General features: G+C 39.5%; 449 protein-coding genes, 5 pseudogenes, 1 CRISPR repeat array and 2 riboswitches (2 of these 457 only partly in view). Of the genes and pseudogenes, 313 read left to right on the top strand and 141 right to left on the bottom strand.

What is annotated here, in order from left to right; translation table 11 throughout:
• From E2L03_RS07125 to E2L03_RS07180, 12 genes are all read left to right on the top strand, one after another.
• Positions 1-2,131, top strand: the 3' portion of a protein-coding gene (locus tag E2L03_RS07125) for a coiled-coil domain-containing protein (protein ID WP_134258815.1). The gene continues 281 nt to the left of window position 1, outside the view; 2,131 of the gene's 2,412 nt are visible here — the last part of the coding sequence; its start codon lies off the left edge, out of view; its stop codon occupies positions 2,129-2,131.
• 56 nt (positions 2,132-2,187) lie between these two features.
• Positions 2,188-2,520 (top strand): HesB/YadR/YfhF family protein, encoded by a 333-nt coding sequence (locus E2L03_RS07130; RefSeq protein WP_236702442.1) that lies wholly within the window; start codon positions 2,188-2,190, stop codon positions 2,518-2,520.
• Positions 2,521-2,610: 90 nt separating this feature from the next.
• A complete protein-coding gene (locus E2L03_RS07135) occupies positions 2,611-3,057 on the top strand; it encodes an NUDIX hydrolase (RefSeq protein ID WP_038476094.1) in 447 nt (148 codons plus the stop codon).
• Positions 3,058-3,212: 155 nt separating this feature from the next.
• Positions 3,213-4,235 (top strand): ABC transporter substrate-binding protein, encoded by a 1,023-nt coding sequence (locus E2L03_RS07140; protein WP_243839510.1) that lies wholly within the window; start codon positions 3,213-3,215, stop codon positions 4,233-4,235.
• Positions 4,236-4,238: 3 nt separating this feature from the next.
• Positions 4,239-6,209 (top strand): iron ABC transporter permease, encoded by a 1,971-nt coding sequence (locus tag E2L03_RS07145; RefSeq protein ID WP_134258816.1) that lies wholly within the window; start codon positions 4,239-4,241, stop codon positions 6,207-6,209.
• Between the two features lie 129 nt (positions 6,210-6,338).
• Positions 6,339-6,542 (top strand): hypothetical protein, encoded by a 204-nt coding sequence (locus E2L03_RS07150; protein ID WP_095149432.1) that lies wholly within the window; start codon positions 6,339-6,341, stop codon positions 6,540-6,542.
• Positions 6,543-6,596: 54 nt separating this feature from the next.
• The gene (locus E2L03_RS07155) at positions 6,597-7,421 is read left to right on the top strand and encodes a sugar phosphate isomerase/epimerase family protein (RefSeq protein WP_134258817.1); all 825 of its coding nucleotides are present in this window, start codon (positions 6,597-6,599) and stop codon (positions 7,419-7,421) included.
• A gap of 173 nt (positions 7,422-7,594) precedes the next feature.
• The gene (gene pxpB, locus E2L03_RS07160; RefSeq protein ID WP_124741148.1) at positions 7,595-8,308 is read left to right on the top strand and encodes a 5-oxoprolinase subunit PxpB; all 714 of its coding nucleotides are present in this window, start codon (positions 7,595-7,597) and stop codon (positions 8,306-8,308) included.
• Positions 8,305-9,327, top strand: coding sequence for a 5-oxoprolinase subunit C family protein (locus E2L03_RS07165; protein ID WP_134258818.1), 1,023 nt, complete (start codon positions 8,305-8,307; stop codon positions 9,325-9,327). Before pxpB ends, E2L03_RS07165 begins: the two co-directional genes overlap by 4 nt.
• A gap of 13 nt (positions 9,328-9,340) precedes the next feature.
• Positions 9,341-10,126 (top strand): putative hydro-lyase, encoded by a 786-nt coding sequence (locus E2L03_RS07170; protein WP_134258819.1) that lies wholly within the window; start codon positions 9,341-9,343, stop codon positions 10,124-10,126.
• Complete coding sequence (locus E2L03_RS07175; protein ID WP_124741151.1) at positions 10,127-11,338, top strand: NRAMP family divalent metal transporter; 1,212 nt, start codon at positions 10,127-10,129, stop codon at positions 11,336-11,338.
• A 19-nt stretch (positions 11,339-11,357) separates the two neighbouring features.
• Positions 11,358-12,122 (top strand): LamB/YcsF family protein, encoded by a 765-nt coding sequence (locus tag E2L03_RS07180; RefSeq protein ID WP_134258820.1) that lies wholly within the window; start codon positions 11,358-11,360, stop codon positions 12,120-12,122.
• A gap of 66 nt (positions 12,123-12,188) precedes the next feature.
• Here the strand turns inward: E2L03_RS07180 and E2L03_RS07185 are convergent, their stop codons facing one another.
• From E2L03_RS07185 to E2L03_RS07200, 4 genes are all read right to left on the bottom strand, one after another.
• A complete protein-coding gene (locus tag E2L03_RS07185) occupies positions 12,189-12,698 on the bottom strand; it encodes a DUF3231 family protein (RefSeq protein WP_134258821.1) in 510 nt (169 codons plus the stop codon).
• Positions 12,699-12,805: 107 nt separating this feature from the next.
• On the bottom strand, positions 12,806-13,660 hold the full coding sequence (locus E2L03_RS07190) for a manganese catalase family protein (RefSeq protein WP_124741154.1): 855 nt from the start codon (positions 13,658-13,660) through the stop codon (positions 12,806-12,808).
• A gap of 125 nt (positions 13,661-13,785) precedes the next feature.
• Positions 13,786-15,792, bottom strand: coding sequence for a methyl-accepting chemotaxis protein (locus tag E2L03_RS07195; protein ID WP_038476116.1), 2,007 nt, complete (start codon positions 15,790-15,792; stop codon positions 13,786-13,788).
• A 168-nt stretch (positions 15,793-15,960) separates the two neighbouring features.
• Entirely contained in the window at positions 15,961-16,635 is a 675-nt protein-coding gene (locus E2L03_RS07200; RefSeq protein ID WP_124741155.1) for a PspA/IM30 family protein, read from the bottom strand.
• Between the two features lie 202 nt (positions 16,636-16,837).
• On the opposite strand from E2L03_RS07200, the gene E2L03_RS07205 reads away from it, so the two are divergent.
• Positions 16,838-17,362, top strand: a complete 525-nt coding sequence (locus E2L03_RS07205) for a 5' nucleotidase, NT5C type (protein ID WP_038476122.1) — start codon at positions 16,838-16,840, stop codon at positions 17,360-17,362.
• 304 nt (positions 17,363-17,666) lie between these two features.
• Here the strand turns inward: E2L03_RS07205 and E2L03_RS07210 are convergent, their stop codons facing one another.
• The gene (locus tag E2L03_RS07210) at positions 17,667-17,813 is read right to left on the bottom strand and encodes a lmo0937 family membrane protein (RefSeq protein ID WP_124741156.1); all 147 of its coding nucleotides are present in this window, start codon (positions 17,811-17,813) and stop codon (positions 17,667-17,669) included.
• A gap of 225 nt (positions 17,814-18,038) precedes the next feature.
• On the opposite strand from E2L03_RS07210, the gene E2L03_RS07215 reads away from it, so the two are divergent.
• The 4 genes from E2L03_RS07215 to E2L03_RS07230 all read left to right on the top strand — a co-directional run bounded on the left by E2L03_RS07215 (position 18,039) and on the right by E2L03_RS07230 (position 21,028).
• Positions 18,039-18,380 carry an ArsR/SmtB family transcription factor gene (locus E2L03_RS07215; RefSeq protein WP_124741157.1) on the top strand — a complete coding sequence of 114 codons (342 nt, stop codon included), beginning with the start codon at positions 18,039-18,041 and terminating at the stop codon, positions 18,378-18,380.
• Positions 18,381-18,393: 13 nt separating this feature from the next.
• On the top strand, positions 18,394-19,689 hold the full coding sequence (locus E2L03_RS07220; protein ID WP_124741158.1) for an arsenic transporter: 1,296 nt from the start codon (positions 18,394-18,396) through the stop codon (positions 19,687-19,689).
• A gap of 16 nt (positions 19,690-19,705) precedes the next feature.
• Positions 19,706-20,122, top strand: coding sequence for an arsenate reductase (thioredoxin) (gene arsC / locus E2L03_RS07225; RefSeq protein WP_038476131.1), 417 nt, complete (start codon positions 19,706-19,708; stop codon positions 20,120-20,122).
• A 108-nt stretch (positions 20,123-20,230) separates the two neighbouring features.
• The gene (locus E2L03_RS07230) at positions 20,231-21,028 is read left to right on the top strand and encodes a DUF2785 domain-containing protein (RefSeq protein WP_134258822.1); all 798 of its coding nucleotides are present in this window, start codon (positions 20,231-20,233) and stop codon (positions 21,026-21,028) included.
• Between the two features lie 89 nt (positions 21,029-21,117).
• Here the strand turns inward: E2L03_RS07230 and E2L03_RS07235 are convergent, their stop codons facing one another.
• Complete coding sequence (locus E2L03_RS07235) at positions 21,118-22,287, bottom strand: YbfB/YjiJ family MFS transporter (RefSeq protein ID WP_134258823.1); 1,170 nt, start codon at positions 22,285-22,287, stop codon at positions 21,118-21,120.
• A gap of 120 nt (positions 22,288-22,407) precedes the next feature.
• Here E2L03_RS07235 and E2L03_RS07240 point away from each other — a divergent pair, with 120 nt between their 5' ends.
• Positions 22,408-23,271 carry a LysR family transcriptional regulator gene (locus E2L03_RS07240; protein WP_055737063.1) on the top strand — a complete coding sequence of 288 codons (864 nt, stop codon included), beginning with the start codon at positions 22,408-22,410 and terminating at the stop codon, positions 23,269-23,271.
• A 122-nt stretch (positions 23,272-23,393) separates the two neighbouring features.
• On the opposite strand, the gene E2L03_RS07245 is transcribed toward E2L03_RS07240, so the two are convergent.
• Both E2L03_RS07245 and E2L03_RS07250 read right to left on the bottom strand, forming a co-directional pair.
• Positions 23,394-23,717, bottom strand: coding sequence for a 2Fe-2S iron-sulfur cluster-binding protein (locus E2L03_RS07245; protein ID WP_038476134.1), 324 nt, complete (start codon positions 23,715-23,717; stop codon positions 23,394-23,396).
• A gap of 204 nt (positions 23,718-23,921) precedes the next feature.
• Positions 23,922-24,110 (bottom strand): hypothetical protein, encoded by a 189-nt coding sequence (locus E2L03_RS07250; protein ID WP_038476141.1) that lies wholly within the window; start codon positions 24,108-24,110, stop codon positions 23,922-23,924.
• Positions 24,111-24,314: 204 nt separating this feature from the next.
• Between E2L03_RS07250 and glsA the strand changes: the two genes are divergently transcribed.
• The gene (glsA, locus tag E2L03_RS07255; protein ID WP_038476144.1) at positions 24,315-25,244 is read left to right on the top strand and encodes a glutaminase A; all 930 of its coding nucleotides are present in this window, start codon (positions 24,315-24,317) and stop codon (positions 25,242-25,244) included.
• Positions 25,245-25,367: 123 nt separating this feature from the next.
• Here glsA and E2L03_RS07260 read toward each other — a convergent pair whose 3' ends face one another.
• The gene (locus E2L03_RS07260; protein ID WP_134258824.1) at positions 25,368-26,255 is read right to left on the bottom strand and encodes a DMT family transporter; all 888 of its coding nucleotides are present in this window, start codon (positions 26,253-26,255) and stop codon (positions 25,368-25,370) included.
• 473 nt (positions 26,256-26,728) lie between these two features.
• On the opposite strand from E2L03_RS07260, the gene E2L03_RS20265 reads away from it, so the two are divergent.
• The 8 genes from E2L03_RS20265 to E2L03_RS07275 all read left to right on the top strand — a co-directional run bounded on the left by E2L03_RS20265 (position 26,729) and on the right by E2L03_RS07275 (position 33,165).
• Entirely contained in the window at positions 26,729-26,869 is a 141-nt protein-coding gene (locus E2L03_RS20265; protein WP_158318473.1) for a hypothetical protein, read from the top strand.
• 61 nt (positions 26,870-26,930) lie between these two features.
• The gene (locus E2L03_RS20270) at positions 26,931-27,071 is read left to right on the top strand and encodes a hypothetical protein (protein WP_158318474.1); all 141 of its coding nucleotides are present in this window, start codon (positions 26,931-26,933) and stop codon (positions 27,069-27,071) included.
• 60 nt (positions 27,072-27,131) lie between these two features.
• A complete protein-coding gene (locus E2L03_RS20275; RefSeq protein WP_158318474.1) occupies positions 27,132-27,272 on the top strand; it encodes a hypothetical protein in 141 nt (46 codons plus the stop codon).
• Between the two features lie 338 nt (positions 27,273-27,610).
• A complete protein-coding gene (locus E2L03_RS07265) occupies positions 27,611-30,472 on the top strand; it encodes a thiopeptide-type bacteriocin biosynthesis protein (RefSeq protein ID WP_124741162.1) in 2,862 nt (953 codons plus the stop codon).
• The gene (locus E2L03_RS07270; protein ID WP_124741163.1) at positions 30,459-31,460 is read left to right on the top strand and encodes a hypothetical protein; all 1,002 of its coding nucleotides are present in this window, start codon (positions 30,459-30,461) and stop codon (positions 31,458-31,460) included. Before E2L03_RS07265 ends, E2L03_RS07270 begins: the two co-directional genes overlap by 14 nt.
• A 385-nt stretch (positions 31,461-31,845) precedes the next feature.
• Positions 31,846-31,971, top strand: coding sequence for a hypothetical protein (locus E2L03_RS20830; protein ID WP_269083177.1), 126 nt, complete (start codon positions 31,846-31,848; stop codon positions 31,969-31,971).
• Positions 31,972-32,054: 83 nt separating this feature from the next.
• The gene (locus tag E2L03_RS20280; protein WP_208394341.1) at positions 32,055-32,570 is read left to right on the top strand and encodes a hypothetical protein; all 516 of its coding nucleotides are present in this window, start codon (positions 32,055-32,057) and stop codon (positions 32,568-32,570) included.
• Complete coding sequence (locus E2L03_RS07275; protein ID WP_038476156.1) at positions 32,560-33,165, top strand: Crp/Fnr family transcriptional regulator; 606 nt, start codon at positions 32,560-32,562, stop codon at positions 33,163-33,165. Before E2L03_RS20280 ends, E2L03_RS07275 begins: the two co-directional genes overlap by 11 nt.
• A gap of 78 nt (positions 33,166-33,243) precedes the next feature.
• Here E2L03_RS07275 and E2L03_RS07280 read toward each other — a convergent pair whose 3' ends face one another.
• Positions 33,244-34,539 (bottom strand): helix-turn-helix transcriptional regulator, encoded by a 1,296-nt coding sequence (locus E2L03_RS07280; RefSeq protein WP_166740212.1) that lies wholly within the window; start codon positions 34,537-34,539, stop codon positions 33,244-33,246.
• Between the two features lie 265 nt (positions 34,540-34,804).
• Between E2L03_RS07280 and E2L03_RS07285 the strand changes: the two genes are divergently transcribed.
• Positions 34,805-36,070 carry an MFS transporter gene (locus E2L03_RS07285; RefSeq protein WP_055737068.1) on the top strand — a complete coding sequence of 422 codons (1,266 nt, stop codon included), beginning with the start codon at positions 34,805-34,807 and terminating at the stop codon, positions 36,068-36,070.
• Between the two features lie 111 nt (positions 36,071-36,181).
• Here E2L03_RS07285 and E2L03_RS07290 read toward each other — a convergent pair whose 3' ends face one another.
• Positions 36,182-37,033 (bottom strand): SDR family NAD(P)-dependent oxidoreductase, encoded by an 852-nt coding sequence (locus E2L03_RS07290; RefSeq protein ID WP_124741165.1) that lies wholly within the window; start codon positions 37,031-37,033, stop codon positions 36,182-36,184.
• Between the two features lie 364 nt (positions 37,034-37,397).
• On the opposite strand from E2L03_RS07290, the gene E2L03_RS07295 reads away from it, so the two are divergent.
• Both E2L03_RS07295 and E2L03_RS07300 read left to right on the top strand, forming a co-directional pair.
• Positions 37,398-37,886 (top strand): GNAT family N-acetyltransferase, encoded by a 489-nt coding sequence (locus E2L03_RS07295; protein WP_084167279.1) that lies wholly within the window; start codon positions 37,398-37,400, stop codon positions 37,884-37,886.
• 256 nt (positions 37,887-38,142) lie between these two features.
• Positions 38,143-38,874 carry a hypothetical protein gene (locus tag E2L03_RS07300; protein ID WP_208394344.1) on the top strand — a complete coding sequence of 244 codons (732 nt, stop codon included), beginning with the start codon at positions 38,143-38,145 and terminating at the stop codon, positions 38,872-38,874.
• An 810-nt stretch (positions 38,875-39,684) separates the two neighbouring features.
• Here the strand turns inward: E2L03_RS07300 and E2L03_RS07305 are convergent.
• Positions 39,685-39,987, bottom strand: coding sequence for a hypothetical protein (locus tag E2L03_RS07305; RefSeq protein WP_148305125.1), 303 nt, complete (start codon positions 39,985-39,987; stop codon positions 39,685-39,687).
• Between the two features lie 164 nt (positions 39,988-40,151).
• On the opposite strand from E2L03_RS07305, the gene E2L03_RS07310 reads away from it, so the two are divergent.
• The 3 genes from E2L03_RS07310 (at position 40,152) to E2L03_RS07320 (ending at position 43,127) form a co-directional block, all read left to right on the top strand.
• On the top strand, positions 40,152-40,991 hold the full coding sequence (locus E2L03_RS07310) for an STAS domain-containing protein (protein ID WP_124741166.1): 840 nt from the start codon (positions 40,152-40,154) through the stop codon (positions 40,989-40,991).
• Between the two features lie 357 nt (positions 40,992-41,348).
• Entirely contained in the window at positions 41,349-41,783 is a 435-nt protein-coding gene (locus E2L03_RS07315) for a VOC family protein (RefSeq protein WP_124741167.1), read from the top strand.
• Positions 41,784-42,143: 360 nt separating this feature from the next.
• On the top strand, positions 42,144-43,127 hold the full coding sequence (locus E2L03_RS07320; protein ID WP_134258825.1) for an aldo/keto reductase: 984 nt from the start codon (positions 42,144-42,146) through the stop codon (positions 43,125-43,127).
• A gap of 293 nt (positions 43,128-43,420) precedes the next feature.
• Here E2L03_RS07320 and arr read toward each other — a convergent pair whose 3' ends face one another.
• The 3 genes from arr to E2L03_RS20285 form a co-directional block, all read right to left on the bottom strand.
• On the bottom strand, positions 43,421-43,837 hold the full coding sequence (gene arr / locus E2L03_RS07325) for an NAD(+)--rifampin ADP-ribosyltransferase (RefSeq protein WP_124741169.1): 417 nt from the start codon (positions 43,835-43,837) through the stop codon (positions 43,421-43,423).
• 374 nt (positions 43,838-44,211) lie between these two features.
• A complete protein-coding gene (locus E2L03_RS07330) occupies positions 44,212-45,600 on the bottom strand; it encodes a phospholipase D-like domain-containing protein (RefSeq protein ID WP_166740213.1) in 1,389 nt (462 codons plus the stop codon).
• Positions 45,601-45,605: 5 nt separating this feature from the next.
• Positions 45,606-45,779: a hypothetical protein gene (locus tag E2L03_RS20285; protein ID WP_166740214.1), complete on the bottom strand. Its 174-nt coding sequence runs from the start codon at positions 45,777-45,779 to the stop codon at positions 45,606-45,608.
• A 180-nt stretch (positions 45,780-45,959) separates the two neighbouring features.
• Between E2L03_RS20285 and E2L03_RS07335 the strand changes: the two genes are divergently transcribed.
• Positions 45,960-46,241 (top strand): hypothetical protein, encoded by a 282-nt coding sequence (locus E2L03_RS07335; protein WP_124741171.1) that lies wholly within the window; start codon positions 45,960-45,962, stop codon positions 46,239-46,241.
• 75 nt (positions 46,242-46,316) lie between these two features.
• On the top strand, positions 46,317-46,463 hold the full coding sequence (locus tag E2L03_RS07340; RefSeq protein WP_124741172.1) for a lmo0937 family membrane protein: 147 nt from the start codon (positions 46,317-46,319) through the stop codon (positions 46,461-46,463).
• Between the two features lie 489 nt (positions 46,464-46,952).
• Here E2L03_RS07340 and E2L03_RS07345 read toward each other — a convergent pair whose 3' ends face one another.
• On the bottom strand, positions 46,953-47,642 hold the full coding sequence (locus E2L03_RS07345) for a TetR/AcrR family transcriptional regulator (protein WP_124741173.1): 690 nt from the start codon (positions 47,640-47,642) through the stop codon (positions 46,953-46,955).
• A gap of 29 nt (positions 47,643-47,671) precedes the next feature.
• Positions 47,672-48,826, bottom strand: coding sequence for an FAD-dependent oxidoreductase (locus tag E2L03_RS07350; protein ID WP_134258826.1), 1,155 nt, complete (start codon positions 48,824-48,826; stop codon positions 47,672-47,674).
• 243 nt (positions 48,827-49,069) lie between these two features.
• On the opposite strand from E2L03_RS07350, the gene E2L03_RS07355 reads away from it, so the two are divergent.
• The 4 genes from E2L03_RS07355 (at position 49,070) to E2L03_RS07370 (ending at position 53,637) form a co-directional block, all read left to right on the top strand.
• Positions 49,070-49,744: a response regulator transcription factor gene (locus tag E2L03_RS07355; protein WP_095149448.1), complete on the top strand. Its 675-nt coding sequence runs from the start codon at positions 49,070-49,072 to the stop codon at positions 49,742-49,744.
• Positions 49,741-51,117, top strand: coding sequence for a sensor histidine kinase (locus E2L03_RS07360; protein ID WP_134258827.1), 1,377 nt, complete (start codon positions 49,741-49,743; stop codon positions 51,115-51,117). Before E2L03_RS07355 ends, E2L03_RS07360 begins: the two co-directional genes overlap by 4 nt.
• A gap of 176 nt (positions 51,118-51,293) precedes the next feature.
• Complete coding sequence (locus E2L03_RS07365; RefSeq protein ID WP_134258828.1) at positions 51,294-52,259, top strand: alpha/beta hydrolase; 966 nt, start codon at positions 51,294-51,296, stop codon at positions 52,257-52,259.
• 244 nt (positions 52,260-52,503) lie between these two features.
• Positions 52,504-53,637 (top strand): zinc-dependent alcohol dehydrogenase, encoded by a 1,134-nt coding sequence (locus E2L03_RS07370; RefSeq protein ID WP_124741178.1) that lies wholly within the window; start codon positions 52,504-52,506, stop codon positions 53,635-53,637.
• Positions 53,638-53,720: 83 nt separating this feature from the next.
• Here E2L03_RS07370 and E2L03_RS07375 read toward each other — a convergent pair whose 3' ends face one another.
• Positions 53,721-54,191, bottom strand: a complete 471-nt coding sequence (locus tag E2L03_RS07375; RefSeq protein WP_134258829.1) for an SAM-dependent methyltransferase — start codon at positions 54,189-54,191, stop codon at positions 53,721-53,723.
• 459 nt (positions 54,192-54,650) lie between these two features.
• Here E2L03_RS07375 and E2L03_RS07380 point away from each other — a divergent pair, with 459 nt between their 5' ends.
• Positions 54,651-55,019, top strand: a complete 369-nt coding sequence (locus tag E2L03_RS07380) for an iron chaperone (RefSeq protein ID WP_038476216.1) — start codon at positions 54,651-54,653, stop codon at positions 55,017-55,019.
• A gap of 105 nt (positions 55,020-55,124) precedes the next feature.
• Here E2L03_RS07380 and E2L03_RS07385 read toward each other — a convergent pair whose 3' ends face one another.
• The gene (locus tag E2L03_RS07385; RefSeq protein WP_038476219.1) at positions 55,125-55,874 is read right to left on the bottom strand and encodes a DeoR/GlpR family DNA-binding transcription regulator; all 750 of its coding nucleotides are present in this window, start codon (positions 55,872-55,874) and stop codon (positions 55,125-55,127) included.
• Positions 55,875-56,068: 194 nt separating this feature from the next.
• On the opposite strand from E2L03_RS07385, the gene E2L03_RS07390 reads away from it, so the two are divergent.
• The 11 genes from E2L03_RS07390 to E2L03_RS07440 all read left to right on the top strand — a co-directional run bounded on the left by E2L03_RS07390 (position 56,069) and on the right by E2L03_RS07440 (position 68,332).
• On the top strand, positions 56,069-57,571 hold the full coding sequence (locus E2L03_RS07390; protein ID WP_134258830.1) for a CoA-acylating methylmalonate-semialdehyde dehydrogenase: 1,503 nt from the start codon (positions 56,069-56,071) through the stop codon (positions 57,569-57,571).
• Between the two features lie 22 nt (positions 57,572-57,593).
• Positions 57,594-58,418, top strand: a complete 825-nt coding sequence (gene iolB / locus E2L03_RS07395) for a 5-deoxy-glucuronate isomerase (RefSeq protein WP_124741180.1) — start codon at positions 57,594-57,596, stop codon at positions 58,416-58,418.
• A gap of 1 nt (position 58,419) precedes the next feature.
• Positions 58,420-59,406, top strand: coding sequence for a 5-dehydro-2-deoxygluconokinase (gene iolC / locus E2L03_RS07400; RefSeq protein ID WP_055737077.1), 987 nt, complete (start codon positions 58,420-58,422; stop codon positions 59,404-59,406).
• A gap of 17 nt (positions 59,407-59,423) precedes the next feature.
• Entirely contained in the window at positions 59,424-61,334 is a 1,911-nt protein-coding gene (iolD, locus tag E2L03_RS07405; RefSeq protein ID WP_134258831.1) for a 3D-(3,5/4)-trihydroxycyclohexane-1,2-dione acylhydrolase (decyclizing), read from the top strand.
• Positions 61,335-61,346: 12 nt separating this feature from the next.
• On the top strand, positions 61,347-62,264 hold the full coding sequence (iolE, locus tag E2L03_RS07410; RefSeq protein ID WP_134258832.1) for a myo-inosose-2 dehydratase: 918 nt from the start codon (positions 61,347-61,349) through the stop codon (positions 62,262-62,264).
• 21 nt (positions 62,265-62,285) lie between these two features.
• Positions 62,286-63,329 (top strand): bifunctional inositol 2-dehydrogenase/D-chiro-inositol 1-dehydrogenase, encoded by a 1,044-nt coding sequence (iolG, locus tag E2L03_RS07415; protein WP_055737080.1) that lies wholly within the window; start codon positions 62,286-62,288, stop codon positions 63,327-63,329.
• 15 nt (positions 63,330-63,344) lie between these two features.
• Positions 63,345-64,220 carry a class II fructose-1,6-bisphosphate aldolase gene (fba, locus tag E2L03_RS07420; RefSeq protein WP_134258833.1) on the top strand — a complete coding sequence of 292 codons (876 nt, stop codon included), beginning with the start codon at positions 63,345-63,347 and terminating at the stop codon, positions 64,218-64,220.
• A gap of 14 nt (positions 64,221-64,234) precedes the next feature.
• The gene (locus E2L03_RS07425) at positions 64,235-65,266 is read left to right on the top strand and encodes a Gfo/Idh/MocA family oxidoreductase (protein ID WP_134258834.1); all 1,032 of its coding nucleotides are present in this window, start codon (positions 64,235-64,237) and stop codon (positions 65,264-65,266) included.
• A gap of 58 nt (positions 65,267-65,324) precedes the next feature.
• Positions 65,325-66,914, top strand: coding sequence for a solute:sodium symporter family transporter (locus tag E2L03_RS07430; RefSeq protein WP_134258835.1), 1,590 nt, complete (start codon positions 65,325-65,327; stop codon positions 66,912-66,914).
• Positions 66,915-67,346: 432 nt separating this feature from the next.
• Positions 67,347-67,733, top strand: coding sequence for a hypothetical protein (locus E2L03_RS07435; protein WP_124741185.1), 387 nt, complete (start codon positions 67,347-67,349; stop codon positions 67,731-67,733).
• A gap of 89 nt (positions 67,734-67,822) precedes the next feature.
• Positions 67,823-68,332, top strand: a complete 510-nt coding sequence (locus E2L03_RS07440) for a spore coat protein (protein WP_124741186.1) — start codon at positions 67,823-67,825, stop codon at positions 68,330-68,332.
• 446 nt (positions 68,333-68,778) lie between these two features.
• Here the strand turns inward: E2L03_RS07440 and sda are convergent, their stop codons facing one another.
• Complete coding sequence (gene sda / locus E2L03_RS07445; protein ID WP_084167281.1) at positions 68,779-68,922, bottom strand: sporulation histidine kinase inhibitor Sda; 144 nt, start codon at positions 68,920-68,922, stop codon at positions 68,779-68,781.
• 457 nt (positions 68,923-69,379) lie between these two features.
• Here sda and E2L03_RS07450 point away from each other — a divergent pair, with 457 nt between their 5' ends.
• On the top strand, positions 69,380-70,042 hold the full coding sequence (locus tag E2L03_RS07450; RefSeq protein WP_134258836.1) for a DUF4352 domain-containing protein: 663 nt from the start codon (positions 69,380-69,382) through the stop codon (positions 70,040-70,042).
• Between the two features lie 252 nt (positions 70,043-70,294).
• Positions 70,295-71,203, top strand: coding sequence for a manganese catalase family protein (locus tag E2L03_RS07455; protein ID WP_197196489.1), 909 nt, complete (start codon positions 70,295-70,297; stop codon positions 71,201-71,203).
• 75 nt (positions 71,204-71,278) lie between these two features.
• Here the strand turns inward: E2L03_RS07455 and E2L03_RS20835 are convergent, their stop codons facing one another.
• The gene (locus tag E2L03_RS20835; protein WP_197196488.1) at positions 71,279-72,298 is read right to left on the bottom strand and encodes a hypothetical protein; all 1,020 of its coding nucleotides are present in this window, start codon (positions 72,296-72,298) and stop codon (positions 71,279-71,281) included.
• A gap of 277 nt (positions 72,299-72,575) precedes the next feature.
• On the opposite strand from E2L03_RS20835, the gene E2L03_RS07465 reads away from it, so the two are divergent.
• The 11 genes from E2L03_RS07465 (at position 72,576) to E2L03_RS20290 (ending at position 84,914) form a co-directional block, all read left to right on the top strand.
• Entirely contained in the window at positions 72,576-74,651 is a 2,076-nt protein-coding gene (locus tag E2L03_RS07465; protein WP_166740215.1) for a DEAD/DEAH box helicase, read from the top strand.
• A gap of 207 nt (positions 74,652-74,858) precedes the next feature.
• Entirely contained in the window at positions 74,859-76,106 is a 1,248-nt protein-coding gene (gene fdhA / locus E2L03_RS07470; protein ID WP_134258839.1) for a formaldehyde dehydrogenase, glutathione-independent, read from the top strand.
• 127 nt (positions 76,107-76,233) lie between these two features.
• Positions 76,234-76,428, top strand: a complete 195-nt coding sequence (gene ykzS / locus E2L03_RS07475) for a protein YkzS (protein WP_038476255.1) — start codon at positions 76,234-76,236, stop codon at positions 76,426-76,428.
• Positions 76,429-76,491: 63 nt separating this feature from the next.
• Entirely contained in the window at positions 76,492-78,003 is a 1,512-nt protein-coding gene (locus E2L03_RS07480) for a sigma-54 interaction domain-containing protein (RefSeq protein ID WP_134259169.1), read from the top strand.
• A gap of 117 nt (positions 78,004-78,120) precedes the next feature.
• Positions 78,121-79,287 (top strand): iron-containing alcohol dehydrogenase, encoded by a 1,167-nt coding sequence (locus E2L03_RS07485; RefSeq protein WP_038476258.1) that lies wholly within the window; start codon positions 78,121-78,123, stop codon positions 79,285-79,287.
• A complete protein-coding gene (locus E2L03_RS07490; protein ID WP_134258840.1) occupies positions 79,284-80,663 on the top strand; it encodes a hypothetical protein in 1,380 nt (459 codons plus the stop codon). Before E2L03_RS07485 ends, E2L03_RS07490 begins: the two co-directional genes overlap by 4 nt.
• A gap of 1 nt (position 80,664) precedes the next feature.
• Positions 80,665-82,083, top strand: coding sequence for an NAD-dependent succinate-semialdehyde dehydrogenase (locus E2L03_RS07495; protein WP_134258841.1), 1,419 nt, complete (start codon positions 80,665-80,667; stop codon positions 82,081-82,083).
• A 260-nt stretch (positions 82,084-82,343) separates the two neighbouring features.
• Entirely contained in the window at positions 82,344-82,862 is a 519-nt protein-coding gene (locus E2L03_RS07500; protein ID WP_134258842.1) for an NUDIX hydrolase, read from the top strand.
• A 17-nt stretch (positions 82,863-82,879) separates the two neighbouring features.
• Positions 82,880-84,100, top strand: coding sequence for an aminopeptidase (locus tag E2L03_RS07505; protein ID WP_276338663.1), 1,221 nt, complete (start codon positions 82,880-82,882; stop codon positions 84,098-84,100).
• A gap of 40 nt (positions 84,101-84,140) precedes the next feature.
• Positions 84,141-84,668, top strand: coding sequence for a GNAT family N-acetyltransferase (locus E2L03_RS07510; RefSeq protein ID WP_134258844.1), 528 nt, complete (start codon positions 84,141-84,143; stop codon positions 84,666-84,668).
• Between the two features lie 108 nt (positions 84,669-84,776).
• On the top strand, positions 84,777-84,914 hold the full coding sequence (locus E2L03_RS20290) for a hypothetical protein (RefSeq protein ID WP_166740217.1): 138 nt from the start codon (positions 84,777-84,779) through the stop codon (positions 84,912-84,914).
• Positions 84,915-85,403: 489 nt separating this feature from the next.
• Here the strand turns inward: E2L03_RS20290 and E2L03_RS07515 are convergent, their stop codons facing one another.
• A complete protein-coding gene (locus E2L03_RS07515) occupies positions 85,404-86,294 on the bottom strand; it encodes an alpha/beta fold hydrolase (RefSeq protein ID WP_134258845.1) in 891 nt (296 codons plus the stop codon).
• A gap of 2 nt (positions 86,295-86,296) precedes the next feature.
• Complete coding sequence (locus tag E2L03_RS07520) at positions 86,297-86,920, bottom strand: DUF2239 family protein (RefSeq protein WP_038476279.1); 624 nt, start codon at positions 86,918-86,920, stop codon at positions 86,297-86,299.
• Between the two features lie 364 nt (positions 86,921-87,284).
• Here E2L03_RS07520 and E2L03_RS07525 point away from each other — a divergent pair, with 364 nt between their 5' ends.
• On the top strand, positions 87,285-87,500 hold the full coding sequence (locus E2L03_RS07525) for a hypothetical protein (RefSeq protein ID WP_134258846.1): 216 nt from the start codon (positions 87,285-87,287) through the stop codon (positions 87,498-87,500).
• A gap of 20 nt (positions 87,501-87,520) precedes the next feature.
• Here E2L03_RS07525 and E2L03_RS20295 read toward each other — a convergent pair whose 3' ends face one another.
• Entirely contained in the window at positions 87,521-87,691 is a 171-nt protein-coding gene (locus E2L03_RS20295; RefSeq protein WP_160319308.1) for a hypothetical protein, read from the bottom strand.
• 128 nt (positions 87,692-87,819) lie between these two features.
• Between E2L03_RS20295 and E2L03_RS07530 the strand changes: the two genes are divergently transcribed.
• The 5 genes from E2L03_RS07530 to E2L03_RS20300 are packed head-to-tail and all read left to right on the top strand — an operon-like array spanning position 87,820 to position 90,152.
• Positions 87,820-88,263 carry a GNAT family N-acetyltransferase gene (locus E2L03_RS07530; protein WP_038476282.1) on the top strand — a complete coding sequence of 148 codons (444 nt, stop codon included), beginning with the start codon at positions 87,820-87,822 and terminating at the stop codon, positions 88,261-88,263.
• 10 nt (positions 88,264-88,273) lie between these two features.
• Entirely contained in the window at positions 88,274-88,837 is a 564-nt protein-coding gene (locus E2L03_RS07535) for an ATP-binding protein (protein ID WP_134258847.1), read from the top strand.
• 15 nt (positions 88,838-88,852) lie between these two features.
• Complete coding sequence (locus E2L03_RS07540) at positions 88,853-89,488, top strand: pyridoxamine 5'-phosphate oxidase family protein (protein WP_038476288.1); 636 nt, start codon at positions 88,853-88,855, stop codon at positions 89,486-89,488.
• 26 nt (positions 89,489-89,514) lie between these two features.
• Positions 89,515-89,967 (top strand): NUDIX hydrolase, encoded by a 453-nt coding sequence (locus tag E2L03_RS07545; protein WP_134258848.1) that lies wholly within the window; start codon positions 89,515-89,517, stop codon positions 89,965-89,967.
• A 35-nt stretch (positions 89,968-90,002) separates the two neighbouring features.
• Entirely contained in the window at positions 90,003-90,152 is a 150-nt protein-coding gene (locus E2L03_RS20300; RefSeq protein WP_166740218.1) for a hypothetical protein, read from the top strand.
• Between the two features lie 230 nt (positions 90,153-90,382).
• On the opposite strand, the gene E2L03_RS07550 is transcribed toward E2L03_RS20300, so the two are convergent.
• Positions 90,383-90,952, bottom strand: a complete 570-nt coding sequence (locus E2L03_RS07550) for a DUF4256 domain-containing protein (RefSeq protein ID WP_134258849.1) — start codon at positions 90,950-90,952, stop codon at positions 90,383-90,385.
• A 129-nt stretch (positions 90,953-91,081) separates the two neighbouring features.
• Between E2L03_RS07550 and srtD (E2L03_RS07555) the strand changes: the two genes are divergently transcribed.
• Positions 91,082-91,723, top strand: coding sequence for a class D sortase, LPxTATN-specific (gene srtD, locus E2L03_RS07555; protein ID WP_134258850.1), 642 nt, complete (start codon positions 91,082-91,084; stop codon positions 91,721-91,723).
• Between the two features lie 52 nt (positions 91,724-91,775).
• On the opposite strand, the gene E2L03_RS07560 is transcribed toward srtD (E2L03_RS07555), so the two are convergent.
• Positions 91,776-92,618 (bottom strand): YitT family protein, encoded by an 843-nt coding sequence (locus E2L03_RS07560; protein WP_038476294.1) that lies wholly within the window; start codon positions 92,616-92,618, stop codon positions 91,776-91,778.
• Positions 92,619-92,862: 244 nt separating this feature from the next.
• Between E2L03_RS07560 and E2L03_RS07565 the strand changes: the two genes are divergently transcribed.
• The 4 genes from E2L03_RS07565 (at position 92,863) to pdxA (ending at position 97,999) form a co-directional block, all read left to right on the top strand.
• Positions 92,863-94,524 carry a sigma-54-dependent transcriptional regulator gene (locus tag E2L03_RS07565; RefSeq protein ID WP_197196487.1) on the top strand — a complete coding sequence of 554 codons (1,662 nt, stop codon included), beginning with the start codon at positions 92,863-92,865 and terminating at the stop codon, positions 94,522-94,524.
• Positions 94,525-94,686: 162 nt separating this feature from the next.
• The gene (locus E2L03_RS07570) at positions 94,687-95,673 is read left to right on the top strand and encodes a 2-keto-3-deoxygluconate permease (RefSeq protein WP_038476302.1); all 987 of its coding nucleotides are present in this window, start codon (positions 94,687-94,689) and stop codon (positions 95,671-95,673) included.
• Positions 95,674-95,696: 23 nt separating this feature from the next.
• Complete coding sequence (locus tag E2L03_RS07575; protein ID WP_134258852.1) at positions 95,697-96,986, top strand: four-carbon acid sugar kinase family protein; 1,290 nt, start codon at positions 95,697-95,699, stop codon at positions 96,984-96,986.
• Positions 96,983-97,999, top strand: coding sequence for a 4-hydroxythreonine-4-phosphate dehydrogenase PdxA (gene pdxA / locus E2L03_RS07580; RefSeq protein WP_038476307.1), 1,017 nt, complete (start codon positions 96,983-96,985; stop codon positions 97,997-97,999). Before E2L03_RS07575 ends, pdxA begins: the two co-directional genes overlap by 4 nt.
• A gap of 42 nt (positions 98,000-98,041) precedes the next feature.
• Here pdxA and E2L03_RS07585 read toward each other — a convergent pair whose 3' ends face one another.
• The 4 genes from E2L03_RS07585 to E2L03_RS07600 all read right to left on the bottom strand — a co-directional run bounded on the left by E2L03_RS07585 (position 98,042) and on the right by E2L03_RS07600 (position 103,291).
• Complete coding sequence (locus E2L03_RS07585) at positions 98,042-98,800, bottom strand: sulfite exporter TauE/SafE family protein (protein WP_134258853.1); 759 nt, start codon at positions 98,798-98,800, stop codon at positions 98,042-98,044.
• 181 nt (positions 98,801-98,981) lie between these two features.
• Positions 98,982-100,511, bottom strand: coding sequence for an alkyl hydroperoxide reductase subunit F (gene ahpF, locus E2L03_RS07590; RefSeq protein WP_134258854.1), 1,530 nt, complete (start codon positions 100,509-100,511; stop codon positions 98,982-98,984).
• 14 nt (positions 100,512-100,525) lie between these two features.
• Complete coding sequence (gene ahpC / locus E2L03_RS07595; protein WP_038476313.1) at positions 100,526-101,089, bottom strand: alkyl hydroperoxide reductase subunit C; 564 nt, start codon at positions 101,087-101,089, stop codon at positions 100,526-100,528.
• A gap of 750 nt (positions 101,090-101,839) precedes the next feature.
• A complete protein-coding gene (locus E2L03_RS07600) occupies positions 101,840-103,291 on the bottom strand; it encodes a spore germination protein (protein ID WP_166740220.1) in 1,452 nt (483 codons plus the stop codon).
• Between the two features lie 144 nt (positions 103,292-103,435).
• Here E2L03_RS07600 and E2L03_RS07605 point away from each other — a divergent pair, with 144 nt between their 5' ends.
• The 4 genes from E2L03_RS07605 (at position 103,436) to E2L03_RS07620 (ending at position 106,373) form a co-directional block, all read left to right on the top strand.
• Positions 103,436-103,870: a hypothetical protein gene (locus tag E2L03_RS07605; RefSeq protein WP_038476319.1), complete on the top strand. Its 435-nt coding sequence runs from the start codon at positions 103,436-103,438 to the stop codon at positions 103,868-103,870.
• Positions 103,871-104,160: 290 nt separating this feature from the next.
• The gene (ectA, locus tag E2L03_RS07610; RefSeq protein ID WP_035392952.1) at positions 104,161-104,655 is read left to right on the top strand and encodes a diaminobutyrate acetyltransferase; all 495 of its coding nucleotides are present in this window, start codon (positions 104,161-104,163) and stop codon (positions 104,653-104,655) included.
• A gap of 19 nt (positions 104,656-104,674) precedes the next feature.
• Entirely contained in the window at positions 104,675-105,958 is a 1,284-nt protein-coding gene (ectB, locus tag E2L03_RS07615; protein ID WP_038476324.1) for a diaminobutyrate--2-oxoglutarate transaminase, read from the top strand.
• Between the two features lie 19 nt (positions 105,959-105,977).
• Positions 105,978-106,373, top strand: a complete 396-nt coding sequence (locus tag E2L03_RS07620) for an ectoine synthase (protein ID WP_038476327.1) — start codon at positions 105,978-105,980, stop codon at positions 106,371-106,373.
• A gap of 37 nt (positions 106,374-106,410) precedes the next feature.
• On the opposite strand, the gene E2L03_RS07625 is transcribed toward E2L03_RS07620, so the two are convergent.
• Positions 106,411-107,319 carry a hypothetical protein gene (locus tag E2L03_RS07625; protein ID WP_134258855.1) on the bottom strand — a complete coding sequence of 303 codons (909 nt, stop codon included), beginning with the start codon at positions 107,317-107,319 and terminating at the stop codon, positions 106,411-106,413.
• Positions 107,320-107,537: 218 nt separating this feature from the next.
• Between E2L03_RS07625 and E2L03_RS07630 the strand changes: the two genes are divergently transcribed.
• Together E2L03_RS07630 and E2L03_RS07635 are read left to right on the top strand one after the other, a co-directional pair.
• The gene (locus tag E2L03_RS07630) at positions 107,538-108,296 is read left to right on the top strand and encodes a glycerophosphodiester phosphodiesterase family protein (protein WP_134258856.1); all 759 of its coding nucleotides are present in this window, start codon (positions 107,538-107,540) and stop codon (positions 108,294-108,296) included.
• 118 nt (positions 108,297-108,414) lie between these two features.
• A complete protein-coding gene (locus E2L03_RS07635) occupies positions 108,415-109,149 on the top strand; it encodes a hypothetical protein (RefSeq protein WP_134258857.1) in 735 nt (244 codons plus the stop codon).
• A 132-nt stretch (positions 109,150-109,281) separates the two neighbouring features.
• On the opposite strand, the gene E2L03_RS07640 is transcribed toward E2L03_RS07635, so the two are convergent.
• Both E2L03_RS07640 and E2L03_RS07645 read right to left on the bottom strand, forming a co-directional pair.
• A complete protein-coding gene (locus tag E2L03_RS07640; RefSeq protein WP_134258858.1) occupies positions 109,282-110,136 on the bottom strand; it encodes a DNA-3-methyladenine glycosylase family protein in 855 nt (284 codons plus the stop codon).
• Positions 110,137-110,138: 2 nt separating this feature from the next.
• On the bottom strand, positions 110,139-110,603 hold the full coding sequence (locus E2L03_RS07645; protein ID WP_055737110.1) for a DinB family protein: 465 nt from the start codon (positions 110,601-110,603) through the stop codon (positions 110,139-110,141).
• A 144-nt stretch (positions 110,604-110,747) separates the two neighbouring features.
• Between E2L03_RS07645 and E2L03_RS07650 the strand changes: the two genes are divergently transcribed.
• A complete protein-coding gene (locus tag E2L03_RS07650) occupies positions 110,748-111,539 on the top strand; it encodes an SDR family oxidoreductase (protein ID WP_055737111.1) in 792 nt (263 codons plus the stop codon).
• A 121-nt stretch (positions 111,540-111,660) separates the two neighbouring features.
• Here the strand turns inward: E2L03_RS07650 and E2L03_RS07655 are convergent, their stop codons facing one another.
• Positions 111,661-112,671, bottom strand: coding sequence for an Ldh family oxidoreductase (locus E2L03_RS07655; RefSeq protein WP_038476345.1), 1,011 nt, complete (start codon positions 112,669-112,671; stop codon positions 111,661-111,663).
• 91 nt (positions 112,672-112,762) lie between these two features.
• Here E2L03_RS07655 and E2L03_RS07660 point away from each other — a divergent pair, with 91 nt between their 5' ends.
• From E2L03_RS07660 to E2L03_RS07705, 10 genes are all read left to right on the top strand, one after another.
• Positions 112,763-113,440: a GntR family transcriptional regulator gene (locus E2L03_RS07660; RefSeq protein ID WP_124741214.1), complete on the top strand. Its 678-nt coding sequence runs from the start codon at positions 112,763-112,765 to the stop codon at positions 113,438-113,440.
• 22 nt (positions 113,441-113,462) lie between these two features.
• Positions 113,463-114,485, top strand: coding sequence for a TRAP transporter substrate-binding protein (locus E2L03_RS07665; RefSeq protein ID WP_243839511.1), 1,023 nt, complete (start codon positions 113,463-113,465; stop codon positions 114,483-114,485).
• Positions 114,482-114,961 carry a TRAP transporter small permease gene (locus tag E2L03_RS07670; RefSeq protein ID WP_038476351.1) on the top strand — a complete coding sequence of 160 codons (480 nt, stop codon included), beginning with the start codon at positions 114,482-114,484 and terminating at the stop codon, positions 114,959-114,961. Before E2L03_RS07665 ends, E2L03_RS07670 begins: the two co-directional genes overlap by 4 nt.
• A gap of 5 nt (positions 114,962-114,966) precedes the next feature.
• Entirely contained in the window at positions 114,967-116,238 is a 1,272-nt protein-coding gene (locus E2L03_RS07675) for a TRAP transporter large permease (protein WP_038476354.1), read from the top strand.
• An 18-nt stretch (positions 116,239-116,256) separates the two neighbouring features.
• Positions 116,257-117,273 (top strand): zinc-binding alcohol dehydrogenase family protein, encoded by a 1,017-nt coding sequence (locus tag E2L03_RS07680; protein WP_134258860.1) that lies wholly within the window; start codon positions 116,257-116,259, stop codon positions 117,271-117,273.
• 22 nt (positions 117,274-117,295) lie between these two features.
• Complete coding sequence (uxuA, locus tag E2L03_RS07685; RefSeq protein ID WP_038476360.1) at positions 117,296-118,387, top strand: mannonate dehydratase; 1,092 nt, start codon at positions 117,296-117,298, stop codon at positions 118,385-118,387.
• Complete coding sequence (locus tag E2L03_RS07690) at positions 118,371-119,216, top strand: SDR family oxidoreductase (protein WP_038476363.1); 846 nt, start codon at positions 118,371-118,373, stop codon at positions 119,214-119,216. Before uxuA ends, E2L03_RS07690 begins: the two co-directional genes overlap by 17 nt.
• Positions 119,217-119,231: 15 nt before the next feature.
• On the top strand, positions 119,232-120,203 hold the full coding sequence (locus E2L03_RS07695; protein ID WP_134258861.1) for a sugar kinase: 972 nt from the start codon (positions 119,232-119,234) through the stop codon (positions 120,201-120,203).
• A complete protein-coding gene (locus E2L03_RS07700) occupies positions 120,200-120,835 on the top strand; it encodes a bifunctional 4-hydroxy-2-oxoglutarate aldolase/2-dehydro-3-deoxy-phosphogluconate aldolase (protein ID WP_134258862.1) in 636 nt (211 codons plus the stop codon). Before E2L03_RS07695 ends, E2L03_RS07700 begins: the two co-directional genes overlap by 4 nt.
• A gap of 204 nt (positions 120,836-121,039) precedes the next feature.
• Positions 121,040-122,077 carry an NAD(P)-dependent alcohol dehydrogenase gene (locus tag E2L03_RS07705; protein WP_038476372.1) on the top strand — a complete coding sequence of 346 codons (1,038 nt, stop codon included), beginning with the start codon at positions 121,040-121,042 and terminating at the stop codon, positions 122,075-122,077.
• A 49-nt stretch (positions 122,078-122,126) separates the two neighbouring features.
• Here the strand turns inward: E2L03_RS07705 and E2L03_RS07710 are convergent, their stop codons facing one another.
• Positions 122,127-123,050 carry a hypothetical protein gene (locus E2L03_RS07710; protein ID WP_038476375.1) on the bottom strand — a complete coding sequence of 308 codons (924 nt, stop codon included), beginning with the start codon at positions 123,048-123,050 and terminating at the stop codon, positions 122,127-122,129.
• A gap of 269 nt (positions 123,051-123,319) precedes the next feature.
• Between E2L03_RS07710 and E2L03_RS07715 the strand changes: the two genes are divergently transcribed.
• Complete coding sequence (locus E2L03_RS07715) at positions 123,320-124,231, top strand: sugar phosphate isomerase/epimerase family protein (protein WP_124741218.1); 912 nt, start codon at positions 123,320-123,322, stop codon at positions 124,229-124,231.
• A gap of 2 nt (positions 124,232-124,233) precedes the next feature.
• A complete protein-coding gene (locus E2L03_RS07720; RefSeq protein ID WP_124741578.1) occupies positions 124,234-125,283 on the top strand; it encodes a Gfo/Idh/MocA family protein in 1,050 nt (349 codons plus the stop codon).
• 62 nt (positions 125,284-125,345) lie between these two features.
• Here the strand turns inward: E2L03_RS07720 and E2L03_RS07725 are convergent, their stop codons facing one another.
• The 5 genes from E2L03_RS07725 to E2L03_RS07745 all read right to left on the bottom strand — a co-directional run bounded on the left by E2L03_RS07725 (position 125,346) and on the right by E2L03_RS07745 (position 132,241).
• Positions 125,346-127,640, bottom strand: coding sequence for a glycoside hydrolase family 2 protein (locus E2L03_RS07725; protein ID WP_134258863.1), 2,295 nt, complete (start codon positions 127,638-127,640; stop codon positions 125,346-125,348).
• A gap of 54 nt (positions 127,641-127,694) precedes the next feature.
• On the bottom strand, positions 127,695-129,308 hold the full coding sequence (locus E2L03_RS07730; protein WP_241741824.1) for an extracellular solute-binding protein: 1,614 nt from the start codon (positions 129,306-129,308) through the stop codon (positions 127,695-127,697).
• A gap of 31 nt (positions 129,309-129,339) precedes the next feature.
• Positions 129,340-130,260, bottom strand: a complete 921-nt coding sequence (locus E2L03_RS07735; protein WP_055737119.1) for a carbohydrate ABC transporter permease — start codon at positions 130,258-130,260, stop codon at positions 129,340-129,342.
• 15 nt (positions 130,261-130,275) lie between these two features.
• Complete coding sequence (locus tag E2L03_RS07740; protein ID WP_038476387.1) at positions 130,276-131,193, bottom strand: ABC transporter permease; 918 nt, start codon at positions 131,191-131,193, stop codon at positions 130,276-130,278.
• A 79-nt stretch (positions 131,194-131,272) separates the two neighbouring features.
• Positions 131,273-132,241, bottom strand: coding sequence for a LacI family DNA-binding transcriptional regulator (locus E2L03_RS07745; RefSeq protein ID WP_134258864.1), 969 nt, complete (start codon positions 132,239-132,241; stop codon positions 131,273-131,275).
• Between the two features lie 195 nt (positions 132,242-132,436).
• Between E2L03_RS07745 and hutI the strand changes: the two genes are divergently transcribed.
• The 4 genes from hutI to E2L03_RS07765 are packed head-to-tail and all read left to right on the top strand — an operon-like array spanning position 132,437 to position 137,986.
• Complete coding sequence (hutI, locus tag E2L03_RS07750) at positions 132,437-133,717, top strand: imidazolonepropionase (RefSeq protein ID WP_055737121.1); 1,281 nt, start codon at positions 132,437-132,439, stop codon at positions 133,715-133,717.
• A gap of 21 nt (positions 133,718-133,738) precedes the next feature.
• Complete coding sequence (hutU, locus tag E2L03_RS07755; protein WP_038476393.1) at positions 133,739-135,412, top strand: urocanate hydratase; 1,674 nt, start codon at positions 133,739-133,741, stop codon at positions 135,410-135,412.
• Between the two features lies 1 nt (position 135,413).
• A complete protein-coding gene (locus E2L03_RS07760; protein WP_134258865.1) occupies positions 135,414-136,673 on the top strand; it encodes a M20 family metallo-hydrolase in 1,260 nt (419 codons plus the stop codon).
• On the top strand, positions 136,670-137,986 hold the full coding sequence (locus E2L03_RS07765) for an amidohydrolase family protein (RefSeq protein ID WP_134258866.1): 1,317 nt from the start codon (positions 136,670-136,672) through the stop codon (positions 137,984-137,986). The genes E2L03_RS07760 and E2L03_RS07765 overlap by 4 nt, the downstream gene beginning before the upstream one ends.
• Before the next feature lie 7 nt (positions 137,987-137,993).
• Here E2L03_RS07765 and E2L03_RS07770 read toward each other — a convergent pair whose 3' ends face one another.
• The 4 genes from E2L03_RS07770 to ileS all read right to left on the bottom strand — a co-directional run bounded on the left by E2L03_RS07770 (position 137,994) and on the right by ileS (position 144,247).
• Positions 137,994-138,551, bottom strand: a complete 558-nt coding sequence (locus tag E2L03_RS07770; RefSeq protein WP_038476402.1) for a DUF2179 domain-containing protein — start codon at positions 138,549-138,551, stop codon at positions 137,994-137,996.
• A gap of 231 nt (positions 138,552-138,782) precedes the next feature.
• Positions 138,783-139,862 (bottom strand): AI-2E family transporter, encoded by a 1,080-nt coding sequence (locus E2L03_RS07775; RefSeq protein ID WP_134258867.1) that lies wholly within the window; start codon positions 139,860-139,862, stop codon positions 138,783-138,785.
• A gap of 241 nt (positions 139,863-140,103) precedes the next feature.
• Positions 140,104-140,952: an aldo/keto reductase gene (locus E2L03_RS07780; protein ID WP_124741225.1), complete on the bottom strand. Its 849-nt coding sequence runs from the start codon at positions 140,950-140,952 to the stop codon at positions 140,104-140,106.
• A gap of 211 nt (positions 140,953-141,163) precedes the next feature.
• Positions 141,164-144,247, bottom strand: a complete 3,084-nt coding sequence (gene ileS / locus E2L03_RS07785) for an isoleucine--tRNA ligase (protein ID WP_437183227.1) — start codon at positions 144,245-144,247, stop codon at positions 141,164-141,166.
• Positions 144,248-144,840: 593 nt separating this feature from the next.
• On the opposite strand from ileS, the gene E2L03_RS07790 reads away from it, so the two are divergent.
• The 3 genes from E2L03_RS07790 to E2L03_RS07800 are packed head-to-tail and all read left to right on the top strand — an operon-like array spanning position 144,841 to position 146,058.
• A complete protein-coding gene (locus E2L03_RS07790) occupies positions 144,841-145,317 on the top strand; it encodes a DUF2975 domain-containing protein (RefSeq protein ID WP_038476414.1) in 477 nt (158 codons plus the stop codon).
• 10 nt (positions 145,318-145,327) lie between these two features.
• Entirely contained in the window at positions 145,328-145,543 is a 216-nt protein-coding gene (locus E2L03_RS07795) for a helix-turn-helix domain-containing protein (RefSeq protein ID WP_055737129.1), read from the top strand.
• Positions 145,540-146,058 (top strand): hypothetical protein, encoded by a 519-nt coding sequence (locus tag E2L03_RS07800; RefSeq protein ID WP_124741227.1) that lies wholly within the window; start codon positions 145,540-145,542, stop codon positions 146,056-146,058. Before E2L03_RS07795 ends, E2L03_RS07800 begins: the two co-directional genes overlap by 4 nt.
• A gap of 14 nt (positions 146,059-146,072) precedes the next feature.
• On the opposite strand, the gene E2L03_RS07805 is transcribed toward E2L03_RS07800, so the two are convergent.
• Entirely contained in the window at positions 146,073-146,624 is a 552-nt protein-coding gene (locus E2L03_RS07805) for a nucleotidyltransferase family protein (protein WP_095149476.1), read from the bottom strand.
• 42 nt (positions 146,625-146,666) lie between these two features.
• Positions 146,667-147,644, bottom strand: coding sequence for an acrylyl-CoA reductase family protein (locus tag E2L03_RS07810; RefSeq protein WP_134258869.1), 978 nt, complete (start codon positions 147,642-147,644; stop codon positions 146,667-146,669).
• A 118-nt stretch (positions 147,645-147,762) separates the two neighbouring features.
• On the opposite strand from E2L03_RS07810, the gene E2L03_RS07815 reads away from it, so the two are divergent.
• The gene (locus E2L03_RS07815) at positions 147,763-148,497 is read left to right on the top strand and encodes a class I SAM-dependent methyltransferase (RefSeq protein WP_134258870.1); all 735 of its coding nucleotides are present in this window, start codon (positions 147,763-147,765) and stop codon (positions 148,495-148,497) included.
• Between the two features lie 98 nt (positions 148,498-148,595).
• Here the strand turns inward: E2L03_RS07815 and E2L03_RS07820 are convergent, their stop codons facing one another.
• The 3 genes from E2L03_RS07820 to E2L03_RS07830 form a co-directional block, all read right to left on the bottom strand.
• On the bottom strand, positions 148,596-148,910 hold the full coding sequence (locus tag E2L03_RS07820) for a DMT family transporter (RefSeq protein WP_055737134.1): 315 nt from the start codon (positions 148,908-148,910) through the stop codon (positions 148,596-148,598).
• Positions 148,910-149,251: a DMT family transporter gene (locus E2L03_RS07825; RefSeq protein WP_134258871.1), complete on the bottom strand. Its 342-nt coding sequence runs from the start codon at positions 149,249-149,251 to the stop codon at positions 148,910-148,912. The genes E2L03_RS07820 and E2L03_RS07825 overlap by 1 nt, the downstream gene beginning before the upstream one ends.
• A 68-nt stretch (positions 149,252-149,319) precedes the next feature.
• A complete protein-coding gene (locus E2L03_RS07830; RefSeq protein WP_055737136.1) occupies positions 149,320-149,892 on the bottom strand; it encodes a TetR/AcrR family transcriptional regulator in 573 nt (190 codons plus the stop codon).
• Positions 149,893-150,146: 254 nt separating this feature from the next.
• Here E2L03_RS07830 and E2L03_RS07835 point away from each other — a divergent pair, with 254 nt between their 5' ends.
• The 4 genes from E2L03_RS07835 (at position 150,147) to E2L03_RS07850 (ending at position 153,035) form a co-directional block, all read left to right on the top strand.
• Positions 150,147-150,548 (top strand): STAS/SEC14 domain-containing protein, encoded by a 402-nt coding sequence (locus tag E2L03_RS07835; protein ID WP_124741231.1) that lies wholly within the window; start codon positions 150,147-150,149, stop codon positions 150,546-150,548.
• 464 nt (positions 150,549-151,012) lie between these two features.
• Positions 151,013-151,603 carry a DedA family protein gene (locus E2L03_RS07840; protein ID WP_134258872.1) on the top strand — a complete coding sequence of 197 codons (591 nt, stop codon included), beginning with the start codon at positions 151,013-151,015 and terminating at the stop codon, positions 151,601-151,603.
• A complete protein-coding gene (locus E2L03_RS07845; protein ID WP_166740221.1) occupies positions 151,600-152,043 on the top strand; it encodes a hypothetical protein in 444 nt (147 codons plus the stop codon). Before E2L03_RS07840 ends, E2L03_RS07845 begins: the two co-directional genes overlap by 4 nt.
• Before the next feature lie 140 nt (positions 152,044-152,183).
• Positions 152,184-153,035, top strand: coding sequence for an aminoglycoside phosphotransferase family protein (locus E2L03_RS07850; protein WP_243839512.1), 852 nt, complete (start codon positions 152,184-152,186; stop codon positions 153,033-153,035).
• A gap of 207 nt (positions 153,036-153,242) precedes the next feature.
• On the opposite strand, the gene E2L03_RS07855 is transcribed toward E2L03_RS07850, so the two are convergent.
• Positions 153,243-154,082, bottom strand: a complete 840-nt coding sequence (locus E2L03_RS07855) for an STAS domain-containing protein (RefSeq protein ID WP_038476453.1) — start codon at positions 154,080-154,082, stop codon at positions 153,243-153,245.
• Positions 154,083-154,259: 177 nt separating this feature from the next.
• Positions 154,260-154,365: riboswitch (SAM riboswitch) on the top strand.
• Between the two features lie 141 nt (positions 154,366-154,506).
• Between E2L03_RS07855 and E2L03_RS07860 the strand changes: the two genes are divergently transcribed.
• The 5 genes from E2L03_RS07860 to E2L03_RS07880 all read left to right on the top strand — a co-directional run bounded on the left by E2L03_RS07860 (position 154,507) and on the right by E2L03_RS07880 (position 159,074).
• Positions 154,507-155,544 (top strand): methionine ABC transporter ATP-binding protein, encoded by a 1,038-nt coding sequence (locus tag E2L03_RS07860; RefSeq protein WP_134258874.1) that lies wholly within the window; start codon positions 154,507-154,509, stop codon positions 155,542-155,544.
• Positions 155,525-156,205 (top strand): methionine ABC transporter permease, encoded by a 681-nt coding sequence (locus E2L03_RS07865; protein WP_051667240.1) that lies wholly within the window; start codon positions 155,525-155,527, stop codon positions 156,203-156,205. The genes E2L03_RS07860 and E2L03_RS07865 overlap by 20 nt, the downstream gene beginning before the upstream one ends.
• Positions 156,206-156,230: 25 nt before the next feature.
• The gene (locus E2L03_RS07870) at positions 156,231-157,100 is read left to right on the top strand and encodes a MetQ/NlpA family ABC transporter substrate-binding protein (RefSeq protein WP_038476460.1); all 870 of its coding nucleotides are present in this window, start codon (positions 156,231-156,233) and stop codon (positions 157,098-157,100) included.
• Positions 157,101-157,118: 18 nt separating this feature from the next.
• Complete coding sequence (locus E2L03_RS07875) at positions 157,119-158,318, top strand: M20 family metallopeptidase (RefSeq protein WP_437183228.1); 1,200 nt, start codon at positions 157,119-157,121, stop codon at positions 158,316-158,318.
• Positions 158,319-158,543: 225 nt separating this feature from the next.
• On the top strand, positions 158,544-159,074 hold the full coding sequence (locus tag E2L03_RS07880) for a GNAT family N-acetyltransferase (protein ID WP_124741235.1): 531 nt from the start codon (positions 158,544-158,546) through the stop codon (positions 159,072-159,074).
• Between the two features lie 293 nt (positions 159,075-159,367).
• Here the strand turns inward: E2L03_RS07880 and E2L03_RS07885 are convergent, their stop codons facing one another.
• Entirely contained in the window at positions 159,368-160,351 is a 984-nt protein-coding gene (locus E2L03_RS07885; protein ID WP_134258876.1) for a LacI family DNA-binding transcriptional regulator, read from the bottom strand.
• A gap of 95 nt (positions 160,352-160,446) precedes the next feature.
• On the opposite strand from E2L03_RS07885, the gene E2L03_RS07890 reads away from it, so the two are divergent.
• Positions 160,447-161,304 carry an HAD-IIB family hydrolase gene (locus tag E2L03_RS07890; protein ID WP_134258877.1) on the top strand — a complete coding sequence of 286 codons (858 nt, stop codon included), beginning with the start codon at positions 160,447-160,449 and terminating at the stop codon, positions 161,302-161,304.
• Between the two features lie 5 nt (positions 161,305-161,309).
• Here the strand turns inward: E2L03_RS07890 and E2L03_RS07895 are convergent, their stop codons facing one another.
• Positions 161,310-161,780 carry an Lrp/AsnC family transcriptional regulator gene (locus tag E2L03_RS07895; protein WP_134258878.1) on the bottom strand — a complete coding sequence of 157 codons (471 nt, stop codon included), beginning with the start codon at positions 161,778-161,780 and terminating at the stop codon, positions 161,310-161,312.
• Between the two features lie 119 nt (positions 161,781-161,899).
• Between E2L03_RS07895 and E2L03_RS07900 the strand changes: the two genes are divergently transcribed.
• The 3 genes from E2L03_RS07900 to E2L03_RS07910 all read left to right on the top strand — a co-directional run bounded on the left by E2L03_RS07900 (position 161,900) and on the right by E2L03_RS07910 (position 163,671).
• A complete protein-coding gene (locus tag E2L03_RS07900; RefSeq protein WP_038476475.1) occupies positions 161,900-162,301 on the top strand; it encodes a carboxymuconolactone decarboxylase family protein in 402 nt (133 codons plus the stop codon).
• A 125-nt stretch (positions 162,302-162,426) separates the two neighbouring features.
• Complete coding sequence (locus tag E2L03_RS07905) at positions 162,427-163,260, top strand: hypothetical protein (RefSeq protein ID WP_095149487.1); 834 nt, start codon at positions 162,427-162,429, stop codon at positions 163,258-163,260.
• A gap of 24 nt (positions 163,261-163,284) precedes the next feature.
• Positions 163,285-163,671: a VOC family protein gene (locus tag E2L03_RS07910; RefSeq protein ID WP_038476480.1), complete on the top strand. Its 387-nt coding sequence runs from the start codon at positions 163,285-163,287 to the stop codon at positions 163,669-163,671.
• A 63-nt stretch (positions 163,672-163,734) separates the two neighbouring features.
• Here E2L03_RS07910 and E2L03_RS07915 read toward each other — a convergent pair whose 3' ends face one another.
• Genes E2L03_RS07915 through E2L03_RS07925 form a run of 3 tightly spaced genes read right to left on the bottom strand, consistent with a single transcriptional unit; the run spans position 163,735 to position 167,390 of the window.
• Positions 163,735-164,874, bottom strand: a complete 1,140-nt coding sequence (locus tag E2L03_RS07915) for a Ger(x)C family spore germination protein (protein ID WP_134258879.1) — start codon at positions 164,872-164,874, stop codon at positions 163,735-163,737.
• A complete protein-coding gene (locus E2L03_RS07920) occupies positions 164,871-165,968 on the bottom strand; it encodes a GerAB/ArcD/ProY family transporter (RefSeq protein ID WP_134258880.1) in 1,098 nt (365 codons plus the stop codon). Before E2L03_RS07920 ends, E2L03_RS07915 begins: the two co-directional genes overlap by 4 nt.
• Positions 165,969-167,390, bottom strand: coding sequence for a spore germination protein (locus E2L03_RS07925; RefSeq protein ID WP_134258881.1), 1,422 nt, complete (start codon positions 167,388-167,390; stop codon positions 165,969-165,971).
• Positions 167,391-167,616: 226 nt separating this feature from the next.
• On the opposite strand from E2L03_RS07925, the gene E2L03_RS07930 reads away from it, so the two are divergent.
• The 7 genes from E2L03_RS07930 (at position 167,617) to E2L03_RS07960 (ending at position 189,312) form a co-directional block, all read left to right on the top strand.
• Positions 167,617-173,202 (top strand): non-ribosomal peptide synthetase, encoded by a 5,586-nt coding sequence (locus E2L03_RS07930; protein WP_134258882.1) that lies wholly within the window; start codon positions 167,617-167,619, stop codon positions 173,200-173,202.
• Positions 173,199-174,368, top strand: a complete 1,170-nt coding sequence (locus E2L03_RS07935) for an MFS transporter (protein ID WP_134258883.1) — start codon at positions 173,199-173,201, stop codon at positions 174,366-174,368. The genes E2L03_RS07930 and E2L03_RS07935 overlap by 4 nt, the downstream gene beginning before the upstream one ends.
• Complete coding sequence (locus E2L03_RS07940) at positions 174,361-183,447, top strand: type I polyketide synthase (RefSeq protein WP_134258884.1); 9,087 nt, start codon at positions 174,361-174,363, stop codon at positions 183,445-183,447. The genes E2L03_RS07935 and E2L03_RS07940 overlap by 8 nt, the downstream gene beginning before the upstream one ends.
• A 62-nt stretch (positions 183,448-183,509) precedes the next feature.
• Positions 183,510-184,667 (top strand): acyltransferase family protein, encoded by a 1,158-nt coding sequence (locus tag E2L03_RS07945; protein ID WP_134258885.1) that lies wholly within the window; start codon positions 183,510-183,512, stop codon positions 184,665-184,667.
• Between the two features lie 108 nt (positions 184,668-184,775).
• The gene (locus E2L03_RS07950; RefSeq protein ID WP_134258886.1) at positions 184,776-187,058 is read left to right on the top strand and encodes an MMPL family transporter; all 2,283 of its coding nucleotides are present in this window, start codon (positions 184,776-184,778) and stop codon (positions 187,056-187,058) included.
• Between the two features lie 66 nt (positions 187,059-187,124).
• Entirely contained in the window at positions 187,125-188,630 is a 1,506-nt protein-coding gene (locus E2L03_RS07955; RefSeq protein WP_134258887.1) for a sensor histidine kinase, read from the top strand.
• Positions 188,608-189,312, top strand: coding sequence for a response regulator transcription factor (locus tag E2L03_RS07960; protein ID WP_095149496.1), 705 nt, complete (start codon positions 188,608-188,610; stop codon positions 189,310-189,312). The genes E2L03_RS07955 and E2L03_RS07960 overlap by 23 nt, the downstream gene beginning before the upstream one ends.
• Here E2L03_RS07960 and E2L03_RS07965 read toward each other — a convergent pair.
• Entirely contained in the window at positions 189,285-190,253 is a 969-nt protein-coding gene (locus E2L03_RS07965; protein ID WP_134258888.1) for an acyltransferase domain-containing protein, read from the bottom strand. The two genes, E2L03_RS07960 and E2L03_RS07965, sit on opposite strands and share 28 nt — an antisense overlap.
• A gap of 52 nt (positions 190,254-190,305) precedes the next feature.
• On the opposite strand from E2L03_RS07965, the gene E2L03_RS07970 reads away from it, so the two are divergent.
• Positions 190,306-190,689 carry a hypothetical protein gene (locus tag E2L03_RS07970; RefSeq protein ID WP_038476512.1) on the top strand — a complete coding sequence of 128 codons (384 nt, stop codon included), beginning with the start codon at positions 190,306-190,308 and terminating at the stop codon, positions 190,687-190,689.
• On the opposite strand, the gene E2L03_RS07975 is transcribed toward E2L03_RS07970, so the two are convergent.
• A complete protein-coding gene (locus tag E2L03_RS07975; protein ID WP_166740222.1) occupies positions 190,677-191,378 on the bottom strand; it encodes a 4'-phosphopantetheinyl transferase family protein in 702 nt (233 codons plus the stop codon). The two genes, E2L03_RS07970 and E2L03_RS07975, sit on opposite strands and share 13 nt — an antisense overlap.
• 255 nt (positions 191,379-191,633) lie before the next feature.
• On the opposite strand from E2L03_RS07975, the gene E2L03_RS07980 reads away from it, so the two are divergent.
• The 4 genes from E2L03_RS07980 to E2L03_RS07990 are packed head-to-tail and all read left to right on the top strand — an operon-like array spanning position 191,634 to position 195,598.
• On the top strand, positions 191,634-192,524 hold the full coding sequence (locus tag E2L03_RS07980; RefSeq protein ID WP_166740223.1) for a polyprenyl synthetase family protein: 891 nt from the start codon (positions 191,634-191,636) through the stop codon (positions 192,522-192,524).
• 1 nt (position 192,525) lies between these two features.
• Entirely contained in the window at positions 192,526-192,696 is a 171-nt protein-coding gene (locus tag E2L03_RS20305; RefSeq protein WP_166740224.1) for a hypothetical protein, read from the top strand.
• Complete coding sequence (locus E2L03_RS07985) at positions 192,680-194,893, top strand: histidine kinase (RefSeq protein ID WP_038476521.1); 2,214 nt, start codon at positions 192,680-192,682, stop codon at positions 194,891-194,893. The genes E2L03_RS20305 and E2L03_RS07985 overlap by 17 nt, the downstream gene beginning before the upstream one ends.
• A 45-nt stretch (positions 194,894-194,938) precedes the next feature.
• The gene (locus E2L03_RS07990) at positions 194,939-195,598 is read left to right on the top strand and encodes a response regulator transcription factor (protein ID WP_095149502.1); all 660 of its coding nucleotides are present in this window, start codon (positions 194,939-194,941) and stop codon (positions 195,596-195,598) included.
• A gap of 63 nt (positions 195,599-195,661) precedes the next feature.
• Here the strand turns inward: E2L03_RS07990 and E2L03_RS07995 are convergent, their stop codons facing one another.
• The gene (locus E2L03_RS07995) at positions 195,662-196,060 is read right to left on the bottom strand and encodes a cytidine deaminase (RefSeq protein ID WP_124741251.1); all 399 of its coding nucleotides are present in this window, start codon (positions 196,058-196,060) and stop codon (positions 195,662-195,664) included.
• Positions 196,061-196,245: 185 nt separating this feature from the next.
• Between E2L03_RS07995 and E2L03_RS08000 the strand changes: the two genes are divergently transcribed.
• From E2L03_RS08000 to E2L03_RS08015, 4 genes are all read left to right on the top strand, one after another.
• Positions 196,246-198,684 (top strand): heavy metal translocating P-type ATPase, encoded by a 2,439-nt coding sequence (locus E2L03_RS08000; RefSeq protein ID WP_134258891.1) that lies wholly within the window; start codon positions 196,246-196,248, stop codon positions 198,682-198,684.
• Positions 198,674-199,495, top strand: coding sequence for a DUF8832 domain-containing protein (locus tag E2L03_RS08005; RefSeq protein WP_243839513.1), 822 nt, complete (start codon positions 198,674-198,676; stop codon positions 199,493-199,495). The genes E2L03_RS08000 and E2L03_RS08005 overlap by 11 nt, the downstream gene beginning before the upstream one ends.
• Before the next feature lie 37 nt (positions 199,496-199,532).
• Positions 199,533-199,739, top strand: coding sequence for a copper ion binding protein (locus E2L03_RS08010; protein WP_134258892.1), 207 nt, complete (start codon positions 199,533-199,535; stop codon positions 199,737-199,739).
• Between the two features lie 276 nt (positions 199,740-200,015).
• Positions 200,016-201,413 carry an L-cystine transporter gene (locus E2L03_RS08015; protein ID WP_055737164.1) on the top strand — a complete coding sequence of 466 codons (1,398 nt, stop codon included), beginning with the start codon at positions 200,016-200,018 and terminating at the stop codon, positions 201,411-201,413.
• Between the two features lie 18 nt (positions 201,414-201,431).
• Here the strand turns inward: E2L03_RS08015 and E2L03_RS08020 are convergent, their stop codons facing one another.
• The 4 genes from E2L03_RS08020 to E2L03_RS08035 all read right to left on the bottom strand — a co-directional run bounded on the left by E2L03_RS08020 (position 201,432) and on the right by E2L03_RS08035 (position 204,700).
• Positions 201,432-202,208, bottom strand: coding sequence for a YibE/F family protein (locus E2L03_RS08020; RefSeq protein WP_038476538.1), 777 nt, complete (start codon positions 202,206-202,208; stop codon positions 201,432-201,434).
• Positions 202,205-203,311, bottom strand: a complete 1,107-nt coding sequence (locus tag E2L03_RS08025; RefSeq protein ID WP_236702452.1) for a YibE/F family protein — start codon at positions 203,309-203,311, stop codon at positions 202,205-202,207. Before E2L03_RS08025 ends, E2L03_RS08020 begins: the two co-directional genes overlap by 4 nt.
• 342 nt (positions 203,312-203,653) lie before the next feature.
• On the bottom strand, positions 203,654-204,187 hold the full coding sequence (locus tag E2L03_RS08030) for a GNAT family N-acetyltransferase (protein ID WP_055737166.1): 534 nt from the start codon (positions 204,185-204,187) through the stop codon (positions 203,654-203,656).
• A gap of 252 nt (positions 204,188-204,439) precedes the next feature.
• A complete protein-coding gene (locus E2L03_RS08035; protein ID WP_038476544.1) occupies positions 204,440-204,700 on the bottom strand; it encodes a hypothetical protein in 261 nt (86 codons plus the stop codon).
• Between the two features lie 288 nt (positions 204,701-204,988).
• On the opposite strand from E2L03_RS08035, the gene E2L03_RS20310 reads away from it, so the two are divergent.
• Positions 204,989-205,162 (top strand): hypothetical protein, encoded by a 174-nt coding sequence (locus E2L03_RS20310; protein WP_158318480.1) that lies wholly within the window; start codon positions 204,989-204,991, stop codon positions 205,160-205,162.
• Between the two features lie 208 nt (positions 205,163-205,370).
• On the opposite strand, the gene E2L03_RS08040 is transcribed toward E2L03_RS20310, so the two are convergent.
• Complete coding sequence (locus E2L03_RS08040; protein WP_078440257.1) at positions 205,371-206,027, bottom strand: nitroreductase family protein; 657 nt, start codon at positions 206,025-206,027, stop codon at positions 205,371-205,373.
• 100 nt (positions 206,028-206,127) lie between these two features.
• Here E2L03_RS08040 and E2L03_RS08045 point away from each other — a divergent pair, with 100 nt between their 5' ends.
• From E2L03_RS08045 to rbsB, 11 genes are all read left to right on the top strand, one after another.
• Positions 206,128-206,562 carry a GNAT family N-acetyltransferase gene (locus E2L03_RS08045; protein ID WP_124741255.1) on the top strand — a complete coding sequence of 145 codons (435 nt, stop codon included), beginning with the start codon at positions 206,128-206,130 and terminating at the stop codon, positions 206,560-206,562.
• Positions 206,563-206,665: 103 nt separating this feature from the next.
• Positions 206,666-207,733 carry a tartrate dehydrogenase gene (locus E2L03_RS08050; RefSeq protein ID WP_124741256.1) on the top strand — a complete coding sequence of 356 codons (1,068 nt, stop codon included), beginning with the start codon at positions 206,666-206,668 and terminating at the stop codon, positions 207,731-207,733.
• Positions 207,734-207,885: 152 nt separating this feature from the next.
• Positions 207,886-208,473, top strand: a complete 588-nt coding sequence (locus tag E2L03_RS08055) for a CPBP family intramembrane glutamic endopeptidase (RefSeq protein WP_124741257.1) — start codon at positions 207,886-207,888, stop codon at positions 208,471-208,473.
• A gap of 171 nt (positions 208,474-208,644) precedes the next feature.
• Positions 208,645-208,947, top strand: coding sequence for a hypothetical protein (locus tag E2L03_RS08060; RefSeq protein ID WP_166740225.1), 303 nt, complete (start codon positions 208,645-208,647; stop codon positions 208,945-208,947).
• A 190-nt stretch (positions 208,948-209,137) separates the two neighbouring features.
• Positions 209,138-209,680 carry a hypothetical protein gene (locus E2L03_RS08065; protein ID WP_124741259.1) on the top strand — a complete coding sequence of 181 codons (543 nt, stop codon included), beginning with the start codon at positions 209,138-209,140 and terminating at the stop codon, positions 209,678-209,680.
• 138 nt (positions 209,681-209,818) lie between these two features.
• On the top strand, positions 209,819-210,790 hold the full coding sequence (locus tag E2L03_RS08070; protein WP_038476561.1) for a LacI family DNA-binding transcriptional regulator: 972 nt from the start codon (positions 209,819-209,821) through the stop codon (positions 210,788-210,790).
• A 10-nt stretch (positions 210,791-210,800) separates the two neighbouring features.
• Positions 210,801-211,688, top strand: coding sequence for a ribokinase (rbsK, locus tag E2L03_RS08075; RefSeq protein ID WP_124741260.1), 888 nt, complete (start codon positions 210,801-210,803; stop codon positions 211,686-211,688).
• Position 211,689: 1 nt separating this feature from the next.
• Complete coding sequence (gene rbsD, locus E2L03_RS08080; protein ID WP_124741261.1) at positions 211,690-212,076, top strand: D-ribose pyranase; 387 nt, start codon at positions 211,690-211,692, stop codon at positions 212,074-212,076.
• A 13-nt stretch (positions 212,077-212,089) separates the two neighbouring features.
• A complete protein-coding gene (locus E2L03_RS08085) occupies positions 212,090-213,589 on the top strand; it encodes a sugar ABC transporter ATP-binding protein (protein ID WP_134258893.1) in 1,500 nt (499 codons plus the stop codon).
• A complete protein-coding gene (locus E2L03_RS08090; protein WP_371836659.1) occupies positions 213,552-214,520 on the top strand; it encodes an ABC transporter permease subunit in 969 nt (322 codons plus the stop codon). The genes E2L03_RS08085 and E2L03_RS08090 overlap by 38 nt, the downstream gene beginning before the upstream one ends.
• Before the next feature lie 22 nt (positions 214,521-214,542).
• On the top strand, positions 214,543-215,481 hold the full coding sequence (rbsB, locus tag E2L03_RS08095; protein WP_134258894.1) for a ribose ABC transporter substrate-binding protein RbsB: 939 nt from the start codon (positions 214,543-214,545) through the stop codon (positions 215,479-215,481).
• 104 nt (positions 215,482-215,585) lie between these two features.
• On the opposite strand, the gene E2L03_RS08100 is transcribed toward rbsB, so the two are convergent.
• The 3 genes from E2L03_RS08100 to E2L03_RS08110 form a co-directional block, all read right to left on the bottom strand.
• Positions 215,586-216,698 (bottom strand): glycerol dehydrogenase, encoded by a 1,113-nt coding sequence (locus E2L03_RS08100; RefSeq protein ID WP_055737173.1) that lies wholly within the window; start codon positions 216,696-216,698, stop codon positions 215,586-215,588.
• Between the two features lie 197 nt (positions 216,699-216,895).
• Positions 216,896-217,537, bottom strand: coding sequence for an SOS response-associated peptidase (locus tag E2L03_RS08105; RefSeq protein ID WP_134258895.1), 642 nt, complete (start codon positions 217,535-217,537; stop codon positions 216,896-216,898).
• 102 nt (positions 217,538-217,639) lie between these two features.
• Positions 217,640-218,767, bottom strand: a complete 1,128-nt coding sequence (locus tag E2L03_RS08110; protein ID WP_038476582.1) for a S8 family peptidase — start codon at positions 218,765-218,767, stop codon at positions 217,640-217,642.
• Between the two features lie 437 nt (positions 218,768-219,204).
• On the opposite strand from E2L03_RS08110, the gene E2L03_RS08115 reads away from it, so the two are divergent.
• Both E2L03_RS08115 and E2L03_RS08120 read left to right on the top strand, forming a co-directional pair.
• On the top strand, positions 219,205-219,534 hold the full coding sequence (locus tag E2L03_RS08115; RefSeq protein WP_134258896.1) for a tRNA-binding protein: 330 nt from the start codon (positions 219,205-219,207) through the stop codon (positions 219,532-219,534).
• A 394-nt stretch (positions 219,535-219,928) separates the two neighbouring features.
• Positions 219,929-220,456, top strand: coding sequence for a GNAT family N-acetyltransferase (locus tag E2L03_RS08120; protein WP_134258897.1), 528 nt, complete (start codon positions 219,929-219,931; stop codon positions 220,454-220,456).
• 61 nt (positions 220,457-220,517) lie between these two features.
• On the opposite strand, the gene E2L03_RS20315 is transcribed toward E2L03_RS08120, so the two are convergent.
• The gene (locus E2L03_RS20315; protein ID WP_158318481.1) at positions 220,518-220,691 is read right to left on the bottom strand and encodes a hypothetical protein; all 174 of its coding nucleotides are present in this window, start codon (positions 220,689-220,691) and stop codon (positions 220,518-220,520) included.
• Positions 220,692-220,930: 239 nt separating this feature from the next.
• Between E2L03_RS20315 and E2L03_RS08125 the strand changes: the two genes are divergently transcribed.
• The 4 genes from E2L03_RS08125 (at position 220,931) to E2L03_RS08140 (ending at position 223,623) form a co-directional block, all read left to right on the top strand.
• On the top strand, positions 220,931-221,359 hold the full coding sequence (locus E2L03_RS08125) for a YhjD family protein (RefSeq protein ID WP_038476589.1): 429 nt from the start codon (positions 220,931-220,933) through the stop codon (positions 221,357-221,359).
• Positions 221,360-221,565: 206 nt separating this feature from the next.
• Positions 221,566-222,726: a dicarboxylate/amino acid:cation symporter gene (locus tag E2L03_RS08130; protein ID WP_038476592.1), complete on the top strand. Its 1,161-nt coding sequence runs from the start codon at positions 221,566-221,568 to the stop codon at positions 222,724-222,726.
• Between the two features lie 109 nt (positions 222,727-222,835).
• Positions 222,836-223,222, top strand: a complete 387-nt coding sequence (locus tag E2L03_RS08135) for a YybH family protein (RefSeq protein WP_095149512.1) — start codon at positions 222,836-222,838, stop codon at positions 223,220-223,222.
• On the top strand, positions 223,219-223,623 hold the full coding sequence (locus tag E2L03_RS08140) for a VOC family protein (protein ID WP_038476598.1): 405 nt from the start codon (positions 223,219-223,221) through the stop codon (positions 223,621-223,623). Before E2L03_RS08135 ends, E2L03_RS08140 begins: the two co-directional genes overlap by 4 nt.
• Positions 223,624-223,661: 38 nt before the next feature.
• Here E2L03_RS08140 and E2L03_RS08145 read toward each other — a convergent pair whose 3' ends face one another.
• Both E2L03_RS08145 and E2L03_RS08150 read right to left on the bottom strand, forming a co-directional pair.
• The gene (locus E2L03_RS08145) at positions 223,662-224,276 is read right to left on the bottom strand and encodes a protein kinase family protein (protein WP_166740226.1); all 615 of its coding nucleotides are present in this window, start codon (positions 224,274-224,276) and stop codon (positions 223,662-223,664) included.
• Between the two features lie 5 nt (positions 224,277-224,281).
• Positions 224,282-224,611, bottom strand: a complete 330-nt coding sequence (locus E2L03_RS08150) for a hypothetical protein (RefSeq protein WP_134258899.1) — start codon at positions 224,609-224,611, stop codon at positions 224,282-224,284.
• Between the two features lie 182 nt (positions 224,612-224,793).
• Between E2L03_RS08150 and E2L03_RS08155 the strand changes: the two genes are divergently transcribed.
• From E2L03_RS08155 to E2L03_RS08170, 4 genes are all read left to right on the top strand, one after another.
• A complete protein-coding gene (locus tag E2L03_RS08155) occupies positions 224,794-225,711 on the top strand; it encodes a DMT family transporter (RefSeq protein ID WP_134258900.1) in 918 nt (305 codons plus the stop codon).
• Between the two features lie 166 nt (positions 225,712-225,877).
• A complete protein-coding gene (locus E2L03_RS08160) occupies positions 225,878-227,308 on the top strand; it encodes a spore germination protein (protein ID WP_134258901.1) in 1,431 nt (476 codons plus the stop codon).
• A 15-nt stretch (positions 227,309-227,323) separates the two neighbouring features.
• Complete coding sequence (locus E2L03_RS08165) at positions 227,324-228,409, top strand: GerAB/ArcD/ProY family transporter (RefSeq protein ID WP_038476607.1); 1,086 nt, start codon at positions 227,324-227,326, stop codon at positions 228,407-228,409.
• Complete coding sequence (locus tag E2L03_RS08170) at positions 228,406-229,524, top strand: Ger(x)C family spore germination protein (RefSeq protein WP_134258902.1); 1,119 nt, start codon at positions 228,406-228,408, stop codon at positions 229,522-229,524. Before E2L03_RS08165 ends, E2L03_RS08170 begins: the two co-directional genes overlap by 4 nt.
• A 1-nt stretch (position 229,525) precedes the next feature.
• On the opposite strand, the gene E2L03_RS08175 is transcribed toward E2L03_RS08170, so the two are convergent.
• The gene (locus E2L03_RS08175; RefSeq protein WP_095149517.1) at positions 229,526-230,083 is read right to left on the bottom strand and encodes a class I SAM-dependent methyltransferase; all 558 of its coding nucleotides are present in this window, start codon (positions 230,081-230,083) and stop codon (positions 229,526-229,528) included.
• Between the two features lie 133 nt (positions 230,084-230,216).
• Here E2L03_RS08175 and E2L03_RS08180 point away from each other — a divergent pair, with 133 nt between their 5' ends.
• Positions 230,217-230,492 (top strand): thiamine-binding protein, encoded by a 276-nt coding sequence (locus E2L03_RS08180; protein ID WP_038476614.1) that lies wholly within the window; start codon positions 230,217-230,219, stop codon positions 230,490-230,492.
• Between the two features lie 62 nt (positions 230,493-230,554).
• The gene (locus E2L03_RS08185) at positions 230,555-231,100 is read left to right on the top strand and encodes a cysteine hydrolase family protein (RefSeq protein WP_243839514.1); all 546 of its coding nucleotides are present in this window, start codon (positions 230,555-230,557) and stop codon (positions 231,098-231,100) included.
• A gap of 209 nt (positions 231,101-231,309) precedes the next feature.
• Here E2L03_RS08185 and E2L03_RS08190 read toward each other — a convergent pair whose 3' ends face one another.
• Entirely contained in the window at positions 231,310-232,053 is a 744-nt protein-coding gene (locus E2L03_RS08190; RefSeq protein ID WP_134258904.1) for an alpha/beta family hydrolase, read from the bottom strand.
• Positions 232,054-232,163: 110 nt separating this feature from the next.
• Between E2L03_RS08190 and E2L03_RS08195 the strand changes: the two genes are divergently transcribed.
• The 14 genes and pseudogenes from E2L03_RS08195 to E2L03_RS08255 all read left to right on the top strand — a co-directional run bounded on the left by E2L03_RS08195 (position 232,164) and on the right by E2L03_RS08255 (position 241,623).
• Entirely contained in the window at positions 232,164-232,508 is a 345-nt protein-coding gene (locus tag E2L03_RS08195) for a DUF3291 domain-containing protein (RefSeq protein WP_124741276.1), read from the top strand.
• A 227-nt stretch (positions 232,509-232,735) separates the two neighbouring features.
• Complete coding sequence (locus E2L03_RS08200) at positions 232,736-233,188, top strand: GNAT family N-acetyltransferase (protein WP_197196485.1); 453 nt, start codon at positions 232,736-232,738, stop codon at positions 233,186-233,188.
• A 192-nt stretch (positions 233,189-233,380) separates the two neighbouring features.
• Positions 233,381-233,596, top strand: a complete 216-nt coding sequence (locus E2L03_RS08205) for a hypothetical protein (RefSeq protein ID WP_055735500.1) — start codon at positions 233,381-233,383, stop codon at positions 233,594-233,596.
• Positions 233,597-233,907: 311 nt separating this feature from the next.
• Positions 233,908-234,189: pseudogene (locus tag E2L03_RS08210) on the top strand (GNAT family N-acetyltransferase); the annotation flags it as partial.
• Positions 234,190-234,205: 16 nt separating this feature from the next.
• On the top strand, positions 234,206-234,403 hold the full coding sequence (locus tag E2L03_RS08215) for a hypothetical protein (protein WP_124741277.1): 198 nt from the start codon (positions 234,206-234,208) through the stop codon (positions 234,401-234,403).
• Positions 234,404-234,587: 184 nt separating this feature from the next.
• The gene (locus E2L03_RS08220) at positions 234,588-234,719 is read left to right on the top strand and encodes a YezD family protein (protein WP_241741823.1); all 132 of its coding nucleotides are present in this window, start codon (positions 234,588-234,590) and stop codon (positions 234,717-234,719) included.
• Between the two features lie 76 nt (positions 234,720-234,795).
• Positions 234,796-235,338: an NADPH-dependent FMN reductase gene (gene ssuE, locus E2L03_RS08225; protein WP_038476634.1), complete on the top strand. Its 543-nt coding sequence runs from the start codon at positions 234,796-234,798 to the stop codon at positions 235,336-235,338.
• A gap of 84 nt (positions 235,339-235,422) precedes the next feature.
• A complete protein-coding gene (locus tag E2L03_RS08230) occupies positions 235,423-236,766 on the top strand; it encodes an LLM class flavin-dependent oxidoreductase (protein WP_038476637.1) in 1,344 nt (447 codons plus the stop codon).
• A gap of 4 nt (positions 236,767-236,770) precedes the next feature.
• Positions 236,771-237,796: an ABC transporter substrate-binding protein gene (locus E2L03_RS08235; protein WP_437183229.1), complete on the top strand. Its 1,026-nt coding sequence runs from the start codon at positions 236,771-236,773 to the stop codon at positions 237,794-237,796.
• A complete protein-coding gene (locus E2L03_RS08240; protein WP_124741280.1) occupies positions 237,789-238,589 on the top strand; it encodes an ABC transporter ATP-binding protein in 801 nt (266 codons plus the stop codon). Before E2L03_RS08235 ends, E2L03_RS08240 begins: the two co-directional genes overlap by 8 nt.
• Positions 238,577-239,389 (top strand): ABC transporter permease, encoded by an 813-nt coding sequence (locus tag E2L03_RS08245; RefSeq protein WP_038476643.1) that lies wholly within the window; start codon positions 238,577-238,579, stop codon positions 239,387-239,389. Before E2L03_RS08240 ends, E2L03_RS08245 begins: the two co-directional genes overlap by 13 nt.
• A 343-nt stretch (positions 239,390-239,732) precedes the next feature.
• Positions 239,733-240,797, top strand: coding sequence for an N-acetylmuramoyl-L-alanine amidase family protein (locus tag E2L03_RS08250; RefSeq protein WP_134258905.1), 1,065 nt, complete (start codon positions 239,733-239,735; stop codon positions 240,795-240,797).
• A 100-nt stretch (positions 240,798-240,897) separates the two neighbouring features.
• Positions 240,898-241,053, top strand: a complete 156-nt coding sequence (locus E2L03_RS20320) for a hypothetical protein (protein WP_158318483.1) — start codon at positions 240,898-240,900, stop codon at positions 241,051-241,053.
• An 18-nt stretch (positions 241,054-241,071) separates the two neighbouring features.
• Entirely contained in the window at positions 241,072-241,623 is a 552-nt protein-coding gene (locus tag E2L03_RS08255) for a GNAT family N-acetyltransferase (protein ID WP_124741282.1), read from the top strand.
• Between the two features lie 56 nt (positions 241,624-241,679).
• Here E2L03_RS08255 and E2L03_RS08260 read toward each other — a convergent pair whose 3' ends face one another.
• Complete coding sequence (locus E2L03_RS08260) at positions 241,680-243,971, bottom strand: MMPL family transporter (protein ID WP_134258906.1); 2,292 nt, start codon at positions 243,969-243,971, stop codon at positions 241,680-241,682.
• A gap of 17 nt (positions 243,972-243,988) precedes the next feature.
• Complete coding sequence (locus tag E2L03_RS08265; protein WP_134258907.1) at positions 243,989-244,591, bottom strand: TetR/AcrR family transcriptional regulator; 603 nt, start codon at positions 244,589-244,591, stop codon at positions 243,989-243,991.
• A 157-nt stretch (positions 244,592-244,748) separates the two neighbouring features.
• Here E2L03_RS08265 and E2L03_RS08270 point away from each other — a divergent pair, with 157 nt between their 5' ends.
• The 8 genes from E2L03_RS08270 (at position 244,749) to E2L03_RS08300 (ending at position 249,982) form a co-directional block, all read left to right on the top strand.
• On the top strand, positions 244,749-245,357 hold the full coding sequence (locus E2L03_RS08270) for a GNAT family N-acetyltransferase (protein WP_038476658.1): 609 nt from the start codon (positions 244,749-244,751) through the stop codon (positions 245,355-245,357).
• Between the two features lie 29 nt (positions 245,358-245,386).
• On the top strand, positions 245,387-245,737 hold the full coding sequence (locus E2L03_RS08275) for a DUF2200 domain-containing protein (RefSeq protein WP_038476661.1): 351 nt from the start codon (positions 245,387-245,389) through the stop codon (positions 245,735-245,737).
• Between the two features lie 158 nt (positions 245,738-245,895).
• A complete protein-coding gene (locus tag E2L03_RS08280) occupies positions 245,896-246,672 on the top strand; it encodes an SDR family NAD(P)-dependent oxidoreductase (protein ID WP_038476664.1) in 777 nt (258 codons plus the stop codon).
• A gap of 137 nt (positions 246,673-246,809) precedes the next feature.
• A complete protein-coding gene (locus E2L03_RS08285; RefSeq protein ID WP_124741286.1) occupies positions 246,810-247,268 on the top strand; it encodes a hypothetical protein in 459 nt (152 codons plus the stop codon).
• A gap of 141 nt (positions 247,269-247,409) precedes the next feature.
• A complete protein-coding gene (locus E2L03_RS08290) occupies positions 247,410-248,729 on the top strand; it encodes an acetamidase/formamidase family protein (RefSeq protein ID WP_236702349.1) in 1,320 nt (439 codons plus the stop codon).
• Positions 248,730-248,836: 107 nt separating this feature from the next.
• Positions 248,837-248,995 (top strand): hypothetical protein, encoded by a 159-nt coding sequence (locus E2L03_RS20325; protein ID WP_166740227.1) that lies wholly within the window; start codon positions 248,837-248,839, stop codon positions 248,993-248,995.
• A gap of 52 nt (positions 248,996-249,047) precedes the next feature.
• Positions 249,048-249,713 carry a hypothetical protein gene (locus tag E2L03_RS08295; protein WP_134258908.1) on the top strand — a complete coding sequence of 222 codons (666 nt, stop codon included), beginning with the start codon at positions 249,048-249,050 and terminating at the stop codon, positions 249,711-249,713.
• Positions 249,714-249,754: 41 nt separating this feature from the next.
• Positions 249,755-249,982 carry a hypothetical protein gene (locus E2L03_RS08300; RefSeq protein WP_134258909.1) on the top strand — a complete coding sequence of 76 codons (228 nt, stop codon included), beginning with the start codon at positions 249,755-249,757 and terminating at the stop codon, positions 249,980-249,982.
• 25 nt (positions 249,983-250,007) lie between these two features.
• Here the strand turns inward: E2L03_RS08300 and chbG are convergent, their stop codons facing one another.
• Positions 250,008-250,715: a chitin disaccharide deacetylase gene (gene chbG, locus E2L03_RS08305; RefSeq protein ID WP_166740228.1), complete on the bottom strand. Its 708-nt coding sequence runs from the start codon at positions 250,713-250,715 to the stop codon at positions 250,008-250,010.
• 16 nt (positions 250,716-250,731) lie between these two features.
• Positions 250,732-251,442 carry a GntR family transcriptional regulator gene (locus E2L03_RS08310; protein WP_241741822.1) on the bottom strand — a complete coding sequence of 237 codons (711 nt, stop codon included), beginning with the start codon at positions 251,440-251,442 and terminating at the stop codon, positions 250,732-250,734.
• 218 nt (positions 251,443-251,660) lie between these two features.
• On the opposite strand from E2L03_RS08310, the gene E2L03_RS08315 reads away from it, so the two are divergent.
• From E2L03_RS08315 to E2L03_RS20330, 6 genes are all read left to right on the top strand, one after another.
• Complete coding sequence (locus E2L03_RS08315; protein ID WP_038476680.1) at positions 251,661-252,977, top strand: 6-phospho-beta-glucosidase; 1,317 nt, start codon at positions 251,661-251,663, stop codon at positions 252,975-252,977.
• 15 nt (positions 252,978-252,992) lie between these two features.
• Positions 252,993-254,273 (top strand): PTS sugar transporter subunit IIC, encoded by a 1,281-nt coding sequence (locus E2L03_RS08320; protein ID WP_038476683.1) that lies wholly within the window; start codon positions 252,993-252,995, stop codon positions 254,271-254,273.
• Positions 254,274-254,287: 14 nt separating this feature from the next.
• Positions 254,288-254,608 carry a PTS sugar transporter subunit IIA gene (locus tag E2L03_RS08325; protein ID WP_038476686.1) on the top strand — a complete coding sequence of 107 codons (321 nt, stop codon included), beginning with the start codon at positions 254,288-254,290 and terminating at the stop codon, positions 254,606-254,608.
• A 4-nt stretch (positions 254,609-254,612) separates the two neighbouring features.
• Complete coding sequence (locus tag E2L03_RS08330) at positions 254,613-254,921, top strand: PTS sugar transporter subunit IIB (protein ID WP_038476689.1); 309 nt, start codon at positions 254,613-254,615, stop codon at positions 254,919-254,921.
• Between the two features lie 151 nt (positions 254,922-255,072).
• The gene (locus E2L03_RS08335; RefSeq protein WP_134259173.1) at positions 255,073-255,462 is read left to right on the top strand and encodes a GNAT family N-acetyltransferase; all 390 of its coding nucleotides are present in this window, start codon (positions 255,073-255,075) and stop codon (positions 255,460-255,462) included.
• 120 nt (positions 255,463-255,582) lie between these two features.
• Entirely contained in the window at positions 255,583-255,750 is a 168-nt protein-coding gene (locus E2L03_RS20330) for a hypothetical protein (RefSeq protein WP_166740229.1), read from the top strand.
• Positions 255,751-255,899: 149 nt separating this feature from the next.
• Here the strand turns inward: E2L03_RS20330 and E2L03_RS08340 are convergent, their stop codons facing one another.
• Complete coding sequence (locus tag E2L03_RS08340) at positions 255,900-256,082, bottom strand: hypothetical protein (protein WP_134258910.1); 183 nt, start codon at positions 256,080-256,082, stop codon at positions 255,900-255,902.
• 484 nt (positions 256,083-256,566) lie between these two features.
• Here E2L03_RS08340 and E2L03_RS08345 point away from each other — a divergent pair, with 484 nt between their 5' ends.
• The 11 genes from E2L03_RS08345 to E2L03_RS08370 all read left to right on the top strand — a co-directional run bounded on the left by E2L03_RS08345 (position 256,567) and on the right by E2L03_RS08370 (position 264,687).
• Positions 256,567-257,421 carry an ABC transporter ATP-binding protein gene (locus E2L03_RS08345; RefSeq protein WP_038476695.1) on the top strand — a complete coding sequence of 285 codons (855 nt, stop codon included), beginning with the start codon at positions 256,567-256,569 and terminating at the stop codon, positions 257,419-257,421.
• Entirely contained in the window at positions 257,418-258,074 is a 657-nt protein-coding gene (locus tag E2L03_RS08350; protein WP_038476698.1) for an ABC-2 transporter permease, read from the top strand. Before E2L03_RS08345 ends, E2L03_RS08350 begins: the two co-directional genes overlap by 4 nt.
• A 31-nt stretch (positions 258,075-258,105) precedes the next feature.
• The gene (locus tag E2L03_RS08355; RefSeq protein WP_038476700.1) at positions 258,106-258,381 is read left to right on the top strand and encodes a YfzA family protein; all 276 of its coding nucleotides are present in this window, start codon (positions 258,106-258,108) and stop codon (positions 258,379-258,381) included.
• A gap of 27 nt (positions 258,382-258,408) precedes the next feature.
• On the top strand, positions 258,409-261,027 hold the full coding sequence (gene lanKC, locus E2L03_RS08360; protein ID WP_166740230.1) for a class III lanthionine synthetase LanKC: 2,619 nt from the start codon (positions 258,409-258,411) through the stop codon (positions 261,025-261,027).
• Between the two features lie 51 nt (positions 261,028-261,078).
• Positions 261,079-261,216 (top strand): class III lanthipeptide, encoded by a 138-nt coding sequence (locus E2L03_RS20335; RefSeq protein ID WP_166740231.1) that lies wholly within the window; start codon positions 261,079-261,081, stop codon positions 261,214-261,216.
• 30 nt (positions 261,217-261,246) lie between these two features.
• Positions 261,247-261,384, top strand: a complete 138-nt coding sequence (locus E2L03_RS20340) for a class III lanthipeptide (RefSeq protein WP_166740232.1) — start codon at positions 261,247-261,249, stop codon at positions 261,382-261,384.
• 36 nt (positions 261,385-261,420) lie between these two features.
• A complete protein-coding gene (locus E2L03_RS20345) occupies positions 261,421-261,558 on the top strand; it encodes a class III lanthipeptide (RefSeq protein ID WP_166740233.1) in 138 nt (45 codons plus the stop codon).
• A 34-nt stretch (positions 261,559-261,592) separates the two neighbouring features.
• Complete coding sequence (locus E2L03_RS20350; protein WP_166740234.1) at positions 261,593-261,730, top strand: class III lanthipeptide; 138 nt, start codon at positions 261,593-261,595, stop codon at positions 261,728-261,730.
• 31 nt (positions 261,731-261,761) lie between these two features.
• Positions 261,762-261,899, top strand: coding sequence for a class III lanthipeptide (locus E2L03_RS20355; protein WP_164468423.1), 138 nt, complete (start codon positions 261,762-261,764; stop codon positions 261,897-261,899).
• 88 nt (positions 261,900-261,987) lie between these two features.
• Positions 261,988-262,818 carry a class I SAM-dependent methyltransferase gene (locus E2L03_RS08365; RefSeq protein WP_124741293.1) on the top strand — a complete coding sequence of 277 codons (831 nt, stop codon included), beginning with the start codon at positions 261,988-261,990 and terminating at the stop codon, positions 262,816-262,818.
• A gap of 114 nt (positions 262,819-262,932) precedes the next feature.
• Positions 262,933-264,687 (top strand): ABC transporter ATP-binding protein, encoded by a 1,755-nt coding sequence (locus E2L03_RS08370; protein WP_134258912.1) that lies wholly within the window; start codon positions 262,933-262,935, stop codon positions 264,685-264,687.
• A 129-nt stretch (positions 264,688-264,816) separates the two neighbouring features.
• On the opposite strand, the gene E2L03_RS08375 is transcribed toward E2L03_RS08370, so the two are convergent.
• Both E2L03_RS08375 and E2L03_RS08380 read right to left on the bottom strand, forming a co-directional pair.
• A complete protein-coding gene (locus tag E2L03_RS08375) occupies positions 264,817-265,275 on the bottom strand; it encodes a FixH family protein (RefSeq protein ID WP_134258913.1) in 459 nt (152 codons plus the stop codon).
• Between the two features lie 12 nt (positions 265,276-265,287).
• Positions 265,288-266,646: a PepSY-associated TM helix domain-containing protein gene (locus E2L03_RS08380; protein WP_038476707.1), complete on the bottom strand. Its 1,359-nt coding sequence runs from the start codon at positions 266,644-266,646 to the stop codon at positions 265,288-265,290.
• Between the two features lie 315 nt (positions 266,647-266,961).
• Here E2L03_RS08380 and E2L03_RS08385 point away from each other — a divergent pair, with 315 nt between their 5' ends.
• The 4 genes from E2L03_RS08385 (at position 266,962) to E2L03_RS08400 (ending at position 270,621) form a co-directional block, all read left to right on the top strand.
• Positions 266,962-267,126, top strand: a complete 165-nt coding sequence (locus E2L03_RS08385; protein ID WP_078440252.1) for a YvrJ family protein — start codon at positions 266,962-266,964, stop codon at positions 267,124-267,126.
• Positions 267,126-267,815 carry an N-acetylmuramoyl-L-alanine amidase gene (locus E2L03_RS08390; RefSeq protein ID WP_055735729.1) on the top strand — a complete coding sequence of 230 codons (690 nt, stop codon included), beginning with the start codon at positions 267,126-267,128 and terminating at the stop codon, positions 267,813-267,815. The genes E2L03_RS08385 and E2L03_RS08390 overlap by 1 nt, the downstream gene beginning before the upstream one ends.
• 374 nt (positions 267,816-268,189) lie before the next feature.
• Positions 268,190-269,521, top strand: a complete 1,332-nt coding sequence (locus tag E2L03_RS08395) for a hemolysin family protein (protein WP_134258914.1) — start codon at positions 268,190-268,192, stop codon at positions 269,519-269,521.
• A 41-nt stretch (positions 269,522-269,562) separates the two neighbouring features.
• Positions 269,563-270,621: a hemolysin family protein gene (locus E2L03_RS08400; RefSeq protein WP_134258915.1), complete on the top strand. Its 1,059-nt coding sequence runs from the start codon at positions 269,563-269,565 to the stop codon at positions 270,619-270,621.
• A 313-nt stretch (positions 270,622-270,934) separates the two neighbouring features.
• Here the strand turns inward: E2L03_RS08400 and E2L03_RS08405 are convergent, their stop codons facing one another.
• Both E2L03_RS08405 and E2L03_RS08410 read right to left on the bottom strand, forming a co-directional pair.
• On the bottom strand, positions 270,935-271,162 hold the full coding sequence (locus tag E2L03_RS08405; RefSeq protein ID WP_134258916.1) for a hypothetical protein: 228 nt from the start codon (positions 271,160-271,162) through the stop codon (positions 270,935-270,937).
• A 256-nt stretch (positions 271,163-271,418) separates the two neighbouring features.
• Positions 271,419-272,811: pseudogene (locus E2L03_RS08410) on the bottom strand (transposase).
• A 542-nt stretch (positions 272,812-273,353) separates the two neighbouring features.
• Here E2L03_RS08410 and E2L03_RS08415 point away from each other — a divergent pair.
• From E2L03_RS08415 to E2L03_RS20740, 10 genes and pseudogenes are all read left to right on the top strand, one after another.
• Positions 273,354-273,551 carry a hypothetical protein gene (locus E2L03_RS08415; protein ID WP_134258917.1) on the top strand — a complete coding sequence of 66 codons (198 nt, stop codon included), beginning with the start codon at positions 273,354-273,356 and terminating at the stop codon, positions 273,549-273,551.
• A 660-nt stretch (positions 273,552-274,211) separates the two neighbouring features.
• Entirely contained in the window at positions 274,212-275,150 is a 939-nt protein-coding gene (locus tag E2L03_RS08420) for an ABC transporter ATP-binding protein (protein WP_134258918.1), read from the top strand.
• 85 nt (positions 275,151-275,235) lie between these two features.
• Positions 275,236-275,937 (top strand): ABC transporter permease, encoded by a 702-nt coding sequence (locus tag E2L03_RS08425; RefSeq protein ID WP_243839515.1) that lies wholly within the window; start codon positions 275,236-275,238, stop codon positions 275,935-275,937.
• Positions 275,938-275,943: 6 nt separating this feature from the next.
• Positions 275,944-276,705, top strand: a complete 762-nt coding sequence (locus E2L03_RS08430; protein ID WP_134258920.1) for an ABC transporter permease — start codon at positions 275,944-275,946, stop codon at positions 276,703-276,705.
• A 494-nt stretch (positions 276,706-277,199) separates the two neighbouring features.
• Entirely contained in the window at positions 277,200-278,153 is a 954-nt protein-coding gene (locus E2L03_RS08435) for a hypothetical protein (protein WP_134258921.1), read from the top strand.
• Between the two features lie 22 nt (positions 278,154-278,175).
• Positions 278,176-279,804, top strand: coding sequence for a PEP/pyruvate-binding domain-containing protein (locus E2L03_RS08440; RefSeq protein WP_134258922.1), 1,629 nt, complete (start codon positions 278,176-278,178; stop codon positions 279,802-279,804).
• Positions 279,805-280,560 (top strand): glycosyltransferase, encoded by a 756-nt coding sequence (locus E2L03_RS08445; protein ID WP_134258923.1) that lies wholly within the window; start codon positions 279,805-279,807, stop codon positions 280,558-280,560.
• 36 nt (positions 280,561-280,596) lie between these two features.
• Positions 280,597-281,904, top strand: a complete 1,308-nt coding sequence (locus E2L03_RS08450; RefSeq protein ID WP_166740235.1) for an RtcB family protein — start codon at positions 280,597-280,599, stop codon at positions 281,902-281,904.
• Position 281,905: 1 nt separating this feature from the next.
• Positions 281,906-282,625: a hypothetical protein gene (locus tag E2L03_RS08455; protein WP_134258925.1), complete on the top strand. Its 720-nt coding sequence runs from the start codon at positions 281,906-281,908 to the stop codon at positions 282,623-282,625.
• A 275-nt stretch (positions 282,626-282,900) separates the two neighbouring features.
• Positions 282,901-283,713 (top strand): annotated as a pseudogene (locus E2L03_RS20740) (LysR family transcriptional regulator).
• Between the two features lie 544 nt (positions 283,714-284,257).
• Here the strand turns inward: E2L03_RS20740 and E2L03_RS08470 are convergent.
• Positions 284,258-284,800, bottom strand: a complete 543-nt coding sequence (locus E2L03_RS08470; RefSeq protein WP_241741872.1) for a helix-turn-helix domain-containing protein — start codon at positions 284,798-284,800, stop codon at positions 284,258-284,260.
• Positions 284,801-284,969: 169 nt separating this feature from the next.
• Between E2L03_RS08470 and E2L03_RS08475 the strand changes: the two genes are divergently transcribed.
• The gene (locus E2L03_RS08475; RefSeq protein WP_134258929.1) at positions 284,970-285,551 is read left to right on the top strand and encodes a LysE family transporter; all 582 of its coding nucleotides are present in this window, start codon (positions 284,970-284,972) and stop codon (positions 285,549-285,551) included.
• Positions 285,552-285,942: 391 nt separating this feature from the next.
• Here E2L03_RS08475 and E2L03_RS08480 read toward each other — a convergent pair whose 3' ends face one another.
• Positions 285,943-286,698 carry a hypothetical protein gene (locus tag E2L03_RS08480; RefSeq protein WP_134258930.1) on the bottom strand — a complete coding sequence of 252 codons (756 nt, stop codon included), beginning with the start codon at positions 286,696-286,698 and terminating at the stop codon, positions 285,943-285,945.
• 180 nt (positions 286,699-286,878) lie between these two features.
• On the opposite strand from E2L03_RS08480, the gene E2L03_RS08485 reads away from it, so the two are divergent.
• Complete coding sequence (locus E2L03_RS08485) at positions 286,879-287,145, top strand: YesK family protein (RefSeq protein WP_055735744.1); 267 nt, start codon at positions 286,879-286,881, stop codon at positions 287,143-287,145.
• Between the two features lie 477 nt (positions 287,146-287,622).
• Positions 287,623-288,132, top strand: a complete 510-nt coding sequence (locus tag E2L03_RS08490; protein ID WP_134258931.1) for a DinB family protein — start codon at positions 287,623-287,625, stop codon at positions 288,130-288,132.
• A gap of 73 nt (positions 288,133-288,205) precedes the next feature.
• Here E2L03_RS08490 and E2L03_RS08495 read toward each other — a convergent pair whose 3' ends face one another.
• A complete protein-coding gene (locus tag E2L03_RS08495; RefSeq protein ID WP_134258932.1) occupies positions 288,206-288,571 on the bottom strand; it encodes a hypothetical protein in 366 nt (121 codons plus the stop codon).
• Between the two features lie 161 nt (positions 288,572-288,732).
• Between E2L03_RS08495 and E2L03_RS08500 the strand changes: the two genes are divergently transcribed.
• On the top strand, positions 288,733-289,935 hold the full coding sequence (locus E2L03_RS08500; RefSeq protein ID WP_134258933.1) for a glycoside hydrolase family 5 protein: 1,203 nt from the start codon (positions 288,733-288,735) through the stop codon (positions 289,933-289,935).
• Between the two features lie 78 nt (positions 289,936-290,013).
• Here the strand turns inward: E2L03_RS08500 and E2L03_RS08505 are convergent, their stop codons facing one another.
• Together E2L03_RS08505 and E2L03_RS08510 are read right to left on the bottom strand one after the other, a co-directional pair.
• Positions 290,014-290,469 carry a VOC family protein gene (locus E2L03_RS08505; RefSeq protein WP_134258934.1) on the bottom strand — a complete coding sequence of 152 codons (456 nt, stop codon included), beginning with the start codon at positions 290,467-290,469 and terminating at the stop codon, positions 290,014-290,016.
• A 389-nt stretch (positions 290,470-290,858) separates the two neighbouring features.
• A complete protein-coding gene (locus tag E2L03_RS08510; protein WP_134258935.1) occupies positions 290,859-291,551 on the bottom strand; it encodes a metallophosphoesterase family protein in 693 nt (230 codons plus the stop codon).
• 184 nt (positions 291,552-291,735) lie between these two features.
• Between E2L03_RS08510 and E2L03_RS08515 the strand changes: the two genes are divergently transcribed.
• Positions 291,736-292,722 (top strand): aldo/keto reductase, encoded by a 987-nt coding sequence (locus E2L03_RS08515; protein WP_038476725.1) that lies wholly within the window; start codon positions 291,736-291,738, stop codon positions 292,720-292,722.
• 318 nt (positions 292,723-293,040) lie between these two features.
• Positions 293,041-293,151: riboswitch (TPP riboswitch) on the top strand.
• A gap of 227 nt (positions 293,152-293,378) precedes the next feature.
• Complete coding sequence (locus tag E2L03_RS08520; RefSeq protein WP_134258936.1) at positions 293,379-294,620, top strand: HAD-IIA family hydrolase; 1,242 nt, start codon at positions 293,379-293,381, stop codon at positions 294,618-294,620.
• Between the two features lie 282 nt (positions 294,621-294,902).
• On the opposite strand, the gene bla is transcribed toward E2L03_RS08520, so the two are convergent.
• A complete protein-coding gene (gene bla / locus E2L03_RS08525) occupies positions 294,903-295,811 on the bottom strand; it encodes a class A beta-lactamase (RefSeq protein WP_134258937.1) in 909 nt (302 codons plus the stop codon).
• Positions 295,812-295,935: 124 nt separating this feature from the next.
• Between bla and E2L03_RS08530 the strand changes: the two genes are divergently transcribed.
• Positions 295,936-297,684 (top strand): BlaR1 family beta-lactam sensor/signal transducer, encoded by a 1,749-nt coding sequence (locus E2L03_RS08530; protein WP_134258938.1) that lies wholly within the window; start codon positions 295,936-295,938, stop codon positions 297,682-297,684.
• Positions 297,685-298,062 carry a penicillinase repressor BlaI gene (blaI, locus tag E2L03_RS08535; protein ID WP_134258939.1) on the top strand — a complete coding sequence of 126 codons (378 nt, stop codon included), beginning with the start codon at positions 297,685-297,687 and terminating at the stop codon, positions 298,060-298,062.
• Positions 298,063-298,214: 152 nt separating this feature from the next.
• Here blaI and E2L03_RS08540 read toward each other — a convergent pair whose 3' ends face one another.
• From E2L03_RS08540 to E2L03_RS08550, 3 genes are all read right to left on the bottom strand, one after another.
• Positions 298,215-298,403 carry a hypothetical protein gene (locus E2L03_RS08540; protein WP_166740238.1) on the bottom strand — a complete coding sequence of 63 codons (189 nt, stop codon included), beginning with the start codon at positions 298,401-298,403 and terminating at the stop codon, positions 298,215-298,217.
• A gap of 177 nt (positions 298,404-298,580) precedes the next feature.
• Entirely contained in the window at positions 298,581-298,766 is a 186-nt protein-coding gene (locus E2L03_RS08545) for a hypothetical protein (RefSeq protein ID WP_134258941.1), read from the bottom strand.
• A 119-nt stretch (positions 298,767-298,885) separates the two neighbouring features.
• Entirely contained in the window at positions 298,886-300,208 is a 1,323-nt protein-coding gene (locus E2L03_RS08550; RefSeq protein WP_166740239.1) for a peptidoglycan-binding domain-containing protein, read from the bottom strand.
• Positions 300,209-300,446: 238 nt separating this feature from the next.
• Between E2L03_RS08550 and E2L03_RS08555 the strand changes: the two are divergent.
• Positions 300,447-301,910: pseudogene (locus E2L03_RS08555) on the top strand (IS1182 family transposase).
• A gap of 18 nt (positions 301,911-301,928) precedes the next feature.
• Here E2L03_RS08555 and E2L03_RS08560 read toward each other — a convergent pair.
• Both E2L03_RS08560 and E2L03_RS08565 read right to left on the bottom strand, forming a co-directional pair.
• Positions 301,929-302,177: a glutaredoxin family protein gene (locus tag E2L03_RS08560; protein WP_134258943.1), complete on the bottom strand. Its 249-nt coding sequence runs from the start codon at positions 302,175-302,177 to the stop codon at positions 301,929-301,931.
• A 488-nt stretch (positions 302,178-302,665) separates the two neighbouring features.
• Entirely contained in the window at positions 302,666-302,827 is a 162-nt protein-coding gene (locus E2L03_RS08565) for a YvrJ family protein (RefSeq protein ID WP_134258944.1), read from the bottom strand.
• Positions 302,828-302,973: 146 nt separating this feature from the next.
• On the opposite strand from E2L03_RS08565, the gene E2L03_RS08570 reads away from it, so the two are divergent.
• The 3 genes from E2L03_RS08570 (at position 302,974) to E2L03_RS08580 (ending at position 304,845) form a co-directional block, all read left to right on the top strand.
• Positions 302,974-303,528, top strand: coding sequence for a sigma factor-like helix-turn-helix DNA-binding protein (locus tag E2L03_RS08570; protein WP_166740240.1), 555 nt, complete (start codon positions 302,974-302,976; stop codon positions 303,526-303,528).
• Positions 303,500-303,715 carry a hypothetical protein gene (locus E2L03_RS08575; RefSeq protein WP_134258946.1) on the top strand — a complete coding sequence of 72 codons (216 nt, stop codon included), beginning with the start codon at positions 303,500-303,502 and terminating at the stop codon, positions 303,713-303,715. Before E2L03_RS08570 ends, E2L03_RS08575 begins: the two co-directional genes overlap by 29 nt.
• A 275-nt stretch (positions 303,716-303,990) precedes the next feature.
• Entirely contained in the window at positions 303,991-304,845 is an 855-nt protein-coding gene (locus E2L03_RS08580; RefSeq protein ID WP_134258947.1) for a GIY-YIG nuclease family protein, read from the top strand.
• Positions 304,846-304,942: 97 nt separating this feature from the next.
• On the opposite strand, the gene E2L03_RS08585 is transcribed toward E2L03_RS08580, so the two are convergent.
• Complete coding sequence (locus E2L03_RS08585) at positions 304,943-305,653, bottom strand: ComEA family DNA-binding protein (protein ID WP_134258948.1); 711 nt, start codon at positions 305,651-305,653, stop codon at positions 304,943-304,945.
• 158 nt (positions 305,654-305,811) lie between these two features.
• On the opposite strand from E2L03_RS08585, the gene E2L03_RS08590 reads away from it, so the two are divergent.
• Positions 305,812-306,459 carry a hypothetical protein gene (locus tag E2L03_RS08590; RefSeq protein ID WP_134258949.1) on the top strand — a complete coding sequence of 216 codons (648 nt, stop codon included), beginning with the start codon at positions 305,812-305,814 and terminating at the stop codon, positions 306,457-306,459.
• Between the two features lie 45 nt (positions 306,460-306,504).
• Here the strand turns inward: E2L03_RS08590 and E2L03_RS08595 are convergent, their stop codons facing one another.
• Positions 306,505-307,776 carry a DNA cytosine methyltransferase gene (locus tag E2L03_RS08595; RefSeq protein WP_134258950.1) on the bottom strand — a complete coding sequence of 424 codons (1,272 nt, stop codon included), beginning with the start codon at positions 307,774-307,776 and terminating at the stop codon, positions 306,505-306,507.
• A 79-nt stretch (positions 307,777-307,855) separates the two neighbouring features.
• Between E2L03_RS08595 and E2L03_RS08600 the strand changes: the two genes are divergently transcribed.
• The gene (locus tag E2L03_RS08600; RefSeq protein WP_134258951.1) at positions 307,856-309,601 is read left to right on the top strand and encodes a hypothetical protein; all 1,746 of its coding nucleotides are present in this window, start codon (positions 307,856-307,858) and stop codon (positions 309,599-309,601) included.
• A gap of 188 nt (positions 309,602-309,789) precedes the next feature.
• Positions 309,790-310,389, top strand: a complete 600-nt coding sequence (locus tag E2L03_RS08605; RefSeq protein ID WP_166740241.1) for an inositol monophosphatase family protein — start codon at positions 309,790-309,792, stop codon at positions 310,387-310,389.
• Positions 310,390-310,702: 313 nt separating this feature from the next.
• Here the strand turns inward: E2L03_RS08605 and E2L03_RS08610 are convergent, their stop codons facing one another.
• Complete coding sequence (locus E2L03_RS08610) at positions 310,703-311,011, bottom strand: nucleotide pyrophosphohydrolase (protein WP_134258953.1); 309 nt, start codon at positions 311,009-311,011, stop codon at positions 310,703-310,705.
• A gap of 93 nt (positions 311,012-311,104) precedes the next feature.
• On the opposite strand from E2L03_RS08610, the gene E2L03_RS08615 reads away from it, so the two are divergent.
• Both E2L03_RS08615 and E2L03_RS08620 read left to right on the top strand, forming a co-directional pair.
• Positions 311,105-311,509, top strand: coding sequence for a hypothetical protein (locus E2L03_RS08615; protein WP_166740242.1), 405 nt, complete (start codon positions 311,105-311,107; stop codon positions 311,507-311,509).
• A 125-nt stretch (positions 311,510-311,634) separates the two neighbouring features.
• Positions 311,635-311,868 carry a hypothetical protein gene (locus E2L03_RS08620; RefSeq protein ID WP_166740243.1) on the top strand — a complete coding sequence of 78 codons (234 nt, stop codon included), beginning with the start codon at positions 311,635-311,637 and terminating at the stop codon, positions 311,866-311,868.
• Between the two features lie 120 nt (positions 311,869-311,988).
• Here the strand turns inward: E2L03_RS08620 and E2L03_RS20840 are convergent, their stop codons facing one another.
• Entirely contained in the window at positions 311,989-312,111 is a 123-nt protein-coding gene (locus E2L03_RS20840) for a hypothetical protein (RefSeq protein ID WP_276338646.1), read from the bottom strand.
• Positions 312,108-313,196, bottom strand: coding sequence for a response regulator aspartate phosphatase (locus E2L03_RS08625; RefSeq protein ID WP_134258956.1), 1,089 nt, complete (start codon positions 313,194-313,196; stop codon positions 312,108-312,110). The genes E2L03_RS20840 and E2L03_RS08625 overlap by 4 nt, the downstream gene beginning before the upstream one ends.
• Before the next feature lie 322 nt (positions 313,197-313,518).
• Between E2L03_RS08625 and E2L03_RS08630 the strand changes: the two genes are divergently transcribed.
• From E2L03_RS08630 to E2L03_RS08640, 3 genes are all read left to right on the top strand, one after another.
• On the top strand, positions 313,519-316,623 hold the full coding sequence (locus E2L03_RS08630; protein WP_134258957.1) for a DEAD/DEAH box helicase: 3,105 nt from the start codon (positions 313,519-313,521) through the stop codon (positions 316,621-316,623).
• A gap of 878 nt (positions 316,624-317,501) precedes the next feature.
• Positions 317,502-318,164, top strand: a complete 663-nt coding sequence (locus E2L03_RS08635) for a 4'-phosphopantetheinyl transferase family protein (protein WP_134258958.1) — start codon at positions 317,502-317,504, stop codon at positions 318,162-318,164.
• A 168-nt stretch (positions 318,165-318,332) separates the two neighbouring features.
• Positions 318,333-321,332: an amino acid adenylation domain-containing protein gene (locus E2L03_RS08640; RefSeq protein WP_166740244.1), complete on the top strand. Its 3,000-nt coding sequence runs from the start codon at positions 318,333-318,335 to the stop codon at positions 321,330-321,332.
• A 619-nt stretch (positions 321,333-321,951) separates the two neighbouring features.
• Here E2L03_RS08640 and E2L03_RS08645 read toward each other — a convergent pair.
• A complete protein-coding gene (locus E2L03_RS08645; protein WP_134258960.1) occupies positions 321,952-322,410 on the bottom strand; it encodes a DinB family protein in 459 nt (152 codons plus the stop codon).
• Positions 322,411-322,650: 240 nt separating this feature from the next.
• Between E2L03_RS08645 and E2L03_RS08650 the strand changes: the two genes are divergently transcribed.
• The 3 genes from E2L03_RS08650 (at position 322,651) to E2L03_RS08660 (ending at position 324,860) form a co-directional block, all read left to right on the top strand.
• Positions 322,651-323,565, top strand: a complete 915-nt coding sequence (locus tag E2L03_RS08650; protein WP_038476748.1) for a helix-turn-helix domain-containing protein — start codon at positions 322,651-322,653, stop codon at positions 323,563-323,565.
• A gap of 438 nt (positions 323,566-324,003) precedes the next feature.
• Positions 324,004-324,327 (top strand): MazG nucleotide pyrophosphohydrolase domain-containing protein, encoded by a 324-nt coding sequence (locus tag E2L03_RS08655; protein ID WP_035398778.1) that lies wholly within the window; start codon positions 324,004-324,006, stop codon positions 324,325-324,327.
• A 56-nt stretch (positions 324,328-324,383) separates the two neighbouring features.
• A complete protein-coding gene (locus E2L03_RS08660) occupies positions 324,384-324,860 on the top strand; it encodes an SRPBCC domain-containing protein (RefSeq protein WP_134258961.1) in 477 nt (158 codons plus the stop codon).
• A gap of 248 nt (positions 324,861-325,108) precedes the next feature.
• Here the strand turns inward: E2L03_RS08660 and E2L03_RS20365 are convergent, their stop codons facing one another.
• Complete coding sequence (locus E2L03_RS20365; RefSeq protein WP_166740245.1) at positions 325,109-325,303, bottom strand: hypothetical protein; 195 nt, start codon at positions 325,301-325,303, stop codon at positions 325,109-325,111.
• Between the two features lie 123 nt (positions 325,304-325,426).
• On the opposite strand from E2L03_RS20365, the pseudogene E2L03_RS08665 reads away from it, so the two are divergent.
• Positions 325,427-326,492, top strand: a pseudogene (locus E2L03_RS08665) (helix-turn-helix domain-containing protein).
• A gap of 167 nt (positions 326,493-326,659) precedes the next feature.
• Here the strand turns inward: E2L03_RS08665 and E2L03_RS08670 are convergent.
• Positions 326,660-327,334, bottom strand: coding sequence for a CPBP family intramembrane glutamic endopeptidase (locus E2L03_RS08670; RefSeq protein WP_051667266.1), 675 nt, complete (start codon positions 327,332-327,334; stop codon positions 326,660-326,662).
• Positions 327,335-327,515: 181 nt separating this feature from the next.
• On the opposite strand from E2L03_RS08670, the gene E2L03_RS08675 reads away from it, so the two are divergent.
• Positions 327,516-328,466 (top strand): hypothetical protein, encoded by a 951-nt coding sequence (locus tag E2L03_RS08675; RefSeq protein WP_134258962.1) that lies wholly within the window; start codon positions 327,516-327,518, stop codon positions 328,464-328,466.
• Between the two features lie 640 nt (positions 328,467-329,106).
• A complete protein-coding gene (locus E2L03_RS08680; RefSeq protein WP_206698869.1) occupies positions 329,107-332,118 on the top strand; it encodes an exosporium glycoprotein BclB-related protein in 3,012 nt (1,003 codons plus the stop codon).
• Positions 332,119-332,195: 77 nt separating this feature from the next.
• On the opposite strand, the gene E2L03_RS08685 is transcribed toward E2L03_RS08680, so the two are convergent.
• Positions 332,196-332,732 carry a PadR family transcriptional regulator gene (locus E2L03_RS08685; protein ID WP_134258963.1) on the bottom strand — a complete coding sequence of 179 codons (537 nt, stop codon included), beginning with the start codon at positions 332,730-332,732 and terminating at the stop codon, positions 332,196-332,198.
• A gap of 134 nt (positions 332,733-332,866) precedes the next feature.
• On the opposite strand from E2L03_RS08685, the gene E2L03_RS08690 reads away from it, so the two are divergent.
• Genes E2L03_RS08690 through E2L03_RS08705 form a run of 4 tightly spaced genes read left to right on the top strand, consistent with a single transcriptional unit; the run spans position 332,867 to position 335,684 of the window.
• Positions 332,867-333,196: a DUF1516 family protein gene (locus tag E2L03_RS08690; protein ID WP_038476773.1), complete on the top strand. Its 330-nt coding sequence runs from the start codon at positions 332,867-332,869 to the stop codon at positions 333,194-333,196.
• Positions 333,197-333,210: 14 nt separating this feature from the next.
• Positions 333,211-333,921, top strand: coding sequence for an alpha/beta family hydrolase (locus E2L03_RS08695; RefSeq protein WP_208394345.1), 711 nt, complete (start codon positions 333,211-333,213; stop codon positions 333,919-333,921).
• Positions 333,918-334,805, top strand: a complete 888-nt coding sequence (locus E2L03_RS08700; RefSeq protein WP_095149570.1) for a COX15/CtaA family protein — start codon at positions 333,918-333,920, stop codon at positions 334,803-334,805. The genes E2L03_RS08695 and E2L03_RS08700 overlap by 4 nt, the downstream gene beginning before the upstream one ends.
• A gap of 6 nt (positions 334,806-334,811) precedes the next feature.
• On the top strand, positions 334,812-335,684 hold the full coding sequence (locus E2L03_RS08705; protein ID WP_134258964.1) for a phytoene/squalene synthase family protein: 873 nt from the start codon (positions 334,812-334,814) through the stop codon (positions 335,682-335,684).
• Between the two features lie 379 nt (positions 335,685-336,063).
• On the opposite strand, the gene E2L03_RS08710 is transcribed toward E2L03_RS08705, so the two are convergent.
• Positions 336,064-337,314: an MFS transporter gene (locus E2L03_RS08710; protein WP_134258965.1), complete on the bottom strand. Its 1,251-nt coding sequence runs from the start codon at positions 337,312-337,314 to the stop codon at positions 336,064-336,066.
• Between the two features lie 195 nt (positions 337,315-337,509).
• On the opposite strand from E2L03_RS08710, the gene E2L03_RS08715 reads away from it, so the two are divergent.
• Positions 337,510-337,746 carry a type 2 periplasmic-binding domain-containing protein gene (locus E2L03_RS08715; protein WP_134258966.1) on the top strand — a complete coding sequence of 79 codons (237 nt, stop codon included), beginning with the start codon at positions 337,510-337,512 and terminating at the stop codon, positions 337,744-337,746.
• A 475-nt stretch (positions 337,747-338,221) separates the two neighbouring features.
• On the opposite strand, the gene E2L03_RS20370 is transcribed toward E2L03_RS08715, so the two are convergent.
• Both E2L03_RS20370 and E2L03_RS08720 read right to left on the bottom strand, forming a co-directional pair.
• Positions 338,222-338,371, bottom strand: coding sequence for a hypothetical protein (locus E2L03_RS20370; protein ID WP_166740246.1), 150 nt, complete (start codon positions 338,369-338,371; stop codon positions 338,222-338,224).
• Positions 338,368-339,450: a Rap family tetratricopeptide repeat protein gene (locus E2L03_RS08720; RefSeq protein WP_134258967.1), complete on the bottom strand. Its 1,083-nt coding sequence runs from the start codon at positions 339,448-339,450 to the stop codon at positions 338,368-338,370. The genes E2L03_RS20370 and E2L03_RS08720 overlap by 4 nt, the downstream gene beginning before the upstream one ends.
• Positions 339,451-339,660: 210 nt before the next feature.
• On the opposite strand from E2L03_RS08720, the gene E2L03_RS20845 reads away from it, so the two are divergent.
• The gene (locus E2L03_RS20845) at positions 339,661-339,792 is read left to right on the top strand and encodes a hypothetical protein (RefSeq protein ID WP_276338648.1); all 132 of its coding nucleotides are present in this window, start codon (positions 339,661-339,663) and stop codon (positions 339,790-339,792) included.
• A 576-nt stretch (positions 339,793-340,368) separates the two neighbouring features.
• Here E2L03_RS20845 and E2L03_RS08730 read toward each other — a convergent pair.
• A complete protein-coding gene (locus E2L03_RS08730) occupies positions 340,369-341,313 on the bottom strand; it encodes a hypothetical protein (protein WP_134258969.1) in 945 nt (314 codons plus the stop codon).
• Positions 341,314-341,347: 34 nt separating this feature from the next.
• The gene (locus E2L03_RS20375; protein ID WP_166740248.1) at positions 341,348-341,509 is read right to left on the bottom strand and encodes a hypothetical protein; all 162 of its coding nucleotides are present in this window, start codon (positions 341,507-341,509) and stop codon (positions 341,348-341,350) included.
• A 205-nt stretch (positions 341,510-341,714) separates the two neighbouring features.
• Here E2L03_RS20375 and E2L03_RS08735 point away from each other — a divergent pair, with 205 nt between their 5' ends.
• The gene (locus tag E2L03_RS08735) at positions 341,715-342,056 is read left to right on the top strand and encodes a DUF3888 domain-containing protein (protein WP_166740249.1); all 342 of its coding nucleotides are present in this window, start codon (positions 341,715-341,717) and stop codon (positions 342,054-342,056) included.
• Between the two features lie 21 nt (positions 342,057-342,077).
• Here E2L03_RS08735 and E2L03_RS08740 read toward each other — a convergent pair whose 3' ends face one another.
• Positions 342,078-342,554 carry a DUF8837 domain-containing protein gene (locus tag E2L03_RS08740; RefSeq protein WP_134258971.1) on the bottom strand — a complete coding sequence of 159 codons (477 nt, stop codon included), beginning with the start codon at positions 342,552-342,554 and terminating at the stop codon, positions 342,078-342,080.
• 18 nt (positions 342,555-342,572) lie between these two features.
• Complete coding sequence (locus E2L03_RS08745) at positions 342,573-342,986, bottom strand: hypothetical protein (RefSeq protein ID WP_134258972.1); 414 nt, start codon at positions 342,984-342,986, stop codon at positions 342,573-342,575.
• A gap of 45 nt (positions 342,987-343,031) precedes the next feature.
• Between E2L03_RS08745 and chrA the strand changes: the two genes are divergently transcribed.
• From chrA to E2L03_RS08770, 5 genes are all read left to right on the top strand, one after another.
• Positions 343,032-343,973, top strand: coding sequence for a chromate efflux transporter (chrA, locus tag E2L03_RS08750; protein WP_134258973.1), 942 nt, complete (start codon positions 343,032-343,034; stop codon positions 343,971-343,973).
• Between the two features lie 213 nt (positions 343,974-344,186).
• On the top strand, positions 344,187-344,642 hold the full coding sequence (locus E2L03_RS08755) for a MarR family transcriptional regulator (protein WP_035396215.1): 456 nt from the start codon (positions 344,187-344,189) through the stop codon (positions 344,640-344,642).
• 13 nt (positions 344,643-344,655) lie between these two features.
• Positions 344,656-345,285 carry a nitroreductase family protein gene (locus E2L03_RS08760; protein WP_055735562.1) on the top strand — a complete coding sequence of 210 codons (630 nt, stop codon included), beginning with the start codon at positions 344,656-344,658 and terminating at the stop codon, positions 345,283-345,285.
• A 151-nt stretch (positions 345,286-345,436) separates the two neighbouring features.
• On the top strand, positions 345,437-346,333 hold the full coding sequence (locus tag E2L03_RS08765) for a fructose bisphosphate aldolase (RefSeq protein WP_134258974.1): 897 nt from the start codon (positions 345,437-345,439) through the stop codon (positions 346,331-346,333).
• Positions 346,334-346,512: 179 nt separating this feature from the next.
• Positions 346,513-346,809: an antibiotic biosynthesis monooxygenase family protein gene (locus tag E2L03_RS08770; protein ID WP_035396216.1), complete on the top strand. Its 297-nt coding sequence runs from the start codon at positions 346,513-346,515 to the stop codon at positions 346,807-346,809.
• A 633-nt stretch (positions 346,810-347,442) separates the two neighbouring features.
• Here E2L03_RS08770 and E2L03_RS08775 read toward each other — a convergent pair.
• The gene (locus E2L03_RS08775) at positions 347,443-347,952 is read right to left on the bottom strand and encodes a DoxX family protein (RefSeq protein ID WP_134258975.1); all 510 of its coding nucleotides are present in this window, start codon (positions 347,950-347,952) and stop codon (positions 347,443-347,445) included.
• 259 nt (positions 347,953-348,211) lie between these two features.
• Between E2L03_RS08775 and E2L03_RS08780 the strand changes: the two genes are divergently transcribed.
• Both E2L03_RS08780 and E2L03_RS08785 read left to right on the top strand, forming a co-directional pair.
• The gene (locus E2L03_RS08780; RefSeq protein WP_134258976.1) at positions 348,212-349,672 is read left to right on the top strand and encodes an AMP-binding protein; all 1,461 of its coding nucleotides are present in this window, start codon (positions 348,212-348,214) and stop codon (positions 349,670-349,672) included.
• A complete protein-coding gene (locus E2L03_RS08785; protein ID WP_134258977.1) occupies positions 349,608-350,720 on the top strand; it encodes an acetyl-CoA C-acyltransferase in 1,113 nt (370 codons plus the stop codon). The genes E2L03_RS08780 and E2L03_RS08785 overlap by 65 nt, the downstream gene beginning before the upstream one ends.
• Here E2L03_RS08785 and E2L03_RS08790 read toward each other — a convergent pair.
• Positions 350,713-351,090 (bottom strand): hypothetical protein, encoded by a 378-nt coding sequence (locus E2L03_RS08790; protein ID WP_038476791.1) that lies wholly within the window; start codon positions 351,088-351,090, stop codon positions 350,713-350,715. The two genes, E2L03_RS08785 and E2L03_RS08790, sit on opposite strands and share 8 nt — an antisense overlap.
• Before the next feature lie 266 nt (positions 351,091-351,356).
• Between E2L03_RS08790 and E2L03_RS08795 the strand changes: the two genes are divergently transcribed.
• Positions 351,357-352,628 carry a histidine--tRNA ligase gene (locus E2L03_RS08795; RefSeq protein ID WP_134258978.1) on the top strand — a complete coding sequence of 424 codons (1,272 nt, stop codon included), beginning with the start codon at positions 351,357-351,359 and terminating at the stop codon, positions 352,626-352,628.
• A gap of 376 nt (positions 352,629-353,004) precedes the next feature.
• On the opposite strand, the gene E2L03_RS08800 is transcribed toward E2L03_RS08795, so the two are convergent.
• Complete coding sequence (locus E2L03_RS08800) at positions 353,005-353,613, bottom strand: DUF3885 domain-containing protein (RefSeq protein ID WP_134258979.1); 609 nt, start codon at positions 353,611-353,613, stop codon at positions 353,005-353,007.
• Positions 353,614-353,834: 221 nt separating this feature from the next.
• Entirely contained in the window at positions 353,835-355,334 is a 1,500-nt protein-coding gene (locus tag E2L03_RS08805) for a UDP-N-acetylmuramoyl-L-alanyl-D-glutamate--2,6-diaminopimelate ligase (protein WP_166740250.1), read from the bottom strand.
• 449 nt (positions 355,335-355,783) lie between these two features.
• On the opposite strand from E2L03_RS08805, the gene E2L03_RS08810 reads away from it, so the two are divergent.
• The 4 genes from E2L03_RS08810 to E2L03_RS08825 are packed head-to-tail and all read left to right on the top strand — an operon-like array spanning position 355,784 to position 362,848.
• Positions 355,784-358,030: a glycosyltransferase gene (locus tag E2L03_RS08810; RefSeq protein WP_241741820.1), complete on the top strand. Its 2,247-nt coding sequence runs from the start codon at positions 355,784-355,786 to the stop codon at positions 358,028-358,030.
• Positions 358,031-358,039: 9 nt separating this feature from the next.
• Positions 358,040-359,635: a GGDEF domain-containing response regulator gene (locus tag E2L03_RS08815; RefSeq protein ID WP_134258981.1), complete on the top strand. Its 1,596-nt coding sequence runs from the start codon at positions 358,040-358,042 to the stop codon at positions 359,633-359,635.
• A gap of 5 nt (positions 359,636-359,640) precedes the next feature.
• Entirely contained in the window at positions 359,641-360,021 is a 381-nt protein-coding gene (locus E2L03_RS08820; protein WP_134258982.1) for a response regulator, read from the top strand.
• Positions 360,002-362,848: an ATP-binding protein gene (locus tag E2L03_RS08825; RefSeq protein WP_134258983.1), complete on the top strand. Its 2,847-nt coding sequence runs from the start codon at positions 360,002-360,004 to the stop codon at positions 362,846-362,848. The genes E2L03_RS08820 and E2L03_RS08825 overlap by 20 nt, the downstream gene beginning before the upstream one ends.
• 58 nt (positions 362,849-362,906) lie before the next feature.
• Here the strand turns inward: E2L03_RS08825 and E2L03_RS08830 are convergent, their stop codons facing one another.
• The gene (locus E2L03_RS08830) at positions 362,907-363,686 is read right to left on the bottom strand and encodes an alpha/beta fold hydrolase (RefSeq protein ID WP_134258984.1); all 780 of its coding nucleotides are present in this window, start codon (positions 363,684-363,686) and stop codon (positions 362,907-362,909) included.
• Between the two features lie 643 nt (positions 363,687-364,329).
• Between E2L03_RS08830 and E2L03_RS08835 the strand changes: the two genes are divergently transcribed.
• From E2L03_RS08835 to E2L03_RS08860, 6 genes are all read left to right on the top strand, one after another.
• On the top strand, positions 364,330-367,044 hold the full coding sequence (locus tag E2L03_RS08835) for an aminotransferase class III-fold pyridoxal phosphate-dependent enzyme (protein WP_134258985.1): 2,715 nt from the start codon (positions 364,330-364,332) through the stop codon (positions 367,042-367,044).
• Positions 367,041-368,216, top strand: a complete 1,176-nt coding sequence (locus E2L03_RS08840) for a DUF3419 family protein (RefSeq protein ID WP_055735533.1) — start codon at positions 367,041-367,043, stop codon at positions 368,214-368,216. Before E2L03_RS08835 ends, E2L03_RS08840 begins: the two co-directional genes overlap by 4 nt.
• Positions 368,194-369,345 carry a Glu/Leu/Phe/Val family dehydrogenase gene (locus tag E2L03_RS08845; protein ID WP_038476796.1) on the top strand — a complete coding sequence of 384 codons (1,152 nt, stop codon included), beginning with the start codon at positions 368,194-368,196 and terminating at the stop codon, positions 369,343-369,345. The genes E2L03_RS08840 and E2L03_RS08845 overlap by 23 nt, the downstream gene beginning before the upstream one ends.
• Positions 369,346-369,445: 100 nt before the next feature.
• Positions 369,446-370,045, top strand: coding sequence for a TetR/AcrR family transcriptional regulator (locus tag E2L03_RS08850; protein WP_038476798.1), 600 nt, complete (start codon positions 369,446-369,448; stop codon positions 370,043-370,045).
• A gap of 31 nt (positions 370,046-370,076) precedes the next feature.
• Positions 370,077-370,451 (top strand): DUF5367 domain-containing protein, encoded by a 375-nt coding sequence (locus tag E2L03_RS08855; RefSeq protein ID WP_134258986.1) that lies wholly within the window; start codon positions 370,077-370,079, stop codon positions 370,449-370,451.
• A gap of 18 nt (positions 370,452-370,469) precedes the next feature.
• Positions 370,470-371,588 (top strand): acyl-CoA dehydrogenase family protein, encoded by a 1,119-nt coding sequence (locus tag E2L03_RS08860; protein WP_051667279.1) that lies wholly within the window; start codon positions 370,470-370,472, stop codon positions 371,586-371,588.
• 241 nt (positions 371,589-371,829) lie between these two features.
• On the opposite strand, the gene E2L03_RS08865 is transcribed toward E2L03_RS08860, so the two are convergent.
• From E2L03_RS08865 to E2L03_RS08895, 7 genes are all read right to left on the bottom strand, one after another.
• Complete coding sequence (locus E2L03_RS08865; RefSeq protein ID WP_038476802.1) at positions 371,830-372,171, bottom strand: hypothetical protein; 342 nt, start codon at positions 372,169-372,171, stop codon at positions 371,830-371,832.
• A gap of 27 nt (positions 372,172-372,198) precedes the next feature.
• Positions 372,199-372,609: a hypothetical protein gene (locus E2L03_RS08870; RefSeq protein ID WP_134258987.1), complete on the bottom strand. Its 411-nt coding sequence runs from the start codon at positions 372,607-372,609 to the stop codon at positions 372,199-372,201.
• Between the two features lie 329 nt (positions 372,610-372,938).
• Positions 372,939-373,115 carry a DMT family transporter gene (locus E2L03_RS08875; protein ID WP_134258988.1) on the bottom strand — a complete coding sequence of 59 codons (177 nt, stop codon included), beginning with the start codon at positions 373,113-373,115 and terminating at the stop codon, positions 372,939-372,941.
• Positions 373,116-373,320: 205 nt separating this feature from the next.
• Complete coding sequence (locus E2L03_RS08880) at positions 373,321-374,013, bottom strand: ABC transporter permease (protein WP_134258989.1); 693 nt, start codon at positions 374,011-374,013, stop codon at positions 373,321-373,323.
• Positions 374,010-375,005 carry a LytTR family transcriptional regulator DNA-binding domain-containing protein gene (locus E2L03_RS08885; RefSeq protein WP_134258990.1) on the bottom strand — a complete coding sequence of 332 codons (996 nt, stop codon included), beginning with the start codon at positions 375,003-375,005 and terminating at the stop codon, positions 374,010-374,012. Before E2L03_RS08885 ends, E2L03_RS08880 begins: the two co-directional genes overlap by 4 nt.
• 57 nt (positions 375,006-375,062) lie before the next feature.
• A complete protein-coding gene (locus tag E2L03_RS08890) occupies positions 375,063-375,278 on the bottom strand; it encodes a hypothetical protein (RefSeq protein WP_038476810.1) in 216 nt (71 codons plus the stop codon).
• A 20-nt stretch (positions 375,279-375,298) separates the two neighbouring features.
• Entirely contained in the window at positions 375,299-375,787 is a 489-nt protein-coding gene (locus E2L03_RS08895; RefSeq protein WP_038476812.1) for a hypothetical protein, read from the bottom strand.
• 331 nt (positions 375,788-376,118) lie between these two features.
• Between E2L03_RS08895 and E2L03_RS08900 the strand changes: the two genes are divergently transcribed.
• The 3 genes from E2L03_RS08900 to E2L03_RS08910 are packed head-to-tail and all read left to right on the top strand — an operon-like array spanning position 376,119 to position 378,761.
• Positions 376,119-377,342 (top strand): NupC/NupG family nucleoside CNT transporter, encoded by a 1,224-nt coding sequence (locus E2L03_RS08900; RefSeq protein WP_134258991.1) that lies wholly within the window; start codon positions 376,119-376,121, stop codon positions 377,340-377,342.
• Positions 377,343-377,379: 37 nt separating this feature from the next.
• Complete coding sequence (locus E2L03_RS08905) at positions 377,380-377,931, top strand: TetR/AcrR family transcriptional regulator (protein ID WP_134258992.1); 552 nt, start codon at positions 377,380-377,382, stop codon at positions 377,929-377,931.
• Between the two features lie 11 nt (positions 377,932-377,942).
• Positions 377,943-378,761, top strand: coding sequence for a purine-nucleoside phosphorylase (locus E2L03_RS08910; protein ID WP_095149584.1), 819 nt, complete (start codon positions 377,943-377,945; stop codon positions 378,759-378,761).
• Between the two features lie 33 nt (positions 378,762-378,794).
• Here the strand turns inward: E2L03_RS08910 and E2L03_RS08915 are convergent, their stop codons facing one another.
• The 5 genes from E2L03_RS08915 to E2L03_RS08935 form a co-directional block, all read right to left on the bottom strand.
• Positions 378,795-379,031 (bottom strand): hypothetical protein, encoded by a 237-nt coding sequence (locus tag E2L03_RS08915; RefSeq protein WP_095149585.1) that lies wholly within the window; start codon positions 379,029-379,031, stop codon positions 378,795-378,797.
• Positions 379,032-379,143: 112 nt separating this feature from the next.
• Positions 379,144-379,407, bottom strand: a complete 264-nt coding sequence (locus E2L03_RS08920) for a hypothetical protein (protein ID WP_134258993.1) — start codon at positions 379,405-379,407, stop codon at positions 379,144-379,146.
• A 119-nt stretch (positions 379,408-379,526) separates the two neighbouring features.
• A complete protein-coding gene (locus tag E2L03_RS08925) occupies positions 379,527-380,774 on the bottom strand; it encodes a metal-dependent hydrolase family protein (protein WP_134258994.1) in 1,248 nt (415 codons plus the stop codon).
• 15 nt (positions 380,775-380,789) lie between these two features.
• Positions 380,790-381,950: a hypothetical protein gene (locus E2L03_RS08930; protein WP_134258995.1), complete on the bottom strand. Its 1,161-nt coding sequence runs from the start codon at positions 381,948-381,950 to the stop codon at positions 380,790-380,792.
• 125 nt (positions 381,951-382,075) lie between these two features.
• The gene (locus E2L03_RS08935) at positions 382,076-383,854 is read right to left on the bottom strand and encodes a helix-turn-helix domain-containing protein (RefSeq protein WP_166740251.1); all 1,779 of its coding nucleotides are present in this window, start codon (positions 383,852-383,854) and stop codon (positions 382,076-382,078) included.
• Between the two features lie 181 nt (positions 383,855-384,035).
• Here E2L03_RS08935 and E2L03_RS08940 point away from each other — a divergent pair, with 181 nt between their 5' ends.
• The 25 genes from E2L03_RS08940 to srtD (E2L03_RS09055) all read left to right on the top strand — a co-directional run bounded on the left by E2L03_RS08940 (position 384,036) and on the right by srtD (E2L03_RS09055) (position 417,005).
• Positions 384,036-385,832, top strand: a complete 1,797-nt coding sequence (locus tag E2L03_RS08940) for a glycoside hydrolase family protein (RefSeq protein WP_134258997.1) — start codon at positions 384,036-384,038, stop codon at positions 385,830-385,832.
• Positions 385,833-385,888: 56 nt separating this feature from the next.
• Entirely contained in the window at positions 385,889-386,614 is a 726-nt protein-coding gene (locus tag E2L03_RS08945) for a response regulator transcription factor (protein ID WP_038476834.1), read from the top strand.
• A 12-nt stretch (positions 386,615-386,626) separates the two neighbouring features.
• Positions 386,627-388,333 carry a cache domain-containing sensor histidine kinase gene (locus E2L03_RS08950; RefSeq protein WP_134258999.1) on the top strand — a complete coding sequence of 569 codons (1,707 nt, stop codon included), beginning with the start codon at positions 386,627-386,629 and terminating at the stop codon, positions 388,331-388,333.
• A gap of 91 nt (positions 388,334-388,424) precedes the next feature.
• Complete coding sequence (locus tag E2L03_RS08955) at positions 388,425-389,690, top strand: ABC transporter substrate-binding protein (protein ID WP_038476838.1); 1,266 nt, start codon at positions 388,425-388,427, stop codon at positions 389,688-389,690.
• A 19-nt stretch (positions 389,691-389,709) separates the two neighbouring features.
• The gene (locus E2L03_RS08960; RefSeq protein ID WP_095149591.1) at positions 389,710-390,633 is read left to right on the top strand and encodes a carbohydrate ABC transporter permease; all 924 of its coding nucleotides are present in this window, start codon (positions 389,710-389,712) and stop codon (positions 390,631-390,633) included.
• Positions 390,623-391,456, top strand: coding sequence for a carbohydrate ABC transporter permease (locus E2L03_RS08965; RefSeq protein WP_134259000.1), 834 nt, complete (start codon positions 390,623-390,625; stop codon positions 391,454-391,456). Before E2L03_RS08960 ends, E2L03_RS08965 begins: the two co-directional genes overlap by 11 nt.
• A gap of 20 nt (positions 391,457-391,476) precedes the next feature.
• Positions 391,477-392,841 (top strand): FAD-dependent oxidoreductase, encoded by a 1,365-nt coding sequence (locus E2L03_RS08970; RefSeq protein ID WP_134259001.1) that lies wholly within the window; start codon positions 391,477-391,479, stop codon positions 392,839-392,841.
• Positions 392,842-393,250: 409 nt separating this feature from the next.
• On the top strand, positions 393,251-393,631 hold the full coding sequence (locus E2L03_RS08975; RefSeq protein ID WP_148305140.1) for a DUF5082 domain-containing protein: 381 nt from the start codon (positions 393,251-393,253) through the stop codon (positions 393,629-393,631).
• Positions 393,632-393,650: 19 nt separating this feature from the next.
• Positions 393,651-393,914: a YwqI/YxiC family protein gene (locus tag E2L03_RS08980; RefSeq protein WP_035398307.1), complete on the top strand. Its 264-nt coding sequence runs from the start codon at positions 393,651-393,653 to the stop codon at positions 393,912-393,914.
• A 23-nt stretch (positions 393,915-393,937) separates the two neighbouring features.
• Entirely contained in the window at positions 393,938-396,040 is a 2,103-nt protein-coding gene (locus E2L03_RS08985; protein ID WP_134259002.1) for a T7SS effector LXG polymorphic toxin, read from the top strand.
• A 16-nt stretch (positions 396,041-396,056) separates the two neighbouring features.
• Positions 396,057-396,479: an immunity protein YezG family protein gene (locus E2L03_RS08990; protein WP_051667284.1), complete on the top strand. Its 423-nt coding sequence runs from the start codon at positions 396,057-396,059 to the stop codon at positions 396,477-396,479.
• Positions 396,480-397,174: 695 nt separating this feature from the next.
• Positions 397,175-397,468, top strand: coding sequence for an HNH endonuclease (locus E2L03_RS20905; protein ID WP_367613689.1), 294 nt, complete (start codon positions 397,175-397,177; stop codon positions 397,466-397,468).
• Positions 397,469-397,478: 10 nt separating this feature from the next.
• Positions 397,479-397,904 carry an SMI1/KNR4 family protein gene (locus E2L03_RS09000; RefSeq protein WP_243839516.1) on the top strand — a complete coding sequence of 142 codons (426 nt, stop codon included), beginning with the start codon at positions 397,479-397,481 and terminating at the stop codon, positions 397,902-397,904.
• 280 nt (positions 397,905-398,184) lie between these two features.
• Entirely contained in the window at positions 398,185-398,322 is a 138-nt protein-coding gene (locus E2L03_RS20910) for a DNA/RNA non-specific endonuclease (RefSeq protein WP_134259176.1), read from the top strand.
• 430 nt (positions 398,323-398,752) lie between these two features.
• Positions 398,753-399,661, top strand: coding sequence for an ABC transporter permease (locus E2L03_RS09010; RefSeq protein ID WP_051667718.1), 909 nt, complete (start codon positions 398,753-398,755; stop codon positions 399,659-399,661).
• A gap of 12 nt (positions 399,662-399,673) precedes the next feature.
• Complete coding sequence (locus E2L03_RS09015) at positions 399,674-400,579, top strand: carbohydrate ABC transporter permease (RefSeq protein WP_038476892.1); 906 nt, start codon at positions 399,674-399,676, stop codon at positions 400,577-400,579.
• Positions 400,580-400,616: 37 nt separating this feature from the next.
• The gene (locus tag E2L03_RS09020) at positions 400,617-402,212 is read left to right on the top strand and encodes an extracellular solute-binding protein (protein ID WP_134259003.1); all 1,596 of its coding nucleotides are present in this window, start codon (positions 400,617-400,619) and stop codon (positions 402,210-402,212) included.
• A 74-nt stretch (positions 402,213-402,286) separates the two neighbouring features.
• Positions 402,287-403,663 (top strand): alpha-L-fucosidase, encoded by a 1,377-nt coding sequence (locus E2L03_RS09025; protein ID WP_134259004.1) that lies wholly within the window; start codon positions 402,287-402,289, stop codon positions 403,661-403,663.
• Positions 403,664-403,686: 23 nt separating this feature from the next.
• On the top strand, positions 403,687-406,821 hold the full coding sequence (locus tag E2L03_RS09030) for an alpha-mannosidase (protein ID WP_134259005.1): 3,135 nt from the start codon (positions 403,687-403,689) through the stop codon (positions 406,819-406,821).
• A 15-nt stretch (positions 406,822-406,836) separates the two neighbouring features.
• Entirely contained in the window at positions 406,837-409,131 is a 2,295-nt protein-coding gene (locus E2L03_RS09035) for a glycoside hydrolase family 3 N-terminal domain-containing protein (RefSeq protein WP_134259006.1), read from the top strand.
• A 47-nt stretch (positions 409,132-409,178) separates the two neighbouring features.
• Complete coding sequence (locus E2L03_RS20380; RefSeq protein WP_166740252.1) at positions 409,179-409,325, top strand: hypothetical protein; 147 nt, start codon at positions 409,179-409,181, stop codon at positions 409,323-409,325.
• Complete coding sequence (locus E2L03_RS09040; RefSeq protein WP_134259007.1) at positions 409,315-411,540, top strand: helix-turn-helix domain-containing protein; 2,226 nt, start codon at positions 409,315-409,317, stop codon at positions 411,538-411,540. Before E2L03_RS20380 ends, E2L03_RS09040 begins: the two co-directional genes overlap by 11 nt.
• A 399-nt stretch (positions 411,541-411,939) precedes the next feature.
• A complete protein-coding gene (locus tag E2L03_RS20650) occupies positions 411,940-414,579 on the top strand; it encodes an adhesive domain-containing protein (protein ID WP_208394347.1) in 2,640 nt (879 codons plus the stop codon).
• Positions 414,580-414,645: 66 nt separating this feature from the next.
• Positions 414,646-416,346 (top strand): glycoside hydrolase family protein, encoded by a 1,701-nt coding sequence (locus E2L03_RS09050; RefSeq protein ID WP_134259008.1) that lies wholly within the window; start codon positions 414,646-414,648, stop codon positions 416,344-416,346.
• Positions 416,347-416,360: 14 nt separating this feature from the next.
• Positions 416,361-417,005: a class D sortase, LPxTATN-specific gene (gene srtD / locus E2L03_RS09055; RefSeq protein WP_241741819.1), complete on the top strand. Its 645-nt coding sequence runs from the start codon at positions 416,361-416,363 to the stop codon at positions 417,003-417,005.
• Here srtD (E2L03_RS09055) and E2L03_RS09060 read toward each other — a convergent pair.
• From E2L03_RS09060 to E2L03_RS09085, 6 genes are all read right to left on the bottom strand, one after another.
• Positions 417,002-417,454 (bottom strand): Rrf2 family transcriptional regulator, encoded by a 453-nt coding sequence (locus E2L03_RS09060; protein ID WP_038476916.1) that lies wholly within the window; start codon positions 417,452-417,454, stop codon positions 417,002-417,004. The two genes, srtD (E2L03_RS09055) and E2L03_RS09060, sit on opposite strands and share 4 nt — an antisense overlap.
• Before the next feature lie 269 nt (positions 417,455-417,723).
• Positions 417,724-418,464 carry an SIS domain-containing protein gene (locus E2L03_RS09065; RefSeq protein ID WP_134259009.1) on the bottom strand — a complete coding sequence of 247 codons (741 nt, stop codon included), beginning with the start codon at positions 418,462-418,464 and terminating at the stop codon, positions 417,724-417,726.
• A gap of 4 nt (positions 418,465-418,468) precedes the next feature.
• Entirely contained in the window at positions 418,469-419,752 is a 1,284-nt protein-coding gene (gene ulaA, locus E2L03_RS09070; RefSeq protein WP_038476922.1) for a PTS ascorbate transporter subunit IIC, read from the bottom strand.
• Positions 419,753-419,791: 39 nt separating this feature from the next.
• The gene (locus tag E2L03_RS09075; protein ID WP_038476925.1) at positions 419,792-420,073 is read right to left on the bottom strand and encodes a PTS sugar transporter subunit IIB; all 282 of its coding nucleotides are present in this window, start codon (positions 420,071-420,073) and stop codon (positions 419,792-419,794) included.
• 15 nt (positions 420,074-420,088) lie between these two features.
• The gene (locus tag E2L03_RS09080) at positions 420,089-420,523 is read right to left on the bottom strand and encodes a PTS sugar transporter subunit IIA (protein WP_243839517.1); all 435 of its coding nucleotides are present in this window, start codon (positions 420,521-420,523) and stop codon (positions 420,089-420,091) included.
• Entirely contained in the window at positions 420,520-422,427 is a 1,908-nt protein-coding gene (locus tag E2L03_RS09085) for a BglG family transcription antiterminator (RefSeq protein ID WP_134259011.1), read from the bottom strand. Before E2L03_RS09085 ends, E2L03_RS09080 begins: the two co-directional genes overlap by 4 nt.
• A 185-nt stretch (positions 422,428-422,612) precedes the next feature.
• On the opposite strand from E2L03_RS09085, the gene E2L03_RS09090 reads away from it, so the two are divergent.
• Positions 422,613-422,945, top strand: coding sequence for a hypothetical protein (locus E2L03_RS09090; protein ID WP_124741377.1), 333 nt, complete (start codon positions 422,613-422,615; stop codon positions 422,943-422,945).
• A 31-nt stretch (positions 422,946-422,976) separates the two neighbouring features.
• Here the strand turns inward: E2L03_RS09090 and E2L03_RS09095 are convergent, their stop codons facing one another.
• Together E2L03_RS09095 and E2L03_RS09100 are read right to left on the bottom strand one after the other, a co-directional pair.
• Positions 422,977-423,666 carry a hypothetical protein gene (locus E2L03_RS09095; RefSeq protein WP_038476937.1) on the bottom strand — a complete coding sequence of 230 codons (690 nt, stop codon included), beginning with the start codon at positions 423,664-423,666 and terminating at the stop codon, positions 422,977-422,979.
• Between the two features lie 218 nt (positions 423,667-423,884).
• Complete coding sequence (locus E2L03_RS09100; RefSeq protein WP_038476940.1) at positions 423,885-424,568, bottom strand: DUF554 domain-containing protein; 684 nt, start codon at positions 424,566-424,568, stop codon at positions 423,885-423,887.
• Positions 424,569-424,774: 206 nt separating this feature from the next.
• Here E2L03_RS09100 and E2L03_RS20385 point away from each other — a divergent pair, with 206 nt between their 5' ends.
• The 5 genes from E2L03_RS20385 to E2L03_RS09120 all read left to right on the top strand — a co-directional run bounded on the left by E2L03_RS20385 (position 424,775) and on the right by E2L03_RS09120 (position 429,434).
• Positions 424,775-424,924, top strand: coding sequence for a hypothetical protein (locus E2L03_RS20385; protein ID WP_166740253.1), 150 nt, complete (start codon positions 424,775-424,777; stop codon positions 424,922-424,924).
• 401 nt (positions 424,925-425,325) lie between these two features.
• Positions 425,326-426,798 (top strand): ribosomal protection-like ABC-F family protein, encoded by a 1,473-nt coding sequence (gene abc-f, locus E2L03_RS09105; protein ID WP_134259012.1) that lies wholly within the window; start codon positions 425,326-425,328, stop codon positions 426,796-426,798.
• Entirely contained in the window at positions 426,795-427,691 is an 897-nt protein-coding gene (locus E2L03_RS09110; RefSeq protein WP_134259013.1) for a macrolide 2'-phosphotransferase, read from the top strand. The genes abc-f and E2L03_RS09110 overlap by 4 nt, the downstream gene beginning before the upstream one ends.
• Positions 427,692-427,758: 67 nt before the next feature.
• The gene (locus tag E2L03_RS09115; RefSeq protein WP_134259014.1) at positions 427,759-428,958 is read left to right on the top strand and encodes an amidohydrolase; all 1,200 of its coding nucleotides are present in this window, start codon (positions 427,759-427,761) and stop codon (positions 428,956-428,958) included.
• The gene (locus E2L03_RS09120; RefSeq protein ID WP_134259015.1) at positions 428,958-429,434 is read left to right on the top strand and encodes a nucleoside deaminase; all 477 of its coding nucleotides are present in this window, start codon (positions 428,958-428,960) and stop codon (positions 429,432-429,434) included. The genes E2L03_RS09115 and E2L03_RS09120 overlap by 1 nt, the downstream gene beginning before the upstream one ends.
• A 312-nt stretch (positions 429,435-429,746) precedes the next feature.
• On the opposite strand, the gene E2L03_RS09125 is transcribed toward E2L03_RS09120, so the two are convergent.
• Both E2L03_RS09125 and E2L03_RS09130 read right to left on the bottom strand, forming a co-directional pair.
• On the bottom strand, positions 429,747-430,100 hold the full coding sequence (locus tag E2L03_RS09125; RefSeq protein ID WP_055737232.1) for a nuclear transport factor 2 family protein: 354 nt from the start codon (positions 430,098-430,100) through the stop codon (positions 429,747-429,749).
• Between the two features lie 187 nt (positions 430,101-430,287).
• Positions 430,288-431,730, bottom strand: coding sequence for an aminotransferase class I/II-fold pyridoxal phosphate-dependent enzyme (locus E2L03_RS09130; protein WP_134259016.1), 1,443 nt, complete (start codon positions 431,728-431,730; stop codon positions 430,288-430,290).
• Between the two features lie 339 nt (positions 431,731-432,069).
• On the opposite strand from E2L03_RS09130, the gene E2L03_RS09135 reads away from it, so the two are divergent.
• Genes E2L03_RS09135 through E2L03_RS09145 form a run of 3 tightly spaced genes read left to right on the top strand, consistent with a single transcriptional unit; the run spans position 432,070 to position 435,169 of the window.
• Positions 432,070-433,380 carry an ABC transporter substrate-binding protein gene (locus E2L03_RS09135; RefSeq protein WP_241741818.1) on the top strand — a complete coding sequence of 437 codons (1,311 nt, stop codon included), beginning with the start codon at positions 432,070-432,072 and terminating at the stop codon, positions 433,378-433,380.
• A gap of 12 nt (positions 433,381-433,392) precedes the next feature.
• Positions 433,393-434,319, top strand: coding sequence for a carbohydrate ABC transporter permease (locus tag E2L03_RS09140; protein WP_095149616.1), 927 nt, complete (start codon positions 433,393-433,395; stop codon positions 434,317-434,319).
• 13 nt (positions 434,320-434,332) lie between these two features.
• On the top strand, positions 434,333-435,169 hold the full coding sequence (locus E2L03_RS09145) for a carbohydrate ABC transporter permease (protein ID WP_038476961.1): 837 nt from the start codon (positions 434,333-434,335) through the stop codon (positions 435,167-435,169).
• A 129-nt stretch (positions 435,170-435,298) separates the two neighbouring features.
• On the opposite strand, the gene E2L03_RS09150 is transcribed toward E2L03_RS09145, so the two are convergent.
• Entirely contained in the window at positions 435,299-436,048 is a 750-nt protein-coding gene (locus tag E2L03_RS09150) for an SDR family NAD(P)-dependent oxidoreductase (protein WP_134259017.1), read from the bottom strand.
• A gap of 242 nt (positions 436,049-436,290) precedes the next feature.
• On the opposite strand from E2L03_RS09150, the gene E2L03_RS09155 reads away from it, so the two are divergent.
• The 3 genes from E2L03_RS09155 to E2L03_RS09165 all read left to right on the top strand — a co-directional run bounded on the left by E2L03_RS09155 (position 436,291) and on the right by E2L03_RS09165 (position 437,581).
• Positions 436,291-436,845, top strand: coding sequence for a class I SAM-dependent methyltransferase (locus E2L03_RS09155; RefSeq protein WP_134259018.1), 555 nt, complete (start codon positions 436,291-436,293; stop codon positions 436,843-436,845).
• A 148-nt stretch (positions 436,846-436,993) separates the two neighbouring features.
• A complete protein-coding gene (locus E2L03_RS09160; RefSeq protein WP_166740254.1) occupies positions 436,994-437,293 on the top strand; it encodes a TIGR04104 family putative zinc finger protein in 300 nt (99 codons plus the stop codon).
• 51 nt (positions 437,294-437,344) lie between these two features.
• Positions 437,345-437,581: a DUF3977 family protein gene (locus tag E2L03_RS09165; RefSeq protein ID WP_038476969.1), complete on the top strand. Its 237-nt coding sequence runs from the start codon at positions 437,345-437,347 to the stop codon at positions 437,579-437,581.
• 39 nt (positions 437,582-437,620) lie between these two features.
• Here E2L03_RS09165 and E2L03_RS20850 read toward each other — a convergent pair whose 3' ends face one another.
• From E2L03_RS20850 to E2L03_RS09175, 3 genes are all read right to left on the bottom strand, one after another.
• Positions 437,621-437,746: a hypothetical protein gene (locus tag E2L03_RS20850; RefSeq protein ID WP_276324723.1), complete on the bottom strand. Its 126-nt coding sequence runs from the start codon at positions 437,744-437,746 to the stop codon at positions 437,621-437,623.
• Position 437,747: 1 nt separating this feature from the next.
• Positions 437,748-438,842, bottom strand: a complete 1,095-nt coding sequence (locus E2L03_RS09170; RefSeq protein ID WP_134259020.1) for a response regulator aspartate phosphatase — start codon at positions 438,840-438,842, stop codon at positions 437,748-437,750.
• A 174-nt stretch (positions 438,843-439,016) separates the two neighbouring features.
• On the bottom strand, positions 439,017-440,750 hold the full coding sequence (locus E2L03_RS09175; protein ID WP_134259021.1) for an ABC transporter ATP-binding protein: 1,734 nt from the start codon (positions 440,748-440,750) through the stop codon (positions 439,017-439,019).
• Positions 440,751-440,893: 143 nt separating this feature from the next.
• Here E2L03_RS09175 and E2L03_RS09180 point away from each other — a divergent pair, with 143 nt between their 5' ends.
• The 4 genes from E2L03_RS09180 to E2L03_RS09195 all read left to right on the top strand — a co-directional run bounded on the left by E2L03_RS09180 (position 440,894) and on the right by E2L03_RS09195 (position 446,999).
• Positions 440,894-442,249 (top strand): ABC transporter permease, encoded by a 1,356-nt coding sequence (locus tag E2L03_RS09180; protein ID WP_241741817.1) that lies wholly within the window; start codon positions 440,894-440,896, stop codon positions 442,247-442,249.
• 15 nt (positions 442,250-442,264) lie between these two features.
• Positions 442,265-443,704 carry an ABC transporter permease gene (locus E2L03_RS09185; RefSeq protein ID WP_134259022.1) on the top strand — a complete coding sequence of 480 codons (1,440 nt, stop codon included), beginning with the start codon at positions 442,265-442,267 and terminating at the stop codon, positions 443,702-443,704.
• 23 nt (positions 443,705-443,727) lie between these two features.
• A complete protein-coding gene (locus E2L03_RS09190) occupies positions 443,728-445,545 on the top strand; it encodes an ABC transporter substrate-binding protein (RefSeq protein WP_055737242.1) in 1,818 nt (605 codons plus the stop codon).
• 512 nt (positions 445,546-446,057) lie between these two features.
• Positions 446,058-446,999: an alpha/beta hydrolase gene (locus E2L03_RS09195; protein WP_134259023.1), complete on the top strand. Its 942-nt coding sequence runs from the start codon at positions 446,058-446,060 to the stop codon at positions 446,997-446,999.
• A 175-nt stretch (positions 447,000-447,174) separates the two neighbouring features.
• Here the strand turns inward: E2L03_RS09195 and E2L03_RS09200 are convergent, their stop codons facing one another.
• The 3 genes from E2L03_RS09200 to E2L03_RS09210 all read right to left on the bottom strand — a co-directional run bounded on the left by E2L03_RS09200 (position 447,175) and on the right by E2L03_RS09210 (position 449,548).
• Positions 447,175-447,390, bottom strand: coding sequence for a hypothetical protein (locus tag E2L03_RS09200; RefSeq protein WP_038476988.1), 216 nt, complete (start codon positions 447,388-447,390; stop codon positions 447,175-447,177).
• Positions 447,391-447,557: 167 nt separating this feature from the next.
• Positions 447,558-448,883, bottom strand: coding sequence for a CitMHS family transporter (locus tag E2L03_RS09205; RefSeq protein WP_124741390.1), 1,326 nt, complete (start codon positions 448,881-448,883; stop codon positions 447,558-447,560).
• 233 nt (positions 448,884-449,116) lie between these two features.
• On the bottom strand, positions 449,117-449,548 hold the full coding sequence (locus tag E2L03_RS09210) for a hypothetical protein (RefSeq protein WP_134259024.1): 432 nt from the start codon (positions 449,546-449,548) through the stop codon (positions 449,117-449,119).
• Between the two features lie 256 nt (positions 449,549-449,804).
• On the opposite strand from E2L03_RS09210, the gene E2L03_RS09215 reads away from it, so the two are divergent.
• From E2L03_RS09215 to E2L03_RS09260, 10 genes are all read left to right on the top strand, one after another.
• Entirely contained in the window at positions 449,805-451,007 is a 1,203-nt protein-coding gene (locus E2L03_RS09215) for a CaiB/BaiF CoA transferase family protein (protein ID WP_124741392.1), read from the top strand.
• A complete protein-coding gene (locus E2L03_RS09220) occupies positions 451,008-451,949 on the top strand; it encodes a hydroxymethylglutaryl-CoA lyase (protein WP_134259025.1) in 942 nt (313 codons plus the stop codon).
• 132 nt (positions 451,950-452,081) lie between these two features.
• Positions 452,082-452,825, top strand: coding sequence for an IclR family transcriptional regulator (locus E2L03_RS09225; RefSeq protein WP_051667298.1), 744 nt, complete (start codon positions 452,082-452,084; stop codon positions 452,823-452,825).
• A 418-nt stretch (positions 452,826-453,243) separates the two neighbouring features.
• Entirely contained in the window at positions 453,244-454,164 is a 921-nt protein-coding gene (locus E2L03_RS09230) for a terpene synthase family protein (protein ID WP_134259026.1), read from the top strand.
• 829 nt (positions 454,165-454,993) lie between these two features.
• Positions 454,994-456,001 (top strand): Bug family tripartite tricarboxylate transporter substrate binding protein, encoded by a 1,008-nt coding sequence (locus tag E2L03_RS09235; protein ID WP_134259027.1) that lies wholly within the window; start codon positions 454,994-454,996, stop codon positions 455,999-456,001.
• 22 nt (positions 456,002-456,023) lie between these two features.
• Positions 456,024-456,458: a tripartite tricarboxylate transporter TctB family protein gene (locus E2L03_RS09240; RefSeq protein ID WP_243839518.1), complete on the top strand. Its 435-nt coding sequence runs from the start codon at positions 456,024-456,026 to the stop codon at positions 456,456-456,458.
• A gap of 21 nt (positions 456,459-456,479) precedes the next feature.
• Entirely contained in the window at positions 456,480-457,991 is a 1,512-nt protein-coding gene (locus E2L03_RS09245) for a tripartite tricarboxylate transporter permease (RefSeq protein ID WP_038477013.1), read from the top strand.
• Complete coding sequence (locus E2L03_RS09250) at positions 457,978-458,664, top strand: RraA family protein (protein ID WP_134259028.1); 687 nt, start codon at positions 457,978-457,980, stop codon at positions 458,662-458,664. Before E2L03_RS09245 ends, E2L03_RS09250 begins: the two co-directional genes overlap by 14 nt.
• Before the next feature lie 24 nt (positions 458,665-458,688).
• Entirely contained in the window at positions 458,689-459,600 is a 912-nt protein-coding gene (locus E2L03_RS09255) for an NAD(P)-binding domain-containing protein (RefSeq protein ID WP_134259029.1), read from the top strand.
• On the top strand, positions 459,587-460,639 hold the full coding sequence (locus E2L03_RS09260; protein WP_134259030.1) for an Ldh family oxidoreductase: 1,053 nt from the start codon (positions 459,587-459,589) through the stop codon (positions 460,637-460,639). Before E2L03_RS09255 ends, E2L03_RS09260 begins: the two co-directional genes overlap by 14 nt.
• A gap of 284 nt (positions 460,640-460,923) precedes the next feature.
• Positions 460,924-461,373: a CRISPR direct-repeat array (repeat unit 32 nt) (it continues 775 nt past the right edge of the window).

A 461,373-nucleotide genomic window follows, 5' to 3' on the forward strand; every position in this document is an offset into this window, starting at 1 on the left:
AGAGGCCAGTGAAGTGTATTTAAACTACATACCTAATGGAGAAGCGGAGTCTGTTATTGGCAACGAGCGAAATGCCGTACGAATAATTGATAATGAGTTCTTGCCAGCTGCTGCTACAGGAGAATACGGTCAAGGTGTAGTCAATATAATGGAACACCTTGAAAGAGAGCGAACGAGTGGGACGGTTGCCACGTTTTTATTTGTTGGAGCTTTAATGATTGCTCTTGTCATTGCGTTGTTTTATTTACGAGCACAAAAGAAAAAGCGTCTAGCGCATGTTCAATCTCTTCTTGACCGTCAAAAACGAATTTTGGCAGATGTATTAAAGCCTTATCACGAAGCGAAAGAGCGCGTGGAACTTTCTCGTGGAAATACGCAGCAATTGTTTAGTGAAAAACAAGAAGAGCTTTTTGCGATTTTAACAAACGCTCAAGAACAAGAACAGCAAATAAAAACATGGCTTGACGGAGCAGGTAAGAAAAAGAAAAACGACGTGTTACAAGCAACTGTTGATTTCACGAACAACATTACTGCTCAAGAAGAACAACTCGAAACGAAAAAAGAGCAATTAAAAGAGATGTTCGATCAAGAGTTGAAAATTTCGGGGTTAATTAAAGCCATTGAAGAGAAAGTAAAAGGTGTGAGAGACGCGCTTGAAGAGATGAAGCGTAAAACAAATCTTCCGTACACATACTTGGAAAGGGATATCCAAGCAGCAGAAGAAAAAATGACGGAAATGTCGTCAGCTGATGATTCCCTCGACTATCTGTATGCTGCCCAACTAGCAGAGGCAGCAGAAGAGGCGTGTGCGACAGCAGAAACACATGCTGATCAGATTAAGACACTTTTAGCGAAAGAAGCTGAACTGATCGATCGAATTGACAAGCAAGCGAGAGAGATTGATCACATTGTAGAGCGAGAGCAATTACAATTAAAAGAGGAAGATCCTCATGCTCTGTTAGAAGCAGCTCGACAATCCCATTCTCAGCTACATCATGCAATCGAGGTTGGAAACGCAAAAGAAGCCATGTACATCTACGATTCAATGGATGCAGCCATTAACGATGCGCTTCAGCGAGTAAAGCAGTTACTTGTGTACCGAGATGAAACAAAAAAAGAACTAGGCGAATTACAAGACCAGATGCGGTCTATCCGACTTGATCCAGAATCATTTCGCATTCAAATGGACAAAGTGCGTCACACGTATCATTCTTCCCATTGGCATTCAATTGAATCTGATTATCATGAGGCGACGGCTTTGTATGACAATATGCTTCTTACAATGAGTAACGTGGACACGATGCTTCAGCTCGATCGTCAAGAATACAAAAAGGCCAATCAAACTATGCAGGATTTAGTAGCGCAGTATAAAACATTGTCTGATCTTCATGGGCAAAGCTTCTATTTATTTGATCGGTTAGAACAGCAGAAACAATCTCTTTATAGAGAAGCGAGAGCTTTGAATGATGCTATTCAATCATTGGAACATCAACTTCACCATCATCGACTTCGATTAAACAGTCATCGCATGGAAGAATTGTATCGTTCTGTGAATAATGCCATTCGGTTATTGGACGTTACACCTATCCAGTTATTTGCAGTAGAAGATGAACTAGAGCATGTTAAGCAAGAACTCCCTTATGTTCAAAAAGAAGTGCAGTCCTTTATTCAAGATAAAGAGCGATTAGAACGAGAGTGGCGAGATGTCTCTTCTTCCTATCAGCATATGTCTCGGAAACTAGGTTTGAATTTTAGCCAGTCGACGTTCAAAAGACGCTACGATGAATCTGCTCGACAAGTGGATTACTTGATTTCTGAGGGACAGTTTGCAAGTGCAAAACGAGAGGTTGAACTAACGCGCAGACTAGTAGATGAAATGCGTGATGAAGAACGAAGAATGGCAAGAAAAGCTGCGCAAACGGCTGCCGTACTTCATACAGTAAATCGAAACAATAACCGTAACTCACGTGGAGGTGGCTCAGGGGGCTCACGAGGGGGCGGCTTTGGTGGCTCAGGTTCACGCGGAGGTGGCTTTGGTGGTTCAAGCGGTTCGCGCGGAGGCGGTCGAAGTATGGGCGGCCGCGGAGGTGGCTCCAGCTTTCGAGGAAAAGGCGGCGGACGGAAGTTTTAGGAGAGGCTTACTCATAAGCCTCTTTTTTTAGTATGCACCAATAAGTCTGGTATGCTATGGATAAGTATGAGTTTAAGAAAGAAGGCGAGCAGTTAATGAAGATTGTCATAAGTGATCCAGCGGCGAAATGGTTTAAAGAGGACTTTTCAATGGGGAAGAACGATAAAATTAAATTCTTTTCGAAAGTGTATGGTTCTAGTCCTGTACAAGAAAACTTTGCCCTAGGTTTTACAGCAGAGGATGCACCGAATAAAATGGCTGTAAGAACTGAAAGAAATGGCGTTGAATTCTTTGTTGAGGAGGAAGATGTGTGGTTCTTCGATGGCCACGATTTGTATGTTGACTATGATGAAAAAGAAGATGAGTTACGTTTTGATTATAAGAAATAAAGCAGAAATTCATATTTACCCGAAACAGGCTCGTCCCTGTCATCATGACATTCCGTATTCCGACACGTCTATATCTTAAAGGAGGACAAAATGGCAGATTATATTAAAGAAATACGAGCATTAATTGGACAACGACCATTTATTCTCGTTGGTGCAACCATTCTTGTCTATAACCGAGCAGGAGAAATCTTACTGCAGCATCGGAAAGATACGGGTGAGTGGGGATTGCCTGGTGGGGTGATGGAACTCGGGGAGTGTTTTGAAGAAACCGCAGAAAGGGAGTTATTGGAAGAGACCGGCTTGCAGGCGAAAGCTTTCACATTAGTCGACGTGGTTTCAGGTAAAGACTACTACTTTCAATATCCAAATGGGGATGAAACGTATAATGTCAGTGCGGTTTATCGAGCTGAGGAAGTGTACGGAGTATTAGGTGGTAGTGATGGTGAGAGCCTAGCACTTGCTTATTTCTCTAAAGAAGCGTTACCAGCAAAAATGGATTCACGTGCAGCTCTTATCTTAAAAAAACTACTGAATTAAATTAGCTTAAGTAGGAGTCAGTCGATCTGTAAAAAGCAAAAACAAATGATTGAGTCGAGCAGTTTAACGTTTCCGTACGAGCGTAAACTGCTTTTTTTCTTATGTTTGTTACATTTTAGGGATTGCTATTCTTTAATGGAGTAGTATAATCGTAAATGAGTATCATTATCATTTGGTTTATGGGGGAGAATAGATTGAAGACAGCGAGTAAATTCTTATCTGTATTATCGATTGGCTTGTTAGCAGCATGTGGAGGTGGAGAAACGAATTCTGACCAGTCCACTAACGAAGGCAATAGTGAAGAAAGTATAACAGTTTCAGATATTCACGGTGAACATACATTTGAGTCAGTACCTGAGAAAGCCGTTGTGCTTGATTGGATTTTTGCTGAGAACCTTTTATCTCTAGGAGTAGAGCCAACAGGGATGGCTGAAATTGATTCCTATCAAGAATGGGTAGATATTGGTTCAGAAGGATTAGAAAATACAGTAGATGTTGGTTCACGATCAGAACCGAATCTAGAAGCCATTGCTCAACTAGAACCAGACGTAATCTATGCAATTAATTTCAGAGCAGACGCGATGATGGAAGAGTTGAATAAAATTGCGCCTGTGCTCGTCTATAATCCTTATCCAGAAGAAGAGCTTGGTCAAACCCAGTACGAAGAGATGGAAGAGACTTATTTAGAAATGGCTAAATTGTTTGATAAGACCGATGAGGCAAACGATGTGCTAGCTGATTTAGAAACGACATATGAAGAAGCACAGCAGGCGCTAGCTGATATAGAGTTAGACACAAATGAATTTGCATTGACGATGGCATACAGTGATAATCAAGCACCTGCATTTCGTATTTCTACACCAAATGCTCTTGCTGTTGAGGTTTTAGAACGTATGGGATTAGAAAATGTCTACGAATCTGGGAGCTTTGAGCCTTATGGATTTTCGACGGTAGGCGTAGAAGAGTTTACTAAAGTAGAAGATGCAAACCTCCTACATATTGTACAAGGCGATGACAATGTGTTTGAGAATCAACTAAAGGATAACTCTGTCTGGAATGACCTTACGTTTACAAAAGAAAATCGAGTCTATGCTCTTGGTGGTGACACATGGCCATACGGTGGCCCGTTGTCAGCAGAAAAACTCGTACACCGCACGTTAGAAGTGTTAGACCAGTAGAAAATGAGCGCAATGAAATACAAAAAAAACAAGTCCGCTCTGTCTTTTTTATTAGGAAGCTTGATTTTAATCGGGTTATCGGTTATGCATCTTGTACAGGGGCAAGCGGATTTATCAATTGGTGATTTGTTTTCAAGTTGGGATCAACGAACCGAGGCAATTATGGGTGTGCGCTTCCCTCGGTTAATGGTGGGTATCCTAGCTGGAGGCTGTTTAGCAATGGCGGGTTTAGTTTTACAGACCATGACGAAAAATCCATTAGCCTCCGCCGGAACATTGGGTATTAATGCAGGGGCCTATTTATTCGTTGTCATCGGTACTCTTTTCTTTCCAGGAGTGAACGCTTCATTTCTTTTTTCATTTCTAGGAGCGTGTTTTGCAGCTTTTCTCGTTTTTATGTTAGCAGGAAAAACGATGTCACCAGTACGGATTGTCTTAACAGGTATGATTATTACATTACTGTTCGGTGCCTTAACAAGTAGCCTACAGCTCATGTATGAGCAAGAATCAAACGGTTTGTTTTTATGGGGTGCAGGCACATTAATGCAAAATGATTGGTCAGGTGTCGCTTTTATTTGGCCATTTGCGCTCTTTTTAGGGTTACTAGCCATTCTAAGCGGAAAGAAATTTGATCTTATCCACTTAGGTGATGAAGCGGCTAAAGGATTAGGCTTACCTTTAAGGTTCGTAAAGACTTGGGGGTGGGCACTAGGAATTTTGCTAGCGTCTGCAACCGTCAGTGTCGTTGGACCGATTGGATTTATTGGCTTAATGGCACCACATCTCGTTCGGTTAATGGGGATTCGTGGACACCGTCTACAATTTGTTCATACGTTTATGTGGGGAGCAGTTATTCTAATTGCAGCAGATGTGCTTTCGCGCTTGATTTCACCAAATAGTGAACTTCCTGTTGGGGCGATGACTGCTTTTATTGGAAGTCCATGGTTAATGTATTTAGCTTACAAAGCTGCTCGGAAAATGAGAAGCGATAAGCAAAAGCTAACTAGTTCGAAAAAAACGTTGAATCCGATTGTCGTAACAATTTCTCTTATAGGTGTATCACTTGTCGTTGCTTATGTATCTATTTCTTTTGGTGGTGGACAATTCACGAGTATACAAGAAATGTTCGCAGGCAAACTAGTAGATCAAGTGACGATACAGTTTCGTTGGCCTAGAGTCTTGGTTTCCTTTTTGGTCGGGGCATTACTCGCTTTGTGTGGAGCACTATTGCAAAACGTTTTAAAAAATCCATTAGGCGACCCCTCTATTATTGGTATCACTTCTGGCGGTGGAGCTGGTGCACTTCTTATTCTTGTGGTATTTCCATCGTTACCGTATATCTTTTTACCGATAGGTGCTGTAATAGGATCAATTATGGCCGTTTTAATTGTGATCTTGGCAACAAAACGATCAGGCTTTGAGCCAATTTCCTTGGCGCTAATGGGCGTGGCGGTTTCGGCTATGGCATCGGGTGTGATTCAAATCTTGACGGTCAAAGCAAGTTTAAGTGTTTCACCAGCGCTTGTATGGTTAGCAGGAAGTACATACCGATCCACCTGGGACAATGTCGTTTGGTTATTGGTGATGCTAGTCATTCTTGTTCCGTTTACCCTTTCTTTGAGCAAGCATTTGAATGTACTTGCTTTTTCAAATGAAGTATCGATTTCATTAGGTTCAAAGGTAAAGCTGCTGCGGATTACGTCCATTGTCATAGCCGTTTTAATTGGAGCAGTCTGTGTATCGATCGTGGGAGCAATTGGTTTTATCGGCTTATTAGCACCACATGCAGCACGTGCATTGGTAGGATCAGCGTTTCAACGAGTCATTCCTGTTTCCATGATGATTGGAGGCACTTTACTTATTATCGCTGACTTTTTAAGTCGCTATATCCTATACCCAACCGAAATTCCGTCTGGATTGCTTGTTGCATTAGTCGGTGCACCGTATATTCTTTATGTGATGAGGAAGCTTTAATTTCGCTTAAGACCACGTTTTATTGTGGTCTTTTTCGTGTGTCAGTATAAAATAAGGGATTTACCAGTTATTAGTCTTTTGTTGTCAGAATGTTTGTGTAATAATAGTGTAAATTGAGGAGGGATCAAAATGTTTGTTCTATATCGCAATGTTAACGGTAATCAATGGTTTTTAACGAGTGGTAATAAGCGTAAATTCTTTTCTAGCTATGAAGAAGCACATTTATTAGCGGTTAAGCTTAATAGCATGCTTTTAAAAGAAGTAGATCCATCAGACTATTGGACAGTCGCGTATATAGAGAAACATTCCTCACTCATTATCCCTTGTGAATAAAGATTTTTGAGCGTTTTTTTATCTAGAGACTATAAGAGAAGAGGCTGTGAGAACATGCGCTACTTATCACTAACAACTTGGAGCTTAAACCGATTATTAGGCCCTCTTTATTGGAATGAATGGGATGAAAAGAAGCAAGAAATTACGACAAAAATAGAAAAAATGCCAGCGATCTACACTTTAGAAGAGCTGCCAAAATTGTTAAAACAAGAAGGGTTCGACGCTTTGGAAGTAATACACCCTCACTTCTCTTCAACAGATTCGAATTACTTACAACGTGTACGAGCTGCTTTTGAAACAGCATCGATACAGCTATTTTCAATTCTGGTCGATTATGGCGATTTAAGCCATAAAGATCCTGTTAGACGATCTGCTGATAAAGGGTTTATTAAAAAGTGGATTGATATTGCTGCTGAAGTTGGAGCAACATGCATTCGCGTAATTGGCGGAGAGGCGCATCCTGACGATAAAGAAAGCTTAAAAAGGGTGTCTAGTGAGTTAACGGAACTAGCAGCATATGGAGAACGAAAAGGGATTGGTGTCCTTACTGAAAACTTCAAAAGCCTCACTTCCACGTCTGAGAACTGTTTGTTCCTACAGCATCATTCTGACATTAAAGGGTTAATAACCGATTTTGGTAATTTTTCTGGTGTAGGGAAAAAGAACGACATTCGTCTGACAGTACCATATAGCAAGTCTATTCATGTAAAAGCGTTACGAAATCGGGATGGTACAATAAATAAACCTGAACTCATTGGAAACTTAGAATTAGTAAGACAAGCAAGATACGCTGGTCCTTTAACCATTGTGTATGATGGACCAGACGATATGTGGGCAGGTATTAATGAAGTGAAACGAGTAGTAAAGGAATATTTATAAGGAAAGCAAAGCCGCCTTTGTAATTGGAGCGGCTTATTCCTCGTAAACTGGTAAAGTTATGCCATAGTGCTCAGTGGTTTAGTGTGGTAGAATGGTACATTATTAAAGAAAGATTGAACGATATTATTTTCTGACTATTTTAATTACATAGGAATTTTAAAGGTGGTTTTGGAATGGAAGAGACACCCTATATTTACTCACTTAGCGAAACATCCGTTACGGTGAACCTTGGTAATTCCGTAAGTCCTACTGTACAAGCCCGTGTTCAACAGCTACTCACAAATCTTAATCACGAACCGTTTCCCGGTTATCAAGAATCGGTTCCAAGTTATATAGGCTTAACGGTTTTTTATGATCCAATGAAGGTAGAAACAGCAGCTGGCAGTGTTGCGACTGAAGTGAAGGCCATTTTAAAAGAACGAGTCAATCAATTAGGAAATCAGGCGATTGAGCAAAGTGGAAACCGCGTAACCATTCCAGTTTGTTATGACATTGAATATGGACCTGATTTAAACGATGTTGCGACAAAAAATGGCTTATCAAAAGAAGAAGTGATTCAGATTCATACATCTGGTGACTACCTTGTATATATGATTGGCTTTGCCCCTGGATTTCCTTTTCTTGGAGGAATGGATGAGCGCATTGCCACGCCGAGGCACGCTCAACCTCGAACAGAAATTCCGGCAGGTTCCGTTGGCATTGCAGGTAGCCAAACAGGTGTATACCCAATTTCAACACCTGGAGGGTGGCAGCTGATTGGACAAACCCCTTTAACTCTTTTTTCAGCAAGTCGAGAAGTTCCAAGCTTGCTACGTGCGGGGGATCACGTCACATTTAAGCAGATTACAAAAGAAGAATTTTTACAGATGAAAGAAGGGGAACAATGAGTATTTTAGTTGAAGAGGGAGGGTTGTTTACGACCATTCAAGATTTAGGTCGAAGAGGCTTTCTTCATCAAGGCGTGTTAGAGAGTGGTGTAATGGATCGTCGGGCTGCCCGTAATGCGAATATAGCCGTTGCAAATGACGAAAAGGAAGCAGTTCTTGAGATGACCCTGATTGGCCCAGTGCTTACCTTCCAAACAACCGCACTCATTTGCATGACAGGAGATGGGATGACCCCTTTTCTGAATGGTGATCCATACCCAATTGGTTATCCTCTCGTTGTTCCAAAGGGGACGACTTTATCGTTTAAAGCAAAGAAAGAAGGCATGCGTACGTACTTAGCGGTTGCAGGTGGATTTAATGTTCCAGACGTAATGGGCAGTAAAAGTACATATATTCGAGCCGGTATAGGTGGTTATCAAGGGAGAAGCCTAAAACAAGGAGATTGTCTTGAGCTAGGTAGTCCAAATAAACTGGTTCAACCAGTTATCGAAAAGACAAATCAAAATAATCAAGTGTGGAGATCAAGCTGGCATGTTAATGGTCCAATCAATGAAGCACATGAATTAAATCGAAACGTTATACGTGCTATTCCTGGAACACATTTTGAACGGTTAAATGAAGAGAGTAAGCGTCGGTTGTTTCAGACTACCTTTACGGTTAAAAATCAATCAGACCGAATGGGGTATCGTTTGCAGTCTCCAGCACGTATTCAGTTTGACGATTCATTTAGTCTTTTATCAGAAGCAGTTGCGCTTGGTACGGTTCAAGCGCCGCCAGATGGTCAGCTTATTATTTTAATGGCAGATCGACAAACGACAGGCGGGTACCCCCGTGCGCTACAAGTTACTTCCGTTGATATTTGGAAAATCGCTCAATTACGACCGGGACAGTCATTTACATTTACAAAAGTCTCACTTGAAGAAGCAGAGCGCTTGTATGTGGAGTATGAAAGAGCCACAGCGATTAGGAAGCAGGGGATTCTATTAAAGTGGAAACAGTGTGGAAGTGAAAATGAATAAAGGAGTCGATGAGATGATGGATCAAAACGAACGTGAACAGCTTATGATGGACATTCGAAATGGACACTATACAGGTCCTACATCTGGGTTAGCTAGAGGATATGCTCAAGCGAATTTAGTTGTGTTACGCAAAAAAGATGCATATGACTTCCTGCTTTTCTGCCAGCGAAATCCTCAATCATGTCCATTATTAGATGTGACGGATGTTGGCTCTGCTATTCCAAAAATGATGGGCACTCATGCTGACTTACGAACAGATCTTCCGCGGTATCGTGTTTATCGAGACGGTGTTTTAACAGAGGAGCGAACGGAGATAGGAGAACTTTGGGAAGAGGATATGGTTTGTTTTCTAATTGGCTGTAGCTTCACATTTGAAGAAGCGCTACTTGCCAACGGCATACCGATAAGACATCAAGAAGAGAATGTGAATGTGCCAATGTACCTTACCTCCATCCCTTGTGAACAAGCTGGATCTTTCCATGGCAATATGGTCGTCAGCATGAGGCCAATGTCACAAGAGTACGCCATTCGAGCATCTCTTGTGACTGCGCGTTTTCCTTCTGTACATGGAGCACCTGTTCATATTGGTGATCCAGCTTCAATTGGCATTGAAACGATTCAGAAGCCTGACTTTGGGGATTCAGTCACGATAAAAGAAGGGGAGGTTCCTGTATTTTGGGCATGTGGCGTAACGCCTCAAGCTGCTGCAATGGCGAGCAAACCAGATTTAATGATTACACATGCCCCTGGCCATATGTATATTACAACCAAAAAAAATGAACAATTAGGAGTCTTGTAGATGAACCATCCCATTAGCGACAAAGATCGCAGAAAGTTTTTAACTGGTGCTATTTTCTTAATGGCGACGTCTGCCATTGGACCTGCTTTTTTAACACAGACCGCTCGATTCACAGAGCAATTTCTAGCGAGCTTTGCCTTTGCCATCTTAATTTCACTTATTATTGATATTGGTGTGCAAATGAACATTTGGCGGGTTATTTCGGTATCTGGTAAACGGGGTCAAGAGATAGCCAATGCGCTTCTCCCTGGACTAGGGTATGTCATTGCAGGCCTTATTTTATTTGGTGGATTTGCATTTAATATTGCAAACATTGGTGGGGCCGCACTTGGTCTTAATGTATTATTTGATTTACCTTTAACGGCTGGGGGTGTCATTACAGCTGTTTTAACTATTGGCTTGTTTATGTTTAAACGATTTGGGCCGGTGATGGACCGAGTCATGCAAGTGTGTGGAATCATTATGCTATTAATGGTTGGTTATGTCATGTTCAATAGTAATCCACCTGTTCAAGAAGCAGCATACCGAGCCATTGTACCAGAGGGTTACATGATGCTTCTGTTGCCGATTGTCACCATTGTTGGTGGCACAGTCGGCGGGTACATCTCTTTTGCTGGTGGTCACCGGCTTGTTGATGCAGGAATTACAGGGAAAGAAAACGTTAAGTTTGTTGGGCGTGCAGCGAACTTAGGTATACTAACAACAGGCGTCATGCGGGTGTTTTTATTTTTAGCTGTACTCGGTGTTGTAACAGCTGGTTACAGTCTGGATGAGAACAACCCAGCAGCAACCGTCTTTCAAGTCGGCTTAGGGGATGTTGGTTATTATTTATTTGGCCTTGTGTTGTTTGTAGCAGCGATTAGTTCAGTGATTGGTTGTGCGTACACAAGCGTATCGTTTTTACGATCCTTTCACCCCATTTTTGCAAAACAAAATAACTTTTTCATTGCGGGATTTATTATTATTTCAGCGCTTATCTTTTTAACGATAGGCCAGCCTGTGCAGCTACTAATTTTAGCAGGTGCGTTGAACGGTTTAATCTTGCCGGTAGTGTTAACGACAATCTTAATCGCTTCAAGGAAAAAATCGATTGTCGGTGATTACCATCATCCAACATGGTTAATCGTATTTGGTGCCTTGACAGTAGTGGTAACGTTGGGTGCAGGCTATATTGCACTTGAAGGCATCGTGAACTTATGGACTGGCAATTAACTTGGAGAGGAGAGAGTTTATGAGAAGCGTAGTAGATATGAACAGTGATATGGGTGAAAGTTTTGGTGCATATACGATAGGGAATGACAGCGACATAATGGCTTATATTTCATCTGCAAACGTTGCGTGTGGCTTTCATGCAGGAGATCCGAAGACAATGCGTGAAACAGTGAAACATGCATTAGAATTGGGTGTTGGAATAGGTGCACACCCTGGATTACAAGACTTAATTGGGTTTGGAAGAAGACCAATGGAGATTACCCCTGAAGAAGGCTATGATCTCGTGCTCTATCAAATTGGCGCGCTTCTAGGAATCACAAAAGCAGAAGGTGGAACATTGCATCACGTAAAACCTCACGGCGCTCTTTATAACATGGCTGCAAAGAACAAAGAACTTGCCACCGCTATTGCTAAAGCCGTTTATCGACTTGATTCTACGCTTGTATTATATGGTCTTGCAGGAAGCGCTCTGATTGATGCCGGGAAGGAAGTCGGGCTACAAACAGCGAGTGAAGTGTTTGCTGACCGTACGTATCAAGCAGATGGGAGCTTAACATCCCGACGGTCACCTGATGCTCTTATCCATGATCCTGAACAAGCGAGTAAACAGGTACTACGTATGATCAACGAAGGAAAAGTCATGACTCAACAAGGCCAAGATATTGATATTGTAGCAGACACGATCTGTATTCATGGTGATGGTGCACATGCTCTTGCGTTTGCAAAAGATATTCATGAAAAGATTACAGCAAGTGGTATAACGGTGCAAAGAATAAAGGCTTAGTCCAATCGGATTTCTCGAAGTGAAAAGGCAAAAGCACTCTAAAAAGAGTGCTTTTGTTTAGGTTTATTACTCTTCGGTTTTACTATGGTGGAGTGGTGGTGGAATGAGCCAACCTTTTTCTTTCGTAAGTTTTAGAAACTTACCGCCAAGAGCGGCTTTAGCTACATGAAATTGGCCAAACATCATTGCAATATCTTCACGAATCGATTGACCCATGATTTGACTGCATGTGACAAGACCAGTTGCTAATCCCATTGCTGCCGTTGCTGCAACATCTGCATCAGGATATCTCGCACCAACAGGAATGTCATTCAATTCTACTCTTGGTGGTTCTGGTGCGGCTGGAGGTAAAGCAACCCCATTCGCTTTTAAGGTTTCTGATACTTGTTTCACTTCTGATTGAGCGGCTTCAATTACTTCGTTTAGCAACTTTTTCAGATCGTCATCACCAGTGTGATTTACTGCCACTTGAGTATCAGCAATGGTTTTATTCGCTGTCATTACGTAATTCCAAGTACTGAATACCTCGCCATAGTGCATTGGTTCGTCTTGTGGATTTCCACTTAATATACCCATCGTAATCCTCCTAATTAATTTCATCGTTTTCAAAAGAAGTGCCACCTTTCATTTATGCACGGTGTTAGCATCTCCAATAATTGAAAAAATATTTATTCGCAACGTTATTAGTTATTTAAATCCTCTGTGCCGGGACTATGTTCGTTTGGCATGTCAGGCATTTGGGGAACCGGAAATCCTGGTGGAGGAGGTGTTACCGTTAACTCGCCACCGTTTCTGCTAGGTGATTGTCCAGTTAAAACCTCTGCTATTTTCGTTTCGTCTAATCTAAAATTAAATTGAGCATTATGGTAGCCCATCTCCACGAATTTTCTACACTCAGGATACTTATTAATGTCGTAATTAGGAATAGGGAACAATTTACCCCAATCCACGCCTAATGTTTCTAGAGCTTTTGCAAATGCGTTTTGGTGGGCATTGTCTCGAACAATAAGAAATCCTAGTGTTTCTCTGAATGTCTTATTCGAACTCATTTCATAAATCCGTGTTTTTTGTAAGACGCCAGTTGACTCTAACGCTACATTGTTAAGTAAATCTGCAGCAAGATTTCCATGATCGTATACCCAAGATCCATTCCACGGGTTACCAGAAGCATCAACAGGTAAGGAGGCTTGAGCACCAATAATATAATGATGTGGATTAGCGTCTAATGTTGCTACATCAAGAGGAGTTCCTGAAGGGGATTGGTTTCCTACACCTGGTTCACCAGACTCGTCTAGTAAGGCATTAATGGTACTTTGAACGAGTTCCACATGAGCAATTTCTTCTAAAAAGACCCCTCGTAACAAATCCCGATACTTTTTCTCTTTTCCTCTAAAGTTAGAGCTTTGAAAAAAATACTGCATCATGGTTCGCATTTCGCCATAGTGACCACCTAGAATTTCTTGGAGCACTTTAGCTGCAGCAGGATCCGGTTTATCTGGCTGAATGATATTAATCAATTCTTCTTTGTAGTAATACATAAAACACCTCTTTATACGATTTGTATACTAGCTTGTACCAAATGAGAAAGAATTACTCATTAAACGCTATTAAAAAGAAAAAAACAACAACAGCCTTTAAGGCTCTTGTTGTTTTATAATGCTCGTTAAACGGTATCTGTATTAACGTCAAATTGGCGAATCAACTCTTTTAATTCATCTGCTACTTCACTTAATTGTTCTACAGAAGCAGAAATTTCCTCCATAGAAGCAAGTTGTTCTTCTGTTGATGCTGAAATGTTTTGCATACTTGCTGAAGCCGTTTCACTTATAGAAGATAGATCTTGGAAGGTGGTGACAAAGGCCTCGCTATCCTTCCCAAGAGAAGCTACATTCTTAGCTGATTCATTCACTTCTGTTGCAACAACTTGAACAAATTGCTTCATCTCTTCAAATGATAGTCCAGCAGTCTGAACAACTTCAATCCCTTTGTTCACTTGGTCTGAGCTCGTATTCATTTGTTCAATGGTACGCTCGGTGTCTTGTTGCACGGATAAAACCAATTCAGAAATGGTTTCAGTTGAAGACGCCGTCATGTCGGAAAGTTTTCTTACTTCATCGGCTACAATTGAGAATCCACGTCCATGTTCTCCTGCTCTTGCCGCTTCAATTGCTGCATTTAATGCTAAGAGGTTGGTCTGTGTAGCAATCCCTTTGATTGTTTCAGTTACTTCTTCAATTTCGCTAGAGCGCTTTCCTAATGTATCAATGTGTACGGATAAATGTTTAAAGGTGTCTTTAATTTGAGTCATTTGTTTAATGGCATCGGTAATGGCGTCATTTCCTTTTGAAACAGTTATTGCTGCGTTGTCAGTAGTGCTATGAATGTGATTGGTCTTCACCACGACATCATTTACATCGTTTGACATATCACTAGCCACTTTTTCACTTTCCCGCACGCTTGTGCTTTGCTTTTCGACACCGCTTGCTACTTCTTGAACAGCTTCTGTAATTTGTTCAGTTGCACTCATATTCTCATGTGTAATAGAAGCTAATGTATCAGCTGCTTGAGAAAGGTCAGATGATTTGTCTTGAATGTTTGTAATCATGAGCACAAGAGAGGCACGCATTTTTTCAAACGAACGACCAAGACGTCCCATTTCGTCTTTTTGTCTAGGGTTTACTTCATAAGCAACTGACAAGTCACCACCTGCCATACGTTCGGATACACTAATTAATGTCTGGATAGGTGAAGTGATGGATTTAACTAGGAAATAGATGACGGTACCTCCAATTAGAATAGCAATTGACAGTACGGTAATAGCGCTAATGAGAATCGGCATAACTGCTTCATTCATCTCTTCTTCATACATCGATGCCGCAATGGTCCAACCAGTAATTTCATTGGATTTAAAGGTTAAAAGTTGATCGTCTCCGTTAGATGTATAAGATAGGAAGCCTGCGTTATTTTCACTATAGGAGAGAAAAGACTCGTCCGCTTCAGTGCCGGGTTCTTCATAAGGATGAGAGACATACATATTGTTTTCATCTAATAAAAAAACGTAGCCTGTTTGGCCAATGGAAATACTGGATAATAGATCTGAGATTACGGTTAACTCTAAATTTAGAGCGGCAACACCTAATCCGTCATCTGTCGTACGGGCAATAGTCGTGACAGGTTGTTCGGAAGACTGAGAGATATAAGGAGATGTGATAATAACGTCTCCAGACTGTTCCATCGCACGTTGGTACCAAGGTCGTTCTCTTGGATCATAGTCAGGTGGATTTTGAAAAGACGAGGGTGAGTTAATGAAATCGCCAGTTTCCATACCAACATAAGTTTGTTCAACATGGTTTTTAGTTGCTTGGAAAGAATCAAGCAAGAATCGCTGAGCTCCTGGATCGTCCTCGGAGAAATCCGCTAAATCACTGGCTGAAGCAATATAGTCAATATTCTCTACTTGAGATTCTATAAAAAGACTAAGAGTTTCATCTACAATGGCAAGGCTCTCTTCAGTAGCAGCAGTCATCTCATCCATTACGGCTTCTTTTGCATTTTGATAAGAAATAACCCCAATGAGAGAACTTGGAATGACTAATATAGCAGTAAAACCAATAAATAATTTCGTTCGTAACTGCATAAATTGAATATTTTGTAAAAAACGTTTTAACATGATCAATCTTCTCCTAACTGTTCTACATAGACCGCAACATCCTTAATATCGTCATGAATAGTAGCATGTTGAACCTTTTAAACGTTTTTGTTAAGAAAATAATCAAATCAGTTTGAATCACGAAGAGGGCAAGAAAAAAGGATGATCAGCTGATCATCCTTTTTGAGGCTATTTATTACTATTTAGCTTCGCTTTTAAAGCGGCAAGCTCATCGTCAACGCCGCTGGATTTATCAAGGGCCGCTAATTCATCATCAAGTGATTTATTAGCACTTCTTAGCTCACCTTTAGCGTCTGCCTCTGCTTCTTGACGCATGACCTTTTCTTCCATTCGGTTAAAACCGCCACGAGCACCACTATTACCAATAGAAGAAAGTGATTCATTTACTTTTGCACGAGCTTTAGCGCTTTCTGAACGTGCTTTTAGTGAATCTTTCTTCATATTCATATCGCGGTATTCGTCTTTCATCTCACGAAGCTTATCTTTTAGTTCTTCTGATAATCTCGCTGATTCAGCATGAGACTCTTGTAGTGCATCGCGTTGACCTACATGTTTATTTTTGTCTTCCAATACACGACGAGCAAGGTCTTCGTCGCCAGATTCAAGTGCGCGCATGGCTTGCTCTTCTCGTTTAGAAACGAGTTCAGCAGCCTCATCGGCTTGTTTTTTAAGCATTTTTTCGTTTGCGATTTGCTTGGCAACTGCTGCTTCAACCTCAGAAATGTCTTTTTCCATATCAAGCAAATATTGATCAAGCATCTTGCCTGGATCTTCTGCTTTGTTTAACATTGAATTTAATTCGGAAGAGACAACAGTACGAACACGATTAAAGAAACGAAACATCGGATCTTCCCCCTTTACTATAATAACGAACTATTCCTAACATAGCATATCTTGCTTGCTTATAGATGTAAATACGTAAAGGAAATCGAAATGGTTTCATTTTCAATTTCATGTTCTGAGCAAAAAAAGGCGGGCTTAGCTTCTGCCGAACTACCTCACTGTGGTATGCTTAAGGAAAAGACAGAAGACAGGGAGTGGACGTATGAAGCGCATTGCCATTGATATGGATGAAGTGATGGCGGACTTCACAAAAAAACATCTTGCACTTTTTAATGCAGATTACAATGAAGCGATCACATTGGAGGATTTACAAGGTAAAAAACTAAGGGATTTGCGTCCGCACTTAGTGGATGAGATTAGAGAGTATTTAAAAGACCCTACTTATTTTCGCGATTTAGACGTGATGAAAGACGCACAAGAGGTGATTAAAGAATTAAGCGAGTCGTTTGAAATTTATATTGCGACAGCAGCGATGCATTTTCCATCCTCTTTTACAGCAAAGTATGAATGGCTTCAAGAGCATTTTCCTTTTTTAGATGACCAGCATTTTGTCTTTTGTGGCGATAAGAGTGTCATAAAAGCAGATTATTTAATAGATGACAATGTGTACCAGCTCGAGCGATTTACAGGAGAGGGTATTCTTTTTACAGCACCTCATAACATTCATGAGGATCGTTTTATTCGTGTGAACTCGTGGGCAAATGTAAGAGACTATTTTCTTAAATAAAGCCAATGTGAAGAGCACCGGCCATCACTATTTCTATGTTTTAAAGTAAAAAGAGGCTGGGACATAACGAAAAGTAGTATTTGAAAAGACGAATAGTCTAAACTATGCTGAGTAGCACCGCTACAGGAGAATCCTTCGCTTTCCGGGGACACGGCCTCAGCCTCCTCCGTGGAAAACCAACACTCCAGAGTCTTCGGGTTCTCCTTCCGCTCATTTTCATATAAAACAAATGACGAACGTTCCTATTTTCAGGAATGTTCGTCATTTTGGTCTGTCTATCTACTTTTGTCCCAGCCTCTTTTCGTTAAACTTTTCGACGACCAGAAATGAGTTGGAAAATCAATACAACGAGTGCAACGACTAATAAAATGTGAACAAGATTCCCACCAATATCGCCAATAAAGCCAAGTAACCATAATACTAAAATAACAATAAGTGCAGTCCAGAGCATAAGTCAGCCCTCCTTTTATGGATATGTTATCGATTCCCTCTTTATCGCAATGTAAACTGAGAGTTTCTTCCATATCTAGTGTTTTAACATTTCATTGAACAGATGTGTCTGTAGATTTTGATGATATAGGAAAGAAGGAAGAAGTTATATAAGTAAATATTAATATATACTTTGACTTATATATTTATTTGATTATATAATGGTTTTCAGAGAGGTGAGTCTTATATGGAAAATACAACATTACCAATGTCTGAGCTAACTGCATGCTTAAAGGTTATTGGTGATCCAACTCGTTTTCTAATGCTCAAATTAGTTGAGAAGAAGACCTATTGTGTGTGCGAGTTCGTTGAAATGCTTGGGGTCAGTCAACCAGCTGTAAGTCAGCATTTACGAAAATTAAAAGATTTAGGGATATTAACAGAAGAAAGAAGAGAGCAATGGCGTTATTTTACTCTCAATACGACCTCTACTTATTTTCCTGTAGTTCGTGATCTTCTTCAATATAGTGACGATCAAGATGAGCGTTATCTTCAAGCTTTAGAAAGAGAAGGGCTTGCGAGCTGTTAAAGGGGACTAAACAATGGTAGATGTGATCATAGCTTCGCTAATTTTTGTCGTAACGTTAGTGTTTGTTATTTGGCAACCAAAAAACTTGAACATTGGATGGTCAGCTTGTGGGGGAGCTTTACTTGCTCTTTTACTTGGTGTGGTTCATTTTACTGATGTGATTGATGTAACAGGGATTGTCTGGAATGCAACGCTTACGTTCATTGCCGTCATTATTATCTCCCTCATTCTAGATGAGATTGGCTTTTTTGAATGGTCAGCTCTCCATATGGCGAGGGTTGCTAAAGGAAATGCCGTTCTTATGTTTGTTTATGTCTGTTTACTAGGTTCAATTGTTGCCGCTTTTTTTGCCAATGATGGGGCAGCATTAATTTTAACGCCTATTGTGTTAGCGATGGTTCGTTCGTTAAACTTTAACGAAAAAATGGTTTTCCCATTTATTATTGCAAGTGGATTTATTGCTGACACAACATCACTTCCACTTGTCGTGAGTAATTTAGTGAACATTGTTTCAGCAGATTATTTTGGTATTGGCTTTATTGAATATGCCACCTATATGATCGTGCCAAACCTTTTTGCTCTAATCGCAAGTATTATTGTCTTGCTTCTTTATTTTAGAAAGAGTATCCCGAGGCGATATGATTACGCTCAACTCAAAGAGCCGATGTTGGCGATTAAAGATCGAAGAATGTTTCACTTCTCTTGGGTCGTATTAGGATTACTTCTTGTTGGCTATATGGGCAGTGAATTCATTGGAATGCCAGTATCAATTGTTGCTGGAGTCATAGCTATTTTATTCTTACTTATTTCTAGAACGAGCTCTGCCGTAAATACAAGAGTTGTCCTAAAAGGGGCTCCATGGAATATTGTTTTCTTTTCTATTGGAATGTATGTCGTTGTTTATGGACTCCGCAATGTCGGATTAACGGATGTATTAGCAGATGCTATTTTTATCATAGCAGACCAAGGGCTTTTTGTTGCGACAATGGGAATGGGCTTTATAGCCGCTATTCTTTCATCCATTATGAACAACTTGCCAACGGTTTTAATTAACGCCATTGCCATAGGTGAATCAGGAACAACTGGGTTGACGAAGGAAGCCTTAATTTATGCCAATGTTATTGGCGCGGACTTAGGGCCGAAAATTACCCCAATTGGTTCACTTGCTACGTTGCTTTGGTTACACGTGCTTTCTAAAAAAGGTGTGAAAATTTCATGGGGAACATATTTCAAGACAGGGATCATTATTACGCTTCCTGTTCTATTTCTTACCTTACTTGGGTTGTATATATGGCTCTTACTGATTTAGTAAAGGAGAATGAAGGATGAAAAAAACCATTTACTTTTTATGTACAGGAAACGCATGCCGCTCGCAAATGGCGGAAGGTTGGGCAAAGTATTATTTGCAAGATGAATGGGATGTATATAGTGCAGGCATTGAAGCCCATGGTTTAAATCCAAATGCTGTTAAAGCGATGGAGGAAGTAGAAATTGACATTTCCAACCAGACGTCAGACATGGTTGACGATGTATTGCTTAACAACGCAGACTTTGTTGTAACATTATGTGGAGATGCGGCTGATAAATGTCCAATGACGCCACCTCATGTAAAGCGTGCTCATTGGGGGTTTGATGATCCTGCCAAAGCAGAAGGTTCCGAAGAAGAAAAATGGGCATGTTTTCAACGTGTCCGTGATGAGATTGGTCTAAGAATAAAAGCATTTAAAGAAACAGGGAAATAAAGTGGAAAACACAGCTCCTTTGCAGGAGTCTGTGTTTTTTCTACTGGCAGGAATTCCTAGTAAGGCATGTTGGCTTAAATTAAATGATGAGAGTAGAGTGAAAAAAGAATGAAGGAACCGTATTTAAATTTAAAAGATCTACTATCAAATTCGACAACAACACACTCAAATGAATTAATTAATAATATGTTGCATTCAATTGGAAGTACGGATCCAGTTTTAAGAGATAACCTGATATACGGGACTTTTCATAAATGGATACGTAATAAACAATTAGAACACAAACAAGTAAATTTTATACTAGAGGTTTGCAACAAAAATTTGTTAACAGGATTAGGTGAAAAAGAGACTGATTCTGTTTTTAAAAGGTCTTTCTCGGCTATTGTATGTGCTGCAATTTTAAACGCTCGATACACGGTGGATGACGACTTGTTAAAAGATCTGGCCAGTAATAGTCTAAAGGTGATGGTGGATGAAATAGATCTACGAGGCTATGTGGAAAATAAAGGATGGGCACACTCGATTGCGCATACAGCGGATCTACTGGATTCCATTGTTCAATACTCTTCAATCGGTAGAAAAATACTATCTAGTTCAATAACTAAAGTGGTGGAGCCTCTGTCAAAAGGGATCGTATTTATAGATGATGAGCAAGAAAGAATAGCATTTCCTTTAACAAGTATCATTTGTTTAAGTAAGACACAAACAGAGTTAAACGAATTATTAGCTTGGATGAAACAGAAATTAGAATTAGAGCGAAATGTAGCTGGGGTGTCTTTTTATAGAATACGAACAAATTATATGGCACTTTTAAACGCTATCTATTTAAATCTAATAGAAAAAAAGGCTAACACCGAACTATCGAATAACATTTTAACTGAGCTTTTATTTATTCGTAATCTTTAATAGATTAGGCATAGACTAACAAGTTTATTCATGCGATACAAAGTAAAGTTCATAGTGAATGTCAATTCGCCTCGTTAATGTAATCTTCCTTAATCTCGATTAAATTTAGAATGAAAAGGAGCGTTGGATGTAAATGAAGCAGCTACAATGATAAACGATAGTACTAGAGCAAAACCAGCTAAAAGAAAGGAAAACTGGAAATGTATGAACTTAATAAACAGACTGGCAACAGAAGGACCTATAATTTGCCCTAAAGCGTAAATTGCCGTTAATCCACTTACGAGATTCTTACTGTCTTTAAATTGCTTGCTTATATTCATTGTAAGGGTAATGATCCCTAGAAATGTTCCTCCAAAAAGAAATGCTGAAAGGACAATTAAAAGTAAATGTTGTGATAATACTGGTATAAAGACAGCGAGAATCTGAATAAAATATGCGTACTTTAAGGCTTTTGAAGCTGATATTTTCTTTCCAAGCCAAGACCACACTATACAAGATGGAATAGCTCCCAGACCCACAATTGCCCAAATATAAGAGGGTTCAAAAGAAACGTTATTGTTAGCAAGCAGCCCAGTAATGAAAGTGGCATAAATAATATACCCAAACCCTTCAAACAGATAAGATAAATAAAGGGCAATCTTTTTTTTCTTACTATGGTACTTAGATGGGACCCGGGCTGTAAAAGTGGTTTCCGTCTTATCCCGTGGCATTACATTCATCATAAATGCGACGATGACTGTTAATAATAGACTAATGAGTCCGAAGAATAGCCAGGTAAATGACCAGTTAACAGAATTCGTGATGAAAGGTGTAAAACCTCCAGATAACAAGATGCCAAAGCCAACGCCACTATATAAATAGCCTGAGTATTGAGTTTGGTTTAGTTGAACGAAACGACCTAAAACCAGATTAGTGGCGAATACAAATATGAAACCGCTGCTAATACCAGAAAGAAGTCTAAACAAAATCCACATAAAATAATCATCCATTAATCCCATTAAGACAGTCATTAGCCCATTTGTAACTAACAGAAGAATCATTGATGTACCTGTAGGTTGGATCGTCCTCGCTGCAAATGCTCCTATAAAATACCCAATATAGTTCCAAGTGGCTAACATTCCTAGCGCTGAAAATGATTGACTTGTTCCTATTTCCATATAAGGAAGTATCGGGGTGAAGAGAAATCGTCCGATACCTATAACAATCGTAAGGCTAATAAAACCAATAACTAGTAAACGAAAGGTTTCTCTATTATTCATATGTGCTCCCACCTATCAAAACGCTTATTGATTTAGTTTACGCTAATTGTGATATCATTAATAATGTTTATAATTTATATCAGAGTTCAAAAAAATTGATAAGGTGGAGTTAATTTGAGAATGGATGATTTAAAAACATTTGTTGAAGTTGCCAAGCAGAATAGTATGTCCAAGGCTGCTGAAGTTTTTAGAGTCGGTCAATCAAATGTCACCATGAAAATGAAACGGTTGGAAGCCTATTATCAATGTAATCTTTTCTTGCGAACTCCTCACGGTGTCAGACTAACGAATGAAGGTAAAGTTCTATACGAACGAACAGTTACATTGTTACATTACTGGGAACAAACAAATGAAATGATGAGTAAGAAAGAGATTTTCAGAGAATTGTTTATTGGGTCAATGGAGACGACAGCAGCTATACGGCTTCCATCTCTTTTAGCGGAAGTCTATCGTACGTATCCTAACGTATTAATTAACTTGGAGACAGGAACGTCGGAACAAATAGTAAACAAATTAATAAATTATGAAATAGACGCAGGATTTATCGCAGGATTCATCAACAAGTCAGGAATTAAAGGCTTTCCAATTTTCAAAGAAGAAATGGTCTTAATCACATCAAAGAGTTTAGGGGGAAGGCTTGATTCTACATTTGTTCAATTAGAAGGCCAGAATATGCTTACTTTTAAAACAGGATGCTCCTATCGGCAGTTGTTAGAAACCTTCTTGTACGATCATGCTCTCACGACTACGCGAAAAATGGAATTCGGATCAATTGAAGCCATAATTGGTTGTGTGAAAAATGGAATGGGTATTTCCATCTTGCCTTATTCTGTAGTGAAAAATCATACGAACATTACATTCAATGCCTTACCCTCAAAATATAGTATGGTCGAAACCTATTTTGTCTATCGTGAAAATGAATGGTTGTCACTGTATAGCGTAATGGAACAGGTCGGAAAAAATAGTAAGGAAGGATGTTCTTAAAGGTTGGTGGCGAAAAAAAGAATAGGCAAAACGGTAGCGGCTTTCCTTCACGATTGATCTTTGATGGTTCAAGAATTAGAAAACAAGAGCTGATGCCTAGGCATCAGCTCTTGTTTCCGGTGTCATTCCTCTGGTCGAGTGCCAGGGTCCATTTGTTCGCTTGTTGCTGTTCGCAAAGGTTTCACTTTTAAGTCTTTCTCAATACGAATTTGGCAGGAGAGGCGCAAATTTTCAGCTGTAATCCCTTTTTTCTCTCGGGCAGCAGCTTCTATTTCACTAATAGGACCAGCATCTCCGTCGACAATTTCGCAAAGACACGTCGTACAGCGTGCTTTTCCGCCACAGCGATGAAGGATATCAACGCCGTTATCCTCTAGAGCAAGAACAAGTTTCTTCCCTTGTTCCGCACGGAAGCTGTGGTAGCCTTCAGCATGAATCATTGGCATATCATTCATTCCCTTCTACATACATGCTCTTAATAAGTGTAGCATGAAAGTAAACGAAGTAGAACGGTGATTCTACAGAGGGGAGAAGGCGTAGGTGTTTTTGAAAATTTACCTGTTCTCATAATCGTATAAGAAGCAGGTAATGGTTAAAAGAACAAAGAGGGGCACAAAGGCCTCCTTATTAGAAAAGTATGTATAGGCCGTTTATTCAAGGCCATAATGGACGAGTAGCTGTGTCTCGAGATGTTCTGCTTGTTCAAAAGGAAGTACGTTGCGTTTTTTGCGAACATATTCTTCAATGGCACGCAAGTAGGCAGATAATTCGCTCGTAGCGGTTGGCAAAAACTGTTGCGCACGTTCTTCAACTGCTCGTAAATCTTCTGCTGTATACATGATCTTCACTCCTAAGAGATTTCTTACCTCTAGTTTATGGCAGAATAGACCCCATAACTAGTTAAGAGCTGTTAAAGATTACGTAAAACTGTCTTAACAGATTGAAAAGTAGCGGAGAAACGATTGCAGATGTTTAAATTCCAGCTCTTTGTGGGATAGCGGATAAAATAGGTGAGATGATAAAGAGAAAGAGGAGTGGTTTGAATGCTGTGCCAATCAAATGATGAATTGCAGCTATTAGTGAATCAAGCGAGAGAGGTAATTCATGATGGGAATGTAGCAGATTATATACCTGCACTCGCCAAAGCAGAGCAAGAAAAATTATCTGTAGCGTTATTTTATCCCGATGGACGTCTCTATTCAGCAGGAGATACAAATGAAAATTTTACCTTACAAAGCATCTCAAAGGTCCTTGCCTTAGCCCTTGCGTTAATCGACCACGGAGAGGAGTATGTGTTTCAACGTGTGGGAAAAGAGCCAACGGGAGATCCGTTTAATTCAATCGCTAAATTAGAAACAAATAAGCCTTCGAAGCCGTTAAATCCAATGATTAATGCAGGTGCTCTTGCCGTTACTCATATGATAAAAGGAGAGTCTGTTGAGCATCGTTTTGAACGGTTGATTGAATTTATACGTTGTTTATCAAGCAATGAGACCATATCGTATAATGAAGAAATTGCGAAGTCCGAATATGACACAGCGGATTTAAATCGAGCGCTTGCGTTCTTTATGAAGCAGCATGATGTTATCACAGAAGACATTGAAGGATTAATGGACCTTTATACGAAGCAATGTGCAATTGAAATGAATTGCAATGATTTAGCAAGAATTGGCTGTGTGTTGGCGATGGATGGACGTAACCCTGAAACCGATGAACAAATCATTCCTGTAGATGTCGCCCGTATTTGTAAAACGTTTATGGTAACTTGCGGCATGTATAATGCATCAGGAGAATTTGCGATTAATGTCGGTATTCCAGCAAAAAGTGGAGTTGCGGGTGGAATTATGGGTTCTATTCCTAAAAAATGTGGCATCGGTATATTCGGCCCCTCCTTGGATGATAAGGGGAATTCAATCGCAGGTATCCGGTTGTTAGAAATGATGTCGCGGCAGTATTCGTTATCGATGTTTTAATAAAGAGGATGAAGAAAAGCGACAACGATAAGCAATATCAGGCTTTTTAATTCTAAATCGCTAAACAGAAAAAAATAAAAAACAAGAGAGGAACGAGTCTCTCTTGTTTTTTTCTTAATTAATCTAACCTTTTTCATGGTCTTTGTCTTTTAGTACTAGCATGACACCAATTAAAATGAATAAGCAACCTATCCAAAACGTAAAGCTGATCGTTTCCCCTAATATGAACCACCCTAATAAGGCTCCAACTACTGGTTGAAAGAAAAAGAAAACGCCTCCACTTGAAGCATTTAATAGGTGTAATCCGCGATTCCATAATAAAAACGCTATTGAAGTAGAGATAACCCCTAGGTATAAAAGACCACCGAGAATAACTGGGTCTTTAAAAACGTGGAAATCTAGTTCATGTAGTGTAGGCAAAACAACCGGTGTTAGCACTACCATTGCTATTAGCGTAGCATATGTGGTTACAACTATTTGTGAGTAATGACTTGGTAACAGTTTAATTAAGACTGACATGAGCGCCCATGTTAATGCTGCTAAGACTAATGTTAAACCACCAATCATACTAGAAAACTCAATACGATCTATCCCTACAATAGTAATAACCCCTACAGTTGCTAACAAAACAGAAATGGCTTTTTTTACTGTTAATCGTTCCTTTAAAATAAGGCTAGCAAAAACAACCATAAAAGCTGGAGTTGTCGCAGTAATAATAGCCCCCATTTGAGCAGTCGAGAGCATTGTTCCTGTTTCTTGAGCGACAATCGAAATGACATACCCTATCACTGCAATCAATAAAATAATAAGCAAGTGATTTTTTTTGATTCTCCATTTTTGCTTGGATATTAAGCCAATAATAACCAATGCAACAAGTGCGATGAGATATCTTAACCATACAAGCTCTAGTGGTGGAATGACGGCTACTAAGAGTTTAACAACGACATACATTCCGCCCCAAATGCTTGATGCAAGTATAAGAAATAAAGAACCTAATAATGATTTTTTCATTTTTTACCCTCCGAATAGTTTGACTCATTGATTTGAGCCTAACGGAGAGTGGTATTTTCCATTTGTATTCTCTCCATTAAGCCTTGGAGGATACAAATGGTACATCGTTTTCAAAAAGCGGTTTATAAAACATGGAATGACCTCCTTTATTGAATACTTCCACCATAACACAGAACGTTAGTAAAATTATTAATAAACTATGCCCTTAACTTTTCGATATTCGATTGAAGAGAAAAACCTTTGTAAAGAAGAGTTCCTGTGGCTTCTCTCTTCATTAGTGACATTTTATTGTTACGCTTGAGCTTCAATACACACGAAAAAGGCAAATTCAACAGGAAAAACAAAGACGGCATTCAATTTTAAAAATAATAATCTAAAAAATTTGAAAATGTATTTTATAATACATTCCTCAATAAGTATCCATTGTATTCTAATGAAGAAGAAAAGAAGAAACGAAGAAAGGAGGTCCTAACATGGAAAACAAAAGAGTAATCAATTCAAATGATATTAATGTAAAACTAGAAGACTATAGCGTAAAGTCATCAACAGTTATGCAAGAGATGGAAGCATCTATTTATGCATCAGTAATTATTCGACCAGAATTAGCAAATTAATTGTATAAGCATGACCAGCCTATAAAATCAAAAAACCAAAAAAAGAGGAGCTGTCCTATACATGGAAAACAAAAAAGTAATCAACTCAAATGATATCAATGTGAAACTAGAAGACTATAGCGTAAAGTCATCAACGGTTATGCAAGAGATGGAAGCATCCATTTATGCATCAGTAATTATTCGACCAGAACTAGCAAACTAATTGTATAAGCATGACCAGCCTATAAAATCAAAAAACCAAAAAAAGAGGAGCTGTCCTAAAATGGAAAACAAAAAAGTAATCAATTCAAATGATATCAATGTAAAACTAGAAGACTATAGCGTAAAGTCATCAACAGTTATGCAAGAAATGGAAGCATCTATTTATGCATCAGTGATTATTCGACCAGAATTAGCAAATTAATTGTATAAGCATGACCAGCCTATAAAATCAAAAAACCAAAAAAAAGAGGAGCTGTCCTATACATGGAAAACAAAAAAGTAATCAACTCAAATGATATCAATGTGAAATTAGAAGATTATAGCGTAAAGTCATCAACAGTTATGCAAGAAATGGAAGCATCCATTTATGCATCAGTGATTATTCGACCAGAACTAGCAAACTAAGTTTGAATCTATTCTCCGAAAAGGTTGTGTGGTGTGCTTAGATCCATGCCACACAATTATTTACTATTCGTATACGTTACTAATAATACGTTAAAAAATCGAACAATTTGATTTAACTCATAAGGAGGAGTACATATGATTAAAAGAAAAGCCGCATTAAAATTCTCTGCTGTGCGCAAATTGTTTACTGAAGAAGAAGATGAGTATTTGCATGAAGTAATAAGAGACTCGGCTTTCTTGGAAAGGATATTACTAAATAGTACTCCCCTATACAATAAGTTAAAAAAAATTGTTGATGAAGACAGAAAGATCGATAAAAAAACAAAAAAAACCGTAGTGAACTATTTATTAAGAATGGCGGCGAGACCGCAGCCTAACCGTATGAACTCAGGAATCTGTACGAATGACAGTGACCGTTTTCGTGGGCGGACCGAATTAAAACAGGTAAGTATATCTGTGGAGTGGGAACAAAATGTAATAAAAAAACTCGAAAATTCTATTCTTACGTTTTCCAACTTAAAACTGACGTTAAATCCAAAACTATACGAGAAAGATCAACAGTTTTTGTTAGAGACGTTTTCAAAAGAAAATACGGCCTACATTTATTTAGAAAGTTCCAGTTTTTTGAAAGACTTGTTCGATTCCTTAAGATCACCTATTTATAGTCAGACACTATTAGATCAATATCAAGACTCTCAAAAAGCTCTAGTGTTAGGCGTTATACAAGAGCTACTAAAATCAGATATTATAAAAACTGAACTTTCTACTTATTCTATCAATAGAGATGCTGATGCTTTTTTAGAAAGCCTTTTAAGCTACAGTAAGTACGATGTTGAATTAGTTTCATCTATAAAAACAATTAAAGAATTAATACATAACTATAAGGAATTGGAAGTTGGCAAAGGGATTGACGTATACAAAGCGTTAGTTTCCAAAATGGCGGCATTGTGCAAAAGTTCCTCATATTTACTTGTTGATTTGTCTATATACGATTCTTTGGAGAATAAAGAACAAATTAAACATGCCCTTGATAATGGAGAATCCCTAGAATTAATGGCTTTTTTTGACAAACACCAAGGGATCGATTGGAACAACTATTACAATCGGTTTATAGGAAAATATGGTTTTTACACAAGAGTCCCTTTACTTGAGATGATAAATAAAGATGCTGGGCTGGGTTTTATGCAGCACCTGTCTTTTGATGATAGAGATAATCGAATTGAAAAATACATTCTGAACAAAATGATGCAGTGGCATAGAGTGAGCGATAAACCAACGCTTACCCTTACTGAAGAAGATTTTTTATCGATTAAAGCGTTATACGGGAGAAAAGGGGACGGTAGGATTCCTATTTCATTTGATTGCAAGATTGTGGAGAGTAAGGCTGGATTTATTTTACCTCCTAACGCGTTTTCTTTCCCTCGTTATTCTTTTACAGGTCGTTTTTCGTCTTGTAAGGGGAGTAAAGGAGTGGATTCCCATGGCTATTCAGAAATAAGCTATATGAGCAATTATTTTAAAGATGTCGGCTTAACTTATCGATCAGAGAGCAATACGTTTATCGATTGCATCGGCCACACTGATCGATTAAAAGGGAGAATTCCCCTAAATGAAATCGATATGGTTGCCCATAAGAATCGCCTTCATATGATCCACAAAGATCAAATCATCTATCCTGTATCAACTCATTTGTTCAGTTATCGAAACTTTAATGAACATCCTGCTTTAGTCTTTCTAAGTGAATTTTCTAGGTACTGTTTCGAGTACCCGAATAACTTCCCTATCGAAAATTTCTCTTATTTGGAATATATCCCTAGGATTGAATACAAAAATCTCATTGTGTCACCTGCTAGAGTCAATATCAAATTTGAGCATGAAAGTACGAAAACGGAAAGAGTAAAGAAGATTAGCGACCTCTTAAATAAGTACAGCTTGAATCAAAATAAATATATTTATTTTTTGGAGGGAGATAAAACGCTACCTGTACCTCTTAATAATGAGGAGGCTATGTTATTTTTGGAAAGTTGTATAAGCAAGAAGGATCAGCTTGTACTAATGGAAGCGCCGGAATTAGATGAATCGACTGAAGAAGTCAGCGATTGGATCTATTCATCAAAACAGTATAACCAAAATCAAGGGACCTTTGACCTTGATACTAAGCAAATCGTACATGCACAAAAATTAAAAGAAAAAATAGACCCTTGTATAAATTCTTATCATTTGTACTACAGAAGTGGTAAAAGAGAAAAAGTAGAAAACATGATTTTGGCGTTAAATGAAAAAGATCACTTGTTAGAAGATGTATTTATTGTGAATTATATTGATGAGAATAAGAAAGAACATATGCGCGTACGATACAAAAAGAATCTCGAAACAGAGAGTAAATGGGAAGAAATCTTATCCTCAATGCTTTCATCAGGGTGTTTATACGATTTCCAAAAAACGTTGTTTCGGCCTGAAGTGAACAGATATGGTGGAAATGGGCTATACAATCTCGTGTATACATTGTTTTCGGCTGAAACAAAGTTACTAAATGTATTGAAACAAGCTTACGCACCTTACAATGAGAGTGAAAGTGCATTGTATCTCTCTAGCTATGTATTATATGGATTGCTTGGGAAAGATACAAATCTGTTGTTCCAGTACATTGAAAGCAGTATAGAGAAAGAGAGCAAATATGTTAAACCATTTGCAAAAAAACGCACGAATTACCGTGGAATCGTGTTACAAGCGTTAAAGGATTACAATAAAACATCACATCCATTGCTAATTGAATACAATCAGTTAGCAGCAGATCTGTTAATAGCAGCTAAGAGACTACGATTATCAGATGATTACTTGTTTTACATTGTACAAAGCATTGTTCATATGGCAATGAATCGTCATTTTCCTTTTAAGAGAGAACTAGAATTGGAAACCAATCAATATATGAGGTTCTCATTTTCAAACATTCGTTACTACCTTCAGGAGGGAGTATTAAAAAATGGAGCATTATAGTATTAAATGTTATGTGGTAGAACCATCTCAAGAATTAAAGACTACCATAAAAAAACTTATAAAGAATTACAACTTTATGATTGATAAAGGGTGGGAAAATGGCTATCACTTGAACCTTAGAGGAACGATTCGTCGCAGTGATTTATCGTGGATGTTAAAAGAGCTTAAAACAGGCGTGAATTGCTCTTTAACAAGTTTTGATGAGGCGGAATTTAGTAGAAACTATCAATCTACAGCAACTATATTAAGAAATGCTAACCCATTTAATCCCATTTTGAAGAACGACGTTATCGTTAAAGAAGAGGATCTTATTTTTAATGAAAAATTAGAAGATGATTTGTTTAAAGAGTCGAATAAAATTTTTGATCATTATTTTAGCGAATATTATTTTGAAGAAAATGATTTACATCCAATTATTGCTGAAATAATGAAGTTTCATCATAAAATGAAAGAATATGAACAACTAGAGACTTATGTTGTTGAACAGCAAGCTTATAATTGTCATCTTTCTCACTATGTTGCGTTTATTAATCGTTTAAATGCTCAGGATAAAGAACTAGTAGAAAACGATTTTAAACGGAGGTTTGAAAGTGATTCGAAAGAAGGCTTGTTGAATTTCGATCTATCTCCAACAGCTTTAACGGAGAATTTACTTGGTTTCTTTTATAAATTACGCCCTTTAATAGAAAGGAAAGATCTTAACTTCTATATGCCTTTTGATCGTTCTCATATTGATGAAAAGATTGAATATGCTTCCAAAAGACATCAAGTTACTTTTGCAAAAGAGAATATGCATATCTATTTATACAATGAGGTTTTAATTGCTAACAGATGGGTCACAAATGCTTTATACAAAAAGTTGTTACTTTTAGGTTTAACCAATATGGATCGCTTCTACATGAATTACGTGATTGCTCGGTTAAATTTTTCGGAAAAGGAATTGTCAGATTATCCAGTGCAAAGTCTGAATAAGGCCTCCGTGTCATAAAGGCGTATGAACAATAAAATAAATGATTGTAAGCAAGCCGTCATGGGATTGGAAGAAGATCACTCCAGTTCCAGACGGTATTTTTAATGCATAGTAGTCCGTCCGTTTTCTCTTCCCATTGGAGATTTAGATTGTGGTTACGTTACGTGATGATCACTATAAAACAAGCTCTTCTTATCATTTTTTAATGGAGACAATTTAAAATGCTGTGGGAAGTAGGAATCTGTAAGTTTTAACTAGCTGTTAATCTACTTGAGTGAGTAGTTAAGTAAGGCCTTCATAAAAGCACTTTACGTATGTTTAATTTACAATAATTTAACCTCTTCTTATTAATCAGAATGTAACGATACAATTCATGTAACAACTAATAAAGGAGAGCGATTAGATGAAAAAAATACTGTTTAGTGTAATGGTAAGCTTGTTGTTAGTAGCTGGAGGATCAACCCTTGACGTAGCTTCTGATGAATATCAACCAGGTCCATTCGGCGATCCTGAGGGTCCATTAGTTTAATTATGAACCATCAACAGTTTTTAGTAGCAACAAGTGAACTAACTCAAAAAGTATGCAATAAGCACCCTATTTCTACTCCGTGCGTGATTTTTAAAGAAGATCAACAAAACCAAGTGAGGTTAATTGACTACACGATTGATAAGGATGTATTAAGTCAAATCATATTTGATGTTTTACGGTCTCTTAGAAAAGAAGAATGCGGTTTACCTATAATTGTTGCTACAGAAAATAATGTGATTAACCGCATGGAATCTGCTGGGGTATATTATGTAAATATCCGAAAGAATGAATTTGTTTACTTGTTTGGGAAAGAGGATTATAAGCGTTTTTTTGAAAGTCTTACAGTCGTTCAAGAAAGATTAAACCTCAAGGGCTCTTTACTTATTAGCTTTTTAACTGACAGTCCTAATCAATGTTCAGTGAATGAAAAACTGTCTGATCAATTGAATGAATTAATCCATCTACATGGAGATCTCAATTGCGAAAGCACTTCGATCGAACATCCAGAAGTCATTACCTTTCCATTACTTAATACTAATTTCAACCTTAGACTACTTCATTGGATTAAAAAAAAAGGTGGAGTTGAACATGTTAAATGAATGTAAAGAAATTCTTTTAAGTGACGATCAAATTGTCAGTATGGAGTCAGGGTATGTCTATTATCTACAAGAAGGAACGTTGCAATTATGGGAATTACACAATGATGGGGTAGAAATACTCATTAATGTTTTAAAGCCAGACGATGCTGTGAGACTGCCAGATCCTAGCATCAATAGTGTATATGAGTTTAGAACGAATAAAGAAAAGGCACAGTTAATTTTATACAAATGGGATTCTCTTCACAAAATAGAGGAGAAATACTACTTACTTAATAAAGTAGCTACCACAACAATGAGAACAGAATTGATTAATCACATTAAAAGAAAGAAATTTGTGAAAAATAGGTTGGTTTATTTATTGCAATTCTTGTCCCAAGAGTTTGGTGAAATAGAAAACCAGTATTACATTCTAAACATTCCGTTGACACACGAACATTTATCCAGTCTCATTCTCTCTAGTAGAGTAACGGTTACGAAACTCTTGAATGAATTAAAAAAACAAAAGGTCATTACGAATGTTCAAGGGTTTCTTTATATAAGAAAAGACCTTATTGATCGTGTAGGCAGCTACGATTGCTCGTTAGAAGTTGTTTAATCATACGGTACGTTTATCACTATTCATCCGCACTTTCAAATCAGGAATATGAAGCTTGGACAAAATCTTACCATTTACTTACACACTTGAAGAATGGTTAAGTGCCATTAAGTAATACTCGGAAGATTTTTTGTAAAATTTCAACTCAAAGTAATAATGAGCTAATTCTTCTGCCATTTTCTTTATTAGTATGGAATGGCTATCTTTTTCAGCACGTTCAATTGTACGTTTTAATAATTTTTCGTAGTTAAGAAAATCACCTCTTTGTTTAAAAACAATGGCTTTAATGACATGTAATTCAATGTCTAAATAGCTCATTTGGTGTTGATCGACCAAATGTAAGCATGTATCTAAAAGGTCTTTAACCTCTGTCCATTCTTTTTTTAAGAGTTTTATTTCTAATAAGCCTTTCAAAACGTATACTTTACTAACGTCACTTTCGAGGTTAGCTAAACTTTTATTGTAATAAACAATGGCTTCGTCATACTTCTCGAGCTTTTGAAACACTTTACCAATATTATATGTGATCATGGTGAACAAACGATTCTTATTTTTTACATTTAAGTCAGCTAAATATCGTTCAGTCTCTTGTAAAGTTCGTAAGGATTTATCATATTGTGAAAGCAAGTGATATTGAACGCCAAGGGTTACTAATACATTTACTATGTTCTCGGTATCACCTAATTTTAGGAATAGATCATATGATTTTTTACAATAGTAAAGGGCAATTGATTTGTCTTCCATAATGCGTTGTTTGACTAAGCTAATATTATAATAGAGTTTGGCACTTTCAATAGTTGTGTTATCGACGTTTAAATTTTCTGATATTGAATAATGGTAATGGGCTTGGGAGAAATTCTGTTTGGAGTAAAAATACTTCCCTAATATATTATGAAGCCTAAAATATATCTGTTGTTCGCTAAGGTCTTTAAACTCGGTGTTATCTTTTACATCAATTAAGTTAATGTTAGAACGATAAATAGTGTCTGCATCATTCATTTCATCTTTTGTCATTGAATGATTTAATAAGACTGAAAACACTCTAATGAGGAGAGAAGGTTGAAGAAATTCTAATAGAGACATTCTAAGGAGAGCTTCCTCTTCGTTCGATAACGATTTAGATTCTCCCTCTACTTTATTGAGTACAGTTATAATTTTGTCATGTAGACTAGTCGAACTGTTATGATCCATTATGTCGATAGTGACGTCTAACCTTTTCGAAATCTTATCTAGAAATTGTTTTGATGGCTTCGTCTTTCCATTTTCAATTCGACTTAAATAGGCAACTGAACAAATGCCTTCTACTAATTCTGATTGAGAAAGTTTTCTGTATATCCTTAAATGTCTAATTTTTTCACCTATGTATATACTCATTTGTTCCCTCATTTCAATAAATTATTTATTCTAACTATTTATTAAAAGTAGGGGGCGTTATTAGGAAGTAGATAATATACGTTAACATTTGCAATAAAAACGTATCCCCATCCAGCTACAGTCGCTTACATACACTTTTTGTATAGCTATGTAAATGGAATTATATCAAATAAATTTGGCAAATAGTAAAGTTTTTGGTTTGTATTTAAATAAAAAGACCTATTTTAACGAAATAATTAGTGAATTCGATGAATGGAGGGTATAAATGAAGGTGAAATTTGAGTCGTTTATGGTAGAAAGGAATTTTATCCTTTTAATGATGGGTGTTTTCATCAATGCGTTAGGAAGTGGTGTATACGCAATAGCCGGAATGTTACTAGTATTAAGCTTGAGTGGTAGCGTTCTCTATTCTGGTTTTGCTTTATTTGCGATCACCTCAGCAGGTGTATTATCTTTTTTAATTGCACCATTGGCTAACTATTTTAAGTACAAGAACGGTTTGGTTTACAGTAATCTACTAAAAGCGCTTATCCTTTTTACCATCCCTATATTGCACTACACAGTTGGTCTACATGTATGGTACGTAATTGGTTTATTGTTTATAACAGCCCTATTTACGCAATTCACGTATCCAATTGAATCGACAATCCTGCCTATCATTGTGGGGAAAGATAATGTGATAGCCGCTAACTCCTTTTTGCAAACCATTCGAGAAGCAATGGATATTGCGTTTCTCGCAGGCGCTGGAATTCTTATTACATTTACAGGGACCATTCCAGCTATCATCATCACAGCTACATGTCTCATACTCGTCACAATAGCCTATTCTTTTTTTACCTTCTTACAACCAGACGTAAAGAGAGATCCTTCTACATCCGTAGGTTCTGCAGTTCGTACGTACTTTATTGATTTAAAAGCTGGCTTCACTTACATTGGAAACTCTCTTATTCCTAAGATGATTTTTTCAATCGTTTTTATAAACCTGGCTATGGTGATTATGACGACAAATTTACCCGCGTTTTCTCTTATGAAGGGTAGTGGGATAGAAGCTTCTTATGGGTTTTACTTAGCGGCTATGTCGATTGGAATTATGATTGGAACGATTCTCGCTTCTAAATTAAAACAAATAGATTTCGGTAAATTAATCATCTTTTCTTTTTTCGGCACAGGTGTAATGTGGATTGGAACGGCGCTTCTCCCACTTGTGTTCTCCATGATTTTGTTTAGCATTGGAGCTATTTCCATCGGCATAATAAACATTCTTGTCTTTTCATCCATACAAAGACAAGTCGAAGTCACTTTTATTGGTAGAGTGATAACCCTGATAACGAGCGCAGCTGCTTTAGGAATGCCCATTGGAGCTTTAATAGGTGGAATGCTAGGGGAAATGTTTGCAACAGAAATACCCATCCTTATCTGTGGTGTTTCCATGATGCTATTTAGCCTTTCTTGGTTAAGTAGTTCTGCATTGCGTAAACTTCCAAGTATAGATCACGTTAAACTTTTCCAAGAATCAAACGTTCAAGCATAGGCTTTATTGCAATGGCAAATCTTGAAAAAACAGTGAGCACTACTCTTTACGTTTGCATAAATAAAAGTGAGGACACTTCTTATTAGAAATGTCCTCTTACCCGTATTCTTTTTATTCCTCTGGCTGTGGAATCGCTTTTTCAGCAGAACGACTTACCGTTTCCCAATCTTTCCATGTCTTTATTTTGCTCAATTCATGTTCAATGGCTGCATCAAAGACGTGGCTCCCTAAAATGAGTCTTAAAGGTGGCTTCTCGTCATTAATCAGTTTTAGTAATGCAGTGGCAGCTTCCTTAGGGTGGCTATCTTTGCTTTCATAGCTTTGAGTTTCTAAAAACTCTCGGACAGGACTATATTCTTCATGTATAGTAGTGAACTGCATGTTTGTATATAAATTTGTCCAATATCCGCCTGGCTCTACAATAGATACATGAACCCCAAAATGAGAGACCTCTTGTGCTAATGCTTCACTAAAACCTTCTAATGCGAACTTACTTGCACTGTAGATTCCAGTCATTGGGCCAGCAAGAATGCCTCCTATACTGGATATTTGTATAATGTGACCAGACTTTTGTTTTCTGAGGTGAGGTAAAACTGCTTGGCTGACCCAAACGGCACCATAAAAATTAGTGTCGATTTGTTGTTTAATGTCGTCCTCGGTAAATTCTTCAATCATTCCCAATATCATGTTTCCGGCATTGTTTACTACTAGATCAAGTTTACCAAAATGAGTAATCGCTTTTTCAACAGTCTCAAAAACTGAAGCCCGTTCTGTGATGTCCAACTTAAATGACTTAAAGGTAGTTTTGTATCTTTTTTCTAATTCCATTAAGGGCTCTATATTTCGAGAAACCCCGACTACTTTATCTCCTAAGTTAAGTGCTGTTTTCGTAAATTCAAGTCCTAATCCACTGCTTGCACCGGTGATAAACCAGACTTTTGAAGTTGAATTGTTTGGTTTCATTATTCTTCACTCCTCCTGTATTCTTTCATCTTCATCATAAAAAGAAATAGAACAGTGTCTCTAAGGCGTTCATTTTAGAGGGGAAGAAAGCCAATGTATACAAAAAAAAGCGTGAAGGACAGACCGCCACACTCTTCAATACGATTGAGAGATATAAAAGGACAGACAATTTCCGCTAAACTCTGAAATGCATTCCAGAGCCACTGAACTATAAATTTAGCTGTTCAATCTGCGGATAATTACGATCACTATAATCCCTCCTTCATTTAGTTGTTTTATCATAGCTTATAAAAACATAATGGTCAAATCCTCGGTTTAAATGAGGTCGCTAATAGGATATAATGAGCAAAAAACGATCGTACACATGTATAGTCAAGGAAAGGGATGGATAGAAGTGAACGGTATAAAGCGAATAGTTCAATTGGATCGTAACTGTGAGACTAGATTGCTACAAATATGGGAATCCGGTGTTAATGAAACACATAGCTTTTTAACGTCTTCAGATAGAGAACGAATTAGGCCAGATGTTCTGTTAGGGATAAGAAGCGTAGAACATCTTTTTTGTTTTTATAAGAATAGCGAAATTGTCGGTTTTATTGGCGTTGACACTAAAAAAATAGAGATGTTGTTTATTGATGCTGCAGTAATGGGAGAAGGAATAGGTAAGACATTATTGTCTTATGCAGTTGAAACCTTACAGGCTACATTAGTAGATGTTAATGAACAAAATACTCATGCGGTTCAGTTTTATAAACATATGGGGTTTATACAAATTCATCGTTCTGAACATGATGATAGAGGAAGACCTTTCCCCATACTAACGATGCAAATGGGAAGCTCAATCACTCACTAGACTCGTTTAGAATAGGTTTTTACAGCTCGCTTCAAAAGTGAAGCGAGCTGTCATCATTCCTCATCATGCCATCGTACAAAAATTGAAAGAGCATCACATACCCTCGCTAAAAACGTGACTACCCCCTCTCATTTTCTTCTTTATACCATTTTCTTAATCAGCCATTTTTTAAAGAAATGTGCGTTTGAAAATCAATGATTTGTGTTAAAGAAATAAAAACAAACGTATAAGAGGTTGATGCATCTTGTTTAGTCATATGGACTGGGTTCGATTATTTATGGCGGCTCTTTTCATTCTTCCACTAGTTACGATAATCCGCGAATCTGGCTATTATGTGGTAGCGACATTGCTTAGAGGGAAGAACAAAAAACTTGTTATTGGTAGCGGACCTACATTGGTTAAATTCCCTACTGTAGAAATCAGACGTTACTTCTTTATGTTTAGCTGGATGGAGTATGATGAATTAAAACCACGTAATCGATTTTGGCATGGGTTGATTTATGCTGCACCCATCCTTTCAACTGGAACAGTTGCTTTTCTAGCGAACGCTTTCGTTTTAGAGGGTATTTTGCCAGCTAATATTTTTTGGTCAACGTTTATTTTCTATTGCTTTTACTACATGCTTTTTGATGTTATTCCTGTTTATTTACCAGATGGACAACCAACGAATGGCCGGGCTATTTTCGATTTAATGTGGCACGGAGAACGGTCTGATTATAAGAAGCAGAGAGAAGAAGAAAAAGAGAAAAAGCAAAAAGAAGGAAAGGCTGACGGGGACCGCAGCAATACGGACGCACAAGAAGAAACAATGGAAAATCGAGATCGGGATGAAGAGGAGAGAGGCGATCATACAAATCCAGACGAAAGGCAAGAAGAGGCTAAGAGGAATCGAAAGCAACGTAGCTATACAGAGTCCCAAGAAGAGACAAAAGAAAATCGTGACCGAGATGAAGTGGAAAGGCGTGACCACACAAACCCCAAGTCATAGGTTACCTATCATGTTGTCCAGACACGTAAGTTTTTCTGTCAATCCAAAGATATACATAGATTAGTGCCGTGTTACGCAGAAGGAAAGATCAGGAAATACGAAAAAATATGCAATAAAGAAAAACAAAGGTAAAGAAAAGAGGCCAATAGTGATTGGCTTCTTCTTTTTTAGGTGGACATTAAGATTAGGAAGTGAAAAGGACAGAGAATGCATGCCTAATCCTCGTACAGGATGATTAGATTACCAATAAAGTTTTTAAATTAATGCAAAGGCATCATATTTAATTCAATTAGTTAGCTGAACCTTTGCGGGTAAATAGAGGGTTTTGAATGAGTAATAAAAAAGGGTGGTATAGAACATTCAAAAGAGAAAGTGTAAGAAATGTAGAGAGTAGATGGGGAATAAAAAAGACAGTATTGTAACGATAAAGCTACTTGGAAAAGAGGTGTTGAAAAATGATAGTTTGTAAGTAGATGATTTCTTTTTGGGATAACTTTCGATTTAGCTTTAATTCCATTTCGTTTATTAAACTTTGTAAAAGTTCCTCGTAATCATCCATTCATCTCTCCTTCCCGCCTTTGTGAGCAATACTAAAGAACCTTTATTAAAAAATCAATGGAATTTTAGATGATTTCAAAAGTAGAACTTGAGTGTTGTTCCTTCATTCTTATAAGTTTGACAGTTTCCTACTTAAAATGGTGTTCTTTGTTTTTTAAACACACTCTTCATACAAGTAAGACTTTTGATAATAGGAACGATAGTAAAGGCAAAAACCTACAAACGTTTTTGCCTTAGTCGTATAATTCCTCATTAAGGGAATGTACTAGATGTATCCTGACAAACAATCACTAATACTTGCCCCGATTCAACCGTATTATTCAATTCTTTCGCTTGGTTATTACTAAAACCGCATCCTTCAAGCAACTGTTCTAAGCTGTACATATCGCCATCATACTTTACATTTTCCTTTGGTAAGCCGTAGTCATTATGCGTTTTTGTTTGGTTATTGTGCGGAAAAGGAGCAACGACCTTGATCCGGGATGAATCATATTTTTGCTTCATTTTTTTAACAGCGTCATACGCTTCCTCTTCACTATTGAAGTCCTTAAACATAGGTCTCTGCATACTCTTCACCTCTATCTATAATAATTGTATAGTCCCATTCCCACATTTGTTTTTCTTTAAAACCAAATAGTATAAATTTAGGTTCTCTTTTTAATAGACATTCCATAGCGACAATGCAATAATAGGAGAAAAAATAAGGAGCTTGTAAGGCAATGTTATTCTATGATTACCTACATGAAAAACTACCTTCTTTGACTGAAGAATGGTACCATGGCCTCGATAAAACCAAAGGAGGCGTTTATGGTACGTGTAACCCTTTAGAAATAGAAACGTTAAAAAAGCAGAACTACGACTTTCATTCCATCTTCATTACGTTATTTGATGAAGACGAAGACTCATGTAGCGATGAAGCTTTTCAACGATGGATTGATTCCATTACTTCTGATGAAGCTCATTTAAATACAGCTTTGCCTGATATTATAGAAGAATTCCATCGTAATCAGCAGCTATATTTACAACATGTTGAAAAGTATTTCTATCATCATGGTGATCAGTTAGCATTTGAAGATTATGCTTCATGTGTGCAGAAAATAACAGATACCTTTAAAGACATTGTTGTAGCTTTTAGTATAAAAAACCAAGCTAAGTCTAAACAGTTAATTCATGCACAAAGTGAGTTAATTACAGAATTAAGCTCCCCGATTATTGATTTAAATGAAAAAATTTCATTGCTGCCGCTAGTGGGTGAAATTGATACGCACCGAGCGAAAATCATTTTTACAAATACGATAGAGTCTTGTGCAAAAAGACAAATTCAGTGTTTACTAGTAGATCTATCAGGTGTCCCAATTATTGACACAATGGTAGCGAATGAGTTGTTTCAATTAATAAAAGGGTTAACATTAGTTGGGACAAGAACCTCACTGTCAGGTGTTCGACCGGAAATTGCCCAAACAGCTGTTCAAATTGGTATTGATTTTAGCGGTTTGAAAATTTATTCATCTATTGCTCATGCGTTGGCGAGACTTGATTTTTCAACAATTGATATGTAAACTCAGAGGCTGGGATAGAAGTAGATAGACAGACCAAAATGACGAACATTCCTGATAATAGGAACGTTCGTCGTTTATTTTATATGAAAATTAACGGAAGGAGAATTCGAAGACTCCTGGGGGATCAGCACGTGTCTGAAGACTCTGGAGTGGCGGTTTTCCACGGAGGAGGCTGAGGCCGTGTCCCCGGAAAGCGAAGGATTCTCCTGTAGCGGTGCTACTCAGCATATTCTAGACTTTCGTCTTTTCAAATACTACTTTTAGTTATCTCCCAGCCTCTTTATAGTGTAACGAATGTTGAGGCAGGTCGTCTAATGATGTTGATTCTAGATTAACGAAGATAGGAGTGAACACACAATGGTAGGAGTAGAAATTGATTTGGTTGTTACGGATAGTTTAAAAGCATTAGAATTATACGAGAATATATTTGAGATCGAACGTATTGAGGTATCAGATTTACCTAAAGGCACAAACGAAGCCATCTTTACCCTCTTCGGCGTACGCTTTCACATGTTGGATGAAAATCCTGAATTTCAATTGGTAGCACCAACCAAAGAAGACCCTAAAACAATTTGGTTTAACGTATCTGTTCCTGATATTAAGGAGACCTATAAAAAAGCAATGAGCTTAGGGTGTAAGGAGATACAACCGGTTACGGATTTACCTGATTATGGAGTTTCGAATGCAATGTTTATGGATTCTTTTGGATATGTTTGGATGTTACATCAAATTCACGAAGTAGTGAGTCATGAAGAGCGTATACGCATTTGGGAAGAAAAAAGAAAACAATAATAAAAGGTTGTGTAAATCTCCCCGCAGTCCATTTTGTGCATTTAGACATATTTCTGAAAGGCTCATGAATGTAATAATAAAGCCTACTTTCTCTAATGCAGAGGAATGTAGGTTTTTTTATTCCATTTCTATAGTTCCATCTCCTCCGCTAGCTCCACGCACCAATAGCCATTTATACGCAAGAAGCACATGGAAAAACGTATCTAGTTAGTAAAAGGGAAAATCATGTTCGTACCTCCACTTTCCTTAGAATATAGTCTGGTAAGGAAGCGCATTCTTTCTTAAAGTATGTATTATTATGCAAATAGTTAGAAAACGTTTAAACTAAGTAATAAGTAAATGAAGAAGGAGCTGAGGGAATTGCAATATAGACAATTGGGGGACACTGATTTAAAGATAAGTCAGCTAAGCTTTGGAACTTGGGCTATTGGTGGCTCGTGGGGCAGGACGAATGACAAAGAATCATTAAAAGCACTTGAAACCGCAATGGATCACGGTGTGAACTTTTTTGATACAGCTGATGTATACGGGGATGGTCATAGTGAGGAACTTCTTGCGCAAGCGACGAAGGGGAAAGAAGATGAAGTCTATATTGCTACAAAATTTTGTAGAGCAGGGGATATCTTTTCTCCTGATACGTATTCCGCTGAGCAAGTGCGTTCATATTGCGAGAATAGCCTGAGGCGTTTAAACAGGGAGCGCTTAGATTTATACCAGATTCATTGCCCGCCTTTGGACATTCTTAAGAGTGGACAAGTGTTTACCGTACTTGATCAGCTTCAAGCTGAAGGGAAGATAAGAAATTATGGTGTAAGTGTTGAAACGGTAGAGGAAGGGCTATTATGTTTAGAAAATCCGAATGTGAAGGCATTACAGGTTATTTTTAATCTTCTTAGACAAAAGCCCCTTGAAACATTATTGCCGAAAGCAAAGGAAAAAGGGGTGGGAATTATTGCGAGAGTTCCTTTAGCAAGTGGACTCTTAACAGGAAAATTCACAAGTGCGCACACGTTTGAAACAGATGATCACCGAAATTTTAATCGCGATGGGGATTCATTTAATGTTGGCGAAACGTTTGGCGGGATTGAATTCGAGAAGGGGGTCGAACTGGCTCAAAAGCTATCTTGGATTAAAGATGGTCGTAAGCATCTTTCGAGTGCTGCGCTTCGCTGGATACTAGATCAAGAAGAGGTAACAACTGTTATACCTGGATTTAAAACTGTTGAGCAAGTAGAAAAAAATGTAGAGGCTGTACATGAGCCTAAATTCACAGCCGAAGAATTGAAAAACTTGGCTGCGTTTTATAAGTCAGAAGTCGAGCAGCATATTCGTGGACCTTACTAAGTAACCGATAAGAGGTTGAGTATACCAAAGAAAAAGGATCAAATGCGATTCTAGCCTGAAAATGGGTGCATGTTACAAAAACAGCCGACTGATTATCGGTTGTTTTTGTGTATCAGCAGCACAGAAAAAGAGCCGTTAGATACGGCTCAAATTAAGCGTTAGACCGTTCGTTGCGCTAAAAATCACTTTAGAAGTTGTTTGATGACAAGATCAGCCAACAAATCTCTTGATGCTGTGATAAATAAAGATAATACAACGTTATGTTGTTTAGTCGTTAGTCCTCTAGTGACACTTTAATCGTATATGACATCTTTTCCTTCTTCTTTTAATTGTCTCAAAGAGGCAAGCATATGGTTTATTTCTTCATCGGAATGCCGTATCCATGAACCTAATTCCGCTATTACTTTTAATGGAGATTTCGATCGATAAGAGCGTGTTGGATTTCCGGGAAATCTTTTATCAGTTAAGTTAGGATCATTTTCAAAGTTCCCTAATGGTTCAACAATATAAATTCTTTCTTTGGAGTCGGATTTTGCTAATTCCGCTCCCCATTTGGCAGCATCTAAGGTCGCAGTAAAGTAGATATGGTTAGAGGTTTTATCCTGATAATTGGATACGTACAAAGGTTCAAGTAAGTCTCCAACATTTAATTTTGCTTTAGTACCGTGAAAGAACGGTCCAGGGTCTAATACATGTTTCTCGCCATTCATCTGGCCACACCCCTTATCATTTTTGATTTGTGAGTAATAGTATAAGCAAGGCTATTGAAAAAGAATAGTCTACAATTCATTTTTTATTAGGGGTATAATAAAGGTGTAGGTTTTTAAAACAAATAAACACGGCAATAACGCAAATAAGAATAAAGGTATGTGCGTTTTTTTTTTGTTTGATCTTTTTTACTGCTTATCTGCTGTATAAGTGTTTATTTATCGGAAAATTGGTTTCAAGTACCTTTTAAACAATTATTTGTTCAAGCTTTTTACGTTTGAATTCATTATATGGTCAATCTCAATCAATAAACTTGCCACTTTCATTTTCTCAGAAAGTGGCGGAATTATAGCTAATGTGCTTTTTAAATTCATCATTATAAAAAAATTCTCCACAGGAAGGATAGTTTCGACAGCGCTTTAATGGCTAGGGCTTTAACAACATGTTCATGATCATTTGTAGACGTGTCTTTTGAGAACGGATTACTTTTAGATGCTTTTTTATCCATTTCCACTGTGAGTTTGTTGGCAAATGCCGCACTGTTTATTAGTACAGCTGATTCCGTATTTAAAAAACTAGATCTGGCATCTAAATTAAAAGATCCCACCATACTCATTTGATCGTCTATTACAAACGATTTGGCGTGAATGGAGTGTGGTCCTTGATATTCAGAAATAGTAAACCCACTATCAGAAAGGGCTTCCCTCTTACTTAAATAGCCTGAATAAGCCATTGGATTGGGTGTTTGTTGGATAGAGTTAGTTAATAAAACCCAACTAACCGTAGAGTCCATTTCGACATACTTATTCATCTGCTTAGTCGGAATGGCATAGGGCGTTTGAATATAGACCTTAGATTCTGCTTCACTTGCAAGCTTAGTGAATGTTTTCCACATAGTAGGCGGCTTATTAAGTCTGGTTAATGGATTGGAAAGGAAAGAAACGTGTTCCGCTTTAATCGCTTTGTTTTTCCACTCTTGCGATAATGGTTGTACAAATGGCACATGATCGTTTTTTGCCTTTTGATAGGTATCATTTAGATCTTGTTGAAACGCTAACCCGGCTCTTTGATCCTTGCTTTTATTTTTTTTCTCCACTTGTGTAAATGGGTGATTCCAAAGCTCATTCGTGTACGCTTTCATCTCTTGAAGAGAACTTTTAGACTGGTTATCCTTATGGTAAATAAGGACGTCACGGTCTAGCACGTAATCTTTAGGTGGGGCTTCGGAAAGGTATTTATCACCGATATTTCTCCCTCCAATGATTCCATATGTCTCATCCACCAACAAAAGTTTGTCATGTAAACGATTATGCCATGACCAAGGCTTAAATGGTCGAAACGGTTCAAAATAACGAAGTTCCATATTTGGATGCACCGCAATCGCTTTTTTCACCTCTTTTAAATCCCCGTGTAGATTATGAAACAAACCGTCTAATAAGACCCTAACGTGGACGCCTCGATCAGCTGCTTCAAACAAGGCAGCTAAAAACAAATGAGATGTTTGTCCCTTTTGTACAGAATAGGAGACAAAATCTATACTTGTCTTTGCTTCTTGAATGATTTGCATTCTCGTCCTTCCGGATTCAAATCCATTCTCTAAAAGAAGAACATGATCTTGATTTGCAAAATCTTGTGTTTTAGATGTCGTGTGTAAATCAGAATCCTCTTGTTTATACGATAGGGGTAAGAAAAAAAGTAAATACGCCGTAAAGAAAACATAGCTAATGTATAGAAGAATAGCTGTAAGGAGTACACCTTTTAACATAAGCATCATCGCCCTTGATGAAATCCAAGCCTTTGCTTGTCTAACTCCACATAGGTTTGATTGCCGTGAATCTGTTTGTGAATTAAAGGATGACAAAAATAATCATTCAGACTGTCTTTCTTCTCCAATACTTTCTTCCTCGCTGGTGAAAATTCATCATATTTTAAATGTAATTTCATTTCGACCTCCATTATTTCGTCTGTATGATCTCCCCATTTATAGTTAACCTTTAGTAAGAAAATATTCTTTATAAGATCCATACGATGAAGAAAATGGTTTGTGATTATTATCTGTAGCAAAAATAAAATTGTACTTTTTAGGAGATGTTAACAGAACGAACGATTGTGGAGGATGAAAACATGGATTTTCCAACGATTCACACAAACATTTGGGATGCCGTTATAGCTGTTCCATTTGTGCTCATAACAACTGAGTTCATTAAATGGACGACGAAAATTCCACATAAGTATGTTCCAACTGTCGCAACCATATTAGGTTTATTGATATCTGTTTTTTATAGCCACCGACATGACTTATCTGCAGGGTTGTTTATGGGCTTTTTTTATGGAAGTGCTGCGGTCGGAAGTTATGCAGGGTTAAAAACGGCTTGGTTAGCTTATAGATCCTCTGAGAAGAAGTAACTTATTAAGCCGTTATTATCAGTTTAATTTGGTAGCTGTAGGGAAATGATAAGATATAAAAAGGAGGGCTGAATCATGCTCTGGACTGCACTTATTGTTATATTAGTATTATGGTTACTCGGGTTTATCGGAGATATAGGTGGCAATTTTGTTCATATTTTATTAGTAATCGCTTTAGTTGTTCTGATCGTTCAACTTATTTCAGGTCGTCGAAAAGGATAAAAAGGGAGTGTTCTATTTTTCTCCCTTACTTACATAAACATCTGTCGTTGCCTTTAGGAATAATACGTTTCTCCATTTAATAGGATCGGTCATTTTTATATCTACTCACACTTTAGCGTTAAAGTGATAAACCTAATTAATGCAAGATTTTCAATCATCATTGATCGTGTTTCGCATTTAGGCTACTGTGACGTCGTGTTTACTGGCATTATTGAGGAATTTAGAGGCGAACGCGATGCCATGGAAATGCGAAGTATTCTGATAGATTACATGAAGTATTTTTTCGGGCATTATATGCTGCATGACGATACAAATGTAGAGAACGTCTAACATATGATAGTGTTCACTTACTCAAAAAGACTAGCAATAATTGAGGAGTGAATAAGACCTGGTACCGTTAGGATATCAGGTCTTGTTTTGTTAAATTTGGTCCAATCATTTCATAAGAAAAGCTTCCCTTCATTTTTAAAGGCAAGCATCACTAAATGTTTATTTTTCTTGCTTCTCTGATGCAAAGAGACCATTTAAAATAACCTTTATCCCCCATATCAATCGCTCATTCTTTGCTGTATCACCAGAAAATAAGTCATTCTTATACGCAAAAATAGTAGGGAATTGACTAGCATCTACTGATAATAGGGAATCCCTCATTGAATGAAATGATTTATAGTCATCTTTCTTCCAAGAAGAATGTTCAAAACCTGAAGAGACTACATACGTCATTAAGGCGTCCATGCCCCACGTTATAGTCAACGGCTTTAGCCCACTAAACGACAGTTGCTTAAGTAAATAGTCCATTAGAACGATTGAATTTTTACCAAGTGGCACGGTTGTCATAGCCAGTTCCGCTACACCAGGATGTTGATATAACATGTCATGGTATGATAACAATACTGTTATGAGGTTGTCCTGCCATGTTTTTTTACTCTCCGGTTCATTGGGGAATGTAATGTCAGAAAGACTGTAGTCTAACACATAAGAATATAATTCTTCTGAGTTTTTCACATAGACATATAAAGATGATGCACCAGTGTCAAGTGCTTTTGCTACTTTACGCATAGTCAGTCCTTTCATTCCTTCATTTATAACCAATAAATAAGCTTCTTTAATAATACTTTCTTTACTTAGTGGGTCTTTAGCTGGTCGAGAACGACGGCTAGAATGATTTGCATTATTCATACTACTCTCTACTCCATTACAACTATTTTTTATTCCTGAAAAGAATTCATTAACGCTCCTAATTTAGCTGCAGCACCTTCTGAAAAGAAAAGGTCCACATTCTCTTTTGTTTCACTTGAAGCCTTTCTGGCATACTCGAACATTCTCTTTTCATATTCTCTACTTGCTCTTTCATGATTGTCAGTATGGATGATGGATAATGCGAGCTCCGCCCCGTCTAACATGGCTAGATTTGCACCTGCACCAGCAAATGGGGACATCAAATGTGCAGCATCTCCTATTAATGTCACGCCTTTTTTATTCTCCCACTTATGAGCTACTGGTAACATGTAGATTCGTCTTGGGGTGATTTCACCATTAGCACAAATAATATATTGTTTGAGATCATTCGACCAGTCTGAGAATAAGTTTAACAATGTCTGCTTAGCGATCTCAGGTTCTTTATGTGATAGCTTTAACGCTTCTAAAAAGCTAACTTCGGCTTTAAAACCTAAATAGACACGAATACGTCCATCACCATTCATCTGTGCAATGATTGCCTTATGATCACTTAAAGCATACACTGTACCTGGTCCATTATAAGCAACAAGCTCAGGGAAAAGCTCCTCTGCATTTGTAATGTTTAATTCCACCATACTTACTCCAGAATACTTCGCTTTTTCATCACTTACTAAAGGTCTGATACGAGAGAAAGCCCCATCGGCCCCAACGACGAGATCTACAACGTCAGTATGTCCATTCTCAAAGTAAAGTTCATACCTTGTATCATCAATCGGTACTGCACCAGTACATTTATGACCCCATCGAATAGTATCCGCTTGTAATGAATCTAGTAACAAATCCCGTAGTTCTGTTCTATCTATTTCTGGACGAGAGGTCTCTTCTGCTGTTGGTAATAGATCATGATCTTCATGATAAACCTTTCCGTTCTTATCCACCGTTTTACTACTCTGACCTTCAAAGCGGCATACCTCATAAAATAAATCGATCAAACCCGCTAGTTCTAACGCTCTTTGCCCTGTATGTGTTTCCAGATCCAGTGTCCCACCTTGTGGACGCACATATCTGGAAGCTTCACCTTCATATAGTACAGGGGTATAACCTGCATTCTGTAAAATTTTTGCTAATGTTAGTCCACCTAGCCCAGCGCCAATTATAGCAATTCGATAAGAGGGGTTAGTCATTTTCCTTCACTCCATATAGTCTGAGATTTAAAAAAGAGTTCCTATAAAAAAAGGATCAAATCAGTTATACCATAACGAACACCGTTCGTAAAGAACGGTGTTCGTCGAAGCTGTTGATTGTTTGTCGTTTCACGGTCTTTGTCACTTGTTAATTTTTTCTATAGGATACAAATGTGCAAGAATAGGGAGAATGTATCTTTTATAGTATGATGGTTATAAAATGAAAAAGGAAAGAGTGAACGGATGCCTACTATACTTGTTGCTGATGACGATGAGAACATTCGCGAACTTGTCTGTTTGTTTTTACGAAACGACGGATATACAATAGCCGAGGCAGCGAACGGAAAAGAAGCGTTAGATGTTTACGCCTCGACTGAGGTGGATTTGGTTGTGCTTGATATAATGATGCCAACTATGGATGGATGGACTTTATGCAAGGAGTTAAGACGAGCGAACCCTAAACTACCCTTACTTATGCTTACGGCAAGAGGGGAAACTTGGGAGAAGGTGAAAGGATTTGAACTTGGCACAGATGATTATCTGACAAAGCCATTTGACCCGTTAGAGTTGATGGCTCGTGTTCAGGCGTTGCTGAGGCGATATCGAATTGGGGCGACACAGACGATCCAATTTAAAAACGTTACTCTTGACCGGCAAACGTATAAAGTCACACGAGGATCAGATTCATTTACCTTGCCGTTAAAAGAGTTTGAATTGCTGTATAAGCTCGCTGAAACACCGGGACAAGTTTTTACTCGAGAGCAGTTAATTGATCAAATTTGGGGTATTCATTATACAGGCGATGATCGAACAATCGACGTCCACATAAAGCGTCTGCGCGAAAAGTTTGCAGACACAACCGATTTTCAACTGGAAACCGTCCGTGGTCTTGGATACAGACTTGAGGTAAATGAATGATCGCTTCTTTGTATACACGTGTTGTTCTAATCTTTTTGTCTTCTGTTATTGGAGGGACGGTCATTGGTTTTTTTGTGGCCACATGGATATTTGAAGAGCAATTAAACGAAAACCTGCAAATTACCTTGCTTGATTTTGGGCAGGACGTTGCTCAATTATATGAAACTTTACCTGTAGAAGATGCGACTACATTGGTTGCTGGAATGAAGCAGCTTAACTCCTATCACATTCGAATTTATGAAGAAACAGGGGAACTTCAATCTTTTGGGTCATATGATGAAGATAGTATTTCAATTGTCACCAGGGAAGAAGTGAAGGAAGTACTAGCGGGAGAATTGGTGCAAGTTCCAACAAACGGAATTAATCCAATTCGCTTGGCTATGCCATTGAACACGGAAACGGGCACAAAAGCAATGTTTGTCGAATCTGTATCACCGTCCTCCTCTTCCTTTCTGGTGAAGTGGATTTTTTATTTCTTAGCCTTTTCCTTAATTTCTGGAAGTGTATTCGTTTTAGTTGCCGCACTGTTTTTAGTTAGACCAATTAAAAAACTAACCGAGGCAACTAGGAGGATTGCGGGCGGAGATTTTGACGTCAAGCTAACGATTAAGCAAAAGGGTGAGTTAGGCACTTTGGCTCGCAGTTTTGAGGAGATGATGCGGGATTTGCAGCAGCTTGAACAAATGCGAAAAGAATTTGTTTCCAACGTGTCCCATGAAGTCCAGTCACCGCTTACCTCGATATCAGGTTATGCAGCAGCCCTCAAACAAGTGGACCTTGATCCGAACGATCGAAATCGTTATGTTGATGTGATTATTGCCGAAGCAGGGCGTATGTCAAAGATGAGTGGCAGTCTGCTAAAACTTAGTCTACTCGAATCAGAGTCCCAGCAGTTGCGGATGACCACCCTCGGTTTGGATGAGCAAATCAGGCGGGTTATCGTTGCCATTCAGCCACAATGGTCAGCTCGTACTATTGGTTTTGAGCTGGATTTAAGAGAAGTTGAGATAACGGCTGATCATGAACTGTTGAACCAAGTATGGATGAATCTCCTTGGCAACAGCATTAAGTTTTCTGAAGAAAATAGCGTGATTGGTGTTAGCATTAAACAAGATTCAGAGAATATAACGGTACGAATATCTGATACAGGTATTGGTATTTCTCCTGAAGACCAGAAACGCATATTCGAGCGGTTTTTTAAGGCTGATCGTTCTCATAGTAAGTATGAAGGTAGTGGTATGGGGCTTGCTATTGTAAAACAAATTGTTATGCTTCATCAAGGTGAGATTCGAGTTGAAAGTGAGCTCAACCGAGGAACAACATTTATTGTCACACTGCCTATAGGAACAGTCTCGTCTAATGCAGAAACATAACTTGGATTTTATTTCCTTAATAATTCCTATTTGCTACAGCATCGTGTGAGGCTGTAGCTTTTTTTGCTTGTTCATATTCCGTTCATACTGGCGTCATTAAGCGTACATAGTAATCGTATAAACTTTTATTAACGCAAAAGAATCTTACAACAAGATACAGACAGGAGAGGGTAAGAGTGAAGCAAGAAAATACTGAAAAAAGAACAAAGAAAGTGCTATCAATTATTCTGAAACTGGTGGGAGCCATTGTTTTAGTGATCGTCCTTTTTTTTGCCATTGTTTTTATTGTCAATTTGATTAGTAGTAAATCTGAGGAAGCCAAGATTCAAACTTATGGACAGTTTGTACAAGTGGATGGCGAAAATATGAATGTGTTCGTTGAAGGGGAAGGCGAAGAAACAATTGTCCTTCTTCCGGGCTATGGAACAGCTGCGCCAGCTCTTGATTTTAAACCACTTATCGAGGAGCTTGCTCCATTTTATAAAGTCGTTGTGGTTGAACCTTTTGGTTATGGATTAAGTGATCATACGGAAAAAGAAAGAACAACAGAAAATATTGTTTATGAAATCCACGAGGTGTTGCAAACTCTAGATATTGACGAATACATTTTAATGGGGCACTCTATTGCCGGAATTTATGGACTTGATTATGTAAACAACTTTGAAGATGAAGTACAGGCGTTTATCGGAATTGATACGAGTGTACCAACACAAGGTGGGATGGACGAAGATCTTCCAATAACTACGTTTAATCTGCTGAGAAAGTCTGGATTAGGCAGACTAGTCATTAACCTAGGTGATGACCCTTATGAAACGTTGCCATTTGATGAAGATACGAAAGATCAGATGAGATTGATTACCCACAAAAACTTGTTTAATCCGAGCAATTTGAATGAAATGAAACATTTTAGTTCGAATTTTAATGAAGCACAATCATTGACATTCCCTGATAATCTTCCATTGTTGCTCTTTATTCAAGAGAATAATGTAGATGTGGAAGGATGGGTCTCACTACATGAAGAGCAAGTAAGTCATTCTTTACATGGTAAGATAATGATGTTTGATGCAGACCACTATTTGCACCATACGAAATCAAAAAAAATGGTTGAAAACATGAGAGTATTTTTGAGCGAAACAGAGTAAAGGGTGCTTTACCTCTTGTTCATCATGTATGCTAAGCATGATGCCATATAACAAGTTGCTCATACACAATGTTTTTCTTGTGATACCTTGAAAGTTCAGCTTCTCATAGGAGTATTTTTATTCCATATAGCTCTTTCGAATAAGAAAAAACCTTTTATTTAAGAGTAATTAGTATATTATGTACTCTCTTTGTTGACCATAGTTAAAAGTGGTAACAGTATTAAAAATAGGAGGGCCTGTATGTATGAAGGCTGTAACTTATCAAGGACCAAATCATGTACAAGTTAGTCAAGTAGAGGATGCAAAATTAGAAAAACAAGACGATATTATCGTTAAGATTACTTCTACAGCTATTTGCGGATCTGATTTGCATTTATATCAAGGTAATATGCCATTACCCCGAGGGTATATTATTGGTCACGAGCCAATGGGGATTGTGGAAGAAGTTGGACCTGAAGTCACAAAAGTAAAAAAGGGAGACCGTGTGGTCGTACCGTTCAATGTCTCATGCGGTCAATGCTTTTTTTGCCAACATGAAATGGAAAGCCAATGCGATAATTCGAACCCTCATTATGATTCTGGCGGATACTTTGGTTATACGGAAAAATTCGGTAACCATCCTGGTGGACAGGCTGAATATTTAAAAGTACCTTTTGGAAACTTCACTCCCTTTGTTATTCCAGAGTCATGCGAATTAGAGGATGAGTCGCTTCTCTTTTTATCCGATGTTTTGCCAACAGCTTATTGGAGTGTAAAAAATGCAGGTGTAAAATCAGGGGATACAGTGATTGTTCTTGGATGTGGACCTGTTGGGTTGATGGCACAAAAATTTGCTTGGATGGAAGGTGCAAAACGTGTAATAGCAGTTGATTACTTGGATTACCGAATCAACCATGCAAAAAAGATGAACAATGTTGAGGTATATGAGTTCACAAAGTACCCTGATATGGGGGAACATTTAAAAGAGATCACCCATGGTGGAGCTGATGTCGTTATCGATTGCGTAGGTATGGATGGAAAGAAATCACCCCTAGAGTTTCTAGAACAAAAATTGAAATTGCAGGGGGGAACTCTTGGACCTATTCAAATTGCTACGAAAGCGGTTCGAAAGTATGGGACAGTACAAATGACTGGTGTTTACGGAGGCAACTATAATGCATTTCCATTAGGTGCATTTTGGGTAAGAAATATAAACCTTAAAATGGGACAAGCCCCTGTCATACATTTTATGCCAGAGTTGTTTAAAAAAATAACGAATAATGAATTTGATCCAAGAGACATTATCACACACAAACTGTCTCTTGAAGAAGCAAGTCATGGCTATCGAATGTTTAATAATCGTGAAGATGACTGTATAAAAGTCGTTTTAAAACCGTAATCCTCTTCACGTTCCAAAAAGACTTCATACTTTGTATAGAAGTCTTTTTCTGTTAATGGCTCGCATAGATAAGTCTCACATTATTACTTGTAATAATCCTCCATTAATTCGTCGATCCATTTGGGTTGCCTTACTTCACCAATAGGGCCAAATTCTTTAACATAAGGTTTTATATCAAGGATAGGTGTTTTATCAATAGCGTCCAAAGATTTAACTTTGATCTCAGATTGGTTTATCTCTAATAGCTCGCACCTCGATACTCCAATTGCATTGGGTCTGCCTTTAGCTCGTTGAGAAAAAATCCCTACACTCGGCCACTCTGGATTGTTTCTAGGGTGTCGATCTTGTGTAACAATTTTGCTCTTATCAACCTGATTCATATGAAAAACAATATCTAAATGAGAAAATTCTTCCAATCCTTTTAAAGAGGACACTGGAAATCTTGAATCCAATTTAATGATGCTGACAACGTTTCCCCAGTTATCATCTTCCATGTCTTTCCTTGGTGAGGAGATATGCCCAATATATTCTGCAAAAAATTCGTTATGATTCATAATGATTCCCGCCTTTTCGCTTGTTAGATATGTATTCTCTTCTCAGTGTATATAATAATTATAATTTTAGGAATAATTTTAACCGTATTCTTATTCCGATTTTTGTTTTCTGTAAATGTTATGCTATTTTTGGACAGTTTGAGAGTAAAGGCAGCAACAAATTGTTCGTTGGAGCGGGTAGTTTGAAGGTTAAAAAGACGTAGTCTGTTCTGCTAGTGCGAAGAACACTCAGAAGGAAGGGATACTTTTATTTTTGAACTAAAAAAATCTATTGAAATAAGGGGTCGAGGGAATCAGTTGATTGAATTAAAATAAAAGAATCGGTACTATGTACTTGATAGCAAAGCCATGTGAAAGTATAAAAATTATGATGGTGTAATAGCCCCTTTAATGAAAAGAAAGAGAGTGATGTATAGAGGGGGGAAAGATAATCATGACTTACTTATTGTGGAGGAGAATATGGATCATTTCAAAGATTACTTAGCAAGTATCGATCATCCTGAGCATCGTAATCGAACAGAAGAAATGTTGACGTGGATATCTGTTGAGTTTCCTGAGCTAGTACCACACATTAAGTGGAACACGCCGATGTTTTCAAATCAAGACACTTTTATAATTGGTGTTTCTACTGCAAAACACCATTTAAGCGTCTCACCAGAAGAAGCAGGTATATCACGTTTTGCTGATGAAATTGCTCAGGCCGGTTACAGTGCAACTAAGGGATTGTTTAGAATTCCTTGGAATAAACCTGTAGATTACAAGTTATTAGAGAGAATGATTTGGTTTAATATTGAGGATAAAAAAGGGTATAAGAAATTTTGGCGGTAAAAAGAGATTATTTGTTCAGCAACATACTATAAAAATGAAGGTATATGAAAAAGAAGCGGTGGACATGAGTGGTTCACCGCTTTTTGTTGTTAATTAAACGATTGATTAAACCGTGTGTAACACAATATTTTCTTCTTGAAAGAATGTTTTATACGACTCATCTAAAGGGGCAGATGTGATAATGTGGTCCACTCGAGACAAAGGGGCATACGTAAGCATAGTTGACTGACCGAATTTTGAAGCATCGGCTAGTAGAAAAAGCTCATTTTCTTTCTGAACAATGCTCTTTTTTACTTCATATTCGTGAAGATCGGCATTGGTTAATCCTTTAGAAATGCTAGCTCCAGTACAAGCCATAAACGCTTTATCTACATTATACTTATTAAGTGAAAAGCTGCTTATGTTGACGAATGAACGTGTTTTTGCTTGGTAATGATTCCCTAATACAAACAGTTCAATATTTTCTTTGTCCGACACAGCATTGATAACGTCTAAATTATTCGTCAAAACCGTAATAAACTTATCTTCAGGGAAATGATCGAACATCCATTTTGTTGTGGTACCTGAGTCAATATAAACAAAGTCTTGATCTTCTATAAACGATGCTGCATGTAGAGCGATCCGAACTTTTTCATCATTGTAGACGTGGTGACGATTTTCAAACGGAATTAACTGTTTTTCCGTTGCAGTAACTCCTCCGTATACTTTTTCAATCACCCCTTTTTCGGTTAAACGGTTAAGATCCCGTCGAACAGTATTTTTGGATACATCGAAGCGCTCACATAAATCATCAATGGAGACGGTTCCGTTTGCAAGAATGTAGTTTTCCATTTCTTGAATCCTAACTAGCTTCATTCTATTACTCCCAACGTCAAAAATTCTTATCTCATACTATACCATCATACTCAAAATATAATCAACACATATATATATTTAATCGTGATTAAAGAAAATATTCCGTTAAATCGTTGACATATATCCAAGATGTTATTAATATATAACCAATAAGTAACCAATAGTTTTATTTTTATTGTAAGCGATTACTAGTAATGTTAATTGATGGAGGGATTGTGGTGGTCGAAACAGCGAGTAAAGTTCGTACATTAAAAAACTACATAAATGGAAAGTGGGTCGTCAGTAAGACTTCAGAGTATGAGGAAGTGGTCAATCCAGCGACAAAAGACGTTCTCTGTCGAGTGCCGCTTTCAACAAGGCAAGAACTTCATTATGCAGCCGAGATTGCAAAGGAAGCTTTCCACGTTTGGTCAACTGTTGCAGTCCCACGTCGTGCACGTATACTTTTTAGTTTTCAACAGCTATTGCAACAACATAAAGAAGAATTAGCCCAACTGATTACACTGGAAAATGGCAAGAATTTAACGGAAGCCCGTGGTGAAGTACAGCGGGGGATTGAGAACGTTGAATTTGCTGCTAGTGCTCCTTCCCTTATGATGGGTGATGCGTTGCCTGCTATTGCTACAAACGTAGAGGCAAGTAATTACCGCTATCCAATTGGTGTTGTTGGCGGTATTACACCGTTTAACTTTCCGATGATGGTGCCTTGCTGGATGTTTCCGATGGCCATCGCACTTGGGAATACATTTATTCTTAAGCCGTCAGAGCGTACACCTTTGCTTGTCGAGAAATTTGCAGACCTGCTAAAAGAAGCTGGACTCCCTGATGGTGTGTTTAATATTGTCTATGGTGCCCACGACGTAGTAAACGGTATTTTAGACCATCCAGAAATTAAAGCGGTTTCTTTTGTTGGTTCTAAACCAGTTGGTGAATATGTATTTAAGCGTGGTAGCGAAAATTTAAAGCGTGTCCAAGCGCTTACTGGTGCAAATAACCATACAGTTGTATTACGAGATGCCGATTTAGATACGGCGGTTAATGATATTGTCGGTGCTGCCTTCGGCTCTGCTGGAGAACGTTGTATGGCATGTGCGGTTGTAACAGTAGAAGATGCTATTGCGGATGCGTTTATCGCAAAGCTTACGGAAAAAGCGGAGAGCTTAAAAATGGGAAAGGGTATTGACGACGGGGTATTCTTAGGGCCAGTTATTCGTGAAGACAATAAAAAACGTACGTTTTCATATATAGAGTCCGGTATAGAAGAAGGCGCAACGCTTTTATTAGACGGTAGAGAACGTGCAAGTGATGATGGTTACTTTGTTGGGCCAACAATCTTTGACAACGTTACAACGGAAATGAAGATTTGGAAAGATGAAATTTTTGCACCTGTATTATCAATCGTCCGTGTAAAGCATTTGAAAGAAGCAATTGCTACGGCAAACCAATCAGAATTTGCGAATGGCGCTTGTATTTTCACGAAAGACGCGCAAGCAATTCGCTACTTTCGCGAAAACATTGATGCAGGTATGTTAGGGGTTAATCTTGGTGTACCAGCACCTATGGCATTCTTCCCATTCTCTGGCTGGAAGTCTTCTTTCTTCGGCACACTTCATGCAAATGGAAAAGATAGTGTCGATTTCTATACACGTAAAAAAGTGGTGACAGCTCGCTTAGTAGATCCAGTATTTGAAGATTAATTTAGACGCACAGGAGGATTATATGCCTAAGTTATTACGCAAACCGGAAAAGAAGCCATTATCTAAAGGTGTGACGTTGATACATGAAGTGAAAGACGGTCGAACGCCACTTGAATACGTTGGATTTTCCGTCATTGACCTCACAGAAGGCGCACTGTATGAAGAAACATTAACAAATCAAGAGTGCTGTGCCGTCATTGTGACAGGGAAAGCGTCTGTCACGGCAGGAGAGGATACATTTTCATCCATTGGGACTAGAAATAGTGTATTTGAAAAAGTTCCGACAGATAGTGTGTATATAACAAAAGAGACAACTTTTCGTATTCAAGCTGATACGAATGCTAGAGTAGCGCTTTGTTATGCACCTGGGATGACAAAACGTCCTAACCGCTTACTTCCCGCTAAAGATATCCAACCAGAGCATCGTGGCATAAAAATGAATCAGCGGTCTGTCCATAATATTTTACCAGATTCACTGGATGTGGCTGATTCTTTACTAGTTGTAGAAGTGTATACGGAGAGCGGGAATTTCTCTAGTTACCCACCTCATAAGCACGATCAAGATAATTTGCCGCACGAATCATTTTTGGAAGAGACGTATTACCATGAACAAGATCCGCCACAAGGGTTTGTTTTTCAACGTGTTTACACAGATGACCGTAGCTTAGATGAAACGATGACTGTTGAAAATGAAGATGTTGTTTTAGTGCCAGCTGGTTATCATCCAGTTGGCGTGCCTGATGGCTATACATCATACTATTTAAATGTAATGGCAGGTCCAAAGCGGACTTGGAAATTTTATAATGATCCAGCTCATGAGTGGATCTTAGATCGTGAGGATTCGTAAAATGACAGTTACGTTTGCAAAAGATAAACGGTTTGATTTAGTTGCGATTGGGCGCGCGTGTATCGATTTAAATGCAACGGAATACAATCGTCCGATGGAAGAAACGATGACATTTTCTAAATATGTAGGTGGATCACCAGCAAACGTTGCGATTGGTTCATCAAAATTAGGCTTAAAAACAGGATTTATTGGTAAATTGGCTGATGATCAGCATGGGAGATTTATTCGCTCATATATGGATGGCGTTGGCGTAGATACGTCAGAAATGATAACGGATACAGAAGGTCATAAGACAGGTTTAACATTTACAGAGATTAAGAGTCCTGAAGAGTGCAGTATTTTAATGTATCGCACAGAGGTAGCAGATTTATTCTTGCGTCCGGAAGAAGTATCAGAGGCATATATTGCCGAAGCAAAAATGTTGTTAGTTTCAGGGACGGCACTTGCCCAAAGCCCTTCTCGTGAAGCGGTATTTCAAGCAGTGGGTTATGCAAAAAAGAACAACGTGACGATCGTATTTGAATTAGATTATCGACCATATACATGGCAATCAGCAGAAGAGACGTCTGTTTATTATAAGTGGGCAGCAGAACAAGCGAATCTTGTCATTGGAACACGTGATGAATATGACATTCTTGAAAATCAAGAAAATGGTGATGATGAACAAACAGCAAAAGCGTTACTTGCACATCGAGCTGAACTTGTTGTCATTAAGCATGGTGTGGACGGTTCTATTGCATTCGAAGAAGATGGGACCATTACCCGGGCTAAAGCCTATCCATCTAACGTTTTGAAAACGTTCGGTGCAGGCGATTCGTATGCATCTGCTTTTCTATATGCACTTGTAAACGGAAAATCAACGCAGGAAGCGTTACAGTTCGGCGGTGCTTCAGCGGCAATTGTGGTCAGTAAGCATAGCTCATCAGAAGCAATGCCGACGGTTGGAGAAATCGAAGATCTCTTAAAGCAACACGAACAGCGTGTTTAAAAGGAGGCTGTGAGATCATGGCAGAAACAATTCGTTTGACAACAGGGCAAGCCCTTGTGAAATTTTTAAACAACCAGTTTATTTCAGTAGATGGAAAAGAGGAGCACTTTGTTGAAGGCATGTTCAACATCTTTGGTCATGGCAATGTGCTCGGAATTGGTCAAGCACTTGAACAAGATGCTGGTCATCTCAAAGTCATTCAAGGAAAAAACGAACAAGGGATGGCACATGCAGCCATCGCGTATTCAAAACAAATGCTTAGAAAGAAGATTTATGCGGTTACCACTTCTGTTGGTCCAGGAGCTGCTAACTTAGTGCCTGCCGCTGGAACGGCTTTAGCGAATAACATCCCAGTTCTACTTCTTCCAGCTGATACGTTTGCCACGCGACAGCCTGATCCGGTCCTGCAACAGTTCGAACAAGAATATAGTGCAGCAATTACTACAAATGATGCATTAAAACCAGTATCCCGTTACTGGGATCGTGTCGTTCGACCAGAACAACTGATGAGTAGCTTGCTTCGAGCATTTGAGGTGATGACTGACCCAGCGAAAGCAGGTCCTGTAACGATTTGTATTGCTCAAGATGTCGAGGGGGAAGCGTACGATTACCCAATGACTTTTTTTGGGAAAAGAGTTCATTATGTGGATCGAAGTGAATCTACTAGTCGTGAAATAGATGAGGCTATTCAAGCGATACGCAAAAGTAAAAAACCTCTTATTATTGTTGGTGGTGGGGCAAAATACTCTGAAGCTCGAGATGAATTAGTCACTTTTTCTGAGACATATCGAGTTCCTATGGTTGAAACACAAGCCGGTAAATCAACCGTTGAAAGCCATCATCCCCTTAATTTAGGGGGGGTTGGTGTGACAGGTACAAAAGCAGCGAACCTTGCAGCAAAAGAGGCTGATTTAGTCATTGGAGTAGGAACACGCTACACAGATTTTACATCTTCCTCCAAAACGGCATTCTCTTATGACAAAGCTTCCTTTGTAAATATAAATGTTAGCCGGATGCACGCGTATAAGATGGACGCTGTGCAGGTTGTAGCAGATGCGAGGGTAACGTTATCTATTCTTTTTGAGAAATTAAAGGGCTATAGAAGTCATCATGGTTCTATTGATTCGTGGAAAAAAGAGTGGATTCAGGAAAGAGAACGGTTGTCTTCTATTTCATTTGATCGTAATCGGTTTAAACCTGAAATCGAGGGACAGTTTTCGCAACAAGTATTAAATGAGTATGCAGATACATTAAACACCGAATTCCCACAAACAACTGCTTTAATAGCACTTAATAAAGCGATAGCTAAAGATGCAGTAATCGTTTGTGCAGCTGGATCTCTCCCAGGAGATCTACAACGTTTATGGGATACAGAAACACCAAATACATACCACCTAGAGTATGGCTACTCTTGTATGGGCTACGAAATTGCAGGTGGTTTCGGTGCGAAGCTAGCTGAACCTGATAAAGAAGTCTATTCTCTTGTAGGTGATGGCAGTTTTCTTATGATGCACTCCGAGCTGGTCACAGCCATTCAGTATGGGTATAAATTGAATGTTGTCTTATTTGATAACGCTGGATTCGGTTGTATAAGTAATTTACAAATGGATCATGGAAGCGGTAGTCATGGTTGTGAATTTCGCACACATACAGGGAACATTATGAACATTGATTACGCCAAGATTGCAGAAGCATATGGTGCAAAAGTCTACCGGGTATCGTCAGTGGAACAACTTCAAAAAGCAGTGAAGGATTCAATGTGTCAAGAGGTTTCCACGCTTATTGAAATTAAAGTTCTCCCGAAAACAATGACAGATGGGTACGAGAGCTGGTGGAATGTTGGTGTTGCAGAAACATCAAACGTAACGTCGGTTCAGCGGGCATATCAGCAGCACCAAACGAAATTAAATACAGCAAAGCTCTATTAAGGGGAGATTATTCTGACCAGTAAGCAGATTAAATGGGGCATTGCGCCTATTGGCTGGCGTAATGACGATTTGCCAGAAATAGGGGCAGGTAACACACTTGCCCATCTTCTTAGTGATGTAGTTGTCGCAAAGTTCGAAGGAACAGAAGTTGGAGGGTTTTTTCCTGAAGCTTCTATTTTAAATAAGGAAATACAACTTAGGCAGTTAAGAATTGTAGGCCAATGGTTTTCGAGCTATCTCATTCGTGATGGTGTAAGTGCAACTGCAGCTTTGTTTCACGAGCATTGTGCGTATCTAAAGGAAGTGAATGCAGAAGTCGCTGTAGTATCGGAACAAACGTACAGTGTCCAAAATGAAGAGCAAAACGTTTTTGCATTAAACCGTAAACCAACCCTAACAGATGAAGAATGGGGAATCGTGTGTCAAGGAGTAGACAGACTAGGTGGAATTGCTAAATCCTATGGTTTGAAACTTGCTTATCATTCTCATATGGGGACGGTTGTACAGACGAAAGAAGAAGTGAAGCGGTTGATGGAGGGGACGAATCCGAATCTTGTTGGGTTACTATACGATACGGGTCATACGTTTATCGCTGACGGTGAGTACCTATCAGTGTTAGATACATACTGTCATCGAATAAACCACGTTCATTTTAAAGATGTTCGCAAAGATGTACTGACAACATGTAAACAAGATGGTTTAACGTTCAGACAGTCATTTTTAAGAGGAATGTTTACGGTTCCGGGAGATGGTTGCATTGATTTTGAACCTGTGTTTTTACGTTTAGTAAAGAAGGGATATCAAGGCTGGATCGTTGTTGAAGCGGAGCAAGACCCAGAAATTGCTCATCCATTGGAATACGCTTTAAAAGCAAGAGAGTACATTGATAGTAAATTATTAAAGAAGAGTATCGGAACAGTCGATAGTTAAAGACCAAAGGTGGGGATACGAATGACGTTAAAAATAGGCGTTATTGGGACGGGCGCAATCGGTAGAGACCATATTCGTCGCGTAACAAAGAGTCTAGCTGGTGCAGAAATTATTGCGGTAACAGATGTTAACCAACAAGCGGCAGAAGCCGTCATTAAAGAATTTAAATTAAATGCAACGTTGTATAAAGATGATGTGGACTTAATTCAGGATTCAAGAATTGAAGCTGTCTTTATTACAAGCTGGGGTCAAGCTCACGAGAGCAGTGTGTTAAAAGCAATTGAAGCAAAGAAGTTTGTATTTTGTGAAAAGCCGTTAGCAACAACTGCAGAAGGGTGTATGCGAATTGTGGAAGCGGAAATGGCTTATGGGAATCCACTTGTTCAGGTAGGTTTTATGCGTCGTTATGATAGCGGTTACAAAAAGTTGAAAGAAGCGATTGATCAAAACACAATTGGAGAACCTTTACTGATGCATTGTGCTCACAGAAACGCTAATGTGGCTGAGCGTTACTCCACTGATATGGCAATCCACGATACATTGATTCATGAAATTGATGTGTTGCGCTGGTTAATTAATGACGACTATGTTTCAGCTCAAGTATTTTATCCTAGAAAAACGAAGCATGCATTGCCACACCTGAAGGATCCACAAATGGTAATGTTACAAACCGAGAGTGGTGTCATGATTAACGTTGAAATTTTTGTGAACTGTACGTACGGATACGATATTCAATGTGAAATTGTTGGTGAAGAAGGACTTCTCCGCCTACCTGATGAAGCGCACGTTCAAGTAAGAAAGGGTGGTCAAATTGGAAAAGAAATAGGAATGGATTGGCAGGAGCGTTTTGCTCACGCTTATGATGTTGAAGTGCAAGATTTTATCGATAACGTTCTTGATAAGGGTACCGTTTCTGGTCCTACAGCATGGGATGGGTACATTGCGGCAGTGACTGCAGATGCATGTGTGAAAGCACAAATTTCGGGTGTGAAAGAGACTATTGAACTTGCTCAATGCCCTGATTTTTATAAAAAAGAGAAGCCAGCAGCTAAAGTCGTGTACTAGAGAGGAGTGGGTATTATGGCGTTTGCTTTCATGAAAGAGCTACTCTTAGAAGCAAAAAAAAATCGCTATGCAATCGGTCAATTTAATATAAATGGATTGCAATGGACCAAAGCAATTCTTCTTGCTGCTGAGGAAGAACAATCACCTGTTATCGCGGCAGCATCAGAGAGAATGATTGATTACTTAGGTGGATATCGTACAGTCGTTTCTTTTGTCGACTCTTTAATCAATGAAATGAATATAAAAGTTCCTGTTGTTTTGCATCTTGATCATGGTAGAAATGTTCAATCGTGCTTTCAAGCCATTGACGCTGGATTTAGTTCGGTCATGATTGATGGATCGCACCTATCGATTGAAGAGAATATTGCGATGACAAAAGAAGTTTCAGATTATGCTGTAAAGTTTGGTGTTAGTGTTGAAGCAGAAGTTGGGACGGTTGGTGGAACGGAAGATGGTGTGATTGGTGGCGTATCATATGCGAATGTCGATGAATGTGAGCGTTTAGTTACAGAGGCGAAGATTGATGCGTTAGCAGCAGCATTAGGTTCGGTTCATGGTCGTTATTATGGAGAACCTAAGCTAGGGTTTAAGGAAATGGAACAAATCTCAAAGGTGACGGATATTCCACTTGTGCTTCATGGTGCTTCAGGCATTCCAAGTCATGATTTAGAGCGAGCCATTCAGTTAGGACATGCCAAGGTGAATATTAATACAGAATGTATGATTGCTTGGTCTGATCAACTAAGGAAACAGTTGATTAAGCAACCGGATGCGTTTGAGCCTGCAACTTTATTAACCCCGGCCATTCATGCTGTTCAAGAAGCAGTACAGCAAAAGCTGAAGGAGTTCGGCTCAACTCACAAAGCCAATCTGGTTAGGTCGAAGTGTTAGAAAGGATGTTTGAAATGAAAAAGCGCATAAATATAGCGGTACTAGGACTCGGTCGTCTCGGTTATTCACATACGAAAAACCTTTTAACCGAAGTACATGGGGCAAATTTATATATGGTGGTGGACCCACTACCAGGCAGGGCGAAGGAAGTAGCGGGTGAATTTGGAATTGAGTTTCACTCTACCAACATTGAGGATGCTCTTACTCACCCAGGAGTAGATGCTGTTGTCATCGTAACTCCAACGAACACTCATGCTGAAATTATAAAAAAAGCTGCTTATTATCAAAAACATATATTTGTTGAAAAACCATTAACGTTAAATCTAGAAGAATCGGAAAAAGTCTCAGTGGCAGTGAAAAAAGCTGGTATTATCTGTCAGGTTGGCTTTATGCGTCGATTTGATCCGGGGTATGTTGATGCCAAACGTCGAATTGATAACGGCGAAATTGGGCGACCGCTCTATTTTAAAGCGTTCACAAGGGACCCGGGATCACCCCCACCGGAATTTATAAAGAGTAGTGGAGGTATTTTCGTTGATTGTTCCATTCATGATTATGATATTGCTCGTTACTTATTTAATACAGAGATTACCTCGGTTGCCGCTCATGGAAACGTATTAAAATATGATTTTATGAAAGAATTCAATGATCTTGATCATGGGTTGACATACGTTGAATTTGCAAATGGTGCCATTGGCGACATGGAAGTGTCTAGGAATTCTCCTTATGGCTATGATATTCGTGCTGAAGTCATTGGGACAGAAGGTGCTTTGTTTGTAGGCGATTTGAGAGAACAGCAGGTAACCGTATTGAACCAAGATGGAAGTAATTTTAAGGTGTTTCCTGATTTCCAAACAAGGTTCCGTGTGGCATACATTGAAGAACTGAAGCATTTTATCCACTGTATACAGGCTGGTGAAAAGCCGATTGTGGATGATAAAGATGCTACTCAAGATTTGCGAGTGGCTTTAGCAGCAACACACGCTTATCAAACAGGAAAAAAAGTTATTGTAGAAGAGTTTGCACCAGAAAAAACGCACCTATAAAAAGGAAGCGTATACATGCGCGCTCACCCTATTAGGTTGAAAAAGGGGGAAATTGGTTTTGAACGCTTTTGCGATAGCCACGTTTCTTTTTATTGTTGTGGCGATATGGATTTTTGCTTATCGAAAAAGTAGGACGATTGATAATTCAAGCTCAGAAGGGTACTTCTTAGGTGGTCGTAGCTTAACTGGTATTGTAATCGCTGGTACTGTAATTGGTACGAATCTCTCAACAGAACAGATTGTTGGTCAGAACGGACAAAGCTATGTTGCCGGAATGGAGGTAATGGCTTGGGAAGTAACTTCGGCGATTGCGATTGTCGCCCTGGCGTTAATTTTCCTTCCAAAGTATTTAAAGCATGGCGTAGATACGGTCACCGACTTTATAGAAGTACGCTTTGACAAAACCACAAAGAAGATTGCATCTGCCTTATTCATATTTACATACGTTGTATCTTTCTTACCTGTCGTTCTTTATTCCGGTTCCTTAGTGTTTAACCAAATCTTCTCTGTTGATGAAATGCTTGGAGTCGACCCACTTATTGCGATTGCATTCATTGCTGGTGGAATAGGGGTTGTTGGTCTTGCATACTTGATGTTAGGAGGATTAAGGTTAGCTGCATTTAGTGACACTATTTACGGAATTGGCTTACTTATAGCTGGTCTATCTGTACCAATCTTTGGTTTAATGATGTTAGGGAATGGAAATATGTTGTCAGGTTTTGAGACAATACGTCAAAATACGCCTGAAATGCTTAATGCGATTGGAGCAGTTGATTCTTCTTATGTACCATGGCCAACGTTATTTTTAGGGATGTTTTTTAATAACTTATTTTTTTGGTGTACAAACCAAATGATTGTGCAAAAAGTCTTGGCAGGAAGAGATCTTCGAGAGGGGCAAAAAGGTGCATTATATGTAGGTTTTTTCAAGATCTTCGGCGCTCTTTTTCTTGTCTTTCCAGGCATCATTGCGTTAAATATGTTCGGGGACGGCATCTCGAATTCTGATAATGCTTACCCAATGTTGGTATCTGCTGTTTTACCTGAATGGATGTTTGGTGTGTTTGCTGCCGTCATTTTTGGAGCCATTTTAAGTTCATTTATTGGCGCACTAAACGCTGCTTCGACACTACTCACACTTGACTTTTATAAGCCCATAGGAAAAGAGAAAACAGATAAGCAAATTGCCCGTGTTGGGAAGATTTTCACAATCGGTGTCGGTTTAACGGCAATCATTATTGCTCCACTCATTTCATTTGCACCTGCTGGTTTATATCATGTGGTCCAACAATTCAACGGTTTGTATAGCATGCCACTTCTTGTTATCGTGCTATTAGGGTTTTATTCAAAATATGCTACGCCTTTCGCGGCTAAATTTACATTTATCTTTCATGTCATTGTTTATGGAGCATCGCAGTTATTCTTAGATGTCCATTACTTATACGTTTTTAGTGTTATGTTCTTTGTTGACTTGTTTATTTTATGGGGTGTTAGTCGATTGCAAAAAAACACAACGCCGTTTGTATTCGAGACAGGCAAGCAAAAAGTGGATCTCACCCCTTGGAAGCATCGGTACTGGGTTAGTGCAGTTGTTGTCATCACTGTTCTTGGTACATACCTAATCTTTTCACCTTGGGGAATTGCACAATAGCGTTAAACCAGTAGTCTGATAGACTGCTGGTTTTTTTAGATTGAAACGTAATAGATTGATAGCGGTTAAGGGGATCAGTATAGTGTTTTAGCGTGTGCTATCCAATAGTGAGTCCAGTCCATGTGCATCAATGGAGCAATGAATAAACAAACGATCTTATATTCTCATCACATTAGGTTTGCTATTTCAGTGTTCCTGTTCTATCTCATTTTATGAAAGGTATTGATTTAATGACGTTACTCTTCATTTATTTTTTCGTGCGTCAATCTAAATGAAAGGCCCAATCAAAAACGGCTTTAAGACATAAAATACTTAGAAAGAATGGGTTTATGGGGATACAGCGGGAGGATACGACTAATCAAAGGTCTTACGAAGTTACATTCTAAAGTAAAAACCGTTCTTAAATTTGAAAGAAGGAAAGGGGAAATCTTAATGAATAACCATCAGCATCTAGTAGAGGTAGTTGTGGGGAGAATTTTAGATAAGTATAACGTCAATGTTTCCAAAGATTTATCTTTAAATGACCAAGCTAAAGTAAAGAGTACGGTTGTAGATATACAGTCAGAGGTTAATAAATTTTTGCAGAGCATCGATATGGACACAGTAGGCAAACCAGCAAAAACATCTTTTGATTCTAATAGTCTTGAAAAGAGCTTGTTAAAGGGAAATCTTACTAACGTTGGTCGTTCTCGTGAAGAGCAGGATTCTAGTGAATTTGGCAGTGGCACATCAGCTGAATCAAATGATTACTTTGAAAGACCGGCTATGATAACGCGGAAGCGTACACCGAATTCGTTTGTTAATCGCAGAAGGTTTTAAAACGGGTGAGTGTCTATCATGAAATTGCCCAAGCAAAAAATAGATTGTGACATAAAGTAAAGTAGACTATGAAGGAAGGGGTATTAGGAATGAGTGAAGAAAAAAGTTACGTTGAAGTTGAAGAAAAAGAGTGTAAAAAATGTGAGGATCACGAGTCTCACTGGAGAAACAATAAGCGTTGGTCAGCATTAGATCCAGAAGCATGTCATCCACTGGATAAAAATGGAGGTTCACCTACGCAAGGGGCATCACAAGTTAACAAGACATTGCAATTGTCTGAAGAGTTCATTTTAATTAAGGATTCTTGTGATGTAACAGTAAACTCTACTGATACGAAAGCAGCTCTTTCATTACAAGCATCTTTACAAACGGCTATTGCACTTGTTATCAGTATTTCAATTGCTGATAGTGAGAAAGCCGATAAAATCACGCAAGAGTTACTACAAAGCTCAAAAATTAAACAGCTAAACTACCAAAAAACAGTTGTTGAAAACTCTAAAAATGTTGATGTTACTACAACTGATACTCAAATCGCAGTGAACATTCAACTGTTACTACAAATCTTATTAGCTTTACTTGTAAGATTAGATATTTTGTAAAAATAAAAAGAGAGGGGAGATGGGTGCCCTCTTATACATAAGTAAAAATCTGTAGGAAAAGAAGGAGAAAATGAATCTATTTTTAGCAGTTCTTTTATCGTTTCCCTTCCAAGATCTCTCGCCTCTCTTTTTAAGCCGGTGGAAAAGTGAAAATCGTTATGTATAAATTTTTTATGTTGGAAAAACTTCACTTCATTCGATCGCCCTTGCTGGTTTGTTATACTAACAGATTACCATGCTAACATCCGTATCATTGAATTGTAGAAAGTTTATTTAGTAAGCAACATTTATCTTGTATTGTCACTTGTATTTTCATATGATGATATAAAAATTAAAAAATGAATGGAGGTAATAAAAACGCAATGGAAAAGGATGAGCAGCTATTTACCTTACTATTTGAATTTGAAGAAAAGCTTCAAAGAAATTTAGAATCAAGAGAAATTGATTTACTTCGGGACCTCGTGGTTAATAGTAAGTCTCCTCTCTAGCTCATCTTTTAATAGTTGAATGAAGTCGTTGTTTAAGTTGTCTAGAATAGACTTTTCAATTAAGTCGTTTAACAAAGTATCGCTAATATCTGTAATTTTCAATTAATTCACCACCTCTATACTTAACATTGTTCACTACCCTTTAAAAATAGTGTGTAAACCTATTTAATATAAAATTTTTAATTCTAAATAGTCTTATTTTAAAATTGCTCTACTAATAGGTACCGGTACCAGTTGGCCGAATTTTTGCTTATATAATGGCGTCAACTGAATACCCGCTTTAGACATCTGGTTCATTTCCTTAAAGATTTATTACCACTTCTGTCTACTAACTCTAACTTGTTTATGTATATAGCTCACTATTTACAGTTTCTAGACCCTTTTTACTCTTCAGCGTCTTTTATTTTTATGAAAGTGTTTCTTCGACAAGCTTCTTAGAAATAGTCTGAACTGAATCGCTGCAGAGTATTAGTTGTGATATAGACCGGTTTAAGAAATTCACAACAAGGGAATAGCTTCAAATAATTGTAAATGAATTTGTAATAGGAGTTGTATACACGTGAAAAAGATATGGGCATTACCTTTTATAATGGTTCTTTTTTTTAGTGTGCTTGCCGCCTGTAGTAATGACCAAGAGGCGATTCCTCAAGAAGGCAATGAGTCTACTGATGAGGAAGTGAATGGGACAGAAGAAACTGAAGTGGAAGAAGGATCGGGTCTAATTGAGCGAAATACAGATGACGATGAAGAGGATACAAATGGTTCTTCTCCAAACCTAGGTGAAGGTTCAACGGAAGATCAGATCGATTTAACTGTTGGTGATACGGGTACGATTGAAACAACCATTCAACACTTTGAATTGACTATCGATTCAGTGGCTATGGATTCGAATTTAGACGGGGAAAAGCCCGATTTGGATACGTTTATACTTGTCGATGTAACCATAAAAAATTTACATAATGAGCCTTTGAAATTAGAAGAAACGGTTGAAATTTTTGAAGTGACAAGTGATTTAGATGGTGGTGGTTACTGGCCGGTTTCTGAATTATACGATGTTGACGTGGATGAACTATCTGGCGAATTGTCCACTAATGAGTCAGTGTCTGGTCAAATTTTGTTTGAAAACAATGAAGGAGAAGAGCATTATATTCGAATTAGGAGTGGATTAGTTGCAGCTTCAGCTGTGAAAAATCAAGTCATTTGGACACTTCCTGCTGAGTAGCAGTATTAAAAGAAAGCGTTATGGTTTCTAAAGCACAACGTTTGCAGTATGCAACGATTGTGCTTTTTTCGTTCATTAAAAAAAGAGTTCAGTTTTGTTAACAAAAGCTAAAGAATCGGGACTTAAGTTTTAATTATATAAAGATTTTAATAAAACTGTTTATTCTGTGCGTTTTAGGAAAAAGAAGAAGAGATGTTGAAGCACACGACTGCTCTCCGATCAAAAATATAAAGGTACGGAAAGGAGCATATAATGTTTAAAAGGATTGATAGACTTCAAATTGATTTACCAGAATTAAAACAGCCTGATCCAGAGTCAGCAGGTGCCATTCAAGAGTTACTTGGTGGTCGGTTTGGAGAGATGTCCACCCTGAATAATTACATGTTTCAATCTTTTAATTTTAGAAGTAAAAAGAAACTTCGTCCTTTCTATGAGCTTATTGCGAGTATTACTGCTGAAGAAATTGGTCATGTTGAGCTAGTATCAAATACCATTAACCTATGTCTTGACGGCTCTGTTGGTAATGGTAGTACGAATCCGGATGATACGCCTTTAGACCCTGTGAAAGGTTTCGGAAATAAGTTTAATTTCATTTTAGGCGGTCAAAATGCTATACCAACAGATTCGACAGGAACACCTTGGTCAGGAGATCATGTCTTCTCTAGTGGGAATTTAGTGAATGACCTCCTTCACAACTTTTACCTTGAGTGCGGGGCTCGAACACATAAAATGCGCGTGTATCAAATGACAGATAACGAAACTGCCCGTGAGTTAGTGGGTTATTTGCTTGTAAGAGGAAGTGTGCATGCCGTTGCGTATGCGAGAGCCATTGAGGAAGTAACAGGAGTAAACATGATGAAATTACTACCTGTACCAAGCTTGGACAACTCAGCTTTTGACCACGCCAGAAAATATGAATCACTAGGTGAACATCGTAAGTTGTACCGTTTTAGTGACGACGATTACAAACTGTTAAATCGAATATGGACAGGTCCTACCCCAATCGGTCCTGAAGGTCCTCTTGAAGTAGTCGATGGTACACCGGAGGGTGGGGAAATTCCTGATTTAAATAGTGTTCCTGAAGAATTTGCACCAGGCTTTGATGAAGAACAATTTAGAGAGTTATCGAAGCGGCTAAGGTATGAAGCAGGATTATCATGATTGAGAAAGGCGCATGCAGTTGCATAGCGCCTTTTTCATTTACTATCACCTAGATGAAATCTGGGTCCTTATCTTTTAATAGCCTGTAACCCAAGGTGATAGAAGTAAACTACCGTCGCTTGTGTTAATCAATTGACCAACAGAAAGGCCAGTAGGGATATTCTGCGCTCTGAAATTTATTGGGGGTCCATCTTCAGTAGTCCCTAATCCTGTAGAGCGTCCTCCTATAGCCGATCCATTAATTTGGTTGTAAACAATGAAATAATAAACAACTGCGTCATCAAGAAATACTGGTTGTTGTAGTGGTAGTGAAAAAATGCCTCCTGATATTGTTGTAACAATATCAGTTGTTGCAATAATTGTCGCTTGATTGTTTGAGCTTGTGAGAGCAATTGCCATCTGATAAAGCCCTGTTCCACTACCAACTTGAATGATATAAGAGGCTAGGTTAGATACGATTGAGCCATCACCAAAAATAAGTGCCCCTATTGCTTGATTGTTCCCTGAGCCGGCGTTAAATGGAATCGTAACATTTATATCCCCTAATTTAACTGTTTCATAATTAATTGCTGTTCCACTGCTAGGTCCGGTAGGTCCAGTAGCCCCAGTTAGCCCAATGCCGGTGGGTCCAGTTACGCCAGTAGAGCCTTGGGGTCCGGTAGGTCCAGTAGGTCCTTGAGGTCCAACCGGTCCAGGGCCAGTGGGACCAGTCGGACCAGTGGATCCAGTTGGAGGGCCGGGGATGCCTTGAGGTCCAGTAGGTCCAGTAGCCCCAGTAGCCCCAGTAGCCCCGGTAGCCCCAGTAGCCCCAGTAGCCCCAGTAGCCCCAGTAGCCCCAGTAGCCCCAGTAGCCCCGGTAGCCCCAGTAGCCCCAGTAAACCCGGTAAGCCCAGTAGCCCCAGTAGTCCCGGTAGCCCCGGTAAGCCCAGTAGGCCCGGTCGGACCAGTCACTCCAATAGTCAATCCAGGGCCAGTCGGACCAGTAGGGCCCGTTATGCCTAAACAAGAACAACGCTTAGTTTGTTTGTTAAAATAGGAAAGATTGTTTTGACAAACATTGCATAGTTGAAGGTTTTTATTATTGAAATACTTCATTGTAGTTCCTCCTGACAATAGATAACGTATACTATGCAATGCTTAGTTTTTTTGATTTAACATCGTATTTTATTTGTTGAAAAAGCTTGTCATTTAGTAATCTTTCTAACGGCAGGATTCGTAAAACATGGGTAGATTTATTCTAAACGGATCACAATTCCCTCTTATTGGCCTCAATCACCTCATGGTCATCAGCAAAGCTTCCTGTGGCCTCTTTTTTCCTGTTTTCTACATACAGGGTATCGCGTATAATTGGTGGTTGGAATGGAGAGAGAACATGAAGCCAACTATACCATTGGGTTTATTTGAACTAAAAGAAGAGATGAAGCAACGGAAGAATCAGCGCATGACCATTAAAATGCGCTCGTTTATGAAGCGGATTGGTCAAAAAAGACGTACGGAGCTAATGGTTGCTACTGTGAACAAGCATTTAAAGCGTTTAAAGGTACGTGCGTATTCGTCTACAGGCACACAGTGGCATCGTTTGAAAATGGAAGAATGGGTTACTTTTTCTTTTCAAGAGGTGGAGCATTCTCCTCATCTCGTACAGGTGAGGACCAATGATCTTCCTTTTCGACTCTTTGTTCATCAAGAAGAAGCCCTGCGGCGGTTAGATGAGACCCCTATGCCGTTCTCGGGTATCTTGTCTATACCAACAGGCGGCGGAAAGACAGTCGTTGCTGTGCATTGGCTTCTGAAAGAAGGAGTCAATAGAGGGCGTAAAGTGCTGTGGTTGACACACCGTCATGATTTACTTGACCAAGCTTTTTCTGCAATTCGCACCCTTGCAACAAATGACTTAGTGAAAAAGGGAAAAGTCATTTCGTGCCGACTTATATCCAGTGACGAAACCCATGAGTCGGTAAAGGCTATCCAGTCAACCGATCAAATTGTTATTGGCACGAATCAAAGTATTGCAGGACAATTATCGTTGCTGCAAGAAAATTGGTTAAAGGCTAATGAGGACATATTGATTGTTGTTGATGAAGCTCATCATGCAGTGTCTGAAACGTACGAGCACATTTTAACGACAGTATCAAAAAAATCAAATCCTACTATTTTAGGTTTAACTGCCACCCCTTTTCGGACTTTAGAAGAAGAGAGAGGATTGTTAAAGAAACGGTTTTCAGATGATATTGTCTATAAACTAGATGTTGCAACATTAATTGCAAGAGGTATTTTAGCAGAACCGTTTTTTAAAGAGCTCAAAACTGGTGTGAAAAAACTGCCGACTTTATCGGTAGCGGATATTCAGCACATTCATACAGCTGATCGTTTGCCTCCAAAGGTGGAGGACTATTTGACGATTCACCAAGCGCGCAATGCGCTTATTGTAAAAGAGTATCGTTCTCATAAACACGTGTATGGTAAGACGCTTGTGTTCGCGATGAATCGTAAGCATGCCATTTTATTGACAAGACAGTTTATAGAGGCGGGCATCTCAGCTGATTATTTTATTTCAGGAGAAGAGAAGAAAGGAGAAGCGCTAAAACGGTTTAAAGACAATGAACTAGATGTATTAATAAACGTGAATATGTTAACCGAAGGAACGGACTTACCGGATGTTCAAACTGTATTTCTAGCTCGGCCCACATCGTCTGCTATTTTAATGACGCAAATGATTGGAAGGGCGATGCGAGGTGTTGAAGCAGGAGGAACGGCATCAGCACAGATCGTGCATTTTCATGATGAATGGCCAGAGACGATTTCTTGGATTACGCCAAATGAACTCTATCAAGATGAGGCAGCCGAAATGAAGCAACGGTTTGTTGAGAATCAAAGAGTGCCATTGACGATTTCAATTGTTGATAAGTGGTATAAGAGCCTGCCTAAAGAAGAAGCAGAAGCCCATCGTTTTGTTGAAACGATCCCTGTTGGTGTGTATTCATTTATAGACCCTTCCCAACGCCAGTCAATTGACATTCTTGTCTATGAACATTTGGCTACTGCTTATGAATCGTGGCTTGCCAACATGGTAGTAGTAGAAAAAAACGAAGTGGCTGCCATGCTAAATAGAACAGCCAAGTCTTATTTCCGAGAAAAACGACATACATTTGGTTTTCATGAACAAGATCTCGCAGCACTGTACCACTATTTTAGTAAAACGAAGACTAAACCAACGCTACGCTGGTTGAAAGACCGGGATAAAGTGGATATCACAAGACTGGCGGAAGAGATTACGCAAAGAAGGCTTTACGGTGAAGAGAAAAAACACTTCATTGATACTCATTGGAACGAAGAGCAATCGTTTATCGCGGTTTATTTTGGTTTTGATAAGCTTGAATTTCGTAAGCGTTTAGAGCTTGAACTTATTCGATTAGAAGAGCCTGAGTTATTTAGCCGAGTCGAATGAGTCAGTGTAAGTATGTTCTAGCCTTCTATTACAAAAATACCAAGAGAGCAACGGAGGCTCTCTTTTTTGCGTGGACAACGTTAAAGGAGATGATTCATTTTTCAAAAGATAGGTTTAGAATGACAAGTATTGGTAAATAGAGTAGCAAGAAGGAACGATAGGTTCTTTGGAAAGAGGTGACACGAAACGATGTAGCTAGGAATTGCGATGGAAAGAAATGAACACTATAGGAGGGGTTACGTGGCAAATAATCGCGGTGTTGTATACATGGGTAAAAAAGGTGTACAAGTACAAGATATTGAGTATCCAGAATTGGTGTTAAAAGATGGTCCAGGAGTTCCTAAAGCGAATGTCGGTCGGAAGTGTGAGCATGGTGTAATTCTAAAAGTCATCGTTACGAATATTTGTGGTAGCGACCAGCATATGGTACGTGGACGGACTACTGCTCCAGAGGGTCTCGTATTAGGTCATGAAATTACTGGTGAAGTGATCGAAGTTGGTAGAGATGTTGAGTTTATTGAGAAAGGGGATATTGTCTCAGTCCCGTTCAATATTGCGTGTGGTCGCTGTGTAATGTGTCAGGAGCGAAAAACGCATATTTGTTTGAACGTTAATCCAGAACGTCCAGGTTCGGCCTATGGCTATGTTGATATGGGCGGATGGGTTGGAGGGCAATCAGAATACGTCATGGTTCCCTATGCTGATTTTCAATTACTTACGTTTCCAAACAAAGAGAAAGCGATGGAAAAAATCCTTGATTTGACCATGTTAACAGATATTTTTCCAACTGGATTCCATGGGGCTTATACAGCTGGTGTAAGTATTGGATCAACCGTTTATGTAGCAGGTGCAGGGCCGGTAGGTTTAGCGGCGGCACATTCCGCTCAACTTCTAGGTGCGTCAAGTGTCATTGTCGGTGATCTTAACGAAGAGAGATTGGCACAAGCACGTAGCTTTGGTTGTGAAACAGTTGATCTTTCTAAGCATGATCGACTCGGGGAACAAATAGAAGCGATTTTAGGTGTGCCAGAGGTGGACGCAGCAGTAGATGCTGTAGGATTTGAAGCATCGGGTCATGGAGAGCATGGAGGTGAACAGCCGGCAGCGGTACTCAATGCAATCATGGATGTGACTCAAGCTGGTGGGAAACTAGGGATCCCAGGGCTTTATGTTACCGAAGATCCAGGGGCAACAGATGAAGATGCAAAGACAGGCTCGTTAAAAGTGCGGTTTGGACAAGGTTGGGCAAAGGCACATACATTTGTGACTGGGCAGACACCGGCCATGCAATATAACCGACAATTAATGAAGCTTATATTATCTGGCAAAGCTTCTATTGCAAAAGCTGTCAATGCCACCGTTATTTCTCTAGATGAAGCACCGGATGGCTATGCTGATTTTGATGGTGGTGCAGCGAAAAAATTTGTCATCGACCCGCATGGTACGCTTAATTAAAAGATTAAGGCTACAGCACCTGTCTTTTGTTGATTGCTTTAGAATGAAATCCGAGTAGGGAGATCTTCCTTGCTTGGTTTTTTTTTGGCATAATAAGAAGACGTAAAGGATAAAGGAGCGTTTTTAAATGAATCAACATGAGGCAAAACAGATAATAGAACAGTTGCGTAGTGGCGAGATAAAAGAAGTGGTTGTTACAAAAGAGCAATTTACTAGTTTTCGTGAGGCGTTAATGGAGCAAGAGGATAAAAAAGATTTTCGTGGAAATGCACAGCATCGCGGCGCTGTCATTTATACGTATCAACCTGGTTGGACGGCTTAAGAAATGATTCCGAACAAGGATTCAGTAAAGGGAAGTGATTCTCTTTCCGCTGTTATCGTGTCAATGGTTAAGGGGGATCATATTTCAATTGAAGTCGTTCATCATGACGGCGCGGTATTAGGTACATTATTTCTTTCCGATGTGCGAAACGCCATTCAATCAGGTCGTGAAGACGATACAGCTGCATCTCTTCTCGACCACCGTCCAGAATTAGTCGCACCCCATCAGTTTGAATCGTTACTTAAAAGTGAGATGTTTGCCATCTTAATGAATTCTCTCTATGACGGTGTCTATGTAACTGATGGGAAGGGCGTAACGTTAAAAGTAAACAAAGCATACGAACGAATAACAGGTATTCCGGCGCAAGCCATTATCGGCATGCATATGCGGGATATGGAGAAAGCCGGCTATATTTCCCGTTCCATCTCTCTTGAAGTGATCAAGCAAAAGAAAGTAGTAACTCGTATGCAGCGTTTAGCAAGTGGTCGAAACGCTATGGTGTCTGGTACGCCGTCTTTTAACGTTCATGGGGAGATTGAATATGTCGTTAGCGTAGTTCGTGACATGACGGACCTTTTGAACATGCAGGCTGAATTAGAAGGCTTAAAGGAACAGCAAGCTGAGCTTGAGCGCTTTGTTGGAAAAGTGGACGGAACACCGATTGTTGCTGAAGATGAAAAGACCGTTGCGTTTTTAGCTACGGCGAAACGTGTCGCCCAAACGACAGCGACTGTCTGCCTCCTTGGTGAAAGTGGTGTCGGAAAAACAAAAGCAGCCGCTTATATTCATGAACATTCGCAACGCAAAGACAAGCCCTTTGTCGTTGTAAATTGTGGAGCTATTAGTGAAACCCTTATTGAAGCTGAATTATTCGGTTATGGACCTGGTGCTTTTACAGGAGCTTTAGCAAAAGGGAAAAAAGGTCTAATTGAAGCTGCCCATGGTGGGACGCTTTTTCTAGACGAGGTAGGGGAGTTACCACAAGGAACACAAGTAAAGCTGTTGAAAGTGCTGGATGAGCATCGATTTACACCAGTTGGTTCAACGACGGAAAAACGGGTAGACGTCCGTCTACTATCGGCAACCCACCAGAATCTTGCTAGTCTAGTGAAAGAAGGGATTATGCGTGAAGATTTCTATTATCGAATAGCGGTCGTACCTCTTGTCATTGAGCCGTTACGTGAACGACCGAAAGAAATTGATCGTTTGGCACGCTTCTTTTTACAAGAATTAAACAGTCGCTATGGAAGAAAGGTTGTATTAGAGTCAGATGCCTTCAAAGCGTTACAAAAAAGACAATGGCCGGGAAATATTCGTGAATTAAAGAATGTCATCGATTATGTTGTCGCTACGAGCCCTACTCCTGTCATTCGTGCAAGTGATTTACCACAACCATTTATTCAAAATGAGAAACAGATGCCGGCGCTTACGCTAAAGGAAGCCGTTTTTCAACTGGAGCAAGCGATGATTACGAAAGCATTGGCTGACCATAGAACGACTCGGAAAGCAGCTGAAGCATTAGGGATAAGCCAAGCGGCGTTAGTAACAAAGCGAAAAAACTATTCATTTGATTAAATTTATAATCGTTTGATTCATATTGTAATCAACATCCCTGTGTAAACCCCTTTATGCACTAAATGATACGTTGGCACGATTTTTGCTTCTATCTATAAAAAGATAGGGGGAAGAAATATGAATCAGCAACAATTTAAAAGCGCTTACAAAATTTGGACAGGGTCAGGTTCTACCAAGCAAGTGAAACATGAAGTTGAGCGATTAAAGATGAAGAAGCCGTTAATCGTTAGTGATCGTATTATTGCAGATGCAGGCTTGTTAGAAGAAGTCTGTGACCATTTGGATACGGTGTCGTATGGTACATTTTTAGAGGTACAACCAGAACCAGCTTTTGCTGTTATTGAAGCATGTAAACGCGTGTTTCTGGAAGGCGATCACGATGGTTTTATTGCAATTGGTGGAGGGAGCGCTATTGATACGGCTAAAGCGGCATCTGTCTATGCAACATATGACGGTGACCTAAGTGATTTTGTTGGAACCGATCTCGTTCCGAAGAAAGGTGCACCACTTATCGCTATTCCTACAACAGCAGGTACAGGCTCAGAAGTCACGAATATTGCGATTTTATCGGACAAAGAAGCACAATTGAAAAAGGGGATTGCAAGTGATTTCTTACTGCCAGATGTAGCCATTGTGTCACCTGAGATGACCCGTACTGCACCACAGCATGTCACAGCAGCAAGTGGCATTGATGCCATGGTTCATGGAATTGAAGCTTACTTATCTGTCAATGCCTCACCACTTACAGATGCGCTCGCCCTTCAATCGATTACCATGATCGCTCGGAGTTTACCGAAAGCATATACAAATGCTCATTTTTTAGAGGCGAGAGAAGAAATGGCAACAGCAAGCTTAATGGCTGGAATGGCGTTCGGAAATGCCGGTGTAGGAGCGGTGCACGCACTAGCCTATCCGCTAGGAGGCCGTTTTAATATGGCGCATGGTGTGAGTAATGCGTTGCTATTACCGTTTGTAATGGAAATGAACAAACCAGCTTGTTTAGAGCGTCTGGGTGATATTGCAACAGCATTAGGCGAGAAAACGACAGGGTTAAGTCTAAATGAAGCTGCGGATCGTGCCATTCTTGCGATGACCCGGTTATGCGCGCAGGTGAATATCCCTGCTAGCTTGAAAGCATTTGATATTGAGAAAAGTGATTTAGAAGCAATGGCAGACGATGCGTCGAAAATTGATCGCCTCTTAAAGAATAACCCACGCCAATTAACGAAAAAGGAAATCTATGAAATTTATCAAGCGGCATATGAAGGACGGATAGCGCGATGAAATGGAGACAACGGCAGTTTGGTCAGGAAACACCGTATCAGCCATTAGGTCCGTTTAAGCTAAGAGTACCTTTCTACCACTACCGTTTTGAATGGCCAGATTATGTGCAGGGACTGCTGATGTGTGCAGTGGATTTAGCCGCCATTCCGTTACTAATGGAACTGCTTGGTATGCCATTTGAAGCAGCCCTTGCTATCGTCATTTTGAATGGACTGTTTTATTTAACCCATCATTTACTTGGCGATCCGGTTGTGCCAGGTTGGATTACACCAGCTATTCCACTTATTATGATTTACGTTTCATCGTTTCCAGAAGATGAACGAGTGCATGCATTAATTGCGTTTCAATTAACGTTAGGGCTCATTTCCATTTTCTTAGGAGCGACAGGGTTAGCAAGTAAAGTGGTTCGTTTTGTCCCTAGTGCAATTAAATCAGGTGTTATTTTAGGAGCAGGAATTATTGCGGTAATGACGATCTTTGAAGTTGGAGGACGTTTTGAATCGTTTCCATGGACCATTTCCATTGCAATCGGGATAGGCTTTTATCTAATGTTTTCAAAGCATTTTCAACGTCTGAAAACACGTGGGGGTGTTTATGGTTTAGTAGGGAAACTAGGAATTTTGCCTATCATTCTTTTAGCCGTTGTGGTAGCTCCATTATTCGGTGAGGCTCCTTGGCCATCAATTGAGTGGGGGTTTTCAAAGCCTGACTTTATCACCCTTTGGAATGAATACACGTTGTTTGGCGTTGGCTTCCCTCCGCTTATGATGTTTTTAACCTGTTTGCCTACTGTATTTGCTGCGTATCTCGTTTTATTTGGCGATATTCTCCAAGCGAAAGCTATCATCAAAGAGGCAGATGAAGTGCGCGAAGATGAAAAAGTAGAGTACAATCCAAACCGTGCTCACCTTATATTTGGTGGGAGAAATAGTTTTATGAGCATTATTGGTCCTGATGTAACGATGGCAGGACCAACGTGGGCGGCAATGCAGGTTGTTATTACAGAGCGATTTAAAGAAGGAAAGAGATCGATGCATTCCATTTTTGGTGGAATGGGTTCATTCCGATTAGGGACGAATACAGGCCTATTATTATTACCAATTGTAAGCTTAGTTGAGCCCATTCTTGGAGTGGCAATGGCGTTAACTTTATTAATTCAGGGATACGTAAGCGTTCGAATTGGGATTTTAGAAGCGAAAAGCCAGCGCGATTTAGGTATTGCTGGCGTGATAGCAGCCATTTTAGCAGTAAAAGGTGCGGCTTGGGCCTTTGCTGCAGGTGTGATCTTATGTTTACTGATTTATGGAAAGCAGTTCTTTAATGGAGAGAACGATGAAACCTTTGTAAAAGATCAAAAAGAAAAAAGGAGTGCGTAACATGAATCGAGCTCTATTTATTAACAATGGAGACGTTTGGACGAATCAAACCATTGAAGTAGAAAATCCAGCCACAAAAGAAATCATTGGTACAATTGCCAAAGCAGGTCGGGAAGAAGCAAAGCAAGCCGTAGATGCGGCAGCTTCTGCACTAAAAGCTTGGAAAAATAAAACTGCCGCTGAACGAAGCGAATATTTACTGAAATGGCACGAATTAATAAGGCGAGATGAAAAGATTCTCGGCGAAGGGATGACCATTGAGCAAGGGAAGCCTTTAACAGAAGCCGTGGGTGAAATTCGGTACGCCAATAGTTTTCTTTCATGGTATGCGGAAGAAGGAAAGCGTATATATGGAGAAACGGTACCTGCAAGCGCGCCAAATAAACGAATACTCGTTCAGAAACAGGCTATTGGTGTAATTGCGGCAATCACTCCATGGAATTTTCCTGCAGCGATGCTCACTCGTAAGTTAGGGCCGGCATTAGCAGCTGGCTGTACCGCTGTCGTCAAGCCTTCAGAATTGACGCCGTTTACTGCTTATCGCCTTGCCGATCTTGCTTTAGAAGCAGGGGTTCCAAAAGGTGTGATTAATGTCATTACAGGAGATGCGGCGGCGATAGGTGAAGTGTGGATGAACGATGATCGGGTTCGTAAAGTGTCGTTTACCGGTTCAACGGCAGTCGGGAAATTATTAATGAGACAGGCTGCGGATACAGTAAAAAAGTTATCCCTTGAGCTTGGAGGACATGCGCCATTTATTGTCACCCAACATGCTGATATTGAAAAAGCAGTAGATGGATTAATGGCTTCCAAATATCGAAACGGTGGCCAAACGTGTGTATGCGCTAATCGTGTGTTCGTACATGAATCCATTAAAGACCTATTTTCAGAGTCATTTATTCAGGCTGTCAAACAGTTGAAGACAGGTAACGGCTTAGCAGACCATTCCATCATCGGTCCCCTTGTCAATCAAAGCGCAGTAGATAAGGTTCAAAACCATCTAAGAGATGCGCAAGAAAAAGGCGCAACCCTTATCTATGGACAAGAACCGGAAGAGACAAATGGTTATTATCAAACGCCAGTTGTCGTTATGGATGCAACTGACGATATGCTCTGTATGAATGAAGAAACGTTTGGCCCGCTTGCGCCAATTACGACGTACCAATCCGTTGATGAAGTTATTCAAAGGGCAAACGCTACCCCTTTTGGTTTAGCCGCATACGTCTACTCAACGAATTTAAGCGAAGCCTTTACTATTTCAGAAGCATTGGAATATGGAATTATCGGCTTAAACGACGGGTTACCATCTGTTGCGCAAGCGCCTTTTGGTGGTGTGAAAGAAAGTGGTCTTGGTCGGGAAGGTGGTCATTGGGGGATTGAAGAGTACCTTGAAGTAAAATATATTTCTATGGAGTTGTAACGATAGCATTTATAATCAGGATGCAACATGATAGAAAAGGAATGTCGCTAGGAAAGTTTTCCTGGCGTCTTTTTTTAGGTTAATCACTTGTATTTCTTACACCGTACATAACCTAACAAAGTGAACGGAGGAAGGAATTGATTCTTTTCTTATAGAACTTAGTGAAAAGGGAACCTGCGTCCAACAGCTGATTTGAATAGAGTAGTGGAATTGTAAGAAAACGAATGATCGTATCTTTCTTGAAATGAAGGAGTTTAAAAATGGAGAAATGGGATTTAATTGACAGAAATCGAACGAAATTAGAGAAACAAATTATGCGTGGAGATCCAATGGAACCCGATGAATTTCATTTAGTTGTACACGTATGTATTTTTAATTCAAAAGGAGACATGCTTATTCAACAGCGGCAACCTTTCAAATATGGATGGCCAAACTTATGGGATATCACATGTGGTGGCAGTGCAGTTGCCGGTGATACTAGTCAGCAGGCTGCTTCGAGAGAGTTATTTGAGGAGTTAGGTATTTCATATGATTTTAAGACCATTCGTCCGCACATTACAATTAATTTTGACCGTGGCTTCGACGATTATTATCTCATTGAACAGGACATTGATTTAACGAAATTGGTGTTACAGAGTGAAGAGGTGAAAGCGGCGAAATGGGCTTCAAAGGAGGAGATTTTAACCCTTATTCAGCTAGGTGAGTTTGTGCCTTATTATGAGGGACTCCTGTCGTTTCTTTTTGAAGGCCGACATCATTATGGCTCCATTCGTTTATAAAAAAAGGGGGTCTTACTATAAATAACAGTACGTACTTAACTCATTATGCCAAAGTCATTGTAAATGTTGGGGTGTGTGTTGAGAAAGGAGACTTGATCAAAATCAATTTTTCCTCAGAACACCTGCCGTTAGTACGAGAAATGACAAAAGAAGCCTACAAGAATGGTGCCCACTATGTCTCCCTTGATTTACGAGATCCGGAAATTGAAAGGAGTCGAGTGAACTATTTGGCAGAGGATTTCCTTGATGAATTTCCTAACACAGAAGTGCAAAACCAACTCAATTATGCAAAGTCCGGTTATTCTATGATTACGATAAAGGCGCCAACGTTTTCGAATCAGAGAGATGAGTCGATCGAAAGAGCTTCAATACTAACGAAAACAAAATCCATGGCTATGAGACCTTGCCAAACGTATGGTATGGAAAATCATAATAAATGGGTAGTTGTGAACGCACCGACGATCGAATGGGCCTTGCACGTCTTTCCGAACCACTCCCAAGAAGAGGCGGTTAAATTGTTATGGGAACTGATCCTCGATGTATCTAAATCGAGTGATCCTACCCCTATACAAGCGTGGAAACAACACGATTCAACATTAAAAAAGCTAGCTGAAAAATTGAACAACTATCAATTTGCTGCGTTACGGTTTGTAAATAAGAAAACCAATCTAACCGTTTCGTTAGTGGAGGATCACGTCTGGTTAGGTGGTTCGGAAACAACAAAAGATGGAAGAACGTTTATGTCTAATATACCTGTTGAAGAAGTTTGGACAATGCCCAATAAACATCATGTGAATGGTTATGCAACAATGACCAAACCCTTCATTTTAGCAGGGCAAGCCATTAATGGGATAAAGTTTTTCTTTGAAAACGGGAAGATAACTAAAATGGACCCTTACAATCAGATCTTACATGAGTTTTTACAAACAGATGAAGGTGCTGGAATGATTGGCGAAGTTGCACTTGTTTCAGCAAATTCAAGTATAGCTAAAACAGGAGTAACTTTTTGGAGTACATTATTAGATGAAAATGCTGCTAGTCATATTGCTTTTGGTCAAGCGTACATCGATACAATTTTAAATGGGTCTCTTAAGACGAAAGAAGAGTTGACAGCTTTAGGGATGAATACCTCTGCCGTTCATGAAGATATGATGATAGGCGATCATTCAATGAATGTTTTTGGTTTATTAGAACAGAAAGAAGTTCTCCTGATGGAAAACGGAGAATGGCGCATTTGAGAGGTTTCGTTAAAATGTTTCGAAGAGTGGGGGACAGAGTGTGGATATAAGTACAAATAGAGTAACCATTCGTACGTTTCAACACGATGATTGGGAAGCGGTTTATCGTTACACCTCTGATGCTGCTACGATGTATTACATGCCTGAAGGTGTACTTTCTAAAGACGAGACAAAACAATTGATTCTAAATAATAGTGGTGACCATGCAAAGAATTTTCCAGTACTCTTAAAGAAAGATCAGGCCCTAATTGGTCATGTCGTGTTCCATGATTATTTTGGTTCTCACACCTTCGAAATAGGATGGGTGTTTCATCCGAATTATCAAAACAAAGGTTATGCATCCGAAGCGGCATATGCCGTTCTGAAATATGGGTTTGAAAACGTAGGTTTACATAGAGTTATAGCTACTTGTCAACCTGAAAACGTGCCGTCCTGGAGAGTGATGGAAAAACTAGGTATGAGAAGAGAAGGTTATTTTAAGAAATGCATCCCGCATGAAAGTGGATGGTGGGATGAATATTACTATGCCATTTTAAAAGAAGAATTTGGTCGGTGCTCACATTCTTAAAAAAGAATAAGGTAGTAGAATTCAAGGAACGAAAGAAATCAATTAAAAATTACAGTAGACAGCTACCTTACGTCACACTCTATTCTTTGAGATAGGAGGTGTGAAAGAATGAAAAATCCATTTGTATTCGGTCGATTAAAAGAAGAAGATCCTAGACGTGAAGCGTTGGAAACTACTATCGAGACAGTCTATGATGAATTGGAAAAGATGACAGCTGATGTGAATGCCACGATTGAACGACTGTAGAAGAAGTTTACCTGTGTAAGGTGGTTAGACAGTTCTGGCATTTTTGTAGTTTTCGTCGCTAAAAAAAGGCTGGGACATAACGAAAAGTAGTAGTTGAAAAGACGAATAGTCTAAAATATGCTGAGTAGCACCGCTACAGGAGAATCCTTCCGCTAATTTTCATATAAACAAACGACGAACGTTCCTATTTTCAGGAATGTTCGTCATTTTGGTCTGTCTATCTACTTTTGTACCAGCCTCTTTGTTGTGATTGATTGTTCATTTAAAGCCTTTTAACAGATGCAGTTCCCATAATACTTTAACAAACGAGGTTGAAACATTCGTGATCATATACACTTTAGTTGTTTAGTTTATTTCTCACCATCGGTTTCCGGGCTTTTTTGTTTTAAAAGCTGAAAGAAGTGAAATAAAACGCCTCTCGATTAGGAAGCTTAAATTGATCTATCTACCCTCGTTGCACAGCACAGGACTCGTCGGCTGATGAATGTGTTATTGATGACGAGCCGTTCGTTCTATACCATCAATGATTACTTTATAGAGCTGTGGCGGCAGGTCGTGTCCCATGCCATCAACCAACAGTAGCTCAGCTCCGGGGATGGCAGAAGCCGTGTCCTCGCCACACGCCGGGTCGATTAAGGGATCATCCATTCCGTGAATGACGAGCACCGGTACTTTTATGGTCGCAAGACGCGGACGACGGTCACCAGCAATAGCCATAGCAGCAATTTGTCGACCGACACTGCCTGGATCGTAGTTACGCTGGACTTCCGCCATAATAGAGTCACGATATGCCTTCTTTTCAAACGGATAGCCGGTGCCAGCGATGCATTTGGCAAAAGAGAGCTTGTGCGCCAAAAATCCTACTTCATCCTCAAATGGATTCGGCGCTGGTTTAGTCATCATCGCCATGATTTCTGGGGAAGTTTGAGGAAGAGCGGGATTACCGGTACTGGACATAATGGAAGTAAGTGATAAAACTCGTTCAGGGTACTCACTGGCAACAATTTGAGCGATCATCCCGCCCATGGATCTGCCAACGAAATGAGCTCGGTCAATGGCTAGGCCGTCGAGCAGTCCAATGGCGTCTTTGGCCATGTCATTGAGAGTGTAAGGGATGTCTGGTCGCTCCCCTGACATGAGAGAAGTCGCCAAGGTGGTAAAGTCCAGTGCTGGATAATGGCTAAAGTGCGTTGAACAGCCTACGTCACGATTATCAAAACGAATAACGCGGAAGCCGCGCTCTGTTAGCATCTGACAGAACGAATCCGTCCAACGAATCATTTGGACTCCAAGACCGGAAATTAAGATAATAGCTTCGTCGTTTTCGTTACCGAAACTGTCATAAGCCAATTCGATAGTGTTTAGTTTTAGAACGTTCATTCTTATATCTCCTTATTTTTATTTGGTTCAGGGAATGCATTAGCAGCTAGTCTTTTAATGTAGTGAACGATGTCAGGTGCCCAATCATCAATGAAGTGATAAAAACAGTCTGAATTTCCAGCATATAGTTCTCGCAAAGCTTCTTCGTATTGATGAGAGTTACCTGCCATAGCTGTCATAAAATGATATGTTGCTTCTTGTGCCTCTCGTATCTTGCTCTGTTCTCCTCCAGCGCGACGAGCCTCATCAACGAGTTTCCGTAATGTTACTGACGCTCCTCCAGGTTGATTCTTTAACCATTCCCAATGCCGCGGCAATAACGTAACCTCACGGGATACAACTCCTAGCTTCGGTCGACCTACTTGCCGGGTAGGTTGATGATTCACTTCCTTATCGGGCAAGTCACCAAACCGTTCTTCTAATCGTTTGTGTACGCTATCAATCTCTCCACGAAAATCAATATCTATCTGCTTTCCGGTGTTGTCGTCAAATATAAGCAACCGCGAAACGTCTATGTCATCTAGAGAATCTTTTACTGTAACAGCAACGTGATGTAATGAGCCACTGGCGAAAAGCTTCATATCCAAAAATGCCGTGCAGTAAACAGACGTTAGGTCTTTCTTCATGCTCTACCTCCTCTATTGAATGTCAACACTAATAATACCCGGGTAAAATAAGAAAGTCAATATTACCCGGGTGAAATCTATTTAACTGTTGTTTATAGGTAATAAAACGGTATAAGAGGAGGGTTATCAATCTGATAGTTTTTAATAAACTACTGTTTTTGTTAGATGCAATGACTTACATTTTCGATTAAGTTAAGCAACGGTGGAGGTTTTGTGCAGCATCATTTAAAACTCTATTTCATGTAATGCTTTTTGAAATAACTGTTAGCAAGTTTGGAAATGCTGTTACCTGCACGCATAGCATACTAGACTGTGAATGAAACCTGTCTTTATTTAACTCGTAAAACGAAGAAGGGGTGAGTTTATGAAGACAAGACTACTGTACAAGCTAGATGATGGTAAAAACACAAGTTTAAAGACAATTGAATCTGATCATCATTTATTTGTACCCATCGAAAAGGATGTTTTACTACTTGAGGGATGGGGTTACGTCATTGGTTCTCGTGAATTGTCGTATAAGGATGATCTGTTAGAAATAACCATACATTGTTATCGAGAATCAAAGAAAAGAATGAAGTAGACAACTAATTTAGAAAGCGTTCAATTCGAACGCCTTTTTTTATCTAGATAAAAGTTGCCTATAGGTCTTAAAACAAGTAGCCCAATAACAGCTAAATAGAACCAATCCCCTTCTTTATTAAAGACAAATCGTACAATAAGTAGACAAACCAAAAGGACGATTACAGCTGAATGGAATAGTACCTTACTCATAGTATGTTCTCCTAAATGATCATTATTTTTCCTTTCATTATAATACCTTTTTCATAAGAGAGAGAGTCATTGATAAATGAAACTCCTCTGCTAATCCTGTATAATGTGGAAAAAAGGGGAGGGTCTTTATGGTAGTGAAGGAAGCAACATTAGAAGATTTAGAAGGAATTGCGCAATTATTTAATGAGTATAGAAAATTTTATCATCAAGAAGATCACTTGGACGGGGCCCGAGAGTACGTGCATGCTCGATTAGATAAAGGTGATTCGGTCCTTTTTATGGTGAAGGAGGATAACGCTTACTTAGGATTCACCCAGCTTTATCCGACATTTTCATCTATTTCAATGGCGAAAGCGTGGATTTTAAATGATTTATATGTACATAAGAATGCAAGAGGAAAAGGTGTAGCAGAAGCTCTTCTTGAAGAGGCAAAAGCCTATGCATTAGAAACAAGTGCAGTGAGTATCGCGCTTAGCACGGCACCTGACAATTTCCCTGCACAACGGTTGTATGAAAAACATGGCTATAAACGGGATGAGCAGTTTTATCATTATGAGTTAGGACTAGTGTGAGGGGGAGAACATGGCAGACCTTATTATCCTGTTTGGGCCTCAAGCTGTTGGGAAAATGACGGTTGGCGAAGCATTAGCAGAAAAAACGGGCATGAAGTTGTTTCACAATCACATGACAATTGATGCCGTTGCTCCTGTTCTTGGTTTTACAGATGAAACGTGGCGACTCGTGAATCAATTTCGGAGGGAAATCTTTCAAGCCGCTGCTAAAAGCGATCTGAAGGGTGTAATCTTCACCTATGTATGGGCGTTTGATTTGCAGAAAGATTGGGATTATGTTGCAGACATCTCTGCTATCTTTGAGGAGCAGGGAGGACGTGTGTACTTTGTTGAGCTGGAAGCATCGTTAGAGGAGCGCTTAGTACGAAATAAAAGTGAACACCGTCTTGAAAAGAAACCAACAAAGCGAGACATCGTTTTTTCGGAGAATGAACTAAAAGAAACAGCCGAAAGCCATCGCTTAAACTCAAAAGAGGGCGAGTTAAACAAAAAGCAGTACGTACGGATCAATAATACATCATTATATCCAAATGAAGTGGCTCAACACATACAAGATGTCTTTCATTTTCACTAAAAAGGAGAGCGTATTATGGCATTTACAGACATTATAACCACTCAAAATGAATTTGAGGCTTTTTGTGAAGAAGTTGGAAAGCCAAGCGAGATGGCAGCAAATAAAGTGATTTCCTATTTAGATGAACAATGTGTAGCGTTTATCCAAGCCTCTCCATTTCTAACGATGGCATCCTCTAATAAAAAGGGTGAATGCGATGTGACACCTAGAGGAGATGAAAGGGGCTTTGTTCATGTGATCGATGCGCATCATTTGTTCATTCCTGAAAGGCCTGGAAATAAGCGCATGGATTCTGCTCACAATATGATTGAAAACCCTCATGTTGGTTTAATTTTCTTCATTCCTGGATTAGGAGAAACGTTGCGTGTGAATGGGGATGCTTTCATTTGCCGTGACCCGAGCTTGCTTAAGGCATGCGTGGCAAAAGGAAAAACACCACACTTTGGTGTGCTCGTTCGTGTGAACGAGTGCTATGTTCATTGTGCAAAAGCGTTTCTTCGTTCTGGTCTATGGAAGCCTGAGACGTGGGCTGAGAAAGGGGAGCGTCCTTCACCTGCAAGGATGTTACAGGCTCATGTGAGCGTCGGTCAAAAATCGGAGCAGGACATTGAACGATCGTTAGAAGAAAGCTACACAAAACGTCTTTATTAATGGGTGAATAGAAATGAGGGAATACAATGATTCGCCAAGCAGTTGGAGCCATCATTCATCAAGGCGATTCTTACATTGTCGTGTGTAAGTCGTGGCAGCATACGATAAATGGGGAAGTGAAGATTGACGATGAGTGGGATATCGTAAAAGGTGGGGTTGAAAAAAGCGATCCATCGTTGGAAGCGGCTATTTTGCGAGAGCTTTATGAAGAGACAGGGTCAACTGCTTTCACGATCTGTAACAAGTTTGATGCCCAGCTACACTTTTCATTTCCTCCTGATATGCAAGAAAAAATTGGCTACAATGCGCAAGAAACAACGATTTTTAAAGTTGAGTTTACAGGGAATGTAGACCACCTTAAGCCGATAGATGGGGAAATTAGTGGGATCCAGCTCGTTCATAAAAGTGAATTTTTAACGTACCTTAGTCATGAAGAAATGAGGCAATATGTAAAAGAAAACATCCTTAATCTCGTTTAAGAAAATAGCGTTTTCTGATGAAAATAAAGAGTAATATGAAAGCAACAACGAGACTTCCATATAATAAGACGTTAAGAACAGCATCAACCCAGTATGATCAAGTTTGCTTAAAAACAACGGTTCTTACGATAGTGGTACAAAATAACGGGGAACACCCGTTATTTTTAATGAGGGAATGTGAATGAGGACTCATATTAATGCTTGTCCACTTTCTATTTGCTAAAGCTGGTTCATTAGCTATCACACGTTAGGTAAATCGAATGGTGTTAAAACCCCATTAATGTAAAAACTGCTTGGCTTGCCTTGCTGGTCCTTTTTCATCGTACCACGCAGTTCTCTTAAGAGAAGTCTCCTCAATCCCCGCTACGCCATCGTTATTTTGACATTAAAAAGGGTGTCACTTTCCGTCTCCTTCTTATATCGTTAAGGCGACTCGAAACCCTCGCGCACTATAATAGGATGATGCACCATTATGGTAGACAAAGACATGTCCGAAGCGATAATCACAAAATAGCGCTCCGCCTCGCTTTCTTATATCCGCTGGTGTTTGAACCCAACTCGACGTTTTAGCATCAAATTCACCAAGCTCTTGTAGAGCACGGTATTGGGCTTCTGTAAGTAAAGAAGTGCCCATTGCCTTCACCGTGTCAATAACATTGAGGGCTGGTTTGTTTGCCTTTCTAGCATCGAGGGCGGCTTGATCGTAACAGGCGCTTCTTCTTCCTATAGGGCTTTCTCTTGAACAGTCAACAAAAGTGTAGAGGTCTTGCTTGGCGTCATAAAAAACAACGTCCGGTTCTCCACCGGTCATCTCCATTTCATTTAGTGACCAAAGCGCTTCAGGATGATTCTTTAATCTCTCTTTAACCGTTGTCCATTCAATCGATGGATGACGTTGTTGATTCGCTTTAAAGCGATTTTCTAGTGTACTTAGTAATGCTTGACCATCTTTATCAGAAAGAAAATGGTTTTCCATGTAGGTCACCTCATTTTGGGAAGTCCTTTTTTTATTAGTATAGTAAACTTTAATCCCTTTTAAAAGCTCAAGGAGTACATGGAATCATTTGTGTTTTTGTATTTATGTACGGTATGCTTGATGAAGCGAGGTGATCGTATGAAGAGCGTTTATAACGGTGTAATCGTAATGGGGTTGGCTATTGCCATTTTTTTCTCGTATCAATGGTGGCAAAGCACTCAATCTGTCCAGCCAATGGCAAGTGAGAGTTTACTGGAGGAGGCTCATAGTACCTCACTTAATCATAGAAGTGCCGTTCAAGAAGTTGAAGGCGAACGTCGGGCTTCATCATCAGAACCACAATCCAATGATCAACTCACATACTATTCAACTGGTGAAAACATTGGCAAGTTATCCATTCCTGAGCTAAATAAAACCTATGATACGTTCTGGGGCACAGACGATGCCACGCTCCATCAAGGAGTTGGCATGTATGTTAGTGAATGGACAACAACGCCTGATGAAAAAGGACATACGGTGTTAAGTGGCCACCGGGATACCGTGTTTTCTGAATTGGGTGAATTGGTTATAGGGGATCAACTAATAGTGGAATTTGACGGGATTCAATATGTTTATGAAATTAATGACACGTGGATTACAGATGCAGAGGATCGAACAGTGATTGTGAAAAAAGACGAAGCCACGTTAACGGTTACAACCTGTTATCCATTCCAATACTTAGGTGCAGCGCCGGACCGCTATATTATTCAGTCCCATTTGGTTGCAACCTATGAGATGTAGCACGCCGCAGACGTTTTTCTAAACAAAAAAGCTAAAGCAGCTCCAGCATACTTTAGCTTTTAGGTAACGAAAACCCTTTTCCAATAATTTCAGAGGCGCTTAAGAAGACAACAAACGAATTGGAATCATGGGTTTGAATGAGTTCTTTTAAATAAACGGCTTCAGATTGGTCAACTACACTAAATAATAATGATTTTCTTGCTTTGGAGTAGCCGCCTTCAGACCAGACTTTTGTTACACCGCGGTCGATTTCATTATAAATGAGATCTGTCACTACTTGATCATGCTCCGTGATAATAAGAACAAGCTTTGAATTGGTCGAACGTAAAAGCACGAAGTCAATAACCTTGCTTCCAATAAACAATGCGACCATTGCATAAAGAGCGAGTTCTAAATTAAAGACAATCATTGCAGCAACGACGATGATCCCATCAATAATGAGTTGAGCAAATCCGCTGGAAATATTAAAATACTTCCGCATAATTTGACTAATAATAGTTGTTCCACCGGTTGATCCATTTCCTTTGAAAACAAGTCCTAGCCCGACCCCGAAAAGAATGCCTCCATAAACAGAGGCTAGAAATGGATCAGTAACAGAAAATGTCTTAAAGGATGTAAGCCATATAAAGACAGGTAATATGAAGGTACCGACAAGTGTTTTTGCACTAAAGCTTTTACCGAGTATCAAGTAACCGACAAAGAAAAGAGGTACATTAATAATCAGCTGTACCACCGCAGGTGTAAAGCCATATAAGTCGTTTAAAATAATGCTAATACCACTTACTCCTCCAGCGGCCAAACTGGCTGGAAGCATAAAAAGATTAAATGCTAAGGCGACAATAAATGTACCGAGAATAATTAACGAATAGGATCGTAGTTCCGAAACTTGTTTCATAAAAACAAACCTCAATTCTATTTACTCATAAATAATGAGTGCATTCACCAATTTCTAAATATATAGGAATGAAGGAGATCATTCAATATCCTTTTTAGATTTCGTACGTTTTGTTACGATTATCCGTCAATTTACTGCAAAATTGATAAGAAATGTGGTTTTCAACTGTTGCTACCTATCATTTTTATAATGAGTGTGGTTCAATGATAGTAAAAAAATGATACAGATGAAGGAGCAGATAAATTTGGTACGCATTCACATTGTCGCACCTTATTCTGCGATGGTTTCCGTTTTGAGCGAGTGTATTCCGCTTTTTCCATCTGCTGACATTACGTATTCTGTTGGAGATTTACAAAGAGGGCTAGAGATTGCGTTGGAGAAACAAGAAGATGGAATTGATCTTATTATTAGTCGAGGAGGCACAGCCAAGCTAATTAAAAAAGCGGTGTCTATTCCGGTTATTGATATTCAACTTTCTGGATATGATTTAACAAGATCGTTAACGCTGGCAAGTAAATTAAATGAAAAAACAGCTGTTGTAGGCTTTCAGAACATTACAGCAGGAGCGGCGGCAATTATTAAACTGTTGCATTTGCCAATCAATGTCTATACGATTCATTCAGCAAATGAAGTTACTTCGCTCTTACTTAAACTGAAGCAGGCAGGTTATAGCCATATATTAGGGGATGTCATTACCATTAATACATCTCATGAGGTTGGATTGAAAGGGATGTTGCTTCAATCAGGAAGAGAATCAGTAGCTCGAGCGATTGAAGAAGCAATTTACTTAATACAAACCTTGAAGAAGCAAACAATTATTAATCATGTAATGAAATCATTGCTTATTGAGGAACATCGCAACATTGTTATGTTTGATGAAGACGAGACTTTGTTGTACAAGCATTTTCAAGATTTTCGTGACCCACTAGAAGAATCGGAATGGTCACTGTTACACAAAAGTCTTGCTATTAATGAATCAATTAAAGAGTTTTATACAAAAGACCAAGGACGTCTTCAAGTAAGAGGAATGTTACTAGATAAACGGTATAAAGTGTATGTGTTAAGTCACTTGCATCCTGTTTTAAACTTAAAAGGTGTAACAGAAAAAACGATTATGAAAAAGGAACCTGTTGCAATGTCATCGATTCCATCTGCCAATCGGTTTAGGCTATTACAGCATCTATTTAAGAAAAATGAAGCGGTAGTTATTTCAGGTGAACGGGGTACAGGGAAAACGTTCCTCACGAGGCAGCTTCATATACTTGAAAATAGAGAAGAGCCATACGTGGAAATTGATGCCGATGTGTTTTCTTTACACGATTTAGAGCACTTGCTTACAAAGAAACCAAGAACTATCGTGTTAAATCAATTTTCGATAGATGAACACCAGGACCTCTTGTCTGCATGTTTACAGAAAAGAAAAGCTACTTCCTTTCAATTGATTCTGCACACTTCAGTTAGGTGGGATGAGGAACAGCTTGAAGCATGGGGGTTAAAACATGTCCACCTGCCGATATTAGCGGATCGTAAAGAGGACATTGGGGATTTAGCAACATTTTTCTTAGCAGATTTCCATCAAATTTATGGAACAAGGCCAGTTGGTATCTCTGAAGAGGCTATCTCTTATTTGGAACATCTGTCTTACAAGCATCACATCAGAACATTACGAGAAGTGATTAAGAATGCAACGATGGATGAAAAAGAGTACCTATTAAGTAAAGAAGTGATTAAATCGGTCGTTGAAACAACCGAGCAAAAACAAACGTTTCCAATAAATGGAACGTTAAAAGAAATGGAAAAAGCGATTATTGCTCAAGTACTACAGGAAGAAAACCAAAATCAAACCCAAGCAGCAAAGCGATTAGGTATCAACCGAGCAACGCTGTGGAGAAAGCTTAAAGATTAAATTCTTTAGGCTTTTTTTTATTCATATAACTGTTGCATTATTAAACGCTTTTTATTTTATGGAATTAATTTTACAAAAATGTGTTGCAATATTGTTCAATATCTTTTATGATGCAAGTAACTTATAAGTGAAAGCGTTTTTAAATAGAGGAGGAGTAACGATATGAAGATTAAAGCTTTTTTGGACCGAGTCCCAGGAGGCATGATGGTTGTCCCGCTATTACTAGCTGCGACAATTAATACATTCTTTCCAAATGCATTAAGAATTGGTGGTTTTACAGAAGCTCTATTCGTTAATAGTTCAGGCGCACTAATTGCTTTGTTTTTATTAATTGCTGGAACACAGATTACATTTAAAACAGCAGGAACATCGGTGAAAAAAGGATTAACACTTCTCTCGTTTAAATGGGGAATTGGAGCAGGTGTCGGCTTACTCGCACTAATCTTAGCGGATTCAAATGGCTTGTTCTTAGGATTAGCGCCAATTGCGATCATCGCAGCAATGACGAATTCAAATGGTGGTTTATATATTGCTCTAGCTGGACAGTACGGAAAAGAAGATGATAAAGCAGCTTATCCATTTTTAGCTTTAAGTGACGGTCCATTCTTAACAATGGTAGCGTTAGCAATCTTCGGAACAATGGGCTTTGCTCAAGGGATGTTTTCTCCACTTGACTTTGTAGCTGTATTGCTCCCGCTTTTAATTGGTATTGCAATCGGTAATATCGATAAAGACATGGGTGAATTTCTTTACAAAGGCAGCGACAAACTCGTTCCATTCTTTGCTTTTTCACTAGGAATGGGGATTAACTTCACAGCGATTATTCAAGGTGGTATTAGTGGAATCTTACTAGGTGTACTAACCGTCTTGCTTACTGGTGGAATTGGTTACTTTATCTTTAAATGGATTGGTTGGAACCCGATTGTTGGAACAGCAGAAGGCTCAACAGCTGGAAACGCAGTAGGTACACCAATGGCAATTGCCACAGCAAACGCATCATTCATGCCGATGGCGGAAATTGCAACGGTACAAGTAGCGGCAAGTGTTGTAACAACCGCGATATTATTACCTGTCTTTATAGGAATACTAGCGCGGCGACTAGAGAAGAAAACCGGTAAGCCTATAAATGAGATAAATGCAACGATGTAGTGGATGATTAAAGGAGAGGAATTATGAATTTAGCAATTATCGCAGACGACTTAACAGGTGCTAATGATAGTGGTGTCCAATTAGCGAAATATGGATTGAAAACATCTGTTTTCTTTAAAGAAGATAAGCGCTATCTTGGTGATAACGATGCCGTTGTTTTTGATACAGATAGTCGTGCCATTCGTGCTGATAAAGCAGAAGACATGGTATCAAGTGTAACAAGGTTCTTATTAAAACAAGGTGTCACCAATATTTATAAAAAGATAGATTCGACTATGCGCGGAAATATTGGGGCAGAACTGTTAGGTTTTCAAAGAGAGTATCAACAGGACTTTATCTTTATTGCACCAGGTTATCCGACGAATGGTCGAACGGTCATAGAGGGATATCATTATTTAAATGGGCGCAAACTAGGGGAAACGGAAATTGCGAATGATCCGGTTACGCCTGTAGTAGAATCCCATCTCCCAACATTAATAGGTGATCAACTTGATACAAAAGTAGGGCTTGTGACAGTATCTGAATTACGAGATACAAGTTTATTTCATGACAAACTTAATCAATTGAAGGAAGATCAAATTGTTTATGTTGTTATTGATTCGGAAATAGATGAAGACTTAAAGCTTCTTTTAAAAGAGATGAAGCGCACGCCATTCAAAATAGGTCTTGTTGGTTCTGCTGGCTTAGCCAACCATCTTCCTGAACATTATGGTTTGGAAAAGACGGAAAATACGTTGGAAATTCCAAATCGGAAGAAATCTGTATTGACGGTTGTTGGAAGTGTAAATGTGCAGTCTCGAAAGCAGTTAAAGCAACTACTGAACAACAAATCGGTAGAAGCGATTGAAGTGGCTTCCCATAAAGCCGTTTCAGACGATGAAACGAGAAGAGCTGAAGTAGAAAGAGTCTATTGTACAGCAAAAAAACTTGCTTTTGAGGGACATGATGTTGTTCTATATTCTGCTGGTGAAAAGAATGACATTGAGCACGCACGCCGGGTAGGTAATTTGAATGGCTATACGTATTCAGAAACAAGCAGCGAAATTGTTCATATGATGGGCGAAATTTCTGCAAGGCTGTTAAGAGCCAAGCTCTTCCAAGGTGTCGTTATGACTGGCGGAGACACAGCGAAGAAAATTTGTGAACATTGGCGTGTAACAGGATTCCAATTGTACGATGAACTTGAAGTAGGGGTACCAATTTCAACTTTCATTGGTGTAAAAGGACTTTTTGCAATAACAAAAGCAGGTGGATTTGGTCAAGAGGATGTCTTGATTCATTCCATCGAAAGGTTAAAGGGTGAGAAAAAATGAGTAAGACGAAACCAATCGTTGGGATTACAATGGGGGATGCAGCTGGGATTGGACCAGAAATCATTGTAAAGGCATTAAGCCATTCCACTGTTTACGAAGAATGCCGTCCGCTCGTTATCGGTGATGCTAAAATCATTGAAAAAGCAGTACGTATCACGGAAGCTTCGGTTAAGGTCAATGTTGTGAGTGAACCAGCACAGGCGCAGTTTAGCCACGGCACGATTGATATGATTGATTTAGATCTGTTGCCAGAAGACACGGCTTTTGGAGAAGTAGCAGCCGTTGTAGGAGATGCAGCTTATCAATATTTAGCGAAAGCCGTATCATTAGCTCAAGCGCATGAAATTAATTCAATTTGTACAGCGCCATTAAATAAAGAGGCTCTTCATAAAGGAGGTCATCTTTATCCAGGTCACACGGAAATTCTCGCAACATTAACAGATACAGAAGACTATTCCATGATGTTGACAACACCTAATCTGCGTGTAATTCACTTAACGACGCATGTTGGCTTAATTAAAGCCATTGAAAGTATTACACCAGAACGAACGTATAAAGTTGTGAAACTTGCACATGAAACATTGAAAAATGCCGGTATTGAGAGTCCGAGAGTAGCGGTATGTGGCATCAATCCTCACGCAGGTGAAAACGGTTTGTTTGGTTACGGAGAAGAGGAAGAGAAATTGCTTCCGGGTATCCAACAAGCACAAAAAGAGGGTATTCATGTAGAAGGACCTTACCCAGCGGACACGCTTTTCTTTAGAGCGGGACGCGGTGACTTTGATATTGTTGTAGCGTGTTATCATGATCAAGGACATGCGCCGATTAAAGTAATGGGGATTGAAGAAGGTGTCAACATTACAGTTGGCTTAAAAGGTGGTATCATTCGTACTTCAGTTGACCACGGAACTGCCTTTGATATTGCTGGCAAAAACATAGCTGATGAAAAAAGCATGATTGTTGCCATTCAATCTGCAAGTGAGCTAGCGCCTATTTGGGAAGAACAGAATTAATGAAAAAAACCTCCATCATTTTGGAGGTTTTTTTCGTAAATGTTAAGCAAATAATATGATTGTAATGGCAGATACCGTAATTAACACAATGGTGATTCGTTTAACGATTGTAGCATTGACCTTTTCAAATAACCGCAATCCCAAGTTGGTGCCAAGGATAACCGCTACTAGACCAATAAGAAAGTATGTAAAGAAAGACGGATAAAAATCTCCATTTACTGCATGAATGGATATCGAAAAGAGGCTTGCTACGGTTGTGACAGCTTGAACACTAACGATATAGGAAAACTTCTTTTGGGGATAAAAAAGTAAAAAATAAAGCACGATAAATGGCCCACCTAATCCAAAGACTCCACCAATTAATCCGGCTGTAAAGCCGAGTCCAATTTGTGATACGTTTTTTCTTCTTGGTGAAAGCTCGACAATGGTATCCATTTTCTTTGCACTTAGTAGTTGATAAATGACAATAAGTAATAACACGACACCAAGCCATATTTTTAAAAAGTCCATATCACCATATGCCGACAGAATGAAGAAGGCGACAAAGCGACCTACGAGGACAACGACGAGAAAGCTTAGAATCTCTTTCCATACCAAATGCTTGTAGTATTTACATGTAACCGTGAGCCCAGAAATAATAAGAAGTGAAATAACGAGTAAAGTCGTTTCTTTAACCGTTAGAAAGAAAGGGAGAATAGCGGTAATAACAAGCCCTAATCCGAGTCCAGTTGCACCCTGTATAAACGCCCCAATAAAAACTGCAAAAAAGATAATAAGAAGTAACATGGTTCCATCACTCATTCCAACATAAGGTGTCTTGATAAAGTAGCTCTTCTCGCATTATAACAAATCTTATTTGTGAAAAGGTAAGCACTGCCGCAAATTGAGTCATTGACATGATGCTACTAACAAGCGAGTGTCTAAAAGAGTAGAGCATGAAAAAAGAGCGACCTCCCAATTTAATGAGGTGTCGCTCTTTGTGTTAATTTCTAATCATATAGTCAAACGCGCCGAGGGAGGCGGTAGCACCTGAGCCCATAGAAATAATAATTTGGTTGTACGCACTGTCTGTACAATCTCCTGCGGCAAACAGTCCAGGTACATTGGTAGAACCGTGCTTATCAACGACAATTTCACCCATGCGATTACGTTCAACGGTTTCGTCTAACCATTCTGTGTTTGGTACGAGACCAATTTGAACGAAAACCCCTTGCAAGGCAACATGATGAATTTCTCCCGTTTCACGATCTTTGTAAGAGATGCCATTTACGTGAGAATCACCTGTAATTTCCGTTGTTTGAGCATTTGGAATGATGGTGACGTTTGGTAGGCTGTGGGCACGATCTTGGAGAACACGATCAGCTTTAAGTTCAGCCGCAAACTCAAGAACCGTAACGTGATTCACAATTCCTGCAAGATCAATGGCCGCTTCAATTCCAGAGTTTCCACCACCAATAACAGCAACGTCCTTACCTTCAAATAAAGGGCCATCGCAGTGTGGGCAGTAAGCCACACCCTTGTTTTTAAATTCTTGTTCACCAGGAACATTGACATTTCGCCAACGAGCACCTGTTGACAAGATCACTGTCTTGGCTTTAAGAACAGCATCATTCTCAAGGGTCACTTCAAACAAGTCTTTCTTTTCTAAGCGCTTTGCCGCTTGAAGATTCATAACGTCTACATTATACGTTTTTACATGTTCTTCTAAACTAGCCGCAAGCTTAGGACCATCTGTTGACGGTACACTAATAAAATTTTCAATGCTTAGTGTATCAAGAACTTGTCCACCAAAGCGTTCTGCTACGATACCAGTACGTATTCCTTTACGAGCCGCATAAATAGCTGCGCTGGAACCAGCCGGACCGCCACCGACTACTAGAACATCAAATGGGTCTTTGCTCGTTAGCTCATCTGCGTCAACGGTAACACCCATTTTTGCAATCATTTCTTCTATTGTCATACGACCGCTACCGAATGGTTGACCGTTCATGAACACAGTAGGAACAGCCATAATTTCTTTTTCTTCCACTTCTTGCTTGAAGGCGGCACCGTCAATCATCGTGTGGGTGATGTTCGGATTTACGACACTCATCATATTCAGCGCTTGAACAACGTCTGGACAGTTATGACAAGATAAGCTGATATAGGATTCAAAATGATGCTCGCCTTCAATGCCTTTCACTTGATCAATAATAGCTTGGTCGACCTTAGGTGGTCGTCCACTCACCTGAAGCAACGCCAAAACAAGCGATGTAAACTCATGACCTAAAGGAACACCGGCGAATACAACGCCGGTGTCCTCTCCAACACGATTTACACTAAAGCTTGGCGTTCTTGGCAGAGCTGCTTTTTCAAGCGTAATTTTCGTAGACATGGCTGACAGTTCGTCGAGTAATTCAACCATTTCTTTTGAAACGTCATCGTCGCCAGCATGTACTTTAATAACAATGTCATTTTCCAGTAACGCCATGTACTGGTTTAATTGTGTTTTAATCTCTGCTGCAAGAGCCATCTTTATAACACTCCTTAGATTTTACCTACTAGATCAAGGCTTGGTGTAAGTGTTTCAGTGCCTTCTTCCCATTTAGCAGGGCATACTTCACCTGGGTTGTTACGTACATATTGTGCTGCTTTGATTTTGTTTACAAGCGTGCTTGCGTCACGACCGATACCATCAGCGTTGATTTCTACTGCTTGAATAACACCTTCTGGATCTAAAATAAATGTTCCGCGATCAGCTAAGCCAGAAGCTTCGTTTAATACTTGGAAGTCACGAGAAATTGCTTGTGACGGATCTCCAATCATTGTGTACGTAATTTTACCAATTTTTTCAGAGCTATCGTGCCAGCCTTTGTGTACGAAGTGCGTGTCTGTAGAAACAGAGTAAACTTCTGCACCTAGAGATTTAAGCTCTTCATATTGATTTTGAAGGTCCTCTAATTCTGTTGGACATACGAAGCTGAAATCAGCAGGATAGAAGCATACAACACTCCACTGACCTTTCATTGATTCGTCTGTAACCTCAACGAATTCACCATTTCTATATGCTTGTGCTGAGAATGGTTGTACTTGTTTACCGATAAGTGACATGAACAATTCCTCCTAATGTTAAATCTAAGCATGTGTGCTTAAATTGTATTAATTCTAATTATGTACTAATTATCGAATAAAGATCTTCGTTTGTCAATGCCTTTCTCGAAAGTTTGACAAACGACACAGAATGTTTCTATTTAGCAATATGAAAGGAGTAGTTAACTGAATTTTTTATTAATAAAATAAATTCCTTCTACGACAGTGTAGTAAGCGCTTACTTTTTAAATGAGAAAAAGCTTATGTAAATGAGAGAAAGTAATAGAAAGAAATCACTGTTTTTTAAATTTAAAACTGTGTTTGTTTTCGTTCGTGATGAAGTTGCACTATCTTTTAAAATGGTTGACCGCCTTAGGAGAAGAGAAATCAGAAGAATGTTTTTTCAAATGTGTATCGCTTTTCTCAATAGGCATAGATAAGGTGAAACGAGGAATATAAAAAAATGAGACTAGGACAAAAGTAGATAGACAGACCAAAATGACGAACATTCCTGAAAATAGGAACGTTCGTCGTTTGTTTTATTTGAAAATGAACGGAAGGAGAACCCGAAGACTCCTGGGGATCAGCACGTGTCTAGAGACTCTGGAGTGGTGGTTTTCCACGGAGGAGGCTGAGGCCGTGTCCCCGGAAAGCGAAGGATTCTCCTGTAGTGGTTCTACGCAGTATATTTTAGACTATTCGTCTTTTCAAATACGACTTTTCGTTATGTCCTAGCCTCGTTTTTAATGGAGGTTGTTTTAAACTTACACATTAAATATGTTGCTTTCGATTTGCTTTAGCTTGATGACGATTAAAAGGAAGTGGATTTGGATGATTTATGACTCTTTGTAAGCCTCCTCGAAAAAGGGTATCCTTCCATTTATCAGGTTGAAAGGGAAGAAAAGGATACAAATAAGGTGTACCGATGGAATGAAGTTTAGCCATTAGGATCAATAAAACCGTCGTTCCTAAAAACAGTCCTGCAAATCCAAAAAAGTGAGCAAGAATGATGAACGATAAGCGCATAAAGAAAATGGGTGAAAGCAGCCCTCTATGGAGAACTGGAAAACTTGATATGTAGCAAATTCCGATAATGACGATGGTGACCGGATGAAATAAATTAACATCAGTTGCCACATCACTAATTAACATCGTTCCGATAAATGTAACGGCAAAGATAACATTACCCGGCAATCGATAGGAACCATCCATGATAACTTGCATGAGTAAAATGACGAATAGCAATTCAATCGTAAAAGGAGCAAGAGTATCATGGGTCTTAATTAATTGTTCATGTAAATCTCTTGGAATGAGGTCTAAATGAAACCGTTCAATAGCCACAATAATAGCTGGAGTAAACGTAGCAATAAAAAAGTACGAATAACGTAATGGTCTTGACCCAAATTTGCCAAAGTCTGATAAATAGTCATCTTGATTTTGGAAAAAATGATAAAAAATACTTGGTGCAAGTAAAGCAAGAGGGGAACCTTCTACTAAAATAACAACTCGACCGGCAGCTAGAGCCATTGCGCACGCATCAGGCCGGTCTATAGACATCGTTCGCGGAAATAATAAACCATCGCCTTCTAACGCATCTGTAGCGAGTTGATTGATAATGGCCTGACTAACATTGATATTGTTTAATCGTGCTTTAACTTCTTCAACGATAGCTGGGTTTGATACACCATGAACTGATAGGATGGAGATTTCTTTTTTTGCTTCAGAACCAATAGAAAGGGTTTCTATGACAAGATTAGGGCTTCGGTAATAATTTCTTAACAAATTTAGATTCACTGAAATGTCTTCTGTCAAACCGGAAGCTGGACCTTCGTAAACGCTGCTGCTGAGCGGAACTTCTACACTTCTAACACGCCAATTTGAACAGTTAAATAAATAGCCTTCCTCTTTATTGAACATAAGAAGGGCTCTCCCGTTAACGAGACCATCTACACATTCTTCAACGGTATAAGCAACCGATGGTTCTCCATCTTTAAAGATACTTCCTAATTGATCATATGTAACCGACTGCTTAACGAGCTGTTGAATCGGAGCTAGTAAAAAAGAGTGAATTTTTTGCTCATCCACTGTATTAGGAAGATAGAGGAGCTCAGCATGAATATCTAATCCGATGGTTACAGACAGTGATCGGATCGCATCCTTAGTGTGGAAACGTTGTTGAATAAGGTGCACATTTTGTTTTAAGTGAGCCGTTAATGTCCTCATGCGAATTCGCCCTTTTTGACTAAGATACATGTAGTTTGTGTCAAGTTAGTTGATTTATACAGTTCACTGACATAAGGCAAAATCGATGCACCATTTATAGGCAAATGCGTAGAATGTATCAATGTCAATAGGGAGGTTTTAAGTATGCAAGATCATCGCTTCATTTCGTCTTTCTTCCCACCTGGTGGTGGAGGTGGATCGATTGGCCCCTTTCCTGGGCAAGGTGGTCCAGGATATCCCCCGGGACCTCCAGGGAGTGGATCATTCCCGGGGTTTCCAACGCCAGGAGGTGGTTCTTCTCAAGGACCCCAACCAGGTCAAGGTGGAGGAGAGCCGCCAGGTCCCCCGCCAGGAAATCCGCCTCAGCTTCAATCGGTTAGCGCATTTGCTGTAGATCCAGGGGCAATTAGAGGATGTTTGTTCCGGTACACGTACTTGCGCTTAAATAATGGCGAACAATTTTGGTTTTATCCAACCTTTGTAGGAAGACATTCAGTCGCTGGTTACCGGTGGTTTATTTTCAGGTGGGTTTACTTTGGAATCGATACACGACGAATTAGTGCTTTTCAATGTGTGTAAAAAGGAAAGAAAGAAGAGAAATCATTTTCTCTTCTTTTTATTTTGAAAATAGGAGGGATTGAGACAAAGGAGGAGGATATGGAAGAAAATCTCTCTTAGCTTACTCTTAACGTCGATCACTCCTTTTATTGATACATAATCTCTACTAATCCTGTTTGCGAAAATGTGACCAGCATCCTATCATTAAAAAGGATTGAAAATGTTGATCATTTACAATTTGTGGTTTTGATTAAAGAGAAGCGGGTAAAAGAAAGGCGAACACCGCTGTGAAAAAAATAGAGGAGGCGCATATGGCACAGACACCAGTATTAACCCTCGAAAAACCGACTGTTGAAGATGGAGCTTCGATGTGGCAATTAGCGGAAACATCAACGCTTGATTCCAACTCAGTGTATAAGTATATCATGATGTGTGAATATTTTGACGAAACGTGTATTGTAGCCCGTGAAAACGATGAAGTAGTTGGCTTTATTACTGGTTTTATTCCGCCTAAACAAGCAGACACCCTCTTTATTTGGCAAGTTGGTGTTGCTGAATCACAACGAGGCAAAGGGCTTGCTTTAGATTTATTAGAACGACTAATCGAACGAGACGCTTGTAAAAATGTAAGATATGTTGAGGCAACTGTAACGCCTTCAAACAAAGCATCTCAATCTCTTTTTAAAAAGCTAGCACGTAGTCAAGGAACTGAATGTAATGTGTTTGATTGTTTTGGTGAGGAGCTATTCCCGGATGATCAACATGAAGAAGAGAAAACGTTTCGCATTGGACCAATTAAGGGTTAAGAATACAAGGAGGAAAACCGTGAATAAAACAGACATGAAGATTTTTGAAGAAAAAGAATCTGAAGTAAGAAGCTATTGCAGAAGTTTCCCAGCTGTATTTACAAAAGCCAAAGGATCAACCATGTGGGATGAAGAGGGAAATGAGTATATTGATTTTTTTGCAGGCGCTGGTGCATTAAACTATGGTCATAATGATGAAAAAATGAAACAGGCCCTCGTTGACTATATCATGAGTGACGGAATTACCCATTCATTAGATATGGCAACATCACCGAAAGCAAGCTTTTTAACGGCCTTTAATAAAATCATATTAGAACCTAGAGGGTTAAACTATAAAGTAATGTTTCCTGGACCAACAGGGACAAATACTGTGGAAGCAGCTCTTAAGTTGGCTCGTAAAGTAACAGGACGAACAGATATTATTAGCTTCACAAATGGATTTCACGGAATGACAATTGGTTCACTCTCGGTGACTGGTAATGCGTTTAAGCGTAAAGGTGCTGGAATACCATTGACTAATGTTGTAACGATGCCGTATGACAATTTTCTAACGGATGAATTAGATACACTTGATTATCTCGAGCAATTTTTGACTGAAGGTGGATCAGGAGTTGACATACCTGCAGCAGTAATTCTTGAAACGGTACAAGGCGAAGGTGGTATTAATGCCGCACGTACGGAATGGTTACAGCGATTAGAACGATTATGTAAGGAACACGAGATATTAATGATTATTGATGATGTGCAAGCTGGTATTGGTCGAACAGGGACATTTTTTAGCTTTGAAGAAGCCGGATTGACACCTGATATTGTATGTCTGTCCAAATCAATTGGTGGGTATGGTCTTCCTTTTGCTTTAACATTGTTTAAACCGGAATTAGATATTTGGGAGCCGGGTGAGCATAACGGGACTTTTAGAGGAAACAATCATGCCTTTATCACAGCAACAGTAGCTTTAGATTATTGGAAAACACCAGACTTTCAAGATTCAATTCAGAGAAAAGCTGAACTCGTGCATCACTTCTTAACAACCATTGTGGAAAAGTATCCGGAATTAAAAGGTACTGTAAAAGGTAGAGGTCTTATGAAAGGAATTCGTTGTGAAGACTGTTCATTGGCCGGATCGATTGCTGCAGAAGCGTTTAAAAGAGGCTTAATCATGGAAACAGCAGGGTTTGACGATGAAGTGTTCAAACTGTTTCCGGCAGTGACAATTCCTGAAGAGACGTTAAAAGCAGGATTAGAGATTATTGAAGAGAGTGTGCGAGCAGCTTTAGGGATTAAAGAACCTATTTTAAATTAACAGCTAGGAGGTCCTACAAATGAAAGTAATCAAACTTGAAGATGTTTTAAATACAGAGCGAGACGTAGACGGTGGTAACTGGCGCAGTCAACGGCTCGTCGTAGAGAAAGATGGCGTGGGCTACTCTGTGCATGATACACAAATTCGTGCTGGCACGGAAACACACTTATGGTATAAGCATCACCTTGAATCAGTTTATATTATAGAAGGTGAAGGCGAAGTTGAAACCGTTAAAGATGGTAAGGTATGGCCAGTAAAGCAATTCGAATGCTATGTGTTAGATGAACATGACGAACATTACTTACGAGCAAAGACAGATATGAGAATGGTTTGTGTATTTAATCCACCAACTACAGGCGAAGAAATACACGATGAAGACGGCGCTTATCAATTACCAGAGCATATGAAGAAGTAAATGAAACGAGGAATTTTCCTCGTTTCTTTTTTCATGTTTATATTTCAATGTCCACATCGTTTATCGTTATGGTCCACGTGTCTGTTTCATCGTGGTAAGTACAGAAGTGAATAACTGGAAAAGCAACTGGGTCCGATTCAGGTTGACGGTTCTGTTCATTATAATAGAGGAGTGCTTGCTGAATGGCTTCTTTTTCAGAATAGGTGGCACCATCCGGCTTTGGTGGAGAGACGACTTTAGATGAAACAGCGGTAGCAGAAGCTGGGTAACTTTCTTTTACGTCCGTATATTCAACGGATACGCGATCGCCAATTTCAGCTGAACGTATAAGGTTAGTAAATGTAATTAAATCATTTTCAGTACTGATAAGCCGGTTTTCGATTACATAACCAGTAAAGCAGGCAGGGGAATAGTCCGTTAATGAAGAGTGCTCGCAATGATCCACGGAAACTCCATTGCTACCGATTTCGATTAAATGTTCTTCCTCTCCATAAATTTGAATGGTTATTTCCCAAACATCTGCTTCTTTTACATAGTGTGTGTATGTAACAAACGGATAAGCGCTCATTGCATCACTTGATGGAAACGCTCTTGCTAATTCAAGCGCTTGCTGAATAGCTTCTTTTTCAGAATAGGTGGCGCCATCTGGCTTTGGTGAAGAGACGACTGTCGCTTGTGAGCCATCTGCTTGAGAGGGAAAGGAGTCTAAAACGTCGCGATAATGGATTCGTACGCGATCACCAACCCCATGGGCGACAGGAATGTTCGAAAACATCGTCAACCCTCCTTCGTGAGAAACGAGTGAACCAATATCGGTTCTGTCGATAACAAATCCAGTAAAGGATTCATCGTTAACAGAGGTAAGCGTATCGCCACCGGTATCGGCTGGAATAGTACAACCAGTTATGCACAAGCATAAACTAAATAGAAATAGAAATCGTTGCACCTTTTTTCCTCCTTTTTCACTTATGTGAACAAATGGTTGCACACACAACAGAAATGAATATTCTAAATACTAGTGTAAAGCATAATTCCAATGCGTGAAAGCGATGTTGCAGAGTCATTTGTAAAGTTTTACTTAAAAATGAACACATAGTGTGAAGGTGAAAGTATCAAACGGTATAATAGGAGTGAGAGGTTTTTGTTAGAAAGGAATGATTCCCTTTGACAGCTATTTACGGACATAGAGGGGCGATGGGTGTTTTTCCAGAAAATACATTGCCAAGTTTTGAAGAAGCGTTATCAAATGGTGTAGACGGTATTGAATTAGATGTTCAGCTGACAAAAGATCATCAATTCGTCGTCATGCATGACCCGACTGTAGACAGAACTACGAATGGAACTGGTCATGTAAAGGATAAGACCGTTAAGGAATTAAAAGAACTCAGTGCAGGTATACCCTTTACTCATTTAGACAATTATTGTGAAGCAGATTGGAAAGGTATAACCGTTCCAACTCTTGCAGAGGCGCTAGAATTAATGGCTCCCTATCAAATAGAAGTGAACATTGAGTTAAAGCCGAATTTGTCTGAAACAGAGGGAATTGAGAAATTATTGCTTGATAGTGTGAGGCCGTTCCAACATGCATTAACACTTAATTATTCGTCGTTCCATTTGCCTCTTATTCAACGTCTCCGTCAATTGGATAAGAATATTGAATTGGCGTGGCTTGTAAAGCATGAGATCCCTTATCCAGCTGACTATTTAGCAACCAATCGCATTAACTTATACCACTTGTCTAAGAAACTGGCATTAAAAGAGCGTTCTACTTTTGATGAGGAAGGGTTAGTGCAACAGTCACGTATTTGGACAGTAAATGAGCCTGAAGAAGTGAAAGGATTGCTTAAAAAAAAGGTGAAAGCCATTATGACAGATTTTCCAGAGATGGCGTTACGAATCAGAAAGCAGCAGGGCAATATCTAGCTGTTTTCTTTCTTATGATTAGGAGTTAGACTTTTTGACTATGTCTATAAGCTATTGAAACAGGTTTCATAAAACGCTATGCTTAAAAAGGGATTGTAAGGAGGGCTTTTTTACGAAGATGGATCGTGTAACCAGTATAGAAAAAATAAAAATAGAGAAACAAGCTCAACGAGTAAAACTTATCCGAACAGGTAAGGTTACCACTCTTGCACTAGGTCTAGCTTGTTGTGCGAATAATGTTTACACTTCCCGCCTTACTAGTACAGGCACCACCGAAAGTAAAATACATATTCAAACAAAAACGAAACATCATTCTAATTACTTATATTCCATGTATGAGAATGACCGGTTAGATCAGAAAATTAAAGTATTCGGTTTTAAGAATACCACTGATCAGGTTTCAGATAAATGGCACTTTATAAACGAAATACCAGAATTAACAAATCAATTGATTGCTGTCAATGTGGTAAAAGAAAGAGCTCGTATAATGATGCGACGTAAGTACACTTCAGTACAACAAAAGAACGGCTATAAGGAGAATACGGGTGAAAGCGATCAAGTGGGTAGTAAGCAAACGGAAGACATACAAAAAACGTCAGCAGTTGAAGAGAAGGACGAGAAATTTAATCAAGAACAACCGAATCAAGAGAACCGTCTGAACAAGTATGGAAAAGTTGTCTACGTAGAGCAAAATAGGTTTGCGATTGAGACTGCAACTGGCGATAAGTGGTTTGTTGTTAATGACAAAAAGAAAATAAATATGCTGAAGCCGAATATTGCTGTTAGTATCTACTTTCATGAATTAGACGGAAAGAACTGTGTTACCGACTTGTTTATTACACATAAACCATAGAAGAAATTGATTTATACTAAATCCATTCTCTATCATACAGTTCTATGACGTTTGTTTAGCATGTAACGTCGATTCAGACGCAATCACTGTAAATAATAGAAAAAGATTCGTGCATCAGCACGAATCTTTTTCTTATTTATAGTGGTCAAACCAATAGGCTAAATACTTATAGTCGCCCCATTTGTCATAGACGCTCTCAAGCTCGCTTTTAGAGGGGGCGATTCCGTTAAAATACGTTCCAATCACGTGCTTTTTGTACTCAGAATCAACAGGCAAACCGTCATAACGACCGACGATCATAGCGAGGGTGTTCATGGCATAAGGGCCGATTCCTTTTATCTCTCGAAAGTGATTGAGAGCGGATGGTTGCAAATAGCGGGCGGGATTGTTTACTGCTTTATGAGCAGCATCCAGAATATAGTGACTTCGATAACCTGTACGTACGTGCTCCATTAAAAAAGCTTCTCCTGCTGAAAGAATGGTTTGAGGTGTTGGAAAAGAATAAAATTCTCGGCCAAATCCATGCACTTTCTCTCCTAAATGATAAGTAAGTTTTTCTGCCATTTGGATTGTTTGGTTCCAGCGAGTGTTTGTTGTTAAAAGTACTTTCACGATGTCTTCAAATAGAGTAGGCGAGCGTAGCAATCGACCTTTTCTTTTCATAGGTAAATCGGTTAGCTCATTATGCGTTTGACATAATGTATAAAAAGGCTCAAACCGTTCATTCACTCGGAACATCCATGAAACATAATGGAGTATGTCGTCTTGGTCGGTTTCAGTTAATTCTACTTCTGTTACAATTTGTAAACAAGAAGCCTCCATATAGATGCAACCAACGATTGTATCATTGTTTCTTGTAGGAAAGGTACGATAAAACCGTGCTTTCTTTGAATCCCATACATTCGGAGCTAGCATCCACCATCCGTGGGAAGTAATCGCATCATTAAAGTTAAAGGGTTCTGCTAAAGGAATGGAGAATGTAAACACGATTATCGAACTCCTAATTCAGTAGGCCAAGTTCCTTGTTGTTTTCGGATGGTTACAATTTGGCCGATGTGATAGGCATTGTGTAGAGTGAGAAGTGTTAAATATTCAGTAACAGCTTCGCTAAAATCTTCTAATTCGGATTTCTGAACAGCTTCCCGCCATTCTGAAAGCAATTGGTCAATATGGTTCCTTGTTTCAGCCCAGGACGTGGTTTCTCTTTCAAATGTATGAGCAATGGAGTCAACAGGTTCAAATGTCGTATGACTGTTTTTGAAGCGTTCTAAATAACGGAAGTTATAAAAAATGAGATGGTTTACAATTCCCCAAATGCTGTTTGATTCATCATTAGGTGTCCACTTGGCTTCATGTTCAGATACATTTTCTAACGCATGGGTCAACGGGACAAACCAACTTTTTTGATTATGAATGACACCTAATTGCAAGAGAATTAACTCTTTTACACTCATACAAATAACCTCCTCTTGAGTGGATGTTAAAGCGTTTCCAAAAGTTTTTTGCTATTATAGCATGGATAGAAAGATATTGAACAGGATGAAAGGTTCGATTCGAGCTTGAAAAAGATGTAAACGATGAAGAAGGAGGAATGCAATTTGGATTTACATTTAAAAGGAAAAGTGGTCATTGTACTCGCTGCCAGTAAAGGTCTAGGAAGAGGGATTGCGCGCCAGTTTGCAGAAGAAGGAGCGAAAGTGGTGTTGTCGAGTAGACGACAGAACGAACTGATTCAAGTAGTAGATGATATAAAAAAAGAAACAAATAATGCTCATATCGTGCCTCATGTATGCGATATAACAAAAGCAGAAGACATTCAAGAGCTAGTCAATTTTACCATTAAAAAGTGGGGGAGAATTGATGTATTAATTAACAATTCAGGTGGACCTCCTCCAGGAGGCATTGATCAATTTACTGATGAAGAGTGGCAACGTGCATACGAGTTGAATCTATTAAGCTATGTTCGATCGATTCGTGCAGTAGTGCCGCAAATGCGCATTCAAGGAGGGGGACATATAGCCAATGTAGCGTCCTCTTCGATTAAACAAACCCTCGATGGATTGTTGCTCTCGAATACGTTCCGAGCAGGGGTTGCAGGACTGTCAAAAAGCTTGGCACAAGAGTTAGGGAAAGATGGCATTCTTATTAATACTATCGGTCCTGGGCGTATAGCAACAGACCGTTTGCTTGAACTAGATGAAACGAAAGCTGCCAAAGGAAATCTATCTCTTGATGAAGTAAAGAAAAAGGAAGAACAAGCTATTCCTCTCGGTCGCTATGGAACGCCACAAGAATTTGCTAATCACGTGGTTTTCCTATGTTCAGGTGCGAATACGTATGTAACAGGTCAAGCGTTTGTCATTGATGGAGGACTAGTTAAAGCACTATAATCAGCACGCCAATAGGTTATAACGTAACGGTAGATGGTGCTGGTCAAATGATGATAGGAATTGAATACTTTTATCGAGATTGACCCTTAAGCCTGCTTTGCTTAAGGGTCTTTTAAGAGCATCAATGATTTTGTTTGAGAAAATTGTAGACAGATTCTGGTAAAGGGATACCATGCATTAAACGTTCTCTCTCATTTATCTTCTCAAGTTCACCAGGAACATATATGCGTTCTTCTGCTGTAACTGCGGGAACTTGACGTAATTCTCTAATCATGCCATCCAAACGAGTAGTAAAAGCGTCTACTGCGATAAATTTACTAGGATCAATTGCCATGAAGAAATGCCCTAATTCTCTATTTTTGTGATAGTCATCATACATTTTAGAAACATGAGGGCCAAAAGCAGCTCCAGTAAGAAGCGCAGAGAAGATTTCAACAACCATTGCCAGTCCGTACCCTTTTGGTCCACCAAATGGTGTTAAAGAAACGACCTCTTCTGGTATCGTGGTTGACTGTCCTGTATCATTAACACCCCACCCATGCGGAATAGAGTGCTGTTTTTCCTTTGCATCTAAAATCTTTCCAAGTGCAACTGTACTTGTGGCAAAGTCAAGAATGACTGGGTCTTCTTCGTTGGTAGGAAACCCAAATGCAAGTGGGTTTGTCCCAAAATAAGGCTCAGCCCCTCCGTATGGGACGACTATGGCATCTGTATGAGACATGGCAATGCCAATAAGCTTTTCTTCTGCTGCTTGTTGAACAAAAAAGGATAAAGCCCCACAATGACTACTATTCTTCACTGCAACACTGCCGATACCGTGCTGTTTGGCTTGGTGGATGGCTCGACTCATCCCTTCCTTTGCAATCGAGTGACCAAATCCATGATGGCCATCCATTATGCCAGTTGATGGGGATGTTTCGTTATAGTCAGGCGTAGCATCAGCTCGAATGCCACCTTTAATAAGGCGGTTTATATAGTGTTCTACTCGCATAACACCGTGGGAATCAACCCCTCTTAAATTGGCGTGAACGAGAATGGTGGAAATGTCTTGAGCGACAGGCTCTGGGACGTGATAATGGGTGAACACATCTTTTGTTAGAGATAAAAGGTGATCTGCTGGTACGGTAATCATATGGCATCCTCCTAATTGAAAGCGTTTAAATAAATGGTAGCATACTTGTATGGTAGTGTGGTAGTATCTGATTGAGGAGGTGAAGAAACGAATGCTGAATCGTACAGATTTTAAAATGTCGACAAGAGATTTCGTTTATGAAACGATTCGGGAGTCCATTATGACGTTGGATTTGCCCCCAGGTTCTGCTATTTCTGAAAAAGAAATTGCGGAGGAACTAGAAGTGAGCCGAACTCCTGTTAGAGAAGCTTTTTTACGATTAACCGAAGACGAACTGCTAATAGTATTGCCACAAAGAGGCTCGTTTGTAACCTTAATAGATTTAGATCATGTGGAAGAGGCTCGTTTTCTTAGAGAACAAGCAGAAGTCGGAATCATAAGGCTTGCATGTGACAGCTTTAACGAGTATTGCTTGCAGCAGTTAGAAATAAACGTTGAGAAACAGAAACAGGCAAAAAAGATTGAGGATGAAAAAACGTTATTCGTTCTCGACAAAGAATTTCACCGCTTATTAGCTGAAGGAACAAAAAAAGTAAGAGTGTGGAGAGTTATTCAGAAAATGGATACCCATTCAAATCGATTAAGAAAGCTTAGTATGGAATTGAAATTAAACTGGGATCAACTTGTTGAGCACCACGGTGAGATGGTGAGCGCGATTAAAGCGAAAGATTGTCAACGAGCGGAAGCATTAATTCGTACCCATTTAGGATTGTTGCAATACGATCAACAGGCGCTAAGACTAGAGCATCCAGAGTACTTTAGTAAGTAATAGAGGGGTTAAAAAGGAGAGGGTGAACTTGTTGAAAAAACTTTTACCAGCAAGCTTAGTGGCGACCCTCCTTTTAAGCGGTTGCCTAAGTGAAGAGGCAATCACAGAAGGAGAAAATGAACCTACATATTGGAAAATGACGCATATATCCGATTCTAGCCACCTATGGCATCGTACTGCTGTTGAGTTTTCTCGTCTTGTAGAAGACAAAACAGATGGTCAGGTAGTGATTGATATTTTCCCAAATAGTCAATTAGGAAGCGAAATTGATAATATCAATTCAATTCGCTACGGGGCTACCGATTTAACAATAACAGGAGAAACGCTAGAAGTATGGACACCCAACGCAGTGATGTTAGCTGTACCGTATGCTTTCGAGAGCGAGACCCATATGCGCAAAGTCATTGAAGGGGATCTTGGAAAAATTATTGAACGCGATATAGAACGTGATATTGGGTTGACACCGTTGTTCTATATGGAACGATCGCCACGAAATGTGACAGCCAATTACCCGATATCTACACCTGAAGATTTAAAGGGTTTTAGCATGCGTGTACCGAATGTGCCATTGTTCTTAGACGCATGGTCTGAAGCAGGGGCTGAGCCCCAAGTCATTAGCTTAAATGAAGTGTTTACTGGATTACAGCAAGGTGTAATTGATGGACAAGAGAACCCGAACGATTTAATAGAAAGCAATGGATTCTATGAAGTGCAGCAATACCTTAATCTGACAGAACATGTTCGATCTTGGATTTATGTTGTAGTAGGGACCGAACAAATGAAAGCGTTACCGGATCAGCAGCAAGAGGCAGTGAGAGAAGCTGCTGCAGAAGCAGAACAATATGCACAAGAACTTCAAGAGGCAGAAACAGAAGAGGTGTTGAAACGTTTAGTGGAGAGTGGCATTCAAGTGAACGAGGATGTTGATCGCGATGCCTTTCGTGATGCGATGTTACCTGCATTGGAACACTATTTACAGGAAGAGCAGTATGAATTATACCTAAATATACTTGACGAAGCAGAGGAGGTAGACGATTCGGAATGAAGATGATGAAGAAAGTAGATACTCTTCTAGCGTATGTGTCGATCGCTTTGTTTTTATCATTATTGTTGATTGTTGTCATTCAGATAGTCAGTCGGTACTTTCCAATTGATTTTATTTGGACGGAAGAACTATCCCGCTATCTATTTGTCTATTCAATGGTAACCGCCGCGCCACTTGCACTACGGAAACAAGAGTTTATTCGGATCGACATGCTCATCCTTGCATTACCTGAAAAAGTACAAAAGATCTATGAAGGAATGATTGCATTGGTCATCCTAGTTTTCTCGATTGTTTTGTTTATATATGGTATTCATCTGACGCAACTAGGCGCAGATTTTTATGCACCTACTTTAGGGATACCTATGACCTATGCCTATTCAGCTGTACCATTACTTGGACTTTTATTAATGATTTATTCGGTCGTATACGTAATAGATCGTTACCAAGCAACGGTGGATGAGAAAGGAGATGACTAGCAAAAATGGCCATATTAGTAGTCGTGCTATTTCTTTTATTTATTGCGTTTGGAATACCAATTGCTTTTAGTTTAGGCTTAGCTTCTCTTATTTATTTACTTGTTGCAGGTGTTCCATTAACGGTTATTCCACAGACGATGTTTGCTGGTATGAATTCGTTCGTCATGCTCGCAATCCCTGCCTTCATATTAGCTGGGAATTTGATGAACGCAGGTGGAATTACTAATCGAATTATTGATTTTGCCAATGCGATTGTTGGGCATATACGAGGTGGCTTGGCGTTAACCAATGTTGCATCTTCTTTAGGGTTTGCGGGTATTTCCGGTACCGCTTTATCGGATACAGCAAGCATTGGTTCTGTTATGATACCTGCTATGAAAAAGCAAGGGTATGGAGCCGGTTTTTCTGCGGCGGTTACGTCCATTTCGTCAACGGTTGGTCCGATGTTACCTCCTTCATTACCAATGATTATTATTGGTACATTAGCAAGTGTTTCAATTGGTGATTTGTTTTTAGCAGGAGCCATTCCAGGGATACTACTCGCAATCGGATTTTTAATTGTTACATATATCATCTCAGTAAAAAGACAGTATCCAAAAGGGGAGAAGCAGCCCCTCTCATTTGTCGGAAAAAGTTTTCTAGGTGCGTTCTGGGCATTGTTAATGGTTGTTATCATTATGTGGGGTATTTTAGGCGGTTACTTTACACCAACAGAAGCAGCGGTTGTTTGTGTACTTTACGCATTTGTGATTGGGAAGTTTGTTTATAAAGAGCTTCAAATGAAAGAGTTACCTCAACTACTTGGGAATACATTAAGTTCGACAGCCTCTATACTGCTGTTAGTTGGTTTTGCCAATACATTTGGGTGGATTTTAGTTAGCGAAGGCGTACCGTTATTAATTGCAGACGGCATTTTATCTATTACAGAAAATCCAATTCTTGTTATTTTACTTATCATCCTATTATTGCTTATTTTAGGAATGTTTATGGAGACCATTGCTGCACTGGTTATACTATTCCCAGTATTATTACCTGTTGCAACGAGCGTAGGTATGGATCCTGTTCACTTCGGTGTTGTTATGGTACTTGCACTTATGATTGGGTTATCTACACCGCCAGTAGGTGTCTGTTTATTCGTTGCTTCTTCCTTTGCAAAAGTGCCGATTACGAAAACAGTAAAAGAATTACTACCATATTTTGCAGTAGCGGTCGTTGTGTTAATCATCGTCGCGTACGTACCGTCGCTTTCGTTGTTTTTACCAAGTTTATTTGAATAAAAAGGATGTGAGACATACATGCGAGCAATACAAGTTCAAGAACCTGGGAAGTTATCTATTGTTGAAATAGAAAAGCCAAAAATTTCTTCACCTTACGATGTGTTGGTACAGGTACAATGCGTAGGAATATGTGGTTCCGATGTCCATATTTATCACGGGAGTAACCCATTCACAGTCTATCCACGTGTCATTGGTCATGAAGTATCGGGTGTAGTCGCCGAATTGGGAGAGGGGGTAGAATTTCTTCAAGTAGGTGATCGTGTCTCGTTAGAACCAATTGAATTCTGCGGTACATGCTACGCCTGCCGAAAAGGTCAGCAGAATGTATGTGAATCTCTTCAAGTATTCGGAGTCCATAAAGATGGCGGTATGAGTGAATTTGTAAAAGCCCATGAACAAAAATGGCATAAAGTAAACAAATCGATTTCAGCAGAAGCTGCGGCGTTGATTGAACCATTAACCATTGGTGCTCAGGCAACGTTTAGAGGGGGCATTCAACCAGGTGACACCGTCTTTATTATGGGGGCTGGTCCAACTGGAATTGCGTGTCTGTTAATGGCGAAGGAAGCAGGCGCTTACGTAATGATTTCAGACTTCAATACAGTAAGGCTTGAGTACGCAACCTCGATTGGAGCAGACGCCGTTTTTCAGCCGGATAAAGAGGACATTGAAGAAGCCATCTATAAAGAAACTAAGGGGGAGCTTGCCAACGTCGTCATTGACGCTGTTGGAACAGCAGGAACGTTTGAGCAAGCGGTTCGACTGGCGTCAGTCGCTGGAACCGTTGTGACGTTAGGATTTAATGAAACACCTTCGCAAATCCCATCTTTATTATTAACAAAGAAAGAGCTGAAGGTTGTAGGTTCACGACTGCAAACAAATCAATTCCAAGGTGTTGTAAAGAAAGTAAATAAGGGAATGATTTCTCCAGATGAATTAATCTCACATCGTTTTCACTATGAAAAGGTGGATGAGGCGTTTAAAAAACTAGAAGAGCACCCTGAAGAAGTAAGAAAAATTGTGCTTACATTTTAAGGAGTAAAGGAGTGGCCAACATATGAAAATGACGTTTAGATGGTACGGACAAGAGGATGATTCTGTTACCCTCGATCAGATTAAGCAGATCCCAGGCGTTGAGGGGCTTGTTTGGGCGCTACATCATCGTCTCGCTGGAGAAGTATGGACGGAAGAAGAAGTGCTACAAGTGAAGGAGCAAGCCGATGAGTATGGCTTTCACCTAGAAGTAGTCGAAAGCATCAATGTTCATGAAGACATTAAATTAGGACTACCGTCTAGAGATCGTTATATCGAAAATTACAAAACAAGTTTGCGTAACGTAGCAAAAGTAGGGGCAAAAGTGGTGTGTTTCAACTTTATGCCGGTGTTTGACTGGACGCGTACCGATTTGTTTAAACCATTAGAGGATGGCTCAACAGCACTCTTTTATGAAAAAGCAAAAGTAGACAATATGGACCCCTACGAATTGATTCAAGAAGTAACGAAGTCGGCTTATACAATGCCTGGTTGGGAACCAGAGCGGTTAAAAACCATTGAGCAGTCGTTTAAAGCTTATGAAGAAGTAGATGAAGATCAGCTTTGGAAAAATCTCGCTTATTTTCTCGGAGAAGTATTGCCGGTAGCGGAAGAGGAAGGCATAAAAATGGCCATACATCCAGATGATCCGCCATGGTCTGTGTTCCACTTGCCGCGTATTATTAAGAATGAAGAGGCAATTGAGCGTTACTTAGGGATTTCAAATAGTCCCTCTCATTGTTTAACCCTTTGCAGCGGGTCATTAGGTGCAAACCCAGCTAACGATGTTCCGAATATCATTAGACGGTTTCACGATCGAATTGCGTTTGCACATATTCGAAATGTACGAATCTATGAAAATGGAGATTTTATTGAAACCTCTCACCGAACGCAAGACGGTTCTGTACCGATAGATGATGTTGTGAAAGCTTATCATGAAAATGGCTTTACTGGCTATGCGCGGCCTGATCATGGACGGCATTTATGGGGCGAGGAATGCAGACCTGGTTACGGTTTGTATGATCGCGCTTTAGGTATTATGCATTTATGGGGCTTATGGGATGCTTACGAACTCATTAAACGAAAGGAAGAGAGTGAAAATGCTACCACTACATGAAGGATTAAAAGGTAAAACCGCTGTTATTACAGGTGGAAGCGGGGTTTTATGTCAAGAGATGGCTAAAGAATTGTCGCGTCAAGGAATGAACGTTGCTATCTTAAATCGGACAGTTGAAAACGGTCAAAAGGTTGTTGATGAGATTAAAGAGAACGGTGGAACGGCTATCGCTGTTTCATGTGATGTATTGAATGAAGAAAGTGTATTGCAAGCATACGATCACGTGAAAGAAGTTTTCGGTGAGTGCGATCTATTAATTAACGGAGCAGGTGGAAATCACCCTGACGCCATTACCGATAAAGAACACTTTCATGAAGGAGATCTTACCGATTCAACCATAACATCCTTTTTTGACTTAGAAATAGCTGGTTTCGATCATGTCTTTCGTTTGAATTTGCTCGGTACATTAATTCCAACACAAGTATTTGCAAAAACGATGACAACAAGAGGCGGTACGGTTATTAATGTGTCTTCTATGGCAGCAGCGACACCAATGACAAAGGTGCCAGCTTATAGTGCAGCAAAGTCTGGAATTGACAATTTAACGAAATGGCTATCCGTACACTTTGCCGAAGCAGGCATACGTATAAACGCAATTGCACCTGGTTTCTTTTTAACTGAGCAAAACCGTCACTTATTACGCACGGAAGAAGGAGAATGGACGAGTCGAGCGGAAAAAATTATTGCCCATACGCCGCAGAATCGGTTTGGGCAACCAGAAGACTTATTAGGGACTTTACTGTGGTTAGCAGATGATGACACATCCCGCTTTGTCACAGGTATTACGGTTCCAGTAGACGGCGGATTTATGGCATATTCAGGCGTATAAAAGGAGGCGGTCGTAATGAGCAAATTCGTGACATTTGGAGAAACAATGGTGTTATTTGAAGCAGCTACTCAAGGACGATTACGGTATGTACCGTCATTTCTAAAGAAGATTGGTGGCGCCGAATCAAATGTAGCCATTGCATTAACAAAGCTTGGTCATAGTGCTACGTGGTTTGGTAAAGTTAGCGATGATGAAATGGGGCACTATGTGGTCCGAGAAGTAAAGGCAGAAGGTGTGGACACAGAGTGTGTGACCTTTACAACAGACGCGCCAACCGCTCTATACATTAAGGAGCACCGAAGGGAAGAAGAGCTTGCTGTTTATTATTACCGTCATGATTCCGCTGGCAGCACATTGACAAAGGAAGACCTAGCGTATGAAAAAATTGCCGATGCATCGATTCTACATGTAACAGGCATTACGCCATTATTAAGTGATAGCTGCTATGAAGCAGTTCTAGCAGGTATACAGTGTGCAAAAGAACATGGAACGTTCGTTTCGTTTGATCCTAATCTTCGTTTTGCTCTTATTCATAAGCTAGGAGAAGAGGTAGCACGTCAGCGATTAGTCACAATAGCAGCACAAGCAGATCTCATTCTACCTGGTTTAGATGAAGCAAAGTGGTTATTCGGTGACATGGAAGAGCAGGATTATCTCACAAAGGGTATTGAATTAGGGGCGAGAAAAGTCGTCATTAAAAATGGTGGTGACTATAGTCTCTTTAAAGACGAACAGGGTACAGGGAAAGTGAACAGCTTCCGTGTTAAACAAGTAGTCGATCCAGTTGGTGCCGGAGACGGATTTGCTGCCGGAGTTCTAGCTGGTTTGCTAGAAAACAAGTCACTTGAGGAATCTGTTCGTATGGGTGCCGCTGTTGGGGCTCTAGTCATTGGAGTAAAAGGTGACATTGAAGGGCTACCAACAAGAAAGGAAGTTGACGCTTTCTTATGTGATGATAACAAAGTGTATGGAGGCGTTTCTCGATGAATGATGGATTATCAACGGTACTTGAATCAGGTGTATGTGCAGTGTTGCGTAAATTACCTCCAGAAAAGATAGAATCGATTGCAGATGCCCTTGTTGCCGGTGGCGTTAAAGGGCTTGAGGTAACCCTTGATTCCGAGCTAGCGCTAGAAACCATCAGCGCGTTAAGCAAGCGTTATGACGAAGATGTTGTTGTTGGTGCTGGAACGGTCCTACATGCAGATGATGCGATAGCGGCGATTGATGCCGGAGCGCGATTTATTTTTGCGCCGATTCTGTCACAGGAAACCATTGAAGCAGTTAAAAGCAGAGACATTCCAGTCATCCCAGGAATCTTTACACCAACAGAAGCGTTTCAAGCCGTTCAATTAGGTGCCGACTTAGTAAAGGTTTTCCCTGCCGAATGTGTTGGACCTCAGTTTATTAAATCTGTAAGTGGGCCGCTCCCTCAAGTGAAGATGATGCCGACTGGTGGCGTGAACTTAGAGACAATTCCTGACTTTATTAAAGCTGGAGCAGTAGCAGTTGGAGCAGGTAGCTCTTTACTATCAAAAGAAATAATTGAAAATAATGATTGGGAGCAGCTTACCGAGATAGCTCGTGCATATGTAGAAAAAGTAAAAGAAAGTCGATAGTTGTTTAAAGAACTACCAGCAACGTGTTCACGTAGCTGGTAGTTTTTTTCTGGACAAGTTGCAAATTAGCATGCGCTTTGTACTTGACTTAAAGTAGACTCCAAGGAGTAGGATACGTTTAATCAAAGAAAAAGGGGGAATCGGAGAAATAGTAAAAACTTGAAATCGAAAGGTGTATGCGCAAAACGATAGGAGGATTAAAGAATGAACGTAAAGGCGAGAGCGGTTAATGGGCCATCAGACACATTTAAACATACCGAGATTTCACGCAGAGGTCTTGATAAGCATGATGTATTAATTGATATTAAATATGCTGGAATTTGTCACTCCGATATTCATACGGCGCGAGGGGAGTGGGGTGAAGTTCAGTATCCGCTAGTACCTGGACACGAAATAGCTGGGGTTGTGGCTGAGGTTGGCGATGAGGTAAGTTTATTCAAAGTAGGAGACCGTGTTGGTGTTGGCTGTATGGTTGATTCGTGTGGGAAGTGCACAAGCTGTCGGGAAGGAGAAGAGCAATATTGTGAGGAAGGAAATGTTCCAACTTATGCAGGATTTGATCAGTATGGAGACTACACACAAGGTGGGTATTCCACACATATCGTTGTAACGGAAGGCTTCGTTGTTCGCATTCCTGATAACATTCCTTTCGATGCAGCGGCACCGTTGCTATGTGCTGGTATTACAACCTATTCACCATTAAAGAGGTGGCGAGCCGGAAAAGGTAAAAAGGTAGCGGTAATTGGCCTAGGTGGTCTTGGGCATTTAGGAGTAAAGATTGCACATGCAATGGGTGCTGAAGTAACGGTTCTATCACAAACGTTAAAAAAGAAAGAAGACGGACTAGCGTTTGGGGCAAAAGAGTATTATGCAACAAATGATGAGGAAACATTAACGAAGCTAGCAGGTTCGTTTGATTTTATTCTGAATACAGTCAGTGCCAAGCTGGATATGAGTGCTTATTTAAACTTATTAGCATTAAATGGTACTCTCGTCAATGTGGGTGCACCGAGTGAGCCGTTAGATGTCAATGTGTTTTCTCTTATCAGCAAAAGACGATCATTTGCCGGTTCAATGATTGGTGGTATTCGCGAAACGCAAGAGATGCTAGACTTCTGTTCGGAGCACTCAATTCTTCCAGAAATAGAAGTCATTTCAGCAGACAAAATTGATGACGCATACGAACGGGTATTACAATCCGATGTCCGCTATCGCTTCGTTATCGATACGAGCACAATCTAGCAACATACAGAAGAGACGAAAGGCAATGCAACTGCCTTTCGTCTCTTTTTTACCCGTTAAGAATGAACGCCTGTTTCTGTTTTCGAATGTCTTCTAAATCAGAGTGTAGCTCGTTTTCTATATCACATAATTGAGATAAAGTGGTTTCAACTTCTGCTAATAGAGTAGCGGCCTGTTCGTAAGACTCTTTAATCTTTCCATGGACCATCCAATCAACAATGAATCCATCAAAGAAGTAGTCTGCAAAGGTAAGAAATCCTGTAATTTCAATTTGGAAAGAAGTAAATTGATTGACGTCTTTTAATTCTTCTTCAAATTGCCTTAAGTGACGTTGAACTTGATGAATAAGTGCTTTCGCATCATCGATATGGCTATGCTTCATAGCAGTGGTTAAAAAACCTCCACCAAAAAGATCAAATGTAGACCAGTCGTTTGCTTTATTAAGAGAAAATAAGGTATTTTCTAGTGCTTGTTTTGCTTTTTTTCCTACCTCTATTGCTTCTTTTATTTCATTCATATAGAGCGTAGTTGTTGAAGATGCTTCCACTAAAGTGAGTAAAGCAGAATTTTTCTCTCTTAATAGTACGTCTTTCTTTAAATCTAGTAATCGTTGAAAATCTGCTTTAGGATTTCCCAATCCGTGCAGGTGAGCGCCAATTTCTTCAATTTCATGATGTAAATCCGTCATGGTTTCTTCAGCCTCCTCGTATTTCAGTTGAGCTTTTAATACGAGTGCTGTAGCTTCATCCATTTTTTCGGCTTTTCTTCCTGTTACGGTATGAAGAAGACTTGAAAAGGATAGGCCGCTCAATCGGTCAACGTCTTGTTGTTTATCTTGCAAGATCGTTTTTAACTGTTTTGATTTCTGTTTTTGTTCGTCCAGGTCGGGTCTAATTCGCTCTAAATGTGCTTGCCATTTTTCATATTGACGGATGCGTTCTTTTACATCTGTAAATTCTTTTTCATAATCCAATGTTGAACACCCCCTTTTCTATATAACGTTCAAAAGAAGAAAAGGTTTCGCTTTTAACATAAATGTTGCAGGAATCGAATAACTTGTTATAATGTTATAATAATATGAAAAATTCGAAAGGTGGATGGGTCCACCAGTCGCACAGCTTATTCTAACACTATTTCTTATCCGTACATTCTATTTTTAAAAGATTAAAATTGAAGGAAATGTAAACGTTTTAGCGAACGTTTATGTATAAACAAACGTGTCAAGGAGGGGGAGGGTAAAGCATGAAGGTTGGTTTAAGTTCATACAGTTTAGTCCAAGCACTAAGAGACGGTAGATTGACAATTCTAGAGGCAATTGATTGGGTAAAAGAACAAGGTGGTTCACATATGGAGCTCGTTCCGTACGGGTATACAGTAGTAGATAACTATGATTTAGCCAATCAAATTAAAGAGAGGGCCGCACAGGTTGGAATCAAACTATCGGCTTATTGCATGCCAGCTAATTTCATCCAACCGACCGAAACGGCTTTTAATGAAGAAGTAGAACGAATTAAAGCACATGTTGACGTTGTTCATCATATGGGTATTACACTCTTGCGACATGATGTGACGGCTTTTTCATTAGAGCCAGAAGAAATGTCTATTCATTATTTTGACGATCATTTTGAGGAAATGGTACTAGGAAGTCAATTGATTGCTGACTATGCTAAGAGCCTTGGCATGACAACAACGATTGAGAATCATGGTTTTAACGTGCAATCAAGTGATCGTGTTCAGCGAGTGTTACGAGCAGTAAATCGAGACAATTTTAAAACGACGCTCGATATAGGGAATTTTTTATGCGCCGATGAAGATCCATTAGTTGGAGTACGAAAAAATCTCCCAGACGCTGCTACGGTTCATTTTAAAGATTTCTATATTCGTCCTTACTATGAAAATCCTGGTGAAGGAGCTTGGTTTAGAACATCAAATGGCAACTATTTGCGCGGGGCCATTCTTGGTCACGGTGAACTGCCTGTACGCGAAATCATTCGACAATTAAAAGTGGCGAAGTACGATGGTTATCTTGTAGTGGAGTTTGAAGGAATGGAAGATTGTTTCCTAGGATCACGCATTAGCATGAATAATTTAAGCCGACTTTGGGATGAAGTAACAGTAGACGGATGGAAGTCGGTAGAAGGGGCGAGAGCATAATGATGAAAGTAGTTGTTATCGGATTAGGTTCAATATCTGAAATGCATATAAAATCATACATACAGAATGAGCAAGTGGAGTTGTATGGTTTATGTGATCAAAATGAAAGTCGTGCCCAAGAAAAAGCGACTCATTATCGTGTGAAGCATGTATTTACAGATCCTGAAGAAGTGTTTAATCATCCAGAAGTGGACGGCGTAAGCATTTGTACGTGGAATCGAACTCATGCGGATTTAGCAATACGGGCCTTGCGAGCAGGTAAGCATGTACTCGTTGAAAAGCCAATTTCAATGACTGTACAAGAAGCAGAAAAGGTTCAAGAAGCTGTAAAAGAAACCGGAAAAACGTTACAAGTCGGTTATGTGAGGCGATTTGGAACGAATGCGCAAGTGCTTAAAACCTTTATTGATGACGGCAAGCTTGGCGATATTTATTATGCGAAAGCTTCATTGCTAAGAAGGCTTGGTAATCCTGGTGGCTGGTTTGCTGATAAAGAACGTTCTGGAGGTGGACCAATTATTGATTTAGGGGTTCATATTATTGATAGTTGTTGGTACTTAATGGGACGCCCAAAAGTAAAATCTATAACAGGACATGTCTATGATCAGCTAGGTAATCGAAGTAATGTAAAAAATCTATCGTTTTATAAAACAGCGGATTATGATGCGTCCCTAAATACAGTTGAAGACTTAGCCAATGCATTAATTACGTTTGAGAATGGTAGCTCATTAATGGTGGATGTATCGTATTCATTGCATACAAAAAAGGATCAGCTTGGTATGCAAATCTTTGGAACAAAAGGTGGAGCAGAGCTTGAGCCGGAGCTTTTGCTTGTCATGGAAGAAAACGACACGATTTTAAATGTCGAGCCACAAATTGATCACCGCAGCTTTGATTTTGACAATGCCTTTCAAAAGCAAATTGATGCTTTCGTAGAAGCTTGCATAACTGGGGGACCGTCTCCTGCACCAGTAGAGGATGGTTTAGAGATTATGAAAATACTAGAAGGCATCTATCAAGCCTCAGCACAAAAGAAGCCTGTCGAACTATAATGCAAAGAAAACCTAGTTGCTTCACAGAAGCAACTAGGTTTTTATTAAGTGAGTTGAAAGGCTTACAGCGTCCCAGTATGGCTTCGATAGAGTCCCTTAATGGTAATTGATTGTCCTTTGGTATGAGTGATTGAAATGAACTGTACTCCTTTTCGTACGTCAGAATCAAAACGCCATAATGGAATGACGGTGTATTCTTCAAGGGTATACGTTATAAAGCACGATTCATCTTCGTCCCCGTGCAAATGGATGGTAACAGGATCAGATTGTGAAAAATGGCTGACATGAACGATTAAATAGTTGGCACTGGTCAGATCTTCTTTTTCCTGCAATCGTAATGTTTGTTGTACGTCATTCGTTTGTTCAATGGTGACAGGTAGTGGTTTTGAAGGAATCCCTTCTTTAGAGGCAAAGCCATTCGTTTGCTGCAATAACCGTTTATGATCATGTACAAAATGATCATAAAGGGGCTTTTTAGCTAATCGATCCATATGGAAGATTCCCATCGTTTGGTAGAATTGATTATGGTTCACGTACCAGTCAAAAGCAGTCCAGTAGTCGATTGTGGCAACATATCCGTTGGGATTGTGCTCACCGCCTGGCGTAACCGTTGCCTTTTCTAATAAAGCGAGCTGAACGTCTTGATAGATTTCCACTTGTTTTTCAATATAACTTCGATCCGCATTGCTCCAGATCCCATATTCCGTATTCATAATAGGCTTATCGGGCCACGCTTGGTGTGCCTGCTCAATGAAATGCTTTGTTCCTTCATAAGGTGTACTTCCGTGAAAAATACCAAAATACATCGTCCATCCCGCTACATCTAGAGGCTCCATAGTAGGATCATGAAATCCAGGCTGATCTGCTGCTGAGCTTTGTGTCAACAATCTTCCATCAGGGTAATTGGTTTTCGTTTCATGAACCAATGCTTCATTATATTGTTTTCGAAGCGTAACATCTTTTGATTCGTTTTGAGTACTCCACATGGCAATAGAAGGACGGTTATAGCTGGAAAAGATCATTTCTCTCCACATCTGATAGGAAATGCCCCTTCTTTCTTGCGCTTCGTAATGGGCGGTTTCAAATTGCCATAAAGGAATTTCCGCCATACTTGGTAAACCAAATCGATCCAAAGCAATAAAGGTTTCAATGTGGTTTGGGTAGTGAGCGGTCCGAACTAAATTAACGTGTAAAGAAGAAAGAATCGTTACATCGTCCACAATTCGTTCCCATGAGGCTGTTCGCCCGTATTCTGGCCACTCTTCATGTCGAGCCACACCAGCAAAAAAAACAGATTGGTCATTTAACTTGATACGAGGCCCATCGGTTGCCAGTGTACGAAAGCCAAACTGAGTGTAAAACGAATCAATGAGAGCATCATCGTGGTAAAGCTGAAGACCTAACACATATAAATGGGGTTCACGAATGCTCCAAAGCTGTGGGTGTGGGATTGTGGCCGTCTCTTTTATTTTTTTGCTTTCCCCGGAAGCAAGGGTGACTGTTGTCCCTTGGGCAGTTGGCACATGTACTTCCTCTTCGCATATACTTTTTGCTTTTGGACTCTTCAACCAGTTAGGTGATTGAAAATCTGTTGTGAAAAACCGTGGTTTTATGAATGCTGTTACCGATTCACTTGAGCGATTTTCTAGTACATAGTCCATTTGCAGTTTCCCTTGCAAAGTAAGAGGAACCACATCAACCCTTGAAATGTATAAACTTGGAACAACCTCTAAATAAAGATCTTGGATAATGCCGGTGTAATTGAAAAAATCGTTGTTTACAGCTGGAACGGTATCAAGTCTTGTTGTCCATGGTGGATTATCAATGCGCACAGCAATGAGATTTTCTCCTGGTTTTAATAAGGCAGACACATCAAATGCAAATGGCGTGAATCCACCTTCATGATAGCCAACGTATGATTCATTGATCCAAAAATCACTAATATACGAAACACCTAAACATTTTAAGGTAACGACTTGTTCTGCATAAGCCTCTGGCCAATGAATGGTTTTACGATACCACACGCCATCTTCATAGGTCTCTGCAGCATGTACCTCCTCTTTGCCGGTTAAATGATTTTCAGGTGCTGGCAAAGTTTTCGCTTCCCATGATTCATCATTGTACGAACATGAAGTAAATCCGTCTTGTTCGGTTTTCGCAATCCAGTCTTTGGTGCGAGCATGCATGGACCAGTTATGATCCGCACGAAAACGCAGTTTTTTCCATTCACCAGCAAGTGAGAACGTTACCCGATCTTGAGGATCGAAAGACGGATAAACCATATTCGATTGATAAGGAATTTGATCTTTAAATGAAAGCGTACTTGTTACAGTGCCTTCTATGTACTGTTGATTCATCGTGAAACACTCCTTCGTTGTGAAAAAAGCGGGCAGGATAGCCCGCTTTTAAGGTTATAAACCGAGTTTCTCTCGATTCTCATTCATTTTTTCATTACGAATGGCTTCGACAGCAGCGAAATTATTTGTTTCGAGAAATGTTTCATACTCATCAATGAGGCGGTCGAACTCACGATCGTCTTTTGCCCGAATCATACTTGCTAAAGTAGTCGCCCAAGTAGAATCAATATTCACTAACGAGCGTGCCTCAGCAGTTCCTTGGTCTGGATTGATGTTTTCAATAAGAAATTGTGGCTTAAGCTTTCCTTTTGTCCATTTCTGAATTTGATCAACTGCGACAGACGCTTCGTTCTCACCATGCTCCAGCGCGAATCCATCATGTCCGAAAAACCAAAACTCACCTAAGCGATAGGACTTTTTGTATTCTTCGGGATTGTCATTTCTCATTTGCAACACATCCTCATGCAACACCGCTTTTCCATTCTCATTAAAGTCAAACGTTTCGCCTTCAACACCAAATGTTGTTAAGTATTGTCCTTCATCACTTAAAAGGTACGTAAATAACTGAATCGCTTTTTGGGGGTCCGACACTTTGTTTGTAATATAGGTTACTGTCCAACCTGAAAGACCAGCTTGATTTAAAGTTGGTTCATTCCCATTTGAATTCTTCGGGCCATCAACCGCTATATATCTTTGGTCAGGATCTCGAGCTACATTGGTTTGCAAGGAGCCGGATAATTGAGCAATGCCGCTTGCGAAAACAGAGCCGTATTGACCACGCTCCACTTTTTCTTCAAAAATAGTATTGTCATCAGAGAAATTATCATCGCTAATTAAACCGAGTTGATAGGCTTCGTTAAATGTGCGAATCCATTCTAGGTAGCTATCGTCTAAGTTTCGGTTATACCAATCACTGTTTTCATCTGCAATGGGAACACCGAGATGATTTTGAAACGTGTCACCGATTGAGCCGACATCACCATCGGAACCAAATCCTCTGAAAGCAAAAGGAACAACATCAGGAAATGCTTCTTTCATTTGCTGTAAGCTGTTTATAAACTGTTCCGGTGTGGACAAGTCTGGTTCTCCTAGCGCCTCATAAATATCTTCTCGAATAATGAACGCATCTGATCCAGGAATAATGTCTGCTTGATAATCGTCAATTGTATTAGAGTAACTCGGATAACCATACGTAAATCCGTCTTCAAGTTGATACCAATCAAGAGTTTGCTCTTGTGCTACTTGATGGAAATAAGGGTCATATTGATCAGCAAGCTCTCTTAGTGGTAATGCCCATGTGGGAGCACGTAATGCCGCTTGTGACTGACCATCAAAAATGGTAATCAAGTCAGGCAAGTCGCCACCAGAAAAGAGTGTATTTAAGTTTGAGTCATCACCAGTTACAAAGGTAATATCGAGATTCAAATCTTCCTTCAGCTTTTTTGTGATGACATCCTCTCCGAAACCACGATCAAACCATTCAGCATTCACATACCACGTTAATTCAACATTTTCTTCATCATCGACTTGCCAGGCTGGTGTATTCGGATCAATCTCGTAACGAGCCTCTTCTAAGTCTTCGATTGACACTTCCGCACCTGAGCTACTACAACCAGCGATCATAACGACACCAATGATTGACATGAATCCTAGTACCTTTTTTTTCAACAAAAACGCCTCCTTTAGTAATGAAACATGACTATTCTTTTACTGCTCCAATCATCATTCCAGATATTAAAAACCGTTGTAAAAACGGATAAACCAACACAATTGGGACGGTAGCGACAACAATTGTTGCAAGTTGAATGGTCTGGGAGGATGTCGGGATAATGACTGATCCGACAACATTTTGCATATTAGCTGCTTGTTGCTGGACAATAATTTCGTATAGCTTCATTTGAATCGGATACAGCGCTTCATTCGTAATGTACAATCGAGCGGTCATAAAGTCATTCCATTGGTAAACACCATTAAAAAGAGCAATAACAGCTAGCACTGGTGTTGATAGCGGTAAGATGATTTGCAAGAAAATGCGCCACACACCCGCACCATCGATTCGCGCTGATTCCTCTAATGAAGTCGGAATCTCTCTGAAAAAGTTCATGAGGATAAGCATATTGTAAAAACTAAAAAGCGCAGGAATAATGTAGACTAAAAAGTTGTCAAGTAACCCTAACGAACGCATAAGTAAATAGATTGGAATCATGCCGCCACTGAAAAACATCGTCCCTACACCAAGAGCAATAAAGATCTTTCGACCAATGAGGTCTTGTTTACTCATGGCATAGGCGACCATCGCTGTAAAAAAGACCGAGGTGGTCACACCGATAACGGTTTTTAGTACAGAGATAAGGAAAGCGTTCCAAATGCTTGGGTCATTAAAAACAACCCGATAAGCATCTAGAGAAAACTGCTCTGGCCATAAACGAATCCCTGGCGTTGCGACGGAGGCAGAGCTGCTAAAAGAGCCAACAATGACATCCCAAATTGGGAAGATAATAATTGTTGTAAAGACGATCATAAAAAGAACGTTCAGTGTATTAAACAGACGGTTCTCTTTAATTCCGGCTGGTTTGTTACGGTTAGTCGGTACGTTAGATTTAGGTTGTAAAACAGCCATAGCGCATGCCTCCTTTTAAAAAATAGAACGGTTGTTAAGCTTTTTCGTGATCTTATGTGTAATGATAACGAGAATGAGAGAGATAATGGAAATCGCTAAACCAACTGCTGTGGCATAAGAGAAATCACCTTGTACAAGACCAATCTTGTAGACATAGGAATCAATCACCTCTGCACGAGAAGCATTTAACGGATTAATTAACACAAGTGTTTGATCTAAGTTGGAGCCAAGCAAGCCACCAACAGCTAAAACGAACATAAGCGCGATAATAAAGGACATCAGTGGAAGGGTAATGTGCCAAATTTGCTGGAGCTTGGTGGCGCCGTCAATTTTTGCAGCTTCATAATAGGTTGGATCAATGCTTGCCATTGTAGCAAGGTAAATGATCGTCCCCCAGCCAACGCTTTTCCATACATCGGACAAAACAGCAATCATCCAGTAGCTTTGGGCTTCAACAAGAAAGTTCCGCGGTTCATCAAGGATGCCAATGGTCATTAAAAAACTGTTTAACAGACCTGTTGTAGAAAGCCAGCTTGTTAACATACCTCCAACAACGATCCATGATAAAAAATGAGGGAGATACGAGATTGTCTGAACCGATCGCTTAAATAAGCCAGCTTTTAATTCAAAGATTAATATGGCCAAAAGAATAGGTGCCGTAAATCCAATAAGCAGCTTAAGAAAGCTGATGGCTAACGTATTACGAACAGCACTCCAAAAAAACGGATCACTGAAGGCAATTTTAAAATTGTTTAAGCCTACCCATGGTGCAGAAGAGATCGTGTCTGTAACCGAGAAGCTTTTAAACGCGACGACAATTCCATAGATGGGAATGTACGTAAAAATAATCATAAAAATAACACCAGGTATAACCATAAGTTGGAGCGGTAGTTGCTGTTTGTATCGTTTGAAAAAATTAGGTTTCGCTTTCAATGTAAGTCAGTCCTCCCTCTCTTTATAAAAGCGCTTTCAACATAATGTTAACGTTATCATTTTGAACAAAAATCTGCTTTCAAGAATGAATGGCTTGAAATACAGAGTTATTCACACGTAGAACAGGGCTAAGCATTTTTTGTGTAAGTGCTATATCAGGTGAATCAATACGTTGCAAAAGGATAGTGGCAAGTTCTTTCCCGACTTCGTATACAGGCTGATGGATCGTTGTAATTTTTGGATCTGTTAAAAGCTCATAGCCTAATCCGTCAAAGCCTGCGATAGACAAATCATGGGGTACGTTTTTCTTTAATAAGCGTGCGGCTCGAATGGCTCCAAGAGCTAGCTCATCGCTCATACAAAATAAAGCAGTCATGTGAGTACGCTCAAACAACTCAATGGTTTTTAGATAACCGATATCTTCTTTGTTTTCAGCAAACTCTATTTTATCTGAAGAAAACGAAATACCATTGTCCAGTAATGCTTGCTTATAGCCGTTAATTCGATCAGATACGAATTGTCTGTTTTCGTTAATAACGATCAAACCAATGTCTTTATGACCGAGCTTAATTAAATACGTAACCATTTCGTATGCGCCTTGGTAGTTATCGACATCCACCCAATCATAAGTAGGTAATGAATGTCCAAATAAGACAGTTGGCACATCGAACTTTTCGTCTAGCAGTGCTTCTTGATCGGCTGTTACACTCATTGCAATAATTCCATCACACTTGTATGGATAATCCCACTCTCGTCGAACTAAAAAAGAGTAATGTTGCTTGCTTAATTCGTCACTAACGCCAGCTAAAAAGTTCATTGCAAAAGGATTGGTCAATTGTATGTCCTGTGAAATAAAGATATGTATGACACGGGTTTTCTTTGTAACGAGCGCTTTAGCTGCTTGATTTCCTTGATAGTGTAGTTCTCCTATTACTTTTAATACTTTATCTCTCGTTTTTTCTTTTACAAGTTCTGGTGTGTTAATCACTCTTGATACAGTGATTGTGGAGACACCTGCTGCCTTTGCGACTTCTTTCATGTTTGCCATTCCTTCACCAATCCTGACTCAAAATGATAACGTTAACATTTTGAATTATATAGACAGTGCGAAGAAGCGTCAACTCTTTTTTAGAAAAGAAAGATAAAAAGGACTGATTAAAGGAAAACAGCGCTTCATCACGAAAAGTAACTGTATAGAGTACGGTTAGGAAGACTACAGGTTGTTGTAAAGGAGGGGAAGATGATGAATTCGAATCGAATGGTTATACGACACGCACGGCAGCTCGTAACAAACGAAGCGAGTCGTCCGTTAAAGGGACGTGAAATGGAAGAGAATCTGAAAGTCATAGAAGATGGTGGCATATGGATTGAAAATGGGTTAATTAAAAAAATAGGAACGGATAAAGAGGTGTGGAAAGCGGTATGTGACCATGGACAAACGAAGCTTGTCACACTTATTGATGCAAGTCAGCATCTTGTTACACCTGGTCTTGTTGATCCCCATACTCATTTAGTGTTTGCAGGTAGTCGTGAAGATGAATTTGAAATGCGTTTAAAAGGTGCGGCTTACATGGACATTATGAATGCCGGTGGAGGCATTCATCGTACAACGTCAGCAACAGCAGCAGCGTCTGAAGAGGAATTGATGGCTGTTGCCAAAGAGAGACTGGATCTCTTCTTGCGTCATGGTGTGACGACTATTGAAGCAAAGAGTGGGTATGGACTGTCATTAGAAAATGAACGCAAGCAACTGGTAGTAGCAAGACGTTTGAATGCCATTCACCCTGTCACAATTGTTTCAACCTTTATGGGTGCACATGCTGTTCCAAAAGAATACAAAACGAATCGTGAGACGTTTGTAGACATGGTTGTAGAGAACATGATTCCTGCTATAGCGAGGGAAGGGTTGGCCCGGTTCAATGATGTTTTTTGTGAAGAGGGCGTGTTTACACCTGAACAATCTAAGCGCATTTTAGAAGCTGGAAAAGCACACGGTCTCATTCCGAAAATTCATGCTGACGAAATCGTTTCGTATGGAGGAGCAGAACTAGCAGCAGACGTTGGTGCCATCTCTGCAGATCATTTGTTAAAGGTGTCTGATAAAGGAATCGAAAAAATGGCGGCTAAAGGTGTTATTGGTGTATTGCTCCCAGCAACTGCATTTTTTTTAATGGAAAAGCCAGCAAATGCCCGAAAAATGATTGAAGGCAATGTTGCTGTGGCCTTATCAACAGATCGAAATCCAGGATCAAGCCCAACTGAATCAATGCCATTTGTCATGAACTTAGCTTGCTTAACCATGGGGATGACACCGAAAGAAGTTCTTACTGCAGCAACAATAAATGCTGCTAGTGCTATCGGGGAAGAACAGGTGGTTGGAAGCTTGGAACCAGGAAAAAAAGCGGATCTTGTCTTTTGGAATGCACCAAATTATACGTATTTACACTATCATGTTGGCGTCAATATGGTAGACAAAGTATTTAAAGACGGCAAGCTTGTTGTGACAAACGGAGTAGTCATTTAACTCGTTAAGGAGGTCTATTTGATGGAAAACCAAACCGGACAGCGCACAGTACGTGCACCAAGGGGAAACCAGTTGCATTGCAAAGGGTGGGCCCAAGAAGCGGCCATGCGAATGTTGCTTAACAATCTTGATCCAGAAGTTGCTGAGGACCCTGACCATTTAATTGTTTATGGTGGAATTGGTAAGGCGGCTCGGGATTGGAGAAGTTTTGACCAGCTTATTGCTTCATTAAAAGAGCTAGATAATGATGAAACCCTCCTCGTTCAGTCTGGCAAACCAGTTGGGCTGTTCCGCACGCACGAGGCTGCTCCAAGAGTGTTGATTGCTAACTCTAATCTAGTTCCATCGTGGGCAACTTGGAATCATTTTTATGAACTTGAGGATAAAGGGTTAATGATGTACGGTCAAATGACGGCTGGAAGCTGGATTTACATTGGCGCTCAGGGTATTTTGCAAGGGACTTATTTAAGTTTTGTTGAAGCAGGAAAAAAAGCGTTCGGCACACCTGATTTAACAGGTCGTTTTATTGTTACTGGCGGGATGGGTGGAATGAGCGGTGCCCAACCATTAGCAGGAAAGATGGCAAACGCAGTCATTCTTGTTGTTGAAGTTGATCGGTCTCGAATTGAAAGGAAAATGAAAGAAGGCTACTGTGATGTTCTTGTGGAGTCGTTAGACGAAGCATTAAAGCTTGTTGAAAAGTTCACTACAAAAGGTGAGCCCGCTTCAATTGGCCTGGTAGGAAATTGTGCTGATGTGCTACCCGCACTTGTTGAAAAGGGCGTAATCCCAGATTTTGTTACCGATCAAACAAGCGCCCACGACCCTTTAAACGGTTATGTTCCAAATGGGCTAACCCTTGCTGAAGCGAATGAATTAAGAGTAACCGATCCTAAAACATACGAGAAGCGCTCGATTGAGGCGATGGGCATACATGTGCAAGCCATGCTTGATTTACAAGCAGCAGGAGCAGAAACATTTGATTACGGTAACAACATCCGTGCCTATGCAAAACAAGCAGGCGTGAGCAATGCATTCGATATACCTGGATTTGTACCAGCGTATATTCGACCTTTGTTTTGTGAGGGAAAAGGTCCTTTTAGATGGGCAGCCCTTTCTGGAAATCCGCAGGATATTTACAAGTTGGATCGTCTTGCTAAAGAGATGTTTCCTGAAGATGAGGGGTTAGTAAACTGGATTACAATGGCTCAAAAGTTGGTGAAGTGGCAAGGGCTACCAGCGCGAATTTGCTGGCTTGGCTATGGTGATCGTGACCGTTTTGCTCTAAGAGCTAATGAAATGGTTGCGAATGGTGAACTTGAAGCACCGATCGTTTTTGGCCGTGACCATCTTGATTGTGGCTCTGTAGCATCGCCAAATCGTGAAACAGAAGGAATGAAAGATGGCAGTGATGCTGTTGCAGACTGGCCCATTTTAAATGCGTTAATTAATACGGCAGGAGGAGCTAGCTGGGTGAGTGTTCATCATGGCGGGGGTGTTGGTATGGGCTACTCTGTTCATGCTGGGCAAGTTTTAGTCGCTGATGGAAGTCAATTAGCGAAGGAGCGGATAAAGCGCGTGTTACTTTCAGATCCTGGTATGGGAATCGTTCGACACGTAGATGCAGGTTATGATCGGGCTATGGATGTAGCAAATGAAAAAGGTGTTCATATTCCGCTTAAGAAAGGTGATTAAAATGAATGTAAAAACAGTAACAATAAATGCGGACAGGCTAGCCGCTTCGATTCATGAATTGGGTCAATTCGGCCTGAATGAAGGAGGCGGATTAGACCGTACAACGTTTACAGAGCCAGAGCTGAAGGCGAGAGACTGGTTAAAAGAACAATTGAGCAAACTTAATGTGGACGTGTATACCGATGAAGCGGCAAACATTTGGGGAAAACGTGTCGGGAAAAAGAGGAAAAGCATCGTCTGCGGTTCTCATATCGATACGGTTCCGAATGGAGGCAAATTTGACGGGGCCCTCGGTGTATTAATTGGATTAGAAATGTTACGCACATTAGAGGAAAATGGCATTGAAACCGAACACGATGTGGAGCTGGTATCCTTTAGTGCCGAGGAGCCGAATCCATTTGGTCTATCGACTTTTGGGAGCCGGGCCATTTCTGGGAAATTAACAGCACAACAAATAAAAGATGTAAAAAATGCAGAAGGTATTAGAGTGACCGATGCGCTAGCAAAGGCTGGTGGCATCCCTGAACAATTTGATCACTGTGTGAGAAAAGAAGATGAACTACTTGCTTATCTTGAAGTCCATATTGAACAAGGAAAGCGTTTAGTAGATGCTCACGTACCTCTTGGAGTTGTAACAGGAATTACGGGAATTTACCGGGAAGAGCTAACGATAAAGGGAGTTCCGAATCATGCAGGCACAACTGTAATGACGGACCGTTCGGATGCCCTTGTAGCAGCAGCAGAACTGATCGTAACAGTAAAGAATGTCTGTACCGATTTCCCAAAAGCAGAACTGGTCGGAACCGTTGGACAAGTACATGTCTTGCCGAATGCTACCAACATTATTCCAGGAGAAGTGGTACTAGCAGTAGAAATTCGAGGAGAGAAAACCGAGGATGTCAACAAAGTTCAACAGGAGCTTCAAGAAAAAAAGTCTTATGTTGAAACAACTTATGGTGTTCACATCGAGACAAAAGTAATGTTGAACCAAGCTCCGGTCGAAATGAGTGAATACATCATGAAAACAATGGAACGACAAGCGGACATAGCAGGGTTTTCTACGATGCGCTTAGGAAGTATGGCGGGTCATGATGCAGCTCATATGGCATCTCTTACACCTTCTGGCATGATCTTTGTTCCTAGTGTAGATGGGAAAAGTCACTGTCCTGAAGAGGAAAGTAGTATGAATGATATTGAAAAAGCTGCAAATGTTTGTTTGCATACGCTTTTGGAGATTGACCAAGAAGGTGGGAGTGTCTGATGATACTATATTGTGCAGATTCAGTCTATACCAATGGCGGGTTTCAAAAAAACTACGCCGTGCTTGTTAAGGATGATGTCATTCAAGATATTGGTCCTGCTGACAAATTAACTAAAACCTATCACGGTGCTGCAACAATCGACTGGGGAGAAAAAGCCATTGTACCAGGGACAGTAAATGCCCACAATCATTCATTCCAAAGCTTGTTAAGAGGAATAGCAGTAGACCGGCCATTTCTAGAATGGCGTGACCAAGCGCTTTATAAGTATACGCCACTTTTAGATGAAGAAGCGATTTATACAGGTGCACTGTTTGCATTTGGAGAAATGGTTAAGTATGGTGTCACAACAGTGAGTGATTTCTTTTATGTGCATAACAATGGAGTAAAAACAGACGAAGCCGTCATTCAAGCGGCAGTTGACGTGGGTATTCGTCTCATATTTGCTCGAACGATGTATGATTGGAAAGGAGCACCGTCAAGTTATCAAGAGTCTGTAACGGATGCTACGAAGCGTACGAGAGAACTAGCAATTAAGTATCAAGGCCACCCTATGGTCGATGTACATCCAGCTCCTCATAGTCCCCATGCGGCTTCTCCAGAAATGATTCAAGCAAGCTACCAACTAGCCAAAGAATTGCAAACCCCTTTTCATATACATGTTTCCGAGGAAATGTTTGAAGTAGAAGAAACGTTAGAAAAATACAACAAAAGACCGGTTCATTATTTAGATTCATTAGGAGTTGTCGACGAGAGTATGCTAGCCATCCACCTCGTTTGGCTCGACCAATCGGAAATCGATTTACTCGGAAAGCGAAAGGCTGGTCTTGCTTATTGTCCATCAAGCAATATGTTTCTTTCAGATGGCATTACAAGCATACCTGAACTTGTGCGTTCTGGTGTTCGGGTTAGTCTTGGGAGTGATGGTGCGTGTAGTAATAATCGAATTAGCGTATTTGAAGAGATGCGTATGTGCTCATTGTTACAAAAAGTAAGTACTCTTGATGGGACATGTATGACAGCAAATCAAGTTTTTCAGATGGGGACAAAAAATGGTGCAGATTTATTACAAATCGATACAGGAGAGCTTGCGATTGGCAAAAAAGCGGATTTCCTTGCAGTAGACACAAGCGACCTTTCTCTTTTGCCAAAGCATGAACTCTTCGCCAATCTTGTTTACGCAATGCAGCCAACAGCCATAACAGATGTTATTGTAGCAGGTAAATCTGTAGTACAAAACAGAACCGTTCAAACCGTTTCTGAACAAATGATTGTGAAAAAGGTTGATCATCTGTTTGAAAAATGGGGTACATAACTTCCATTTATTCTTCTGTGAGTGGTCGGCTTTCCCGACGAAACCATGTTCTTTTTGATGATTTCTTTTTAATGTAGCCACCTTGAAAATTTCGAGTTTCGAAGGAGACAACAAAGGCATTTGGGTCGCATTCATTTACGATTGCCATAAACTCATGCTCGCGATCACGACGAGCAGTGCAATCCAGTCTTACCCGTATGGATTCGATTCCTTCAACTGTTGTAAGCGCAACGCTGAAATCGGCGTCACGAAGACGTTCGATTAATGGTTTATGGTGGAAAGACGTGTTTACCTGAAGGGATACATAACCAATTGCCAGCTTCTCCTCAACAATGGAGCCGAGGTACATGCCTAATCCAAAACCAAGTGAATATGCGACCATATTAAAGTAGTTTGATAAATCGCTAAAAACAATGGATAAAGAAATGACGTGTACGCCTCCTTCTACTGTCGCAAACAAAGCAGAACGTTCTTTTTCCCCTTTAACCATCATGAGCGTTCGCAATACAACAAGAGGCACATACAGCAATTGTGCGCCTAAAATTAAAATAGGTTGCCAGAGCATTTGTTTCACCTCTTTTAATCAAGCAACTTCACTTTTAAAGTAGTGTGCATTTAATACGTTAAAAGTATGCATAAAAGTAGGTTAAATCGACAATTAACGATTAATTATTTCCAGGGGAATAACTGGAATAGTGAGAAAGGTGTCAGGAGAGGGAGGGTGTGAAATAGAAGACGAATCTCAATGGGAACGAGATTCGTCTTTTTTAATTCCTTCTGAAGTTGCTAACTTTCCTTAGAGTACGTCTCTAAAGAGCTCTTTTTTAACATTTTGTCGCATTTCATAAATGTTCGTTACAATTACTTTTGCAACAGCATACGTTGGAATGGCAATAATCATTCCGAGAAAGCCAGCAATATTTCCTGCTGCAAGGACGAGCGTAATAACGGTAATAGGATGTACGCTGAGCTTCTTTCCCATAATGTTTGGCGTAATCAGGTTACTTTCTGCTTGTTGAACAACTAAAGTAATAACAGAAACCCAAATCGCCAAGATAGGATCTTGAATAAGCGCAATAATGAATGCTGGGAAAAACGCGAGCCATGGGCCTAAGAAAGGAATCATATTTAAGAGAAAAGCTAATAAAGCCAAAAGCAAAGCGTAATCCAGCCCAACGAAGGAGTAGGCTATAAAAAGCAAAATAGCTAACATTAATGCAGCCAATACTTGTCCTTGGACATAGCTCTTTAAAGCGAAATCAATTTCGTGTAGTAATTTTGCCATCCATTTTTGGGTTTCGCCTTTAAAGTACTGGACAATGGCAGGTGCAAAACGATGATAGTCCTTCATCATGAAGAAGAAAAAGAACGGTACAAGTATTAAAGCTAGAATCGTCGTAATGGCACCACTCAAAAAGGAAATAATATAGCTTGAACTTACGACAATAATGTTCTCAAGTGAATCAAGTAGAGACCCTATCGATTGTTCTAAATCAAACGCAGCTGTCCCGCTATTTGTTATATACGGCATAACAAATTCTTCGAGTTGTTGGAAAATCATAGGTACATTGCGAATTAATTTATTTGCTTCATCAATGAGCGGGTCTAAAATAAATAGTGCGCCAACTACAAAGAGTGTAGCAATAAGGGCTAAAATACTCAAAGCAGAAGCCCATTGAGGAATTTTTTTCATCAAGAACCGGTGAAGGGGTTCTGTGATATAGAATAATAGCCCCGCAAGTAAAACTGGTATTAAAATCGTTGTTACAACAATTAAAATCGGTTCAAACAGCCACTGGATTTCGACAACATTCTTGATAATTAGAATGAGTAAAAGAATTCCAACACCTAGTTGAAACCACAATTTGTTAAGCATAAAATCGTACACTCCTGGCATCGTAGTATGGTTCTCTATCATTATAGCGCAAGTATACACTGTGACGTTACGTCACATGCAAGGTTTCGTTAGAAAGAAAGAGAAAAAAGGGATACCAAGAAGAGCGCGAGAAGAAATTTGTTGTTAAGAATAGAAAGAAAAAAGCGCGATAGATAGGGAAATATTCACGAGCCCCTTGCTATTAGCGCTTTTGTCTATTTTTTTTAGTATTATGCGTCATTTAGAATTCTTCGTACTCATTCGGATTTTGGTTGTCAATTCGTCCGTTCTCACGGGTAAGACGATTAATCGCATCCATCGTAGGATTGTCTAACTCAAAATCAAATAGTGCTAAATTATCCTGCTGCCTAGAAACATTTGAAGATCGGACAAGAGGTAGATTTTCTAATTGAATTTGCCAGCGTAAAATAATTTGTGCTTTTGTTTTCCCATATGATTCAGCAATGTCGTCAAACAGCTGATCATGAAAAACGCTGTCTGAACGAAGACGACCAAGTGGGCTCCAGCTCTGAGTGACAATTCCTAGTTTCTTGTCATAGGCACGCTGTTCTTCTTGAGAAAAATATGGATGCAATTCAATCTGGTTTAAGCTAGGTGTAACACCAGTTTCGTTAATAATTTGGTCGAGGTGCTCGGGAAGAAAGTTGCTTACGCCAATGGAGCGAACAAGACCCCAGCGTTTAGCATCTATTAATGCCTGCCATGCTTCAACAAATAGGCCCTGCTTTGGATTTGGCCAATGAACAAGATATAAGTCAAAATAGTCAAGTCCTGTCCGAAGCAGTGATTCTTGAATGGTTTCAACAGCTTTGTTATACGCATGGTGCCTTCCTGGTAGTTTTGAAGTGATACGCAGTTGCTCTCTCGGTGTGGAACTCCGTCGAACGGCTTCACCGACAGCTCCTTCATTTTCGTAATTAAACGCTGAGTCGATTAAGCGATAGCCAATCTCAATAGCGCTTTGAATCGAATGAACACAAGCATGGCCTTTCAATTGTGCAGTACCGTAGCCAATAGTTGGGACTTGTAAGCCGTCGTTTAACGTGCGAATTGGAATTGAATCTACCATTCTATCACTCCTATAGTGTATTATTACTAGTCTAGCATGTGAAAGGTTGACGGTCTAATAAGAAGATTCAGATTTCAGTGCAGGACGGATTGTTCTGATAGAGTGTCAATGTGCAGTAGCATGAATGGATTCAAACAGCTAGGGAATGAAAAGGTGTACAAGCAAAAAAAGAGAGGTGTGCCATTTTTGGCAACCTCTCTTTTGCGGCTTATCAATCTTGAATGCTAAGAGAAACCGTTTCACCCTCAACATCAAAGGACTTCATATCGTCTTCTTGACCGAATGAAAGCTTATCAATTAGAACATGATTTTTCATAAAGGTTTCAAAGCGTTGTAAAATGTCTTCCACATTTGCTGATGCATGAATCGTTAAATGAACACGCTTTTCAACTGGTAGGTCAAGCTCTTTACGGTAAACTTGAACCGCACGGATGACTTCGCGAACAAATCCTTCTTCTTTAAGCTCCGTTGTGACATTCGTGTCAAGAACGACTAAGTAGTCATCGCCTTCAGCGAATTCAAAGCCTGGTAATGGATTCTTTTCAACGAGAACATCTTCTTTTTCAATTTCTACGACTTGATCATTCTCTAAGTTTAACACCATTTTGCCAGCATCAAGGAATTGTTGGGTTTGTGTATCCCCAAATTGAGCAATCATTTTCTGTACAAGACCAACTGATTTCCCTAATTTCGGTCCTGCAACAGGGAAGTTTAATTTTACTTGCTGGGACACATATTGGTCTTGATTCGCATCAAGTAAAATGGTCTTTACATTTGTTTCTTCTGCAATAATGCCTTTATATGCTTCCAAATGAGCGGATTGCTTCACTGGTACAACTGCTAATTGAGCTAGCGGTTGCTTCGTTTTTAAGCTTGTTTGATTACGAATCGAACGAGTCAATTCAACGACTTGGCGAACCGCATCCATTTCTTCTTCAAGTGAAGAGTTTACTTGAGTGGAATCGGCTACTGGATAATCGGTTAAATGGACACTTTCTCCAGCTAAGTCACTGTAAACTTCGTCAGACAAAAATGGCGCAAATGGAGCCATTAATTGTGTTGTTTTCGTAATAACTTCGTACAACGTGTGGTAAGCTGCACGTTTGTCTTCATCCATACCACTCGCCCAGAAACGCGCACGAGAACGACGGATGTACCAGTTACTAATTTCGTCTAAAAACGATGCAATGGTTCTTGCGCCTTTCGTGACATCGTATGCGTCTAAGCTTTTCGTCACTTCTGCAATAACGGTGTTTAGGCGTGATAGAATCCATTCATCAAGCTTCGTTTGCTTGCCTGTCTCGACTGTTCTTGGATCAAAGCGATCAATGTCCGCGTACATTTTATAGAAAGAATGTACATTCGCTAGCGTGTCTAACACTTTTGACTTCGTCTGACTAACGGTCTTCTTAGAGAAGCGCTTATTATTCCAAGGTGCACTGTCGGCAAGTAATGCCCAGCGTAAGCTGTCTGCTCCGAATTCTTCAATGAGCTCAACTGGATTTAAGGCATTTCCTTTACTCTTAGACATTTTCTGTCCGTTCTCATCTAAAATATGCCCAAGCGAAAGTACGCGCTTATAAGGCGCTTTGCCTGTAAATAAAGTGGATACTGCAAGTAAGCTGTAGAACCAACCACGTGTTTGGTCGACTCCCTCAATGACAACGTCAGCAGGAAATTGCTTGTTCATCAATGCTTCATTTTCGAATGGATAGTGGTATTGTGCAAATGGCATAGAGCCACTATCAAACCATACATCAATCACTTCACTTGTCCGATGCATCGTTCCACCACATTCGCATGTAAATGTAATGCCATCAACATAGGGTTTATGAAGCTCAATATCTTCGCCTAACTCTTGATCTGCACGTTCACGTAGTTCGGCGATAGAAGCAGGCGCTTCCTGTTTATCACAGGAGTCACATTCCCACACATTTAATGGTGTGCCCCAGAATCGATTACGCCCAATGTTCCAGTCAACCACATTCTCAAGGAATTTACCAAATCGACCTTCGCGCATATGACTTGGGTGCCAATCCACTCCTTCGTTATTGGCAATGAGCTGATCTTTCATTTTCGTTGTTTCAATAAACCAACCTTCCATTGCGTAATAGAGAAGGGGGCTGTCACAACGCCAACAATGTGGATAGCTATGCTCATAGCGCTCTTTTGAGAATAAACGTCCGTTATGGGCTAACATTTTAACGATATCAACGTCACAATCTTTTACGAAACGACCAGCAAGTGGACCGATTTCTTCTGTATAACGGCCTTTTGAATCTACGACATTTACGAAATCAAGGCCACTTTCCCGGATAGCCTGATAGTCATCGTCACCGTGGGCAGGTGCCATATGAACAAGGCCAGTACCGCTTGAATCGGTAACGAAAGAGGCACCGATTACTTCATGACCTCTATTTAAAGAAAGATAATTAAATGGAGGATCGTATTTCGTACCAATAAGTTCTGATCCTTTTAATGTACCGACAACGTTCGGCGATTCACCAAGTAGTTTTTCAGCTAAAGCTTCTGCAACAACGTAGACTTCGTCGTCTTTTTCCACTTTTACATAAGTCATATCTGGATTAACAGCAATCGCTACGTTGGAAGGCAATGTCCAAGGAGTTGTTGTCCAGCCAAGAAGGTATTCATTCTTCGTTCCTTCAATTAAGAACTTTGCTGTTGCTGATAAATCGGTAACATCCTTATATCCTTGAGCAACTTCGTGTGAGCTTAAAGAGGTTTCACAGTTTGGACAGTAAGGTACAACACGGTGACCTTTGTAAAGCATGTCGTTCCGATGAATGGTTGAAAGAATGTTCCACACTGACTCAATGTAAGGATTCTGTAAGGTGACATATGGGTCGTCCATATCTACCCAATAGCCAAGCGCTTCCGTGAATTGGCGCCATTCTCGCTCGTACGTAAAGACACTCTCTTTACATTTTTCAATGAATGCTTCAACACCGTATGCTTTAATTTCGTCTTTTCCTTTTAAATCGAGCTGTTTCTGTACTTCTAATTCTACAGGTAAACCATGGGTATCCCAGCCAGCTTTACGAAGAACTTGATACCCAGACATTGTTTTATACCGGGCAACAAAGTCTTTCATTGTACGTCCTAAAGCATGACCCGCGTGAGGCATTCCGTTTGCAGTCGGAGGGCCTTCGTAGAAAACATACGTTTCTTTTCCTTCACGCTTTTCAATTGACTGTTTAAATGTGTTGTCCTTTTCCCAACGCTCGCGTACCCGTTGTTCACGGACATGTGCCGTCGTTTCGCTCATTTGCGTCATCACCTTCTTTATAAAATTAAAAAAACCTCCATCCAGGTCGCAGGATCGAGGTGTTATTCACTCAATAGTAGACATAAAAAAAACCATACAGAAGTAGTGGTTTGCATGCTTGTCATCATCACTACGTACCAACATACGCGCCCTTCATATCGGTAGGGAGCCGGCAAAGCTTAAAAGGATCGGTTCAGCTTTGCTTCTCGGAGAAGATTTTCAGAAAGGTCTTAACGTTGACTTTCAGCATTTATGTCAACTCTCTGTAGAAAAGAATTCAATCTTACTCGGTCTCGTCATCGAATCAATTATTTGAATTATTCCTAGTATAAAGAGCGGGACGAGGAATGTCAAATAGACATCGGTGCAGTAAAAACAGGATTTGTTTCGTGTATTAAGAAATAGTCTTCAAAATTGGAAGTTCCCCTTAGCCTTATTGATTAAGTAGAAATTTTGATAAATAGTTGGTTTTTACTAAGCACCTTTCTTTTTCCTTTCTTGAACTACTTTTGACTAGAAGAAATGTCGTTAGACTGTTATAATTTTTATTGATAAACGATAAAATCTTGTTATACAATGATAAAAAAGTACCGAGGTGTTCTATGCAACGTGGGAGAGTTTTATTTTTAAAGGGCATTACAATTAGCCTTGGTGTTCTAGTATTAATTAGTTGTATTTGGGTGTTACCGCCTTTATCACACTATATTGCCATTGATAATCCTAGTTTCGCCTATCTTCGAATTCCGGTTTTAGCAGGTGTCTATATGACGGTGGTGCCGTTTTTGTTTGCGCTCCAACAAGCGTTTCAATTACTAAGCTTAATAGAAAATGATTATGTGTTTACAGATTGGGCCATTAAAACGCTGGGAAATATTAAGTTTTGTGCAGTCGCGATTATTATCTTGTACGGTGTTGGGTTAATTAGTTTATTTTTATTAAATGCCATACATATAGGCTTTGTCATGATTGTCTTGACGATTATGCTCATAACTGTAGTCATTATTTTCTTTGCGTCTGTATTACAAGAGCTACTACGCTCAGCGGTTCGCCTAAAATCAGAAAACGACTTGACGATTTGAGGTGTAAGCGATGGCAATAATTATTCGATTAGATGTTATGTTAGCAAAGCGGAAAATGAGTATGACCGAACTATCTGAACGTGTTGGTGTGACAATGGCGAATCTATCAATCTTGAAAAACGGAAAAGCAAAAGCAGTACGGTTCTCGACACTAGAGGCCATATGTGAAGTACTTGATTGTCAACCTGGTGACATACTGGAATATGAGAAGGGGGAGAGCCTATGACCATAATGATTCTGATTGGAGCGATTTTTCTTCTTATATTCCTTCTCTTCTTAAAACCGTTTCTTCAAATGTTGGAAGGGCATGTTCTTGTAGATCGATTAAAAACAAAAAAAGGGTTCCAGTCTCCTTTAAAGGCGGGCATTTTGACGTTTGGACTGAATGTTGTCTTGGTGTCCATTACAGTATTGTGTTTATATGTACCAGCATTAATAGGGATGGATATGAGTCCTTTGTTTGCAATGGTTTTTGGAACGATTATGAGTGTTCTTGCTTGGGGAATACTGAATCGTGGATACCAAGGGAATCGCCCGATTATGATGGGGTTTATCGGGAGTAGCTTTTATCTATTGGCTTTCATTACGGCGCTTATCGTATGGTTTCTTCCTAGTAGTCGAACAGGAGAAGAATTGTTTCATTGGGAAATTGGCCTTATCATGATTGGCGTCATCAGCTTCATAGCGTGGGTGATGAATCTAACTGTCATTAGTTATCGTGGGAAGGAAGAGGGCGGTTAAACCGTCCTCTTCTTTTACCATTGTATGGTTAAGTTAGGCCAGATCTTTTGCCAGTTCTTTTTCTTCATACGCTGATGGTAGCGATCTAGATTGTGAAGGTAGGCAGGTGTTGGACGAACAAGAAGGTTGACCGCATCATTGACACCAAATGGGGCAATGAGTTCTAGCTTGTTTTGATTAAGGCGAACACCCAAGGCTGTAGCCGTTTCTGGAAACCGTGATAACGCTTCTTGCATAGAGTCATAAGGGGGAACTTGATTGACAATGTGCATACGTGCTTGATTTTTTACAGACCAAGGTTGACCAGGAAAAAGACGATGCAATTTGTGTTCATATTCTTTTTCTTTATCTTTTTCTAAACAAGTAGCATCGTAGTAGACCACATCAATATCTGGAAGTTCTGTTCGCTGGAAACCATGCAAAGTATCCCAAATCTTCCCGCGTACGAACCCTGCACAAATACACCAATCCTTTAGTTGAAGTTCTTCAGCAACCGCTAGCGCGTCCATCATCCACTCATCTTCTTGTATAAGAGTGAGAACATCTTCTTTTGTGTGAATCATTATGCAACTCCTTCTGAAAAACGCTCTCCCCTATTCATTTCTGAATTAAAGCTGTACAATCGTACGGCCTTTAACACTCCCTTTTACAACATTCGTTAATACATCATTTAATTGGGTTAAGGTAATTTCGTTTACTGTCTCTCCTAGAAAAGATGGTTTTAAGTCTGTGGCTAATCGATACCAAGCATGTGCTCGTTCTTTCATTGGACAGGTTACAGAATCAATTCCTAGCCAATTGATACCTCGTCCGATAAAGGGTAAAACCGTCGTTTCAACTTCAACGCCACCGGTTAGTCCGCTAGATGCAATCGAGCCGCCTCTTTTTAATGTAGTAAGTAGATAGGAAGTGGTTTTTCCCCCTACTGCATCAATAGCACCTGCCCATTCACCTTGACGAATGGATAGCTTTTCGCTTTCTTCCAGTTCTTCTCGGGTAACAATTTCAGAAGCGCCTAGCTGCTTTAACCAATCGTGAGCTTCTACTTTATTTGTACCTGCGACAACGTGATAACCACGCTTTGCTAACAGTTCTACAGAAAGACTACCAACACCGCCAGTCGCACCTGGAACAACAACTTTTCCTCCAGCAGGTTCTAAGCCATTTTGTTCTAATTTTATAATAGAAAGAGCAGCTGTTAAACCAGCGGTTCCTAAAATCATAGATTCTTTTAACGTTAATCCTTCTGGGAGTGGAATAACCCATTCGGCTGGAATTCGCGCATACTCCGCATAGCCTCCGTGATGAGAGGTTCCAATTTTATAACTTGTAGCTATGACTTTCTGACCTTCTGAAAATCGCTTGTCTTTTGAATGGACAACCGTTCCTGCTAAATCAATACCAGGAATGAGTGGGGAAGTTTCAGCAAGGTTGCCTTGTTTTACAACCATCGCATCTTTATAATTTACGCTTGAATAAGCGACTTTAATAAGCACATTGCCTTCTACTAATTCTTCTAAATCCCACTGTTCTATCTGTCCTGCAAGTAGCGTTTCCTTTCGGAGGACAAATGCGTTAAATGTCATAAAAATTCACTTCCTTCCTTACTGTATTCTAATGGTAGAAGTTTAAGATGGAGGAAGTCAATCATCTTGCTTGTACCAGATCTACACGATACGATAGAAAGGAATGGAGGCGGAACAAGTGAAGCAAAATAAATACGATGAACCCGATTTCTACGAAGCATATAAACAGATGCCTCGTTCTGTCCAAGGACTTAAAGGAGCAGGTGAATGGCATGTATTAAAATCACTCGTACCAGACCTTGTCGATAAAAAAGTGTTGGATTTAGGGTGTGGCTTTGGCTGGCACTCACGTTACTTTTACGATCAAGGAGCGAAGCAAGTTATAGGAATCGATCTTTCAGAAAAAATGATTCAAACTGCACGTGAGATGACCAATCAAGAGGGCGTCGAATTTAAATTGGGAGCTATTGAAGACATGGCATTTGAAGCCGGTTCATTTGACATGATCTTTAGTTCACTTGCGCTCCATTATGTGAATAGCTATCAAGACGTAGTAAACAACGTAAAACAATTACTCGCGGAAAATGGGGAATTTCTTTTTTCTGTTGAGCATCCCATATTTACGGCACGAGCGGAACAAGATTGGATGTATGACTCAAAAGGAAACATTGATCACTGGCCGATTGATCATTATCAAGAAGAATCCATTCGCCAAACATCATTCTTAACAGATCATGTTGTTAAATACCATCGTACGCTTACGACTTATTTAAATACATTACTAGAAGCTGGATTTTCAATTGAAAGAGTAGAAGAGCCAAGACCAGATCCAGACCTCTTGGCACAAAATCCTGAGTATAAAGAAGAATTACGGAGACCCATGTTTCTCATTATAAAGGCGAAAGTACGCTGAAAATAATGGTGTGTTATGTTGAAGGGTCAATTATCCGCTTTAAGTAGAAAAACACTGTAAACATGGGAATAAATCATGCTTACAGTGTTTCTTTTTTATTAAGATACCGCTTTAAGTCCTGTAACACCGACTACAATGATGACTAAGCTGACAATACGTATTTTACTTTTAGATTCACCAAAGAAAATCATGTTAATGAGAACAGCAGCAGCAGTTCCGATACCGATCCAGACTGCGTACGCTACACTTACTTGTAAAGAAAGAAATGACAAATACAAAAAGAAAAATGCAAGTCCAAAGCCACCAAAGAATAGAACCGCATGTTTCAATGATTTCCGTTTGCTAAACGATTTTAAACCGATAACTCCAGTAATTTCAAAACATGCCGCTAAAAAAACGAAAAACCATCCCATTATGTGATAACCTCCTCTTGTTTTGCACCATCATCTGATCGTTTTAATAAAATAACGCCAAAAACGAGCATCCCCATAAAGAACCCTTTTGCTAAACTGAAGGAACCTCCAAAAAGATAAATATCCATAAGTGCTGTTCCAACTGTACCAGCAGCAGCAAAAATGGCGTAAACGGTTCCTGTAGGTAAGCTTTCACATGCTTTTGCTAAAAAGTAAAAATCAACCGTGATAATAGTAATAATGATAGCCCAATGCCACCAAGTGGTAGCAAGGTTAAACCCAAGTACCCAAAACAACTCAAATAAACATGTGAGAATAACGAAAATCCATCCCTTGTTCATCTATATAACTCCTATCTAGTTTATGAATGACATTCAGTCATTTTTAATTTGAAAGAAAAGCAAGTGAATTAATCACTCGCACCTAGAGCGTTTGTTAGAAAAATAATGAGCTCTTGTTTGTGTTCATTTACGTAACCACTATCTTCTTGATTATAGAGAAACAGTTGCTCGGCGGTGGACTCGATTGTCCCTATCATAATACGAGCCGTTGCATCTGAGCGTAAAGAGTTTCTTATTTCGCTTGTTTGCTTTGCTTGCTCCAAACGATCTGCAAGCCAATCGTATAATGGCGTATAGATCGTTTCCCATTGCTGTAGGTGCTCCGACTGGGTCAAACCTGAGTAAATAAGAACAGCAAGGTTTTTATGATGCTCCGTTGTATGAAAAACAGTATCAACCAGTTCATGTAACTGTTTTTTAAATGAGCTTGCTGTTACATTTTTGTTCAGTTCCACCATAAGATGATCAACAAAAACAGCAGCGATATCAGGCATAACCGATAGTTTAGAAGGAAAATACAAGTAGTACGTACCTTGGGCAATGTTTGCACGTTTCACAATATCGGATATGGTTGTTTTTTCGACACCTTTTTCACTAAACGCTTCAATGGCAGCGGTAATAATCCGTTCACGCTTATCCAATGTAAACACATCCTTAAAAATGACTGACTGTCATTCATATAATAGCGTAATGAGTAGTAGAAGTCAATCCTGTTACATCCTCTTATGTAGTCCTATCACAAAATCTTTTACAGTAAATAGTGAGCACATTAGAATAGGATTTCTAGTTGTTTGTTTAGCCTTTATTTCACAAAAGTGTATAAAGGCGTAGTTCAAAGGTTTTGATTTTTATGTGAAAAGGTATAAGCTTATAGAGAAGTTGAGGAGGAAATTGAATGTATAAAGTCTCACTAGAAGATACGAAACACGCCATTATTGCTGTTAAATGGGAATCCAATTTAACACCAGAGGGCGTACATCAAGCGAATGATGAGATTAATAAGATTTTAAGATCGCATCAGTTTAGTCGGTTTCATTTAATCGTGAATATGAAGGACGTAATTGTATTCAAGCCAGAAACACAGAAGGAAGTAGTTGCTCACCAAGAATGGTTAATACAGAAAGGAATGGATCAAGCGGCAGTAGTGGTGCAAAGTAATGTAGCTAAACTTCAATTAAGACGAACGGCCAAAGAATCAAGTCATAAATCGGAAACCCACTTTACTGAAATAGATGAAGCGCTCACTTTTTTAAAACAGAAGAATTATAGTAAAAACCAAAACGAGGCTGGGACATAACGAAAAGTAGTAGTTGAAAAGACGAATAGTCTAAAATATGCTGAGTAGCACCGCTACAGGAGAATCCTTCGCTTTCCGGGGACACGGCCTCAGCCTCCTCCTTGGAAAACCGCCACTCCAGAGTCTTCAGACACGTGCTGATCCCCCAGGAGTCTTCGGATTCTCCTTCCGCTAATGTTCATATAAAACAAACGACGAACGTTCCTATTTTCAGGAATGTTCGTCGTTTTTGTCTGTCTATCTACTTTTGTCCCAGCCTCGTCTTTTTAATTTTAGTAAATTATTTAAATCTCATCATGTCCAATGTAAAAGAGCATATAGTTGTATAAAGCTTGGCTAACAAATCGGAAACCCCATGAAATAATATCGAAAATGTCTAGCTATAAAGGCTTTTAACTTTTTGAGAGAGAATATACATTCTCAATGTTTATGAAGAATGAAATAAGTGATTAGGTAGGGATACTATGGAGCAACTTCTACTCGAATTATTGGAATGGTTTAAGGATCTTTCATATCTAGGTGTTTTCATCGCATTGTGTATAGAATTTATTCCAGCTGAGCTTGTGTTACCTCTCGCGGGTTTCTGGGTTTCAGAAGGAGAGATGCGGTTTTGGGGTGTCGTCATTGCAGGATCTCTAGGGGGAGTGGTAGGGCCACTTACACTTTATTCAATTGGTCGATTCGGTGGTAGACCATTGCTTGAAACGTATGGAAAATATGTCTTTATGAATAAGGATAACTTACAAAAAGCCGATCAATTTTTTCAATCCCACGGCGCTTTCGTTGCCTTTAGTGCTCGCTTTTTACCTGGTGTACGTACACTTATCTCGGTACCATGTGGCATGGCAAAGATGAATCCTTGGATTTTTTCATTATATACGTTTCTAGCAATGGCACCGATTTCATTCTTCTATGTTTACTTTGGTGTAGAATTAGGAGAGAACTGGACGGAAGTAAAAGGGTTGCTACAGCAATACTTAGTACCATTTGGTATTGGTTTAGTCATAGTGTTCTTGATCTACCTGTTAGTGAAACATAGAAAAAGAAATGTATGAAAATAGCAAACTCCGTAAATACTAGTAGTAAAAGCTATATCGGAGGCACATCTATGCTTATTGATAGCGGTAAATATCAACACATTACAGATACGTACTTACAGGAGCAACAGCGACACTATATACAGGACGAACTCTATTACGCTTACCCAGTAAAACAAGAGAGTGAATGGATTTTGAATCTTGAAGTTCACTTTGAAAAAGCGAGAGAAGTCTCGGCGGATGATGGTTCAAGTAATTTCTACCTGTGCGCCTTTCCCCTTAATGAGTCAAAGGAGGCAAGAGAAGCGCGAAAAGCAGAGCTTCTGGCTGTTATTAGTATGCGAGAGTCTGTCTTAAAGAGCGGTGGTCTACTGGGGTTCATGTGTTCAACGTTTCCAATGTGGAAGCGAATTGGCATGGAATCAAAAGAAAAGAGTCGGAAAGAGCGTATTGGTTAATCAGCCGATACGTTTTTTTTTCGTTTCTGCACACTTAAGAAATAAAAAACCTATTCTAGTGCTAATCCGTTATAATAAAAGGCGTGTTTTATTCAATCTAGTATGAAAGGAAGGGGAAAACGATGCTACCTAATAGAATAATGGAAGCGTTTGAATTGGATATTAAAAGGCTAGAAGAAGTTGAAGACTCAAAAAGCTCAACCGTTGTTCGCTGCGAATTGACGAACAGTGAGACAGTGTTTGTGAAAATTCCCTATTCAAAAATTAAGTTTGAACGAGAACGAGAAGCGTACGACATCTTAAAGAACAATGTACGCACGCCAAGCTTACTTGCGACGTGGGAAGGAGATGATACGTATTCAGGTGCATTACTGTTATCTAAATTAGATGGCATTTCCTTAGCTCAACAGAAGGCATCACCTAATATAGCGTATGAAGTTGGCATTTTGCAAGGGAATATGCATAACGTAGCCCCATCAGATAAGACGGTACTCAAAGGAATTGATAATGAGTTTTCTAATTGGACAGGATTTGTTGAACGTCAGTTTTATAGTTTTGCAGAAGATGTAAAAGAAGTTATGGAAGCGTCTCTCTATAAGAAAGCTATAGTACACTTTGAAAAGCTAAAGGAGCTATTACCTGCACCAGACGGACCAAGCTTCGTCCATATGGATTTTCGTGCGGCGAATATTCTTGTGGATGATAAAGGCATTGCTGGCGTACTTGATTTTGAAAGCGTCCGCTTTGGATCGACGGAAATTGATTTTACTAAGTTGTATCGTGACTACTTGAGTAAAGATAGTGCGCTATTTGATGCATTTCAAGAAGGGTATAAAACGGTACGACCAATGATCAATTTGGAGCTCGTTCTATCCTTTTATCAATTTGTCGATGCATTTAATAGTATCGGTTGGAGCAAGCGTCGTGGTCTAGAAGAACATTTCGACTTTTACAAAGAAAATGCTGAAAGAGTAAAAAATTTTGTCTTGTAGAGTAATGGAATGTTCCTTTATCAACTGAAGAGGAATCTCGTGGATCGACATAATGAAAATAAGTTAAACGTGCGTCGAATTCCTTTTGTTCGGCTCTTTTTCATCTTCATTAAACGTTTGATTAATTGATCTGCAGGCAACATCTAATAAAAAATGACCATCAGTCCAATGGGCTTATGGTCATTTTTTCATACTAATGATTTATGTTTAATAGTGCGGAACGGCATGAAGCAATTCATCTAATGCTTGTTCAATAGTAGAATAAATTTTAGTTGTAGAAAAGTCTATACCGAGCTGGACAGATGTTTGAGCAATTTCTGGTCGTACACCAGATAAGGACGCTTTGGTACCAACTAATTTTAAACCGTCAATGAGTGAGAAGAGTTGATTGGCAACCATTGTATCGACAACGGGAACACCAGATAAATCGATTAAAAGCGAATGAATATCTGTTGAGACACATTCTTCCAATGTTTGTGTAAAGATGACTTGCGCACGATGTGTATCAATTTCACCTACTAAAGGCAACAACGCGATCGTTCGTCTGAGTTTAATGACTGGAGAACTTAATTCTGTAATCATTTCTTGTTGTGCTCGTAACTGCTGGTCAGCGTATTCCATATTGTTACGACTAAAGGCAATGACAATTTCTTTAAATCCTGTTACAAGAATATCTATCCATTGATCATACTGATCAAAGGATACCTGTTCATTTGTCTCTTCAATGTAGTCTTTAATCAACTGTATGTACTGATCTTGGACATTTAAAAACTCTTCAATGATCTCGGGAATCGGTGTTGCTAAATGAGCTTGGTCTTTAGCAATAGACAGAATCCATTGTTCAAATGCTTTTGTATGCTCAGCGTTATAATCTTCACGAAACAGTTCACAAAACAATTCATGAAACGCATAATTTTGTTTCTTTAACCGTTCAATTTTAACGGGGTCATTTGAGCCGTAAACGCCATCTTTTGTTTTGTCGAGATCTGCATACCATTGTTCGGTTAAATTCCATGTGTTTTCCTTTAAAAATTCGTATAATGACATAGTGCACCTCCTTTTTTATATTATGAGATCAACCTTGTTCACTTGTCCAATTTAAGTATCTTTTAGGGATGAAATGAAGGTTTTTGTGTAACCGCTTTATAAAATTATTTTCAAAAAACACTTGCAAAACGAAAATAAAATCTGCTACACTACGTTCAACAACAAATTTTATAATTTTTCTTATTAAGAGGAGCGGAGGGACTGGCCCAATGACGCTTCAGCAACCCCACTTAGGTGGAAGGTGCTAATTCCTGCAGGAGATGAAGATCCTGGATGATAAGAGCGAGCTTGAATGATGATACTTATTCGCCCCTCTTTCATTAACGAAAGAGGGGCTTTTTGATTTTAAAAATGAATAGCAGACATATACACAGTACGTATTTGCATAAAACTTAGTAATTACATCGAATTAGGAGGATTAGACATGATTGAATTTAAAAACGTGTCCAAAACGTTCTCGTCAAATGGTCAAGACGTTCACGCCTTACAAAATATACAATTCACAATAGAAAAAGGAGATATATTCGGGGTTATCGGCTTTAGTGGGGCTGGAAAAAGTACATTAATACGGACAGTGAATTTAATTGAGCGGCCAACGGCTGGAGAGATCATTGTAAACAATGAAAATCTCGTAAGCTTACAGCCTCGAGAGTTACAACGTGCGAAGCGAAATATTGGAATGATCTTTCAACATTTTAATTTACTACAATCTAAAACAGTATTTGAAAATGTTGCGACCCCACTTCGACTAGTGAAAACGAAGAAATCCGAGGTCAAAGAACGTGTGAATGAATTGTTGCAGTACGTTGGATTAGAAGAGTTTGCTTCTCGTTATCCAGACCAACTATCTGGTGGACAGAAGCAACGTGTTGGCATTGCTCGTGCTCTTGCCACTAATCCTGCTGTACTTTTATGTGACGAAGCAACGTCTGCTCTTGACCCAGAGACAACAAGCTCAATCTTGCAATTGTTAAAACGTATTAATCAGGAGTACAACATTACGATTCTAATGATTACCCATGAATTAGGCGTTGTACGAGAGATATGTAACAAAGTGGCAGTTATGGAAAGTGGCCACATCGTTGAGCAGGGGAAGGTGGAGGATGTGTTGGCGCGGCCGGAACATGAAACAACGAAAAAGTTCGTACGCTCGATCATTCCTGATGATCTACCAGAGAAAGTGAAGCAATACCTTGGACAGAAAGGAAGCGATGAACGCATTTACAAAATAGATGTGACAGATGAAACAGAGCAATTGTCTGTATTTAATGACTTGGTTCATCAAGGATTACATGTATCACTTCTATACGCATCTATGCATGAAGTGAGAGAAACCTCTTTTGGTGCTCTTTATTTAAGTTTAAAAGGAAATGGAGCTGCTCAAGAAACAGCGCGAAGCTATCTTGAGAAATATGATGCTCAGGTGAAGGAGGTAACGAAAGATGCTGGATTGGTTGCCTGAAGCCATACGCCCAGAAATTACAAGTGATATTCTCACACAAGCCCTATTTGAAACCATCTATATGGTGGCTTGGTCTTTACTCTTTTCCGCTTTACTAGGTGTTGTATTAGGTGTCATTCTTGTTGTTACAAGACCTGGACATATTATGGAAAACCGATTGATTTACAATTTAATTAATCCTGTTATCAATGTTTTAAGGTCGATACCGTTTATTATTTTACTCGTTGCGATTATCCCGATTACTCGTTTTTTCGTTGGCACAGCATATGGAACGACAGCGGCAATTGTTCCGCTTGTCTTTTATGCAGGGCCGTACATTGCCCGTCTAATTGAGAACTCTTTATTAGAGATCGAACCAGGTATTATAGAAGCGGCAGACTCAATGGGTGCTTCTAAATGGCAAATCATCTTTAAGTTTCTCGTACCTGAAGCAATGGGTTCACTTATTCTTAGTATGACAACAGCAACAATTGGTCTTCTAGGTGCAACAGCTATGGCAGGAGCAATTGGCGCCGGGGGCATTGGTGAAGTAGCGATTTCTTACGGATACAATCGATTTGATGATGGAACGATGTTTATTACAGTACTTTTATTAATTATCATGGTGCAAGGCTTACAAACCATTGGGAATATTGCTTCAAAGAAAGTTAGACGACGATAGATAGAAAAAAGGGAGAGAACATACAATGAAAAAATTTCACCAAGCACTACTATTCGCTGGAGCTGTAGCGTTTACGTTAACAGCATGTGGGAACGATACAAATTCTTTAGCTGATGCAGGAGAATCATACAGCCCAGAAAATCCTGTTCATGTCAAAGTGGGCATTACAGGCACTGATTCACCTGAGTGGGACCATATATCTGAAGTGGCAGCAGAGGAAGGCATTGAATTAGAAATTGTTCGTTTTAGTGACTATACGCAACCGAACCAAGCATTGGCAGACGGGTCAATTGATATTAATGCCTTTCAAACCGTTTCATTCTTCGATAATTTCAAAGAAGAACATAACTTAGACCTTACGGCAATTGGATCGACTGTCCTTGCACCAATGGGATTGTATTCCGATAAATACGAAAGTGTTGAAGATATTCCAGATGGAGCAGATATTACCATTGATAAAGAAGTAACCAATCAGGCGCGTAATTTAATGTTGCTAGCAGAGGCAGGCTTAATTGAGTTAGAGGACGATTTTGGTGTGACAAGCGGGTTAAACGAAATTAAAGCGAACCCGAAAAACTTAAATTTAACGGAAATTGCCCCGGCTACAGCACCTCGTATTATGCAGGATGTGGACGCAGCGGTTATTAACAATGGCTTTGCAGTTGATGCAGGTTTAAGTCCTACCGATGATGCTATTTATAGAGAAGATGAAACGGCAACACCGTATATTAATATCATAGCAGCGCAAACCGAAGATCAAGATAACCCTGTATTATTACGTCTAGTTGAATTGTATCAATCTGAAGAAATTGAACAGTTGATTATTGAAGAGCATAAAGGAGCACGAATTCCAACGTTTATTTCACTAGAAGAATTGAACAGCTATCCAAAATAACACTGAGGAGAGATGACGATGACAACCATTGAATCTGTTCAACAATCCATACAAGAGCATTTTGTAGAGAATCGTTTACGCTATATTAAAACGAGCCACGCCATTCATGACAATCCAGAAATCGGGAATGAAGAAGTATTTGCTTCATTAACATTAACAACGTTATTAAAAGAAGCTGGCTTTACAATTCAAGAGGATATTGCTGGCCACCCTACAGGATTTGTAGCTGAAAAGCGAGTAGGAGAAGGACCGACCATTGCCTTTCTTGCTGAATATGATGCGCTACCAGGTTTAGGTCATGCGTGTGGACACAATATTATCGGTACAACAAGTGTGGCTGCAGGAATTGCACTAGCTGAACAGTTGGATCAGATTGGTGGTCGTGTTGTTGTCCTTGGTACGCCAGCGGAAGAAGGCGGAACGAATGGAAGTGCAAAAGGGAGCTTTGTACGTGAAGGCTATCTAGAGGGAATTGATGCAGCGTTGATCATTCATCCCGCCAACGAAACAAGACCTTCAGGCTCCTCCCTCGCTGTAGATCCTGTCGATTATGTCTTTCGCGGTGTATCTGCTCATGCCTCTGGTTCTCCAGAAAAAGGTGTCAATGCACTAGACGCCGTGATTCAGCTATTTAACGGTATTAACGCACTGCGTCAACATTTGACAGACGATGTTCGCATCCATGGCATTATTCCAGATGGAGGAGATGCACCGAATATTGTTCCTGATTATGCACGGGCGCGATTTTACATTCGAGCAGATTCAAGACCAAAAGCGAATGTTGTACGTGCAAAAGTAGATGCGATTGCGCAAGGAGCGGCGCTTGCAACAGGAGCAGAAGTAGAAATCGTTGAATTTCAAAACAAAGTGGATAACCTTATACCAAATGATACGCTAAACAATGTGTTCAACGAAACGTTTGCAACTCTAGGGGAAACCATTATACCTGGTGAAAGAGAAGGGCTGGGCTCAACAGATACGGGGAATATTAGTCAAGTTGTGCCAACCATTCATCCGTATATAAAAATCGGACCAAGTGAACTAGTTGCCCATACAGTACCATTTCGAGAAGCTGCTGCATCGCAAAAAGGCGACGAAGCTTTGTTAACAGGTGCAAAAGGGCTGGCACTGATCGGCTATCGTTTACTAAAAGAACCTGCCATTATTGAAGAAGCAAAGAAAGAATTAGAAAGTCGAAAAAGCCTAGCAGAGAAATGATAAGTGAAGGTGGCCTATTTCCAAAAGTGGAAAGGGCCATCTTTTTATTTGCTATTCTTACTAGCTAAATGGACGGAATAAGGAATTGATTGTGTGAAAAGAATAAGCTACACTACTGTAAGAATTAACTGGACAGATGAATCAATGGAAAGGGGTGAAGGATGCCAGGTGAATGTAGTAGACTCTCAGATTAGAAATGAACGAAAAAAAAGGAGCTACTAAAAAATGAAGACCATTTATTCTGAAAGGCTTTCTTTGCAAGAAGTCTCGCAAAAAGATGCTGAATCTTTGTTTCACATTTGGTCAAACCCCGAAATTACGAAATTTATGAACATCCCAGCCATGACAAATGTAAATCAGGCAATGGAGATGATCCAACTATTTGAATCGCTAAGTCGAGAGAAGAAAGGAAATCGTTTCACCATTTCTTTAACTGAAACGAATACCGTTATTGGCTCTTGTGGATTTAATTACCTTGATTATGAAAACGATCGTGGTGAAGTAGGCTATGAGCTTGATAAGGAGTACTGGGGTCAAGGCTATATGACGGAAGCGTTGAAGACTCTTATGCAGGTGGGCTTTTCTCAATTCAATTTGAACCGAATTGAAGCAAAAGTGGAGCCGCAAAACGTTGCTTCTCAATACGTGCTAAAGAAAATTGGATGCAAAGAGGAAGGGCTTCTCCGTAAATATGAGAAAGCAAAAGGAACGTACATTGACTTAATGATGTTTAGTGCCTTAAAAGAGGATCTATAAAAACGAGGCTGGGACAAAAGTAGATAGACAGACAAAAATGACGAACATTCCTGAAAATAGGAACGTTCGTCGTTTGTTTTATATGAAAATGAGCAAAAGGAGAATCCGAAGACTCCTGGGGGATCAGCACGTGTCTGAAGACTCTGGAGTGGCGGTTTTCCACGGAGGGGGCTGAGGCCGTGTCCCCGGAAAGCGAAGGATTCTCCTGTAGCGTTGCTACTCAGCATATTTTAGACTATTCGTCTTTTCAAATACTACTTTTCGTTATGTCCCAGCCTCGTTTTTTAGTATGTTTATGCGGAACCTTTAATGAGAAGCTTGCCTTCATATTGTTTCCATTCAAAGGGCTTGTCTTGTCCAGATAAACGCAGTTCTAACATGTGAACTAAATCTTTAACCATCTCTTGAGTCCGGTTCGTAATCGTTGTAATAGCTGGTGATGTGACATCACTTATGGAATGATTATCAAATCCTATTATGGATAGATCAGTTGGCACAGAAATACCGCATTCATGAGCAGCTTTTAAATACCCAGCTGCAACAAAATCGCTACCAGAAAAGACTGCATCAATTGCATCTGTCTTGCAAAGCTCTTTTCCAAGGGTGTAGCCATCATCTATCGTTGCAATCTTGTCGAAAACGAAGGATTCATTCCAAGTGAGTTGATGTTCTTGATGTGCAAGTTTATATCCGGTAAGTCTCTCCTGTTGTGAAGGAGAAGCGAGAAAATCGGAGCAGAAAACAATGCGCCGCCGCCCTTTTTTTATAAGGTACTCTACACTTTTAAACGCGGCTTTTTGTTCATTCAAGCAAAAAACATCTATTTTTCTACTTTGATACGCCTCGTTACAAATGATGAGAATGCCATTCGTGCTCATTTCGTCTAGTTCTTCTTGATTTAAAGATGAAGACGTTACAATAAGAGCATCTAATTCTTTTCTTTTCCATTTTTCAAACACGTCGATTTCTTGATGTCTATCGCCAAAGGTTTGAAACAATACCGGTTTATAGCCGCAATTGTGACTTTCTTCCGAGAGAACGCCAGCAAGCTCTGCAAAGTAAGGGTGTGATAAGTATGGGACGATAATCCCAATCGACCCTGTGCGTTTTAAGCGGAAATGACTGGATATCTGATTCGGTGTGAAGTGAAGCTGTTTAATCGCTTCTTCCACGCGCTTTCGTTTCTCATCTGATACATAGGGATGGTTATTTAAAACACGAGACACGGTGCTTCGTGAAACACCACTTAATCTTGCAACATCTCGAATTGTATACATGGTAACCTCCTGAATAAAAGGTAAAAAAATCGACCTTGACCTGGGACCGGTCTCATCTATTATAGTGTCTCTATCATCTTGAGGAGGAACATTTCATGCATACGATTCAATTTCCACCACCATTCCCATTCCCAAAACAGACACGTTCACTTGTGTTTTGTGATTTTGATGAAACCTATTTTGCGCATGAATCTACAGCTCAGCAAAGAAAAGACATACAGCAATTAGAAGACTTCTTGTATAAGGCTTCCCAACAATACGGCTTTCAAATTGGTTGGATTACTGGAAGCGATACATGTCAGCTACTGTCTAAAGTAAAACAAGCGGGCATGCGTTTCTCTCCCCATTTCATCTGCTCAAATTTAGGAACAGAGGTGTTTCATGTTCTAATGGATGGAAAGATTGAACCAAATCAATGTTGGAAGAAAAGACTTCCGAACCATTATGAGTTCCAAAGAACGACTGATGAAGTCGTGTCTGAACTAAAGAATATGTATAAAATTGATTTGGTCTCTCAAAGCCAATATGGACAGTCTGTTTATAAGAAAAACTATTACTATTTTATTCGTTCCAGTGTGTTAACAGCTTATCATATAAATGTCATGAAACAAGTTGCCGCTACACATGGGGTAGGATTAAATATCAATCGATGCAACCCGAAAGCCGGAGACCCAGAATATGCATATGATGTTGATTTTGTGCCGAAGGAAGCAAATGGAAAAGATGCTGTAGCTGCTTTCATGTGTCACTGGTTTAAGGTCCATGTTGATGACACTCTAGCTTTTGGCGATAGTGGCAATGACATTAAGTTATTAAAATTTGTGAAACATGGGTACCTTGTCGGCAATGCGACGAGTGAAGCCCGAAGTAAGCATGAACAGATGACAAAAGGTTCTTATACGAAAGGGATCTTAGAAATGTTGAAAAAGCATTATACGCAGGTAACAGAGTAGCCAACTTACTTTTGCTTTAAGAAAGTATGTTCTTGATCGAATGTGCTGTAAGACCAATTCATTGGAACTTCTGACAAGATTACGTGGGTCAATGTAGTAGCTACAGAGTTAAAGTCTGCAATGAATGCCTCAATTTTTTCGAGTGTAGTCGTACTGTATTTCAGTGAGAAGCAAGCACTTCCGGTAATTCGGTAACAATAAGAAATGCCAGGGTAGGTAGCAATTTTTTCTTGAAAGATACCGTACTTCCCGTTTTTTATCGTAATGTCCATTAAACATTGAACAGGTAGCCCAAGTGCTTTTTCATTAATTCGAAGTGTGTAGCCCTCAATGATAGAGGACTCCTCCATTTTTTTAATTCTCTCGGATACGGAAGGAGGAGATAAATTCACTTTCTTTGATAATTCACGTATGGATTGTCGTGAATCTTTCTTAAGTTCATCAAGAATGTTTAGATCAATCTCATCTATTTTCATTTGAATACCTCTTTCTTAAATTACAATTCAAACGCTTCATTATTATAGGGAAAATCATATCATGTGTCGTTTGTTTTGACTAGATTACCTTTTATAATAAAAGGGAGGAGGAGTAATGAATGAGTTATATTCAGCCATCACAAGTAGGAGAAACCCCATTTCAATCTATTTTAGGTCATTGCCCGAAAGTGGGAACGAAATGGAATGAGCTTGCTGACGAACTAACAAATGAAGCGACGCTTTCAGCTGTATTAAAAGAAGAAGTAAGAAGAGTACTCGCATACGGAAACAAGTGTCGGTATTGTATGGCAAAAGGTGCGCCGACTAAAAATGGAAAAGAAGAGGATATTCAGCTAGCTACGGCCTTTGCCGAGCTATTTCTAACTGATCGCTCTTCTATTAGGGAAGCTCATTTTACTATTCTTAGGACTGTATTTAGCGAAGAGCAAATTGTAGAGCTATGTGCTTTTATTTGTTTTACAACAGCCTCTCAGTTATTTGGGGCAATGGTCGACTTATAAGATTAAGTAAGAATTTCCTAAAAGATACTCGGTTAAAGGAGTTTTTTCGTAAAAGAATAGCCCAATAAAGCCTTATCATAGGAAGGAGCATCCTTTATAATAAAGATAAGATAAAGGGGGTCTCTATGAATTTACAAGAAGCGTATCGATGTTTAGACCTTTCCGAGAATGCAACGGATGAAGAGATTGAGAAGCAATACATGCGGTGGATTCGCAAACAAAAGGCAGACCCATCGATCTCACTGGACGACAAAACGGAAGCGTATACACGAATTCGTAATCATCGCGACTATGGATCGACTCATGAAAACGATACAATGAAAGAGAAAGTGAGTCATTTTTTCTATTATTATAAAATTCATACAGTCGCAGCTGTTATTGGACTAGGTGTTCTCTTTACAGTGGGATCAACGATTTATTCCCATTATCAGGAGCGGAAAGAGCTTGCGACATTACCAGATGCGAATGTAGAGATTATGTTTTATGGTTCGTTTTTACATCCAGGATTGAATGAAGAAGCAGAGGAAGTGGTTGAGGAATCGGTATTGGCGCTGATGCCTGAGTGGAATAGGGTAGATGCGACGTTAACCTATCACTCTGTTGATACTGAGAACTTATTGGATGTAGGGGCTCAGCAGAGAAGTACCGTACTCTTGGCAACGGAACGACCTGATTTGTATATTTTTGATGAGGCATCTTTTCAAACGTTTGTTGGAAGTGGGATGTTTGAACCGTTAGACGAAATTGATGATCAAGTGAATAAAGACGTTTACGCTTCCTCCCATGTTTATGGAGTAGAGGAGGGTGAAGCAGAAGAACGATTAGTTGGTTTGAAGCTGGATTACCACTCTCTATACAATACAATTGATATAAACGAGGATGTAACTCAAATTGCTGCAATCAGAAAAGACGCAGCAAATAAAGAGAATGCTCTTCAACTAATATTAACGTTACAATGATTATCATAACGAGGAGGTTACAGTATGAATCTAACAGGTATCCACCACGTTAGTCTTGTTGTCAAAGACATTGAAAGAGCAAAAGCGTTCTACAGTGACACTCTGAGGCTCCAACAAATAAAACGACCGCCATTTACGTTTGTAGGAGCTTGGTATGCGCTCGGTCAACAGCAACTTCATTTAATTGAAGACAAGCAGTTAGAATTGAGGGAAGAAGAAGCGTCTATTCACACAAGAAGGAGACATATTGCCTTTCGTGTCTCTGATTTTGATGAAACCGTACGCCACTTACACGATCAAGGTGTAGCGTATATTGAAAAGCGGTTCAGCACAAGTGGGTTTCATCAAGTATTTGTAAATGACCCAGACGGGAACACCATTGAATGTATGAGCGAATTCAAACCAGATTAGCACACGTTTTTTGAGCCTATGAAAATAAAGAGAAGTCATAAAAGCGACTTCTCTAACGTGTGGCTATTCGTGTATTTCTGCTCGCTTCCCTCTAGTGCCAAAGTCAATGATGGAAAGATCAACTTCATAATGAATGTCTGCTTGTTCAAAAACGGTATCCCAATCGCTGTGCTTTTTTTCCCAGAAGTCATAGTGTTGAATCTTAACATATTGCTGAAAGTTAACTGGGTCGGTTTTGAACTCGTGCTGTAAGTCATCAATCATCGTTTTTATATCCGATGTCAGTTGTGCTTCTAACTCTTTTTCTAGTTTTTTTAAGTACTGAGCATCATAAGCGTCTTCATGTGGGTCCCAGTTTTCAGCTAGACGTCCGTCGCTACTCACTTTAATGTCAATCTGCAAATGATCATGTAGTAACGACGTTTCTATGGAGTCCAAATGTACGTCTAGTATCTCGTAAACCGTTCGATTACCATTAACCATTTTTGTAAGAACCCCACCTTCTATATCCCCGGTAAGCCAATTTAACAAGCTCACTTGATAAGGTGACACATACGCCCCCATCTCTTCTCCATTTTTTACAATATAGCCCCCATCGATTATTATATTATCGTCTTTCACACGGACGTTTGGTAAAACGATGGATTGATGACGACTGGCTGAGTCGGCGAGTAAGCCTAGTGTTACAGGTGCTGGAATTTCTGTGGTACGGTCTTTATTTTCACTTAAATCGTCAATCGTTTTGGAAGTTGGCGATGCATTATTTCCTTTAGGATAGGAAAAGAGGGTGCCCAAGGATTCAGTTGTTAGAACCACTTTAACGCCTCTCTTTGTCCGTTCATCTCTAATTTTTTGATTAATTAACTTCTCCACTCCCCATTTCTTTACGGCATCCGTATCTAAAACAAGAATCATTTGATGATCACTCATAATACCTTGATCAATTAATTCTAAGTGTCGAATGGCATCGAGGACGGAATTACCTGTTGAATACTTATTGCGATAAGAAATACTAGAAGAGATGTTTTCATCGCTTAGAGGGAGATACAATTGAGTTAACAAACCAATGGTATCGTCTTGATCTTCCTGTACTTCAATGCCTACGCCCATGACGAACGACAAGCTTTCAATATTTGAGCTGTCCCAACATGCAGTTAATTGTAGTAACGATAGAATAAAGACGCATTGAAACCACTTCTTCATAGGCGAGCCTTCTTTCTCAAAGAAACCAAAGCATAACAAGCAATCGGAAGTACAAAAAAGAATGAAACAAACGCAAATTGTTGATATTCGGATACTTTTGTAATGTCATCGATTGTTTGTGGCCATAAAGCGAGACCAATCATAGTGATAGTTGCTGGTGGAATGAGCCAGTTCCTCGAAATCGGAAAGACTTTTTTCAAAAGAAAAACAGCACTATAAAGGGTAAACAAACTGGTTAGGAAAAACTGTAGAATCCATGTGGTGATAAGAAAAGAATCTGCTCTTTCGGTAAAGAGTAGGCTACTTTCTGATGCATGGGTCAGTGTAATAGTTGGCCAGGTCAACAGTTGAACTTCTACGGTTCCCACAGTCGCGACAACAATAATGTAAGTCAAAATATAGAGCAGTGTGGAAAACAATAACGCTCCTACGCCAGCTTTAATTGGACGTGTCGTCTTTTGAATAGAAGCTAGTAGGATATAGATCATTTCAATGCCTTGAAACGATTGAAGCCCATTTTTACTATTAAGCAAAATAGGGAGCATCCCCTTTGGTGCAACAGGCCGGATGTTTAAAATTGATGCATCTTTAAACCCTATCAATAAGACTAAAAAAAGAACGACGACGGTCAGTGGTAAAAAGAAACACGCCACTCGCACAATTGTCGGTAAGGAATAGTAGACAGCATACGCGCATAACAAAATAATGGTTACGATGGTTACGTAATGAGGAGTACTTTCTAAAAGGAAATAGCGAATCATTTCGCTCATCGCAACAGCTTGCCATCCACCAAGAAGAAGAAAATAACTAGCTAGTAGCAGACAGATCGCTTTGCTCAGAAAAGCACCAAATGCTTTCGTTGTGTACTCATCAATGGAATGCACGTTATGGCGTTTAAAGGCAAAACAAACGAAGGCATACTGAAGGGTAATGATCAGTCCTCCACATAAGATAGAAAGCCAACCGTCTGCTGTTCCGATGTCAACCGTTAAGGTGCGGGGCAAGTTCATAACACCGACCCCTAATAGCACACATAATAAGGATGCGGTTAATTGGTAGGTTGTCATCGTGTGGTTTGTTTGGATTTGCCCCATTTAAACACCCCTTTTATCCTTTAAGACTGTTGGAAGACGTACAATCAGGTCATAAATCCCATGTCTCTTTAATGAAAATTTAAAAGAGAAGTAATGAACACCATAGTTATGTAAGCTAGAGAGGTGTATCGTTACCGCAATAAAGTAAATAGCGACGCCATATAATCCTAATGTGGAAGCAAGCGTAATGGAGCAGATACTTAAAATCCTAAACGACATGCTTAAACTGTAAAGAGGAACTGCAAAAGACGCGATGGCTGTAATGGCGATAACAATCACCATTATGGAGCTTACCAAATTTGCTTCAACGACAGCTTGTCCAATGACGACGCCGCCAACTAATCCAATGGTTTGTCCAAGTGGATTAGGCAAACGAATACTCGCTTCCCGAAGTAGCTCTATAAAGAGTGTCATTAGAATTACTTCCCCTACAGCTGGAAAGGGGATATTCATGCGTGAGTTCATAATAGTCATGGACAACTCGTTTGGAATTAACCCTTGATGAAACGAAACAAGGGCAATGTAAATCGGCGCAATAAACATTGTAATAAAAAGAGCGATGTACCGTAAGATTCGAATGATAGAGCTAATCATCCATCTTTCGTAATAATCGTCCGGGGCTTGCATTTGTTGTTCAAACGTTGTAGGCACCATAAAGACAAACGGTGACCCATTAACAAAAACAGCGACTCTACCCTCCTCAAAACCTGCTAAAATCCGATCAATTCGATCAGTGCTTTGAATTTGTGGGAAAGGGGAGTAAATAGGGGAATTATCTAAAAAACTTTCCATTTTCCCAGAGTCTTCAATATTCGGATGATTGATGGACTTGAGACGTTGTTCAACTTCAGTAATGGTTGAAGAAGGAGTCATCTCTTTGTTGTACATATAATAAACGGTTTTTGTTTTTTTATTATGCGTAATGTTATGCTTAGCCGTAATTAAGTTTTCATCTTCCCCAAACTGTCTGATTAAAGAGATATTGGTGGAAGCATCTTCAAGAAACGATGCACGTGGTCCTCTAATCACTCTTTCAGTTGTTGATTCTTCCAAGCTTCTTTGTAAATGCTTGCTTAGTTGAAGACTATAAGCAAAAGGCACTCCCTCCATAAAAAACACACACTGACCTTTATAAAGAGAGGACACAGCTAAAGTCGGCTCTGTGAAAGTCGAATCAGCTAGACATAATAGAGGCGTTGTTGCTTCGAGTCTTAAATCTCTCTCATTTAAGACACGAACACTTAAACGATTCATGTAATCAAGTGAACGGTTAACCTTTTCATCATCAAATTCCCCAAGTAAATAAAAAACCCCAACTCGTTCCAACCCAGCAAGATAGACATTCTTTTGGTTAAGGTCAGATTGATCGCCTAGCGTTCGAAGAAACAGAGCAGTGTTCTGTTCAAAATCTGTTGAAAACATCGTATTCCCCCTTTGGGAAGTCAGTTTAGTATGTTTCCAAGTTTTGATCTTATACACGTACCAAAAAGGTTGAAATCCATGACATAAATGAAGAATCATTAGTCAGGGAAAGGCATGACTAAAAAGAAGTCCGTCTTAATTTGTCGGTTTTACGATTGCCTTTGTCGGTGTTTGTAGAACATAAAAACGGTATGCTCATCCTTAAGATAACGAAGGAGGGAATGTTTTGACCACGAAGCAGATACAATCACAGTCAAATCTTGTGATCGAAAAAATAGCCAAAATAACTGGACACGTTGTCGAAGATCTTGAAATGGATATGTACCTAGAAGCAGATTTAGGGTTAGACTCGATTAAAATGGTTACGTTAATGAATGAATTAATGACACTATTACCTGATGATCAGCTGATGACATTTGAGAAGAATCACCCTTTTGATACCTTACTTATGCTCGATACTGTAGAGGATATCGTTACCATTTTTCGAAATACTGAAGAAGCAGAATCTAGCTTTCAAGACGTAGGAATTGAACAAACCATTACCATTGCTAATGCCCAATACCCATTTTTTATTTCACAACAAGCCGTTTCGACTTTATCTATCTGTTCGAGCGTTACCATGAACGGCCAGTTGGATCTAGGTCGGCTTTGGTCTTCTTGGGCCGCTTTAATTAAGCGTTATCCGCCTCTTCAAGCAGTGTTTAAGATGAATAAACCAGGAAGTAGCTTTGAAAATATGGAGATGAGTACGGTCTCTAATTGTACCCCTCCTGAATTAATGATTGAAGATATTCAACAGTTAAGCGAAAAAGGGAAGGAACAATGGCTTCATCAATTGTATGAACGCTATTTAAATACATCCGTCGATTTGACCATATGGCCATTGCACGGATTGAAGGTCATACAAACAGGCAATCAGCAATTTACCATCGTGCTTCATATTGTACATGTCATCTCAGACGGCTTAAGTAATCAAATGTTTCTCAAGGAGCTATTGGAAATCTACGAGGAACATGATGCTGGTGTCTTTATTGAAAATGAAGACCAAGTCATCACGGTCAATCAGTATAATGAAGTTGTTCACAGCTTAAACAAGTGGAATGAGCAAATGGAAATCGATCAGTTAAAAACATTCCTAAAGAAGCAAGGAAGAGCAAAATACGTATTTAATCCACTTGAACAAGAGGAAAGTCGACTGTATGTTCAAGAACAAAGCCATATAAAGACAAACGTAATGAAAAGAAAACTAAACTTACCCGCTAGTCACCTCTTAATGAAACAATCGAAGCAACTGAACGCAACTTTATTTGAAGTTATTTTAGCGACTTATTTAAAAACGATCCAACAGTTATCATCTGAAAAAGGGAATGTGTCCATTAATATCCCTACAGGTGGAAAGACATACCCTCACATTGATGCTTCACATTTGTTCGGCACATTTGCCCAAAATATTGCGTTTACTTTTCAAGAAAATGCTATTAATGAACCGCTACATGTAACCGTACAACACATCCAACAAGAACTACTTTTTGCTTTAACGAACGGTATTGACCGAGCACAGGCTTTAACAGCCGCACAAATGGCTAAAGATGACATTCGTTTAATGAATGGGGAATTGACTGAACAGACAAAAGCCTTTGTTCGTTCGAGCTTGAAATCAAATTTATATTTATCTTACGTAGGAGAAACGAATTTTAAAGAAACCTATGGAGAATTATCCATTGAAGACTATGAGGCCTACACGTGCACAAATCCTGCTGCCATTGATCTTGTTGTTGAGAAATTCAATGGGGAATTAGTTTTTACAGCGAATTATGATAGTGGATTTTTTAGCTCAACTTTTATAGAACAGCATATGGACCATTTCCTTGAGCAGTTGAAGTCAATCGGCTACAAGAGTGTAAAGGAGGATTCATTTCAGACAGAGAATGTTCTGCCTCAATCATTATCATCGGAAAACGTGACGCTTGTTCTTGAAAAGCTAGAAGGAATTCTTAACCGAAAACTCCATCAAAGTGACTTACACCTAGATTTAGAATTTGACCTTGGCTTAGATTCTTTGGAGCGTATCCGCCTCATTATGACATTGCAACAAACCTTTCAACAGATTGATCGGAAATTATTATTTCAAGCACGAACAATGGATCAAATTGTACAAGTGATAGATGGAAAGAGCAGCCATAAAAAAGACGATGCGGTTCCGTTCCATTTGTTTGTAGAACAGAGTCAAAAGACACCGGCAGCTATTGCAGTGGCTCATCATCAAAAGCTTTTTACTTATCAATACCTTAATGAAAGTTCAAATCAATTGGCTCACTATTTGTTTAACGAACATTCCATTACAAAAGGTCATCGGGTAGGTGTGATGGTAGGACCTGGAATAAATATGAATTTAGCTATGTTGGCTGTGTTAAAGACAGGAGCAGCATATGTACCGATCGATCCTGCTTATCCTAAAGAGCGTATTGAACAAATCATCAGTCAGTCCGCTATTGAAGTAGTCATAACTGAAAAATCAGGAAACGGACATCTTTTTAACGAAGGAAAGAACGTTTGTGAAGTGGACATTGATGAAACGAACTGGACTACTTTTTCCAAAGAAGCATTGGATGTTCCCGTGAGTGGTGAGGATGTAATGGCAGTTATCTTTACATCTGGATCAACAGGAAAACCTAAAGGCGTTATGTTAAGTCATGAAGGGTTTATGAACCGAATTAAATGGCATCAATCTGTGTTCCAGCTTGAAAGTGGTGAGCGAGTCGCTCAGAAGACATCATGTTGTTTTGATGTGTCTGTTTGGGAGTTATTCTGGCCAATCATGTATGGCGGAACGATTTGTCCGGTTGAGCGGGATATTGTTAGGAACCCATGGGAATTTGCCGATTGGATAACGAAGGAACAGATTAACGTCTTGCATTTTGTGCCATCCATGTTTTCAGAATTTATTAATGCAATCCAAGGTGAGGAATATGAATTTAAACAGTTACGATGGCTACTTTTTAGTGGAGAAGCCTTACCTCTACCTGTTATTCAGAAATGGCAAGGTGTGTACGGAGGAAAGATCGGATTAGCTAATTTGTATGGTCCCACCGAAGCATCTATTGACGTAACGTGCCATATTATTCCAACTTCTTATGATAAAGAGGAAAGAGCAATCCCAATAGGAGCGCCGATTGATGGCGTAGATGTGTATATTTTGGATGAACAACGACAACACGTAGCAACTGGTCGTATTGGTGAACTCTATATTGGTGGTATCCAGGTAGCGAAAGGTTATATTAATAATCCAGAACAGACAGACGAACGATTTATTTCTAACCCATTTTCCACACGCTCAGAGGACGTGCTTTATCGTACAGGTGATTTAGGTAGCTGGCGTGAGGATGGACAAATTGATTACCATGGACGAACGGATTCACAAATTAAAATAAGGGGTTACCGAGTCGAATTAGGCGAGATTGAAGCCCACCTGAATGCCTTGCCGAATGTCATGGAATCAGCGGTTCTAGCAAATGAAACACAAACTGAGCATACAAAACTCATCGCATACGTAGTTGGAAATGAAAAAGAACATAGACAGATGATTAATTCTTTAAAAGAGACACTGCCAGATTACATGCTTCCACACCGGTTTATTTGGCGAGATCGTTTGCCTAAAAATACAAATGGAAAAATGGATCGAGGAAAACTAAAAACCGACCTTATTCACTTGCCGTTAATGCCTGCGCAAAAATGGCTTATCGACTATTTTGATTTTCCTTATGCTTGGACTGGTTACACACAGTTTGTGTACAAACGAGAACTCGACAGAGATGTTTTTAATCAAGCGTTACGTCAGTTAACAAACCAAAATGAAGCTTTACGCACTGTTTTTAGTAAAGATAGTGGAGAATGGAAGCAACAAATTTTGAATGAACCTCTTGAGATAGGGTGCGATTTTCTTGATCTAACAGGCTTATCTGACGAGTCTGTTAAACCAATTATGAGTGAGAAAATCCAACAATCTATTAAGGAACTTTCCATTCAGCAATGGCCACTATGGAAAGTCGTGGTCATTAAAAACCAGTCAGAGCGTTATCATATGGCTTTTATTGGTCACCATATGATCTCAGACGTCATTACAAACCAACTATTGTTCAAAGAAATGTGGTTGCTCTATAGTCAATTGTTAACAGGAGCTGTTATCCCAGAAAAAGAAGCATCGTATCAAGACTTTCTTCAATTTTTGGACGAGATGAAGCGTGAACATAAGGAAGAGTACGAGCACTACTGGAAAGAAAAACTGATTCAAAGCCGTCAAAACGGATGTTTTTCTTTACCTCCGGATAAAGAGGGTATAAACGATGAAGGTTCGGCTCGAATCAAGCAATTTGTCGTATCGAAAGAACAAACTAAACAATTAATGGGGAAGGCAAAGAAAACGTACAAAACAAAAATGTATCCATTGTTGGTTGCTCCTCTCTATCAAATGTTAAAAGATGTTACAGGCGAAAGCGTGATTACGGTAAGTCATCGGGTGCATGGCAGAGATTTTGGGAATGGAAAGACTTTTATGAATACAGCCGGGAATTTTGCGGTTAACTTCCCGTTACCTTTGCAAATAGGGAAAGGCGACAGTTGGGAGAGACGTATTCAACTGGTGAAGGACGAATTAGAACAAGTTCCATTAGCTGGTGTGAGCTACGATTTAATCGCTGAACAGTTACCTAAATCTACTTATCCTGATGTCCATTTAACTAGTATTCGAGCGAATTATTTAGGAAATCGTGATGTTGGTGCTTTATCCATATTTGAAATGGATCCTACCCAAATGGATCAACGATTTTCTTCTTCCACTCAAAACAGAACATGTATGTTAGAATTTTTCTTCTTTGTAGAATCAGGAGAATTAAAGCTTGAAATAGAGTATTCAAAGAATCTGTACGATGAGAACACGATTGAAACCTATGGGCGTGCTTATATGGATAGGTTGGAAGACTTAATTGATAGCTTAGATCAAAGCCCTACCAACCAAGGAAATACCATTCAAGTAATGAGTAAGGAAATGGAAAATAAGGTTGTATTAATAACTGGTGGTGGCACTGGCATTGGAAAAGCAATTGCAGAACGCATGGCTGCTGCGGGGGCTCAAATAATTATTGCATCGAGAAATCAGCCTCAATTAAAGCGCACAGTAAACGATTTGAAAGTCTATGGTGGGAACCCAGCTTCCTATGAAGTGGATGTCACAAAAATGGCTCACGCAACCCAACTCATGAAAGAGATTGTAGAACGCTATGGACAAATTGATGTGTTAGTAAACAACGCTGGTATCACGAAAATGGGATTGATGGAACAGATTCCACACGAGGATTGGCTGAATATTATTCATGTTAACTTAATTGGTACCTATACGATGAGTGTTGCAGCTCTTCCGTATATGAAAGAGCAGGCATACGGCAAAATTATTAACCTTGGTTCTGATTCATCGCTCATTGGTTATCCTCTTATGACCGCATATGCAGCCTCTAAACATGGTGTGCTAGGTTTGACAAGATCACTGGCAGAAGAGGTTAAAGCAAGTGGAATTCAAGTGAATGCAGTATGTCCAGCCTTTGTTGATACAGATATGACGCCAGCAGCAATGAGGAAAGATGCTATCCCTACCTCGCAAGTCGCAGAGGTCGTCCAATTCCTTTCTTCAGAGCGATCCAACGGAATTACAGGGGAAGAAATCAAAGTCTACGGTAAGCAAGATATGAACTGGTTTGGTTCCAAACAAATTCCTATGATTCAAGCTATGCTAAATCGTAAGGAGCCAATGCAAGGATGAGTTCAAATAAAAAGGAACTGAAATTGACGTTTATCTATGTTGTAGCGCTTCTAGTAGGAACAGCAATGGGGATGTTTATCCCCATTGCTACAACTCATATGACAACCCTTGAGCTAGACAGCCTTTGGATTGGAACCATCTCTTCTGCCTTCTTTATTGCTTTAGCTGTTGGATCTGTCTATATTGACCGGAAAATGAGGGGGAAAGATTTTTCGGTTATGGTCGTGATGGGCTTGTTTATTACAGCAATTAGCGCTATTGCATTTCCGCATACAACAAGTCCGATACTGTGGTTGCTTTTAATGCTTGCTATGGGAACAGGCATTAGCTTTAATCTTGTAGGTATTCAAACAGCCATGCACGTTTTTTCAAAAGAAGTGGATCGTGCAAAAGTAAGTGGTTTATATTCACTTTTTTTCGCTCTAGGCTTTGCAGTTAGCTCCATTACTGGTCCGAAAGGCTATGTATTTTCACCAATGTTACCTTTTTATATTGGAGCAGCTGTATTGATTGTTTGTTGCTTTATTGTGAACCGGAAATTAAAAGGTCGCTTAATCATTGCGCGTTATCCAAAACATAAAACAATAAATAAAGTACCAGTTCCGTTGTATGGAGCATTTGTGTATGGTTTCGCAGAAACAACAGTCATCGCGCTATTCCCAATGTTCTTACTTATGAGAGGTGTGGGTGTTGCGGAAGTTGGTATAGCGGTAGGCGCATTTATAGTGGGATGTGTGATTGGCACCCTTCCTATAACGTATTTGGCCGATCGTGTAGGCCGGAAAAAATGTTTTGTAGTCGTTATAGCCGTGTCTATTTTGTCCTTAGCAGGTGTGGTGGCAATTGACCACTATCAAACTATGCTTCTATTTTCTTTTATAACAGGGTTTGTTGTAGGACCATTTTATCCACTCACATTAGCCCTTACTGTTCAAGATTTAACTCAAGAAGAACTTCCATCTGGTACAGCGCTCTTTACGTTTACGTATGCAGCGGGCTCGGCAGCAGGCCCAATTCTATCGGCATTGGTGATTGCTAGCTTGGGAATTCAACACATATTTAGTCTGACTTTAGTATTCTTTTTATCGTTACTCCTATTCGTGGGGTTGCAGTTAGTCAGAGAGAAGCACAAAAAAAAGTTCGATCGGGGGAATTTAAGTGGTTAATAGGAATGAATCATCGACAGGTCCTCTTGCTATCTCTAAAGGGAACCAAATAAGTACCCGCTTTCAAGTCAAATCTTCTATCGGACAATTATTGTCTGAAGCTGCACAAAGAAAAGATCGAGGAGTTACGTTCATTGAGAATGACGAATCAGAAACATTTGTTTCTTATGAGGAGTTATTCTTAGCAGCGAAGAAACGTTTATACGGATTGCAACAGATAGGTGTGCAAGCAGGAGATTCAGTAATGGTCATTCTTGAAGACAATAAAGAGTTCTTGAAGACATTTTGGGCTTGTATTTTAGGTGGTATTATCCCGGCTCCACTTTCCTATCCCCAATCGTTTAAAACGAAATCGACAGCGCTAGAAAAAGTGAAGAGTATTTGGACGGTTTTAGGTGAACCCCTTATTTTATCAGATGAAAGAGCAGCTCAAAGTTCAATTAATGAGTTGCTAGACGCTAATATGAATTGGGTGGAAGCCATTCAGTTAGACCATAAAAACCAGTACGGTGAACTAGCTAAGGTGGACGCTCTAGATGCCGCATTTATTCAATTTAGCTCCGGTAGCACAAGTCTTCCAAAAGGCGTTTTATTAAGTCATAAAAATTTATTGGCAAATATTGATTCCATTGTAGATGCTGCACAATTTACAGACATGGATCGCTCCCTAAGCTGGATGCCTTATCATCATGATATGGGTTTAATTGGGTTCCATCTCTCCATGATGGCGATGCAAATTCAGCAATACAATATGTCCCCAGTTAAATTTGTAAAGAAGCCGATTCTTTGGTTAGAACTGATTACGAAACATAACATTACGTTAACTGGCTGCCCTAATTTTGGATACCGATTACTCCTTGCTCGAGCAAAAGAAGAGAAGTTGAAGAAATTAAATCTTCATTCCCTACGCTTAATTTTTAATGGGGCAGAACCTATTGCTGTTTCCGTTATGGAAGCATTCGTTAAGAAATTAGAACCGTATGGACTAAAACGAAGTGCGATGTTTCCGGTTTATGGAATGGCTGAAGCTTGTGTAGCTGCATGCTTTCCTCCATGTGGAAGTGAGCCAAAAATACATGCCATTAATAGGCACACATTGAATCTCTCGCAATCGGTTCAAGAATTAGAATGGGATCATAAGGATGCAGTACATCTAGCTGATGAAGGCTTCCCTATTAATGGGATGGATGTACGTATTGTGGGAGAGACGGGTGAAATCGTTGTAGAACGAACAATCGGTGAGATTCAGCTACGAGGACCTAACCTAACAAGTGGATATGTCAATAATGAAGATGCGAACGAGAAAGCTTTCCAAGATGGATGGTTTAGAACAGGAGATACTGGTTTTTTAGATAACGGTCGTTTAACTGTCATCGGTCGTATAAAAGACATTATTTTCTGCAATGGACAAAACTATTACGCTCATGATATTGAAACAAAGATCGAGGAGCTAGAAGGTGTGAAGCCTGGAAAAGTGGCTGTTTGTGGTTGGCAAGACGAGCAAGAAGGAACCGAAAAAGTAGCTGTTTTTTCTACGCTTCGTGTCAAGGAATCAGAGCAGAAACAATTTTACCAAGGAATGCTTTCTCATATTCGTGAAACGACAGGATTACCCATTCATTATGTCATTATGATTAACAGTATTCCTAAAACAACAAGCGGAAAGGTACAGCGATTCGAGTTAATAAAAGATTTTCAAAACGGCATTTTAAGTGATTCATTGACTGCAGAAGAGTTAAACAAGTGGTTGGTCTCAGAAAAAGAAGAGGTAATGGATGAAGAAGTATCACTTGAAACAAAGACGATGAGTGCGCTTAAACAGAGTTGGGCGGAGGTATTAAACCTTCCAATTGATCAGGTTCCAGAAGACGTTTCTTTTCTTACGTTAGGTGGTTCGTCTTTAAAAGCGTTTCAAGTTTTAGGCATGTTAGAGGAAGAATTGAATGTTTCATTAACCCATGACATGCTCATACGATGCCGAACCGTTTCTGAAATGTATCAGTATTTGTTTGATTTCATTTATCACTCGAACGTTGAAGACGAAGTGGCAGCAAGCATGGAAGTAGAGGATGCATGCGAGACGGAATATAACGAAGAAGATATTGCTGTTATAGCAATGGCTTGCCGTTTTCCTGATGCATCGTCTCCAGAAGCGTTTTGGGAAAATTTGATAAATGGAAAAGACAGTATAAATGATATACCGATGGAACGCTTTGGCACAAATGCGTTTTTTCATCACCAAATGAAGAGTGAAAGTGAGTATAAACCGAAGGGAGCTTTTTTGCAGAAGCCTTTCGATTTTGATCCTGCCGCATTTGGTATTTCTGAAGAAGAAGCCGTCATTATGGATCCGCAACAACGGTTAATTTTGGAGCTTTCTTATGAAGTATTTGAACGAGCTGGATATTCCAAAGAAGCCGTAAATGGGGAAAAGATCGGCATGTATATTGGCGCTGGAGTAAACGCGTACTATGAACAACATTTAAGTGCCATGAATCAAAAGCGGTTTAAAGCGTTTGATAGTTTCAATGCTTTGAGTTCTGAACAGCAAGAACAATTGCTTCAAGAATGGACTACGTCATTTGGTGAGGTAGGGGATCATCCTAATGTGTTAGTAGATAACATCCTTAATATGATTGCTGCTAGATCTTCTCAAACATTTAACTTAAAAGGGCCAAGTATGGTCATTGATACCGCTTGTTCTTCATCACTTGTCTCCCTGCATATGGCTTGTGAAGAACTAGCTAAAGGCAACATAAAGATGGCCATTGCCGGTGGTATTCACTTGTTGCTGACAGCAACTCCTTATCGTTTGTTTAACCAAGCAGGAGCTTTATCTGAGAAAGGAACGTCGAATGTATTTGATGAAAAGGCAGATGGATTTGTACCAGGAGAAGGGGCGGGTCTTGTTCTTTTAAAACCTGTTCATCAAGCGATTAAAGATGGAGACCATATCCAAGCCGTAATTAAAGCAAGCGCTATTAACAACGATGGTCATTCTATTGGTGTGATGGCACCTAATCCTGATGGTCAAAGGGAAGTGGTTCAATCCACATATGAACAAAGTGCGATTTCTCCAACGACGATTCAATACATGGAAGCACATGGAACTGGAACTCCGATCGGTGATCCAAGTGAAGTAAGAGCATTAGAGCGTGCGTTTCAACGGTACGATGTAGATCGTCAATCTATTGCTTTAGGATCGGTGAAAGCAAATATTGGGCACTTGCTTAGCTCTGCTGGAATTGCAAGTTTCATAAAAATGGTGCTTTCTTTAGAGAAGCAAACGTTGGTTCCGCAAATTAATGTTCATAATGAGAATCCGATGCTTCACTTAGATCAAACACCATTTTATATTCCGAAAAAGTCGGAAGTTTGGGAAAAACCTGAAGGATTAAGACGTGGAGCCATTAATTCGTTTGGTTTTGGTGGGACAAACTGTCACATGATCCTAGAGGAATCACCTAATCAATCGGTTGTAACTTCCTTTAAGGAAGAGGATCTACCAGTACATTCCATTTGTCTTAGTGCCCATACTGAAGACGCTTTAACGGAGAAAATAAAACAGTTATCAACTTATTTAAACCGCCATAACCCGAATGTTGGAGATGTTGCTCGTACTGAAAATGCAAAAACTCAATGGGATTATCGTATAAGTTTTTCAAGTAAAAATGTAGAAGATTTGAAGCTAAAGCTCTCGACATTTACAAGCAAAAAGATAACCAAGAAAAAAGGAAATCGAAACATTGTATTCATGTTTACCGGTCAAGGGTCTCAGTATGTTGGAATGGGTCAGCAGTTGTATAAATATGTTCCCATCTTTAAACAGTATTTCGATGACTGTTCTGAAGCATTTAGGCCTTATTTAACTCAGTCCATTACTGAATTGCTTTTCAGCGAACACGCAAATCAAACGGAACTATCTAGAACGGATATCACACAGCCTGTTGTTTTTGCAATTGATTATGCTCTTGGTCGACTCTTACTTGAACTGGGAGTAAAGCCTACATCAATGATTGGTCATAGCGTAGGTGAATGGGTAGCTGCAACGTTGGCGGGTGTTGTGACATTAGAGGATGCTGCGAAATGTGTAGCGCTAAGAGGAAGGTTAATGAACGAATTAAGCTCTTCAGGTGCTATGGCTGCAGTGTTTACTTCAAAAGATAGTCTCGAAGAATTACTCGAACCGTTTCAAGATAAGGTATGGATTGCAGGGTATAACGTGACCCACCAAGCTGTATCTGGTAGTGAGGAAGCGTTGAACCAATTTTTACAATTTATCAATCAAAAAGGAGTCGCTTTCAAAAAATTAAACGTTTCACAAGCGTTTCATACACCTTTAATGAAACCAATGTTAGAAGAATTTAAGAGGGAACTCGATAAAATATCCTTTTCAAAACCATCGATTCCTATTATCTCTAATGTTACAGCCGAATATATGGATAGCCCAATGAATGCAGCTTACTGGATTGAACACATTACGTCTTCAGTAAAGTTTGACCAGAGTGTCGAGTTCGCAATTGCAAAAGGAGCTAATCTATTTCTGGAGGCTGGTCCTGATTATCTTCTTGCAGCAATGGCTAACGCTGTCAGTACAAGTGGTAAAAAGCCTGAGGTTTGCTCATTAATCAATAAGAAAAAGTCAGAGCTGGAATTTTTCACAGAAGCTTTAGGCTTCTTATTTGAAAGAGGTATAGCGTTCGATTGGTCCGCCCTTTATAAAGATCTGTCCTTTAAAAAAATTCAACTACCTTTATATCCATTTGAACGATCAACCTTCTCGCCTTCTTTCGGAGATTACAGTAATGCTCAACTATTACGATGGTTTCATGAGTGGCAGTGGGTGGAGGATCTAGGAAAAACGTATCAACCGGATAGAAATGGAGTGACTTTAGTTGTTAGTAGTGAATCCGATTGTCATAGGGGACAATCGATAGCCAATTATTTAAGGGAGACAGGTGAGGATCTTATCTACCGTGTCGAGAATGGTTCAACGTTCAATCAAAAGGACTCTTATTGTTTTACCGTCAATCCATCTAAGGCATCTGATTGGGAACACTTAAAATCAGTTTTGCCTTCTGATATTAAGAATGTTGTCTTTTTAAGTTATGGAAGTCAAAAAGTGGGTGATGAAAAGTATATAGAAAGTTGGAAAGACTTTTTGACACTTGCTTCTTTTACATCCATGCAAAGCATGAATCAAATGCGCATATTGGTTGTGACGAAGCAGTTGCACCCATTAATGAAAACAGATAGTGTGCAGAACCCTTATCAAGCTCTGGATGCGACGTTTGCCAATGTATTAGACACGGAAGCGCATGTCTATGCGTCTACGATAGATGTAGAAGAAGATGATTGTGGAGTTGTAATTGAAGAGGAGTTAAAGCGATTTCCGCCTGAAGAGGGAGTGGCACTTATTCGGAAGGGCAAACGTTACGTACGTGCTTTAACACAAAATAGGCAGATGTCATTTGAAGATGAAATAAACATTGAAGAAAACGATACGTATGTTTTCACAGGCGGTGCAGGAAGCATCGGAAGTGAGATAGCTTTAGAGTTGGCGTCTAAAGCGCCAATCAACTTAGTTATAACTGGATTAACACCTCTAGAGGAGAGTGAGTACAAACGACAGCTCTTTTCTAGGTTGAAGTCGCTAGGTGCGCGAGTGTCTTACTTTGCAGTTGATGTTGGCAATCGTCAAGAAATGGACCGTGTGTTAACAGAAGTGAGAACGTTATATGGACGTGTTGATGGTGTTATTCATGGAGCTGGGCTTCTTAGTCCTGAGACAACGAAGTCTCTAATGAAACGTGATCAAGAGAGTGTAGAAGCTGTTTTAAATCCAAAAATAAACGGGACACGGGTGTTAGATGAATTAACGAGAAACGATTCCCTTAAATTTTTTGTGATGCTCTCATCCATTTCTGCATCTAAAAAAATATGGTCAGCGGGCCTTGGAGACTATGCAGCCGCAAATGCCTTTCTTGATCAGTATAGTTATTATAGAACAACGATAAAAGAAGCTCCTGGAAAAACAATAGCGATCAATTATTCCTTATGGGAAAAAGAAGGCATTGCCCGTTCTGTTCGTTCCTTGTCGACGTTTATTAAGAAAACGCAAGGGTTGGAATCTGTTTCGTCATCATTGGGCTCTAAAGTTTTCTTTCAAGCACTAAACGCCAATGGAGAGCCAGTATTACATGTGCTAAAAGAAAAAACGAATCGAATGCCTTCTTCGCCAATGAAGCGGGAGCCCATTGAAAAAGCGAATCGCTCTCAAAAACAACAGAACGTAACGTTAGAAAAAGGGGCCATTCGAAACCTAGTCTATCAAATTACTGCTGATCAATTACAATGTCCTGTTGATGAACTTGAGACAAACCGAAATTTTGAAGAATTAGGCATTGATTCTATACGAGCGGTTACGGTACTTGATCAAATTGCACAATCGTTAAAATTGGAATTAAACCCAACGCTTCTGTTTGAATACCAGACACCCTATGAATTAAGTAAGTATTTAGAAGACGTTGGACAAGCGTCATTTATACAGGAGAAAGAAAAAGAGTTCTCAAATCCTGCGCATAGTGATTCAGATATAGCCATCATCGGAGTAGGTCTCAGATTTCCTGGCGCTAGTACTACAGACGAGTATTGGAATTTATTAACGAGCGGAAGGTCTGTCATTAAAGATACGCCAGCAGATCGTTGGTCGAAAGAAGACCACGTGAGTTCGGATCGGGAATCCTTGCATAGCAGTTATAGTAACCGCGGAGGATTTATTGAACAGCCTTATGATTTTGACCCTTCCTTTTTTGGAATGTCACCAAGCGAGGCAGAAGCAACCGATCCTCAACAAAGACTATTTCTTGAAGTAGCGTGGGAAGCAATGCAACAAGCAGGATATGGAAGTTCAGAGAGATCAACAAATGTAGGGGTATATGTTGGGTGCGAACAAAACACATATATGGAGCATTTTATTGGATATCGTTCCTTCAAAGTTCTGGAACAGCAGTTAACCAATCATCCTGTTTTTTCAACCATGGACGAAACTAGTAAAAACGATCTCATGGAAACCATTTCTCACGTACTGGCACCGGGTAAGCTTGTACCGGATGCTGTAGCAGGAAATGGATTAAATGAAGTAGCTGCTAGGGTAAATCATTTATTCAATCTGACTGGTCCAAGTATGGTCATTAATACAGCTTGTTCTTCTTCATTAGTCGCTGTTCATCAAGCCTGTGATGCGCTCCGTACTGGTCAAGTGGAAATGGCATTGGTTGGAGGCGTTAATTTGAACTTATCTCCAACACCATTTGCGAGTTTAAGTCGAGTTTCTGCTTTATCACCAAATGGAGTGTGTCGTCCATTTGATAAAGATGCAGATGGTATGGTCTTGTCAGAAGGATGTAGTGCGGTACTCTTAAAGCCTGTGAATAAGGCAATACATGACAATGATCATATTTATGCGGTTATTAAAGGATCAGCAATTAACAACGATGGTCGATCGCAAGGGATTACTGCACCGAGACCCCAAGGTCAGGCTGAGGCAGTTCGTGCTGCCTATCAAACCTCAGGTATTAATCCTGAGACTGTCTCTTATATTGAAGCGCATGGAACTGGTACGCCATTGGGAGATCCTATTGAAATTGAAGGTTTAACTCAAGCGTTCAGGTATTTTACAGATAAAACTGACTTTTGTGGGATTGGTTCAGTAAAACCAACTGTTGGACATATGTTGGCGGCATCTGGTTTATCAAGTTTAATAAAGGTTGCTTTATCCATAAGTAACCAGCAATTGCCTCCAACATTGAATTTTGAGGAAGCAAATCAGAACATTCCATTTGAGAAGACACCGTTTTATGTTGTGAATAAGTCCCAATCTTGGTTGCCTACAGATCAACATCCTTTAAGAGCGGGTATTAACGCATTCGGTTTTGGCGGAACAAATGCACACATTATCCTTGAGGGCGCACCTTCAATGCCTGAGATTGGTGTGAACAAACCATTAACAGATGGACCACAATTAATGGTGATTAATGGGAAAAGCAAGGCGACATTGAAAAAGATAGCCTCTGACCTTAATCAGTATGTAACCGAAAACGATGTAACGCTAGCTGACTTTTGTTTTTCACTAAATACAGGACAAAAGGCGTTAACGCACAAAGTCGCTACGATCGTGCATTCAAAACAGCATGCTAGTCAGGTGCTTCAGGCACTATCCCTCGGATTAGAGTCGAATGAACTGGTGTATGGGAAGTCAAACCCGAATAAACAAGTGACCATTCAGCTTGTGTTAAATGGTAAACCGAGTATGAATGATCGAACGATAGAACAAGTTTCAAATCGGTTCCCGGAGTTTGAGGAGGATTATCAACACTGTATGAACGCTATTGTTCATTCATTAAGTGAACATGAATTCATGCAGTGGAGATCCGTTGCTGTGGAATATGCGCTATGTTGCCAGTTAAAACGGTTAGGGCTTGATGTAGAGGCATTACATTCAAGCGAAAACGGGCTATTAACAGGGTTGTTGCTAAAGAATAAACACGCGGTAGATCACGTTTTTTCTATCTTTCATGATAGGCATATTGTCGCCGAGACAAGTGTGTTTTTTGAGAATGGCAATGGCTGGCAAGCACCGTTATTTACAAGTTTAGGAGATGCCAAAACGCTTACAGCTTCTGAAATGCTAATGGCAATGGATATAGCTAAACCGAAGTTGTTTACTCAGAAAGAAAACTGGTTTTCTATGACGAATGGTGTTTTGGGAGAAGCAATGAACAATCATGAATGTACGCTAGATACCTTACTTGCTTTAATCGGCTCATTAGTGGTGAAGGGAGTTCCACTAACATTGTCAAAAGTAGCAGGAGCAGGTAGCAAGCATATCCCGCTTCCAACCTATCCATTTGAACGCTCGACTTATCGGATCACAACAGGGTTAAGCAAGCCAAAAGAATGGCGTCAAGATCGCATTCATACTATTTCTGAGTCGAGGGATACAAAGAAAGGTTTCTCTGTGGAGGAGTTAAACGAAGAGTTACAACTCTTATCAGGGTCTCTATTTGGTAAAGAATAATTTGAATTGAGTAAGGAAGAGAGTACCGTACACTCTCTTCCTACTATTATGGAGGTTTCTTTTTGGACAAAAATAGACTGGATTATTTAGATTTTTTAAAAGTATTCATGGCTATCTTTATCGTTACGGTCCATGTTGCGCTTGCCTATGCTCCAGGTATTTGGTGGTTTTATAAATCATTGCCAGAAGACGACTGGCTACTCGTTTATTACCAAATTATAAACCCTATTGCCATGGCTCTTTTTTTCTTACTTTCTGCTTATTTCTTCCCAGCATCGTTTGATAAAAAAGGGGCAAAAAAATTTATGAAAGGAAAGCTCATTCGAGTTGGTGTGCCGTTTATCGCAGGCGTTTTTCTACTGATTATTCCACTTCATTTTTTTTACCATTTACAATTTAGAGACTGTGGTTATACGACACTATACAGTTACACATGGAATATGTTCTTTGGTATTGGTGGTGATGCTAATGCCTGCCATGATCGCTGGCTCGACATTTGGCCTGATTTAAAAGTCGCTCACTTGTGGTTTTTACAACATTTACTTATTTATGCAAGCATTTATACCCTCATCAGGCTATTGGTTAGAAAAAAAGAGCACAAATTTTTAGGGAGTCCCTCAAATGTAAAGATTGTCGCGTTTATCCTAGTGTTGACTACGATTACGTTTGCCATGAGAACGAAATTTCCATTAGATTATTGGAATGGATTTTTAGGTGCCATTCAAATGGAGTATGCCAATGTTCCAAAGTATGCTCTGTTTGTCATACTTGGCGTGCTGCTCTATCGAACGGACTGGCTCACAACTTTTCCTATAAGAAGAGGGATGATTTGGCTTGGGTTCGGTTTTATACTTTTACTGACAACATTATTTGGCTATGAATACATTCCGTTTTTTCTTGCCAGTGGTGAATTTAGCTTAAATACATTTCTATGGACGCTATGGGATTGTTTCATGACGGTATCGCTAGGTATTGGATTGATTGTTTTATTTAGAGAAGGAAGTCGGTACCTTTATAAAGGGTTCCGTCAATTTTCGCAAAATACATACGGCGTTTATTTATTCCATGTGCCTATTGTTGTGTTTGTTCAATATTTTTTTCGAGATCTTTCTGAGCCGATCTATGTACGCTTTTTAATAGAATGTATAGTTTCCGTATTGATTAGTTTTGCTTTTACACATTTTATTCGTAAAAGTAAAACCGTTCGAAATTTCATTTAATTTTTCACTATAGTTAAGAAAAAGATAAGATTTATTTCACAGAATGATTAGAAGTTGCGACTACAATGAAAAAATAGAAAAGGGAAGCTAAAGGAGGAAGTGTACAGAATGGAACGTGGTTTAAAGAGAATTGGTAAATGGATGGCCACATATAGGTGGGGTGTTGTTGGTGTCTGGATCGTCTTGATTGTATTTGGCGGTTATTACGCTACTCAAGTAGGCGGGTATTTGACTGGAGGGGGCTGGGGTGTTCCTGGATCGGGGTCAAATCAAGCATACGAACTTGTTTCAGAAGAGTTTGAATCTAGGAATGCCACATCGTTAACGTTCGTAATGAGTCACGATACGTATGAAGTTGGTTCTACAGAATTTACAGAAGCATTAGAGCAGGCGTCAGCATCGTTATCAGATGAAGACGAAATAGAAAGTGTTTATACGTGGGTTAATGCGGAAGAGCGTATAAAAGATCAATTTGTTTCTGACCAACGTCATACAAGTATTGGGTTTGTTGAAATGAACGTTGATGAAGGGTTTGCTCAAAAGGTATTACCTGACATTCAAGAGCGTCTAACAGAAGCGATTGATCAAGATGGCTTTCAAGCGACGGTTTTAGGAGCCCCCGCTTTTTGGGGTGAAATGAACCAATTGAGTCAAGAAGGACTTGAGAAAGCACACTTATACGCTTTGCCTATTATTATTATCGTTTTATTATTCGTGTTTCGTTCTGTTGTATCTTCCTTAACACCTTTGCTTTTATCTGGTTTTTCAATCATCGCGTCATTAGGCGTCCTTTACTTTTTCGCTCAGGGAATTGAATTATCCATCTTTGTGTTAGATGCAGCATTAATGTTAGGGATAGGTGTAGGAATTGATTTTGCTCTCATCTTTGTCAAACGTTATCGAGAGCAGTTAGAGAAAACGAGTGGCAACCATCTTGATGCAGTCGCAGAGACGATGGGTACAGCTGGTCACGCTATTTTATTCTCTGCTTTAACGATTATTGGTTCCATGTCTGCCATCTTATTCGTTGATATAGCTGCTGTCCGTTCCATCGCTTTAGGTGTCATCGTTGTTGTGTTCTTTTTAATGCTTACTAGTTTATCATTACTGCCTGCATTTTTAGCAATAGTAGGGCCAAAGATTAATGCACTAAGAGTTCCTTTTATGTCGCTCCGTACAGTTCCAAATCAGCAAGGTACATGGTATAAACTTGCTCATAAAGTAATGAAGCGACCAATTCTTTATTTTGCAGGTTCTGTTTTCTTTCTTCTTTTACTTGCTTGGCCTGCACTTGAACTCGAAGTTTCAACGCCGGATTCACGCATGCTGCCAGAAGATACGCAAGTTCGTAGTGGTATAAGTGATTTGGAAGATGGATTTGGTGTTGGTTATTCCGCTCCTATTCAAGTCGTTGTATCGACAGAAGAGGGAGAATTAACCGATGAAGCATCACTTACGAATCTTCAATCATTACAGGAAGAGTTAGAAGGTATAGCGAATGTTGAAGAAGTGAATTCACTCTTCTCATTTTTCCCAGATATGACCATGGATTCTATAAACGACATTCTAACAGATAACCAAGATCTTCTTTCCACAGGTGAATGGATGATGCTAAATCGAAATCTTGGAGAAGAGAAGAATGTAGTCATCTTTGATGTCATCTCAAATGATTACTCTTCTAGTGAAGCAAACCGAGGGATTGTAAAAGAAATTCGTTCAAATCATTCTTCTCAGGACGGATGGACCGTTCTCGTAGGTGGAGAGACGGCAGAAGGACTAGACACTAGTCAATCGTTAAATGATAGCTTGCTAGGCGTATTAGCCTTTACCTTAGCGCTTCTATTTATTGTACTGGTCATCACGTTTAAAAGCGTACTATTACCGCTTAAAGCGATTATCATGAATATTCTCTCCCTCGGTGCTACGTATGGTGTACTTGTCGCAGTGTTCCAATGGGGATGGGGATCGGAAATATTCGGTTTCGGTGAGTTTGGTTTTATCCAAAGTTTTATTCCGATTTTGTTACTAGGCCTCCTATTCAGTTTAAGTACGGATTATGAAGTGTTCTTGTTGAGTCGTGTACAAGAAGAATATATGAAAGGTGTATCGAATGAGGAAAGCGTGGCGCTAGGGTTAGAAAAGACAGCGCCTATGATATCTGGAGCAGCGTTAATTATGGTAGCTGTTTTTGGATCATTTGCGTTTGCTGGCGTACTCCCTATGCAGCAACTAGGGTTTGGAATGGCTCTTGCCATTGCTCTCGATGCAACGGTCGTGCGACTGTTTTTAGTCCCAGCAACAATGAAGCTTTTAGGTGATTGGAACTGGTGGTTGCCGTTTAAGCGCTCCTCACGGAAAACAAACCTAGAGAAACAACGCTCGATTAGTTAGCATTTCGTTTTTTTAGAGTAAGAGATCGATTATAATGAAAAAGCAGTCAGAGGAAGGAGAGAAAAGATGTCAATACGAGTAAAGCTGATTCTTTCATATGTATTAATGACCATTATTCCCATTGGCCTTTTCATTCTCTTTCTTCATCTTCTTTTTCATCTATTTTTAAATAATATAGAAGAAATGAAAGAATTTTATCAAGTAGATGACCGGACGGTTGAAGCATTCTTTTATGAAGAATTAGCCGCCATTACGGAGTTAAAACAAGTCGCTATTTCGAGCCCAGATGAGCTATTAGATGAGTCGATCGTTTCACGATATGAGAATCTGTTAGGACATCGGCAAATCGCTATCTTCGTTCGAAAAGGGGATACGCTTACAAATGGACAGCAAACAGATACGTCTACTTTTTACTCTTATTTACCGGCGCACCAGTTAAGCGAGTCTGATCCATATGTGAATCATCAAGGTCAAATAGGTGAAGACGGTCAGTATTGGCTCTATACAGGAACCGATTTCCGTTTCGCCGATGGCGACGATGGATCACTCTTCTTTACATTGGATGTTGAACCTGTAAGTGACTTTCTAACCAACATCATTCCGCTTGTTATTACTGGATTTATTGTTGCCTTTATTTTGACAAATGGTGTAATTACGTATGTCATATCAAAGCATCTTATACAGCCGTTAAAAAGATTACACCGTTCTGCAGGAGAGATTGCCAGTGGGAACTTAAATGAACAAACTGGTATTGTGCGAAATGATGAAATTGGTGATTTGGCAGGTGCCTTTGAAGAAATGAGGCTGCAATTAAAGCAATCCGTGGCGCTTCAAGAAAAGTATGACGAAAACCGAAAAGAATTAATTAACAATATCTCGCATGATTTGAAGACACCGATTACCTCAATTAAGGGGCATATTCAGGGAATCATTGATGGTGTTGCAAGGGATCAGAATAAATTGGATAAATATATTCAAATTATCCACACAAAAGCCTCAGAAATGGATCAATTAATTGATGAACTTTTGCTCTTTTCAAAACTGGATTTAAATAGCATTCCATTTCATTTTGAGTGTGTAAATCTTCGACCTTATCTAAGAGATATTATTGAAGCATTTCAATTGGAATACGATGAAGTTGAAATTGAATCAAATGTAAGCATTCATCCAGAAACCCTTGTTTTAGCTGACCGAGCTCAACTTTATAAAGTGTTTGCTAATCTTTTAGCCAATAGCGTTAAATTTATGAATCAAGATGAAAAAAGAATACACGTACATGCAAGTGAAAGAGGGCAAGTTGTATGTATCTCTATTACAGATAATGGTCAAGGCATTGAAGAAAAGGCTTTACCTTACGTGTTTGATCGATTTTTTAGGGCGGAGGCTTCTCGAGGGACAGATCAAGGAGGAAGTGGCATTGGATTAGCCATTGTCAAGCAAATCGTTGAAGCTCATGAAGGAATGGTGGAAATTACAAGTAAGGTTAACGAAGGTACTACCATTCAGTTCACTTTGCCAATAGTCGATGAAAACAAGAGAGGTGAAAAAGATGAAGAGGATTTTAATTGTTGAAGACGAGAAAACGATATCAGAGCTGCAGAAAGACTATCTCGAAATTAATGGTTTTGAAGCAGAAATTAAGCATAATGGCCACGAAGGTCTTGAACGAGCACTTACAAGTGACTTTGATCTAATTGTACTAGATGTTATGCTCCCTGGTTTAGATGGGTTTGCTGTTTGTAAAAAAATTCGAGAAGTGAAAGAAGTACCTATTCTGATGGTGACGGCTCGCGTCGAAGAGATCGATTTAATCCGAGGATTGGGCTTGGGTGCTGATGATTATATCTTTAAACCTTTTAATCCAAATCAGCTAGTGGCAAGAGTAAAATCCCATCTAGCACGCTATGAGCGTCTTGTGTCTTTACATGAACAGCCAACAGAATTGACGACGATTGGACGTTTATGTGTTGATCACACAGCTAGGAGCATTCAATTAGATGGAGTAGAGATTCAACTCAGAGCAAGGGAATTTGAGTTGCTCGCGTTCCTTGCTCTTCATCCAGGTCAGGTCTTTACGAAAGAACATTTATACGAACGAATTTGGGGGATGGATCCTGCGAGTGATCATACAACGGTAACGGTACACATTAAAAAAATTCGCGACAAATTGTCTGTAAACGGAATCGAATTTGATAGCATCGAAACGGTATGGGGTGTAGGTTATCGCTATAAAAAGCAGTCGCTATTGGCATAAAGGGAAACCAGTTTATTGAATTTAGTCATATCTTGTTGAGATGGCGTTAAAATACCATATGTCTCTTTGTGTGCTGGCAAGATTTGTTTGACAAAATTGACAAGTGTTTGAGAGGGACCGATGTCAACGAAGATCCATTTTTGATGTTCTTCTGTTAGTCTGTGTATGGTTTCTTCAAAGAATATGGGCTCTCTAATGGTTCTCCAAAAATCTGGTCGGGTCACGGCTATACCTGGAAATAAAGAGGAGCTCGGAATATAATCTGTGTGACCTTTATGCAATCTCATGGCATTGAATACGGAAAGGAAAGCGTCTTTCAATGGCTCCATGTAGCTTGAATGAAAAGGGTATTCCACAGGTAAAGGGAAACAAGGAATGTTTAAGTTGCTTAATGCTCGAAGAACGGTTTGTCGTTCTGTTATAGGCATAGATAACAGAAAATTTGAATGATAGTGTATACCTGCTAAGTTACAATGTTGGAATACATTGTTGAGAGACGTTTTATAAAAAGTCGAGGGAGGAGCTAAAACAGCAAGCATTGCACCGGGTATACTGCGAGCTTCTATAATGGTTGCTTGTTGATAGAGACTTTCAATAGCTTCTCGAAATGGGAGTATACCTGCTGTTGTAGCTGCTGCAAACTCTCCGAGACTTGTACCAATTACTTTATCTGGCCGCACGCCATGCTGAATGAGAGATTGACTTAACGAAACTTGTACCATGTAGATGGCTAGATGAGTATGGAGCAGACGATTTGTATGAAATGAGTTCTCAGAGCGATAGAGTAAGTCGACAATGGACAGTCCGGCTATATCACTGACGTAGCGATCCAACAGTGTAAATGTATCAGCAAAATAAGGATCATTTAAAAAGAGTGACTTGGCCATTTGTGGATATTGAGAACCTTGACCAGGAAATAAAAAAACAGTTTTATTTTTCATATGTGTACCTCCGATGCGATTAAGAAAAGGTTAGACAGAAGGAGAAGAGAAAATGAACCAACGTTTCAGGAAAGTTAAGAAAGGCATTTTGTATGTTTTAGCTACTTTTGGTTTGGTGTCTATCCTCATGTTTATCGGAGGATTAGTTGCTGATCTCCGAGCTTTTGACGAAACAAGTGGTGGGTATGAGCCACCTTATGAAAATTTCACTGGTGATCCTATCAATTTTGATGAATTAGATCAAACCAATGAAGGCATTGTCGGACGTGGATACTCGGTTGATATTCTCTTAAACTGCACCACGGGAATGATTTCATTTGAGTTTTTTAATCAACGATTTGACTTTCGTGCTGTTTCAGATAGAGCAATTGCCGTTCATAAGCCACAAGAGGCTTGTCTAAAAAGAGGCTTTGAGCCGACATTTTATGAAGAATAACACGCGAGCGTATGATGCAACTCTTTTAGACTTACTATTCTAAATACATCGTTAAATGGTTGTTTTAATGTGCAAATGGCAAGTTGATAGGCCTTATCCAATGTATAGGGAACGAAAAAATAACGTTGGTTTTGAAAGTGACTGGATAAAACAGCATGATTTGGATCGTCAGACTCGATCTGTAATTGATTTAACGGATAACGTAAACCAAACCCTGTAGACTTAAGTAAACTTTCTTTCAATGTCCAGCGTTCATAAAAGTACGCTAATTGCCTTGAAGGCGATAACGTCAACGCTGTAGCTTGTTCTTGATTGTTGTAAATACGGCTTGATAAAGAAGAAAGATCCGTGCGTTGTATTTTTTCAATATCTACACCGATTGGTTGAGAATCTGTACAACAAATGATCCAGTTCCCTGAATGAGATACACTAAAATGAAAGGAAGCATTATGAACGAGAGTAGGCTTTTGATCTTTTAAATAATGAAAGTTAATGTCACGATTTTGAAGCCCGATTTCTTTTATAATGGCCAGCCTTGTTAGCGCATCACCTACTAAAGACCTAATTTTGTCATTTTGATAGCGTAAGCGATTGATAAGCTCTTGACGATGAATCGATACAAATGGAAGTAGTGCATCAAACTCGCTAGTGTCAGTTGGTTCACTTAGATAAAATGCATAACCTTGCACTAAGATCCCTCCATATTGTTGTTAAGACGTGGTATAAATATATTAATTATAAGTAAGAGAGGGTAAAAAGACACCGCAAAAAGATGGCGGTGTTTTTCTTTATGTCCAATTATTGTTGATAGGGCAGTAGTTATCAATATCTGTTCATGTTGTCCTTTACTTTTTAAATGAAAAGAAAATTTGCGTAAATGAGAAATCTTTTATAGACTTATGAGCATATAGTAAAAAAGAGGTGGTTATTTGGATACACTTTCTTTGGAAAGGAGACTTCTAGGAAAATTCGAAACTACGAAACAAGATAGTGAATGGTTTTCAGAAGTGTTTAATCTGAAATCGATTTTAGACACTGCACTTAATCGAGATTTCTTATTTAGCAATTGGATGAACAGTTATCAAAACGCCCTTAACTTTGAAAATGAACACTCAAAGGAATTAGGTGTCATTCTTGATCTAATTGTTCACGTAGCTGACATCCTAGATGATTTTCAAGATGGAGCCAAAGAAATGGACGGTGGAGAGCAATTAAATGAAGCTGTATTTATTCTCGTTTTTTGTATCCATACCATTCAAGAACGTCCTTTACCGTTAAAGGTGAAAGAACAACTTCAACGAACAGTAACGCAAAACATGATGTCAGCATTTGTAGGACAACAGCGTGATCTAACGAATGTGTCCGAAACAACAGAGCAATACCTAACGATGGTTAAAGAAAAAGCAGGGACGTTTTTTAAGTTGGCGACGGACATGCTGCTCACGGTGGCGACAGAACCAGTGGATAAGGCTTTATGGAATGAAGCGAGCACATTATCGACTAATTTGGGGATTTATAATCAAATGTTAAATGATGTGGACGATTTTTTAACTCTTGGAGAAGATATCCGAAATCGTCGTCATTCTTTACCCGTTCTTTTTTCATTAGGAGATCCTAACTTGTTGGTGACCAAATATTATCAAGGTCAACTAACATACGATGATTTAAAAGAAAACGAAGATAGGGTTCATCAGGAAATTCAAAGAAGCGGTGTTTTATCTTATTGTCAGTATTACTTGTTGTATTATGAGAAACAATGCTTACGCATGATAGAAAATAGTATCTTTTTAAAGAATAAATCTCAATTATACCCATTTATAAAGAGGAGGAAATAAAATGGAAACAATTATTCGTTACATTGCTACGAACCCAGAGGTGGCTGAAAAAATGAGTAAAGGTGAGCTAGTATTTACTGACATTGGAGTAGAGGCAAATGAATTGTTGAGAGAGACGTTTACAAATGGAATAGACTTAAAGAAAGTTGTTGTGAATGCTTGGAAATACTAAGCGACTCTTAGCATTTATCTGTATTGCATTTATATTTAGTATCACGATTTATTTCAACTATTTAAATATTAAAACAGTTTATGTAGGGTTGTCTTTATCCGAAGTAAACGGCCATTACGAAGTAACAAATCTTGTTCCGTCGGGCGCCGCTTACTATGCAGGGGTGAAGCTTGGAGATCGAGTACTAGCCGTTGACAACGAGATTGGAAAAATCTCAGAAGTTCTTGCCGATAACGGTCGTTTAGAACAAGTAAATCAAATTGAAATTGAGCGCAATGGTGGCAAGAAGATCATTGCGTTTCAACATTCAAATGAACTAATGGGGCAACTGTTTTCATTTGTTTTGATGCCCATTATATTTTTTATGTTTACGATCGTAAGTTTACTACTCGTTGGTATACGAGCATTTACACATAACCGATTTTTTTATCCAGTTCTATTTCTAGCTATTTTATCGTTAAGTATGGTCTCAGGTATGCTAAGTTCGAAACAATTTATTCTTTCACAATATGTTATTACCATTTCAATGCTCTTTTTGCCCTATTTGTATTTCAAAATTGCGTACATCAAAATTAAAACCCATTCAGATAGTACGACTTTTCGTAGATACAATTGGGTGTACACACTTTTAACAATCGTGCTCGTTGGAATAAATCTTTATTCTGAGGAGAATGAACATGTTGGACTCATTTTTGGTAGTAGTTTTTTATTTCTCATTACATGTCTGATTGGAACGTTCATTCATGGATTATTCTTAAAGAAAACACGCCCTTATATAACGACACTATTCGTCTCGCTTCTTCTTGCTGTGGGGCCTTTTACGTTCTTAACACTTTTACCAGAACTAGTGAATTCAAATTGGTCTCTAGAAGCTGAAGTGGCTATTTTGTTCATTATTATCATTCCGCTCATTGTCGTCTATTTACTAGCAACAGATACTTTTTTTATTAAATACTTTTCGCTATACCGATCCTTTTATTTCTTTTTATTAAGTATTATCCCGTCATTATTAAGTGTTGGTATATTCTTAGTGTTTGTAAACGCTAGAGAATATGAATTTATGCTAGTGCATTTATTTTATGTGTATATCTTACTCGGTTTGTTAACCTTTTTTTCGAAAGATATTCTTGATAGAAAGCTACGTATACGGATTCCTTCTGTCCGTTCGTATTATCATGAAAGTTTAACGAAGTTTAGCGAGCTGCTTAAACAAGAAAAAGAAAAAGACCACATTATGAAAATATTAAAAAATGAAGCAACCGCTGTATTAGGGTTAAAACAGGCTGAAATTCGAACATATAGTAAATTCCATAAGAACGTTTTTGATCCAGTTAAGGGAAAAGTGTCGTGGTTTATTGTAGAAGATGGGAATAAGAAGTACGTCTTACATGGGAATTTAAGAAAGCTGAAATGGCTTAATGCCCATCAGCGAGACTGGCTATTTATCGTCTCTTCTTACATCTCAATGAAATTCGAAAACCTGCGTCAAATGGATGAAGTAATAGAGGAATTAAAGGTATTAGAAGGGAATCAAGAAGAAAACAAATGGGTATCGGCACTTTTCTTTAAGTGGTCTGAAAGAGAACGACTACACTTGGCGTTAGATATTCACGATACCGTACTCCAGGATTTAATCTTACATGCTCGGCAAATTGAGGTGTACAGAAATCAGTTGAAACCGGATCATGAAGAGGCGTTTCAATTGAAGATTCAACAAATAGAAGAGAATGCTAGAGACTTAATTTTAATAACAAGGGAAACGTTGGAAGAGATTCAGCCTTTAGATAGTATGACGAAAACGTTGAAACAACGGTTACAAGAATTTGTTGATATGAAAATAGTCAGGTCTGATTTTCATATTCATTTTTCCTATTTAATAAACGAGGAATTGACTAGTGATTTACAAACGAATATCTTTCGAATTTCCCAAGAATTAATAAACAACGGAATTAAACATTCCAATGGGAGCAAAATAACATTAAATATTGAAAAGCAAGTGGACTATTTATTAATTCAATACAATGATGATGGCATTGGCATGAAAAAACGAATTTCTAAAGAAAATAATCAGAATTTAGGGATGTTCGGTATCCAAAAAAGAGTGCTTGCTTCACAAGGAGAATGTTTATTTCACAACAAAGATGGAATGGGATTAGATGTCCAAATCTACCTACCGCTACACTTAATTGATTCGTGAAAATCGAGCTCGTTCAAGATTGAATTCTCATAAAGGGGTGCTTAAGTGACGAGGTTACTGATTGTAGATGACCATAAATCAGTTGGGTTAGGAACAAAAGAAATGTTGTCATCATTTCCAGCATTTAGCATTCACTTAGCGTGTAAAGAACAAGAGATTCAAGAAGCGCTTAGTGTAGAATTTGATTTAATCTTAATGGACATGCATTTGCCAGGAAAGAATGGGTTAGAATGGATTTCGATTGTGAAAAAACGGTTCCCTAAAACAAAAATAATTATGTTTACTGGTCTAGACGTGGAATCTCATTTTAACATTTGCGTGCAGAATGGTGCAGATGGTCTGATTAGCAAAAGTTGTACAGAAGAACAAATTCGCACGGCTGTAAAAGCAGCCTTACACAACCAAGCAGTCATTCCGATTGAAATTCTGAAAAATGTGGAATTGAAATTAAACGATAGGCAAAGCGTAGAGGATAAGACATTAACGAATCGAGAGTATGATATTTTAGTAGAAATGATGAAAGAAAAAACAAACCTTGAATTGGCAGAGACGTTCTTTTTAAGTCAACGGTCGATTGAAAGAGAATTGACAAGCATTTACAAAAAAGTGGGCGCCTCTACAAGGCGTCAAGCTATGGAGAGGGCTGTTGAATTAAGAATAGTACCTGAGATTTTAGTTCGATCATTAAGTAGACAGAGCGTATGATGCCCATACATGAATGTTGATTGGAGACTGAATGGATATCAGTCTTTTTTTTTGCTTTCCGATTCACTCAAATGCCGCATGCCAATGGTAAGGCTGAAGCTCTTTCAATGGTTTAAATATCAATGCTTGTTCTTGATTGGATACAGCGGCTTTCACCTTATAGCCCCAATAAAATAGCCGTTCTTGACATACACCACAAGGAGATAAAATCGTAAGGGGAGAATGTTCATCTTCTCGCACAAGACAAAGAGAATGGGTCACTGGCCGATTTAGTTTATGAGCTTCTAGTATAGCGCCAGTTTCCATACATAGTTCAGTTGAAGCAACGACAACTCCTGGTGCTACGCTAGTTAAGATTGTTCCATTGTCTAATGCAAGAGCGGCGGCACCTCCCCAGCCAGTAGGATAACGGTCATAAATAAGGGTTGCTGCTGCATCAAAAAGTTGTTCTTCAAGTGCCATCGTTTTGATTTGCCTCCTTCATTTTCTTCCTTTTATGAGCTTAATAATTTTTGAATCAAGTAACTTGTATACCTTAGGGGGGTATGGTATGATTAATGCGTGATAAAACATGCCTATTCTACCGTATTCATTTTAACATGATAAGAACGGATGATTAATACAGCTCTAGTGAAGAAGGAGGCAGAATGATTGTGGAAAAAGAAGTCTATTTACCAATAGAGGGTATGACATGTGCAGCGTGTGCGAATCGCATTGAAAAAGGATTGACCCGACTGGATGGCATTGATGAGGCAAATGTTAACTTTGGGACAGAAAAAGCAAAGATACGCTACGACTCAGATAAAATAACCCCACAGGTATTTGAAGAAAAAATTGAACATTTAGGATACAACGTTCGTAAGGAAAAAGTGGTTTTTGCTATTACTGGCATGACGTGTGCAGCGTGTGCCAATCGCATTGAAAAGAAGCTATCACGAACAGACGGTGTTTCCAGCGCGAGTGTCAATTTTGCCGTTGAGAATGTCACAGTAGAATACAATTCAAGTCAAGTCTCGCCAGTTGACTTAAAAGAAGCAGTAAAAAAAATTGGCTATACGTTAAACGAACAAGAATCAAATGAAGAAATAACTGACTACCGCGATAGAGACATTCGGAACCAAACTGGGAAATTTATCTTTGCGGCACTATTATCGGCGCCGCTTTTGTGGACAATGGTAACACATTTTGAATGGACGTCCTTTCTCTATATACCTGACATGTTTATGAATCCATGGGTGCAGCTTGCTCTTGCCACGCCTGTCCAATTTATTGCTGGAGCACAGTTTTATAAGGGAGCTTATAAAGCGCTTAGAAGCAAGAGTGCTAATATGGATGTGTTAATTGCGCTTGGCACGACTGTTGCTTTCTTCTATAGTCTTTTCTTAGGATACGAGTGGCATATGGCTGGTCAAGTAGGGATGCCAGAGCTTTACTTTGAAGCAGCTGCAGTCATTATTACCCTCGTTATTTTAGGAAAGTTATTTGAAATACGTGCAAAAGGTCGAACAGGGAAGGCAATTGAAAAATTACTTGATATGCAAGCGAAGACTGCCCGTATTGTGCGTGATGGCGAAGAAGTGGAAGTACCTGTAGAAGCTGTTGTGGTTGGTGACACGTTCATTGTCCGTCCTGGTGAAAAAATACCGGTAGATGGAGAAATTGTAAAAGGAATGTCTGCTCTTGATGAGTCAATGATTACTGGAGAGAGTATCCCTGTTGATAAAAAGCCAAAGGATGTTGTGATTGGCGGAACAATCAACAAAAATGGAACGCTTACCGTGAACGCAACGAAAGTAGGAAAAGATACGGCTCTCGCGCAAATTGTAAAAGTAGTTGAGGAGGCGCAAGGTAGTAAAGCTGATATTCAGCGCGTTGCCGACCGTGTGTCAGGCGTGTTTGTGCCAATTGTCGTGCTTATTGCAGTAGGTTCTTTTCTTGCATGGTATTTCCTAATCGAGCCAGGAGATGTGCGTTCAGCTCTCGTACCGCTCATTACGGTACTTGTAATCGCTTGTCCGTGTGCTCTCGGACTCGCAACGCCAACGTCTATTATGGCAGGATCAGGAAGAGCAGCGGAAATGGGTGTTCTTTTTAAAGGCGGCGAACATTTAGAGCATACGCGGAATATTGAAACGGTTGTACTTGATAAAACAGGGACAGTGACAAAAGGAGAGCCAGAATTAACGGATGTACACATTGTAAAGGGAATGGAACAAGACGTATTAGCACTTGTAGGCGCAGCTGAAAAACATTCTGAGCACCCACTTGCACACGCGATTGTTGACGGCATCAAGAAGCGAGGCATTCCTATTCCAGAGCCTGAACAGTTCACGGCTTTGCCTGGATATGGGGTAAAGGCACAAGTGAATGGTAAGAACCTCTCTATTGGAACAAGAAAGTTAATGAAACAGCACCAAGTGAATAGTCAAGCGATTGAAGAAAAGATGGCAACTCTCGAAACAGACGGGAAAACAGCGATGATAATCGCGATTGATCATGAGGTAGCAGGACTTATCGCTGTCTCTGATACGGTTAAAGATACGTCCAAAGCAGCGATAGCGCGGATGAAGTCTCTTGGGCTAGAGGTCATTATGCTAACTGGTGATAACGAAAAAACAGCGTCGGCCATTGGGCATCAAGTGGGGATTGACCGTGTCATCGCAGAAGTCGTTCCAGAGCAAAAAGCAGATGAAATAAAAAAGCTTCAGCTAGAAGGTAAGAAAGTGGCTATGGTTGGAGATGGCATGAATGATGCACCTGCATTGGCTGTAGCAGACGTTGGAATGGCGATTGGGACTGGGACAGATGTAGCTATTGAAGCAGCAGATGTTACGTTAATGCGAGGTGATTTACAAAGCGTCGCTGATAGTATTCAGCTTAGTGAGAAAACGATGCGAAATATTAAACAAAATTTATTCTTTGCCTTTGTTTACAATTCAGCAGGTATCCCAATTGCTGCTGCAGGGTTACTAGCACCTTGGGTAGCTGGAGCAGCGATGGCATTTAGCTCGGTTTCGGTCATCTTAAATGCGCTACGTCTACAACGAATGCGTTTTAAGAAAGAAGGTGACTCTCGTGCAAACTAAGACGTGGGTACTCATTGGAATCGTTTATCTTCTATTGGTTATCGGAATGTACGGGTTTATTACTGGTGAAAACATTTTCCAAAATAACATGATTCACGAAGAGCACAGTGAAGAGTTTGTAGAAGAGTCTGACGTGGATCACAGTGGACACAATCAACATGAAGATCATGGAACGGGTAAATCACAAGTCATAACACATGTCATGTACCAAGAGGATCAATTAATGATCCAGCTTGAAGATGATGAGGGGAATATACCTGATTTAGACATCTCTCATGAAAAAGAAATGCATGTGATCGTGGTGTCCAATGACTTGAAGCAGTATTTGCACCTGCACCCAGAAAAGCAAGATGAAGGGGTGTTTGTTATCAACCAATCTCTTGCTGACGGAGAGTATCAGATTTTTGTTGATGTGTCACCGAAAGGAAAAATGTATACTCCTTCTGCAAATGCTATGCAAGTAGGCGAAGCACCAACGGCGAAAACTCAGTTGGAAGAAGATGTGGTTTGGACAAAAGAAATTGAAGGAAAAACGGTCACGCTAGAAACGGTTGAAGCCATAGTTGATGAACCCGTCCAACTGGTATTTGACCTACATGGTGAAACGCCTGAACCTTATTTAGGAGCACTTGGCCATGTCGTCATTTTAGATGAAGCTGTTGAAACGTTTATTCATGTTCATCCAGCTAGCAATGACGAGACCCGCTTCGATGCTCATTTTACTCAGTCGGGCACATATAAGCTATGGGCAGAGTTTCAGTTTCGCGATGAAGGCATTATTGCCTTTCCTTTTGTAATTGAAGTCAACTAAGGGAATAAACCAAAGAAAAAGGATGGAGGAACAATAAATGAAAACAATTGACTTAAAGGTAAGTGGCATGTCTTGTGGACATTGTGTTTCAAGCATAGAAACTGGCGTTGGCAACATGGATGGCGTTGACGAGGTGCATGTAAAGCTAGACGAAGGACGTGTTACGATCACGTTTGATAGCGATCAAGTAAACAAGGGAATGCTCAAACTAACAATAGAAGACCTTGGTTACGATATCCAGTAAAAATAGAAGCAAAACATTCGAACCATCTTTTGGTTCGGATTTTTTGCTATTTGCATAGACATCATATAGGAATACATTGCTAGGCTATTCAAACGGATTTGTCCATTGTTTAATAGGAATAGACCTCTAGTTTTGTAACTGGTAAAATAATACTCTGTAGCCTAAATAAAAAAAATTAGTCTAAATGAAGAATGTCTAGTTGACTAATCGGATTTAAAGGAATAAAGTAAGTGGTAGAAAAAAGCAACGTTTTTAACAGTATAGGGAGGGTTATGGATGGATGTTGGTTTAACGATTGCGGTTGTAGCATCAGTTGTAATCGTCGCTGCAATCCTATTTTGGATGCAACGAAAGCATTTATCGTTTTCAGTACGCGTATTAACCGCTTTAGGAGCAGGTATTGCGCTTGGCTTTATTTTTCAATTTTTCTTTGATCCAGAATCAAACGTTATCGTCAATGCAATGGATTGGATAGGCATTGTTGGAACAGGTTATGTTCGCTTTTTACAAATGATTATGATGCCGCTTATTTTTGTGGCTATATTATCTGCCTTTACACGGATAAAAGCTGCAAAAGAGGTAGGCAAGATTAGTGGACTTGTGATAGGGATGCTCGTTGTAACGACTATTATTGCAGGTGCAATTGGATTTACGTCTGCTTCCGTGTTTAATCTAAGTGCAGACGATATTCAGGTAGGTTCCGCTGAGCAAGAGCGGGGTCTGTCAATGGAAGAGCGTTATGACACGATGGAAAGCACAACCATTCCTCAGCAAATTGTTCAGCTTATCCCGACAAACCCATTTGCTGATTTAACAGGAGCGCGACCAACGTCAACATTAGGTGTGGTAATCTTTGCAGCATTTTTAGGTGTTGCTTACTTAGGTGTTCGTCGTAAAGAACCGCAAGCTGCTGAGATGTTTGAAAAAATTATTGGTGCAATATTCTCCGTTGTGATGCGTGTTGTTACACTTATTTTACGCTTAACACCATATGGGGTACTCGCCATTATGACATCTACTGTAGCGCAAAGTGATTTAGGTGCTGTTATGACATTAGGAACGTTTGTGATTGCTTCCTATGTTGCATTAGCCGCTGTTTTCCTTGTGCATTTACTCATTTTACTATTTATGGGATTAAGCCCTGTGCAGTATTTGAAGAAGGCATTTCCAGTGTTGGCGTTTGCGTTTACGTCACGTACAAGCGCAGCTGCTTTACCAATGAATATTCAAACACAAAAGAAATTAGGCGTACCAGAAGGAACGGCGAATTTTGCAGGATCATTTGGTTTATCAATTGGTCAAAACGGTTGTGCTGGCGTTTATCCAGCTATGCTTGCGTTTATGATTGCACCGACAGTAGGACAAAACCCGTTTGAACCTGGTTTTATAGCGATGCTACTTGTTGTGATTGCTATTAGTTCGTTTGGTGTCGCTGGTGTAGGTGGCGGAGCAACCTTTGCAGCAATTCTTGTACTTGCCGCTATGGACTTACCAATTGCGTTAGCTGGTTTGTTAATTTCAATTGAACCGTTAATTGATATGGGACGTACAGCCGTAAACGTATCAGGAAGTATGATTTCCGGTATCTTTACTTCAAAAGTGAAAAAAGATTTGAATGTGGATGATTATAAAGATGATTCCCTTCGCATTGATGTATCTGAAGAAGCAAGCTAAAGACTAAGACCGCAATCCTTATGGATTGCGGTCTTTTTTCCGGCTTTCATGAACGAGGTGTAGGGCACTCAGGATTGCTGTAATCGGAATAATAAGAGCAACCCCAATTCCGGCACAGAAGATCGTAATTAGTTCGTTTGCAAACACTTTCGCATTAACCATTTCGCCTAGTGTATAGGATAAGTCTTTAAACCAAATTAAGAGTGCGAGCTGCCCGCCGAAAAACGCAAAGAATAAGGTGTTGGCATTCGTTCCTAAAATATCCCGTCCAATTTTCATTCCGAAAAGAAAAAGACGTTTTACGTTCGCATCCCGATGTTGCTTGTACAATTCCTGCATTGGAGACGTAATGGAGATTGCTGTGTCAGCAATAGCGCCAATTGTGCTCATCACAATGACGGAAGCGGCAATTTGTGTGAAGTCGAGTCCAATTAGAATGGAAAAGGACCCAAGCTCTTCAATTTCCTCCTCGCCAAACCCTTGTATCATTGTGTGATTCGTTACAAAAGAGATAAAGACTAACAAAACGGCAATTGTCAGCATTGTAGAGACAAAGGCTGTAATGGATTTACTGCTCCATTCATTAATAATAAATAGGGTTGCAGCAGCAATTAAGGTGCAAGCAACAAACGTGATTACCAATGGCTGCGCCTCTGGATTTGTCATAAAGACAATACCACCGAAGAGAATGATAAAATTTAAGAACAAGACGGCAAAAGAACGTGCCCCTTTTTTACCACCAACGACAAGCATGAGGATGAATAGAAGTACTGTTAAGACGGTAAGAACATTCAATTTTTAGCCCTCCTTCTACGGACGAAATAGAGGGATAAATAGAGACCGACAGGAATGGCTAGAACAATGCCAATCCCTGCCACTAATGCGCGTGCCAGTTCTAACGATAAATTAAGTGATACGATAAATTCTAGCGGTGAATGGTTTTTAAAATAGAGAAGGATACTTGGAATCGATCCACTTATGTACGCAAAGAACATAATGTTAATCATTGCTCCCATGACATCCCGTCCTACTTCCAAACCTGAAGCTTTCAATGTGGATTCCTCAATGGCTTCGTTTTCCTCGTACATGCCAAAAATAGAGGCAGACATCGTAATGGATACATCCATCACTGCCCCTAATATGCCAATTAATACTCCAGCCATAAAAACAGTTTGATAGGGTCGCGTTAAAAACTGCATCTCTTCAAATCGTAAACCATTGTTATTTAATTGAGTTAAGACGACGTAAGCTAATGCCATTGTAATCGTAGTGACAATGAGCGTTGAAAGGATTGCTGTGTACGTTTTTTCATTTGCTCCATTGACAAGTAGTAAGGTTATCACTGTGAAAAGGATGGAGCTAATTGCACAAATGACCAGCAACCAATCGTTAGATGCTTGTAAATAGATGTCTAGGGCGAATGATAAGATGAGCCCATTCACACCTAATGATAGAGCCGAATAGAGTCCTTGTCGTTTTCCAACTGCCATGAGAACAAATAAAAACAGCCATGCGATCATAACGAGGTAATGATCGCGTTTCACATCGGTAATGGAACCAGTCAACTCTTCATCTTCAAACGAATCAACCCAAATAAAGACATCATCTCCAGCCGAAAATGCTTGGTCGTAGGCTCCTGAATCAGAATAGTGGTTGGTTAATGTAATAGTTTGCCCTTGATGCTCTCCATTTTGAATTTTTGCGTTAATGGACTGGGAATAAATCGTATCTTCATTGCCGAATTGATCGATGACATGCTCTTCTTCATAATTGGTGACATCGGTTATCGTCGCAATAGGTCTTTCATAAAAAGAATAATTATTCCATACAAACAGAATGGAGGAGACTGCTAGAAGAACAAGCGCTATCATCCATTTTAGAGATTTTCGCGTAATCATTTTTCGAGTCATGCTCAAGCCCGGCTTTCTTTTTTTCAATTCTGTTTACCGTATCAGGTGAACAAGAAAAGGTCAATTTAAAAAACGAGGCTGGGACATAACGAAAAGTAGTATTTGATTGCTGAGTAGCACCGCTACAGGAGAATCCTTTGCTTTCCGTTGATACGGCCTCAGCCTCCTCCGTGGAAAACCGCCACTCCAGAGTCTTCAGACACGTGCTGATCCCCCAGGAGTCTTCGGATTCTCCTTCCACTCATTTTCATATAAAACAAACGACGAACGTTCCTATTTTCAGGAATGTTCGTCATTTTGGTCTGTCGATCTACTTTTGTCCCAGCCTCTTTAAAGGTCGTTCCATTCTTCTCTTAAGATACCCATGCGGACGGAATCATAGTAGTGGCCATTAAAATAACGAACGTTACGAATACGACCTTCCATTTGCATGCCGAGTTTCTCTGCTACACGAATCATTCGTTTATTTCCAGACCAAGTCGTTAACCCCACTCGAACATGATCCGTAGTTTGGAAGAGATGGTCCATCCACAGTTTTAAAGCACGGGTTCCTAAACCATGACCCCAGTTCGTTCCCTTGTAAAAAATGATTCCCATTTCAAGCCAAATCTTTTGTGCATCTTCATAGTAAAAGCTGACTGTTCCGCAGATCATGTTATTCACCGTAACTACCCAACGATCATCTTGGTTTACCCAGTTTTCGCTTTTTTGCATAAAAGCTTCATAAGCAATCGGACTATGAGGAAAGTAGGGGGCATCCCATTGTTTCCATTCCGGATTCGTCTCTTTATAAATCAATTCCCACAGTGTCGTTAAGTCATTCTGCTGAATTGGACGTATGGTTAGCTCTTCATCTGTATACATTCGTTTCCTCTTTTCCTGAGTCAAAAAAAGGTGCTCTCTTGCTTTTCATTCCCCTGTGTCTATGTAGGCTGGTTCATCATACTCATCTCTCATTTCGTACATCTTGTCATGTCAATGGATGAGAAGAAACAACAAAAGAGGGGAGAAGAGAGCTGTCAAGTTTGGAGAGCGGCACGCGTTAAGTGCGATCTGCGATCAATAAGTAAGTAGGGTATAAGCTGTCATGCAGCTCTCAAAAAGTGACATAGTACATTATGATATTTTTAATGATTTTGCTAATCGGCGCACAGCTTGCAATTCCTTGTAAGAGATTAATACAGAGCGAAACACACGATTACGTATGGAAATACTTTGATGAAGTGGTTTTTCTAATTCAGGATAAGACGATGTAACGTAATAAATTAAATCGGCGTAAGATAAATCCAGTTCTTTGCATGTTTGGTGTTTTTTAAGCAAATGGCTTTGAATCTTGTTAATCAACATAAACGCAGTTTGATTTTGTCTATGATTCATTTATAATCCCCCTTTAGTTAAAAAGCATAACAAAAAACAATGACTTCAATCAATACCCGGTCTGATCAATTTATAAACCGCTTTTTTAAAAACTACATGTAAAGCAGCTATTGAATAGAGGCTTGTGCGATACGTAAAATGGATACCTTAGTCATTTAGAGCTGATTATATGAAAATATGTGAATCTGGATAAGGGAGCCTTACACTGTTTCAATTTAAAGGATTCTATGAGATAATTAACATGTTTTCACTTAAGAGCGGGCTAAATTTGAGAGGTGTGATCCCTTAATGTACAAAGTAGAACGTACTGTCAATGGGGTAACAGTGACCTTCAAGGACTCAAACAGCCATTTGGATAAAACCTTTAATGATCCTGTTGCCGCAAAATTGTTGGCAAAAAAATTAAATTTAGACTTAATTATCGCAGACAACGATGAATGGCGAGTTGTAAGTTGTGGATAAATTGTTAAATAGATAGATACAGTTGGCTGACTGTAATAACCTTCAAATGATTTCATTTGAAGGTTTATTTTTGTGTCAGGTTTTAGAGGATGAGGATTGGAGGCGGTTGTGGCGACTTAGCAACGGGTGAAGCCATTTTTCGAAATCAACTCAAACAAAACGAAAAAGGATGCAACACGTTTGTCTGCATCCAATCTTTATGAAGTGCCTATTTTACTATTTTTACTCTAGCGTCGATGGAACCAACGTCTTTTTCACCTGGTGTATGTGCAGGTTTGCCAAATGGCATCTGTGCACGTAATTTCCATTCTTTTGGAATAGACCACGTTGAAGCAACCATTTCATCAACAAGTGGGTTATAGTGTTGTAAGGACGCACCTAGGCCTTCAATCTCAAGTCCAGTCCAAATCGCATATTGAAGCATACCTGAAGACTGTTCTGACCAAACCGGGAAGTTGTCTGCATAAAGTGCAAATGATTCTTGTAGTTGTTCAACAACACGTTGATCTTCAAAGAATAAGATCGTTCCATAACCGCCTTTGAATCCATCCATTCTTGCTTGTGTAGATGAGAAGTCCCCATCACCTACAACGTCTTTAAGAATGTCTGTCGTCTTCTCCCAAAAAGCATCGTGTTCTTTATCAAAAAGGACAAGTACACGTGCGGATTGGGAATTAAATGCAGAGGGTACATATGTTACTGCATGTTTAACAATTTCCTCCACTCGGTCTTTTGAGACGATTTCTTCTTTTCCTACGACATGATACGAGCGGCGATTTTCGAGTGCTTTATAAAAATCTGTCACAATCAATCTCTCCTTTCCTTTTCCATTTAAGGTTAAGCGATTTTGCTGTTTTCTATTCATTCCTCTTGTTAGTATATAAAGAAGATCATAAAGATGTAAGTACGCACATTTATGTAAGAAAGTATCCAATATGAAACTATAGAAGAAAAAGGAGCTAGTCATGGACTATTTGTCGTTGAAGGGTATACCAAGTAAACGAATCGTAAAGGATATCTGTGGTCTCTATCGAGATGTGTTCAACGAGGACCGTCAGTTGAATGAACGTATGGCCGATAAACCAAATGTAGATATACAACTTGCTTATGAGAACGGGACGTTAATAGGCTTTAAAATAGGTTATGAGCAAAGTCCGACTACGTTTTACAGTTGGTTAGGTGGCGTGCGGTCAACCTCTCAAGGAAAAGGCGTAGCCTTACAATTAATGAGAAATCAACATGCTAAAGCGAAGGAAGCAGGATACAAAATAGTTGAAACAAAAACGATGAATCGCTGGCGAAAGATGTTGCTACTAAATATTCGCTTTGGGTTTAATGTTACGGCTGTTGAAGAGAGTCAAACAGGTGATGGTAAGATTATTTTGCAGAAGGCTTTATGAGTACTCTGTAATAGCGGTTTACACAGGAGGAGGTATTCGTTCCATGACAAAAGTGATACATTTATGTCAAAAGGTACACTAGAACATAAGGGAGGAAATCGAAATGAAACAGTTTGAAGTTGCAAGTATTCCTGGAGATGGTATTGGAATAGAGGTCGTTCCTCAAGCTCAACGTGTTTTGAAAGCGGTTGCTGATGTGCATGGAGGACTAGCATTCCAATTTCATTCATTCCCATGGAGTTGCCAGTATTACATAGAGCACGGTGTTATGATGCCTGAAAATGGATTGGAGCAATTGAAATCGTTTGATGCCATTTTTTTAGGGGCAGTTGGTGATCCAAATCTTGTGCCAGATCACATTTCTCTGTGGGGGCTTCTTATTCAAATTCGTCGTGAGTTTGAACAAGTCATTAATATGAGACCGGCAAAACGACTTGATGGCATTCAGTCGCCATTACAGAACCCAAAGGACTTTGACCTAGTTGTGATTCGTGAAAACAGTGAAGGTGAATATAGCACGGTCGGGGGCCGTATTCATAGCAAGGAAGATGAAGTGGCCATTCAAAATGCTGTATTTACAAGAAGAGGCACCGAACGAGTGATGCGTTATGCGTTTGAAGTGGCAGCAAAACGAAAATGTTTTGTGACAAGTGCTACGAAATCAAACGGAATTGTTCACTCTATGCCGTTCTGGGATCAAGTATTTAAAGAAGTAAGTGAAGGCTATCCTGCTATAAAAACCGAATCTCAGCATATTGACGCATTAGCCGCCTTCTTTGTGACAAAGCCAGCTAGCTTCGATGTCATTGTTGCTTCGAACCTTTTCGGAGATATCCTAACAGATATCGGCGCTGCTATAATGGGGAGCATTGGCATTGCACCAGCTGCAAATATCAATGTAAATGGAAAGTACCCATCAATGTTTGAACCAGTTCATGGCTCTGCGCCAGACATTGTTGGGAAAGGATTAGCTAATCCAATTGGTCAAATATGGACTGCGAAAATGATGCTGGACCATTTTGGTGAAGAGGAGCTAGGGTCGTTTTTATTGGATGCAATTGAACGAGTCACAAGGAAAGGCATCGTCACCGCGGATCTTGGCGGCGCTCATTCAACAGATGAGGTAACAACTGCAATCATCGATGAATTGTATAACGCTCCATCTGTATAAAAGCATGATTCTACGAGGAAACGGGTACACCTTCATTAGCAGTAATGATTAACAGGACAAGTTGCTCAGAAACAATTTCTTACGAAGCGTTTTTTCTGATGAACATACGATACGATAGCGAAAATAGTACGAGTTAAAAAGGAGAGAGTTTGTTGACCTATGAAGAAAAACAGCTCCAATGGGCAATTTGGCAAGGGTTTTTCTTGTTAATTCTAATTGGACTTGGTATCGTTCTTATTTTTCGCTTTGGAGAAATGCTACCCTTTCTCCAATCCCTTTTTATAAGCGAAAAGTATTCTCTACCACTTCAAATAATGGCTGGTGTCACAATTGGTTTTTTGGTTGGATTTTTAACGCTTTACTTGTTGAAATGGACGAAGACAACATTACCAGAAAATGAGTTAGCGGATTTATTGCGTACGATCCTTTCAAAGCCTGTTGGATTTGTACCAGTTGTAATCGGTGCGCCTCTTGTGGAGGAATTTCTGTTTCGTGGTGTGCTCATTGGACTCTTTCTGGACATTCTACCAATTTGGATTCTACTCATCGTCAATGCGTTTTTGTTCATGCTCGTCCATGTCCCTCAATACAAAGGCATGCCCATTCTTCATGGGATCATTTTCTTCGTAGGCTTGTTACTTGCATATTTGTTTATTATTACAGGTGCGCTTATCGTCCCCATTCTTGTACACGCTGTTTACAACCTAGTAGTTGGGATCGCTATGCGTAAAATGGCATAAATATGTAAAGGAGAAGTCCATCCGGCTCTATTAGATTCGGAAACCTCCTCCCTCCATAGATTCGTTACGATTAACCTAATACAGTAGGTAATAAAACAAGTAAATTAGAGGATTCAATCTACGGAATCTTGGGTAGCAAAAAAGGGGAGGGTGTTAAAAGTGGATTTGTTTATGAATATGAGTTTGCTGCTTCCTATTGGAATAGCTGTTCTTGGTTGGATACTCGTGATTCTTTTTCGACGTCAGCCAACAAAAATTGTTTGGATCGGTATAAGTAAGCTGGTTGTAGCCTTTCTGCTATTCGTATTGTTTATTTTAGGTGAGGAAGCACAAGCAAATGAAACGGGACTTGGTATGACCGGCGCTCGTTTTTTAATCGTTCTTTTACCGAGTGCCATTATGGTCCTCGTGCTTGCTTTTACACAGCAATATAAAGTCAAACGATCAGCGAATAATAAAAACGAGCTCCGATGACATAAGGGAAAGGTGTGGGAAGTATGTTGGATAAAGATGAGATAGAAATGGTCGAACGAGAGTTGGCTTTTCTTGAACGTCTAAAAAAAGAAAGATGCCAACCTTCTTGTATGTTCATTCCTACAATTAATGAAGAGATAAGGGAAGTAAGGCGTGCAGTAAATTTGTCGAAAAAGAGGTGATACACTAGATGAATCAGCATCAAAGCGAGGTGCTTGTCAAACTGGTGAACGCATTTCAGTCAAAAGAAGTGTCATTTGGAATTGGTGGCTCGACACTTCTATTTCATCACGCTATCGCGAAAGAAGTAAATGATCTTGATTTTTTTATTGATTTGGTAGATGTAAAACGTGCTCAAGATGTGTTGATTCAATTAGGCGATGAAGAACAAGCCGATTATAAAAAACCATTCCAAACAGAGGTCTACAAATGCTTCAACATAGCAGGTGTCTCACTTGATATAATGGGTGGTTTTGCAATTGAACATGAAGACGGAGTGTATCGCTTTGCGTTTGACTCGTCAGCAGTCGCCTTTGATAAAGGACACATCCCTTATATGTTACTTGAAGACTGGTACGTTTTTTATCTGTTAATGCCGAATCGTGCACAGAAGGTGTCGATGATAGAGGCTCATTTTCGTGCTAAAGGAATAGAGCAAGTGGACAGGCTTCGACGTGCACTCATGCAGCCACTTCCACTTGGAGTGAAACAAAGGATAATAGAATGGCTATAAAAAGGGCGTTTTTCTTTGAGAAGAAGGAAGCGCTCTTTTTTTATAAAAAGATATAACAATTACATAATTAAGAAATTGACAAATCAATTTGAGTAGGCATATACTATCTGTAACCGGTTACACATTAAGGGGTAAAACATGACAACAATTAAAGATGTAGCAAAATATGCGAGAGTTTCTGTAGCTACAGTATCACGTGTACTAAACAATAAAGGTTATGTGAGTAAAGAAGCTGAAACAGCAGTACAGAAAGCGATAAAGGATCTTAACTATCGACCAAGTGCAGTTGCCCGCTCCCTTTACGATAAGAAATCAAGAATGATTGGTTTATTAATCCCTGATATCGCGAATCCCTTTTTTCCTGAGATTGCACGTGGGATTGAAGATGTAGCCTTAAAAGCTGGTTACACTGTCGTATTATGCAATACGGATAGCCAACTAAAAAAAGAAAAACATTACTTAAATACATTAGAACGGAAATATGTAGATGGAATTATCGTTGCCACTGGTGTTGGAGGCTATGAGCATTACAAAGCGTTAAATGTACCAATTGTGGCGTTAGACCGTTTCATAAGTGAGCATGTTCCAACTGTAACTGTGGAAAACAAACAAGGCGCAAAACTTGCAACGGAATATTTAATTCAAAAAGGTTGTAGGCATATTGCGCATCTTCGGGGTCAGACTGGTTTAGTGACAGCGGATGAACGGTATCAAGGGTTTAAAGAGACTGTTGAGCAGTTTGGAAAGCGACACACCGTTCTTGAAACAGGCTTTAACAGTTATAGAGCAGAAGAAATGGTTCGAGAATTACTAGAGCAACATCCAGATCTTGATGGTATTTTTGCAGCGAGTGATGTAGCTGCAGCAGGGGCAATGAAAGCGGCATATACAATGAAGCGTGTTGTGCCAGACGATTTGCAAATCATTGGGTTTGATGGTATTTCCTTCGGCGAAATGCTGAGTCCTTCTTTAACGACAGTGAAGCAGCCAATTTATCAGATAGGTGAAAAAGCCATTTCTTTATTAATTGATCAAATCGAAAACAGGCCAATAAAAACATTTCAGTATGTGTTTCCACCAATTATGCACATACGTGGAACGACAAAGTGAGGAAAACCATATGCGTAAGCCAAAAGTAACCGTCATTGGAAGTATTAATATGGACATGGTCACAACTACGTCTAAAGTGCCGAATCAAGGGGAAACAATTTTAGGAGAAACCTTTCAAACCGCATTCGGCGGAAAAGGAGCCAATCAGGCTGTCGCGGCGGCACGTTTAGGTGCAGATGTAGCGATGATTGGTCGAGTAGGGGACGATCCGTTTGGTCAGCTTTTGTTAAATGGCCTGGAAAAAGAAGGAGTTCGTATAGACAGTGTGGAACCGGTTACAGATGAAAGTTCAGGTGTAGCAACCATCTTACTTTCTGAAGGGGATAATCGAATCATTGTTACACCAGGAGCGAATCAGCACGTTGACTCCGCTTATATTGAATCATTTCGGAAGCTCATTGTTCAAAGCGATGTGGTCGTCATTCAATTAGAAATCCCGCTTCAATCGGTAGATTACACCGTTAAAATATGTAGTGAGGAAGGGGTACCTGTTATTTTGAATCCAGCACCTGCCCAGACACTTCCGATAGAAACCTATAAACGAGCTTCTTATTTAACACCGAATGAGAGTGAATACAATGAACTCTTTACGACTGTTCATGAGGAGTTGAAACAAAAACTCATTGTCACACAAGGCGCAAATGGTGTGCAGTGGTTTGAGGGGGATGAACGAAAGCGAGTACCAGGTCACACAGCATCTGTAGTGGATACGACAGGAGCTGGCGATACATTTAATGGGGCATTAGCCGTTGCCCTCGCTCGTAAGGAATCTCTAGAAGAGGCGATCACGTTTGCAAATGCTGCAGCTGCTTTGTCTGTTCAAGCTTTTGGAGCTCAAACAGGTATGCCATCAAATGAACAAGTAAAGACATTCTTAACTAACGCTGGAGGGCTTTAGAATGAAAAAGACAGGTATTTTAAATCGAGATATAGCTCGTATTCTTGCGACCCTTGGTCACACGGATCACATTGTCATTGCTGATTGTGGTCTGCCAATTCCTTCTGGAGTAGAGTGCATTGATTTATCGTTACGAAAAGGATTTCCTTCTTTCACGGACGTGCTAGAGGAAGTACTTGAAGATATGGAGGTTGAGGCTATGATAGCAGCTGAGGAAGTAAAAGACCAAAATCATATCTATTCAGCCATTGAAAGCAAAGGTATTCCTACTTATTTCTTACCACATCAAGATTTGAAAGTAGAAACAGCAAAAGCGAAAGCTGTCATACGGACGGGTGAAGTAACGCCATTTGCTAACGTTATCTTGCGCGCAGGCGTTTTATTCTAAGGGGGACGAGCCTTTGATTGTTGAAATGAATCAAATCAGCAAGGCATTTAATGGGAATCAAGTGTTAAACGGTGTTTCTTTCACACTCGAAAAAGGTGAGATTCATGCCTTAATGGGTGAAAATGGTGCTGGAAAATCAACGCTGATGAAAATTCTAACAGGCATTTATCCGAGGGATAGCGGAGATATCATGGTAAAAGGAAAAAACGTTTCTTATACTCACCCTAAGGATGCTGAAGAAGATGGGATTACGGTTATTCACCAAGAATTAAATATCTTACCTGAATTAACAGTGGCGGAAAATTTATTTTTAGGGAATGAACAAACGGTTTGGAAAACAGGCTGGCTTAAAACGAAGGAGATGAATCGGCTAGCGGAGCAACAATTGGCTGATTTAGGGTTACGTGTAAAGGCAACGGAACGAGCAGGCAATTTGTCAGTCGGTAAACAACAAATTATCGAGATTGCAAAAGCGCTCATGACGGAAGCGGATGTCATTATTATGGATGAACCAACAGCAGCGTTAACAGACCGAGAAATTGATACGTTGTTTGAGGTCGTTCGAGGCTTACAGAAAAAAGGTGTAACGTTTGTTTATATTTCGCATCGAATGGAAGAGATTTTTGCCCTTTGTCAGCGTATTACGGTTTTAAGAGATGGAAACTATGTTGCAACAAAAGTGATCAAAGAAACCGATTTCGATGAGATTGTTCGTTTAATGGTGGGACGAGAGCTCGGTGGACGTTTTCCAGACTATGATTTACAGCCTGAAGAAGTGAAGCTAGCAGTAAAGGGAATCTCTCGTGAAGGTGAATTTGAGAACGTTACATTTGAAGTACGAGCCGGAGAGATTTTTGGTATAGCAGGATTAATGGGGGCTGGTCGTTCAGAGGTCGTTGAAAGTCTTTTTGGCTATCGGGGAATTGACAGCGGTTCAATGGAATTAGATGGTAGACCTGTTTCATTTAAAAAGCCAATTGATGCGATTGAGAAAGGGATTGGCTTTGTGTCTGAAGACCGAAAGTCAAAAGGGTTAATCGTTGATTTCTCTATACGTGATAACATTAGCCTGACAAATTTGAATGCGGTTTCAACATCGGGAATGATGCAACGTACGAAGGAACAACAACTTTACGAGACGTTGGTAACGAAGCTTGGTGTACGTACGTCAGGACCACATCAGCAGGCGAAATCACTAAGCGGAGGCAATCAGCAGAAAGTGGTAATCGCGAAGTGGCTTGGGATTAAACCAAAAGTACTTATTTTAGACGAGCCAACTCGAGGTGTTGATGTTGGGGCTAAAAAAGAAATTTACACCATTATGAATGAATTAGCAAAACAAGGTGTCGCAATCATTATGGTGTCTTCTGAATTGCCAGAAGTGATTGGGTTAAGTAGCCGTGTTGGCGTCATGTTTGAAGGAAAGATGTTAACCATTTTACACCGAGACCAATTATCAGAAGAAGCCATTATGCATGAAGCCACTGGAGGAGAAAAACATGTTCGACAATAAAAAAGCAAAAGCGCTTGCGGCAACATTAGGGCCGTTTATTGGTTTGTTTTTAATTATTCTTGTTATTAGTATCTTAAATCCAAGCTTTTTATCTACTGCAAATCTCTTAAACGTGTTACGCCAAGTGTCTATAAATGCTTTGATTGCATTTGGTATGACCTTTGTAATTTTAACAGGAGGAATTGATTTATCTGTAGGTGCAATCCTTGCATTTTCCGGAGCGGTAACGGCGACCTTGCTCGCTTCAGGTGTCGATCCAGTTTTAGCCATCCTGGTAGGGTTACTAGTAGGTGCCATTCTCGGTGCTATTAACGGCATTATTATTGCAAAAGGAAAGGTAGCTCCTTTTATTGCAACACTTGCTACAATGACTATTTATCGCGGCGCCACACTTATGTTTACAGATGGTCGTCCAGTTTCTGGTTTAGGAGATTCAACCTTATTCCAAATGATTGGTGGTGGGTACTTTTTTGGTATTCCAATGCCTGCTATTACCATGCTCATTAGTTTTGTTATTCTGTATCTTATTCTGAAGAAAACAACGTTCGGTCGCAGAGTTTATGCAGTAGGTGGAAATGAAGAGGCTTCCATTTTGTCAGGAATAAAAGTTGATCGCATAAAAATTTATGTGTACTCATTAACCGGTTTTTTGGCAGCGGTTGCAGGGGTGATATTAACATCTCGTTTAAATTCTGCACAGCCTACAGCAGGTACGATGTATGAGCTTGATGCCATTGCCGCTGTTGTGTTAGGTGGTACGAGCTTGACAGGAGGAAGGGGTTGGATTGTTGGTACACTGATTGGTGCGCTCATTATTGGCGTATTAAATAATGGACTGAATTTACTTGGTGTTAGTTCGTTTTTCCAACAAGTTGTAAAAGGAAGTGTCATTTTACTCGCAGTCTTACTAGACCGCAGAAAAACAGCTTAATTAAACTAAGGGAGAGATTAGGATGAAAAAAGTAAGTCTAACAATCGCAACAATGGGTTTAGCAGCATTTCTTGGAGCATGTTCAATAGATTCACCAGGATCAGACGATGCGAATAACAGCAATGGCACTGGAGAAGGAGAGGAGAATGGAGAATTCACTGTTGGCTTGTCGATTTCAACTTTAAACAATCCGTTCTTTGTTACATTAGAAGATGGTGCTATTGAGAAGGCGGAAGAGTTAGGTATTCAAATTGAAACAGTAGATGCACAAGATGATAGTTCAAAACAAGTGAATGATGTAGAAGACCTCATTCAGCGTGGTGTTGATTTAATTCTTATTAACCCAACGGATTCTTCTGCGGTAGCAGCTGCTGTTCAATCAGCCAACAATGCTGGTATTCCAGTCATTACAGTTGACCGAGCTGCTGAAGGTGGAGATGTTGTGACCCACATTGCTTCTGATAACATAGCTGGTGGGGAGATGGCTGGTGACTATTTACTTGAGCTTGTAGGAGAAGGAGCACAAGTAGCTGAACTAGAAGGAATTCCAGGTGCTTCTGCTGCTCGTGAACGAGGAGAAGGGTTCCACAACATTGCCGAAGAATCACTTGATGTGGTCACAAGCCAACCTGCAAACTTTGATCGTGCAGAGGGGTTAACGGTAATGGAAAATATTCTTCAAAGTAACCCGGATATTGTCGGTGTATTTGCTCATAATGATGAAATGGCTTTAGGTGCATTAGAAGCGATTTCAGCAGCTGGACGAGATGATATTGTTGTTGTTGGATTTGATGCAACCGATGATGCAGTTGCCTCTGTGGAAACGGGTGGACTTGCAGGTACCATTGCTCAACAGCCAATCCGAATTGGTGAAGAAGCTGTACAAGCGGCGTACTCTGTATTAAATGAGGAAGCAATTGACGAGTTTATCCCGGTAGAGCTCGAGTTAATACGTCAATAAAATGAATGGATACCCCTTTAACGAAAGGTTAGAGGGGTATTTTTTTACAAAAAAAGCGCTACAATCAGAAGTCTAGCATGAGACAACTGACGTAGCGCGTCGTTTTATGAACGATGTTCACGATAGGCAATGGAATACTGATCGGCAGCGATCATAGCATCAACAACATCATCAACGCTAGGGACACTTGGCATATTATGGCTGCTTTCTCCTTCTTGAAGTGCGGTTTCAGCTACTTTCTTTAACTGCTCGCGATCAATGTCTTCAATGTGAAGGTCTTTAAATGTCGTAGGCAATTCTAGTTGTTGAAGAAGAGAGATATAGCGATTTACTTCTTCTTTATCACGAGCTTCATAAGCGAGCTGCGTTAATATGCCAAAAGCAACTTTTTCACCATGACTCTTTTTATGAATGTCGCCATCTAATACGGTAAAGCCATTGTGAACAGCGTGGGCAAGGGCTAGTCCAGCACTTTCAAAGCCAAGTCCACTTAGCAACGTATTAGCTTCCACAATTTGCTCAAGGGCATACGAAACCACTTGGCGTTTGTTTGACTCGTAAGCGAGTAAACCATATTCAAACAAGGTTTGCTCACACTTCTCAGCAATCGCTTTACCGGCAATCGTTGCTTGTCCGCCTGCCATTGTCGTACCTCTTGCTTCTAAGCTCGCTCTTGCTTCTACCCAAGTAGCTAAGGCATCTGCAATGCCGGCAGCAAGGAAATGAGGCGGTGCTGCTGCAATGATCGCCGTGTCGAGCAACACAAGGTCTGGGTTTTTGTTATAAAAACGATAACGTTCGAAAACACCTTCATCTGAATAAATAACAGAAAGAGCACTGGTTGGTGCGTCAGTGGATGCCGTTGTCGGAATGACTGCACAGGCAGCACCTTCTAAAGAATCACGAACACCTTTTGCTGTATCGAGGGTTTTTCCGCCACCGACTCCTACAATAATATCGATGTTATTACGACTTGCTTCCTTGCTAATACGTTCAATTTCTTTCGCAGAAGCTTCACCCTCGAACGTCACTTCTGTTACAGCTAAATCATGTTCTTTAAGGCTCCCTAAAACGCGATTACCTGCAATTTCCCATACGTTTTTGTCTGCAATGATCATTGCTTTCTTTCCAAGTTGAGAAATATATTCTCCTGCTTTATCTAGAGTATGACGACCTTGAACATACTTACTAGGGCTGATAAATATTTTTTCACTCATGTTCTTTCACTCCTATAATGTAGCTTTTAATGCTAAGATTCCCCGACAATCAGAGAAGTAAACAAGGAAAATGATCGAAAAAACATGCAATGAGTCAAACGTTTTTTAAAGTAAGCATGTAAGGAAACGTTTTTGTTCCCGATTAGCTTAGATGGAAAGGGATTAGGAGAACAAACAATAAGCGAAAAAATGCTGTTTTAAATCGTTGAAAGAAGTCCGCTCTCCTTGCTGTTTTGATGATTTATGTTTTGTAAAGTAAAGGAGTTTCGTTCTGCTGGTAGTAGTAAGCTCATTAGCTGAGGTTGGTTAGTAATACTAGAATCAAGCCATGCTTGGCGGTTTCCTTCTTTTAATAACACTGGCGCGCGATGGAATGGTAAACCTTTAATAAGAGTCGTAATAATCGTGCAAGAGTAAATGGTTTGGTTTGATTCTAGGTTTTTCCACGTATCCCATAGGCCTGCAAAAGCCATGACTTCCTTGTGATGAAGTTCAACTTTGTAAGGTTGCTTTGTGCCATTTTTTGTTTGTCGCCACTTATAAAAGCAACTAGCAGGGATAATGCAACGATTTTCTGGGAGTAAGAATTTAAAACTCCTTTTTAATTCAATTGTTTCAGCCCGAGCATAAGCCATTTTGTCCCCGACTCCTTCGTGCCTTGCCCAATAAGGGATGAGCCCCCAACGCATGTAGGATGCCTGTTGTTCTTTATTGTCTGAGATTGTCAAGATTTTTTGGGAAGGGGAAACGTGGCATGATTGACTAATGGAAGGGAAGGGTCGTTCAAATACCGTCTCTAACTCCTCAATGGAATGATAAAGAGCAAAATGGTTATACATAATTCACCTCTACAATAGGGTGCTCTTAGTTTTTCCATGTATGCTTCTTTTAAACAAAAAACGCGCAGGAATAGATACTATTCCCTACGCGCATACGTCCTTCTATTGAACGGCATTTTCAACATTCAGTAAGCCACTACCAAAGCGGAACGAATCGCCAAGATCATTGGCTGTATCGTTTAAATGGCCTCGTATTTGTTCGTTTGTCCAGCTTGGATTTTTTTGTTTAACGAGTGCTGCGGCACCTGCAACATGTGGAGCAGCCATAGATGTGCCGCTTAAGCTGTCATAACCTCCACCTGGGTACGTACTTTCTACACCAACGCCAGGTGCGACTAAATCGAGTCCCTCTCCATACTGTGAGAAGCTAGCGAGACTATCCGACTCGTCGGTAGCGCCAACAGCCATTGCATGATCATAACGAGCTGGATATCCTAATGAACTTGTCCCAGAATTCCCTGCTGCTGCTACTACAAGCACACCGCTATCTGTGGCATCATTAACCGCTTGCTCTAATGTCTGACTAGGAGAGGGGCTTCCTAAACTTAGATTGGCTACATCAATATTGTTTTCTGCTGTCCACTCTAACCCTTGCGCAATCGAACTAATCGATCCTGATCCAGAAGCACTTAAGACTTTTACTGCAAAAAGATCAACGTCTGGCGCAACACCCAATACCCCTTGATCATTATCTAACGCTGCAATCGTACCTGCTACATGAGTACCGTGTCCATTTCCATCATCTGACCCACTTTCGCCTGGTACAAAACTAACGCCACCTTGTATATTTAAGTCAGAGTGTGGATCAATTCCTGTATCAAGGACTGCTACACTTACACCACTGCCTGTAAATCCTGAGGCTTGTGCAGCTGGCGTGCCAATTCTTTCGATTCCCCATGGAATGCTTTGTGCCATCGTTGTCACTTCTTGATCCTCTTCAATATAGGAAATACTCTCTTCATTTTTGAGTTCAGCCATCTCTTCTTCTGTCATTTCTACTGCAAGAACAGGAATCTCCTTAAATTCGTACGTTACATCAATCGCATCATCTGCTTGTGTGCGAATCTCTTCTGCTAAATTTGTTGTAAATTGCTCCACTTCCTGAGGTTCATCAAAGCCAATTAAATAAGATTTTTTTTCCTCTGCTGCTTCTGAAATGGATGGTGTTCCTATTAAAGCAATGGTTGCGACTGCTGTTCCTGCAATTAATACGTGTGTTCTTTTCTTCATTCGGTAACGCCTCCTATTCAAAATGGGTTGTCCATTACGATAGCACGCAATGAACCTCCTTTTTATTGGGAAACATGAATCGATAAAAAGGTATTTATTGAATAAGGAGGAAAGGATAATTAAGAAGAATGAACTAAATAAGCCGTCATATAAGTCTTTTTATATTGGGAAAGTTATTAATAAATCGTTTCACGATGAATCGATAAAAGGTAGATAAACATACATACTTCTTAAAGTTTTAAACAACTTTTCTAAATGATGAAATTTATGGAAATAACGTAAGTGTATATCACCATACTTGTTACAAAGATGAAAGGTTTTTTGGTGTACATACGGGATTTTTGTCATTATTGTCATCGTTGTTTAACGGTTGATACACCATTGTCATCTCTGTTGTTGTGGTAAAATGACATGTATTTAGTTGAAGGAGGATCATAATGGCGACAATTGATACATTTAAAGAACTAGATATTCGTGTAGGCACCATTGTTCATGCAGAGTTTTTTGCAGAAGCAAGAAAACCCGCTATTAAATTGAAAGTAGACTTAGGGGATGTAGGTGTAAAAGCATCCTCTGCACAACTAACGAAGCGATATGAAACAGCGGATCTAATAGGAAAGCAGGTATTGGCGGTGGTGAATTTTCCATCCATGAACATCGCAGGTTTTACATCAGAAATCCTTGTGCTCGGAGCCGTTCCGAATAAGGAAGATGTAGTGCTTATTCAACCGGAAGTCGCGGTTGCAAATGGAACAAGAGTAGGCTAATGGTTTTAAATGAAACCACATAAAATTACTTAAAGATTGTGGATAAAACATTCCGCAAACAACAATGTTATCCACATTTAACCGTATACATCCACATGAATATGTGGAAAACACTAGATTTATCCACAAAACAGAAAGTATTTCTGTGAATATTGTATTTAAGTGATATTAAGTGTTTTTTAAATTTGCTTAAATATCATTACAAAAAACGCTTAATCACTTATAATAGAAGAAGAGGGACCTTGTTCCTTTTGTCTCAAGCCTGAGAAGAGTGGCTCTCATCAGCACTCTTCGGGTGATTGAGCATGGTGATTTGCGACAGGGCGCTTTTTTTTATACTATAAAAGGGAATCGTTCGCTCACGCGTGCGAAATACTTGTGTTGGTTGAGGTACATGGACATCATGTTAAGAGTACTTAATAAGGAGCAATTTGACGAATTGTATCAGCTGTTTTTGGAAAGCTTTCCTGTGGATGAGTTTAGACCTTATGAAGCACAGTTAGCGCTAGTAGATCAGGAAAACTATCGCGTATATGTCTTTGAACAGGAGCAAACCATTGCTGCTTTTTTTGCAATCTGGGAAACAGATGAGTTTGTTTTCTTAGAGCATTTTGCAGTTAGAGAGCGCTATCGAAATGGTGGCTTAGGAGGAACGTTGCTACAGGAATTACTGAAAATGGTTCAGAAGCGAGTCTTTATTGAAGTAGAGCCGCCAGATGATGAATTAAAGCAGCGGCGGGTGGCTTTTTATGAGAGGAATGGGTTTCATTTCAGTGCCTATGGGTACATTCAACCGGCGTTAGCGGATGGCCGTCAGCCTATACCGTTAAATGTTATGGCTTACCCAGGAGAGATGGATGAGAATCAATTTTATTTATTTAAAAATTGGATTTTCACAGAGGTTTATGGAAATAGCAAATAGAAGCTATATGAAACGATGACCACGATTCTTTTAAAGAGGAGTGGTTTTTTTTATGTAAACATTAGTGTGATTCACTTATGCGTAACGTTCTGTCATCGCAAGAAATCACTCGCTTTGTTTCTATCAGTTTCGACTGGATGTACAACTGTTGTTTTGATAATGTTCGTATATCTTTACGTTTTGAGTCGACTTCGTATTTCGGTATCTCAGTAAAGTGAATATTCTTTTTGTCCATAAGAATCGCTCCTTTAACTATAGATAGGGTTGTTATACTTCTGTCTAATCATGAATAAAGTGCTGTCATTGTATCAATCTTAGGGGCAATATACAAGAACCTCTCTGACTTTACATGATTTCCAATAAAGATCCGTTGTTTATGTAATGTTCTTTCATCACTCTACGAAAATGGAAACATTATCCTCTAGTATAGAGAATATACGTTCGTATATACTACTAACAACTGGAGGAATCGTCATGAAAAAACAACCATGTGAAAAAGATCTATTCGATATAGAGATTGCTAAGGAAACAGAAGATCCAATTGTGCTAACTGTAAGAACTTTTTTATTCACAAAAATGGTGAAGGAAATCCTTCATAAACAACTATGCCGTTTAGAGGAAAATGAGAACCTCGTTCAACGATCTTCATACTATAGCTGGCTTCGACGCATAATGAATGTCATTAGTAAAGATTTGTATGAAATAAAACGCTATTTAAAAACAGAGGGGGTTCAAGTCAGTGAGGAACCCGTTGAAGTGACAAGAAGCTACTTGAATTGGCTCTATTGGCATAAAGGAAGAATGGCCTATACTGGTGGGACACCTTCACGCTTAAAACAGTGTTTGAAGGAACGGCTTGGTCACTATACTCAGCTAGAAAGAGAGATCAGTAAAGGTGGATAACGAGTCGCGCTGTCCTTTCGACGAAGCTTTAAGCACCACACTGGAAGCACTCAATGAGGATGAACTATGGCAAGAGATTTTCATCGTTCAAAAAAAGAAAGAAGAACAACAGATTAACAAAAAAAGACAATAGCTTTACCGTTATGTCCGTGCTATAATGACAAACATCCTTTGTATAAATACAGAATGGTTGAGGGAGAGAGAGAATGAAGTTAATTTTGCGTTTGTTAATAGGGATTGCTGTAGGAATTATCATTGGACTTGTTGCAAATGAATGGACTGCTCGACTTATGGTGACGATCAGTGATATTATTGGCAGCTTTATTTTCTTTATGGTCCCGCTTATTATTATCTTTTTTATTGCTGCTGGGATTGCGAACCTTGGTAAAGGGGGAGGGAAATTACTTGGGTCTACAATTGGCATTGCTTATTTATCAACAGTTTTAGCTGGAACCTTTGCAGTTTCTGTAGCGATGTTTGTCTTTCCCCTAATTGGGCTTTCAGGATCAGAAGCGGTAGCGCCAGAAGGATTAAGTGGATTTATTGAATTTGAAATTGAGCCGATCGCTGGAGTGTTAACGGCTTTAGTTCTGGCGTTTGTTTTTGGAGTAGGTATCGCAGCTACTGAAGCTACTTCTTTTAAACGCGTCATTGATGAAGGTCAAAGCATGATTGAAATGATTATTCGAAAAGCCATTATTCCGTTACTGCCATTTTATATTGCGGGTGTTTTAGCAGAGATGGCGTACGAAGGAGCAGTCTTTGAAACACTTGGAGTGTTTGGAGTTGTACTTGCTCTTGCTGTCAGTATGCATTTGATTTGGTTAGTTATTCAATACACAGTTGCTGGAATTGTAAATAAAGAAAATCCATTTCGATTAATGAAAAACATGGTTCCCGCTTACGTTACAGCGCTTGGGACAATGAGTAGTGCAGCGACTATTCCTGTAACTGTTAACGCAGTGAAGAAAAATCGAATTAAAGACTCAATTGCTGATTTTGTAGTACCGTTATGCGCCAATATTCATTTATCAGGGAGTACGATCACGATACTAACAGCTGCTACAGCTGTAATGTACATGATGCCAGGTCTTGAGTTCCCTGGTTTTGTTGGAATGATTCCAGTTATTCTTATGCTAGGTATTATTATGATTGCCGCACCTGGTGTACCAGGTGGAGCTGTAATGGCGGCCGTTGGTATTCTTTCTTCTATGTTAGGATTTAATGAAGCTGCTATTGCCTTAATGATTGCTTTGTATCTTGCACAGGATAGTTTTGGGACAGCGACAAATGTGACAGGTGATGGTGCCATTGCACTTATTATGAATGGAAAAGAACAGGGTAATTCTGATAGGGATGCAGCATAGAATATGTCGTACTGTAGTAGACCAAGATGGGAAAGAGCCCTCTTGGTTTTTTTGTCTATACGGAATGTATGTTCTGTGATAATGTATACATAAAAAGGATGAGTGCCACATGCATTATGAGCAAGCATTAGAACGTTACATAAAGGCAACAAACACACATTGTTTTAGTGAAGTAGAAAAAGTGTTACATTCTGAAGCTGTTTTTTGGTTTACGAATCGAAGTTGCGTTACTCGAAAAGACATACAAACGTTTTTTGAGTCAGCGTGGGAACAGATTAAAGAAGAAGTGTATGGAGCAACAGAGGTGAAGTGGTTGATGACAACGGAACAAGCTGCGTTATGCACCTATACGTATACCTATCAAGGCTATCAAGATGGGACATTTGTATCAGGAAAAGGACGAGCAACAAATGCATTTGTTTTGGAAAAGGGGGAGTGGAAGCTGATTCACGAGCACTTGAGTGCAATGCCCCAAGTAGCGGGGGATAAAAAGTGAAGACTGGATTACTCCATCATATAGAGCTATACGTTACAGACCTGCCTAAGAGTGTGACTTTTTGGGGCTGGTTGTTAGAAGAATTAGGGTATGAAGCTTTTCAAGAGTGGGAACAAGGGAAGAGTTGGAAGCTAGGAGAGGCATACATCGTTTTTGTTCAGGTTGAAGAGAAATACCGCCATACTCCCTATCATCGAAAACAGGTCGGTTTAAATCATCTAGCCTTTCATGCAGCATCAAAAGCACATGTAGATGACATGACTAGTCGTTTAAGAGCTAGGCAAGTGCCTATACTCTATGAAACGAAACATCCATTTTCAGGAGGGCGTGACCATTACGCTGTGTACTTTGAAGATCCAGATCGAATAAAGGTAGAGCTAGTGGCTCCGAAAACCGAGTAATTCCCTATATAAAAAAAGGAGCATTAGAGAGCTCCTTTTTATTGTTGTGTAGCTCGATAAATAGATGCCACTAGATTCATCATCCATCGAGGCACTTTACTTGGAAAGTACGCTCTATGATAGTGTTTGTAATAGCCTGCCTTTAAATCATTCCACTGATAGCAAGGTTTTGTTTGGGAAAAGCGGGCAATATCGATAATATGAACACGATTCTCTTTTGTCACAAGTAAATTGTGGAGATGAATATCGGACGGATTCAGCCCTTGCCTCTTCGCATAAGAAAGAGCTTGATCGACTTGATGTACATAATCAGGGAGAATGGGAATGCCTTCTTCTAGACATTGAAAAAATGTTCGTCCATCAATATAGTCAATGACAAGATAATTTGAACCACTCTCATAAAGTGTTGGATAATAAGAGCTCTCTTTTACCTTCCTATAATTGTGTTGTTCCTGTTCTGCGATGGTTTCGTATGGCGGATAAAATACCTTTATTACAAGAGGTTCTTCTTTTAGTTTAAAGGCTGTAGCGCTTCTTCCAATTCCGCAAATGGTTAAGTCTGGATGATGGGCCTTTACATGATACTTCGACTTATTTTTTTGGAAGACAATCGTTTTGGCATATGTTTCATATAAGGTAATGGAACTTGGCATCATCCTTACTTTAACCCTTTTCGTTTTTTAAGTTCTTTTTTTACAAGTGGAATAATGTGCTTTTGAGCTTGTTTTATCCCTTGCCGTACCGCTTGTGATTTTAGAAGCTTCATCAATTTACCCATATGGTATTCTCCTTTAATGGTGGCGGCAAAGGGTAACAAAAAAGACCTTTGCCCACCAGAATGGACAAAGGTCTCGCAAGCAACAATAACGTTGCCAGTAGTGCCGAGGATTTCTCCTGTAATGACGACAGCTACTATTATGCTACTCCCCTTTGGGATTTCGTTTTCGATGTTTTCACCAAGTATAGCTTCCTGTTCTAAGGTTTTCAACGATATCCACAACTTCTCATCATTTCTCGTCAGTAAATAGAAACATAGCCGAAATCATCCACACATTCTTTAAAAAATATTTACATAACAAAAAAGGGAGGTACGTGTGAAGAGCTGGAAAAAAGCAACTGACGTAAAACGGCATGCTAGAATAAACCTACAAAGAATGGAGGGAAGCTTATATGCGTTCACGCTACATCTATGGTGCTACCATTTTAGGAGCCGCTTGTTGGGGCTTAATCGGTCTTTTCATTGCTCCCTTATATAAGGCAGGATTTACATCGTGGGATGTTGTGACGATACGAGTTGTGTGTACGTTTGTTCTCTTAAGCGGAATAATGATGGCCTTTTATCGAGAGCAACTAAAGGCTCATTGGAAAGATCACATCTTCTTTGCATCTGCTGGTATCATTAGCATCGTGTTTTTTAATTATTTCTATTTTGACGTGTTTTCTAAATCAAGTCTATCCGTTGCTGTAACGTTGCTTTATACAGGGCCAGTATTTGTTACGCTTTTATCGCGTCTCTTTTTTAAGGAACCATTGACGTGGCGTAAAGTAATGGCTCTTGGATTAGCTGTACTCGGTTGTGCATTCGTGGTTGGTTTCTTTCCAGTTGGTCAACAAGAAGTTTCGTTACATCTATTAGGGTTTGGCTTATTGTCTGGTTTTTTTTATGCGCTGTATAGTATTGTGACAAAGCCTGTTACTAGAAAGTTTTCTGTTATGACAATAACAACATACGTGTTTTTTTACGCAAGTGTATGTATGGTGTTGAGTAGCAATACCATTCAAAAAGGGTCCTTATTTTTAAATGTGGAAGTGTTAATGAGCGCCTTCTTGCTGGCGTTGATCTCAACAGTAGCTGGTTATGTTTTCTATACCATCGGCTTGAAGCATTTAGAAGCAAGTAGAGCATCCATTCTAGCAACGGTAGAACCTCTTGTAGCGGTTATGACGGGTCTGTTCTTTTTAGGAGAAGAGTTAACGTTTTGGCAAATCGTTGGGATACTCTTTGTGCTTTATGCGGCTGTTTTAGTCGTAGAACGAAAGAGGGAGCCTAAAAGTGTGCGGGATTCAATAAGAAACAAACATGCTTAATGACTCTATGTGAAACGAAGGCGTAAGGCATTTATAAACTAGCGAAACCTGTTCACATTACCAATACGGTAGTGTGTTTTTTTATGTTCTCATTCGAAAAAAGCAGTTTCTGCATAACTACGGTCTTTTTTGTGAAAATTAACGGTACTAAGGAAGGGAACTGTTTATGAAAACGTTAACTGAAATCGAATCTTTCTTTCGGCAAGAGCTTCATCATTCAAGCGATGTGGTAAGACGACCGATGAAGATTCAAGGCGAGCAAGGTATCCTTATTTATTTAGATACAATGGTAGATGAAAAGTGGTTAGAGCAAGTTTTGTATCAATCATTTATGCAAAAAGAGGCGCTTTCTCTTTCAGCTATAGAAAGTCAAGTGAACGTATCTATGGAAAGGCTGCATTCAGCAGAAGCGTGCTTGCCTCTATGTTGGACTGGTCACGCCATTCTTGTGTTTGGCTCTTCATCCTTTCAATTTCTTGCGCTGAAGACACCAACTACACAGAACCGATCCATTGAAGAGCCCATTAATGATCGTGCTTTACGAGGTTCCCATGATGGATTTATTGAAGACTTGACGACCAATTTAAGCTTAATTCGTAAAACCGCACGAATCGAAGACCTTGTTATTCAAACCCAAGTGGTTGGTCAATCGGTAAAAAAAGAAGTCGCAATGGTTTACATTGAAGGAAGAGCGGATCCAACGATTGTGAAAGACATAAAAGAGAAGCTAAGCAATATAAAGCAAGATATGATTAGCTCGCCAGGAACGCTAAATGAACGATTACAAGGAGCAAAGAAAACGTTTTTCCCGCAGATTCTGTATACAGAGCGTCCTGATTCAACGGTTGGGAATCTGGCAGAGGGTAGAATTGTCTTATTAATTGAAGGAAACCCAACAGCATTAATTTTGCCTGTATCGTTTTTTAGTTTTATGCAGTCTGTTGATGATTACAATGTCCATTTTGTTTTAGGGAGTTTTTTAAGGCTAGTAAGAATGATTGCTTTACTCATCTCGATTTTGCTTCCTTCTTTGTATATTTCTCTTGTGGCATTTCACTTTGAAATTATTCCACAACCATTAATCATATCGGTAAAAAGTTCACTACAGAACATTCCGTATCCTCCCCTTGTGGAGGCGTTAATTATGGAGTTTACTATTGAATTGATTCGTGAAGCAGGATTACGGCTTCCTGCCCCAATTGGTCAAACCATTGGCATTGTTGGAGGGTTAGTTATTGGTGAAGCCGTGGTTAATGCAGGGTTAGTATCAAATATCATGATTATCGTAGTGGCTGTTACAGCTATATCCTCCTTTGTTATTCCGAGCCCAGAGATGAGTTCAGTCATAAGATTATCACGTTTTCCGCTTATGATTTCGGCAGCGACATTTGGGTTAATTGGGGTGGTTTTAACGTTTTTTGTCATTTTAATGCATTTAATTAAACTGGAATCTTTTGGTACTCCTTATTTAACACCCATTGCTCCTTTTAATAGAAAAGGGCTTAAGGATGCCATTATGCGCTTCCCAGTTTGGCTTATTCAACGTCACACGGATACGTCTTCAAGCCATCCCTTAAACGGAGATCAAAAAAAATAAGAAAGGACTCTCACTATGGAGCAAGCCCCAATATTAGGAAAGACACAACTCTATTGGTTTTTTATGCACGCTCAAATTGGTGTTGGTCTTTTTTCACTACCAAATCATATTTATCAGTTTGCCAAGACAGATGGATGGCTTTCCTTATTACTTGCAAGTGTCATTGTTCAAATAGTTCTTTATTGCTTGTATATCATACACAAACGGTATCCCCATGATTCGCTTTTTAAAGTTTGTGAAAAAGTTTGTGGGAAATGGATAGGGAAGTTTATTGTTCTGTTATTCATCGTCTACTTTATCTTAATAGCAGGACTCGTCTTAAAAGGATTTACGCAGCTTATAGCAATCTGGATTTTAAACAAAACCCCTGAACCTGTTTTTATGTTTCTCTTTTTGTTAGCTTGTGTACCGATGTTATTTTCAACACTTAAATCCATTGGCCGTATGCTCGTTCTGACAGCACCAATTGTCCTCACCATTCCAGTTATGGTCGGGTATGCCTTTATTTATGGGGATTATTTAAATCTATTGCCGCTAGGAGTAGCTGATTTCTCAGCAATTTTAAAGGGTGTACTTGCTTCCATGTTCTCGATAAACGGCTTTATTGTGGTGGCGGTTGTTTTCCCCCATGTGAAAGGAACGCCAAAGGAGAAGTTTAAAATAGTATCAGCAGCCCATTGGACGGTAGCACTTATTTATACGATTGTGCTGCTCACTTCATTTCTCACTTTTAGTCATGGGGAAATGAAACTTCTACCTGAGCCTTATTTGTATATGATCAAATCGTTCTCGCTAACCATAATCGAGAGGCTAGATTTAATTTTTCTGTCCTTTTGGTCTATTAGTATTATTACAACGTACGTCATCTTTGTTTACTGCGGTACAATCGGAGTGATGGACTTTCTGCAAACGACGCGTTATCGTCTTATTGCCATCACGCTTCTAATCCTAACCTTTACCATTGAATTTTTGCCTACTTCTATTAACGAGTTTAGCCAAATGGTCACGTACATTAATAAGCCAAGTGCATATTTAACTTTTTTGCTCCCTCTCTTATTGGTGCTTTTATCAAGTGTGAGAAAAAAGGAGCGGCCATTATGAAAAAACAAATATTACTAATGATAACGTTATGTTTATTAACTGGGTGCTGGGATGAGCGACTTGTGAAAGACATTAATCTCATTTATTCACAGGCGCTGGATAAGACGGATGAAGGCTTAATTGAAACAACCATCGTCACAATTGGTGGCGCTCCAAATGAAAGTGGAGCTCAAGTGAGCACGCAAAAGCCGGCTGTTATCTCTGCGGTTGGGAACACACCTCGTGATAGTCGAATGAATTTAGATCGAAAGGTGTCCGGGGAATTATATGCCTCCAAGAACCGGGTGACACTTTTAAGTCAAGAGCTTGCCGAGGATAATATTTATTCGTTGCTTGATGTCCATTTTCGGTCACCTATCTCAACAACGAATGCTCGCTTAGCTGTAGTAGAGGGTGATGCAAAGAGAGCGTTGCATGTGAAAGTGGCCGAAACGCCACTAATTAGTAATTATTTAGGGGATTTGCTGTTAGGGTTAGAGGAAGTGGAATCAATTCCAAAAGCATCGATGGAAGACGTGCTAAGCTCCTTGTTTGATAAGGGAACAGACTTCGTCTTACCCCTAATGCATGTTATTGACCATGAGAATGTTGCATTAGATGGAGTAGCGTTATTTGATAACGACCATATGAGCGGAAGTATAAATGCTGACCAAACATTGCGGTTATTGCTAATGGATATAGACAGGAGGGTACCACGACGTTTTAATACACGTGTAACAGACAATGAAGAAAGGCGAGTCAATAATTACGTGACTATTGATGTTGAAGAAAAAAATAGAACGCTAAAAATAAAAAAAGAGGCTCCTAAACAATTCTCTGCTCACATTAATCTTGATTTACTATTAAATGTAGTGGAGTACCCAAAAGATACACTGTATATTGAGGAAAACATTATAAAATTAAACGAAGAAATACAAAAACAGTTGCAATTCGAGTGTGAAGAAGTACTGCGAATCATTCAAGAAGCAAACTGCGATTATTATGGGATTGGCAAGCATATCCGTGCACATCATTATAAAGATTGGGAAGCGATGAATTGGGAGGAAGACTATGCCAACATCCCACTCACCGTCTCGGTTCAGACAAAAGTCGTTTACCATGGTATTATCAATTAATTCACGGTTTCCTCGCGTCAAGTAGTAAAGAAACGAATTGGAGTGTCCCGCTTTCATTGCGATGGTCAAATTGTTTAGAACGATAGATCATCCCATCTTCTTTGTTCCAGTCGTTCTGGTGAAACTGACCCTTCTCATCATGGTATTCTAACAATGAAATGCGAAAGCCAGCTGTTTCAAAAAGTGAAGAAAGTGTATGATAGGTGTGGACGACTTTATGGCTACTAGCAGGATGATCTAAGGGGCCGGGTCCACCTATTTGTACAGCAGTCTGGTATGCTTCATTAGGGAAATAGCGGTCAGGTACGGCACAACGAACATACCCTCCTGGTTTTAAAAATTCATAACAAAGAGCGGCGGCTTGAATTCCTTCTTCAATGGTAAGGTGTTCCCAGACGTGTTCTGCTAAAATAACAGAAAGGCTCGATGGTTCAAAGTGAGTCAGCCAATCTTCTCGTTTTATCAGATTTAGCTCATCTTTTTGTAGATGAAGCCACCCGGGGTTATTATGATACTCACCAGCACCAACAACAATCTTTGTTTTTTGGTTTCTTGTCATATGGGGATCTCTTCCTTCCAACGTCTTTGTCCTGTTTCTTCTATAAAGGATGAATGAATCCTGCTAGATGTTTTGATCGTCTGTAGAACGGTTATGGAAATAGTATAGACGAGAAAAGGGAGATGATGAAAACATGTCAACAGTACTCGCAGGTATTCAACTTCTACCGAACCTTAAAGAAGACCATACAGGAGGAATGATTGATCATTCGTTACAGTTGGTCGAAAAATCTGGTCTTAGATACGAAGTAGGGCCACTGGAAACGGTTGTTGAAGGAGATTTAGATTCGGTTATGAGCCTGATTCAATCAATTCAAGAAGATGCCATTCAAACAGGGGCCGATGAACTATTGTCTCACGTAAAGATCCATTATCGTAAAGATGGCGTTTCGTTTGAAGATAAAAAATAAACGTTCGTTATGCGCGCATGCCAACAGGAATGCGCGTATTTTTTCAAAGGAAGTGTGTAGAGGTGGATAAGCATACGGTTTTATTAATCGTTGATTTAATTAATCCTTTTGATTTTAAAGACGCTGAGAAGCTCTATGATGCTTCTTATTCATGTGCGCAGCAAATTGCCAAATTAAAAGATACCATGCAAGAAAAGGGTTATCCAGTTATCTATGTAAACGACAATTATGGTCACTGGAAATCTGAATTTACCCAACTGTATCATTACATTGTTGAAAATGAACTTCCTGGCTCGCCGATTGCAACATTATTAAAACCGAGTGAGCATGAATATTCTGTTCTTAAGCCTCAATTTTCCGGTTTCTTTGCTACACCTTTAGATATGCTTTTAAAAAGAATGGAAGCCAAAACGCTTATTATAACAGGTGTTGTCGGAAACATGTGTATTGAATTCACTGCGAATGATGCGTATATGCTCGGTTATCATTTAATTATTCCTAGAGACGGTTTTGCATCCTTTACAGAACAGGAATATCAACAATCGTTAACTCATTTTGAGGAGATTCTTAAAGCAGATACACGGTCCATTGAGGAACTAATGTCCTAGAAGAGTCTAAGTAATTTTTATCATCATGACTTAGCACAAAAAGAGGCTGGGACAAAAGTAGATAGACAGACCAAAAGGACGAACATTCCTGAAAATAGGAACGTTCGTCGTTTCTTTTATATGAAAATGAACGGAAAGCGAAGGATTCTCCTGTAGCGGTGCTACTCAGCATATTTTAGACTATTCGTCTTTTCAAATACTACTTTTCGTTATGTCCCAGCCTCTTTTTCGTTTGATTGGTCTGTTATCCAAGAGTCAACGATCTCGATGATGGCTTTTTGCTGCTCGGCTACGGAAAGAGTTGCGACCCCGTCGCCAGATTGTTCACCGTATATACCAAAATAGGCATGGTTGCCGCCTTCAATTTCAATGAAATCGGTCGTTTTCGGAAGGTTTTCGCTATTAGCTTCAATTTTCTCTGGTGTGCTTAAGCCGTCTTCAGATGCACTAAGAGAAAGGACTGGGAGAGAAGAGGAGTGTAAAAATTTATTGCTCGCTGCATACGAGCCAAATAAAAGTAAGCCCTCAATCGTCTCTAAATGGGTATCCGCATACTTCGCCGCAGCTGCACCACCCATAGAATGCCCACCTATGAACCAATGAAGCTCAGGTTCCTTTTGAATTAACTCTTTTGCTTTAGCACTGTCAAAGATCGAGAGGTTTAACGTAACAGACGGAATGGCTACCGTTATACCTTGCTGAGACAATTCTTGCGCAAGGTAAGCATACGCTTCTGGTTCTACTTTCGCCCCAGGATACAAAACGAACCCGATATCCGCATTAGGTGCAGAATAAATTATCCAATCATCTTCTTTGGGAATTGGTTCATGTAATTCCACACCTTCAGCATTGATTACCGTATAGGTGAACTGAGTCCAAACGAAGAAACTTGCCACTAGAAGAAGGATAATTCCTGTAACACCAAGAAGTATCCATTTTAAACCTTTTTTCATTTGATGGATTCCTTTCTAAGAGTCATCTTTTTTTTATTATGATTATAGGGGACGTTTTCATGCAATTTAACGCAGGAAGTCAGTAAAGCTTAGCGAAAAAGAGGTGGGATATGATTGTATCGATTACGAGACTACATTTAAGAGGTATACACACATTGCCAACATTTACTTGGATGACTGTTTGCTCACATTTTCAAATACGTAAAACGAAGGGACTCGAACACATTTCATATCAAAAAGAAGGCGTGTTAACGTATTGGACTATGTCAATTTGGCATTCTCCTGAAGACATGAAGGCTTTTAGAAATCATGGAGCACACTTTAGGGCAATGAAACATTCTAGGCAGTTGGCAGATGAATTGCAATACATCCAATTTTCAACAACAACAAAAACATTGAGCTGGGATGAGTGTAAAGAAAGGCTTCACCAAAAGTATCGAAGCAAGGTGTTGTAACAGAAAATCAGTATCCTCTTTTATTCTACTAACCCACTAAAGAATAAGAATAACGTTACAGCTCTTGTATGAAAGCGTGAGAAGCTCGATCGCTTTCAAACTGATGAACATTTAACGCTTGTTCACAGAAATGTAGGAAACCAAGTAGATATACTAAGACTGGCTTATTATTGAAGAGAACGCCTCGTTGTTGTGCTGCCAATTAACGTTGAAAGTGAGGAGAATGTGTGACCGAATTTCTAATTGAATTGGGGGATGCCAATTCGAAGGAAGCAACGTATTTGATGCGCGAGCTTTCAGAAAGATTAACATGTATTACTGGTGATTCAGGAGAAGGTTCCTTCAATACGAATGATCTGAACGGCGCACGGGCAATCTTTGCCATTTGTCGATACAACGGAGAGCCAATTGGTTGTGGGGCATTACGACCGATAACTGAAACAACAGCTGAATTAAAGAGAATGTACTCAAGAAAAAATAGTATTGGAGTTGGATCGAGGCTTTTGAGTTTTTTAGAACAAGAAGCTCAAAAAATGAACTTCTCTACAATTAGGCTTGAAACCAGAAGGGTCAATACGAAAGCAGTTCAATTTTATGAAGGGAAGGGATATGGTCGTATTTCCAATTATGGGAAGTATATCGGAAGGTCAGAAGCCGTTTGTTTCGAAAAAGTTCTGTAAGATCGTCGTGACATGTAGATTTTCCGCTGAATTATCGCCTTAAAGCCGAGTGTGTTAAGTCTACTTAGTTTTGCGTCGATACGAAAAAACGTTCTATAAATTACCAGGTAAATACGAACGTATTTTCTGTTTTTGATCTTGAATAAGAATATGCGTTCGTATATAATGAATGAAAATAAGGGAGGGCTTGCTATGAACAGAGGCGTTTTACAACGAGCGTTAGAGCGTAAAGATTGTGTTGAATTAATTTATTTAGATACAAAGGGAATCATTTCGCAAAGAGTCATTACGGTATTGCAGTTGAAAGAGCGCTGGTTTGTAGCCTATTGTCATAACAAGCGCCAACGAAGAGTATTTAAGTATGAGAATGTTCTCTCTTTAAATCAAATGAAACGAACAGTCTCGTAGCATGGCTAACCATAATTAAAACAGATCCTCATCGTAGGACTATCTATACTGAATATTAAGCTTATTTCCTATAAAACACCATAAAAATGTCAGTTAAATAAACGTTTGTTTAATGCTGTTATTATACTATAGCAAGTGCATATTATCATTTTAGAATCCTAGTGGTTCTGTAGTCTAATGAAAAGAGTGATCAAATGAACGTTGATGTTAGGATGAACCTTCCCATTGAAGATGAAGAAGTACCCCTATTAAGAGAAACCGTAGGCTGAGCAAGAAGAGATCAAGATTACCCGCTTCTTTTTGAGCGCTGTACCTTTTGGGCAGGAATGAGAGGAGAGAACGAGGAGCTCATTGCATTTGGATATCTATGTGGGATGGGGTTAGAGCATGGGTACATAGAAGATGTGATTGTGCACCCATCGTATCAAGGTAGTGGTATCGGCGCTAAATTAGTGAAGCGTCTACTGGTCGAAGCAGAGACAACTGGTATAGAAATTGTCACAGTGACTTTCGATACAAAGCATGCGTCTTTTTATCAACGATGTGGATTTACGTATGGAGGGGGCGGGGTTTGGCGAATCAAAAATGGATAGAGCAAGGAGAAATGGTATGAATAAAAAGAGGCTCATTTTCGTTATATGGCTCGTTTTCTTTCCACTGGTTACAACAGGATTCTTGACGCTTTATCGATTCTTTAGAGGTCTTGAAATAGGGATAGAGCAAATGACGCCTCATTTTCTAGCGTTTATGGTGACTGGTGCAGTGGCTAGTTTCATATGGTATCAAATTGCGACGATGCACAAATAGAAAAGCTTAAAGAGACGCTCTCTGTCAGCGACTCTTATTTTTTTAGAATTGAGAGAACGTTAAAAGTAGATGATCAAATTTGATATTTCTTATAATTCATACTTGACAAATAAGAATTATCAGATTAAAGTCTATGATAACAACGAACACATTCATTTAAAAGAGAGGGTGAACGGCGATTAAAGTGGAGCAACAAGTCGTAGATGAGATTGTGACACAGCTACAAAAGCTTGAATTTGGTTCATTACTCATTACAGTACATAATGGCAAAGTCACACAAGTAGATTGTACAGAGAAGCGTAGATTGAATAAATAGTAAGCTGATCGGTCAACCGAAAGCTCACCAGAATGATGTGGTGGGCTTATTTTATTTCTGAAGGAGTGATGATAGGATGCATGTTCTTTTTTTATCAGGAAGTCCTAACCGATTATCAAAAACGAATGCTGTACTAAAAGTAGTGCAACAATCGTTTGAACTACCTTATAGTGCGTCTACTATTAACATACTTGACGTACCTGCTGATGACTTAATGCAGGCAAAGTTTCAGTCTCCTGCAATGGATAAAGTAAAAGCAGAGATTGAGAAGGCAGACATTCTTGTAATTGGCAGCCCCATTTATAAAGCATCCGTTCCTGGTGTGCTAAAAGCGTTGCTTGATCTTTTGCCTGAAGGAGCCTTACTAGGAAAAGTGGTATTACCTGTAGCAACTGGCGGCAGTATTGCTCACTATTTATCGTTAAATTATTCCTTGCTTCCAGTCCTTCATATACTTGGAGCTACCTCTATTATTAAGCCGGTTTTTGTTTTAAGTGACCATGTTCAGATAGAAAATGGGATTGGGCGTATTCGAGATCCAGGATCATTGAGAAGGATCGATGAAGCTATTTCCAGATTAAAGCAATCCGTTAAACAAGCTTCTTATACAAACGTATAAACAGAGTCGACCAGAACACTGGAGACGTGCGTAAAGCCGGTTTTCATAGTGTTTTTTTAATTTAAATGAAGGAGTGGGTACGTAATGGCAAATCGACAGATGCATTTAGGAGCGTTTCTTATGACGCCTGGTCATCATGTAGCAGCGTGGAGGCACGAGGATAGTGCAAACGATGCAAAGGAATGGCTCTCGGCAGAGTATTATGTCCGTTTAGCTCAGCTAGCGGAAAAAGGGCTCTTCGATATGGTATTTTTTGCAGATCATTATGCAGACCGGACGAAACGAGAAGAAGATGTCTCGCATAGCGTGACGGCTCGCTTAGATCCTATTCTACTCTTATCTGCGATGACCTATGCAACGTCGCGTATTGGATTGTGCGCTACTGCATCGACGAGTTTCTATGAACCGTATTACCTTGCTCGTGCGTTTGGAACCATTGATCATTTAAGTAATGGTCGAGCGGCCTGGAATGTGGTAACGAGTGGCAATGCTTACGAAGCGTTAAATTTTAGTCGTGATGCTCATTATGACCATTCACTACGATACGAACGTGCAACGGAAAGCTTGAAGGTGACGAAGAAGCTTTGGGCTAGTTGGGATGAAGATGCCATTGTTCTGGATAAGGAAGCAGGACGTTTTACAGATTCGTCCAAAGTGCGCACCATCGATCATGAAGGCCATTTTTTCTCTGTTCCCGGTCCATTAAATATACCCCGTCCCGTTCAAGGTCACCCAGTAATTGTGCAAGCCGGATCGTCTGAGCCTGGGAAAGAATTAGCCGCTTCATCAGCTGAGGTTATTTTTACCGCTTGGAAAACAAGAAAAGATGCAGAAGTATTTTATCGAGATGTGAAGCAACGATTGGTCAAATACGGTCGGACTGTAGATGACTTAAAAGTAATGCCTGGTGTAATGCCGATCATCGGAAAGACAGAGGAGGAAGCGAAAGAGAAAGCGGCACATTTTCGCTCGTTAATACCAGAAGAAGCGGGGATTCGCTTGTTATCAGGGTTGTTAAACTTTGATTTATCTGGCTATCCGCTCGATGGTCCACTCCCAGAACTTCCTCCAGTTGAAACGAATAATGGGGCGAAAACACGATTTGAGCTTGTGACGAAGCTGGCAAAAGTAGAGAACTTGACCATTCGTCAATTGTATCAGCATATTGCAGGTGCGAGAGGGCATCGTGAAATTTATGGCACACCTGAACAAATTGCAGATCAGCTACAGGATTGGTTTGAAAATGGTGCTGCAGATGGTTTTAACATTATGGCACCACTTTTACCTGATGGACTAGAAGCATTTATTAAGAAAGTTATTCCTATTTTGCAAGAAAGAGGCTTATTCCGTACGAGCTATGAAGGGACAACGTTGCGTGACCATTTGGGATTAAAAAAACCTCATAATGCAGAGGTGTTGCAGCGTTAAGGAGGTGGTTGAGTTGAATTGGAGACAATCAATGTTGATTTTTGGGGGCATCATCTTAGCTTCTTGTTCAAACCATACGAGTGCTCAAGTGGAAGAGGGAATTCCTGTTCTTCGCTATCAAGGAACAGCAAATACTGTCATGCCGTGGGAGCTGGCTGATGACCTAGGTTATATGAACGGGATCAAGTTGGAATGGATTGGTGATGGCACTAGTGGGCCGGAGAGTATTCAAGCAACGATGACAGGGGATGTAGAGTTTGGAGGAGCGTTTAATGGTGCCATTCTTCAGTTGCACTATGCAGGTGCAGGTGTGACATCGGTCATTCATTATTATGGGTCTGATGAAGAAACGTATGCAGGTTACTATGTCTTGGAAGACAGTCCAATTCAAGAAGCGGACGATTTAATCGGTGGAAATGTCGGTGTTAATACGTTAGGCGCCCATCATGAATTTTCAACAGTCGAATATGCGAGACAGAATGGATTATCGAAAAGTCAGGTCGACGACATCGGCCGAATCATTATTCCTCCTGCGTCAGGTGAACAGGCACTACGTTCTGGACAGTTGGAAGTGACGACGCTAAGCGGTATCATTCGGGATAAAGCATTGGAAACGGGTGGATTGCGGCCGCTTTTTAAAGATATCGATTTATTTGGTCCATTTAATGCAGGTAGTATCGTCTTTAGAGATGATTACATAGAAGAACAACCTGAGGCGGTCGAAATTTTTGTGAATGGAATGGCAAGAGCCATTGAATGGATGAAGGAGAATGAAGCAGAAATTGTGCGGGAACGAATGCGAGAAATTGTGGAAACAAGAGGACGAAATGAACAAACTGATTTAATTGATTACTGGAAAAGTAGTGGCATCGAATCTCCTGGAGGTGCGATTCGTCAGGTTGATTTCGAGCGATGGGAAGATTGGTTAGTAGAAGAAGGTCGAATCTCAAAAGGTGAAACACAAATGGAGGAAGTGTATACCAATCGATTTAATCCATACTTTAATGAATTAGAGGAAGGGAATGAATAAGGTGCAGGACGTCGCAATTCAAGTAGATAATATGACCCATCAATTTAAAGGAAACCGAAACGACACCGTCACCGCCATTTCAAACTTAAGCCTATCTATTAAAAAGGGAGAATTCTTTGTTATTGTCGGCCCAAGCGGATGTGGCAAGTCTACTTTGCTCGATTTGCTTGCTGGTTTACAGTTACCTAGCCAAGGGCGCATCGTTGTGAATGGAGAGCGGGTGTCTAACCCGAGTTTAACTCGGGGGTTTGTGTTTCAACAATATGCGCTATTGCCATGGAGGACAACCATTGAAAATGTAGCCATTGGCTTAGAAGAGTTAGGGTTAAAGCGTAAAGAACGTCTAGTGAAGGCGGCTTCGTATATCGAGCTTGTTGGGTTAAAAGGGTTTGAAGAGACGTATCCCCATCAGTTATCAGGAGGGATGAAGCAGCGGGTTGCCATTGCACGAAGCTTAGCCTATGACCCTGAGGTTCTTCTGATGGATGAACCGTTTGGAGCACTTGACGCTCAAACACGAGAAAGCCTTCAATTAGAATTACTGGAGATTTGGAGGAAAACAAATAAAACGATTGTATTTATTACACATAGCATCGACGAAGCGATTGTCCTTGGCCAACGTGTTGGGGTAATGAGTCAACGACCTGGAAGAATCTCTCATATTGTGGATACACCGTTATTTGAAACGAAAAGAAATGAAGATCCCCGTTCATTACCAGCATTTGCTGTGCATAGACAAAACGTGTGGAACTTGCTTCATGGAGATCAGGAGGTGAATGCATGGAACGTGTAACCCATGTGCCTGAAGCAAATCGGCAATGGTCAGCCCGGTTTAACCGTTTTGTCTTCCAGAGTCTATCGTTTCTTAAGTCCATAACAGCCATTGCGCTTTTCTTTTTATTATGGGAACTTGCACCTCGACTAGGTATGGTTGATGCTGTTTTTATGCCACCTTTCTCTACTGTTCTCGCAAGTGGCTTGGAGTTAATACTAAATGGTCAGTTATTTTCACATATCAGCGCTAGCATTACGCGATCGATCATTGGATTTTTAGTAGGGATGATCATGGCGATTCCTCTCGGGCTCGTGATTGGGTGGTTTACAACATTTAGTAAATGGTTGACCCCTCTTTTAGAATTGTTCCGTAATACAGCAGCGTTAGCGGTGTTGCCTGTTTTTATCTTGTTGCTCGGAATAGGGGAGCTTTCAAAAGTGGCGGTGGTTATCTACGCATGTTTCTTTCCCATTCTTATCAGTACGATTAGTGCCGTTCGGAATGTGGATCCCTTATTTATAAAAGCGGGGAAATCGCTAGCGTTGACTCCCTATCGCTTATTTGTAAAAATTATCTTGCCAGCGTCTGTGCCAACGATTTTTGTCGGTTTACGCTTAGCAGCCGCGTCATCAATTTTAGTTTTAGTTGCTGCAGAAATGATTGGAGCTAAAGCAGGGTTGGGGTATTTAATCATTAGCAGTCAACACACGTTTCAGATTCCAAATATGTATGTGGGTATCCTAACCATCTCTGTTATTGGCTTAGGCGTGAATGCGCTCCTTGTTTTTATTGAGAGAAAACTATTGCATTGGAAATAAACCATATAAAGTAGCGCATCGGATTCACTAAACGGATGCGCTTTTTTGTGTTGATTGGCCCTTAACTTTTCCCATGAAATCTCCTAACCGGGTTTAACATACTAAATTCAGTTAGCTCTATATTCTTGTTTTTAAAAGAATTGGTAGTGTTGCAAGTAAAAAGGGAAACATGGCAATACATTGGAACAAAACTAGCAAAAATCTCCTTCAACCAAAAAGCCTATATCATTTAAGTTGCTCATTTGGTATGATTTACAGAATCATTGATAGTTTCATAGAAACCTATGTTTAGCTAACCTAATATTCGGGAATGCACGATAGGTAGTTTAAAAGGAGGGGGAAAATGCGTTTTTTTAAAACAGTGACAGCCCTATCGATTATCGTCTTACTCCTGTTTGTGACGTATGAACAAGTGAGCGCGTCCACAAACGTTGGTGTCGTTCAAAGTGACGCGCCATTAAACGTAAGGGATCTTCCTTCTGAAGAAGGCTCCATCATTGGGAAGCTCGAACCTGGAAATAAAATTGAATATTTTAACACGTCAACAGACTGGGTTAAAATAACGTATGCTGGACAAGTGGGCTATGTGAGTAAAGCATTTATTAGTGGCACAATAAGTACAGAGGCAACGTCAACAGCAGGGCATGTAGAGTTGAAGACAGGTGTGGTCGCTTCAACAGGTGGACTAAATGTTCGGTCTGGTCCTCGACAATCTGAAAGCGTTCTTGGGCAGTTGGCGAATGGTACACAGATTGATTACATTGACTTAGGGAATGACTGGGCGCAAATAACCTATAACGGGGCAATTGGATTTATACATACTGAATACGTACAATCTATGGTTACGTCACCCACAGTTACTCCTATTGTTAATAAGCCAACAGCTAAACAAGGGTTTAAAGTCGTACTTGACGCTGGACATGGCGGTTATGATTCGGGTGCCGTTGCAAATGGCCTCTTAGAAAAGCATGTAGTAAAAGCGTATAAGGATGAGCTAAAGCGAACGTTAGCAGCAGATGGCATTGAAGTTATTGAAACGCGAACAGGTGATGAGTTTGTTTCCCTTTCGAGTCGAGTGAACCAAGCAAATCAAGCTCAGGCAGATTTGTTTCTTAGCATTCATGCTAATAGTTTTGCCGATCCGAATGTTCGCGGTTTTGAGACTCATTACTACCAATCTAGTAAAGAGGCAAGCGCTATTAATAAGGAGATTCGCCGATTAAACTCTGGTTATACAAGAGGAATCTATCAGTCTAATTTCCAAGTTCTGCGCGATTCAAATGTTCCAGCTGTTTTAATTGAAGTAGGTTACTTAACAAATGCTGATGATGCCTATCGTATGCAAACGAATCAGCATCAACAAGAAGTAAGTGAAGCCGTTCGACGTGCGGTGCAACAATTAAAATAAGCTAGTAATAAGAAGCCTTTCTCAAAGAAGGTTTCTTATTTTTTTTGCAGGATTTGCTCTCGTTTTGTCGAAGGAAAAGAGGCATAATGAGGTGATAAGAATGGAAGTGTTCCAATCTATAGGATTAGCGGTACTGCCAGTACTCATCATAGGTGCGTTTGCGGTTTCCGCCATTGCAATAACTGCTGTGAAGGAACAGAAGAAACAACTAGAACAGTTAGAAAGGCGACTTGCACAACTAGAACGACAATCATAGAGAAGAGGATGTGCCATCATGTTTGAACATAAACTAACGGAACAATTGTCACTAAAACTAATTGACTTTCAAGATGCTGATGCAATTTATACATTAACCGATGAAAATCGGATGTACTTGAAAGAATGGCTCCCCTGGCTCGATCATATTAAAGAGGTAAACGATACCGCTACGTTTATTCGGCGTTGTTTGCAGAGTCATGCAGATAACAATGGGCTTCACACGGTTATTGTGTATGACGGTCATGTAGTTGGAATGGCGAGTTTTAATTCGCTGAATTGGGCGAACAAAACAGCCTCCATTGGCTACTGGGTGAGTGAAAAGGTTCAGGGTAGAGGGATTGTCACAGCCGTTGCCCATGACTTAACAAATTATGCGATCCAACAACTTAACATGAACAAAGTGGAAATTCGTGCTGCTGCCGAAAATCAAAAGAGTCAAAGAGTTCCGATGAAACTAGGCTTTACACGCGAAGGAACAATTAGACAAGCAGAATGGCTGTACGATCATTATGTGGATCATGTTGTGTTCGGAATGCTTGCTTCTGAATGGAAAGACCGAGTGAACTAGCTCGGTCTTTTTTATTGCTAAGAAGCCTCCCATACAGGAAGGCTTCGGGGTTTTATTTAATTCTGTTGCTTGTTCATCGAATGAAGTGATGCGGTAAGCTTTTCACCTTCAATATCTAAATTTGGTAAGAGCTTATCCAGCCATTTTGGTAAATACCAGATGGTGTCGCCAAATAGGGACATCACCGCTGGAACGAATATCATACGGATGAGGAATGCATCGATTAAAATCCCAATAGCAAGAGCAAACCCAACTTGCTTAATCATGATGTCATCTGTAAAAATAAATCCAGCAAATACAGATACCATAATGAGTGCTGCTGCAACAACAACTCGACTTGCAGACGAATAACCTGTTTTAATGGCAGCGTCTTTTTTATGACCATGTACGTAAGCTTCCCTCATAGATGACACGAGAAAGACTTGATAGTCCATTGCTAATCCATAAAGAATACCCGTTACCATTATGGGAATGAAGCTTAATAGTGGTCCGCCAGTATCAACACCGAATAATGAACCGAGCCAGCCCCATTGGAAAACTGCTGTTGTCACACCGAATGTAGCCAAAATACTTAAAAGAAAGCCAACAGTGGCTTTAATAGGTATGATGAGAGAACGAAAGACTACAAGCAAAATGATTAAAGAAAGCACCACGATAATCCCAATGTAAATCGGAAAAACTTCAGCTAGATTTTCAGAAACATCAATATTAATAGCAGTTAAGCCCGTAACACCAATGTCAAGGTTCGTTCCGTCAGTAATGGATTCATTTGAACGGAGGTATTCAACTAGTTCTTTTGTTTCCGAATCTGTAGGACCATGTTTAGGTGTGATACTTACTATACCAACTGTACCATCCTCATTAAAACCACCTGGTGACACTTCAGCAACTTCATCTAATTCCGATAAGGAGGAAAGAAGCTGAACGTATTCCTCTATTGCAATGGCAGAGCCGTCATCTTCTTCTGCTACTAGAGCTAAAGTACCGTTGTAGCCCTCGCCAAATGCGTCCGTAATCCGATCATAACTTTGTCTCTCCACCGTATCTTGATTGGCGCTAGCACCAGAAGGCATGCCAAGATTCATTTGGGTAACTGGGACTGCTAGTGTTGCTAATAAAACAATTAATAAGGGGATAATTACCCATTTTCCCTTTAGTAAAAATTGTATCCAATAGTTTGCAACGGTTGGTTGTGCATGATCTTTTTTAGCATAGCGCTCTCTAGCTTTTCGAGACACGATTCGTTCACCTGCTAAACCAAGAAGAGCTGGTAATAGAGTTAATGCGACAAGAACATCTAAGAACACTGTCATGGAAGCTACAAGTGCCATACTGCTTAAGAAAGAGATACCGATGACCAGTAATCCGCATAAAGCAATGATAACGGTTAGACCAGCAAAGAAAACGGCGCTTCCTGCTGTCCCTATAGCTCTAGCGGCAGCTTCTTTTGCAGTCAACTGCTCATCGAAAATAAGCTTGCGCTGACGATTGACGATAAACAAAGCGTAATCAATTCCAACGGCTAAGCCGACCATAAGAGCCAATACTGGTGTTAAGCTATTCATTTCAAACAAACTTGATAAAGCAAATGTTCCGCCAACACCGACCCCAACGCCCACGAGAGCAACAATTAACGGCAGTCCTGCTGCCACTAATGAGCCTAGGGTAACGACTAGGACAATTCCTGCAATTGCGAGACCAATCAGCTCGTGAGTTCCGCCTATAGGGATATCAGCAGGAATCAATGTACCAGACGGCAAGGCTTGAATCATCGTCTCTTCCTCGACCATATAAGCGTAATCCATAAGTTGATCAAGTTCAGCATCAGATAAATTCTCCACTTGTTCGGTCATTTGAAACTGAAACAAAGCTGTTTGTCCATCTTCTGAAATCATAATGCCTGGAACAGGGAAATCTTGGACAACAAGTGGTCGGTGAGTAGCTTCGCTTTCCGGCATCGCTTCTGCCATTTGTGCCAATGCTTCTTGTCCGTAGCTAGTTCCCCCATCTGCTAGAATCTCCATTGGGTTAACCACAAAATTAAGCTCGTAAATCGATTGAATGGCGGTCAGTAACGATTCAATCTGTTCAGGGGCATCCACAGCCACATTTCCAGTTGAGTGAAAAAGAATACTTCCCTGTCCTCCTGAAGCCATAGGGAAATCTTCTTCAAGTCGATCAAGGATATCCTGGGACTCTGTGCCATCAATTCTCGTTTCAGAACTAACGTTGACTCCAGCTGTTAGGAGGACAGTTATGACAACGCTCAAAATAATGAGCCAGCTTGCAATAAACAACCACGGCTTTGAATAGGCTGTTTTTCCAATTTTGTAAAACAATGTCGACATGCGTTCATTCCTTCTTTCTAGTTAAATCCCTCGCGTAATTGCTCAAAAATCTGATCGATGTAATGAAAAAATTGATTTTCAGTCAGTTGATCCGTTAAAGGAAATTGAATGCTAATTTCTTCTTCAAATAAAGGGAGCAATGCGCTAAAAATAGCCCCCATTAGAAGGTGGTAATAAGATGTAGGATACGCCTCACCAAATTTTTCAATCATTCCTTGCTTAGCGTAGTTTTGCACCTCTTGTAAGAGTGCATTCACATATAGTCTTAGCGTAGAATGATGTTTTGAAAGACAAACCAACTCATGTAGCCGGTTCAAAATTTCAAGTGAAAATCGATGTTTAATAAAAAAATGAATGGCATCAATTGGTGATAAGCTTTCTTCTGTAACTGTATAATGAAAGTCTAAAGGAGAGTGAAGAAGCGTTAATGCGTTCGCAATGGCTTCTTCTTTACAAGAGAAATAATTGGCAAATGTTCTACGAGAGTAACCTGCCTTTTGCACAATATCTTCAATAATAAAATTATCCACACCATGTTCTTTAGCAAGTTGAAAAGCGGATTCGGCTAAAGCTTGTCTAGTTTCCATCTTCTTTTTTTCACGCAATCCATGATCACTCATTATGTTTCACCTCAACTCTTTTTTATAATATCGGAAAACAACAATTTGCACAATGAGAAACTTTTCTCATTGTGCAAATTTGTTAGTGGGTATGTTGTTTTATTTATAAGGGTATATTGATACGAAAACGTTCATTTTTCTGGAGAAGGGTGATCATATGTCCAAACCGGTTCGAATTGAGGAAGCTTCGCCTCATTCAAGGGTTGGTGCTAAGCTAAACATTATGGCTATTGAAAGCATGGCTAAGACCATTGTTGGTTCAGACGATCCTGCTACTATAGAAGAAACGATGAGACGATTGTGGGAAGGGACAAATAATCGCTTTAGTCACGAATTCGCCTATGAAGCAAAAGCTGGAAACAAAACCCTCGGAATGGTGACGTGTTATCCAACAAGTGTCATGAATCAATTAGTTCTTCCAACAGCAAAACAAATTTTGCAAATAAGACGTTTTGAAATGATCAAGTATGCAGTCAAGAATGTACGCCCCCTCTATGCGATGATGACGATGGAAGAAGGAAAAAAAGATGAATTCCATATAGGTGCGATCGCCCTACTACCTGAAAGTAGGGGGCTAGGTATTGGTGGAATGTTGCTTGATTTTGCTGAAGCATGTGCAAAGGAACGTTCTTTCACAAAGCTATCGCTAACAGTTCGAGAAAACAATCCTCGTGCGAAACAATTATACGAGCGGCTAGGCTATCAAGTTGTAGGAAAGATTGATCGAGGGTCATTTAAGCTTTCTCGAATGGTTAAAACGGTGTAGCATTAAACAAGCAAGAGAGGAGCGGATGTATGAAAAAACATAAAATTTACACGATGCCGTTTGCAAGTGTTTATCCACATTATGTGAATAAGGTTGAAAGAAAAGGGCGGACAAAAGCCGAGTTGGATGAAGTGATTCAATGGTTAACTGGCTATCGTTCTGAAGAACTGGAAGCCCAATTAGAAAAGCAAACAGATATGGAATCGTTTTTTTCGGAGGCTCCAACTATGAACCCATCACGGTCTCTTATTAAAGGGGTCATTTGTGGTGTTCGGGTAGAGGACATTGAAGAACCGCTTATGAGAGAGATTCGTTACATGGATAAGTTAGTGGATGAACTGGCAAAAGGGAAGGCAATGGAAAAGGTATTGCGAAGTTAATGAACTGCCACAAAGCCGCTTAACTAGTCATCAAAATGAGCTTTATTTCGTTTCGCTTGGGATACTTAATCACATTGAGGTGCGTACTTGTTTAGGAGATTACGTAGGTTTATAGTCGATTTGAAACAAAAAAATTTTAACGATGAAGGTGAGAATCCATGAGATTTCAGGATAAAGTTGTATTAATAACCGGTGCTTCTGGAGGAATTGGGATAAAGGCAGCAGAGCTTTTTCGAGCAGAAGGAGCTAAACTCGCTTTAGTCGATTTAAATAAAACAGCTTTAGAAAAAGCATCCTCTGAAGCAAACTTAGATAAAGACAACACATTGCTAGTAGCTGGAGATGTTTCAAAAGAGAATGATGTCCAAGCATTTGTAGATCATACCATTGATCACTATGGACAAATCGATATTTTTATTAACAATGCAGGAATTAATGGTGAGTTTGGTTTGTTGACTGAACAAACCCTCGCTAATTTTCAAAATGTCTTGAATGTCAATACAACAGGAGTCTTTCTTGGGCTGAAATACGTGATGAAAGTAATGAAAAAACAACAAAATGGTGTCATTGTCAATACCGCTTCCAACGGCGGGTTGCTTGGTGCACCTGGAATGGGTCCTTACGTGGCGTCCAAACATGCTGTTATTGCATTAACGAAAACAGCCGCTTTGGAAGGGGCTGCGGAGAATATTCGGGTTGTAGCGGTAGCGCCTTCTGGAGTTGATACAGCCATGATTCGTTCAATTGAAAAAAATACAAACCCAGATAATGTAGAGGAAGCACGTAAACAATTTGAAGCAAGTGTTCCGCTGAATCGTTATGCAACAGCAGAAGAGATTGCTAAGCTAATGCTGTTTTTATCTTCTGAAGAGGCATCCTTCATTACAGGTAGCTATTATCGGATTGATGGTGGACAAGGCGCAACGTCTGTTTAAATCGCATTGTTGAATGTGTAAATGTGAACGAACCTTGTATTCTGTTCGATAGGTTTTGAATTTCGTCTATTTCCTGCTATGCTAGATCTACAAAAAAAGCAATGGATAGGTCGTATGAAAAAGGAGGCGATGTAAAAGTGGCTAGGAAGGTTATCTATGTCTTCATTGCGCTTTTACTTGTCGGTGTAGCAGGAATTGTCATGGTAAATTACATTCCTGAAGAGACGACGATAGAAGAAGAGATCACTCGTTATGAAAGTGAAAACGGTGAAATCACTTCTATTCAAATCATACAAGAGTCAAGTGAACGTTCGAATTCAACGAGAAGAGAAGTGACGATAGACGACCGTGATGCAATTATTGAACTCTTTCAACAAGGTGGCGTGACTGAACTCGTTCCGAATGATCGTGCACCAACGGTAACGTATCATATAGAAGTTGAGACAACAGAGCAGTCCATTTATACAGCACCAACGATTTTGGTGAGCGATGCCAGCTTTGCGTGGGGAGAGAATCGTTTTCACGTAAATGGTGCAAATGCGTTGTATGAAGCGATTGAAACAAGTGACTTTAATTGGTCGACTGACGAAGAATAGCTCGATAGAGAGGCCTTTTCGAAGGTCTTTTTTTATATGTGCCTGTCATTTTAGTGGAAGATTATCTACCCACATCTCTTAAGAAAGAGGCAAATTTTGTTAAGCTAAACTAAACAAAGGCAGATGGAGGGAGAGCGGGACATGAAAGGACTAGCAGTTGGGTTAGGTGTAGGTAGTGCCCTTGCGACTCAAGGGGTCTATGCAGAAGAATTTCCTTTACATACAATGGAGCCTCAGGAGGCAGAAGGTCAACATTATGTACCCTCAACAGTGGAAAACGTTCGATGGGGTGAACTGCCAAACCGAAAAAGTGCACCGGTACTAAAGATGGAATCAGGTGAAACGATTACATTTGATACAGTTTCAGCTGAAGGGTTGCTTGATGATCAAGGCAGAGATCCTATCTCTTACTTCGGTCAATATGGAGTAAAGCCAAAAGACATTCTTTCTGAAGCGATTGCCATTGCAGAATCAGATATTGTCAATAAATTCGGCGAACATGGTCCCCATATTGTGACAGGACCAGTTGAAATTAAAGGTGCAGAACCAGGTGATGTGTTAAAAGTAGAAACGCTGTCTCTCACGCCGCGGGTTCCATACGGCGTTATTTCAAACCGACATGGCCGTGGTGCATTGCCAGGAGAGTTTCCGGAAAATGATGGACCAGATGAAGAAGCAAGTCTTGAAAATCCAGAATTATTTAATAATGTATCGGTGTTCACCCCCATTACGATGCGAAATGGGCAGTGGTATGGTGAAATCCCTGATGAAGATGTGTTTTTTCCGCTTCAACCTTTTATGGGAATGATGGGCGTTGCAACAGATACGATTGATAGAGTAGATAGTGTCCCTCCAACCCGAACCGGTGGGAATATGGATATAAATGATTTAGGTGTAGGGTCAACCCTCTATTTACCGATTGAGGTAGAAGGTGGCATGTTTTACACTGGAGATCCTCATTTTTCACAAGGTGATGGTGAAGTCGCGTTGAGTGCTCTTGAAGGGTCACTTCGAGTTACCTTTCGGCTGTCGGTATTAAAGAAAGGAGATCCCGGAATTCCTGGGAACGCTCATACATTCAACCACCCAATTGGCGAGACAGAGGACTATTGGTTGCCGATTGGTCTTGATGAAGATTTAAATGAAGCGATGAAAGAGGCGACACGTCAATCGATTGACTTCTTGGAACATCATTACGGTATGAATCGAGCAAAAGCCCTTGCTTACTTAAGTGCAGCGACAGATTTTGAAGTTTCCCAAGTAGTGGATCGAACGAAGGGGATTAATGGGAAGATTCGAAAAGCTGATTTTGAAAAAAGGCTGCCGAATGAATTGGCAGCAACAACAGAAGGTGGACATCTACCACAAACATCCACCAACTATGTTGCCTGGATAATTGGTGGCTTAAGTATTGTTGGAGCAGCTTTTGCACTTGGTAGAAGAAAGAAACGATCTGTATAAGAAAAAGAGGCTCAGCACCATCGCTGTGTCTCTTTTTCTTTTTATGTAAATGAAACATTTTGTGCCAGTAACCGTAGAACATAAAAAGGAAACAAGGAGGAGACAGCATGAAACCGGACTGGTATACCTATGCGATTACCATAGCAACGATGACATTTGTTGGCTTCACTTCTTTTAATAACACTGCTGCCGCCCTCATATTCGGCATTGGAAGTGGGAGTATTTTTGGCTGGGTCATTGCCTCTATTCTGAAAATAAAACAATGATTCTTTACTGTTATCCTATTTGTTTATCAAGTTGAAAAAAGGAGCCCTTTTTATGTTTCGTTCCTATCGGCAATGGAAACGCCGGAAGAAAGTAAATAAAGTAAAGGAAGGCGACGGTCATGCCTTAAAACCATTCCGTTTTTGGCAGCCATTAACCCGCTCTTTATTTTATTTAAAACTTAGGAATCATGAAAGTGAAGACCATGTGTATGCAGTGAACGTTCATTTTTTTAGCGAAGATAACACGGCAGAGTTATACCTTAATGGTAAGCATATTGCCACCTCAAGTCTTCCGGCAGCTTTCCCTGTACCTGGTGGTGTCATTGAGGTCGGAACCACAGATTATGGATTAAGTCGAATGCATTATGTAGAGGATGGTGGTCAACGAGAATACGTACTACAGCCTGATAAGCGCTCAGGTGAAGGACTACGCATGAGATTTGACCAACGCTTCCCTATCTTAAGCAAAAGCATAGGACGGTCTGCTGTAATGGTATTACTCGTCTCTCTTCTACTTGGACTACCACAATTAGTAGAGCTCGTTACGAGCATCCCTTGGATACACGAACAAATCGGCACCTTTCAATCTCCTATAACACTACCTGATTGGGCAAATACAACTTTAATTGTTGCTGCTGTCCTAGCTGGGATTGAGCGCGCACTACTGTTAAAAAATCATTGGCTTATTGATATGGAAACGGGCTATTGGGATAACTAATGCAAGTCTAAAGGAGTGTAAGCGCCATTGTACAGCTTGTCTTGGAGAAAAAAGTAAAGCGGATTACGTCTCCATTTATTCAAGCATCTATGTTAACGGTTTTGCCAATTATATGGGCAAGAGGTATTGAATGGCAGGCTGTTCAAGTTGGCTTTTTCAATCAACCATTTCTCTACTCTATATCAGCATTTATGCTTGGTATGTGGGGCTTATTCTTGTTACTAATGGTAAGTGGAAATAAAAAAGAAACGGAAACCACACTCTCTTAAAACAAAGGTGAGTGTGGTTTTATGGTTACTTGAGAGTCCATCCATCTGGTAATGTATACGTCATTAAAACATCTGTTTCTTTTAAACGCTCAGAGACATAAGAAGAAGTGGTGGTTAACGTCGTGTCTGCATAAGCTGGGTGACACATAATCTCCAAAGATTGTACGCCTCTATGTTCGTCAAGGATACGATCTAACGCTTTATGAGTGACTCCTTGTTTGTAAAACCTTTCATCAAATGCCTCTGTATACATCTGAGTTTGGTGAGGCGTCTCTTCAAAATAATGCCGCCAAGGAAGTTGATAAACGGATGCTAGTTCCTCTATTACTGGGCGCAAATGAGCCCAATTATGCATGTGATGATGGCTGTCTAAATGACTAGGCGTTAACCCGAATTCGAAAAACGTTTCAATTTGCTTTGTCCATTCTCGTAGCACATCGGCTGGATCAATCAGACGTTCGTTTCGTTGTTCCAGAAGAGATCTAAATTGGCCATCCTGATTTGTAAGGCTTGGAACGTTTTCTGCTAAAGGTGTACCAATTGTTAAAGCAAGATGAACTCCAACACGCAAGCTAGGGTGCTGCTGTGCAAGGGCAACAGCATGACGCGTACCAGGCATATTCACAAGCATGGTCGTAGATGACACGACCCCATGTAAATGGCAATCTAAAATACCGTAGTTAACTCCTCGTGATAATCCAAAATCATCTGCATTAAATACAACAGTAGACATATTCCCTAAACCTCCATTAACTGTAGTGTCGTTCAATTTGAAAACTCGCTCGTTCCCCATGAAAATAGGTTTGCGAATGCTCCGCAATTTTTCCATCTTCTAAGAAAGCTAGCGTTTCCAAATAAAAACACGGTGTCTGTTCTTCAGATAGAAGATGTGTAGCAATAAAAGGGTCCATAGTTGTTAACTGAAGATGTTCCTCAGTTCGCGCAATACGAACACTGTAGTGATCTCTTAGTGTGGAATACAAGGAAACGGAGCATTGCTCCTCAGTAATACCTGGAGCAATAGACCAAGGAACATAAGCAATCTCATATTGCAAAGGCTTCTCGTCGACATAACGAACGCGAATGATTTTTTGAATGGCAGCATTTGCATCCGTCTGTAGTAAATCGGACAACTCTTCATCAGCCGGAATCACTTGTAATGACAATACTTTAATGAAAGGTTTTTTTCCTTGTGAAGTGACTTGTTCTGTAAAAGAGGTAATCGTTTGGGATAAATTGGTGCGTATTTTCGGTTCTGCAACAAAGGTACCTTGTCCTTGTCTTCGAACCACATAACCCTCTTGACTAAGTTGTTGTAGAGCAGTTCGAACGGTAGTACGACTCACACCATATGTTTCACAAAACTCAGCTTCTGTGGGAAGTTGTGATTGAGGTGCATATTCATTGGCTTCTATCTTTTGAATAATGTTTTCTTTGATTTGCTGGTGCATTGCAGACATTGGCATGACCCCTCCAGATTCTATACCTTTATTGTATCATAAATGATGGGAAGTTTTCATACAAAGGTAATGACAAAAAAGAGAAATGCTTTTAAAGTTGTTATTACAAATAATGCTGTACATTTCTTATTTGTTATGATAAATTGTAGTTGTATTAAGAAAGCGATTTCAAATAATAGTTATACCTACAAATAGAGTAATAACAGGAGAGGGGCTTTATGATGTTGAAGCTTGTCATCATAGGTGGAGGATCTAGCTATACGCCAGAAATTATAGAGGGCATGATTGACCGTCATGATCAATTTCCAGTGACGGAAATAGCGCTAGTGGATATTGAGAAAGGAAAACAAAAGTTAGACGTTATCTCACGTTTAGCAAAGCGAATGGTGAAAAAATCAGGAAAAGACATTACGATTACAGCCAGTCTTGACCGACGAAACGCATTAAAGAATGCTGACTTCGTGACAAGTCAAATTCGAGTGGGGGGATTGAAAGCAAGAGAAAAAGACGAACGAATTCCACTTTCTTACGGCGCTTTAGGGCAGGAAACAAATGGTGCAGGAGGAATCTTTAAAGCCTTGCGAACGATACCGGTTTTGTTAGAGGTATCTAAGGATATGGCTGAGCTTTGTCCAAATGCATGGCTTATCAACTTCACGAATCCTGCTGGAATGGTAACAGAAGCTTTGTTGAAATATGGTTCTCATAAACGCGTCATTGGCGTGTGTAACATTCCATTTAATATGCGAACAGGTGTGGCAGAAATTCTAGGCTGCCAAACGGAAGATGTTGAAATTGAATTTATTGGCTTAAATCATTTTGTATTTGGTCGTCGCGTGCTTGTAAAAGGAGTGGACTATACATCGATTGTGATTGAGCGATTAAAAGATCCATCAAATCAATATTCTCCAGCAAATATCGTATCAGAAGGATGGTCGTCTACATTTTTATCTTCTTTTATGATGCTGCCGAATCCTTACCATAGCTATTACTTTAAAGGGGCAGAGATGCTAGAGAAAAGTTTAAAAGAGTATTGGGAGAATGGAACACGGGCTGAAGTCGTCCAGCAAGTAGAAGAAGAGCTCTTTAAAAAATATGACGATAAAGAGTTAACAGAAAAGCCTACCGAACTTGAGAAAAGAGGAGGGGCTTTCTATAGCGATGCGGCTTGTAACGTTATGACAAGTATCTATACAAATAAAGGCGATATTCAAACTGTTAACGTTCAAAATAATGGGACCATATCAGACTTACCGAACGATGCTGTCATTGAAACCAATGCTGTCATGGGGGGAGAGGGGCCACGACCAATTTCAATAGGAACGCTTCCGCTCTCAATTCGAGGCATCATTCAATTGATGAAGAATATGGAGGAATTGGTCATTGAAGCAGCTGTAAAAGGCGATCGTGAGCGCTTGTATCAAGCGTTAGTCATCAATCCACTTGTTCGAGAAGAAACGCTTGCAAAAGATTTAATGGAAGAGTTATTGGACGCACATAAAGAAGATTTGCCGCAATTTTATCAGCAAGTATAAAAAGGGGGAATTTCTATGATGCAATGGTTAGAAAGAAATGTTGTGCCAGTGGCGGGGAAAATTGGCGCACAAAGGCACTTAGTTGCCATTCGAGATGGATTTGTCAGTGTTATTCCGTTAATTATTATTGGCTCGTTTGCTATCTTACTTAACAATTTCCCATTACCGACAATCGATCGATATCAAGCGTTTATGATGGGGATATTCGGTGAAAATTTCACCATGTTCGGCGGAAATATATGGGATGCCTCTTATGCAATCTTGGCTCTCCTTGTTACGATGGCCATTTCCTATCATCTAGCTCGTTCCTATCATGTTGATGGGTTAGCAGCAGCAATCTTATCCGTTTCCACATTCGTTATGCTATCGCCGTTCACTGAGGATTGGGGACTCTCACTAGCATGGACAGGATCACAAGGCCTTTTCGTTGCGTTGTTTAATGCCCTCATTGTAACTGAATTATTTCGAGTGCTTGTTAATTCAAGATTTACGATTAAAATGCCACAGGGAGTACCTGAGGGTGTAACGAAATCTTTTCGCTCATTAATTCCATTTCTTATAATTCTCATAGGGCTTAGCTTACTGCAAATGTTTATGACGTTAGTCGTTCAACTAAGCGTGCACGAATTAATCTTTGAATGGATTCAAACGCCATTACTAAAATTATCAAATTCATTACCAGCAGCACTTATCGTTGTGTTTCTTAATCATTTCTTATGGTTCTTCGGGTTACACGGGACAAATATTATGTCACCGATTATGGAAGGTGTATACTTATCAGCAAGTATTACAAATACTGAGCTTGTTCAAGCAGGAGCGAGTATTTTTGGGAACGAGCTAGCGATTGTAACAAAAGCATTCTTTGATGCTTACGTTTTTATGGGTGGTTCGGGAACAACATTGGCACTTATCGCCGCAATCTTTATTGTAGCAAAAACGTCCCATTACCGAACGGTTGGGAAATTAGGTGCACCGGGAGCAGCGTTTAATATTAATGAACCTATTATGTTCGGTATGCCCATTGTGTTGAATCCGTCACTGTTAATTCCATTTGTTTTATCACCAATACTATTGACCATCATTTCTTATTTTGCGATTTCCTTTGGATTTGTTGCGAAAACGGCAGTTGCCATTCCTTGGACAACACCGCCTATTATAAGCGGATTCCTTGTTTCAGGGCATTGGTCAGGGGTGGTTTTACAGCTCTTTAACTTAACACTTGCCACACTTATCTATATACCATTTATTCGCTTATCTGAACGTGCACAAGAACGAATTGAAAAAGAAAACGGTTAAGAAGGAGTACCATCATGACAAGAACACTTGAAGAAATTTCATTCACCCTCATTTTGCATTCGGGAAACGCTCGCTCTTTTGCCATGGAAGCCATCCAAGCGGCAAAGGCTGGAGAATTTGAGCAAGCGGCAGGTAAATTAAAAGAAGCCGAGGATGCATTTGTGACGGCTCACCATGGACAAACGGAACTGCTCCAACAAGAAGCGCAAGGAAACGGGGTCACCCCTTCCATTTTATTAATTCATGCACAAGATCACTTAATGACCTCGATGACAGTAAAAGAAATGGCTGTTGAATTGGTTGAACTCTATCAACGCTTACCAAAGGGAGTGTAAAAAGATGAATATTTTACTCGTATGTTCAGCTGGAATGTCTACTAGTATGCTCGTTTCAAAAATGAGAGAAGCAGCTGAAGTGAAAGGCGTAACGTGTGAAATTGATGCCGTATCCGCTTCACAGTTAAACGACCATTTAGAAAAAGTGGATGTCCTGTTAATCGGTCCACAAGTACGTTACATGCAAGCACAAATTACGAAACAAGCTGAACCGTACAACGTCAAAGTCGATCTGATTAATCAAATGGACTATGGGATGATGAAAGGTGAAAACGTACTGAATCAGGCAATACAGCTCGCTGAAGGGAAATAAGGTGTACAAAAAGTATAGGCAAGTTGCCTATACTTTTTTTGTGTATAATGGAGGAATAGGGAAGTAAGCAGGAATGTTTACAAGTATGTTCAGCGATTTTGAAGGCTAGAAAACGAATAAAGTGGAGGGAAAGAAATTGGATTATACAGTGATGCATGAAGCCCCAAATCCGAAAGCTTATATTGAGTTACGACTGGAAGCGGGATTAAGTGAGAAATCGGTAGAGGCAGCTGAAATCGGACTTCGTCATTCTTTATATGCAGTGACGTTGTACGACGGAGATAGGTTAATCGGTATGGGCAGAATTATTGGAGATGGTGGCGCATTTTTTCAAATAGTTGATATTGCAGTCAAGCCTACGTATCAAGGAAAAGGGTTAGGCAGTGTTATTATGAAGCACCTTACTGACTACCTTGATCAACACACACTGCCTGGTTCCTATGTTAGCCTTATTGCAGATGGGGAAGCAGAGCATTTATATAAGAAATTTGCGTTTAAACATACAGCCCCCCGATCCCAAGGAATGTACCGTTCGTATTAAAGAGGTTCGCCTATTTGTTCACTGGATGGTAGAAAGATAGCCAAAAGTGTGGTTTTACGTATGGGAAGAGGGGTAATCAATACACATAGGTATCAATCATGTTTAAGGAGGATATCTATCATGAATCGCTTTGAGCGAGAACTGTTTCGCCGGGAATTACTATTTCTTAAAGCAATGAGGAGAAAAGTAACCGGTAATGAAGCTCGCTTTACGGAGATGTTAGATGACCAAATTAAGCATCTTGAAGCGATCCTTCATGAAGAAACAGAGAATGTCTTATCTGATTAGTGTTAAAGGATAGGTGAACGCCTATCCTACATATCAATGCGAGAGGATCTTCCTTAACGTGATTGATCGCTAATCAATGGCTTGCTCTGATTCAGAGAAGAAGGCCCATGTATCCTTGCATGGGCCTTCTTTCTTGTCTATATTTAACACTAAAACCGCATAAAGCCGCCTTCAATAAATTCATAGAAAAAGAGAACGATCATAAAAGCCATTAGGACAATGGACCCGATAATCATCTGGCGTATAAGGTATTTCCATGTTTTCATTAATGGGGCACCAAGAAAGCCTAACACGACCAGTATGGCAAAGAGTATCGCAACCTCTAACATCATACATCACCTCTAGATGACAGTTCTTTCCTGAGCTCGAACGACTTATACTAGTCTATGCATCTCTTATTGCTTGTTTCATAAAAAAGACAATGAAGACAACGTATGTAATATGCTATCAGGCTGTATAGTAAAAGAATAAGGTCATTTTCGTGTTTTGAAACATGCCGCTGTGGTATATAAAAATAGAGATGAGAGGCGTCATATAGCTTCTGAGCCTGTTTTTTTCAAGTTTAACCATAAAGAGTAGCCAGAAAAATCCCTGTTTTCGTAAAAATAATAAAAAAATTGAAATTTTGTGGTTTTGAAACAATTTGCTGTGGTATATAAATACATAAATCAAGACAGTGCCGATTTGAAGTGTGTTTTATATTCGTTATAGGTTGTCATGCTTCTTTTACTATAAGCCAATATGGAGAATGTGAAATGTATTTTCAATATATAAAAAATTAATAATATTTTTTATATATTTTTAGGAGGATAAAAAATGACTGTACTTCTTGAGATGGAAAATATAAGTAAAACATTTAAACGTAAACATGTTCTTAAGAATGTTACCTTAGATGTTCCTGCTGGGTCAATTGTTGGATTTGTAGGCGATAACGGAGCAGGAAAGTCGACTACTTTCAAAACGATTTTAGGTTTAATCAAAAAAGATGAAGGAACGGTTCGATTATTTGGAGAGGAAGTACATGGGCAGCAACCATCTATGAGGGAACAAGTTGGCGTTGTCTTTGATGCCATTAACTTGCCTGCTGAACTGACGATTAAACAATTAAATAAAGTGTTTGTGAAAATGTATAGTAGCTGGGATCAAGAAGGATTTGATAGGTTGTTAGAAACGTTTCATTTGCCGACTGATAAAAAAGTAAAAGAGTTTTCAAGAGGAATGTCGATGAAGCTATCCGTGGCTGTAGCACTATCTCATAACGCAAAATTGCTTCTATTGGATGAAGCGACAGGAGGGCTTGATCCATCTTCACGTAAAGAATTGCTAGAGGAACTAACTCGGTTTGTTGAGGAGAATAAAGGTGGCATTCTGTTATCCTCTCATATTATGAGTGACATTGAGAAGATTGCTGATCACCTTGTTTTTATAAAAGATGGCGAAATTATCTTAACGGAAAAGAGAGAAGTCATTCAAAATCAATACGCAATCGTAGAAATGAATGAAAATGACTTATCGACAGTAGAACCAGAGCATATTGTAACATCGTATAAAGAAAAGGATGCGTTTGTGGTATTGATCTCTGATAAAAGAGTTGTACCGGATAACGTACCTGTTAATGAATTAACACTAGAAGATTTAAGCGTTTTCCTAGCGAGAGGTGAAAAGAAATGAATGCATTATTACTAACAAGTTATTACTTAGTCTACCGTAGTTTATTTATGTATGTTGGCATATCCATTTTTGTAGCTGCGTTGGTGTTAGGGTTTGGTCAAGAATCCATGCATCCTTTCGTTGTATTGCTTACGCTATTATTAGTTTCCATCCCTGCAATGGAAGTAATTAAGCATGAATCAAAGTCTGGCTACGATAAATTTGTGCTGACCATGCCAGTTAATCGAGCACATATCGTGTTTGGGCATTATCTTTTTTACTTAGCAGTACTCGCAATTGGAATTGTCATTACAACGGTAACGTTTTTCGTGTATTTTATTGTAGTGGAAGAGTCTTACATGCAACTCCTCGTGCAAATAGCGCCTTCTATTATGCTTGTATTGTTAATTGGAGCACTTATTTTTCCTCTGCTTTATTTATTAGGACCAGAAAAGTCAGATGGTGTCTTAATTGTGGCGGCAGGTGCAGCCATTTTGGTTAGCTTCCTGATGGAACGAGTGGTTTCCAATCTTGTATTTGAACGACTCGCTTTCAATGAGGCAGAGACGTCATCAATGGTTGTTTATTCACTGACCTTTGTGCTGATTGGGCTCATCCTTTATATCCTTTCTTTTCTCATTGCTTTAAGTGTTTATAAGCGAAAAGAATTTTAATTCACGATTACGTTTAAACGGGAGGCCTATTTTGAAAAAAGATACATTCATACGGGATATTTTTGAATATGGTTTGACGTTACTAGGTGTTAATATTCTATTTATTCTTACGGAAACACTGAACCTCAATCGGTCATTTAATACGGATGGCCAAGGAAATTGGAGCATCTTTGGTTTTTCCTTACAAGATTTTTTTACGGAAAATTTTGCTTTCTACGAAACATGGGTATTTAACATGATTCTGGTGTTCATGGTTGTAGCATGTCTATTTATGATTATTTTTAGAGCCATTAGACGGGGAATGTAATGTTTCGCTATGGAGAGGAAAGGGAGGATGAAAAAATTGGAAGGTAACTTTCTTTATCACCAGTATTTAAAAGTAGACTCAGAGCATTACGGGAAAATAAAAAAAGGCGAAGGAGGTGAATTAACGGTTACGAACGAAAATAAGGGCATGTATTCTGTTCATAGCGATGAGGCATCCGTTTGGACACACTATCAAATAGATGGCGTGCATTTACCGACCCAAGGATGGAAGATTCACATAACTGCCTCTAAGAATGATGCCCAAACCGTTCTTAATGACGTAGCAATGGTTTGCATGGAACGTAAGCTAGTGTTTAAGCACTTAAAAGACCGAGAGAGCTTTATGAAAATGAATTCAAAAAATGCGAATCGTGCCTCATCAGGCAAATTTATAACGATTTATCCACTCAATGATGAACAATTTATACAATTATTAGATGTTTTTGCTGACGTAACAAAGAAGTATGAGAAAGGTCCCTATATTTTAAATGATAAGCGTTGGAAGGATAGCAATGTTTTTTATCGATATGGAGGATTTAAAACAATATTAAATGAAGACGGGGAACATTGTATATACGACGATACCGGTCAATTAATCCCTGATCAACGCAACCCATTCTATCAAGTACCGACATTTATGGAAACGTATGATGCTTATTTAGATTCATTAAACATAAAAGATGATCTACTTTTAAACGAAGAGACGACTAAACTTAACGAATATACGATGGAGACATCTTTAAGCTACAGTAACGCTGGGGGAGTTTATTTAGCCACAAGAAAGAAAACAAATGAAAAAGTAATCATTAAAGAGGCTAGACCAGTAGCTGGCTTAGATGGAATAGGTCGAGATGCGTTAGAGAGGCAGAAGATCGAACTAGATGCACTAACGACCTTAAAAGATGTATCTGGAGTCGTGAATGTTATGGATCACTTCCAAGCGTGGGAACACTATTTTATTGTGGAAGAATACATTGAGGGCTCAGATTTAAGATCATGGTTAGTACAAAACTATCCTTTTGTAGGTAGTGTAGACTTGAACCTGTATGGTGAAGAGATCATGTCCATTATGACGAACCTTTATCACATTATGGAGGACATGCACCAAAAAGGCATAGCAATGGGTGATATTCAACCAGCAAATGTGATTCTGACTTCAAGTGGAGAAGTCAAGTTAATTGATTTTGAAACGGCGTCTTCCGTCTATTCTACTGACAAACCTGGGATGGCGACTACTGGTTTTATCTCGAAAGAAATTAACGTCGCAGGTGCAAGGGATTGGTTTGGCTATCTAAAATTACTACGGTATCTTTCTTTACCAATCCTAACGTCGGATACATTAGAAACATACCTTGCCCCTATCCAGTTAGAGTGGATTAAGAACCAGTATCCAAGTCACATTTATAAGCAGTTTATCGATCTATTTGAAAAAGCAGCCAATCAGATTCGTTCCTATCAAAGCGATATTCAATATCAATGGCAGTTAGATGTGGACGAGCAGACGGAAGACTTACAACAGATTGTGAACAAACTAATAAAAGGATTAGGTCAACATGTAACCGATGATGAAAGGTTCATTAATGGTGATATCCGTCAGTACGAGTTAAAGGATGGGAAATTCAATATACTAAATGGCGGGAGTGGAGCCGCTTTAACCTTGTATCGTTCAAACCACTGTGTAGAAAAAGTAGATAAGTGGATCAACACTCATTTATTGGCTAAGCTTCCAACTGTTCAAAACATCGGTTTGTTTTCAGGACTGGCTGGAATCGGTACGTTGCTTTATGAAAGAGGATATACAGAATCGGCCCAGCAAGTAATCCAGAAAATAAATCAAACAGACGAAAGAAACGATCTAACTTTACGCTCTGGTCTCTCTGGTGTCGGTTTGTTTTATATAAGTCTGTATCTGGAAACGAATAAAACCGAATATTTGGATTATGCTGAATCTATTCAAGATAGAATTGACAGTGCAAGAAAAAAGCAGCCATCATTGAAGACTAACGATTGGTCTGCTGTACCGATAGGGTTAATCGATGGCGTATCTGGTATTGCTTTGTTTTACGCTGCGCTCTATTCTGTGACATCGAATGAGGACTATCTGCAACAAGCCATTCAATTCATAGCAGAAGACTTGGATAAAACGCAAAAAGACGAGGAATCGGATATGCTGCAAACATTGGATGAGAACAATCGATTATTACCGTATTTATCTGGAGGTTCAATCGGAATCGGTATAGCCATTTGGTATGTAAATCATGTTAGCGGCAAACAACTGTTTAAAGAAGAGTTCGACTCTATTTTGAATGTCTCAAAGATCAGATGCACCATTAGTGGTGGGCTCTTCGATGGTGCAGGCGGGTTTCTGCTAGTACCATCCTTAGTAGAAGATAGACAAGCACAATGGGACTGTACAAAAGATGTCATTCAGCTGGCACATTTGTTTTTAATTGAAAAAGAAGATGCTTATCTCTATCCAGGTAATTTTTCCTATCGATTATCGGATGATTTGTTTTCCGGTAGTTCTGGGATCATTCTAGCCTTCCAATCGATTATGAAGAAAAATCCATTGTATTGGTTACCTCTCATAAATGTGGAAACCTTTTTATCAAGCACGAAAGGATCAGCACTGAAAAAAGTTCGTTAAGGTTGATCAACATGTGGACAAGTCGATTATTCTGTAAAGGAGGTGAGAACGATGAATCAAGTATTAGAATTACAGAAACTAGCACATGAAGTAGACGGTCAAGGACAATGGAGCGTCGAAAAATCACCAGCAACCGTGACGATCACGACAACAGCAGTAGGTTGGTCAACGGCGAGTAATGATTGTTAAGCATTGGCAAGGATAAGAGGAGGTACCAACATGAATCAAGTTTTAGAATTACAGAAACTAGCACATGATTCAGACGGTCAAGAACAATGGAGTGTCGAAAAATCACCAGCAACCATTACAACAACAAGAACCGTCATAGGCTGGTCAACGGCAAGTAATAGTTGTTGAGGCTCGTTGGAAATTTGTAAAGGAGGTGAAAACGCGATGAATCAAGTTTTAGACTTACAAAAACTAGCGCACGATTCAAATGGTCAAGGACAATGGAGCGTCGAAAAATCACCAGCAACCATTACAACGACGACAACGGCAGTAGGTTGGTCAACGGCAAGTAACGGTTGTTAAAAGTAGGTGGGAATCTTTTAAGGAGGTGACGAACATGAATCAAGTCTTGGACTTACAAAAATTAGCGCATGAAGTAGACGGTCAAGGACAATGGAGTGTTGAAAAATCGCCAGCAACTGTGACGATCACGACAACGGCAGTAGGTTGGTCAACAGCAAGCAACGATTGTTAATAGTAGATCTTTTATCATAGGAGGTACGTACATGAATCAAGTACTAGAATTACAAAAGCTGGCAACTCATTCAAACGACCACGGGCAATGGAGCGTTGAAAAATCACCAGCAACAGTGACCATAACAACAACCGCAGTAGGCTGGTCAACAGCAAGCAACGATTGTTAATTATGATGCAAGTTGTTAGTCTGTTTGGCTAACAACTTGCATACATTATAGTCGGTTTGCAATAAAAACTCAAATAAGGGTGGTAGAAATGGACAAGTTATTAGAAGTTGTAAAGAGTCCCGAAGTGTTTGCAGAAGGGTCGCAAGATATTTGGCTTGATCCGGATCGTGCTGATTTTGTCTTACAGTCACATCTGGATGAAACAATGGACGGTGCAAGTAAAGATGCACATTTTATTCAGCAGTCCATTGATCTTATAAGTGAGATAGCGCCACTAACAAACTACCAATCTATACTTGATCTTGGTTGTGGACCGGGACTGTATTCAGAAAAGCTAGCTGAGAAAGGATATAGCGTTACAGGCATAGACTTTGCTGAGAATTCCATTGAGTATGCGAGAAAAGAAGCGGAGAAAAAGAACCTATCCATTGACTATCACTGTGGAGATTTCCTAACTATTAACTATGAAGAAGAATTTGACTTAACCCTATTAATCTATCAAATCTTTGGTATTTTGAACCCTGATGAACGGAAAAAAGTACTGTCGAATATGTATAGAGCTCTTAAACCTGGAGGATTCGTGTTGCTAGATGTATTGTCAGACAAAAGTTTCGCAGATTTCGAAGAATCAAGAGAGTGGAGTCTCTCAAGTAAAAATAGTATGTTATCAAGAAAAAAGCATTTAGGGTTGATCTCCACTGAAAAGTATCCTAATAATGTCTCACTTCAAAAAACCGTCTTAGTGTTTGAAGATGGGGAAATCGTTAACTATCATTATTGGAATCAATACTTTAGTGTGGAAGACTTAAGACAAGAGATTGAAGAAGCTGGATTCACACTTGAACAAGTGTATGCAGACGTGAACGGTGAAACGTATAAAGCAGATGGTGAATTTATAGCGGCTGTTTTACGGAAATAAACAAGCATTTCGTTGATAAAGATTTCTATATCGTTTAAAAGGGACAAAAAGTTTGTGTCTATTTCTTTTTTCAATGAACGACTGAAACTCTAACTATGAAAAGAGACTTTCACTATGGAAACGTTATCGTATAAACAATTTGTTGGGATTTTTACTACCTATAGGCCGTCTCGGATGCTCCTAACAATTGCCTTTACACTTTCCTTGGTTCAAACAGGGCTGTCGTTAGTCATTCCATTAATAGCTATGGATCTTGTGAACTTGCTCATCGAGGAATCGTTTAATGGGCTCCTACTTGTTGGGTTAGTGCTTTTGTTCGTTACTCAAGTTGTCTTATCTGGTCTATCCTTATACTTAATGATTTATATCGGTGAAAAAGTGATCGTACGTCTTCGGGATGATTTGTGGAATCGAGTTGTACGATTGCCCCTGACGTTCTATGACAAAAACAATTCCGGCGAAATTATGAGCCGCATTACCAACGACACCAATGTGATGAAAAATTTTTTTATTGATCATTTAGTCCCCTTCGTTACAGGGCTCATTTCAATAATCGGTTCATTCATCATCCTCTTTGTTTTAAACTGGTCTATGGCGCTGCTTTTCTTAATTATTTTTCCATTAGCGTTCTTTGTGATAAAGCCTCTTGGAAAACGAATGTACAGCGTTTCAAGAGACCTACAGCAGGAGACGGCTTCTTTTCAAGGCGACCTAAGTAGAGTGCTAGGAGACGTTCGACTAGTGAAATTTTCTGTTGCTGAAAAGCAAGAGGCAGCTGAAGGGACTAAGCGCGCTACTAAACTCTATCACTATGGATTATCCACCGGAAAAATACTAGCAATTGTGGCTCCGTTAATGACAGCAATCATTCTACTTGTACTCGTAATGATTATCGGATATGGAGGGTATCAAGTAGCCACAGGAAGCCTTTCAGCAGGTGCACTGGTCGCTGTCGTTTTTTACATCTTTCAAATTATTAATCCACTTTCCATGATGGCACAGTTTTTTACGCAAGCGCAAAAAGCGATGGGTGCGACTGAGCGGGTTTACTTATTATTGCAGGAAGAACATGAGGGGTCACGTGACCCAGTGAAAGAGCCTGTGAGAAAAAAACAGCATACGTTCAGAGGTATTCGTTTTTCAAACGTCGGTTTTTCGTACGATCCAGAAAGAAGCATTCTAAAAAATATTAGCTTTACGGCAGAGAAAAATCATGTAACCGCAATAGTAGGACCTAGTGGAACTGGTAAAACAACCATGTTTTCGCTAGTGGAACGATTCTACGCTGTAGAGGAAGGTGATATTCTCTTTAATAATGACTCGATCTACTCCTATACATTAGAAGAGTGGAGAAGGAAAATTGCCTATGTAAGTCAAGAGTCGCCGATTATGAGCGGAAGCATAAGAAAGAATGTAACCTATGGATTAAAGGAAGCAAAAAGCGATCAGACCATTTATGAAGCCTTAGGCAAAGCGAATTTAATGAGTGACATCATGGGGCTACCAAAAGGACTGGACACAGAGGTAGGAGAACGAGGGGTTCGGTTATCTGGTGGTCAAAGACAAAGAATGGCCATTGCAAGAGCCATCTTAAGAGACGCGGACATCCTTTTACTCGATGAAGCAACAGCACACTTAGATGGGCAATCGGAAGCGCTTGTTCAAGACGCATTGAACGAGTTAATGAGAGAACGAACAACGTTAATCATCGCCCACAGAATCGCAACTGTTCAAAACGCAAACAACATTGTAGTAGTTGAAAATGGAGAAGTGACAGATCAAGGGATTCATGAGGATTTATACAAGAGAAATACATTATATCATCAGCTAGTGAATAGACAGATGTTATCGAACAACTATGGGGCGTAACGAAAGGGTAGTACAAGTAGCGATGAAAAGGAAACCGTACAAAGAACGAAAGACGAATGTCCGCCAACGGGATCATTCGTCTTTTTCATGCATCGTCTATTCTTGCATCCTTAAAAGAGTGTGCATGTTCTAATGGTGTGCATGATCGTTTGAAAATGGTTGTGAAGAGCCGTTTAGTAAATACTCCGCTTCTTCAGGTGTGATCTTGCCGACAGCAAAACGCTTTGTCGGCATCGCATATAAGTCATCAACTTGTGTGAAGGCTTTGGCAAAATAGAGCCCTTCCTGTGTAAAATCAATTTCCACTGCATAGATCCCATTTCCTTCAGAAGTAGCCGTTACATATTCATGTTGTTCATGATTATTGGACCAGACTTCAAATCGAACAAGATCCGCATCTGTGATCTCCTCCTCTCCTTGAGAGACAGACGCATAAATCGTTTGTTTCCCTCCTTCCGAGACGGAATCAGGTAATTCGACTCTTACTTGAAGCGGTTGAAAGTCTGTGTACGCTTCAGGGTTATGGCTAGTAAAAGAACAGGCAGACAGGAAAACAGTCATGCTCATGATGGTAAAGAATAATCGCATGTTATCAACCTCCTATGCGTGGAAAAACGCTTTGAGACGCTTGTTTTTTTGAATAAGGAAAACGTCTAATAAGAACACAACGAGAAGAGAAAGGGCAACAAGTGGAAACACAACAGCAAATAAGAGTAGAATGACGAGCAAAGCCCGGTTATGACGAATGGAATGTGCTTTTGGAGCACCCATATGTTGTTGAGGCTTCCGGCGTCTCCATAAGAAAAACCCTGATACAATGATGCCAACTAAGCCGATACAAATGAGTAAGCCGAACAATTGATTAAGAAGTCCGAATTCAAGCCCTTTATGAATCGTAATCCCCGTTGCCATCCATTTTCCAACTAGACCATAGTCATCATACCGATAATCGGCGAGAACAGCACCTGTATATTGATCCACATACATGGTCGCTTCGTCTCTTGCTTGGTCAGGAAAGGCAGAAAGCGTGAAGGAGCCTGTTTCACTCCTTGGAAAATAAACGGTGTAGCTCGGATGTAATTCCCGGTGCAACCCTGTTGTGACTACATCATCAATTGAAACCTGTTCATAGCCTTGGGCGTTCCCAGAAAGCGGTACAGGTAATTTCTGTGCAGCCCAGGCTGATTCTGCTACATCCTCGGTTAAGGATTGCGGAGCATCACCTACCCAAATAGACGGGGGATACCCCTGCCCTGTACTTGTGGCTAAATGCTGCACACCATTTCCCCAAAAACCAGTCCACAACATCCCTGTTAAAACGAAAAACAAGAGGCCGATGGATAGCCACGCAGCAGGCACTGCGTGTAAATCGCGAACAAGAACACGCTTGCCCTTTCGCACCCGCGGGAGCCAGACCCCATAGAGAGTAGGTTTGGAGCGTCTTGGCCACCACAAATAAAGGCCACTAGCGATCAAAATAATGGTCCATGAAGCTGTGAGTTCAACAACTCGATCCCCAAACGTTCCGAGCATCAGCTCGCTATGTAATTCAATTAACCGTTCCATCACCCGATTTTGATCCAGGAGCACCCCTAATGATTCCCCAGTGTATGGATTCATGAAGACGGTGCCCGATGCCCCATCTTCAAATGAAGCGCCAATAGCAACAGATCGGGTGGCTTCTTCACTAGGGGAATAAGAGGTAACCGTTTCAATTTCCTCGTGAGCAGTGAGCGCATTTGCGATCAACTCACTAGGCGGATACGTCACACCATCTTGGTTAGGACGCACATCGTAATACTCGCTGTAGATGGAAGCTTCAATCGTGCCTTTAAACAAGTAGATGCCTCCTGTAATCGCTAGAAGAAGTAAAATGGGTGCAATGATAAGACCAGCGTAAAAATGCCATCGCCAAACCGTACCATAACGTTTTAACGATCGAGGTGGATCTGTTTTCAATGGTCATTCCTCATTTCGATTATAATAATATAATGTTTGTTGAACTAACTATACAACAAGGATAACGAAATAATGTGAACTAATTGTGTGTTTAGGTTGGGAAAATAAAAAAAGCACCTAAACGGTTTAGAAACAAGGCATTTCCATAACGTTGGTCGCTTTTAATCCTTTATAAAGTCCTGCTGGCGCCGCTTGATCGTATCAAACGAACCACCCCGACTTATCCTTCTAAATCCCCATTTTATACTTTTCTCCATCTCATGATTGATTTTTTCGCGAAGCTTTCTCTTTTTCTAGTAGAGGGGGGAACATCATATGGAAAATCTACCTGATTGGGCAATTTTGTTAGGGAACTTTGGTTTTCCCACGCTCGTGGCTGTTTATTTACTCATTCGTTTTGAAAAACGGATTGAACATTTAACAGATGCGATTCGTGAACTAGAGAGAAGCACACATCAACAGAATGGAGGAAAACGATAATGGAACTAAAACAAGATTTTATCCCACAATCAAATTCAAATCGTCCGCAGACTGCTTTACGTCCAACGCATATTACGGTTCATGAGACCGCTAATACGTCTAATGGGGCAAATGCCGAAATGCATGCACGTTATGTAAAGGGGGCAGATGCTCAGGCAAGACAAGTCTCATGGCATGTGACGGTGGACGATACTCAAGCGATTCAGCACTTGCCTTTTAACGAAGTCGGTTGGCACGCTGGTGCAAACGGGAATCGCCAATCAATAGGGATTGAAATTTGTGTAAACCGAGATGGCAACTTTCCGCAGGCACGAGCAAACGCCATTTCCTTAGTGCGACGATTAATGAATGAGTTATCAATTGGCATCAATTCAGTTGTTACCCACCAGCATTGGACAGGCAAAAACTGTCCGGCAAATTTATTACCTTCTTGGAATGAATTTATTGCTGATGTTCGAGCAGGTACAAGCCCTGAACCGGCACCACCTATGGAGGGTCGTCTACTTCGTGTTATTGTCGACAGCTTATGGGTTTACAATCGACCGGATTGGAATGCACGCTATACGACGGTTTCAAGAAATGAAGTGTTCACCATTGCCGAGCAATTAACAGTAAATGGCTCACGCATGTATCGTTTAAAAAGCGGGCTCTATATTACGGCAAACCCATCTTACGTTCAATTGATCTAAATAAAAGCCTGTCTCACTATTGTGGGACAGGCTTTTGTAAAGTTTGTGTAAATGTATTTTGTAAGATGTAACGCAAACGGCTTTCGATTACGGGAATTTGCTATACTCTTCTTACACCAAATACGTGAGGAAGCTCGAACGTAAAGGTGTTTAGCCAACAATACGTTAACGATAGGGAGGGACACCCATTGGGAAGGCGACGCTTTTTAACAGAAATCAAACGGAACTAGCGCAAGAAACGGTTGCTTTTCTAAGCTGCCCTCTTTGTCATTCATAAAAGATTGAGGAGCTAAAGAGAAAAGTGAATCTGTTTCTGAGAGTGACTGAAACAAACAACAATTCTTGGAGGTGAATCCCTTCTTTAAGGGAAATCATTGGAAGTAAGCATATTTATTAATCTCTTGCTCATTGTACTATTTTTAGCATTAACCGCTTTCTTTGTAGCTTCTGAATTTGCGGTCGTCAAGATCCGAAGCTCACGAATTGATCAACTGATTGCGGAAGGAAATAAACAGGCGACTGTCGCCAAAACAATTACGCAGAACCTCGATTACTATTTATCGGCCTGTCAGCTTGGGATTACCGTAACAGCTTTAGGTCTAGGTGCACTTGGTAAGCCTGCTGTAAGTAGTTTAATGTATCCTTTGTTTGACTTCTTTAATGTGTCAGACTCCTTATCATCTGCCATTTCTTATGCGGTTGCGTTTCTACTTGTGACCTATTTACACGTTGTCATCGGGGAAATGGCGCCTAAAACATTGGCAATTCAATTCTCGGAAAAAATGACTTTGCTTTTATCAGAACCATTGTATTGGTTCGGTAAACTGATGTACCCATTTATTCTGACGTTAAATGGTGCCTCTCGTTTATTGTTAAGAGTGTTTGGCGTCAAGCCGCTTGGTCATGATCAAGCGTACACAGAAGAAGAACTGAAAATTATTATGGCGCAAAGCTATGCAGGCGGCGCGATTGATAAAGAAGAACTTCAATATATGGAGAACGTCTTTTCATTTGACGAACATGTGGCAAAAGACATTATGGTGCCACGTACAGAAATGATTACCATCCATGAAGGCATGGCGATAGAGGAACTAGTGGCGTTAATGGATCGCTACAACTATACGCGATACCCAGTTATAGAAGATGGCGACAAAGACAATATTCTTGGCGTCGTCAACGCGAAGAAAATGCTTCAAGCGATTGTTGCTGGAAAAGATGTATCCATTAAGTCCTATATGCGCGAGCTTCCATTTATTTTTGAAGCAACGAGCATTCAAGATGTGATGCACAAAATGCAAAAAGAAAAAGTGCATATGGCTGTCATTATTGATGAATTCGGTGGTACGGCAGGTCTTGTCACAATGGAAGAAGTCATTGAAGAATTGGTCGGGGAAATACGTGACGAATTCGATCGGGATGAAGAAAGCGATATTGAACAAGTCGGACCGAACGATTACTTGATTAACGGTCGTGTGCTGTTAAATGATTTAGAGGAGCAATTTGGATTGGTGTTTCATGATCGTGAACACGTGGATACCATCGGTGGCTGGCTCTTACAAAACAGTCACGTCATGGATGGACCGATTGAAGGCATTCAAATGGAAGTAGAAGGCCATGTTTGGTCGGTTGTCGAAGCAGACGAACACCATGTTAAGAAAGTAAAGTGGACGCAACCCCAACCAGTTAAGCTTACTCAAGCAACTTAAATGATACGGAGGTGAACCCTTCTCTACATGAGAAGGATGAATTGGACCCATTTATTAGTATAAATCTAACCCTTGTCGCACTCTTTATTCTTTTGACCGGACTGTTTGTCGGTGGAGAGTTTGCGATTTTAAAGGTTCGGATGTCAAGGCTTGATCAGCTCGTTTCAGAAGGGAACAAAAAAGCGGTTCTTGCTAAGAAAGTGGCACATGAGCTTGATTACTACCTATCTGCCTGCCAGCTAGGGATTACCATTACAGCGCTTGTGCTAGGTGCATTAGGTGAACCAACTGTTCAAAATATCCTGCGGCCTGTGTTTGACTACTACAGCGTCCCAGACGCATTGGCAACCGCCATGTCTTACGCCATTGCCCTTGCTATCGTCACTTTTCTCCACGTGGTAATTGGAGAATTAGCGCCAAAAACACTTGCAATCCAGTTTCCTGAGAAGATGACGCTTCTATTAGCACCTCCCCTTTACTGGTTTGGGGTCATCATGGGACCCTTCATTCGCATTTTAAACGGATCAGCCCGCAAGTTACTAGGGTGGTTTGGCGTTAAACCAGCAGGACATGAGACCGTCTACTCAGAAGAAGAGTTGAAGCTTATCGTCTCAGATAGTTACAATAGCGGACAAATCAACCAAACTGAGCTAGCTTACTTGGAAAACATCTTCTCATTTGATGGACGAACATTAAGCAAGATCATGATTCCGAAAGAGCAAGTCGTGACGTTACAGGAAAACATGGAGATCGATGACATTTTAACAACCATTGAGCAACAAGGATACACCCGTTATCCCGTTGTAAACCAAGAAGGAACAAGGATCGTTGGCTTTGTAAACACGAAAGAAATGCTCACAAGTATCGCAGCAGGTCGTGCCAACGGGATCGATTCGTACTTGCACCACATACCACGTGTAAAAGAATCTTTGATCATACAAGACGTCTTCTTAAAGATGAAAGCCACACGCACTCATATGGTGATGGTGACAAATGATCAAGGTGACATAAGCGGTCTTGTGACGATGGAAGACATTCTAAGTGAAATTGTCGGTGACTTGGAAGAAGAAGATTACGATAACGTCGGTTTGGTAACGTAAAAAAAGTGATCCTTTTTTCTAAAAGGGTCACTAAGCTATAAGTTTTTTTTATACTCTTAGGTGCAATATATGTTGAGGACCTTTTGGACCTTCATAAAATTCATTCTCGTCTGCAAATCCTGTTTTTAAATAGAGATGATAAGCAGGTATGTTTCTTTTATTGACACCCAATACAATCTCATCAGTATCAAGGAGATTGTTTCTAATAAACTCGGGTAAGAGTTGAAGGCCATTCTTCGCTAGGCCTTTTCTTTGGTTTCTTGAACCAATTGAGAAGGCTGTCAGCAACAAAGAATTAGGATTTTTGCTGTATTTAAACAGCTTTTCGCCATCGTAGAGCAAAATAACCTACCATTATCCTGTTTTCAAGAATTAATATATGTTTAGTAGTGTTTGAAACATTTGGATTATTAATCTTATCCAATAGTAAACTTGTAAATTGAAGTTGTTCTTTGGAAAAATGGTAATTGGATAATTGTTCATCGTATGTGTGAGTGTACTCAACAAGTTGAACGAATGAATGTGCGGTTTTAGACAGCATTATATGTACCACCAACATTATGTATGAAATAACTATAGTCTTTTATGAGATGAAGAACAGAAAAAACAGAACGTATATTCTTATTGGTGGTTAAACAACTAATGAAGAGATATAAAAAGTATATTTATATATTTTCCTCAAAACAGGAAGAAGAATTCGTTGTGAATAAGAATAAAAGTCAAGTTTGGTCGTGTGAAAAAGAGGTTGGGACATAACTAGTTTCTAACTCAAAAAAAGATCTCCCTTACTTGAAAAATTATGAAGGAGATCTTTTTTTGAACCTCATGATTGAGATTGGGCGACACCGCACCCTAACGGCGGTGTATTTCCTCATGTTCAACGCCATGAATGCGAATCCCATTTCGTTTTTTACCTTCTCTGTCCTTCGGACTAAGAATCGTGTGAAACCTAAATTAGTCTTCAGAAATCCGAAAACTGTCTCCACATCGATTTTACGCTTACGATAGAGTGCCATGTTTTCTCCTCTGAAAGTAACTGTTTCGAATAAGTTTTTTGTTGATTCCAGTGCTCGTTTATGGCGATTCGACGGTGGTTTCCTTTTTTTGCTTTGGTGCATTGCGATCGAAACGGGCAAGACGCACAACTCTCACGCTCGTACACTCAATAGTTTCGGTTAATTCCGTATTTGTCGCGGCGGTGCGATTCATGGGAAAACGATAGCTTTTGACCGTTTGGACATGTGTAGGTATCCTCTTCAGGGTTATACGGCCAGTTTGTGACTTGTAACGGATCACGCTTTGTTTTCTTCTTTTGCTCTTTCCGGTATTGATTATAGGTCATCAAAGGTATTCGCTTCCGGTTCTGAATGACATCGTCATAGTTTTGTTCACTTCCGTACCCTGCATCGGCAATCAGATACGTAGGTAACTCAAAAAAGTCTTCTTCAATCGAATCTAAAAAAGGAATCAGCGTGCGAGTATCTGTAGGTTGGGGAAGATATCATTAGCTAAGGCGTATTGACCTTCGGTCGCTAATTGAACATTATATCCAGGTTTAAGTTGCCCAATTCTCATATAGTCATCTTTCATGCGCATAAAGGTGGCGTCTTGATCGGTTTTGAATAACTATTTCTTTCTTCAAAGATCTCCATATCATTTTGGTATTTTTTCTTTCGAGCGATGAAGTCTAACCAGCGTTTCCGGTATTGTATTGGCGCTTTACGCTTGGAACGTAATGCCTTTCACTTGCTTCAATTTGTTGATCATAGGCTTGCACAAGTTCATCTAGTTTCTCTGCCACGTGGATAAGCTCCTCGTTAGAGAGAGCTTCGGGATCCTCTCGTTCGATGGCAGGGATAATCTCTTGTTCCAATAACTCATCGTACATTTGGTTCGATTTCTCCGTCAGCTCCTATATTTTTCAACGGACTTCCGCCACACGATCGTGAACTTATTAGCGTTCGCTTCAATCTTTCGACCAGAAAAGACCGATTGCGTATACGCACATAAGACCACCACCATGGGTGGATGGTAGGCAGGTTTGCATGTTTTCCGAAGGAAAGGGTTGAACGCTTCATCGGGGATACTTTCTGTTAATTGATTCACGATCTTGGCAATATCATTCTCTGGTAACTTTCTTTCTAAATCGATAGGTAAAACCACGTCATCCATGTTATAATCTTGAAACATAAGGATCCCTCCTCTTTAGTTTTTTGTGTGGTAACTTAATTCTAACAGAGGGGATCCTTATTAACATTAATTAAACAGAATTCAAATAAATAAGAGGCAGGCACTTCCCATCCGGGAAGTGCCTGCCTCTTTTAAATGACTGAGTTATGTCCCAGCCTCTTTTTGCCTGTTTGTCTTTCATCCTACAAAATAAAACATTACCGTCTCAAAATCCTTCGCTATATGGATTTCTGTATAAATTGATAATAGACCTGTTTTTAATTCTTAAAAACAAAGTTAAGTAATAAAAAAGCGATGAGGAAGAGGTACTCCTCATAACGATGCTAACGTTTTAAGTATTTTCTTAGAGCTTTGCCTCAAAGAAAAAGTAAGTAGAAGACAAAACCAAGACCCGCAAAAGCGATAACTCGCAACATTACCGTACCGAAATCGAAAATAATAAGCACCTCATTGAATCGTTCTAGTAGTTAGTCAATCTACGACTAAGGGAAAGAGGTGGTTTCATTAACGGGTTCGTAAGCATTCGGACGTTTGATATCTTAATGAATATTCACGACTATCAGAAACAGTTTGTGGATTCAAAAGTGACGATGGTCAATGAATGGACCAATTACCCTGTCCCTCTTTTGGTTGGAGAATTTACATTGTTTAGCAACCTACAGAGTTGGGATTACGCGTTACGGGTGTATGATAAACAACGATGGAGTTATACAACTTGGACATATAAGGTAACCGGTTAAGGAAGTAGCTGGTTCATATACACAGGAAATCTGTTGGAAGTTGATATTTCCGACATTGAAGCAGACATTAGAAGAAAATGGGCAACATCAGCAAGGGAAACTAGTTTCACACTCAATGTTCCTATTGTAGATGTTTCAAAACTATACAAAACGCCCATAGTCTGTAAAAAGAGCAGTCGCCTAAACAGCTGCTCTTTTTTTAAATGAGAAAACTTGACGTGTTTTTGGGAAGTTAAAACGAATAATAAACAGGTCTTTCTATCATATGAGGATGGGTCACAATATAAAAGTTAATTGCAACTGAGAGTGATCTAAAGAATGTTACAATTGATATAATCTGGATGACTTTTTCATTACAACTGACGAGTTTCTTCTATATATAAATAGTGGTTTTTTTATAATATATTTAAATGGCTCAATTAGATATATGAGGAGGTATGTAAGCGGGAAAATGTTAACAATCATACGCGTTAATTTCGAAAATATATCACTTAAAATAGATTTGGTTAGGTTGAAAATTTTCTGGACAGGTTTTATTGACGCTTTCAGGTATAGATTTCAACATTTTCGATATTGATTTAATTAATTTAATATTTACTTTAAATTTAATTTAAATTATAATCAGATAATATATTATTTTTAGTTTTTAAGAGGTGGAAAATGGAGCTGTCAATAGATGTTAAAGGAATTAGTTATGCTTATAATATCCGAAAAAAAAGGAATATAGCATTAAATGACATTAACTTTTCGGTGAAGAAGGGATCTATTTTTGGATTAATCGGACCTAACGGAGCTGGAAAAAGTACGTTGATAAAACTGATGTCAACGCTACTAACCCCACAAGAAGGTCATATAGAGATCATGGGTAAAGATATAATTAAAGACAAAAAAGAAATCAGGAGAAATATATCATTAATTTACGGCGGTGAGAGTGGTCTTTATTGGAAATTAACTGCTATGGAAAATATGATGTACTTTGGGGAACTTAATAGTGTAAAAGATTACCGCTCAAAATCTGAAGAAATATTTAAATTGGTCGGTTTATATGATGCTCGTCATAATCAGGTGTCAAGCTTTTCTAAGGGGATGAAGCAACGATTACATATTGCAAGAGGTTTATTAAATAATCCTTCTATCATTTTTATGGATGAGCCTACTTTAGGTTTAGATGTAGAAATATCTTTAAGGTTACGAGAGATTATTAAAAATTTATCTGTTGAACATGGAAAAACTATTATCTATACGAGTCATTATATGAAAGAGGTAGAAATGCTTTGCGATGAAATAGGATTTATTTCAAAAGGTGAAATGTTGAAAATTGATAATCCGGATAACCTTAAAAAAGAGATGCAGAATAATAATATTTTCACTCTCGATTTTGATTTTTTTAATGATAAAGATCTGGAGAAGCTCAATCAAGATAAGAGGATATTGAATTATGTTATTAATGAAAAAAGATTAGAGATTGAAACAGGTAAAGATTTTGGGTTGCATGATTTACTAAAAACCCACATACAAGAAAGTGAAATCTCGAATATCTCCGTTCAAGAATATGATATAGAAAATGTATATATGGATTTATTGAAGGCAAAGGGATGAGCACAAAATGAAATTTCTGAGAAAATACATTGTGCTTATAAGATTAACATTTTCGTTACTCAGTAGGAGTAATAATTGGTTATTAATGACATCTGGTGTACCGGTTGTTTTTATTCTAACTGTTCTTTTTATAGGCAATTTTGAAAACCAACCGCATTTATTGATGAATATTTTAATTGGTTCATTAGTTATAGGTATGTGGGTATCTAATGTAATATTATCTAGCAGTGAGTTGAAGAAAGAATTGCGACTTGGGAATATACAAAATCTTTTTTTATCTAACACTAGCCTACTTAGTATTATGTTTATCAGAGGTATAACTTATTCAAGTCTCGGTACAGTTACATTTTTTGCAATGTTTATATTTATTAACCTAAATTACGATATACAAATATCTAAAATAAGTATTGTAAGCATGTTTCTGTGTATTATATTTTCAGTAATTAATCTAGCAGTGGTAGGTACTATGTTAGCTGGCTTGTCAGTTCTAGTGAAGGATTTTTCAGTATTCAGTACCTTATTTACTAGGATTATTTTTATTTTATCGGGTGCGATAATTCCCGTGAGTTTTTTACCAGGTCCGATAGAGTACTTTAGTTATATTTTATCTCCTATGTGGATAGTGAAATTTTTTCAAGGCATAGCATCTGGATCTATAACCGCTAATCAGGCGTGGGTGTATATTCTAATAATTATTTTCATTTCTTTAATATATACCTATATTGCAAACATAGTATACAAGAAAATTGAAACACTATATATGAATAATCAATTGAACGAGGTGTAACATTAAATGGGGAGGTTATTAAGGTTATCATACTTAGCCTATGTAGGAACGGGTGTTTTTGGGAATCTTAAAAACCATATACTAAATAAATCAATCGTACCTATTACCCAAATAATTTTTTTCGCATTAGTAGCATACTTTTTCAGAGATGATAGTTACGTAAATTATGTATTGGTTGGTAATGTGGTTTTTATGCTTGTATTAAGTAATATATTAGGTGTAGTTACATCTGTTGCAAGAGATCGTGAGATAGGTTTAATGCAATTTATTTTAATTAGCCCAATTGAAAGGTATTTATTTTTACTTTCCAAAGCTTTTATACATATATTTGACGGGCTTTTTATGAGTATAATTGGATTTCTTTTTATAAGTTTTTTCTGGACAATAAATATTTCTTCCTTGGAGTTTATTGCATTACTTGGATTATTACTATTGTTAAGTATTAGTTTATCAATGATGGGGGTATTTTTAGGTGTACTCACTTTTATATACAAAGATACAGTTTCAATAGCAAATTTTTCTATGTTAGGATTGCTGTTTATATCAGGAATAAATTTTCCAACAGTACAGCTTCCTTTGGTTCTTGATTTACTTTCTTATACAACACCTTTAAAGTATGGAGTTACGCTTATCCGTGATTTTTTAGATGGAGCAAAGTTTGACGTAGTTAATCTTATTATAATGATAATTATAGGATTATTTTACTTTTTATTGGCTTTGATAATGATGAATATGATTGAAAGAAAACTTACTAGTAAAACATTCTAAGCCTAACTTGATATGTGGGAGTCTTAATGAATTTTACAGAAGAACCTGCTAACTAAAAATTCAAATTATTAATAAAAAGGAGGTAGTATTTATGGGGAATGAATCTGTAATAGCTTTTAAGGATAAGTTACAACAACAAATCAAGAATGCAGTAAGAATTTCAACAATTCGTCAAGAACTATCTAAGTCAGATAAATAATTGTATAGGAGAGTTAACGGGTTCTTCATAATCCTATTAATTAGCAATTCATTATATAAAATAAGAGGGGTGAACTTATGGGGAATGACACTGTAATAGCTTTTAAGGATAAGTTACAGCAACAAATTAAGAATGCAGTAAGAATTTCAACAATTCGTCAAGATCTATCTAAGTCAGATAAGTAATTTTTATAGGAGAGTTAGCAGGTTCTTCTGTAAAGTTCATTAGGATAAGTATATTTAAGCTATTTTTCTGATTTTTAATACTACATAATTTATGTTGGAGAGGGTTAAAATTGATAATAGAAAATGAAAAGAATGTAATAGCAAATTTCTCTTTTTCACTCAAATTTGATTCGCCGATAATTTTAGGTCTATATGAGAATGGTATGAAGAAAATCTGGAACCTTTATTTAGGGAAGGATGTTGAATACGCAGAGTCGATATCTTCAGGTACTGTACGTTTTGATAAAAATCAATATACCATCTTAAACAATAAGCTAGAGATTCTATTATTAAAGGATTTAAACTATATAGATAGTTTGATTGATAAATGCGATAGAATTTTACATAATGTGCAGCTCTTGGTTCAAAAAATAAGAGTGGATTTAAATGTGTTACCTGATGAATTAGATGAAATTTATTACATGTTATCGATGACAAGTTTCAATTGGTTTATACCTTTAGAAGAATACAGGAAAATCTTTATCCAATTTTTTGGACAAAATAAAGGTAATCAATTATATCTGAGTTTTGCAACCCCAAATTGTATGCCCCATTTTACTCTTCTTGAGTTAAAGCTTTTAGAATGCACAAAACTGTTAATGGAAGATAAATATATAGATCTAGAATTTTTCAAAGACATGTATGGTTGCCTTAAAGAATTTACATTAGAGCCCTCAATTCTTGAAAAAGATGAAGGTGTAATTGAAGAATTAAGATTATTAAAAGAAAAATTTGGAAGTGTAGCCGCAATAGATAAAAGAATTATGTCAATTAAAAATTCACGTGAGAAATCTATACAAAATAAGTACTATGCGTACTTTGATGTTCATCAAAGCTTTAAGAATGGAGAAATTGATAAAAATATTGCAAAAGAACTTATACATTTTGCTAGAATGATTGGCTTTGTTAATCATGAAGAGGAAAAAAGGCATATATTGCAGATGCAAGTTCAAAGGCAGTTGTATAAGTTTACTCGAAAAAAAGGATTGGATTATAAAAACTTAAAAATCGAGAATATAATTTAAATAGTGGAAGGGTGATATAAAAATGGTAGTTAATTTGTTCAAAGACAATGTTAAGAGGGAACAAGTTGGAAATAAGGCCTTCAATCTTCAAACGCTATTTAAAAATAACATAAAGGTTCCTAATTCGTACGTTATTACTAATCAATTTCACATTGATTTCTTAGAAAACAACAATGTATATGATCCATTTAGTACACCAAAAAAGGTGTTAAATGGTGAATTTAGCGAGAGACAAACGGAAAATTTACGAGAATTGTTACATGCGTTTAGAAAGGATGAGTTGTTGGTCTGTCGATCATCTTCACTTAGTGAAGATAATGAAAATGTAAGTTTCGCTGGCCAATTTAAATCGATTGTTGGATTTTGTAACAAACTAAGTGAGTTAATTATTGCTGTTAAGGTTTGTTGGTATGATTATTATAATTCCGGTGCGGCTAAAGCTTATAGAAATTCACTAGATATTTCAGATAATAAACACATGGCTTTGATTATACAGCCCATGTGTTCATCAAAAGTATCGGGAGTGGCATTTATCAATAATAAGGAAACGTTGACAATTGAATCTAACTGGGGATTAGCTTCTTCTGTAGTCGATGGTTTAGTTACTCCAGATCAAACAATTATAGACAATGAAAATAAAATTATGAAAAAGAAAAATGATAAAAGTATGGCAACCTTGCACATAAGTGATCTTTACCATTACGAAATTGGAGATCAAGTATGGATTGAATTAAATAATGAGGATCATTTATGCTCACTTTTAATGATTGATCCGTTTGAGCAAATTGGAATTTATCAACTACCCAAAACATTAGCAGGACAATATAGTTTAACTAATAAGGATATAAAATGTCTTCAAAGTGCTGTAAAAAGTATAAAAAAGATATACTCTCAAGATGTTGATATCGAATGGTCAATTAATGAAGACGGTGTTGTAGAAATCCTACAAGTAAGACCAATAACAAAAGAATTACCAGAACATATTGAGAATGTTACTAAGGGTAGTGGGTTGAAGCATAATGGTGTATCTGCCTCAATTGGCTATTGTCAAGGGGATGCTAAAATTATTACAAGCAATGAAGATTTTTATAAAATGAATGAGGGCGATGTTATCGTTTGTAGAAGTACAGATCCATCATACATAGAGGTTATGAGGAAATCTAGTGGAATCATTTCAGAAGAAGGGGGTATATTGAGCCACACTGCAATTGTAGCTAGAGAATTAGGTATACCTTGCGTAACTGACGTAAAGGGGGCTACGAAAAAGTTTAAAGATTTTATGATGTTAAGTATTGATGGTTACGAGGGAACAGTATCTATTGAATATGATTACAATTTAAAACTCTCACTCAAAAATGATGTCATGACTACGTACGATTGTAATACTGGAAATAAAAAGTCCAATGTAAATGTTTATATTTCCTTGCTATACTTAGAGTTTTCGGAGTTTTGTAGCTTCCATAAAGTTAATGTAGATGAATTTATAAGCTTTATAGCAGATAAATTCCAATTGGATGTTAATTTAAGTGTAAAAAGAAACTTAGTAATGGATCTTAACTTACTTTTCGAAGCAGACAAACTAGAATCTAAAATAATAAATTCAGATATTATTAAAAAACATTTTATTATAGATAATGAAAGGATAATATAAATGAAAATTTCAATTATTATCCCTAATTACAATGATGGAAAAATTATAAGGAAAACTCTTTGTGACATCGGCGAAATGATGGAAACTACTTCTTACGATTACGAATTAATTCCTGTTGTTGACGGAAGCACGGATAATTCAATCTCTGAAATTATGAAAGCGAGTAATGTATTTCCAAAAATTAAATTGATACACTATCAAAATAATAATGGGAAGGGCGCTGCCGTAACTGTTGGAATTGCTAAAGCAACTGGAGATTACATAGGATTTTTAGATGCTGATAATAGTACTGATTTGAACAGTTATCTCAAGATTATAGAATATGCAGTGAAAAATAAAAAAGACTGTGTAATAGGATCAAGATATAAAGAATATAAGGGAGTTAGTCAACCTATAGTTCGCAAATATGCCGGATATACATACAGTTATTTGCTGAATTGCATGTTTAGAATAAAAGTTAGAGATATTCAATGCGGCGCTAAACTATTCTCTAAAAAATCAATAGGTATTATTCTTAATAATACTCATCTCAAAGGGTTCAGTTTTGATATAGACTATCTCACCAAACTAAAAAAAGAGGATGTCGAAATTGATGAGTTGCAGGTTTCTTGGAAACATTATGGAACTTATGATATAAGAACTAATATTCTTTTGGTTTTTCTAATAGGTTTACCGATGGTTAAAGATGTTGTTAAATTAAAACTCAATAAAATGTCAGAGTTTAATTGGGAAGATGTATACTATAGTCGTTATTAACCAGAGAGGTGATTTTTGTTGGTCGTAAGTAAACTTATGAAAAGTTCACATGTTTATAATGAAGATATACTAAGATTTGTAAATAGATTGAGTAAGTATACTGAGAATAATATTAATATATATCCTGATAGTCATCAAAAAAATTGGGGGTTCCCGTCTGGTATTAGTCTAAAGTCAAGTAAGAATGGTTATATTTTTCCTGGAGCTGTTCCAGATCTTGGCTGTGGGTTTAGAGTTGTAAAGACGAACATATATAGAAAAGAAGTTAATAAAGATAAATCTTATGAACTATTAGAGGCGCTTGAACTACAAACTGGATATATGTCTCGAATTCGTAAAGAAAAAGTTGCTACATTGGATATTGAGAAAATATTAACTGAAGGTCCACGATATATAATTAACGACTGTAAAATAGGGACGCTTGATGATTTATTATATGCAAGAGAGCTTCATAGCAATATTAACGCTCATTTAGAAGTTTCAGATGAGGATAAAGAAAGTTTATTAGAGTATTTTGGGATTTGTGCTGGACATTTCTTGGAAGTAAGATATGTGGATGAAATTATTGATAGAAAGACAGCGTCAAAATTAAATCTAGAGGAAGGTCAATTAATCATAATAATTCATTCTGGCATAACTCACGGAAAAAAAATAATGTTTGAGAATTACTTTAACTATGCAATAGATGAAGCGGTTAATAACCCTGAATTTGAATTAGATGACATATATGAAGGTATTTTTGGTATGAAAATAAACAGTGATAATGGCTATAAATTCTTGCAAGCATCATCTGCATTAAAAAATTATGGCTATGCCAGTCGTTTGTACGCGCAGTATTCTATACAAGATGTATTTTCTGCAATTCTAGACAAAAGTATTTCTCTAGATGTAATAAGCGATATATGTCACAGTAAAATACAACCTTTTGGAGATGAGGGAGTTTTACATGCGAGAGGGCTTCAATCACTTTTTCCAAAGGGGCATAACAAAGTGATGAAAAGATATAGAGAAATTGGCGATATAGGTTTACTAGCTGGTGAAAAAGGAACACACTCTACTTTAATAAAAGCCAATAAAAACATTGAATTATATGACTACCAATGTAGTCACGGAACTGGGAAATACATAAATAGAAACGAGAATGAAAATATCAAATTTGACAATGATGCTTTTTGCTTTGATACGGATTATACACTATCTAATTACAAGGATGATGTTTTTAATACTGAGAAAACTTATGACATAGTAATTAATGAGTTAAACTTAGTTAGTCCGATAATCAAGCTTGCACCATACATTAATTTTTGGGGTGAAAAAGAGGAATATGCTCAAGGAGGTGAGTAATTTGTTTGAAAATCTTTCTTTGGCAACGGTTCTACATGATCCTCATTCCCATTTATACGATGCTATAATTAAAAATGGAGATAGGTTACGAGATTGTAAATATGTAAACAAATATGTTGCGATTAGTAACGAAACTAGCAAGAGTATAGTTGATTTACTTTTAGACTTAGATTTTACAATCTATAGAGTTGAGAAGCGCGGGGCTGGAAATGCAAGGAGAGACTTGTTGAAAAATCTACCTTTCAATAAAGTTCTGCTATATCATTATTGTGACTTTGACAGGTTTTTGACATGGATAAATTATCACATGGAAGAATTAGATACTCTAAATAGGTATATTGAAACCAATAACTATGATTATATTATTATAGGAAGGACAATGAAAGCATTTAATACTCATCCATTATCGTGGATAGAAACAGAAAAAATTAGTAACAAGTTATTCTCAGATTATATTGGATTCGATTGTGATGTAACAGCGGGTTCCTGTATAATTAATTCGGAGATGTTGGATTTAATTGTAAAAAACTCGTATAGAAGAGTAACTGATGTTGAGTGGCCACTATTATTGAAAGAATATAAAATTGGCTACTATCGTACAAATGGCTTGAGATTCACAGATTATAATAAATCATCTGATGACATTTCTTTAAGTTCTTGGGTATCAAGACTAGAACTCACAACTTCTATTGCAAAAACCATCAAAGAACTAAGCGATTAATATAACATTGTTATAAATATTAATAGCCTGACAGAGGTCATTTTTTACCAATCGGCGAAAACCTACCTAAATAAAGTGAACTGACCCTCAAGAATTGGAGGTTTAGCATGTCATATCAGTAGATACAATTAATCTCTGATATAATGCGTTATCACACTAGAAGAACGGTTGCTAAATTATGGGGTATTAAGCGACTAACAACTATCATTTAGGCTAGAAAGTCAGATTCATTTATATCTAATTAAACAATCATTATTAAGCCGAGCTATTTAGCAATTTTTACTCGTGCCGCCAACAAACTTGGTTATGTCCAATCTAACATCACTGCTCGGATCAAGAATTTAGAATCAGAACTTTGCGTACCTTTGTTTAATCGGCAGAAGAGAGGTGTGACCTTAACGTCTGCTGGTACTCATTTGATGAAGTACGCCGAACAAATTGTCCACCTGTTTGAGGAAACCATGCTTACTACCCCTTATTCAGAGTTGTCAGGTGGTTGTTTGCGTATAGGGTCGCAGGATACGATCTCCAGCATATTTCTTCCTGACTTTTTGGTAAGCTTCAATAAAAAGTTCCCCAATGTTAAGATGTCATTGAACAACGGGTTGTATTCTGACTTAACTGAAAAAATTCACGCCTTTGAATTGGATGTTGCTTTCGTGTATGGACAACATAAACAATCCAACTTGGACACAGTTAGGATCGTTGAGGAAGAGTTGGTTCTCATCTCGGCACCCACTTCTGCTAGTGTACGGGAGTTCCTGACTAGACCTCTCCTTGTAACTGGTCGCCCTGGCTGCTTTTATCAAGATACAATGGAGCAATGAATACAAGAAGAGATGATAGGAAAGCTCAGTGTAATGGAATTAGGATCAGTAGATGCTATTATTCGGTTCGTGGCTTTAGGTCTTGGTATGTCCCTCGTGACGGAGTCGGCAATGAAAACTCAAGGAAATCAAAAGGTCCAGATCATTGAAGTCCCTGAAAAATTCCGCAAGTACTGTATAAGTTTTATTTATCAGCACAATAGGTTCCGCACCGATGCCTTCAACCACTTTACTAAGGAGCTTGAAATTTTTTTCACTTAATGAAACGTAATAATACTTATACAGGTTTATCGCAGGTAATAAGTTGGCGAGTGTAGTTAGTTAGTGATTGATGAATTATAGGGGGACAGTCCACCCAAATGATGACGCCAAAAACTCTGGTAGGTTGTTTTGAGAATGTTACCCAAAATAAAAGGTAGGTGAATTGAATAAAAAAGTTACGTGGAAAGTAGGGTTAAGATCCTCACAATTATAGAGGGATTAGTCCAAAATTTTCTAAGTATCACAAGTGGATGGATTTCTTTTATCTTTGTAATATTTAACATTAAATCGTCTGAAACTCAACTAACTAATACACAACTGCCACAGGGTTCTCTTCAAAGACTCGATCTACCAAAACGTCTACTACATAAGTTTCCCCTCATATAGATAGTTTAGCTGTCAAAATTAAATTAATTAAAAAAGCTATCCTCTCACGATAGCTTTTTAGGTTTTTCAATTAATCAATTAATAAAAACATAACCGCGTTTACAACCTTCCGTTTCATGTTTGTACAATTTTAATTCTTCTTCACCAAGAATTGCCTTTATGGATTATAGATAACCATGTGTAAGCTTATCGGTTGTTCCCCGACATTTCGGTACGAATGGGGGACGTCTGCCCGGAAACGGATGCTTTCTCCTTTTTTTAAATAAAACTCGTCCTCTCCAGCCCTAATCATTAAATGTCCTTCATAAACAGTAATAAATTCTGTCGCTCCTCTTAAGTGTGGCTCTGACTCCCATTTTCCATCTTTTTGTACTTCTAAATGATAAATCGCGAATTTCCTGTTTTCATTGTCAGGAAAGAGAGGGTAGTTACGAACACGATGATCGTCTTCGAGAACGGGTTGTACATCTGTTGTATGGACAATCTCAAATCGCTTTATTGGTCTTATAGTAAGTGCATCAAAAGGTACTTTCATTCCGTTCGAGATCTTCCAGAGAGTACTAATCGTAGGGTTACCTTCACCACGTTCAATTTGTGCGAGCATACTTTTACTAACTCCACTCAGTTTCGCTAGCATTTCTAAACTTAAACTTTTATCCTCACGCAACTGTTTTATATTTGCAGCAACAATCTCATTCATAGTTTCCAACGTTTAACCCACCTTATGTTGACATTATATTAGTACGAGTGTATCGTTATAGTGCACATACGATATAGTGCATATTTTATATCAGTTTAACGAACGGAGCTTATGCTTATTATACCACCGTTAATAAGAGAATAAAGCTTTTCAAAATGGGGGGAAAGAATTGTTTAGTTTATCTAGCTTCTTAATTTATTGTTTTGTGACCTCTTATACACCTGGAGTAAACAATTTGTTGTCAATGAATTATGCAATGCGGTTAGGTTTCAAAAAGAGTTTTCGCTTTAATTTAGGTATTTTTGCGGGATTTTTGCTCGTTATGATGGTTTGTACTGTTCTTTCTACAACCTTGTATGGTGTTGTCCCAAAAGCAATGATCGTTATGCAAGTTGTCGGTGCTGCTTATATTTTATATTTAGCTTGGAAAGTTTGGAAAAGCACAAGTGAATTTGAAACAGAGGATAATCAAACGGCGAGCTTCCTTTCTGGAGTAGCCATCCAGTTTGTTAATCCAAAGATTTATATCTATGCGTTTACAGCAATGTCCTTATACATTCTACCAACTTATACTTCTATAAACGCATTGATCGGTTTTGCTTTTATTTTAGCAATTATTGGTGCATCAGGATCATTGATCTGGGCTTTTTTTGGTTCTTTGTTTTGTGGGTTTCTTAAAAAGCACACAAAAGTTGTAAATGCAATGATGGCCATATTGTTAATCTATTGCGCACTGTCGTTTTTCTTTTAAAAGTTAAAGAGGCTGTGGGTCAGTTTATGCGTGGTGTTAGCTACTGGATCTTGGGCATGTGCAAGCTGTAGGTAGATTTGTTCAAGCTATATGCACTAAGGACCCCTTTTGATTAGCACTACTAAAGATCTACAAATTAGAACGAGATAAAGTGAAAAGATGAAGCAAGATTGAAGGTGACTTCGTTCGGACTTTTTAAGAAAATTAAAAAGCTATGAGGGTAGAAACTCCTCATAGCTATGCTAACCTTTAAAGTATTTTCGTATAGCTTTGGTACTCAAAGAAAGGAAGTAGAGACTAAAACCAAAGCCCAACAGATGCGATGACTTGCGACATCACCGTACCGAAATCAAAAATGGTAACCTAATTTCTTTATAGAATAATACACTACTTAATTTTTAATCCTCTTTCCTTCAATTCTCTGAAATTGCTTAGTTTGAAGATGATACACATAGAAAGTATCTTGTGTTAAGATATCCTTCCCTTTAGTATGTGGTAAAGACATTACCTGGATATCTTCTCGAATGGAGTACTGGAAAACCATCTTCTTTGGTAATCTAGACTGATCTTCTTCAGGAATAATTTCAATTTCAAAGTAATAACCAGCCTTCTCTATCTTCCGAATATAAATAGGAATTGTTAAAAAATAGATTATAAGAAATAACAATTGAATCGTGATTATGGGTAGTTGTTCTATAGTGTACAATTCTTTTTGAACATGTATAGCATTTATGCAATAGTTTAATGCTAATAATGACAATAAGCCTATCGCAGCCACAGATTTACAGAGATTTTTCCTGACAACTACTTTTTCTCTAAAAATAAGTACGAAATAATGACCTAATATGAAAAGAAATGCACCTAAAAATGGGAAAATAGCCAGTGAACCAATAAACCCTAAAAAATCATCCTCTATGTATTCTGCTGTTTGAAAAGAGAAATATAAAAATACTAAAAAAATAAATGAAGATATGATAATTACAATACTGAAATTATGGCTAACTTTTTTATGTCTTGGTTCATAAAGCAGCTGTAACGGTGTTGTGTTCCACACCTTAATGATCCATCCCACAACCGAAATTACCGCAATAATAATCGTCAACCATGGAATAAAATTAGGTAGTTGATCTAGTGATAAGTAATTCATTGTACCTCCAAATTAATATATTCAGGACGTAATATTTATCGACACATAACGAATTGGATTGTAGCTGAAGAGAGGACAGAGGTAAATTACTTGGGTAACACCAAAATTTTTTTGAACTAACCGGATGGATTTAGGTATATCTTCTATAGGGGTGATTTTTATTAGAAAGGAGAATGTTTGATGTTATTAACGGTTCCTTTAGGAATTGGTTTAGCTATCGGTCTAATTGTTTTCTTAATAACCGTTTTGTTAGGGAGAGGTAAACAAAGTAAGAAAATAGTCTATGTACCGTCAATAATAGCTATTAGTAGTTCATTAGGGTTATTTGCCTATGGTTTTGTAGTTGCTCGAGGTTTTGAAGGAGCAGCTTATTTGTTTTTATCAATAACGATCATTATTAGTGCTACATTTATTTTGTTTTACAGTAAGAGAAAATTGCAAAAATAAATAAGAGCTAAGATTATGATTTATTAAAAGGGCTACTTTAATTTGGAAATGAGTTAGCAACAAAAAAGCGATGAGGAAGAGGCACTCCTCATAGCGATGCTAACGTTTTAAGTATTTTCGTAAAGCTTTGGCGCTAAGAAAAAGTAAGTAGAAGACAAAACCAAGACTCGCAAAAGCGATCACTTGCAACAATACCGTACCGAAATCGAAAATGATAAGCACCTCCTTGAATCGTTCTAGTTAGTCAATCTACGATGAAAGGAAAGAGGTGGTTTCATTAATGGGCACGTAAACGTTCGGGCGGTTGATATCTAAAGAAATGATCACTAGCAAAACGAATATATTCCCAGCTTAAAAGAGGCGAATGGGATTGCGAATTTTTTGGAAGTTTGAAATAATTGATATGGAACTAAAAGTGAACGACGACAGTCTTACACTTGGTAAAGCAAAATGATAATTCCAATAAGGAGGATGTTTATGCGTCCACGGCCTTTGTCTATTGAAAATCCAGAGCATGATCGGTATGTGAGCCTTGTTCCTGATGGCGATATTAAAGACATACTTACTAATCAACGAAATGAGAACATCGCCTTTCTAAGCAACGTGTCAGAGGAGTTAGCAAAAAAAGCATATGCTCCAGGAAAATGGACTTTAAAAGAAGTAATTGGGCATATGACCGATTCGGAGCGTGTGATGTCGTATCGAATGCTTGCCATTGCGCGAAATGAAAGTGAACCACTCCCAGCAATGGACCAGAATCAATATGTTTCTGCAGCACACTTTAACAAACAATCGTGGGAGCAGTTACTCGTTGGTTTAGACGCGGTACGCGCAAACACGTTAAGCCTCATCTCAACCATTGATGATGAGGCGTGGGTTCGTTGTGGGACTGTAATGAACAGTTCGGTATCGGTAGGCGCCATTGCATATGGCATTGCCGGGCACGAATTACACCATATGAAAGTAATTAGAGCTACATACGTATAAGACTGTTTCTAACGGAAAAAATCATGGTGTAAGATTTTGACTGAATCTCAATGTATGAAGTCATTGAAATTGTTTAAGAGTGGCAAGTAAGCGTATGATCACTACGTTTTTTCTGTTTAAATTTTATAATGTCCCAATTTCCATATAATTCCTCATCACTGAATGTCATTCTCACTTCATAGGTATCATGATTGTCATAAGCAATTAAATCAACTTTGAATTGATGTCCTTCTAAAGTTTTCTTAAAAGAATGACCATGTACGCAACTGAAACTCATTGGATTATCAAATTTCATTTTGAGTTCGTTGGAAATAGTTACGAACAGTATCGATTCAATAATCTGATCTTGTTGACTTTGGGAATTCGATTCGACTTGAGCCTGTATTGGTGTCGTGAAAAGGAAGGTTGCAACCAATAGTATGAGTATAGGTACTTTCATTCATTCAGCTCCTTAAACAGCATTGTCGTTATTATGTACTAAAAGAAGAATGTAATTCAATTTTCACTGCTAGCATTTCCATTCGAAAATGTTAAAAACCGTTGTTTTTTTTCATATATCTTCTCTATAGACCGTATTACTTTAAAAAGGAGAGGATTTGAATGACTGACATGCAAGCTGAAAATGAGCATACGGGGGTAGAGCTAAAAAAGGTTATACGCACTACCATCCAAACAGGGGATACACCGTTTTTAAAAACCGATGGGAAGAAAATGCGGAATGAGTTTGGTACTGGTGAGGAAGTCATTTTACGTGGAACAAATGCTGGTGGTTGGCTGGTTATGGAGAACTGGATGTCACCAACAAACGCACCTGATCAAAAAACCGCAATGGATACCCTCACTTCACGCTTTGGTGAAGAAACAGCTTGGGAGCTCTTAAACCTTTTTCAAGATACGTACTGGCAAGAAAGTGATTTTGATCGCATTAAAGCGAAGGGGATGAATGTCATCCGGCTTCCCTTCACTTATTTTGAAATGTTGAACGATGACGGTAGCCTAAAAGCAACTGCTTTTGAGCGAATGGATTGGTTTATAAATGAAGCGGAAAAACGAGCATTGTATATTATTTTGGATATGCATGGCGCGCCTGGCTCCCAAAATGGAAAGGACCATTCTGGCGACACACGGTTCCCTGACGTAGGGAATTTATATGGGAACGCTGAGAATATGGATCGGACTGTCTTTTTATGGGAACGTATTGCAGAACGATATAAAGACCATCCATGGATTGCTGGGTACGATTTACTGAACGAGCCTGGCGGTGCAAGTGGAACGGAACAGTTTGACTTTTATGATCGCCTTTATCGAGCAGTTCGCAGAAAAGATCCAGATCACATCATTATTATAGAAGCGATTTGGGACCCGATGGACCTTCCGCACCCTGACTTGTACGGTTGGCAAAATGTTGTCTATTCGTACCACTTTTATGGGTGGGACGACATTAACAACCTCGACTATCAGAAACAATTTGTGGATTCAAAAGTGACGATGGTCAATGAATGGACCAATTACCCTGTCCCTCTTTTAGTTGGAGAATTTACATTGTTTAGCAACCTACAGAGTTGGGATTACGCGTTACGGGTGTATGATGACCAACGATGGAGTTATACAACTTGGACATATAAGGTAACCGGTCAAGGAAGTAGCTGGGGCATGTACACGGGCAATCCGCTGGAAGTTGATATTTACTCCGACAGTGAAGCAGACATTAGAAGAAAATGGGCAACATCAGCAACGGAAACCAGTTTCACACGCAATGATCCTATTGTAGATGTTATTCAAAATTATACAAAACGCCCATAGCGTGAAAAAAGAGCAGTCGCCTAGGCAACTGCTCTTTTTAGTAGTCCTTATGAAGCTTATTCAATTCACGTGTCTACGCTAGCGGTTTTTTCGAAGCCAGTCACTTAAATACATTCGTTCAGTCAGTTCCCTTTTGTTATCAAGTTTACAAATCAATTCTAAACTGTTACCGTCAGGGTCATTAAAATGAATTTTTGCATGTGCATATCCTTTTTGGGGCATGACAAATGGCTCGATTGGTTCAAATCCAAAGGCTTCTCTTGGTTTGTAACCTCGAGTATGTAGCCAATTAACTGACTGCATTAGGTCGTCTAACGATACTTGGAATGCTATGTGTCGGATAGAAGGATGATACTCATAATGGACTTCTTTTGTTTGCCATAAACCTAACCAACTTTCATTCTTTACAATCCATAAAAAAGCTAGTTTATCTTCAACAGTATGATCCAGTTCAAGTCCTAAACCTACATAAAATTCAATTGAATTCTTGATGTTACTCACAGGTAGATGTGCTTCATACAAACCTTTAATCATTCTAGAACCTCCGTTTCGTTGTGTTGTAGATGTCTAATAAAACTATAATGGAAATGCCAGTTAATCACCTCAAACATAAGACACACACAGTCTACAACTTTAGTCATAGAGTACAACACGATCAACCAAGCCTAAAAGATGTAGGGTCAAATACCCTATTTAAACGAAAGCGCAGTACGACCAAAATGTAGATATTCTTTCAGGTTAACTAGCTTCATTAGTAGATTGCTCTGTAAAATGATGATGAACTAAATGAGGTTTATAAGACATATAAACTATTTTTTTATGAAAAAGTGAAGCCGATAAGCGTATCCTTATTTTAGTTTAATTTCGTAGTTCTCTAATATTAGAGCACCCGTAAGTTGAAATAAGACATTTAGAATTGTATTTTACGGACCTTCGTAAGGAGGGTTTTCAACATGGTCAGCAAAATCTTCTTTATAGGGGCAACCATCCAACAATATCTCTTTTGCTGCAACCTTAAAATCATATTTAGTGATCTTTAAATTATATTTATCTGCGTCAATTAACAACCAACAGGCTCCTTTGGCTCTGCTCTGTAATCCTACACTGCCAGCGTTAATGACTTTTTTATCGTAAATATCTCTTTTAAATTGAATGTGGGTATGACCACAGATGATAACAGTTTGATTTACATTTTTAATCATCTCAAAGACTTCATTTTCAGGAGTATCTAACCTGATAGCCTCAGTATCGCTTCTAGGAGAGCCATGTATAAATAAATTATTACCTTCTACATGTGAAAATTTAAATGAACCTAACCATTCAAGTTGCTTAGTTGATAGTTGCTCAACACACCACTCATTTAATTCGTCAACCATATTTTCTACTCGTTTTTGGTTTTTATAGTGTTCAAATAACTCCCGATCGCCATTACCCATAATAAAGGTAAATTCGTTTTTATATGCAAACAGTTTGTCTATGACTTTCTTAGGTTGTGGACCCCAAGCCAAATCACCACCAACAATGACTTTATCTACGTTTTCATTTTCAATTTCTTTTAAAACAGCTTCTAACGCTCGATCATTACCATGTATATCATATAGTGCAGCTATTCGCATTTTTAGTCACCTTCTATCTGTTTTTATACTAAATAGTTCTACAAAATAGTATTGTTTACCTGTAACATTATCTTGCCTTGTTCATCCTACGCTTTTAAAGGAAGAAATATCTAGCTTATGAGAGGTTTAAACCTCAAGATGAACGGTAAAAGATGCATATGAATGAAACGGAGGAGAATGACATATGGATCACATAAACGAATTACTGACTCAAAAAATAGGACTTGGTACAGCACCCCTAGGCAATATGTTCCGGGAAGTGCCAGAAGAAGAAGCCCAAGCGACAATTGAAGCAGCCTGGAATGCAGGCATTCGTTATTATGACACCGCACCATTTTACGGGGCAGGTCTGGCCGAGCTTCGTTTAGGGAAGTTTCTCTCCAAGCAAAACCGAGATGACTATGTTTTAAGCACAAAGATCGGTCGCGTCATAGAAGATGAAACAGAGGAAAAAGAAGGTCTCTTTACGAATGGTCGAACGAACAAAATCACAACCGACTATTCGGCAGAGGCTACGCACACTTCCATTGATCAAAGCATGGAAAGACTGCAAACAAATCGTCTGGACTTTGTGTTCGTGCACGATTTGTCACCTGATTTTCTCGGGGACGAATGGATTGCCAAATTTGAAGAAGCACGAACAGGTGCATTCCTTGTTCTTGATGACTTAAAGAAACAAGGTGTCATAAAAGGTTGGGGTCTCGGTGTAAACACAACCATCCCAATTGAGCTTGCTCTTCAACTTGAACAAGTGCATCCAACTATTAGTCTACAAGCAACCCAATATACCCTTCTCGATCATGAAGACACATTGCGCCGAATGATGCCTGAAGTCGAGCAATCAAATTCAGCTATTGTGGTAGGTGCACCGTATAGCTCGGGCGCCCTTCTTGGTGGAGATCACTATAACTACGGGGAGATCCCAGGAGACGTTCAAATAAAAATAAACAAACTAACAGAAGTAGCAGAGTCTCACGGCGTCAGCCTAAAAGCAGCAGCGCTCCAGTTCTCAACAGCACATCCAGCTGTCGCTGCGGTTATTCCGGGCTCAACGCGACCTGATCGCATTAAGGAAGACCTCGACGCGTTACAAGAGACGATCCCAGAAGCATTTTGGCAGGAATTAATTGAAAAACAACTCATTTCAGCGGTTGCACCATTGCCGTTGTAAAGGAAAAAGACATTCAGCACACGCTGGATGTCTTTTTATCTGAAAAGAACGAGTCAAAACTAAATAATGAGGTAGGTGGACTGTATCGAACAAATAGAAGTTATTTAGAATGGATCGATATTGATTGGTGCAGTTATTATTTGGACTGTTTTATTTCCGTTTGTGAATAATGAGTGAGAGCGGAGAAGTATTGGGGAAATTGATGTAATATTTTAACAAAAAGTACGCAATTGGATTTCAAAATTCGTAGATTCTTCAATTTATTTATGTTACTCTTTAGATGAAAGGGAATATTATTAATTTTTTATACAATAGAATAACTATTACTAGGGGTGCTTTTGTGTTAAAAGCTGAGAAAAGGCTAAAAGTCTTTAACTCTTTGAACCTGATCTGGTTTATACCAGCGGAGGGAAGTGTTGAGCATCAAAATTTTTTGAATGCTATTATTTGTTAACAAAAAACCACTTCCAAATCTGGAAGTGGTTTTTCATTTTATAGGAGGAGTGATAAGGAATGAGTCAAGGTGAAAAATGCAAACATACATTTAACCAATGGAAAAATGAATGGGACTCCCCTCCCTTCGTTCTGTATCGATCAATAAAACCAGCACAAGAGTAAATCGTGAAGTTTCTTAGCTGTTCAAAGGAGAGGATCGTATGATTGTTGATGAATTTGATGTATTTTTCTTTGATTTAGATGGAGTGATATATATAGGGTCCGAACCACTTCCAGAAGCAGTAGAAACACTGGAACGTCTTCGGCGGGATCGAAAGATGATTCGTTTTCTAACAAATGATCCCTGTACAACACGAAAAAAAACAGTAAGTCGGTTAAATCGTTTAGGAATAGAGGCAAGTGACGAAGAAGTGATTACATCAGGTTGGGCGACTGCGCAATATTTACAGAAAGAAAAGATTAGAACGGCACTTGTTTTAGGCGATGAACATTTAAAATGGGAGTGTCAACAGGTTGGTATTACGATTGACGTCCAAGATACCGTTGATGCCGTTGTTGTCGGGTGGGATGGTGATGTGTCTTTTCATGACATCCAATTAGCAGCGCGGTGCATTCATAAAGGTGCAACATTTGTTGCGACCAATCCAGATAGAACCTATCCGACTCCGGAAGGTCCGTTACCTGCAGTTGGAGCTATGGTAGAAGCCATTCGCGTATCAACAGAGAAGAGGCCTATCATTGTAGGGAAACCATACCCTTATATGTTTGAAAAAGCGATGGCGGATTTTTCTTCATCCGATAGAATAGTAATGGTTGGTGATAATCCATATACTGACGTGTTAGGAGCACATCAGTCAGGGATACCAACCATTTTAATATCAGATCAAGAGACAACTAAATTTCCGTCTGCTAGAGATTTCCGAAATCCTGATGTGACGATACCGAATTTAAAATGTTTATTTGATCGTAAGATTGAAATTAAGCATTGGATTTCTCCTTCCTTTTCTTGGCCAGATCATATAAAAGCGGGAGTAGCGGGCATTATTTTTGATGAGAAGCAGCGCGTTCTCCTCATGAAGCGTGCCGATAACGGTTTATGGGGAATTCCTTCAGGTCATGTCGAACCAGGAGAAACTGTTGAAGAGGCGATCATTAGAGAAATTAGGGAAGAAACGGGTTTACAAGTTAAAGTGAGTCGATTAATTGGTGTTTATTCTGACCCAGCTTCTCAAATCTTTGAATACCCCAACGGAAAGGTGAGTCACTTTATTACAAATTGTTTTGAATGTGAAGTTGTGGGGGGGAATTTAATTAAGGGAAATGAAGAAACATTAGATGTGCGTTACTTTGATTGCAATCAGTTACCTGATGATCTTTTGCTGATGCATCCAAGATGGCTTGAAGATGCATTAGAAGAAAGACAGCTGTCTTATATTCGTTAAGAAACGCAAAGCTTTGGGATGCTAGAAATTGGACTGGATAGTGAAAGAATATCCTAAGGTTAATTAAGTGAACTAAGTAGGGATATCTTTCATTATCAAACAAAAGTTGCCGATTTTTAGTTAAGCGTAATGGTTCATTCTTATGAAGTACCTTTTAGGAAAATACAGTCTTGAAAAAACACGCCATCAACAGGCGTGTTTTTTCAATAATTTAACGTCTTCTCGTCCATTTAAAAGCGGTGTAGGACTGGTCCGCTGAACAACAAACAAGTTAAGCTACTCTTAAGGCGTTTGGCTTGCTCCATACTCGAAATCGTCCATCAGCATGCGCAATGCAGCTTCAGTCGCGTCGGCAATTAGCGCATCATCGGACTCAGCATCTGCTTGTTCCTTGCTTGATAACACAGCGATTACAATTGGATCTTCATCTGGTGGCCAAATAATGCCGATGTCGTTTCGTGTTCCGTAGGAAGCAGAGCCGGTTTTATCGCCGACAAGCCAACCTTTAGGAACACCGGAACGGATGAGTGCTTCGCCTGTGGTGTTATGAATCAGCCAGTCGTTTAACAGCGTTTGTTTTTCTTCGTCAAGTGCATCTCCAAGTGAAAAGGCATAGAGGCTTTCCGCAAGAGCCTTAGCTGTGCTTGTATCGCGTGTTTCTCCAGGTTTAACATCATTTAGTTCCGTCTCCATTCGTTCTGGTTCCGTCACTTCATCTCCAATTTCTCGGAGTGCCTCTTTAAACCCTGATGGACCGCCAATTTCATTGAAAATAAGATTAGCCGCTGTATTGTCGCTGTAGCGAATCGAGGCATCGCTTATTTCGTGTAGACTCATACCTGTCTCCACATGCTGCTCAGTAACCGGACTATATGTAACAAGGTCAGCTTCGGAAAACAGAATCTGCGTGTCTAACTCGTCAAGGCAAAGCTGTTGTAACAGCACGCCAACCGCCAACGCTTTGTGGGTCGAAGCATAGGCAAAGCGTTCATCCTCGTTGTATGCGATGGTCTGTCCATTACCCGTATCAAGTGCATACACGCCTAAGCGTGCATCATAGTGATCTTCAAGCACGGAAAATACTGCTGCACTGTTCTCATCATCTGGTTGCTGTTGCTCGGTTGTCTCAGGTGTTCCGCAAGCAGCTAATACGGTTAATGTAAAAATGGCTCCATATCTCTTCAATGTCAATCAACCTTTCGTTATTAAGATTACAACTGTAGTCAATATTACAAATGTAATCTAATTCTGTCAAACGATTTTTATTCGTGTTATGATAAACGAAAAACGAAACAAGTGGAGGAGCGTATAACGAATGCTTGTGACACTTCTAGTGCTAACGTTGCTCATTAGCGCACTTTTTCTCGTTCGTCAGGGTATGAAACTAGTGCGACTACCGGCCATTTGGTTGGATCGTTTCTGGTCTCTTCTCTTTGTAGTGCTTTTGCTCCCATTTCTCCCCCTTCAAACCGTTCCTTTTTTTGCTGGAGAGACGAGGGGAGTAGAGCAACGTCCTCAACTTCCTGGAGAAGCGCAACTGACAGAAGCAACAAACATGACGATTTCTGACTTTAGCGTGTCTGTTACTAGGTTTGATTTAGGCTGGCTTGAGTCTGGTTTATTCGTGGTTTGGCTTGGAGGAATCGGATTTGGGTTGTGTCTTATTTTGCAATCCCTCTTTAAGCTAAAAACAATAATTGCTAAGGCGAGAGCTGTAAAGGACTCACGGTTAACGATCGCTTATGACGCCTGTGTCAAGGAGCTAGGACTTAAAAAGAAACCACGCCTATTGGAGTCAGGCTCAATCGAGTCACCCGTAACATGCGGAATTCTCCGTCCTTATCTCCTTGTTCCGGAAGGTTTGTATAATCTTTTTTCTACCGATGAGATTCGTTACATGTTCCTGCATGAACTAAAGCATCATCAGCTGCACCATCCTCGGATAAATGCGACCGCGCTCTTATTTCAAATCGTTTATTGGTTTCACCCGCTCGTCTGGCTCGCACGAAAAAAGATGGTAATGGACCGAGAGCTTGCCTGTGACGCAGCTGTTATTGAAACAATCGGCATGCGCGAGCGCAAAGCCTACGGGAGGACGCTGCTTAAGTTCATTGAGAAAAAACAATCCCATTCGTCGCTTGAACTCGGTGTTGGCGGGACGAAGAAGCAGATTGAGACACGCATTTATTCTCTTATTCACTACCGCAGTTCTTCTAAAAAAGATACGGTCAAAGGCAGTCTTATTTACACGCTCGTAGTGTTGTTCATTGTCCTGCAGACGCCATGGCTTGCTTTAGGAGCGGCAGAGGAGCAAAGGTATTCATTTGATCACTCAAATGCCAGCTATGAGGAGCTGACTTCCTTTTTTGCTGATCATGATGGAAGCTTTGTGCTCTACAGCGCTAGAGAGAATCATTATTTCATTCATAATCGAGCCGGAAGTGAGCAACGCTATTCACCGAACTCCACATTTAAAATCTATAGTGCCTTGATCGGGCTTGAAGAAGGGATCGTTCAGCCAGATACCGTCCTCGCTTGGGACGGGACAGCACACGATTACCCTGAATGGAATCAGCAACAAACCCTCAATAGCGCGATACAGTATTCGGTTAACTGGTATTTTGAAAAAATAGAAGCAGACATGTCACTTAACCAGATGATGACTTATATCAACGAGTTGAATTACGGCAACAAATCGATTGAGGGACCGACGCCAGTTTGGCTCGAATCTTCGCTAACCATTTCTCCGGTTGAGCAAGTTGAGTTGCTACATCGGTTGTATAGGAACGAACTTCCGTTTCAAAGGGAATCCGTCACGGCGGTTAAAGACGCGCTCTTGCTTGAGCAAACGGGTGAAACCGCATTTTATGGCAAAACAGGGACTGGTGTGGTGAATGAACGGGCTGTGAACGGTTGGTTTGTGGGTTTTGTGGAAACGACAGACGATACGCTGTTTTTTGCCACGCATCTAGCTGGTGATGAAGAGGCTACGGGACAAAGTGCGGCTGATATAACCCGAGCCATTTTAGTAGATAAAGGAATTCTAACAGGGGGATTGGAGTAAATGAGTAAAAACATGCCGAGCATTTCAGATGCAGAGTGGGAAGTGATGAAGATACTCTGGAAAAATCCGCCGAAAAGTGCAAGTCAAGTCGTGACAGAGCTCAAGGCGCTCGTTGACTGGAAGCCCAAAACAATCCGCACGCATCTTGACCGTTTAACCAAAAAAGAGATTATCAAAGTGAATCGAGATGAGCGGCTTTACACGTTTACGCCACTCTTTTCAGAAGATGAGTGTAAGCGGGCAGAAACCAATTCGTTTATTAAACGTGTTCATGACGGCACAACAAAGTCGATGATGCTACAATTCATTGAAGACGAAACCCTCACAAAAGAAGATCTACAGGAGCTTCGATCCTTGCTTGATGAAAAGCTAGATTAAAGAAAGAGCTGCAAAGGCAGAAGCATCTGCCTTTGCTTTTACCAATGGAGAATAGCACCAATCCATCCGCGTCAATTTTATAGCGTAAAGACGGTAAAGTGTATTGAATACGGAAAAAAAACAACCAATCGGTTGGTATCAATCGTACTCATTTATTTCTCTGAAAATTTCTTACCTCTGTTTTTGTCAACGGCTAAACGCAATAAAACGAAAAGGACACCAACGCCAATCCCAATAGCGGTATAAGCCATAACGTTTCCAACTGTATACTCATCAGAAACTAGAAAACCAACACCGGTAAATACAATAGCAAATGCAACAAGTAATACTGTGATTTTCATTCCAGCGTTCATCTGGAACACCCTTCCATTATGTTGTAATCTTATATGATGGATTCCCAATAGTCGCAAAATAAAACATAAGGGGAATATTCCCCATTGACTCTTGGACCAATTGCAACGCTCAGGGATAAAAAACATGAGGAGCAAGTCTCCTCATGTTTAACTATATTGTAAAAGTTATCCTTTTTTCTTGGTGGTTGCTTTTTTCCTGAGGTGCTCGATTGAATAAAAAATGAGGATGGCTATAATAATTCCCCCTATCGAAGAGATAATTTCCCAAACTTCCCATCCAAGAAGAAATAAAATAATGCTTGCAACAATCAACAAAATAGCAAAAATTAAAATTTGTTTTGATAATTTCATGCGAGTAACCCCTTTCGAGATTGTTGTGTATTCATTTTCCCTTTTCAAAAAAATAAAAACCTACGATCTGATCTAAAACATGAAAAGTGGGCTAAATATACTAGCCCACTTCACAAAGTTTAACCGATAATCAGTTCGCAAACAATTGTACCAATTGCCACACCAATTACAGCACCTAAAGCAATTCCAAGAAATCCTGTACTAACTACGATCCCAGCAGCGGCGAGTCCTTTCGCTGTATAAGACCCTAAAATTCCGGCACCGATCTCGCACCCTTTTCGAATAATAATATCTGTCAGGCTTTCTTGTACAGTGAAGCTTGAAGAATTCGCTTCATCAAAAGCATCTTGGAAAATTGTTAATAACGCAAGGTCTTGATCTGCGAGGTCAACTGCCATTTCTTCAACACTACTTACGTTCTCACCCTCTGCATCAAATGTCTTCATAGTAACCATATCAGTATGAAGATCACCGAAAACATCAATAACAGTAAAGTTTAGTAGCTCGTCATCTTCTGAAAATGTTGCGATTACCTGAATGTTAGGAGTGTTGGTATAGTTGAGAATAAGAGCGACTACATCAGTTTGATCTGTTTCAGCAATTGGTTCACTGTGAATAGTAACAGCTGCAATCTCATCAACAGATTGGTTAATTTCATTCTCATAACCAGTGTTGTTTTCAAGAATATCTAATAGTTCATTTGCTCTGGCATCGCTTAACTGCTCGTAACCCATCTCCATACCATTTAGAGCTTCGCCTAATTCATCATTAGGCATAAGTTGAGTAGCTTCAACATCTAGTAATCGCATTGTTCTGGGACCCGCTACACCGTCAACCGCAAGGTCGTTCTCTTCTTGGAAATCACGAACTGCTTGTTCAGTTTGTGAACCATAATTCCCATCGATACCAGCGCTCATCTCATGGCCTGCATCAATTAACTGAGATTGTACCATCCGAATAACACTCGTATATATTGTACCACCGGTTCTTTCACCACCTACATAGTAGACGTTTAGTGCTTTATCAAGAGTGTCAAAAGTTACAGCGCCAGCATATCCATCAGCTTGTATAGCATTGTGAGTTTGGAATGTACGGACACCTTCTGTAGTTTCTGGGCCATAGATTCCATCGATTCCAACATTAATGGTAAATCGGTTAAGAGCTTCTTGTAACATTCTAACCCCAGCACCTTGTTCGCCACCAACCCAACTATTTACGGAGATTAAACGGGCTTGTGTTGCTGGACCTGCAATGCCGTCGACCACTAAATCGCTATGTTTGCCTTGAAATGCTTTTACAGCATCTTCTGTTTCCACATCAAATTCACCATTATCTTCGTTACTAGTTAATACGCTACCGTCATCTCGAATTAAATGTCTTTGTAACGTCTGAACCCCTCTACCTCGGTCACCTTTGCGTAGTACTGTTTGTTCAAAAGCCATTTCCATTTCCCCTTTGTTAAAAAGATTTTTTGTTTCTTACTATATAAAGGGGATTTGGGCTAATTTAAACAACCAGTCCTTTAAAAAAGTTTTTATTTATTCCCTAACAAATAAATGTTGGTACAAAAAAGACAGTCAAATTATATTGACTGTCTCAGTTTGTCGACAAAGTCTTGATTCATCGAGACAGTCGGCAAGCTTTTTTGTATACTTAAAGAAAAAAGTGAGGGGACCGCTTATGTTAAAGAAAAATCTTGAAGATAAACGAATGGTGATGGAGATGGTATGGATTGAAAAACTCGTTCCTGAAGATCACCTCGTGCGTCAAGTAGACGCTGCGCTTGACTTCGACTTTATCTATGAAGCGGTCAAGCCTTTGTATTCGGAAGTAGGTCGACCGAGTATTGATCCGGTCGTTTTATTTAAGCTTGTTTTTGTCCAATATTTATTTGGGATTCGTTCCATGCGTCAAACCATTAAAGAGGTCGAAACAAACGTTGCCTATCGCTGGTTCTAGGTCTTGGTTTTGACGATAAGGTACCTCACTTTTCAACGTTCGGGAAGAACTATGAACGACGGTTCCGTGGAACCGAGATCTTTGAAACTATTTTTTATCGTATTCTGAAACAAGCAATGGACGAAGGGTTTGTTGACCCAAATGTCATGTTTATTGATGCCACACATGTTAAAGCGAACGCAAATAAGAAAAAACATGTGAAACAAACCGTTCGCAAAGAAACAAGATCTTATCAAGAAAAAGCTCGATCGTGAGATCAATGAAGAGCGAGTCAATCACGGAAAAAAAGCCTTTTCCTCTTTAGACAACCGTTAAGGAGAAGGAGGTTAAACAAAGTGCGACCGATCCAGAGAGTGGCTATATGGTCAAAAGTGAACGAGAAAAAATGTTTGGATATGGACTACATACGGCATGTGATGCCAATGGGTTTGTGTTAGGAACGGTGGTTGAACCAAGTAACAAGCATGATAGTCAAGTCTTTGATTCCTTATTTGACCAGCTTCTCCATAAAATTGGGACGCCACAGGCCATTGCGGTTGATGCAGGATTCCAGCGATTGCCAACCGTCTTCAAGAAGAACACATTCATGCCGTTATGCCCTACAAACGCCCGATGACACCTCCTGGTTACTTTCGAACACATGATTATGTCTATTATGAGTACTATGACTGTGTTCTTTGCCCGAACAATGCCGTCCTCTCTTATCGCACAACCAACCGAGAGGGGTATCATGAATATGCAGCCAATCCAACGGTATGTCGTACCTGCCCGTTTTTAAGCCAATGTACGAAAAGCCAGACACACCAAAAGGTTGTGTTTCGCCATATATGGCAAGAAGCTTTAGATGAAGTTGAACATGCACGCCATACAGAACAGAATAAAGAGATTTACGCGAAGCGTAAAGAAACCATTGAACGGGTCTTTGGTGATCTCAAAACCAAGCATGGACTACGCTGGACTCTCCTTAGAGGAAAGGAAAAAAATACAGTGCAGGCGATGCTTGTTTTCGCTGCGATGAACTTTAAAAAATTAGCGACCTGGAGTTGGCGCAAGCGGAAAAAGCCAACTCCTCGTAAACAACTGCCTGTTTTTGCGCTATATTTAATAAAGAATACCAACAAAAGCCGATTGAGTTCACTTTCAATCGGCTTTTGTCTACGGTCTGAGACAGTCAAATTATATTGACTGTCTAGGGTATATAATTTATTTAGAGGTATATTTTTCTCTGAGATATTTTTTCAATTTGGGAGTGTTCCCCAAAAATACCTTCTCTTCGTCGGCCTCTTTAATGACAATAAGAGGGTAACCTGATCCTTTGCGCTCAATAAATTCGTTCATGTTCTTTTCAATTTCGAGAGGTTTTTCATTGTAAGCAATTCCGTTTTTATTTAACCACATTTTTAAGAGCTTACATGGGGGACAGCCATATTTCGTAAAGACATCAATGCTCATAAAAAATTCCTCCTTTATAATACAAGAGGGGTATCCTAATAAAAAACAACCGATATCAATAATTACTTAAAAATAATTTATATTCAAAGTTATAAGAAAAAGGAGAATGGACGCATCCAATCCCTTCTAATGTACGCCGAAGCTGTATATCGCTATTAATTAAAGTTCATCATCTTTAATCAAATAAATCAAACAAAAGAAAAGCAATCACCCGTGTTTTTTTGCATTATAACAACTCTACGTAACTCCTCCTAATCAATCCGCTTTTAATCCTTACATGAGTGAGCTGTCCTGGGTATCATAGACTGTGATGTGCCATGAAATCTGTCTGTTTTGCACCTCTTGTCCTTTTACATAGCGCGCGTGCATTTTGGCATTTGCGCCGATAGTCGTATTGGCTGTTTCGTGAATCGCAAGATAAGATGGTATAAGAGCGGTCTGCGGTCGGTTCGTATTTGTTTCTGGGATGAATCCTTACTTTAATTCCATTATTTATTACCTCTATCTCGATGCGCACTTCGTTCTAATTCTCGTATGGCATCCGTTAAGTTATCAATTCGCTTTTCAAATCGAATAAGCAAATAAACGGCCACAAGTGTGGGAAAGCCAAAGTTTCCGAGCAATATTGCCCAATTTGGTAAGTTTTCCATGTCCATTCCCCCTTTAACTTAGAAAGAGGATGAGGATCAAAAAAAACAACCTACTGATCAAAATTACTTCCTTTAACTGGTTGTTTTTTCGTATTTTGTTTCTCTTTTATATGGAGAGGTGTTTAAAAAAAAGAAGGGGTGCCAATATGAAAGAGCACAAAAAGCTACTTGAGGATCGGTTACTAATGTCTTTTTATGAGGACCCAAGTAATAGGGCTTTATTTAAAAGAAAGCGATATGACACGCGTGCTTCACAAGTGTTGGATGAGAGGTTTAAATTATATTATCTAAAGGCGCGGATGGTAAGTTATACAGACAAATTAACACGTCATTACAGTAGGGAATTTGATAAACAAAAACGATTTCAACGCAATCAACTCCATTTAGATACTCCACAAGAAAAGGGCGAAGATCTCACAGCTATCTCACTTATTCCTGATAAAGATATTACTACTGACGATGCTGTTGTAAAAGCCATCCCTGATATCCTACCTACTGAAACATTACAGAAAAAATACCACGAACTTAGTGAAGAAAAGAAAACCATCTTAACATATTTCGTATTTGATCGATTGAACAATAAAGAAATAGCAGCTGAAATGGATTGTAGCCCTCAAAATGTTTCAAAATTAAAAATAAAAGCACTAAATGAATTAAGGAGTGTAGAGGCGAATGAACGAGATAAAGAGACAAGCTTTTGAAGAGATTCTAATTGAGATGGACCAACGTATTATATACAGTTTGAATGAAACACCCATTCAGGAACGAGAAGATCTAAAGCAAGAGATCTATAAACGACTACTTGAAGCGCTTGAAAGAATGGAAGTGGTATCACTTGATACATTCATTGAGCGTAAAATTCTTGAGGAAGAAGTGAACGAGGGATAGGACAATATACTACTGAAGAAGCCTAACCATTTATACGGTTAGGTTTTTTATACGAATCAACTCTAATGCTGTGCGATTCCAGTTGCTTTACTTTTTCTTTGACAGTCTCTACTTGATCTTGTGAGTATGGAAGAAGAAGATTACGATAATAGTGATCTTATTATTTGAATTTGGAGAAGAACGATTCCGAATGGGATCGTTCTTTTGTGTGTAAATGTACAGTGGTGAGAACCGATAAACAGGGTAGAGGATACGAAGAAAGGACTGCATCCTACATGCCAAATGAACGAACAGCGATGATGTATTTTCCAAATTCAACCCACGCTTCTTCTTTAAAAGTGGTACAGGAGCCAACAAGCCAAATTCGCGGCTTTTACTTCAAAAAGAGCCTTTTAGCAGAAGTAGAGAAACTTGAGCACGCCAACAACTATGCCGTTTATTTTCTTATCTCTGATGTCGATGAACCAAGTATCTACATTGGTCAGTCGATACATGGCATTAAACGATTAAAAGAACACTTAAAGCAAAAAGACTTCTGGCAGTTTGGCATTTTATTTGTTACCGACAATAATAGCTTTGATAAGCAACTGATTGATTTTCTTGAATATGAGTTTATCCAGCGCTTTAACGCTTCGACTTATATTGTAGAGAACCGGGATATGCGCATCAATAAGCCAAATGTTAATTGGTATATGGCAGCAGCAATGAACACATTTGCTGGGCAAATTACCTTCTTGCTAGAAGCATTAGGCGTGACAATTAGACAAGCAAAGCAAGTAGAATCGTATGAAGGAGAGCGAACCTATTACCCAGCCGAAAAAAACCACCCTGCCACCATCTATCTTCACGATGGACAATTTGTGATTACAAAGGGCTCTACCGTCCTATTTCCACAAGAGAAATTGAAACACTATAAAGACGAAGGAAAACTCTATCAGAAATTAAAAGCAAAAATAAACCAACTAATTCAAGCAAAACAAGCTGAGCCTATTGATGAAAAATCCGCTCGCCTAACAGAAGACATCGTTTGTTCAAGTCCAAGCTATGCGGCAGACTTATGTAGCGGTGCGTCAAAAAATGGGTGGGAATATTGGCAAGGATTAAAGGAAGAGCGGGAGAGGTTAGGGTGAACACCTCTATTCGAGCCCTTCCCAACAATTAAGTCCAGTGATGCTATTTTTCTAGCAAATAAAAACACGCCATCAAAAAGCGTGTTTTTTCAATTATTTATTCGAAGCAAACCTTTCCTTCAGATTCAATTGCTTGCGCATGTTTATCGCCAATGCCTGAAATTCGTTTCATATCATTGTACGAAGAAAACGGTCTAAGCTGCATAATTTGACTTGCCCGATCCGGACCGATTTGGTAAATCCCTTGTACCTCTGCTTCAGAAGCAGTGTTAATATGAATGGAACCAGCAGGACAGCTATGATTGCTTTCTTCGGAACTAGATTCTGAAGTAGAGGCAGAGACCGTTTCTGATTTGGCCGTTTCTAATTCGTCTTTAAGTGTAGAAACTTCCTCCTCTAACTTCGAGATGGTTGCTTCATTGTTTGAAAGACTGTCACTTTTTTCGGTGATTTGTTCATTGAGGGAAGAGATTTCGTCTTTGTACTCTTCTTCTATTTGATCTCGTAGATCTTCTTCAAATGAATCAAGTTGCTCTTCCATTTCTTCAATATGTAAGGATAATTCATCAATTTCTTCATCTTTCTCGACTATTGTTGCTTCAAGTTCTTCGATTAATGCTTGAGCTTCATCTAGTTCACTATCTTGGGCTGAAGCTTGTTCGCCTTCAGCGCAAGCGGATAAAGTAATTGCCATAGCGATTGCGATTAAAGCATAAGGTGCTTTCTGATGTCTTGTGGTATGTTGAAAAAAAGTAAACATATAAATAATACCTGCGAGTAAGACCATTGTTGCTAGTGCGATATTCATAGTAAACCTCCTAAAATGATGTATGCTATAATTATACTAATAACAAAGACCTAAGTCAGCGGTGTTTTCCGATGAAAATAAATAATATTAAAAATCTGAATAAAAGAAATAAAATTTTAAATAACTTAGGTTAAATTTAGATTTGAGTAGGTGATAGAATGGAAAAAGAAAGACGAGAGGGTATTCAGGTGGCGGTACAAATCTTTATATTGAAATGTAAAAAATTACTTGAAACACGGAACCCCAATATTTATATGAAAGGACATCAAGAGAAATTTAGTGAATGGTTTACTGATAAAATTCCTTACGAAACTAAGGTATTAGGTAAAAATGAACATCCGGATTTATTAATACAAGGTGTTGGTTTTGAACTTAAATCTAAAAAAGGACAAGGTCATATTCAATTTAATAGCACAATTCCTTCTGGTCGTTTTAAACATAGGAGCGGGATAGAAGGAGAATGTTATTACGGTATTGGCAGATATAAAGAAGATCGCGATTATGGGCAATTACAAGATTTCTGTCTTTGTTACGGTTCATATTTTAACTTTGATTATGAAAAAGCGCATCAACATAAAAATGAACAAGATCATGGGTTTGGTGACTATGGTGACGGTGTACTAAGATATAGAAAGATGTATACTTTTCCATCACCGACAAGGGATTATAAAGGTATTTCGTTAATTTTAGATTCTGATAAAGCTTTAGATTACAGCAGTGAGCTGATATTAGAAAAAGTTATTCGAAAAGAAAGTAATGGAGCAGTACATAAGTTTTATCTTTATCGTCATAGATTATTAATTTAGTGCAGGGAATAGAAAAGAAGCAATCGCTTGATACGATTGCTTCTTTCATACAAATAATTCCATTTGTTGATAGCGTGGACGAGTACTCTTTATTAAATCTAACTCATTCTTAGACCATTCTGCTAAAGGTCTTGCGATTTGTCGTGCCAGCTCGACAGGCACTGCATTACCAATTTGCTTATATACTTTATTTAATCTACCATTCTTAGATATATTTTGGTTTCCAGAAGAGAACTCAAACCAATCCGGAAAGGTTTGAATACGTGCAATTTCTTTAACAGATAATCGTCGATGTAATTGGAAATCACCCGGTAAAATCCATTTATCTATACCCATTTTCTTCATTGCTGGACCACTTGGGTGTAAGGGGGCTTGTCTACCGGAAGCTTGAATTGTAAAACTTTGGTCTTCCCAACGCTTTTTTCGATTCCGAGAGAGGTATATGGAGGAAAAATCACCTTCATACCACTCGCCTGGATTAAGTTCTAAATCTCTGATAGCGTCTTCTAATGTTACAAAAGGCTTTTGATCTTTTCCTGTTCCATGTGTTGGTTCTGGAAACTTAAAGGTATGTTTTAAATCTTCACGTATTCCAATTATAAAAACACGCTCACGAAGTTGTGGAACACCATAATCCCGCGAGTTGACCAGGTTAGTGGTAATGTTATAACCAACCGATTTAAAATCCTCAATAATTTGTTTTGCAACTTCACCGTTTGCAAGAGTTAATAGCCCTTTAACATTTTCAGCTATAAAAAAAGCAGGTTTCGTTTGCAATAAGGAGCGTATAAAATGGATATATAGGAAATTACGATCATCATCAATTAGTCGTGGTCCCGCACTGCTAAACCCTGGACAAGGAAATCCACCCAAAATTACATCTGCTTTTGGGAAAAATTTAATTTTCCTTATATCAGTTTCTTCTTGTAAGATATGATTTGGAAAATTTTTTCTATATGTTTCGTTTGCTTCTTTAAATAAATCTAACGAATAAATTGTGTGGAAAAGACCTTGGTGTCTAATTTCGTTAAGTTTTTCTTTGCTTTCAAGGTAATGATTTATAGTTTGTTCTCCATGAAAAACATCTAAACCTGTCAACTCAAAACCTAAGTCAAGCCCTCCAGAACCTGAAAAAAGGCTGATAACATTAAGTTTATCTGGATCGTAATTTAGGTTCTCTACATTATTTTCGGAAGAAAATTCTCTTACATAGTTTTGTTCGAATTGAATTTTATCTAATAATAGTTTTTCTACGTCTTTAGCGTCATAATTACCAATGGGTCGAAATTTAGCACGACCTCTATCTTTAACTTTCATACGAAACACCTCATTTTAAATAGTAACATGCTTAAAATAACTGGTCACCTATAACATTTTGACAATGGAGGTAAGTCTTTTGTTGCCGAGACAAATTGGAGATAAACACGTTCTTACAGTAGTTAATTACTTAAAAATGAGATTGCTGAATAAAAGTTATGAAGAAACGAATGATTTAGCTGCTCAAACTGTAAATTTCATTGTAAAAGAAGTTTCAACCTTATCTCAAATAGATAAAGTTAAAAGTAAATTTGAAAATGAATCTCCTGATAATTATGCAGATCTTGAATTGATATTAAAAGATGGTACTTCTCAGAAGGTTAATTTGTTTGTTATTAAAAAGAATGCACAAATACAAATGAAAAATCCAGGTGCAAAAAGTGTGTTCAGTAATTATTTTCAGTCTGAAGGTATGCAATTGAAGTTCAATCACTTTCTAGATAGACGTTATTATAAATACTTATCAGAAGTTCTTAAATTAGTAAATTGTGAGCCGAGTTCATATCATACGGTGACTGAAATGAGAAGAGAAGTGAATAAGTTCTTTCCAAAATTTACAGACGAAATTAATCCAGTAAGAGAAAAATTCTTGAACTCATTAAGAGAGTACAGTTACGAATTATTAAAAGAAGAATATAACGAAGGTAGCTATAAAAATATTGAATACGCGTTTAATTCATTATTACTATTAAATGATATAAATATTGTAACACGTTATGATGACAAAAACAAGAATATATGTTCTGGTGTTGGGTTTTTTAATCATAATTTAAACTTATCTTATCCGCTTCGAATTTTTAAAAAAGGGCAGAATAAAGTTGGCATTAGAATTGGAAAGCAAGGTTTATCACTAAGATTTAAGTTTGAAAGTGCGCCAAACTCAGCCATTAAGTTAGTTAGTAGTGCTGAAGAATTTGAGCAGGCTTCAAGCTATTCAACTATTAATTTACACTATGTCCGTAAGTTTGAAATGTTGATTAAGAAACATACTAAGAGTATTGAAACCCTAAATGAAAGTAATGCAATTGGAAAATGTCATGAAGCTATTTTTTATTATTACTTTCTAAAGAAAAATGATGAAATTGAACAAGTTGACGAAAAAGTATTTACGGACATGTTTATAAAATACTCGTCTAGCTTAAGTGAAGAAACTATACAATGGCTTATATCTGGGGTACAGGTTTCTTATGAAAAGTTAAAAAATTTCTTGAATGAGAAGTATGGAGTTTATGAACTTGATAGTATTCAACTTGTTCCCGAGAGCTATATCGTTGACCCATTGGACTCCTCTGACATGAAAATAAATCTAAAAGTGAAAGGAAAGTATCGAACAGAAGAAATATCTTTAAAGGCACTAAAAAAAATTCAGAAAAATACAACCGTTAAAAACGCAGGCATGGGTAAGATATTAGGATCACAATATTTTAATTTAGGAGATTTAAAGGAAGAAATTAGTGAAGCGAAGGCAAAATATTTATCTGACGAAAAAACACATATGGAAAGCTTAGAATTTATGGCAGATAAGATTGGCAATGCATTAGAGTTTGCGCCTCAGAATAATTTGAGAAACGGACTTAAGGCGATGTTAGGAAACTGTACAGTGGTAATTACTTATTATCAAGCAAATAAGGCTGTTGTTTTACAGCATGGTAATATTGATGGAGAAGTTATCGTATTAAGGGCGAAACCAACTACAATACAAAATACATTGCAATGGAATAATGGGACAGAAAAAATTTCTATTAGAGCAAAGTTTAGCAAAGGGCAATCACATGGATGGTCATCATTAAAGTTGGATTGTAATTATAGCATTGAAGTTAAGTAGAGCAGATTTAGCATGTTAGAGAAAAGTCGTACCTTTATGTGTACAACACCCAGTCAAAACCTTGTTTACAATTGATTAAATAAGGTTTTTTGATTTGAGGTGCTTCAATGCTAAATCGTAAAAATGTTGCTTTAAACTTGTTAAAAAAAGTCGCTCTAATCCTTAATAGAGCATTACAGGAGAATTATATGAGTGACTACCACCAATTAAAAATGTATTCATTCCTTCATCAGAGTATTTGCTGGAGTTTTCCATTTGATACTATTTGCTTTTCATATGAAGAACTTCCAGCTAAAATGCATGATTCGCTCTGGTTAATTTCTCTAGAGCCTTATGAAAAAAAGCAAGCAAACAGTGCTTATAGTTTATCTATCGCAATCATTGAGAATAAAGTACTGACTCAAGGTTTTGTTTATGATAATCTATCAAACAATTTCTACTACGCGGAAAAAGGGAGAGGTGCTTTCTTAAATGGACAGCCCCTCTGTCGTGACGAATTAATGCGTTTAAGAGAAGCGGAAATTCGAATGGATTCCTCATTTCTACGAAGAGAACAGCCATTAAATCCTTCTTATCAACGAGTAAGGATGGCAGAGCTTCCTACTGCTTTAGAGATTTGTACAGTTGCTGAAGGGAACACAGATATATTTATGACTATGAATCAGACTCCTTACGAATTTGCCGCTGCAAGTTTGATTGCAAAAGAGGCTGGGGTGGAGGTAATGACGTTAGAAGGGCAAGAGTTACGTTGGAATAAAGCGTCTAGTGTATGGTGTGGTGTTGTTTAAAATGGTAAGACATGAGGTGATTTGTATTCGTATAAATATATTGTTTCATTTTATGAAATATTGAACTAATCCTTTCTTTCTCTACCTAATGTAGTTAGCGAAAAACAACAATTTATATTATAGGGATCTATTTTTGCTGAATGTACATTAATATAAGACTTTTATAGTGAGCAATACTATCAATACGGAGGATGAGATATCGTCCCGTCCCTTAGCATTAATACTTTCTCTACTGAGTTATTTCATTTTACATAGATTTAACATAAATAATTGTGTTATTAATATATCTAATGAGGCGAATTTTAGGATTTGGTTAATTATCTACTACAGGATATTTAATGCTATTCTTCTCAACCTTATCATGAATAATCTCCTTCACGTCTAATCCTAAATCAGAACATAGCATGAGTGAATAGATAAGAACATCCGCTATTTCTTCTCGAATGTTCTCTTCATTATTCTTAATTGCGTTTTCACTAGTAACCCATTGAAAATCCTCTAAAAGTTCCGCTGCTTCAATAGATATGGAAATAGCTAAATCTTTAGGGTTGTGATATTGTCGCCAGTTTCGTTCATCTCTAAATCGATTGATGCGATTAATTAAAGTTTGAATGTCGCTCATGTTAAAGTCCTCTCCTTAGATCTAATATTTTTTTATTATATATATCACAATGTTAAGAATTTTAATAGTTTTTATTTTTTAGAGGTGGTTATGTTGCGCTATTTTGTTTCTATTTCTATGATTTTGTTGTTTATGACCGGATGCAATAGTAATAGAGAAGAATTTATTGTTAACTTGGAGGTGCTTGTTCTAGGTCCGTTAGAGAATGATGAGTACATGTTAGAAATTGTACACTTAGATGAGTCAAGGTATATGGATCGTCACCCTGTTGCTTATATTGATGATCCTTTTGAAGAAGATGTAAACCTTTATCTAACAAAAAACGGGTCTGTAAATGTGTCTGTGGAAACAGATATGAGTTATTCCATAACTGTATTTGAAACAACCTTAACGGAGAAAGGGGAGGGAATGAATTTACATCAAAACAAGGGCAATCCATTGTGGGGAGAAGAAGTTCTAATAAATGATGATACGAAACAATTGATAGATTTAAATTGATGCCGGTATAGTCAAAAAATTAGCTTCAAAAAGGATACAGGTAGAAGTGGCTGTTTTTCTCCAATAGGGGAATGAATAGGGCATTGATCTAAAAAGGAGTGTCAGATATGGCGTTTTTCATTCTTATGATTGGCGTATTTTTAATTATTGCTACTAAAGAAAAGGGAGTCTCTCTTTTCAAAAATAAAGCATGGGATGTGGTACACCTGATTTTATTTGTCTCAACTATAGCATTATATGTTGTTAATAGCACATTCGTTCAGTTAGTTCCTGATACAATAATAAGTTTTCTATCAATTGTATTAGTAATTCCGTTGTTCATTACCTTTTTAAAACGCAATCACACGGCTGATGTATAAAAGAAAGTCGAAGAGGGGAAGAACGATCTTCGACTTTCTTTTTCTCTTTAAATTTACATGCTAAATAAGAAAAATGCCTCAAAACAAAGGATACCTTAGTTTTGAGGCGGTAGAGGAATTTTATGTTTGATCGTAACCAGTCTTACCAAATGGTTCAATAGCATGATGATCATCGGAGTGAATAGAAAACGCTGTAGACGTAAATAAGGTTACTGCAATAAAAGCGAAAAGATACTTTTTCATTCTTGACCATCCCCAATCATGTTTTGGTTTAACTTTGCTTTGTAGGCGATCTTAAAGTACTTTATTACGCTATCATCATCGCCCTTTTTTTCAAAAATGTCAATTAATTCTTCAGCCAATTCACACACTTCAAAATACAGTTCAGCGTTAAGTAATTCGTCTAAGACTTCATCAACCAATGAAATTTTATGTGCATGATAAAGACCATCCATATACTTGCACCTAGCTTTACACTCTAGATCATTGTAAAACTGTGCGCTTGCTTTCGCTTTTTCTAAATGAATAAGTGCGTTGCTCTTATCGCCAAGCTTAAATTGAGCATGAGCCATTTCCGCCAAAGTGTTCATTCCATAAATAGAGTTTGCATGTTCTTCAATCTCTAAAGCCCTTTTAAAATAATGAAGCGCTGACAGATAGTTCTTTTGTGAGAACTGGCTAAGACCAAGTGCTCTTAATATAATTCCTGTCGTTGTAGCATAGGTGCTCTCATTGAGAGCTTCAATTAAAATTTGATCACCTTTGTCATACTGTCTTAATTCTACATAAATCGCACCCATCACCTGCTTATTATTAATTGCTTTCTTAGTAAGGTTTAAACGCCTAAACACTGTTTCTGCTTGTTCTAGATACGATAATGAAAGGAGATATTGATTTATTCTATAGTACGCATAGCCCATATAGCCTAAAAATTCAGCTTCTTCTGCATCGTCTTGTACATATTCCAACAATCTTTCGGCCTTTCTAAACATCTTAACGGCAGTTCGGTATTTATGGTTATTAAATTCATCTTGACCACTGACGAAATAGTACAAATACTTTAAGTAATGATCCATTTGCGTTTCAACATACTGAAACGTATCCTCTAGCGACACGCTCTTGTTATTTCCGTCTAGCATATTCTCATGTCGATAATTGACAAGCGAATAATAGGCTAGGATTTTATCATCGTCTTCCATTTTCTTGAGCATTTGCGTCACTTCATGTTTGAGGATGGTTGCGTCTTCATAGGAGCTTGATAAAATACAACTATACCATTCTACAATTTTAGCACCCACCTTCGATGAAGGGATTTTCTCCTCGTGCATGTTATACACCCTCTTTGCTTAGTAGTATCCAACTAGGATCACTTTACCATATTTACTATACAAATTGTGGAAATTAAACTATTTGCCAACATGAAAAAAGGTTGGAAATAATAAGAACCCGATTTTGCCTCATCGGAGAGAATAGATAAGGTTATAGACTATAGCAAGTTGTACGAAGTTTATCGTTCTGCCAAAACTCCAAGATTATGTTAAAATTTTCAAGAGATCTACTCCTATTGATGCGGCTAAAATGTATGGTTGCCTGCATCACGAATCAGGTTGTGGAAAAGTAGTGAACAGATACATACATTCAGGGGGACACATGAATAAAAGAAATGATATTTTAGATGCATGGATCATGGTCGAACAGCTGTCGGAAGGTTCTATTAATAAAAAAGATTCTTCTTTAGTGCCATTACGTACTCAAGAAGAAGACTGGCATAGCTTTTTCTTACGCTTTTTAGAAAAGCAAAAAGTAGAACGAAACATTACTGACAAGGGTTTTAAGAAATCGGGTCTCGTACTTTATTTTGGCATTTTCAATTTTGAAGAAGTAATTGAATTGTTGAGGAGTCAATTTAAGATTGAAAAATCGTATGAAGAGGTGAGTAAATCTGACAAGTTCACCTTCTTATTAAGCTTTGATAACGAACTCAATTTCAAAGAAGACGAGTTATTCTTTACAATGAGTGGCTATGTTCAACAATACAAGAAATTCCCTAAAAACTTCACCGGGTTTGAAGATAATTTTAAAGAGGATTTGAAAAAGAGATTTGAAGAAGACTTTAATCAAACCATGAAGGAACTTTTTACAAAATACGTGGTGTCTAAGGAACAGTTTCGTTATCAATTCGTGAACAATGTTATGAACAGTGATCCTAATCTCCATTCGTTTTTTATAGAGGATTTGAATAAGGCAAAGAAAAAGTCGAATGAGAACTTGGATCGCTATTTTAATGGGTTTGTAGGATCTCGCCAGAATCTTGACAGCAATAAAGAGTCCCCTCATTTTAATCCATGTGTTTTTGAGAGTATTTTAAAGCCTAAATTTTATCCTCTTGGACGTTTCCCGAGTAATCCAAAGTTTGCGTTGTCCTTTATGCAGCAGGTTGCGGTTAATCTCGCCTCTAATGATCGTAATTCCATTCGTAGTGTAAATGGGCCACCAGGTACAGGCAAGACCACCTTATTAAAAGATATTTTTGCGGATTTAGTTGTGCAGCAAGCATCGGAAATCGTCGCTTTATCTACAAAACGTATAGACGGTAGCTTGACGTACTGGAAAAATGCGAAATTGGGTGTTTTGCCACACATTATTTCTGAGAAGAATATCGTTGTTGCCAGTTCAAATAACGGTGCGGTTCAAAATATTGTTAGAGAATTGCCGAAGAACGAGCAAATCTCAGAAGAATTTCAAAATCAGCTTGCTGAGGCCGATTATTTTAAGCAATTATCCAACTCTAAAGTAAAGGTGGAAGGGGTTGGAAAGAATCGTGCTCTTACCCTTGAACATGTAGAAGATGAGAATTGGGGGACCTTTTCATTGGAGGGTGGCGCCTCAAAAAATATGAATAACGTTCTCTTACATATCGAATCAATTGAGAAAAATTTAGAAGATGACTACCAAACGAATGAAGGTGCCTATAAGGAATTTATGCGTCTTACTGAGCGATTAAAAAAAGAAAGAGAAACGATACAACAATTCAGTGAAAAGGTATCTCTTTTTCAAAAGGTAACCATTGACTATACTGAGCAGCGCGCTGCTTTTAATGAAAAAGAAAAGCAGAAGCATGAAGCCTTAGCCTCCGTTAAAAAAAGAGAGAGAGACGACGTGGAAAGAGTCGAACAGGAAATGGCTCATCTTAAAAAGGAACATGATAGCACATCTATCGAACTCGAAGATCTAAAGAATGTACAAGCTCAAGCTGAAAGGAATTATGATGTCATTAGCGCAAAAAAGCCGAGCCTTTTCTGGGTGAAAAAACTGTTAAAGGTGCCGGAAATGAACGAATACATGAAAGAGCTTACAAGCGCAAATGACAAACTGAATCAGATGACTCAACAGCAAACAGACTTAAAAAAGACGCAGTCGAAGTTGGAGAAGCAACTACATAATTATGAAAAAAGAGTAAAGAGCGCAGTGAAACGGATTGAAGAATCACAGGCTGAATTCAATCAATGGATTAGTACTGAACAAACGATTTTGCGAAATTTAGAGCAGCAAATAACAGCCTTGAGAGAAGATTTGGTGAAAAGTGATAGGAAGGTACTTGATTTTTCACTCTCCTATGATCAACTCCAAAAATCCAACCCATGGTTTTCTGATCATTTCCGTACCTTACAATCAGAGCTCTTTATTTCAGCGCTAAAAGTACGGAAACAATTTCTTTATGAAAACAGAAAGAATGTAAAGAAGGCGAGGATGATTTGGCAAAAGCAGTCTGATTATATTGCAAAAGAAAATGGGCTTCTAATACTTGCTGAGTCGTGGCAATGGATCAACTTCACGATCCCTGTCATTAGCACAACATTTGCTAGTTTTGGTCGGATGTTTAAACATTTGAATGAAAACACAATCGGGAATTTATTTATAGATGAGGCGGGCCAAGCACTGCCGCAAGCGAGTGTCGGGGCCATCTTAAGAAGTAAAAAGGTGATGGTCGTTGGAGACCCATCGCAAATCAAGCCTGTATTAACTTTAGATTCGCCTGTTTTGAGTTTGATAGGGAGGCATTACAAAGTAGATGAAACCTTTGTCTCCGCTGATGCATCGACTCAAACGCTTGTTGATGCAACGAGTCAGTTTGGCTTTCAAAAAGACGAAGAAGAATGGATTGGTATCCCTCTTTGGGTGCATCGACGGTCGAACTACCCGATGTTTACCATTTCAAATAAAATCTCGTATAACAACCTAATGGTTCAAGGTAAAGAAGGGGATGCCGCACAGGGGAAATCAGATTGGTTTGATTCAACAGGAAATGCCGTTGACAAGTATGTGAAAGAACAAGCTCTCTTACTTAAAAAGCTAATTACGAATCGTTTGCAAGATAACCCGGATTTAGCTGAAGACATCTATGTCATCACGCCATTTAGAAACGTTGCTTTTAAAGTGGCACGTGTGTTAGATGACATTGATTTTACAAAAAGAGAAAACGGAAAACCAGTCAATGTTGGGACAGTACATACGTTTCAAGGGAAAGAAGCAAAGGTTGTTTACTTTGTGCTAGGGGCAGATTCTACAAGTAGTGGTGCAGCTAGTTGGGCCGTTTCTGAAGCCAATATTATGAATGTGGCAGCAACTCGTGCGAAAGAGGAATTTTACGTCATCGGTGATAAGGACTTATATGGATCTCTGGGAAGTAACGTGGCAGATAGTACTATCTCCATTATTGAGAAGTATAACGAAAAGGCACAACTGCTTACTTAACCTACGTTAGTCTCACTCATATCTGGTTGATAGAAATTTCATGATTTCGATTACGGTTCCAGATACATGTGACCAGATTGATGTGATTCTCAGTCAACACATAGCTAAGCAAAATATGGATATAAATACTGAGGCTGGGACAAAAGTAGATAGACAGACCAAAATGACGAACATTGAAAATAAGAACGTTTGTCGTTTCTTTTATATGAAAATTAACGGAAGGAGAATCCGAAGACTCCTGGGGGATCAGCACGTGTCTGAAGACTCTGGAGTGGCGGTTTTCCACGGAGGAGGCTGAGGCCGTGTCCCCGGAAAGTAAAGGATTCTCCTGTAGCGGTGCTACTTAGCATATTTTAGACTATTCGTCTTTTCAAATACTACTTTTCGTTATGTCCCAGCCTCTTTTATAAAATGTAAAAAGCTCAAAATGAGCCGTAAACCGATCAAGATTGATTCATATCTGATTTTCCCCGTGAAACTCATGAATTGCTTGTACCACTCTGGCTAAATCGTTCAGTATACTTATTAAGTTACTTATTCTTTGAGAAATAGAACTAATCCATATTCGTAAATTCTGAATAAACTTTTTATATCAGGGTAAGTGATTCTAAAGACAATTTTTAAAGGGAATGGTGACGATGCCTGGTCATTGGGGAAAGTACGTAGTGTTACTGATTCTATACATTCTTATTGGTATTGGGATGTATTACTTTTTTGATGGAAATCCATTTCCGATAGTCTTTTTATCGTTAGGAATAGCTTTTTGGTTGATAATATTTATATGGATAAAAATGAACCGAAAAAAGGCTCAAAGAAAGCGTTAGACAATTTGTTTCATTTTAATTTGAACGGCACACACACCAATCAAAGGAGAACATATGACAATATCGATCGTGTATGGAAAGACAGAAAATGTCATAAACAATTTAAGTGGGATGGATATAAGACTGAATCAAGAGGAAATGGAAAACTACAATCGATTCCGGTTTCCTAATGATCAGAGTGATTACCTAGCCGCTCATTTACTTGCTCGTTACTGTATACACCATCTTACGGGTGTAGCGATTCATGAAATAGAATTGACTCAGCATTGTGCCACTTGTGGTGGGAATCATGGCAAACCAGAAGTGATGCACCCTGCAACGACGTTTGTCTCTTGGTCACATACGAGTGGTTATGTGGCAAGTATTTCAGCTCATAAACCAGTAGGCATTGATATTGAGAAAATGGCATCATTGGATAGAGCATTCGGAGACTCATTCTTGTCCCCATTGGAGAGGGAAGCGATTTCTTTAGCAGATGGGGATGAAATCAGCTCTACCTTATACAAGTTGTGGGTTAAGAAAGAAAGCATAATTAAGCTAGGGTTGTTTCGAATTGATGAGATGAGAGACATCTGTTTGGCTTCTAGTAACACTTTTTATTCTCATAATAGAAAGAAATACGCGTTTATTGATATTCATTCGAATCCCTTGATGGGAGCTGCTGTATATGAAATAGAAGATGGTGCCATAGAAAAGGTCTCGCTCACACATTTATAATTCGTCTACCTGACTCACTTCCTGTTCCTTTGCGCCATCGGTAAATGACACATTTCCCAATATCGGTCTAGCATATTGAAAGGTATACTTGTTAAAAGGTACAAATAGAAGCAATGAGATGCAGTATCTTTGGGAACGTGTATGTTAAAAACAAAAAGGAGCTATTTTATGATGCAGCGCAGTCTAAAGGAAATTTTCTCAATGCAGGTAGACGAAAGACCAGAGGATATCGCGTTAACGTTTGGTCATTCGCACATGACGTATGGAGAGCTAGATCAAGCTAGTAATCGTCTCGCCAATTATCTTCTGGATCAAGGTGTGAAGAAGGGTCAATTAATCGGACTGTCCCTAGATCGATCGCCTCAACTGATTGTAGCGATAGTAGCTACAATCAAGATTGGTTGTGTTTATGTCCCTATTGATTCAAAATACCCTCAAGAACGTATTGAATATATGATCGGTGATTCATGCGTCACGACTCTTATCACGACATCTACCACTCTAGCCCAAATGCCTTACCTTCAAATAGCTACCATCTTACTTGATCAAGAAGCAAGTCAAATTGATTTAATAAAAGCAACTCCTCCAGCTATGAACGTTGAACCACTTGATTTGGCTTATATTATGTACACTTCTGGATCGACTGGAACACCAAAGGGTGTAGCGATCCCACATCAAGCTATTATACGACTAGTGAAAGAAACAAATTATTTTCAAATTGATCACCAGCAAACCGTCGGTCACTTTGCGTCCACTTCTTTTGATGCAGCCACCTTTGAGATATGGGGGGCTTTATTAAATGGTGCGAAGTTAGCCATTAGTAACCCGGAACCAATTACACCGGAAAGTGTTGCTAAGGTGGTACGTGATCACAATGTATCGATTCTGTTTTTAACCACAGGCTTGTTTAACCTCATGGTTGATGAAAGGATAGACGATTTAATCGATGTTAAATATTTAATCAGTGGTGGGGAAGTGATGTCGCCTACCATTGCCAAAAAAGCTGTGGAACGATTGCCAAATACTCGGGTTTTTAATGCTTATGGTCCAACGGAAAACTGTGTCTTTAGTACGGCATTTGAATTGACGAATCGAACCAATTTCGATACGAGCATTCCGATTGGTAAGGTTCTCAATGGAACCTCCATGATAATCGTAAATGAGGAGTTGAACATTGTCGATGATGGTCAAATTGGTGAACTTCTTCTAGGCGGTCTCGGTCTTGCGAGTGGTTATTGGAATCGTGAGGATGTCACAAAAGAAATGTTTATTTACTTGAATCGTGAGCGTTTTTATAGAACAGGGGATCTCGTACGTAAGCTTCCAGATGGAACTATTGAGTATTTAGGTAGGATGGATCATCAAGTTAAAATTCGTGGTTTTCGAATAGAGCTTAATGAGATCGAAAATCACATTATACTAAATGATGAGATTAAGCATTGTTCCGTTAGTATTCAAGAAAATACGCCAGGAGATAAACGTCTCGTGTCCTATCTTGTCCCGTTGAATCAAAAAACCTTTCACCTTAAAAATTTAACAGCCTATCTAAAGCAAAAATTACCTGAATATATGATCCCCTCTAATTATGTCATACTAGATAGCTTACCCTTAACAACTAATGGGAAAGTAGATCGCGCGGCATTGTCGAATACACTGTTCACTCGTCCCAACTTTGGCGTGCCTTATAAAGCGCCACAAACAGAAAGGGAGCAACAGCTGGTACACATATGGCAAGATCTATTACAAGTCGATCAGGTCGGCGTGGACGATGATTTTTTTGAACTTGGAGGAAACTCTCTTCTTGCAGCTCGAGCGATAATTCGTATGAAAGAAGCACTAGACACTTTCTTACCGTCAAGCGCGTTGTATAAGTATTCCACCATTTTCAAGCTAGCTAGCTTCCTAAAGAATCAATCTACAGAAACCGATTTTACTACAGTAAATTTAGCCAATGAGATTCAATTAGAAGAACGCATTTCACCATCAACTACATTCAGCCCTTCATTCTATAAACAAAAAGCCATCTTCTTAACAGGAGCAACTGGATTTTTAGGGGCATTTTTAATCAAAGAATTTCTGGAGCATGATGAGGAAGCGAATATTTACTGTCTAGTTCGTGCATCTAGTGTAGCAGAAGGTCTTCGACGCATTAAACAGAATATGGAAAAGTATCATATTTGGTCTGATGCGTATGAGCCGAAGATTAAACCGATTCCTGGTCACTTAGATCGACCAATGTTCGGGCTAACCCGAGAGGAATTCGATCAATTAGCGAAAACCATTGACGTCATTTATCATAATGGGGCAAAAGTAAACTATGTTCAAGCTTACGATTTGCACAAAAGTGCAAACGTAACTGGTACACAAATGATCCTTGAACTTGCATGCACCTCATCTCTCAAACCGGTTCATTATGTATCAACGATTTCTGTATTTGGTCCGATTGGTTATTTTACGGATGTTAAAGAATTAAAAGAGGATAGTCGTTTGGAGATAAGTGAACCGTTTGTTTATAAAGACATGGGTTATTCGCAAAGCAAATGGGTTGCTGAAAGCGTAATGTGGGAAGCAAACAAAAGGGGTATTCCTATGACGGTGTTTCGTCCAGGCTTTATCATGGGTGATAGTCATACAGGTGTAAATAACACCGAAGATTACGTTGCTCGAATGATCAAAGGTTGCATCCAATTAGGGACTTATCCTCATTTACCTAGACAAAGAAAAGAATTTGTACCTGTAGATTTTGTGGCCAAAGCGGTACGAGAAATTTGTCTCGATCCAACTAACTTTGGAAAAGCATACCATCTAACGCCGCCGACAGATAGTATGGATCTTGAAGATTTCTTTGCAGAAATGAATACCACACTCGGCTATTCGCTTAAGGTGGTTCCTTATAAAGACTGGGTTCAGCAACTTATCGAGGAAACAAAGAATTCTAGCGATAATGCTTTGACACCATTTCTTACACTTCTCTCTGAAGAGCTTTATAATGGGAAGACAGCCTTTGAGCTTTATGAAAATATGCCCACGTACCATTCGAACAATGTGGAAAAGGCTCTTAGCGAGAGCGGGCTGATCTTTCCGGTAATGGACAAGAAGTTGTTATGCACGTATTTTAACTATATGAAAAAAATTGGGTTTATTCCATCACCACTAGTACGAGTTTAAAGAACGACCGAGGCCCATTTTGTTTAAGAAGAAGCGTTACGTTAACGAGGCTGGGGCAAAAGTAGATAGACAGACCAAAATGACGAACATTCCTGGAAATAGGAACGTTCGTCGTTTGTTTTATATGAAAATTAGCAGAAGGAGAATCCGAAGACTCTTGGGGGATCAGCACGTGTCTGAAGACTCTGGAGTGGCGGTTTTCCACGAAGGAGGCTGAGGCCGTGTCCCCGGAAAGCGAAGGATTCTCCTGTAGCGGTGCTACTTAGCATATTTTAGACTATTCGTCTTTTCAAATACTACTTTTAGTTACGTCCCAGCCTCTTTTTATTGGTTTTTGACGTATTTAAGAAGGATAGATGAAGTCTTATTGTTTTACTGTTAAGTTTAATCGTGCCAATGAATATACTAGAAGTAACGTAACACTGGGAGGATTTCAGATGGAGATTACGTGGAAATCTTATAGTGTTTTATTCTTAAGTCTGTTCTTGTTGTGCTATATTTTTTGGACTGCTAATTTTGCTTAACAAGAAGAGTCCTTTAAGCTACTCTCTAATTGTAAAGAATTGACGTCTACCATTAAACATAGTGTGATGGCGTTTAAGACCACCAAGTAGTTCAATTAAATGTGTTTGGAAATGGTATGAATCGTTTGAAAGTGTATTCCTTCATGAAAAATAGTTCGAATTAAAACTTGTTCAATGGTTTGCATGCCCATTTCAATAGGCGGATGAATGTCTTCTAGACGATCTTTATACATTTCCATGATCAAATCTGGCTGCGAACGAAGCAATTCTTTTAGTTCTTGGTAGGAAGGGGTTTCAGTAGAAAAATGACTTGGATTTGTCCCATAACCAAACCATTTATGATAAGCATGTGGATAGGGTATTTTTTCCTTTATTAATGTCTCGATCCACACATATTGATCGAGGTAAAGATGCCCCAAATTCCATCTAATATTATTATGAAAGCCATTTGGTACGATGTCAGCCTCTTCTGCACTTACACTGTTTAAACTAGTTAGAGTCTCTTCTCGGTAAGTCTTTAATTGCTTAAAAAGATTTTTATGAAATTTTTTCACTTTATCTCTCTCCTTTCAGATCATTCTGTATCGTTATCTAATTATACCGTTAGAGGAATAAAAAAGCTTTACTTCCTTAAATGCATAAGGTCGCTGAATGGAACGAATGAGCAATAGCAACCCAAAAAACGGCGATGCCACGCAAAAAATGAAAAGTGCAACCAGGAATGGCGCGGTTGCAACCGCTGGTAGGTAGAGGGAAAGTGGTCATTGGATTACGATAAGAATGAGGTGAGGAGAATGGAATTTTATCAAAAACTAAAAAAATTGAGAGCCCAAAAAGGATGGTCTCAAGAGGAATTTGCTGAAAAGCTTCAAGTCTCGAGACAGGCAATCAGTAAATGGGAGAATGGTCAAGGGTTTCCAGAAACAGAAAAACTGGTGAAGATGAGTAGGTTATTTCACGTTTCCCTGGATTACCTATTAAAGGAGGAAGATCAATCTCTTGGAGAACAAGGAACGGAAGAAGGTTACTATGCCAGTCAGGAAGTCGTAGAAGCCTATCTTCTAAATAAGAGGCAGGGCGCTAAGAAAATCGCGACTGGAGTGGCGATTCTTATAGCTTCGGTCTTATTACCGATGTATTTTCAACATGCGTTTAGCTATGTGTTGTTTATCGTAGTGATTGCTAGTGGAGTGGCTATCTTGGTATGGCAAGGATTAAGTGTGAAAGCATATGAAGAACTCGAAACACAACCATTAATTTTTGATGATTCGTTTATTCAACAGTTTAAACAGAAAAGCTTGGCTAATCGTAAAAAGTTTGGACTCTTAATTGTCACCGGAATTGTCATCATCATATTAAGTTTTGGGATACCTTTTTTAGCTAGCGACACAAGTCATGCAAACAGAGATCCCCTCTTAGCATTAATGCCGTTAATATGGGCCTTTGCTGTGTATTTGTTTATTATTGCTGGTTCTGCAATGGACGGGGAGCGGTTGGTTACCCACAATAAAGAATATCTAAAGGAATATAAAGAATATGAGGAATCAACTAAACATGAGTGGATTCATGCGGTCATGTGGCCATTGGCAACGGTTGTTTTTTTGGCCATCGGTTTTATTTGGGATGCCTGGCATCCTGGATGGTTAGTATACTTGGCTGCAGCAGTTGTTACAGTCGCTTATACGACTTGGAAAAGTAGTAAAGAGTAAAAGGATTGCACAAATTTTGTTGTTGGTATAAGAATCCCATCTTGCCCATTCGCTCGGGGTGTTGTATAGAAAAGAATCGCACTTTACTCTACAATTAGGTGCTGGAACATGTCTCTACCCTGTGACATCTCCCTTATGAAGAAAAGTAGTTAAAAAAGCTATGAGGAATAGGTTTCCTCATAGCTATGCTAACGTTTCAAGGAGGTTCGTAAATGGGAAATTCATAAGAAAATCGTAATGTCACAGATGTCTTAAGTAACAGTTTGATGTTTATTCTCTATTAATGTCAGCTCTTCAGATTGATTTTCTACTTACTCCAAGATAATTGGATTAGAGAACTATGTTAAATGAAAAATTTAACACTTTATTGTGTAACGTAACTCCATATAGTGTTAACATTAGCTTTGTTGATACTACATATTGATATGGGGGATGGATATGACGAGTGAAGAGTTTCAAAATTGGATTCAAACTTATTATGAAGAACGAGGCTGGCACGATTTAGATATTTTTATTCGAATTGGTTTTCTATCTGAAGAAACTGGAGAAGTAGCTAGAGCAATTAGAGCTCTTGAAATTGGTAGAGATAGACCGGAAGAGGAAAGAGGAGATTATCAACAAAATAAGGTGGCTCTTACTGAAGAACTAGGGGATGTTTTAGGCAATATAGCAGTCATTGCTAATAAATATAATATCTCTTTAGAGGATGTTTTTACAGTACATAGAAATAAATTAGAGGAAAGATACGCGGAAAAAGGCTAACACTAATTGAAAGTTGATCGAGTAAAGGCAAGGAACAAAATAAGGAGGATTTTATTATGGCTCATGTGTCAGGTAACAGGAGAACAGATTCTGCTTCAAGAATAATAGTGGCATCACCACAAACCATTTATCAGTCATTCTTGCATGCAGAAGCACTCGTTTCGTGGCTTCCACCGGAAGGGATGTCGGGTCATATTGACATGTTTGATCCTCGCGAAGGCGGAACGTATCGATTGACCCTCACGTACGAAATGGATCACTCGAACCCTGGCAAGACATCAGAAAACACCGATGTGTCCCAAGTGAAGTTTTTAGAGTTGGTTCCGAACAAGCGAATTGTTCAATCAGTAAAATTCCATTCCGATGATCAAGAATTTTTAGGTGAGATGAAACAGACATGGCTCTTAGAATCCATTTCGGAAGGCACAAAGGTCACGATTATTTGTGAGAACGTACCTGAAGGTATTCGTAAGGAAGATCACGACACGGGTTTACGGTCCACTTTAGAGAATCTAGCTACCTTTACTGAATGACAAACTGTAAAAGCCATTTTTGATCCCCTTTTTATATAGAGGTTTACCTCCTCTCCACCGTACTTTAATCTAGTAAATGTAAATCATATAGGGTGTGAGTTAAAAGAACCAAGGTCTTACATTCTTGGTTCTTTTTTTATGAATGGATGAAAAAGCTGATTACAAGTTTAGTTTTTTTAACTAGTTGATTGATGAAAAGATAAGAGCTGTCACGATCAAGGAGATGGGTATACTCTGATGACACTAGTTCATGCAATCATAACTTGTAAAAGAACACCAGTCAGAGTTAACTCATTTTCAATAATGTATGTTTTATCCACAATGACTGGAAGTGTTGAATGCAAAAGAGTAGAAACTAGTCGGAAATTAGTAGGGCGGAAAAACCCAAAATTAGAAGCCGACATAATAAAAGTAATACTTTTTTCTGTTTCTTCATTAGACATGATAAAAATACAAAATTGAGGTTTTGTATAGTTTAGGATAGAAAAATCTTGGATGATAAAAACACAATTATTATCAAATCAACTAAATGAATAGCGCTTATTCTATAGATGGAGGTGAGGCACGTGATGGAACAAGTGCAATGTATGATTGATTGGATTGAAGACCATTTAAAAGACCGATTTTCGTTAGATGAATTATCGGACTATATGGGGTATTCCCCTTATTATTGTTCATTTAAATTTCATCAAGTAACGGGTGTAAGCATCAAAAGGTATATTCTTCTTAGGAGATTGTATTTGTCTACAGAAGACTTGTCGAAGAATAAACGTGGCTTTCACGTATGGTTATTCCTCACAGGAAGCGTATAGTAGAGCCTTTAAAAGGGTTTTTGGTATCAATCCTGGACAATATCAGATGAAGAAGGTTCCTGTTCAATCAATTGTTAAACTCACTACTTATAAGAATGGGGCAGGATCTACGATGAATGTTTCTAGAAAAATAGAAGTTAATAAGGTGAAGAATGAGCGAAGTGATCTTTTTGATAAAAATATCCTGCATATTATGAATGGACAACTCATGTATGATGAGTTTAAAACCAACAAATTATTGGGAGATGCTGATTATGCGCCATTTAATGAAGCAATGTGCGTGAATAAAACTACAGAGGAAATATTCAATCATACTTTTATTCGTACTCGTGCCGATGGTCATAATGAATCAGAAGAAAATTATATGGATAAGGTCATCGTGCCTTTACATGATCTGTTTAACAAAGAGTATACATGTATTGTGTTATGGTTTGGAGAAGACATGTTTTGTCAGATGAATGTGCTTACTGTATTATCCTATCTTGAACAAACAAAGTATAAGGGGAAAGTGTTCTTAAATAGTTTTAGAGAAGATGAATTTAAAGTTAATCAAACAGAGCTTACTTTAGGGCATTACCATTTAACTTATAAAGAGACGATGATTCACCATGTCTTGCCATCAAACGAGTTAATGCCAATCATGTATCAAGCAATTAAAATTTATTTAGATATGCTTAAAGCAGAGAACGAAGTAGTGAAATATATTAGAAAGAATAAAGACTTACCTACAAAACAATTAATTCAAACGTTGTTTCATTTATTTCCGACAATAGGTTACGGTGACTCCCAGTATATTGAGCTAATAAATAAGATAAAATAATGCTAACCCGGCTTGATTTAAAGCAAACTAGCGGTAAAAGTAAATGATTTAAGTTCGTTTTATCGTTTAGGAACCATGAGTCAAATGGTGAAGAAGGGAAATCAGGTTCCCCAATTCTTCAACATTTGTACAAGAAGAAATCAATATTTTATATGGTTGTCATGCCATTACAAGAAGTTCATAACAATGAACGATGCAAGGGTAGCTAAACCATTATTAACGCAGTGCACGATCACGCCTGGCCAGACTGAGCCGGTCCGATAAAATAAATAGGCGGCCGCTAATCCAGTGAAAAACGCAATTGGGAGCACTTCGTTAATACCGTGTGCAACGGCGAAGATTAAGGAACTTATGATGATACTCACCCATGGACCATATCGAAGTAAAGCACTTGTTAGCACACCTCTAAAAGCAAATTCTTCCCCGATTGGCGTTGCAACGGCAATCAAAATTAATTGAAGAAGAAATAAGAGCGTACCACCTGTAGCTGCTTCACGGTAGGCGTCCTGTGTAGTAAAGTCTGTGTAGCCAAAGAAAGCAAGAATACTGAACAGAACGACTCCTGATACATAAACGGCAACCCCGAGTGCTGCTCCAGCTATCAACCATTTACCCGTTGTTTTCTTTAACCCAAAGGGCAGCGGCTTTCGAATGCGCAGGAAATACGCTGCAGCGAAAGCACAAAGCCCTGCGCCAGCAGATAAAGCAGATAAGCTTAACCCCATGATTATAGGTGTTTCACTCGTTTGCTCTACAATGATTTTTGAGAATACGACAACCACAACAATATATACAATGGCTAATACAATGATTTCTAACCAACCTGGTCTTTGTTTTTCCACTATTAGTCCCCTCCTATTTGCTATTTACTTCTTACCCTTAAATTTCAAAGTTACTCAGTAAAAAGACTATGGCAGGAATTTATAGTGACATAGGAAAAGAGTGTATTTTTGAAATAAATCGCAATACACCTTTTATTTTCCAATAAAGCCGGGTATCTGAACACAAAGGAGATGGTGGCGTGTGTACAAGATGAGTGTATTGTTCTTATTAGTGTTTTTAGTTGCTGGTTGTCAAGGCTCTAATGATGAATTGAATGGGCAAAATCAAGATACGATTGAAACGGAGGAAGGAGAATTAGAAGAACTAGATACTGAAAGTGAAGCCTTGGAGTATAAAAAAATCGAAGTGGACGAAAGATATGTACTTAATACTCATTTGATAGATGAGGATCAGGCGTTTTATACGGCTTTCTCTATTTATCGCAACGAAAGTGAAGAGATAGATTCATTGGAAAAGCAAGTAATAAATTCCCTTACTGATAGCGATCCGTCTGAACAAGATATTTTGAGCTCTTTTACAAGTTTATCTCTTGAATCACGAGAGTTAACCATCCAATTTAATGAAGAGGGAAATCAATTATCCACAACAACAGCACAAACGACGTTGTTTTATGACTCGTTGTTTGGGATTAGTGACCTCTATGGGATAAAAGAGATTGTTTTTATCAATCCTGACGGTGGAACAGATATCATCGTTGCAGAAAGAGAGGTTAATAAACCTCTAGTAGTTGAAGAAGAAAGAGAGGCAACACGTGGGTATTATACAGTCTATGATGAAGCGTTAGAGGAGACTTTATTTTTAGCTGGCCAGGCACTTGAAGAACAGGTTGTAAATGAAGAGGGTGAGCTTTTATCGTTTTCAGACACTGTGGATAAGATGGAAATCATTGATGAAGAAGGTGCATTTTACGCTTCTGCCGTTGTGAAAGGAATTGACATTGTAAATGCAACACTCGTTAATGGAAAGGCATCTGTTCAATATACAATGGACGAAGACATAGTAACAGAAGCGGATCGTGTTGTGTTCGAAAATGCCATCCAGCTTGCCGCACTTGATTTCCAAGCGTCAAAAGTCGAATTGGTCAATGATACGTTAGAAGAGCATGTGATCTATTCATTAATTGAAGAGTGAAAAGTAAGACGAATTAGCTTCTTTAAGTCATTTCATCTTCTTATAGATCTAAATTTCAAGCACATGTATGAACATTAGACACATGGTAAGAATGATGGCTTGGCGCTAGATTTAGTAGATAGTAATAGCGTATTGGGGGCTATGTTAACGCATCTCTATATGGAAAACTAGTTGAAACTCTAGTCTTAAGTTTATGAAAAAAAGAGTTGAAGAGGCTGGGACATAACGAAAAGTAGTAGTTGAAAAGACGAATAGTCTAAAAGATGCTGAGTAGCACCGCTACAGGAGAATCCTTCGCTTTCCGGGGACACGGCCTCAGTCTCCTCCGTGGAAAACCGCCACTCCAGAGTCTTCAGACACGTGCTGATCCCCCAGGAGTCTTCAGATTCTCCTTCCGCTAATGTTCATATAAAAGAAACGACGAACGTTCCTATTTTCAGGAATGTTCGTCATTTTGATCTGTCTATCTACTTTTGTCCCAGCCTCATTCGACGTGTTCAAGATTTATTGTTTTTATAAGTTAACTCCTTTGGGCACTGGCCCTGTTTTGAAAAGAATCAACAATTGAAGAACCTTAACACAAACCCAAAATATAATGATTAGAAAAAGTTTTCTTCCAACATTGTAAAGGGTGAGTAGGTTGAGTGAATTTCATAACTGCAACAATATCCAATATTTTAGGCGTACGTTACGTAATGGTGGATCAGGTCAATTTGAATGTGAGTGTGATTTTAATGGTGCTACGGGTGCTCCTGGCCCAACAGGTCCAACGGGAGCCACCGGAATTGGATTTGATAGCGAAATAGTGGTATATGATCCAGCGTTAGCACCGGGTTACGCAGTTGGACAGTTGGTAAGTTTTGAGGGAAGTTTGTATGTAGTCAATACGGCACCACCGACAGGAGAGCCAGGGACATCAGCGGACTATAGCTTAGTTGCATCAAGAGGGGCGACGGGAGCGACTGGAGCTGGAAGTACGGGAGCCACAGGTCCAACAGGAGCCACCGGAATCGGGTTTGATAGCGGGATAGTGGAATACGATCCAGCGTTAGCGCCTGGTTATCCAGTCGGTCAGCTGGTAAGTTTTGAGGGAAGTTTGTATGTAGTCAATACGGCACCACCGACAGGAGAGCCAGGGACATCAGCGGACTATAGCTTAGTTGCATCGAGAGGAGCGACCGGAGCGACGGGAGCTGGAAGTACGGGAGCCACGGGTCCAACAGGAGCCACCGGAATCGGGTTTGATAGCGGGATAGTGGAATACGATCCAGCGGTCGCGCCAAGTTATCCAGTCGGTCAGCTGGTAAGTTTTGAGGGAAGTTTGTATGTAGTCAATACGGCACCACCGACAGGAGAGCCAGGGACATCAGCGGACTATAGCTTAGTTGCATCGAGAGGAGCGACCGGAGCAACGGGAGCTGGAAGTACGGGAGCCACGGGAATAACAGGAGCGACCGGAGAAACCGGAGCCACGGGAGAAACAGGAGCGACCGGAGAAACAGGAGTCACGGGAGTCACTGGGGTAACCGGAGAAACGGGAGCCGCAGGAATAACAGGAGCCACGGGAATAACAGGAGTAACCGGAATAACTGGAGAAATAGGAGCCACGGGAGAAACAGGAGCAACCGGAGAAACGGGAGCAACCGGAATAACGGGAGTCACGGGAATAACAGGGGACACAGGAGCCACGGGAATAACAGGGGCCACAGGAGCCACGGGAATAACAGGGGCCACAGGAGCCACAGGAATAACAGGAGCCACAGGAATAACAGGAGCCACAGGAGTAACCGGAATAACGGGAGCCACAGGAGTAACCGGAATAACAGGAGCCACGGGAATAACAGGAGCCACGGGAGTCACTGGGTTAACAGGAGTCACGGGAGCCACAGGTGTAACCGGAATAACGGGAGAAACGGGAGCCACAGGAATAACCGGTGTAACAGGAGCGACGGGAGAAACAGGAGCCACCGGAGCCACAGGGCCTGGTACTGGAGCGACTGGTGTAACCGGAGCAACAGGAGCCACGGGGGCCACAGGACCTGGTGCAGGAGCCACGGGGGCCACAGGACCTGGTGCAGGAGCCACGGGGGCCACAGGAGAAACCGGAGCGACTGGGGTAACTGGAGAAACAGGAGCCACGGGAATAACAGGAGCGACTGGGGTAACTGGAGAAACAGGAGCCACGGGAATAACAGGAGCGACGGGGGAACCCGGAGTAACCGGAGCAACAGGAATATCCGGAGCAACAGGAGCCACGGGAATAACGGGAGCCACAGGAGTAACCGGAGCCACGGGAATAACAGGAGCAACAGGAGTCACCGGAGTAACGGGAGTCACCGGAGTAACGGGAGTCACAGGAGCCACTGGGTTAACAGGAGCCACTGGGTTAACAGGAGCCACTGGGTTAACAGGAGTCACCGGAATAACAGGAGTCACAGGAGCCACGGGAATAACAGGAGTCACAGGAGAAACGGGAGCAACCGGAGTTACAGGAGTAACCGGAATAACGGGAGCCACTGGGTTAACAGGAGCCACTGGGTTAACAGGAGCTACGGGAGTCACAGGAGTAACCGGAGCCACCGGAGTAACGGGAGTAACCGGAGCAACAGGAGTCACAGGAGCCACTGGGTTAACAGGAGCCACTGGGTTAACAGGAGTAACTGGGTTAACAGGAGTAACCGGAGTAACGGGAGTAACCGGAGCAACGGGAGTAACCGGAATAACGGGAGCCACAGGAGTAACGGGAGCCACAGGAGTCACAGGAGTAACGGGAGTAACGGGAGTAACCGGAGCAACCGGAATAACGGGAGTCACAGGAGCCACTGGGTTAACAGGAGTAACCGGAGCCACAGGAGCCACAGGAGCCACAGGAGTAACGGGAGTAACCGGAATAACGGGAGCCACAGGAGTAACCGGAGTAACGGGAGCCACAGGAGTCACAGGAGTAACCGGATCAACAGGAGTAACCGGAGCAACCGGAATAACGGGAGTCACAGGAGCCACTGGGTTAACAGGAGTAACGGGAGTAACGGGAGTAACCGGAGCCACGGGAATAACGGGAGCCACGGGAGTAACCGGAGCAACAGGGATAACAGGAACGACTGGTTCAACCGGGGTGGCTGGATCAGGAGCGGTTGTACCATTTGCTTCTGGATTACCAACAACCTTAACAACTATTGCTGGTGGATTGGCAGGAACAACGAGCTTAGTCGGGTTTGGTAATTCGGTTGTAGGCGTTGGTTTAGTAGGGGGGAATGCGATTGACCTTACTGGTGCAGCTGGAACGTTACTGAACTTTGCTTTTGTTGTTCCGAGAAGTGGGACAATTACAGCGTTATCAGGCTTCTTTAGTGTGACAGCGGGACTTTCCTTAGTTGGTTCCACCGTAACAATTACGGCTCAAGTCTTTCGATCTCCAGGACCGACGCCAACGAACACGTTAACAGCGATTCCTGGTGCAGTCGTAACGTTAGCACCAGCCTTAACTGGAGCGATTACGATAGGAGCCACATCAAGTGGAATCACATCCGGGTTAAATATCCCAGTCGCAGCTGGCGATCGATTGTTGTTAGTATTTTCGGCGACGGCAACGGGATTAACATTATTAAATACTGTAGCGGGTTATGCTAGTGGGGGCTTAGCGCTAAACTAACGAAACCAAACAAACTGCTGGAGATGGGTCCAGCAGTTTGTTTCTTTAAGTTTTTGTATGGTACATGTTCGTGTCTGTTAGTCCGTCGTTCTTTTTTCTATTAGGCTTTTGGCCCACTGACACCATTCTATATACATTTTTGCGTACCGAATGCCGTATTCAACAGTTAATAGAGCCCCAAGGTCTTGCTTGTTTTCTTGTTTGAAATGGTCTCTCCACGCTTCTGTCTTTTCTAACGTAATGCGTTCCCTTTCTATCACCTCATCTAAAAGAGTGAGCACTTCTTTGTGAGTTAAGATTGGGAAGATAGTGGTTTTAATTAGAAATTCATCTTTTATTTTAGCTGATTTTAAAGGTTCTTCTATAGCCCACCGAATGAGTTCTTTTCTCCCTTTATCTGTAAGAGAGTAAATCTTTTTATTGGGGGATGATTCTTGAATCACAAGCTCGTGGTCTACGAGTTCTTCTTTTTCCATTTTGTGAAGCTCTGTATAAATTTGACTGTGGGTTGAACCCCAAAAATGAACCATCTGTTGCTTAAAAATGTGGACAACATCATAACCAGTCACGCGTCGTTTGGAAATGATTCCTAAAAGAGCATATCGCAGACTCATATCTTATTCATTCCTTAAAGTTTGTCAATATAAAGAAACTATACCATATCTTCTTGACCAATGTCTGACGAGTGTTTATTATTACTATAGTTTCATATGTCAAAAAAGACATATGGTGCAGAGGGGAGATTCATATGGATAACGTTCTTTATCAAACGCACATTGGGACATGGGCGATTTTAGCATTAGCTGTAATTGTCAGTCTGTTTTATCGTTCTTTCTATTTAAAGATCTTTTTTAGAATTCTTGCAGTGTTGATGTTAACAAGTGGAATTGGTTTAGCCATTTCTCTTTCTTTCCCACTCGTCTTCGTAATGAAGTTGATTATAGCTGTACTGTGTATAGGCTTAGTAGAAATGTTGTTAAAGCGAGAGAAACCTATTAAATCCTACGTTCTGTTAGGTTCAACCTTTATCAGCTTTTTATTGTTATGCCTGATCGGTTTTGGGGTGATTCGATTCTAATGAAGAAAAAAAGAATGAAACTTGTATTGCTAGTTATCCTCGCTCTTATTATATCTAGTATTCTAGGCTTTTATATCTGGTCACAAAATACGTACAGTGCTATTGAAGACCTTCCTGAAAGCGTAAAGGAACAAGATGGTTGGCTTTTATTTGAAGCGGATGACCCGCAAAATGGGCTTGTCCTTTACCCAGGAGCCAAAGTAGAACCAGATGCTTACGCCTTTTTAGGTGAGGAATTAGCTAGCCAAGGCATCACGGTAGCCATTCCATCTGTCCGCTTGAATTTACCTATTTTTGACCTCTCTAAAGCGGATGAGTTGTTTCAAAGGGAGGGCGTTGACTCGTTGAACTGGTATATAGGTGGTCATTCCATGGGAGGAGCGGCAGCTGCTATGTATGCAGATGCAAACTTGGATAAGGTTTCTGGTTTAGTGTTATTAGGTGCTTATGCTGCTGATAATGATTACTTACAAACGTCTCAGCTTCCGGTTTTGTCGATTAGTGGTTCTGAAGACGGCTTAAGTACACCTGAAAAAATCAATCAGTATCGCCAAAATCTTCCTGATACTGCTCAATTTATTGAGATAGAAGGAGGAAATCATGCTCAGTTCGGGGTATATGGGCCACAATCTGGAGACAATGAAGCCGCTATTTCTGTTGATAAGCAACAAGAGATGATCATAACAACTATTTTAGAGTGGATAGATGACCAGGGGGATGTATGAAGAAGCTCAGAATTTTTTCCATCCTAACAACCATTGTTGTACTGTTTGTGCTACTTCAAGGCTCCATTGTCACAAAGACCGGCTCTGGACAGGGGTGTGGAACAACTTGGCCACTCTGTTTTGGAGATGTTATTCCGTACAATCCAACGTTAGAAACGATTATTGAATACACACACCGCTTACTATCCAGTATAGCTGGTATGCTTGTGTTCATCTTATCCTTCTGGTCTTGGAAACAGTTATCCTATGTAAAAGAGATTCGCTTTTTTGCTCTTTTAGCTTCAGCGGCTATTTTGCTTCAAGGCTTAATGGGAGCCGGTCAAGTTGTTTATGGGCAACCGCCGTTAATTATGGCTCTTCATTTCGGTTTTTCTGCCATTTCATTAGCGGCTGTCTCTGTTATCACGCTGTTTACATTTGAGAAGCGCTGGAATCCGTTTAAGGTGACTGTAGGAAAATCATTTCTTCGGTATGTGATAGCCCTCACCATTTATTCGTACTTGGTTATTTATACAGGGGCATTTGTGAAGCATATGGGCGCTGCGACGGCATGCTCTGGATTTCCATTATGTAATGGTGAATGGATCCTTTTTAGTGAAGGGGCGATTGTGTTTGCCCAAATGTTTCATCGGCTTGCAGGAATGACGTTAGCCTTGCTCGTACTTCTATTTGCCGTTTGGGCCATTCGTATGTACAAAAAGCAGCGATCCCTCGTTATCATTAGTTTGGCCAGTATAGGGTTGATTGGCATTCAACTTGCCAGTGGGATTGGAATGGTACTCACATATAATCAAAACTTAACAATTGGAATAATCCATGCACTAACGATTTCACTTTTATTTGCTTTGTTTACGTATACCATCGTTTTATCGAGAAGAGGATGATTGAAGATGACTGATTTAGATGATGCCTATGCGCTATGCTATGAAAAAATGAAAACACATTCTGCTACGTTTTCGAAAGCTTTTCATTTTCTCCCAGTAAAGCAGAGAAGAGCTGTTTGGGCGATTTATGCTTTTTGCAGACAAGCAGATGACATTGTTGACGATGAAGGCGAGATGTTTACAAAAAGGCGTAAACTAAAGACGTTTGAACAACAGTTCGATCAGATGCTTGTAGATAAAGATGTTTCCCAGCCCGAGTGGCTAGCACTAAAAGATGTGTTTAACCAGTTTCATGTGAATCCATTGGATTTTAAAGATCAATTAAAAGGACAAGCGTTTGATTTGCGAACAAAGCGGATCGTCACTGTAGAAGAGTTGGAGCAGTATTCGTACTTTGTAGCCAGTACTGTCGGATTAATGCTCTTACCTATTCTTGCGCCAATGGATCATCACGCATTGAGGGAAAGCGCTATTGCCCTTGGAAAAGGAATGCAGCTTACGAATATCCTACGTGATGTGGGAGAGGATCTTCAAAGAGGCAAAATTTACTTGCCTATTGATCTAATGAATGAGTACGGGGTTACCGAGGAGCAGTTAAAAGCAGGAGTTGTCGACCAATCGTTTATTGATCTGTGGGAAGCAGTAGCTAGAAAAGCCGAACACTACTATGACCAGTCTTTAGAACAGCTGGATGTGTATCCTAATGAAGCCAAATTTAGTGTATATGGGGCTACTATCATGTACAGAGAGATTTTACAAGCAATTCGAATGGAAAAGTACGATGTGTTTTCCCGTAAGATTTATGTAGACGACCAGCGCAAAAAAGAGATATTAGCCGAGTTACGATTAACGAAAGACGAGCATAGACAACCTCTTTGATAAGATTTTAAAATTTTGAACGTCTTGGCATTTTGTATGCGTTAATTTACGATTTCTATTGTGCTGTTCTGACCTAAAGAACTTGCACCTCATTTAGGTGCAAGTATTATTCATTATTACTTTAGCTCAATTTTAATACCACCTTAATTGCTTTAGAAATTCTACAAGCCAATAAAGGTGCACTAAATTTTGATAGATAGTTAAGTTTGTAATGACTCAGAAATACATTTACTTCTGTAAAAATGTTCTGCAATTTAGTTTCTCGTCTATTAACCTGTTACAATAGCTTTTCCAATACCAATATAAAACGAGTTATTAAAGAAATCTTTTTTGAAATTTTCTTCATGTTGTTCGTCTCCAACTAATAAGAACAAGCTCTTTAATCCGTTTTTTCTGTCCATCCTTTTAAAAGAAGCATGCTGGCTAGTAAAGCGATAAGCATAAAAACAACCAGAATACGTAATATTAACATGTATCCTATTGTCGCTCCCCCTATTCCCATGATTACTGTTCCTAAAGGTATGCTTACAAAGGTTATAAGTCTTCTAACACTAAATACTCTTACTCGAATAGTGGGTGGAGTCATTTCTAACCAAGCCCCACCTATAAACATAAGTAGTAGAATGAATAAAATGCCCATTACAACACTAGATGCTATTAAAAAATAGTGATTCTGCAATACTGTTACCAAAAAAACGACTACCGCCATTAGAAATACTAAACCAGCAGATACTACTCCTGGTTTCTTAGTTCGTTTTGCCACTTTTATAAAAATTAATGACGTGAAGATCATCCCCACTCCATAAGCCGATGAGAATGTACCATAAAAAACCTCTTCTCTTTCGTTTTCAATTGGCATTTCTGATATAAAAGCTGGTAATAGTTGATAAAATGAAGGAACAACTAAACTATTGATAATTCCCACTATTAACAAAAATATTAACAGTTGTCTTTTAGCTATCCAAGACCAAGAATCTCGTGCATCTGATAGAAGTGAGCTAAATGAGATTCTTTTTTGAGGACTTTTTTCTTCTTTCTTATTGGTTAGTATTAAAGAAGCCCATAGAAATAAAAACAAAATTGATAACATTATAGATATGGCTGCGACAATTGAGGTTAGGTATATAAGTCCCGTAGCTAATAGTGCTCCTCCCAATATAGGTGCAAGAACTCTCGCTAACTGTGGTTGAAGTTGAATAAGGAGAGCAGTTCGATTTGATGCCCAATGTTTCGGGGCTAAATCTGCGAGCGATGTTTCTAAAGCAGCACTATATAATGAAAATGAACTTTCAAATGTAACCACAATTAAAGCAACCAATAAAATCAATAAAAACCCTGTAATCAACCCAGAGTAAGGATATATAAGACTTATTATAGTTAATAGCAAGATAACTTTCGTTATAATCATAAAATAGATTCTATTAACTCTATCAATTAACCCTGAAAAAAGAACAACAATTACTGTAGAGATTAAATTACCCGTTGCCATAATTATACCTAATACATCTCCACCTCCATAAGGTGATTCAGTTATAAACCAACCTATAGTAAATATGGTTAGTGAATATGAAAAAAATACAAGACAACTAGGAGTCCAAATTTTTAAAAAATTAATCTTGTCCAACTTCATAACATCATCCTATGTACGTATAATGTGGAAAACTATCTATATTGCTTAATTTATTCTAAAATTTATTCCCTCCTTTGCTCCTCCTAATTCTAATTCAAAAGAATTTAAACTACATTATACTACAAAAACGAGATTATTCCTTCATATATCACGGTATGTTTCTTACGATGGTAATGGGGGGCAATTACAAGTTAATTGGGCGGTAACACCGAAGTAATTTCTACCCATCTATCTGATGCTAGTCAATATATTCGTTCTGGAGATATGAAAGTATGGGGGATTTCGGCAACAGAAAGAATTAATGGTGAATTCTCTAAATTACCAACTTATAAGGAGCAAAGAGTAGACGTTGAATATAATTTGTACCGAGGAATTTTTGGGCCTAAAGATATGGATGAAGAACTAGTATCTTATTGGGATAACTTGAATTAAACTCAGAGGAATGGCATCTTAGAAAGAAGTACGGTGGATGGAAGAACCGTAAAGTAGAACGAATCAAATACACTGATTGGTGTTCAATTTAAGATCGTTAAAAACACCAAGAAGAAAAACTATTTGTTAGAAAAATTATTCGCTTCACATGGTGAGGGTGTAGATTAAGAAAAATTTACAATTTGTATCCTTAACTAGTTGTTAGTATATGCTTTTAACAATGAGGGAGTGTACAAGCTCCATCTTTTATTGTATGTCCAATCAATGTATTTACCTAAATGATAAAAAAAGACAACCGTTACTTTGCGGTTGTCTTTTTTGTAGGATGTGCTAATCTCAAAACCTATTTGTGATCAAGATGGTACTTAAATACTTCCTAAATCTATCAGCAATAATTCACATGTTGAATGGAGCCGTTGAAACGGCTCCATTCAAGCGTTAGACAATTCCTTCTGCTGATTGTAACACATCAAAATTAAACATTAAGGGTGATGCTAGTTGGTGCTTTTTCAACGTCGCCTTTTCCTCCACCTGCTTGTTCGACATCGCCTTTTCCGCCTGGAGAGTTAATCGTAATAATCGTGATGATGGCAGTTGCTAAAAGTGCATAAGACCATTTTTTCAAGTTTGATTCACCCCCACAATATGATTGTTTTGACCCATTTTTCGAGCCAACTTTAAATATTCTAGGGAACGTGCTAAATCTCCTTTAGACTCGAAATAGTGTGATATTTCGTCACACATTAATGCGTATTCAAAAAACAATTCGTCCGATTCAAGCGTGGCTAAACCGGTATCAACAAGAGTGATACTATTTTCAAGATACAGTCCACGACTGATCTTACAGCGTGCAATGAATTCCGGAAGTTTAAGCCTTTTGACTCTTTTTTCGAGTTCGTCAAATCCGTGTGAGTAAGTTCCCATCATCATTTGAATATTGTATAGATGATACGTTGTTTTTACTGCTGTTACGGAGTCTTTGAATTCAGGAATGGCTATTGCCATTTTGAAGCTTTCCGTGGCATTTACAAACTGATCTAATGCTATGTAGTGAATTCCTAAGTTGTGGTATGTAAGAGCATTCTCATAGGGGTAAGGCTTCGTCATTTTACTAAGTTCTCTATAAAGAGCTTCTGCCGTATCAAATAGCTTCATTTCGCTTGCAATGATGGCGAGGGCTAGTTTACAAGTAATTTCGTTCTTTTTATATAACGAGTCTCTTTCAAATATTTCTAGAGCCTGTTCGATATAGGAAATGGCAAACGTATATTGGTCGATCTTGTAATAACTCATTCCAAGCTTTTGATAAAATTCAGCTTTTTCGGCTTGATCGTCTACTTTGTCGAGCAATCGTTCAGCAATTTTGTACGTCCGAATTGCGGACTTGTAGCGTTGATCTAGGTATTCGTTTTGACCAGAGACATAGTAATACATATAGTTGAGGTAGTCGTCTCTTTCTATCTCAATAGTGTTTAGTGGTGGTGCTTCTGCTTTTTCCCCGTTTGGATAGGAAACAAGCAAGTTGTGCTTAAATGAAATTAATTGATAATACGCGAGCATTTTGTCGTCGGGTTTCATCTTGTCGATGGCTATAATAGTTTTTTCGCGCGCTTCTTTGGCTGATTCAACATCTTTAGCAATTAGGCAACTATGCCATTGCACAATCTTTTCGCCCACTTTTTCAGGTGCTAACTGATTCGCCAAACTAAACCCCTCTTTTCCAATTTATTGTATAATAGTCCAATTATAAGTTTATTCGACATAAAATAGATAGAGTTTGATTCTATTTCCCAATAGAGGGTGTGAAGTAATTCCATTTACTTTATTTTATTAAAGGGGACTAAAGGGTCTAAAATGATTAATTTGACCGACTTTGAGAGAAAGTTAGTGCAAATTGTACGAAATCGTAAAATAATGGGCAAGGAAGTGACTATAAGTATTTTAAGTAAGCTAATGAATCGTTCAAAACAAGAAATTAGGGAAACGGTAAATAAATTAAAAGAGAAAAATGTATGGTTAGGGTTTATTCAAAACGTACATGAATAAAAAATACCTATGTTATAATTTAAAGCAAATCACTTGGATGGATTTTATTGTTTAGATTAACAAGGTCATTTAATGATGAAAAGGAATTATTAATGGAAACTGGTCAACCTGTAGCAAAGACATTTGATAGCCGAATAGAAGCGTTACATCTAGCTAAAAAATAAACGCAAACTTGTTCAATAATCTTGATGAAGACAAGCAATGGATTGTTGAATCTATTGAGCATCCAAATAAAGAGTAGGTTCTAGATATTTCTAGACCCCCTTCTTTGCTTTAGCTGTGATCGACTAACTAGAACCATCAAGGAGGTGTTTATCATTTTTGACGGTACAGTAATTGTGCAAGTTATTGCTTTTTTGGGACTCGGTTTTATCTTATATTTACTTTTCCTTACCGCCAAAGCTTTACGAAAACACTTTAGAAATAAAAGGTAGAAACGGCTATGGAGAATAGATTAAAAGGTAACCTCTTTATTCCCTACCGTGTAATTTTTTACACGGTTAGACAAACAACTTCATTGACATAAAAAAACAGACCGCAAAATAGTGGTCTGCTTATATTTCTTTAAACGTGTGATTATAAATCATTGAAGAATCTAGTGACACTAAAGGTTCTAATATCTTCTGCCGACAGATTGCGATACATATGAACCTCATATTCATCATAAAGTGTAAATCGTGAACTGTCTGAAACGTATCGAACACCTGGTTCAGTTACAAATGTATTTTGTGATCCGCTAGTACCTAGAGGGATATCGCTTTGCCATTGGGCATAACCACTTGAAATGCTCGATTGATTTGTGATACTAGAATTTAATGTAGAGAAAGACCAGCTTATATTAGGAACTAGCCCTGATAAACCTACACTTACTGTACTACCACTTCCAGTGTTTTCCGTAGGTCCATAACTTTGAATGGAGCCGTTACTAGATGAATTTGTTGTCAAAGCACGTGTTTGATAACTATTTGCAGGTTCAACCTCGTTAAAGTAACGAACATCAATTACATCACTTCCACTAGATGTTCCTCGATTATCTACTTCTAAATTTGATGTAAAATTAGCCATAATTGCATCACTGTTATATCGATCTCGAACAGTGAAATTCGATGATCTAAATTCGGTTTGCTGGATTCCAACTTCAAGTCCATCAACCACTTCGTAATCTTTTAAAGCTCTTTGTTTAACATTTTCTTCATCCAATACGTCAAGTTCATCAAAGAATAAGCTTGAGTAGGTATTTCCATTAGAGTGATAGACAGATACTCCTTGAATAGTAATATCTTGATTATTAATTTTAAAGGATTCTCCAGTTAAATCTTGTGCTTGTTCTTCAGTCAATGTTCCCTCTTCTAGGCGATAAAAGTAGTATGTTTCATCTTCTAATGAATTAGATAAAGATGAAACTTCATTTTCATTAATTACAATTTCCTTGAAAGAGTTTTCAGCATTTGCGCTTTCATTGTAAAAGAATAAACCTGCTCCTAAAAAAGATACACTTAAAAGACCAACTGTTTTCTTCAAAAAAAAACCTCCATAATTATTTTTTGGATTCTGTTTATTTATTTTTTCTTTCTGAATCCATTTTGTTAATTAGCAACCCTAAGATTGCGCCTAAAGAAACATTTGTTACTAGAGTTCCGTCAACTTCACCGTTGATTATTAAGGTGAAAAACCCTCCTATTATTGCTAGAATAAATGGTGTATAAAAATTCTTCATGTCTGTCATTCTCCTTTAATCTATTTATTGTCTACCTTATATTACTAAATTCAAAACATGTTTTTATATAATTTGCAACATTATTTATTATCTCAATGTCGGAAATTTAATTTTAAAGTAAAATGACCACTCAAAGGTATATTAATGACGCTTTAGGACAATTTAACAAAAAAGGAGGTGTCCATAAGTGCGTAGGAAAAAATTCATGCTAACTTTAACAGCCTTATTCACGTTGATTCTTCTATTGGCAAATATAAATGTAGCTGGTGCTGAACAATCTAATGAAACAAAGGTTATCTTAACATTATTATATCCAGCTACAAGTAAAGCTTTAAATGAGATATATCCAGACAGGGAATTTGACTTATGGAATGCAAAGATTAAGTCTATAAAACAAAATGACCATCAAGATTATGATTATACTGCCGTTGTTGAATATAACACTTATACGGGTCCTCATAACCCTCCCGAAGATAACGTTTTAATTGAATATTCTATATCATTGAATGGAGTTAAAATAGATAATATTAAAAAGACAGATAATTAATTATCTGTCTTTCCAACTTAATCATTCAGTTTCTTCTTTTTTTAATAATTGCGGTGGTGGAGCAGTGGTATCATAATTAACTCTCTTTTTACCAAATTTAGTAGCATTTGATTTATTAGTGTTGTTATCGACACCGAAGTATATGTCAAACCATTGACGTGTTAATCCACGATTACAGTTGACGTCACCCATATCTTCTACATAAAAGCTTCTTTTAGTAACACCACTAACCATTGTTAAATTAGTTGTAGTATAAATGTGTGTACCATAGGGGAAAATTGTCCCTGACCTTGGTACTCCGCAAGTATTAGGATGAACCGCTGCTGTACTATATTGTCTAGGTGTCGATCCATGATAAGTTTTCGAACCGCTGCTAGCAACATAAGCTGTGACATCTTGGTTTGAATATCTAGCAGCACTAGCCTCGTCATTGCTAACGATAAAACATAAACCAATAATAATAGGACTTAATGCAACACTCGTTATTAGCTTTTTCAAACTAAATCCCCCTTAGTGTTAATTTGTTTCAGTCCAACCAATTTGTTCTCCTGTTTGAGCATCAAAATGTATTTCAGCCAACTTAGAATCAATTGTTCCTACAACAGTTAAAAATTGGATTCCCTGATCTTCAATTAATTTATAATGATACCCAGAAAAAATAACGTCCTGTCCGTTCCCTTTTTCTAATTTGAAATCTGAAATGGCAATTTTAATGATTTCATCACTGTTAAAATTAATTTGGCCTTTAAATATTTCATTCTGATAGCTGGAGTCAAAATCTTCGAGAACTATTTCTTTTACAATTTCTCGGTTTTCAATTGTGATTGCTAAGCCTTCTTCATTAGAGGGTAAATTAAATAATAAGTGCCAACTTGATCTGAATCCATTTTCTCCATTAGGTTGATTATCGTCTATGCTATTTAGCTCCATTAACTGTGATTTATCATCATATTTAGTAGCATAGTCTAACCCTATTTGATATGCTTATCGTTCCTCGGCTTTACACTTCCGTCTGTTTTTGTTCTTATTCTGTTCGCTCTATTTATGCAAACAACTGGTGTTGAGTTAATTGGTTGGGTTCATGGACTTAAATTGGTGGCGGTAGCAATTGTAGCTCATGCCATCATAGGAATGGCGAAAAATTTAACCCCCGATTTAAAAAGAAAAACGATTGCCCTTCTCGCGTTGGTCGTTACCTTATTGTGGCATACACTGGCTGCACAAGTTGGAATCATACTGTTGGCTGCTTGTCTAGGTTATGTGATGTACAAGCATCAAGACAATCAGGTGAAGTCTGAAATGTCCTTTCCGTTGTCGCGTCGCTTTGGCATCATTTGTTTATCACTCTTTGTCGGCTTGCTTCTACTATTACCGCTAGTAAGAGAACTAACGTCCATTCAATGGATTGACATGTTTGATCGTTTTTATCGATCAGGTTCGTTGGTTTTCGGCGGTGGTCATGTGGTGCTGCCTTTACTGGAACGAGAATTTGTGCCAACTGGATTGGTAAGTGAGGAGGCATTCCTTGCTGGGTATGGAGTGACCCAGGCCGTACCGGGACCATTGTTTACGTTCGCTGCTTATTTAGGAGCCACAATGAACGGATGGCTAGGCGGCTTAATGGCAACAGTGGCTATATTCTTACCGGCGTTTCTTTTAATACTAGGGGCGATTCCATTTTGGGATCAGTTAAGACGAAATCCTAAAGTAAACGGCGCGTTAATGGGTGTAAATGCAGCTGTTGTTGGTCTTTTACTTTCTGCTTTTTATCAACCGATTTGGGTAAGTGCTGTTTTTGAACCAATTGATTTTGCGCTTGTAGCGATTTTGTTTAGCATGTTGGTTTATTGGAAGCTACCGCCTTGGGTGATTGTTGTAACAGGGGCAATCTGTGGTGCTATAGTAAGTGCCCTCTAACTAGCGAAGACCCTTTTGTATTTTTAAGTGAAGAGCTGCATCTAAGCCAAGGCTGTAAAGCCTTGGCTTTATTGATGTATTCCTTCTTAATGTGGTTCTAAGAGAAGCGTTTTTAAAAATTGTATTGACAATAGAAGACGGTTCATCCTATATTATTGATACATCAATCATTTCAATATCAATAATTGAGGAGTCAAGTAAAGGAGGCCATTAATGAATTCGTGTGCACTTAAAGTAGAGCTGTTCTTAAAGTTACAGTCTGTAAATAAAGAGTTATGTTCAGGTTTTGAATCTTGTTTTGGAGCCAGTACGTCACGTATTCAAATACTGCATGCCCTTCTTGAAGAAAACGAAATTCTTCAAGCGGACTTGCAGAAGCAATTGAATATAGATCCTGCCGCCATTACGAGACATTTAAAGCAGTTGGAAAAATCGGGTGTCATTAGTCGGTATCGAAAAGATAACGACCAACGTGCCACATGGGTTAAGTTAGAAGAGGTAGCAAAGATAGAGATAGAGAAGTCATACAAGGAAAAGAAAGAGTTTATTGATCAACTGTTTGATCGCTTTACAGAAGAAGAATTAAGTTTGTTCCATAAAATGATACAGCGCGTCGAGCTGAACATTGAAGAAGCCGTTCGTGCAAAGGAGAGTAATGAAAATGGATAAAGTGGGAAATGAAATGACAACGAAGGAACATTTTTTAAACGTACTTGAAAGTAGAAAATCCATTCGTATTTATGACGAAAACGTTAAAATCTCAAAAGAAGAAATGACTGAACTATTGGCAGCGGCTATAAAAGCACCTTCTTCTGTTAACTTGCAACCTTGGCGATTTGTTGTGATTGAAAGCGACGAAGCGAAATCAACATTAGCGCCACTTGCTTCATTTAACCAAAACCAAGTAAAGACGTCGTCAGCGGTCATTGCCGTTTTTGCTGATATGAATAATTTAGATTATCTTGAAGAGATCTATGGCAAAGCGGTTGAACTAGGGCTGATGCCTGAAGAGGTGAAAGAAAATCAGGTTCCTGCTATTCGTGGTCTTTTATCAGGCATAAGTAATCAACAGAACAAGGAAACCATTTTAATTGATGGTGGACTCGTATCGATGCAACTTATGCTAACAGCGAAAGCCTTTGGCTATGACACCAATCCAATTGGCGGATTCGATAAAGAGAACATCGCTGAAGCATTTGGCTTAGAAAAAGAACGATACGTTCCGGTTATGTTAATTTCGATTGGTAAAGCGAACGAAGCTGGGTATAAATCGTATAGAATGCCGGTTGAACAAGTAACAGAATGGAAGTAAGCTTTCACAAAAAGGACGTCCTCTAGGAGCGTTCTTTTTTTGTTAGCGAAAAACGTGACAGCAGTCTGTAAATGTATAAACACCGGCAAGAAAGGGTACAAACAAAAGAGAACCCTAATTTGTTTGGTGAAAACGGAAGGAGTTACGTGACATGAACACACAGCAGATGGAAAAAATCAAAACCGGTAAAGGATTTCTAGCAGCTCTTGACCAAAGTGGCGGGAGTACACCAAAAGCGTTAGCTGAATACGGTGTGCCAGAAGAAGCGTATGCCTCAGAGGAGGAGATGTTTGACCTCGTTCATGAAATGAGAACCCGCATCATGAAATCTTCTGCCTTTCATTCTGATAAGATTCTTGGGGCGATCCTGTTTGAAAAAACAATGGACCGTAAGATTGACGGTGACTATACAGCCGATTATCTCGCAAATAAAAAAGGCATTGTCCCTTTTCTGAAAGTGGATAAGGGATTGGCAGATGAAAAAGATGGCGTTCAATTAATGAAGCCAATCGATCATCTTGATGAAACCCTCAAGCGTGCGAATGAGCGGCATATATTTGGTACAAAGATGCGTTCTGTTATCAAAGAAGCAAATCAAGAGGGGATTCACAAGGTTGTCGAGCAGCAGTTTGAAATGGGGAAGACCATTATTGGAGCAGGACTTGTCCCAATCATTGAACCAGAAGTGGACATTCATAGCGCAGATAAAGAAGCGATAGAGCACCAATTAAAAGAAGAACTGCTCACCCATCTGAACATGCTACGTGACGATGAACGGGTGATGTTGAAACTAACCATCCCATCCAAAGACAGATTTTATCAAGAGCTTGTTGATCATGATCGTGTCGTTCGTGTTGTGGTTCTTTCTGGAGGCTACTCTCGGGACGAAGCCAACAAGAAGCTGAAGCGTAATCAAGGATTGATCGCGAGTTTTTCCAGAGCCCTTAGCCAAGATTTACATGCGGATCAGACTGAATCGGAATTTACCCATGCGCTACAAACAGCTGTTGATTCTATTTATGATGCCTCCGTAAACAAAACACAATAGAAGATTTAACCCCCATGCTGTTCATGCATAGGGGTTTTTTCGTGAAGGTTGAATCTGATACATCGTTCTTTACGTATAGAGAAACGTATTGATGGAATTGTTTCTTGATACACACCTAAGCCAATGGTTATGTAAAAAGATATAAAGCCGCTGAAATCTAGAGAAGGAGTGGAGCGAAGATGATAGTAGAAGCTGCACTATTACAAGTTATCCCAGGGAAAGAAAAGGAGTATGAAGAGGCCTTTCGAGAAGCGTCTGTTCTTATTTCTTCAATGAAAGGTTACCTGTCACATGAATTGCAACGTTGTCATGAAGTAAAAGGTAAATACTTGTTACTTGTGAAATGGGAAACCATAGAAGATCATACCATTGGATTTAGACAGTCGCATGAGTATATTCAGTGGAAGCAACTCCTTCATCATTTTTATGACCCGTTTCCGGTTGTGGAGCATTTTGAGGCTGTCTCGCTAAATTGAAGTAAAAATTTGTGTAAATAGAGGAGCGAGGTTATTGAAGAAGTGAAATCTTTACAAAAGAGGTCATACGCTTTTTGGTCTACTATTTGTTTTTTGCTGTGTGTAGCTGTTTGGGTTCCTAATATCGTTTTTCAAGTGGCAAGTCCGTTATTTCTCCTAACGTTTATTATTGGACCAGTTGGCATGATTCTAGCTTTGTGGAGAAAGTATTTTTTACTAGCTGCTCTCAATCTATTTGGGACGTTAAGTTTTTTTATCCTTATGTTTCTTGTATACTGGTTAAATTCATTCTGAAAAGAAGCATCTTAAAAAGCGTATAAGAATGGAACGAATTTACTATCCTGATTTAACAGCGGCACTTATTGGAAGTATTTAATCGAATTAACAGAATTTACTCGTTATGAATAGAAAGATAGTCTGAAAGCAAACAGTGAGGAGCGGGTGATGTTACATTTGAGGTTCGCATCTCCTGTTTGGCTTTACCTGTCAGCGTAAACGTCCAAGGCTGGTAAAAAAAGTTCAAGAAGGCAATAGACATAGATTGAAACAGGAAACAAGTGGATGGGACGTCGACTGAAAAATAGCCCTGACAGCTTACGCTCAGAGGGCTAATTTCGTTTGTTTGTGGCGTGCTTATGAAGTGGCTAGAGTATCTTTATTGCCATAGTCTTTTTTTACTTTTTGTTTAATAGAAGGGGTAAAGCGGTCTAATCCAAGTTGTCCAGCGTTTTGTTTACTGATAAGAAGGATAATGGCCATAATAAGCATGAGCGGATTCGTTGATACGGTTCCTGCTAAGAGGAAAGAGGTATTCATCATACCACCGAAAAACGCTGCGCTTTTTGTGAAAAGACCAACAATAAGGGCGATTCCGATGAGGACTTCTCCCCACATAACGAGAAAGCTAAAAAGGTCGGCATAAGGGATGGCTATATGTTCTAAAAAAGCGACGTATAGCGGGTAGGCGACATCTTCCCCTTTGAGCACAGGATTTGCAGCAGCAGCCTGTAAAAATCCACCTGCATGAAATTCTCCCCCAACTACTTTTCCAATACCAGAACTAAACCACATCCAGCCAAGTGATACACGAAGAATGGTTAAAAGCAACTGCGCAATTTTAGATGACTGTAAAAAATGTAACATAGGAAATCCTCCTTAGTTTGTGAATATTTTCACATTATCTTTATACTCTTAGTATACATCTGATTATTTAATTGTGAAGTGTTTCACAAACTAATTCACAGATTGTTCATATTTCGATTAGAGCATTAGTACAAAGAGGCTTAAGTGGTTTCCTGCAGACTCCACAGCAGCTGTTTTTAAATAGACGATCTTGCTCCTTTGTGTTATTGTAAACCAAATAATTTATAAGTTTACAATTGGATGGAGAGGCGGTTTTTTCGTGTATATTGGGAAACAGATTCATCATCATGCTTTGGCGCTACCAGACAAAATCGCTGTTATCTACAATAAAAAACAGATTCCTTACTGCATGCTTCAAGAGAAAGTGGAGCAATACCGTGGTCATTTGTATCGTGAAGCCCAAAAAGATCAGAGGAAAGATCCCTTTACTGTGGCTATTGATGTGATGCAACAAGATGAGCAATTGTACTGGTTTTTAGCGGTGACAAGCCTTGGCTGGAATGGTGTACTTTGTCATCCGAATTGGTCTGAATGTGATGTGATTAAAATGGCTAAAAAAGCAACAGCAGACGTTATTTTGAGCAATCGTTTCCAAACAGCAGAAGCGGACATTCCCATTTGGAGAATGTCTAGTTTCGCTACGTCAAACGAAAAACAAGCTATTCCGTATGCAAAAGGAACGGAACCGTTTTACACAGGGTTTACCTCTGGAAGCACTGGGGAACCTAAAGCCTTTGTTCGGAACCATTTGTCGTGGTCAGGGAGCTTTGTCAATGTGCAACAAGTGTTTGCGCTAAGCCAGTCAGATCGTGTTTGCATACCAGGATTGCTCTTTCATTCTCTGTTTTTATTTGCAACCATTCATACACTCCATATGGGGGCAACGGTTTGTTTAGAGCAAGAGTTTCAAGTGAAACAAACAAAGAATACAATAGAAGCTTATAAAGTGAACGTTATTTATGGAGTGCCAACAATGCTGTATGCCCTGTCCCTGGAGGGAATAGATGCACAGCTTGTTGAAAAAGTCATTGTTTCTGGAGCGGAATGGCATGAAACGAATCGAGCTCAAGTAAAAGCGATCTTTAACCAAGCAACGCTTTATGAGTTTTACGGTGCATCAGAGCTAAGTTTTGTTTCGTACCTAAACCATTCAAATGGAAAACAGCTTAATTCTGCTGTTGGGGAACTTTTTCCCAGTGTAGAGGTTGAAGTAAAACGAGATGGCCAACTCGTTGTTCGTAGTCCATATTTATTTACTGGCTATGTAGGGCAAGCGCCAATTGGGGAATCATTTTCAGTTGGGGACATCGGCTATTTCGACGAACACCACATCTTACATGTTAAAGGGAGAATAGGGAATATGCTGACGATTGGGGGCCATAATGTTTACCCAGAAGAGACGGAAAGAGTGGTAAAAGCGTTGCCGTTTGTAGAAGAAGCGGTAGCGGTTGGAACGTATCATAGGTATTGGGGTAATCAAATGGTGCTTTTCGTGCAAACTGCTCAAGCTCAGGAGTTTGCATTGGTACAAATAAAAGCAAGACTGAAGGAATGTCTACCTACACTCAAACGTCCAAGAAGGATTTACGTCGTAGAAGCATTGCCCTTATTAGCAAATGGAAAAGTCGATCGACAAGCGTTGGAGGTGAAACGAGATGAATGCAGTCTATGTGGTGAAAGCAAAACGAACGGTTATTGGCAAAAAAGGGGGCATTCATAAGAAGGTTTCACCTGAAAAGTTAGCGGCGGCAGTTTTGGCAGAACTAGGGAAGGCGCTACCAGTTGATGGGGTTATAATGGGTAATGCAGTTGGCGAAGGAGGGAATATCGCCCGGCATTCGTTACTTGAAGCAGGCTTTCATCCTAGCGTCCCCGGATTGACTGTCGATAGTCAGTGTGGAGGAGGATTAGAAGCTATTGTTACCGCTGCTCGTTTTATTCAAGCAGGTGCTGGAGATTGTTACCTAGCTGGTGGTGTGGAAAGCACGAGCTTAGAGCCTGCCCGCTTTCGAGTTGGAGAAAAAAAGCCAATTCCCCGGGCCTCGTTTGCCCCAGCCGACATCGGTGATCCTGATATGGTAGCATCCGCTGAAAGCGTGGCCGAGGAATTTCGTATAACCAGAGCTCAGCAAGATGCGTATGCGCTAGAAAGCTATAGGCGGGCTTATGAAGCGGATCTGGAAGGTCGCTTTGACGAAGAAAAAATTTTAGCACATCAAGGGATACGAGATGAAGGCATACGTAAGCTTTCGGAGAGGTTAGTTAAAAGAATGCCGCCTCTTATAATGCCATCTGGTACCATTACGGCGGCAAACTCTTGTGAAAAATCAGATGGGGCAGCAGCAGTGATCCTGATGTCTGAAAAAGCCTGTCGAGAAGCAGGTGTGAAACCGTGGCTTCAATTCGTTGATAGCGTAAGCGCAGGTGATGATCCAAATTACGCTAGTATAAGTCCAATTGGTGCAATTCAAAAACTTCTCTATCGGAACTCCTTGCACATAGATGCTATCGGACGAATGGAATTTAATGAGGCCTACGCGGCGCAACTGATTGCTTGTGGAAAACACATACCACTCTCATTTAGCCGAGTAAATGTATCAGGCGGTGCTCTGACTCTTGGTCACCCTTATGGTGCTTCTGGTGCAATCAATGTCTGTCGCTTGTTTCACGAATTACCCAGCTGTAACATGAAGTATGGCATTGCCACAGTCGGTGCTGCAGGTGGTGTTGGAACGGCGGCTCTTTTTAAGAAGGTTTCAGTTACATGAGCAAAATCGCTAAACATAAAATGAACGCCAAACCAGAAAGCGGCGTCATGACCTTTTTTTCTTTTGCGCTTTTAGAAGCGAAGTTGGCTAATGTATTTACCGCCAGAAACAGTGTGAATAGCCAAGCAAGAAGATGAACAGGCAAAAAAGCAAAGCCAGTTAATACATTTGTATACGTTAAAAAGGTGACGGCCATCACGAGCAAAATCAATGCATTGGCAACACTAACAACACGCATGGGAAGTGGTAATACGCGATAGAAACCACCCATTGCATAGTCACCTAGTGGAAAACCTAAAGCTAAGAAAAGTTGAAATATACTAATAATAACAAAAAGAATTGACACACCTATTGCTAGAATAACGTCCAATGTCTTTCCTGCCTCCTTTAAAAACAAATTGTATTTCCCTTGTCGGTGTGATACGATCATATGCATTCGAGGTGAGTATAGATGGTACTATACCAAATGAAAATACTTGTAAGCTCACAACTTCATCATCATAACAAGTAGTCTTGCTAGCCGATTTCTAAAAAATCGCACATAGGAAGACTATTTCTCATGAAACCGTATTTGATTAAGTGTACCACTAATCAAGTGCGGTTTTTTATGTTTACTAAAAAAAGGAGGAAAGAAAAATGAAGAAAATGGATTACCAAAATGTAAGAGGCACACAGGATTATTTACCAGCAGCGGAAGTTATACGACGGAATATGAAGAGAACCCTTGAGGACGTGTTTAGTCAATATGGCTGTAAACCGCTAGAAACACCTATTTTGAACTATACCGATTTAATGGCTTCTAAATACGGTGGAGGCGCCGAAATTTTAGAAGAAATGTACACGTTAACAGACCGAGGAAAGCGTGATTTGGCACTGCGATACGATTTAACCATTCCGTTTGCAAAGGTAGTGGCGATGAATCCAACGTTGACCATGCCATTTAAACGTTATGAGATTGGGAAAGTTTTTCGAGATGGTCCTATTAAAGCTGGGAGATTTCGGGAATTTACCCAATGTGATGTCGATATTGTTGGCGTTGACACCCAAGTTGCAGAAGCAGAATGCATGTTAATGGCGGTGGATGCGTGTGAAAAACTCGGATTACCAATGGTGATTCACTATAACAACCGTAAGCTGTTAACAGGTATGCTTGCATGTATAGGAGTAGAAAAGGAAAAACAAAGCAGAGTGATCCTCACTATCGACAAATTGGAGAAGATTGGTGCGAGCAACGTTGTGAAGGAGTTACACGCGCAAGGCCTATCTCAACAGGTAACAGCCACGATTGAGGCGTTTTTACAAGCAGGACATTCAATGGACTACTTCAAACGATACGCGGAAGAAAGTGTAGACGTGCAACAGGGAATAGCAGAAATAGAAGCACTACAGTCGTTTCTTACATCTTTAGCCATTGAGAAACAATGTATCTTTAATCCTTTTCTTGCTAGAGGACTAGAAATTTATACGAGTACGGTATACGAGCTATTTTTAGAAGATGGAACGATTACGTCAAGTATTGGCAGTGGTGGTAGATATGATCAAGCGATTGGTGGGTTAATTGGTACAGATGAAACGTTCTCAACAGTTGGGATATCCTTTGGCCTTGATGTTATGTATGAAGCAATTCGTTCTACGAACCAGCCAGCTAGTCCATTAGTGGATTATTACATTGTTCCATTAGGCAGGCAAACAGAAGCCTTGTTAGTAGCGCGTGAACTACGAGAACAAGGCTACCGTGTTGAATGTGAATGGTCCAATAAGAATCTACGAAAAGCGTTAACGAAAGCGAATAAAGAGGGAGTGAAGTATGTCATTATCATTGGGAAAGAGGAAGTGGAACAGAATCTGTACAAAAGAAAAGATATGCAGTCAGGTGAAGAAAAGAGGATACCGTTTCGATTTGCGTAAACTGGACCTACGTATACAATCCATTTGGTCGCTATGGAGACAGAGTTAGATCAATTAGTGTGTATCCATCTAAGAAAAGAATGGTATTGAAAACATTCTTTTTTAATGGCTTTTTCCATCTATAAAATAAAGTTTTAATTCACTGCTATTTGACCAAATTTACTCTAGTTATTTAATCTGCAACGCAACGTAATTGATGTAACTTAATAGTTGCTCAATTTAAAAGCCCATGATTTTAAATTTTCTTGCGTAATACCAATATAATCAAATGCCCAAGTAGTCGTCTCTTTGTTCTCTATTAATAATGCGTCTTTCTTGAAAGAACATCCAAATAGACAGATATGTAATATGAGAACAACAACAGAGAATTTCCTAATTATTCTTCTCTCCTTATCAAATTAGAATATTTCATTGCAAATTCCTTATGTAATTTTTCATCATTAAACAGCAAAAACGCACCTCTATCATCATAAATGTGAAAAATTATACCTTTATCTTTATTAATAAAAAATACTTCTGGATAAGTGCTCAGTAACTTATCGTTAAACCTGGGAGTTAGATCTTTAAAATCTTGATTACAGATTGCTTTTATAATCTTGTTGTAATGTAAAAATTTTTTTTGTGTTTGTAGTGAATACTGTACCAATCTACCAAATTCGTCGTTCTCTTCAAAAGTGAGAAGTTTGTATTGATTAACTCTATTTATAAATTTATTAAAGAGTCCAATTGGTTTAGAAATTGCTTTTTCACTTCGAGCAACTGTTACAAAAAACAACTGGTCTTCATTAATAAAAAGATCTTTAAATATGTCCGTTGCGCGGCTATAAATGGTATCAAAGTAATCAAAATTAATATTTCCTGAATCATCTAACTGATATAAGCTTTCTTGAAGTTCGATATGTAAGCTTAAGGGTAGGTCATGAAAAGTTGAGTTAATTAAATCAAGTTCTTTAAATTCATTCCGTAAATAGATTAAATGATTCATGTATACTATCCTTCCAATGTTTAGGTTGATTATTGTCTTAATATTTTACCATCCTTACTCAAGGGGAAGCATACCGATATCTGAGAAAAAACGATTAGAGAGCCGTTAATGGCTGTGATCAAACCTCTAACTGTTTGTAGATAATGGAACGATTGTTTTATTTAAGAAAGAAAATAGAATGAGGACGACATCGATTCAGTAAAAGATGTCGTCTGTATCGTTTAAGTGGAGGTTGTTTTGGTGTCTTGCTCAAGAAATAGATGAATGTGCTTGAGGTCATCATAGGGTAAGCGTTTTCCTTTAACGATCTGATAATTTTCCATGCAAATACCGGTAATGAGGATAAGATCGCCTTCATCTGCTAATGACAGTGCTTTTTGAATGGCTTCGCCTCTTTCTCCTACTAGGTGTAGGTGCTCAGGTTTATTTATAAAACCAGAGATAACATCTGCCATGACGGTTTCTGGGTCTTCATCGCCAGGATGGTCAACGGTTACAACGATTTCATCTGCTTTACCTTCAACAGCCTTTGCAATTTCCGGCCGTAAATAGGAAGGTCTGACGCCGATACCAGCAATAAGAAGTATTAATCGTTTATAGGAAAAGGGTTTTATGGTATGGAACAGTTTTTCAAAAGCGAAAGGACTATGAGCAAAGTCAAAAATTAACTGCCTTCCTGGATAATCGGTTAGTAATTGGAAGCGACCAGGAGCTCCTTTAACAAGTGGAAAACAACGAATGATTTCCTCTATAGCGTATCCTTTTACCATGCAAGTCGTGACGGCAGCTAAAAGGTTTGCAACATTGTGTTCTCCGAATATCGGTGCCATAACGGAGTAGCGTTTCCCGTGGACGATTAAGTCGAAGGAGGTACCAGATTGTTGCGTTTGTAGTTTTTGTGCCATGACGGTCGCTTCCTGTTCAATGCTATAGGTCCAAAGCTCTCCTTGAAACGAGTTAATAATGGCAGCTGACATCCCTGCATCATCAAGATTCACAACCGCTTTGTTTGCTTGTTGAAAAAGCTTCAGTTTTGCGTTTCGATAATGCTCCATAGTGTTATGAAAATCAAGGTGTTCTGGTCGTAAGTTTGAATGAACCGCGATATCAAACTGTAATCCATGAAGGCGCCCTTGTTCAAGGGCAATGGACGTGGCTTCCATCGCAACGTGAGTTGTTTTGTTTTCTCTAAGTTGATCAAAGAGCGTATAAAGATCAGATGATTCTGGTGTAGTAGGTGTGGTTGTTTCTACATTGATTTTTCCGTATTGATCCCAAACTCCTGCTGTTCCAATGGAAGCGGTTGGCTCGCCGAGAGCGTTTACTAATGAGCGTATGTAAGCCGTAATGGTTGTTTTTCCGTTTGTGCCGGTAATTCCCGTTAAGGCAAGTTCCTTATGTTTGTTTTGATAAAAAGCAGATGCAAAGCTAGCCAGCGCTTTTTTGCTATCATGAACCACTACAAATGTACGGTCAGGTCGTTTGAAATACCAATCCATCATAAGTTCTTTTTCACTTCCAACGATAACCTGAGCGCCATTTTTTATGGCAGAGTCTATATATTGGTGGCCATCCACGTGCTGTCCTTTTATACAAATAAAACAGCTATTGGTTGTGACTTTTCGTGAATCGTACGTGATGGAATGAACGGTGGCAGGGGAGGGGCCGACAACAAAAGCGATGGTTTCAAGCACGTTTGACTGTTTAAATAAATTCTCCAAAAAAGTACCTCCATAATTAGGTAATGAGTGAGTCGTGCTTGTAGTCATTAGACTAGTACCTACTCATACCTTTTAAAAGGTAATTTGAAACCCGATTTATTAAAATAATTATTTATTCGGCTTACAAAGAACAGTAAGTGAAAAAATGGCGACCATAAATACGTGAACAGAATTTGTATTTGCCGCTATTTTCTGGGGGGGAGGATAGACCATACTAGAGCATTACTTTCAATTGTGTCATTCTTCCTAAATTCGTTTCATTTTAGAAGAAATCTGCATGTGTCGAACAAAAAAAATAGTTCATACGGCGTGCAAAAATACAAAAGAACCTCCACATCGTTTAATCAGTTTGCTAAAATAAACAAGATGCGGCATTCTTACATACTAGTTATAGCAACCAAGAACTCTAGAAAGGTGCATACATTATAGAAAAGAAAGTAGGATTTACGTTGAACGACCCTTCTTTATATTGGTTAATAGGCTCTACTGTATTGCTACTCTGCTTGTTTTTTTGTGCGAAAAAATGGGCGTGGGCAAGATATGCATTACTCATAGCTTTTATTGCCGTTACGCTTCTTTATTTACTTTGGCGTTCTTTTTTTACGTTACCAACAATTGGTCTAGTCAGTTTAATTTTTGGGATACTTCTTCTACTAGCTGAATGGGCAGGTTTTTTACAATCCATTGTATTTACAATCCTATCGTGGCGGCCATTTAAAAGAAAAGCCATTCCGCTATCTGTATTCGATGAATTACCAACGGTGGATGTATTTATTGCGACTTACAATGAACCAGAGGATTTGTTGAAACGAACCATTACGGCAAGTTTACAAATGCGATACCCAAAAGAAAAGCTAAACGTTTATGTATGTGACGATGGTAGACGGAAATCTGTTCAAGCCTTAGTCGAATCCATTGGAAACGCTACCTATATTAGCCGCCCGACGAATGAACATCAAAAAGCAGGTAATTTAAATCACGCTCTCACTTTAACCAGCGGTGAGTTTATCGTGACAATGGATGCGGATATGGTTCCAAGAGCGTCTTTTTTAGAACAGACCTTAGGCCATTTTATTGATCCTAAAGTATCTTTTGTTCAGGCACCACAAGTATTCTATAATGCAGATCCCTTTCAATATAATTTATTTTTTGAGGATCGCATAACGAATGAGCAAGATTTTTTTATGCGTCGGTTGGAAGAGGGCAAAGATCGCTTTAACGCTACAATGTACGTGGGTAGCAATGCCTTGTTCAGGAGAACATCATTAGAGAATATTGGCGGGTTTGCTACAGGTGTTATTACAGAAGATATGGCGACAGGGATGCTTTTACAGACAAACGGTCAAAAGTCCGTATTTGTCAATGAGACACTTGCTGTAGGTCTCTCACCAGAGACGTATGCAGATTTGTTAAAGCAGCGTGATCGCTGGTGTCGTGGGAATATTCAGGTGATGAGGAAATGGAATCCTTTTACAGTAAAAGGGCTCTCATTTATGCAGAGGTTGCTTTATGCAGATGGTATTCATTACTGGTTTTTCGGTATGTACAAAATGATTTACTTGTTGGCTCCTATCTTGTTTCTTTTATTTTCAATTTATTCATTACAAACAGATTTGTCTACATTGTTGCTCTTTTGGTTGCCTTCATTTGTGGCTTCTCAATTAGCGTTTCGTATTATATCAGGCAACAAACGAAGTGTGTTATGGAGTCATGTCTATGAGGTAGCCCTTGCGCCATATATGGCTCTTTCCGTATTAAGCGAGGTTTTCTTGAAAAAGGAAGTCCGGTTTAATGTTACTCGAAAAGGTGTACTTCAGCATAAGCGACATCTGTTATGGCTAACAAGTATGCCTTATCTACTTTTACTAGGATTATCCTTAACATCGATTGTTCTTGTTGGGTTACATTTCCTGACCCCAATGACGATATTTGCGAACTCGGATATGCTCTACATCAACTTATTCTGGATTTTGTACAATCTTGTTGCCCTTGTAATGGCATTGCTTGTTTCTATTGAACGTCCCCGTTTTCGTGGAGCAGAACGGTTTAATGTCGATATAAATGGCGTGCTTACGTCTGACAAAAGGGAGATTGAGTGTAAAATAATTGACTTAAGTGAAACAGGAGCACGGTTAATGGTGATGAATCGGGAGGATGCTTCTTGGTTATCGTTAGATGGAGAGTGGGCATTGTCAACTAATCATCTGTTACAGGTTCCTGTTACAAAAGAGTGGATTAACACTAAACGAACGGTTGCTTATGTAGGAATTTCGTTTGATGCAATCAGTCAGCATCATTATGAAGCATTAATTGCAGAACTATTTGTACACGGAAAGGATATTTATTCAGAACGTGAGTACAACAATGCATCCCTCTTAAATGCAATGCTAGGCTTTCTTAAGAAAACAGAACAAAGTCCAAAGCAACAGGAACGGCAAAGTATTAGACAAGCTGTTTCTGTTCCGATTATGCTCCAAGCTGATGATGAGATTGCTGCAACCATTACAGATCTTAGCTTAAGTGGGTGTCGAGTTAAAATGAGTGATGGGAACGTTCCAATTTTGCCAGATCAAGTGATTGAGATCGTTGGAGAAGACGAGAGAATAGTATCGAAAAAAGCAAGAGTGCAATGGATTCAAAAGAGGGGAAGAAAATTGGAGGCTGGTTTATTTTTCTTACCTAAACAAGGAGATTAAGAATGTGAAATGGATAAATATCAGCTCCCTTTTTTAAAACAAGTAGACGACCATATTGATAGATGGAAGCAGGCTAACGGTGTATCCCGAGAAGAGTGGCGCTTATTTTTACATTCTGTCATTGGAACCGGTGCATCTATTGGTTTGGTTTATTTAACCAATTGGGCTAAAGAGACCATGTCGGAAGAGCAATCTTTTCCAGATTGGCTCGATATGAATCGGTTAAACGCGTATTTAAGAAAAATGCCGAAAAACACGAAGCGAGGCATCTCAACGATAAATCAGGTGGAAGTGGATCGGGATCCCTCGTTACTGTTAATAGTAGATCACGACCCCATTTTTATGACAGAAGTTAAAGAGTGGCTAGAATCAAAAGGGTATATGGTACTCGTAGCTCTAACCGTACAAAAAGCTCTCCAATTAACCCAGTTGCAGAATCCAAACTGTCTACTAATCAATCACTTTTTCATTCGTAATTCATTGTTGGGCATTAAGCTCTTAAAACGATCTATTCGTGAATTTGTACCCGTAATGATTATTGGAGATACCGATGTTGAAGAACAACGTATTACGGCTTTCAATTACGGGGTTACGGATTATTTAGCAAAACCGCTAATCTCAAATAGGTTAGTAGCACAGTTAGCCAATCGAGTACAACATGCAAAACGTATTCAGGACCGAATTCTGACAGATCCTTTAACCGGTGCGTTTAATCGACGATTCTTAGAAGTCGAAGGCAACCGCTATTTAGAGTTATTTCAGCGTGGACAAGAGTTCTTTAGCTTGGCAATGGTTGATTTGGATCATTTTAAACGGATCAATGATCAGCATGGTCATCTTGTTGGTGACGAAGTATTAAAGACGTTCAGCAAGCTCGTTCAAGATCAGGTTCGAGAAGGTGATGTGTTCATTCGTTTCGGTGGAGAAGAATTTGTTCTGTTATTACCACATACAACGGCAACACAAGCAGAAGTATTAGTGCAGAGGCTACGCACGACATTTGATAATCATTTGTTTAAAAATGAAACAGGTACGTTTAAAGCAACGTTTTCCGCCGGTATTTGTGAAGTAACGAAAGAATGGAAAACGTTAGCAGAAATGCTTGAAAAAGTAGACCAAGCATTGTACAAGGCAAAAGAATTAGGAAGAAACCGTACCTTATTGTATGGAGATCATATGGAGAAAGGACTAGCTTCATTTGAATTAATTATTGTTGAGGATGACATGGTTCTTCGAGAGGCACTGGTTGAGCAAGCTAAAACCGTACATGTAGAGGAGGTAGAAATTACAGTAACGTCTTATGAGAGTGGAACACGATTTATGGAAACTGACTGGTTTAAGCCAGATGGTAAGTACTTAATTTCACTTGATCGAATGATGCCCGGGCTTGATGGAATTGATGTACTAGCGAGGCTAAGGCGTGATTTCCCAGAATCACAAGTGATGGTATTGATGCTAACAAGTTCTGGCGAGCCAAGTGATATAGCAGAAGCTCTAACATACGGAACCGATGATTACATCACCAAGCCGTTTAATCAAGTTGAATTGATTGCTAGAATGCGTAGATTAATAGAACGATCTATTTCCAAAAATATAGGCAGGTGAGCAAAGTGGCAAGAATTTTAGTCGCAGATGATGAATTAGTATTACGAATGCTGATTGTAGATTCTCTCGAAGATCTTGAGGTTGACATTGATGAAGCTCAGGATGGACAGGAAGCGGTAGATTTACTCTATCAAAACGAGTATGACTTAATTATTTTAGATTATATGATGCCTCGTTTAACAGGTATTGAAGTGATTGATACGATAACGAACATGGATGAAATGGCACAACGTCCTCATATCCTTATGTTAACAGCGAAAAGCCAACAAAGGGATCAAGAAGAAATCATTGCCAAAGGGGCAGATTCTTTTATAGCTAAACCGTTTAGTCCCCTTGTTCTTGTTGAAAAGGTGGAGGGTATATTGAGTGAAATCCTTCTTAAATAAACGTTTAAATCGACAATTGCTTATTCCGCTCGTTGTAATATGTGTCGTTGTCGTCTCACTGGGGATCTTACTTGGGTTTTATGCGTATTATTTGCAAGAAGATTATCGAGAGAAGCAAAGCCATTTAAGCGAAAAACAAGAGATTGCCCTAAACATATCTGACCATGCCTACCAAGTTCTAATCCGAGCTAGAGGCTATTACGCGTTTGCTTTGCCAGAAGAGAGAGAAGCCTTATTCGATGAGTATGCACAATTACAACTAAACATTGAAGAGTTCTCTCGTCTGGATTTAAGTGAGGAAGAAGCGTCAATGATTGAAGAAGTGCATGCTATTTCCTCCCGCTATTATGACGATTTCTTACCAATAGCAATGAATCTTGTAGAATCAGGAACGATGGAAGAATTGCAGCAGTATGCCACAAGCGGTGGAAATGAGACGGTTAATGAATTGATTGCAATGACGAATGCCTATGTGGATGCAAATAATGCAGAGACGAATCGACAGGCTGAAGCGTATTCTAATTCAGTGTCTAACCTACTCATGATCTGCTTAATGTTTATTCTACTCATTATGGCTTTGTTGTTTTCGTTATTTGCAGTCTTATTTGCACGAATTACAAAACCGATCAAACAGTTAACAGCGGTATCTGAAGAATTGGCAACTTCTACTGATCAAGGTGTCGAGCTTCCAATAACGAAAAGAGAAGATGAAATTGGTATCCTATCTCGATCATTTGGAAAAATGGTTGTAGCGATTCAGGAAAAAGAAGAAGAACTGACTGCCCAAAATGAGGAATTAATTAGTCAACAGGACGAGCTTGAACAAAATCAGCGAAAACTATTGGATTCACTAGACGAAACTGAAAAAATAAAAGAACGTCTATTAAAATTCAATCAACTAAATCGTTCTATTTCTACAACCGTAAAAAAACAAGTGCTATTAGATGAGCTCATCCATCATTTGGATGAAATTTATCAAGCAGATAAAATGATCTTTACGCTGACAAAAGATTTCTGTTACTCAGCAAAAGGGCTAGAGCAAGAAACGATTAAAACGTTTATCCAAACATTAAATCAAGGCATTCTACCCATTCTAACAGCAAAGAAAGAGCCGTATATCGTTAATCGTCAGGCTACAACCGCAGAAAAGGGAATTGCTGAAACGAGTGTCATTGCATTTGACTTATATGTACCAGTTTATACCTCTAATGATGAAATCATTGCTGTATTCGGTTCAACTCGCATTGGACAACCTTATAAGAAGGAAGAAATTGATGAAATGATTGGGGCAATGAATCAAATTGCTTTAGCCATTGAAAAAACGGTACTTTATGAAGAAACAGAGAAGAACCGACAGCTGAACCAAGATATTATTGATCACGTAAATGAAGCGATCCAATTTATTGACTACGAAGGTCGTTTAATTCATTACAATGAAGCCTTTGTTGGGATTATTAAGCATTTAAATTCCATTGGAAAGCAAGTGCCTTTTAATGAATGGGTACAATGGATGGCTCAGTCAGTAAAAGAAAGCTCGCAATTGGAATCATTTTTTAATTATGTTAATACAAACCGAGAACCGGCATCTACTCGCTATGAAACGGTTACTGCCGATGGACGTGTTTTTGAGGTATACGCTCAGCCAATTCTACGCAGAAAAGCATTCGTAGGAACGATTTTGGTTCATAGGGACATGACAAAGGAATATGAAATTGATCAAATGAAATCAGAGCTGATTAGCACGGTTAGTCATGAGTTAAGAACTCCGTTGACCAGCGTTTTAGGATTTACAGAGCTAATGTTAAACAGGGATTTAAAACCAGACCGACAAAAAAGGTATTTGGAATCCATTCATGGGGAAGCGAAGCGTTTAACCAATTTAATCAATAACTTTCTTGATTTGCAACGGATGGAAAATGGCGATTTTTATGAAGAAAAAACAGCCATTTCATTGCACCCATTAATAAAGCAGGTAATAGAACAATTTGTTCCTCACTATCAATCCCATCATTTTCATTGGAGGTTTGATGTTGATCATGACAGAATAATGGGTTCTGAAGAAAAGATTCAACAGTTGCTTATGAATTTAATAAGCAATGCGGTGAAGTTTTCGCCTAATGGTGGAGACATAGTTGTTCGTACAAAACAAGAAGAGGACCACGTCATTATTGATGTAATGGATGAGGGACTTGGTATTCCTGAGCAAGACAGACCCAACTTATTTCGCAAATTTTTCCGTGTTGATAATAGTGATCGACGTTCTATCGGCGGAACAGGCCTTGGGTTACCAATCTGTAAAGAAATCGCAGAATTTCATGGAGGGACCATCTTTTTAAAATCTTCTTCTGAGGCAGGTACAGTTTTTCGCATCAGGCTTCCATTGGTTAAACCAAACAGTACTATTCAAGATGAACTAGATCGAGAGGAAACCCAGCATGCCATTTTATTACTAGAAGACGATCAAGCACTCGCTTTATTACTGGTCGACGAACTAAAAGCAGAGGGGTTTTCAGTTAAACACGTTACGACTATACAGGCAGGGATCGCCTATGTAAAAGCTAAGAACGTTGATGCTTTCATTGTAGATTTGATGCTAGAAGATGGTGATGCTGGTTGGGAATTTATCAAGCAAGTAAAAGCGCTTGAAAAAACCAAGCATAAGCCAATCTTTATTTCATCTGCTTTAAATGAGGTGAAAGAAAAAACAGAAGCGTATGATGTGAATTACTACCTTACAAAGCCTTATCCAGTAAAGACATTAATGAAGCAGATACATGACGTATTGGACGAAGCAGATGGTAAGGGATCGATTGTTTTTCCACATTAAGATTGAAAGCACCTATAGAGTCTTAAGAAAATGGATAGAGAGAATCTGTCCATTTTCTTTACGTTGACTGTTCGATCAGATGTTTTCGAATGAAGCGATTCACTTGCTGTGGATTATCAAGATTTGTCGCATGGTGAGCGTTTTTGATGTAAACAAGTGTTGCTTGAGGAATCTTATTTGCCATTTCTTTTTGTTGGCGCGCTGTCATCGTATCATGATCCCCTTGTAGAATAAGGGTAGGGCAGCTTACTTTGTGAAGATCCTCCTTGCTTTCCATTCTGGATACGGCATCCCAAATACGTACCCACTGCTTATGTGGGATAGAAAGAACGGATTTTTTGATATAGTCAGCATTATTCTTATTAAAGGTTGATAGGGTTTTTGCTTGTATAGAAGCCATTAGGCTCATGGGGATGAACCTACTAGAAAGGCGGTTAAGCGGAATAGCTAGTTTTTCGAACCAGTTATACGTATTGGTAAAGGGCGTGCCGATTAATAGTAAGGATTGTACGTAAGAAGGATAACGAATAGCTGTTTGCAACGAAATATGGCCCCCCATAGATAAACCGCAAAGGTGGGCTTGCTTTATACCTAAATGTTGGAGAAGCGCGATTAAATCACTGCTAAATTCTTCAGAGTCCACTTTTCTATCCGGTAAAGTAGATTTTCCATGTCCCCGTACATCCCAAACGATTGTTTTGTAATCATTAGAGAGTTCCTCTACTTGTGGTCGCCACTGTGCATGATCCCATGAAGCCCCATGGGTAAAAAGAATTGCGTCACCAGAACCAGCGACTTCATAATAAATCTCGCTATTATTATGAGAAAAAAATGGCATAAAGACCTCCTAGATAATGTGTAGAGTAAATGAATAGAGTATGTATCTATCATTACGTTTCGAAAGGGCTTTGTCAACGAGAATAAGCCATTTCAAATCATGATTGAATGAATCAAACGTTTAATTAATCGTGTATAACACCCTTCAAACGAATAAATTGCTAAACTATGAAACAATGTTTCTCATTCAAGGTTTTCATTAGCTAATTTCGGGTAACTGAAAATAGCTAGTGGTTTTTTCATTTTTTGTAAATGGTGGGTCATAGCACTAATCATCATTTTGAAGAACATGTTTTTTTATGATTGGGTATTTTTAAGGTGAACCAGCGGTCATACCCAGTCATTTGAAGCTCGTATTTGATAAGAGCTATAGTCTAGACATTTTTGATTATGCTCGATTACACTGTAGTGCCAGTGTAAAGTTTACGTTAAAGTTTGATTAATGGAAATTCATTACTATAGCGATTTTGTTACGCTCTAAGAGTATTTAAGAGTGATTAAAAAATGGATACTTCATTCTTTTTATTAAAATGATTATTTTTTCTTCTCCCTATTGATTGACAGTTTTGGTTTTTATATTTATGATATTTTAAATAGTAGGTCAATTCTTTTTTTTGAAATAAAATTTGAGAGGGGAAGCTTATGTGAAAACGATCAATCCTTCAATTTCCAAGATTATGACCATTTTTCATATGGATAAGACCTATATGAAAGGAAGGCGCAATCGGCTTTATGATGCGAATGAAACTGAATATGTGGATTATACCTCACAATACGGAGCACTACCTCTTGGTTACAACCCTGAAGAAATATGGCGGAGTATTAAGACTTTTAAAGAAAATCAATACCCAAGTTTGTGTCAGCCATCAGCCCCTTTTTTTGCAGAAGAATTAGCTATCCAACTAACTAACCTTTTTGTTGATGATCTGAATATTTGTACATTTGCACAAAGTGGTGCGGAATCGGTAGAAGCAGCAATAAAGTTAGCAAGAGCTTATTCAAAAAAAGAGAAAATTCTTTCTTGTCACAAAAGTTTTCATGGAAAAACACTTGGGGCCTTATCCGCTACTGGGCAAAAAGTGTATCAAGAGCCGTTTTTTATTCATCATGATTCCTATCCTAAAATTCCTTACAATGATCTTCAAAGCTTGTCGGAAGTTTTGAAGACGAGTGGAGACGAAATTGCTGCGTTCATAGTTGAACCGATACAAGGAGAAGGTGGCGTTAACATTCCAGACGCTGAATACTTATCAACAGCCATTGCGTTATGTCATTCATATGATGTATTGGTCATTGTGGATGAAATTCAAACTGGTCTTGGTCGAGTAGGGAATTGGGCGGTGACATCGGAAGAGAAACTATTGCCGGACATTGTTTTGTTATCTAAGGCGTTAGGTGGGGGGTTAGTTCCGATCGCAGCTTGTATTAGTCGAGAAGTACTTTGGACGGATCGGTTCGGTTTAAATCATAGCTCAACATTTGCGAATAATAATTTTACTTCGAGCGTAAGTTTGTCCTTTATTCAAGCAATAAAAAACCAAGATGATTTCTTCGAGAATGTAAAAGAGCGAGGGAATGAACTTCGTGAAAAGCTTGACCAATTAAAGGAAAAGTGGCCAGGTGTCATAAAAGGAATTCGTGGTAGAGGTCTTCTTTGTGCGATTGAATTTGAGCAAATAGACGCAAGTGATTCTTTTGAAATGGCGAACCTCATTTCTTTCGGTGGCTATGGCTACATGATTTCAGGTTACTTATTAAATGTGCATCATATAAGGATCGTTCCTTTTTTAAATGATCCATTAACATTGAGGATGCAACCACCATTAAACGTTGATCAATGCGATATTGATTATTTTTGTGAAGCCTTTGATCGTTTATGCGAGATATTATACAAAAAAGATTTTTACTTATTGTATCGTTATACAGTAGGGGATTGTCGAATACCAGTTGAGGTAAGAGATTACCGAGACCGAAACCTTCCGATCTTGTCATCAATGATCGACGAAACGAGTCATTTAGTAGGTTCGTTCGCGTTTCTCTGTCACTATCCGTCAACAAACGATTTGATCAAGAATACCCCATCGTTTGAACAGTTTAGTGAAGAAGAGTTAAAGGCCATTTTGAAATGGGAAGCAGACTTCTCCGGTGCAGGTGTGATCTGCAAATTGCCGGCGATCAAAGGGGCTGATGGCAATTACGCAGAAGGTTGGCTAATCGGCATTACATACGGTGGGGAGGAAATTCTCGACCGTCCTAAAGAAGAGGTCTTACGTACGATAAAAGATGGCGTTCAGCTTGCAAAAGAGTTAGGGGCTGATGTCATTGGACTGGGTGCCTATACCTCAATCGTTACAAGAGGAGGCTATGATTTACTTGATGAGGGTGTCACGTTAACTACTGGGAACACACTCACAATGATTAATGCAACAGAAGCGATGCTAAAAGGAGCGCATTTATTAGAACATACCATTGCCGACTCCACAATCGGTGTAATCGGAGCGAATGGTGCCATTGGAAGAATTGGTTCTTATCTTTTAGCGAGGAAAACCTCCAAGTTAACGTTAATTGGAAAAAATGGCAACAATCCTGTTGCTAACTATAACCGCCTGAAGAAATTGGCTAATGGGATTTACCTCGATTGTTTAACGGAATGTAAAGAAAATACAGGAATTCGTAAGCGGTTGTTAGATGTTCTCCATATGGCACGGTGGACGGACCAATTTGAAGAAGAGTTATCAATCTTGGATACATGGCTTGAAAGTCCGACCATTACGAAATCGTCTCTTCCAAATGTGATCGATCCAATCGAACGGATCTTTGAAGCATTAAATGAACCAATTCCCATTAGGTATAGTGTGTATTTGGAAGAAGAATTAGCTGATATGGATATCATTCTCACAGCAACGAGTTCAATGAGTGAGTTTGTTCCTGTTCACTTAATTAAGGCAGGAGCCGTCATATGCGACGTGTCTCAGCCTCCAAATGTTGGAAGGGATGTGCAAAAAGAGCGGAAGGATGTTCTGATTATTGAAGGGGGACTTGTTCAGTATGCTGACCCTATTCGATTTGGACAAAACTTAGGCTATGATGCAGGTCAGAATTTAGCTTGTTTATCGGAGACGATGTTGCTTTCACTCGATCAAGCGAATAAAAGCTATGGGATAGGTGGACGAATTCGAATGGAAGATGTGTATTACATTCAGCGGTTAGCAGAAAAGCATCAATTTAGACTTGCAGACCTGCAAAGCTTTGGTAAAAAAGTAACCGATGAAGATATCTTAAACATTCGGGCAGAAATAGTGTTACGTCAGGAAGAGAATGCTTATTCATCTAGTACGATAAAGGAGGCAGGCAAATGAGTGGAGTCGATACCATTCAGCGAACTCAAGTACCGTCGGTAGAAGATAAGCTCAAAGAAAGCATTTATCAAAATGATTGGCTTTTATACACAACGAGTGACGAGGATTCTGATTCAGAGATAAGGGCTCTTGATATCCAGAATGAGGATGTTGTTTTATCTGTTACAGGTAGCGGTTGTCGGAGTTTAGCGCTTCTCATAAAGGAGCCAAGTAAACTGATTTCAATTGATGCCAACCCTTACCAGAACTTTTTACTTGAATTAAAAATGGCAGCGATTAAGCATTTCGAAAGAGAGGATTGTTTAGCGTTTTTTGGTATAACGGAAAGTGAAAATCGCCGAGAGATGTTTCAACAAGTAAAAGAAGATTTATCCGAACAGGCGCAAACATTTTGGTTAAGGCACATTGAAAAGATTGAAAAAGGATTTATTTATTTAGGTAAACATGAGATGTTCTACAAAAAGTATATGGGTTCATTCCTGTTTCGTTTTAGACGAAAACAATTCAAAGAATTATTGGCGTGCGAGACCATTGAACAACAAAGAGACTATTTCGATAAAAACTGGAACAATTTTTTATGGAAACGAGCAGTTAAGCTGTTGAGTCAAAGAGTATTCTTCGAGAAATTTTTAGGGGATCCAAGTTACTTTAATCAAGTCAAGAAGGATTTCTCCATAGGTGATTATTTATTGTCGAGGTTTGAGCACACATTTAAACACCATTTGGTCCAAGAGAATCATTTCCTTACCTTTTTGTTTTGTGGACACTATATAAATGACAAGGGTCTTCCTGTTTATCTGCTAAAAGAGAATTATGACATCATCAAACGGAATCTTCATCGCGTCGAGATCGTCACTGATCGAATTGATCCTTACTTAGCATCCTTACCTGAGCGAGCAATTGATAAGTACTCTCTTTCTGATATTTCTGGATGGATTCCATTAGAAGAGTTTCGTTTCATTCTTGAGGATGTGAAGCGGACAATGAGTGAAAACGGAAGGCTATGCTATCGCAATTTTTTAGCGAAGCGCACTCTTAGTGAAGTTGGTATTGTTGGATTACAACAAGATAACGCGATGATGGCTGAATTAGATGCAACAGATCGTGCGTTTGCTTTTAGTTTTGAAGTCGCGCAAAAGGAGGAAACCAATGAATCCGTATTACGAAGTTGAATGGTACGACAAAGAAACAAACACTAGAGTTTTTATTGTAATCGATCAATTGATGGGTGGATTAGCGGCTGGAGGTATACGAATGAGTCCAACCGTAACGATGGAGGATATTCGCACTCTTGCTCATTTGATGACAAAGAAAAACAGTGTTATGGGTATACCGCTCGGTGGTGCAAAGGTTGGAATAGTCGGTGATCCGGGAGGTGCTGATAAAGAAGAGAAGTTAAGAGCATTCGGTCGCATGGCAGAGTCTTTATTAAAAACAAAGCTTTTAATCGGTGAAGATATGGGAATATCAAGCCAAAACGTCAAGTCTATCTATGAATCCATTTCTTTTAATCCCATTGAACTAGTCGTTCAAATAAGACAACAACAAGGGCTTCAGATCCAGATGCCTGAAGGGAAAAATATTGACGATTTATTAAGTGAGACGTTTATGGATTACCTTGCTGGTTTTGGTCTAATGGAGGCAATGGAAGAGGCTGCCCACTTGATAAATCTGGATCTTGAACAAGCTCAGGTTGGTCTTCAAGGCTTTGGAACGGTAGGCAGTGGAATTGCGATGCTTTTATTAGAGAAAGGGTCAACGATAACAGCGGTTAGCGATGCCCATCGTTGTATGTATAGACAAACAGGTTTTTCTCTTCCAGAACTTCAAGTCTTAAAAGAGCACGGTGGAATCATACAGCCAGAGCTATTCAAAAATGTTAAAATCGTGCCATCTAGCGAAATCGTTGCACTACCTATAGATATATTTATACCAGCATCGATTTCACATGCTATACACAAAGACAATGCCGATAAGATAACGGCAAGCCTCATTGTGGAAGCTGCGAACTTTCCAACAACGAGTGAAGCAGAGCAGATCTTGTTGGAAAAACGTAAAGTAATTCTTCCTGATTTCGTTGTAAACGCCGGATCAGCGACAGGTTTTGGTTTATTAATAACAGGGCAAGCAGACTATCAGGGTATTTTCCAAGCAACTGCTCAGCGAATTAGAGGAACGGTGAAAACGATTTTAACAGAGAGTTTAAAAGGCGAAAAAACACCGCGAGAGGTTGCCAATGAACTCGCTTCTTACAACTTAAAAGAAATGGAAACAAGTGAACGGAAAGTGGAGACAAAGTAAACCATGGAAGGCTATGTGTTTAGTTAGGTAGGATTGACACTTGCTATCGATCATTATAAGCTTTTAGTTATATAACTAACTTATAATGAGGGGGCTAAGCATGGCCGAACCAAATGTGATTACGAAACAAGATTTAATTGAATCTGCGAAAACGTGTATTGTTGAAAATGGCGTCAACAAATTAACCCTTAAAGCAGTTGCACAAGGAGCAGGAGTAACGCAAGGCACTGTTTACTATCATTTCAAGACGAAAGACCAGCTAATGGTTGAAGTCGTAAGTGATATGTGTCAAACGTCATGGAATCGATTAGAAAAAATGAAAAAAAATTCGAACCAACAAGCGAAAGAATGGATTCAAACCGGTTTAAAATCTGCAACTGAAAGAAATTCAAGCGATTCGTCCTACCACTCTTTATTTTCATCATTGGTCACTGCTAGTTTGCACAACGATAAAATACGAGAACAAATCAGTGAACTACTAACCTATGAAAATCAAGTGTTACAAAAACAAATTGAAGCTGTGGTAGGGGAAAGGCTTTATGGTGTATCAGCAGAGACCTGGAGTGTGTTAATGAACGCTTTAATAGATGGTTTAGCCATTCAGTCTATGATGATTGAAGATTTTGACGCAGGAAAAGTGTTTAAAGGTCTTGAAACCCTCCTTTTAAAGCAGATGGAAGAGAATCAAGCATCGGAGTAAGACTAAAATCGTATAGAGGAGGTGATCATGCTTGTTCTTTCTATTTTGGGGTTTCTTAGTGTGGTTAGGGGCAACGGCTATCTTTCGATTTTTAGGGCAATTCTTCTTCACCCCGGATAATACCTTTTATCTAGTGGCAGCGTATGTCATTGTTGTTCCGCTAATTCTTGTTATTACGCTACCCCTTTATCGGTATAAAAAGCTGAATGCTTTTAATCAATTGAAAGCTGCGGTTTTTATTGCACTACCGGGAATGGTGTTCGATGTTATTGTGTTAATTTATTTCGCAGAGTTTTTTGTGAATTTGGATCCGGGAATGGACCAGTTTTTTGCATCGTGGTTATTATTGGCTTATTCTGTCATTTTGCTTACAGGATTGATTTCTAATGGGAAACAACGTTCTTAAAAATGAGGAGGAATTGGAATGTCATTGTTTTTAGAAAAGGAACGACAAGTGTTTCGTCAGTATTTTCCAACGATTGATGAAGAGTTCGGAAAAGATTCTTTATGGGATCGTGAAAAACATACAGACGAACTTCTTCAACAAGCGAAAGAATCAGGAATGACCGCATTAATGATTCCTAAGGAATATGGTGGCAAAGGAGCGACGGCTCTTGATGCCATCTATATCCAACGTTGGATTGCGAGTAAGTCTCCTTCTCTTGCTGTTTCTTTAATGATGCACCAATTCTCAGTTGCGTCTCTAATTGAAGCTGCAACCATACAACCTAATTTACAAGAAGTCCTTAAACAAATTGCCGAAAACAATCTCTTATTAGCCTCTGCTTTTGCAGAAGGGGTAGAGAACACCCTTTTTTCACCAACTGTTCAAGCGAAGGGAGTAGAAGGTGGCATCATTGTAAATGGAACAAAAAAACCATGTACCAATTCGAAGACAATGGATCTCTTAACTGCCAGTGTTGGTCTTCCTAACGGAGATTTGGCGGTTATTACCATACCTTCAAACACAGAGGGTATTCATGTGAATGACTTTTGGGAGCATTGGATCTTGAAAGGTACGCACACGGAAGAGGTAGTATTAAAAGATGTGTTTGTCCCTAACGCGTGTATTTATCGTGCTGGGCCACCTGAAAGTGTAGATTCGACTATTACAAACGGGTTACTCTGGTTCGAACTTTTTATGATTGCTACATATATAGGCGTTACATCAACCCTTGTTGAGAAAGTAAATAAGGCGAATCGTGTGCCTTTGGATCGATTGTTTGAGTTAATGGCTGAGCTGGAAGGCGCGATGACTTCGTTAGAAGGGATTGCCTTTAAGTTTGAGAGTAAGCAGTATGAGCAGTCTATTCTTCAGGAAACCCTTTTTGCTCGCCATGCAATCGACAAAACGTTGGAGCGACTTTCAACACAATCTGCCAAAATGCTTGGAGGCCTACAGTATCTAACGTCGAAAGAAATCTCTTATTTGTTACTTGTCAATCAAATGATTTCGTTTCATCCGCCATCTAAGACTGAAACGCTACAGATGTTTGAACTGTATGCACGAGGAATTGAACAGGAAGTGACGGTTCAACAATAATAGAATGAATCCCTTGCTACTAGGATTTAACTCCTAGTAGCTTTTTTCTTTATGAAAATCAATCTAGGATACAACCTTTAAACTAATGATACACGCAATGATTCCACCTACTAACGCGAGTTTTTTCTAATTTTAGGAATACGAAAAAGAGTGTTTTCTACCAGATTTGGTAGAATTTTTTAGATTTTCTACTTAATCAATAGTCGATTTGATATAAAAAAGAACCTAAAAAGGTTCTTTTTTATGGGCTATTTATTTCTTCAATGTTCAATATTCGAAGTTCTCGATTTTCTTCGTAACGAAATTGAATGATAAAGCGGGCATTCTCGCCCTCTAATTCTAAATAATTATTGGAAGCAGTGAAGTCTTCTGATTGTATGAACTCTTGGATTTGCGAAATGGCATCTGTTGAAGCATCGGCATTAATATTTGATAACTCCTCCTCAACGAGAAGTTCATTAATTAATTCTGGAGTTGTAATTGTTTTATTAATTTCGATGGTATATAAAATTGCTAAAACAACAACACCAGCTAATGGAATGAGCAAAGAAATAATGTAAGGTAGCTTTTTTCGTTTATCCATGATGTACACACCTCAATATATTATTTATTAATCCACTTCTCTGTCTAAGTAAATGTTGTAAATACCAATGTCTAATAATTCGTCGTTGCTTCGATCACTTCCATAGTTAGTTGGATTCTCGAATGTAGTTCCACCATTTTCAATATCTACTACCTCAGTATCTCTAGTACCTCTTTCTTCTTGAAGACCTAATTGTCCCATAGATGTCACACTTAGGGTAGTTTTACGATCTCTAACTCTAACTTCACCATTAATTGCCGTATCAATAGAAGCTCCTGTAATTGATGTACCAAGAGCAATCAGTATAGCACTTATTCCACCTGTGAAAAAACCAGTGGCTACAGATGCGATTGTTGCTATTGCTGTACCTGTGCCAAATTGTATTTCATATGATGTACCATAAGTAGTTTCTTGAAGAGAATACAAGTTTCCGAACATGTTCCATGCTTCACTATATTTAGAATCAATTAATGTGCATAAGATTGAGAGAAGCTTTATCCTCTACAACTTGAGTTATTGACAGGACTAAACTAAGTATAACTTGAAACGGAATGAAGAAAAGAATCGAGTTGTTCCGCAACAGTACCTAATGAACCTGCTAAACGTGATTAAACTCCTGTCCATACAGTCAAATTCGGATGGACTCACTTAAACTACAAGCTCCCAACGCTCCAGGTTTTAAAGCAAAGTTAGATAAGTAACTAGCTCTATCACCAGAACTAGCAACTACCACTTGATCACTTTCTCCTAAATTTACTTGTTCAACTTCAGACTGATATGTCTGGTACGGTCTTTAACGTTTTCGCAAAGCAATAAAAGCTTAAACTAAACAAGATAACGGTTGGAATGACAAATTCTATTTTTGTGAATCCGTCTGAGTAATCAAGACCGAGTGCCCAACCTACTTCCAGTAACCCTCCGATGACTAAATACACCCAAGCCATACGACCTCTCCTTAACAATTTGATTTATTATAAATGACAATTAAGAACGTATACTGACCATTCTTTCTTAAACCTAAAAATTGATTTTATGACAATTAGTCAGTTTAGGCAATGAAAAAAGAGTCCAGCCGATAATGATACCGATTACTTTGTGAACGTTTTGTTGCCAATAAAAAAAAGCTGTCTATAAGAATCAGACAGCCTGTTAAAATTTATTTGTTTTCATTTTGTTCATAAACCACCAGGTGAACACGATTACGACAATGATCATCCAAAGATAAGGGGTAAGTAAATAAGGCAGTAAGGAGTCGCTCGTTACGCCATAATACAAGTGATAGTTGGGGAACAACGCGATCCACTGCATGTAACCTAACTGATGATTCATGAGCAAGCCTTCGAGAAACAAGTAGAATAGCGCAATAGGAGTACCATATAAGCTCACTTCAATGGTATTTTTTGCTTGTAAGCCTACAAACGTTCCTGCAAGTAGCATGATGATAATAACGGGAAAGCTAAGAACAAGTAAGTTAAAGCTAATCGTTGGATCAAATCGATAGAAGAGTAAAAAGAGAAAAACAAGAACGGATGTAACAAGAAACGATACAAACATTTTTATAATAAGGACATCCTTAATGGAAAAACCAACTTGTTGTAAGCGTCTTAGCGTCCCTTGTTCTCTTTCTTCAACAACAAGATTTCCCTGCGTAAACATCGTTACCATAGCGAAGGTAAACCCGATAACAAAGGAAATTGGAAGATCCTCTCGCGGATACCAGAGAAAAATGATGGTGACGAGAAGGCAAATGATTACGTTAAATAGAACTTGCCCATTCCAACGTAAATCCAATAGATCTTTATAGAATAACGCTTTTTTCTGTTCTTTTGTGAGTCTTTTCATAGCTGAATCAACTCTTTCAACTTACTATAATTCCCTTTTGATAAGGGGATGGTACTCTTCGATGTATTATCAAGACTAAGACTGTAGCTATTTTTACTCCACACAATAATTTCCCTAACTCGTTGAAGGTTGACTAAATACGAACGATGGCATCTGAAAAATCCTAACGGTTGTAGGCGTTCCTCTAATGCTTTAATGGTGGTAGAAGAGGAGAACTCTTCGTGGTTAACAAATAAATACGTTTGCCCATCTCGTGCTTCGATATAGTCGATTTCCATCGGGTTAAAAAGCATAATCTTGTCATCAATCTTGGCACTTACTTTATTTAATTGGACTTGCATATCCGTGCTATCTGGAGAAGATTTTTCCTCTATTGTTCCTGGTTCCTCGTCATCTTGCTCCAATTCATGCAACCCGCGTTCGTTGTACCGGTATACTTTATTCCCTAATCGGATGGCATCTTCTAGCGTCGTTGTGAAGATAAGAATAGTGCCACCGTTTTCAGCTAAATGGGTGAGTAAGGTATGCAATACTTGCTTTGATTGTAGGTCGAGCATAAGGGAAGGATCTTCAAATAGATACACTTCGGCTTGTTGTATAAGAGCAGAAGCAAGTTGTAAACGGCATCTTTCAGAATGGGTTAAGAACTTGGTTTTTCTGTATGCGCATGTTTGCAGTTCACACATCGTTAAAATCGTGTTTACGTCCATATCTTGTTGATACAATCTGCACCAAAAGGCCACCGTTTCGCTAACGGTTAACCGTCGATATAACCCATCATCACGCTGAAAAAAATATACGCTGTTTTCTGGAAATGAAATGGTCCCGCTCTTCAGTTGATTTGGATGATGAAACAATTCAAATAGCCGCTGAATGTATTCATTCTCGCTTTGAATAGCAAGGATATCCCCTTTTTCAGCACTGAGCGTCAAAGGGGGAACCTTTACGATGTTGCCTTCAATTTTTGTTAAATTATTAAAAGAAAATGCCATGGTTGATTAAGGCTCCTTTGTCATCTTGTTCTTAGTGTATACGGTAGGGAGAAAAAATCAAAATGGTTCGTGCTTATCTCCATTTCCCAACATGATTGCAAGAATGACAATTCCTAGAATGCTAACGAAGCCAGCCGGAACGAACCAAGAAGGGGATTCGTAGTTTGGCAGAAATGGTACGGCTTTCGATAATGGATCATAAATCACTAAAAAGGGCAACACAGCGAAAAGAAACATAAGTAGGACTAAAAAAAGTTTAACCGATGCTTTCAAGACGAACAAATCCTTTCATTTTAAGAGAATGGATTCAGATTCGGTATATATTCAAGAAGGTTTATACCATAATGGAACGCAATGCCTAAAGCAATGGACCATGTTCCAATGGCAATTCCTTGCCATAGGCTGACATACGATTTTTCAGCTCCTGACGCAATGGAGATGGCAGCGCAAACGTGGTAACAAATGATTGGACCAGCAAAGGACAGACCGGCGACTCCATATTTATTGAAGATGCCTTGTGCTCGTGCATAGCGTTTAGTTGATTTCTTTCCATTGGATTTGCGGAACTTCGCGATTAACCAAATGAAGACCATAACAGAGAGCCAGTTGGCAATAGCTGCAATAAGGATGACGGGAATACTCGGAAAGCCAAAAAGAATGCCAATCGGTACGGCCACATAGGATTCGAAAAAAGGGACAATTGAAATGACAAATACACTTAGATATTGTATCCATGTATCTGCCTCAATTAAGGTAATTAAAAGATTTTGAAAGGTTTCCATCTACGATCACTCCTGTTTAATTTGTCTCCTTCATCATACTGTTGGCATGCTTTTACCGCATTCAAATACTGGTGAAAAGAGGCAGAATTCTGTTGGAAGGAGAATAATTGGTGTGAATGGTACTCAAGAATGTCAGAAGCCGTGCTATGGATGAATTCAAACTTACGTTTATTCGTGAATGGAGCTATAGGGTTGCCGAATGGAGCCGGTGAATGTAATCATTTAGACAATCTCTTAAAGAAAAATTCTGATAAGTACTGTTTTTTTCCTTATACATGATTTATGATAATTATGTAGACTGGTCTAATGAATATAGGTGTGGGAGGAAAACATGGTCGAAGTATTATGGGGATTGGCTGGCTGTTTTACGATTATCGGTATACTTTACTTGCTATCAGAAAACAAAGGGAAAATTAATTTTTACACAGTCGGGATTGGTTTTGCTCTTCAGATTTTATTAGGTTTTGCTGTTCTCCGCTGGGATTTTGGTCGTGAGGCATTACTTGTTTTATCGGATTGGATTATAACGGTTATCGGTTATGGAAACGAAGGCTTGGCATTTGTGTTTGGTCCACTGGCACAAGGGGGAGAGTTTGCCATCTTTGCGATAACGGTTCTTGGCATGATCATTTTCTTAACAGTTCTTATTAGTTTGCTTTATCATATTGGTGTCATGCAATGGGTCGTCCGAATTCTTGGTGGCGGTATTGCGAAGCTCATGCGTACATCCTATACAGAATCCGTTGCAGCAGCGGCAAATATGTTTTTAGGTAATACGCAAACGCCGTTAACCATCAAACCCTATCTACATACGATGACACGCTCACAAGTATTTTCGTTAATGGTTGGCTGTTTATCTTCTGTATCGGGTGCCGTGATGATTGGTTTAAGTACAATGGGGATTCCGCTAAACTATCTATTGACAGCTGCGGTTATGTCAGCACCAACAGGCATTATGCTTGCTAAACTGATGGTTCCAGAAACAGAAGTGACACAAGAACGCTTTTCTGATATTGCGGCAAGTGTAGATGAACGGAACAAAGATACGAATCTTCTTGATGTGATTCAAGAAAGTTCAAGAGAAGGCCTTCAATACGCGATAAATGTTGGATTAATGCTCATTGCGTTTATTAGTTTAATTGCATTATTGAATGGGTTTATCGGTGGTTTAGGAGGACTTGTTGGTCTGGAAAATATAACGCTAGAAATGATGCTTGGATTTGTATTCGCTCCGATTGCATTCCTTATCGGCATTCCATGGGGGGAAGCGGTACAAGCGGGGAATTTAATTGCTCAGAAGTTGTTAGTGAATGAATTTGTTGCATTTAGCAGTTTCTATTCATCAATGGAAGCATTCTCACCTAAATCCATTGCGATTCTAACGTTTGCCTTAAGTGGATTTGCGAACTTTGGCGCCGCCGGCAGTTTAATTGGTATGCTTTCTCGCATGGTTCCAGATCGAAAAAAAGAATTTCAAGGTATGTTTGGAAAAGCGTTGTTTGCAGCCACTTGTGCAAACCTCTTAAATGGCGCAGTGATTATGATTATATTATAATTTTGTTAGCTGACAGAACAATAAGGGATTGGATAAGGTGTCTAAATCGACAAAAGAAAATATGATTGAAACAATGGCAATACTTTTGCAGAAGCAAGGGTATCATGGTACTGGATTAAACGAAGTCATTCAGGTGAGCGGTAGTCCAAAAGGATCTATTTATCATCATTTCCCAGGCGGGAAAGAAGCGTTAGCAGTAGCAGCCATTCAATGGACGCAGGAGCAAGTACACTCGTATTTAACGATGCAATTAGCAAAAGAAAAAACAGCCAATACCGCTATTGCAAAGCTTATTGAGGATAGTGCGAATCAATTTGATGAAGGTACATATTTTCGCGGTGTGCCGATGATTGCTCTAACCCTTGAAAACGCTTCATCAAGTGAAGCGATACGGTTAGCTTGTAAAGAGGCATTTGAAGATTGGGAACGCCTCATTGCCGAAAAATTGATGGATGGTGGTCTTCATGAAGCAGAGGCACTGAGACGGGCATCAGTGATCCACTCGATGATGCAAGGAGCTGCCGCAATAAGTTTTGCCAAGCAATCAAGTGAACCACTGCGATTAGTCGCAACTCATATTTCTATTTAGGAGGAAGAAACATGAATCTAATTGAACAAATAAAAGAAGCAACAAGCTATATTCAATCAAAAACAAGTACGGTTCCAGAAGTAGGCATTATCCTAGGCTCTGGGCTTGGTAATCTAGCAGATGATTTAACAAATGCGGTAGAAATCCCATATGAAGATATTCCACATTTCTCAAAATCAGCAGCCATTGGCCACGCTAATAAGCTTGTAGTTGGTGAATTAAATGGCAAGACGGTGGCGGCAATGAAAGGGCGCTATCATTATTATGAGGGCTACACTCTTGGTCAAGTGACCTTCCCTGTTCGTGTAATGAAAGCATTAGGGATACAAACGGTTATCATTACGAATGCGTGTGGTGCTGTTAACACATCCTTTAATCCAGGTGAACTTATGTTGATTAACGATCACATTAATCTGGTAGGTTCAAATCCGCTAATTGGTGAAAATGAGAACGAACTTGGGCCGCGTTTTCCAGACTTATCAGAAGTATATAGCAGTCGCCTTCGCAGCATCGCGAAAAAAGTTGCTGAAGAACAAGGTACAAAAGTAAATGAAGGCGTGTATAGTTGGTGGAGCGGACCAGCATACGAAACACCAGCAGAAATTCGTATGATTCGCACTCTAGGAGGAGACGCTGTAGGCATGTCAACGGTTCCTGAGGCAACAGTTGCTACACACGCAGGTATGGAAGTGTTAGGGATTTCCTGTTTAACGAATATGGCATGCGGAATTTTAGACGAGCCGTTAAGTCATGATGATGTAATCGTGGTTGCAGGTAAAGCGAACCAAGCGTTTACGTCGCTTGTCAAAGGGATTTTAAAAGAAATGTAAATAAGTAGGAACCTGTCGTTTTGACAGGTTTTTTTAATTGGTATGATGTTTTTGTCGAAGCTGAGAAAGCTCTTTTAAAATGTTCTCTTGGGTCTCTTTTATGGCGGTTACATCCTGTCGTAATCGGGTTTGCTCGGTTTGATTATGTTTAATCGTCTCTGCATGTTTCTTGCGCTGTGCGTTGAGTTTTGGGAACAGGATAATCAGTAAGATAAGCGCTAGCAGTAAAGATACGAGCGGGATAAGTAGAATAATGAGGTTAACAGTCATTTCTAAGACCTCCTTTTCTTTCACTTTAGCATAAAGGTCGGTAGGTTTCTATTGAGATTCAGTTGGTCTTAGGAAAGAGGAGCCTGATCTGTTTAACGCTTTCCCCGTTTGCTTAAAACGTCGAATGCCTCTCATTTGTTTGTACGTAGATCGTTGCCAAATACTCAAGATAATCATGTAAGGCGTCTTCGTTTTCGCTCATATTGGTCAAGATAGGGAATAATATCTCCATTTCCTCTTCAGAAGCCGTAATAATTTCATTTACAATGAAAGCCGTATCCATCATGTGAAGTTGTTCTTTTATCGAAAAGCGATAGCGCTTATGTACAGTAAGTTTTTCTGTGAACAATTGTTGAAGCTGTAAAGGTAGACTCATAGTACGTATCCTCCTTTTTTAAAACGTAATCATTACGATTTGTTTATAGTATACAAAATTGTCCCAGATGAAGCAAGTGGAATGGAAAAAAACTGCCCCTAAAAGGACAGTTTTACTTATTAAATGGCAAGTAGTGTATCTTTATAGGTGTTGCCGTCTTTCATCACAAAAGTAATGTGTTCATGATTTTCTAGAATGTGTATATCAGCAAGTGGATTACCGTTTACGATAATGAGGTCAGCCCATTTACCAGCCTCGATTGTGCCGACTTTTTCTCCCCAGCCCATACATTCTGCAGCTGTTTTCGTTGACGCAACAATGGCTTCCATTGGCGACATACCAATTTCACACATAAGACCAAGCTCTCGGAGATTAATGCCGTGTGGAAAAACACCTGCGTCAGTACCCATTGCAATTTTTACCCCTGCTTTGTACGCTTTTTCAATGCTTTTCTTATGAATATCAATGACTTCTTTTGATTTTTCAATGGCATAGGGAGCCATCGTGTTTGATGTCTCGGCAGCCTCTAAGACGGCGAGAGGAGCAAGCAAGGTTGGGACGAGATAGGTACCATGTTCAAGCATGAGTTCTAATGCTTCGTCATCGATAAAAATGCCATGTTCGATGGAATGAATCCCGGCACGAACAGCGTTTTTAATCCCTTCTGCTCCTTGCCCGTGAGCCATTACTTTTACACCTTTACGAAACGTTGCTTCTTCGACCATCACTTCAAGTTCTTCCTGAGAGAACTGAGTGAATTCTGGATGATCGGTAGGGCTCGACACACCACCAGTTGCATGGACTTTCACAACATCAGCTCCGGCACGCAACATTTCACGAACGGTTTTGCGTACTTCTTCACGACCGTCGCATTTTCCATCAGGCATGCCTGGATAAACAGGCTGTGTCGTATCAATGCCAGAGATGTTCCAACTATCACCGTGTCCACCTGTAATGGTAAGAGGGTTGATGCTCACTTGCATTCTAGGACCATTTACTAAGCCATCTTCTACAGCCTTTTTTATGCCAGCATCAGCAAAACCCGCGTCACGTACAGAAGTAATGCCTGTTTGAATCGTTGTTTCTAGTCGTTTTGCTGCTTCAAAGAACCGATACGAGAAAGGTGTTAATAACGATTCTTGCACATTTTTAATTTCAAGTGCCATATGAACGTGAGTATCAATGAGTCCTGGAAGGAGGTATTGACCACCTCCATCGATAATCGTTGCGTCTGAAGGAATGGCAATGGTTTGAGAAGTACCTACCGCTTTAATGTGATTCTTCTCCACAAGTACAACTGCCTGTTCAATGGCGTCATTGCCTGTACCATCAATCATTGTTACGTTTGTAATAGCTGTTATCGTCATGTAAACCGTCTCCTTTTAAAGTGTTGATATTAGAATACTTGCAATTGCTACAGAGCCAACTGTTACGGAGGTAAAGCCACCAATTAACATTGGCGCCATTAGTTCGTCCATAATTCGTTGTCGCTCAGCCTCGGTTCGACCCTCACTCCGACTAATTTCCTCAACAATGAGGTAGTCTCCCGGGAAACCATAAAGGGCTGTAAGCACAACCGGAATCGATTTATTCCTATCCCATTTAAAAAGCTTTGCTCCGATAATGGCGCCGAGCATGAGCCCTGCAATTCCGACAATCATAATAACCATAACCGGTAGTAGGGAAGCCACAATTTGATTCCACGTAACACCAATGAGGGAATTAATCACAACGAATATTAACGCAATCATCGTGATACCTGAGCTATTTGCTTTTTCCATTGAACGCTCAGGTAAAAAGCGAAGGGCTGCTGCGGCTACACCGATAGCGAGTGCCCAAAGGCTCGCGTTAATACCTGTAAACTGTCCTAAAAAGACGGCAAGAGCACCACCTGCGAATAGGAGAAAAATAATGACAAAATGGCTTTGCATCCATTCTTTTGGAAGCACATAACTTTTTTCATTTTCCGTTGCTTCTTGAGCTACTTCTTCAGCACCGTTTGTAGCTGCTTCATCCTCTCGAATCTTTTTCGCATAACGAGCGAGAAAAATAGATGTTAACGGCATACCAAAGAAATTTTGTATAGTAAAAACGGTAATAGGAATAGCAATAATGGCTGTTAAGCCAGCTTCTCTTAATCCATCGGCTGTTACAATATAAGCAATGATTCCGCCTGTAATGGGACCGGCGCCTGCCACAGCCGTTGCATAGTCAAAAAGAAGTGTGACAATAACGATGACACCAATAACAGAAAAGGCTAAACCAATTAATGTAATCAATACAGCCTGATATTGTTTAAACATGGTTTTTAATGGAATCATTGTCCCTAAATGCACAATTAATACAGGTACAAGGACGCCGCCGACAGCAACGAATGTTGAGGCAGCAATATACTCTTCAGGCAAGATCCCCGTTTGTAATAAAACAAACACTGTTGCGACAACAACGAGTAATGTTGGGATTCTTGCTCGAGATTTAATCGATATGATCTCCCCGATGGCAATGATGGCAATAAATAAAAGTGCTAAATAAATAGGTTGCAAACCGGTTCCTCCTCTGTCAAAGTCGTGCACTGCTCATTGACGAAAGAGTCTGAACAAATGCTTACATCTGACTATAGTCTAAAAAGACAGACAATTCTATAGTCTTATTCGACAAAATTCATGCTTTATTTTTGTCTATTGTGGCTAAATGAACTTATTTCTAAATAGTTTGCAATTTTTAAGGCTAAATGAATATTGAAGGCTTCTTCGACTGTAAACCCTTTTATCCCAAGGAGTTCGTAGATCTTTTTTAAACGGTATTTTACGGTATTCACATGAACATAAAGCGCTAGGGCTGTTTCCTTTAACCGCTGACCTTGTTCCATGTAGACAAAGAGAGTGTTGAGTAATTCACTTGATGGGTCATGTGTCATTAGTATGCCTAGTTTATCAAAAACGTAGTCTATCAGTTCTTCTTCGTTCATATTCAAAAATAAGCGGTAGGGGCCAAGTGAATCAAAGTCGACCAGTTCATTCGGACGTTGTTTACGCTGCAAATAGTGAATGACCCGAACGGCTTCCATATAGGATTCTTTTAGAGCTGTGGGCTTGGATACATGGCGACCAAGACCTACATAACCAGATAGGTTCCACTTAGACTGTGTATAGGATAGCAATTCGTTCAAAAACGCTCTAATAGTTAAGGGCATGGTTGCGCTTGAAAACGTAAAAAGAAACGTCAAATCAAAATGGCGTTCGTAGACAATGGTGACATCGCTTAGTTTAGATTGTTCATAATACACTTTACGCATAAGCTGTTGCTTCATACGATTATACATTGGAACCGGTACACCAGAGTGGTCTAACTGTAGCTTCCCAATCACATACCGCTGATGGGAACCTGTAGGAATGTGCATGAGCAATTCTTGCGTCGGAGCTTCAGGTTCTGATGAATGGATCACCATTTCTAGCAAACGTGCGGTATACATAAGGTCGTCCACATCTTGCTTTCCTCGTTGATGAAGCTCCATTACGAAAATCGGTAAAGCCTGTTCGATCGCTACTTGATCAAGTGGGCTTAACATGGCTTCTTTGCTTCCAATAATGATGAGGAGTCCAATCGGCTCTGCATCAATTTGAATCGGAAAGGTGTAAAGCGCAGTTTGATCAAGATCCATCGTCCACGTTTGTACCCCTTGGTGTTTTTCAATATAAAGAGACGTGAGCATGTTTTCTAAAAGCGAAGACGGAAGGGTAAAGGTTGATTGCTCTGGGTAACTAGACAATTCTTCAGCGAATTCATTCACAACGACAACATGCTTTGATAGTAAATGAGCTAAAGCACCTGTAATGTCATTCAATCCTCCATAAGAAAGGGACACCCGAGAGAGTGCTTGGTGGATTTCTTGCGTTCGCTTATTTTGGGAATACAAGCGTGCATTTTCAACAGCAATCGATGCTTGCCGTGCAAAGGTTTCTAATAGGTCGAGGTCGTTTGGCTCGAATGTATGCTTTCGTTCAAAGATATCAACTGTCAGTACACCAATACACGTTCCATCTGATAGATAGAGAGGAACAGAGAGAGCACTAACTGGGTAAGCTAGTTCAGGTAGTGATTGTTCATAATACATGGCGTTTTGAGTGCTTAAGTTGGCCATGCCTGTTTTTGTGTCGTGAAGATGAGAATAGATGTTGCCTCGTTTCTGTTGAAACGTTTTACCACTCATTCCTTCCCCTGGCTTTAAGCGGACTTTTCCTAATGTTTCCATATTAAAACCTATTGCGCTTTCTGCATAAAGCACATCTTGCTGTTCGTCATATAAAAACAAAACGCCAGCCGTTGAGCCATCAATGACATGTAGAGCTTCTTGTAAAAGTTGGCGTAAAACATCAGGCAACTCCCGGGTTGAGCTTAATACACGAATGGAGGCCATTAAGCTTGTTAGTTGTCGATCTGTTTTCATAAAGCATCTCCTTACTTTTGTTCTGTTAAGCATAAGGGAAAGAGGAGGGATTGGCTAGTATTTTTGCAAAGAGTAAATGTTACCAATATCTTAATTCGACACTACTAGATCTTAAGGGAGCAGGAACATAGAAAAAATGGGATCGCGCTATACTAAATTGAACGATGAGAGGAGGAATATCATGAAGCACATTTTGAAAGCGCTTGCTTTTTTGGCTGTTTTTCTATTTGGAAGTTTGATTGTGACGAATGCTCATGGAAAGGCTCATGAATTGCCATTATTCTATTATGAACAGACGATCATTGATCCAGAGGATATGGTGTATAATCCCACAGGAGAATATGATTTCCCAACGGTTATTCGAGCAGAAGATTATTTTGACCAACCTCTTGGAACCTATTACATGTACTATGGACCTCATGATAGACCTGGTGGCATTGCTCTTGCTTACGCAGATTCTATTAAAGGGCCGTGGATAGAATATAGTGAAAATCCAATTATTGCGAGAGATTGGCAACCACATTACAGTGTATCCCACGTTGCTTCAGCACATCCGATATGGAATGAAGAAGAAGGGAAGTTATTTCTCTATTTTCATGGAGAAAACTCAGTGACGCGCCTTGCTACATCTGAAGATGGCATTCACTTTAATTATGAGCAAGTTGTCATTCGTACGAGTGATTTTACAGGAATAAGTGAAGCCTCTTATGCAAGGGTGTTCGAGCATGAACTTGACGGGAAAGACAATCGTTACGTTATGACATTAATGGGAAATAACAATGGCACGAGAAAAATCTATTTAGCGTGGTCGAAAGATGGACGTGAATGGGAGACGCAGCAAGAACCACTTATTTCACCTCAACCTGGTCAAGGAGGCAATCTATCCGGTGCGTACTACTTTCCTTATAACGGCAATCATTACGTAACGGTTCATGGAGGCTCTGGCAATCAATATGTCATTGATGTAGGTGAAAATTTCGATCAGGAAATTCATTTAGGGGCTTATTATCAGCCGACACAGGATTCTCCAGAGAACGGGCGAGCTGCTTCTCGTTCCTATATGTATTCGGAAAATGAGCTTTACATGATCTATGAAGCAGGTCAGCGCGGGTCAACAAAAATTGCGCTTGCTCGTGCCATTTATGGTGAAGAAGTACGAGACATGGCTAAAGCCACACTGCGTTCCACGGATGTAGTTGCCACTACAAATAGCGAAATTGAGTTTGAAATAATAGCCGAACGTTACGACGGTTCCCTCATTGATAAGCAGGAATTAGACGTTGAATTCACATCAAGTGATCCAGCGATTGTACGCATAGATCAAGGGAGGCTCTACTCAGGTTCAGAAGGATTTGCATCGGTTCAAGCCGAAGTATATTACAAAGGAAAACGTCTTTCGACAAATACCGTCTTATTTGAGGTTCGTGAAGGAGAGGTTTGGAATGTCATTGACGAATCCTTTGTTGATTATACAAGACGTTGGCAAGTTGCTAAGGGAAGCGCAGCTCAAGGAACCATTGAGCAAGGGGCTGGGTTCGTTGACATCCAAGAAAACCGAAGAGGCAGCGGTTCTTTTCATTACCTCACTCATAGCGGATTTCACTTACCTGATTCTCACTTTACCCTTGAAGCAGAGCTTACTGTACTGGACACAAGCCGAGGAAACGAGATGAGTATTCGGCAGGGCAACCAACAAAAATCAATTTTTATTCAGTATGATGGTGAAAGAGGATGGATTCAAGACCGACTAAATCAGCAGACAGTTTCAGTGGAAATGAATCCAACTGCTCCAGCACGGTACACACTTGTTTCAACAGGAAGAACGACGTACGACGTGTATCGTGAGGGTGAGTTTTTATTCCATTCGACGTCGGTTGCACAATCAGGGCAAGACTTGTTGAAAATTGGAGCGGATTCACAAGGTGATGCTGCTATGCGAATACAATCGTTACGAATGCAAACGAATGTGACTGAGTAAGGGAAATGGGACCTTCTAATCGAGAAGGTTCTTTTTCTATAAAAGGAGGGGTAACCGTGTATAAAGTTGTTATCGCTGAAGATGAGAAAATGATACGAAAAGGTCTTGTTACAATTGTAGATCAGCTTGTCAGGGATTTTACCGTTATTGGTGAGGCGGATAATGGCGAGACAGCGCTCCATTTGCTCGCTCATGATTGTCCTGATGTCTTGGTGACAGATATTCGAATGCCCAAACGAGACGGATTATCGTTAATGAAAGAAGTGCGAGATTATTTTCCACACGTTCGCATCGTTGTTGTGAGTGGTCACGAAGAATTTTCATACGCACAGCAAGCCATTCAGCACGGGGTGAGTCGCTATTTATTAAAGCCGATTGATCGAACAGAAGTGGTATCTGCTTTCGATGAGATTAAAGCGGGATTAAGTGAGGCTGAGGAGAGCTATCACGAAGATCCGTTCATTCAGCAAGTGGATGCCTATATTAAGGCGCATATAGACCAAGATATTACGTTAACAGATGTAGCTAAGCTTGTGCACTTACATCCGACTTATTTCAGTCAATGGTTTAAGGACAAGAGTGGAAAAAACTTTTCTACGTATGTCACTGAAAAAAGGTTGAAACGTGCCGAGACATTGCTTCATCAAACCAACTTGCGCATTTACGAGATAGCGAGAATGTCAGGCTATCAAAGTCAGAAACATTTTATGAAGCTGTTTAAGAAAGAAAAACAGTGTACACCCACGCAGTACAGGAAAAAAACGTTCATGCAACAAAAGTGAGGTGGGAAAAGCATGTCACTAAGACTGAAAATCATCGTGTTGTTTCTCGCTATTGTGTTAGTGCCTTTAAATTTACTGGGGATGATTACCTACTCGTACTTTTCAAAAACGCTGGAGGATCAAACGTATCATTATACGGTACAAGTGATTGATCAACTGAATCAGAACGTAAACGCATTTATTGATGAAATGCACCGTTTATCTCTTCTTCCTCTATACGATCGGGAGATTTTAACCATTTTAAAGAACCGAACGGAGCATTCTTATTCATATTATCCACAAACGGAAGAACTTGAGCGTATGAGTTCGTTTCTATCTACCCTCTCCTATAATCGGCAAGAGCTTTCAGGGGTTCATATTATGACAAGAGATGGAAGCTTGTTTAGTGACCTCGGTTCACCTCGAACGGTGCATCGTTTTAGCGATGAGTCTAGCTTCTGGCAACAACGTATTCAACAAGGAGAAGGTGCTTCTTTGCTCGTGCCTGCTCACGAGCCTGCCTACATTGTTGGAAACGATAAGACCGTTTTCTCAGTTGGCCGTTTACTACGAGATCCAGATGGATTCCGTCCCCTTGGTATGATTAAAGTCGATATTGAAATGAGCTTTATTGAATCCCTGTTAACAGATGTGGATTTGTCAGAAGAAGCGTCTATCACAATGGTTGATCGTGATGGTCAGCTTATTTATGAAACCGGAAAAGCCATTACACCATTGTTAAAGCAAGCAGACAGTGAGGGACAAACCCTTGTTGAGCGTGAACGAGTGACATCTGATGGCGTAAATTATTTACCGGTGCTCCGGCAATCGAGTGGAGAAGTGCAGACGATCGTGTTGTTACCAGAAGATGAAATTGTGGGTGCTTCCCAGTCACTCCGAATCGTCACTATCGGGTTAATGGTAGTCGTGTCAGGCGTGACCCTATTATTAGCCCAAGTCGCAGAGCGTTCTTTAACTAAGCCAATCTTTGAACTACGTCAAATGATGCAAAAGGCTGAAAAAGGAGAATTTCAGCACCGTATGAAGCCTTCTTCGAAAGACGAGCTTGGTCAGCTTGCTCTTAGCTATAATCATATGATGAAGCAGATTAACGAGCTGATTGCAAAAGTGTATCAAACCGAAATACGTGAAAAAGATGCCGAAATAAAAGCACTGCAAACGCAAATGAACCCCCACTTTATATACAACACATTAGAGCATATTAATATGATCGCCATTACAAAACACGAATATGAACTTTCCGATATGGTCGCTTCTCTCGGTCGCTTGATCCGCTACAGTATCGATCAGAAAACTCGGTTTGTTCCTTTACGAGATGAACTGTTATTCGTTAAAGCATATATAGCCATTCAAGAGAAACGATTAGAAGGAAAAGTGACGTTTGATATCGCTATACCAGAGAAGATGTTGACACTCTTCATTCCGAAATTAATTATTCAACCACTGCTTGAAAATGCCATCGTGCATGGACATCAACATGGTGAAATAGAAGGAAGAATTGGAGTAAAGGGGTGGCAAGATCATTCGTTTTCTTACTTGGAAGTGAGAGATCAAGGGCAAGGAATGAAGCAATCCATGAGTATTGAAACTGGAAATCGTGTGGCACTTACCAATATTGCAGATCGACTTGAGCTGCTTTTAGGAGAACAAGCCATGCTGACCATTAAGAGCGAGGAAGGAATAGGCACGTCTGTGACCATCATTTTACCAAAGACCTGAATAAAAGACACCAAATCAAAAACGAGCACCCTCTTCTTTTGTAAGCGCTTTATTTAAACTGATGATAAGGAAGAAAAAAGGGGGATCTAAGATGAAAAGATGGGGTATTAGCGCGGGATTTTTGCTTGTAGTGGCAGGCTGTTCTTCCTCTGGTGGTTCGGCGACAAATGATGGAGAAGAACAAATTGAATTGACCTTTTCAACATGGGGCAATGAAAACCACATTGCCGTTTATGAAGAATTATTAGAGGCCTATTACGTCGATCATCCAAATGTAAACGTTACAATTCAAACAACACCATTTCCAGATTACCAGCAAAATATGACGGTATTAGCGGCTGGACAAGAACTTCCAGACATCGGCTGGGCGGCTGAACGGATGGTGCCACAATTTATCGAGAATAACATTCTTGCAGACATTGGGGTTCTTCGACAAGATGAATCATTTAACTTCAATGATATCTTGCCAGGCACGATTACCCAGTACGAAGTGGACGACGCCCTCTATGGTGTGCCGTTTTCTAGTCCACCTCATATCATTTATTACAATAAAACACTGTTTGAAGAAAAAGGTTTAGACACACCACAAGAGCTTGAAAGTCGAGGAGACTGGACGTGGGAGGCTTTTGAAGAAGCCGCAGCTGTTATTGCCGAAGATGAAGGTGTTTACGGTGCCAATTTCTTTCGGGCTTGGGAAACGTGGGAAAACCTACTTGCTCATACGCGAGCTGAGGGAGGCGACCTTTTTAACGAAGAGACAACCGAGTTTACGTGGAACAGTGATGCTGGTATTTCGACATTAGCGATGCTCGATCGAATGATGTTTGAAGATCGCTCTCATCCACGCGCAGGCGATCAGGTTGCATTTGAAGCTGGTAATGTAGGGATGTTCTTTGATGTCTATAGCTATGTATCAACAGCTAGAGGCATTGACGCATTTGAGTGGGATATTGCGCCAGTTCCCCTTGGCTCAGCAGGTCGCGCGCCCATTCTTGGTCAGGCAGGTTATGTGATGTTTGAAGGAACCGAGCATCCAGAAGAAGCGCTTGATCTTATCCGCTACTTTGCGAGTGAGACTGGAATGGAAGCAACATCTACCTATTTTGCACCACCACGAGCATCGGTACTTGAATCGGATGCATTTATTGAACAACCTGGAAATCCTCCACGCGAAAGTATGGAGTCTACGATCTTGAACCTAAGCGAGGAAGCACGTGTGTTACCAATCCATCCTGAATGGCAAAATATTGACAACCATATTCTACAGGGGTTTGACCGTTTATTTGGGCAGACTGCGGAACCAGCCGACATTCTTGAACAGATGGAAGCCAATATTAATCCGCTGGTGCAAGAGTGAGCTGCGGAGGGATTAAATAATGAATGTAGATATCCAACCTGAACAAAACCAAACAAAACGGCGAAAACCATTTTTCAAACAAGATACTCTCGCAGGCTGGTTGTTTCTTAGTCCAATGCTCATCGGTTTCACTGTTTTTATGTTCGTGCCAATTGGCTTTGCCTTTTATATGAGCTTTACAGACTGGCCGTTGCTTGGTCAGTCGGAGTTCATTGGAGCTGCGAATTATCGAGCTATTGTGCAAGATCCAGAATTCCAACAAGTAATGGGGAATACGATTTTGTTTACGGCAGGGCTTGTGCCTTTTAACATTCTTCTCGCACTTGGGTTGGCACTGCTACTACGCCATCCGCTACCTTTGATGGGGATGTTCCGAACGATTGTATTTGTACCGGTAGTCACAACGCTTGTTGTATGGGCGATTGTCTGGCGCTACATGTTTGCAACTGATTACGGGTTTATTAACTCTATCCTTGCTTGGGTTGGAGTTGAACCACAAGCATGGCTCTATAGTAAGGACTTGGCGATGCCGGCTGTTATTATCACAAGTGTGTTGAAAAATGTAGGACTAAACATGGTCCTGTTTTTAGCAGCATTACAGATGGTGCCGAAGAATTTATACGAAGCGGCACGAATCGATGGAGCAGGGAGCTGGCGTCAATTCCAGAACATTACGCTCCCCATTATTTCGCCAACCGTGTTTTTAGCAACCATTATTACAATCATTGGGGCGATGAAAATCTTCGCCCAAATCTTTGTGATGACACGTGGAGGTCCGGAAAGTAGCACGAAAGTGATCGTCTACTATATTTGGGAAAAAGCGTTTCGGTTATTTGATATGGGCTACGCTTCGGCAGCTGCATTTATCCTATTCTTTCTTATCTTTGCATTCACATTGATTCAATGGTGGCTACGAAAAAGGTGGGTTTACAATGAAGATTAATTCCATGTCCACAGTTATTCGTTACATGCTCTTAACGATTACCTCAGCAATTATGCTGCTTCCCTTTATTTGGATGGTGACGACGTCATTAAAAGATCCAAATCAAATCTTTTCACTGCCACCAACGTTCATTCCAAACCCAATCCAGTGGGACAGCTATGTCAATGTGTTAACTAGTACGTATTTTTTGAGACAAATGTTCAATAGCATCTACATTGGTGCCGCCGTCACCATTGGGACCGTGTTCCTTGCCTCTCTAGCAGGCTATGCGTTTGCTCGGATCCCTTTTAAGGGAAGAAATCTTGTTTTTCTCGCATTTTTAAGTGTGATGATGATCCCCGGCGAAGTCACGATTATTCCGCTTTTTTTATTTATGAGAGAACTAGGGTGGATTGATACCCACTGGCCGTTAATCATTATTCCAATCTTTGGTGCTGGTGGAGCATTTGGCATCTTTGTGATGCGCCAATTTTTTAAGCAAGTGCCAGCCGAATTAGAAGATGCAGCTCGAATAGATGGCTGTTCTCGCTTTCGAATTTTCTTGCAGATCATGCTGCCACTCTCAAAACCAGCATTAGCAACCGTTATCATCTTTACCTTTTTAACGAATTGGAACGAGTTTTTGGAGCCTTTAATATTTATTAACTCAAGGGAGTTAATGACGTTGCCGCTAGCGCTCTCCTTATTTACAGATGAAGCAGGGACCGATTGGAGCTCGCTTATGAGCGCATCTGTATTGGCAACACTGCCTGTGCTAGTCATCTTTTTTTTCGCACAGAAGCAATTCATCGAGAGCTTAGCTATGTCTGGTTCAAAAGAATAAGAAAAACGGAGGTCCTATAAATGAGACAGATCACAGAAGTAGAAAAACAAGTGCGCGTACGAGGAGAGGCAGATGTTGTTGTATGTGGAGGCGGTCCTGCAGGAATTGGTGCTGCTTTAAGTGCTGCACGTAACGGTGCCAAAACGATTTTACTTGAATCCCACGGTTTTCTTGGCGGCATGGGAACAGCGGGGATGGTAACGTCCTTCGCATATGGCTATCATGACAAAGAGCGCTTTATTACGGGCGGCATCTTTCAAGAAATTCGACAGAAGCTCTATGATAGAGGTGGTCTAATTATGACTGATCGCAAAGGCTGGGAGCCCTTTAATGCAGAGCAGTATAAGATACTTGCATTTGAGCTTCTTGCTGAAGCAGGTGTGGAGCTTCTTTGTCACACGACGATTGTTGATACAATTACGAAAGACGGCACCATTGAAGCAATTCTCATTGAAAGTAAGGCAGGCAGGGAGGCGTTACTAGCGACTCATATCATTGATGCAACAGGTGATGGAGACGTGGCGGAACGAGCCGGGGCGACCTGCAAGATTGGTAGAGATAAAGACGGAGGTACCCAACCCTCCTCCCTCATGTATGTGCTCGGCAATGTCGATACTGCTGCTCTCGGCACTAAGCTTGACGAAGAAGGACGCCGAGGTTATTGGAAAACCGATGACGGCTATCACTATTTAAATGCAACAGGCTTCGCAGGGGAAATTGAAGAAGCCAAGCGAGATGGCTTTTTAACGAAAGTAAACCGAGATCACGTTGCAGCCATCTTCACCGTTCCATGGATGGATAACGTTGTCGGCATTAACTTTGGCCGAATCCAAGGGAAAAATGCCCTCGATCCGCACGATCTGACAGATGCGGAAGTGCTTGGGAGGGAGCAAGTACTAGACGGAATCGCTTTCCTCAAAAAGTACGTGCCGGGCTTTGAGCGAGCCGAGCTTCTGCAAACGGCGCCACAAGTAGGTATACGTGAAACGAGACGTGTTATCGGAGACTACGTTATGACACAAGAGGACATTATCGACTTAAAGCAGTTCGACGACTGTATCGCACAATCTTGCTATATGATTGACATTCACTCACCAGACTCAGCTACAACCGAAATTTACAAACTACCAAAAGGAACCCACTACGACATCCCCTATCGTTCGCTCCTGCCAACAGGACTGAACAACCTGCTTGTTGCCGGTCGCTGCATCTCAGCCACCCATGAAGCCCTCGGCTCTTTCCGGGTTCAAGCAATCTGCCTCGCAATCGGTGAAGCTGCTGGAGCCGCCGCCGCTCTTGCTGTAAAAGAATCTTGCTCTCCACGAGAGATTAACGTGAAGCAGTTGCAAGACACGCTGGTTGGACAAGGTGCGATATTGAGTTAATGGAGGAGACCCCTGCGCTGGGTCTAAATAGAGAGAACGAGGCTGGGACATAACGAAAAGTAGTATTAGAAAAGACGAATAGTCTAAAATATGCTGAGTAGCACCGCTACAGGAGAATCCTTCCGCTCATTTTCATATAAAACAAATGACGAACGTTCCTATTTTCAGGAATGTTCGTCATTTTGGTCTGTCTATCTACTTTTGTTCCAGCCTCTTTCTTTTTTCGTGTACACTTTTTACTAGTTTATAATCTGTAGGGAACAAATAATCTAGTAAACGTAATTTGACTTTAATAGACAGTTTCTTTATGTTCCTATAAAATGGAAAAGGAAAAAGTGAATGGTAGCTATTGAAGAAACATTGCAAAAACCATAAGTAGAAAAGGAGGGTCGTTTTTACTGTGGCTGACATGACGAAAATTCTTAATTTGCAAACGAAACTTGGCACGATGCGCACACAGCTCGGAAATACAGAAGATAAGATTGAGCGGTTAAAAAAAGCTAAAAATGCCCTAAGCACTGAACAAGAAATGCTCCATAACCATAAGGCGAGAATGAACGAGCCAGAGATTGATGGAGACGCTTGGCGCGGCAATGCAGCATCCGAGCATGAGGATATTCGAAGCGAGTTGCACGCATCGTACGTAGATGCACAGGATCGTGCTGAGGGAATGCTTAGCTCTATCGAATCAGAAATTTCCAATCTGCAAGGTGAGGCGTCTAGGTGCTTAACCTCTATACTAACAATGGAAACGTCTTTGCAAACATTGCGGAACCGTCTATCAACGTAAATTGAGAGGAGATCCCCTTATGCCAGAAATTAAAGTGAATGAAGAAGAAGTACTAAGCGTATTAAGTGAAGCAGGTGAAAAAGCAAGTTTCATAGTTTCAGATAGTGAACCGGCGATTGAGACATCATCAATGGCCTTTCTTTCAAAATTGGCCGAGTTCGAAAGTGGATACGCTACTCAACTCAAGGCGTTTTTAGATGTGTTCAAAAGCGTGCAACAAGAAAGTGAGGAGCTTGTTAAAACATACGGAGAAGTCGATCGCTCACTCGCAAGCCATAGATAATAATAGGAAAGGATGCCGAACGAATGAAGGTTCTTGATGTACAAGAAGTGATGAATGCGATTGACAAAATCAAAATTTCAAAGCAACAGGATTCTGACAACATTGAAAGCTTGCGAGCGAGCATCCAGAAGATTGAACAACTAGAGACCTTGCAAGGCAAAGGCGGAGAGGCGTTAAAAGACCATTTTAGGAGGCTTCATTTACCTGTTCTCGAAGCGTTTCATTTACTCATTCGTCAATACATGGAACAATTAGATAGAGTAAAATCGAACTTACTAGGCTTTGAATCAAGCTCGGCCATCGTTAGGGAGGAGTTTCTTTCTGGTGAGCTAAAAAACGGGCTCGATCGCATCGCCACAACGGCAACAGAGGATGCCAACGAAATTGAATCAATCCGCACATCCATCAGTGATATTCTCCCGCTTACGCCTTTTTCAATGGAAGAGGTCTTAAGACAGGTAGACCGTGGCAAAGACCACGCAAAAGAAACGATTGAGACATTACACGCCCTCGACGAACAAAATGAAGCATTGCTAGCCCAAGCTGAAAGCACGCTCCGAGAAGTAACGAACGTCGTCTCTCAAGTCGCAAACTGGTCGAGCGGCGGGGCAATTCTATCAGCAGAAACGCTTGCCGAAGTCGATGCGAATGTAGAGGCTTTATACGCGAACCTCGTTACCGAAGCAATCCAAATGACGCCACCAGATCCATTTGACCTGACAGGACATGAAAGCGTGATGTACCAGACAGCGTTACCACTTGAGTTCCTCTACACGGGTGCCTATGCCAATATCCCAGGTGGACTCAAGGCAATGAGCTGGTATTACATGAATCAGTTCCCAGTTAGTGCGATGATGAATGACGAACAAGCGATTCAAGCATGCGTGGCGCCCCCAATCGAGCAAGATGTGGATGAAGGCGGGGGATGGTTGAATGCAACGTTCAACTTTTTTAAAGGTGTAGGAAGCGGAGCTGTAAATGCGGTAGGGGATGCAGTCGAAGGTGTTGTTAATCTCGTAACAGACCCGATAGGCGTGTACAATAACACGGTCGAATTTATTGGTGCGATTGTGGATGACCCTGCGTTGGTAGGGGAAATCGCAACTGAACTATGGAACGCATTTGAGGACGATGTGATTAATGGTGATGCTCAAAGTAGAGGCGAGTGGACTGGCTATGCTCTGGGCCTTATTGGTACAGCGGTTGTCGGCGATAAAGGAGTCTCAAAAGTCGCCAATAGCGGCCAACTCGCCAAGTTAGGGAGAATCGGTGGCAAGGACGGCTACAAAACCCGGCATGAAATCGAATTGCGACTAGCAACGCAAACGCCTCCAACCAGACCGAGCTTGCGAACTTCTATGAGTAACACGCGAACCAGAGGAGTACAAGCACTCAACACCTATGCACAAAACATGAAAATGAGCGCTACAATAGCCACTGGCCAAGCGAGTCTTGCCGTAAAAGGCGCCACTGGTCAAGTGAAAAACAGCCTTGCCCGGGGAATGGACAATCTTCAAACCAACCTCAATGGCAGTACGCCTGCTCTTGCGCCAGCCGGAGGCACAGGGAATCGTGTGCCATATAATGCGATGGATTCGCGAAGGATTCAACAAGATGTTGGCGCGGGAAAGCAGGAGCAGTTAAGGAAGATTGAGGTAGGCAGTGGGGTTAATCACTATACAAGAGTTGATGGAAAAAAGGCATTAAAGCCAAATATAAGTTACACAACCCAAAATGGCTATCGCTATAAAACCGATTCAGAGGGAAGAATTAAAAGTGTGGAGGCAAACCTTCAGCTAGGTCTGGCTAAGCGAAATACCTATGCCCAAAGAAAAGTTGGTGGTGTTGATCGATTGTCTGGTGACGATGGTGGTCATCTAATTGCTAGCATTTTTAAAGGGTCTGGTGATATTGATAATTTGGTGCCTATGAATGCTAATTTGAATAGAAGCGAGTATAAAATGTTAGAAAATACATGGAAAAAAGCATTGGAAGCAGGTAAGGAAGTGAGTGTAAGTGTTAAACCAATTTATAGTGCATCCAATAAAAGACCTGATGAATTCAGGATTAATTATATTATTGATGGGAGAAAAGAATCCGAGATATTAACTAATTATACGAGTTAAAATTGGAGGGATAAGATTGGATACAAAAGCAATGGAAACCATTTATCAAAAAATAGCTAATACACTCACTACAATTATTCCAGAGGATTGGGAAAAAGTATATGTTTATGCTGAGATGAGGGAAGGATATAAACGTGTATTTTTTTATTATTACCCTAAGGGTAGGAAAGAGCCTATTTACAGCTTAGATATACCAGATTGGTTTTTACTAGATGAGGATGAATATGAGTCGAATGAATATGAGTTATATAAAATGTTTTCATTGTTAAGAAAAGAATTCCAAGATCAAGGGCAAGAGCCTTGGAACGCGTTAACGTTCATATTGGACGACACAGGAAAAATGAAAATAGATTTGGTGTATGAGGATGTATCACAAATGAGCCCTGTAGATAAAAGATCTTTTTGGGAGTCTAAGTATCTTGGCATAAGAAGCGAATGAATTGATCTTTGGGTGTATTTGTTGTTACTCTTCCAAAGAGCTATAACAATTTTTAAGTATATTTGGATCCGGAGGAATTTACGAAGTAGAAATCGGAAATAGATTTTGGGGTAGTACCTTCAGTTGTAAGCCGAAGTCAATCGTATAGAGTACTAGGTTAACTTATACAACTAATTGATATTGAAGATCTGGTGAGTATGCTTACGTGGCATAAAAATGCTTTTCATAGAAGATGACTCTTATGAATAAAATCAAACATGGTATAGATTACTAAGCATTATGGTGTTTTTGAATCGTTTTAATGGAAAATGAAAATAAACTAAGAGTCATAGTTCCTTAAGGGGCTATGACTTCTTAAATTACTTTCGCCCGAGTATGGACAACCTTCAAACCAACATCAATGGCAGTTCGCCTGCTCTTGCGTCAGCCGGAGGCGCAGGGAACCGTGTGCCATATAATGCGATGGATTCGCGAAGGATTTAACAAGATGTTGGCGCGGTAAAGCAAGAGCAGTTAAGGAAGAGTGGGGTCAATCGTGTTACGGTGAAGGAGAAAGCATCCCAAAAAGTTTAATTGATACAAAACCTAAAAACTCTCCAGCTCCTGATAAATGGGTAAAAAAAGGAGGGACTATTACAATTAAGGAAGATGGGGTCTGGGAGTATACAAATAAAAAGGGACAAACTGTTCGTTATATTGACGGATATCCAGACTTTTCTCCTTACGCCCATCCAAAAGTCCAACCTGTCCATATTGAATTTGGGCATCCTATTAATCGACCCCAAGATTATAAGCTAGCAAATATAAAAGCTGGTTTAAGTGAAAACTCTGAACCACCAGTTCCATCATTAAACAGACCCCCATCGGGATATGTTTGGCATCACTATCAAGATGGTAAAACAATGGTGTTAGTAGACAAAAAGGTGCATGCAGAGTTTACTCATTCCGGAGGGATCTCCAAAACAAAAGAATTAATGAGAGGTGAATAAAATGTTTACTATGGAAAGTAATGGACCTAAGTTAAGTACGAAACAGATAGAGCTGTTTGAACAATCTCATAAGTTGTGTTTGCCAGATAGTTATAGACGGTTTATGTTAAAATGGAATGGCGGCTGGCCAACACCTAATTTATTCCTTGTATTTCAAAAACAAGGAACGAGTGTATTAAACGAGTTTGCCAGTTTGGATGACCTGGAAGATTTATTGGATATATATGAAGACAGATTACCAAAGGGTTTTATTCCTATCGGTGATGATCCTGGTGGAAACGTTATCTGTCTTGCTACTTTATCACCAGAGAATGGAAGTCTTTTCTTTTGGGACCATGAGGAGGAGACGGATGATCCTAATCTAAGGACAAACGTTTATCATCTCTCTGATAGTATAGATGAGTTTTTAGAAAAACTTTACGCTGAAGAAATTTAGGTAAAAAGGGTTTATGAGACCTTATGTTGTATAACCTTTTTGAATTAGAAAACCTGCTATTTTTAAACTGTGGTAAAAAATAGGGAGGATCTTGACTGGCTTTTAGCCTCAAGGTCTTTTTCTAGTAGCCTACTATCTTGACCAATGACAAATCTCTATTAGGGTCTCGGTTTGAAAGAAGATTTAATAATCCGTTGGTTCAAGACAAATAGCTCTAGGCTATGGCTTTTTCTGACGTACTTGTATCTTAGAACACAAACGTGTTTAAAATTCGTGGAGGATAGCCCTTTCTGAAGGTAAATTTGTTGAAGTTCAAATCGCTCCTATTTACAATGAACGTTCAAAGAGACCTGCCTCTTTCGATATTGAATATAAAATTGATGGCAAAAGATTTGAAGATAACCTAACAAACTATTGATAGTAGAGGAATCACAATGAACGAGAAAATGTCTCGAGTGTTTATCGGAATAATGGCTTATGAGTAAAAGAGTCCACATAAAGAAGAAAAGTTTGGTTTCTTGACTTTCTCGTAGTTCAGAACCAGCTTTTTATCCTCCCGCCTAAACCGTCAATCCTGCAGCATCTTTTTTAAGAAACGTTCTAAACCCGCACCGCTCCACTAATTATCAAAAACAACACATCCACAACATATCCAACATATCGTAATTGTTTAAACTACAGTAATGAAAGCGTATTCAAAGATAAGAAGCACCAAATGAGAATGTTACATATTGATACAATTTCAAGCGGAGTGCTACGATTGGAACAATTTAAGACGAAGGAGGAAATGGATGGGACTACAAACAAAAAAGCTGGTTTCTCACCAGACGAGCGCTCCGCCCCCGATCATGAAGAGGAAAAAGAACAGAAAAATTTTGCAAAATTGGCAACTATATATCTTTATACTGCCAGCTTTTTTATATTTTTTTATCTTCCATTATATACCTCTTTACGGTGTGCAAATTGCTTTTAAGGATTTTACACCAACAGCAGGTATAACAGGAAGTGAATGGGTTGGCTTTAAACATTTTATCCGTTTTTTTGATTCCTATTATTTTTGGGATTTAATTCGCAATACACTGGGCATTAGTGTGTACGAATTAATTGTTGGTTTTCCACTACCAATTATTTTGGCGTTATTATTAAATGAGGCAAAGGATAACTTTTTTAAACGTTCGGTTCAGACTGTCACGTATGCACCACATTTTATATCCGTGGTTGTCATTGCGGGAATGGTCATTGCTTTTCTTTCACCAGTTACCGGCGTTATTAATCATTTTGTTCAATTTCTAGGGTTTGAGCCAATTGCCTTTATGACAGATCCTGCTTGGTTTAAAACCGTATATGTATTATCTGGCGTATGGCAAAGTACGGGCTGGGGAACGATCATTTATTTGGCAGCGCTTTCTGGAGTGGACCCCCAGCATCATGAAGCGGCTATCGTGGAAGGTGCTAATCGATTACAGCGCATTTGGCATATTAACATCCCATTTATTTTCCCGACAATGGTTATTTTACTAATCATGAACGTTGGTAGCATTATGGCAATGGGCTTTGAAAAAATTCTCTTACTTCAAAACCCTTTAAATTTAGAGTCTTCAAATGTCATCGCAACGTTCGTGTACAAAGCAGGTTTACTTGATGCGCAATATAGTTTTGCATCTGCGGTAGGTCTCTTTAACGCAGTGATCAATGCCATTTTACTTATCGTTGTGAACCAAATTGCGAGAAAAACGAGTGAAACAAGTCTGTGGTAGGAGGGTACAGTCATGAATACGAAAATCAGAGAAACCAAAGTTGATAAAGTATTTAAAGCCTTTGTTTACTTCTGTTTAACAGTGGCACTGGCTGTTGTTCTTTATCCTCTTATCTATATTATTAGTGCATCCATTAGTAGTCCAACTTCCGTCAATAGTGGGCAGATGTGGCTTTTCCCCATTGATATAACGTTTGCTGGGTACGAGATGATTTTTCAAAATAGTGAGATTTGGAGAGGGTATTTAAACACGATACTTTACACAACCCTTGGAACGTTTATTAACTTAGCTGTGACAATACCAGCGGCTTACGCTTTATCAAGAAGAGATTTTTTTGGCAGAGGCTTCTTTACAGGGATGTTTGTTCTGACGATGTTTTTCAGTGGCGGACTAATCCCAACTTACCTTGTTGTTAGGGATCTTGGTATGATTGATACGATTTGGGCGATGGTCTTGCCGAATGCCGCAGCAGTATGGAATATTATTATTGCCCGGGTGTTCTTTCAAATGACCATACCGAAAGGGTTAGAAGAAGCAGCGAAGATTGATGGCGCTTCTAATTTCAAACTATTCTTCAAAATCATTCTGCCTCTATCTGCTCCTATTATTGCGGTCATGGCGTTGTTTTATGGAGTCGGTCATTGGAATGGTTACTTTAATGCACTCATTTACTTATCTGATCGGAATTTATACCCCCTTCAGATGGTATTAAGGGAGATTCTTGTGTTAAATGAAATGTCTTCAAACAATACAGAAATAACTGGCGAGATGGCCCAAGCTTTACACAGCCGACAACAGCTTTCTGCCATTGTAAAGTACGGTGTGATGATCGTATCTACACTTCCAATCATCATTGTCTACCCGTTTCTACAACGTTATTTTGTAAAGGGTGTAATGATTGGGTCCTTAAAGGGTTAAAAGCAATTGTTTTTATAAAAACGAGAGGGGTTTTGAAATGAAGAAAACATTAAAGCTGTGCTTAACAGGACTTTGTTGTGTAGGATTTGCTGCTGCTTGTAGTTCGAGTGATACGGATGGAGACTCGACTTCTAATACGAATCCTGATGTTGAAGTAAGTAAAGAGGGCTTTCCTATCGTTGAAGAGGAAATTACATTATCGCTCATGGCACCTGGTACAGGACTTGCTGAGTGGAAAGACATGCCGACTTTGCAAGAGTACACAGAAATGACGAATATCTCATTTGAGTACACGACCCCGCCAATGAGTGATTTTGCAACACGATTAAACCTTGCGTTTGCTAGTGGCGACGTGGCTGATATTATTTATGGCGCCGGCACATCGAATTTAACACCAGGAATGGAAGTGGATTACGGGAGACAAGGAATCCTAATTCCGCTTGAAGATCTTATTGCTGAATATGCGCCAAATATTCAACGGTTATTAGATGAAAATCCTGACATTGCTCGTTCAATTACAACGGTTGATGGTCATATTTATTCGTTACCGGTCATTAATCAGCACCCGAATTCAAGCTGGGCTGTGCCAATGTGGTACAACGGTGAGTGGTTAGATGCCCTTGATGCAGAAGTGCCTACAACAACAGATGAGTTATATGATCTGCTTGTCCGTTTCAGAGATGAAGACCCGAATGGTAATGGAGAAGCAGACGAGATTCCGTTGCTTGATGTTCAAATGAATAGTACGCGTTTAGCATTTCTCGGGGCATTTGGTATGAAGGCTTGGGGAATTGAAGAAGTGGACGGGGAAGTACGGTATGCCCCTCATACGGAAAACTATAAGGAATACTTGACGTACATGAATAAACTGTTCGAAGAGGGGCTTCTTGACCCAGAAACGTTTTCTCAGTCTGATGAGCAAAAGAAAGCAAAAGGACAAGAAAACAGACTTGGTTTATTCCCGGATTGGTTCTCGTTCTTTACGACTGGTCAATCAGAAGATGAAGCTATGAACAATCCAATGTTTCATGCGTTATCTAGTCCTATAACTGATGAACCACTTATTCCAATTAATCCAGGCATTACAAGAGGGACGTTTGCGATTACAAGTAATAATGAATACCCAGAAGCTTCTATTCGATGGGTTGACTACTTCTATTCGGATGAAGGATCTGAATTCTTAGATCATGGACCGGAAGGCTATCTTTTTGAGCGTGATGAAGATGGAAATAAGGTGAAGCTTGATCCGCCACCTCAATTCGATAGTGCGGAAGATTACCGTGGGACATTAACTCCGGCCTATGGTATCCCAACACCAACATTAGTAAAACGAGTCGAAGGTGTTGAAGTGAGTGAATTTGATCAGTTCCTTGATGCTGAAACAGAAGAGAAGATTGGACCTTATGGTGAAGTGCCGATTCCTCTTCTTTATTTAACAAATGAGGAACAAGAAATTGTCAATACGATAGAAGTTGACCTTAAATCCTATGTCGAGCAGTTAGAGGCACGATTTATTACTGGGGTGGAACCGCTGTCAAACTGGGATAAATATGTGGATACCATTGAGAGTATGAACATTGAAGAATACATTGAGATTTATCAAGTCGCCTATGATCGTTGGGCAAGTAGCTAATTAAAAATGAAGCTCGTATTAAACTTGAGTTCAAGTCGTATACGAGCTTTTTCTCTTAAAAAGGAGGAATGGAGATGACAGATAACCTCGAAGAAGTAACAGATGGTGTACATCATTACAGTAAAGAAGAGAGCTATGTGGCGCCGAAAGAGGAAGCGTTACAAGCGCAATTGGAATGGTTTAAAGATCAAAAAATTGGGCTGATGATGCATTGGGGGCCATATTCACAGTTAGGTGTGGTTGAGTCATGGGCGCTAAGTGATGAGGATGCAGAGTGGTCGAGAGAAGAAATTGACTGGGAGCATGATTCGAAATCATTAAAGCAACAGTACGTTGCGTTAAACAAAACCTTTCATCCGATTCGATTCCAGCCTGATGCATGGGCGGATTTAGCAAAGGATACTGGATTTAAGTATCTTGTGTTTACAACAAAACACCACGATGGTTTTGCGATGTGGGATACAAAGACAACAGAGTATAAAATCACAGGTTCAGCTTGTCCGTTTCATCGGCATCCTTATGCTGACGTATGCAAGCAGCTTTTTGATGCGTTTAGAGCAAGAGGATTGGGAATATCAGCGTATTTTTCAAAAGCTGATTGGCATGTCCCATCGTACTGGACTCCGAATAAGACAGGTAGTGGGTACACGAGGCGCGGACCTTCTTACGATCCAAAGGAAGATCCAGCATTATGGGAACAATTTGTCCAATTTACCCACGAACAAATCCTTGAATTGTTAACCAACTACGGCAGAATTGATATGCTTTGGCTTGATGCAGGATGGGTTTCCCCAAAAAACAACCAAGACATTCGTTTAGGAGAAGTGGTAGAGAAGGCGAGGAAAACGCAGCCGTGGCTTCTTGCTGCTGATCGTACAGTCGGCGGACCGTATGAAAATATATTAACACCTGAACAAATGGTACCTAATAAACCAATCTTTGTTCCTTGGGAGAGTTGTATAACAATGGGGAGTGCTTTTTCATTTCGATATGAAGATGACTACAAATCTGGTAGAGACCTTGTTCATTTATTAATAGAGATCGTGTCTAAGGGTGGGAATTTAGCGTTAAATGTTGCACCACAGCCGGATGGTCGTCTGCCTAGAGGCGCAGTTAAACGTATGAAGGAGTTAGGTGCTTGGTTGCAACAATTTGGTGAAAGCATTTATGGAACAAGGCCTGTGTCCCCATATTATTTAGAGAACATGGCATTTACAAGAAAGGGAAATATTGTGTACTGCTTTGTTTTCATTCATACGAAAGCAGATTTAAACGGTGGTTCACTAACGATTCCTTATGAAGGTGCTGTAGACCAGGTAGAGTTGATGAATAACGGTCAAGTATTGTCTTTTCATAGAGTTGAAAACGAGTTAGTTGTAAACCGACCAGATTGGGAAGGGGAGCATGACCTTCCATACGCATACGTATTAAAATTAACGATCGCTCTCTAATAAAGCGAGAAGGAATGGTAAATATGCAACGCTTACAACGGTGTTTAAATCAAATTCAAGAGTGGGTCCATCATGATCGCATTGATATAAAAGATTGGATAGGAACACGTAGTTACTATAACAACCCAGGTGAATATGAACAAATAGACGAAGAGCCATATGTCATTCAAGTTGGAGATCGGTTACTTGATTCTGGAGAAACGATGATCTTTGAAAAGCAGCTCAAAGTACCAGAAAAATGGATGAATGAAGAGGTTGAACTGGTTTTTCACGTAGGTCAGCATGGGGTTAAAACAAACCATGAAGGATTAGTGTATCTTAATGGTATTCCGTATCATGGTATAGATCGAAATCGGCATAGCGTACCTCTTCCTAAAGGAATAGAGAATCAACATTCGTATAGAGTGAAAATTGAGCTGTTTAATCCAACGGCTCAAGTCATTGATCCACTAAATAGGCAAAACGAGCCAGCAGAATATGCGCCGGCACCACTGTATTTATTGGAGAGTGGGTTTGTTCGAAAAAACAAAGCATTAGAGAATTTGTATTACACGATGAAGGTTTATTTGGAAGCGGCTAAGTTGTTACCAGAATCAGATATGAATCGAATAAAGATCATTGACGAGCTGATAGGAGTAAAGAAATGGGTAATGAATACAGAAGTAGCTACTCTACTGGACAATAGTGCATTAGTAAGTGAAAAGGAAGCCACTCTTTCTCGCGCTTTGACAGACATAGGTGGACAGAATCGTGGATCTATCCATATGGTCGGGCAATCTCATATTGATTTAGCATGGTTATGGCCGATGAAAGAGGCTGTTCGAAAAACGAGTCGCACCTTTTCAACCATGAGTACATTGTTAGATCATTATGACCATTTTCACTATGCTCAAAGTCAACCTCAAGCCTATGCGTTTGTTAAAGACCATTATCCTGAGCTTTACGAACGAGTGAAGCAGCATATTCATAGTGGACGGTGGGAAGTCGTTGGAGGCATGTGGGTCGAGCCAGACTTGAACATCCCTTCTGGTGAATCCCTTGTTCGACAACTTTTGTATGGAATGGCCTTTTATCAAGAAGAGTTTGGTAAGCAACCTCGAATTGAATGGTTGCCGGATACGTTTGGTTATTGTGCATCTTTACCTCAACTGTTGAAAAAAGCAGGCTTAGATTATTTTATGACGACGAAAATGAATTGGAATGACACCAATCCGTTTCCATATGATCTTTTTAATTGGGTGGGAATCGACGGTACAAGCATTCTTTCTTACATCAACCACGGCGTTAATGAGCACACACATCCAAAGGAAATAGCTGAGCATTGGGGAAGCTATAAGCAAAAAGCTGTTCATCCAGAGCAAATGCTCCTTTATGGTCATGGTGATGGAGGAGGAGGTGTCACAAAAGAAATGCTCGAATACGTAGAGCGATCTGCTAGCTTACCAGGACTTCCGGATACATCCTACAGTACGGCACATCAATTTTTTGATCGTGTTGTAGAAGAAAATCCTGTCCTGCCTACTTGGGTTGGAGATCTTTATTTGGAACTTCATCGCGGTACATATACGACACATGGCCAAGTGAAACGGTGGAATCGGAAAGCAGAGGTGTTATACCGTGACGCCGAAATTTGGTCCAGTCTATTAAGCTTGAAGACGAGCAAGTGGGAAGCTACGAATCTTGAAGAGGGATGGAAGCTTTTATTGTTTAATCAATTTCACGACATTATTCCTGGTACCTCGATTCCAGAAGTATACGAAAAAGCGGAAGCAGATTATAAAGAACTCATAGGTATTGGAGAAGGCGTAAAACAACAAGCTCTGCAGGCGCTTGCTCAAGAGGTTGAAACAGATCGAATAGGGCAGCCGCTTATCGTATTTAATAGTCTCTCTTGGGAGAGATCGGAAGTTGTAAAGATCGTAGGGAAAGAAGAACTATTGTCGCTTGTTGTAGTAGATGAGAACGATCAGCTATTAAAAAGTGATTGTGTTATAGAGAAGGATGGACGAGTCACTCGAATGGTTTACGTACCAGCTATCCCACAAATGGGCTATCGAACGGTATGGTTACGGTCAGAAGAAGAGAAAAAGACACCGATGCTAACACAGCCTTTTGATTGGAAGTGGGAAACCGATTTTTATCAGATCGAATGGAATGAAAATGGCGAATTGACGAGGTTGTATGATAAACAGGCATGTCGGGAAGTGCTGAGGCAAGGTGAGTGTGGTAATCAGTTTCAGCTCTTTCATGACCAGCCCACTTATTGGGATGCGTGGGATATCGATCCTCTGTTTGCTGAGCAAGAGGCATATCGACCTGAGTTATTGTCAGTGGATGTTGTATTAAAAGGAAAGACGATGGATCGAATTCGGTTTAAATGGACGCTATCAAGCTCGTTCATTGAGCAAGACCTTGTGTTGTACCATCATTCCGCCCGAATAGATTTTGAAACAAGGGTGAGCTGGCACGAAACCCATAAGTTGTTGAAAGTAGCTTTCCCAGTCGATGTTCAAACGAGTAAAGCTACATTTGAAATTCCGTTCGGTGTCGTTGAAAGAGCGACTCACTCTAATACAAGTTGGGAAAAGGCGCAATTTGAAGTGTGTGGACACCGTTTTGCCGATATTTCGGAAGGCAATTATGGCGTCAGCTTGTTAAACGACTGTAAATATGGCTACGACGTTAGAGGTAGTCAGCTCCGATTATCGTTACTAAGAGCACCTAAATGGCCAGATCCTAATGCTGATCAAGGAGATCACCTGTTTACGTATTCACTTCTTCCTCACCAAGGTACATGGAATTCAGCAAATGTTGTGCGAAGGGGCTATGAATTAAACCATCCTGTCACTTCTATACAGGCGGATGCGCATAAAGGGACGTTGCCAACTCAGCATAGCTTTATCGAGCTAAAGGCACAACATGCGATTCTGGATACCGTGAAGCGATCTGAAAAGGATGAAGGGATTACGATGCGCTTCTATGAATCGAGTGGTGGGCAGGAAGCAATGGAATTGAAGCTCCCACAACCGTCCTTTCAACAGGCAACTGAAACAAACTTGTTAGAAACACCCCTTGCTCCGCTGTCTATGGAAGCAGGCGTTTTACGTACGACAATCAAGCCTTTTGAAGTGAAAACAATTACATTTAGTAACAAGTAAGGAGTTGGATGGTCGATGAATTATAGAGACCCAAGCTTACCAATTGAGATGCGGGTTGAAGCGTTGCTGTCGCAGATGACGTTAAAAGAAAAAGTTGGGCAGCTGAATCAGAAAATGTACGGATGGGATGCGTATAACAAAACGAACGAAGGGATTGAGCTAACTGAAGCATTTAAAGAGCAGGTGCGTTTCGGGGAAGGAATGGGTGCTCTTTATGGTTTATTTCGCTCTGATCCTTGGTCTGGTGTCACGTATGAGAACGGCATACCGACAGAACAAAATGCCTCAATAGCTAATACCATTCAACGCTATGTTATGGACCATACAAGGCTAGGTATTCCTATTCTACTATCAGAAGAGTGCCCACACGGTCATCAAGCACTAGACGGAACGATGATTCCAACGAACATTGGCATCGGCTCGACGTGGAATCCAGAGCTTATGGAAGAGGCGTACAGTTATATCGCGGCTGAAATTCGGTCTAGAGGAGCACACCTTGGTTTAATTTCTACATTGGACATTTTACGAGATCCAAGATGGGGCAGGTCAGAGGAATGTTATAGTGAAGATCCTTTTCTAGCAGCAGAAATGACGAAAGCTGCAGTATATGGCTTACAAGGTAAGGAGGGCAAACCGGGTAAAAATCAAATTGGTGCGGTGTTAAAACATTTTGCTGCCCAAGGTGCAGGAGAAAGAGGGTTAAATGCCGGTCCTGTTCCAATCGGTGAAAGAGAACTACGTGAAATTCACTTGCCCGGTATGAAAGCAGGGGTAGAAGCCGGTGCCCTTGGTTGTATGGCTGCATACAACGAAATTGACGGCATTCCTTGTCACGCAAATGAGTCATTATTGACGGGCATTCTTCGAGAAGAGTGGGGGTTTGAAGGGATTGTGATGGCAGATGGCGTGGCAAATGATCGGCTTCAACAATTAACAGGAAGCGTTGAAAAAGCTGGTGCCTTAGCGCTTTCTGCAGGCGTTGATTTAAGTTTATGGGACGTTACTTTTACGAGATTAAGTGAGGCTGTAACGAATGGTGATGTGAAAGAGGAGCTTATTGATAGAGCCGTTCGTCGTGTGTTACGGCTAAAATTCCTACTTGGCTTGTTTGAAGAACCGTTTGTTGATGAGAGCCGTTCAAAAGAAGTCGTTGGTCATTCCACATTTAAACAGCTAAATGAGCAAGTGGCCCGAGAGACCATCGTTTTACTTAAGAACGAACACGCCACATTACCATTGGCGAAAAAAACAAAAAAAATCGCTGTTATTGGACCGAACGCTGATCAGATTGAACATCAGTTAGGAGACTATACATCGTTTCGGAGAACCGATAAAGGGACAACCATTTTAAAAGGTATTCAAAAACGAAGTGCTGGAGAAGTGATTTATTCTAAAGGATGTAGCGTACGTGGGTATTCGAAAGAGGGGTTTAGGGAAGCGATTACCGCAGCTGCAGATGCAGATGTTGCGATTGTTGTTATTGGTGGAAGTAGTGCAAGGAATGTGGAGTTGTCATTTGATACGAATGGTGCTGCTATTATAGATGATCGTCGAACGGAAATGGACTGTGGAGAAGGTGTGGACGTAGCCGATTTACAGCTTGGCGGGGTGCAGCAAGAACTAATCGTTGAATTAGCGAAAACAGGTACGCCATTAATCGCTGTGGTGATTCAAGGAAGGCCACACGCACTGACTGAAATTGAACCCTATTGTACGGCTATACTATGTGGTTGGTATCCTGGTGAAGAGGGAGGAACGGCGATAAGTGAGGTGTTGTTTGGAGACGTGAATCCAAGTGGAAAGCTAGCAGTGTCAATGCCTCGTTCAAGCGCGCAGTTGCCGATTTATTACAATTATAAAGATCAAGGAAGAGCTCCTACTTACTTGGATATGGAGGCAGCACCGCTTTTTCCTTTTGGGCATGGTCTAAGCTATACAACGTTTGCTCTACAACAGATACGGGTGCTGAATCCAAGTATATCGCTAGCAGGTCTGCGAGCTGGAGAATTAATTTCTATACAAGTTGATGTTGTAAATACTGGCTTAGTAGAAGGGGCGGAGGTCATTCAATTGTATATAAAGGATGTAGAAGCAACAACTACCCGTAGAATAAAGGAATTAAAAGCATTTAAAAAGATTCTTCTAGCACCACAAGAAAAAAAGACAGTGACAGTAACATTAGGTGAAGAGGCACTTTCCATCTGGAATAAGGACATGACATTTGGGCCAGAACCTGGAAAGGTGAACATAATGGTGGGAAGTGAATCTCAGAAAACGGAAGAGGTAACGATTACTATACTTGAACAATAAGTGTTAAATGGATAATAAAGGGATTTATATTCTTTCATTTCGAAAAAATGAAAAAAGAATGTGAATCCCTCTTGCTTGTGATGGATGTTTATCGCTATCATAGAATAAATACATCGTTAACTATAGCGGATCATTTTTTTGAAAGGGCTTACGAAGAAGATGAACAAAAAGGGAGGTGGATAGGTGCTGACTAAAAGAGGTTCAAAATTACTATACAAATATATCATCTCCTATCTTCTCGTCTTCCTTGTTCCTTTTACGATTATGAGTATTGTCATTTACTATAATGCGGTAACGAGTTTAAGAGAGGAAATTGAGCAATCAAGCATTAATAACTTAGAACAGGTTAGGAATTTAACGGATGAACGTTTATCGGAGCTCGTTACATTATCAGCAAGAATTTCATTAGATCCTCGTTTGACACCTTATATGATTAGTCACCCCTATTATGGTGGGGAGGCGACGGATGAGTTGAGAAAATATCGAGCAAATAGTGCAATTGTTGAAGAATTATTTGTCTACTATAAACAACAAGATGTTCTTTATTCGACAAATGGCTCGTATTCGATGAGTGCACTTTTACAAAATAGTGAGGAACTGCAGCGAGTAGGGAGAGAAGATTTACTCGCTGACTTACATACAGATGTACCGCTTATACGAGTAGCTAGTAATCGTATTCTTTATCTTGTACCAATTTCACCAAATTCAGAAAAGCCCCATGGAACGGTTATGTTTTTTATAGAAGAAGCCACAATCATTAATATGATCCGCAATCTTCTAGGAGAAATAGAAGGAAATGTGTATATCTTTAACAAAGATCGGGAAACCGTCGCATCTGTTACGAGTGATGAGTTCGTTCAAACAGAGGATATCCAATCGTTATCAAACGGCTTTACAGGAGTAGAAACCGTTCAACTCCACGGAAGTGATTATTCGATGGTTTCGGTAGAGTCAGAGGTAAGCGGATGGACATTTGTTACAGTAATGGATCAAAACCAGTTTTTTATTAAGCTCAATAACGTACAAGTGATTATGGTTTCTTTTTTAGTTGTCCTATTTGTAGTAGGTTTAGTCTTAGCTGTCCTTTTAGGTAGAAATCAATACAAACCGATCAGTCAGCTCATCGCCATTACTCATAAAGGGAAGCATTCCCCACCTTTTGTTAAAGGTGAAAATGAATTGGAGAATCTAGGCAAAACCGTTACGTCTTTATATGAAAATCATGAATTGTTAAATGAAACCATTGATCTACATCAACCATTTGCCCGTGACCAATTTTTGACTCGTCTGTTAAGAGGTCATTACTACGACGCTGAAGAGATTGAGTCGATTATGGAATCGTTAAAATTATCATTAAGAGGAGATTGTTTCTTTGTTGTTATTGCGCAATTTGAATCAGAATCGTTTTCGAATACGAAAGATAAAGATAAGCTTTTACAAGTGGTTTCAAGAAAGACGTTAGAAGATGCTACTGCTTATGCTGTTGACTTTCTGCATTCTGATTCAATTGTTGTCATGATTTCAATGGCTGGTTCAAAAGGAAATATGACTAGAGATGCTATTGATCACATTGTTCATGACATTCAAAAGGAGATGAAAGACTTTACGGTTTACAAGCCAACAATCGGTGTTGGACAACTGTACGACGATAAGACAAAAATTAATCGCTCTTACATTGAAGCACTCGCAACGATGGATTATAAATTTTCCGCTCCTCAAGGAAGCGTTCTGTTCTTCGAGGATTTAGAGACAGAAACCCATCATTTGCTAGGCTATCTAAAGGAAGAGCAAATGAAGTATGTACAAAGTATCAAGCAAGGCGATTTTACTGTCGCAGACGAAATGTTAGGCGATATGTTTGAAGCGTTAGGGAGCAAAGGGCTTTCGATTAATGAAATAAAATGTATTTGTTTTGATATTATCAACACGACGTTACGAACTGTATCTGAATTAGGCTTTGATCGCTATATGAAACAAGTTGATCCATTAGTTGAATTTAAGTCAATTACCCAGTTGCACAAACAACTGCAACGTATTGTCGAAGTGATTTGCAAAGAAGTGGAAGAAAAGAAAGATAGTCACAACAATAAATTGAAAAATGATATCCTGACTTTTATTGAGCAAAACTATAAAAAGTACGAGATATCATTAGAAGTGGTTGCACAAGAATTTTATCTGTCTGTTTCTTATTTAAGTCGGTTTATTAAAGAACAAACAGGTGAAACGTTCACTCAATTAATACAACGGTTGCGCATTCGTTATGTAAAAGAACAGTTAACTCAGACAGATCAGCCGATTAAAGATGTTGTGAGCGATGTTGGGTATAAGGACGTAGCTAATTTCATTCGTAAATTTAAAAAAATTGAAGGCATGACACCTGGGGAATATCGAAAACTTCATAAAGGATAATAGATGATGCTTTAGCTATCGTTTAGATGCCACACAAGTAAAAGAACACGGTTGCGTTAAGCCGTGTTCTTTTTTGTTTCGATTTATCATTCAATTCCTTTAAAAAAATGGAAAGACATTCATTTTGATTATGCAATGTATAAAAATTTTTATAATTTCTATTTCAATAAAAAGAGCATAATGATAGAGGTTTTCGCCATTTATTCTTTTGGTAAAAGCCAATAAATAAAAGGTGTATGTAAAGTACAAATTTTTTTAAATTATTAGACTTGTTATACTTTTCAAAGACAAACATCGAGGTTTTTATACACCATAGAACAAGATCTTAGCAGAAGGGAGGATTATGTAAGTCAAAACGTACGAATGAAGTCGAATGGTCATATTACAGGGAGGTTCTAAGTGAGAAATAGGAAGATTGATTATAAGAAGAAAATGCATGCACGGAACAGAAGGGTTACTAAAAAAACAACTGCCATTATTGCTGCTTCATCTTTACTATTCACAACGACTCAACTAGCATTTCCTGCAACAACTAACTTAAGTCCATTAACGAATCCGTCTGTTGCTTTAGCGGCACCCATTGAACAAGCGTCGTTACTTAATGTTTCGATTTTAGAAAATACATCACTTGTCTCAAATAATGGGGAGAGACAAGAAAAGAATGAATCTGGAAATTATGACCTTGATTTAACATTTAGTGGAACGGGTCTTGCAAATGTTGGATTGGCAGATAACAAAGTAGTTGTTTTTACCCTACCTGAAGAACTTCAAGGAAAAGTAGTGGGAAATACAACGGTTACGATTAACGCGCAGCTAACAGCAGTAACACCTGGAGACTTGCCTGGTATATCACCTATTATTAATACGGTAGGTACTGCAGTGGAGGCATTGACAAGTATACCTGGCATTAACAATATCCTGGACTTGAATCCACTAAACACTGCGTTTGATTCGGTTCGTAGCGTACAGGATTTAGGTGCTTATGAGGTCGAGGTAGCTGGGATTGTATCTGAAGATGGAACAACGATCACGGTCGATTTCACAGAAGGTCTTGGTGAATATGTTCGTGAAGCCTTTGTGGAATTCTTGACACCGCTCAGGGATGCGATTAATGAACTTGAATATAATGGGCTTGTACCTGGTGTAAGAACAGCCATTGAAGCGCTTAAAACAGCTGCAAATCCTTTGTTTGATTTAATTGACGCCATTGTGGATGGATCGAGTGATCTCTTAACCTCTGCACTAGACGTTAATTTATTAGGAAGCACGCAGTTTAGGTTACAAACAGAAATAAGTGATCCAATGGTACCGAACGCTGTCGTAAGTGCAGCAGCAATCAATGAAACGTTCATTGATATTGATTTATTAAATGCCATTCGGACTGAAGGAGCAAGACAAAATTTAATTTTTGACGATGAATCAGATGCGGATGCCGATGCGGATGCTGACGCCGATGCTGACGCTGATGCGGATGCTGACGCAGATGCTGACGCTGATGCCGATGCGGATGCTGACGCTGACGCTGACGCCGATGCTGATGCGGATGCTGATGCCGATGCTGACGCTGACGCTGATGCGGATGCTGACGCCGATGCGGATGCAGATGCGGATGCTGACGCCGATGCTGACGCTGATGCGGATGCTGACGCTGACGCTGATGCGGATGCCGACGCTGATGCTGACGCCGATGCAGATGCAGATGCCGATGCCGATGCAGATGCCGATGCAGATGCTGATGCCGATGCGGATGCCGACGCGGATGCTGATGCGGATGCGGATGCCGATGCGGATGCTGACGCCGATGCAGATGCCGATGCAGATGCGGATGCTGACGCCGATGCTGATGCGGATGCCGACGCTGATGCGGATGCCGACGCCGATGCAGATGCCGATGCAGATGCGGATGCCGATGCGGATGCTGACGCCGATGCAGATGCTGATGCTGACGCTGATGCTGATGCCGATGCAGATGCCGATGCAGATGCGGATGCAGATGCGGATGCTGACGCCGATGCAGATGCTGATGCGGATGCGGATGCCGATGCGGATGCTGACGCTGATGCAGACGCCGATGCTGATGCTGACGCCGATGCTGATGCGGATGCGGATGCGGATGCCGATGCGGATGCTGACGCCGATGCGGATGCCGATGCAGACTCAGACTCAGATTCTGATGATGACGATCCAGCTGAAGGGGTATTTCCAGATGCTCCGCGATCAACACCAATCTTTGAAGATGATTTAATACTAACTGGTGAAGGGCTCGTTGGATCGACTGTCTACGCACTTGTTAATGGTCAGATTATCGGTTCGAGTGATGTGTCAGCAATTCGAGCACTTGATATTATTATTGACAATAATGGTGTATTCACCATTGAGCTGGATGAGCCTTTACCTGCTGGAACAATTATTGAATTTTACCAAGTTGATGAAGATGGCCAGCAAAGTGAATCATCCTATGTAAGAGTTTTACCAGTTAGCGACGATGGTGATGCCGATGCCGACGCTGATGCAGACGCTGATGCCGACGCTGACGCTGATGCAGATGCAGACGCTGACGCCGATGCCGACGCTGATGCGGATGCCGATGCTGATGCAGACGCTGACGCTGATGCCGATGCGGATGCCGATGCGGATGCAGACGCCGATGCCGATGCCGACGCTGATGCCGATGCGGATGCAGACGCTGATGCTGACGCCGATGCCGATGCTGATGCGGATGCCGATGCTGATGCTGATGCTGACGCTGATGCGGATGCCGACGCTGATGCTGACGCCGATGCCGATGCGGATGCCGATGCTGATGCGGATGCCGATGCTGATGCGGATGCCGATGCCGACGCGGATTCCGACAAGGATAAGGATTACGAACGAATCGATAATCGTTATGGAGGCGACTCTGGCAAGGGCTATGATGGAAATGGAGATAAGCTACCAAAAACAGCCACACATGCTTGGGCTTATGGAGCTGCTGGCGTAATGGCACTTCTTTCCGGTCTATTTGCAAGACTCTTCGGACGAAATAGGAAGAATGGGTAAGAGTTAATAAGATGCGTTAGAGGGGAGATCGTTCTCCCCCTAACCTATTAATTAGGAGGAATGTACATGGAAACATCACAATCGAAACAAGTAGACTCTTTAGAAAAAAAGCTAGATCTTTTTTATGAGACTCTTCAAAAAGAAGGGCATTTAGGTTTTTTGAAAAATTCAACACGAGTCATTTTCTTTCTATCGATTGGGTGTCCGAAGCGTAGGGCAGATGTTTTCCAGGCTAGTGAAACACTTCCATTAAAAGCATGGCGACTTGTGAAGAGGCAAGCGCTTCAGCATTACAAAGAAAGTCAGTATGATTGGTTAAAATTAGATATTGTAGAAAGTGAAGAAAGTCATAGCGTGAATGATTTCGTGAAAGTCATAACAGAAACAAAGAAAAACTATTTTCGAAAAGGCATTTCTTTCGATAAACAATATCGGTTTGCGTTTTTAGAGCAGGAAATTAACGGAAACGCCATTGTGCAAATTGATAAACAAACTGGAAGGGGCTTTATCCAAGAAAAGAATCTAAAAGAGTATGCTAAGAGCCATCGTCCTTTAATGCCTAAGCTTGATCTTAGTAGAATTGATAAGATTCGAACGTTTACTACACGTGGATTCTTTTTTGAAAAAAATCGCCTATTTCCTGTACACAACACAAACTTAGATAATGGACGGAGAAAGACGCCGTTAACAATAGATGAAGTAGACCATTTAATACGAGAAAGCGCAACTTTTCTAGCAAATCAAGTGAAAGATACAGGGGCATTTGTATATGGGTATTTTTCTTGTTTTGATAAGGAAATTCAATTTTATAATGTGCTAAGACATGCGAGTACATTGTATTCCATGTTAGAGGCCTACGAGCTTTATCCTGATGAAGTATTAGAAAAAGCGATCAAAAGAGGGCTACATTATCTGGTTAATCATTGCACACGTAGCTATACCATTCAATCCGTTAATGTTGCCTATATAATTGACGGCGTTGGAGAAAATAAAGAAATTAAGCTTGGAGCCAATGCAGCCGCTATATTGGCATTAACAAAATTCCAAGAAGTGTTTAAGCAAAGTCAGTATGTAGAGATAACCCAATTATTGGGGGAAGGCATTTTGCAGATGCAAAAACATGATGGCAGTTTTAATCATGTTTTGTACCCAGAAAATCTACAAGTGAAAGAAAATTTTAGAATTATTTATTACGACGGAGAAGCGGCATTTGCCCTCATGCGTCTCTATGAACAGGACCCACAATCAAAATGGATCGATGCCGTTGAGTTCGCCTTTCAGTATTTTATCGAAAAAAAATATTGGAAGCATCATGACCACTGGTTAAGCTATTGTACGAACGAGCTAACAAAATATCGACCACGTAAAGAGTATTTTGAGTTCGGCTTACAGAACGTTTTGAAAAAGCTAAATTTCATCAAAAAAAGAGAAACCACGTACCCTACTTTTCTTGAACTGACATTAGCCGGATGGAATATGGTATCACGATTAAGAGAGCATGGGTGGGAAGAATTGCTTACACATAAAGAGATTCAACGATTAGAAGAAACGTTTCATGTACGAGCAGAATATCAAAGAAATGGCTTTTTCTATCCAGAGGTCGCCATGTACTTTAAGAAGCCGAGCAGAATTTTAGGTAGCTTCTATATTCGTCATCACTCATTTCGTTCACGGATTGATGATACGGAGCATTATTTATCAGGCTATGTAGCCTATTACAAGCTCCTGAAGAATCGTTCTGCATATAGAGAAAGGGGGGTTTCGTAATTAGAGCGTGGAAAATGGTTGGCAATAGCTTAATAGTAGTTGGCATGTGCCTGCTTGTTTGGTTCGGGTATGACTACTATCAGACAAAGTCTATGCAAGATCAGTCAATGGTAGAAGCCCAAGAGCGATTGTTTGTTGATTTGGGGAACAATGGCGCATTGGATCAATCGAACTTAACTATGACAAACAAGGAGGAGCCGCTGAGTCCCTTTCTTTCGCCAAGTGATGAGTATGCAAGAGAGTCTTTTCAATCAATAGAGATTAACCAAGGCGATGCTTTCGCTATTTTAGAGATTGAGTCTTTAGATCGACAGCTTCCTATTGTAGAAGGGACGAATCCAGAAGAGTTGCAGCGGGGGGTTGGTCATTATCGTGATTCTGTATTACCAGGTGGCGATGAACAAATCCTTTTGTCAGGGCACCGAGATACGGTTTTTCGCGATTTCGGTGAATTAGAGATAGGTGATCTTTTTATTGTGCATATGGAATACGGTTCTTTCCGATATAAAATAGAGGAGACAGAGATCGTAGATGCTGATGATCGAACGGTCATTCGGGAGATGGGTGAAGAAGTATTGGTAGTCACAACTTGCTACCCCTTTGACTTCATCAACCACGCCCCAGAACGATTCGTTATTTATGCTTATCCAATAGACTAATGTTGAATGGCCTTCATTTTATAGTCGCTGAACAATGCTTCTACCAGCTCATCTTGATTTGTTAACAAATCAGAAAGTGTGTATTGATCAAGCACATTCAGATAGGCATCGAGCGCTTCTTGTAGCGCTCGTTTTAATTTACAGGCGGGTTCTAAAGCACAAAAACCGTCTTTTTTCATGCACGTAACAAGCTCCAAGTTCTCATACTTACGAATGATGTTTCCGATTTGTATATACTCTGGGGATTGTGCTAGTTTATACCCACCGTTTCGTCCGTTTACCGAATCAATGTAGCCTGACTTGTTTAACTCCCACGCAATTTTTTTTAGATGATTAATCGAGACATCATAAACTGTAGAAATCTCATTTAATGTAATAATTTCATTCTCTTTTATCCCTAAGTACATCAATGTTCGTAAAGATGTATCGGTGAAAATGGTCAATTGCATGGACTCTCCCTCTTTTCATTGTGTGTTTTTTTTCTCTCTTTTTAAAATTCTGTTTCTACTAACAATGTAGCATCTTAACACATTGCAAAAAACTTGTATGTAGCATATACATTTAGAGTTGGTGAAATAGAAGTGCGTGAAAAAGGTTAGAGTGACAAGGGTTTGGTAGAGTTTATTCATCAATGTAGAGACAGGTTGGGAAATATTTAATCTGGTAATGAGGGGAAGCGATGAAGAAAAGCAGCCCCTATTAAGGAGCTGCTTTTCTATTACATATAGTGAATTTGATTTTTATAGTTCTTTATCATTTGCTCATTATAGTCATCTCCACCATCCATGTTTGCGCTTCGGAAAACGGGGACATCTTTCCCTTTTGCTTCTAGCTTTTCAATGAATTTGAGTACGATGGAATGAATGATAAAGCTTCCAGAAATCGTAGATGTCGGAGCCACTTTCTGTGTGAGCGATTGAATGGACACCGCTGCATCTCCAGGTTCTCCATAATTATCCATAACAAGGTCACTCACTTCAAACAATCGTTTACCGGAAGAGTGACGAGAAGGTACGCTCCTTGAATAGGTCAGATTCGTCAACGAAATGACGATCATTCCTCGTGCTTTTGCTTCAATGGCTAAATCAATTGCGACAGGATTACGTCCTGATACAGAGTGAATAAAGACGACATCGCCTTGTTGAACAGGCTTTGAATCCAGAATAATTTGGCCATATCCTTCTAATCGTTCCATTTTAGAAGTAAGTGTAATGGGTTCGACATTTAGCATTAATGCAGGACTAAAGAGTGGGTTAAAGAGGGCAAGTCCTCCTGAACGATAAAACGCATCTTCAGCCACAATTCCTGCGTGGGAAGCCCCAAAGATATAGAGAGAGCGCCCGTTTTCGACTGCCTCATCCATTAACGTTGCCGCTTGTTCAAGAATGGATTCTTGTTCTTGTAAAATCCGGGTAAGGATGTGCTCAATGGATTGATAATATTGTTTTATATAAGACATTTCGTTATCCTCCAGGAAAAAGACGTGCAATGAGATCACCTAAGAAACTCCAGAGTGAAAAGTCGTTTCCGCCGAAGATGACAATCCAATCAGCGGCTGTTCCACTTAAAATAGGAACAGATAGACCGACAAGCAAGATCATGACAACACCAGCTACAGCAGAACCAGCAATGGCGCCTCTTAATCCACCTTGTCCGTTGGCAATAATGGCGGCCGTACCAATTTCAAAGAAACACGTAATCGTTAAAGGTACAATAACGAAAGAGAAGACCCCCATACTACCTGTGATAAAAATGGTTGCAACTGATGTAATCATCGAGACAACAAATCCGATTAAGACAGCATTAGGTGCATAAGGGAATAAAATAGGTGCGTCGAGTGCTGGTACAGCATTTGGTATCCATTTTTGTGAAATTCCTTGGAAGGCTGGAATGATCTCAGCAAGCATCATTCTTACACCAAGTAATAGAACCGTTAACCCAGCTCCAAAAAGGATCCCTTGCATAACGCTATAAATGACCAGGTTTTGTTCTGCACCAAAAGCTGTTGAAGCCGTATCAAAACCAATAATTATACTGACTACGATGTAAACAAAGAACATGACAATGGAAGAGGTGATGCTGATTTCACGAAGAAATTCCGTTGAACTTGGAAATTTAATATCCTCAGACGATCTTCCTTTTGTCCCAAAAAGTTTCCCAACCATCCCTGCAATTAAAGAAAGTATGGTTGTTGGATGACCAATAATAAAATCATCTGACTGAGTTACTTTTCGAACAAAAGGTCGTAATAAAGCTGGAGCAATAATAATATAAAGAGCTGTTAAAATAGAAGCAAATAGAACGAGTTGCGTATTGGATAAATCGTTTTCAATACCGACTGCAACAAAGATAAAAGGGAACCAAAACAGCATATGCCCTGTTAAGAAAACGTGCTTAATAGGTGTAAAGCGGGCAACGACTAAATTAATAAGAAAGGCAATTAACATCGCAAGACCAATTTGTGTACCGTATTGACTCAGAATGGTATCGGCCCCTAGGGCAGGAGCAACCTCCGGGTTATCAATGTTGTACATGACATTAAAGCCCTCTGTTAATGGTGCAATGGAGTTCATTAAAATATTCGTACCTTGAGTCAAAATGACAACGCCAATAACCGTTTTTGCAGTACCTGAAACGACTGAAGAAAAATCTTTTCGAAGCAGCAAAAGTCCTGTAAGAGCGATAAGACCTAAGAAGATAGCTGGTTCACGAATAACCTCAATAAGAAAATCCATTCCTGTTTGCATAAAGAACCCCCCTTATTATAGTTGGAAGGAACGTAGGCATTATGCCTGAAGTTCCGCCTCAACTTTTTCTTTGATTTCTGCTTTGTTCACAAAGCTATTGATAATAATAACCGGCTTGTTAACCGTTTTTTGCAGTTTTTCGCCTAATTCTTTACTTGTGAAAATATAATCAGCTGGGGTGCTTTGGGCAGAGCCAACATCACCTGTAAATACATCTGCTTGAATGCCAAGCTCTTTTAGAACCCCATCTAAATTCATTTTCAACACCATTGAAGACCCAAGCCCGAAACCACATACTGTCATAATCTTTACTTTAGCCATTTTTTTACCTCTCCTTTACATTAAGTTGAAAATCTCTTCTTTTGATTGAGCGTGGCGCAGTTTTTCGACTTTTTCTTCATTAATGAGTACGCTTGAAAGCCGTTCAATAAGCTTCAAATGTGCTTCTGTTCCAGTTGCAGAAAACGAGAACACAAGATCAACAGGGTCATTTTGTTCGCTTCCGAATGACACAGCCTCGTCAAGTATTGCTAGTGAGATAGCATCCTCATGTACGGCTTCACTTGGTCTAGCATGTGCCATGGCGATACCAGGGCCAATCACAATGTATGGTCCATTTTCTTTGACAGAATGAATCATTTGAGCGATATACTCTTGCGTAATGGCTCCTGTACTTAACAGCAAAGATCCAGACGCTTGAATAGCTTCTTCCCAGTTGCTTGCTTTTACGTTAACGGCAACATGTTCTTTTCGTATCCATGTAGGCATCATGTCGCGTCCTTTCTTCCAATCCATTTTTGTAACAGCTGTGTTCGAGATGTTTCGTTTTCTAGATAGTGAAAGAGCTGTATAAAATCTTGGTTATGCGCTTCCTTCATAGCGAGGACGATAATCATTGTGACTTGTTCAGGATTAAGGTCGCCAAATTCAATCTCGTGTTCGAGTATCGTTAAACTAATGCCTTCTTTTTTTACATGCTCAGGGCTTGCATGAACAAAAGCCACTTTCGGAAGGAACACCATATAGGTTCCATTTCGTTCTACAGACATAATCATTTCTTGAATGTAGCTTTGTTCAATATAGCCTGCAGCGAGAAGGGGTTCGGACGCTAATGTAATGGCGTCACGCCAATCGTTTGTCTTAATCGTGTGTATTTTTTCATCAAACAAAGAAGGTTCTACTAATGAAGCGTTTCCGTAGACCTCATTAAAGGAAGCTAGCTGTTTGCGATTTACAATTTTATGAGCCTCGTGTTGAATCAATCGCTTATCTTGGTCACTGAGTAATGGACTGACACGAAACCGTTTCGTCTGATGCCAGTGTGGAATGGAAATTTCCTGAGTGGTCAAGATAAAATCAGGACTTGTTTCTTGTAGAACTTGCTCAAGATCTTGGGTTCGGACTACATGAATAATGTGAAAACCAGGCTCAATTTGCTCTAGCTTTGTTGTTAAGATGGACGATGCTGCAAGCCCTGATGAACAGACAACCATTACGGTTGGTAAAAAGTCACGGCTTCTGCTCCGCTCGTAAGCGGCGCTAATGTGCATCGTAATATAGGCGACTTCGCTTGCTAATAAATGAATCCCCATATTGTATGTTAGTTGAAAAACCATTTCATAAATGGCGCGATACCGAACTTTAATTTCTTCGGTGTAGGGATTTTCAATTTCCACACCTTGTGACATCCGCATAAATGCAGCTTTGATGTGGTGTGTTAAATCATTCGTCAGTTTTTCATCTGCAAGAAAATTTGTATGCAGAACGGTTGATAGTTGAGACAATAAGTGCTCACAGAACTGGCTCTCTCGGCTATTTTTTTTGAAATGGGACGTTCCTTTCTGATACGAGACGACTTTTGCCTGATCAAATAAATCATCAAGAAACGCAGATTCATGTAAAACGGAACGCTCGTCTTCTACATGATCTTTAATAAACGTACCAATGACACCTAAATGAAAGTGGCGCTTATGCCGGTGTTCTTTTGGTACAAATACATAGCTTTTTGCGGTGATTTGTTTTTTCCACCAACATAAGAAAAGCGTGAAGACATCAATGGAGGATTCACTATAATGTACACCTCGCTCTGTTTGAACAAGCGAAAGCCATGTTTTCATGAGCTCCATTTCACGTTCATTAACATTTAACCAGTCCTCAATTCGATCCAAATCGGCTCGTTTGTCTCCGAGCATCTGATAAAATGCAAGTCGCAGGCTTCGTTCAGTACCAATGACTTGAAATCCTTTCCAAGCCTGTTTGACAAGTTGCAAATCAAAGTGATCAAGCCATTCTTCCACATCAACCAAGTATTTGTGGACACTTGAGCGACTTAAAAAGAATTGATCCGCAAGCTCTTGAATCGTAAACGTTCCATTAATTGTGACGAACAGACTCATCATTAGTCTTTGAGTATGCTTGTCTGTACTTTCTTGCTTTCCTTCAATTAACTCGAACAGGTAAGGACGTTTGTCGTCTCCAACCCTTAAGCGAACGCCTTTTCCTGGCATTCTAGTCGTTGTCACTTGAATAGATTCTAAGCTGGTATCGATCGCATCTAAGTCATAGCGAATGGTTCGGCTACTAATATTTAACCATTTGGCTAAGAATTCAATGGTGACAAAGTGATCGCTTTCAAGTAATGTAAGCAAAATCGATTTTTGTCTAGAGGTCAACATAGGCATCACCCTTGTCTTTATAATAGCGGTAACTAAAATTCTTCCAAAGACTGAAAAATAGCACATATGTGGCAATGGGCTAACAGAGCATGGAGAAGACTCTATTAAGAGCATTATAGCGGTTTTTTATGTAAATAAAAGGGAATAGGTAAATAGAGGAATAAAGAGGAAGGAGCTGGTATGAGTTGAATTTTTTAGAAGAGGAAAAGCTTCGAAAGAAAGTAGTGATAAAAACATTTGTCTTCTTACCTGTTGCGGTAGTAACGGGTATGATTCTGGCGAATGTTGCTATGGAAAAGGGTTTCCCTAGTATTCGTCAACTACTGATTACTGTTATAGCTAGTTATATCGTTACGACTGTTGTGTGGCTATTGCAGTCAGAAGATAAACAGATTGATAGGGAAAGAAAGCTACAGAAACGTCTCGATCATAAATCTAAAATGAGGAGAGTAATAGAGGGGATTGGTGCTATTGTCGTAACCTACTTCATTATTAAGCTTGTTTATCCACTATTATAAAGACCGCTCAATTAAAAGAGCGGTCTACTTCTTATGAAAATAAATCAAACACCATTGTGTCTCGAACTGTCATACGAGCATAATAAGTTCCTGAAACGTCAACTCCGACACTAAATCCTGCCGCTTCAAAGCCAGCACGAGCACTAGCATCGATTTGTGTGACGATGGTTGTTTGTCCCGTTACAGTAAACTCTCTTACTGGAAAATCACCATGAAGAATATCCGTATTTGAATCTTCTAAAGTATGGGGACCGCTCCCTGTTGTCCACCATGCATCGCGAATGTCGACAACTTCTTCATAAATACCTTCAGCATTTTTAGTGACAACAAACCGCACATTTAAAACAACTTCAAGCCCGTTGTATTCCCTTGTGGAGAACATTTCCATAAATTCCTCAGTCGGTGGCACCGTTATCGGTGGAGGTAAAAGCGGATGATCATCTGCTGCTTGGACGGTATTTCGTAGGGTGATTTGTTCCAATAGGTCATTGGTTGTGAGATCTCTAATAAAGAGAGTATCGTTTTCCTTTTCAACGTTTACAAGATCTTCTGCGTAAGGTAACTCAATAAACAGACCGTTCAACTCTTCGTAGTAAACATTCTCTGGTGGAGTTGCGTGGACTTTTGCCGCGTCTGTCGATGCATGTGCATAAGAACTTCCTCCAGCCATAATAAAGAAAAAAAGAATGGAGGTGGTAAGGCTGTAAAACCAGGTTTTCATAATAAAAACTCCCTTCAATATTTTGTTGTACATGAAGAGAGTTACCCGGCAGCCAACAAAAATAAGCGTAACTGATATTGGGAAATGTACGGTTTGTTAAGCCGTTATAAAAGGTTTGAGAGCATGGCATTACTCAGTGAATGAATCCTTCAAATAGAGAAAATACCTGTTACAAGAGCTTTTTATTAACGATGATCATTGTCGATTTCTTGGGAAATCTAGTGGATCATACCCATTTTTAGTATAAAAAAGAGAACGGGAATGAGTAAAGCTGGTACTAAATTTAACGTTTTAAAGGAAGAGATTCCGACAATGTTTAGTCCTGTGCTCAGTATTAACAGCCCACCAATGATTGAAATCTCGGTCAGTAATTCAGGAGTAAAGAAAAGGGAAGCAAAGCTTGCTAGAAAGTAAATACTTCCTTGCCAAAGAAGCAAAATGAAGGCAGAGAAAGCAATACTAAACCCGAACGTTGCGGCAAGTACAATAGAGGTGAAGCCATCGAGTATCGCATTCGAATAAAGATACGTATATTGATCATTTAATGCAGCTTCTATTGGCCCAACAATTGATAGCGTACCAACACAAAAAAGGAGAATAGCGGTCGTTACCCCTTCATTCGCTTGTCCTCTAAGTATGAAAGATAAGGCGCTACGAAACCGATCTTCAAATCGAGTCCACTCCCCAATAATGCCACCAAGCGCCATACTAATAATAAATAAGACAGGATATGCACTGTTTGGTAAATTGGTCGTAAGGGCTCCAATGCCAAGGCCGATAACGGCGAGCCCCATCCCTTGAAGAAGGATCGTATGAAATCGATCTGATAATCCTTTCTTTAACACAGTTCCTATGAAACTACCAATAAGAATTGTTGCTACATTTACAAACGTCCCAATCATAGAAAAGCCTTCTTTCTTTGTCTGTCGTCAAACTAGTTGTTTTTCACTAGTATACTAATACATTTAAACGTAAAGTCGATGTGAACTTTATGAACAAAATAAATAAAATGAATAAAATACATCGTTATTATCTAAATTCTCTTGCAATTACCGGTGTATATACATAAGATAAAGAAAAGGTGTTTGCAGGAGGACCTATGAAATCAATGGATCATAACATGTGTGGGTTAATTATTGATTTTGAAGAACAGCTTGGTCGGAAAGTTAACGAGAAAGAGTGGATGTTCCTTCAGTGGGTGACTGCGAAGGCAAGAGAGCAGAATGAACTGGATTATATCCAGCAATGTGACAAGTAAACAAAGCGTAAGGAATGTCTAGCCGTTTCACGACTGGAAAAGTTTTTCTTGACGTCATGGGTCATCTCATTTATAGTAACACTAACTTTAATGATAGGAGGAATGTTAAGAATGTTACCAGCAAGATTACGCCAGCAAACTTTGAACAAACAGTAATTCTATATGTTCAAAGGCTCTGTTTTCATAAACAGAGTAAACGGGAGTAGTCTGCACATTTTTAACAACCTTCACCGGATAGAAGAAACGGGGAGAAAGGCAGATTAGGCTGTCTTTCTTTTTTTTTGAAAAAAGGGAGACATGTCTTTGTTCTACCCTCGTTTACTCGTAACCACAGACGCCGTATGTCTGTGGTTTTTTGTGATGATGCGCCTTTTATCTCATCATGAAAAGGACGTGAAAGAATGGAACAATTAGTAGTAGAACTTAACGATATCCTTGTTACGTATGGAGATCAACTTATCTTGGAAATCGATCGCCTGCATCTACACCAATGTGATCGCATTGGTATTGTTGGGGAAAATGGAAGTGGAAAAAGTACGCTTATAAATGTGCTTGAAGGGAGTACTCAATCAAGTAGAGGTCAAGTTCATCGGCATATTGACTTTGCTTCTTTCGCTCAAAAAGAAGCCCCTGGAAAAGGTAAGGTGGAGGGTGAATGGAGTAGTAGACTGGAGCTTCCGAATCAAGGTCGAGCAGACATGAGTGGTGGTGAGCAAACACGTCTCAAATTAGCACAGCTGTTTAGTGCTTATCGGGAGGGGATGTTACTAGATGAGCCCACCACTCATCTGGATGAAAAAGGAGTCGATTTTCTTATTGAAGAACTTCGCTATTATGTTGGTACTCTTGTCATCGTTAGTCACGATCGGTATGTATTGGATCAGCTTGTAACGACAATTTGGGAATTAAAAGACGGTCAAGTAAATGAGTATAGCGGGAATTATACTGCTTATGAAGCGCAAAAAAGATTGGAACAATCGATTCAACAAGAGCAGTATGAACAAATGAAAAAGGAAAAGAATCGTCTCTTAACTGCTGCAGAAGAGAAAAAGAAAAAAGCACGAAACGTAACGAGAGGGAACCGGTCGATGTCAAAGAAGGAGACGAAAGCGACAGCGAATCGCATGTTTATGACAAAATCGAAAGGAACGAGTGAAAAGTCTATTCAGCGAGCAGCAAAGGCACTTGAACAACGTGCTCAGCAACTGCCCGAAGTAGATGCCGTTGAACGTGAAAGACAGATTGTGTTTCATCAGCCAGCGTATTTACAACTTCATAATAAAGTGCCGATCTTTGCCAATCAATTAACGTTAAAAAAACACGGTCGCGTATTAATAGAAGACGCAAGCTTCCAATTTCCTTTAGGTAAAACCATTGCCATTACAGGTGAAAATGGGTCAGGAAAAACGTCGTTGTTACAATCAATTGTAAGTCAACATGAAGGGATAACGGTCTCGCCCAATGTTCGGTTTGGCATTTATCAACAATTTGATTTTCAGTGGAAAGAAAGACTTTCGGTTCTAGCGTTTATTAAGCAAAATAGTGATCAGAGAGAGGCGAGAGTTCGTTCTGCATTAGCTAATATGGGCTTTTTGGGGAACGATTTAAGGAAATGTGTAAGTAAATTAAGTGGAGGAGAGTCTATCCGGCTACAGCTTTGTCATCTTTTCTTAGGTGAGTGGAATGTTCTGGTATTAGATGAACCAACTACTTTTCTGGATGTGAAAAGCATGAAAGCACTAGAACAATTTATTAAAGCATATGAAGGAACCATTATTCTTGTAAGTCATGATCGAACGTTTTTACATGAAGTAGCGGACGTGAAGTATACGATTAATAATCGCCAATTAATAAAGGGAGATGTTGGAGAATGAATCAAACAGAAATCATACAATTAGCTAGGCGCCATCAATTACTATTAGAGGAGAACTCTTTGAAAATAAATGAGTCTGGACTTGATTTTCGAGTAGTGCATGCGAAAGACACGACAGGTGAAAAATGGATTTTACGCATTCCTCGTAGGGCGGACTCCTTAAAACATAGTAAAAAAGAACAAGCAGCTTTAACGATCATAGACACACATGTAAGTTTTCAAGTCCCTCAGTGGACGATTTTTTCAAACGAGTTGATTGCCTATAAAGAGCTCGATGGTACACCGGCAGCGACCATTGATATGGAAAAGCAAGCGTACGTATGGATCTTTGATGAAACAAAACCTCCACATTCCTATCAGCAATCGCTAGGTAAGGTGATGGCGGATCTACACAATGTTTCAACGGATCAGATGGTACGAACTGGAGTTAATATGCTAAGTGGTACATCACTTCAATCTCATATGAGAGAAAGAATGAACCGTGTTAAAAATCATTTTGATATTCATCCAAAGCTATGGGCGCGTTGGCAAATGTGGCTAGAGAATGACTCGATTTGGCCGACTTTTTCAGGAGTGAAGCATGGAGATTTGCACCCGGGGCACATTTTGCTTAATGAACAATTCGAGGTAAGCGGTTTAATCGACTGGACGGAAGTAGCTGTTGGTGACGTGTCTGAGGATTTCGCAGCCCATTATCAACTTTTTGGAGAAGAGGGATTGGATCAATTACTTGTCACCTATGAGCAAGGAGGTGGGCGTGTGTGGAAAGGAATGAAGCAGCACATTATCGAGGTTCGTGCTGCGTCACCAATACTTGTTGCAGAATTTGCGTTGTCGTCAGGCTTAAACGATATGGTTGAAATGGCTAAACAGATGCTTTCATCTGATGGTTGAGGGCTGGATCAAAATGCTTTACTGACTGTTAAGGAGCGGGTAGAGTAGAGGCAGTGAGGTGAAGGATATGGGTGAATGGATACGAAATGTGCGTATGGAAACAGGGTTTGAAACAGAAGGGGACTTTGTATACGGCAGTAGAACCGAATCGTTCGATATACAGGTGGAGAACGGTAAGGTCATAGAGATACAGTCAGCCGGAAAACGAGATGGCTTTAATGCGTATGGAAATTTGTTACTACCAAGTTTACAAGAAATGCATTGTCATTTAGACAAAAGTAAGCTTGGTGTGCCTTGGCAACCAATTACACCAGCGAATTCGATTGTTGAGCGATTTACACAAGAAATAAAGGAACTCGATCAGTTAGATCTCTCATTACAAGAGCGTGCACGCAATTTAATCGATCTAGAATTGGCGAACGGCGTTACGTTCTTTCGATCCCATATCGACGTTCATCCTAAAGTTGGACAGCGGTATTTAGAAGAAGTACAAGACGTGTTACATCACTTTAAAGGAAAACTTGACTATGAACTCGTTGCGTTTCCTCAACATGGTATGCTGCGCTCCGATGCCTATGGAGAAGTGAAGCAAGCTTTGGAGGCTGGAGTGAATTTGATTGGGGGTGTAGACCCTTCTTCCCTTGATGGGGACGTAGAAAAATCCCTATCTCAAACCTTTGAGCTCGCTACAGCGTTTCAAATTCCAATTGACATTCATGTTCATGATCGTGGGGAGCATGGACGAGAAACAGTCAAGACGCTCCTCGATTACACAAAGCAAAGCGGTTGGCAAGGCAAGGTAGCGATTAGCCATGCATTTGGGTTGAACGACTTTGTTGGAGAAGAAAGGGCTGAGGTTTTTACAGAGTTAGCCAAGACAGGAATTTCAGTTGTATCAAGTGTTCCTATTACAGGTGTTATCCCACCTTTGGAAGAGTTACGATCATATGGGGTACAGGTAAGAATTGGCTGTGACAATGTTTACGATTCTTGGTCTCCTTTTGGAACTGGTAAGGTTACGGAGAAGCTTAACCGCTATGCAGAAATGTTCCGTTTAACAAAGCACGATACGCTAACAAACGCACTCGAACTCATCACAGGTCAGCCGCTTTTGTACGAAGAAGGTTTACCATGGCTTCAAGAAGGAATGGATGCTTCGTTTATTCTTGTTGATAGCTCTTCTACAGCAGAATTTGTTGCCAGACAAAACGACGTGATGGCTAGTTTTTTCAAAGGAAAGCTTGTTTATCAAAAGGAGGGTGTATGATGATTACGAGTGAGGATAAAGCCTATTTACTCCAGTGTATTGAACTAGCAAAGAAAGCGCTGGAAAATGGTGATGAACCGTTCGGATCACTACTCGTTTCAGCAAAAGGAGACATCCTATTTGAAGTCCATAATCATGTTTCTAGTGGTGACCAAACACAACATCCTGAATTTGCTATAGCGAGGTGGGCAGCCGCTCACTTAACAGCTGAAGAACGGAAGGTTGCAACTGTATACACGTCTGGTGAACATTGCCCAATGTGTGCAGCTGCTCACGGTTTAGTAGGGCTAGGCAGAATTGTCTATGTAAGCTCGTCAAAGCAATTGCGTGAATGGAAAAAGGAAATAGGGTTGGAGCCCGGCAATTTGCACCCTCTAGCTATTGAAGATGTAGTCAAATCGATTTCTGTTGATGGACCTGACGAAGAATTAGCAGAAGAAGTGAAACGTCTTCACGTCTTAAAGCATTCAACATAAAATGAAAAGAGACTGGGACAAAAGTAGATAGACAGACCAAAATGACGAACATTCCTGAAAATAGGAACGTTCGTCGTTTGTTTTATATGAAAATGAGCGGAAGGAGAACCCGAAGACTCCTAGGGGATCAGCACGTGTCTGAAGACTCTGGAGTGGCGGTTTTTCACGGAGGAGGCTGAGGCCGTGTCTCCGGAAAGCGAAGGATTCTCCTGTAGCGGTGCTACTCAGCATATTTTAGACTATTCGTCTTTTCAAATACTACTTTTCGTTATGTCCCAGCCTCTTTTTAACGATCTCGTTAGAAAAAATACATTACTCTTTAGTTTGTTCATTTGCTATGGTTCCTTGGTGAAAAAAAAGTTTCCAATCCGTTCCGTCGTACTTCCAAATCGAACTTCTTAACGTTTCTCGGTTTAAACAATGGTTTTTCACTCGGTAAGTGGTGAGAGCGGCCTGTTCACCAAGTTGATGCATAGTCCAATCATGCAATGTTAACGTGTGAAGGCTTGCGCCATCGACGAAATCGTGGCGAGTGAAAACCTTCCCTGAACTCCCGAATTCAACAAAATCGTCCGCTAGTATGTGACCAAGCGCTTCACCAGATTCTCGGACCGCTCCACTTAGATGACATTCTTCCAATTGTTTAAGATGCATTTCCAGATTCATCGATTCACCCTCTCTACGAACCAGCTCATGATAGACTTTGACGTAAGTGCTATTTTTATTGTGTATAGAATATCGTACATCAATCAGCATGAAAGGTGAAGTTGAATAGAGGCATCAACGAAAAAAAGAGCTCTACTACTCCTGCTATAGGGCCTCAAACGCTAGAAAACTTTCTAGCCAAACATCGTTACGTCGGGTCTTTAACAACTGTCAGTTCCTCTAGCTGTGGATGCTGAGAACCAACGAACGTAGCTCCGCTAGTACGTTGATTGACGATAAAGTCAATGTGCTGCTTGGTAATTCTTTCACCTGGAATGAGAATGGGTATTCCAGGGGGATAGGAGATAACGAATTCTGTATTTATTTTACCGAGACTAGCTGAAAGAGGGACGAGTTGTTGCGGTGAGAAACTGGCTTTTCTTGGTGTCATGCTCATGACTGGTGCTGGTGGTTTCACTACAGGGTTCATTACTGATGAAGATTTTTGATAGCGAGCGATTAGTTTTTTGAGAGCACGAAATAATTTCTTTGCGTCTTTTTTCGTTGTTCCGATTGTGAAGATAGCTAAAGCGTAGCGAGTGTCAGCTAGTTCAAGTAGAATATTTGATTCTTTTTCTAGCAGTTGTTTTAATTCATATCCAGAAAGGGGGAGTGTATCTATTTTTATGATGACTTTCGACTGATCAAGATCGAATGAAGCATCTGAGGAAAGTAGGTCATCTTTAGTCGGGCAAGAAATACCCGTTAGTGTGTTTACTTTTGTACGGAAATCCTCAGCAAGTGCCAGTGCTCTCTGAAGTTGCAACCTTCCCGATTGTTCTAGCTGATAACGAGTTGAATCCAGAGAAGCAATGAGTTGAAAAGGACGCGAGGTGGACATTAAATAGTTCATTGCGTTCTGAACGTTCCGGAAGTCAACCAGCCCTTTTCGATAGAGAAGAATTGACGTTTGATTCATAGAGCCACCAAGTTTATGCAGACTTGTGGCTGCTAGGTCAGCCCCTGCTTCCATTGCACTAATAGGTAATTGAGGATGGAAAGGTAAATGAGCTCCATGTGCTTCATCTACAATAACAGGGATCTGTTTATCGTGAGCAATGGAAACAATTGTTTGTAAATCTGTGCAAACACCAAAATAGGTGGGGTTAATTAGTAAAATGGCTTGAATATTTGTATACTGATTGATTGCACGTATAAGCGAGTTCGCAGAGTAATGATGGGAAATGCCAAGGTCGTTATCAAATTCGGTCTCAAGAAAGAGAGGCTCCACACCGGCGAGGATCATTGCTGCTACGACAGAACGATGTACGTTCCTAGGCACAATCATTTTGCCGCCATCGTTACAGGTTGCCAAAATCATAGCCATGATGGCGGTACTCGTTCCTTGGGTGGATAGAATGCTTCGATCTGCATGATAGGCTTTTGCCATCTCATTAGCTACATCATTTAAAACGGATGGTTCTAAGACGTTAACATCGATCATATCAAGTTCAAACAAATGGCTTTTGGCTAGCTTACTAAATGTTGACTCTGTTCCGATCTTATGATGCCCTGGCGTATTAAAGTGAGTGCGTTTCTGAGCGAGAAACGCTTTTGCGAACTGGTCAGTTGGATAATTTCTTTTACCCAAGGTGCTCACACCCTTAATTTGTATAAATAGACAGTAACTTTCTCTACTATAGTAAGCAGGAGTATGACAAGGGTGACAAAAACAGATGAATGGCGTGCAATATCAATCAAGAACACGGTTTTATACATAATGATTTCGTTGAGATAGAGTGGTGAAGATTTGAGCCAATGACAAATAATCGAAATTATTAGGCATTTTTAGCGTATAATCCTCAACTTGAGCATGGTACCCTAATAATAAATAAAGTGATACAGGCACGATTCTTAAAGTGACTAAAGAAACGGTAAAAGTGTTTCCAGGTAAATGAAAACGCTTACTAACGAGAAGGGGGTACAGGTTTTGTCAGTCATAAGAGGGAGAGGACGTTGGGTTTTTCCTAGTTTGACAAGTGTTGTCGCTGTTATGGTGTTAGCGGGGTGTTCAGCAGAGGAATCCGATGCCATTGAAGAAACGATTACGATTGAAGGAAAGACAACTGTTACTTACTGGCATAATCATACCGGTAGAGGGCTTGAAGCAATTCGCCAAGTTGTATCCGATTTTAACGAGAGTCAAGATGATATATTTGTGCAAGAAATTTATAGTGCTTCAACAGAAGGGGACGATCAACGCTTACTGACAGCGATTGCTGGAGGAAACCCACCTGATCTTGCTCATTTTGACCGCTTTAAAGTCGCTCAATATGCAGCTGAAAATTCATTAGAACCACTTACACCGTTTATTGAAAACGATCAATATGATATGGGCTTATATTACGATTACGCTGTTGACGAAACGACTTATGAAGATGATATTTATGCCATGCCAATTACAACGGATTCCCGTCTATTGTTTTATAATAAAGACCGCTTTCAAGAAGTTGGTCTTGATCCAGAAAATCCACCAACGACCATAGAAGAATTGGAAGACGCTATTGAAAAGTTGTCTACTATTGAGGACGGGCGAGTAGAGGAGTTAGGAATGGTTCCCTGGACCGCTCAAGGATGGTTGTATACATGGGCTTGGACTTTCGGCGGCGATTTCTATGATATGGAGACGAATACGTTAACCATTGATCATCCTAAAAATGTGGAGGCACTAGAATGGCTCGTGTCAATCGCAGATCAATACGATGCTGCAACCGTAACGAGTTTTGATACGGCTCAAGGGAGTAATGAAATGGACCCCTTTATTCAAGGGATTTATAGTATGAAAGTCGATGGTCCCTTTTCCATATCAACGATTCAGCAATATAAACCGGATCTAAATTATGGTGTCACACCGATACCAACACCAACTGGAGATGATTTCGCCACATGGTCAGGTGGGACATCTGTCATTATTCCAAAAGGTGCCCATCATGCTGAAGAAGCATGGGAGTTTATGAAATACTTTGGTAGTTACGAGGGGCAAATGACCTACAGTGAAATTAATAATCAAATGTCTGTCATTGATAAAGTGAACGAAGATTTGTATCAGGATGATCCAATAATGACTGAATTTATTGATATTTTACCGAACTCAAATGCACGACCACCTATTCCTAGTGGCCAACTGTTGTGGAATGAATTAGACAGAGCGGTAGAATACGCTATTCATGGAAGAGGAGAGCCACAAGAGCTTTTAGAGCGTGTTCAAAGAAGGGTAAACCAAGCAGAGGCTGAGGAATAGGAGGAATTCAATATGGCGCAACTTGAAACGAATAAACCGACCAAAGTAAGAGTGAATAAGCGACGATCAAACGAAAACCTTACAGGCTGGCTGTTTGCGATGCCTTGGGTAATTGGGCTACTACTCTTTTTTGGCTACCCATTGCTTTCGTCCATGTATTACAGCTTTACAGACTTCAGTATTCTTCAAAGTGGAGAATTCATAGGATTAGCTAATTACCGTGAGCTGTTTCAAGATGATTTATTTTGGATTTCCATATATAACACCATATATTTTGCTGTCTTTTTTGTACCACTTAGTATCATCTTTGGTGTCGCTCTTGCAATGGTGCTGAACATGAAGGTAAAGGGAATGGCGGTCTATCGAACGATCTTTTTCTTACCAACACTTGTACCACATGTGGCTTTGGCTATTTTATGGGTATGGCTCTTAAACCCCCAGTTCGGATTAGTCAATGCGATGCTTGATTTTGTCGGCATTCAAGGGCCACCATGGCTAGGAAGTACGTTCTGGTCAAAGCCGGCACTCATATTAATGTCGCTTTGGGGAATTGGGCAAGCGGTCATTATTTATTTAGCCGGGTTAAGTGATATTTCTCAAGAATATTATGAAGCAGCTGAAGTAGACGGCGCAACATTCTTACAAAAAACCTTTAAAATTACGTTGCCTTTGCTAACACCGGTTATCTTTTTTAACTTGGTGATGGGTTTTATCGGTGCTTTTCAACAATTCACATTGCCCTATGCCATGACGAATGGAACAGGAACACCAGCTGATTCATTAACCTTTTACGTCATGTATTTATACGATAATGCATTTAGCTATTTTAGAATGGGCTATGCTTCGGCAATGGCGTGGATTTTGTTTCTCATTATTCTAGTACTAACGAGTCTTGTCTTCTGGAGTTCAAAAAAATGGGTTCACTATCAAGGTGATTGAGGAGGAATGAGAAGTGGAAGCAACTGCAAAGAAGCGTTTTAAAAAGATTTATGCACATACTGTTTTAATAATCGCGTCCATCATCTTTCTCGTTCCATTTATTTGGATGGTGTCAACGTCGTTTAAACCGATCACACAAGTATTTAGTTTTCCACCTGAATTTATCCCTCGTCCTTTTCAATGGGAAAATTATATAGAAGCGACTCAATACATCCCATTTTGGACGTACACATATAACACCGCAGTGATCACAGGATTAAGCACATTAGGCGTAGTCATTTCTTGCCCAATTGTTGCTTATAGCTTCGCAAAGTTACGCTGGCGTGGACGCAACGTGATGTTCGCCATTACCATTGCTGTCATGATGATTCCAGCTCAAGTAACAATGATTCCGTTATTCTTACTTTTTAATCAATTCGGTTGGGTAGGAACGAATTTACCTCTTATTGTGCCAGCATTTTTTGGGGTTCCGTTCTCTATTTTCCTTTTGCGTCAGTTTTTTAAAGGATTGCCAGATACATTAAGAGAAGCAGCAAAGATTGATGGAGCAAGTGAGTGGCGAATTTACTGGCAGATTATGTTTCCGTTAGCGAAACCAGCCATTCTAGCTATTGCGTTGTTTCAATTCATGGCTTCATGGACAGATTTTCTTGGACCGCTCATTTATTTAACAGAAGAAGCATCTTACACACTATCATTAGGTTTACAACAATTTCAAAACCAACAAGGGTCTCAATGGCATCTAATGATGGCGGTTTCCACCATGATGACATTACCGATTATCGTTCTTTTCTTCTTTATGCAAAAAACGTTTATTAATGGCATTACCTTTACAGGAATAAAAGGATAGTAAAAAACAAAAGACGAATGCCCAAGATTTAATAAGTTCCTTCCAGTGTCTCACTTTTTTACGTGTCGACTAGATAGGAAACTGTTCATGGGAATCATTCGTCTTTTTGTTGCATTCTAAGCATTTGATTTACTTTGTTTTAAAGCTTAAGAAGCCATCGTCAACCGGAATGGTTTGACCGTTTACAGCATTGGCTGCGTCTGTAAATAAAAACGTAACGACATTTGCGACTTGCTCAGGTTTAATGAATTGTTGTCGCATGTGTAGTTGGGCAAGTTGTTCTTTCGCCTCATCTGAGTCACCTAAAATGGGGGTATCAATAAATCCTGGTGCAACGCCAACAGAACGAATGCCATAATCAGAAAGTTCTAAGGCTGCTGATTTTGTCATCATCACAACGGCTGCTTTCGCTGCATTGTAATTAAAACTGCCTAAGGCAGCAATAGAGCCGTAAATGGATGCTGTATTCACAATTGTTCCTTTTACACCTAATTCAACCAATTTCTTCGCAGTATAGTAAATACCGTAATAAACACTATGCTGATCAACGTCTATGACTTTATGATAAGATGCAGGATCTAGTTCAAGCAGTGGTTTTACAAGCCCGATACCGGCATTGTTAAAAATACCATTAATTGTATTGAATTTTTCTACGGTCCAATGAACCATTGCTTCTACTTCTTCTGCTTTTGAGACGTCTACTTTATAAGAAACAACTTTATCTGCAAGATCCATTTCTGTTGCGAGTGATGCTGCCGCTTCACTGTTAAAATCAGCAATCACAACTGACGCTCCCTTAGCTGCAAGTTGTTTAACGGTTTCTTTACCAATACCACTTGCGCCACCTGTTACGATAATTGCTTGTCCTTCCATTTCCATAAGAATCCCTCCTATATCGTTAGCGATTGCACGCTTTACTAAGCTTACCTTGATTGAAGCTCATTATACGCTTTCCAATTTAAGCCGCAAGTAGGCACCTTCATGTGACTTAGTAGCATGAAGGATAGTGAGCATAAGAAAATAGTGTCGTTATAAATATGAAGCATAAAGCTGTACAAATCTTTTTCTTTTTATTATAGTTATTAAAGAGTTGTTATATCTATTATCTAAGGGGATAAAAAATGAACAATCGGATCCAACGTAAAATAGCAAATTTAGAAGGGTTACAACGGTTTCCTGCTGAAGACTTATTTTCGTACTTTACAATTAATAAAAAGGATACGATTTTGGATGTTGGTACCGGAACAGGCTACGTGGCTCGTGCCGTGGCAACTAAAGTCGATAAAGTGTACGCACTTGACTCAGACAAAGACATTTTAGCGTACCTCATGAAAACAAGTGACGAAAGCGGCATTCGAAACATTGAACCTATTATTGGAGATTTTAAATCAATACCAATTCCTAAAGATCATGTCGATACAGCGATTGCCTCTATTTCTTTACATGAAGTGAAGCCGTTATCTGTTGTGTTAGACCAAATTCGATCAACTCTAAAGCAAGGTGGAGTATTTGTCTGCATTGATATAGAGAAAACGGAAAACGCGTCAGCACCAAGAGCCTTCTCTGGAGAAATGGAACAGGAAATGATGAATGCTGGGTTTACCATTGTTAACAAATCATTTCCTGCAATGAAGCTAGGTAAGGAGCCACTTTATGTAATTGTAGGCAGAAAATAAAGAAGAAATGCATGTAAGCGTGGTGGGCTTCTTAACGAATCCACTACGCTGTTTTCATTCAAAGAAGGGCATTGGAAAACGGAAGTGGATTAACGGGTACAGTATCTTCTTTTGTCATGGTACAATGAAAAAAAGGAGGAGATGCCTGATGAATTTGCCAAGTTGTTGGTCATGTCAATATACTTACTCCTATAAACAAGCGTACGTATGTACATTTGCAAAAACTAAATGCCCATCTTGCGGAGAGAAGCAGTACCAGTCAAAGCGAAGTAAGCTAAATTTTGGTTTGATCTTTCTTATGGCATTTATTCCATTGTTTATTGTTAGGACGTTTACCGCTATTTCATTTCCAGCGTATATAGGTATGATGTTGCTCTTGTTTGTCGTTGTTTCTTTTCTTTTGCCTTTTTGTTATCGCTTTACAGAGGAGCAGAAAAGTTATTTTTAGAATGGAACGGGCTGCTTGATTGGAAGCGTTTTATTAGAGGAGTCGTTGCGAATGAAATACATTGAGTGCGGGTGGGGGAATCGTTGGTTGTTGCGAACTGAAGTCGAGTATAGAGATGGAACCGAAATGGAATATAGGGGCTGGAAAGGCCCGGTATCGGTTCGCTCTCTCTATTTGCGACTGTGGGTTGGTCACACCATACTCATCCTAGATAGCAAAGAAGGGGTAAAGAAGCAACAAAAGACGCAATCGCGATTTAAATGTGTAGTTGGACTTGTGAGTGAGTAGAAGAATTTAAATAGAACCCTTGTGGTTCTATTAGTACATTTAATGACCGGTATCAGCTTTAGAATGTGCGTCTATAGGAGGATCAATAAGCTCACCGATACTTGTGGTTGAGGAAAAAGAAAAGAACAATATGGTTAGTAAGGCTATGGGAGCCCATTTTTTCATATTAATCAACTCCTAATTTTAATAGGTTTTTCTTTGAAGAATAAGCTTCGCGTAAATATTTTAGAGAGAGATCAGTTCGCTTCTGTTTTTCAAAATAGATCGCTAATTCATCTGCCATTTCTTCAATTTCGAAGTGTAGGTCATGGTCTTTTAACATTTGGAGAGACCGGTCAATGAGATAATGGTTCTCGTCAACGTACAAGCTCTTTAATATGGAACAATTTGCAATGAATTCTGTCATATTAAAATACTTTGCCTCTTGTAATCCTTCTTTTAAGAAGATAACTGCGGTTTCCATTTCATTAAGCTTGAATAGCGTTAAAGCTAAATTATATTTTGTTTTTGTGATGAGTGGGTTTGTTTCTGTCCCCATCTTTTCTAAGACCTTCTCATAATATCCTCTTGCGGCAGAATAGTTTTTGTAACGATATTCATTAATACCGAGCATACGAAGAACAATGACTTCAGCAACGGGGTAGTTACGTGCACTTACAAGATTTTCTTGCAAGATGTCATTTGCTTTTTCATAATTATCTGTTTCAGAAAATAAACCAGCTAACAAGTTATAACTGAAAATGGTTTTTTCCGTGTACTGAAGACGTTTGAACGTAACAATTGCATCTTCTAAGTATGAGCTAGCAAATACATATTGATTTATTCTGTATAAACTTGACCCCATGTAATAATGAAATTCTGCCTCTTCTGCGTCATCTTTTACATATTCTAGCAATCGCTCTGCTTTACGAAATAATTTAATTGCACTGCGATAATGCTCTTGAAGAAATTCATGCTGACCACTAATAAAATAATAGTAATAATGTAGGAGATTATCCATGGAACTTTTTACAATAGGGTCAATGCGATTAAACATTTCGTCGCCTGCTTCTCTATCTGTTGTTTGATCCATCATCATGTTAAAGCGGTACTCGACAAGGGAGTAATAAGCAAGAATTTGGTCACTTTCCTCCATTTTATTAAGCATGTCCTTAATTTCAGCTTGCAGATGAATCGCTTGATCAACGGATCGAGCAATAATGCAACTGTACCATTCTACAATCTTCGCCCCGACAATTTCTGAGCGAATGAAGTCCGACATATGTAACCCCCTCCTTTCTTCGTATATGGCTTATTTTACTAATAAAAGGGAATTCATGTAAGAACTATTTGATATTTCCCAATACGCTATTTGTTTATTTTTAGGTAATGTGTATTCATAAAAATACACCACCAGTAACTGCTCGACAGCTACCGATGGTGTTAGACGCGTTGTTCAGACATTCGTAGTGATTTTCTCATATACAGCCGATCTAGCAACCCAATGATGTGAGGCTTGTTCAACCAATTCATGATCAGCCTCTTCTTCAATAAAGGGTAATGGCAGCGTTGGAACTGGCTCATAGCGACGCAGGCTAGGGTTGGTAATCGGTATAGCAGCCAACAAATTTTTTGTGTAAGGGTGGTGGGGTTGTTCGAAAATCCTTTTTGTCGATCCCATTTCGACTATTCTCCCCTTGTACATAACAGCGACGCGATCGCAAAATTGCTGGACCATCGAGAGATCATGGGCAATAAAGAGATATGTTAGCCCAAGCTTCTGTTGAAGGTCTTTGAGTAGCTCGATCATTTGGGTCTGAATGGATGCATCAAGTGCAGAAAGAATTTCATCACACACAATAAGCTTTGGTTGAACTGCCAGTGCCCGCGCAATGCCAATTCGTTGTCGTTGCCCACCTGAGAATTCGTGAGGGTAGCGATAAGCCATGTCACGGTCTAAGCCTACTAATGTTAGGAGTTCAACGACACGGGTGTAACGCTCTTGCTTCGTCTGTACTAATTGATGCAAATCAAGTGCTTCGCCAATACTATCAATAATTTTCAGGCGTGGATCTAATGAGGCATATGGGTCCTGAAAGATAATTTGAATATGGCGACGCATGTGTTTTAATTCGTTTGGTGTCAGATGCCCTAGGTCAAAGCCTTCATATAGAACTTCTCCACTAGTCGGTTTATGCAAATGAAGCAGCGAACGACCAGTTGTTGATTTTCCAGATCCAGACTCACCGACAAATCCAAATGACTCGCCTTCATAAATGGTAAAGGAAACATCGTTGACTGCTTTCGTTACATGCCCTTTTGCTAATTGAAAATACTGTTTTAAGTTGCGAACTTGAAGCAGCGGCTTGTTATCTGAAAAAGTAGGTTCTTCTTTATCCGTCATCATCTTAGGAAAAGCATCCAGTAAGCGCTTCGTATAAGGATGTTGTGGGTAATCAAAGATATCTGTTGCCTGATTTTCCTCTACAATTTCTCCTTCTTTCATTACGATTACTCGATCACACAGTTCTGCTACGACACCGAAGTCGTGTGTAATAAGCAAAATGGATGTACCTGTCTCAGCTTGAATGTCTTTTAATAAATCTAATAGTTGAGCTTGCACCGTTACATCGAGTGCGGTAGTTGGTTCATCTGCAATAAGGAGGCGAGGTTTGCTTGCAAGAGCGATGGCAATAACGATGCGTTGCCTCATTCCGCCTGAAAATTCATGAGGGTACTGTTTAAATCGCTGTTCAACTTCTGCAATGCCGACTTTTTCCATTAGTACCAATGCTTCTTGTTTAGCTTTATGAGGGGTAAGCTTCTGATGTTTCCGAATGCTTTCTGTTATTTGTTTTCCAACTGTCTTAGTCGGATTTAAAGATGTCATTGGATCTTGGAACACCATTCCAATTTCTTTACCACGAATACGCTGCATCTTTTTCTCAGGTAAATCTAGTAAATTAGTTGATAAGAATTCAATTTGACTATCATCACCATAGACAGCAGAAGGAGAAAGTAGTTGCATAATCGCTTTCGCTGTGACGCTCTTGCCACTACCTGATTCTCCAACGATGCCAAGGGTTTCTCCTTTATTAATCGTGAAACTTATCTGTTTGACCGCTTCAATATAATCATCACCATTTATAAAGCCAACTGATAAGTCTGAGATGCGCATTAATTGCTCCATTGAAAATCCTCCGTTTACGTTCTTTTTCTTATCATAAAATTAAATCCCGATTAAATCAATATACTTAATTGACTTAACAGACAAGCGGTGCTATATTCATACATACATTTATAGATTTTTTTATAGTTGGAGGTGATGAGAGATTGTCCACGTTGCGAGTCACAGCCTTTATCGCTTCTCAATATGATAAAGCGATGCAGCAACCATCGTATCGTTTTTTACTGTTGTTGCTCGGATTACCACTACATATCATTCGGTTGGTCGTTGTGCTAGTACAACCTTCGACAACAACTGTTTTTGCGGAATCCGAACGTCGACGGCAAGAATTAGTTGATCAAGAAAAGAAAAAACAAGCTTTTTTTAAGCAAGAGAAATCAGTACAAGTAACAAGCCAAATTGTGGATGCACGACTTAAACAAGAATTAAATGGCCAAAACGAAGGAGAGCTGCTTCAACGACTACGAAGAGATGTGTCAGCTTTTTTAACAAAGCCAGTTGGCTTTACAGTGGGCCTTGTTCTTGCATTGCCTATGTACGTACTGCTTATGATTTATGCGAATCCATACGTTAAATACATTGCTGAGCGCTTGCTAATGATGGTGTACGTCGTCTTCGGCGTAACCGCACTCGTATTTACCATCCTTTATTTATCACCATTTGATCCAGCAATAAATTTATTAGGGGAGCAAGCATCACGAGAGCAAATTGAAGCATTTAATCGGGTTTATGGGCTTGATCAATCATACTTTACTCAGCTCTGGCAAGCGGTTCAAGGCGTATGGACATTTGATTTAGGCCAGTCGTACGAAGGAAATGAAGACGTTGTTCAAACCATTTTTCGCAGGTTTCCGGTGACGTTACAATTAACACTTCTATCCCTTATTTTAGCCATTGTAATTGCGGTACCTGCTGGTATCTATGCAGCCGTAAAACGACATTCGTTTTATGATCAGTTCTTTATGTTTGTGGCATTAATTGGACTTTCAATTCCTAGTTTTTGGCTAGGTCTAGTCATGATATTGCAGTTTTCGATTCAACTAGGCTGGCTCCCGGCAACATATAGTAGCACAAACAATCTTTCGTTGCTCATGCCAGCAATTGTGCTTGGAACGAGTTTAACAGCTGCGGTTGCGCGAATGACACGTTCCTCAACACTGGATGTCATACAGGAAGATTATATGATGCTAGCAAAAGCAAAGGGACTGTCTGGTTGGACGGTTATCGTAAAGCACGCAGTACCGAATGCGTTAATTCCTGTTGTCACCATCATTGGTCTTCAATTTGGTGGAATGCTTGGTGGTGCTGCCGTTGTGGAGAAGGTCTTTAACATTAGTGGATTAGGTAGTTATATTGTGGATAAACAATTTATTCCTGATATACCAGCTGTACTTGGCGGTGTTATTTATATAGCGATTGTAATTTCGATTATTAATTTATTGGTTGATTTACTTTATGCATTCCTTGATCCACGGATACGAGCAAAAATGAAAGAATACTAGTTAGGGGGTGAGCGTGTGGATCGAGCTAGAAAACAGTTTACATTTCGTCAGGTTCGCTTCTTCTTCTTTTTATCGACTGGATTTTTTCTTCTGTTAACGTTAGTGAATCTAAACGGTAGGGGCGAATATGGTGGCTTCTTTCTTTATACATCTATCCAATTTATCATACTGATGTTACACGGCTTCCTTCTTTTTCTTGTTCATAAACGTCGCTATAAAGACAATGAAAGAGATGGCGTTAGCAAGGGCTTAGCGTGGGTACTGTTATTCGGTGTTTTTACAGGGAATGTCTTTGCGTCATTAGCTGCATTCTATGTCGTGAAAGAAAAACGAACTGCAACGACGATTCTTGCCTTTTATATGATTCTTGCAGATGTGCTCGTCATTCTTGTGTCGTTAGTGAATTTATTTAAGCCCTACGTGGCAAATACATTTATTCCATCTATGATTCTTTTATTTAGTGTATTGCTTATACACCTGTTGTTCTTTTTTGCACTTCCATTCATTCAGAAGTCAACGAGGAATAGAAAGCGGGGCCTAGGAATTCTCCTGTTACTAACAGTTGTAACAGGAAATCTATTCGTCTTATTTGTTCTCTATACAATGTTCATTCAAGAACAACAGAAGAGAGGACTACTAGAAAAATTAATTTCTTACCCAGCGCCGATGATTGGATTATTTTTCATTCTATTTTTATTTATGATATCTGTTAGTAGTTATGGTGTTTTTGATTACGGAGATGCTATTACCAATAATTACAGTACGATTCTAGCTGAACCAAGCCTTGCCCATCCGTTCGGCACAGATAATTATGGGCGTGATGTATTTTCACGCGTCATATTTGGGGCACGGATTTCTTTAATTGTAGGGTTTGTTGCAACCCTTGTTCCGTTTGTCATTGGAGGGATTTTAGGAGCTATTTCCGGTTATTTCGGCCGTCGTTCAGATAATGTGATTATGCGTTCTCTCGACGTTTTGTATGCTATTCCTGATGTTCTGCTTGCGATTACCATCATAGCGGCCTTCGGTGCAAGTACAGTCAATTTAATTTTGGCTTTAAGTGTAGGAGCGATTCCCGGTTATGCACGAACGATGCGTGCCAATGTATTACAAGTATCCAATCTAGAATATGTTGAATCTGCTCGTGCTTTAGGAGCAAATCATATAAAGGTTTTAGTGAAGCATGTCATTCCAAATGCCATGTCTCCAATGATAATTCGGTCAACATTAACAGTTGGCACCGCAGTTTTGGCGACAAGCAGCTTAAGCTACCTTGGTTTAGGCGTTGAACCACATATACCAGAATGGGGCAATATTTTAAGATTAGGAAGCTCCTATTTAGAAAGTCAGCCTCATCTTGCTTTATTTCCAGGTCTAGCAATCATTTTACTCGTATTGTCGTTTAATTTTTTAGGAGACGGCTTACGTGACGCAACCGATCCACGTTTATCGTAAAACAAATCTAAGGGGGATGTAACATGAAGAAACAATGGGGACTAACACTCGCGGCTTTTGCTTTGGTGGCACTAAGTGCTTGTAATGTCACAACACGTGACGATGTGGAGGGAGAGGCATCAGACGTTGAACCGCCAGCAGAAGCAGTTGACATAGAATTACTGGCAATGAGTAGCAACGAACAAGATATTAACATCTTACGTGATCAGTTAACGTCTAATGGATTTACGGTTTCAATTAACCAACAGCCTGATTATGGCAGCTTTGTTTCGCAGCGAGATGCTGGCAATTATGATATTGCTATCTCTAGCTGGACGACAGTGACAGGAAACCCGGATTATGCGATTCGTTCATTATTTAAATCAGATGGCGACAATAGTTTAATAGACGATGCCGATATTGATGCACTTATTGAACAAGGTTCAACCGAATCACCAGAAGAGTATACCGATACGTATCGTGAATTAGAAGAAACTCTAGTAACCGAGAATGCCTATATCGTTCCACTCTATACGTCAATGAAAAACCAGGCGTTTAATCAAGATGTGCTACAAGAGGAATCGGTTCGTCTATCAAAATCACGCGCATTCGCTTGGGACAGTGTTCGGTATGTAAATGAAGAAGAGCAAGGAGAAAGACCGTTAGTACTGACTCAAGCGATATCAGAATTAACATCCCTTGACCCAATTAAAGGGAATGACGGTTCCATTAATCAACTGAACACGAATATGTATGTTCGCTTAGTGAATCTAACCGATGATGATGCTATTACAGCGGATGCCTCTCTTTCATATGAATACGCCATTGCAGAGGGAAATGAGGATTACTATTTCGTTTTACGAGATGATCTCTTCTTTGCAGCGGTAGAGGGGGAAGATGTGGTGGAGACAGAGGAGCGTGTAGGAATTGAGGACGTTATTTTCTCTTTAGAGAGAGCGTCTGATCGCGATTCTGTGCCAGATCATCGGACGTATACTCTACATGAACATATCGGTGAAGTGACGGCTGTCTCCGATCTAACTGAATTAGAAAACGCGACATTGGCTGGAAGCTCAGATTCAATTCTTGAACAGTTGGAATCTGGTCTTGATCAATCGATTGATTCCCTTGTCACAGACAAGGATGCTGCGAATTCAGAGGAGGGGGCTTATCAAGTTGTGAAATTGACGACAACTGAGCCGTTTCCTCAAGTATTAAATTACTTAGCCCATCAATCAGCTGGCATTGTATCGAAGTCACAAGTCGAATCAGTGAACACCTATAACGTTGAAGAGTTTGATGTTAATACAGACATTCCTTATGGCGATCAGCGTTTAGTGACAGAAGGCAGTGGTTTAGAGAATAGTTTGTATGCAAGTGGTCCGTATATCATGACGCATAAGAACGACTATGAAGCAGTATTTTTGAAGAACCCAGGTTATCAAGCAGGAACAGAGTATGAGCCAGCAATTGAAGAAGTACGGGTTCGATTTATAAGTGACTCTGATTCAGCACTTTCGGCTTTACGTAGTGGGGAAATTGATATGTATTACGGCGTACCGGAAAATAAAATGGATCTTGTTGAAGGTGATGAAAAGCTTCAACTACAAAGTATTCCAAGTAACGGTGTAACGTATCTCGCGTTCAACACTTCTAACCGCGATGTAGCAGAAAGCGTTGATTTACGAAAAGCGGTTCTTTATGCAATTAATCAGGATGAAATTATTCAAGTATACAATAATGATAAATTGCCAGCGTACTCAACGCTCAGCCCACTCGTTGATACAGGGAATAAGCTTGAAGCAGATCAAAACAAAGTCTATGAGCATTTAAATGCTTATCTTGAAAGCAAGGATGAATAAAAAAACGAGCCTTTCAGTCGGTAAAGATGAAGCGCTAAAGCGTAAAAGAGGCTGGGACATAACGAAAAGTAGTATTTGAAAAGACGAATAGTCTAAAATATGCTGAGTAGCACCGCTACAGGAGAATCCTTCGCTTTCCGGGGACACGGCCTCAGCCTCCTCCGTGGAAAACCGCCACTCCAGAGTCTTCAGACACGTGCTGATCCCCCAGGAGTCTTCGGATTCTCCTTCCGCTCATTTTCATATAAAACGAACGACGAACGTTCCTATTTTCAGGAATGTTCGTCATTTTGGTCTGTCTATCTACTTTTGTCCCAGCCTCTATTTTTTAAAAATTCTCTAGGACTTTAGGTGTAACGATAACCTTGTTTTACCAATATGCTTATGGTATGTTTTAATGTGTGTAAATATTATGATTGTTTTTAAAAAAATATTCATTTAAGCGTTGAAAAGAATCAATTTAGATGAATGTACAGAACTTTACAAAATAATAGGGGGCAACGATCTTACAAATGAAGTATACGAAATTACTGAACACAACATTGGAAAAATATAAAACAAATGGAGCGGAAGACGCCTATCATTATATTTCTAAACATGCGAATGAGGTTGAAGGAAACCATGCTCAAATTTACAACTTTCAGTACGCTTTGGCTGCTGCATCTGGACACGAAGATGAAGCCTTAGCAATAATGAAAGAGGCGATCATGGAGAACGGTCATTGGTATTCTTATACCTACCTTTTGGAAGATGAGGACTTGGATTCCCTTCGTAAGAACGAGGAATTTCAATACATGATTGATCTATGTAGAAATAGAGAAGAAGAAGCGAAAAAAAATGCTGAATCGACATTGGAAGTGATTGTTCCAGATAAAGATCGTACAAAAGAGGGTTTATTCATCGCCCTGCATGGAAACCAAGAAAACAATTCGTTTACAAAAGTCAATTGGCAAACGGTTACATCAAATGGTTTCGTGTTAGCATTGCCACAGTCTTCTCAGATAGAATTCTCAGGTGGTTATAATTGGGATGATGTAGAAAAAGGATCAATGGAGTTGCAAACTCATTATGAAACAATGAAACAGAATGTTCAGGTGAATCATGGACCTATCATTCTTGGAGGCTTCTCTGCTGGGGCAGGCGTTATTTTAAACACCATTTTAAAACGTGATATGCCAGTACAAGGGTTTATTTTTGTGGGACCTTGGTTACCAGATGTCGAGCAGTATGCTGATGAATTAGCTATGATGGCAGACAAAGGCATAAAAGGGTACATTATCTGTGGTGATCAAGATGAAGATTCTCTTGACTGTACGAATACGTTTATTAAATTGCTAGAGAAAAAGAACGTAAAGCATGTGTTTGAATTAGTAAACGAATTAGACCATGATTATCCTGAAAATTTTGATCGGTTCTTGAACAAAGCGATTGACTATTTAACAAACCAACACTAAATCTTCGAGAAAAACAACAAGCAACTTGGAGCTGGCATAAGGAGAAAGCCATTTCCTCATAATCCATTTTCGTTTTGGACTTTATTGACTAAACAACCCCAACAATAAGCTGGTTAGCGTTTATCGTTGGGGCTTTATTTTAGGTCTAAGAGCTTTGAAGCAAGAGTTCCGTTCATTAGGATTTCGATGTTTCCGTAATTTCAACATGTGTGACATTTTCAGAGCGCACGAGTACTTCGTCTTCTTTCATGACTCCGAATGAAACAATCTTGTTTTCTGTTAGTGCACCATCAATCGATTTAGCTGCTTTATTCACGTCTCCATCATCCCTTATTGATTCATAAATGGGCTGTTCTCTACCTATAACATAGACTTTGATGTGATACGGCATGTACATTCTCCCCTCAATTGATTTAAAAATGTCTACTACAGAAAAGATAACCGTTAAAGCTAGATGTAAAACTAAAATACGAAGAATTTTTCAGGGAAACTTGATAAGAGTCAGCCTGTGAAGAGAAACACAAAAAACACTCTCATGAACGAGAGTGCTTTTGCTTCTTACACGACGCCAATAATAATAGCGATTACGACCATGACAATACTGAAACCCCAAAACCAGAAGAAGGAGTAACGAATGTATTTACCCATATCGATCCCTGCAAGTCCAACAGCTAGCCAGACAGCCGGAGCTAAAGGGCTTACAAATGTACCAACCACGTTTCCGATGAGCAATGCATAGGCAGTTGAAGTACTTGCAACACCAACCTCTGACGTAATTCCTTCTACAATAGGTAGAAGAGCAAAGTAGTAGGCATCTGTACTTGTGACAATATCAAACGGTACGCCAAGTAGACCAATGATAATATGGAGAAACGGTAAGACGGCAGCAGGTAGAATAGCAACGCTGTCTATCGCAATAGATTCTAACATCCCTGATCCTGTCAAAACCCCTAGAAATGTACCAGCTGATAAAATAACCGCAGCCATTAACAAGGCACTAGGAGAGTGTTCTTTAATGCGATCCATCTGTGTTTGGACGTTAGGATAGTTGATCATTAGTGCCAACACAAGCCCAATCATAAAAATATAAGCAGATGGGAGAGGGTTCCAAACTAATACACCGATTAAAGCTACAAATAAAATGGCATTTGGCCAAATAAGATGATAGCGCTTTAATGCGGGATCTCCAGAATTGCTAATTGAATCAAGTGCCTCTTTCATATCCGCATCGGTCATTGCTGTTGCTGCGGCTTCAGAATGAGCGGTTTTTTGGATGCGTTTTTTCTCTCGTATTCCCAACACGTACCCGAGGATTAACACAAGAACAACACCAATGATTTGCATAGGAATAAGTGGTAGCCATATTTCAACGGGATCACCGCCAATGACACTAGCTACTCGACCAGTTGGACCAGCCCAAGGAACCATATTCATAATACCTGCACTTATACCAACAAGCATCACGAGTAAATATGGACTCATACCGAGACGCTTGTACAACGGTAGTAATGCTGGAATAGTTAATAGAAAAGTCGTTGCACCGGCACCATCGAGATGAGCAATTGTACCAATTGCAGCTGTCCCAACTGCGACAGTAACGACGTTCCCTTTAGTCAGCCGAACCATCCCGCGAATAATAGGCTCAAAAAAACCAGTATCTTGTAAAACACCGAAGAACAGTATCGCAAAGATGAACATAATGGCTACATTGAGTACGCGGTCAATCCCTATTTCAAAGAAATCCGTAATTTCAGTAAATCCAAAACCTGCAACAAGTGCACCAACAAGGGGCACAATAATCATGGCAACAATTGGACTCGCTTTTCCCCATATAAGTAAAGCTACGGTAATAAGAATAATGGATATACCTATAATACTTAACAAGCTAAACCCTCCTGATGTAAAAACAAAATGTTTGCGCTTACATAATCTTATATTTTGATAAGCCTATCATATTAACATGGACAACGGAGGTTCTGATGATAAAGAAAATTACGTTCATATTGTTCATAGGGATAAGGTGGAGTAGAGAAATGCGTAAAGAAATAGAGGGGGAGACATAGTGCCAACTGTGCATGAGTCTCGAATAAAGCAGAAAAAGACTCAGCCCCTTTTTATTATAGAGGCTGTTCGTCTTCTTTCAATTCAGCAATAATCGTTTGAATAGGGATAAAGGTAAGATGACTAGGTTTTGCTTGTTTTAAGTGTTGGATTTTCGTTTCATCTCGATAGACAAGAACATATTCCCATTCGACATTGGGGATAAGTTTTTCTCGTGCTGCTCGTTTTTTAAAAGAAGTATACGTTCGATTCATCCAGTGTTCAATTTGGTTGGAAATCGTAGGATGGTGATCACTGCTCTCATGGTAATCTGTAAAGTTTGGGTGTTCATCAGGTTGAATACAAATCTCACAATGAATATAGCGCCATGAAGCGTCTTGTTGATGCTGAATAGCTAGAAGGTCATATTGATTCGTTTCACCTTTCATGGTAAAAAAGCCTTGCTGATTATACCAATATTCAACTAATTTATTTGTAGGTAAAGTCATTACATCCCCTCCCTAGAAGCTTTTGAACTCCTTTATTATAGCAATCATTTCATAAATAAACGAACAATTAGACGTAGGAAAAAAGAAATCATTCCTTTCATAAAGCGAACAATAGGATGATCGATTTATAAATCGGTGAATCCAAATTTAAATAGTCTTTGCCGTTGTTTCATTTGGAAAGATATGATACGCTCAATTAAAAAGTTCCGTTATGTGGTTTTTTGAACCAATTAGTGGAACTGTTGGAGGCGATCAGATGAGTTTATCGAACGGACCGCTAACAGGTATTCGTATTGTTGATGCTTCAACTGTCTTAGCGGCCCCTTTTGCGGCAAGTTTGTTAGGGGATATGGGGGCAGAGGTGATAAAGGTGGAGCTTCCACAGACTGGTGACCCATTACGTGGTCTCGGTCCTTATAAGGAGGAGGAACCATTGCGCTGGCCAGGAATGTCTCGAAACAAACAGTCATTGACATTAGATATTCGTCAAAAAGAAGGACAGGAAATCTTTAAAGATTTATTAAAAGATGCTGATGTTCTCATTGAGAATTTTCGTCCGAAAACGCTAGAGCGTTGGGGGCTTGGGTATGAGGAATTGAAACAAGTTAATCCTAAGCTTGTGATGGCGAGACAATCTGGATACGGACAGACAGGCCCTTATGCAGAAAAGGCTGGCTTTGGTACTCCTGCTACGGCGTTCTCAGGTTACACGTATTTACAAGGGTTCTCTGATCGACATCCAGTAAGCCCTGCATTCTCGTTAATGGACTATATTTCTGGTGTGTTTTTAGCCCTTGGCGCAGTGAGTGCGCTTTACAATCGCGATGCAGCTGGAACAGGTCAAGGACAAGTAGTGGAATTAGGATTGTATGAGGCCATGTTCAGGATGATGGATTTTCTAGTGGCAGAATACGATCAACTAGGGAAGGTACGCGAACGTGCGCCGATGCTGCACGGTCATTCCAGTCCAGCAGGAACGTATCGTACAAAGGATCACCACTGGGTTGTGCTAGTTTGTAGTACACAACGAACATGGGAACGTCTCGCAAAAGCAATGAAGCGAGAGGCGTTACTTGAAGATCAACGCTATCGAACAAATGCTGATCGAATGGAACATGATAAAGAATTGCAAGAAATTGTAAGTGATTTTATCTCTTCGAACAATCGTGATGAATTACAGGAAAAGCTTGATCAATTCGGAGTACCGGTTTCGCCAATAATGAATATTAAAGATATCTTTGAAAATGAACAGTATGAAGCACGAGAAAACATCCTTGAAGTAGACCACCCTCGCTTAGGAAAGGTTAAGGTTCCTGGAATCGTTCCGAAGTTCTCTGAAACTCCTGGTCGTATACGGCATCGCGCACCTGATTTAGGTGAGCATACCGAAAGCATTTTATACCGATTGGGTTATTCAAAAGAACGTATTACTAAGCTGAAAGAAAGCGGGGTCGTGTAAATGGAAAGACGGTATCCAGAAGAAGTGACGATATGGGAAGTATTACCGAGAGATGGATTCCAAGTGGAAACATGGGTGGAAACCGAGACAAAAATTAAGCTCATCAAAGCTTTGGCAGCATGTGGTATTCGTCATATCGAAGCGACTTCTTTTGTTCACCCACGGGCTATTCCTCAACTGAAAGATGCAGAAGCGGTTGTAAAGGGCATTCAAAGCTTAACAGACGTTTCATTTCGAGCGCTCGTACCAAATCTAAAAGGAGCTGAGCGTGCAATCGGTGTTGGGATCAATCAAATAAAATTGCTTTTATCAGCAACAGATTCCCATTCATTAGCGAATTCAAATTGTACCCGTGAAGAAGCAGTCGAGAAACTGCTCCCTGTTGTAGAGCTTGCTAACCAAAAAAATGTGTATGTTGGCGGCGCATTAACGGTGTCATTTGGGTGTCCCTATGAAGGCGAAGTGAACGAAGAAGAACTGATGAAGCTCATTCAACAATATAAAGACATGGGGATTCGCGAGATTTCGCTAGCAGATACTGCTGGCATGGGTAATCCAAAACAGGTGTCACTACTTTTACAAAAGCTAAAGCGAGCTTTCCCGCTTCTTTCATTTTCATTACATTTGCATAATACAAGAGGCATGGCGTTCGCGAACGTTGTAGCAGGACTTGAAAACGGTATTACTTCCTTTGATAGTTCGACAGCAGGACTCGGTGGCTGTCCTTATTTTCCAAAAGCCGCTGGGAATATTGCAACTGAAGATTTAGTCCATTCTCTTCACTTGATGGGAATAAAAACAGGCATTGATGTGGATCGATTGATGACTGTTGCGAAAGAGGTAACCGACGTAGTCGGGCACGAAGGTAGTAGTTTTCTTCTAAAAGCTGGACAAAATAAAGATCTTGCTAAAAAACCAACAGGACAGGAAAAACTGGGATAATGAAAAGCGTTTGCTAGCTTACACGCTAGCAAACGCTTTTATGTGTGCGCCCATCCTACTAAATTATTTTGAAAAGAGAGGGTGACTTCATGTAATGTAAAGATAGAGGATTAAGGGATAGGAGTGTGTGAAGTGGAAGGACCAGTAAAAGGATTGCAAACTGTACATCGAGCTGTACGCTTGTTGAAATGTTTTACAGTTATTGAGTCAGAGTTGTCTTTGACAGAGTTAACACAAAAGCTTGAACTACCTAAATCAACAACTGCTCGGCTTATTGATACTTTAATCGATGTAGGAATGTTGGAACGTAATGAATCGAACTTTAAGTATAAGTTAGGTCATAGTGCATACGTGTTAGGACGTGTAGCGGAAGTATCTAATGATGTGGTGCAACTAGCAACACCGAGAATGAAACAACTGCGTGACCGAACGAATGAATCCGTTGCTTTGTTTAAATTGGACGGAGAAAAACGCGTCTGTATCCAACGCTTTGTTAGCTTAGAGGTCGTCACGCATAATGTGAGTATAGGCTCTCGGTTTGATTTATCGATTGGAGCAACAGGAAAATCGCTGTTAGCGTTTCAAGCGGATGAATTTATCGAGCAGGTGTTACAGAATGTGCCAGATCAAGCGAAGCTACGAACAGAACTCGTTAACATTCGTGCAACAAACAAAGCGTTAAGTATGGATGAGCGTGGTGCAGGGGTGAATGCCATCTCATCAGCGATCTTCTCTATGTCAGGAAATGTAAAGTATTCAATTAGCCTTACAGGCCCAAGTATGCGTTTTACTGAAGAGAAAATGAAACGTTGGCAGGAGTATTTGCTTGAAGAAGCGAACAAGCTGTCACAAGAATTAGGTTACGTCATGCACTAGAAGAGAACGTTCACTTTGAAAAGGTTGCCACTACACGTCGCAAAACGTGTACGGGAGCCTTTTTCCTGTGTAATGGTAGCCGGGATATGGATAGAACAGCTTGGATAAATTCAACTGCACACGAATTTGGACACGCAGTTTTATTAGCTGAAATTTTAAATACCACCATTCGGAATCTCCTAACAGATCTAGACAATCAATAAGGCTTCCGATGTTTAGTAAGTGAGCCATTTTTACTAGTAATTATCCTATTTAATATTAATTTAGTTACATAATTAAGAAAAATAGCAAGACCAGTATGTAGGAAAAGTTATCCATTTAAGTTGGGAAATACAGTAAGCTATGGATTTGTTAAAAATAGGTGTATTATACTTACTTAATAATTTGAAGATGATGCTTATACGAAGGAGATGATTAAGTGGAACATTCTGTTGTCATACCTAAAATTAACTATCCCTTTTCAGGTGATATTAGTAAGCATGCAGAAGAAGTTCAATTATCCACACACGAATGGGCCGCTAGTCAAAAGATTTTAGATCCGATAACTTTAGAAAAGTACGATGAAGAGAAGCTAGGGTTTTTAGCATCAAGAATTCATGCGAATGGTGAAAAGCAGGATATTGAATTAACTTCAGAATTCCTTTTATTATTTTGTATTCTAGACGACTATAGCGATCAAGTGAAAAACGAAAATGAGTTTAATCTTTATTTAACAGAAATTCTATCTATTTTTGCTAATGGTTATACTAACGAAAATGATGCTCTATTAGGCGCTTGGGTAGATTGGTGGAGAAGAGTAAAAGGGGTAACGAATGTTACTTGGAGAGAAAAATTTATCCATGATGCGATGAGGTGCTTTGATTCATTAAAGTGGGAAGTGCGCTATCGAATAAAGAATGCATCACCCGATTTAAACGAATATATGATTGAACGTCAACACACTGGCAGTGTATATTTAGTTTTTGATTTGATTGAAAAGTCTAATCAAAATTACATACCTAATGAAATAAAAGGTGAATTATTCTTTCATTTAGTCGAATCAGCTAATAAAATTGTGAATTGGACAAACGATCTCGTCTCGCTGAATAGGGAATTAGAAACTGGCGATGTCCATAATTTAGTTGTATGTATTCAAAAACAGGAAAATTTATCTTTAAATGAAGCGATAAGTAAAGTTGAGAAGTTGCATTATCAAGAGGTAGATAACTTTATGAAGGTTAAGGAAAAGTTATTAAACGTCCCGCATCCATATCAACATGAACTGAATGAATTCATTCTTGGACTTAAACAATCCATTGCCGGATATTATGAATGGAGTGTGGAAACGAATCGATATTAAAGGGTGTATTGATAAAGGACAGCGTAATTCAGGTTTGCTTATGAATTGTTGAAAGCAGAAGCAACATCACTTGCGAAGAGGGAAGAATGTTGCCGAAGATGGCACAGATCATATTGATTATAAGCGGTATTTTAATTGTTCTTTACAGCAGCAATTTCCTAAAAGCCCTTCACTATTAATAAAAGTTAATGCCCTCCTCGCTACATTTTAATAAAAAAACGATAGTCACTAATCGCTAAATGCGAATTCTCCATTTGTTTACACATCTACTCTTCATTCATAAAAAGCTATAAAGTGAACGGATAAAGTGTACTTGTAAAATAGAATAAAAGTTGAGAAACTTCTAAAAGATGGTCACTGTACGTAACAGGGGGCATCTTTTTCTATTCCATTGCTACCTGTGATTATTCTAGTACGTGCGTAATAAGCCACCTGGATGGACAATGTTGCCAGTGAAGGTGTCTACGGATATGTTTTATAGAGGAGTTCCCTATGGTTATAAGAACTGAAGAAAGTGAACTGAAGCGTGTTTTTAAAAATTGGCTGGAATAAGTCCAGTACAATACCTCATGTTATCCAACCAACGGACTGCATGAAAATTAATATCGGAATCTTTACCAAATATTATGGAAAAACAGCTTAAAAAGAGCTCGGTGCTGAATGATAATTGTTCAGAAATAAAATAATACTTGAAAAGTACCACATATTGAGTTTAGAATACACATATCGGAACAAAAGAATCCGACCGTTCTTTTTGGATTTTATTGTAAGCGTTTCCAGTAGGTGCGATTTGTTATGAAAGCGATTTAATTATTGAGGGAGGGATAGTATGAAACCACGATTAACCATTTCTTTGGCATTGTTTATGTTGGTACTAATTGTTGTTGGTTGTAGTAATGAGGGGACGGTGGATACTGAATCAACAGAATGGAAGCCTGAGAAACCAGTTGAAATGGTGGCGCCTGCTCGTGCTGGAGGTGGGTGGGATACATTCGCCAGAGTTGTATCCAACGCGATTATGGAACAAGGGTTAATGGATCAAACGATTGGAGTGGTTAACAAGCCTGGTGGAACAGGGGCTGTAGGATGGGCGTATATACAAAATGTAAACGATCCCCATCATATTTTTTCAACATCGACGACAATGGTTTTTTCAATGCTTGCCGGTAATTCTGATTACAACTGGGATGATATGACTCCTATCGCTAATCTTGCTGCTGACTATGGCATTATCGCTGTTCGTGCAGATGCTCCGTGGGAAACATTAGATGAGTTTTTACAAGATTATAAAGAGAACCCTGAATCTATTACGGTAGTTGGCGGGAATACGCCAGGTGGCTTTGATCATGTTCAGTTTATATCACTCGCAATGGAAGCAGGAATTCCAATGGAAGAGATTACGTACGTAACCGATCAATCAAGCGGAGGCCTACCTATTCTATTAAACGGAACAGTTGATGTATTAAGTTCAAAGCTAGGTAGCGGTGCTGTTGCACAACATCGAGCGGGAAATATAAAGATCCTAGCTGTATTATCTGAAGAGCGTCTTGATTCTGAACAATTAGCAGGTTTCCCAACAGCTGTTGAGCAAGGCTACGATACGGTTTTCGTCAACTGGCGAGGTGTATACGGGCCAGGTGATATGACCGACGAGCAAGTGGCTTATTACGAGGGGGTTATGCGAGACATTAGTGAGTCTGAACAGTTTGCTGCCATTCGAAAACAATTTGGATGGGACGATTTGTTTATGGGGAGCGAAGAATACACAGAATTTATCCGACAAGAAGTAGAGACGAACAGCGCTATTATGGAAAAACTCGGGTTATTAGCGAAGTGAAAGGATGGTGAGAACAATGACAATGAACCAAAAAATAAGCATTCCTTTGTTTATCCTAGCGATTGGTTATTTGCTAGCAACTTGGCTGTTACCTAAATATGAATACATTTTAATTGATGCTGATATTTTCCCACTCCTATTAGGTGGCTTGCTCGCACTGTTTTCTATTATTCTCTTTTTCTCTAAGGACGAAGAGGGAGCAAAAATCTATATAGCGAAAGATGATTTGAAAATCATTGTACCAGTCGTTCTTCTAATGCTTTTATACATTCTACTGTTGGAGCCAATCGGCTTTGTTATTACGACTGTTTGTTTTATCTTTATCTGTTCTCTCCTCTTGGGCTATAAGAACCATTTAACAAATGGCATCGTTGCCGTACTCTTTCCAGTGTTTTTTTACTTTTTGTTTACACGCTATTTAATGATTGCTTTGCCAAGCGGTATTTTGCCAATTTAATGGTGAGAAAGGAGCTACCCTATGGGAGGCTTTAGTGGAATTATTGAAGGGTTTCAAGTCGCATACAGTTGGGAAGGCATTTTGTTCGTTGCCCTAGGGGTTTTAATTGGAACGGCCATTGGCATTATGCCGGGACTAGGTCCCATAACGGCTATTGCCGTTATGATACCCATTACATATGGAATGAATCCAACGTTTGCGTTAGTCATGATGGCAGGGGTGTACTATGGTTCCATTTTTGGTAGTTCAACTTCTTCTATTTTAATAAATACACCTGGTGCAGCAAGTACAGTGGCAACAACGTTTGATGGCTATCCAATGGCACAGAGAGGGGAGGCTGGAAAAGCGTTAGCCATTGCAGCCATAGCCTCCTTCGTAGGTGGAACCGTCGCGGCTATCCTTTTAATGTTATTTGCACCAGTGCTAGCTGGGCTAGCCGTCTCATTTGGACCAGCCGAATACTTCGCGCTAATGCTACTTGGGATGACGGCTATAGCTAGTCTTTCTGATGGGTCATCCATACGTGCTTTTATTTCTGCGGTTTTAGGGTTTATGGCTGTGACCATCGGTATTGATGCACAAACAGGGACGAACCGCTTTACATTTGGGAATGTGAACCTGTTAGAAGGAGTCGATTTTTTAGTTATTGCGCTTGGGTTGTTTGCTATGGCGGAAGTCACGTATCTCATTATAAATCGACGAGATCGTTCGTTTGAAAAGCTATCCAATATCGGGTCCATTCGGTTATCAAAAAAAGATTTAAAAGAAATCAGTGGGCCAATGGGAAGACATTCCATCCTCGGGTTTTTAATTGGTATATTACCAGGTGCTGGAGCTACTATTGCTTCATTTATGAGCTATGTATCAGAGAAGCGAATTTCCAAAAATCCAGAAGAATTCGGGAAAGGGTCTGCCAAAGGTTTAGCGGCACCAGAAACATCAACCAATGCTGCTTCTACAGGTTCGTTTGTGCCACTTCTAAGCTTGGGAATACCAGGATCAGGAACAACTGCAGTTTTATTAGGCGCCTTTCTCGTATTAGGGGTTCAGCCAGGTCCGTTGCTTGTACAAGAAGAACCAGCATTATTTTGGGGAATTATCGCGAGTATGTATTTAGGAAATATTATCTTAATTATTTTGAACCTGCCGTTAATACCTTATATCGCAAAACTATTAAAGATTCCTCGTCCTTTATTAATCTCACTTGTACTAACGCTTTGTATGATGGGGGTTTATGCGATTAGTTTTAGCACTTTTGATTTATATTTGCTTTTACTATTTGGAATTGTTGGCTTTGTCATGAAATCGCTAAAAATTCCAGCGGCTCCTTTTATTCTAGCATTTGTGTTAGGAGATTTACTTGAAGAGAATTTCCGAATGGCGTTAACGATCTCAAGAGGGGATTGGATGGTGTTTTTTGGGAACCCAGTCGTAGTGGGACTCCTGCTGCTTGCTGCACTATCGGTTATTCTACCAAACTTAAATAAATTTAAAAAGACAACGAAAAGGAAGGATTTAGATGAATCCATGTAAAGACGATCCAGAAGTATTCTCGCAAGACATTATTGCAAGAGCAAGAAAACTAAACAGTTCACTCCTTGCCGACGCGATGGATGGAGCCAATACGATGTCGTATGATATTAGCCCTGTGGCTCAAGGTTATCAGATGGTGGGAGCGGCAGTGACTGTATCGATGAAACCAGGAGATAATTTGTTTTTGCATGAAGCGATTTATAAGGGAGCTCCAGGTTATGTGCTTGTTGCGGATGGAAAAGGACATACCAAGAATGCATACATGGGTGAACTGATGGCTGTCGCCGCAGAAGCTTTAGGATTAGAAGGAATTGTTATTGACGGCTTAGTTCGGGATTGCTCAGATTTACAAAAGCTAGATTTACCTATTTTTGCCAAAGGTTTCGTTCCGAACGGTCCATACAAAGAGGGACCAGGTCAATTGAATAGCCCAGTTTCTTGTGGAGGTGTGTTTGTTCAGCCAGGGGATTTAATCGTAGGAGATGATGATGGTGTTACGGTAGTACCAAAGCATATGATTGAAGCAGTATTTCAAAAAGCAGAAAAAAAGCAGGCCTATGAGGAAAAGCGTTTAAAAGAAATTGCTGCTTTTAAGGAAGATCGACGAAATGGCAGAAGTGAACGGACGATTGAACCAAGCTGGCTGAAAGAGAAGATAAAGCCTTTTTTGTAAGTGAAAAAAGATAGGAGTGGTCAAATGATTGGATTTATAGGATTTGGCGAGGCTGCATATGAAATGGCAAAAGGATTGACACAAGAAGGCGTAACAGGAATCATCGCGTATGATCCATTATTGATCGAACAAGACATGAGCCATATCATTAAAGAAAAAATGACAGCAGTAGGGGTGGTACCTTGTGCTGATGCGAAAGAAGTCGCGATCAAAAGAGAGCTACTCATCGTGGCGGTTCCGGCACAGTTTGCTTTAGCTGCTTGTGAAGCTGTGGAGGAAGACTTAACAGCGTCTCATTTATATGTTGATGTATCAGCATCAAGTCCAACCGTTAAAAAAAATATCGCCGCGAAAATAGCAAAGTCAAACGGGAAAAGTGTAGATGCCGCTATGCTGGGACCCCTTACCGTCAATCAACATAAAGTACCTATGTTTATAAGCGGCGATGGGGCACATGAATTCAAAAAGCGAATGGACCCATACGGGATGAACATTACAGTCGTTAGTGAACAAGCTGGAGATGCCTCTTCTATTAAACTAATGCGCAGCATTTATATGAAAGGAACCGCTGCGTTGTTGATGGAATTATTGGAGGCGTCAAGAGAGTTAAAAGTGGAAGATCAAGTGTTAGCATCAATTAAAGAGACGATGGAGGCCGTGCCATTTGAACAGGTAGTCAACCAGCTCGTAACAGGGACTTCCATTCATTCTGAAAGACGGGGGATTGAGCTTGAAGGCTCTCTTGAACTATTAGAACAACTTTCTATAAACAGCGTAATGACTCAGGCAAGTAAAACAAAACTTGATTACGTAAGTCAGCTTGGATTGCGTCAATCTTTTAAAGGAAACCGCCCTTCTACTTGGCAAGATGTTATTGATGAAATGAAAGTGAAGCTTCAGGCTAATAAAGCAGGTGAATACCATGCAAGTAAATAAAGATTCACTCCAGGAACTAGTCACAACTCTGTTTCAAAAGGCTGGCTTTGAATATGAACAAGCCCATACGTTAGCTGCTCATCTCGTTTTAGCGAACTTAAGAGGTGTGGATTCCCACGGTGTTAGTCGTGTGAAAACATATATTGAACGTGTACGATCAGGAATGCTAAATATAGGGAAAGAATATGAGATTGAAAGAGATTTACCGTCTAGTTGCCTAATGAATGGCAAAAATCATATGGGGATCTTACTCGCAACAGACGCCATTCAGCTGGCGGTAAAAAAGGCACAAGCAACAGGTATTGGTATGGTAGGAATTAAACGCTCAACCCATTGCGGTATGCTGGCTGATTATGTTTCGTACGCAGCAAAGCATGACTGTGTTGCTATCGCCGTAACAAATGCACCACCAAGCATGGCTCCTTGGGGAGGAAAAGATGCTTTTTTCGGAACAAATCCTTTTGCTTATGGAATGCCTGTAGCCAACGCAGAGCCAATCGTTTTTGATATGGCAACAAGTGTGGTTGCTAGAGGGAAAATACGCTTAGCCAGAAAAAATAGTCAGAGCATCCCACTTGGCTGGGCCGTGTCGAAAGACGGGCAACCCACCGAAGACCCGGCTATTGCCCTTGATGGTGGAACCGTTCTCCCTGTCGGAGGCCCAAAAGGATACGGACTTGCCTTCTTTGTGGAAGTACTGTCTGCTTTGATGACAGGTGCCAGCTTTGGTCCACATCTCGGAAGTCTTTATGAAAAGGAAGAACAGGACGTGGGACAGTTCTTCCTCGTTTATAAAGCAGATCTCTTTGTAGAGTTGGATGAATTTAAACGGCGCATCGCACAGATGGCAAAGGAAGTAAAAGCGAACCCCCGTGCAGACGGAGTCGAGGAGATATTTTTACCAGGTGAACGCGAAGATAAGGAAAAGGCAAAGCGATTGAAAGAAGGCATCCCATTATCCGAAGCGGTAGTTAGTGAATTAGAAGAAGTTGCTGCCTATTATGGCGTGGCAATGGACCGTAATCTATTAAAAATGTGAGGGAAAGAGAAACAATAAAGAACCTCATAATTGTCCTGCTTCTTCGCTCATTAGCTTACGAGTTTGGCTGTTTGGGGAATGTCAAAAAAAATGAATGTGTAGTGAGTCGCCCTCTTCTTTTAATAGGTGCGAACCCGAAGCGAACATAAAATCCCTAGAAGACCCGCACCACTTTTTCGGATGAATGTGTGAGAATATGTAACGGATATGGAGCGTGGTTCTTTTTCTTATTCCATTTGTGTTACTATTTAATAGGAAAAGGTAGTTTAAAGCCTTTTTTCGCTGTCGCACTCTATATGAGTGCGTGGATTGAAATAACTACACCTTTATGCATTTCTTCTGCTGCGGTGTCGCACTCTATATGAGTGCGTGGATTGAAATTGCACATTTTATTGAGGACGCAGCGGAACGTGTAGTCGCACTCTATATGAGTGCGTGGATTGAAATACCATATGTCTTATTTATGGATTCATAAATTCCGTCGCACTCTATATGAGTGCGTGGATTGAAATATAAGCTAGAACGTATAATTGGAACACATGAGTAAGGTCGCACTCTATATGAGTGCGTGGATTGAAATACTGTTATATGGGATGCTATATCCTGGGTAGGTCGTGTCGCACTCTATATGAGTGCGTGGATTGAAATTAAAGAATCCTGCTGTTATTGCAAATAAAAACTGGTCGCACTCTATATGAGTGCGTGGATTGAAATAATTGCGTTCAAGACTCGAC

It is taken from the genome of Shouchella oshimensis (assembly GCF_004375095.1).
In the GTDB taxonomy this organism is placed as follows: Bacteria; Bacillota; Bacilli; order Bacillales; family Bacillaceae_D; genus Shouchella; species Shouchella oshimensis.

What these genes read in the sequence shown, in the direction of transcription:
- E2L03_RS08920 (WP_134258993.1), bottom strand. Translation starts at nt 379,407, where the DNA reads ATGAGTCTACCTTTACAGCTTCAACAATTGTTCACAGAAAAACTTACT.
- E2L03_RS07780 (WP_124741225.1), bottom strand. Translation starts at nt 140,952, where the DNA reads ATGGTAGATTCAATTCCAATTCGCACGTTAAACGACGGCTTACAAGTC.
- fdhA (WP_134258839.1), top strand. Translation starts at nt 74,859, where the DNA reads ATGGAAAGAAATGAACACTATAGGAGGGGTTACGTGGCAAATAATCGC.
- E2L03_RS20310 (WP_158318480.1), top strand. Translation starts at nt 204,989, where the DNA reads ATGTACAAAGTAGAACGTACTGTCAATGGGGTAACAGTGACCTTCAAG.
- E2L03_RS07535 (WP_134258847.1), top strand. Translation starts at nt 88,274, where the DNA reads ATGGCAGACCTTATTATCCTGTTTGGGCCTCAAGCTGTTGGGAAAATG.
- E2L03_RS08000 (WP_134258891.1), top strand. Translation starts at nt 196,246, where the DNA reads ATGATTGTGGAAAAAGAAGTCTATTTACCAATAGAGGGTATGACATGT.
- E2L03_RS08705 (WP_134258964.1), top strand. Translation starts at nt 334,812, where the DNA reads ATGACTGATTTAGATGATGCCTATGCGCTATGCTATGAAAAAATGAAA.
- iolD (WP_134258831.1), top strand. Translation starts at nt 59,424, where the DNA reads ATGGCAGAAACAATTCGTTTGACAACAGGGCAAGCCCTTGTGAAATTT.
- E2L03_RS08965 (WP_134259000.1), top strand. Translation starts at nt 390,623, where the DNA reads ATGAAGATTAATTCCATGTCCACAGTTATTCGTTACATGCTCTTAACG.
- E2L03_RS08640 (WP_166740244.1), top strand. Translation starts at nt 318,333, where the DNA reads ATGATGCAGCGCAGTCTAAAGGAAATTTTCTCAATGCAGGTAGACGAA.
- E2L03_RS07220 (WP_124741158.1), top strand. Translation starts at nt 18,394, where the DNA reads ATGGTAGATGTGATCATAGCTTCGCTAATTTTTGTCGTAACGTTAGTG.
- E2L03_RS07540 (WP_038476288.1), top strand. Translation starts at nt 88,853, where the DNA reads ATGGCATTTACAGACATTATAACCACTCAAAATGAATTTGAGGCTTTT.
- E2L03_RS07935 (WP_134258883.1), top strand. Translation starts at nt 173,199, where the DNA reads ATGAGTTCAAATAAAAAGGAACTGAAATTGACGTTTATCTATGTTGTA.
- E2L03_RS07230 (WP_134258822.1), top strand. Translation starts at nt 20,231, where the DNA reads ATGAAGGAACCGTATTTAAATTTAAAAGATCTACTATCAAATTCGACA.
- E2L03_RS07720 (WP_124741578.1), top strand. Translation starts at nt 124,234, where the DNA reads ATGAAAGTAGTTGTTATCGGATTAGGTTCAATATCTGAAATGCATATA.
- E2L03_RS08405 (WP_134258916.1), bottom strand. Translation starts at nt 271,162, where the DNA reads ATGCTGTCTAAAACCGCACATTCATTCGTTCAACTTGTTGAGTACACT.
- E2L03_RS20320 (WP_158318483.1), top strand. Translation starts at nt 240,898, where the DNA reads ATGGAAGTGTTCCAATCTATAGGATTAGCGGTACTGCCAGTACTCATC.
- E2L03_RS07700 (WP_134258862.1), top strand. Translation starts at nt 120,200, where the DNA reads ATGAATGATGGATTATCAACGGTACTTGAATCAGGTGTATGTGCAGTG.
- E2L03_RS08610 (WP_134258953.1), bottom strand. Translation starts at nt 311,011, where the DNA reads ATGAGCGACATTCAAACTTTAATTAATCGCATCAATCGATTTAGAGAT.
- E2L03_RS07485 (WP_038476258.1), top strand. Translation starts at nt 78,121, where the DNA reads ATGAATCAGCAACAATTTAAAAGCGCTTACAAAATTTGGACAGGGTCA.
- E2L03_RS08035 (WP_038476544.1), bottom strand. Translation starts at nt 204,700, where the DNA reads ATGAATCATAGACAAAATCAAACTGCGTTTATGTTGATTAACAAGATT.
- E2L03_RS07360 (WP_134258827.1), top strand. Translation starts at nt 49,741, where the DNA reads ATGATCGCTTCTTTGTATACACGTGTTGTTCTAATCTTTTTGTCTTCT.
- E2L03_RS08105 (WP_134258895.1), bottom strand. Translation starts at nt 217,537, where the DNA reads ATGTATAACCATTTTGCTCTTTATCATTCCATTGAGGAGTTAGAGACG.
- E2L03_RS09120 (WP_134259015.1), top strand. Translation starts at nt 428,958, where the DNA reads ATGATTACGAGTGAGGATAAAGCCTATTTACTCCAGTGTATTGAACTA.
- E2L03_RS20325 (WP_166740227.1), top strand. Translation starts at nt 248,837, where the DNA reads ATGAAACCGGACTGGTATACCTATGCGATTACCATAGCAACGATGACA.
- E2L03_RS07790 (WP_038476414.1), top strand. Translation starts at nt 144,841, where the DNA reads ATGCAACGTGGGAGAGTTTTATTTTTAAAGGGCATTACAATTAGCCTT.
- iolB (WP_124741180.1), top strand. Translation starts at nt 57,594, where the DNA reads ATGCCTAAGTTATTACGCAAACCGGAAAAGAAGCCATTATCTAAAGGT.
- E2L03_RS08110 (WP_038476582.1), bottom strand. Translation starts at nt 218,767, where the DNA reads ATGAAGAAAAGAACACACGTATTAATTGCAGGAACAGCAGTCGCAACC.
- E2L03_RS07950 (WP_134258886.1), top strand. Translation starts at nt 184,776, where the DNA reads ATGGAACGTGGTTTAAAGAGAATTGGTAAATGGATGGCCACATATAGG.
- ahpC (WP_038476313.1), bottom strand. Translation starts at nt 101,089, where the DNA reads ATGTCACTTATCGGTAAACAAGTACAACCATTCTCAGCACAAGCATAT.
- E2L03_RS20365 (WP_166740245.1), bottom strand. Translation starts at nt 325,303, where the DNA reads ATGTCTAATGAAGAAACAGAAAAAAGTATTACTTTTATTATGTCGGCT.
- E2L03_RS07500 (WP_134258842.1), top strand. Translation starts at nt 82,344, where the DNA reads ATGGAGAAATGGGATTTAATTGACAGAAATCGAACGAAATTAGAGAAA.
- E2L03_RS07210 (WP_124741156.1), bottom strand. Translation starts at nt 17,813, where the DNA reads ATGCTCTGGACTGCACTTATTGTTATTTTAGTATTATGGTTACTTGGC.
- E2L03_RS07695 (WP_134258861.1), top strand. Translation starts at nt 119,232, where the DNA reads ATGAGCAAATTCGTGACATTTGGAGAAACAATGGTGTTATTTGAAGCA.
- E2L03_RS08495 (WP_134258932.1), bottom strand. Translation starts at nt 288,571, where the DNA reads ATGAAAGTACCTATACTCATACTATTGGTTGCAACCTTCCTTTTCACG.
- E2L03_RS09080 (WP_243839517.1), bottom strand. Translation starts at nt 420,523, where the DNA reads ATGATGCCTACATGGATACGAAAAGAACATGTTGCCGTTAACGTAAAA.
- E2L03_RS08190 (WP_134258904.1), bottom strand. Translation starts at nt 232,053, where the DNA reads ATGAAAAAAGGTTTAAAATGGATACTTCTTGGTGTTACAGGAATTATC.
- E2L03_RS07835 (WP_124741231.1), top strand. Translation starts at nt 150,147, where the DNA reads ATGTATAAAGTCTCACTAGAAGATACGAAACACGCCATTATTGCTGTT.
- E2L03_RS08625 (WP_134258956.1), bottom strand. Translation starts at nt 313,196, where the DNA reads ATGCACGAGGAGAAAATCCCTTCATCGAAGGTGGGTGCTAAAATTGTA.
- E2L03_RS07960 (WP_095149496.1), top strand. Translation starts at nt 188,608, where the DNA reads ATGAAGAGGATTTTAATTGTTGAAGACGAGAAAACGATATCAGAGCTG.
- E2L03_RS08630 (WP_134258957.1), top strand. Translation starts at nt 313,519, where the DNA reads ATGAATAAAAGAAATGATATTTTAGATGCATGGATCATGGTCGAACAG.
- E2L03_RS07165 (WP_134258818.1), top strand. Translation starts at nt 8,305, where the DNA reads ATGAGTATTTTAGTTGAAGAGGGAGGGTTGTTTACGACCATTCAAGAT.
- E2L03_RS07285 (WP_055737068.1), top strand. Translation starts at nt 34,805, where the DNA reads ATGAAGGTGAAATTTGAGTCGTTTATGGTAGAAAGGAATTTTATCCTT.
- E2L03_RS20845 (WP_276338648.1), top strand. Translation starts at nt 339,661, where the DNA reads ATGGGCAAGGAAGTGACTATAAGTATTTTAAGTAAGCTAATGAATCGT.
- E2L03_RS08760 (WP_055735562.1), top strand. Translation starts at nt 344,656, where the DNA reads ATGACAACGAAGGAACATTTTTTAAACGTACTTGAAAGTAGAAAATCC.
- rbsD (WP_124741261.1), top strand. Translation starts at nt 211,690, where the DNA reads ATGAAAAAGACAGGTATTTTAAATCGAGATATAGCTCGTATTCTTGCG.
- E2L03_RS08340 (WP_134258910.1), bottom strand. Translation starts at nt 256,082, where the DNA reads ATGATGTTAGAGGTTGCGATACTCTTTGCCATACTGGTCGTGTTAGGC.
- E2L03_RS08795 (WP_134258978.1), top strand. Translation starts at nt 351,357, where the DNA reads ATGAAGAAAATGGATTACCAAAATGTAAGAGGCACACAGGATTATTTA.
- E2L03_RS08315 (WP_038476680.1), top strand. Translation starts at nt 251,661, where the DNA reads ATGATGTTGAAGCTTGTCATCATAGGTGGAGGATCTAGCTATACGCCA.
- hutI (WP_055737121.1), top strand. Translation starts at nt 132,437, where the DNA reads ATGAATTCGAATCGAATGGTTATACGACACGCACGGCAGCTCGTAACA.
- ulaA (WP_038476922.1), bottom strand. Translation starts at nt 419,752, where the DNA reads ATGCAAACAGGAATGGATTTTCTTATTGAGGTTATTCGTGAACCAGCT.
- E2L03_RS09010 (WP_051667718.1), top strand. Translation starts at nt 398,753, where the DNA reads ATGAAGAGGAAAAAGAACAGAAAAATTTTGCAAAATTGGCAACTATAT.
- E2L03_RS08695 (WP_208394345.1), top strand. Translation starts at nt 333,211, where the DNA reads ATGAAACTTGTATTGCTAGTTATCCTCGCTCTTATTATATCTAGTATT.
- E2L03_RS20385 (WP_166740253.1), top strand. Translation starts at nt 424,775, where the DNA reads ATGGATCATAACATGTGTGGGTTAATTATTGATTTTGAAGAACAGCTT.
- E2L03_RS07435 (WP_124741185.1), top strand. Translation starts at nt 67,347, where the DNA reads ATGAATAACCATCAGCATCTAGTAGAGGTAGTTGTGGGGAGAATTTTA.
- E2L03_RS07970 (WP_038476512.1), top strand. Translation starts at nt 190,306, where the DNA reads ATGAACCAACGTTTCAGGAAAGTTAAGAAAGGCATTTTGTATGTTTTA.
- E2L03_RS08250 (WP_134258905.1), top strand. Translation starts at nt 239,733, where the DNA reads ATGCGTTTTTTTAAAACAGTGACAGCCCTATCGATTATCGTCTTACTC.
- E2L03_RS09075 (WP_038476925.1), bottom strand. Translation starts at nt 420,073, where the DNA reads ATGGCTAAAGTAAAGATTATGACAGTATGTGGTTTCGGGCTTGGGTCT.
- E2L03_RS08985 (WP_134259002.1), top strand. Translation starts at nt 393,938, where the DNA reads ATGAAGGTTCTTGATGTACAAGAAGTGATGAATGCGATTGACAAAATC.
- E2L03_RS08515 (WP_038476725.1), top strand. Translation starts at nt 291,736, where the DNA reads ATGGATCACATAAACGAATTACTGACTCAAAAAATAGGACTTGGTACA.
- E2L03_RS08480 (WP_134258930.1), bottom strand. Translation starts at nt 286,698, where the DNA reads ATGAATTACTTATCACTAGATCAACTACCTAATTTTATTCCATGGTTG.
- E2L03_RS07800 (WP_124741227.1), top strand. Translation starts at nt 145,540, where the DNA reads ATGACCATAATGATTCTGATTGGAGCGATTTTTCTTCTTATATTCCTT.
- E2L03_RS07920 (WP_134258880.1), bottom strand. Translation starts at nt 165,968, where the DNA reads ATGGGGCAAATCCAAACAAACCACACGATGACAACCTACCAATTAACC.
- E2L03_RS07375 (WP_134258829.1), bottom strand. Translation starts at nt 54,191, where the DNA reads ATGAATCATAACGAATTTTTTGCAGAATATATTGGGCATATCTCCTCA.
- E2L03_RS07570 (WP_038476302.1), top strand. Translation starts at nt 94,687, where the DNA reads ATGAAGATTAAAGCTTTTTTGGACCGAGTCCCAGGAGGCATGATGGTT.
- E2L03_RS07810 (WP_134258869.1), bottom strand. Translation starts at nt 147,644, where the DNA reads ATGACATTTAACGCATTTGTCCTCCGAAAGGAAACGCTACTTGCAGGA.
- E2L03_RS08045 (WP_124741255.1), top strand. Translation starts at nt 206,128, where the DNA reads ATGGACTATTTGTCGTTGAAGGGTATACCAAGTAAACGAATCGTAAAG.
- E2L03_RS08560 (WP_134258943.1), bottom strand. Translation starts at nt 302,177, where the DNA reads ATGAGCATTGATGTCTTTACGAAATATGGCTGTCCCCCATGTAAGCTC.
- E2L03_RS08815 (WP_134258981.1), top strand. Translation starts at nt 358,040, where the DNA reads ATGGATAAATATCAGCTCCCTTTTTTAAAACAAGTAGACGACCATATT.
- E2L03_RS09175 (WP_134259021.1), bottom strand. Translation starts at nt 440,750, where the DNA reads ATGGAGCAATTAATGCGCATCTCAGACTTATCAGTTGGCTTTATAAAT.
- E2L03_RS08605 (WP_166740241.1), top strand. Translation starts at nt 309,790, where the DNA reads ATGAGTGACTACCACCAATTAAAAATGTATTCATTCCTTCATCAGAGT.
- glsA (WP_038476144.1), top strand. Translation starts at nt 24,315, where the DNA reads ATGCTGTGCCAATCAAATGATGAATTGCAGCTATTAGTGAATCAAGCG.
- E2L03_RS08830 (WP_134258984.1), bottom strand. Translation starts at nt 363,686, where the DNA reads ATGCCATTTTTTTCTCATAATAATAGCGAGATTTATTATGAAGTCGCT.
- E2L03_RS20335 (WP_166740231.1), top strand. Translation starts at nt 261,079, where the DNA reads ATGAATCAAGTATTAGAATTACAGAAACTAGCACATGAAGTAGACGGT.
- E2L03_RS07330 (WP_166740213.1), bottom strand. Translation starts at nt 45,600, where the DNA reads ATGTTAAAAGGTGTACTCCTTACAGCTATTCTTCTATACATTAGCTAT.
- E2L03_RS08885 (WP_134258990.1), bottom strand. Translation starts at nt 375,005, where the DNA reads ATGGCATTTTCTTTTAATAATTTAACAAAAATTGAAGGCAACATCGTA.
- E2L03_RS07185 (WP_134258821.1), bottom strand. Translation starts at nt 12,698, where the DNA reads ATGGGTATATTAAGTGGAAATCCACAAGACGAACCAATGCACTATGGC.
- E2L03_RS09150 (WP_134259017.1), bottom strand. Translation starts at nt 436,048, where the DNA reads ATGGAAATGGAAGGACAAGCAATTATCGTAACAGGTGGCGCAAGTGGT.
- pxpB (WP_124741148.1), top strand. Translation starts at nt 7,595, where the DNA reads ATGGAAGAGACACCCTATATTTACTCACTTAGCGAAACATCCGTTACG.
- rbsK (WP_124741260.1), top strand. Translation starts at nt 210,801, where the DNA reads ATGCGTAAGCCAAAAGTAACCGTCATTGGAAGTATTAATATGGACATG.
- E2L03_RS07290 (WP_124741165.1), bottom strand. Translation starts at nt 37,033, where the DNA reads ATGAAACCAAACAATTCAACTTCAAAAGTCTGGTTTATCACCGGTGCA.
- fba (WP_134258833.1), top strand. Translation starts at nt 63,345, where the DNA reads ATGGCGTTTGCTTTCATGAAAGAGCTACTCTTAGAAGCAAAAAAAAAT.
- hutU (WP_038476393.1), top strand. Translation starts at nt 133,739, where the DNA reads ATGGAAAACCAAACCGGACAGCGCACAGTACGTGCACCAAGGGGAAAC.
- arsC (WP_038476131.1), top strand. Translation starts at nt 19,706, where the DNA reads ATGAAAAAAACCATTTACTTTTTATGTACAGGAAACGCATGCCGCTCG.
- E2L03_RS07655 (WP_038476345.1), bottom strand. Translation starts at nt 112,671, where the DNA reads ATGATTACCGTACCAGCAGATCACCTTTTATCTCTAACAAAAGATGTG.
- E2L03_RS08350 (WP_038476698.1), top strand. Translation starts at nt 257,418, where the DNA reads ATGAATGCATTATTACTAACAAGTTATTACTTAGTCTACCGTAGTTTA.
- E2L03_RS07215 (WP_124741157.1), top strand. Translation starts at nt 18,039, where the DNA reads ATGGAAAATACAACATTACCAATGTCTGAGCTAACTGCATGCTTAAAG.
- E2L03_RS09165 (WP_038476969.1), top strand. Translation starts at nt 437,345, where the DNA reads ATGAAATACATTGAGTGCGGGTGGGGGAATCGTTGGTTGTTGCGAACT.
- E2L03_RS08540 (WP_166740238.1), bottom strand. Translation starts at nt 298,403, where the DNA reads ATGAAAATCACAGTATTACTTGTTGCATTTGCTATTGTATTTACCGGT.
- E2L03_RS07890 (WP_134258877.1), top strand. Translation starts at nt 160,447, where the DNA reads ATGCATACGATTCAATTTCCACCACCATTCCCATTCCCAAAACAGACA.
- E2L03_RS08025 (WP_236702452.1), bottom strand. Translation starts at nt 203,311, where the DNA reads ATGATTACGCGAAAATCTCTAAAATGGATGATAGCGCTTGTTCTTCTA.
- lanKC (WP_166740230.1), top strand. Translation starts at nt 258,409, where the DNA reads ATGAAAAAATTGGAAGGTAACTTTCTTTATCACCAGTATTTAAAAGTA.
- E2L03_RS08970 (WP_134259001.1), top strand. Translation starts at nt 391,477, where the DNA reads ATGAGACAGATCACAGAAGTAGAAAAACAAGTGCGCGTACGAGGAGAG.
- E2L03_RS07725 (WP_134258863.1), bottom strand. Translation starts at nt 127,640, where the DNA reads ATGAATCAACAGTACATAGAAGGCACTGTAACAAGTACGCTTTCATTT.
- E2L03_RS20285 (WP_166740214.1), bottom strand. Translation starts at nt 45,779, where the DNA reads ATGAAATTACATTTAAAATATGATGAATTTTCACCAGCGAGGAAGAAA.
- E2L03_RS08845 (WP_038476796.1), top strand. Translation starts at nt 368,194, where the DNA reads ATGAATCCGTATTACGAAGTTGAATGGTACGACAAAGAAACAAACACT.
- E2L03_RS07880 (WP_124741235.1), top strand. Translation starts at nt 158,544, where the DNA reads ATGAAGACCATTTATTCTGAAAGGCTTTCTTTGCAAGAAGTCTCGCAA.
- iolG (WP_055737080.1), top strand. Translation starts at nt 62,286, where the DNA reads ATGACGTTAAAAATAGGCGTTATTGGGACGGGCGCAATCGGTAGAGAC.
- E2L03_RS07190 (WP_124741154.1), bottom strand. Translation starts at nt 13,660, where the DNA reads ATGTATTACTACAAAGAAGAATTGATTAATATCATTCAGCCAGATAAA.
- abc-f (WP_134259012.1), top strand. Translation starts at nt 425,326, where the DNA reads ATGGAACAATTAGTAGTAGAACTTAACGATATCCTTGTTACGTATGGA.
- E2L03_RS09030 (WP_134259005.1), top strand. Translation starts at nt 403,687, where the DNA reads ATGCAACGCTTACAACGGTGTTTAAATCAAATTCAAGAGTGGGTCCAT.
- E2L03_RS07490 (WP_134258840.1), top strand. Translation starts at nt 79,284, where the DNA reads ATGAAATGGAGACAACGGCAGTTTGGTCAGGAAACACCGTATCAGCCA.
- E2L03_RS09215 (WP_124741392.1), top strand. Translation starts at nt 449,805, where the DNA reads ATGAGTTTATCGAACGGACCGCTAACAGGTATTCGTATTGTTGATGCT.
- ykzS (WP_038476255.1), top strand. Translation starts at nt 76,234, where the DNA reads ATGAATCAACATGAGGCAAAACAGATAATAGAACAGTTGCGTAGTGGC.
- E2L03_RS07770 (WP_038476402.1), bottom strand. Translation starts at nt 138,551, where the DNA reads ATGCTCTGGCAACCTATTTTAATTTTAGGCGCACAATTGCTGTATGTG.
- E2L03_RS09200 (WP_038476988.1), bottom strand. Translation starts at nt 447,390, where the DNA reads ATGCCGTATCACATCAAAGTCTATGTTATAGGTAGAGAACAGCCCATT.
- E2L03_RS07870 (WP_038476460.1), top strand. Translation starts at nt 156,231, where the DNA reads ATGAAAAAATTTCACCAAGCACTACTATTCGCTGGAGCTGTAGCGTTT.
- E2L03_RS08840 (WP_055735533.1), top strand. Translation starts at nt 367,041, where the DNA reads ATGAGTGGAGTCGATACCATTCAGCGAACTCAAGTACCGTCGGTAGAA.
- srtD (WP_241741819.1), top strand. Translation starts at nt 416,361, where the DNA reads ATGGTTGGCAATAGCTTAATAGTAGTTGGCATGTGCCTGCTTGTTTGG.
- E2L03_RS08660 (WP_134258961.1), top strand. Translation starts at nt 324,384, where the DNA reads ATGGCTCATGTGTCAGGTAACAGGAGAACAGATTCTGCTTCAAGAATA.
- E2L03_RS07520 (WP_038476279.1), bottom strand. Translation starts at nt 86,920, where the DNA reads ATGAAGAAAGACCTAACGTCTGTTTACTGCACGGCATTTTTGGATATG.
- E2L03_RS08245 (WP_038476643.1), top strand. Translation starts at nt 238,577, where the DNA reads ATGGAACGTGTAACCCATGTGCCTGAAGCAAATCGGCAATGGTCAGCC.
- ahpF (WP_134258854.1), bottom strand. Translation starts at nt 100,511, where the DNA reads ATGGCTCTTGCAGCAGAGATTAAAACACAATTAAACCAGTACATGGCG.
- E2L03_RS08100 (WP_055737173.1), bottom strand. Translation starts at nt 216,698, where the DNA reads ATGAGTGAAAAAATATTTATCAGCCCTAGTAAGTATGTTCAAGGTCGT.
- E2L03_RS08265 (WP_134258907.1), bottom strand. Translation starts at nt 244,591, where the DNA reads ATGAGTGATCATGGATTGCGTGAAAAAAAGAAGATGGAAACTAGACAA.
- E2L03_RS07600 (WP_166740220.1), bottom strand. Translation starts at nt 103,291, where the DNA reads ATGAGGACATTAACGGCTCACTTAAAACAAAATGTGCACCTTATTCAA.
- E2L03_RS09245 (WP_038477013.1), top strand. Translation starts at nt 456,480, where the DNA reads ATGGGAGGCTTTAGTGGAATTATTGAAGGGTTTCAAGTCGCATACAGT.
- E2L03_RS20345 (WP_166740233.1), top strand. Translation starts at nt 261,421, where the DNA reads ATGAATCAAGTTTTAGACTTACAAAAACTAGCGCACGATTCAAATGGT.
- E2L03_RS08030 (WP_055737166.1), bottom strand. Translation starts at nt 204,187, where the DNA reads ATGTATACAGATGAAGAGCTAACCATACGTCCAATTCAGCAGAATGAC.
- E2L03_RS07140 (WP_243839510.1), top strand. Translation starts at nt 3,213, where the DNA reads ATGAGTATCATTATCATTTGGTTTATGGGGGAGAATAGATTGAAGACA.
- ectA (WP_035392952.1), top strand. Translation starts at nt 104,161, where the DNA reads ATGGCACAGACACCAGTATTAACCCTCGAAAAACCGACTGTTGAAGAT.
- E2L03_RS08155 (WP_134258900.1), top strand. Translation starts at nt 224,794, where the DNA reads ATGCGTTCACGCTACATCTATGGTGCTACCATTTTAGGAGCCGCTTGT.
- E2L03_RS07515 (WP_134258845.1), bottom strand. Translation starts at nt 86,294, where the DNA reads ATGAACGTTCTAAAACTAAACACTATCGAATTGGCTTATGACAGTTTC.
- E2L03_RS08655 (WP_035398778.1), top strand. Translation starts at nt 324,004, where the DNA reads ATGACGAGTGAAGAGTTTCAAAATTGGATTCAAACTTATTATGAAGAA.
- E2L03_RS07380 (WP_038476216.1), top strand. Translation starts at nt 54,651, where the DNA reads ATGGATCATTTCAAAGATTACTTAGCAAGTATCGATCATCCTGAGCAT.
- ssuE (WP_038476634.1), top strand. Translation starts at nt 234,796, where the DNA reads ATGCATGTTCTTTTTTTATCAGGAAGTCCTAACCGATTATCAAAAACG.
- E2L03_RS08320 (WP_038476683.1), top strand. Translation starts at nt 252,993, where the DNA reads ATGATGCAATGGTTAGAAAGAAATGTTGTGCCAGTGGCGGGGAAAATT.
- E2L03_RS08430 (WP_134258920.1), top strand. Translation starts at nt 275,944, where the DNA reads ATGGGGAGGTTATTAAGGTTATCATACTTAGCCTATGTAGGAACGGGT.
- E2L03_RS20840 (WP_276338646.1), bottom strand. Translation starts at nt 312,111, where the DNA reads ATGAAAAAGTATCTTTTCGCTTTTATTGCAGTAACCTTATTTACGTCT.
- E2L03_RS07295 (WP_084167279.1), top strand. Translation starts at nt 37,398, where the DNA reads ATGTATAGTCAAGGAAAGGGATGGATAGAAGTGAACGGTATAAAGCGA.
- pdxA (WP_038476307.1), top strand. Translation starts at nt 96,983, where the DNA reads ATGAGTAAGACGAAACCAATCGTTGGGATTACAATGGGGGATGCAGCT.
- E2L03_RS08450 (WP_166740235.1), top strand. Translation starts at nt 280,597, where the DNA reads ATGAAAAGTTCACATGTTTATAATGAAGATATACTAAGATTTGTAAAT.
- E2L03_RS08880 (WP_134258989.1), bottom strand. Translation starts at nt 374,013, where the DNA reads ATGAAAAGACTCACAAAAGAACAGAAAAAAGCGTTATTCTATAAAGAT.
- E2L03_RS07745 (WP_134258864.1), bottom strand. Translation starts at nt 132,241, where the DNA reads ATGGCAAACATGAAAGAAGTCGCAAAGGCAGCAGGTGTCTCCACAATC.
- E2L03_RS07315 (WP_124741167.1), top strand. Translation starts at nt 41,349, where the DNA reads ATGGTAGGAGTAGAAATTGATTTGGTTGTTACGGATAGTTTAAAAGCA.
- E2L03_RS08850 (WP_038476798.1), top strand. Translation starts at nt 369,446, where the DNA reads ATGGCCGAACCAAATGTGATTACGAAACAAGATTTAATTGAATCTGCG.
- E2L03_RS20265 (WP_158318473.1), top strand. Translation starts at nt 26,729, where the DNA reads ATGGAAAACAAAAGAGTAATCAATTCAAATGATATTAATGTAAAACTA.
- E2L03_RS08485 (WP_055735744.1), top strand. Translation starts at nt 286,879, where the DNA reads ATGTTATTAACGGTTCCTTTAGGAATTGGTTTAGCTATCGGTCTAATT.
- E2L03_RS07480 (WP_134259169.1), top strand. Translation starts at nt 76,492, where the DNA reads ATGGTTAAGGGGGATCATATTTCAATTGAAGTCGTTCATCATGACGGC.
- E2L03_RS20355 (WP_164468423.1), top strand. Translation starts at nt 261,762, where the DNA reads ATGAATCAAGTACTAGAATTACAAAAGCTGGCAACTCATTCAAACGAC.
- E2L03_RS07250 (WP_038476141.1), bottom strand. Translation starts at nt 24,110, where the DNA reads ATGTATACAGCAGAAGATTTACGAGCAGTTGAAGAACGTGCGCAACAG.
- E2L03_RS07195 (WP_038476116.1), bottom strand. Translation starts at nt 15,792, where the DNA reads ATGTTAAAACGTTTTTTACAAAATATTCAATTTATGCAGTTACGAACG.
- E2L03_RS08295 (WP_134258908.1), top strand. Translation starts at nt 249,048, where the DNA reads ATGTTTCGTTCCTATCGGCAATGGAAACGCCGGAAGAAAGTAAATAAA.
- E2L03_RS08070 (WP_038476561.1), top strand. Translation starts at nt 209,819, where the DNA reads ATGACAACAATTAAAGATGTAGCAAAATATGCGAGAGTTTCTGTAGCT.
- E2L03_RS08690 (WP_038476773.1), top strand. Translation starts at nt 332,867, where the DNA reads ATGGATAACGTTCTTTATCAAACGCACATTGGGACATGGGCGATTTTA.
- E2L03_RS08420 (WP_134258918.1), top strand. Translation starts at nt 274,212, where the DNA reads ATGGAGCTGTCAATAGATGTTAAAGGAATTAGTTATGCTTATAATATC.
- E2L03_RS08290 (WP_236702349.1), top strand. Translation starts at nt 247,410, where the DNA reads ATGAAAGGACTAGCAGTTGGGTTAGGTGTAGGTAGTGCCCTTGCGACT.
- E2L03_RS08935 (WP_166740251.1), bottom strand. Translation starts at nt 383,854, where the DNA reads ATGAAAACAGATCGACAACTAACAAGCTTAATGGCCTCCATTCGTGTA.
- E2L03_RS08310 (WP_241741822.1), bottom strand. Translation starts at nt 251,442, where the DNA reads ATGTCTGCAATGCACCAGCAAATCAAAGAAAACATTATTCAAAAGATA.
- E2L03_RS07910 (WP_038476480.1), top strand. Translation starts at nt 163,285, where the DNA reads ATGAATCTAACAGGTATCCACCACGTTAGTCTTGTTGTCAAAGACATT.
- E2L03_RS08280 (WP_038476664.1), top strand. Translation starts at nt 245,896, where the DNA reads ATGAGATTTCAGGATAAAGTTGTATTAATAACCGGTGCTTCTGGAGGA.
- E2L03_RS20330 (WP_166740229.1), top strand. Translation starts at nt 255,583, where the DNA reads ATGAATCGCTTTGAGCGAGAACTGTTTCGCCGGGAATTACTATTTCTT.
- E2L03_RS07865 (WP_051667240.1), top strand. Translation starts at nt 155,525, where the DNA reads ATGCTGGATTGGTTGCCTGAAGCCATACGCCCAGAAATTACAAGTGAT.
- E2L03_RS09110 (WP_134259013.1), top strand. Translation starts at nt 426,795, where the DNA reads ATGAATCAAACAGAAATCATACAATTAGCTAGGCGCCATCAATTACTA.
- E2L03_RS08770 (WP_035396216.1), top strand. Translation starts at nt 346,513, where the DNA reads ATGATAGTAGAAGCTGCACTATTACAAGTTATCCCAGGGAAAGAAAAG.
- E2L03_RS07820 (WP_055737134.1), bottom strand. Translation starts at nt 148,910, where the DNA reads ATGGGATGGTTTTTCGTTTTTTTAGCGGCATGTTTTGAAATTACTGGA.
- ileS (WP_437183227.1), bottom strand. Translation starts at nt 144,247, where the DNA reads ATGACGCAAATGAGCGAAACGACGGCACATGTCCGTGAACAACGGGTA.
- E2L03_RS08255 (WP_124741282.1), top strand. Translation starts at nt 241,072, where the DNA reads ATGTTTGAACATAAACTAACGGAACAATTGTCACTAAAACTAATTGAC.
- E2L03_RS08870 (WP_134258987.1), bottom strand. Translation starts at nt 372,609, where the DNA reads ATGTTCGGAAACTTGTATTCTCTTCAAGAAACTACTTATGGTACATCA.
- E2L03_RS07425 (WP_134258834.1), top strand. Translation starts at nt 64,235, where the DNA reads ATGAAAAAGCGCATAAATATAGCGGTACTAGGACTCGGTCGTCTCGGT.
- E2L03_RS08130 (WP_038476592.1), top strand. Translation starts at nt 221,566, where the DNA reads ATGAAGTTAATTTTGCGTTTGTTAATAGGGATTGCTGTAGGAATTATC.
- E2L03_RS07840 (WP_134258872.1), top strand. Translation starts at nt 151,013, where the DNA reads ATGGAGCAACTTCTACTCGAATTATTGGAATGGTTTAAGGATCTTTCA.
- E2L03_RS08345 (WP_038476695.1), top strand. Translation starts at nt 256,567, where the DNA reads ATGACTGTACTTCTTGAGATGGAAAATATAAGTAAAACATTTAAACGT.
- iolC (WP_055737077.1), top strand. Translation starts at nt 58,420, where the DNA reads ATGACAGTTACGTTTGCAAAAGATAAACGGTTTGATTTAGTTGCGATT.
- E2L03_RS07995 (WP_124741251.1), bottom strand. Translation starts at nt 196,060, where the DNA reads ATGGCACTTGAAGAACAACTTTTTGATGCAGCAGCAACCCTTATTTAT.
- E2L03_RS07705 (WP_038476372.1), top strand. Translation starts at nt 121,040, where the DNA reads ATGAACGTAAAGGCGAGAGCGGTTAATGGGCCATCAGACACATTTAAA.
- E2L03_RS07240 (WP_055737063.1), top strand. Translation starts at nt 22,408, where the DNA reads ATGGATGATTTAAAAACATTTGTTGAAGTTGCCAAGCAGAATAGTATG.
- E2L03_RS08745 (WP_134258972.1), bottom strand. Translation starts at nt 342,986, where the DNA reads ATGGAGCTAAATAGCATAGACGATAATCAACCTAATGGAGAAAATGGA.
- E2L03_RS07145 (WP_134258816.1), top strand. Translation starts at nt 4,239, where the DNA reads ATGAGCGCAATGAAATACAAAAAAAACAAGTCCGCTCTGTCTTTTTTA.
- E2L03_RS08775 (WP_134258975.1), bottom strand. Translation starts at nt 347,952, where the DNA reads ATGTTACATTTTTTACAGTCATCTAAAATTGCGCAGTTGCTTTTAACC.
- E2L03_RS07350 (WP_134258826.1), bottom strand. Translation starts at nt 48,826, where the DNA reads ATGACTAACCCCTCTTATCGAATTGCTATAATTGGCGCTGGGCTAGGT.
- E2L03_RS07670 (WP_038476351.1), top strand. Translation starts at nt 114,482, where the DNA reads ATGAAGATGATGAAGAAAGTAGATACTCTTCTAGCGTATGTGTCGATC.
- E2L03_RS08975 (WP_148305140.1), top strand. Translation starts at nt 393,251, where the DNA reads ATGACGAAAATTCTTAATTTGCAAACGAAACTTGGCACGATGCGCACA.
- rbsB (WP_134258894.1), top strand. Translation starts at nt 214,543, where the DNA reads ATGAAAAAAGTAAGTCTAACAATCGCAACAATGGGTTTAGCAGCATTT.
- E2L03_RS08165 (WP_038476607.1), top strand. Translation starts at nt 227,324, where the DNA reads ATGGAGCAAGCCCCAATATTAGGAAAGACACAACTCTATTGGTTTTTT.
- E2L03_RS07135 (WP_038476094.1), top strand. Translation starts at nt 2,611, where the DNA reads ATGGCAGATTATATTAAAGAAATACGAGCATTAATTGGACAACGACCA.
- E2L03_RS07885 (WP_134258876.1), bottom strand. Translation starts at nt 160,351, where the DNA reads ATGTATACAATTCGAGATGTTGCAAGATTAAGTGGTGTTTCACGAAGC.
- E2L03_RS08180 (WP_038476614.1), top strand. Translation starts at nt 230,217, where the DNA reads ATGTCAACAGTACTCGCAGGTATTCAACTTCTACCGAACCTTAAAGAA.
- E2L03_RS07150 (WP_095149432.1), top strand. Translation starts at nt 6,339, where the DNA reads ATGTTTGTTCTATATCGCAATGTTAACGGTAATCAATGGTTTTTAACG.
- E2L03_RS08755 (WP_035396215.1), top strand. Translation starts at nt 344,187, where the DNA reads ATGAATTCGTGTGCACTTAAAGTAGAGCTGTTCTTAAAGTTACAGTCT.
- E2L03_RS07575 (WP_134258852.1), top strand. Translation starts at nt 95,697, where the DNA reads ATGAATTTAGCAATTATCGCAGACGACTTAACAGGTGCTAATGATAGT.
- E2L03_RS08060 (WP_166740225.1), top strand. Translation starts at nt 208,645, where the DNA reads ATGAATATGAGTTTGCTGCTTCCTATTGGAATAGCTGTTCTTGGTTGG.
- E2L03_RS09095 (WP_038476937.1), bottom strand. Translation starts at nt 423,666, where the DNA reads ATGAAAACCTGGTTTTACAGCCTTACCACCTCCATTCTTTTTTTCTTT.
- E2L03_RS07675 (WP_038476354.1), top strand. Translation starts at nt 114,967, where the DNA reads ATGGCCATATTAGTAGTCGTGCTATTTCTTTTATTTATTGCGTTTGGA.
- E2L03_RS08590 (WP_134258949.1), top strand. Translation starts at nt 305,812, where the DNA reads ATGGAAAAAGAAAGACGAGAGGGTATTCAGGTGGCGGTACAAATCTTT.
- E2L03_RS08050 (WP_124741256.1), top strand. Translation starts at nt 206,666, where the DNA reads ATGAAACAGTTTGAAGTTGCAAGTATTCCTGGAGATGGTATTGGAATA.
- E2L03_RS08260 (WP_134258906.1), bottom strand. Translation starts at nt 243,971, where the DNA reads ATGTCGACATTGTTTTACAAAATTGGAAAAACAGCCTATTCAAAGCCG.
- E2L03_RS08785 (WP_134258977.1), top strand. Translation starts at nt 349,608, where the DNA reads ATGAATGCAGTCTATGTGGTGAAAGCAAAACGAACGGTTATTGGCAAA.
- E2L03_RS08065 (WP_124741259.1), top strand. Translation starts at nt 209,138, where the DNA reads ATGAATCAGCATCAAAGCGAGGTGCTTGTCAAACTGGTGAACGCATTT.
- E2L03_RS20305 (WP_166740224.1), top strand. Translation starts at nt 192,526, where the DNA reads ATGGAAACAATTATTCGTTACATTGCTACGAACCCAGAGGTGGCTGAA.
- E2L03_RS20275 (WP_158318474.1), top strand. Translation starts at nt 27,132, where the DNA reads ATGGAAAACAAAAAAGTAATCAATTCAAATGATATCAATGTAAAACTA.
- E2L03_RS20315 (WP_158318481.1), bottom strand. Translation starts at nt 220,691, where the DNA reads ATGGACAAAAAGAATATTCACTTTACTGAGATACCGAAATACGAAGTC.
- E2L03_RS09085 (WP_134259011.1), bottom strand. Translation starts at nt 422,427, where the DNA reads ATGTTGACCTCTAGACAAAAATCGATTTTGCTTACATTACTTGAAAGC.
- E2L03_RS07690 (WP_038476363.1), top strand. Translation starts at nt 118,371, where the DNA reads ATGCTACCACTACATGAAGGATTAAAAGGTAAAACCGCTGTTATTACA.
- E2L03_RS08205 (WP_055735500.1), top strand. Translation starts at nt 233,381, where the DNA reads ATGAACAGAGGCGTTTTACAACGAGCGTTAGAGCGTAAAGATTGTGTT.
- E2L03_RS08700 (WP_095149570.1), top strand. Translation starts at nt 333,918, where the DNA reads ATGAAGAAGCTCAGAATTTTTTCCATCCTAACAACCATTGTTGTACTG.
- E2L03_RS07860 (WP_134258874.1), top strand. Translation starts at nt 154,507, where the DNA reads ATGATTGAATTTAAAAACGTGTCCAAAACGTTCTCGTCAAATGGTCAA.
- E2L03_RS08470 (WP_241741872.1), bottom strand. Translation starts at nt 284,800, where the DNA reads ATGAATGAGATTGTTGCTGCAAATATAAAACAGTTGCGTGAGGATAAA.
- E2L03_RS07170 (WP_134258819.1), top strand. Translation starts at nt 9,341, where the DNA reads ATGATGGATCAAAACGAACGTGAACAGCTTATGATGGACATTCGAAAT.
- E2L03_RS07155 (WP_134258817.1), top strand. Translation starts at nt 6,597, where the DNA reads ATGCGCTACTTATCACTAACAACTTGGAGCTTAAACCGATTATTAGGC.
- E2L03_RS07875 (WP_437183228.1), top strand. Translation starts at nt 157,119, where the DNA reads ATGACAACCATTGAATCTGTTCAACAATCCATACAAGAGCATTTTGTA.
- E2L03_RS08575 (WP_134258946.1), top strand. Translation starts at nt 303,500, where the DNA reads ATGAACGAGATAAAGAGACAAGCTTTTGAAGAGATTCTAATTGAGATG.
- srtD (WP_134258850.1), top strand. Translation starts at nt 91,082, where the DNA reads ATGAAGAGCGTTTATAACGGTGTAATCGTAATGGGGTTGGCTATTGCC.
- E2L03_RS08925 (WP_134258994.1), bottom strand. Translation starts at nt 380,774, where the DNA reads ATGACGATAACAGCTATTACAAACGTAACAATGATTGATGGTACAGGC.
- E2L03_RS07180 (WP_134258820.1), top strand. Translation starts at nt 11,358, where the DNA reads ATGAGAAGCGTAGTAGATATGAACAGTGATATGGGTGAAAGTTTTGGT.
- E2L03_RS08115 (WP_134258896.1), top strand. Translation starts at nt 219,205, where the DNA reads ATGGCGACAATTGATACATTTAAAGAACTAGATATTCGTGTAGGCACC.
- E2L03_RS09025 (WP_134259004.1), top strand. Translation starts at nt 402,287, where the DNA reads ATGACAGATAACCTCGAAGAAGTAACAGATGGTGTACATCATTACAGT.
- E2L03_RS08445 (WP_134258923.1), top strand. Translation starts at nt 279,805, where the DNA reads ATGAAAATTTCAATTATTATCCCTAATTACAATGATGGAAAAATTATA.
- uxuA (WP_038476360.1), top strand. Translation starts at nt 117,296, where the DNA reads ATGAAAATGACGTTTAGATGGTACGGACAAGAGGATGATTCTGTTACC.
- E2L03_RS20295 (WP_160319308.1), bottom strand. Translation starts at nt 87,691, where the DNA reads ATGAGTAAGGTACTATTCCATTCAGCTGTAATCGTCCTTTTGGTTTGT.
- E2L03_RS07760 (WP_134258865.1), top strand. Translation starts at nt 135,414, where the DNA reads ATGAATGTAAAAACAGTAACAATAAATGCGGACAGGCTAGCCGCTTCG.
- E2L03_RS07370 (WP_124741178.1), top strand. Translation starts at nt 52,504, where the DNA reads ATGAAGGCTGTAACTTATCAAGGACCAAATCATGTACAAGTTAGTCAA.
- E2L03_RS08595 (WP_134258950.1), bottom strand. Translation starts at nt 307,776, where the DNA reads ATGAAAGTTAAAGATAGAGGTCGTGCTAAATTTCGACCCATTGGTAAT.
- E2L03_RS20375 (WP_166740248.1), bottom strand. Translation starts at nt 341,509, where the DNA reads ATGAAGAATTTTTATACACCATTTATTCTAGCAATAATAGGAGGGTTT.
- E2L03_RS08040 (WP_078440257.1), bottom strand. Translation starts at nt 206,027, where the DNA reads ATGAATAGAAAACAGCAAAATCGCTTAACCTTAAATGGAAAAGGAAAG.
- E2L03_RS09050 (WP_134259008.1), top strand. Translation starts at nt 414,646, where the DNA reads ATGGAAACATCACAATCGAAACAAGTAGACTCTTTAGAAAAAAAGCTA.
- E2L03_RS08980 (WP_035398307.1), top strand. Translation starts at nt 393,651, where the DNA reads ATGCCAGAAATTAAAGTGAATGAAGAAGAAGTACTAAGCGTATTAAGT.
- E2L03_RS08650 (WP_038476748.1), top strand. Translation starts at nt 322,651, where the DNA reads ATGGAATTTTATCAAAAACTAAAAAAATTGAGAGCCCAAAAAGGATGG.
- E2L03_RS20835 (WP_197196488.1), bottom strand. Translation starts at nt 72,298, where the DNA reads ATGAAGTATTTCAATAATAAAAACCTTCAACTATGCAATGTTTGTCAA.
- E2L03_RS07305 (WP_148305125.1), bottom strand. Translation starts at nt 39,987, where the DNA reads ATGTTTAAGGACTTCAATAGTGAAGAGGAAGCGTATGACGCTGTTAAA.
- E2L03_RS08490 (WP_134258931.1), top strand. Translation starts at nt 287,623, where the DNA reads ATGCGTCCACGGCCTTTGTCTATTGAAAATCCAGAGCATGATCGGTAT.
- E2L03_RS09000 (WP_243839516.1), top strand. Translation starts at nt 397,479, where the DNA reads ATGGAAAGTAATGGACCTAAGTTAAGTACGAAACAGATAGAGCTGTTT.
- E2L03_RS08940 (WP_134258997.1), top strand. Translation starts at nt 384,036, where the DNA reads ATGAAGCACATTTTGAAAGCGCTTGCTTTTTTGGCTGTTTTTCTATTT.
- E2L03_RS09100 (WP_038476940.1), bottom strand. Translation starts at nt 424,568, where the DNA reads ATGATTGGGACGTTTGTAAATGTAGCAACAATTCTTATTGGTAGTTTC.
- E2L03_RS07985 (WP_038476521.1), top strand. Translation starts at nt 192,680, where the DNA reads ATGCTTGGAAATACTAAGCGACTCTTAGCATTTATCTGTATTGCATTT.
- E2L03_RS07235 (WP_134258823.1), bottom strand. Translation starts at nt 22,287, where the DNA reads ATGAATAATAGAGAAACCTTTCGTTTACTAGTTATTGGTTTTATTAGC.
- E2L03_RS07270 (WP_124741163.1), top strand. Translation starts at nt 30,459, where the DNA reads ATGGAGCATTATAGTATTAAATGTTATGTGGTAGAACCATCTCAAGAA.
- E2L03_RS07345 (WP_124741173.1), bottom strand. Translation starts at nt 47,642, where the DNA reads ATGAATAATGCAAATCATTCTAGCCGTCGTTCTCGACCAGCTAAAGAC.
- E2L03_RS08545 (WP_134258941.1), bottom strand. Translation starts at nt 298,766, where the DNA reads ATGAAATTATCAAAACAAATTTTAATTTTTGCTATTTTGTTGATTGTT.
- E2L03_RS08335 (WP_134259173.1), top strand. Translation starts at nt 255,073, where the DNA reads ATGCATGAAGCCCCAAATCCGAAAGCTTATATTGAGTTACGACTGGAA.
- E2L03_RS08960 (WP_095149591.1), top strand. Translation starts at nt 389,710, where the DNA reads ATGAATGTAGATATCCAACCTGAACAAAACCAAACAAAACGGCGAAAA.
- E2L03_RS08800 (WP_134258979.1), bottom strand. Translation starts at nt 353,613, where the DNA reads ATGAATCATTTAATCTATTTACGGAATGAATTTAAAGAACTTGATTTA.
- E2L03_RS20850 (WP_276324723.1), bottom strand. Translation starts at nt 437,746, where the DNA reads ATGAAAAAATGGGCTCCCATAGCCTTACTAACCATATTGTTCTTTTCT.
- E2L03_RS09160 (WP_166740254.1), top strand. Translation starts at nt 436,994, where the DNA reads ATGAATTTGCCAAGTTGTTGGTCATGTCAATATACTTACTCCTATAAA.
- E2L03_RS08270 (WP_038476658.1), top strand. Translation starts at nt 244,749, where the DNA reads ATGTCCAAACCGGTTCGAATTGAGGAAGCTTCGCCTCATTCAAGGGTT.
- E2L03_RS20300 (WP_166740218.1), top strand. Translation starts at nt 90,003, where the DNA reads ATGAAAGCAACAACGAGACTTCCATATAATAAGACGTTAAGAACAGCA.
- E2L03_RS08365 (WP_124741293.1), top strand. Translation starts at nt 261,988, where the DNA reads ATGGACAAGTTATTAGAAGTTGTAAAGAGTCCCGAAGTGTTTGCAGAA.
- E2L03_RS08580 (WP_134258947.1), top strand. Translation starts at nt 303,991, where the DNA reads ATGCCAAATGAACGAACAGCGATGATGTATTTTCCAAATTCAACCCAC.
- chbG (WP_166740228.1), bottom strand. Translation starts at nt 250,715, where the DNA reads ATGTCTACTGTTGTATTTAATGCAGATGATTTTGGATTATCACGAGGA.
- E2L03_RS08440 (WP_134258922.1), top strand. Translation starts at nt 278,176, where the DNA reads ATGGTAGTTAATTTGTTCAAAGACAATGTTAAGAGGGAACAAGTTGGA.
- arr (WP_124741169.1), bottom strand. Translation starts at nt 43,837, where the DNA reads ATGAATGGCGAGAAACATGTATTAGACCCTGGACCGTTCTTTCACGGT.
- E2L03_RS07735 (WP_055737119.1), bottom strand. Translation starts at nt 130,260, where the DNA reads ATGGCTGTTTTACAACCTAAATCTAACGTACCGACTAACCGTAACAAA.
- E2L03_RS08505 (WP_134258934.1), bottom strand. Translation starts at nt 290,469, where the DNA reads ATGATTAAAGGTTTGTATGAAGCACATCTACCTGTGAGTAACATCAAG.
- E2L03_RS09125 (WP_055737232.1), bottom strand. Translation starts at nt 430,100, where the DNA reads ATGAATCTGGAAATGCATCTTAAACAATTGGAAGAATGTCATCTAAGT.
- E2L03_RS09250 (WP_134259028.1), top strand. Translation starts at nt 457,978, where the DNA reads ATGAATCCATGTAAAGACGATCCAGAAGTATTCTCGCAAGACATTATT.
- E2L03_RS20270 (WP_158318474.1), top strand. Translation starts at nt 26,931, where the DNA reads ATGGAAAACAAAAAAGTAATCAACTCAAATGATATCAATGTGAAACTA.
- E2L03_RS08415 (WP_134258917.1), top strand. Translation starts at nt 273,354, where the DNA reads ATGAATATTCACGACTATCAGAAACAGTTTGTGGATTCAAAAGTGACG.
- E2L03_RS08175 (WP_095149517.1), bottom strand. Translation starts at nt 230,083, where the DNA reads ATGACAAGAAACCAAAAAACAAAGATTGTTGTTGGTGCTGGTGAGTAT.
- E2L03_RS08125 (WP_038476589.1), top strand. Translation starts at nt 220,931, where the DNA reads ATGAAAAAACAACCATGTGAAAAAGATCTATTCGATATAGAGATTGCT.
- E2L03_RS09065 (WP_134259009.1), bottom strand. Translation starts at nt 418,464, where the DNA reads ATGTCTTATATAAAACAATATTATCAATCCATTGAGCACATCCTTACC.
- E2L03_RS20830 (WP_269083177.1), top strand. Translation starts at nt 31,846, where the DNA reads ATGAAAAAAATACTGTTTAGTGTAATGGTAAGCTTGTTGTTAGTAGCT.
- E2L03_RS08120 (WP_134258897.1), top strand. Translation starts at nt 219,929, where the DNA reads ATGGACATCATGTTAAGAGTACTTAATAAGGAGCAATTTGACGAATTG.
- E2L03_RS08240 (WP_124741280.1), top strand. Translation starts at nt 237,789, where the DNA reads ATGAATAAGGTGCAGGACGTCGCAATTCAAGTAGATAATATGACCCAT.
- E2L03_RS09170 (WP_134259020.1), bottom strand. Translation starts at nt 438,842, where the DNA reads ATGTCGGACTTCATTCGCTCAGAAATTGTCGGGGCGAAGATTGTAGAA.
- E2L03_RS08160 (WP_134258901.1), top strand. Translation starts at nt 225,878, where the DNA reads ATGAAAACGTTAACTGAAATCGAATCTTTCTTTCGGCAAGAGCTTCAT.
- E2L03_RS09195 (WP_134259023.1), top strand. Translation starts at nt 446,058, where the DNA reads ATGAAGTATACGAAATTACTGAACACAACATTGGAAAAATATAAAACA.
- E2L03_RS07175 (WP_124741151.1), top strand. Translation starts at nt 10,127, where the DNA reads ATGAACCATCCCATTAGCGACAAAGATCGCAGAAAGTTTTTAACTGGT.
- E2L03_RS07915 (WP_134258879.1), bottom strand. Translation starts at nt 164,874, where the DNA reads ATGAAGAAGTGGTTTCAATGCGTCTTTATTCTATCGTTACTACAATTA.
- E2L03_RS08635 (WP_134258958.1), top strand. Translation starts at nt 317,502, where the DNA reads ATGACAATATCGATCGTGTATGGAAAGACAGAAAATGTCATAAACAAT.
- E2L03_RS07955 (WP_134258887.1), top strand. Translation starts at nt 187,125, where the DNA reads ATGTCAATACGAGTAAAGCTGATTCTTTCATATGTATTAATGACCATT.
- E2L03_RS20350 (WP_166740234.1), top strand. Translation starts at nt 261,593, where the DNA reads ATGAATCAAGTCTTGGACTTACAAAAATTAGCGCATGAAGTAGACGGT.
- E2L03_RS20290 (WP_166740217.1), top strand. Translation starts at nt 84,777, where the DNA reads ATGAAAAATCCATTTGTATTCGGTCGATTAAAAGAAGAAGATCCTAGA.
- E2L03_RS07560 (WP_038476294.1), bottom strand. Translation starts at nt 92,618, where the DNA reads ATGAAACAAGTTTCGGAACTACGATCCTATTCGTTAATTATTCTCGGT.
- E2L03_RS08500 (WP_134258933.1), top strand. Translation starts at nt 288,733, where the DNA reads ATGACTGACATGCAAGCTGAAAATGAGCATACGGGGGTAGAGCTAAAA.
- E2L03_RS08550 (WP_166740239.1), bottom strand. Translation starts at nt 300,208, where the DNA reads ATGGCTTTTGAACAAACAGTACTACGCAAAGGTGACCGAGGTAGAGGG.
- E2L03_RS07465 (WP_166740215.1), top strand. Translation starts at nt 72,576, where the DNA reads ATGAAGCCAACTATACCATTGGGTTTATTTGAACTAAAAGAAGAGATG.
- E2L03_RS08170 (WP_134258902.1), top strand. Translation starts at nt 228,406, where the DNA reads ATGAAAAAACAAATATTACTAATGATAACGTTATGTTTATTAACTGGG.
- E2L03_RS07775 (WP_134258867.1), bottom strand. Translation starts at nt 139,862, where the DNA reads ATGCTTAACAAATTGTGGTTTCAACTAGGTGTTGGAATTCTTTTACTC.
- E2L03_RS07845 (WP_166740221.1), top strand. Translation starts at nt 151,600, where the DNA reads ATGAAAATAGCAAACTCCGTAAATACTAGTAGTAAAAGCTATATCGGA.
- E2L03_RS08230 (WP_038476637.1), top strand. Translation starts at nt 235,423, where the DNA reads ATGGCAAATCGACAGATGCATTTAGGAGCGTTTCTTATGACGCCTGGT.
- E2L03_RS08385 (WP_078440252.1), top strand. Translation starts at nt 266,962, where the DNA reads ATGGAAAATCTACCTGATTGGGCAATTTTGTTAGGGAACTTTGGTTTT.
- E2L03_RS08390 (WP_055735729.1), top strand. Translation starts at nt 267,126, where the DNA reads ATGGAACTAAAACAAGATTTTATCCCACAATCAAATTCAAATCGTCCG.
- E2L03_RS09220 (WP_134259025.1), top strand. Translation starts at nt 451,008, where the DNA reads ATGGAAAGACGGTATCCAGAAGAAGTGACGATATGGGAAGTATTACCG.
- E2L03_RS07265 (WP_124741162.1), top strand. Translation starts at nt 27,611, where the DNA reads ATGATTAAAAGAAAAGCCGCATTAAAATTCTCTGCTGTGCGCAAATTG.
- E2L03_RS07455 (WP_197196489.1), top strand. Translation starts at nt 70,295, where the DNA reads ATGTTTAAAAGGATTGATAGACTTCAAATTGATTTACCAGAATTAAAA.
- E2L03_RS07495 (WP_134258841.1), top strand. Translation starts at nt 80,665, where the DNA reads ATGAATCGAGCTCTATTTATTAACAATGGAGACGTTTGGACGAATCAA.
- E2L03_RS07635 (WP_134258857.1), top strand. Translation starts at nt 108,415, where the DNA reads ATGGATCGTGTAACCAGTATAGAAAAAATAAAAATAGAGAAACAAGCT.
- E2L03_RS07965 (WP_134258888.1), bottom strand. Translation starts at nt 190,253, where the DNA reads ATGAAAAATAAAACTGTTTTTTTATTTCCTGGTCAAGGTTCTCAATAT.
- E2L03_RS07795 (WP_055737129.1), top strand. Translation starts at nt 145,328, where the DNA reads ATGGCAATAATTATTCGATTAGATGTTATGTTAGCAAAGCGGAAAATG.
- E2L03_RS08865 (WP_038476802.1), bottom strand. Translation starts at nt 372,171, where the DNA reads ATGGATAAACGAAAAAAGCTACCTTACATTATTTCTTTGCTCATTCCA.
- E2L03_RS08010 (WP_134258892.1), top strand. Translation starts at nt 199,533, where the DNA reads ATGAAAACAATTGACTTAAAGGTAAGTGGCATGTCTTGTGGACATTGT.
- E2L03_RS07385 (WP_038476219.1), bottom strand. Translation starts at nt 55,874, where the DNA reads ATGAAGCTAGTTAGGATTCAAGAAATGGAAAACTACATTCTTGCAAAC.
- E2L03_RS09060 (WP_038476916.1), bottom strand. Translation starts at nt 417,454, where the DNA reads ATGCAATTGACCATTTTCACCGATACATCTTTACGAACATTGATGTAC.
- E2L03_RS08765 (WP_134258974.1), top strand. Translation starts at nt 345,437, where the DNA reads ATGAACACACAGCAGATGGAAAAAATCAAAACCGGTAAAGGATTTCTA.
- E2L03_RS09155 (WP_134259018.1), top strand. Translation starts at nt 436,291, where the DNA reads ATGAACAATCGGATCCAACGTAAAATAGCAAATTTAGAAGGGTTACAA.
- E2L03_RS08910 (WP_095149584.1), top strand. Translation starts at nt 377,943, where the DNA reads ATGAATCTAATTGAACAAATAAAAGAAGCAACAAGCTATATTCAATCA.
- E2L03_RS07440 (WP_124741186.1), top strand. Translation starts at nt 67,823, where the DNA reads ATGAGTGAAGAAAAAAGTTACGTTGAAGTTGAAGAAAAAGAGTGTAAA.
- E2L03_RS07825 (WP_134258871.1), bottom strand. Translation starts at nt 149,251, where the DNA reads ATGAACAAGGGATGGATTTTCGTTATTCTCACATGTTTATTTGAGTTG.
- E2L03_RS08325 (WP_038476686.1), top strand. Translation starts at nt 254,288, where the DNA reads ATGACAAGAACACTTGAAGAAATTTCATTCACCCTCATTTTGCATTCG.
- E2L03_RS08195 (WP_124741276.1), top strand. Translation starts at nt 232,164, where the DNA reads ATGATTGTATCGATTACGAGACTACATTTAAGAGGTATACACACATTG.
- E2L03_RS08895 (WP_038476812.1), bottom strand. Translation starts at nt 375,787, where the DNA reads ATGGAAACCTTTCAAAATCTTTTAATTACCTTAATTGAGGCAGATACA.
- E2L03_RS08370 (WP_134258912.1), top strand. Translation starts at nt 262,933, where the DNA reads ATGGAAACGTTATCGTATAAACAATTTGTTGGGATTTTTACTACCTAT.
- E2L03_RS07275 (WP_038476156.1), top strand. Translation starts at nt 32,560, where the DNA reads ATGTTAAATGAATGTAAAGAAATTCTTTTAAGTGACGATCAAATTGTC.
- E2L03_RS08570 (WP_166740240.1), top strand. Translation starts at nt 302,974, where the DNA reads ATGAAAGAGCACAAAAAGCTACTTGAGGATCGGTTACTAATGTCTTTT.
- E2L03_RS07660 (WP_124741214.1), top strand. Translation starts at nt 112,763, where the DNA reads ATGCTGAATCGTACAGATTTTAAAATGTCGACAAGAGATTTCGTTTAT.
- E2L03_RS07525 (WP_134258846.1), top strand. Translation starts at nt 87,285, where the DNA reads ATGAAGACAAGACTACTGTACAAGCTAGATGATGGTAAAAACACAAGT.
- E2L03_RS07900 (WP_038476475.1), top strand. Translation starts at nt 161,900, where the DNA reads ATGAGTTATATTCAGCCATCACAAGTAGGAGAAACCCCATTTCAATCT.
- E2L03_RS08135 (WP_095149512.1), top strand. Translation starts at nt 222,836, where the DNA reads ATGCATTATGAGCAAGCATTAGAACGTTACATAAAGGCAACAAACACA.
- E2L03_RS08875 (WP_134258988.1), bottom strand. Translation starts at nt 373,115, where the DNA reads ATGGCTTGGGTGTATTTAGTCATCGGAGGGTTACTGGAAGTAGGTTGG.
- E2L03_RS07545 (WP_134258848.1), top strand. Translation starts at nt 89,515, where the DNA reads ATGATTCGCCAAGCAGTTGGAGCCATCATTCATCAAGGCGATTCTTAC.
- E2L03_RS09235 (WP_134259027.1), top strand. Translation starts at nt 454,994, where the DNA reads ATGAAACCACGATTAACCATTTCTTTGGCATTGTTTATGTTGGTACTA.
- E2L03_RS07245 (WP_038476134.1), bottom strand. Translation starts at nt 23,717, where the DNA reads ATGCCAATGATTCATGCTGAAGGCTACCACAGCTTCCGTGCGGAACAA.
- E2L03_RS08520 (WP_134258936.1), top strand. Translation starts at nt 293,379, where the DNA reads ATGATTGTTGATGAATTTGATGTATTTTTCTTTGATTTAGATGGAGTG.
- E2L03_RS08915 (WP_095149585.1), bottom strand. Translation starts at nt 379,031, where the DNA reads ATGACTGTTAACCTCATTATTCTACTTATCCCGCTCGTATCTTTACTG.
- E2L03_RS08330 (WP_038476689.1), top strand. Translation starts at nt 254,613, where the DNA reads ATGAATATTTTACTCGTATGTTCAGCTGGAATGTCTACTAGTATGCTC.
- E2L03_RS07300 (WP_208394344.1), top strand. Translation starts at nt 38,143, where the DNA reads ATGGACTGGGTTCGATTATTTATGGCGGCTCTTTTCATTCTTCCACTA.
- E2L03_RS07680 (WP_134258860.1), top strand. Translation starts at nt 116,257, where the DNA reads ATGCGAGCAATACAAGTTCAAGAACCTGGGAAGTTATCTATTGTTGAA.
- E2L03_RS08620 (WP_166740243.1), top strand. Translation starts at nt 311,635, where the DNA reads ATGATTGGCGTATTTTTAATTATTGCTACTAAAGAAAAGGGAGTCTCT.
- E2L03_RS09140 (WP_095149616.1), top strand. Translation starts at nt 433,393, where the DNA reads ATGGCGCAACTTGAAACGAATAAACCGACCAAAGTAAGAGTGAATAAG.
- E2L03_RS07850 (WP_243839512.1), top strand. Translation starts at nt 152,184, where the DNA reads ATGGAAGCGTTTGAATTGGATATTAAAAGGCTAGAAGAAGTTGAAGAC.
- E2L03_RS09210 (WP_134259024.1), bottom strand. Translation starts at nt 449,548, where the DNA reads ATGACTTTACCTACAAATAAATTAGTTGAATATTGGTATAATCAGCAA.
- E2L03_RS09240 (WP_243839518.1), top strand. Translation starts at nt 456,024, where the DNA reads ATGAACCAAAAAATAAGCATTCCTTTGTTTATCCTAGCGATTGGTTAT.
- E2L03_RS07605 (WP_038476319.1), top strand. Translation starts at nt 103,436, where the DNA reads ATGCAAGATCATCGCTTCATTTCGTCTTTCTTCCCACCTGGTGGTGGA.
- E2L03_RS08275 (WP_038476661.1), top strand. Translation starts at nt 245,387, where the DNA reads ATGAAAAAACATAAAATTTACACGATGCCGTTTGCAAGTGTTTATCCA.
- E2L03_RS08375 (WP_134258913.1), bottom strand. Translation starts at nt 265,275, where the DNA reads ATGCGATTATTCTTTACCATCATGAGCATGACTGTTTTCCTGTCTGCC.
- E2L03_RS07715 (WP_124741218.1), top strand. Translation starts at nt 123,320, where the DNA reads ATGAAGGTTGGTTTAAGTTCATACAGTTTAGTCCAAGCACTAAGAGAC.
- E2L03_RS08015 (WP_055737164.1), top strand. Translation starts at nt 200,016, where the DNA reads ATGGATGTTGGTTTAACGATTGCGGTTGTAGCATCAGTTGTAATCGTC.
- E2L03_RS08710 (WP_134258965.1), bottom strand. Translation starts at nt 337,314, where the DNA reads ATGAAGTTGGACAAGATTAATTTTTTAAAAATTTGGACTCCTAGTTGT.
- E2L03_RS08735 (WP_166740249.1), top strand. Translation starts at nt 341,715, where the DNA reads ATGCTAACTTTAACAGCCTTATTCACGTTGATTCTTCTATTGGCAAAT.
- E2L03_RS08565 (WP_134258944.1), bottom strand. Translation starts at nt 302,827, where the DNA reads ATGGAAAACTTACCAAATTGGGCAATATTGCTCGGAAACTTTGGCTTT.
- E2L03_RS08585 (WP_134258948.1), bottom strand. Translation starts at nt 305,653, where the DNA reads ATGAATATCGCACTAGCAACAATGGTCTTACTCGCAGGTATTATTTAT.
- E2L03_RS07200 (WP_124741155.1), bottom strand. Translation starts at nt 16,635, where the DNA reads ATGTTTCGTTTCTTTAATCGTGTTCGTACTGTTGTCTCTTCCGAATTA.
- E2L03_RS07260 (WP_134258824.1), bottom strand. Translation starts at nt 26,255, where the DNA reads ATGAAAAAATCATTATTAGGTTCTTTATTTCTTATACTTGCATCAAGC.
- E2L03_RS07390 (WP_134258830.1), top strand. Translation starts at nt 56,069, where the DNA reads ATGTTAATTGATGGAGGGATTGTGGTGGTCGAAACAGCGAGTAAAGTT.
- E2L03_RS07620 (WP_038476327.1), top strand. Translation starts at nt 105,978, where the DNA reads ATGAAAGTAATCAAACTTGAAGATGTTTTAAATACAGAGCGAGACGTA.
- E2L03_RS07905 (WP_095149487.1), top strand. Translation starts at nt 162,427, where the DNA reads ATGAATTTACAAGAAGCGTATCGATGTTTAGACCTTTCCGAGAATGCA.
- blaI (WP_134258939.1), top strand. Translation starts at nt 297,685, where the DNA reads ATGAGTAAAAACATGCCGAGCATTTCAGATGCAGAGTGGGAAGTGATG.
- E2L03_RS07205 (WP_038476122.1), top strand. Translation starts at nt 16,838, where the DNA reads ATGAAGCGCATTGCCATTGATATGGATGAAGTGATGGCGGACTTCACA.
- E2L03_RS09035 (WP_134259006.1), top strand. Translation starts at nt 406,837, where the DNA reads ATGAATTATAGAGACCCAAGCTTACCAATTGAGATGCGGGTTGAAGCG.
- E2L03_RS09020 (WP_134259003.1), top strand. Translation starts at nt 400,617, where the DNA reads ATGAAGAAAACATTAAAGCTGTGCTTAACAGGACTTTGTTGTGTAGGA.
- E2L03_RS07310 (WP_124741166.1), top strand. Translation starts at nt 40,152, where the DNA reads ATGTTATTCTATGATTACCTACATGAAAAACTACCTTCTTTGACTGAA.
- E2L03_RS09115 (WP_134259014.1), top strand. Translation starts at nt 427,759, where the DNA reads ATGGGTGAATGGATACGAAATGTGCGTATGGAAACAGGGTTTGAAACA.
- E2L03_RS07530 (WP_038476282.1), top strand. Translation starts at nt 87,820, where the DNA reads ATGGTAGTGAAGGAAGCAACATTAGAAGATTTAGAAGGAATTGCGCAA.
- E2L03_RS08145 (WP_166740226.1), bottom strand. Translation starts at nt 224,276, where the DNA reads ATGCCAAGTTCCATTACCTTATATGAAACATATGCCAAAACGATTGTC.
- E2L03_RS08955 (WP_038476838.1), top strand. Translation starts at nt 388,425, where the DNA reads ATGAAAAGATGGGGTATTAGCGCGGGATTTTTGCTTGTAGTGGCAGGC.
- E2L03_RS07355 (WP_095149448.1), top strand. Translation starts at nt 49,070, where the DNA reads ATGCCTACTATACTTGTTGCTGATGACGATGAGAACATTCGCGAACTT.
- E2L03_RS08090 (WP_371836659.1), top strand. Translation starts at nt 213,552, where the DNA reads ATGAAGCCACTGGAGGAGAAAAACATGTTCGACAATAAAAAAGCAAAA.
- E2L03_RS08425 (WP_243839515.1), top strand. Translation starts at nt 275,236, where the DNA reads ATGACATCTGGTGTACCGGTTGTTTTTATTCTAACTGTTCTTTTTATA.
- E2L03_RS07280 (WP_166740212.1), bottom strand. Translation starts at nt 34,539, where the DNA reads ATGAGTATATACATAGGTGAAAAAATTAGACATTTAAGGATATACAGA.
- E2L03_RS07855 (WP_038476453.1), bottom strand. Translation starts at nt 154,082, where the DNA reads ATGTCATTATACGAATTTTTAAAGGAAAACACATGGAATTTAACCGAA.
- E2L03_RS07645 (WP_055737110.1), bottom strand. Translation starts at nt 110,603, where the DNA reads ATGAGTGTAAAAGAGTTAATTCTCTTGCAATTAGGTGTCATTCATAAT.
- E2L03_RS08685 (WP_134258963.1), bottom strand. Translation starts at nt 332,732, where the DNA reads ATGAGTCTGCGATATGCTCTTTTAGGAATCATTTCCAAACGACGCGTG.
- E2L03_RS07925 (WP_134258881.1), bottom strand. Translation starts at nt 167,390, where the DNA reads ATGTTTTCAACAGATTTTGAACAGAACACTGCTCTGTTTCTTCGAACG.
- E2L03_RS08530 (WP_134258938.1), top strand. Translation starts at nt 295,936, where the DNA reads ATGCTTGTGACACTTCTAGTGCTAACGTTGCTCATTAGCGCACTTTTT.
- E2L03_RS07895 (WP_134258878.1), bottom strand. Translation starts at nt 161,780, where the DNA reads ATGAAAATAGATGAGATTGATCTAAACATTCTTGATGAACTTAAGAAA.
- E2L03_RS08215 (WP_124741277.1), top strand. Translation starts at nt 234,206, where the DNA reads ATGAATAAAAAGAGGCTCATTTTCGTTATATGGCTCGTTTTCTTTCCA.
- E2L03_RS09015 (WP_038476892.1), top strand. Translation starts at nt 399,674, where the DNA reads ATGAATACGAAAATCAGAGAAACCAAAGTTGATAAAGTATTTAAAGCC.
- E2L03_RS08950 (WP_134258999.1), top strand. Translation starts at nt 386,627, where the DNA reads ATGTCACTAAGACTGAAAATCATCGTGTTGTTTCTCGCTATTGTGTTA.
- E2L03_RS07130 (WP_236702442.1), top strand. Translation starts at nt 2,188, where the DNA reads ATGGATAAGTATGAGTTTAAGAAAGAAGGCGAGCAGTTAATGAAGATT.
- E2L03_RS07585 (WP_134258853.1), bottom strand. Translation starts at nt 98,800, where the DNA reads ATGAGTGATGGAACCATGTTACTTCTTATTATCTTTTTTGCAGTTTTT.
- E2L03_RS20380 (WP_166740252.1), top strand. Translation starts at nt 409,179, where the DNA reads ATGAAAAAAGAATGTGAATCCCTCTTGCTTGTGATGGATGTTTATCGC.
- E2L03_RS09190 (WP_055737242.1), top strand. Translation starts at nt 443,728, where the DNA reads ATGAAGAAACAATGGGGACTAACACTCGCGGCTTTTGCTTTGGTGGCA.
- E2L03_RS07335 (WP_124741171.1), top strand. Translation starts at nt 45,960, where the DNA reads ATGGATTTTCCAACGATTCACACAAACATTTGGGATGCCGTTATAGCT.
- E2L03_RS09260 (WP_134259030.1), top strand. Translation starts at nt 459,587, where the DNA reads ATGCAAGTAAATAAAGATTCACTCCAGGAACTAGTCACAACTCTGTTT.
- E2L03_RS08900 (WP_134258991.1), top strand. Translation starts at nt 376,119, where the DNA reads ATGGTCGAAGTATTATGGGGATTGGCTGGCTGTTTTACGATTATCGGT.
- E2L03_RS20340 (WP_166740232.1), top strand. Translation starts at nt 261,247, where the DNA reads ATGAATCAAGTTTTAGAATTACAGAAACTAGCACATGATTCAGACGGT.
- E2L03_RS08510 (WP_134258935.1), bottom strand. Translation starts at nt 291,551, where the DNA reads ATGCGAATAGCTGCACTATATGATATACATGGTAATGATCGAGCGTTA.
- E2L03_RS08860 (WP_051667279.1), top strand. Translation starts at nt 370,470, where the DNA reads ATGTCATTGTTTTTAGAAAAGGAACGACAAGTGTTTCGTCAGTATTTT.
- E2L03_RS09255 (WP_134259029.1), top strand. Translation starts at nt 458,689, where the DNA reads ATGATTGGATTTATAGGATTTGGCGAGGCTGCATATGAAATGGCAAAA.
- E2L03_RS07340 (WP_124741172.1), top strand. Translation starts at nt 46,317, where the DNA reads ATGCTCTGGACTGCACTTATTGTTATATTAGTATTATGGTTACTCGGG.